This is a genomic window from Paenibacillus sp. KN14-4R, from assembly GCF_052180255.1.
Lineage (GTDB): Bacteria > Bacillota > Bacilli > Paenibacillales > NBRC-103111 > Paenibacillus_AM.
The window spans coordinates 1394729-1856101 of record NZ_CP197466.1; the positions used below are offsets into that span (position 1 = coordinate 1394729).

Here is a 461373-nt window from a genome sequence, read left to right on the forward strand (position 1 = left end):
AGGGGCGGCATGTACTAAGATACTCTTGCAGCATATTCGTCAAATCTTTGCTCATTTTCAGGGTTCTTGTTCTAGATTTAACTGAGCGAAGGGTTATAAGTCTTTCGGTAAATCTAATATCGTCCAGACGAATACTTGCCACTTCAATTGGACGACAACCTAATTCCATAATTAACAAGAAGATGCTTATATTTCTGAGTTTTAGTTTTGATCTACACTTTTCGATTGACTCTAATAAGACGAGTACTTCCTCCAGGTTTACATATTCATTTGATCTTTTGGCTTGAGCACGCAGTGACTGATGAATTATGTACCTAAGGTGATTTACTTTAAGAACCGATAACATGTCCAAAAATAATTTCATCGAATATAACATTCGATTTACGCTGCTTCTTTGAATTTGCTCAAGATATATCCGGTCAACTAGATGCTCTTCATAGTTAGTTACCATTGCAATTGTGATCTTTTTGCAATCTTGGATAGATTGTAGAGTGGATAAACTAGGGAAATTGCGTGAAAGGTAGCCAATAAATTTGCCAACGTGATAAATGTGATGCGTAAGCGAGGTTTTGGTGTATTTTTTTGAGTAGTAGTTTTCAAATTCTAATATAACCTTCGGGTATTCGGAACGACATCGGTTATGAATTCTTTTTTTGTTACGTGTTCTAATATGTTTTTCAAATGCAAGTAACATCTTATTTGTAATTTCACGATCAGAACAAGCATGCTCAATTATCGTTTTGAGTGTAGTGAAGTTTACTTTCTTTTTTTCTAGAGTTGACTCATGAAGGCGTTCAGGTTTCATTTTTAATTTGGGAATCATCTACAATCACCTCTGATTCTATTATTTTAATTTTACTAGATTTTTATACTAGCGTAGTATAAAATGGATATATTACGTAACACATTAATTTTCTCTGCCACTACTTATTTGGCAGAGAGGGGGAAGCTTTATAGGATGGATTTTTGGATTATTTTTACAAATTTATCCAAAAATTACGCAAAATTTCTTTTTTGCGTAAAAAACTTTACTGTGATAAAGCTAAAATAAAAAGATGTAATTGTTACTAGGCGGTTAATTGATGGCTACTTATGAAGCCCTTTATTTGTCATGTGTACTTTCGACATATAAAATGGACTTTTTTTGTGGTCATTTTTACGTAAAGTCGGCCTAATTAATGATTCATAATAGGAATGAAGATAGGCAATCTTTCTCAATAGAGAAAGCTTGCCTTTTTTTGTTGGTCATTTATTTTTGGTGTAGCAGTACACATTTTAGCCAGAGGTACTTTTTAATATCTCTAAAAACCATTGGATGGTTTAACTAATAAATTACAGCAGTTAGAATGACGGTTGAACTTAATAAAAAAACGATTTTTAACCTAAATAGGGTTTATTAATGAAGTATCGATTTCTTTTATCCATAATAAAGATTGGTGATAACAGTGGGGAATTTCGAATATGAGCGATTTGGGAACATGGTGGAACGTTTTATAAATCCAATTAACCATGTTGTAGAAGATGGATCTAAGGATAGTTTTATTGAGGATTTTGATGATATCAATAATAATATTAAACGCGCTTTTTTCTTTCGATTTCCGAAGAAACTTGATGAAGTTTTTCTAAAGTTGGATATGGTAAATAGAATTAAAATCGGTAAATTAATGAGCGGATTAAGTAACCAGGATATAATATATAACTATGAATCATTAGGTGGATCGAAAAGTGGAGGAATGTTAGGGAAAATTCTCAATTATGGGAATTTAGATTCCAATAATAATCTAACCCTCATTCCAACAAAGTTAATGACTGCAATTATTACAGAAATACCAGCTCAATATATAATTAGCGATAATATTATTGCGCGCCAAAATGATTTATTTGAGTACACAGCTTTAAAAGTACCGGTAATCGATGTCTCGCAGTTAAGTAATGTTGTAAAGAAATCTATTGACAATGCTAGAGGTAAGTTCGAACTCAATACTAAGATACGGAAAGTTATTGATGTAATGATGATTAATGAGTCAAACAGTCGAGCTCATTTAATAATTCACCATTATAAAAGTTTCTTTGAACTTCGATTTATTTTCGATGTTGTCCAAAAAAACACTCAAAAAATTATTAACAGCATTTATGGGCTAAGGTTGGATAGTTACTATTATTCACCGATGATTCTACAAAATGATAAAATAAAGATTTGTATTATTGGGACTCACAAAGAAAAAATAACAAGTAACTTGAAGCAGTATAAAAAAGAAATAGAATCACTTACATCGATATATTTAATTCAATGAACCGTTAAATGGTTTTCGCATATAAAAGTAATATAGTGAGGAAAACCTTCTGATAACAATTATCAGGAGGTTTTTTAATGATAAAAAAAATTAAGGATGATGAATCGAATCAAAGGAAACGAGCTCTAGAAATGATTGAAAAATGGATAAAAGTAGAAAAAACAAGACTTGATAACGAGAATGAACGAGTCACTATCAAAATGAATGAATCTGATAACTAATTGAATGGCTGTATGGGAACGAAGTGATTAAACCCATTCCGAAGAGAAAAAACATCATACGCTTCAATTTATGGACTAGGTCAAGCAGCAGTTTGAATACGCATATGTTGAGGTGGTTTGATGGATAAAGTTGAGGTGTTTGATTATATATCTTTGATCAAGCCTGACTGTGATGATGCAAGTGCTGCTGTTATGTCTGACGAAACTCTTGAAGCTAAGTGGCGAGTCATTGACTATATTTTGAAGAAAATTATTTTAAAAACCGACTGAATTTAATCAGACGGTTTATTTTTTTAAATTAAGGAAATGCTATAGTTACAGGAACAAGCGTTCCTATTTAAGGGATGTATCTAGATTGTCGATCAAAACTAATTTAGGTACCATCTGTACGAAAGCAATTATCGTAAATGAAGACATTTACAGTTGTTCTACAGCAATAAGGGAGCAATGTTTACTGGGGCATTTCAAGTTTCTTGGGAGGGTGACTATTGATGATGAGGTATATTTTTATCGAACAACTTAATGGAGGTTTTTCTCCAATAAGGCATGGGTTACCTATCATGTCTATCTACGAAACCGGAAAATTTAGAGAAACATTTAAAGATCTACATTGATCACATGGTGAGGCTAAAAGATGCCTACAGGAATTGGAATAGGAAATCATAAATACTAATTCCCTAAATGAAAGGAGCAACTTATTTATGTATACGGCCGTATATGCACGTGTTTCCACTGGTATGCAAGCTATGGAAGGAACAAGCTTAGACGGCCAAGTTGAACTTTGCATAAAAAAAGCAAAAGAAATGCATGTCTACGAGAATGATCTAAAGATCTATAAAGAAGAAGGATTTAGCGGTGAAGATATTGAACGCCCATCTATGAATCTACTAAGACAGGATATTGCTTCTGGTCTGGTAAATCAAATTATTATCACGCATCCTGACCGGCTATCTCGTGATCTGACAGATAAACTATTTGTTTGCCGAGAATTTGAATCAAGGAATGTAAATTTGATTTTTGTAGATACGGAATACAAGAATACCCCAGAAGGACAACTTTTTTTCAATCTCATCAGTGTAATAGCTCAATATGAATTGTCTCTGATTAAAAAAAGAACTGTTCGAGGGCGCTTAAAAGCCGTAGAAAAAGATAACAAAGTGATGCCTATGAGGGTGCCTCCTTATGGATATAATTGGACCGCTGGGCAACTAGAAATCAATGACCATGAAGCTGCTTTCGTGAAATTAATTTATCAATGGTATGTGTATGATCATTTAACCATAAGAGAAATAGGTACTAAATTGATTGATCTAGGTGCTACACCAAAGCGTGCTGAAAGTAAAAACTGGAGTGCCAGCTCTATTCAGAAGATTTTGAAGTCAGATGTTTATATAGGGAGATTTTATTACAACAGGAGAAAAACACAAAAAATAAAAGGGGAAAGAACAAAAAAAGGAGCACCTAAGAAAACGTATGGTTACCGTGATGAAAAAGACTGGATACTTGTTACAGTACCTTCAATTATAGATGAGCATATCTTTAAGCTTGCACAAGATCAGCGGTCCAAAAACAAGAAACTGTCTGGAAATATGAAATATGAATATCTGCTTAAATCATTACTGAGATGCGGTTTATGTGGAAGGAAATGGGAAGCAACCACTTATTCCGGTCGTGTTAATAAAATAACGGGAATACGTGAGAAATATAAATGCTATCGTTGTCCAAACATAAACCCTAGAATGTATGGACCAACAGTAACAAGTTGTCCGAGTCGTTCAATCAGAGCAGAGTTAGTAGACGAATACGTATGGGGACTTATTATGGAAACGATCTCTGATCCTCACGAGTATGTGAAGCGGATTGAGTTGAAGTCGGAATCTGTGGTTCAAGAACTAGAAAAAGTCGCGGAGTCTATAAAAAAACAGCTAACTCTTAAGGAGAAGGAAAAAGAAAAAATTAAAATCATGTTTAAACGGGAGCTGATTAACGAGCAAGAAATGGATTCTGATTTTAGAATTATTAAGGGTGAGATTGAAGAATTAATGAAGCAGGAGAAAGAATATATGAGTCAAATTAAATCGCTGAATGAAAAACTAACTATGGATGAAAAAAACAATGCAATTCTCCAAAGTATTTGCAGCTTCATTCAGCACGAGGGGAATGAACTGGATTTTGACGGGAAACGTTATGTTGTTGAGACACTCATAAGTGAGTTGCTATTAAGATGTGAGGATTCAAGAATTCAAGTTACTGCAATTGGTTATTTAGATGAGCTTCGTTCCAATGTGGGGTTTGAGAAAAGTACAAAGATACCAATCATTATTGGAGAACTAGAGAGAAATAAGTGATTGAGAATTGCAGCGGTTTGACCTAATGTATCATGGGGGATATTTCTATGACAAAGACAATAAAGTAGTCGCGAGGAAAGATCGAATATGCTGATGTGTAACTGTAACTGTAACTGTAACTGTAACTGTAACTGTAACTGTTACACTCATAACTGAACTACACTTGATAATAATTTCCGTGAAAAGCCGTTCTTTACTCCGAGGGGTATTGAACGGCTTTTTGTACTCTTGCAGCGGGGAAAACATCTAGGTAAGAGAGCTAAAGCGTGAGCGGATGTATAGATTTAATCGGTGGGTGGACATAACCTAAGTCTTTTAGATCGATTAGGTATCTCTAGAACCAATAAAGAACGAATGGCGAGTTTCTGATAGGAAGGTATTTGACGTAAAGCCTTGTTTTGCACTAAATTTTATTCTCTTTTGAAATTATCCGAAAGCATCGGCAAACTCCTCAATGGGAAGCACCCATGAGGAGTTCTTAATATGTTCCTGTATATAATGCAAAGTAAGCTCGAGAAGTAAGATAATGTTGTAGTGGTGGTTCGATTTAATGAGTATGATAATAATTTTGAGGGTTTAAGCGTTCCTCATTTATTTAATTAATGTGTTGATTTTGCTTACTCCACACATGTGGAGTGGGGAAATAAATTTGCGAAGTGACATCAGGTTGTGTCCACATCGTCAAGAAATTCGACAACACTGGAGAAGACCTTGAAGATTTGATCTCCATTGGAACGATTGGACTCATCAAAGCAATCGAGAGCTTTCAAACAGGAAAAGGGACGAAGCTCGCAACTTTCGCAGCGCGTTGTATTGAGAATGAGATCCTAATGCACTTGCGATCCCTCAAAAAGACACGAAAAGACGTTTCCCTTCACGATCCGATAGGAACCGACAAAGAAGGCAACGAAATCACGCTTATTGATATCCTGGGGACTGAAGCTGATGATGTTGTGGATAAGGTTCAACTCAAAATTGAGAAAAGTAAAATTTACCGTAACCTGGATATTCTTGATGCTAGGGAGCAGGAAGTGATCAAAGGTCGTTTTGGCTTGGAGCACGGCGGAGACGAGCGAACGCAGCGGGAAATCGCCAAGGAGTTAGGCATTTCGCGCTCATATGTCTCGCGGATTGAGAAGCGAGCACTAATGAAGCTGTATCATGAGTTTTATAAGGCGAAGCGTTGAGGGATAAAATTCAGAATACAAAGTAAAGTGTTGGAAAAGTTTTTATAATTCTTATCATAAGGCTAAATCTGCAATTGTTAGTTTCATATACAACTGTTTGTATTATGATTAATAATTGACTCACTGATAAAACACAAAACAGCCAATAGGATCGAGTACCCGTTGTCTCGTTCTTATTGGCTATTTCATTACACGCGTATACGTTATTCGTAGAAAATACTAAAGGAGATTGGTGAGAAACTTTACGCCATTTATATTGCTTTCGTATTTCCTCAACTTCATCTGGATAAATATCCCGTAATGCCAGAGAAATATCAGGAATCTTTCGGGTAATACAAAGAAGTCGATTTTGCTGATGTGTGCGTTTATTAACGCATGTTTAACTTCGTCATAACACTCTCTTATTTCTATCATGTAATTTAATGGTAGAATATAAAATGAGGGTACCCATTATAGGAGGGCTGTTATGAATCTGCGTCGAAAGATTCTAATTATTGAAGATGATCAGGATATTTCCCGAATTATCAAAGATTACATAGAGAAGAACGGTTATGAGGTATATATCGCCAATGATGGTAATGAGGCTTGGCAATCCATAGAGTCGCTGAAACCCGATTTCATTATACTTGATATCATGCTTCCTGATATAGATGGCATTGATCTGTGCCGCCAGATTCGAGAAAAGAATAATGTACCTATTCTTATTTTGAGCGCTCGTGGCAGCGATACGGATAAGGTGCTTGGTCTCGGATTTGGAGCAGATGATTATATGACAAAACCATTTTCACTCAGTGAGCTGCTGGCAAGGGTGAAATCGAACCTACGAAGAGTGGAAAGCATGATTAATAATCCGGTGGCAATGCTGCCTGAACTGGAGGATGTCCTTCGGTTCGGCAAAATTACCATTGATCGAAAAGGATACAAGGTGATGAAAGAAGGGAGAGAAATTTCACTATCCGTGAAAGAGCTTGAGCTGTTATTCTACCTATCCAAACACAAAAATCAGGTTTTTTCGAAAATTCAGCTTCTGGATGCGGTTTGGGGATATACATCTTATGGGGATGAGAGCACGATTACCGTGTACATTCGCAGATTACGAGAGAAGCTGGAAGAAGATCCGTCCTATCCTACATATATTAAGACCGTCTGGGGGATCGGTTATAAATTCAGCTACGATGAATGATTACAGAATAGGAGAAACCTATGTATTTAAATGTTTGGATTAAAAAATGGCTTCTCACGGTCTTAACATGTTTTCTTGTTTTGTTTGGATGTACAACTTTTCTCTTCTGGAATCATGTGGATAGAGAACGGGAAGCAGAATCCGAGGCGGTTATTAATCAAGTACGGCTGCATGTCAATGAGATGCTGTTGTTTTTAGAAAAAAATCATGTTGTGATTAAGGATGATCTTGAACTTCAAGCGACACTGCATGCAATGGCAGAGGATTCTGAAGCAGAGGTGGTCTATGCAGACCTCACTGGACAAATCCTGTTTAATTCCTCTGGTGATTTAACCCTCTCCCGGATCAATCCAAGCATGGATCTGCACTATGATCTTTATCAAGCAAAAGTATCTGATCATCGTTACCAAATCGCATTCCCTGTAGTGGATGAGTTAACTCAGGCGCAGGTGGGCAATGCCATTTTTACAGTACCTGCAAGTTTAGTTTTTGCCAGAGAAACGAATCTGTACGCCGTTTCCCCTTTTATCACCATTGCATTATTGCTGGTGATTCTGGGAATACTCATGATTCTGATTCAAAGAAAAATAAAAAGAGACATTATGAGGCCCATTCATCATTTGAAGGATATCTCTGAAGCGATTCTTAAAGGAGACTATGAGCAAAAATCTACATATAAAAACATGGACGAAATTGGTGAGGTTTATGCGATGTTTGATCAGATGAGGATGGAAATTATGCATCACAGCCTTCGAAGGGGTGAGCAGGAGCAAGCACAGAAGGAACTGATATCGAATATTTCCCATGAATTGAAAACCCCTCTGACAACGTTAAAAGCGTATATTGAAGCTATTCGGGAGGGGAGCTGTTCCAATATGCAGGAAGTAATGGAATACGTGGAGGTTATGCACAACAGTACCGAAAAAATGACTCGATTAACAGAAGATCTGCTGCTTCATGCCCTAAAAGAGCTTGGTCAGATTTCCGTGACGCTGACAGAGCAATACAGCAAGGATGTTTTTGAAAAAATATTGCGTCCGATCGGTCATTATGTTCGCACCACCGGTGTTCATTTCATTGAACCCGCAGAAATTCCTAATGTACTGATTCGTTTGGACGCGCAGCGGATGGAGCAGGTTATTTCCAATCTTATTTCTAACGCTCTGAAGCATACCTCAGCGGGTGATACCATCCAGATTAATATTGAGCTGGAGCAAGGCCAACTAAAAATCACGATTGCGGATACGGGAAATGGAATACTTCCTCAGGATATGCCTTTTGTTTTTGACCGTTATTTCAAAGGAAAATCCAATGAAGGTGCAGGGAGAAAGGGAACGGGCCTTGGATTGTCCATCTGTAAATATATTATCGAAGCACATGAGGGTACAATATCATTCAACAGCAGGCAAGGGAAAGGGACGGTGTTTTATTGCTTCATTCCATTAGGCTAATCAGAGAAATGAGCCTAAATTTCATCCTGTAATATTTCATTAATATTTAGATAAGGATTTATATATATGTGCCCCTTACAATAAGATCATAATCCTATTGGAGGAGGGCACTTTTTTAGTGAAAAAACCGATAATTCAAGCGAAAAATCTTTGCAAAACCTATTCAACAGGCAGTGTGCAATTTCATGCGATTCGAAATCTGGATTTAGATGTGTATGATGGAGACTTCACCGTAATTATGGGGAATTCAGGTTCAGGCAAATCTACTTTGCTGTATCTTCTGAGCGGTCTGGATTCCGTAACCGTAGGTGAGGTTTATTTTCAAGGAGAGCGTATAGACAGCTATACAGAGCAGCAATTAGCCGAGTTCAGGGCTCACCAAATCGGATATATATACCAGAGTGTAAACCTCGTACCGGACCTGACTTTGTTCGAAAATATCGCATTACCTGGATATATCGCTGGACAACCTAAAAACAAAGTGAAGAGTACTGTCCTCTCGTTGATGAAGGCAATGGAGATCGATGAACAAAAAAATCGGCTTCCTGCACAAACTTCAGGGGGCCAACAGCAAAGAGCAGCGATTGCGAGGGCATTGATTAATTCACCGGATTTGATTTTTGCCGATGAGCCGACAGGAAGCCTGAATTATGATCACGGGGTGGCTGTGCTCGATATTTTAACCGATATGAATCGGAAAGGACAGTCTGTCGTCATGGTAACTCATGATATTAAGGCTGCTTGCCGTGCGGACAGGCTGATTCTGATTAAAGACGGTAAAATTGCGGATGTATTGGAGTTTGATAAATTTGATCATACCCAAATCCAAGACAGAGAAGCGGTCATCTTCTCCTGTGTCTCGGGAAAGGGGTAAGATATTATGACTGCCGTGCTTTCCCTTTGCTTGTCTAATTTAAGGAAAAAGAAAATTCACAATGGTCTGATCGGTCTGCTTATTCTGTTGTCAACCCTGCTCCTTGCTACCTCTATTACGGTGATAATGAATTCCAACAGTTTATTTTCTGATATGCACAGCAAATCGAACGGCTCACATGAAATGCTGCTTTTACGAGATGAGCTTCATGATCCCAACCAGGTATATCAGTGGTGGAAAGGTCAGAAAGGAGTCAGCACTTCTAAGTTAATTCCTTACCGAATGCTGGCTGGAATGAACAAAGAGGGTGAACCGCCATCTGCCGAGCTTTCAAGTCTGACTTTGTATATGATGAACACACCAGAAAGGCCGTTTCCGGTCGATGAGCTTTTGTTTGCGCATGGAAAGGAAAGATCTGTACCTGAAAAAGGAAAAATTTGGATACCGACTTCCATTGCCTATTTACACGATTTATCTGTAGGAGATACCCTGGAGTTTTCTACAGGTGAGAACAATTTTGCTTTACAGGTATCTGCAATCGTTGTGGATATTCCTTACGGAGCTCCCTTTGCCACCGATGCAAGAATTTGGATGAATCATGAGGATTATGCTCGGGAAGTACAAGGGATTCAGGGGAAAGAGCAGTATATGCTTGGACTAAGATATGCGGATTACAGCAGCAGTTTAGGTTATTGGGAGAAGTTCGAGAAGGAGATGGGCACCCCTTATCTGGAATCCAAAATAAGTTTCGAGCAAATGTCCTCTTTTTATTTAATTATGAATAAAGCCATTGGTTTTATTATGGTTTTTCTGGGCATCGTCATGATTCTCGTCGCTTTATTCACGATCGGGTTTACGATATCGGATGATATTTTATCCAATTATAAAACGATTGGTGTCATTAAAGCGCTGGGCTTATCTTCGAAAAAAATAATGCTTATTTATTTGATGCAGTATATATTCATTTCTATCATTGCCATTATCCCGGGTCTGTTCATCAGCCGCTTTCTTTCCAACCTGATTGTAGAGAGCACCTTATCGTCCTTGAAAAGCAGCACTGCGGCGGGAAGTCCGGGTGAAAGTCTTGTAACCGTCATTGTAGGTATCTTTGTGTTAGTAATGGTCATTCTCTGTGTGGCTATTTACGCCAATAAAGCTCGTCCTATACAGCCTATGCAGGCTATTCGGTTTGGGATGTCTGAAACGGATAACAGCAAATTGTTCAAGCGAATCAGTACCAAAGAGAATACGCTGCTCTCTTTTGGAAAAGCGCCACTTTTAATCGTTCTTGGACTAAGAAATGTAAGGAAGAATAAGAAAGCCTCCATTCTGATGATGCTGTTGGCAACAGTGATGTCAGCTGTCCTCGTTCTTGGATTTGTATTGTTATACAGTATCGGTAATATCAAAGAGACGTCAGCCGCATGGGGGTATGATTCATCCGATATTTCCTTAAGAGTGGTGAACACTTCAACCTTTTCCCGAACCGAATTCCAACAGAAGATGCAGTCGGACAAAAGAATCAAAAATACAGGATGGCTCGGGAATGTGAATGGGGTTGTGTCTGATGGGAGAAACGTAGATTCAGAAACAAAGAACAAGCAGTCTATGAATTTTAGTATTTATGTGATTGATGGCAGCTATGACGAAGTCGGTTATACCACGATCAAAGGCAGAAATCCCAAAAATAAAAATGAGATCTCGATTGGCATCAGTGTCGCCAAACAATTGAAAAAAGACGTAGGGGATACGGTTGAGGTTTATATTGAAGGTTATAAGCATAGGCTTATCGTCAGCGGTGTCTTTCAGTCGATTGCTAACCAATCGGTATCTGCCCGAATTGTTGCTGAAACACTTCAGGTCAGTCACCCAGAATATAACGATTATATCGCTGCCTTCATCAATCTGAATAATGATCAGGATGCGGATAAGATCGTTAGTGAAATCAATGCAAAGTATAAAGACTCCGCCTCAGCCGCAACAATGCAGACACTTCTGGATGCCACTTTTAAACAGGCGGTAGCTTCTTTGATCCTCCCGATGAGTATCATGGGTCTTCTGTTTACAGCAGTCACGACCATCATCATTTACAGTATCAGTAGGATTAACATCAGAAAAGAAAGCAAAACCTACGGCATTTATAAATCCATAGGATTATCTTCGAACCGAATCAGATGGTCTGTCACTATGGGGATCATTGCGGTTTCAGGTATCGGGGCAGTAATCGGAGTGGTGCTTGGCGTGTATTTTCTTCCGATTATACTTGGCAGTATTCTCTCGGATTACGGTATTGCCAATCTGCCGCTAATTCTGCATTGGGGAGGGATTATTTCGCTGGCCTGCATTACGATGTTCGCCGCAGGTCTCGGTTCTTGGGCTTCATCGAGAGTAGTGTCCAAAACATCTCCGCGCATCCTAGTTATTGAATAAAAAGAACACACAAATTTCCATCTGCTGAGAGCCGATGGAAATTTGATTCATTTATCGCTTATAGAGCTTGAGACCCCCGGCTTCTACTCCTGCCACACTTTTGACATTAGAATAGAGATCCTGATGCACTTGCGATCCCTCAAAAAGACACGAAAAGACGTTTCCCTTCACGATCCGATAGGAACCGACAAAGAAGGCAACGAAATTACATTGATAGATATCCTTGGCACCGAGCCGGATGATGTCATTGACAAGGTACAGCTTAAAATTGAAAAAAGTAAAATTTACCGTAATTTAGATATTTTAGATGAACGTGAACAGGAAGTCATACGAGGGCGGTTTGGTTTGGAGCATGGTGGGGACGAACGGACCCAGCGAGAGATCGCCAAGGATCTTGGTATATCCAGGTCGTATGTTTCTCGTATTGAAAAGCGGGCATTAATGAAGCTTTATCATGAGTTTTATAAGGCGAAGCGATAAAAAATTCAAAATGAGAAGCATGGTGAGGACAGCATCATGCTTTTTTGTTGTCTTATTAGGGAGTTTGAGATTGGACGCAGTGCAACTGTCTAAATTATAAGGATTTAATTATGCCAAGTGTTTAAATTAGTGGGCAGTTCGGACTGTAATTGTTTTCAGAATTTCCAGTCTTTTTAGAGTGAAAAGAGGTGGCACTGATATTGCATATAAGATACTGGATAGGTGTTGAAGTGCTGGTTAGTTTAAGAATTCCTATGGGAGTGATTAATTGTTGGAGGTGAAAACGAGGAAATTCACAGTTGACTTTGCAAACGCTTTCAAAAGAATGAAAAGGGAGTGTGAGTTTCTTGAAGTGGTTCAAACGTAAAAGTAGAGTTGGAATTGTATTCACGATCATCGCATTTATTGTAAGCAATAGTATGGGAACGGCCATTCAAGCCCAATCCCCCGATGTCGCCCCAACGACCTATCAGATCGATCAAACGAAGCAAGGCAGCAGTCAATCAAATGCGAAGCCGCTAGGCAAATTAGAGAAGCCGAAATCAACGGACCAGTCGATTCACGACATTGACGATGCTTCGGCAGGTGGGGACAGGTCAGATCTAGCTCCGGAAGCACCGCAGCCGTATGAGCTGTCGCTTAATCACTCCACGGTTCCAAACTCCGGTACGGCCCAGAAGCAAATACGGAGTCTGAGTACAATTGAAGTGAGAAGTTACTCGATGGCAGAGCTGAACGACATGGCATTCGACGATTTGATCGCAACCATTCAACAGCTTACATGGACCGATATCCCTGAGCTGTTCCGGTTCAATGCGGACACCGCGGAATTTTATGGCGATAGAGACCGGATGGATGCGCTATTTACGGGATTGGAGAAAGCGGGAAATGAATTTACGCAGGATGATAAAAAAGGGATAAACACTTTGGTGGAAGTTTTGCGTTCCGGTTATTATCTAGGCTATTACAATAGTCAACTGGGGTATATTAACAAATGGAATTACAGAATGAAGGTGCTACCGGCAGTAAAAGCCATTGAGAATAACCCTAATTTCCAGGTCGGGACAGAAGCGCAAAATTCTGTTATCGCCTCGGTGGGCCTGTTAATCGGGAATACTGCGGTCGATGCGGAAGTGATTAATAAGGCGACGAAAATTCTCAACCAGATCGAGAGCAATTTTCATACGTTTAATAATGGAACGGGGAAAGAATTCTCCGCTGCTTATGAATTGGTCAAAGGAATCAATTTTATTCTAAACGAGGTGTTGAATGAACAAAATGTTCCCAAGATACCTGATTATGTCGGTAAGTTCGATTCGTTCTTGGCAGCGGTCGGTCAATTAAGCCTGCATAATGATTATACAGAAAGCAATAATTGGTTTCTGAATAATGCGATTTATTACGTAGGGAAGCTCAGCGCTTTCAATAGCAATCCATCCGCTTCGAATGATGTCTTAACGAAGGATATGGAGATGTTCCCGAAATTTAGCTATGCATATATGCAAGCTGCATCTTCAATTGCAATCGCTTTCAAAGGGATCGATTCGAGGGGGAACGCGATCCGCTATGATCAGCTAGTGAAAGCTGCGAAAAGCTTTTACTTCCCGAACCGTTATACATTCGATGACGGACAAATGGTCATGTACACCGGTAAAGACGTAACGGAAGATAAAGTAAAACGTTTGTACTGGGCGTCAAAAGAAGTTAGGGCGCAGTTTTATCGTGTGTTTGGTAATGACGAGCCATTAGAAAAAAATCATGCGGACGATATTTTGACCATGTTCATTTACAACACGAAGAAAGAGTACGCTATCAACCTGCTTCTAAACGGGATTGAGACTGAGAATGGCGGTATATACATTGAGGGCGAAGGAACTTTCTACACTTGGGAAAGAACGCCTGAAATCAGCATTTACACGCTGGAAGAACTGTTCCGTCACGAATTCACTCACTTCCTGCAGGGACGCTATCTGGTGCCGGGCTTGTGGGGAAAGAGTGAAATCTACCGCAATGATCGGGTGACATGGCTGGAAGAGGGGGGCGCGGAGCTGTTCGCCGGTTCGACGCGGGAAAACGAAATTTTGCCGCGGAAATCGATGTCTGAACGGAATTTGTACGACCCGGTCGATAAGTGGATGCAGGCTAACGAAGTCGTTCACGCCAAGTACGATGGATTCCGCTTCTACACGTTTGCGTACCAGCTTCAATACTACATCTATAAGAATCATCCAGAAGTGTTAGAGAGGATCGCCCAGTTGGTTCGCGCGAACGACGGAGCCAGATACGATTCTTACATGAATGAGCTGGGACGGGACGCGCAATTAAACGATAATTATATTAATTCCGCTGTAGATCTGCATGCTAAGGCAGGCAGGAATGAATTGACGATTCCACTTGTTGCAGACGACTATGTCCAACCGCAGCCAAGCAAGCCGCGTTCGGAAATTTTCAATGAAATTGCTCAACATACAGGTTTAAGTAACATCGTGCCAGAAGTACATTCCTCGACTTTCTTTAATACATTCGCCGTGCGAGGGACTTATAAAGGCGGCGCCAGTCAAGGCATTATTGCAGACCGCAAGATCATGGATGGGATTGTAAACCAATATTTGAAGACACTCGATACTTTGTCTTGGTCCGGTTATAAGACGGTAACGGCGTATTACGTGAATTATCGTCTGGATGAGAACAATCAATATGTATTCGATGTCGTTCTTCACGGTTTATTGCCCAATGAATCCAACGATACGACGATTCCCCCTACCATTGATATTCATGGACCGTATGAGGGGACGAACGGATATCCGGTAATGTTTACGAGCAAAGGAACGTTTTCGCCTAACGGGACGATTACCAGCTATGAATGGGATTTTGGAGACGGTACGACCAGTACGCTGCCGAGTCCTCCTCATGTGTATCGAACAACAGGCGTATACCAAGTAACTTTAAAGGTGACGAACAGCCACGGAATCACGCAAGTAAAGACAACGACCGCGGACATTGGCCCATTAACTAAGGAAATGAAGCCGAACGGTACGTTTCAAACAGCCAACGGTCCGTTGCCGCTTAACGTCAATTTTCCAGCATCAATGGAGCAAAGCGATAGTTCAAGCTATTTTTACTTCGAACTGGATCGTGTAGATACGATCAACCTCCTTGTTACGCAAACCAACGGGATGGATTTAACCTGGACGTTGTATAAGGATAGCGAGTTTAATCAATATTGGCAGTACTCGCGTAAGAATGGCAATAAATTGGAACACACATTTGACGCCCCTCCAGGAAGATACTATTTGTGCGTATATAAAAATTCGAATTCACAGACGAACGTTGGGGACTACAAGATCAAGGTTACCATTGGCGACGAAATCCCCGTTCTCACCAGCGTTAAGATGATAGGACCGAAGACGGTCGTTATTCCGAATGGAAGAAGCAGAAAATCCGTTCAATATGACGCGCAGGTGTATGATCAACATGACGTTGTCATTGCAGATGAGAATATCAATTGGAAGCTTAAGGATCCGGTTCGCGGCGTAACGTTTCAACCAGTGACCCATACGATTGCGGTAGATCCGACGGCAAGTGACCCCAGTTTTACGCTGATTGCTTCCGCTGCCAAGGATCAAGCCATCTTAAAGGAACAAGAAGTGAAGCTCATTCATGATATTACAGAAGAAATAAAGCCCAATCAGTCGTTTGAAACTGCGACAGGCCCTTTGTCGTTCGGGGTGACGGTATCCGCTACGCTCGATATTCCATCGAATCTCGATTATTATTACTTCGAAGTACCGATTGCGACTCAAGTCAATGTTTCCGCTGCAAATCCGATGGGAATAGCGATGCAGTGGGTGCTTCGCAGCGATAAAGATATTCACACGGATCTTGCCCAGGCAAGCGGAACCGGAAGCAAGCTTTCGAAATCGATTATGCTTGATCCTGGTACCTATTATGTAATCGCTTCCAAATCAACTGGGACGGATTCTGTTCCCTACCAGCTTATCGTGACATCGGATCCGATTATTTCTACTATTGTGATTGAAGGAAAAGATGTGATCACGATCCCTGACTCCGGTTCGACGAGCGGAAGTTATCAGGCATTCGTCTTAGATCAGAATGGTACAACGGTTCCCGATAAAATGTCTTCCTTGAAATGGAAACTGAAAGCACCTGTGACGGGAGTAAGTATCCATGCGGACACAGGCGAACTCACGGTTGGAAGTTCGGCGGTCAATGGGGAAGCGATAATCATCGCGACTTCCGAGATTTCGCCGACTATCGCTCAGAGCAAAATGATTATCATAAAAAATGTAGTTCGAGCAGAGGAGAAACCTAACGGCAGCTATGAAACGGCTACGGGCCCTCTAGCTTCCGGTGTTCCGGTGGCAGGCGGGTTCAACCCTGCGCAAGGTTCCAATTACTTTTATTTTGATTCCGACACGACACAGAAAATTTTAGTGAATATCAATGTACCAGCCGATGCTACGGGAAGTACCTGGAATTGGGTAGCAACACATGAATCGAATCGCAATGAATACCTTCCGACCCTTTGGATTCCCGGAACTCCGCTTTCCGTATCGGGGTACTTCATTGCAAAACCAGGACGAAATTATGTGTCGGCCTATCAATACACAGCGCTGACGAGGCCGTTTACGTTAACGGTTACATCGCAGCCGGATCCAGTCCCAAATGCAGCTTCGATAGCCGGGGCGAATGCCATTGCGATTCCTGTAGATCAGGATGTTCAGGTAACTTATACGGTTACTATACAGGATCAATTTAATCAAGAAATGAAGAACGAGCTTGTCAGGTGGACGTTGTCGCAGCCTGCTGCAGGAGTCAGTATCGATGAATGGACTGGCATTGTGACCGTGTCGAAATCGGCGTCTGCAGGCAACTTAACAGTCGTCGCAACGCCGGAGAACAATCATCAGGCCCGTGCGACAAAAACTGTAATGCTCTCGAAAGTAACGAACGAGCCAATGACAGTGAAAGTGACAGGTCCATCGCAACTTACGATACCGGCAAACGGCAGCATTAACGCTGACTATACGGCTCAGGTACTCGATCAGAATAGCGCAGTCATGCCAGGCGAAACGGTGGTCTGGAGCCTGCAAGGCGCCGGCAGCGGCATTAGCGTCGATCCGTCAACGGGTCGAGTTACTCTAACGAATACGGCGACTGCAGGTACATTCCAACTCGTTGCCACATCGGCAAGCAATTCGAATGTGCATGCATCGATAACCGTCACGCTGACGAAAGCAAATGGCAGCTATGAAACAGCGGTGGCTCTAACTTCCGGTGTTCCGGTATCAGGCATGTTCGACCCGGCACAAAGTTCGAATTACTATTATTTTGATGTCGCCACGACGCAGAAAGTTTTAGTGCATCTTGATGTTCCTGGCGATGATACGGGAAGTACTCGGAATTGGGTGGCCGTGCATGAATCGAATCATGATGAATACCTGACGAACGTATGGATTCCCGGAACTCCGCTTTCCGTATCGGGGTACTTCATTGCAAAACCAGGACGAAATTATGTGTCGGCCTATCAATACACAGCGCTGACAAGGCCGTTTACGTTAACGGTTACATCGCAGCCGGATCCAGTCCCGAATGCAGCTTCGATAGCCGGGATGAATGCTATTGCGATTCCTGAAGATCAGGATGTTAAGGTAACTTATACGGTTACGATACAGGATCAATTTAATCAAGAAATGAAGAACGAGCTTGTCAGGTGGACGTTGTCGCAGCCTGCTGCAGGAGTCAGCATCGATGAATGGAGCGGCGTTGTGACAGTGTCGAAATCGGCGTCTGCAGGCAACTTAACAATCGTCGCAACGCCGGAGAACAATCATCAGGCCCGTGCGACAAAAACCGTGACGCTCTCGAAAGTATCGAACGTGACAATGACAGTGAAAGTGACAGGGCAATCGCAACTGACGTTACCGGAAAGCGGCAGCATCAACGCTGACTACACAGCTCAGGTGCTCGATCAATTTGGTGTAATCATGCCAGACGAAACGGTGAAGTGGAGCCTGCAAGGAGCTGGCAGCGGCATTAGCGTTGAACCATCAACGGGTCGAGTCACTCTAACGAATACAGTGACTGCAGGTACATTCCAACTCGTCGCCACATCGTCAAGCAATTCGAATGTGCATGCATCGATAACCGTCACGCTGACGAAAGAAGTCCCTTCTTCTATCGTAACGAAGGTGGTAGTGACAGGTTCATCGCAACTTACGATACCGGAAAACGGCAGCATAAACGCTGACTATACGGCTCAGGTACTCGATCAGAATAGCGCAGTCATGCCAGGCGAAACGGTGGTCTGGAGCCTGCAAGGCGCCGGCAGCGGCATTAGTGTCGAACCGTCAACGGGTCGAGTCACTATAGCGAATACGGCGACTGCAGGTACATTCCAACTCGTTGCCACATCGTCAAGCAATCCGAATGCGCATACATCGATAACGATTACGCTGACGAAAGAAGTCATTCCGTCTGTCATAACGAACGTGACGTTGACAGGGCCATTGCAACTGACGATACCGGAAAACGGCAGTATCAACGCTGACTACAGAGCTCAGGTGCTCGATCAATACGGTGCAGTCATGCCAGGGGAAACGGTGATCTGGAACCAGCAAGGAGCTTGCAGCGGCATTAGCGTTGAACCATCAACGGGTCGAGTCACTCTAACGAATACAGTGACTGCAGGTACATTCCAACTCGTCGCCACATCGGCAAGCAATTCGAATGTGCATGCATCGATAACCGTCACACTGACGAAAGAAGTCCCTTCTTCAATCGTAACGAAGGTGGCGGTGACAGGTGCATCGCAACTTACGATACCAGAAAGCAGTAGCATCAACGCTGACTACACGGCTCAGGTACTCGATCAATATGGTGCAGTCATGCCAGGCGAAACGGTGGTCTGGAGCCTGCAAGGCGCTGGAAACGGCATTAACGTCGATCAGTCAGCGGGTCGAGTCACTATAGCGAATACGGCGACTGCAGGTACATTCCAACTCGTCGCCACATCGGCAAGCAATTCGAATGTGCATGCATCGAAAACCGTCACGCTGACGAAAGAAGTCCCTTCTTCTATCGTAACGAACGTAACAGTGACAGGCCAATCGCAACTGACAATACCGGAAAGTGGCAGCATCAACGCTGACTACACGGCTCAGGTACTCGATCAATATGGTGCAGTCATGCCAGGCGAAACGGTGATCTGGAGCCTGCAAGGAGCTGGCAGCGGCATCAGCGTCGATCAGTCAACGGGTCGAGTTACCGTAACGAACAAAGCAAAAGCCAGTACGATAAAACTTGTTGCAACTTCTCAACACAATCAGGACATTAGGTTCGAATTTGCGATTAAGCTGCTCGTAAAGCAGATTGATAACAATCCGGATTCGCCGAATCCTCCTCAAATTGATGTGAAAGTGCCACAGCAACCGCCACAGCAACCGCAAGGCCCTAAGGTTGTCATTAGTAAAAGTGGTAACAACGTGAATGTTCTGTACGAACAACCTGTTAGCGGGAAGATGGTGATGGACGACAACGTTATTCGCAAAGCGCTGAAGTTGATCGCTGAGAATCCCGGTATCACGACTATTTCATTCATGCTGCAAACAACAAGAGCCGACAAGGCAGACGTGATCATTTCCGCGAAGTTTATACTGGAATTGAAGAATGAATTGCCCAATGGTTCCCTAATTTTCTTGTTCAACGACAGGACGATCAGTCTACCAATGAAGAACGTAAGCGAACAAGAATTGAGGAATGCGTTAGACAGTCCGATCAATCAAATCTTTGTTAGTATCGGTGCGAAAGCAATCAGTGAAGCTGATTCATCCAAAATACGACAAAAGATGAAGAAAGAAGGACTGGAAGTTATCGATCTAGTGTCTGATAGCCAGGTCGTCTTTTACAGTACGAATGGAAAAACTAAAACAGTGAACGGTATTGGTGGCTCGCTCTTCATGGATAGGGAAGTAGATCCAGCGAAAACAACTGTTCTATTATTCAATCCAGTCACCAATGAAATTTCGTTCGTGCCTGCAACGTTCCAGTATGTAAACGGACAGACGCTGTTGAGTGTGAAGGGGAATGTCGAGGATATCTTGATTATTGCTCAAAACAGCAAAACGTTTATAGACATTCAGAATCACTGGGCTCAAGCGGATATTGAATTGCTTGCTTCAAAAAGGATACTGAGCGGTATAACCGATATCACTTTCCAACCTGACGAGCAAGTGACGCGAGCACAATTCGTGACAATGCTATTCCGTTCATTGGGATTACAAATTGTCACTAGCGGGGAGGCTCGCACGTTTACGGACGTTTCTGATAATGACTGGTATGCGAAGAATGTTCGCATGGCTGCTAGAGCGGGAATTATCAGCGGGTTTGAAGATGGCACATTCCGTCCCGATGCCCCAATTACCCGTGAAGAAATAGCCGTCATGATTCTGAATGTGTTCCATAACGTTCAGCAAACGAATCGTAACAGCACATCAGGATCAACTTCCAAGTTTCAAGATCGCGACACCATATCCAGTTGGGCGCAGCAAGCCGTCGCTGAACTGGTGGAACAAGGCATCGTTGCGGGAATCACGGAAGATTCATTCGCTCCCTCCGAGAATGCCACACGTGCACAATCAGCCACATTATTAAAACGGATATTGCAGTACCTGCATGACATCAACTAGAAATTCACCTTAGTTTACGAAAACTGCCGCTCAAATTAGAGTGGCAGTTTTCGTTTCTTGACACGCTCGAGAAGAGAACATTGATAAAGCTATATCTTGAGTACTATAAAGCGAAGCGATAATTGGAGAAAGAACCTGCCTATATGGCAGGTTTTTGTATCATTATACGAAGTAAAAATCTAATTTATTGTTAAGTAATTTACAGAATAATCAATTAATATTGTATATAATGAGCTCATATCCTTTCTGTTCCATTATCTATAGTAGGAGTGAAGACCTTGTCCAATTCGGAAAAGCGCGAACAATCACAGTCAAATGCAACGGAGTCTAGAATTCATCTTGATTTTTCAAAAGAGATGTCTTACGGCGACTATCTCCAGCTCGATAAAATATTATCCAGTCAGCAGCGGTTGTCAGACCACCATGATGAAATGCTGTTTATCATTATCCACCAAACGAGTGAACTTTGGATGAAATTGATCTTGCATGAATTAGAAGCTGCACGATACTCGATTCAGCAAAACAATTTGGAACCAGCTTTCAAAATGCTCGCTCGGGTATCTAGAATACAGCAACAATTGATTCAATCCTGGGATGTGCTGTCGACACTTACACCGACTGAATACATGCAATTCCGAGACAAGTTGGGTCGTTCCTCTGGATTTCAGTCTTACCAGAATCGACTTATCGAATTTATGTTGGGAAGCAAACGATCAAAGGGACTTTCTGTCTATGAACATCAACCGGAGCTCCATCAGCTATTAAGTCAAGCACAACACCTACCTAGTCTATACGATGCTGCGATTTCGGCACTTTCGATGCGTGGTTTGGAGATTGATGAATCTTATTTAAAACGGGACTGGTCGCAAGATTATAAGGAGAATGCAAGCGTGAAAGCTGCTTGGTTGACAGTGTATCGGGATGTCGGGCGCTATTGGGATCTGTATGAACTTGCGGAAAAATTAGTTGATATCGACAGCCGCCAACAACAGTGGAGATTCAATCATATGGTTACAGTGGAAAGAGTCATCGGTTTCAAACCAGGGACAGGTGGATCAACCGGCGTTGAGTACTTAAAACAGGTCGTAGCACAGCGTTATTTCCCTGAATTATGGGGCCTGCGTACAGAGCTGTAAGTTATCCCCCTATGATTTCTTTAAGCTTGTCCGTATCGGTGATGCGGATCGTTCCGCGTTGGGAGAATTCGATTAAATGAAGGCTTTTCCACTTTTGAAAAATTTTATTTACTGTATTTCTGGATGTACCGATATAACGAGCGAGTGCAGTTTGATCAATTGGAATATTGCCATTGTCATGTACCTGAATCAGCTTAAGCAAGTAATGTGCCATTTGCTGCTCAACAGGACTATCATGGAATGCGATGATCTCAGCGAGCAATCTAACCTTGTAAATAAGAGAGTTTGTGAATAACAAGGATGTTTCAGGATGATTTTTACACATTTTACTTAAAGCTTCATCGGAAAAAAAATACAAGATGGTGGAAGATGTAGCTATAGCAGATGTTAAATAGGGGGACTTGTTTACGCCATGTTCTCCTAGTAATGTTCCGATCGGAACGTAGTCTACAATACGTTCTTGACCATTGTCCGACAGGAGAACAATATTGACTCCTCCTTGCTCCAAGTAAAAAAAGCCTCTCCCGGGTTCACCTTGACGATAAATGATAGCGTTTTTTTTGATATGAACGACTTGGGCATAAGATAAATAGGGCTCAAATTTATAACGAAGGTATAACATTCGATCACCTTTTCCCTCGATTCAGCGCATACATGAACGACCCTCGACAATATCTTTTAACAGCTTAGGTCTCTTGATCATAAAGGCGCGGTCTTTTATCTCAATGATTCCTGCTTCTTTCCATTGTTTAAGGATTTTGTAAACCGTTATTCGGGTTAAGCCCGTACAATTGGCAAGTTCTTGTTGGGAGAGTGGGATATCGAAGTTTTTAAAATCTTCAAACAGATTGAGTAGGATCATGGCAATTTGCCCTTCTGTTGAAAGGGTTTTGATATGAATTGCAAATAAAAGAATACGCATTTTTTGTATGATCGTTTGCGAAACAAGGTGGACTAGCTCAGGCTGATGGGTCATTAGGTTTTTAAACCGTGCCGAAGAGAAATGGTAGAGTACGGAGTCTTTGGCCGTTATTGAAGTTGTAAAATGGGTTTGCTGGTCAATGGCTTGAACACCGACGAGTTGTCCGGGAACAACAATATTTAACATCCGTTCTTTCCCTGTTGAAGTAGAGGCGATAATTTTAACTAAGCCGCTATACAAAAAATAGAAACCATCTCCAGATGTACCTTGGTGGTAAATGATCGTTTTCTTTTTGAAAAATTGTCGGTTGCCATACTTCAAAACACGCTGCCATTGTTCACTCATTTCAAACTGGTTTACCATATCGAACACCCCTCTGGAGAAACCGCTATCATATTAATTATAGGAGATGAACAGTTGCAAGATCAACTAGGATCTACATACTTCTTGTATCCGTTTACAAAAAGTGAGAAAAATGTTAATTGTATTACAATCCTTTTGCCTAGCCGCTCATATAATCTAGACATACGGTTCTGATTCATAGCTATGAAGGAGGAATGACTATGGGTATTCGTACGGGGTCTCAATATATCGAAGGACTGAAATTTCGCCAGCCTGAGATATGGTTATCGGGGAGAAGAGTAACAAATGTATATGATGAAGTTGTATTTAAACAACCGATTCATGAAATTGCGAAGTTATATGACATGCAGCACGATCTAGCATTTCAAGATAAAATTACGCATCTCTGTGAAGAGACTGGAGATCGAGTAAACAATGCTTTCCTAGTACCGAAAAACGCAGAAGATTTAAAGGCTCGCAGGGAATTATTCGAAGCTTATGCCAGAGCGACTTTTGGTTTAATGGGGAGAACGCCGGATTTTCTTAATATCGTGGTCACTTCGCTATATAGCAACTCAGACTTTCTAGCCAAATATAACTCCGATTGGGCAACAAATATACAAAACTATTACCGTCATGTTCGCGACAATGACTTGTTCTTAACACATGCGATTATAAATCCGCAGAACGACCGCAGCAAAACGTCACATGAGCAGCAAGATATGTATACACATTTGGGCGCAGTAGAAGAAACGCCAGAAGGCTTAATCGTACGCGGAGCTAAGATGTTGGCTACCCTTGCGCCGATCACAGATGAAGTCATTATTTATTCCTTCCCTGGATTTAAGCCGGGGGATGAACGTTATGCACTTGCGTTTGCGATTCCTATTGATACCCCTGGACTTCGTATCCTTTGTCGTGAGCCGATGCAAGATGGAACCCGGAATGTGGCGGATCATCCACTTGCATCCCGTTTTGAAGAAATGGACGCGTTACTCGTCTTTAACGATGTGCTGGTTCCTTGGAATCGTGTGTTTTTGTACAATAACGTGGAAGCTGCAAACTTGCTGTATCCCAAAACGGGTATTGGGCAGCAGCCCTCACACCAAACGGGTGTAAGAGGTTTAGTTAAACTACAATTTGCCACAGAAGTGGCTGTTCGATTGGCTGATTCGATCGGCGTAGATGTATACTTGAACGTTCAAAATGATTTAGGTGAATTGATCCAGTCGGTGGAATCGATTCGAGCACTGCTCAAGGTTGCCGAACAAGAGTATGAGACACTGCCATCCGGTGATGTGGTTCCAGCTTATATCCCGATTGAAACCATTCGCGGGCTGCTGCCAACGCTTTATCCGCGTGCAATTGAGGTGATGCAAATCATCGGTGCAGGTGGATTGCTGATGTCACCAACGGAAGCTGATCTAACTCATCCAGAATTGGCTTTAGATATGGAGCGCTATTATGGCGGCCGGAAAGGTGTATCAGGTACAGATCGTATTCACCTCTTTAAGCTTGCTTGGGATCTTTGCGGTGAGGCATTCGGACAGAGATTACTTCAATACGAGCGGTACTACACAGGTGATCCAATTCGCAAAAGAGCAATTTTCTATAACAACTATAAGAAGTTGCATGCCTTTGCAATGGTAGATGAAGCATTGGATGTGTCTAATGGTGCATCGGAACCAAAGATTATGAAGTAAACGAACCTAGAGGGGAATTTTTTGGTCCTGAAGAAGTTAAACGTTACTCAAAATTGGATGATGTTAAGGTTATCGTAGCAGGCTGTACCTTAGGCGTTGAACAATTAGCTTCAGCTTTTATAAAAAGTGGTTGTCATTCTTATATTGGTCCAAATGACTACATAGACGGTAATGGCTTTATTTATCATAAACACTAAATGACAACACAAAAAAGCATCTACTCTTTGGAGCGGATGCTTTTTGTGTTTATGTGTTAACTGTTTATGAGAAGCAAATCAGGTAATTATTCCTGGTCAAAGTAGGGAATAGTTACATTTTTCCTATAGAAAGATACTGTTTTATAAAAACACACTACATTTTTGTCATACACTGGTTGCTTTTCGTCGTTTAGATATCACTGGTTTACTAGTAGAATCTGTAAAGTATGCAAACAATATTCCCAATAGCATAATCATACTTGCGGTTTTAAAAGTATTATTAAATGCTTTGGACACATGTGATTTAAAAGTTTCTTCAATCTCTGGGTACAGTGTTTCAACAGCTTTTCTACCTTGCTCAAATGATAGTTTAATGGCCTCCTGAGCTTGTGGAGGAGCTTTTTTCAGTACTTCTTTTTTTTTACTTTCTATCTTTTGAAGAGTATCTTCTTTGCTTGGTACCGAATTGTTTTCGGAAAAATTTGCCCCTGTTAGTTCATCTATTAATTCTTTTTTTCCTTTATTGTCTAATGATGAACTGGATTGAACAATAGAAATTGCTTTTGCTTGTGCATCAGGCATAATATTATTCATGTTTCCATTTAAAATAGTTACAAGCAATGCAACTCCTAAGACTGTTCCGAATGTTCGAGTCATATTTGTAATACCTGAAGCAATACCAACTTTATCTTCTGGAACAGCATTAACACTAGTGCTCATTAATGGTGCCATTGTCAGTCCGATGCCCGCACCACCTAAAACCAATCGCCAAATAATATCCCATTTACTTGAATATAATGTTAAATCACCACAAAGGTAAATCATAGCAGTTAAACAAATCATTCCGGTAATAATGAACCAGCGACTACCGAATTTTTGAGACAATGGTCCGGATATAGCTGAGAAAGGAATTGCGGTTAACGGCATAGCTGTAATAATAAGACCTGCTTCCAACTCGCTTAGTCCCATTACCTTAGTTAAATAGAAGGATAAAAGAAAAGCCCCACTCATTAGTCCAAGTCCAACCATTAAGAAAGAAAGGCTTCCAGCTGAGAATGACAAGTTTTGAAAAAGCCCAAGCGGTACCATTGGTTCTTGCGATTTGTGCTCATTAAAGACAAATAAAATAATAAAGAATAAACTGACAGCAAACAACGATAGAATGTACGACGAAGTCCATCCTTCATCTGTCGCTTTGATTAAAGCCAATACTACCGCGAAAAGACTTACAGACAATGTGATTATGCCGAACCAATCTATTTTTTTACTTGAGGTTGGGTCGTATGATTCACGAATTAGGAAGATTGTTAGAATGATAGCTAACAGTCCAATCGGTATATTAATATAAAAAATCCATTGCCAATTAAATTTGTCCGTTAATATTCCTCCAACGGCAGGACCGCTTGCCGCTGCCAAGCCCCCAAAAGCACCCCAAAAGCCCATCAAAGCTCCACGCTTTTCTTTAGATACTAATTCCATTGACATAGGCATTGTGACAGGTACAACTAATGCTGCAGAAAGTCCCTGTAGTACACGGAATGCAATCATCATTTCAACAGATGTAGAAATTCCACATAAGAAAGATGTGATGGTAAAGAGAGTAACACCAATCAAGTATATTTTTTTTCGTCCAAATTGATCCGCCAGTCGTGAGGCGGTAATTAAAAAGACGGCGAAAGCAAGGTTATATCCATTTAAAACCCAAGAGATTGTCTTAATGTCTGTATTATAATGTTCTGTTATTTTGGGTAATGTTATATTGACAATTGTCGTATCTAATAATGCGATGAAAAAGCCTAATAAAATTGATAGTAATCCAAGAAACCTTTTCATTTTTTTTATTCACCCTTCCCTGATTAGTAGTTGTTGAAAATAAATTCCATAGAAGATTTGATGTATTCGTCACGTGCTTCCTTATCCCGATAATCAAAGCCATATAGCATAGGAAGTTGAGTGCTCATGAGAATGGGATAAATGATGCTTGACATGAGTTGTAAAGCGATAAACGATAACTTCTTATCGTCTTTTGATTGTAATAACTGTCCAATCACTTGCTTAATAGCAGCAGATCCTTTTTCCATGGCAAGAGCAACCTCAGAACGAATTTCACCATTGTCCATCATTTGATTAACTAAACTTTTGACAACACCTGGATATGTAACGGCAGTCTCAGCGAAACTGGTCAAGAAAAGATATAACGTATCTTTCAAAGGGTTTTCCTTTTGTTGAAAAAAACGAAATGAATCTTGCATTGTATCCGCAAAGTATTGCATTGATTGTTGAATTAAATTATTTTTTGAACCGAAATAATAATTTACTGCAGCAACATTGACTCCAACCCGACTAGCGATTTCGCGAATTGTTACTTTATCGGTTCCGTAATTACCTATTATTTCTAATGTCGCTTGAATAATTCGTTCTTTTGGATCTTGATTTTCCATTGTTATAATTCACTCCCTAACTGTAAACTGCTTTCTTAAACACTAGTTCTAAACAGTTGTTTGAAACTTTCGTTTTAATTATAATCAAATTATCATTTGGATGTCAATTGGAAATCAATAAACGCAAAAAAGCATCTCTGCTTATTACAGAAATGCTAATTATCCTTATTAAAATCTGAACTTAAGAAACGAACTTGTTAGCTTTCGTTCATCAATATTATGTTAGTAATTAAATTGACCACAACGGGTCAAGAATAAGTAGTTACTAACAGTGATAAATATGAGTGATTTCGATGAATAATTGACGACTATCTTAATTTGGATTTTCAAAACATCGTGAAATCAAGGGGATCATTTCATGTTAGACAACCTCCTAAATCTGGAACCACTAACCACGACTACACAGGTGACCCTATTCGCAAAAAAGCAATTTTCTATAATAACTATAAGAAGTTGCATGACTTTGCAATGGTAGATGAAGCACTGGATGTGTCTAATGCGACCTATGTGCCAAAGGAATATGTAAAAAAGTAAAAGTAATCTGTATTTTCTATTTATCTCTTTACAGCCTCCATCTCAATCTGCTAATCTATCACAAATATCCAAACGCAGTGACGAGAAGAGTAAATGCATACATTCTTTTAACAGAGAGCTCTATAAGCTGAAAAGGAGCAAAGAATGTACCATTGAACCAAGCCTCTGAGCGGTGCATCGGAACCAATATGATTGGGGATGGTGTAACAGGAGCTCCTGTTATAGAGCTAGAGTATAAGCGGATTGATTCGATCTGCCGTACTTGAAGAGGTTAATATGGCGACATATTAGCGATGCTGGGGTGGCACCACGAATGTTAGAATCTCGTCCCCAAGACTTAAGGTCTTGGGGGTGGGATTTTTTTGTTGTTTATATTTATTTTTATGTTCACTCTGAATACCTAAAGGAGAAGGGCTATGTTTACTAAAAAATTGTTAGAAACCTGGAAGTATGCTTCTATCTTGCTGATCGGCATTGGTGTATCGAACATAGGAGCATGGATCTATTTGATCGCTCTGAACTTAATGGTGCTTAACATGACGGAATCTGTGCTTGCGGTGGCTGCACTTTATATTTTACGACCGTTAGCATCCATTTTTACGAACTTATGGTCAGGCAGTCTCATTGATCGATTGAATAAAAGAAATCTCATGGTTTTTCTTGATATTTCTAGAGCGATATTAATTGCTATGCTTCCGTTGTTTTCTTCGCTTGGGTACATATTCACGCTTGTTCTAGTGATTAATATGGCTTCAACAATCTTTGGCCCAACGTCCATGACGTACATTACCAAGCTGATTCCGACACACCAAAGACAACGATTTAATTCGCTGAATAGTTTAATTAGTTCAGGTGCTTTTCTCATTGGTCCTGCGATTGCGGGTATGTTGTTTTTAATCGGTTCACCGGTATTTGCGATCTACATCAATGCAATTGCTCTCTTGATCTCAGGACTTCTCACCTTAATCATGCCAAATCTTGAGAAGGACACTCTAGCACAAAAACAAGGTAGTAAACTCTCTATCCATCTATTGAAAAAAGACTGGGGCGCTGTTCTCCAATTTTATCGTCAAAAGAAGTATGTCTTGATTATTTGTCTATTGTTTAGCTTTGTAATGGTAGTCATGACTTCTTCTGTGGATTCATTAGAAGCTTCTTTTGCAAAAATGGTCCTTCATCTCTCAGAGGGTGAGTATGGAGTTCTTGTTAGTGTTGCAGGTGCAGGAATCATCGTAGGTGCGCTATTAAATACCTTGATCGTGAAGAAAGTAGCTACCTCTGTGATGATTAGCGGCGGATCGATCGGGATGTGTCTGGGTTACATTATCTTTGCCTTCTCACATTCATTTATGATGGCGGCGGTTGGATTTTTCATCCTTGCTTTTTTTATTGCATTTGCGAATACAGGCTTCATGACCTTTTACCAGAACAACATACCTGTAGATGTAATGGGCAGGGTGGGCAGTATGAATCAATTTATTGAAGCTATTTTGAAAATAATCACGACTGCCGCATTGGGACTTGCTGCAGATTTAATCTCCATCCAAGTTGTTGTCATTGTAGGGGTGCTCATCATGTTTGGATTCGGATTAGTCTTATGTGGATTTACCTTGCAACGCTCAAAATCAGCTTTTTTTTAATTACCAAGCATGTTCGATCTATCATGAAAATGATGGATGTGCATGCTTTTTTCATTTCAGCGCATAACTAGAGAATCTAACCCAATTTCAGGCTAAAAGGTGGGATCGATCCTTGACTACATTAATTCGCATTATCATGGTCGTGGCTCTAGTCATCGCTGCGTTCGGATTCGTGATTACATGGAAGACTATTCGTCGTAAGGAACAAGAGGAAATGGACCGTGGCATCAGCCAGACAAGAGTGAAACATCCGATACTTGCCAACCCGATTTTTTATGCGTATGTGTTGTTTCCGATTGCGGTTTTTATAGGAGCAGTTGTCATTCTGTATTACTTTAAAACGGTCTAATGTGGAGGGAACTTCGTTATGAGTAAAAGCAAATATTATGTTTCCGTGCAATCCGGCTCGATTTTGCCCAATCAAGGAGATGCTGCCTATGAACTCGAAATTTTGGCAAACGAAGAGGAAATAGACCATCTTCAATCCCTTTTTGCTTATAAAGACGTCTATGATGAAGAAACGCATTTACGCGCACCGATTCCGGGAATCCCGTATAATCATGATGAAGAAAATGATCAATATGACATGAACTTGAATCATATTTACCAATTTCTCTATGAAGTGGGTACTCCTGAGACGAAGCAGCATATTGATTCGATGCAAATTTTAAGTTGAGATGTCCATTGCCACACGTCCTTGGGTATTTGTGCATAGACTAAGATTAAATCGGACGTAATACGAAATTAAGGCGGCAGTATAGCCAAGGCAGTTAAGGAACATCTTGCATATTATCATAAGGAGCTTGTTATTGACTTTTGGACAGGAAAATAAAGTTAAGGGCGGGGACGTTTATGGTAATTCGGAGGCACAAATTTTTGTTCTTTGTTCTGTTTTTGTTTATCCTGTTATTTACGCTATTGGTGCTAATGACTTAGATTTATTTGTATATTTTGAGGACACGTTTGAATCTCTTGAACATAACGTTCAAGGTGTTCAAGGTGTCTTTTTTCGTGATCGGAATCCGTTTTTCCTTGATACATAACAATTCCATTGCTGCAAATAATACATGAGATCAAGAAATTATGGGCTGAAAGGAAATAGATGACGTGCTGGATTCTGGTTATATTGTGTTACGTGCTTTAGGCGCAATCATTGCATTGTTTGGAATGACACGGTTGCTTGGGAAAAAGCAGATTTCTCAGCTTACATTCTTCGAGTACATCACAGGCATTACAATCGGTGATTTAGCAGGGTTTATATCGACAGATGTAGAGGCGAATTATTTACACGGCATGATTGCGATTATGGTGTGGTTTCTCATCCCCTTCTTTGTGGAATGGATATCTTTAAAGAGCACGAAGTTGCGCTATATTTTTGAAGGGAAAGGGACAATTGTCATCCAACACGGGGTTATTTTAGAGAAAAATTTGGGGAAAGAACGCTTTACAGCAGACGAATTACTAGAGCAGCTGCGAGTCAAGAATGTGTTTAATGCTGCCGATGTTGAATTTGCCATGTTAGAGACGACAGGCGAAATTAGTGTGCTGCTCAAGCCAGAAAAACAACCGCTAACTCCGCAGCATTTGAATATGGTCCTGCCTGTTGAACATGAACCTGTGCTGTTAATTGCAGATGGCAGTATACGTAATGAAGGATTGAATGATTCAGGCCGCTCGAAAGCTTGGCTGTATGCAGAACTTGAGAAGCTGGGCTTGTCTGTAAACGAAATATTTTTAGCGCAAGTGGACAGCATGGGCAAATTGTATGTCGATGTGTATGATGATCCCAATCATGTGACGAACAAAGGGAAAAATAATTCGGATCGGAAACAATTCCTTATAGATTTAAAGCAATGTCAATTTGATCTCATGAAGATGCTGAAATCAACAGATGATCAAAATAAGAAAAGTATATATTTGGCGCAAATTCACCAGCTACATGAGATGAGGGATAAGTTCAAGCAAGCTTAGCATTTTTATCCACTTAATGATTTGGAGGCAATGAAAATGAGTGATAAGAAAAAACCAACTCCTGAGCAGATTCAGTATAAAAAGCTTGCCAAAAATATTGAGCCCAAAAGACCGCTGCTTCGAAATGTGATTCTTGCCTTTGTAGTGGGTGGATTCATTTGTGATATTGGACAAGTTCTGATGATGATGTACATGAAATGGTTTGGTTTTTCAAAAGAAACAGCTGGTAACCCAACTGTAGCAACATTAGTGTTAATTTCTGTCATTCTTACATCATTTGGCGTATACGATAAGATTGCCCAGTGGGCGGGTGCGGGTACTGCTGTTCCGGTGACAGGCTTTGCAAATTCGATGTGTTCAGCTGCGCTTGAGCATCGTAGTGAAGGACTGGTGCTCGGCGTTGGTGGTAACATGTTTAAACTTGCAGGTTCAGTCATTGTGTTTGGAACCGTTGCTGCGTTTTTCGTAGGGATTTTCCAACTTATCTTCGGAACACCTGGGGGACATTGAGATGTTAAAAGGAAAACAAACGTGGTTGTTTGATATACCTCCGATCATTGTCTCAACTGCTACTGTTGTAGGTCCAGAAGAGGGTAAAGGACCTCTAAAGAATGATTTTGATATCGTCCATGATGACACAACATTACAAGAGAACTCATGGGAAAAGGCTGAGAAAAAGCTCATGGAGCAAGCAGCTCAAATCGCCGTACAAAAGGTGAATTTAAAAAACAGTGATATGCAGTTCTACATAGGCGGGGATTTGTTAAACCAGATTATTTCCGCCTCATTCTCAGCTCGTACATTAGCCATACCATATATTGGGATTTTCGGTGCCTGCTCGACCTCAATGGAAGGTCTCGCACTTGGTTCGATGATTGTCGCATCAGGAGGTGCACAGCATGTGCTGGTTGGCACTTGCTCACATAATAGCTCAGTAGAGAAGCAATTCCGTTATCCAACTGAGTATGGGTCTCAGAAGCCACCAACCGCGCAATTTACGGTTACGGGAGCGGGTGCTTGTGTGTTAGCTAGAACGGGCAAAGGTCCAAGGGTGACAGCGGCTACGATTGGTAAGGTTGTGGATATGGGCATTACGGATCCGTTTAACATGGGGGCAGCGATGGCCCCTGCTGCGGTAGATACAATTGAGACACATTTTAAAGATTTGAAACGTGATCCAAGTTATTACGACCTAATTGTAACTGGAGATTTAGCCGCTGTAGGGCACGAAATTGCAAAAGAGTTATTTAAACAACGTAATTTCCCGATTAAACATACGAAATTCCAAGATTGCGGTTTGATGATATATGACCGAGAGAAGCAGGGGGTGCAAGCTGGTGGTTCTGGGGCTGCTTGCTCTGCAGTTGTTACCTATGGGACACTGATGAAAAAACTTCAATCGGGTGAGTTAAAACGCATTTTAGTAGTCGCGACAGGTGCGCTGTTATCCCCATTAACTTTTCAGCAAGACGAGAGTATTCCGTGTATTGCACATGCTGTAGCAATAGAGAACGGAGGGAATTAATGATGATGCAGTTTGTGTGGGCTTTTCTAATTGGTGGAGCAATCTGTGTGGTGGGTCAATTGCTAATGGATGTGTTCAGGCTAACTCCTGCACATACCATGAGTGCGTTAGTTGTTGCAGGTGCGATTCTTGATGGGGTTGGGCTCTATGATCCACTCATCCAATTTGCAGGGGCAGGAGCAACTGTGCCAATCACGAGTTTTGGGAATTCACTTGTACATGGGGCACTGATGGAGATTGAAGAGCATGGGTGGATTGGTGTTTTAATGGGGATATTCACTATTACGAGTGCGGGGATATCGTCCGCGATCATCTTCTCTTTTCTGGCCTCTTTGTTCGTTAGACCTAAAGGATAAACAAACACTTTTTTATAGAAAAAACCTCGGTTCGTGCTAATCCACGGTAACCGAGGTTTTTTTTGTATAGTCGATTATACAACTTTTAATTGTAAGAGTATTCTTATATTTAGTAATATAGAATTAATTACCATCCTATATATCCACAATCTAAGGAGGATTCACTTAATGGCAATATTTTCAGAAGAAATCCCCAATATTCTTAAACATATTAAAAGTAATTTAGAAGGATGTATTCATGGGAAACCAGCGGAAATCAATCTATTGTTAACCGCGCTTTTGGCCAAGGGTCATGTCTTAATTGAAGATGTTCCTGGAACGGGAAAGACTGTGTTTGTGAAAGCGCTTGCCAAGTCCATTGAAGGGCAGTTCCGAAGAATTCAATGTAACCCTGATTTGCTTCCTACGGATGTAACGGGCGTTTCAATCTATCATCCGAAAGAAGAGCAGTTTATTTTTCGACCAGGTCCGTTATTTACGAACTTATTATTAGTAGATGAAATTAATAGAGCCACGACGAAGACACAATCCGCGCTGCTTGAAGCAATGGAAGAGAAAGTGGTAACGATGGATGGAGAGGGACATGCGCTTCCAGAACCATTTATGATGTTAGCGACTCAGAATCCAATTGATTTTGAAGGTACATATTCCCTGCCAGAAGCTCAATTAGATCGATTTATGTTCAAGTTGTCACTTGGATATCCGGATCAAGCGACTGAGCACAAAATGATCCTATCTCAGGAAGAATCCCATCCACTTGAACGATTAGCTGCAGTTGCGGATATTCAGCAAATCCAAGCGATACAAGAACATGTTCACAAGGTACACTTGGACGAGTCGGTCGCGGCATACATTGTGGATATTACTAGGGCAACACGGGTACATCCTTCGGTATATTTAGGCGCTTCACCACGGGCTACGCTTGCTTTCGTCCATGCTGCAAAAGCATTCGCCTTAATCAATGGCAGAAGCTTCGTTCTCCCAGATGATGTGAAGTATCTAGCACCCTATATATTGAGTCATCGGATCTTAATTCATAGTGGAGCTAGAATGGAAGGAGCGAATGTTAATTCAGTTCTACAATCCATTCTTGAGCAGGTGAAAGTACCTGTCCGATTGGAGAAATAATTCGATGGAGAGACGAGTTGTTAATCGTACATTTAACGATAAAAAGCTTCCGAAATCATTCTGGTATTTATGTGCATTCTTTCTGTTCACATTATTCTTCCTATTATTTCAGGGTGGGAAACTTGCAGTCATGCTGTTCATTTTTTCACTCGTCTTCTGTATCTACGTATATTTAGGGCGATGGAGCGGTATTCGCCAGGCGATAGGTTCACGAACGTTTCTTAACACGCATGGAAATATTCAATTAGAAGCGGGTCAAAGTCTAGAGTCACAAATTGTTATGTATATTCCTGGTTACTGGCCGATTCCTTATGTGAGAGTAAAAGAAAGTCTTGTTCGTCGTAATGGAGAAGGGGTTATGCAGGAAGGGACATTTGTACCGGATTGGGCGCGCAGAGGTGTTGTGAATTTTAGCTCGCCTCCACTTCGCAGAGGGATTTATTCTTTTGATCGAACAGAGTTAACGACGGTAGATGTATTCGGAATCTTTGAACATAAAGGCGAAATTCAATTGCCCTATTCCATCATTGTGTTTCCCAAAACAGCAGAACTTGGGTATTGGACACAATTTCAACAATTGATGAAAGGTATCGAGCACCACACCGTATCTACGTTAGCACACCGGGAAACGACACAAATTAATGGAGTCAGAGAATATAACTATGGCGATCGGCTATCTCGCATCCATTGGAATGCAACTGCGAAGACAGGCACGTGGAAATCAAAGGAATTTGAACGTGAATCACTGCCTATTACGGTTGTGGTACTGGATCGTTGGCAAAAATCGTATTCCAGCTCGGAAGAATTCGAGTTAGCCGTATCCGTAACAGCCTCTTTATTAAAATATGGTTCTCACAATCAGCTGCCATTTGGATTGTTGACGACGGGTGGGAATGGTACCTTGTTTCACTCCAAAGTGAAGAGCGACCATTTTAAAGAAATGACCCAGCATCTTGTAGAAGTAGAGCCTGATGGATGGCAGAGTATGGAAGAATCTTTACAGCAATACGCTAAAGAATGGAAGCGTGGGACATTGTTCGTATTTGTGTCTCCTCGTAAAAATCAGGAAATGCTTACCTATATGAAGCATCTGGAAGCCCAAGGGATGCATGGGTGTCATATCTTAATTGATCTCAAACCTGTTTCATCCAAAACAACAATTCAAAGTGAAGAATGGGTCCACCAACTTCGTAAAAGTGGGATATTGGGGTATTCCATTTCAAGTTTAGAAGCACTTCCGACTGCATTAGGGGGGGCGAAACTGCATGTCTAAACCCAAGAAGAGTTGGATGCATATTGTGTTTATTCAGGATTTTCTAAATCGAGCGATGGTTGTATTCATTGGTATTTTTTTGTTGCAATTTGTTCAATGGATGATTAAAGAACCAGGTGTATGGGCTCCAACTACAGCATTGCTAATCAAGATTACTTTATTAATCGTTGCGGTTTCCTTTTTAATCCCTCGGATTCCAAGTGCGCTACGAATTGTCATTCAAATGATTGCAATTCTAATTGTGCATGGGGTATACCTCGATTATCACTGGATTCCATTAAAAAAAGTTTCGTTGGAACAATTCATGATTTTCTGGGATCAGAATGCATCTCAATTAGCACCTTACATTTTCTTTTCCCTTGTAACTTGGTTTGTTTACTTAGTTGCTATTCATTTGTTCACGAATAAAAAATGGCTGATCTTCTTTGTTGTTCTCAGCATTATCGTATTATGTACGCGAGATTCATTTTCTAATTTAACTTTGTGGCAAGAAGTTGCCGGTGTGATGGTATCCGGCAGTCTGTTATTTGTTATTAATCATATTCAGAGATTGAAAAGTCAGGCACCTGACACGGTGTTAAAGCTTGCTAGAAAACCGTTCCCGTTTCTGATTCCTCTTGCCTGCCTAGGTGTCTTATGTTGGCTAATTATTGTTTATTCTCCATCGATGACTCCAATTCTGACCGATCCTTATACAGCATGGAAGCGATATCACGGGGAGTCCGTTCAGCGATTCATTGATGAATCTGGCGTTAGTAAAATGTTGAATTTTGGAAACGCCTCATCTGGATACAGTCGGGATGATGGTAAGCTCGGAGGGGGGTTCCAATTTGACTACGTGACAGTTATGACGGTTCAAACTTCTCAACGTGGATATATGCGTGGGGAAACGCGTAGTGTATACACGGGTAAGGGATGGGAAAAGTCTTCGGAATCAGTTGATAAAGGTGTAGAAGTTGCTCTCAATGAGAAGTTTATCCATGATGCATCAGTAGATCAGTCAAAGCTTAAAACAAAAGATGTAACCGTGAAAGTGAATATGGCGTCATCGAAATCTTATCCAGTCTTATTTGGCCCAGCGTCCATACAATCTATTGCCGAACAAGATGGAAAGAGTATTGCGATCTCTCAGCTGGGATGGACCAAACAAGATGAAGTCATACATTTTACGGGGCAAAATAATTTTCCTAGTCACTATACGCTTACCACAAGTATGCCGATGGTTGATCCAAATGAACTGCGAAGTGTTGTATTTGATTCAAGACTTTCGCCTAAATGGAACACATACTTGAGCTTGCCTAAAGAATTGCCTGATCGTGTAAAGAAGCTTGCTGAATCACTAGCCAATCAAGCAAGTAATCCTTATGATAAGGTGAAGAATATTGAACGCTATTTAGCAGAGAAGTATAAATATACGAGCACACCAGATATGAAAAAAGGTAAAAGTGATGATTTCGTGGATCAATTTTTATTTGAAACCCAAGAAGGGTACTGTGATTACTTCTCAACAGCAATGGTGGTGATGGCACGTTCGATTGGAATGCCTGCTCGCTGGGTAAAGGGTTTTACATCGGGTGTATCGGAGAGGTCTGATCTACAAGAATCGATTAGAAGTCGCAGCGCTATGCAAAGTCCGACAGATCCCAACGGAGAAGAAACGTATGTGATCCGTAACGCAGATGCACATTCATGGGCTGAGGTCTATTTTCCAGGTTGGGGATGGATTCCATTCGAAGCAACAGCTGGATTTACCTTTCCTTCTGTTCTTGATCATCAAGAAATCATCGCTCCAGTAGAAGTGAAGAATCAGCCGAACCAAGCCGTAGATTCGGATATTCCTGCTCCATCCAAATGGGCTGTTTGGGTAACAAGTGGCGGAGTCATCCTAGCATTGGCCATGTTAGCTTATTATTTGTATAGACGGTATGGTGGGAATTTCTTGCAAAATTTTCTTCAGAACCGGAGGCAGCGTAGATTCGCAAATAATTACAACAAGATTATCTTGATGGAAATCAATCGCTGGCTTAAGTTCTCACGTCGCAAAGGATATATCAGACATGAACATGAAACGATGCGTGAGACTTTAATGCGCTGGTCTAATCAAAGCATATGGCTAAAAGCTGATCTGGAAAGGCTGCTTCAACTATTCGAAAGTTCCAAGTATAGCGGCGAATCATTAACAAGAGAAGATTGGGTACATGCACACAAGACGATGATTAAGCTGCGAACTGCGATGAAATAAGTAATCTAATCGGGAGAAACCCTGCTCGCAATCGTGCGACAGGGTTTTTTTGTTGATTGGAATCCTTTTGCAACGTAAAGAATAAGTGTGGTATAGTTTCGTATAGATTAGGAACATTTTGGGGTGAACCATTTGTTTACAAAGCTCGTGCCTAAACAGTCCGCTCGGACCGTGTATGAAATAGATATACAGCAGCTGTGGAACCAAGGAAAACGTGGGATTATTACGGATTTGGATAACACATTAGTTGGGGCCAAAGATCCTTTGGCTACGCCTGAGTTAATTGTCTGGCTTGATGGTGTACGTGAAATAGGGTTTAAAGTGATCATCGTGTCAAATAATTATCATGGACGTGTATCTGCTTTTGCAGATCCTTTAAACATTCCATTTATTCATGCCGCGAAGAAACCGACAAGCAATCCTTTTCATAAAGCGATGGAATTGCTCGGCACTTCAGCGGATGAAACAGTCGTGATTGGCGATCAAATGATGACAGATATCTTTGGCGGTAATCGTCTAGGATTATACACCATTCTGGTTGATCCAATTACACCTAAGGATGAGGGCGTGTTCACGAAAGTCGTTAATCGAACACTGGAAAAAGTGGCATTACGCTTTATGAAGAAATGATGACTTGCTAAAGCAAGACCAGGAGGACAAGTAAAGAATGAGTGAAGAAGTTTTATATTGTGCGGGTTGTGGGGTAAAGTTGCAGCTAGAGGACCCAAGCAAGCTTGGTTTCGTTCCGCCAGAAGCATTTTTAAAGGAACCTGTAATTTGTCAGCGTTGTTATCGGATTAAGCATTATAATGAAGCAAGTTCAATCGCACTGGATCAAGATGACTTTTTGAAAATATTAGGTGGCATCGGCAAGACGAATTCGCTTGTCGTAAACATCGTGGATATTTTTGATTTCGAGGGTAGTATGATTGCAGGTTTGCAGCGGTTTGTAGGAAACAATCCGGTCATTCTTGTCGTCAATAAAATTGACTTGTTACCAAAAGTAACGAACTATAACCGGATCGTGAATTGGGTGCAAAAACAGGCGAAGCAATGGGGTCTGCGTGTTGCGGATGTTGTCCTGTGCTCGGCCAAGCGGAATATGGGATTTGAACGGGTGATTGAATCTTTAGGGGAGCACCGCGGTAATCAAGATATTTATGTCGTGGGTGCAACGAATGTCGGTAAATCTACACTCATTAATCGATTGATCTCGGATTTCAGTGATCTTGGGTCGGAGCTAACAACCTCATCATATCCAGGAACGACGCTGGATTTAGTGAAAATCCCACTTGAAGATGGTAAATCGATTATTGATACACCAGGAATCGTGTACAAGCATCGTTTAACGGAGCTTATTTCACGTCGTGATTTGGCGAAGGTAATGCCAAGCGCAACGATTAAGCCAATGATCTACCAATTAAACGAGGAACAGACGTTGTTTGTTGGAGCGCTTGCCCGATTTGATTTTATTAAAGGCGATCGTCAATCGTTCACTTTCTATATTTCTAATGCGCTTAAACTTCATCGCACGAAGCTTGAAAGAGCAGACGATTTATACGCCAACCATAAAGGCGAACTCTTAACTCCACCGACTAAAGATGAAGTTGAGAACTTGCCAAAATTCGTGAAGCAGCAGATCTCGATACCACGTAATAAGCAAATGGATATTATGATCTCTGGACTTGGCTGGATTAAAGTGAACAGTACAGCAGGTGCGGAAGTTGCGGTTCATGTGCCAAAAGGTGTTAAGGTTGTTGTTCGTGAGTCGTTAATATAGTGATCACAAGTCGCTAAGGGGGAATAGCGCATGAAGAGGAGTCTGTTAGATAGTCAGACTGTGCTGTACGGGGTATTGGGTGATCCTATTGGTCATTCTCGTTCACCAATTATGCATAACCGCGCATTTCGTGAATGCGGAATTAATGCAGCATATACGGCTTTCCATGTAACTGCTGAGCAATTGCACGGTGCAGTTGAAGGCATTCGTGCGCTAGGACTTGGGGGAGTTAATGTTACCATCCCGCATAAAGTGGAAATCATGCCTTATCTCGATAAGATTGATGAAGGCGCTCGGATAGCTGGAGCCGTAAATACGGTTGTGAACCAGAATGGTGTTCTAACCGGCTATAACACGGATGGAATCGGGTATGTACGTTCTTTAAAGGAAGAGACAGGTGTTGATCTAACGACAGCACGTGTTCTGCTTATTGGTGCGGGAGGAGCTGCTCGCGGAGTAGCTTACGAGCTTGCCCGAGAGGGTGTGCCTTGTATCTATATTGCGAATCGCACGAGTAAACGTGCAGTTGAGCTAGCTGAAGTAATGGGTAAGTATACGGAAGTGATCGGACTTGGAATGGATGAAATAGGGGACATTATGCATGAGGTTTCCATTGTGATTAACACGACTTCTGTTGGGATGTCCCCACATGTTGATTTGACTCCGATACCTGAGGAGTATTTGCATCAGGGCTTAATTGTTAGTGATCTTATTTATAACCCAAGAGTTACAAGACTGCTGCGAGAAGCAGAAGCATGCGGCGCACGTACGCATGGTGGATTGGGTATGTTTATTTTTCAAGGCGCATGTGCATTTGAATTATGGACAGGGAAACCTGCACCTATCGAAGTTATGCGAGAAATCGTTCTAGAATCATTACAGAATAGAGGATGAATTTATTATGTTAACAGGAAAACAAAAACGTTTTTTACGAGCGGAAGCCCATCATTTGACACCTATTTTTCAAGTTGGAAAAGGCGGCGTGAATGATCAATTAATCAAACACATTCTTGAAGCGATTGAAACAAGAGAATTGATGAAGATCTCTGTGCTTAACAACTGCATGGAAGACCGTGATGAAGTCGCGCAAGAACTTGCCAAACAATCCGGTTGTGAGCTTGTACAAGTCATTGGTAAGACGATCGTTCTATATAAAGAATCCAAAGATCATAAACAAATTGAGCTTCCGAAAAGTAAATAAGATGAATTCTTACGCGGAGGAAATCCTATGCGAATCGGAATAATGGGTGGAACGTTCGATCCTATTCATATGGGTCACTTAATTGCGGCAGAGAGTGCAAGAGTGAATGGGGAGTTGGACGAAGTGTGGTTTATGCCCACTTTTGTGCCGCCTCATAAAGAACACGCCCCACAGGCATCGCCCGAGCAGCGACTTGAGATGGTACGTCTTGCGACAGAGAGTAACCCTCATTTTCACGTCAATGAGTTGGAGCTTCGAAAGGGTGGGGTTTCTTATTCCATTCATACGGTGGAGGAATTAATCCAATCCAACCCGGGGTATTCTTTTTATTATATTATTGGTGGCGATATGGTGCAGTTCCTTCCCAATTGGTTCGCAATTGCGGAGCTTGTGTTAAAAGTGAAATTCATAGGATTAACTCGTGCGGGGTATGACGTTGATTTGGGGCAACTGCCACCGAATGTGGCGTCTGCAGTTACGATGGTGAACATGCCTTATATTCATCTTTCATCCACCTTAATTCGGGACAAGGTACACGCGGGTGAATCGATTCGTTATTTGGTTCCTCATGCTGTGAATGCGTATATCAAGGAGTGTGGACTGTATGGATCGTGAGCAATTAATTGAGAATGTACGCGCTCAAATGCCAGAAAAACGCTGGACCCATACCTTAGGTGTAATGGAGACCGCTATACGGCTTGCTGAACAGTATGGATCAGATCCTGCAAAAGCAGAATTAGCAGCTATTTTACACGATTATTGTAAGTATTGGCCTGTTCAGAAGCAAGCAGAAACGGTTCGTGAAAGTGGACGTGATTTGGATGTTCTAAACTACGACAAGCAATTATGGCATGCTCCAGCAGCGGCTTGGATCGCAGAACAAACTTTTCATATCAATGATGAAGATGTACTTAATGCCATTCGCTATCATACATCAGGTCGTGTGAATATGTCTTTGCTTGAGAAAATCGTTTGTCTAGCCGATTACATTGAGCCCGGTCGAGATTTTCCAGGTGTAGATCGACTTCGCAAATTAGCCGAAACATCACTAGATGAAGCACTGTTGGCAGGGTTCGATGGTACAATTACCGTTTTGTTAGAAAAAAGGAAAATTGTCTATCCACTCACTTTACTAACGCGAAATGATCTTGTAGCAAAGCTAGAAGCTTAAATTTGTCAAAAGTGAATGAAACAATAGACGGAACAATGCGAAGGAGGACGGAATGAACCTTTCCCCTCAAGAAATAATGGAACTTGTCGTTCATGCAGTAGAAGATAAGAAAGCGATGAATGTAGTCGTTCTTCATGTAAGTGAAATATCGATGGTAGCAGATTACTTCGTGATCTGCAGCGGTAATTCGGATATACAAGTACAAGCCATAGCAACAGAAGCTCGCAAAAAAGCAGATGCAAACGGTATTCGTATCCGCGGTTTAGAAGGTTTTGATACGGCTAAATGGGTGCTTCTTGATATGGGAGATGTTGTTCTTCATGTCTTTCATCGCGATGATCGTGAGTATTACAACATAGAACGGATTTGGTCCGATGCGAAAGTGGTGGAACGTATATGAGTTTCCAAGCAGGAACAATGGCAACTTTAGAGGTTGCGCGTGAAATACCGCCTAATGGTTATTTTCTAACAGATGGCGAGCAGGATATTTTATTGCATTACAGTGAAATTGTTGGCAAAATCAAGCCAGGTGATCGTGTCGAGGTATTTTTATATCATGATACGTATGACCGCATGATGGCGACCATGAATCGTCCATTATTGCTTAAAGGTGAGATAGCCAAGTTAGAAGTGGTGGATATTCACCCGCGCTTTGGTCTTTTCCTAGAGATGGGACTTGGACGTAATTTATTATTGCCAGTTCGTGAATTACCAGAGAAAAAAGAACTTCGTCCAGTCGTGGGTGATCATGTTTATGTCATGATGGATACAGATAAATCAGGTCGATTAATCGCCAAGACAGCACGTGAAGACGAGCTGATCGCGCGTTGTGTGCATGCACCTGAATCGTGGAAAAACCGCTGGGTTGATGCGACCGTATATAAGCCATTGCAAATGGGGACATTCGTCGTATGTGATGCAGGTGTACTAGGTTTTGGCGTTATCGGACTTATTCCAGGTGGTGAGCGTCCTCGTCCACTTCGTCAAGGTGAAACAGTTAAAGTGCGTGTCACTTTCGTACGCCCTGAAGATGGACGCGTGAATCTTTCCATGAAGGCTCCTAAAGAAGTGAGTCGCAATGACGATGCAGATCGAATCCTACAGATGCTCAAAGAGCGTCCTGACGGCGGTATGCCTTATTCAGACAAAACAGATACAGATATCATCATGAGTCGTTTTGGTATTAGTAAATCGGCATTCAAACGTGCGCTTGGTAAGCTCCTTAAAGAAGATTTGATTGAGCTGCGCGAGAACTGGACTTATTTGAAAAAGGAAAAGTAAGGCACATGGGAGGGTGACTGCGGTCAGCCTATATGCTTTCACCTCCCCAAAAGATATGGGCATCCTTCTGTCAGAAACTTAAGGGTGCCTTTTTTTTGACGTATGCTTGCCCAAGCTGAGCAGTATGATTTTATTAAAAGGAGTGTGACCCAAAAATCATGGCATACGAACAATTCGCCTACACCTATGACCGTCTGATGGCTGACATGCCTTACGATAGTTGGGTGGCTTGGCTCGAACAAAGCTGCCACAAAGCTGACTTGAAGCCACGCACAATTGCTGATCTTGGCTGCGGCACAGGGACTATAGCAATTCCGCTAGCTCAACAAGGATATAAAGTATACGGCGTTGATCTGTCCGAGGACATGCTGGCAGTCGCACAGGATAAATCACAAGGTCTTAGTCTTCCTGTAAAAGGCTCTGTGACGTGGTTACAAGGAGATTTACGAGATTGGGTTTTGCCGGAAGCTGTTGATGTAGCGATCTCTTTTTGTGACTGCCTGAATTATATTCTTGACGAAGAAGGGATCATTGGTGCATTCCGCAGCGCATATGAAGGGCTTGCTAAGGGTGGTTTGTTCCTATTCGATGTACACACACCTCAACTTCTGCAGAAGTACGCTGCTGAACAGCCTTATGTTTTAGATGATGAAGAAATTGCCTATACGTGGACATGTGAGCTGGATGAGGAAAAGATGACGATCCAGCATCAGCTTTCAATATTTGTGGAAGAGTCAAATGGTTTGTACCGACGTACAGATGAAGAGCATGTGCAGCGTGCTTATGCCCTCAATTGGCTAACAGAGGAACTTCGTAAAGCTGGCTTCTCAGACATACAGGTAACTGCTGATTTTACTGCTTTTGCACCCTGTGCAACAACTTCTCGTGCCTTTTTTTCTGCCCAAAAAAAGTGAGCTTACAGCATAAAGCGTCAGGTTCTTGACATCTAGGGACATTTTTACATATAATCAATTACAAAATGCAAGATATAATCGAAGTGGATATGGAAAAGTAACGATTGAACGGACTGCACAGAGAGTCGGCGGATGGTGGAAGCCGATAGACGGTCGTCGCGAACTCGCCATGGAGCTTGAAAGTGAACGAATGGATCTTTTGAAGTTTCATTCCTAGCTGGAACGAACACCCCGCGTTAAGGGGATCGAGTGAACACTGGCAAAGCATGCCGGTTGTTAACTAGGGTGGTACCACGGGAATATAACCTCTCGTCCCTAGCTATTAAGCTAGAGGCGCGAGGTTTTTTTGATTTTTATAACAAGCTATTGATGAATTGAGGAGGAAGTCGTATGACAGAGAGAGAGCAATTTGGCTACAATGCAATTGAATTGGAACCAAGATGGCAAAAATATTGGGATGAACATAAATCCTTCAAGGTGCTTGATGATGAGAGCAAGCCTAAATTTTATGCACTAGACATGTTTCCTTATCCATCTGGAGCGGGGCTGCATGTAGGTCACCCAGAAGGTTACACAGCAACTGACATCGTGTCAAGATATAAGCGTATGAAAGGCTTTAATGTGCTTCACCCAATGGGCTGGGATGCGTTCGGTCTACCTGCTGAGCAGTATGCACTTGATACCGGGAAACACCCGCTTGGATTTACCGTGGAAAATATTAATACATTCCGTGCTCAAATTAAATCATTAGGTTTCTCCTACGATTGGGATCGTGAGATTTCCACAACAGACCCTGAATATTACAAATGGACGCAATGGATTTTCATTCAGTTGTATAACAAAGGTCTTGCTTACGTAGATGAAGTGCCTGTGAACTGGTGTCCAGCACTTGGCACCGTACTTGCGAACGAAGAAGTCATCGATGGCTTGTCCGAGCGCGGTGGTCACCCGGTGATTCGTAAGCCGATGCGTCAATGGATCTTGAAGATTACGGAATATGCAGAGCGCCTGCTTGAAGATTTGGAAGAATTGGATTGGGCGGAAAGCATCAAAGATATGCAGCGCAACTGGATCGGCAAGTCCAAAGGTGCAGAAGTTCGTTTTGCAATTGATGGGCACGCAGATTCCGAATTGGTCGTATTTACAACGCGTCCAGATACATTGTTCGGTGCGACTTATTGCGTACTTGCTCCTGAACATGATCTTGTGGCACGTATTACAACGCCTGAGCAAGAAGGAGCAGTTAAAGCGTACCAAGAGCAAGCCGCTCGTAAGAGTGACTTGGAGCGTACAGACTTGGCGAAGGAAAAATCCGGTGTATTCACTGGTGCATATGCGATTAACCCCGTTAATGGCGTAAAAACACCAATCTGGATTGCAGACTATGTACTTGCTGGGTACGGTACAGGTGCAATCATGGCGGTTCCGGCGCATGATGAGCGTGACTGGGAATTCGCGAAGACTTTCGATCTTCCAATCATTGAAGTTGTTTCTGGCGGTAATGTGCAAGAAGAAGCATATGCTGGCGATGGTCCGCACGTGAATTCTGACATCTTGAACGGTTTGAACAATGTAGATGCAATGGCTCGCATGATCGAGTGGTTGGAAGCAAACGGTAAAGGCCAAGGCAAAGTGACTTACCGCTTACGTGATTGGTTGTTCTCCCGTCAACGTTACTGGGGTGAGCCGATTCCGATCATTCACTTGGAAGATGGCACAATGAAGACCGTTCCAGAATCCGAATTGCCGCTTATGCTGCCGGAGATGGAAACGATCACGCCATCTGGAACAGGGGAATCACCGCTTGCCAATGCGACGGATTGGGTGAATACAATTGACCCTGAGACAGGTATGAAAGCACGTCGTGAAACGAATACGATGCCGCAATGGGCAGGTTCGTGCTGGTACTACTTGCGATATATCGATCCGCACAACAATGAGCAGCTGTGCGCGCCTGAATTGTTGGAAAAATGGCTGCCGGTTGATCTTTACATTGGTGGTGCAGAGCACGCGGTTCTTCACTTACTGTACGCTCGTTTCTGGCACAAAGTATTGTACGATCTAGGTGTTGTAACAACAAAAGAGCCGTTCCACAAGCTAGTCAATCAAGGGATGATCTTGGGTACGAATAATGAGAAAATGAGTAAGTCTCGCGGCAACGTCGTGAATCCAGATGAGATCGTGAACAACTTTGGTGCGGATACGCTTCGCATGTATGAGATGTTCATGGGACCTCTTGAAGCAACGAAGCCTTGGAATGAGAACGGCGTAGAAGGATCCTACCGCTTCTTAGCTCGGATCTGGCGCTTGTTCATTGATGAGTCGACAGGTAAGTCGAACGAAAAAATTACCGATGATGCTTCCGCAGGCAGCGATGCATTTAAGCGCGTATGGCACCGTTCGATCAAAAAAATAACCGAGGACTTGGAAGGCCTACGGTTTAACACAGCCATTTCACAAATGATGATTTTTGTGAATGAAGCTTATAAGACAGAAGTGCTTCCGCTTGAAGCGATGAAAAACTTCGTTCAAATGCTTTCCCCAATTGCGCCGCACATTGCAGAAGAGTTATGGGCAAAATTAGGCGGCACGCAGTCCATTACGTACGTACAGTGGCCTTCTTACGATGAAGCATGGACTGTAGATAACGAAGTGGAAATCGTCGTTCAAGTCAATGGTAAAATCGTAGAGCGTGTCATGATCTCCAAAGAACTTGGCGAAGCCGAAATGCAAGAACTTGCACATGGATTGGAAAAAGTCCAAGAAGCAAGTGTAGGCAAAACCGTTCGTAAAGTAATCGTTGTAAAAGGTAAGCTTGTCAACATCGTTGTAGGCTAATCCGAATGAAAGAGGGTCCCTCGTTAGGAAACGAATCGTTATTGCTTTTTCGTGGTGAACAGGGACTCGACCTTCTCTAAATCTTCTTCATACTTGGCATGAGTGATGCGAACGAGCTTGTTGAACACATCAATGAGCTCGCCCTCCATCATGCGAAGTCCTTCAGCAGTTATTCCCCCTGGCACGGACACCCGATTCTGAACCGTTATCGGATCAAGCCCACCAGTTGTTAATAATTTTCCTGTTCCAAGCAGCATTTCAGATGCAAGAGCCGTCGCTTTATCCGAAGGGATGCCTGTTTCTTCAATGGCTGCATTAATAAATTTTTGCAGAACAAATGTCATAAAAGCAGGCCCGCAACTAGATAAATCGGAGCAGATCCGTGTAAGGTCTTCTGCAACTCGTATAGGAGCAGAGATGTTAGCAAGCAAGTTCTCTAATTCTTCAATATCCTCTGGCTGCATTCTTTCACTGTACATACATAGCGTAGCACCACTTAGGACCAAGTTCGTGATACTTGGGATGACTTTGGCAATTTTGCAAGCCATTTGGTTTTCGAGATGCTTGATTAAGACAGATGAGGTAATGGATACGATCGTTTGCGTCGGTAATATAATTTTGCGAATCTCATCAATCACTTTTTTAAATTCAATAGGTTTCACGCATAGAAAAATAATATCGCTGTCCAGCACGACCTCAATATTAGAGCGCGCAACCCTTAGTCCTGGAAATCGTTCGGCAAGCTGCTGCACTTTATGTAGGGTTCGATTTCCTGCGATGATTTGCTGTGGAGCTAAGGCTCCCGACTGAATGAATGCTTCTATTAAAATGCTTCCCATGCTGCCGGTGCCAATGAAGCCGACTCTCATCAAAATCCCCTCCCGGAACATCAAAGACGACCCAATTTATTTCTTCATATATATGTGACATAGCTTGTCATCATTCGTTTAGTCTGCATATTTTATCTTTTATAAATGGAGGTTAGTTTATTGTATTTATTATCGAAAAAAATGATGCTCTGGTTCTTACTCGTATTCGGTGGGATTGGAGTAACCATTTATATGCTCGTTTCATCGAGCAATGCGAATCCGTTGACACAAGGATTTAATGAAGTGAATCAAGAGATGAACACACTCTTACAGCAGCAGGGAAATCTCAAAGACAACAAAGCAGGAACTTCTCCGAATAGCAAGCTTTCCAATAGCTCAGTGGACTCCAATCCAAATTCAAATGGCATCTTAGATTCACAAGCTTCTAATAATCAAGCGTCCAATCAAGAACAATCTGAGCAAGCCAATGATCATTCTAGTGCAGATCAGAGCGGAGCACCTAAGTCGACAACTGCTAAGCCTGCCTCAAAATCAGGAGAATCTGCAGCCAAACCATCTCAAGGTAAAATAAACTTAAACACTGCCACCGCTGCTCAACTAGAAACTCTACCAGGTATTGGTCCAAGCAAAGCGCAAGCGATCATCGAATACCGCCAATCCAAAGGTGGTTTTAAATCCGTCAAAGACCTCGATGCGGTGAAAGGTATTGGTGAAAAAATGTTGGCTAAACTCGAATCGCATGTCTATGTACAAGGCAAATAAACCTTTGCGACCTTCCTTCCCATCTCGACCAAAATATGAGAAAATAAGCACAAAGCCCTTTAAATGGATGGTAGGTGGTATTATGGCAATGAGGAAAGATTGGGACACATACTTTATGGACATCGCCTATATGGCTTCTACTCGCTCGCGCTGTGACCGACGTCATGTCGGTGCTGTGTTAGTCAAAGGGAAAAAGTTGCTAGGCACCGCATATAATGGTGCACCAATGGGAGTACCCGATTGCTCAGAGGCAGGTTGTATGCTTGTCGAAGAGTACGAATTAAAGATAGTCGATAGCAAAGAAGAAATGATTCGCAAAGAACGCTGCATTCGTACGATCCACGCTGAGCAGAATTTACTGCTTTTCACAGATATGCACAACCGAGAAGGTGCAACTGTGTACGTCACAGATCAGCCTTGCTGGACTTGTGCGAACATGCTCGCGAATTCAGGTGTAAAGGAAATCGTGTACGATCGAGCCTATCCGAAAGATAGCAGTAAAGTGAGTGAATTGATGCGTACCCGACACATTATTTTCCGACAAATCGCAGCTTACGAGCCACCGGTTGGCACTGTGAGTGTCGTTACGAATTAATAGAAATAAATAACCCAATAACAGGAATGAAGAGGAAGCACCTCATTTTTGCAATAGCAGAAGTGAGGTGTTTTTTGTGTTTGTTTGGCTGAAAGTTTAAAGAGAAAGGAAAGTACATATATGAAGAATAGTGTAGTATGGATAACAATTGCATGGGTCATCGGGTATGGATTGCAAATTTATATGGAATGGACAAGTTTTGGGTATGTCGCGGCAGGTCTCGCAGCACTATGTTGTATCCTTGTCCATGTGCTTTGCTTGCCTCATCGTGAAAAAATAACAGTAGCACTCATTGTAGTCATCGCGATTGGATATTACCATGGTAATGATAATAGGAATCAGACTACTTTGCCTGGGTGGAACAGTCAGACTGAGCATTCAAATTTGGAGGGGAGCGAGTTGACTGTAAAAGGAATGATCGATTCCCCAGTTGAAGTTGACGGGGATAAGGTTACTTTTACACTTAAGGCAAATGAAATCTTGCCCGTAGGAGACTCTGATCTTGCTGCGAGCCAGACAAATATCGGTTCAAGCTCCGTCCATACATCACTACCTATTAAGGAGCGCATGCAGATCTCCATCCGCCTCGCCCAGAAGGTGGAGCAAGCCACCGCTGGCACATGGAGGCGCGGAGATCGGATTAGTATCCGCTCTACCTTGCAGCGCCCCTCGCCTGCGCAGAACTTCGGCGGCTTCGATTACCGCCGCTATCTTCGCGAGCATCGTATCCACTGGATGCTCACAGCCAAAAGTGCGGCCTCCGTCACAGTTGAGGCAGCACCACAGACCTTCAGCGCAGTTCAACTCTTGCGCCAAACCGATAGACTGCGAGATTTCCTCGCAGCCCACCTAGATCAGATCTTCGCGAAAGAGCATGCTCCGCTTATGAAAGGCATGCTTCTCGGGATGAATGATGCGCTGGAACCAGACCGTTTCAACCAATTTTCATCACTTGGACTCACCCATATCATTGCAATTTCAGGGCTGAATGTAGCAGTTTTCTTGGGAGCGATCATTGCGTTACTAAAGCGATGTCGCTTTTCCAAGGAAACTTATTTGCTTGTCAGTATCTGTTTAATGCCTCCCTACATTTTATTAACTGGTGCTTCTCCGTCCATCGTTCGTGCGGGAGCGATGGCAATGATCGGTCTTTGGGCAACACGCCAAGGATACGTGAAGGATGTTCTAAATATACTGTGCCTCGTTGCGATAGCCTTACTGATCTGGGAACCTTATATGATTCTTGATGTTTCATTTCAATTATCTTTTATCGCAACTGCCGGGTTAATTTGGGCCGTACCGCGTGTGACAAAGCTGCTTCCTTCTTCCCATCCTAAACTGTATGGTGCGCTAGCTGTGATGGGGGTGTCGCAGCTTGTTTCTTTTCCTTTATCGATCTATTACTTCAATCAATTCTCGATGTTATCTCCAGTTGCTAATCTATTACTTGTCCCCGTGTTTTCTTTAGTTGTATATCCTGTGGGCTTACTGGCCTTAATAGTAGGGCTAATGTGGCTTCCGATCGGAAAGCTTTTAGGTACTCTGCTGGGGTTCCTTAATACGATCTTATTTCATATCATGGATTGGATGGGGAAGTGGAAAGGTTCTTTGATCTGGCCTTCACCTTCATTGATCTGGATTCTGACCTACTTTTGCATCTTACTTGTCATGTATGCATTTATTGCAAAATGGATGTCATATCGAAGGTCCAATATAGAGCCAAGTGATATGATTGCAGCTAGGGGAAAGATGATATTATTTCGGAAAATAGCACGTGCCGGTTCGATTCTAACGGTAGGTGCACTTATCATGGTTCTAACTATTGGATACACGCCAGATCGCTGGGACAAGCAAGGTGAAGTGCATTTTATTAATGTTGGTCAGGGCGACTCCATTCTCATTCGAACGCCTGCAGGAAAGCATCTGTTAATTGATGGAGGCGGAACAGTTAGCTTTCGTAAACCGGGTGAAGAGTGGCGAATTCGTAAAGATCCATATGAAGTCGGACGTAAGCTGCTCGTTCCGCTTCTTAAGAAACGTGGTGTGCATGAACTGGATTGGGTCTTTCTGAGTCATGAGGATGCCGACCATGCTGGAGGGCTTGCTGCTGTTCTACAGGACATCCCTGTGAAACAATTTATTTTTAATGGAACCTATAAGCCGTCAGCAGGCAATGAAGCATTGTTCCAGGCTGTACTTGCGAAATCGATTCCACTTCAAAAAGCCCAAAGTGGTCAATCCATCACAATCGATGGACAGACAAAACTCCACATTCTGTATCCACACCCTTCTGCAACAGGAACTGCTATCTCCATTCAGGAAGATCAGAATGAAAGTTCAGTTGTTTTTATACTAGAAATGGCAGGAACGCGGTGGTTATTTGGTGGAGACTTGGGAACACCTACAGAGTCCCAATTGCTCAAAACTTGGCAGCAGAACAATCAAGTGAATCCTTTCGGGGAGATAGATGTATTAAAAGTAGCACACCACGGATCTAAGAATTCCACCTCTAATGAATGGTTGCAATGGTGGAAGCCCAAAGTGGCAGTTATTTCTGTTGGTGAAAAGAATAGCTATGGTCATCCTTCTGATGCTGCATTACAGCGACTTTTGACTGCAAATAGTTTTATTTTTCGAACAGATCGAATGGGTGAGGTCCAAGCAATTGTTCAAAAGGGCAAGATCGTATGGAGGACCAAATATACCCTGAATTAAGGAATTTTGAGATTTGGTCATTTTTTTGCTATTCTAGATAGGAAAATATTGATTAATTTCGAGGAAAGCGCAACTTTTTAGATGGCACGTTCGTCTGTTAGGTTGCGGGAGAGGAGGAATCCCATTGATTGCGGCAGAACTTGTAAGGGAGGCTCAATCGGGGGATCGGGAGGCTCTTATCACCTTGTTGCGAGACATTGAGACACACGTCTACCGCACCGCTTTTTATATTCTAGGCAATGAGCAGGATGCTCTCGATGCTTCACAAGAAGCTCTCATTCGGATTTATACGAAGATTCATTCATACGAAGAAAAGGCATTATTCAAAACATGGGTTCAGCGAATTGTAACGAATATTTGTATCGATAAATTTCGTAAAAAGCGTCCGCAGGTTTCCATTGAAGAAAATGATATGCAATTTATATATAGTAAAGATGTCGAATCTGAAGTCATGTCTACATATGTTGCCAAAGATGTAAGGGAGGCAATTGAAAAGCTGCCTGAGCATCATCGTACCGTTATCGTACTTCGGTATTTGCAAGATTTTTCATATAATGAAATCGCGGAAAGCTTGGATTTGCCTTTGAATACGGTTAAGTCTTACTTATTCCGTGCAAGGCAGCAACTTCAAAACCTACTTAAAGAGTATCAGAACGGAGGTGTCCGGGGATGAATTGCGAGAAAGCAACTGAATGGATCCAGAGATATGTCGATAATGACCTTGAGCAGCTAGAAGAACGGGAGCTTCTCGCTCATGCGCAGAGCTGTCATGAATGTGCGGAATTGCTGCAGCGGATGAAGCTGCTTGCATTCGAGCTTGAACAGCTACCCAAAGTGAATCCTCGTTACAGCCTTGTTGATGCAATATTGCCGAAGCTTGCGGAACTGGATGAGAGAAACAACAAGCGAGAAGAAAGCGCAGCTCTTGTTATCGAGAATGAAGTTGCTAAGAAGCAAAATGTACCTTGGGCACAACGTTTGTCTTCATACATATCTTGGAAGTTGGTAGGAGCTGTTGCGGCAGCAGGATGCGCGGCTGTCTTGTTTATTTGGAATGATCAGTCACTGCAGGATCCGAAGCTTTCGTCGATTGGATCAAACCTTAGTAAAGATGAATCTACAGATGCGTCTAAACGCTTACCTGAAAAAGCGACTGCGGATCCAACTCAGCAGCCTAAAGTTGTTGCCCCTCCAACATCTTTACCAAGTAAGTTATCGAGTGAGGCGAATACACCTTCACAGCAGGAGCAGGCTTCAGGTGAATCGAAATTGTCTGCTGAATCTGAGCATAAAGAAGGTTTGCCGAGCATTAATCCTTCACCAACTCCTGAAGAGAAGAAAGATGCCAAAGTATCTACACTTGATAATCATAAGGGAGCAGTCAAACAACCGCCTACGGATCAACGAGATGCAGAATCGGTGCCTGTTGAAAAAAAGAAAGTTGAATCGACTCCAACTTCAACGATATCCCCATCACCAGAAGCGACTAAGCAAGATGACGCTGAAAAAGATAAATCTGATCATGTGAGTGATGATTCGACTGTAAAAGAAAATTTGAATTTATCAGACTCGATTAGAGGATTCAATGTTCCCCGAATAAACGGTAAGCTGCTTCCGGAGATCAACAATGATATACGGATTGCGAATCATCTGTATGTGGCTGAAATTAAGGATAAAAGAGTTTCGATTACAACGCTTACAACCCATGAGACTTTATTTGCTTCCCTACGGTTATGGTCTGATAAGGAGTCCGTTACACCAATTGGATGGGTTTCGGAGACAACCTTTCAGTATGAAGTGGCGAAAGGGAATAAAACGCATGTATTTTCAATTGATTTGAACTTAAGAATAGAGCGGCAAATAAAATGATTCATTATTTCGGATCAATCTTGCACCAAGTGCAAGGAAATGCGTATATTGGAATATAAACTACTTTAAGTCGAAGCACTACGCCATCTCACGAATCGTTTCTAGAGCTATTCGTGGGGATGTTTAAATAGATGCTTCCACCGCATGGCAATCATGTGGAATCTTCTGCTCGGGCAAAGGGATTGCGTCAAAACGACAACGTTTTGACGTAATCCCTTTGTCATTGTTAAGATAGATACAAGAGGTGAGATAACGTTATGGATTATCGTAAGGTGGCTAAAGACATAGGTGCAGGAAACACACTTCCTATCTACTTATGTTACGGCCCTGAAAAATATTTGATGCAACAATTCATTGAATTTATGACAACGAAGCTTATTGAGCCGGAGCATCGTGAGTTTGCGATTAGCAAGTTCGATTTATCAGAGACTTCGATCGATACTGTGATCGAAGATGCAGAGACGTTACCATTCATGGTTCCACGTAAAATCGTTATTGCAAAAAATGCTACTTTTTTTACAGGGGCGAGAGATCAGAGTAAAGTCGATCACAATCTAGATAAATTAACTTCTTATTTAAAATCACCTGTTGATTATTCGATAATTGTATTCATTGTTGATGCAGATAAGCTGGATGAACGCAAGACAATTGTAAAAACCATAAAAACAATGGATGCTGCACTGCCTTTCCTCTCTTTATCGGCTGAAGGTGTGCAAGACTGGGTTTTAAAAGGTGCAGCGAAAGCCGGGTTCAGCTTTGAGAATGGGGCGCTTGATCAGCTGATCTTATGCACAGGAGGAAACCTTCAAGCGTTAGCGGCAGAGATTGAGAAGCTTTCGTTATACTTGGGTGGTAGCGGGGTAGTGACGATGGATCTAGTGGATGAGCTGGTTGTCCGTAGTGCCGAGCAGAACGTGTTCTTACTTGTAGAAGAAGTTGTGAAACTTCGTCTTGAGCGTGCATTCATGCTGCTTGAACAGCTCCTTAAGCAAAAAGAAGAGCCGATCAAAATCATGATGTTGATCGCAAGACAGTTCCGAATCATGCTCCAGGTCAAAGAGCTAAGCAAGCAAAGCTATTCACAGAGCCAAATAGCTTCACAACTTGGTCTTCATCCATTCGCCGTAAAAGTTGCGGAGGGTCAAGCTCGTGCTTTTGACATCGAATCCCTCTCTCGCATTATAGGCGACATCGCCGATTTGGATTACCAAATGAAAACAGGCGCTATCGAAAAGGTGCTAGGTCTAGAAATGTTCCTGCTTAGCCTGACCCAAACGAAAGCATAGAAAGCAAAGCTGTCGCTTCTTGAACATGTATTCATACTCTATTGTTATTTTAGAGAATACATGTTCAACAGCGAGGGGAGAACTTCGGAAACTCGGAGTCAGCACGAACACTATATTTGTGCTGCACAACATAAAAAAGCCCAGCTGCTCGACTGAGCCTCTGGACTAGCTTATGTGTGTAGCTGTTATTACGCCTGTGCAGAAACAGCATTAAGCTTTTTAGCAAGACGAGATTTTTTGCGAGCTGCTGCATTTTTATGGATTAATCCTTTGGAAGCTGCCTTGTCCAATTTCTTAGAAGCAAGTACTAGAGCTTCTTTTGCGGAATCGACATTATTTGTAGCAACTGTAGTTTCAAAAGCTTTCACAGCTGTGCGAAGTGCAGACTTTTGAGACGCGTTGCGAAGACGGCGCTTTTCGCTAACTTTTACTCTTTTAATAGCAGATTTAATGTTTGGCATTGACGTTCACCTCCTACTTCGATAAACATCGTTCAACGTTTCTTTTGTTGACAACTTACAGTAGTTTATCATGGGTATGTTTAAATTGCAAGAGCTACACCCAGACATTTTACTATACATACGGCATTCATTGCAAAGCATTTGTTCTTTCTTTTCGTGAATAAGCAGTATGTAATTTTCGCACAATAAACATAATAGGTGACGCAAGTTGACGAAAAGTGAAGCAAATGACGTTAAAAGGGGTATTAGGATGGACTTAAGCATGTATGCAGTTCGAACGGATCTCGCATTAGAAGCAAGAGATATGGCAGTAGACTCTAAAGGAACAGTTCCTGGAGGATCTGCACCGAATATTCCGGGTCTGCAATCCGAGTTCACGGATGAAGAAGGCATCAAAGTCACGAATATTCATGTGCAGACCGATCAGGCAGCGCAGACGATTGGCAAGATGAAAGGACATTACATAACGATCGAGGTGCCGGAACTTCGCAATAAAGATAGTGAACTGCAAGATCGGGTGGCAACAAAGTTCGCTAAACTCTTCGAGAAGTTTCTTGTGGATATGGGTATATCAAAAAGCGCTAAGGTACTTGTAATCGGACTTGGGAACTGGAATGTGACACCGGATGCTTTAGGACCTTTAGTTGTGGAGAACTTAATGGTCACGCGACATTACTTCGAGCTGATGCCGGACCAAGTAAGCCCGGGCTATCGTCCAGTAAGTGCAGTTGCACCTGGGGTTCTTGGGATTACAGGAATTGAGAGCAGTGAGATTGTGCAAGGTATTGTGGAAAAGTCTAAGCCCGACCTTGTGATTGCCGTAGACGCCCTTGCATCCAAAGCACTTGAACGAGTAAATACGACGATTCAGATCGCAGATACCGGGATTCATCCTGGATCTGGAATTGGGAATAAGCGTAAAGGACTCACACATGAAATCTTAGGTGTACCTGTGATCGCCATTGGTGTACCTACCGTTGTGTATGCGTCCACAATTGTGAATTCATGTATAGACATGATGCAGGGACATTTTAACACCCAGACGAGTAACTCTGGCGCTATTATGGGGATGATTGGCAGTATGCAGGAGAATGAACGACTTGCTCTTGTCAAAGAGGTGCTGAACCCACTTGGTCATGATCTGTTAGTGACTCCTAAGGAAATTGATGAATTTATCGAGGATATTGCCAACATTATTGCATCTGGATTAAATGCAGCGCTGCACGAAGCTGTAGATGTGAATAACGTGTCGGCTTACACCCATTAACTGACCAGCCATTCCTGGCTGATTTTCTCTTACGGAATGACATGCAAGCACAAAGGCCGCTTAATTGTGGACTTTGGTGCTTGTTTCTTTTTCTAGTAAAAAACAGTTCTATCCTATTTCTTTCGCTCATAGATTGAGAGTAACTAGATTCCATTCGATAGAGTGGCAGGCGATTCGCGATTTCAGCGAAAGAGGAGGAATATGGGATGAAATGGGTATCACTCACTATGAATGTAAGCGTCATTCGGAAAAGTGTACAAAATGCGGGGTCACTAGTAAAAATTTTTGTCATCAGCACAATGACGACGCTAGCCATTTTTTTATTGATAGGAATTGGGGGCATCATTCAGTCCAAAGCAACCAATTCACCCGTATCAACGGTAAAGGGCCTTATGGCTTCGGTATCCAATCAATTTATAGTGGATATCCTAGGAATGGAAGTGCCGCATCTACAAAAAGATGCTATGAGATTCACTTTTTCACAAAAAAATGTGTTTCAGTTCATGTTTCGGTTTCTGACGAATATTGATCCGCAGGATAAGAAATCATTAATGGCTCGTGAAATGCCAGGGATGAGTATTGGCAATACAACAGTACTAAGACCGGGAGATGTGGATAATCCAAGTCAACCCGAGCATTTGACACCGCCAGAGCGTGTGTTTACGCAAGATCAGGTACAAGCCACAACAGCACCTGCGCCTACACCTAAGCCAGCACCTGCACCGGTAGTTTCAGGAGGTAATGTAGCATTCATTTATCAAACTCACAGTTCAGAATCTTATCTACCAGAGCTTAAGGAAAAGGGAGTTACAGATCCAGATCAAGCCTATGATTCCACTAAAAATGTAACACTCGTTGGGCAGCGGCTGGCACAAGGACTTGAGAAGTCGGGTATAGGCGTTATTCATTCGACTGAGAATTATGGTCCGAATACAATCAAAAACTTTAATTTTAATTACTCTTATAAATATTCCTTAAATACATTGAAAGAAGCATTCGCATCTCATCCTAGTCTAAATTTTTATTTTGATATCCATCGAGATTCGTTACCACGTAAAAAGACAACGGTGACGATAGACGGTACGGATTATGCCCAGTTATATTTTATCATCGGTGGAGATAATACGAATTGGAAAAAGAATGAGGAGTTCGCCAATCAAATTCATCAATTGATCGGTAATCAAATGCCAGGTTTGTCTAAGGGTGTTTATGCAAAATCGGGTAAATCAGTAGATGGTCTTTACAATCAGAATTTCTCACCAAACCTTGCTGTAATCGAGATAGGCGGGCCTGGTAACACACTAGAGGAGTGCTATCGCACAGCAGATATATTAGCCAAGGTCATTTCACAAGTGATTCTTAAAGCGGAAAAGGTAGACGCTCCAGCAGCTGAGCCGAATGCAGATAAAAAGTAGAAATTATGCCGTCATTACGGCTTTGGAGGTGCGCTTGACATGCATCGGTTTTATTTTAAAATGCTGTTGGTCGTTGCACTTGTGGCGTTCTGTATTCTGTTCGGTGTTAGTGTAGCTAAACAAGGTGTGGATCGTGTAAACGGGCCTGTTCCAAATCAAGTCATTGTTGGGAAGAAAGACACGGAGAACGAGAAACTACTGCTTCAGCTTCAACGGGAACGCAAGGCACGAGAACAGCTTCAAGATGAACTGCAAAAAGCTCGTGTAGCTAGGGAGAAGGAGATAGATCCGATCAATAAAACAAAAGTGAATACACCAGATAACTCGAATATGAATGGAATCGGGAATCGATTAGGGGATTTAATGCAAGGGGCCGCGCGAGGTGTAATCTCTGTTTTTGCAGGGTTGTTCGATGCATTTTAAGGAAAACACCGATCAAAACATTGATGCCTATTCCATTGACTGATATAATAAAAGTTATTGCGTAATTTAGTGGGGGTAAGGCATGACGGACATTCAAGCAAGACAGAAACAGATTCGTAACTTTTCGATTATTGCTCATATTGACCATGGTAAATCGACACTTGCGGATCGGATATTGGAATATACAGGTGCACTGTCTTCTCGCGAAATGCAGGAGCAAGTGCTGGATCAAATGGATCTGGAACGGGAACGTGGCATTACGATTAAGCTGCAGGCTGTACGATTGAACTATCGTGCGGAGGACGGACAAGATTACATTTTGAACTTAATTGATACACCGGGGCACGTCGATTTCACATACGAGGTGTCACGAAGTCTTGCTGCTTGTGAAGGGGCATTGCTTGTTGTCGATGCGGCACAAGGGATCGAAGCTCAGACACTTGCTAACGTTTACTTGGCACTGGATAATAATCTTGAAATTTTACCAGTTATCAATAAAATCGATCTTCCAAGTGCGGATCCGGATCGTGTGAAGCAGGAGATTGAGGATGTAATTGGTCTTGATGCATCTGAAGCTGTACATGCCTCGGCAAAAGCGGGTATTGGTATCAAGGAAATCATCGAACAAGTGTGCCAGAAGGTACCTGCTCCAACAGGAGATCATACGAAGCCGCTTAAAGCTTTGATCTTTGATTCGCACTATGATGCGTATAAAGGCGTAATTGTGTATGTGCGTGTTGTGGACGGTTCCATTCGTCCAGGTTCCAAAATTAAATTCATGGCGACGAACAAGATTTTCGAAGTTATCGAAGTCGGCGCATTTATGCCGCGCATGACGATGGTAGATGAGCTAAACATTGGTGATGTTGGTTTCGTCGTAGCGGGTATTAAGAACGTGGGCGATACGCGTGTCGGGGATACAATTACGAACGCGGTTAATCCAGCGCCAGAGCCATTGCCAGGTTATCGTAAAATTAACCCAATGGTATTCTGTGGTTTGTATCCAATTGAAACTCAAGATTACAATGATCTTCGTGAAGCACTTCAAAAGCTTGAGCTTAACGATGCGTCCTTGACGTATGAGCCAGAGACGTCATCTGCGCTAGGTTTTGGATTCCGTTGCGGTTTCTTGGGACTTCTCCACATGGAGATTATTCAAGAGCGTATTGAGCGTGAATTTAACATTCCACTTATTACGACAGCACCGAGCGTTGTATACAGAATCACATTAACGAACGGGGAATCCATGCAAATTGATAACCCATCGAATTATCCGGATCCACAACGTGTAGAATTCGTAGAGGAGCCTTATGTGAAGGCCTCCATCATTGTTCCTAACGATTTCGTAGGAGCGATTATGGAGCTGTGTCAAGGCAAACGCGGCGAATTTATTAACATGGAGTATCTCGATACGACTCGCGTAACTTTGAGTTACAATATGCCACTTTCCGAGATCGTGTATGACTTCTTCGATCAATTGAAGTCCAGCACGAAAGGCTATGCTTCCTTCGATTATGAATTATCTGGATACAAGCGTTCGAATCTCGTGAAAATGGACATCTTGCTTAACAATGAACAAGTCGATGCGTTGTCCTTCATCGTTCACCGTGATCGTGCTTATCACCGTGGTAAGATCATTTGTGAGAAGCTTAGAGAGCTTATTCCGCGTCAAATGTTCGAAGTGCCGATTCAAGCGGCAATTGGACAAAAGATCGTGTCTCGTGAGACGGTTAAAGCGATGCGTAAGAACGTTCTTGCTAAATGTTATGGTGGTGACATTTCCCGTAAGCGGAAATTGCTCGATAAACAAAAAGAAGGTAAGAAGCGCATGAAGCAAGTCGGTTCTGTGGAGGTTCCACAAGAGGCGTTCATGGCGGTATTGCGGATTGACGACTAGGAGTAGAGATAAGGCTTGAGGGGGCGGCGACGAGTTGCCTACTCAAGATGATTTCTCTATAAATATCCCCCTATTCGCAGGGTTAGGGGAGGTAAATAAAAAACAGGAACTTTTTTGGTTCCTGTTTTTTGCTTTTTCATACCAGTACCTCATAGATAGCGATGCCCACAAGGACGATGCCGGCGATTAGATTGGAATAACTGCCTAGGCGTGTTTTACTGATTTTGCAGCCGATACGTACGCCTCCACCAACAAATATAAAGGAGAATATCCCTGCGCTGATTGTCGTCCATAATGGGGATATGCCCGTAGCTCCTGCGCCAATACCAGTTGCAATATTGTTAAGGGCTAGCGCTAAGCCGAGTGCAAGGGATTCTTTCCATGAGATCGTAAGATTATGATCGCTATCGGCATTGATTGGATGACGAATGACACTAGCGAGATCGGAAGATTCTTTCGTTGTATCAAGTACTTTTTTAGGACGTAGACTGGTCCAGATGGTTTGTAAACCGATCAAAGCAATAATGGAGGCACCAGCAATGTTCGCGAAAGTTTCGGATACATATTGGGATAGAAACTCACCCATGATCATGGATATAAATGTCCCAGTCATCGTGATGAAGGCAATCATCAAATTTGAGAAGAATGGAATACGGGTTGATTTCATCCCGAATGAGATACCAACCCCTAAATTATCTAAATTTGAAGCGAAAGCAACTAATAAAATCGAAATAACATGCATGGTTAGTCCCCACCCTAATGATCTAGTTATTTACCTAGACTATGTGGGAAATTTCAAAAAAGTGAATCGGAATCTTATGAATAGACCTATAGCAGCATACATGACTGAAAAACCTGCCGTTGTAATTCCCATTGTTTCGCTAAACCCATTTCTTTTTGTTTTGGGAATAAGACCTATTTGATGTACAATGAAGGTTAGCTTTATAACTATAATGAAGTAGAATAAGGGCTTTAATTGGCTAAGGATGAAAGGAAGTATTTAGAATGAACGTACGATTAGCAGCGCCGAAGGCAGTTTATATACACATTCCATTTTGTACGAATAAATGTTTTTACTGTGACTTTAACTCGTTCGTGTTACAGGGACAGCCAGTGGACGCATATTTGGATGCGTTAGAACGAGAAATGGAACGGACGGTGGCGGTGGTTCCACCTGAAGAGGTGAAGACGATCTTTGTAGGTGGCGGGACACCAACTGTTTTGACACCTCCACAGATGGAGAAATTTTTGCGTATGGTGGGTCAGTATTTTCCGCTTAATCATCCAGAACTTGAATTCTCGATGGAAGCGAATCCGGGGACAACGGATAAAGACAAACTCACGGTGATGCGAGCAGGCGGGGTGAATCGGTTATCTTTTGGTGTACAATCCTTTGATAATGGGTTGCTTGAGCGAATCGGGCGTATTCATAATACGGATGATGTGTATCGTAGTATTGAGAATGCAAAGGATGTTGGTTTTGACAATATATCCATTGACTTGATGTTTGGTTTACCCAAGCAGACGGTGGACATTATGAACTCCACGTTGGATGCTGCGCTCAAGCTTGATCTACAGCACTATTCGATCTATTCATTGAAAGTGGAGGAGAATACGCTGTTCCATACGTTGTTTAATAAGAATCAGCTTCCTTTGCCAGATGAGGATGAAGAGTTAGACATGTACGAGCTTATTATGCGACGCTTGAAAGAGGCGGGCTATGAGCAATATGAAATTTCGAATTTTGCACGTCCAGGGCGAAAGTCGATGCACAATATTACGTATTGGCTGAATCATCCTTACTATGGACTTGGAGCCGGTGCGCATGGCTATGTTCGAGGTATGCGTCATGTGAATATTAAAGGTGTACAGCCTTATATTAATGCGGCGATGGAAGGTTTGCCGATTCTTGAGAAGAATGAAGTATCTGAAAAAGAGGCGATGGAAGACTTCATGATGGTCGGTCTTCGTCTATTAAGCGGTGTGCGTTCAGTCGATTTTGAAGCGCAATTTGGGGTAAAGCTGCATGATGTATTCGGCTCGAAACTAGATAAGCTCGTGGCTCAAGAACTTCTTATTCAAAGAGAAGATGGAGTTTATTGCTTAACTGATCGTGGATTGTTACTTGGTAACGAAGTGTTCGGTGAGTTTCTTGAATAACACGCAATGATTCTATTATTAAACTTGTTACGAAAGAGAGAAGAAGTGTTGTAGGATACATCTTCTCTCTATAGTGACTTGGCTTTTTGAGTAAGCACACCGCGGATGATCAAATTGACGAAAAATTTACTCTTGTATAAATATATAATTTTGTTGTATATTTATTCAGTGAATTATGCAGACTCTAATTCACCTTAGAGAGCGTTGTACGGGCGTATCCACACAGCGGTCTTTTCTGACTAGGTTGATTAAAGGTGGGATCTTCATGGGAGTAGCTTGCCGAAAGGCTGCTGAGCAGGATTTGGACGCTTTATTTACAATTATTCAGGGGTATGCAGAGCAGGGTATTATGCTGGCTAGATCGCGTGATATGTTGATGGAGCAGCTTTCTACTTTTGTCATTGCGGAAGCTGAAGAAGGATTAATTGGATGTGGGTCACTTACTAGGTTAGGACCTGATCTAGTTGAAGTCCGATCACTTGGTATTAGTGATGGATATAAAGGACAAGGCGTTGGCCGAATGTTAATGGATGAATTGCTCGCGGAAGCGCGCAGTCAAAATATATCAAAAGTGATGGCACTGACGTACGAAGTTGGCTTTTTTCAAAAAAATGGATTTTCAATCGTACCGAAAGAAGTGTTTCCTGAGAAGGTTTGGCGAGATTGTGTGAACTGCAAGAAACAGTATTGCTGTGATGAAATTGCAGTGCTAAATAGGCTGGAATGAACTTGACAACAGACCTCAGGGTCTGTTATTTTTGTATTATGATTTAGCACTCAGCGACGAAGAGTGCTAACGATTAAATCGTAAACTTAAATGGAGGTATCTGCTATGTTGTCGGAACGCCAGCGTATGATCTTAAGCGCTATTGTCGATGACTATATTCGTTTCGCCGAGCCGGTTGGATCTAGAACGATTTCCAAACGTGGTAATGTGGGTTTTAGCCCCGCGACGATTCGTAATGAAATGTCCGATCTGGAGGAGATGGGTTTTTTAGATCAACCGCATACTTCTGCAGGGCGCATTCCTTCTAATAAAGGGTATCGTTATTATGTGGATCATCTTGTGCAGCAAGGGGCGTTAAGCCCGGAAGAGATCAATATGATGAAGCTATTTTTCACGCAAAAAATTCAAGAAATGGAAGATGTCGTTGGTCATGCGGCTACGATCCTTTCATCTCTCACGAATTATACGTCGATTGTGCTCGCCCCAGAGGTGTATGGGACGACGCTTAAACATATGCAAATTGTTCCGCTATCAGATACGACGGCGGTTGCGATATTCGTAACGAATACAGGGCATGTAGAGAATAAAACGGTGACAATTCCTCCAGGGATGTCGATGTCCGATATTCAAACGGTAGTAAATCTACTCAATGATAGGCTTACTAACGTTTCTTTGCTCGAGTTCAAGTCAAAGCTTTATAATGAAGTGTCTGCTGAACTTGGAAAATATGTGTCTGGTTATCATGAACTACTAACCGTAGTTGAAGATGTCTTGCACGGCGGTGATAAGGATCGAATATTTGTTAGTGGTTCGACGAATATGTTGATTCAGCCGGAATTCAAGGATCTCGACAAGGTTAAAAATATCCTGGATTTACTTGGCGAAGCTCCGAAATTAATTGGTCTATTCTCCGATACGCAGCTTGGTGTTCAAGTGAGGATTGGAACTGAAAATACGATGCAAATTATGAATGATTGTTCGCTAATTACAGCTACTTATTCAATAGAAGATCGACCGATAGGAACGATTGGAATTTTAGGACCGACCCGAATGGAGTATGGCAAGGTGATTAGTGTGCTTGATTATGTTTCGAAAAATTTGGAGCAGGCATTTGCACGCTGGTACAAAACGAATGGGTAATCTCGTTCACATCTAGCTAGTTAGATGAGTCTTGAACCGAAAGGGAACACGGTCAACCATGAGTAGTGGATGGAAGCAAGGAGCAGTTGAAGGTGAGGAAGCTTATGCGACGCTGCTCAACAATGCTGGAGCTGTTCGTGCAATCTGCGCGGCAGTGGAAGGTACGTTAGGTCCTAAAGGACTTGATACGATGCTAGTTGGTGGGCAGGGTGAAGTTATTATCACGAATGATGGTGTCACGATTCTGGAAAAGATGGATGTGACACATCCAGCTGCTCGCTTAATGGTTGGCGTAGCGCAGTCGCAGCAGCGTTTTGTCGGCGATGGTACGACGACAGCTACCGTGCTCGCCGGCGCACTTGTCGCCGAGTGTGTAGCGCATGTGACCCGCGGCGTTCCGGTCGCGAAGGTCGTGCGCGGGCTGCAAGACGGCGTTGCATGCGCCGTCAGCAGCTTGCGTGAGCGCAGTCGCGCGGTAGCAGGGACCGACGATCCGATGCTTGCACGGATCGCGTACACAGCAGGCCGCGAACAAGGCGATATCGCGGCGCTGGTCATGGATGCCGCGCAGCAGCTCGGCCTCGGGCAATTGTCGGAGGAAGCGTATCGCTTCTCCGACAGTGTGCTCGCTCACGCCGATGCCGTGAGCGAAGTGTGGCCCGGCATCGTCCTGCGGGCGATGCCGATGAACCCGGGCGCGGCGGAACAGGTGCGCCGCGCGAAGGTGCTCGTGCTCCGCGATGCGCTGGAGCCCGAAGCAGTAGCTGAAGAAGCCCTCGTGACGGAGTCGGGCTTCCAGCGATACATGCATCTTCGCGAACAATTCCGTGAAGATGTACGCAAGCTCGCTGAGCTTGGCGTCGGGCTTGTCGCCGCTGATCGCGGCGTCGATCCAGAAGCGGAGCAGATTTGCTCCGATTACGGCATTATGGTGCTCCAACGTGTTGCGAAGCGTGAACTAGAAGCGCTTTGCACCTATACAGGAGCGAAGCCGCTGCGCCGCATGGCGCTGAAAAAAAGTGTCGATGAGCTGCGTACTGGACTCGGTTATGCAGATCATGTATTATTCGATGAACAATTGGATTTTGTTAAAATAAGCGGTGGCGCAGGTGCACGTAACGTTACGGTAATCGTGGGTGCATCCACGCAAGAAGTCGTTGGTGAACGTACTCGCATTGCAAAAGATGCAGCGTCTGCCGTTCAAGCGGCTGTTCGTAACGGATACGTCCCAGGCGGTGGCGCGGTGGAAATGGCGATTTCACAAGTCGTGGAAAAATCACGGGAAAGCGTAACTGGGATGGAGAGCTTCGGTATCCAAGCGGTTGCATCCGCAATTAGGAAGCCTTTGGGACAGATGGTGCTTAATAGCGGCTATAATCCATTGGAAAAGGTGGAAGCCTTAAGAGCGGAACAGTTACGAACTGGCAGCGATGAACTGGGTGTTAATTGTGATACAGGTGAACTCATGAACATGATGGAAGCGGGAGTCGTCGATCCGACACGTGTAAAAATTCACGCCCTGCAATCTGCGGGTGAAGTTGCGGCAGCCGTGCTCCGTATTCATACTGTGATCAAGATGAAATAAATAAAAGACGATGTTTACTTTGGTAAGGAGGTGAATCCTAGTGAGTGCACAAGAAAAGGATGTTAAAGATACGAAGGATGCAAACCTGGATGAGAGCCAAGAGGTTGTAGGAGACGAAACCTCTACATATACACAAGAAGGAGATGCGTCATCGTTGGAACAAGAACAGCTAGACGAGGTTGAAACCGTAGAAAATGAAGAGAATGTAACAGAGAATACTTCCGAAATCGAACAATTACGCGCACAAGCAGATGAGAACTATCAAAAGTATTTGCGCACGCAAGCTGATTTTGATAACTTCCGTCGCAGAGCGCGTTTGGAAAAAGAAGATTTCGCAAAATATGCAGCATTGAAAGTTATTGAAGGATTAATTCCAGTACTTGATAATTTTGAGCGTGCCATTTCCGCTTCCAAAGAAAGCCAAGATTTTGATGGCTTGATTAAGGGTATTGATATGGTATTCCGTCAGTTTGATGGAGTCTTGCAGCAGGAGGGTTTAACTCCAATTGATTCTGTCGGTCAGCCATTCAACCCCGACTTCCATCAAGCGATCATGTCCGTCGAATCCGATGAGCATGAAGAAGGTATCGTAGTAGAGGAAGTTCAAAAAGGCTATAAATTAAAGGACAAAGTGATTCGTCCAGCAATGGTTAAAGTGAGTATGTAACCCCAAATTCATATAAAAGCGGAAAACGAACATTCGTTACAACCGCATAAATCCAAGGAGGAACTAAATATGAGTAAAGTAATCGGTATTGACTTAGGTACAACAAACTCTTGCGTAGCAGTAATGGAAGGCGGCGAAGCTGTCGTAATTCCTAACCCAGAAGGTAACCGTACAACACCTTCCGTTGTTGGTTTCAAGAAAGATGGCGAGCGTGTAGTTGGTGAAACAGCGAAGCGTCAAGCGATCACAAACCCTGACCGTACAATCAGCTCCATTAAGCGTCACATTGGTACAAATCACAAAGAATCTATTGATGGTAAAGACTACACACCTCAAGAAATTTCAGCAATCATTTTGCAAAAATTAAAAGCAGATGCAGAGGCATACCTAGGAACATCGGTAACGCAAGCTGTAATTACAGTTCCTGCTTACTTCAATGACTCCCAACGTCAAGCAACAAAAGATGCTGGTAAAATTGCGGGTCTAGAAGTTCTTCGTATCGTAAACGAACCAACGGCTGCAGCTCTTGCATACGGTTTGGAAAAAGCAGAAGACCATACAATCCTAGTATTTGACCTTGGTGGTGGTACGTTTGACGTATCTATTCTTGAGCTAGGCGATGGATTCTTTGAAGTAAAATCAACTTCCGGTGACAATCACCTAGGTGGGGATGACTTTGACGAATTGGTAATGAACCATATCGTAGCAGAGTTCAAAAAAGAGCACGGTATCGATCTAAGCAAAGATAAATCTGCCGTACAGCGTTTGAAAGATGCAGCTGAGAAAGCAAAAAAAGAATTGTCTGGCGTTCTTACAACAGCGATTTCTTTACCGTTCATCACGGTTGTTGATGGCGTGCCACAACACTTAGAGATGACTCTAACTCGTGCTAAATTTGATGAAATTACAGCAAACCTAGTTGAAAGAACATTAGGACCAACTCGTCAAGCACTTAGCGATGCGGGTATGACAGCTAATGATATTGACAAGATCGTTCTTGTTGGTGGTTCCACTCGTATCCCTGCAGTTGTGGAAGCAATCAAGAAATTAACAGGTAAAGACCCTCATAAAGGTGTTAACCCGGATGAAGTTGTTGCACTTGGTGCTGCTATTCAAGCGGGTGTACTAACAGGTGATGTGAAAGACGTTGTACTTCTTGACGTAACTCCACTATCCCTTGGTATCGAAACAGCTGGTGGCGTATTTACAAAAATGATTGATCGCAATACAACGATCCCAACAAGTAAATCCCAAGTGTTCTCCACTTACGCAGACAGCCAAACAAGCGTAGAAATTCACGTCTTGCAAGGTGAGCGTTCCATGGCTGGCGACAACAAAACATTGGGTCGCTTCATGCTTGGAGATATTCCTCCAGCACCGCGCGGCGTTCCACAAATCGAAGTATCCTTCGACATCGATGCGAACGGTATCGTGAATGTATCCGCTCTAGATAAAGGTACAGGTAAGAGCCAGAAGATTACAATTACATCTTCTTCAGGTTTAAATGCTGAAGAAATCGATAAAATGATGAAAGATGCTGAAGTGCATGCAGAAGAAGACCGTAAGCGTAAAGAAATGGTTGAAGTTCGCAACAACGCGGATCAACTTGTATATACAGTAGATAAAACGTTGAAAGACCTTGAAGGTAAAGTAGATGCTGCTGAAGTAGAAAAAGCAAATGCAGCGAAAGAAAAAGTGAAAACAGCTCTTGAAGGTACGGATTCTGATGCAATTAAGACTGCAACAGACGAACTTTCTGAGATTGTTCAACAACTTTCTGTTAAACTGTATGAGCAAGCTGCTCAAGCACAAGAAGCACAAGGTGAAGCAGGTGCTGAAGGTCAACCAAAGCGCGACAACGTAGTTGATGCTGATTATGAAGTTGTTAACGAAGATAAGAAGTAAGCGAAACAAGTCATAACTTAAACGACGAGTGTGGATGTTAAAGTGTTTTATACGAAAGTCAAAGCAGCTAGTTTAGCATGCTTTGACTTTCAACTGTAATAAAAAGCAATTCAGCGTGGTAGCTGATAAGTGGGAGTGGAACGATGAGCAAACGCGATTACTATGAGGTGTTAGGTGTTAGCAAAGACGCCTCGCCAGAAGAATTAAAAAAAGCATACCGTAAACTTGCCCGAGAATATCACCCTGACGTGAATAAGGCTGCCGATGCAGAAGATAAGTTCAAAGAAGCAAAGGAAGCTTATGACGTACTAGGTGATGATCAGAAACGTTCGACGTATGATCAGTACGGTCACGTTGACCCGAACCAAGGTGGTTTTGGCGGAGCTGATTTTAATGGTGGCTTTGGGGATATTTTTGATATGTTTTTCGGTGGTGGCGGGGGAAGACGCAATCCGAACGCACCGCAGCGTGGTAACGATCTGCAATATTCGTTAACCATTGATTTTAAAGAAGCTGTATTTGGTAAAGAATTGGATATTACGATTCCACGTACAGAAAACTGTGATACATGCCAAGGCAGTGGCGCCAAACCAGGCACAAAGCCGGATACTTGCAGTACTTGTAAAGGTTCAGGCCAGCAAGAAGTTGCCCAGAACACGCCATTTGGCCGTGTAGTTAATCGCCGAGTATGTTCAACGTGTAATGGTCAAGGTAAGATCATTCGTGAAAAATGTGGAACTTGCCACGGTGCAGGTAAAGTGAAGAAACAGCGTACGATTCATGTCCGTATCCCTGCGGGTGTAGATGATGGAGCGCAGCTTCGTATTTCCGGTGAAGGGGAAGCGGGAACACGTGGGGGTCCATCCGGTGATTTGTATGTTGTGATTCGTGTACGTACACATGAATTCTTTGATCGTGAAGGAGACGATATTTATTGCGAAGTGCCGCTGACATTCGCGCAAGCTGCACTGGGTGATGAAATTGAAATACCTACATTAACTGAAAAAGTGAAACTGAAAATCCCAGCAGGGACACAAACAGGCACTTATTTCCGTCTAAGAGGCAAAGGTGTTCCACGTCTTCGCGGTCATGGTCAAGGTGATCAACACGTGAAAGTAACCGTTGTGACGCCTTCCAGCATGAACGACGAACAGAAAGATCTGCTTCGCCAGTTTGCTGCTCTAAGTGGCGAACATACACATGGTCAGCAGCTTTCTATATTTGAAAGATTCAAAAAAGCAATATTAGGCGACTAATCATTAATAAAATAAACAAAACACTCCGTATGAAGCGGCTAGCAGATGATGATGATCTGTAGGATGCTTCTCACGGAGTGTTTTTTGTTAACGGCGACTTAACAATTCTTGGAATATTTTACACAGCGCAAATGTCCTATTAACTCTCCCTAAATCTATGCAAGTTAAGATAAGAGAAATACTAGTTTTGGAGGGGTTACACTTGAAAAAAGGATTAAAACAAATCATTGGTTCTGGGCTTTCAGTTTCATTACTTTCTCTTAGCGTTTGTGGTGCAGCCCTCGCAGCAAATCCAACGACAACGACAACACCGACAACTACAAAAGCGACTGAAGCAGTAGCCGCACCATCTAAAAATTTGATTGTACTCATTGGTGATGGTATGGGTCCAGCTGAAGTAACAGCGGCAAGATATTATTCGAAAAAGTTTTTGAACAAAGATCATTTGGAACTAGATGGTGGCTATTACGTTGGTAAAGCGACTACATACTCTCAAGCAGGCCCTTATACAACAGAATCCGGTGCGGTTACGGACTCTGCTGCGGCTGCAACAGCTTTCTCAACTGGTAATAAAACATACAACAACGCGATTAGCGTGTCCAACGGCGATGTTGCGAAGCCATTCGGTTCCGTTATCGAAGCTGCTATGAAACAAGGTAAAGCAACAGGTCTTGTTACAACAGATAACATTACCGGAGCTACACCTGCTGTATGGGCTTCTCACGTACGTCAACGTGGTAACCAAAATGCAATTGCTTCCCAGTACCTTAACAGTGGCGTAAATGTTTTCTTTGGCGGTGGTAAAGTCAACTTTACAACGAAAGAAGAAAAAGGTAAGCGCACAGACAAAAACATCATCCCTGACTTTGAAGCAAAAGGCTATAAAACGGCTTTTGATAAAAAGGGTTTAGATGCGATTCCTAATACAACTGAAAAAGCACTTGGACTATTCGCGGGTGCTGAAATTCCTTACGTTCTTGATCGTGATGACAAAACACCTAATTTGCCGCAATTGGCGCAAAAAGCAATCGATATTTTGTCTCAGAATAAAAATGGTTTCGTGTTAATGGTAGAAGCGGCTCGGATCGACCATGCAGGACATGCGAATGACCTTCCTGCCGATATCCAAGAAACACTTGAACTAGATGCTACATTTAAAGCACTAATTGATTTTGCAAAAAAAGACGGTAATACATCCGTTGTTGTAACAGCTGATCACGAAACAGGTGGCTTGTCACTTGCTAGAGACAATGTGTATGAATTAAACGTAGATTTGTTTAATAAAGAAAAACGCTCTTATGAATTTTTAGACAGTATTTTGAAGAAAGCAGAAACAGCAGATGATGTTCGTAAAATTGTTGCTGACAACATGGGTTTCACTGATTTAACGGATGAAGAAATTGCACTTATTCTTAAAGGTGATGGCTCCTCATATGGCCGTGCAGGTGGTTATAATGCAGTTGTTTCTAAGCGTCTGGCTGTTGGTTGGACGGGTCACGGACATACAGGTGTTGATGTAGGCGTATGGGCATATGGTCCGATTGCTTCTCTTGTGAAAGGCGATGTGGATAACACGGATATTGCAAAAAGCGGTGCAAAAGTGATTGGTGCAGATCTAACAGCAGTTACGAAAGAGCTGCAAGACAAATACCTATATCCACTCTTCAAAGTAACACGTGATAACAAAACATTATTTACTGCAAAATCACTTGCTGAATCGTTAGATATCAAAGTGACTTGGGACGCAGTAACAAGAACAGTTACACTTTCCAAAGACGGTAATCAATTATCCGTCCTTGTAGATACGGGAGTAATCACAGAGAACGGTAAAGCAAGCAGCTTAGTTGGAAGTGAAGATAACGGAAAGTTGTATCTGCCTCTGGAAGCATTCAATAAATTGACTGGCAAAAACTTGACATGGGATGCGTCCAGTGAGCGTATTGTGAAAAATTAATTATTAGAAAAGGTGTGTGGACAGGGATTATGTGCCCCTGTCCTATTTTTCTATTTAGGGGAGTGAACGTATGATCGAAATGCGGGGTGTCAGTAAATCGTTTACGGTGGGGGGAAACAAATTACCGATTTTGAGCGTCGCTAATTGGCAGATCCAGCAAGGTGAACGCATGGCTCTGATTGGCCCTAGTGGCAGTGGAAAAAGCACACTTTTGCATCTTCTTAGTGGTGTAATCTCGCCAGATCAGGGTGAAATATCGGTGGATGGGGAGCCGCTGCATCAGTACTCGGAAGCAAAGCGCGATCGCTACCGGGCGGAGAAGGTTGGTTATATTTTTCAGGATTTTCACCTCATATCTTCGCTCACGGCAAAACAAAATGTGGAACTCATCGTCCCACAGGACTGGTCGAAGAAGCAAAGCAGCGAGCAGTTGGATTTCTGGTTCGAGCGTGTAGGATTGAAAGATCGACAACACCACCTTCCCTCTTAGTTATCTCGCGGTCAGCAGCAGCGGGTAGCGATCATTCGTGCATTAATTCGGAAGCCTCAATTGGTATTGGCAGATGAGCCAACAGGTAGTCTGGATTGGGAGACTGCTGGTGATATCATGACACTTTTACTGGAAATATGTGAGACGGAGAAATTGACTTTGCTTACGGTTACTCATGATTTGCATTTAGCAGAGATGTACCCCAAACGTGTGCATATCCAAGAACTAAATGAAATGGCTAGGAGAGAAGTGGTATGAAATTGATTTCGTTGCTTTGGAGCAATATTCTTCACCGTAAAACCCTATCACTTCTAACCATTTTTTCGGTTGCTATCACGGTAGCGCTAGTCGTATTTCTATTACTTTGTAGTCAAGGGGTCGAACAAGGAGCGGAAAAAGGTTACGGTCCTTTTGAAGTAACGATCGGAGCGAAGGGGAGTGCTACACAACTCGCTCTAAATACGTACTACCATATTGGTGCTCCAACGGGTAATATTCCATACTCCTTGCTAGACGAGTTGCGGAAAGATGCTCAAGTAGATAGCGCCTATGCGATGACAACTGGGGATAATTACAATGGTTTTCCGATTGTCGGGATGGAACAGGGCTATTTTGTAACACGATATGGCTCCGATAAGATGATGGCAAAAGGAAAACTCTATAGCAAGCTTGGCGAAGCCATAGTCGGTTCTCATGTAGCAAGTACATTGGGGCTGAAGGTGGGGGATACATTCCAAGGTGCTCATGGGCTTGTTAAAGGTGCAGTCGATGAGGAAGATGATAACCACGATGCTAGTGCTGGGGAGCATCACCATAGCTTTTCTTATACAGTTGTAGGCATATTACCGTCCTTATTAACTTCTGATGACAGGGCTATTTTTACAACGCTGGATTATGCGTGGGCTGTACATGAAAATCAACAGAGTGATCAAAGGGAAGTTACTACTCTACTAGTAAAGCCGAAGTCGTTACTCGGTGCGCAATCGATCAAGACGAAGTTTGGTCAGGTTAGTAACGTTCAAGCGATCTACACGAGCAAGGCAGTTGCTGATGTCGTAAATGTTGTAGATAAAGGTACGCAAGCATTAAGTGTAGTCACGATCATATGTATTTTACTTGCCGCTGGCTCGATCTTACTTTCATTAATTGCGGCTGTGAACGAGCGCAAGAAAGATGTGGGGCTATTACGATTGATCGGGAAATCCAAGAAATTTATCTGGGCATCGCTCATTGGTGAAGGGATTGTATTAACACTAATTGGACTAATAGCAGGTTTATTGATTGGTCATGTAGGAGGGTTCTTAAGCCGTGAGGCGGTATTTGAGTTCTCAGGGCTCCAAATTCAATCGTGGGAATTGATGCCAGGCGAGTGGCTTCTTGTAGCAGGTACGTTACTGATCGGTCTGTTAGCTTCAATTGGACCGGCGTTACAAGCGTACCGCGTGGATCCTCTCCAATTATTTAGGTCGTGAGGTGATGGGATTGAACATAACGAAATATATGGTGTGGATTGGAACTGCAGCCCTTCTAATCACAGTGATGGGGTGTGGGCAGAAGAAGATAGAAGCTGGAGGTGAATCCTTTGGAAGTTCGATTGTGACGGCAGTTCCTTATAATTCGACAAGCCCTGCTCCGAGTCCAACAGCAAGCCCAAAGGCTTCTCTTGTTGATGAGCAACCAAGCACTGTAGCATCGTCGTCTTCGCTTCCTGCGGCAGAGGGGAATGCAACCAAACAGACAATAGAAGAACATCCAGTGGCCAAACAAGCAGAACAGCCGCAAACAGTCGCAAAATCTTCTTCATCAAGTGATAAGCCAGCTAAGGGGACGGACCAGAAGGCTACCTCAGCGGTCAAGCCTCAGCAGGTGGATGTGCAGCCAAGCACCAAACCGAAAGCACCCAACTTATCCAATGAAATTAACTGGTCACAGTTTTTTGACAATGAGAAGCAGGATCAACCATCGGAGCGTTTCTGGGATATGAGTGGTAAAACCGTTCAGATTAAAGGTTTTATGGGTGAGGTACTTTCTTTTGACAAGCATTGGTTTCTTCTCATCCCTAAACCAGGGGCAGAGTGCCCGTTTGATAACGGGAACGAGACCTATTGGAATAAAATTATGATCGTTTTTGTTCCCGACAGTGTGAAGCTTCGTTACACTTCCGGTCCGTTGATGATAACAGGTAAGCTGGATGTCGGTATCAAGATGGATGAGTCCGGATATAAAACGATGTTTCGTCTATATGATGCATCTTTTGAGAAAATGAAAGAATAGTTGTTCGTAAAATTTTATTTTGGAGTAGGAATATTTAACGAGCAGATCGCAAACAATATAAAGGTTATTTTAGTAATGGAAAGGAGGAACGAAGATGCCAAACGAAATGAACAAAAATGGTGCAGGCGCAGCAGGAGCAGTAGGAGCAGCAGCAGGACAAGCTGCAGGTCAATCACGTTCTTATGCAGCAGATGCTGGCAAGAATGAAGATGTAGAGTTTGCAGCAGATGCAGCAGATGCTGCTGATGTTGCTGCAGCAGCACGCGCAAAAGCTGCGGATGCACGCCAAGATGACTAACCTCCAATTTTGATTGCCAAAGAGTTACCCAAATCGTACCTGCTTATAAAGGCAGGTACGATTTTTTGTCTTTCTGTGCGATAATATCAAATGTTATGATTTTATTCGTAATAGATCGAAAAGGCAGGGGAACCGAACATGAACGAATATGCGTTACAGGTGCGAATTGATCAAGCAGGCTACAGTAAAGATCAAACGACCATTCATGATATTGTTTTTTCGCTCAAACGGGGGCAATTAATAGGTATTATTGGACCCAACGGTGCAGGGAAAAGCACGACGATAAAAGGAATTCTTGGACTACTAGCTCATTGCGAAGGAGATATCGCTTTTGAGACTGAACATGCGAAATTCGCATATATTCCTGAGCATCCAGTTATTTATGATGGCTTAACGATGTGGGAACATCTCGTGCTTGCGGCATCCGTGTATGAGATGCCACAAGAAGTGTTTGAAGAGCGTACAGAATTACTGCTTACGCGTTTTAAGCTAATGGAGGCGAAGCACGAACTTCCGGCTAACTTTTCCAAGGGGATGCAGCAAAAATTGATGCTCATTATTGGGTTTCTTAATCAGCCGGATGTGTATATTGTTGACGAGCCTTTTATCGGTCTGGACCCTCATGCTACAAAGGATTTATTAATGATGATTAATGAGGAAAAAGAGCGCGGTGCAGCTATCCTTATGTCAACACACGTGCTGGATACAGCAGAGCGAATATGTGATGGTTTTGTACTTATATCCGGTGGGACAGTTGTCGCTCAAGGTACTCTCGATGATATTCGCGAAATATGTGAAATGCCAGAAGCTGCCCTATTCGATTGCTTCCATAAGCTGGTTTAGGGAGGGCATGTGATGAATGTAAAACAGTTATTCTTACATCGAATCCGGTACAATGCAAAATTTCAGCTTCGTGTCATTTCATTAATTATTGATTGGATAATTGCCTTATATCTTATTGTTCCACCTCTTTTGATTGGAGGTTATCAATACGTACAGCTGTGGAAACAGCCTCCGACATGGTTTGTGTTTATTATTTTACCGATCGTTCTTCTGGTTATTAAGTTGGTAGGCAGTGTTGGGAACAATCGCTTTTTTATTGAAGGTGCAGATCAATTATTTATCCTGCATCGTGATCGCTGGTATAAAGGAATTATGCGGTATGGACTTGTCTATTCCTTCTTTATTCGATTCGTGATCGTCACAGTCATTTGTGGGATATTTGCCCCTTGGTTCTACGCGCAACTGGGATATAACGGTCTGCAGTTCGCCAGTCTGGTTGTGGGTGGGACAGTTTACATATGGATTGAAAAGATTGTGAATGATTTCATTGGGTTTAAGTTCAAAGGATGGATGTTTTACTTGATTCAGATACCATTAACATTGTTCGGCATCTTATTATTCATTGGAGGGGGTTACTTAATAACGAATTTCCCTTGGATAGCAAGTGGGGCTTCTTTATTGATGTTACTCCTGATCCCTCTGGTCGGTCGCTGGAGGTTAGCTTGGCAGGGTACTTTCTACGAGCAAATAGACAAAGAGCTTGAAATGAAGACTCGGTTATTGTCTCTTATCATGATGCAGGTTGATGATAAGAAAAAACCAACCAAGCGTAGACGAGCGCTGCTCTTTCGTAAATCGAATCGTTTGTTCCGAAAATACACACCGATTAAGGGTGTTGCGGAGTGTTTAATCAAAGCTTTTATACGTGATGGAAAGCAGGTAAGACTATACTTACAGTGCATTATTCCAGTTTGCGGCGCCATGTTCTTAATTCCTGTTTTTGCAAAATGGATCTTATTTGGTGTTGTATTCATCATTCTTAATATCTGGATGCGTGTGTGGACAAAAAATGCGCTGAAAGCTGATTTCCTGCAATTATTCTCTATATCCGATCGATTTAAGAGTGACGTGATGGAATTAACTTCGTATTGGCTTGCAAGTCCGGGATTGCTTTTGGTAAGTGGAGTTATCGGGGCTGTTACATGGGGTTGGTTCGGGTTATTCCTTACAATGATCGGAACAAGTGGGATTCATTATGGATTGAACAAGTGGTACTAATTTTTAAATACATGGATGAGGGTTGCGTTTTACCCATAAGCGTTTGTATAGTACAATAAGCAAGATAACTGAAACATGAAATCGGAGGCAATGTGAACGATGCGTTGGCATGAACTTACAGTCAATACGACAGAAGAAGCAATTGAGATGGTAACGAATTTTATACATGAACTAGGTGCTGGTGGAGTATCAATCGAGGAATCAGGTACGCTCAATAAAGAACGTGACACCTCTTATGGCCAGTTGTATGATAAACCATTCAATGACATTCCAGAGGGCCGTGCGGTCATCAAAGGATATTTTTCCACAGATGTAGACATGGTTGAAGTTCTTGAAGTGTTAAAAGAACGTGTAAATGAATTAAAGGATTTCAATATTGATACGGGCGCTCCTACATATGACGTTCGTGAAGTAGACGATGAAGATTGGGCAGATGCGTGGAAACAGTATTTTAAACCCATGCGGATTTCAGATCGTCTAACCATTAAACCGACTTGGGAGGAATATGAGGCTTCCCCTGGAGAGATCATTCTAGAATTGGACCCAGGAATGGCATTCGGTACGGGAACACATGCCACAACTTCCCTTTGCTTAAAAGCACTTGAGAAAGTAATCGCTGGCGACGAGGATGTTATTGATGTAGGTACAGGTTCGGGTGTGCTTTCGATTGCAGCAGCGAAGTTAGGTGCCCGTCAGGTGCTGGCTGTGGATCTTGATCCTGTGGCGGTGACCATCGCAGGTGAGAATACGAGCTTGAATGGGCTTGATTCACAAATTACGACGAAGCTCAGTGATTTGCTAGGTGTACTTAAAGAAAGTGAATCGGGTGCTGCTTTAAATGTAAAACTTCCTGTGCAAGTAGTGGTGGCTAACATTCTAGCGGAGATCATTCTTCTCTTTATTGACGATGTGTACCAAGTTCTGGAATCGGGTGGACGTTACATTACGTCAGGCATTATTATTTCGAAGGAGCAGCAAGTTGTCGATGGGCTTGTTGCAGCTGGCTTTGAAATTGAAGAGAAACAGTATGATGGTGATTGGGTTGTATTGATAGCGAAAAAACGGTAGGTGACGAAGTTTGAGTAATTTTTTAGCGTTTCCTTTAGATCGAATTCCATTTGTGCTGCTGGTGCTTATGATTTCATTTAGCGTCCATGAATTTGCACATGCGTATACAGCAACTAAATTCGGTGACCCAACACCGAGAAGCATGGGTCGTGTTACCCTAAATCCAAGATCACATTTGGATGTTTTGGGTACGATTTTGTTCGTACTATTTGGAATCGGTTGGGCGAAGCCCGTATTAATTAATCCATCCCGATTTAAACGTCCGCGCTTGATGTCTATTCTGGTGTCGGTTGCTGGACCTGTATCGAATTTAGTCCTTTCATTTGTGACGCTTGCTGTGTTTTTTGCGATGATCAAATGGGGATGGATTAACAGCTGGTCAGTAGGTGCGAAGGATGCGGTGCTCGTTTTCATTGGCTACATGGTAAAGTTGAATTTATTCTTGTTTATTTTTAACTTGATTCCGATTCCGCCACTTGATGGTTACCGTATTTTATCGGACTCTTTGCCAAGACGTATGGCGATGCAGCTGCGCCCTTATGAGCAATGGCTGTTTTATATTATATTGTTGGCTGTATTTATTAAGCCGATCTATAATGTTACGTTGGGTCCAATTTTTAAGCTGCAATGGGTCATATTGGATTTGTTCAGTTCGATTTTGGAGCCGTTGTTCCATTTAAGAATTCCGATGGGAATATTTGGTCTATAAGAGAGTAAAGGCAGAGATGAGTATGCAGCGATATTTTATACCTAAAGAACAATTTAACGACGACTCTGTTACGATCACAGGTGATGATGCTCATCATCTGGTACGTGTGATGCGTGCAGAGATTGATGATGAATGCATCTGCTCCAATGGCGAGGATCGAGAGGCAAGGGTTCGAATTGTCGCAATTGATAAGGGTAGTGTTACTGCGAATATTGTAGAAATGCTCCCACTAGCTGCTGAAGCACAAGTAAAAGTGTGGATAGCGCAAAGCTTGCCTAAGGGAGATAAGATGGAACTTGTCATTCAAAAAGGTACCGAGATCGGTGCGGCAGGTTTTATTCCTTTCGTATCAGACCGTACGGTCGTTCAATATGACGCGAAGAAGGAAGCGAAACGCGGTGAGCGTTGGAACAAAATTGCGAAGGAAGCTGCGGAACAAGCGCATCGTAATCGTGTGCCAAACGTGGAGTCTGTGCAGAGCTGGAAAAACTTTTTGAATAAGATCACCGATTTCGATGCGGCATGGATTTGCTACGAGCGTGAAGCGGGCCTATCTTTTCGACAGTTGGTACAGAAAAGCTTAACGTCATCTGAGCAACCTAAAGTGTTGTTAGTTATTGGTCCTGAAGGTGGATTTACAGAAGATGAAATTACAGAAGCCGAGCAGCGCGGATGTGTGTCGGTGTCACTTGGTAAAAGAATACTACGAACTGAGACTGCCGCTATGGTTGGCTTATCTTGCATTTTATATGAATCTGGAGAAATGGGGGTTTGACGAATGTCGTCAGTAGCATTTCACACACTTGGGTGTAAAGTGAATTTTTACGATACAGAAGCCATCTGGCAAATGTTTAAGCATGAGGGATATGAACAGGTGGATTTTGAACAAACCGCTGATGTGTATGTCATTAATACATGTACAGTAACAAATACAGGGGATAAGAAGAGCCGTCAGATGATTCGTCGTGCGATCCGTCGTAACCCGGAAGCGATTATCGCAGTTACTGGTTGCTATGCGCAAACGTCACCTGCTGAAATTCTTGCAATTCCTGGGGTTGATCTCGTTATTGGTACGCAAGATCGTGATAAAATCATGACTTACGTGAATGAAATTAAATCCAAGCGCGAACCGATTAATGCCGTTCGTAACATTATGAAAACTCGCCAGTTCGAAGAACTGGATGTACCTGATTTTGCAGATCGTACACGTGCATTCTTGAAAATCCAAGAGGGCTGTAATAACTTCTGCACATTTTGCATCATTCCTTGGTCCCGCGGACTTATGCGATCACGTGAGCCTGAAAGTGTAATCAAACAAGCGCGTATGCTCGTTGCTGCGGGTTATCAGGAGATTGTTCTAACGGGTATCCACACAGGCGGTTATGGTGAAGATATCGACAACTACTCACTTGCTAAGCTGCTGTGGGACTTAGACAAAGTGGAAGGCTTAAAGCGTATTCGGATTTCCTCTATTGAAGCGAGCCAAATCACAGATGAAGTACTTGAAGTGCTGGCTAGTTCGGATAAAATGTGCCGCCATCTCCATGTGCCGCTTCAAGCAGGTAATGATACGGTACTTGGACGTATGCGTCGGAAGTATACAACAGAAGAATTTGGTCGCAAAATCGAACTCATTCATAAAGCGATGCCCGATGTCGCGATTACAACAGACATTATCGTAGGTTTCCCAGGTGAAACCGATGAGATGTTCCGTGAAGGCTTTGAGTTCATGCAAGCCATGAAATTCTCGGAGATGCACGTGTTCCCTTATTCACAACGTACAGGAACACCTGCTGCACGTATGACAGATCAAATTGATGAAGAAGTAAAGAACGAACGTGTTCACGAGCTCATTGATCTTTCTGAAAAAATGCAACTTGCATACGCGGAGAAATTCGTTGGTCAAACACTGGAAGTTATTCCAGAACGCGCTCATAAAGGTGATGAAGATGGCCTTGTTATGGGTTATACAGATAATTATATTCAAGTTGTATTCCCAGGCAGTGAAGATTTAATTGGCCGCGTGTGTCAGGTGAAGCTGATTGAAGCGGGAGTTAATGAGTGTAAAGGGGAGTTAGTTGGCGTCGTACAGCTTGCAAAAGCCGCTAATAACTAAGTTTTAGATACGAAAGAAGGATTTCATAATGCCAATTGGCAAAGTGAAATCCTTTCTTGTTGGTAAAATAGAATTCCTACTATTCATGAAGAGGTGAAAGAAGAATGTTGGAAATCTCAGCTGGTGGCGTTGTGTATCGCAAGGTGGATAACAAGCTGCAAATTCAAATGATTAAAGATCGTTTTGGTAAAATGACCTTGGCCAAAGGTAAAATGGAGCTGGGTGAAACCGTGGAACAAACCGCAATTCGTGAAATCTGGGAAGAGACCGGTATTACAAGTGAAATCCGTGACTTTTTGGAAATGATCAAATACCAATTCACACACCCGGAAAAAGGTGTCATCGATAAGGAAGTCCATTACTTTCTCGCAGAAGCGATCAGCGGCGAAACCGTTGCCCAAATCGAAGAAATTGGGGAAGTTCACTGGTTAGAGCCTTTAGCGGCATGGCACGAGCAATTAAACGCGGGCTACGACAACAATGACTCTGTCCTGCGATTGGGTCTGCAAAAATTAGGTGTAGTTGTTGACGTATAGTCTCTTATGATAAATGTTTTGTAGGCTCATACTCGCTTCCTTAGCTTGATATAGCAAAATGGCAGTGCCATTAGCGAGCAGCTCACATTAAATATCGTCTGTGCTCTCGCAATTTGCACAGCCGGTTCTGCTGAAAATGTTGCCGCTGCCTGCGCTAATTCTGCAACAAATGGGAAAAATAATAGTGCGCCAAGTAAGTTAAGCCCAATATGCGTCCATGCTACAAAAGTACTGGCACGAGTTCCGCCAATTGAAGCCATCCAAGCTGTGACACAAGTGCCGATATTCGCGCCGAGCGTCACGGCAATCCCGAGTTCGGGGGATAAACTATGTGCCGCTGCTAGGCTCATCGCAATCGCAATAACAGCCGCGGAGGAATGGACGAGTGCTGTCACACAAGCACCCGCAAGTAGTGCCCAGCCAAGAGACTCTGAAGCATGTTCAATGAACCAAGTAAATAGGCCATGGGCTTGTAGAGCAGGACCGATACTTTGCATGATCTGAATACCAAGCAGGACAAGTGCAAAACCGGCTAATGCACCAGATCCGCAGCGAACCGGGAGCATCCATTTCATCATGCCAGTTGAAGTTGTTTCAGTTTCTTTCCTATCACTCTTATGAGCATGCATCAGCCATGTAGCAAGCCAGATGCTCGCAGAACCGATAAGCAAAGGTAGTCCAACCTTACCGAGACTTGCGCCTATTAACTCAGTGGTCAGACAGGCTCCAATATTGGTTCCAAGAATGATGCCTACTGTTTGGGCAAAGCGTAGAATACCTGCATTAACTAGACCAATGACGATGACAGTAATAGCCGATGAACTTTGAAGCAAAGCGGTTAGGACAGTGCCTGCTAACAAGCCGCGAAGTGGAGTGCGAGTCAAAGTGGCTAACCAGCGTTCAAGTGAAGGTCCTGCCCAATTGTGCAGTGCCCACTCCATTGACTTCATTCCGAATAAAAACATCGCCATACCAGCAAGCAGCGGTACAATGATTGAATTAAACATGGTTGGTTCCTCCAAGTACTACGGTCTTGTCCTATCAATATATGAGACAACTTGGCAGAGCATAACCAAACCTAATCATGAAAAAATAGGTTTATGAATTGAAAAAGGGGAGGCTGTTTGATGACAGCAGTATATCTACATAAAAAAAGAAAACCGCGTATTGAAGGCGCACACCCATGGGTGTTTGCTTCAGAAATCGAGCGTGTAGAAGGGGAGCCAGTTCCAGGTTCCATCGTAACCGTTCGTAATCATGTAGGCATGTTCCTAGCAGCGGGTTATTATAATCCCAAGTCACAAATTACGGTTCGTATTATGTCGTATGAAGAACTTGAAGACACGAGTGTAGAGTTCTTTGCAGAGCGTTTCCGTCGATGCCAAGATCATCGTGCGCGTTTTGTACCAGGCGCAGATGCTTGTCGTCTTGTATACGGGGAAGCCGATTTCTTGCCGGGCTTAATCGTGGATCGATTTGGCGACATTCTGGTTGTGCAAATCCTAACACTTGGCATGGATACAAGGCGTGAACAAATTGTCCAAGCACTCGTTGAAGTGTTTCAACCAAAAGGCATTTACGAACGCAGTGATGTCAGCATTCGCAGCTTAGAAGGTCTTGAAGAAGTAAAAGGATTACTTTATGGTGAATGCCCGAGGCATGTCCAAGTTACAGAGAACGGCCTCATCATTGAAGTTGATATTGTAGAAGGTCAGAAAACAGGCTATTTCTTTGATCAACGTGAAAATCGTGCAGCAATTGCTCCTTTAATGATCGGCTGGGGCAAGCGCAGTGGTATTGAAGTCCAAGAAGTAGAACAAGACGGCGAAATTAAACCATTACCTGTTAACGCGAATGGTAAAGTTGTTACGTTCCCATTCTGGGATGGCGCTAATGTATTGGAATGCTTCTCACATACAGGTTCATTTACACTGAACGCTTGTCAGACAGGTGCTAAGAAAGTAACTTGTTTGGATATTTCTGAACATGCAATTGAGAGTGCACGTCGCAACGTCGCATTGAACGGATTTGAAGATCGTGTGGAGTTTGTCGTAGCCGATGCATTTGATTATCTGCGTGAACATTCCAAGGGACTTGATCAACGTAAGCAATGGGCACAAGCAAGTGAAGGCAAGATCGACACATCTAAGCCTCTTGCTAAAGGTGGACGCACTTGGGATGTCGTGATTCTTGATCCACCTGCCTTTGCCAAAACAAAAGGCGCTGTAGAAGGAGCTTGCAGAGGTTATAAAGACATTAACCTTCATGGTATGAAATTGGTGAACGAAGGTGGCTACCTCGTAACAGCTAGCTGCTCCTACCACATGAAACCGGAATTGTTCCTTGAGACGATTCATGCTGCTGCAGCGGATGCGCGTAAAATTTTACGTTTAGTAGAATTCCGTGCTGCAGGTAAGGATCACCCACGAATTCTGGGAGTAGATGAGGGGAATTATTTGAAGTTCGCTATTTTTGAAGTGCGCAGCAGAGGATAATTATTTTTCATATGTGTTTTGGAAAGGAGAGCAGACCGTGGTGTTACGGTTTGCTCTTTTTTTATCATTATATTGTGAATGTACTGAAATTTTTGTAAAATACTTATAATGTAATGGCGAGGGAGTTGGTAACAATGGCAATTCGCGATTGTCGGATTGGCACAGTCTCATGCAGAGCCTGATTTAGAGGCGATACTTTGCATGGGCGTAACATTTTTAACTATAAATCGCCTGAATGAAATGTAATCGTTTCTAATAATGGGCTTTGCACCTTATTTTCATCATTCATCACAACAAATAAGGGGCTGGGCTAAGATGTGTGAACCATTTATTAGAAACCATGAATATAATTTTATTAAGAAACAAGCAGGTACACTGCTGCAAACCATAAGAACAGTTGCCGATCTCAAAATTGTGCAATCCGTAAGGGGCGATTCCGTTTCCAAAATCGTGGAACTGTTTCCAAGTGGAACTGATGGCCAGAAACAAATGCTGGAATCGATTTCTGGACTTGAAAGAGCGGATGATTTTCAAAGGTATCTGAATACGTTAGAAGCGTATTTAGTAGATTTCCCCCAAATAACACCCAAACAGATTCAGAAGCTTTTTCCTAAGAACAAAAAGTTAAGAATGCCTGATTTAGGAGCCATAGACAATCGATTTGTCACTTATCTTGGCTGGAACGATATCGCAACCAATAAGTTGTTCATGGTGTATCATTTAAATGGACATTTCATCGGTGTAGAGGGCAGGTTTACTCCGACCCACAAGAAAAGCTATTGCTTTTTGTGTAATCGTTATGAAGAGCTTGCTTTATTTACGGCGGTATCTAAAAAAAGACCCGCACATGCTTCCTCTGATTACTATAAGGCGGTAGGAAATTACATGTGTATGGATAGTCAGGAATGTAATAAGAACATTCGAGATACTTCAGCTTTGGAGAAGTTTATTGGTTCTGTATTAGGTTGAAATAGCAAGTGAGAATAGAAGACTGGAACTCCAAGTATTTTAAGGGGTTCCAGTCTTTTTTTATTATGACTTTGCCGTTTGTAACGGATTACTATTATTTTAATTTTTCTTGCAACTTTTTACATCGCCCAAACGTAGAATAGATATGGAACATTTTTCCTAATAATCGAACTAGGGAGTGAATGGCTTGAAAGAAATGAAACGAACGCTTCGTACGCTAAGCAAAGCGATGTTTACGACTGTGATTGGAGTTAGTTTATTAGCTCCAAGTGCCGCGCTTGCTGCGGAACATACAAGTGGTAGTCAAACTGTAACAGCGGTTTCACCTAATGCAAGTGCTGATTCTAAAACTGCAAATTCAAAACCAAAGTACACCGAAGATAAAGCAAAAATTTCTAAAGAACAAGCTGTTTCTTTAACAAGAAAATTGTTCCCTAAATTAAAGGATGCTGAGGCTCAGAGTGTGCAATTTGGTATAAATAACCAGTATCCACGTCCAGATATGAATGTATGGACCATCGATTGGCAGCTCAAAACAACCAATAATGGCAGCCACGGTTTTAACAGTACAATTGCTGCTGATACGGGAGATTTGTTAAGTATGTACGTGCCATACATGGAAGAAGATCGCAATCAAACCTATTATCCTCCTAAGGTTACGAAAGATCAGGCACGAGAAATAGCGAAATCGTTTATCGTACAGGCATCACCCTCTTTAAGTGCGAAAGATTTGGTTGAAGGTGAATCTCCATTTTACGCATATGATACGGCCCTATTTGGTCCGGTCAATTACTCATTTCAGTATGATGTTCTAGTGAATGGTGTCGCTGTAAAGAATGGTGGAATTAATGTAAATATTGATGGTGACGGTAATGTGATGCGTTTCTTCAGGCAAGCACTTGTAAGTGAGTATCCATCATCTACACCTAAGGTAACACTCGAACAAGCAACGAAGTATGCCAAAGAGCATCAATCTGCTGAGCTTCAATATATTCTTGATCGAAGAACGTCTGGCGTACCTACATCGTATCTAGGATATGTTCCAGTAATGACTCCAATTGACGCGCAAACGGGGCATTTTGTAGAGAATGGAATGGGATATGAGATCCTTTCTAGAAATTACAAAAATGTACCTGCAACGGAGCATACATATACAGGAAAGTCCGATAAGGCTGATCTAACTGCAGAACAGGCTGCTAAACTTGTAGAGGATGCATTCGGAATTCCGAAAGAGAAGAAATTACTTCGTCAATCTTTTCAAGCTGATTGGGGAAATATTAACGGCAAGTTGTGGCAATTGAATTGGGGTGATGAAGAGCAAGGACGCGGATTTGGATTTGATAACCAGATTAATGCAGCGGTTCAAGCCCAAATGGGGTATGTAAGTAATTATTTTAATAACCAATATTCACCTAATAATCTAGGTTCGAAACAGGGGTCAACACTGCCTGCAATTTCGAGAGAGGAAGCGGAGAAACGGGTCATTATTCTTCTAAATCAAGTGTATCCGAACGCAAGTAAGGAATTGAAGCAAGTTGTAATTCCTGAAACAACAAGTAAAAATACACCAACAAATTATCAATTTAACTTTCAGCGCTTTTATAAGGGTATTCCGATCAGTGGAGATACCGTGAATGTTAACATGGATCTTCAGGGGAACATCAGCAATTACTTTGTCACAAGGAATGAGTTAAATGAAAAGTATTTAGATAACTTAAAGCCAAAAATTACAATGGAACAAGCACTGGAAAAAATATGGAAGAATACAAAGTTGGAACTTCAATTTTTACCATCTGGTGGATATTACGAAGGTAATCCTCAAGAATCAGCAGCGATGAATTTGGCCTACAGTCAATCATTGAAAGAGAATCCGAATACAACGATTATTGATGCAGTAGAAGGTACTTGGAAAAAGCAATGGTATGGAATGCCTGATGCAAGTAGATCATCGGTCAAACCAGTTGATGTTACAGGGCATTGGGCTCAAAAAGAATTGGAGACCTTAGTTCAATATAAAGTTCTTAGTACGGATGATGCAGGGAAAGTTAACCCGAATCAAGTGATTACCAGTGGCGATTGGTGGACGATGATGATGAAGGCGATCTCACCGCAATATTTGAACTACGGTGGATCGAATGAAGTTAAGCAGCCTTTTGCTGATGTCGACGAGAAGAGCCCTTATTATGACGCTGTCCGTTTTGGCGTTCAATTCAAATGGCTCAAAGCAGATGCTTCAAAAAAATTAGAAGCAGATCAAGAACTGACACGTGAAGCATTTGCTACTAATCTGATTAAAGTTGCGAAATATAGCAAGTTAACCACGGAGTTAGCTACAAAGATACCAAGCTTACCTTATTCTGATGCGAGTCAGATTGCGAATAAAGGGGACGTCTGGTTAGCTGTTCAACTTGGTTTGTTAAAGACAAAAGATGGCAAGTTCAATCCGAAAGATAAAGTAACCAAAGCTGATGCTGCGGTAGCGATAATGAATTTGGTTTATTTGCAAGGGAAGTTGGATCAGAGTGTCTCGTCAAATTACCCTTTTTAAGTTAAAGTCACCGTCTCTTTTGAGGCGGTTTTTTCTTGCATATAAAGATTTGCTGGAAGGAAAAGAACGTCTCTCTTTTGAATATATTGCAATAGGGATTGAAACATGGGAGGGACTCTAGATGGCAATGGAAGTGAACATGAACTCGCATCCGTACTCTGAGCAGGATTATGAACATTCGGAGCTATTACCCTCATATCGGGTGGATTTACGAAATGCAAGGAACGTACGATTGGATCGGTTTTTCAAAGCTAATCAAGTGCATGATTGGTCGCAGATCAATTGGAAGATGATTGGTAAGCCCTATGAAGTGAAGAATATGTCTGAGGAGCGTCTTAGATGGGAACGAGAGCATAGTCAGAGTATGCCGGTCAAGACGTCTTGGGAAACATTCAATCGTTCCTTTCATGAATGGTTTGAGAAGGATGTTCCAAGTGAATTGGCGGAAGCAAGACAATCGTTCGTGCGGCATATGGGGCGGTTTCAAATGAAGGAAGTAAAGCGTGCTTTGAATCATGTCATTTCGCTAAGTTTATGGAATTATGCGCATCGCATCAAGGATGGGATATGGGATCCGCGTGGCAAGCGAGCATTGTTCGAAGGACTTGATGTGCACAAACCTCGAATTTTATTCTTAGGAGCCGCCGAAGGATATGAAGCGATGCAGCTGCATGCCATGTATCCTGGGGGGGAAGTTGTACTCGTCGATTATGATACGTATTGCAAGACACATCGGTTTGCTGATTTTCCAAATACGTATCCGTTTCTTGGTGCGAATCCAGCGACGGGAAGCTCTAGAGTATGGTACAAAGATCAGATGAACATCCACTATATTGTAGATGATATTCGTAATCTTTCTTTTGGAAACGAGTTCGATATCGTGCTGAGTGTTGGATTACTGGAACATTTTCCGGATGAGCACAAGGCTGAAGTGATGGAATGGCACCGAAAATTTTTAAAACCTGGTGGGTATGTAGTTATGACGACGCCGCGCAATCAGATGAGTTCTCGACTATTTTACAAAATCATGGAAGATGTCATGAACCACACGTACCGCGAACTCATGGATATCAAACAAATGGGTTTATATGTGTACGAGAATGGCTTTGACATATTACGTCATGGATTCATTAAAGTGCATAATGGGATCGTAGCGAAACCTCATTAATCGCATATGGCTAATATTTTATTGCCCAAGGAATCGATCTTTGGGCAACTTTTATGATATAATAAGAACAAATGTTCCATTGCGTGCATTTTGTACATACATAGAGTCAGTCATAAGGGAGAATTGCGATGTTTATGAAAAAATTAATCATGTTCGTTATCACATGCTTGCTCGCGTTCAGCGTAGCGGGTTGTTCCAATCAAGTAATCGAACCAAAATCCACACAATCGGATATGCATTCAAGTGCCAAAAAGCTAAAAGCCGAGGCTGCCGGGAAATTAGGCGTATTTTATTTGGATGTGGGTCAGGGCAGTTCGCAGCTGCTAATTTCCCCCTCAGGCAAAACGATGCTAATTGACACAGGGGATGTAGATAAGGAACAACTCATGCTGAATTACATGAAAGAGTATGACATAAAGAAGATTGATGTACTCGTACTGTCTCATGCGCACGCGGATCATATTGGAACAGCTAGTGCAATCATTGATCAATTGGATATCGGCAAAATATATATGCCTAAAGCAGGCAATACAACAAAAACTTACGAAAATGTGTTGAAATCGATCAAGAATAAAGGGCTGAAAGTATCAACAGCCAAAGCAGGAATTACACTTGATTGGGACGAAAAGGTGAAGGTACAAATGCTAGCTCCAGTTCAACCCTCATATGAGGATATGAACGATACAAGTGCGGTCGTTAAAGTGACTTATGGCGCTACGAGCTTCCTCTTTACAGGTGATGCTGAAAAACAGAGTGAAACGGATATGCTGGAATCTAAAGCAGATTTATCTGCAACGGTACTTACTGTAGGGCATCATGGTTCAAGTACCTCGACATCAGCTGCATTTTTAAAAGAAGTAAATCCAAAAGTCGCAGTTATTCAAGTGGGTGCAGGTAACTCCTACAACCATCCGACAGAAGCTGTACTCAAACGGTTAGATAAAAAAGGAGTTAAAGTGTATCGCAATGATCAAAATGGAACAGTGAGTGCTGTTTCCGATGGGAAAGATGTCAAATGGGCGACAGAAAGGTAGTGTGTTCATGAGAGGGATCGTGGATCGTATCGAAGAGAATTACTTTGTCATTGAAATTGATGGGGTTAACCATGATATACCGCGTTTGCAAGTTTCCGATCATGTGAAAGAAGGGGATACGGTAGAACTTGAAGACGGGATTTGGGTGACGAATCGCAAACTGACAGAGGAACGCGCTCAATCTATTCATAAGCTGATGAAAGACGTCTGGGAAGATTAACTAGCTAGAGCAAGCTCATACGCGCATAAACAAATAAAGGCAATCCCTAGGTGGATTGCTTTTCTTCATTTGCATATAGATGATTTTCTTATTAAATCGGGCCCATTCCATCTAGACGATTGTTCTTCTTATAGCCATATAAGAGTTCTTCAATGGTGGGTGTCTTGGTTTTTTTACTAGATGCTTTCTTCACTTTAGGTAGTTTCTCTGTATCAGAAAGCTTAGGATCCGCTTTTTCTGTATCGTTGGTCTCTATCTGTCCTAGCAAGCTCGAAATGGCGGAATTATCTAAGTTTGAGAAATTAATCATGTTGTTCATCTCCTGATGTATTCGGGTTCAATAGAATAACCATCTTATTCTACCAAAAGTAAACTCATTATTACAAGAACGAAGTTGCGAGATTTGGTATTTAATGAAAAAGAGTTTGTCCTGTTTGTATGTTAAAATAAATGGAATGAAATTGAGGTCGGAAGGAGTGAGGTTTCACAATGGCTGTTAAGTTTGTAATCGGTCGGGCAGGCAGTGGAAAAACCCGATATTGTATAGATCAAATCCGAGAGCATTTGATTCGGGAACCGGAGGGTTCTCCGCTTATTTTACTTGTTCCACAGCAATTTACATTTGAAGCGGAGCGGGAACTTGTGTCAAAGGACGGAGTAAGTGGCACGATTCGTGCGCAAGTACTCAGCTTTCATCGACTTGCTTGGCGAATTATGCAAGCTGAAGGCGGGACTGCACGTATGCCAATTGACGAGATTGGTAAAAAGCTGCTGCTTAGACGTATCTTGCAGCGTCGTCAGGGTCAATTGAAGTTTTATGCGGGAACACAAGATCAACAGGGCGTTATTGATCGAATGGACGAGTTATTCACAGAGTGGAAGCGGTATGGGATGCTTCCGCTGCAACTTGAGGAGCGAATGACGAAGGGACGGCACCACTGGGAACATTCACAGTCATTGGAGCCGAAGCTTCAAGATTTAATGATGGTGTATCGTGAGTTTGAAGAGGAGCTTAAGGCACAGTACTTGGACGGAGAAGATGTACTGACGTTATTAGCTGAGCAGGTTATTAATTCGGAGTGGCTCTCCTCTGCTCAAATTTGGATCGATGGGTTTCATGGATTTACACCGCAGGAAATGGCGGTTATTGAACGTCTCATGATTCGTTGTCCGGAAGTCTCGATGACGTTTTGTTTGGATCGCCCATTTTATGATTATGATGACTTGGATGAACTGCATTTATTCCATCCTACAGCTAGAACGATGCGGCAGCTGCAGCGAAGTTTAGTTAATTATGGATTGCCGACACCGCTTATGGTTGAACTTGCTGATAAGCAGCATCCGACACGATTTACGGAAACTCCGATGCTTGGATTTCTAGAGAGGAATTTTGACCGAAATGCAGGTAGGGTTAGATTTGATAAGAAGATTACCGATCATGCCCCACTTGTTATTGCTGAAGCTGCTTCGCGTCGTGCAGAAATCGAAGGTGTATGCCGAGATATGGTGCGTCTTACCCGTGAAGAGAATGTTCGCTGGCGGGATATGGCTGTAATGGTTCGGAATATGAACGAATATGGCGAGCTGCTGTCTGTGGTGATGCGTGATTTCGGTATTCCACATTTTATCGATCAAAAGAGATCGGTTCTGCATCACCCTTTAGTTGAGTTTATTCGATCAGCTCTGGAGGTCGTCAATCATCAATGGCATTATGACGCCGTATTTCGATGTGTGAAAACAGACTTCTTGCTCCCGTGGGGACATGAGAATAGTGAGAGTAGACTTCGCAGAAGAATGGACCGTTTGGAAAATTATGTGCTTGCCTTTGGGATAAAAGGCAGCCGTTGGACAGATGACAAGAATTGGTTGTATCGGGAACGAAGATCGCTTGAGGGCCCTGAAGAAGAGATGCGTGAAGATGAGGAGCAAGCTCTTGCAGAAATTAACGACACACGCCGCTGGGTAGCGGTCCCACTCGATCATTTTGCGCGAAAATTAAAAGACCGATCACAAGTCAGAGGAAAGGTTGAAGCTTTGTTTGAGCTGCTTACAATTTCACATGTACCCGATCGTTTGGAGCGATGGAGTCTAACAAGTAGTGAGGCAGGGCAGTTAGAACAAGCACGGGAACACACCCAATTGTGGGATCGGGTTATGGATGTGTTCGATCAGTTAGTAGACATGCTGGGTGACGAGGAAGTATCAAATGAATTATTCGCGGACTTGGTGGAAACGGGGCTTGAAAGCATATCGATGGGACTTGTCCCGCCTTCTTTAGATGAAGTGCTTATCGGAACTGTGGATCGGACTAGATCAGGTTCGGTGACGCATGCTTTTATTCTTGGAGTGAATGACGGTGTCCTCCCAGCAAGGTTAAGTGAAGATGGATTGCTGACCGAAAATGAGCGTGAGCTGCTGCAGCAGGCGGATATAAGTATGGCTGACAGCGCAAAGCGAAAATTGTTGGATGAGCAGTTCCTCATTTATAACGCGATTACGTCCGCAAGTTCGTATTTATGGCTTAGTTACCCGCTTGCAGACGAAGAAGGGAAAGGTTTGCTGCCGTCTGAAGTGATGAAGCGGATTCGGTACTTATTCCCTCAAGTCGTGATTAAACAGTTGGCACTCGAACCGACGAATTTTATGTCTGAAGATGAGCTGATAAGCTATTTATCTCATCCGCAGCAAGCATTCTCCTTCCTAGGTGTTCAACTTAAGCGCAGGATGCAGGGAGAGGAAATGCCAGATGCGTGGTGGGAGGTCTATAATTGGCTGCTGCAAGATGAAGCATGGAGCGGGAAACTAGGTCGAATGGTACAAGCTCTACTCTTCGATAATCACGAAGAGCGATTACCTGCCCTAACAAGCCGCGAATTATATGGCACACATCTTAAAGCGAGTGTGTCTAGAATGGAGCGTTTTGCAGGCTGCCCATTTTCTCATTTTGTCTCACATGGTCTTCGTCTGCGGGAACGTCGGGTTTATGCGCTAGAAGCGCCTGATATTGGGCAATTATACCATGCTGCTCTAAGTGAATTTGCTCAGGGTCTGCAGCGCGATGGATTGGATTGGGGTGATTTATCGCCAGAGGATTGCTATGCGCGCTCTGCACAAGTGGTAGAGGAGTTGGCACCAAAGTTACCGGGGGATATCTTGCTTAGTTCGCACCGGTTCCGACATATTACACGGAAACTCCAAGATGTGGTGGGGCGCTCATCGGTCGTGCTTGCTGAACATGCGAAACGTGGGGAGTTTAAGCCACTTGCCACCGAACTCGATTTTGGACCTGGTCAAACGTTACCTCCGCTTGAATTTACACTTGAGAATGGCTGCACAATGGAAATTATCGGGCGGATCGACCGTGTAGATCAGGCAGATACAGATGGCGGCGTGCTGCTGCGCGTTATTGACTATAAATCTTCCTCTACGGCATTAGATATGTCAGAGGTGTATCATGGGCTGTCATTACAGATGCTTACTTACCTGGATGTGGTGATTACCCATGCGGAGAAATGGCTAGGCATAGAGGCGAAGCCGGCTGGTGTGCTTTATTTTCATGTGCATAATCCACTTCTGCTTCATGCGAATCGAATTGGTGCAGACAAGGCAGAGGAGGAAACAAGGAAACGTTTCAAGATGAAAGGGTTGCTTACGGCAGACACTGAAATTATTGGGATGATGGACAGCAGCTTGAAAACAGGTAGTGGACATTCTCAGCTTCTACCTGTTGCGATTACAAAAGATGGCGGTTTCTATAAAAACTCTTCTGTTGCAACAGATAAGCAGTGGAGGCAGATCCGTTCGTTCGTTAGAGGACAGATTAAACAAATTGGTACTGATATTACCGAGGGCGCAGTTGATATTTCGCCATATCGAATGGGGAATAAAGCGGCATGTATGCGATGTTCGTATCGTCCTGTCTGTCAGTTCGAGCCGAATTTCTCGGGCAGCCAGTATCAAGTTCGGAAGAAGCTGAGTGGAGACGATCTCTGGTCGGAGATTGATCGTTGTGTGAAGAAAGAAGCTGAAGGAGTGACGGAGTATGACAATAGAACATAACCCAATCATCATGCAGACGGCTCCAAGTAAGCCGCAGAATAGTACGTGGACGGATGAACAGTGGGAAGCAATCGCGCTTCGCGGAAGTGATCTGCTAGTCGCAGCAGCAGCGGGTTCGGGGAAAACGGCGGTACTCGTTGAACGTATCATTGGGCGAATTTCATCCGAAGACGCTCCTGTGGATGTCGATCGTCTGCTTGTCGCGACTTTTACGAAGGCTGCTGCGGCAGAGATGAAGGAACGGATTCGCGAAGCGTTGGAACGTAAGCTTGAAGATAATCCTCATTCCGATCATCTCCGCCGTCAGCTCGCGTTAATGGGACGCGCATCTGTGACGACGCTACATTCTTTTTGCTTAGAAGTGATTCAACGTTATTACAGTATGATTGGGCTTGATCCTGGATTTCGAATTGCCAACGAGACAGAGGGCGATTTGCTTCGCCAGGATGTCTTGGAAGAAATGCTTGAACAGTATTATGAAAATAGCGATGAGAATGCTCCTTTTTGGCAATTGGTCGATGGCTTTGGTGGTGAGCGCGGGGATGGCCCCTTGCTTGAGTTAATCGAACGGTTGTACGAGATTTCACGAAGTCAACCATGGCCGGAGCATTGGCTTACGGAAACTGCGGCAATGTTCGGTACTAGAGACGTCCAAACTACTCCATCTACGGGTATACAGGATGCGCTGCGGATGTGGCAGGAAAGTTTGCTCCCCATTGTAAGATTGGAGCTTGAAGGTGCAGCAGAACTGTATGTTCAAGCCATCAGATTTGCAGATCTGCCTAATGGACCTGAGCCCTATCTAGAAACATTTCATGAGGAATTAAGAGAAGTTCGGACGTTGATTGAATTAACGAATCAGACGTGGCATTCGGTTCAAGTGATGCTGTCGCAAATCCCTGCTCGTAGACTTAAGCCTTGCCGAGGTGATGAAATCGATTCAGGCTGCAAAGAGCAGGCTTCGGATTTACGAAAGAAGGCAAAAGCTGCGCTGGATAAGCTGCGTACGGAGTTGTTTGCACGTACGGAAGCGGAATATGCGGAGGAAGTGCAGTTACTTGCACCCATGCTGAGGACATTATCAGCGATTGTTATTGAATTTGGACAGCGATATCAAGCGGCAAAAGCAGATAAAGGATTGCTAGATTTCGGGGATTTGGAACATTATACGCTGCAAATCTTAAGAGATTCAGCATCAAGTCCTGTTCATACAGAACCCTCTCAAGCTGCACTTGAATATCGTACACAATTTGTAGAGGTACTCATTGATGAATATCAAGATACGAACCGAGTGCAAGAAGCGATCCTGGATTTAATCTCAAACTCTTCTCCTGGTAATCGATTTATGGTGGGGGATGTCAAACAGAGTATTTATAAATTCCGTTTAGCCGAACCCGGATTGTTCTTGGACAAGTATAAGTCATTTTCGGCGGGTGCTAGACAAGATGGTGTGAAGATTGATTTGGCGCGGAACTTTCGTTCACGGCTTGAAGTTGTGGATGCTGTCAATTTCGTCTTTCGTCAATTGATGAATGAACGTGTTGGAGAAATTTCTTATGACTCGGATGCTGAGTTGATCCATGGTGCTAGTTATCCGAATGCAGAGCAAGACTTTGCAGTTCATGTCACATTGATTGATCGCAGCAGTGACGTCGCTGGGGAGAATGACACAAGTGAGAATGATGAAACAGATGAGGTAGAGTCAAAGTCTGAAGATGGAGCAGAAGGAGAGAATCCATTTGCTGAAGCGCAGGAGTTAGCAACTGCCGAAGCAGAAGCAAGAACGATTGCACGGCATATTCATTCCTTGCTTCATCCTGAAACAGGCCAACCTTTCATGATTTATGACAAACAACTTAAAGGTATGCGTGAAGCGACTTACCGAGATATTGTCATCTTAATGCGTGCGACTTCCTCTTGGGCGCCAGCTTTTATGGAGGAATTGCAATCTCAAGGGATTCCGGCGTATGCAGATTTAAGTTCGGGTTATTTTTCAGCAACTGAAGTTGAAGTGATGATTTCTCTACTAAAAATAATCGACAACCCTTATCAAGATGTTCCGCTTGCAGCGGTATTGCGTTCCCCTCTTGTGGGATTAACTGCTGATGAGCTGGCTCTTATTCGTATTAAAGGCGGACAGAAAGTAAGTTTCTACGATACTTTGCGAGCTGCAGCTAGTCTAGAAAGTAGTGAGCAATCCGAAGATCGTGAAGTGGGAGCTGATGCGAGTTATTTGCAAACAAAGCTCAGGAATATACTCACTAAACTGAACGAATGGCGGACTGCAGCTAGACGGGGATCGTTGGCTGAATTGATCTGGAACATCTATCGCGATACAGGCTTTTATGATTTTGTCGGGGGCATGCCACAAGGTGGTCAGCGACAGGCCAATTTGCGAGCGCTCTATGATCGGGCGAAGCAATATGAAAGTACTTCGCTTCGTGGGTTGTTCCGATTCTTGCGGTTTATTAAGCGGATGCAAGACTCAGGTGGTGATTTAGGGACTGCTAGAGCACTAGGGGAAGGCGAGAATGTTGTACGCATCATGTCCATTCATAAGAGTAAAGGTCTGGAATTTCCGGTTGTATTTGTAGCTGGAATAGCCAAGATGTTCAATCAACGCGATCTCAATGAACCTTTTTTAGTGCATAAAGAATTAGGTTTTGGTCCAAGGTTTGTGGATGCCGAGTTGCGAGTTGCCTATCCAACATTGCCGCTGTTAGCTATTCGCAGAGCGATGAAGCTGGAAACACTTGCGGAGGAGCTTCGGGTGCTCTATGTTGCCCTGACTCGTGCGCGTGAGAAGCTTTATTTAATTGGAACTGTAAAAGATGCTGCGAAGCAGATGAGAGATTGGGCACGGCTAGCCCAGCATCAACCATGGAATTTACCAGATAATGAATTGGCAAAGGCAAAGAGCTATTTGGATTGGCTGGGTCCTGCTCTAATGAGACATAAAGATGCATCGCTATGGCGCGAATTAGGGGAATGTGAAACAGATTTGCAGATGGGAACTGTTGCCCAGGATCGTTCACGCTGGACGTTTGATATAAGGGCGCTTTACACTCTTTTCGAGTCGGAAAATGAAGTGGTTGATCCGACTGCTGGTGATCCTTATCTTACTGCGGTCCGAGAGGGTAAACCCGTTGATGTTCAGAAAATAAGCGACCCAATCAGACAAAGGTTGGAGTGGCAATATGCATATCCGTATGCAAAGACTTATTTTGGTAAAACGACCGTATCAGAAATGAAGCGGGTTGGAGAAGAGAAACGAATGGCGGCTGCTGGTGAAAGGGTAGAAGCGAGATTGGAATGGAAACCCGCTTCACTTTTGCGCAGACCCAGATTTCTTGAAGAGCGTAAGATGACCTCTGCGGAGCGAGGAACGGTGTACCATGCTGTTATGCAGAATCTGCCTCTAGAAGGGGAAATGCCTGATGAAGGGGTAGTTGAGCGTACGTTAGCGGGGATGATCGATCGTGAGATGTTAACGCCTGCTCAATGTGAAGCAGTAGATGCGGCGATGATAGTATCTTTTTTCCATACAGAGGTTGGGCAAAGACTTCTTAAAGCATCTGTTATTAGACGAGAAGTTCCATTCTCTTATGGTTTGCGTGCAGGTGAAGTGTATGGAGAGGCAGATCCGATTACAGCGCAGGAAACGGTATTGATTCAAGGGGTTATTGACTGTTTGTTTGAAGATGAAGAAGGGCTTGTGCTGCTTGATTATAAGACAGATCGCGTACATGGCAAGTCATTGGAAGATTTAGCGGCACAGTATCGGGTGCAGATAGAGCTATATTCGCGTGCGATTGAGCATATTTATCGAAAGCCTTTAAGTCGTAAATATTTGTATTTCTTTGAGGGTCAAGCTCTTGTGGATATGGATGAAGCGGTTAGGCGAATGGAGGGGAAGCAGTAGTCATGCGTATTTTGCATACAGGAGATTGGCATTTAGGACGTACATTAGAAGGGCGTTCGCGCATAGAGGAGCAAGCCGCATTCTTGGACGAGCTGTCTAATCTCGTTCGAGATGAGGACATCGATCTTGTGCTAATTGCAGGGGATATCTATGATTCTGTAAACCCTCCTGCAGCAGCTGAGAGCATGTTTTATGAAAGTCTTGCGGAACTAGCCGAGGGTGGTAAACGACACGTTGTTGTGATCTCAGGTAATCATGATCACCCAGATCGGCTAGCTGCCTCAGGTCCTCTTGCTCAGAAGCAGGGAGTGACACTTATTGGCATGCCTACACCCAATCTGCAGACCTATAACATCCAGCGTACGGGCGAACAGGCTAAGGTGTTTGGTCTACCTTATCCATCGGAAGCACGATTAAGAGAGCTTTTTACAGAAGCAGGTGAAGAGGAAAAGCTACGATCTGCATACTCAGATCGAGTTGCGAGATTAATTGCAAAAGGTGCAGAAGGTTTTCAGAACGACACCGTTAATCTGGTCATGAGCCATCTTTACGTATTAGGTGGGGCAGAGTCGGAGTCTGAGCGTCCGATTCAAGTTGGGGGTGCGTATACCGTGGATGTGAATGCATTTGCTGTAAACGCACAATATGCGGCGCTCGGACATTTGCACCGTGCTCAAAATATGAAAGCCTCTATACCTGTACGTTACTCGGGTTCTCCGCTTGCGTATTCATTCTCGGAAGCAGGACAAGCCAAGTCAGTCACGATTCTTGATTTAAAGCCGGGTCAAGCCGCTCATCCGCGAGAAGTATTCTTGCAAAGTGGGAAGCCACTTGTAAAATGGCGTGCTAAGGAAGGGCTCCCCGAGTTGTGGAGCTGGCTTGAAGAAAGACGTGATGCTTCCGCTTGGATTGATGTCGAGGTGCATCTTAAGGAAGCGATGTCACTGGAACAGATTCAGCGATTACGCAAAGCACATGATGGGTTTATTCATATTCGACCTATCTATCCGGAGATGAAGCAGGAAGAGTCGAGGGTGTCTATTGCTGAACTTAGCATGGAAGAGTTGTTCCGACGGTTTTATGTACGTCAGACTGGGGGAGCCGAGCCGGATCACGAACTTGTTCAGTTGTTCTTAGAGTTGTTGAATGAAGAGAACGACGGTGGAAATAAAGATCAAGCGAGAGAGGAGGTTGGGGTGTAGATGAAACCGATATTGTTGAAGTTATCAGGTTTACAGAGCTATCGAGAAGAACAAGTCATTGATTTTACAAAGTTGTGTGATCAGGGTGTATTTGGGATATTTGGTCCAACAGGTAGCGGGAAATCAAGTATTCTTGATGCGATTACATTGGCATTGTATGGTCGTGTTGAACGGGCGAATGGTGGGACACAGGGCATTTTGAATCATGCGGAACAAGCCTTATTCGTTTCATTTACATTCCAACTCTCTCATGCGGGAGGCGCGCAAACATATCGCGTAGAACGTCAGTTTAAACGTAACTCAGATATTTCGGTGAACAGTACGGTATCCCGACTTGTTCATATTCAAGAAGATGGGGAAAGTATTGTCCTTGCAGATAAAGCGAATGAAGTCACGGCTGGCGTTCAGCAGGTCATTGGGTTATCGATGACGGATTTTACGCGTGCAGTTGTGTTACCGCAAGGAAAGTTCGCGGAATTTTTGCTGTTGAAAGGCAGTGATCGTCGTGCGATGCTGCAGCGTTTGTTTCATCTGGAAAAATATGGTGATTTACTTAGTATGAAGGTGAGCTCACAGCTCAAACAATCGGATACGGCATTGACTGCTATTCATGCAGAACAAGTCGGTCTTGGCGATGCCTCAGAGGAAGCGCTGCAGGAAGCTAAAGGTGAGCTGCATAACTTGCAGATTCAATCAACGGCTGCTCGAACGGATTTACTGTTGAAGCAGGAAATCTATGAGGAGCAGCAGCAGGTCGTTCAGCTTCAACAAGAGGAAGAACATATTCAGAAGGAACTTCAGCAACACAGTGAGACGGATGCTGAAGTGAAGATGTGGGAAGAAAAGTTAGCGTTATCGACGAAAGCTGAAATTGTACGACCATTCATGGAAAGTTGGCAGGAAGCCGTTAAACTCGAGAAACAGCAGATGGAAAACTTGCGTGTTGCTGTTAGCGAAGCGGATAAGGCTAAAGTTGACAATGAAGCTGCAAAAATCGAATTAAATCAAGCTCAGGATGGATTAATTCGGAATGAAGAGTCGTTTATTTCCCGCATTGAATCGCTGAAATCGGCTTTAGAGATAGAACGGGAAATTACTCAAGAGCAAGAAGAAGCGGATCGATTGCAGAAACAAGCTGATGCTGTGCAGCAATCTTTTGATAAAACAATGGAAGTGCATAAATCTGCTATTGTGAGGAAAGAAAAGGCAGCATTGTTGCAGCAACAATTACAAGAACAGCTTAAATCTGCGCAAGTTCCACTTGAGAAGCGGCAGCAAATGCAGATGGCATGGAGAGAGAGTAAGGAGATGCTTAATCTTCGTGCGAAGCAAGTGGAATTGCTTAAAGAGGTTGAATCCTACAAAGATGCTTTGCACACACGTGAGGAGCAGCTTGAACAGTTGGCAATTGCAAAACGAGCATCGCAGGAACAGGTAGCACAGTGCCTGCTGGATGCGCAGCGTATTAGTGAAGGGTTTGTTTCTTCAGAATGGAAGGGCACGCTGTTAGAGACTGATGTACGAAATAGAATGGAACAAGGGAAGACATGGTTACAGCGACAAGAGCGAGATAACCTAGCAGCTATATTGGCTAGGCAGCTAGAACATGGCGAGGAATGCCCTGTATGCGGTTCGAAGCATCATCCTTTGCCTGCTGATGGAAGTCATGAAAGTGTTGATAACAGTCATGAATCTGTAGAAGTATTGAAACGTAGCTTGGATGATGCAGAGAAAATATTACAGTATGTGAGCCTGCGGAGAATGGAGTTGAAGAACGCTGTTATTCGCCTTGATACGGTAAAGCATGATGCCATTGCACTATTCGGGAGTGAGTCCGATCGTCTAATGCGAGCAGAAAGCGAAGCAGCGTTGGCGGCTCTGAGTTTGGCTCCACAATTGATCGAGCAGAAGGAAACTGTACATCCTGATATAGATTTTCTCCCACTGAATGATCAGGTTGATATCGATGTTGTTGTGTCCTCAATTGCTGGATGCGAACAGGAGAAAGAGCAGTGGGATCTAGATGTACAAGCTTGCTTGGATTCACTTGGAAGTATAGAGCGTACATGCACGGAGTTAGCAAGAACTTATCGCGAACAAGATGCGGCTTGGCAGACATGCTTCGCACAGCTGCAAGTTGAACGTACTGCCTATGAAAGGCAGGATGCAAAACGAAGTGAATTAGGGAAAGAATTAGACGAGCGCTCAGAAGCTTGGAATCAAGCTTATCCGGGACTATTGGTGGAAGATGTCGATTCGCAAATGAATGCGATACATGAGCAGGAACGTCTTGCAGAAGAATTGCGCAGTCGGTTAGAGAAAAGCGTAACTGTACTCGAAGGAATGCAGGCTGAAGGTGAGCGCCTTCGCGGTGAAACCGAATCGCTCAGCCGAGACATCCTGCTGCTGCGCACGCAGGCTGAGAGCGCCGCGCAGCGAGCCGCGGCGAAGAACCAGGCGCTGCGCGCCCGCTTCGGCGATGCCCCCGTGCCGGGGCTCATCGCCGAATCTACCGCAGCGCTCGAAGCGCTGCGGATGCGCGCGCGCGAGGCCGCCGCAGCGCATGAGCGCACGCGCGACGCACACGCGCATGCGCAGCAGCGGCACTCTGCCGCTGCTGAGGGCAGCGCGGCGGCGAGCCGCGGCCGCGCCGAGACCGAGCGCCGGCTGCGCGAGGCGCTCCAGGCGGCCGCCTTTGCCACAGGCGAGGCGGCGATGGCTGCGCTGCTCGCGAGCGATGTGGCTCGCGAGTGGACAGCTCGCGTGCAGGCGCACCGCGAGCGGGCGACTGCCCTGCGTGCGGCACACGCAGGGGTAAGCGCTAAGCGGCGCGGACGTTCCGTCGCCGCTGAAGAGTGGACACGCGCTCAGTCCGAGCGCGTGGATGCCCAGGAGCGCCTGGAAGCGGCGCTCCAAGCTACTGCGCGAGCGGAGCAGACACTCGCCACGTTAATGGAGAAGCACGCGAGATGGAGCGTGCTTCAGACCAAGCGTGACGAACTGGAGCAGCATCGTGGCAGGCTTCTTAAGCTGCAAAGTACACTAAAGGCGAATGCTTTTGTCGAGTTTTTGGCAGAGGAACAATTGCTCGGCGTCTCACGACTTGCATCCGAGCGCCTCAGTCAGCTGACAAGACGTCGTTATGCACTTGAAGTCGATTCAGGCGGTGGTTTTATCATTCGAGATGATGCCAATGGAGGAGTTAGACGACCAGTTACAACCTTATCTGGCGGCGAAACCTTCTTGACATCGCTGGCTCTAGCACTTGCCTTATCTGCGCAAATTCAGCTTAAAGGACAGTACCCGCTTGAATTCTTTTTCCTAGATGAAGGATTCGGAACATTAGATGGCGACCTGCTGGATACGGTCATCACCGCACTTGAGCAGCTGCATATGGATAAACTCGCGGTCGGTGTCATTTCCCATGTGCCAGAACTTCGCGCAAGATTATCTCGCAAGCTCATCGTGCATCCACCAGAGCCATCTGGACATGGGACACGCATTGAACTGGAACAGGGTTAAGTAACCGAACGTTCCCCAAAAGACTGACCTTCGCATCTTGCAACAGGTGTAAAGGCAGTCTTTTTTTATAAAGAGAATAAGCTGTTCACAACTTTGTGATATTTTTCACGTAATAAGTGATTTTTTTCACATGCAATAAAACTTGCTATCGCATATAATATAGACATGAGGTGAACAGTATTACTTATCACATCATCAGAACAAGGGATATGTACTTGATCTTGACAGAGATTTGATCGAGTTTTTCAGTTAAAAAGAAATGATACCTCGTTCTAATAGGGCAAGCATTTCTTAAATAGAGATTTAATTGGAGGGGAAGCAAATGGCTAAAACAGAAACAGAAAAAGAAATCAAAAAGCCAGTTACCGCACAAGACCAAGTAAATGAATTAGTGAAAAAAGCGAAGGTTGCATTGGATCAATTTATGTCAATGAATCAAGAACAGATCGATCTCATCGTTCATGAGATGGCCCTCGCAGGTGTTGACCAGCATATGGTACTTGCTAAATTGGCTCACCAAGAAACAGGCAGAGGCGTTTATGAAGATAAAATAATTAAGAACATGTTTGCAACAGAATACATTTACCATAGCATCAAGAACGATAAAACAGTTGGAGTAATTGAAGATAACTCATATGGTAATTTTCAAAGAATTGCAGAACCTATAGGTATAGTTGCAGGGGTTACACCTGTAACGAATCCAACATCCACAACGATGTTTAAATCATTAATTGCGATCAAGACTCGTAACCCAATCATCTTCGCATTCCATCCATCTGCACAAAAAAGCTCTGCGGAGGCTGCGCGTGTCTTACTAGAGGCTGCGGTCAAACATGGAGCACCAGAAAATTGCATACAATGGATCGAACTTCCATCTATTGAAGCAACAAATGCACTAATGAATCACCTTGATGTATCCCTTGTACTTGCAACTGGTGGTTCAGGGATGGTAAAGGCTGCATATTCCACGGGTAAACCTGCACTTGGCGTAGGTCCTGGTAACGTTCCTTGCTTTATCGAGAAAACAGCGAATATTCAACAAGCTGTTACTGATCTTATTTTATCCAAAACATTCGATAACGGTATGATTTGTGCTTCTGAACAAGCTGTTATTATTGAAAAACCAATCTATGATCAAGTGAAAAAGCTCCTTATTGAAAAAGGCTGCTACTTTACAAATAAAGCGGAAACAGAAAAATTAACAAAGCTTGCGATAAACCCTGATAAATGTGCAGTAAATCCAGACATCGTAGGACAACCAGCTGCTAAAATTGCTGCTCTTGCTGGTATTGAAGTACCGGAAGATACAAAAATTTTGATCGCTGAAATTGAGGGTGTTGGACGTGATTTCCCACTATCTGCTGAGAAATTATCTCCAATCCTAGCTTGTTATAAAGTAAATTCGGCTGAAGAAGGCATTGAGCGTGCTGCACAAATCGTTCGATTTGGCGGTATGGGACACTCATCTGCTATTCACTCCCAAGATCAAGAGGTTATAGCAGCGTTCGGTAAACGTCTACAAACAGGCCGTATCATTGTGAACTCTCCTTCTACACAAGGTGCAATTGGCGACCTATACAATACGAACCTACCTTCCTTGACACTTGGCTGTGGTTCATATGGACGTAACTCCACAACTTCTAACGTGACGGCGGTGAATCTGATTAACGTAAAAAGAGTGGCACATCGTACAGTAAATATGCAATGGTTCAAAATTCCTTCTAAGGTATACTTTGAAAAAGGATCAACGCAATATCTAGCTAAAATGCAGGATATTTCTCGGGTAATGATCGTAACCGATGAAGTCATGGTCAAGCTTGGGTATGTGGAAAAAGTAGAACACTGGTTGCGCCAACGTCAAGTTCCGGTTGCAATAGAAGTATTCTCCGCTGTTGAAGCTGATCCATCAGTTGACACTGTTGAAAGAGGAACTGCACTCATGAATGAGTTCAAACCCGATTGCATTATTGCGCTGGGCGGAGGTTCACCAATGGATGCGGCTAAAGCAATGTGGTTGTTCTACGAATATCCAGATGCAAACTTTAGCGATTTGAAACAAAAATTCTTAGATATCCGCAAACGTGTCTATCAATACCCACGCTTAGGTAAGAAGACGAAATTTGTTGCGATCCCTACAACATCAGGCACGGGTTCTGAAGTTACATCCTTTGCCGTTATCACAGATAAGAGCGAAGGAAATAATACAAAGTATCCGCTTGCTGATTATGAATTAACACCAGACGTAGCGATTATCGATCCTGAGTTTGTGTACTCCCTGCCTAAGACATCTGTTGCAGATACCGGTATGGATGTTCTGACACATGCGATCGAAGCTTATGTATCTGTCATGGCAAGTGATTATACCGATGGTCTTGCGATTAAAGCGATCCAATTGGTGTTCGAACATCTTGAGAACTCTTATAAAACGGCTTGTCCGATTGCCCGTGAGAAAATGCATAATGCATCCACACTTGCAGGTATGGCCTTCGCTAACGCGTTCCTTGGCATTAACCACTCCTTGGCACACAAGTGGGGCGGACAATACCATACCGCACATGGACGCACAAATGCCATTTTAATGCCACATGTTATCCGTTATAATGCGAAAAAACCAACGAAATTTGCTTCATTCCCGAAATACAGCCATTTCGTTGCAGACCAACGCTATGCGGAAATCGCAAGAATTTTGGGACTTCCAGCTCGTACAACAGAAGAGGGTGTCAACTCCTTAGTGCAGGCTATTCGTGACATGAATAAGAGATTGAACATCCCTGAAAGCTTCCAAGCACTTGGTTTTGATGCAAAAGACTTCGAATCCAAGGTCGACTATCTAGCGGATCGTGCATTCGAAGATCAATGTACAACAGCGAATCCTAAAATGCCACTTGTAAGCGAACTTGCCGACGTCTACCGCGACGCTTTTTACGGTAGATTTTAATCAAAAGCAATCCGAATATATATAATTCCTTCTCTCTTTTCTGCTATAAGCCGTGCAAAGTAATTTGCGCGGCTTTTTTGCGCATGTATGACGATCTAAAGGAATTAGATCCCTCGTAGTCTCCAAATTGCTTTGTCCTGTTGTTTTTGTTACTGTATTGTTACGCTTTTTAAAGGCACATTTTCTACAATGAATACAATTCTTGGCTTGCAAACATTCATAACCTTGAAGGAGGACGCGTAACGAATGCGTAAAATATCTCTTAGTTTCGTCCTGCTCGCAATATCGCTTTTATTTAGCGGATGCAGCTTTCAGACATTCCCGACTGAACTGCTTCGTGCACCCAAAATGACCTCCGATCTTAACCAAATTCGCGAAGCGGTTTCTTACTATATGCCCTCAGGTGCTAGGTTATTAATCCCATCGCGGCATCGGACCTTAGAATCCTCCATTCAAGAAGTTGATTTGGACGGTGACGGAGTAGATGAAGCCGTTGCCTTTTATAAGATTGAAAAATCTCAGCTCGAAGTTGGCATCCTTATATTGAAAAAAGAAGGTACAAAATGGATCAAAACGGAGCAATACTCCGATGTTGGTACATCTATTGATTACATTCAATTTAGCGATTTATCTGGTGATGGCAAGAAAGAACTACTTGTCGGATGGAATAGCGGCGACTTGGGTATCAAGCAGCTTAATATTTACAGCTATGAGAATGAAAAGCTAAAACAAGTTGGTCAAATGAGTTATTCCGATCTAGCGCTTGATGATCTCGATAAAGATGGCAAACAAGATCTTGTGTTGTTCAATCACGATCATGTGAAATTGGAGTCAAGTGCTACCTTGTACCATATGGAAAAACAGCGAATGGTAAAATTAGATACCATTCCATTAGATGGAGCAATTAATGGGTTTACGCAAGTGATTTCAGGTCAGGCGACTCCAGACAAAAAAGGTGTATTTGTTGAAATTAATGTTGGCGCACATTCCGCTTATACACTGTTACTGACTTTAGAGGGCGGTAAACTACGTGATATATTAAAAGATCAGTATGATAAGACGTTTAAAGCATACGCGTTTCCATCTGAAGATATGAATGGTGATAATATCATTGAAATTGCGCTTTTAGAAGAGCCACCTCTTTCAGAAAATTTGAGCATGGCAGAAATGCCTTGGATCACGAATTGGGTACAATGGGATGGAAAGAAAGGGCTGACCTCAGTTCGTAAAAATTATAATAATTATACGGCCGGATATCGTTTTGATTTTCCGCAAACTTGGAATTCTTATATGACCATTCAGAGGAAAGAAAGCGATAATAGCGGTGAATCAGTATTTTATTATATTTCCGAAGATAAACAGCGATTAATTCCACTTGCATCGATTCGATATGTTGACAGCCTGGACTGGCCGGATACCGAGAAGAAATTGAAGGATGCGGATACGGATTACACGTTGATTGGACAAAACTATGGAAAGACGATATTTGCTTTGGTATACCCAATGCCGGAAAATCTAAAACCTAGTGATCGAAATCGATATAACAGTCTTAGAACGAGTACGACCTATTTGGATCAGAACATTAGCATTCTAAATGTAAATTAAATTGGAAGAGGAGGATGGTTAATTGGAAGCCAAAGTTCTTGTACTAGAAGATGAATCATCCATTCGCAGTTTTGTCCGTGTTAATTTAAAAAGAAGTGGGTATCAAGTTATAGAGGCAGAGACTGGCGAACAAGCAATTGAGGCAGTGAAAAATGAACCGACTATCAGTGTTGCGTTACTTGATGTGATGCTTCCAACCTCTTGTTCAGGCTTTGATGTATGCCGCGAATTACGTAAGACATATCCACATATTGGCATCATTATGCTCACCGCCAAAGGTCAAGATCTAGACAAGGTTGAAGGTTTTGAAAGTGGTGCGGACGACTATGTAACCAAGCCATTCTCACCCGTAGAGTTAGTCGCAAGGGTCAAAGCGCTTCATCGCAGAATGAGTGCTGCCATTGCTGTCCAGGAAACGACCGATAATGATATGCAACATTCAGGCCCTTTTTCGATCTCGATGAATACACGTAAATTTTATAAGAATAACGAGCTGATTGAACTGACACCTACAGAATTTTCGATTATCAAACTTTTTATGGATTCTCCGAACAAAAGCATTTCCCGGGACGATATACTCAATGAAATATGGGGAAGACATTACATGGGTGATTTAAAAATTGTCGATGTCAATATACGCCGAATCCGTCAAAAAATAGAGGACCAACCTTCTCAACCTCAATATATTGAAACGGTGTGGGGATACGGATATTTGTGGAAGAAGGAATAACTCTTGAATAGTATTAAAGGTAGAGTTGTATGGAAATTTGTTATCATTATTTTTGTTGTCGTGGTCTTAATGGGCGGCATGTTTACAGGGATGACGTGGCAGTACTATTATGGGAGCGCTTCTCACGCCCTGAACCAGAAAGCAGATATTTCTGTTGCATTTTATAATAAATATATGGAAGATTCCTCCTTGCAGGAAAAGGCTAGATATATCCTTGACAACGCTCCAGATAATGATGAAACCAGAACGGAAATCCTTGATCCCCAAGGTGGTCTAATTATTGATTCTTACGGATTCCACACGGAAGACAAAATAACGACACCTGATGTGAAGTCAGCATTAAAAGGTGATACAGGACATTGGATCGGACCGAATGAAAAGACAGGTGAGCGTATACTTGCCTTATCCAAGCCATTAAAGAGGGAAAATACAGTCATTGGCGTCATACGTTATACCACATCCATGGAACTCATTGATGAGACGGTACGATTAATTGTGTTTATGACTGTCGGAGTTGGTATTGCCATTATCTTGTTAGCCATTGGAGGCTCAATTATTATGGCGAATCAAATCGTACGTCCAATACAGGAATTGACACAGGTTGCTAAGACACTGGCTGATGGTAATTTTGAAGTGAGAGCAATTAAACGACAGGATGATGAAATTGGTCATTTGGCAGAAACACTCAATTATATGAGTTCAGAGATTTTACGTAATGATCAGTTGAAAAATGAATTTATATCTTCCATATCCCATGAACTCCGCACGCCGCTTACTTCGATTAAAGGTTGGAATGAAACCCTTGTATCCGGAGAAATGGAGGATAAGGAGGAAATTCATGAGGGATTAAATGTTATTTCCAAAGAGACTGATCGTCTAATCGGGTTAGTTGAAAATTTACTCGATTTCTCCAAACTACATGGAGATACGATGACCCTTCACTATGACGATCTCGATATGAACCAGATCGTAACCGAAATCGGAAGTCAATTCATCCCGATCTGTACACGTAAACAAATCGACCTGAAGCTTATGATGCAAGAGGGCGTGATATGGATTGAAGGAGACGCCAATCGGCTTAAGCAAGTGCTCATTAACTTACTGGATAACGCAATCAAATTCACTCCTATAGGCGGTACCATTTCTATTACGACCAAGCAAGAAGAGAGCGTGGTACTTGTTCAAGTACAAGACACTGGTACAGGCATTCCGCCTGATAAGCTAAGATATGTAACGGATAAATTCTACAAAGCAGGAACACTACATCCTGGCACTGGACTAGGCTTATCCATAAGTAAGGAACTCACGCGACTGCACGGTGGTCTCATGCATATCACGAGTAACCTGAACGAAGGCACAACAGTCACTTTAGAATTTCCTGCCCTTGATCTCACAACTATCGACTTTGATCCTCCATCTAGTTAATTACTGAAGCTTAAGAATCTTGATTATCATTTTCATTTTATGAATATAAAAAAGGATGGCAATTTAGCCATCCTTTCATTCATTCATTCATCTAGACTAAAGCAGTACTAGCCTCAACCTCTTTTAGAACTAGCTTAGCTGCGTTGCGTGCACTTGAGAACGAACGCTCAGCCAACTCTCCCTTGCCCTGACAACCATCGCCACAGAAGTAGAACGGCACATTCTCAACACGTGTGGGAAGCAACGAGTTTGTTGCAATATTTTTGACTGAGGCGACCATCGCCTTCTTGGACACCCGTTTCACAGCAACATGATCTCTCCAACCCGGATAATACGTATCGAATAACGATTCCATCTGTACGGTCTTGTTTTCGAGATATGCTTTACGCTCCTCATCACTTTCGAAGTTGTCGCTTAAGTAAGCAATCGCTTGCAACAATTGTCCACCAGGAGGAACGAGTGTATGGTCTGTCGCGGATACATCCGAGATAAACAACTTGTTATCCATATCTGAGATGTAGCTGAACGGACGCGCTACAACTTGGCTTAGACCAATGTCATACACCATGACTTCAGTGGATGTATTATTCTCATAATCGGATAAAAACGGTTCCCAAGGTGTGTTTCTCAGCATTTTAACAACTTGTTGGACCGGCATTGCAAAGATTACTTTATCAAAAGCCATCTCACGATTTTTTGTCATAAGGACGAATTTTTTGTCCTGATACTTAATCCCGTCAACGCCTTCTTGCAGAGCAATCTCAAATCGATTGGAATCCGTGATTTTCGTACGCAAACCATTCGTAATCACAGCCCAAGAGCCGAGTACATAGTTGACTGGGCGAGAAGACAGGAACAGATTGTGGTAATATTCTGAAATAACAGGTCCTGGAACTTTACGAGCTTCTTCAGGCGTGATGAAGAAGTTTGAACATACGAGATGTTCCCATAATTCCTTAATTTCCTCACTTGCATCGGATTCTGCTAAATATTCACCTAGTGTTGCGAAGTTTTTAACATTATGGATATGGCCGATGATTGCAGCAATTTCGCCAACAAAACGTACTTTTTCCAATGGGTTAAGCAGTTCTGTACGCATTAAGTTAACGAAATCCAGTGGAGCCGGAGTGAGTTGACCATGTTTAGCGTACATTACTTTGCGTTTATCGACTTGCTTCGAGGAGAAAGATAGACCCAATTCCTTTTCAAGGGCAGATATGTTGTGGCGATCAATGCCATAGATGGCATGGGCGCCATAGTTTAATGTGAAACCAGCTTTTTCATACGTAAAGGCACGTCCGCCAAGCTGAGGACTTCTTTCGAATAATACACCTTCAATTAATCGATTTTCAGATAAATAAGCTGCTGCTGTAAGTCCCGCTAGCCCGCCTCCGATTACTGCAACCTTCATTACAGACTCCTCCTTGATTTCCGGTTCTAGTTGAAAAGGAATGGATGTACCTTCTACACGAAGACCTGCCCAAACCCAAGACAAATTACTTCGAAGCAAATGAGTGAGAACATCATCAGATTCATCCTCTGCGCACCAGCGCAATAATGTACCCATATACGTTGTGATAAGTAATTCTGCCTTTCTGGCATCCGGGAGCCAGTGACCAATTGCTTCTCGAAGCGTTTGCATAAATTGTTCTTGAACTGCACCTGCTGTTTCATTATGTAGAGCAAGAGCAGTCATCGAGCGCATTAAACGAGGATAGGCTATGGCATTAGACGCTAAGTCTACAAATAGTCGATTAATGTGACCTTCTACAGAAAGAACTTGGGATGGCTTGTGAAGCATCCAAGCATTTACGATCTGTATTTGTTTATGAGCGATTTCGCAAATGATTTCATCTTTCGCTTGGAAGTAGTGGTAAAAAGTCCCTTTAGAAATGCCGCTTTTGGCAATTATGTCATCAACGGAAACGCTCTCAAAACCATGTTCCATAAACAGCTCGAGAGCTGTTTCGACCACAGTTTCCCGCTTTTTTCGAGTACTGGCTCGCATGAAAGGATTCATTCGGACATACCCCATTTCAAGTGCTTTTCTTCAGTATATCGTGTTGGGATACGAAGCGTCCAGAGTAAATTAGACTAATAGTCTAAAATATTTTAAAAACTTAGTTTTTGCGATTTGCTTTATAATTTTGTATGATAGTGATAAAGTGTAAGGAAAGGGTTGAAATACGATGGATTGTATTTTTTGCAAAATTGTTGATGGCGAGCTTCCTGCTAAGAAGCTGTTTGAGAACGATGTTGTCGTAGCTTTTCATGATATTAACCCTGCTGCACCTGTTCATGTAGTCATTATTCCTAAAAAGCACATCGCTTCCATGAATGATGTGGAAGATGATGATTGGCCGATTATCGCGGAGATGAACCGCGCAGCCCAAATTGTTGCACGTGATCTTGGTATCGCCGATAGTGGGTACCGTACAGCGAATAATTGCGGGAAAAATGGAGGCCAAGAGGTGTATCACATACATAATCACCTACTTGGAGGAGCAAAGCTTAAACCGCTTGCATCTGTTTAACAGCCCTCAAGGACAATGTGGCATATAATTGAGATGCGAAAGTAAGCCGTTTTTTATTGACAGTTGGCCCATCTTTCACATATAATGTAGTTTGATGAACCGCTTTGTCTTGGACGGTCTATTCGGAGGGAGGGAAAACTGGTGTCGGAAACTCGCGTTCGAAAGAATGAAACTATAGATGCTGCTCTTCGTCGTTTTAAGCGTTCCATTGCGAAAGATGGCGTTTTAGCAGAAGTAAAAAAACGCAAACACTATGAGAAGCCTAGTGTGAAGCGCAAATTGAAGTCTGAGGCTGCTCGTAAGAGAAAGTTCTAGGAGGCAACACGTTACATGAATTTAAGCGAACGATTGAACGAAGATATGAAACAAGCGATGAAGAGTCAGGACAAGTTTAAACTCTCTGTAATCCGTATGGTTCGTAGCGCGGTAAAAAACATTGAAATCGAACAGCGTAAAGCTCTAGAAGACAATGAAGTGCTTGACGTTCTTAGTCGCGAGATCAAACAGCGTAAAGATTCCCTCCAAGAATTTGAAAAGGCAGGTCGTGAAGATCTGGCTGAACCACTTAAAGCAGAAATTGACATTCTCATGGAGTACTTGCCGCAACAGTTGTCTGAGGAAGAAGTTAAAGCTATTGTACAGCAGACCATCCAAGAAGTGGGAGCTTCCTCAAAAGCGGATATGGGAAAAGTGATGAGTGCACTTATGCCGAAAGTAAAAGGACTTGCTGATGGCAAGATTGTCAATCAGTGTGTTCAACAATTATTATCCTAAGACTTAAACATAAGACCGGAAGAAGGTGACTTCTTCCGGTCTTTTCTATTTTTTTGAAACGATATTTGTCGAATTACGTAATACCTTTTATTAGGAATGAAAAAACGATTGGGAAAGGGGGCGTTCGAATGTTAAGTGCAATAGCATCAACACCTTATCTCTATGTCATTTTACTCCTCATCGGTACTGTAGGCATTTTGTTGGAGTTACTTTTCTTGAAGAAAGGAATGTTCTTGTTTGCAGGTGTTGTTGCTTTTGGTCTCTACTTCGCACTTCAATTCGCAGCAGGAACTGGTGAATACACGGATCTTATTCTTTTCGGTGTAGGAATTGTATTCTTGCTATTGGAATTAATTGTGGTCAGCTTTGGGATTCTAGGTATAGTGGGTGGTTTGTGTGTGTTCACAGGAGTGATACAAGCGGCACCGAACCCGACCGAAGCTTTATATGCTGCAATTGTAGCTATTGTGCTTGCCGTTATCGTTATTCTGATTATTTTGAAGTATTTTGCGCGAAGCAGTTCTTGGCAGCGCTTAATCCTCAAGGAACAGTTAACGACAGAAGAAGGATTTATTTCTGCACCTGACCAAAAGTTCCGCCTTGCTCAGCGAGGTGTTGCGATTACGCCACTTCGACCTTCTGGTACCGCTTCAATCGAAGGTAATCGAGTTGATGTGGTCACACAAGGAGAGTTTATCGCAAGCGGCAGTTCCATTGAAGTTATTCAAGTTGAAGGTGTACGTGTTGTTGTACAAGTTGTTAAAGAGTAGTTGTGGGGTTAATTTGAGGGAGGAATAGGAATGGATCAACAGGTATTTAACTTTATTATTATTGGACTTATTGTAGTGGCATTAATTATTTTCTTCAGCTTCGTGCCGGTAATGCTATGGATTTCAGCATTAGCATCAGGTGTTCGCGTTTCTTTATTGACTCTTGTTGCCATGCGAATTAGACGTGTAACACCGAGCCGGATCATTAATCCGTTAATTAAGGCGACAAAAGCAGGTATCGATTTAAATCTAAATCAGTTGGAAAGTCACTATTTAGCAGGCGGTAATGTCGACCGTGTTGTCAATGCGCTAGTAGCGGCACACCGAGCGAATATTATGTTGGAGTTTGAACGTGCAGCTGCAATTGACCTTGCAGGTCGTGATGTTCTTCTTGCTGTTCAAATGAGTGTTAATCCACGTGTGATTGAAACACCAGTCGTTTCTGCCGTAGCAAAAGACGGGATTGAAGTCCGTGTTATTGCTCGTGTAACGGTTCGTGCAAACATTGATCGACTTGTCGGTGGTGCTGGTGAAGAGACGATTATTGCTCGTGTAGGTGAAGGTATCGTAACAACAGTAGGTTCTTCCTCTTCTCATAAGAATGTACTTGAGAATCCAGATATGATCTCTCGTACCGTATTAGATAAAGGTCTTGATGCAGGGACAGCATTTGAAATTCTGTCCATTGATATTGCGGATGTGGATGTAGGTAAAAATATTGGTGCTCATTTGCAAACGGAACAAGCAGAAGCGGATAAGCGTATCGCCCAGGCTAAGGCAGAAGAGCGTCGTGCAATGGCGGTTGCACAAGAGCAAGAGATGGTGGCACGCGTCGTTGAGATGCGCGCAAAAGTGGTTGAATCTGAATCACAAGTGCCGCTTGCGATGGCAGAAGCGTTCCGCTCAGGTAATTTAGGAATTATGGATTATATGAACTACAAAAATGTGGGAGCTGATACGCAAATGCGTCAATCGATCAGCGAAATGAATGACGGAAAATCCGATAAGGAATAATGCCGATGGAAAAAATCATCGATTTAATCTTAAAAAATTGGGTATTTGTAGTCATCATTATTAGTGTGTTGACTTCGCTTTGGAGTAAGATTAATAAGAGTAATCCGACTGGCACTGAGAATCGTCCGATGAAAGATATGCCTTCATTCGGAGGTGGCACATCTCACAAGAAGCTAGATAATAGAGATAGAGAAGATGATGATGAATATGAGGATACACCTGAACGTACGAAGGGGCAGATCGCTCCATCTGTAGCAGCGATGGACAGTGATACTGTGATTCGGACGAAAATGGTTATGAGAGAGCATGAAGAAGGATCAGGTGAGCCGCGTGAGGCGCTTAATTTGATGCGATCTGCTGATGCGCTCGTCTCGAAAAAGCCTCTAACTCATGAAAAACGAACAAGTGTTACAATTTCGCAAAAGAACATGGCCCAAGCGATCATTTGGTCCGAAATTCTAGGACCCCCACGTTCAAAGAAACCGCGTATTCGATAAAAAAACAATAATGGCTAGGAAAGTCGGATCTCATTTCCGCTTTCCTAGCCATTTCTATTATTGACCGACTGCTTCTTCGCTGTAACGCATGATGGACTCGGCACTAATGAGCGTGCCAATTTGATTGCCAGTTAAGATTTGTTTCATAGAACCAGGTTTATCGAAATCGAATACATGAATCGGAACTTTGTAATCCCTCGCCAAAATAAATGCAGATTGATCCATCACTTTGAGATCGTGTTGAAGGACATCATTATAATGCAGGGAGTCATATTTTTTCGCATCAGCGTGATATTTAGGATCTTTGTTATATACGCCATCCACCCCTTGTTTGGCGACGAGTATGGCGTCACACTCAACTTCGATTGCACGCTGGACGGATGGGTAATCGGTCGTAACGAATGGTTGACCGTTGCCACCCGCGAAGATGACGATGTACCCTTTTTCAAGATGATGTATAGCCCTGAGGCGGATATATGGCTCTGCGACTGAACTGACGGGAATAGCAGTCATGACCCTTACTTCGGCATTTGTTCGTGCCTTTAGTACACCTCTTAGCATGAGGCTGTTGATGACGGTTGCAAGTGTGCCGATATTATCTGCTTCTGCTCGTTCAATTCCCCAGTTTTCACCCATATTGCCTCTAAAAATATTCCCTCCGCCGATAACAATAGAGACCTCGATCCCCATATTTATGACCGACACGATTTCGCTGGCAATATGCTCTAACTGCAGAGGGTCAAATCCGAACTCACTACTGCCTGCGACGGCTCCACCACTTAGCTTAATAAGCACTCTTTTATACAATATAGCCACCTCCAACGTCATAAAAAAACACTAAAGCTTAATAGCCTTAGTGTTAAAAGAATGAAAATATGAAACGAAAAAGATTCGATTGATTCGCTGTATTGTTCGTGTCATACATTCACCCCCTGAATATTCTCAATATTTAACTATATTCCAATTGAAGCAAAAATGCAATCTATAATTACCTTCTTCATAAATTTCGATCACGCTGCATATGGATGTTAAAAGCTATGCCTATGTCTGCGAGATGCTGTGTATAGAGGAGGTGTGGAGCTATGGGACGCTTAACACGTAAATTGAACCAATTTGCTGCGAAAATGTTGGATTTGCCACAAGACGTTGTTCAAGATTTGCCACGGATTACACTGATCGGCAATGTTCAATTGTATTTGGAAAATCATCAAGGGGTGCTCCATTTCTCCGATGAGCTTCTTCGTTTGCAGCTTTCAAAAGGGCAAGTTGAAGTGACAGGTAAACAGCTAGTCATTCGTGCCATTTTGACGGAAGAAGTGTTTATTGAGGGTTTTATCGATAGTGTGAAGTACATACCTAAAAGTTAAATTAAAGTCCGAATAGGGGGATGGGACATGCAGTCAGCAATGATGACATGGTTTCAAGGGTCTGTTTGTGTAGAAGTGAAAGGTAAAGACACAGATGGTTTTCTAAATGCGGTATTATCTCGCTCTCTGCATGTCTGGGACATTCGTTATCTAGGGCCCAATAAAATTCAGTTGAATCTGATGCTGCGCGACTTTTTTAAGTTGCGTCCAATTTTACGTCGGACAGGCTGTAAAGTGCATGTGACTGGGCGTAAAGGTGCGCCTTTTGTTCTTGAAAAAATGAGCAAACGGAAAATTTTTATTGGAGGGATTGCTGCTTTTGTTATTGCTCTGTACATGCTGACATCGTTAGTGTGGCAAGTGTCTATTACAGGTAATGATAAAATCTCAGAATCCGTCATTATGCAAGCTGCGGCAAAACAAGGGATATACCGTTTTCAATGGAAATACCGATTGAAGGATACAGCAGAGCTCGCTAAACAGTTGCAAGCCAATCTCCCAGAAACGACTTGGGTCGGGATTGAAGTGAGAGGGACTCATCTACATATTCATGTTGTTGAAGCGCGTATTCCAGAAGAGAAGCCGCTCCAATCTCCGCGGAATCTCATTGCTTCTAAAAATGCACTGGTTACTGAAATTTTAACGACGAAAGGAAAACCTCTCGTGAAGCCGCAGACGTATGTCAGGCAGGGTGATGTTCTCATTTCGGGCTATATCGGAGATGCGAATTACAGCCAAGCGGTTGTAGCAGAGGGTATAGTGAGAGGAATCGTATGGTACACCTCGAAAATTGAATCGCCTTTATCTCGCCAATATAAGGTGTTAACAGGTGAGTCCAAGAGCCGGAATTATCTCGTCATTGGCTCTCGTGCGTTGAAAATAACAGGCTTTGGGAAGCCTTCTTTTAACCAATATGAAACAAATGTGAAGCGAAGCACGCTGCAATGGCGTAATTTTACGCTGCCAATTGGTTGGATGACAGAGAAACTGATGGATATGCGTGTGATTGAACAATCAATTGATCCGCAGCAAGCTAAAGAGACGGCAATTGCGCAAGCTAGAGAGGAATTATTGGCTCAGACAGGTACAGGTTCACGCATTATCTCCCAAAATATTTTGCATGAGAAAACAGAGAGTGGTAAAGTTTATATGGAAGTTCATTTTGCAGTAGAAGAAAATATTGTGCAGGAACAACCTATTGCTACACAAGGAGAATGAATCTATTGGCAGACTATAGTCAACATGCAAAAATTACACTTCGCAACCCGTCAGAAGCACTTGCTTTATTTGGTCCACAGGACACGTTCCTGAAATGGATCGAAGAACATACTGAAGCGCAAATTCTTACGAGAGATGCAGAAATAGCCATTCAAGGATCTGCTGCTGAGACAGCATCGCTTGAGCAATTGTTTCAAGTGTTATTGGAACTTATTCGGGCGAATTACGTAGTTACACAAAGAGACGTTCAGTATGCGTGGGAGCTTGCTAAAGAGATGCGTGCTGATCAGTTGCTCGACCTGTTTAAAGCTGTGATTACCAATACAAGTAAGGGTAAACCGATTCGTGTCAAAACCATTGGTCAGCGTCAATATGTCAATTTGATTAAGAAACTGGATATTGTATTTGGGATTGGACCTGCAGGAACAGGTAAAACGTATTTAGCAGTCGTACTAGCTGTCATGGCACTTAAAGAAGGACATGTTAAACGAATTGTACTCACGCGTCCTGCTGTAGAAGCTGGTGAAAGTCTTGGCTTTTTACCAGGCGACTTGCAAGAGAAGGTCGACCCTTATCTACGACCTTTGTATGACGCGCTCTATGATGTGTTAGGGACCGAGCCAGTGGCGAAGATGCTAGAACGCGGAATGATTGAAATCGCGCCTCTTGCCTATATGAGAGGTCGTACACTCGACGATTCGTTTATTATTCTAGATGAAGCACAGAATACAACGCCGGAGCAGATGAAAATGTTCCTGACACGTCTTGGATTTAATTCGAAAATGGTTGTAACAGGCGATGTCACTCAAATCGATTTACCCAAAGGTAAATCTTCTGGCTTAAAGGAAGCAGAACGTATATTACGTGAGATTGAGGATATTGGTTTTATGTATTTTTCAGAAGGAGATGTCGTTCGTCACTCATTGGTACAGAAGATTATTGTAGCGTATAACGAAGATAAGGAATGATTCCATTGACCCAAACACCGGTACGTACATCAGACAATCAGGATGTTCGTCTTCAAGGCTGGAGGTACAGCAAATGGGTGCGGCTCATATTGTTTGTTGTTCTTGGCATCATGTTTTATTTTTCTCTGATCAACCCGCTTGTTCCGCAAACCTATAACATCGTTAAAGGCCAGCGGAGCGATAAGACGATTTATGCGCCTAAGCAGTTGGAGAATAAAGAGGCAACGGATCAAGCGAAAGAAGATGCTGCAAAAAAAGTAATGCCCGTTTATAAAACAGTTAATTTTAAAAATGAAGATATCGTGGATGCGATCTTTTTCAAAATCAATTCGATTAACGGGGATACAGAAGCGAAATATGAAGATAAAGTCAATATGTTCCGCACTGTAATTCCGTCCATCATTAAAGAAGCCGAAGAGCAAATGATCAAGAACTTTATCGGGAGCGGTCTGTATAGCCCTGAATTCATTAGTGAAATTAGGCAAAAAGTGGACGATCAAACGTATCGACTCTCTGACGAGCGCTTCTACAAATTCCCACGGCTGACGAAGGAAGAAGTAGCAGAGATGCTTCCTGTCGCTAGGGAAATCGTCTATAAGCTCATGGCGGATCAGATTACAGATGCTCAGGTCGCTCGTTCAAAGGTGGTAGAGCTTGTCAATACGTCGAATTTGACGAAGAACACTGCTCGAGAGCTTGTGACAGAAATTTGCCGGGCGGTTATCACACCTAACCGTTTCTATGACGATAAAGGGACAGATGAGGCAAAAGCGAAAGTAAAAGAAACGGTCAAACCTGTTTTTATCAGTAAGAATGATGTGCTTGTGAACGCGGGTGATTTAATTACAGATGATTTGTATGAGAAGCTCAAAGAATTCGGGCTCCTTAAAGATAAAGCGAATTATTGGCCGCATGTAGGGTTGTTTATTCTTGTGACTTTATTCTGCTTTCTCATGTACATGCTCGTGAGACAGAGCCATCTGCCGATTCGATATAACAATACACAGCTGCTTATGCTTGTCCTGATATTAATCATCGGTATTATCATTATGAAAATATTTGGGATCGCGCAAAATTTGGAAAATCAAAATTTAGCCTTTCTTGCACCGACAGCAGTAGGTGCGATGTTGATTGCGATTTTGCTTGACGCGCCGATTGCTTATATTGCGTCTATTTTATTATCGATTTTGGCATCCATTATTTTTAATACCGATCATTTACAGCCGTTTGATTACCGTTATGGATTTGTAACGCTCGTGGTTAGCTTTGTTTCTATTTTTTCCATACAGCGTGCAAGTCAGCGTTCGTCCATTTTGAAGGCCGGTCTTGTGATTTCACTCGCAGGGGTTGTCGCTATTGGATGCTTGTTAATGCTTGATGGCGGGATGAATCGCAACGAATCATTATTGTCACTTGCTTATGGGGTTGGAGGCGGATTGCTAACATCTGTACTCGTTATTGGACTTTTACCTTTCTTTGAAACGGCATTTGGTATTTTATCGCCGCTTAAAATGGTAGAATTATCCAATCCAAATCATCCGCTATTACGTAAATTGTTGACTGAAACACCAGGGACGTATCATCATTCCATTATGGTGGGCAACCTAGCGGAAGCAGCTGCTGAATCGATTGGTGCTGATGGCTTATTATGCAGAGTTGGATCTTACTATCATGATATAGGGAAAACGAAGCGACCAAGCTATTTTATCGAGAATCAGACAAGTATTGAGAATCCGCATGACCGAATTGAGCCTGAGCTTAGTACATCGATCATTACTGCTCATCCACGTGATGGTGTGGAGATGCTGAAAGAGTATAAGATGCCAAAGGCAATTCGAGATATTGCAGAACAGCATCATGGCACGACTTTGCTGCAATATTTTTTCCATAAGGCTAAACAGCAGGCAGAGGAAGGCGAACAAATACTGGAAGAAAATTTCCGTTATCCAGGTCCGAAGGCGCAATCCAAGGAAGCTGCTGTTGTTGGGATTGCTGACTGTGTGGAGGCTGCAGTAAGATCAATGCGTAACCCGACGATGGAACAAATCGATTCGATGGTACGCAAGATTATAAAATCCAGATTAGATGATGGTCAATTTAATGAATGTGATCTAACACTCAAAGAATTAGACACAATTGCAAAAACGTTGAATGAAACACTGCTAGGCATTTTTCATTCACGTATTGAATATCCTAATGACCCCAAAGTGGAGGGAAAGTAAATGGCTAAATTGAGATTAGACTGGGTAAATGGACAAGAAGGAATGGATATTTCTTCTGAAATGATTGCACAGCTTAAAGTATTGTTAAAGCTCGCTGGTGAAGCGGAAGGGGTTCAAGAAGGCGAAGTTTCCTTGTCTTTTGTAGATGATGAGACGATTCAGGAACTCAATAAGCAATACCGCGGCTTAGATAAGCCGACTGATGTCCTTTCCTTTGCGATGCAAGAGTCGCTAGATGACGAGCTTCAAATCAAGTACGATGGAGAATACGAAGAAGAAGAAATTGAAATGGATTCTGCTGAGGAAGAAGAAGCAGGTGAGTACGCAGATGAAGATGCTGAAGATGGAATTGACCTTCAACCACTTGGAGATATTATCATTTCGATTCCAACAGCCCTTGCGCAAGCAGAGGAATATGGACATTCCGCTGAGCGTGAGATCGGATTCTTATTCGTACATGGATTTCTACATCTAATTGGGTATGATCACGACAATGAAGCTGCTGAGAAGGAGATGTTCGGAAAACAAGAAGCCATCTTAGCGAAAGCGGGGCTTTCTCGTTGATTAATAGACCTTCCTTTCATAAAAGCTTTATTTATGCTTACGAAGGAATTATTTATACCATTCAAACGCAGCGCATGATGAAGATCCATCTAAGTGCAGCGATTATCGTCTTGGCGGCTGCCTTAATTGTGCGGCTGCCTCTTTTATCTTCTTTGTTTATTTTGCTTGCAATTACACTTGTGCTTATGGCTGAAGTGATGAATACAGCAATTGAGAAAGCCGTTGATTTAACGACGGCCCAAGTACACCCTTTAGCGAAAGCGGCTAAGGATTGCGCTGCGGGGGCAGTGCTCATTTGCTCTGTATTTGCTATACTAGTAGGTGTAATCGTTTTTTATGAACCTGCACTTCTCATCTTGCAGGGTCAGCTTCCAAGTGTGGATAAGAAGCTTGACTTGTTAACGGTTATATTTACATTTATACTTGTTTTTCTGATTACAGGCATACCGCACATAATTTGGGGAACAAAGGCAAAGCCGATAACGATCCATGTTGTTGCCGCGCTGTGTTTTGCAGTTGTAACCTTTATCCCTTTTTTCACCTCAAATGTGCTGCTGGCCGTGATCGGATACGTATTGTTTGCAGCACTTACATTTGCCGCAGCTTGGAGAAAAAGTACATTTCGATCGGTTCTAATGGGCCTCATTGTCGGTTGTGTAGTTACGACCCTTGTGGCGGTATACTATACTTAATCAGGATCATGAATGATCATGTAAAGGAGTAATGAACAATGGATTCTAAACAATTAATGGAGCTAGCTACTGAAGCTAGACTGAAAGCATATACACCTTACTCGGGTTTTCAAGTGGGTGCTGCGCTGCTTGCGAAAGACGGGGTTGTACACATAGGTTGCAATGTAGAGAACGCGGCTTATAGCCCTACGAATTGTGCGGAACGTACCGCATTGCATCGCGCGATCGCAGATGGCTATAAGCCAGGATCATTTGAAGCGATTGCTGTAATCGGGGATACAGTTGGTCCGATTTCGCCATGTGGCGTTTGCCGTCAAGTACTTATTGAACTATGCTCTCCAGATATGCCTGTCTATATGAGTAATTTAAAAGGTGATTGGACAACAATGACAGTAAGTGAATTGTTACCAGGTGCTTTTGGGCCAAAAGATTTAAAATAAGTAAACAACTGGGGGACTTACATGAGTCAGAAAGAAAAATTCAAGTCAGGGTTCGTATCCATTATAGGACGCCCGAATGTTGGGAAATCCACACTAATGAATCAAGCGATTGGACAAAAGATTGCAATCATGTCCGATAAGCCGCAAACGACACGAAACAAAATTCATGGTGTATATACGACCGATCAGTCTCAAATCGTATTCTTAGACACGCCGGGAATTCATAAACCAACATCGAAGCTTGGCGATTATATGATGAAGACGGCACACAGCACTCTTAATGAGGTTGATGCTGTACTATTCTTAGTCGATGTAGTTGAAGGTTATGGCGGTGGAGATCGATACATTATTGAGCAGCTTAAGAATGTGAAGACGCCTGTCTTACTGCTGCTCAACAAAATTGACATGGTGCAACCTGAGGAACTGCTTCCGATCATTACGAAGTACAAGGATATGTATCCATTTGCAGAAATTATTCCGGTGTCCGCACTAAATGGTAATAATGTGACAACGATGTTGGAGCAGATTACGAAATATTTGCCAGAAGGTCCACAATACTACCCAGCAGATCAAGTAACGGATCATCCGGAGCAGTTCGTATGTGCGGAACTTATTCGTGAGAAAATCTTACATGTAACACGTGAGGAGATACCTCATTCGATCGCAGTAGGAATCGAAGATATGAAAGTGGAGCCGAATGGTTTAGTTCGAATTTCAGCTGTCATTTATGTGGAACGTGACTCGCAGAAAGGTATTATCATTGGTAAACGCGGTGCATTGCTTAAGGAAGTTGGTCAAAAAGCTCGGATCGACATCGAGACGTTACTTGGTTCCAAAGTATTCCTTGAGCTATGGGTCAAAGTGAAAAAAGATTGGCGCAATCAAGAACGTGTCCTCAAAGATCTCGGATTCCGCGACGAATAATGTTTATACCTGCCATTAATTGCAACGCATAGGCAAGGCTCCTTCGCAACATCCTATACGTATCAACTGCTTCACCATCATTGTTGAACGGAGAGGATGAGAGTCATGAGAGATTTTTCATGGAACATGTTCTGTGCAACTGGAGATGTGGATGCGTATATGCTCTACAGAGAAATTAGTAATGGCATGTCGGAACAGCTGGATGGAGACGAGGAAAATAGTGCTTTAGAAGCCGACATGGTCAGTGAACATTTAGGCTAGCGTTACTCTGTAATGAGTTGCAGCTATATGGGAGAAGGCTAAACATGATTTATCGAGTAGAAGGTATTGTGTTACGGGGAATTGATCACGGAGAGGGCAATAAGATTATTGCTTTATATACAAAAGAAATGGGCAAGGTTAGCGTTATGGCACGTGGGGCGAAGAAAGTGAAAAGTCGCCTCGGTGCTGTGACGCAGCTTTTTATTTATGGTGACTTTGTATTCTACAAGCAAAGTGATATGGGCACGCTCAATCACGGAGAGATTATTCACTCTTATCGTAAACTGAGAGAAGATCTTTATTTATCCGCCTATGCGTCTTATATGACAGAGCTTGTGGATCGAATGACTTCGGCTGAAGATGCAAGCGGTTACTTGTTCGAGCAACTAAAAGCAGGACTTGGCGCTCTTGACGAAGGCAAGGACATGGCGGTTGTGACACATCTTTTTGAGATGAAAATGTTAATGCTGACCGGCTACGCGCCTGAACTTGATCAATGTGTAAGCTGCGGTGAAATTACGCCTTATATGTTCTTTAGTGCGATGCTTGGTGGAGTCATTTGTGGAAAATGCCGCAATAAAGATACACGGGCAACCCCAATCCAAGAGGGGACTTGGAAGCTGCTGCGTCTGTTACGTGATTTGGATATCCGTAGGCTTGGCAATATCACTATAAAGGATCAGACCAAGGCAGAGATTAAAGTGTGCATGCGTGCTTATATGGATACACATGTAGGAATTCAGTGGAAGGCACGTTCCTTTATTGAGCAGCTCGAAAAATATGAATTATAATTTCAGAAAGCCGTCAGAGAGCTTTCGTTGACAACGGGACTTCTGTTTGCTATTATTTTGTGACAACAAATACTTATAACTCGCACAATGAAGGATAAAGAGTAGTCGATAAACGAAGTGAAGCGAACCGGTGATGGTGAGAGTCCGGTCTTACGAATCGATGAAGGGCGTTTCTTGAGTGCGGTGATTGATGAAGGTGGGCCGATGCATTCTCATGCAAAGGTCAAATAGGGTGGAACCGCGGGTACATAGTATCCCGTCCCTATGTCTGGGCAGCAGACGTAGGCGCGGGATTTTTTTGCGTTTTGCCTGATATAAATGAGTCTGCGAATAAAGTAACTATAATCTGTCAGTTGGAAAGGGGTATTGCAATGAATTTTCAATCTATGATTCTAACGTTGCAGCAGTTCTGGGCTGAGCAAAACTGCATCATTATGCAACCATACGACGTCGAAAAAGGCGCCGGTACATTTAATCCCATGACATTTCTTCGATCGATTGGTCCAGAACCGTGGAATGTAGCTTATATTGAGCCTTCACGTCGTCCGACTGATGGTCGTTATGGAGAAAACCCGAATCGCTTGTATCAACATCACCAATTCCAAGTCATTATGAAGCCATCCCCAGACAATATTCAAGAACTCTATTTAGAGAGTTTGCGAAGACTGGGTGTTGAACCGCTTGATCATGACATTCGATTTGTTGAAGACAACTGGGAATCTCCGACACTAGGTGCTTGGGGTCTGGGCTGGGAAGTATGGCTGGACGGAATGGAAGTTACACAATTCACATACTTCCAACAAGTAGGTGGCATTGATGCAAGTCCGGTATCCGTTGAAATTACGTACGGCTTGGAGCGTCTAGCTTCTTATATTCAAGATAAAGAAAATGTTTATGACTTAGAGTGGGTGGAAGGGGTTAAATACGGCGACGTATTCTTCCAACCTGAGTATGAACATTCCAAGTACACTTTCGAAGTTTCAGATGCTAAAATGTTGTTCGGTTTATTTACAACTTATGAATTGGAAGCAAAGCGCGCATTGGAACAGAATTTAGTTTTCCCTGCTTATGATTATGTTTTGAAATGCTCCCATACCTTTAACTTGTTAGATGCTCGCGGTGCGATCTCCGTAACGGAGCGTACAGGTTACATTATGCGTGTTCGTAATTTAGCGCGTGCATGTGCAGCAACATTTTTAGAGGAACGGGAACGTCTTGGATTCCCATTGCTCAAGAAAGGGGATGCGTAAGATGACAAAGGATCTATTACTTGAAATTGGTCTAGAGGAAGTACCAGCTCGTTTCGTATCCGATGCCGTTAATCAGCTTGCTGATAAATTAACAAAATGGTTGCAACAATCTAGAGTCGAGTATGGAGAAGTAAAAGTATATGGAACGCCGCGTCGTTTGGCAGTTTTAATTGCGGATGTAGCGGATAAAGGCTCTGATATGACAGAGCAAGTTAAAGGCCCATCCCGTAAAATTGCTGCAGATGAAAATGGGGGATGGAGCAAGGCCGCACTTGGATTCGCACGTTCGCAAGGTGTTGCTCCTGAAGATTTATATTTCCAAGAGTTGCAAGGTGTGGAATATGTGTATGCAACTAAGAATACCCTTGGGATAGATACTGCTCAAAGCTTAAGCGAAACGCTTGAAAGTATGATAACTTCGATGACTTTCCCTAAAAATATGCGCTGGAGCTCAAACGATCTGAAGTTTGTTCGTCCGATTCGTTGGCTTGTGGCGCTATTTGGTAGCAGTGTTATCCCGTTTGCCATTACAGGCGTGCAATCTGGCAGAACGACACGAGGACATCGTTTCTTAGGAACGGATACGGATATCGCAAATGCATCATCTTATGTAGAAACGATGCGTCAGCAATCGGTTCTTGTTAACGCGGAGGAGCGTCGTGAGTTGATTGTGAAAGGGATTCAGGATCTTGCAGCAGAAAAAAGTTGGGTCGTTCCCATGCAGGAAGACCTGCTTGAAGAAGTTGTGTACTTAGTTGAGTATCCGACAGCGCTGGTTGGTTCGTTTAATCCAGATTTCCTTCATATTCCAAAGGAAGTTCTCATTACATCGATGCGTGAGCACCAGCGTTATTTCCCAGTACTTGATGAAGCGGGGAATTTAAAGCCATACTTCATTACCGTTCGTAACGGTGACAACCGCTCACTTGAAACAGTTGCCAAAGGGAATGAGAAAGTACTTCGCGCTCGTTTATCTGATGCGAAATTCTTCTATGCAGAAGATCAGAAGGTGACGATCCAAAGCCGTCTAGAGCGCTTAGAGAATATCGTTTTCCAAGAGGAACTAGGCACAATCGGGGATAAAGTACGTCGTATTGTTAAAATAGCTGATGCGCTCGGCACCATCATTGGTGTGGATGATGCAACACGTAGCGACATTCGCCGTGCGGCAGAAATTTGCAAATTCGATTTAGTGACGCAAATGGTATATGAATTCCCAGAATTGCAAGGAATTATGGGTGAAGATTATGCTCGTATTGCAGGAGAGAAAGAAGAAGTGGCAGTGGCTATTAATGAGCATTACAAGCCACGTTTCTCAGGGGATACTTCACCTGCATCCATTGTTGGCACGATCGTATCGATTGCAGATAAGATGGATACAATCTCTGGCTGTTTCTCCATTGGAATTATTCCAACGGGCTCTCAAGACCCCTATGCACTTCGTCGTCAAGCAGCGGGTATCGTACAAATGACGCTTGATCATAAGTTGCAAGTTTCCCTTTCCCAAGTATTTGGTGCTGCACTTCAAGTGCTTCAAGAATCGAATTTGGTCAAACGTGATGCACAGGAAATCAAGTCTGATTTGCAAGACTTCTTCGGGTTGCGTGTGAAAAACGTATTGACTGAAAAAGGCATTCGTTACGATGTCATCGATGCAATCATGGGATCCGGCATTGATCATTTAAGTGCAGCCATTCGTAAAGCGGATGTTCTAGGAGCAGCAGTTCAAGATGCTGGATTCAAGACGACAGTAGAATCGTTTAACCGTGTTGGAAACTTGGCTGCAAAAGCAGACCCAGCCGACACAGTTGATGCCGCATTGCTGCAAGAGCAAGCGGAAAAAGATTTGTATGAAGCATGGCAAGCTGCTTACCCTCTATATCATGGATGCTTGGTCGATGAGCAGGAAGCAAAAGCACTTGTTGTATTAACGGATATGAAAGATGTAATTACGACATTCTTTGACAGCGTCATGGTAATGTCAGATGTAGACAATATTCGTCGTAATCGTCTTGCGTTGCTTAATGGCATTGCTTCTGACCTGCGTCAATTTGCTGATTTCTCCAAGCTTGTTTGGCAATAAGAGATACTCCATTTATTAACAGATTAAAAATGCAACTTAATGTGGTAAACTTCGTATGATATTTATGCAGGATTTTTGAGTAGTGTCCAAGAATAATACGATTCGTACCCATTTGGATTTTATAAATGAATGAAAAAGAGGATACTTGTTGTATGCCTACTACACATCGAATTGTTGTCGATGCGGATTCTTGTCCCGTTAAGAATGAAGTCATTTTGGCGGGACAGGCTAATTCCGTGCCTGTTATGCTTGTTGCTTCCTATGATCATGTTTTGAAAGAAGCAGGGAATCATGTATCCATTGTGCAAGTGGATCGTGCTGATCAATCGGCCGATCTGTATATCGCCAATCACATCAAAAAGGGCGATATCTTAATTTCAGGTGATTTTGGATTGGCTGCTATGGCTTTAGGTAAGGGAGCTTATGCTTTATCTGTCAGGGGTCAGTTGTATACGAATGAAAACATTGACTACTTGCTAGATCGGCGGCATGCTCAGATGAAAATGCGCCGGAGTGGAAAGCATTCCAAGGGTCCAAAACCATTCACAGAAGAAGATCGCAAAAATTTTCTACAAAGTTTGACACGACTTTTGCAAACATTGCAGGAGAACAGCATCATATAGCGAATAGTATTACGTGTATTTGAAACGAAGGTGAATTGAATGAGCAATGGACGCATTCCTGACGCCATAATTGATGCGGTATTGAAGCACCATGATATCGTTGATGTCGTTGGAAAGTACGTGAACTTAACGAAGCAAGGCCATTATATGAAAGGACTGTGTCCTTTTCATTCCGAAAAATCGCCTTCATTTACGGTAACACCTGACAAACAAATTTATCACTGCTTCGGATGTGGAGCGGGTGGTAATTCCATTCAATTCATAATGGAAAAAGAAGGATATTCCTTTGGGGAAGCCGTACGACAATTAGCAGAAGATGCAGGAATACCGATAACTTGGGAGGCGGCTACGCCACAAGAAACGGGAGCACAAAGAGATCGTTCTGCTATATTGAAAGCGCACGAGCTTGCCGCGAAGCTTTATCAATATATTTTACGAAACACCGATCAAGGTAAAGGGGCACTAGAATATCTTCGTTCACGGGGGCTAACAGATAAACATATCGAAAATTTCGGTATTGGGTTTGCACCATCGATGTGGGAAGTTCTTGCTCAGCAGCTTGAAAAGCATGACTTTGATCTTTCTCTCATGGAGAAAGGTGGTCTGTTATCCGCACGCCATGAAGGCAGCGGCTATATTGATCGGTTTCGGGATCGCATCATGTTTCCAATCCGTGATGCTTTGGGTAATGTCATCGCATTTGCAGGTCGAGCGCTTGGGGATGTGCAGCCCAAATATTTAAACTCTCCGGAGACGATGCTGTTTAATAAAAGTCGGTCTCTTTTTCATTTGCATGGAGCTCGTCCTCACATTCGTAAAACGGGGACATTGGTACTTTTTGAAGGTTATATGGATGTGATTAAAGCTTGGGATGCAGGGGTTCACACGGGTATTGCAACGATGGGAACAGCGCTTACGCATGAACAAGCGGAGATTATATCCCGCATGGCTAAACAAGTTATCGTTTGTTATGATGGGGACTCTGCAGGGCAAGCCGCTGCTTATAAAAGTATTCCTATTCTTGAAAAAGTGAATTGTGAAGTTTCCATTGCAATGTTGCCTGATGGTAAAGACCCGGACGAATTTATCAGTAGCTTGGGCCCTGAACGTTTTGTAAAAGAAATTATCGAAGGTGCTGTTCCTACGATTCGGTTTCAATTGCTGCATATTCGCAAAAATTTCAAGCTAGGTGAAGAGCGAGATCGATTGCGTTATTTGCATAAGGCGATGGAAATGATTGCAGAACTGCCTTCTCCGCTGGAACGAGGACATTATCTTCGTGATTTATCTTCTGAGTTTCATGTATCGTATGAGGATTTAAAGCATCAGGTGAATGAGACGAGAATTCAAGCGGAAAAAAACAAACAGATCGGGGATAAGAAACAGAATCTGTGGAATAATGTTATGAATAATGGGAGGAGTGAGGAAAGAACCGCTCTTTATCCCGCTTATCATAATGCCGAACGCCAACTTCTAGCTCTGATGATGCATGATGGTGAAATCTGCATGTATGTACAAGAGCATTTGGGCGACGGATTTAACGTTGAAGCTCACGCAGTGTTAGCTGCTTATTTATACGCTTATTACACGCAACACCAGGAGCCTAGCCCGAGTCGTTATATGACGATGCTTGAAGATGAGGGACTTAAACGACTTGCAGTCTCGATTGCATTAATCGGGGATGCGCATGCTGACAGTCATCAAGTAATTGACGATTATATTCGCGAGATTCGCAAATATCCGAAACAACAAGCCATTATACGTAAAAGAGAAGAAATGACACGTGTTGAACGGGAAGGAAATCCGCAGCGTGCAGCACAAATTCTTACAGAAATTATTTCCCTAGAAAAAGAGCTTCACCTGCGAAAGTAGATCGTGACCTTCTAGGGAGGAGGGAGTTAAAATTTATGGCCAATGATCAACGTACTGAACTTGAGACGGATCTAACTTTGGAGCAAGTAAAGGAACAACTGATTGAAATTGGGAAAAAACGACATTCATTGACTTACAAAGAAATTATGGAGAAACTCGCTCCCTTTGAGCAAGATCAGGATCAGATTGATGATTTTTATGAACATCTGTCCGAGCTTGGTATTGATGTCGGCAATGAGTCAGATGACGATGATGAAGATGAAGACAATATGCCAAACAGACGTGAGGGACGGGAATCAGATGATTTCCATTTTGACGATGATTTAACATTGCCTCCAGGTATAAAGATTAATGATCCAGTACGTATGTATTTGAAAGAAATTGGTCGTGTACCTCTATTATCTGCTGATGATGAAGTGGATTTAGCGAAGCGAATTGAACTCGGAGATGAAGAGGCGAAACGTCGATTAGCAGAAGCCAACTTACGACTAGTAGTATCTATCGCGAAGCGCTATGTGGGACGTGGCATGCTGTTCCTTGATCTCATTCAAGAAGGTAACATGGGTCTAATCAAAGCCGTTGAGAAGTTTGACTTTACGAAAGGGTTTAAGTTCTCAACGTATGCAACTTGGTGGATTCGTCAGGCAATTACACGTGCAATTGCGGATCAGGCGAGAACGATCCGGATTCCTGTTCATATGGTGGAGACGATCAATAAATTGATTCGTGTTTCCAGACAACTCTTACAAGAACTAGGACGCGAACCTACTCCAGAAGAAATTGCAAAAGAAATGGAACTGAGCACAGAAAAAGTTCGTGAAATTATGAAAATCGCTCAAGAACCAGTATCCTTAGAGACACCAATTGGTGAAGAAGATGACTCCCACTTGGGTGATTTCATTGAAGATCAAGAAGCACTAGCACCTGCAGATGCTGCTGCTTATGAACTATTGAAAGAGCAGCTTGAAGATGTGCTGGATACGCTGACTGAACGTGAAGAAAACGTTCTTCGCTTACGTTTTGGTCTAGATGATGGTAGAACGCGTACCTTAGAAGAGGTTGGTAAAGTGTTCGGTGTGACTCGTGAGCGTATTCGTCAGATCGAAGCAAAAGCACTCAGAAAGCTGCGTCATCCGAGCCGTTCCAAACGCTTGAAGGATTTCTTAGAGTAAGATATTAGTAAACATGAGATCGCGTTTTTCCTGTTTGTGAGGAAATAACGTGATCTTTTTTATGCTCCTTGACTAATCAATTACTGGGATTAGGCCGATAATGGTAATGGGGAAGGTGATCATATGGATGACGAGAAACGTAAAACGATCGTAAATGAAATTACCCATTGGCGTAGAAGCAGGCTTCTCCCAGAGCAGTACTGTGATTTTTTGTTGAATTTATATCGAGACGAAAATTTGGAGTCGGAGGCTTCGTTTGGGAAAGGAAAGGCTTCTACTATTAGCAATAGTCATTGGCGCATATGGTTATATGGTGTTCTTGGGCTGAGTCTTTTATTATTTTTGATATTTCACTTTTCTACGATGAGCATCCTCTTACAAATGGGGGTTTCTTGTGTTTTTGTGATTGCTTGTTATATGATTGGCATAGGACGAAAGAAGAATCCGCCTATGGTTTCTCTTGCTCTGTGTTTAGCGGCATCATTAATTTTGCTCGTATCGGGTATGTTTTTGATCAGTAAAACGGAGTATAATGAGGCTTCTTATTATGTTGGTTATATCGCGATATGTGCGATTATTTGGCTTGTAATAGGGATTCGGGCAAGGCAGCATGTTTTGCATGTATGTGGATGGTTTGCCTTGTTATTTGTGTATGGCTGGCTGCTAAATTGGAAGCTTGAGGGATCTCATTGGGCATTCCTGCAGCTTGGTTGGTTGGGGCTCGTTGGTATTTTCCTATGGATCGGATGGCTGATGCATCATCGTGGGAAAGATATGGCCAAAGTGCTGTTCATTGTGAGCCTTGTCTGTTGGTTTGTTCCGGAAGTGATGAGTATGATGACAAGTCAGGGAATGACGCTTGATATGGCGCAGCTCCTGTTATTTGGTAAGCTAACAATCGGCGCGTTATTACTGTTTGTTTTACGAAAAAAATGGATAGAGTGGGTTGTATAATCAATGATAAAATTATCAAAACGTTTAGAGATGATTGCAAGACGGGTGCCACAAGGATCTCGTGTTGCAGATATAGGTTCTGATCATGCTTTGCTGCCAACGTATTTGGTCCAGCAGGGCATGATTTCTTTTGCTGTAGCGGGAGAAGTAAATGAGGGTCCACGTGATGCGGCGCAGAATCAAGTTCGTTCAGCAGGGCTCGGAGCGAAAATTTCAGTTCGACTTGGCAATGGTTTAGCTGTGATCGAGCCAGGTGAAGTAGAGACAATTACGATTGCAGGAATGGGCGGTAGTCTGATTGCTTCGATCTTAGATGCAGGTAAGCAAAAACTTACAGGTGTGCGTACATTAATCTTGCAACCGAACGTTGGGGAAGATGCAGTTCGCCAATGGCTTGATGAAAATGGTTGGTTGCTTACGAGTGAAGCGATATTAGAGGAAGATGGAAAGATTTATGAGATTTTAACGGCTACTTATAATGAAGCGAATGAAAATCAAGAAGCTTATGAGAGTATGCGTCAGCAATTATATGCTCCGCGTGTAATCGGTCAAAGTGAAGATGGAGAAATTACGCTAAGTAAAGAAATGCTTATGCGTTTAGGCCCTTGGTTAGTTCATGATCCCTCTCAGGTTTGGGTAACCAAATGGGAGTCTGAGCTTGCTAAGATGGACCGTGTGCGAGTAAGCATGTCGCAATCGGACCTTGAATCTGCCAAGCAAAAGAAAGAAATTCTGACACAAGAAATGAAGCAAATTCAGGAGGTGCTCACATGTTTGCAAAAGGTGCAGCCGTAACAGCGTTATTCGAAGAACTAGCACCGAAGCACTATGCGATGCCTGATGATAAGATTGGCTTGCAACTTGGAACGCTGAATAAGGAAATTCGTCATATTCTAGTTGCTCTTGATGTAACAGAAGCTGTTGTGGATGAAGCGATTAGCCAAGGAGCTGATCTCATTATTGCGCATCATGCGATTATTTTTCGGCCCCTAGCTCATATTCAGACAGATTCTCCAGCAGGACGTCTATATGAGAAGTTGATTAAGCATGATATTGCGGTCTATATTGCACATACAAACTTGGATGTGGCAACTGGTGGTGTGAATGACCTGCTTGCTGCACAACTTGGTTTGACAGATTTGACGCATCTGGAAGATGTGCATACAGAGAAACTAAATAAGCTAGTCGTATTTGTACCGAAGACGCATCATGAAGCGGTGCAGCAAGCATTGTTTAATGCGGGCGCAGGCCACATCGGGCATTACAGCCATTGCTCCTTCAATTTAGAAGGACAGGGCACCTTCATGCCCGAGGATGGTGCGCAGCCGTTTATTGGTGCGCAGGGGAAGTTTGAACGCGTAGAGGAAGTACGCGTGGAGACAATTGTTCCTGAAGCGGCGGTTCGCCGTACGGTTCAAGCGATGCTTAAGGCACACCCTTATGAAGAGGTGGCCTATGATCTGTATCCCCTTGATCTCAAGGGGAGAGTGTTTGGATTGGGCCGAGTAGGTAAAGTGCCGGCCCCGATGACGCTTGCTGAGCTCGCCGAAGCGGCGAAGCAAGCGTTTGATGTGCCGACGGTCCGCGTCGTCGGCGATTTAACCCGCACCGTGCGCAAAGCGGCGGTGCTTGGGGGTTCAGGCGCGCGCTATTGGAAGCGCGCGAAATTCTCTGGCGCCGATGTATTAATCACCGGCGACATCGATTATCACTCCGCGCACGATGCGCTCGCGGATGGGATGCTCATTATCGACGTTGGGCATAACGTCGAGAAGATTATGAAGGAAGGCGTTGCGCAGTACTTGCGCGAACGCTTCACACAGAAACGTTACACAACAACGATTCAAGCATCTGCAATTGATACGGAAGTGTTTCAGTTTATCTAAGGGGCGAAAATAACTCCCAGCTCGTTTCCATGGAAGCTTTGTAAGTCATTCTCAGTTGTAACGAGAGCCGATACCGAGTATAATCATAGGAAGAGACGGAAAGTTTGACAGACAATCGCTGGTTGCGGGTGACCGTAACGAGAGGAAAGTCCGGGCTCCACAGGGCAGGGTGCTGGATAACGTCCAGTCAGCGCAAGTTGAAGGATAGTGCCACAGAAATGGACCGCCGATGACGCTTTTAGCGAACAGGCAAGGGTGGAACCGTGGTGTAAGAGACCACGAGGAACGTGGGTGACTACGTTCCTGGTAAACCCCACTTGGAGCAAGACCTAAGAGAACGCAGCCAGATTTATCTGGCAGCCTTAGCCCGAGGCGCGTTCGGGTTGGTCGCTTGAGCCATGTAGCAATGCATGGCCTAGATAGATGATTGTCACTTCAATGGTGGGAGGAATTGCATCCGTCATACCACTGGAAGTACAGAACCCGGCTTACGGAAAGCTTTCCGCATTGCACGCAAAAAACTACCCTATTATAGGGTAGTTTTTTTTGCATTTAATGACCATTTTTATTATTTGATCGACATTTGGGCCGCACGTACAGCATTAGCCACATTAATTAAACCACTGCCATATTGAGGATCTTTTCCTGCGGCTCCAAGATCTTGTGCTGTGTTTCGTATGATGTCCATAACTTCTGTATTGCGTAAATTTGGATTAATTGATCGGATCATCGCTGCAAGTGCGGTAACATGTGGACATGCCATTGATGTACCAGATAATGCCGCATATTGATGCGGAGGATAGGTAGATGCAATGCTGACACCTGGTGCTGCTACATCGACATAGTCCCCATAGTTGGAAAATGGAGCTCGATCGCGATTGGCATCCGTAGCTGCTACAGCAAACACTTCCGAATAATAAGCAGGGTATGATGGACGATCTGTATTATCGTTCCCGCTGGCTGCTACTAACACGACATCTCGATCATAAGCATATTTAATCGCATCATGTAAAAATTCAGATGACGTGTAATTGCCCAGACTCATATTAATAACTTTCGCACCATGGTCAACTGCCCAGATTATTCCCTGAGCAACCGTATATGTGCTGCCGGCTCCAGTTTGATCTAGTGCTTTAATGGGCATAAGCGTGTCATTCCACATCATGCCGGCTACACCAAGGCGATTATTGACGAGAGCACCTATTACACCTGATACATGGGTTCCATGTCCAACATCATCATTTGGTGTAGTAGTCGGATCCACAAGATTGTATCCTTTTATTAGATGGTCGGCTAGATCAGGATGAGTTAAATCCGCACCTGTATCAACAATCGCGACAATGACGCTATTTGCACCGCGATTGGCTTGCCAGCCGGCTTCAGACCCAATTTGTTTCAAATTCCATTGATAGCGACTATAGAGTACATCATTCGGTTCTATCCGAGCAGGGTCAATTGGTGAGTTGATATCATTGCTTTGGGCATAGGGGAATGGAGGTCCGGCATATACCTCTTTTTGTGATTCACGAACGTTAGGACGATTGAAATGAAGCGTATTGGTTACATAAAAAAAATGCGGTTCGGTATAGGCAACTTTCCATTTATGGAAATATTGCATCAAACCTTTGGCATCCATGTGACGTGCTCTAAAAACATAGGTACCATTCACATGCTGAATGATCTGACCATTGATGTCTTTTAGAATCTGATTCATTTCAGATTTTGTTGGCCGTTGGTTGAATTTCACAACAACTTCATTGGTCTCATAATGACTAGTCCCTTCGTTATCTTTAGGGCTCACAACACGTTTGGGTTGAAGTGTATCTGATTCCACGGTCTTCATATTATAGCGATTCGTTTTTGGAAAAGGTTCAAGTCGCATATTTTTCTGTTGATGATCAGCTACATGGGATAGAACATGTTGGTTCACCACAGCAATCGCTTGTATCTTCCCATCGCCGGATCGATTCCCAAGTACAAAATAAGATCGATCTCCGACTTTAAAGCCTTTGGAAACATAAGGTTGTGTGGGACTACTAGCAAGTTGTTTTTTGGCTTCTTCTATAAAAGGTTTGGCCGCTGAAGCTGTATCAGCTTCCAATTGACCGATGGTCCGAGATGCTTGATTAGGTGTTACGAGTTGATCCCAAATCATATATTGAATATGGGAATGTTTCTTTTGCCAATCCTTTAGCACTTGCTGGTTAGTATTTTGTTGTTTATTTCCATTTTGCATCAGGAGTGTTTGCAGATCAATTTGACATTGGCTGCGACAAAGTTCTTCCGTTACCTTGATATCTTGAGCTACCAATGCTTGCTTAAGCGCGATTTCCTGTTGTGGGGAGGGAACAAGCTGAGATTCATGAATGTTGGAACGGGGTTGACTATTGCAAGAAAGCAGTAAGGAACTTAGGATTAACGTCACGCTGCAGGTTAATAATTTACGCCGCATCTAGATAGAACCTCCTCTTAAATTACGAATTGCATCTTTCTATTAGGGTTCGATGAAAAGGACAATTTTATGCGGTTTTCCTCCTGTAACCATAGCGTTTTTAAGTTACTTTTATTGCGAATATATGGTAGGATAAAAAGGGAATTTTTCTGATGAACAATTGAAGTGGAATAGACGAAGGAGGTCTTGCAGAGTGGCAATGTTTAACGTCAAGAACATTTGCGAATCAAGCCGTGCTCGATTAAAGGAATCGATTGCAAAAATGGAGTTGTTCCTGAATCATCACTCACTTTCGCAGCTAAATGTAGAGAAAGACCCAGCAATGGATGAATTTTATCGCAGTTATTTGCAAGATACTCGTCATTTGCTTGTGTTCTGTGAAGTATCATATGAAAAGTTGGGGGTTGTCCTTCGCCGGCCGACATTTAATACGGATTTTGCTGAAAAGGCTCTTTATGAAGTATTTCATTCCTGCGTAAGCAGTTTCTTTTATCCGAAAAATGAATGTTATTCCGAAGACGGGCGCTATGCCTATACAGGACAAGATGCGATTCGTTTCCGTAAGAAACCTTGTCGTGAAGCAAGGGATTTAATTATTGAATTATCCAAAATATTCGAAGAGCTCCGTGAAGAATTAGCTTATTATGAAACAGATTATGTGACACAACGTCGTTTGCAAGGCGAAAAGATTTAAACTTATCACCTCTATGACAGAAAAGAGATGGGAATTCAAACCTATCTCTTTTTTTATTTGTTCAAATGCAGGAACTTTATGGGATGTCAGTTGTCTAATTCATGAGGTGATTAGCTTGGAAGGCAATTATTTAATCTCCCTTTCGTATACGGACGACACGGCTACTGTGCTTAGTGAGCTGATGGGTCGTTACGGAGAAGATGTATGGAAGTTCGCTTATTTTCTAACTAAAAATAAAGATCTTGCGGATGACATTTCTCAAGATGTTTTTCTTAAAGTGTATGAGAAGTTATATACCTTTAGGGGACAGTGTTCGATGAAGAGTTGGATTCTAACGATTACGCGAAATCGGTGTTTGAATGTGATGAAATCTTCGTTTTTTCGAAAGGTATCACTTGTGGGGTGGATATTCTCTGTTCAAACCGTTCCTTCAGCTGAGCATGAATTGTTTGATCGTATGGGGACACGGCATATTTGGCAATGTGTGATGCAACTTCCTATAAAATTTCGTGAGCCGCTCATTCTTGAAAGCCATTATGAGATGTCGATGAAGGACATTGCTTACGTCCTCGGGATTTCAGAAGGAACGGTGAAGTCGCGACTGTATCGAGCGAGGCAAAAACTAATGGTTATCCTGAACGAGGAGGAGGACGATTCTAATGTCTGAACGTGATGTAGAAGTCTTAGATAAATTAATGCAATCTCCTTTCACCCAATCCTATTTTACAAATGAACATGAACAGTCTGTGCTCCATCAGATCCAGACTCGGAAAGAAGGTGGCAAGTTGAATGTAGTAAGAGGAAAAAGACGGTTTACTCCGGCTATAATTGTTGGAATTATAATACTCATACTAGCAGTTACAATTCCGTCTTTGAAGAAACATGTGGATCATCGCGTTGCTAGTCAAAATGAATGGCAGGTACGGCATGAGTTTTGGAAAGATGGAAAGCGGATTTTTGGAGTTTATCCTGGGGGTGGGGATGTTCCGGCAGGAAAAAGGAATAATTATAAAATCATTATTGATAAGCCATTTAACAGAGATGAGGATTTTTATTCATTCAGAGCAACACATCAAAATACAGAACTGAAATTTGGCGGATTATCTAAATTTACTAGTCTAGGACCCTATAATGAAAGCTTAACTGTTGTGCAAATGAACTTTGCTCTTCCATTAAGCGGGAAATGGAAATTGGAGTTGTGTAATACTTCTATGATATCAAATAAAAGTGAATGCATTGGCGATGTTGTCATGGATGTACCAGAACATCCTTGGGTGGAGAGTCCAATTTTTGAATCCGGAAATTTTCAAATGCGAGGCATTGAGAATAGAGTTGGTTTTATTGGACCAAACGACGTTATTTCAGGGCAGGGCAATAAATATATGTGGCACTTCTGGGGATCTAGCAATGATTTAAAAGGGGAATTTGAAGTCATTGCAGTTCGTCAAGGCTCTAATGAAATGAAATCAATTTTTAAAAGTGAGTTACCAGTAAACAGTGGTATAAACGGTGCTCAGGCATCTTTACCAAGCTCATTAACATTGCCAGAACCAGGTATGTGGCGCCTTATGGTTTATATTAATAATGTTCTTTTTGACAGCATTGTGGTAAAAGCTAACTAAAGGGTATAACAAATCTGGTAAGAATAACTCCAACTCATCACGGGAAGATTGTTAAAGGGGTGATGAAAATGGAAAAGCCAGTCGTTAAATGCTCCGTAGCTAACTGTCACTACTGGGGACAAGGAAACAATTGCAATGCAGATTCAATCATGATTGAAATTGATTCACACGCGGGTAAGCATTATGACTCTGAATTTGCTTCCGAATTTGAGGGACATCAAGATCAAGCAAGTTCGGCTGCTAAAACATGCTGCCACACCTTTAAAGCCAAAGCAAAGTAGCGTACGTGTGTACAGAGCAAAAGCTAAGAAACGAGCTGGGATCCGAAAGGGGCAGCTCGTTTTTTGGTGTATGGAATTATTTGTTGAAGTCGGTATAACTGTTTCTCTTGGTTTGTCTAACCTTTTGACTCCTCAATGCCGTTAATATATTGTATAATATACTTTATTACGTTGTTGGAGGATGGCAGATGAACAAGATAGATCCACAAATGATGAAACAATTACTTCAATTGCAGATGCTTGATCGTACACCTTTACTCTCCACAAGTAGGGGTTCCAATTCTATAGATGAAGGTGACTCTGCTTTCGGTAATGTGCTATCGCTGTTGATGTCACAGCAAGGTTCTTTGCAAGCTGAAGATTCGACAGTGGGCAGCAATCAATCATTTAATCCGTTGGAGCGGTTAAATCAATCTGTGATTCCGAGCTCAGATCGGTTACAGCGTGTTACTAATTCAGGAGAATCCTCGTTTGATGAAGTAATTCGGCAAGCGGGTCAACAATATGGCGTTGATTTTTCACTCATTAAAGCCGTCATTAAACAAGAATCTTCTTTTAATCCAGATGACGTCTCTGGTGCAGGGGCTAAAGGACTTATGCAGTTAATGGATGAAACAGCTAAGGGTTTAGGCGTTAGAGATTCATTCGATCCTGTACAAAATATTCATGGTGGCACGAAATTCTTGTCTGAATTACTAAACAAGTATAATGGGCATGAAGGTGTAGCACTTGCTGCCTACAACGCTGGACCTGGCCGAGTAGATCGACTAGGCATCAAAACAGACAAAGATTTGCAAGAGAAGTTGCAGTTCTTGCCAAGAGAAACACAGCAATATGTAGGCAAGGTACTAGCAAATAAAAATGGTTACCGTATGTAGGTCAGAAAAAAAGCTGAGCCCAATGTATTGGGAGCGGCTATTTTTTATTTTTATCACATATGATGAATAGAAGGGACGAGTGTCTTTTATGTTATATCTAGACTATGCCGCAACGACACCTCCTTACGATGAGGTAGTTGATTCGGTCGCCGAGGTCATGAAAAAGTTCTATGGCAATCCTTCGTCTCTCCATAAGCTGGGTGTAGAAGCAGAACGATTACTACTTAAGGCTAAGGATATTATTGCAGAAGCACTTACGGTTAAACCTAGTGAGATTGTTCTAACATCAGGTGGTACGGAGAGCAACAACTTGGCCATTAAAGGCACTGCTTATCAACATCGCGGCAGAGGTAATCATCTCATTACTTCGCAAATTGAGCACCCATCCGTGCTTGAGGCATTTCGTGAACTGGAAAAAGAGGGCTTTCGGGTTACGTATTTACCTGTTGATCAGACTGGCCAAGTCGTGATTGAAGATTTGCAAGAAGCCATATGCGATCAAACGATCTTGGTAAGTGTGATGCATGTAAATAATGAGATGGGACGTATTCAACCCATAGCAGCAATTGGAAAAATATTGGCAGATTTCCCGAAAGTTATTTTTCATGTGGATGCTGTGCAAAGTATAGGTAAGCTGAAAGTCAATCCGCGTGAACTTGGTGTAGACTTGCTATCTGCATCTGCTCATAAATTCCGCGGTCCTAAAGGAGTTGGCTTCTTATATCGTCGTGATGGCCTGCTTATCAAGCCACAGCTCGTCGGTGGAGGTCAGGAGAATGGGCTTCGGTCCGGTACTGAAAATGTACCTTTAATCGTTGGGATGGCAAAAGCACTTCGGATGGCGACCGAAAATCTGGATGAAGCAATCCGCCACAAGTATGAGCTTAGGACCTTAATAACGAGAGGAATTAAGGATGAACCTGCATTCCTATTAACAGGCTCAGATCAACCAGACGAGATGGCACCGCATATTGTGCATTTTTGTTTTCCGGGGATGAAATCAGAAGTTGTTGTACATGCATTGGAATACCATGGGTATTATATTTCTTCCAAATCCGCTTGCTCCTCAGAGGAATTAACACCAAGTGATGTATTAACTGCGATGGGATATGACCGTGATCGTGCAAGCAGTGGCTTACGTGTTTCTTTTTCCGAAACCTATACTGTAAGTGAAATAAGTGGTTTTGTACAGAAGTTGAAAGACATCGTACAGGAGCTGCAGCCAACAGCAAGAACAACAAGAGGGGAGAGATGACTGTAGTGATGTATCCAGATACAATTCTAGTCCGTTTTGGTGAAATGATGCTAAAAGGACGTAATCGCAGACGTTTTGAAACAAGTATTTATCAACATATTAAGCGGGTATTATCCCCTTATGGGGAAATTGAGATTTCTTTTGATTATGGACGTATTTTTATTGAGGGCTTAGGCTCTTCTTATGATCAAGTAAAGGGCGAATTAAGTAAGGTATTCGGACTCGTATCGTTCTCGCCTGCTTATTCAACTGAACTCGATGTGGAAGCTATTCAGAAACAAGCACTCGCGCTGGTACAGTCTTTACCTCAAATGCCTGCAACCTTTAAAATTTCAACACGCAGAGCAAATAAAAAGTTTCCACATGATACGTATGAAACGAATAATTTAATTGGCGGCTATATTCTAGATCACTGCCCTGGATTAAAAGTGGACGTGCATCATCCGGAGCTTGAGCTTCGTATTGAGATTCGTGAGAAAGCGCTCCTTTTCTCAGAAGTAGAAGAAGGTCCAGGTGGTTTCCCATTGGGTACGAATGGAAAGGGAATGCTGCTCTTATCTGGAGGGATTGATTCGCCAGTAGCAGGTTATCTTGCACTTCGTAAGGGAATTGCGGTTGAGGCGGTTCATTTTCATAGCTATCCTTATACAAGTGATCGTGCGAAACAGAAAGTGATTGATCTTGCACAAAAACTTTCGGAGTATGCAGGTGAAGTTAAGCTGCATCTAGTACCGTTTACTGAAATTCAGACGAGCCTAAACAGTGCACATCAAGGAAACTTTATAGTCACATTCATGCGTCGTGCGATGTATCGGATTGCGCAGCGATTGGCTGAACAGCAGGGTGCACTTGCCTTAATTACAGGGGAGAGCGTTGGTCAAGTCGCTTCTCAGACGCTTCCGAGTATGAATGCAATTGGCCAAGTTGTTCAAATTCCCATTTTACAGCCACTTGTCATGATGGATAAGAAAGAAATCGTAAAAATTGCAGAGAAGATCGGTACGTATGAAACATCCATTCTTCCTTACGATGATTGCTGCACATTATTTCTTCCTAAATCACCGACAACGAATCCGAATCTGCGTGTCATAGAGGGAATTGAAAGTACGTTTGAATTTATGAATTCACTTATCGAGGAAGCCATCGAGAAAACGGAAACCTTAGTCTTACGCCCAGGTATAAAGCAGTCGGTTGAGAAGGAACTTGAACATTTATTCTAATCACATGCGTATTGAAAATGTGAGGAGGCGTTAGACATGATGTGGGATAGCTTGATTCTTTTTCTAAAAATCATGCTTATCAATTTAATACTCAGCGGTGACAACGCTGTCGTTATTGCAATGGCTTGTAAAAATTTGCCTACATCTCAGCGCAAACAAGCAATTTGGTGGGGGACATTCGGTGCAATTGCTTTGCGGTTGCTCTTAACACTTGTAGCGGTAACGGTGCTGAGCATTCCCTACATTCAAGCGCTTGGTTCTATTTTCTTATTATGGATTGCGATTAAGCTGCTTATCGATGATGGTGATCACTCCGATATTCGAGGAGCCTCTACCCTAGGTAAGGCGGTATGGACGATTATCGTTGCAGATCTGGTTATGAGCTTAGATAATGTACTCGCGATTGCTGCTACGGCGCAGAATAATGTAGGGATGGTCATTCTAGGAATTACCTTAAGTATCCCGCTTATCATCTGGGGAAGTACACTTGTGATGAAACTGCTTAATCGATTCCCCATTCTTGTCTTCTTAGGAGCGGGTATTCTGGGCTTTACAGCAGGCGATATGTTCGTAAGCGATGAGAAGATGCAGATGTACGTGCTCCATGATTTACCGGAATGGATCATCCCAGTAGCGACTACGGCTATCGTTATTGTTGCAGGAGTAATAAAGAAAATGGCTTATAAACATAACGATTCGAGAACGACTACCTAGACCTTGGCGTTTAGGTGGTTTTTTTATTGTATATAATGTATATTGCACAGTTCATTATATGCATTGTAAAGTTATCATTTAGCTTTGCAGGAATTACTAGTAATTCGTATTCAATTACGTTAAACTAAGTGTAGAACGATGTCGAACCGGCTTGTTTTATTTTGGTTCTTACGTCCGATGCATGGCTTAATTCTGAAGGGGGAAGCTAAGATGGCAAAAAGAAATTATTCGCTAGGTATATTGCTCCTTGTAGTTGCTTTTATTTTACTGCTAGGAAAATTAGGCGTATTTTCATTTATCGGAGCAGTACTATGGCCACTTCTCATTATCGCTCTTGGCTTGGCGCTCCATGGGCTCTATTTCGGTCGAATCATGCCCCCCACAGTTTTAATACCTGGCGGTGCACTCGTGACGTACGGAGTCTTATTTTTCATCTGTTCTTTGTTCGGATGGGGTTTAATGAGTTCGTTATGGCCCGGGTTTATATTCGGTATTGCTGTTGGATTGTACGAGGTCAGTATATTTGAGCGTCAGTCTGATCGTTCCTTCTTTACAGCTTCAATCGTACTGGCCATTTTGTCTGTTGTTCTTTTCGTTTTAACACTTTTGGTTCAAGGTGGCATTTACTTTATCGTCACATTGTTAGTACTTGCAGGCATTTACTTCATTATTCGTAAACCACGCATTTGGTAACAACTGACGTACTAGCCATTGTTGACCTGATTAGCTTGCCTTTTGCTGATGCCAGAAGTATAATGATGTCTAGTGAGAAAGCGTCGGGAGAATAATCCGGCGCTTATTTTGTGGGAAAAAGAGAGGATTGAAAGCATGCACGCTAGAGATAAGATCAAGAATATTGCCATTATTGCGCACGTTGACCACGGAAAAACGACGCTAGTGGATAAGCTACTTCAACAGTCTGGAACATACCGTGAGCACGAACAAGTGCAAGAACGCGCAATGGATTCCAACGATCTTGAAAGAGAACGCGGTATCACTATTTTGGCGAAAAATACTGCAATTAATTATAAGGATCACCTCATTAATATTGTGGATACGCCTGGTCACGCTGACTTCGGTGGAGAAGTTGAACGTATCATGAAGATGGTTGATGGCGTTCTTCTTGTTGTTGATGCATTTGAAGGTACAATGCCTCAAACGAAGTTCGTACTTCGTAAAGCATTAGAACAGAATCTAACTCCAATTGTAGTTGTGAATAAGATTGACCGTCCGAATGCAAGCCCAACTCAAGTTGTTGATGAAGTATTGGACCTGTTCATTGAGCTTGGAGCGAATGATGATCAATTGGACTTCCCAGTTGTGTACGCATCCGCATTACAAGGTACTTCCTCTATGAATGTTGAAAAACAAGATGAGAACATGCAATCTCTGTATGAGACAATTATTGAGCATATTCCATCACCTACAGAAGATACAGAACAACCCTTGCAGTTATTAATTACATTAATGGACTATAACGAATACCTAGGTCGTATTGGGGTAGGTCGTGTGAACCGCGGTAAAATCCGTGCAGGACAGACTGTAGCTGTTATGCAGCGTGATGGTTCTGTGAAACAAGGTCGTATCGAGAAATTGTTCGGTTTCCAAGGTCTAAAGCGTCTTGAAATTGAAGAAGCTGCAGCTGGAGATATCGTTGCGATCTCAGGTATTAAAGACATTAATATCGGTGAAACCGTAGCAGACCCTAACAAGCCTGAAGCTCTTCCTGTTCTTAAAATTGATGAGCCAACCCTTCAAATGACTTTCCTGGTGAATAACTCTCCATTCGCAGGTCGTGAAGGTAAATGGGTAACTTCCCGTAAAATTCGTGAGCGTCTTTTCAAAGAGCTTGAAACAGACGTATCCTTGCGCGTAGACGAAACAGATTCTCCTGATGCGTTTATCGTATCCGGTCGTGGTGAATTGCACCTAGGTATCTTAATCGAGAACATGCGTCGTGAAGGATTTGAGCTTCAAGTGTCGAAACCAGAAGTAATCATTCGTGAGATTGATGGTAAAAAAATGGAGCCAATCGAAGGCTTGATTATCGACGTACCAGAAGAAAGCGTTGGCGCTGTTATGGAAAGTCTCGGAACTCGTAAAGCTGAGATGGTGAACATGATCAATAACGGCTCTGGTAACATCCGTCTAGAGTTCTTAATTCCAGCTCGTGGCTTGATCGGTTACCGCACACAACTATTAACACTTACACGCGGTTATGGCATTATGAACCACGCATTTGACTCTTATGGTCCATATGCAGGAGCTGGCGTAGGTGGCAGACACCAGGGTGTTCTCGTTTCTTCGGATACAGGAATGTCCACACTTTATGGTATTTTGTCTGTTGAAGACCGTGGTGTGTTATTCGTACACCCAGCAACTGAAGTTTATGAAGGTATGATCGTGGGTGAACATTCACGTGAAAATGATATTATCGTAAACATTTGTAAAGAAAAAGCGGTAAACAACATCCGTTCCGCGAATAAAGAAGAGACAGTGAAAATGAAAGTTCCACGTACGTATTCCTTGGAGCAAGCTCTTGAATACTTGAACGATGATGAGTACTGTGAAATTACACCTAAATCTGTTCGTCTTCGTAAAAAAATTCTTAATAAGAGTGAGCGTGAACGTGCGGAGAAACACCGCAAAATGGCGCAAGCTAACGCTTAACTTTAAGGGTTGTTGACCATCAGGTAAAGGGGAGTGTACGTATGGATACGCTGAATCAGTGGTTTACGGATCATCTTTATATCACTTACATCATCATCTTCTTGTTTATGACGTATGTGTATAACAAAGTGTTCCGTGTTAAAAAGCTGCCTTTGCTTAAAGCGCTGATTGTGTACGTACTCATGGGAATCGGAGCATTCATGCTGCTGATTTTCCAAGTCGATGCGAAATTACCGATTGTGCTTTGTTTATCTGTTGCAATTTTCCTAATGCTTCTCGTACGTATTCGTTACTTTGTAGAGGGTAGACAGAAAAAACAAGCAGTGAATAAAACACAAAATCATTCATAATTAGCAGGAATATGGGTGGAGGGGAAGCTGCATGAAGCTTCAAGATGCACTATTTAACTGGTTACAAATTCGTGTTGTTTCTGAGGCGCGGGCAGATGATAATGCTGCACGTGAGACAATGGAATTTTTTGAAACAATCTTACGTGAAGACCATGGTTTGAGTCACTTTGCTGTTGTTCAAACCGATGATTCGATGTATGTGCTGGACTACGTCCATGAGGGTACGAGTAAAAAGCAAATGTTTGACCGGATTACTGTAGAAGCATTGCTGCATGATATTAACTCCAATCCGAAATATAATTCATAATTGATGATGGTTAAATCAGGTCCTTATTAGTCGACATAACTTTACCTCATAACCGATACAATAAGTATAGGTGCAGGATAAGTTTATGTTGGCTAATGGGGCGCCATACATAGCATTAATCCCTTATTCTTCATATGATAAGTAAGACTCATTCCTGTGCTTAGGAGGGTATTGCAATATGACAGAAATGATCACAGCTCTTCCCGATCAATTATTCGTGGTTAATGTTGTTGGTACGTGTATTTCGGTGCAGTCTGATTATGGAAAACAAATAAGTAAGCGTGTAGCTGAACAGCTGGACGGACAAGTATGTGATGCGATGAAAAAAGCCTAGGTGCTCTTACCTGGGCTTTTTTCTTTCTATATATTGGATTGAAAATCGCATAGTTATGGAATTCCAAACGCCAAATTCCGGGAGGTCTCTCACATGGAAAAAATTTACGTGCTCGATACGAATGTACTGCTTCAAGATCCAAATGCCATCTATGCGTTCCAAGATAATGAAGTAGTAATTCCCGCTGTGGTGTTAGAGGAAATCGACTCGAAAAAAAGGTTGGCGGACGAAATTGGTCGCAATGCACGAACAGTGTCCCGGCTATTAGATGGATTACGAACGAAAGGAAGGCTATATGATGGTATCACGCTAGACAATGGTGGGATGGTAAAGGTAGAACTAAATCATAAATCATTTGCCAAAATGCAAGAATTGTTCGTGGAATTAACCAATGATAATCGGATATTAGCAGTTGCACTGAATTATCATGTCGAAGAGCAAAGTAAGCCTACACCTAGACCTGTTATACTGGTTAGTAAAGATGTACTCGTCCGGATAAAAGCAGATGTGCTGGGGCTAACTGCTGAAGATTATTTAACAGATCGGGTCGTTTCAGGCTCGGAAATGTATATGGGATATGTAAATGTTCATGTACACCCTTCTGTAATTGACGAGTTTTATTCATTTAGACAGTTAGCCGTATCGACTCTTAATTTAGGTTACTCCCTGAACCCTCATGAATTTGTCATTTTGCGTGATGAATTAGGGACTTCCAAATCTGCTCTGCTTAAAGTAAATGGGGATGGGAAGAAGTTAGAGCCTTTATATTTAAGTAATGAGCCTATCTGGGGAATAGCTGCTCGTAATGCTCAGCAAAGAATGGCACTTGAATTACTGTTGAATGATGATATTCCGTTGGTCACATTAAGTGGGAAGGCGGGTACGGGTAAAACGCTTCTTACGCTGGCATCAGGACTCATGAAGGTGGAAGATGAGCATAAGTATAAGAAATTGTTAATCGCTCGCCCTGTTGTCCCTATGGGGAAAGATATTGGTTACTTGCCGGGTGAAAAAGATGAAAAGCTGCGGCCATGGATGCAGCCGATCTATGATAATCTGGAGTATTTATTCGATACGAAGAAGTCAGGAGATATTGATAAAATATTAGCAGGGCTAGGATCCATTCAAGTAGAAGCGTTAACTTATATTCGTGGACGCTCTATACCTGGTCAATTTATTATTATTGATGAAGCACAGAACTTATCCAAACATGAAGTCAAGACCATTATTTCACGGGTAGGAGAAGGCAGTAAGATTGTACTCGTAGGCGATCCAGGTCAAATTGATCATCCTTATCTAGATGCTGCAAGCAACGGATTAACTTACGTCATAGAACGGTTTAAAAATGAACAAGTCAGCGGTCATATTACACTGGAGCGCGGCGAACGCTCACATCTTGCCCAGTTGGCAGCAGACCTATTATAAACGCTGTATGAAGAGAAATAGCCCGCTTACATCTTCATTAGGATGTAAGCGGGCTGTTTTTGATCATTAGATTTTGGCTTTTAATGAAATAACAAGCTTTCCGGGTTCGATGATAACGGATGTAGGTTTAATGAAGGCGGCGAATTTTTGTGTACTGATACCAAAATCATATTCGTCTTCAAGCATTTTATTTGTTGTATCAGGTAAGATTAGACCATTAAACTTCATTTGAGTAATACTGAATCTAATAAAGTTGTCTTCCAACTTGTAGATACCTTTCATTTCGAATTGCATCCCTTCCTTCGTACCACTTGCAATGAGCTGCTTATCAATGAACTGGAAGGTAAGGTCATTGAATATTTGATTTTTTTTACGTAGAAAGTCATTGAGTTGTTGATCTGTTATTTGGAAAGTAGCATCAAATCCTTTGAATTTGAGGTTATCTCCATTATTGACGAGTTCGGTAAAGTCTTGAAAGGATCTGTATAGTGCTGCTGTAAATTGTTCGAATACGGGCAGTCCTTTTTGCTTCCACTCTAGATTTAGGGCATCGATTTGATTTTGGAGTTCCTCTTTTTTACCACTTACAGTAAGTGCTTCATCAAGCTCTTTTTGTAAGGAGAGAATACGATCTTTTTCTAGGATATAGATGTCCCTGGTTTGTTTCAGTGCAGCGCGTTGGTTCGAATATTCCGCTTGTATGGACTTTAACTTGGTGGTGGACTCTTTATGAGCAGTAAGAGAGCGTTCGTCATTAGTAACAATCTGGTTCATATATTCCAATGTCTGAAGGAGGTCCGGCAATGATGTAGGGGAAAATAAAAACATCCAGATGGATGGACGATCACCAGTATAGTAGGCTCTTAGTGTCTTGCCTACCTTTTTCTTTGTTTTCTCAACTTCTAGTTTTTGCTTCTCCGTTTGCACCTCATTGTCTTTTAATTTCTCAACTAAAAGTTCGTCTTGCTTCGATAAATTAAGCAGTTCACGGTCAATTTCTTGAATGGTCAAGCCTTTTTGTAGAAATGATTGCAGCTCATCTTGCTTTATCTTTATAGTCGTCTCTTCCTCCGCTTGAACGTGGACAATAGGGGAAAAGCACAGTAAGAATAAGCTAATCGTAAGTAGTATTGGAAAAATTCGGTTCATCTCTCGCCCCCCTATGACAGATTACCATAATTTTATTAAATAATTTATGAAAAAATACTTGTCTTCCTCTTAGGAAAACAAGTACTTGGTTTTTTTATTTATTTTTTAACGCCATTCAGCAGTTTTATTATTTCATCAAAGTTTTTGACGTCTTTCGGAATCTCTTTTTTGAAAGGAGGCTGTGTATTGACGTCATTAAAAAGCTGATGAATATTAAAGCTGATCTTATTCGGGTTACCTTCTGCTGCAGTGATCGCTAAGTTGAGGTCTAGAGTTTGATCGCGGATAAACCCTTTATCGTCAATCACTAATCGTAGTTTACTAGGTGCTTGAATCGTGATTTTAGGTTGATTCTGTGATTTCCATTTGTCTATCTGCTCAGCAGATACGATCCCGCTATTTTTGAGAGAGTCGTACAGTTCGGAATTTTTGGATTGAATCATTTCGTTTACAGCTTTTTCGTTCTTTTCATTAATTTCAATGTTATAAGCTTTGCCGCTAGTGCCATCCTTGAGGTTTACTGCGGCTTTCTCTTCTTGGAACCATTTTGGTTCAACTGAACTCGCAATAGACTTGTAAATCGAAGAGAAAGTGGTTGTTGCATTTTTCAACGCTTCAGGGGCCACTGCGCCAGTTGCATTTTTACCTGAGGTAGCCATGTCAATTGAATAATATTGTTCTGGCTTATTTATAGCTGGCATGTGAAAATACAATTTGTTATCTTTAATTAGGATTGGAATATTGAACCCTTCGGTTCCACCTTTGGGTGTTACGTTAATATCTGATTCGAATTGAGCGGTATCGGCGTTCGTTACACCGTTCCACTTGAGGGTGCTCTCTTTGAATACATTGATGAAAGTTTGAGTAAGTGGATTGGATGCAGGTATAAGTCCATCGCCAATCTTGACATCGGCTGTACCTTCAAACGTATAAGATTTTATTTCAGACTGTTTTGCGATTCCTTGAAGTACAGTAGTTTGAATTGCCTTGTTATCGGTACAAGCAATTAAAAGTGAGCTCATAAGGACCGTAACAAGGGCAAGTGATAACCATTTTTTAAACATGATGTAAGCATGCGCTCCTCTCTATTTTGACCAACTCTATTATTATAATGGTTCTTCGACTTTTTGTCATGAAATAAACGACTAGGGGGGAAACAGGTGGATGGTATTAATGGAAATTTCAAAATTATCGATTCATTGAAACAATTAGTTAGGGAAAGCTCCAATAATTTGATTACATTTAAAGATTTTATGGAACTGTGCCTTTATCATGAAACAGCAGGTTACTATCGAAATGAGAATTTGAAAATTGGTCGTGATGGCGATTTTTATACAAGTTCATCTATTGGAACAATTATGGGAGAGATGATTGGCAACTTTATAATGAGAAGTGCGGATGAGCTGCTAGAGGGAAATGAAATTCTGCATGTGGTGGAATGGGGAGGAGGAAATGGGAGATTAGCCCTACATGCGCTAGATGAGATTGTAAGATTAGATCCTAAGCTCTATGAACGCTTGGATTGGTACATGATTGAGACAAGTAATTATCACCAGGAATTGCAAAGAGAAACGTTAAAGATGCACATAGATAAGGTTATATGGATGGATGCCGGTCAGTGGTTCTCAAAGCAGGACCAAATAGTAACGATTGTGGTAGCAAATGAACTGCTTGATGCATTTTCTGTACATCGAATTCGGTCTGATCAAGGCGTAATTGTTGAGAATTGGGTTGGATGGGATGACGATCAAGGTCGTGTTATTGAAAAGTGGCTTCCGCTAGATGATGTAGCGATTGAAACTTATTTATTGAAAAATGGCATTCAGCTGCTTGATGGACAAGTGGCTGAAATTAATTTGGCAGCATCTAGTTGGGTAGAAGGTATTGTGAGTCATTTCAAGCAGGGAAAGCTGCTCGTGATCGACTATGGTGATCGAGCGGATGAACTGTTCAGCCCTCACCGCATGAAAGGAACACTGATGTGCTATCGGAAGCATCAAGCACATGATAACCCATACATATATTTAGGAGAGCAGGATATTACTGCGCACGTGGATTTTAGTTCATGTATGCGTGTAGCAACTGAGAGTGGCTGCGCGAGCGTTACGCTACAAACACAGCGTGAATTTCTAGTGGTACAAGGTATACTTGAGAGGTTGCAAGAAACAGCTAATCGAGATCCTTTTTCGGAGCAAGCTAGAAGAAATCGAAGTATACGCCAGTTATTATTAAGTGATGGGATGAGTGAGTTGTTTAAAGTCATGATAGTAAGCAAATATCAAGCTGAAACTGTTTCTTAAGGTAATATTCCAAATCACTAAAAAAGGTGCCTCACGTATGTTACGTGAAGCACCTTTCTTTGTTTTAAGCTGTAAGTTTAAAGACTGACCAGTACGTAAAGCCCATGAATGCGATAATCATGTATCCCCAGAACATCAGGATATATGTTTTCTCTTGAAGCTTCAAATAGCCTAGAACTACGAACAAGGCTGTTTGAAAGAAGAAAACCAATGCCATTGGAATCATATCGCCAGCTAAGCTCATTAGACCAATAACTAGTGTCCAAAAACCAAGTACACGGAACATGCGACTCATTTGTATCCGCCTCCCTTGCAATTGAAGCAATTTTTCTAAATTTTATTATAACCGTAACATATTTCACTGTAAACTTGAAAACGTGGCGAAAATGAAAACATTTTGAGAACTCCGACAATAGACATCCTTCATAGGTATGAGCCCTTAAAAAAATGGAAATAACGAATAGTATCAAATAGATTCTATGAACTCTAGTATGGGCATAGAAATTTAATAATGGGAAATCACCCTTTTATGAAATTCCAAATCGAACAATAGTGTAATGTGACTTTGAAGTTAGGAGGATTGTTTATATGACGGCAATTAGGCAAGATGCTTGGAGTGAGGATGATGATTTAATATTGGCTGAAGTCACACTTCGGCATATTCGTGAGGGGGGTACGCAGCTATCCGCTTTCGAAGAAGTAGGAGAAAGGATTGGAAGGACAGCCGCAGCATGTGGGTTTCGTTGGAATTCATTCGTTCGTAAAAAATATGATGCAGCGATTCATATTGCAAAAGCGCAGCGGCAAAAACGCAGTCAATTGAAAAAACATGCACCAGTCGCTGTAGTTTCGAGCGCAATTGGAGTCAGTACATTGGATTCATCTGACCTAACATCAATGAAAAGTGATACAGTCACAGAGGAAACTTTATCTATTGATTCGGTTATTCGTTTCTTGCGTCAATGGAAAACAACTTATTCGGATATGACAAGACAAATTCGTTCATTAGAACGAGAGTTGCATGAGAAACAAGATGAGATGATTCGTATTCGAAAAGAGAATGATAAGTTAAATAGACAGGTTAATGATGTTGAAATGGACTACCGTGTTGTTAACGATGACTATAAGGCGCTCATTCAAATTATGGATCGTGCACGGAAGATGACTCTACTAGCTGATGTAGAGGAAGATACGAAGCCGCGATTTAAGATGGATGCGAACGGAAATTTAGAGCGAATTGAATAAATTGCTTGAAATAGGTTCCCCTGGTGATGGAATGACTTCCTTCTCTAGGGGATTTTTTGTAAGATAAGAAGAAAGTGTGAAATGGTACAAAGTTCTGAAAGGAATGAATACATAATGAATTTACTGATGATTGGCGCAGGCTCCATTGGATTATTATTAACTGCAAAGCTCGCACCGCGATGCGATCACTTTACACTTCTTACACGATCAGAAAATCAAGCAAAAGAAATGACTTTGCACGGAGTGAAGTTGGATGGACAAACAATAGAGGCAGCTGCTGCTTTGTTTCAATCTTTTGAGAGCTATTGTGCAGAAGAAAGTCAAATAGAATTAGATTTTATCGTACTAACAGTAAAACAGTCTGCATTAGATGATAACTTCTTATCGAAAGTCGCGAGTCTGATGGGGGCTTCGACCAAGGTAGTCTGTTTCCAAAATGGCATGGGACATATCGAGCGGATTAGTGAGTATGTGGACGCTAAGCGCATTGTAGCTGCAGTGACAACGGAAGGCGCACTTCGAACATCACCGACATCTGTTAATCATACAGGGGTTGGTATCACTTATGTGGGCTATGTGTCTGGATTTGATGATACTAATATGCAGGACCTCGTGCAGCTTCTTCAGTCTGCTGGATTCCATGTAGAAGGTACACCAACTATAATGGAAAAAGTATGGGGGAAAGTTGTGATCAATTCCATAATTAACCCATTAACTGCTGTTTTAAATGTGGAAAATGGGGTGTTACTTGAAGATCCTTCAATTCGAAGTACGATGCGCAGCTTATTTGAAGAAGCACTGCTTGCAGTTAGGTCTGAAGGGATTGAGTTAGATGAAAGTTTATGGGATCAAGTTATTGAAGTGTGCAGACGTACAGCGGCTAATACATCTTCTATGCGTCAGGATTTGCTTGCAGGGCGTATAACAGAAATTGATTGGATTAATGGTGCATTGCTTCGAACGGGGGCAAAGCACGGTTATTCACTTCCTGTGCACGCTACAATGTGTAATCTTGTAAAAGCCAATGAAGGCTTGAGGAGTGGTGGGGGGTGAATCTTTTTATTGAACTTCTGAGGAACATTTATGTTTTTCTTGCAACTTTTCCATATCTAACATTCATTGTCATATGGGTACTAGCATACAGTTGGTTAAAGGATAAGAAGCTGGCGGTACGGCTTACTACGGATCTTACAACATTTTTCCTAATTGGTTCAGTCGCCGGGCTTGCCAAATCCGTATTTGGTATAAATTTTATGCTGTGGTTTATCATTTTGCTCTTATTGATTGCATTTGGACTTATTGGTGGTCATCGTTATCAAACAGAAAAAAAACCGAACTTATTTAGAGTTGGGAAGACAGTGTGGCGTGCGGCTTTTTTAATTCTCGCTTCGCTATATATTCTATTACTAATGGTTAAGCTAATCGGGAGTATTCTCGGTTAGTTTTTTATTTCACTAGAATTTATTTGACCACTGGTTATATAATGCGCTATCATAGATAATGGATTTTTGCATAAAAAATCGATAGCAAAATTTTTACACTAGACATACTTACTCGGTATGTTATAATTACTGACATCACATTACAATGGTCAATTAATTACATAAAGACCAATGTTGCTTTCACACCAAGCTTTAAGTCTAACACTTGTAAATATTCAAAATATTTAACTCATGATTTTGCTTTGGGTTAGTGGTGTTCTTCACCTCAACATACAAATTACACACATCATAAGGAGGACTCTACAATGATAGCAAAAAAATGGTTAACGACTGCAGTAGCTGTTACAATGGTAGGCTCGGTAACTGCGGGTTGCTCAAACAATGATGAAGCAAAAAGTGGATCCAATAAAGCACAAGAAATTAAAATCAATTTTTCAGCTGAACCACCAGTGTTGGACAGTTCGAAGGGTACTTCGAATGCGGCATTTACAGTTCTAAATGCACTTAATGAAGGTTTGTACCGTAATGATAAAAATGGACTGCCTGTACCTGGACTTGCTAAAGATAAACCAAAAGTTTCTGAAGACGGCTTAACGTATACGATCGAAATTCGTGACGATGCGAAGTGGACAGATGGCAAGCCAGTAACTGCTAACGATTTTGTATACTCCTTTAAACGTACACTTGACCCAGCAACACAAGCCCAATACAGCTTTATGGTTGCATGGATCAAAGGTGGAGACGCAGTAATGAAGGCGAAAACACCTGAAGAAGTAAAAGCCAAACAAGATGCAGTTGGGGTAAAAGCAATTAATGAAAAGACACTTGAAATTAAATTAGAGAAGCCAGTTGCTTTCTTTACTGAGCTGTTAGGATTCCCGGTATTCTTCCCGCAAAGAGAAGATTTTGTTCAAGCACAAGGTGAAAAATATGGTGCTGACGCAGACAAAATCATTGGTGCAGGTCCATATACATTGACGAAATGGGATCATGGTCAAACACTTGAATTCGTGAAAAATGATAAGTACTGGGATGCAGCGAATGTGAAGTTAGAAAAAGTAACTTTAAATATCGTAGATAATCAAAATACAGGTCTAAACCTTTATGAGACAAATGCAGCTGATTTGACCGAGATAAAAGGTGATCAACTCAAGTTGTATGAAGGTAAACCAGACATTCGCAATAAAAGTGAGCTAACAAACAGCTACATCATGTTCCAACAAAAGAAACAGCCTGCACTTGCTAACGCAAAGATTCGTCAAGCACTTGGAATGGCAATCGATAAACAAGCTTATGTAGATACGATTCTGATGAATGGCTCTGTTCCATCGACAGGTTTAGTTCCTAACGGCACAAAAGACGGTAATGGGAATGAGTTCCGTAAAACTGCTGGGGATACACAACCTAAATTTGATGCAGCTAAAGCGAAGGAATTGTTCCAGGAAGGTTTAAAAGAACTGGGACTAACTGCTCTTCCTTCGATGAAGTTAACAGCAGATGATACGGAAACAGCTAAAAAGTCACTGGAATTCATCGTTTCCCAATGGAAAGCAAACTTAGGATATGATGCAATTGCCGAACCGCTTCCACATAAATTGCGTGTAGAAAAAGGTTCCAAGCATGATTTCGATATGGTCTTGTCCCTATGGGGCGCTGATTACAATGATCCAGTATCATTCCTTGGAATGTGGGAAACAGGTAGTGAATTTAACGAAATTGACTGGTCCAACAAGGAATATGATGCGTTAATGAAATCTTCGACAATGGAAGTTGATACAGCTAAACGTGCCAAAGACTTGGTTGAAGCTGAGAAAATTTTGATGAATGATATGGCTGTTGCACCTATTTACTTCCGCAGCCGCGTTTACCTTGTAAGACCTGGTATTGAAAATATTATTCTTCCATCTTTTGGTATGGAATGGGATTTGAAATGGACAGAAGTGAAGTAAAACCACACATTGATTAGTGAATAGGAAGGGGACGTTCCCACCCCCGTGAGAACGTCCCCTTTTGGATTCACTTTAGACATCTTAGAATAGGAGGGGCCGCTATGCTAAAGTATATTTTGCGCCGTCTCGGATACTCAATTGTTACGTTATGGCTTATTATCACGATTACGTTTGCACTGATGCATATTTTGCCTGGAGATCCATTTGGTGAAGGTTCAGAAAAATTGCCGCAAGCTACGAAAGCAATGCTGCTTGAACAATATGGTTTAGATAAGCCGATGTGGGAGCAGTATGTAACCTATATTGGCAACGTGGCTAAGGGAGATTTAGGATTCTCTTACCAATTCCCAGCACAGAAAGTAACAGACATCATTAAGCAATCATTCCCTGTTTCGATGGAGCTTGGTCTAATTGCATTAACACTAGCTGTAATTGTCGGATTGATATTAGGAACAATAGCAGCACTCAACCACAATAAGGGACTCGATTATTCAGCCAGTTTAATTGCCGTAATTGGAATATCCATACCCTCTTTTGTACTGGGTCCATTACTAGCCTATTATTTTGGGGTTCAACTCAAATGGTTGCCGGTTGGTCTATGGAATGGTCCGGAATATCGGATTCTACCAGCAATTGCGTTATCATTCGGAACGATAGCCATTCTTACTCGGATGATGCGTACGTCTATGCTTGATGTACAAAGTCAGGATTATATTAAAACGGCTAAATCGAAAGGTTTATCCAAGATGTCCATTGTAAAAAATCACATGGTTCGTAACGCTATTTTACCAGTTGTGACAGTTCTTGGGCCGATCTTTGTAGGTGTTATTACAGGTACGCTCGTTGTGGAACAAATCTTCGCTGTACCAGGTCTTGGAAAACACTTTGTGAAAGCTGTAACTTCCAATGACTATACGATGATTACAGGCTTAACCATTTTCTATTCTGTACTCTTGATTGTAGTTATTTTTATTACAGATGTTATTTATGGATTTATTGATCCGCGAATACGTTTGGGGAAAGGCGGGAAGTAAACGATGACCAATGAAACAAAGACACCTATTGATAAATCAAAATTTGCTCCCGTTTCCACAGAGACTTTGCGTAGTGAAGTCATCGTTCGACCTTCGCTTAATTATTGGCAGGACGCATGGCGCAGACTTCGGAAAAATCGCCTGGCAATGACCGGCTTGATTATATTAGTTACGTTAACAATACTAGCTATTTTTGCCCCACTATTCTCAAAATATGGTTACGATGTCGTAGATATGACATCTAAGAATGCAAAGCCAAGTGGAACACATTGGTTTGGTACGGATGACTTTGGTCGTGATTTATGGACAAGGGTATGGTTAGGGACACGTATATCTTTATTTGTTGGTATTCTTGCTGCACTTGTTGATTTGATCATTGGTGTGATCTACGGTGGTCTATCTGGCTATTACGGTGGAAAAATTGATGAGATTATGCAGCGCTTTATTGAGGTTATTTATTCGATTCCATTCCTGATCATTGCAATCTTACTTGTTATGTTTATGGGACCAGGGATTAAATCGATCATTATTGCTTATGCCCTCGTCGGATGGGTTCCGATGGCACGTCTTGTTCGTGGTGCGGTTCTTTCCCTTAAAGAAAATGAGTACGTCCTTGCATCGCGCACACTTGGTGCTGGATCATGGCGTATCATTATGCGTCACTTGATTCCGAATGCATTAGGAATCATCATCGTTCAAATCACATTTGCTGTTCCAGCGGCAATTTTCTTTGAATCGTTCTTATCTTTTATCGGTCTTGGTGTTCGTGTGCCGATGGCATCATTAGGAGCGCTTCTTAACGATGGCGCTAATGTAATGAGAATGTTCCCACATCGTTTGTTGTTCCCGACAGCAGTGTTCAGTTTGATTTTGCTAAGCTTTAACCTATTAGGTGATGGTTTGCGTGATGCACTTGACCCTAAAATGCGTAAGTAATAACAAAAGGGGGGGAAACTGATGAATAAAGAGAACTTACTTGAAGTTAAAGACTTAAAAGTGTCTTTTAATACGTATGTTGGCGAAGTACAAGCGGTTCGCGGCGTATCGTTTAACTTAAAAAAAGGAGAAGTGCTGGCCATCGTAGGTGAGTCTGGTTGTGGTAAATCCGTAACTGCTCAAACTTTGATGCGTCTGATTCCCACTCCTCCAAGTGTCATAAAAAGCGGCTCTATCCTTTTCGATGGAGATATTGATATAACAAAGCTTAGTGATAAGCAAATGGAAAAAATTCGCGGATCAGAAATTGGAATGATTTTCCAAGATCCGATGACCTCCCTTAATCCTACCATGACAGTGGGTAATCAGATTGGTGAGGGCTTGATTAAGCATCACAATATGAATAAAGCGCAAGCGAAAGAAAAAGCCATTGAAATGCTGAAATTGGTCGGTATTTCTAATCCAGAGGGACGTTTGGATCAGTATCCACATGAATTTTCTGGAGGAATGCGTCAGCGTGTTATGATCGCAATTGCCCTTGCATGTACACCGAAGCTTCTCATTGCCGATGAACCAACAACAGCGCTTGACGTGACGATTCAAGCTCAAATTATAGAGCTGATGAAGAAGCTATCCAAGCAGACGGAATCATCTATTATTGTGATTACACATGACCTTGGCGTCGTAGCAGACATGGCAGAGCGTGTAGTTGTTATGTATGCGGGTAAAGTTGTTGAGCAAGGTACAGTCGACGAGATTTTCTATGATTCTGTTCACCCTTATACATGGGGTTTATTGCGCTCTGTACCACGTCTGGATCACGACGGTAAAGATCTTGTACCAATCCCAGGTACACCACCGGATTTGTTTGCTCCGCCTAAAGGATGCGCGTTTGCTGCAAGATGTCCTTATGCGATGCAAGTATGTCTAGAAATCGATCCTGAGACGACAAGTCTAACAGAAACGCATCGTGCTGCGTGTTGGTTATTACATCCGGATGCACCGAAAGTGGAGCGTCCGATTGAGGCAGGAGGACACCGACATGACCGATAAAATTTTAGAAATTAAAGACATGAAAAAGCACTTTAATCTAGGTGGCGGTCAAGTTCTGAAGGCCGTTGATAACTTTTCGATTGATATTTATCGTGGTGAAACGTTTGGGTTAGTAGGTGAATCTGGTTGTGGTAAATCTACAACTGGACGTACGATCATTCGTCTATATGAGCCTACATCGGGCCAAGTTATTTTTAATGGTGAAGATGTCTCTAAGCTTTCGGGTAAGAAACTTAAAGAATTTAACCGTAAAATGCAGATGGTGTTCCAAGATCCATATGCTTCTCTAAATCCGCGTATGACCGTTGGAAATATCATTGCTGAAGGTATTGATATTCATGGTTTGTTAAAAGGCGAAGCGCGTAAAAAGCGCGTTTATGAGTTGTTAAAAGCGGTAGGTCTTAACGAAGAACATGCGAGTCGTTTCCCACATGAATTCTCTGGTGGTCAGCGTCAACGTATTGGGATTGCTCGTGCACTAGCGATTGAGCCTGAGTTTATCATTGCAGATGAGCCGATCTCAGCACTAGACGTTTCTGTTCAAGCACAGGTTGTTAACTTGTTCAAGCAATTGCAAAAAGAACGGGGTTTAACTTACTTGTTTATTGCCCATGACCTTGCGATGGTTAAGCATATTTCCGATCGTATCGGGGTGATGTATCTAGGAAATCTCGTTGAGGTGACGACTGCGGATGAACTATATGCGAATCCATTGCATCCGTACACGAAATCACTTTTATCTGCAATTCCGATTCCAGATCCAGAAGTAGAACGTACACGTGAGCGTATTATTCTGGAAGGAGATGTGCCATCTCCTCTTGATCCTCCTAGCGGTTGCCCATTCCGTACACGCTGTCCGGTCGCAATGCCGGAATGTGCATTATCGATGCCGCCGATGAAAGAAATTGAGCCAGGCCATTTCGTATCGTGTCATTTGCATAAATAAAATAATGTTGAGAGCAGGATTGACAATTGTCTTCCTGCTCTTTTTTTGGGTAAAAATTGACCTTTGTTAAAGGCATGAAGGAACTGATAATTATGTAAAACTGTTCTTTTATAAAAAAATTGACTGATAATAAGCAAAATTCAAAAATTTTGGTGGACAATAATCCATTCGTGTATTAAATTTACGTTATCCGATATTTTTTGGATGCGTTTTCACTCGACTAAAGGAAATCATCTTAGACAAAAAAATGGCCTCTGAACTTCCTTTTGTCGTAAAATGTCAGAATCTTTTAAATATTATTTCTATGGGGGGATTACTATGAAAAAAGTGAAAAAGTTTGTTGCCACTGCTGCTACAGTAACACTTGTTGGTGGATTACTAGCAGGTTGCGGCGACTCCAAGCCGGCTGCTGATGGAGGTACATCAACACCAGCTACAACAGCAGCAGGTGGAGAGAAGAAAGGTAACGCGAAACAAGAAATTACAATGAACTTCACTGCTGAGCCGCCAGCACTTGATACAACAATGGCAACAGCAGCAGCAGCACATACGATGTTAAATGCACTTAATGAAGGTCTATACCGTATGGATAAAGATGGAAAAGTTGCATTGGGTCTTGCAAAAGACAAACCGAAAATTTCGGATGACAAATTAACGTACACAATTGAACTTCGTGATGCAACTTGGGCTGATGGTGTTCCTGTTAAAGCGCAAGACTTCGTATATTCCTTAAAGCGTACACTTGATCCAAGAAATAAATCTCAATATGCATTTATTTTAGAGTGGCTTAAAGATGGGGCAGCTGTACAAAAAGCGAAAGCACCAGAAGAAATTCAAGCTGCTTTAGACAAAGTTGGTGTTAAAGCCATTAATGAGAAAACATTGGAATTTAAACTTGAGCGCCCTGTTACATTCTTTGACGAATTGTTAGCATTCGCTCTTTTCTTCCCACAACGTGAGGATTACGTGCAAAAGTTCCAAGACAAGAACGGTGCTGATGCGGATAAAGTAATCGGTGCGGGCCCATTCAAACTTGTAAAATGGGATCATGAACAATCCCTTGAGTTCGTGAAAAATGATAAATATTGGGATGCTAAAAACGTATCTCTTGAAAAGTTCACATTGAATATCGTGAAAGATCAAAATACAGGTGTTAACTTGTATGAAACAAATGCTGCTGATGTTACGGGTGTTAGAGGCGATCTCATGAAGCCGTACGAAGGTAAACCTGCCTTGAAAAAGAAAGCAGAATTGACGAACTTTTACTTGCAATTCCAAACGAAGAAGAATCCTGCACTTGCAAATGTAAAAATCCGTACAGCACTAGGTATGGCAGTTGACCGTCAAGCATATTTAGATACAGTTGCTATGGATGGATCGGTACCTTCAATCGGTTTAGTTCCAGGTGGTACAAAAGATGGTAACGGTAACGAATTCCGTAAAGTAGCTGGAGATATCCAACCTAAAAGCGATCCAGCTAAAGCGAAAGCATTGCTCGCAGAAGGATTAAAAGAAGTTGGAATTGACAAATTACCTCCTCTTAAAATCCTTGGTGATGATACAGAAAATGCGAAGAAAACATTAGAGTTCTTCGTCTCCCAATGGAAAACTAATCTTGGTGTTGATATTACGCCAGATCCAGTTATTCATAAACTGCGTCTTGAGCGTTCCCATAATCATGATTTCGATATCGTGTCCTCCTTATGGGGTGGAGACTACAATGACCCTATGACATTCTTGGATTTATTTACTTCTGATAGTGCATTCAATGATGGTCAATGGTCCAACAAATCGTTTGATGAAAAAATCGCTACAGCTTACAATGAAAAAGACCCAGCAACTCGTTCAAAATTGCTAGTAGAAGCAGAGAAAATTTTGATTAATGAGAGTGGTGTGTATCCGATTTACTTCCGCACACGTCCATTCTTGGTAAGAGAAAACATTGAGAACCTGATCCTTCCGGTTTATGGTTATGAATGGGAATTGAAATGGACGAAAGTAAAATAGCATCATAAACCTAATTATTGCTTAGGCTCAAAGGGACGTTGCTACTTGAGAGCGTCCCTTTTCTATTGGAAGAATACGGCAGATCGGGAGGAACAACTCAATGTGGAAGTACATCTTGCAGCGTTTTATATATTCAGTTGTGACGTTATGGTTAATTGTTACACTTGTTTTTGCACTTATGCATTTTTTACCCGGTGATCCGTTTGAAAATTCCGAGAAACTCTCGAAAGAAACAAGAGCAATGCTCATGCACCAATATGGACTTGATAAGCCGCTTTGGGAACAGTATATCGTCTATATGAACAATTTACTGCATGGCGATTTAGGTGCTTCTTACCAATTCCCTGCACAAAGCGTAACCAAAATTATTAAACAAGCATTTCCAGCCTCATTTGAATTGGGGATCATCTCTTTAATTATTGCCGTAGTAATCGGACTGACATTCGGGACGATTGCCGCACTAAAACATCAAAAGGGTGCTGACTATACATTGAGTTTTGTAGCGATTATCGGCATTGCAGTACCGTCTTTCGTATTAGGACCGTTATTCTCGTACTATATTGGAAATAAACTCGGATGGCTGCCTGCAGGACTTTGGAAAGGCCCCGAACATCGAATACTGCCTGCCATTGCGCTATCTTTTGGTACAATCGCCACATTGGCACGTCTAATGCGGACATCGATGCTTGATGTGATGCAAAATGACTATATCAAAACGGCTAAATCAAAAGGTCTGGCACAAGTAAGCATTGTGAAAAATCATATGATTCGAAATGCCATTTTACCTGTAGTCACGGTTATGGGTCCGATTTTTGTAAACATAATCACAGGTACCTTTGTTGTAGAGCTAATTTTTTCAATACCAGGATTAGGTAGGCACTTTGTTACATCTATACAATCCAACGATTATACAATGATAACAGGACTTACCATTTTTTACGCTGCGATCTTAATCGCTGTGTTGTTTGTAACGGATATTATTTATGGATTAGTTGATCCTCGAATTCGTATTGCGAAAGGTGGTAAATAAGCCATGGAAACACAACATAATCAACCACCGACGAAACCTTCGAAATTTACTTCAGTACTAGATGTTGGATCACATCGGGAAGTAATCATTCGTCCTTCGATCAATTATTGGCAAGACGCTTGGCGCCGATTAAAGAAGAATCCTCTTGCAATGGGAGGACTCATTGTTCTTGCTATATTATTCGTTTTGGCGATATTTGCACCAATGTTTTCCAAATATAGTTATGAAGAGATGAATACAACGATGAAAAATTTACGTCCAAATGCAGAGCACTGGTTTGGGACCGATGATTTTGGTCGTGATATATGGACGCGTGTATGGATTGGAACACGAATTTCTTTATTAGTTGGTATATTGGCTGCATTAATGGATTTGATTATTGGCGTTATTTATGGTGGGATATCAGGATATTACGGTGGCAGACTTGATAACATCATGCAGCGTATTATTGAAGTCATTTATTCCATTCCATTCCTGTTGGTAACAATCTTGCTTGTTATGTTTATTGGACCAGGGGTCTTCTCGATTATTCTTGCTTATGCAATCGTGGGATGGGTTCCAATGGCAAGGCTTGTTAGAGGTCAAATTTTGACGCTGAAAGAAAACGAATTTGTGCTTGCTTCCCGTACACTTGGTGGTGGATCTGCTCGAATTATTCTCCGTCATCTTATTCCGAATGCACTTGGTATTATTATTGTACAAATCACATTCGTTGTTCCTGCAGCGATTTTCGTTGAATCCTTCTTATCATTTATTGGACTTGGTATTCGTGTGCCGATGGCATCTCTGGGCAGCTTGATGTCAGATGGGGCGAATGTACTACGTACTCATCCGCATCGTCTATGGTTTGCAACCGGAGTATTCAGCTTAATATTGTTAAGCTTCAACTTACTCGGCGATGGTTTACGCGATGCACTTGATCCAAAAATGAGGAAGTAGCGAGGAGGGAACGCAATGGGAAACAACACCAATATGATAAATGAAAATGTACTTGAAGTTAAAGACTTAAAAGTGTCTTTTAATACGTATGCGGGTGAGATTCAAGCCGTACGTGGTGTTTCGTTTGATTTGAAAAAAGGTGAGGTACTAGCAATCGTAGGGGAATCTGGCTGCGGAAAGTCAGTGACTGCACAAACTTTGATGCGTCTGATCCCAACTCCTCCAAGTGTGATTAAGAATGGCTCGATCCTTTTCGATGGTAAAAAAGGAAAGGTCGATATTGCGACTTTAAATAATAAGCAGATGGAAAAAGTGCGTGGATCGGAAATGGGTATGATTTTCCAAGATCCAATGACTTCATTAAACCCAACCATGACAGCGGGTAGACAAATTGCTGAAGGGCTAATTAAGCATCAAGGCTTATCAAAAGATCAAGCGAAGAAACGCGCAGTTGAAATGCTTAAATTAGTAGGGATTGCTAATCCTGAAGAACGTGTGAATCAATATCCGCATGAGTTATCCGGTGGTATGAGACAGCGTGTTATGATTGCGATTGCACTTGCGTGCTCGCCTCGGTTATTGATTGCAGATGAACCGACGACTGCCCTAGACGTTACGATCCAAGCTCAAATTATTCAATTGATGAAAGAGTTGGCTCAAAAGACGGAAGCATCTATTATCTTGATCACACATGATTTAGGTGTTGTAGCTGACATTGCACAGCGAGTTATTGTCATGTATGCAGGTAAAGTAATCGAAAAAGGAACCGTAGATGAAATTTTCTATGAGTCCCGTCATCCATATACATGGGGACTTCTGCGTTCTATGCCTCGTCTGGATACGGATGGGAAAGAGTTAATTCCAATTCCTGGTACGCCGCCAGATTTATTCGCACCGCCTAAAGGATGTGCGTTTGCGGCAAGGTGCCCGCATGCGATGCAAGTATGTTTGGATGAAGATCCAGAACAAACGAAGTTAAGTGCAACTCATAGCGCTGCATGTTGGTTGTTGGACCCTGAAGCGCCGAAAGTGGAACGTCCGGTGGAAGCAGGAGGTAAACAACATGTCGGATAAAATTTTACAAATCACAAATATGAAGAAACACTTTCACTTAGGTGGGAGCAGAGTTCTTAAAGCTGTCGATAATTTCTCCATTGAGATCGAACGTGGAGAAACATTTGGACTCGTAGGTGAATCAGGCTGTGGGAAGTCAACTGCTGGTCGAACGATTATTCGTCTTTATGAAGCAACTGCAGGTGAAGTTTTATTTAATGGACAGAATGTACATAAACTCCGGGGCAGCCAATTAAAAGAGTTTAATCGCAACATGCAGATGATATTTCAAGACCCGTACGCTTCTTTGAATCCACGTATGACTGTCGGTAATATTATTGCAGAAGGCATTGATATTCATGGGCTTTCTACAGGTAAGAAGCGTAAAGAAAGAATCTCTGAATTGCTTCAAGCTGTAGGTTTAAACGAAGAACATGCTGGACGATTCCCGCATGAGTTCTCCGGTGGACAACGTCAACGTATTGGTATTGCGCGTGCCCTTGCAATTGAGCCACAGTTCATTATCGCAGATGAGCCAATTTCAGCACTCGATGTGTCGGTACAAGCTCAAGTTGTAAATTTGCTGAAGAAATTACAGGACGAACATGGACTTACATATTTATTTATTGCCCATGACTTGGCGATGGTAAAGCATATTTCTGATCGAATTGGTGTTATGTACTTAGGAAATCTAGTAGAAGTTACGACATCTGATGCGTTATATGCGAACCCATTGCATCCTTATACGGTATCACTGCTATCAGCGATACCAATTCCTGATCCAGAGGTAGAACGCAGTCGTGAGCGTATTATTTTGCAAGGTGAGGTCCCATCACCACTTAACCCACCTAGCGGTTGCCCGTTCCGTACGCGCTGCCCAAAAGCGATGGATCAATGTGCAGCAACAATGCCGCCGATGAAGGAAGTTGAGCCCGGGCATTTTGTCGCATGTCATTTGTACTAATCTTTACATGATTTAAATGTTTAAAGGGCCATTTCGAATCCGTTCGAAAATGGCTTTTTTATTTTGACGATCTTCCAGCAGGAGTGTACAATTTAAAATAGATAACGAATAGTCGAAACGTTAGTTACTTATTTTCGATATGTGGCATATCTCTTTAAAGTACGTTTTCGTTAGATAGAGGAGGAGTGACAGTGCGGCTGGAGCATTGGAAATGGAGAAAGACACAGCCTTTGGCTAGAAACTATATAGATGATTTTGAAAAAGTTCGGGAGCTGTATACGTATGACCCACAGGATGCTGGGTCATGGAGCAGACGCGCGGCGGAGTTAGATCGCCGCGAAGACACGCGCGCTGATCGGACAGCGCTTGTGGAGGCGCTGGCCGCGTTTAACCGCCGTGCGGGTGCCCCTGCGGCGGTAGAACACAATATCGAGCGGTTGCGTCAGCTCGATAGCGTCGTGGTGGCCGGCGGTCAGCAGGCCGGCCTATTCACGGGACCGCTTTATGTGATCCACAAAGCGGTCACCGTTCTTCAAGCGGCGCGTGAGGCTGAGCGCCTCCTAGAGCGTCCGGTAATCCCAGTATTCTGGATTGCCGGGGAGGACCATGATTGGGACGAAGTCAATCATATGTATTACCTAACGGATGCGGCGCGAGAACCTCGCGTTGACCGCATTCGCATCCATGCTAGCGTGCCGCTGCCGCGTACGGCAGTATCTCGATTGCCACTTGAACCAGAGAAGTGGAGTGACGCTCTGGAGCGTCTTCTTCATACTTTGCCAGACAGTGAGTTCAAAGGTGAGCTTAACGTGAAGTTGGGTGAGCTGCTTTGTACGGGTGAGTCCTTGACACTTACAGATGCTTTTGCACGGATCATGGCGTGGTTGTTCGGGCATCATGGCCTCGTTCTACTTGATGCAGATGATCCTGCTATTCGGAAATTGGAAGCGCCGATGTTTGACCAGATTGTAAAGTGCAATCAAGAACTGAATGCCGCAATCCAACTTGACGATCAAAACGTCCGTAATCATGGTTATACGCCACAAGCAGAAGTCATGACCGATGCGGCAAACTTATTTATTTTTGAGGGTGAAGAACGTATTCTGCTCCGTAGAGAAGGCGAAGTATTTACTAACAAAAAGAAGTCACGTACGTATACCGCTGAGCAGCTTTCGGAAATTGCACGTGTCTCGCCTGAGCGTTTAAGTAATAATGTGTTTACAAGGCCGCTGATGCAGGATTTTTTGATGCCAGTTATCGCGACTGTACTTGGCTCTGCGGAGATCGCGTATTGGGCGTTAACGAAGTCCGCTTTTGAGCTGATGAACATGGAAATGCCGATATTGCTGCCGCGACTTGAATTCACTATTTTGGATGGCACGGTCGATAAATATATGAAGAAGCATGAATTGTCGTTTGAAGATGTCGTGTATCGGTTTGCAGATCGAAAGTCAGCCTGGTTAGATCAGCAAGATACGGTCCGTTTTCGTGAGCGTTTTGCGGTAGTTCGGGAAAGAATTGAGCAGGAATATCAAGAGCTAATTGGACTAACAGCAGAGATTAACACGGGTTTAAGAGCACTTGGTGATCAAAACCTAGATAAGATTACGGATCAAGTCGATTATTTTGAACGAAAAACAGAAGAGGCGTTTCGCTCGAAGCATGATGTCGTACTGCGACAGCTTGCTCGAATTGAGAATAGCATTATTCCTTTTGCTAAACCGCAAGAGAGGGTTCATAATGTATTTGCCTATTTGAATCAATTTGGACGTGGCTGGATTGAATATTTAGTGGCAGAAGCCCTTCCACTTGATGGTGAACATCGTATTTTATACGTATAGGGGGAATGTAGGGATGACAAGTGCAGCAAACAGTGTGATTACAGATTTAGCTCTAGCACCAGAGGGACATCTAAAAATTGATTGGGTTCAAGCGCACATGCCGGTGTTAAACCGTATTCGTGAGAGTTTTGAGAAGGAGCAACCGTTCAAAGGGTTGAAAGTGACCATTTCTCTCCATTTGGAAGCGAAAACGGCTTATTTGGCAAAAGTTATCCAAGCAGGTGGAGCAGAAGTTACCATTACAGGCTCCAACCCGTTATCCACACAAGACGATGTATGTGCTGCGTTAGTAGAGGATGGCATTACCGTCTTTGCAAAATACAATCCAGATCCGCAAGAATATAAAGAACTGCTGATTAAATCGTTAGAAACAAGACCTGATCTTATCATTGATGATGGTGGTGATTTGGTATCGATTCTTCATGCAGAGCGCACAGATCTATTAGCGGGAGTGCGTGGTGGTGCAGAAGAGACAACAACGGGTATTCTCCGGTTGAAGTCTTTGGAAAAAGAAGGTAGTCTGAAATTCCCAATGGTTGCAGTCAATGATGCCTATTGCAAATATTTATTTGATAACCGTTACGGAACTGGCCAATCGGTATTTGATGGGATTAACCGTACAACCAATCTGGTTGTAGCTGGGAAGACAGTCGTTGTTGCAGGTTATGGTTGGTGCGGTAAAGGCGTAGCAATGCGTGCCAAAGGTCTTGGTGCTAAAGTCATCGTAACCGAAATTGATTCCATTCGCGCAGTTGAAGCTTATATGGATGGCTTTACTGTCATGTCTATGGACGAAGCAGCTAGTATTGGGGATTATTTCGTAACCGTTACAGGTAACCGTGATATTATCCGAGGTCAACATTACAAAGTGATGAAAGACGGCGCTATTTTGTCCAATGCAGGTCACTTTGATGTGGAAATCAATAAGCCTGAACTGGAGCAAATGTCCGTATCCAAGCGTACTGTACGTCGTAATATTGAAGAGTTTGTGCTCGAAGATGGGCGTAAAGTGTACTTGCTTGCGGAAGGTCGCTTGGTTAATCTAGCGGCAGGTGATGGTCATCCAGCTGAAATTATGGATATGACATTTGCCCTACAAGCGATGGGACTCAAATACATCAATGATAATTATGAAAAAGTCGGCAACCAAGTCGTGAATGTTCCTTATGAACTGGATGAGCAAGTGGCGCGATTTAAGCTTGAGTCTTTAGGTATTACGATCGATTCGCTTACGACTGAGCAAAAAGCTTATCTCGAATCTTGGGTTGAGCACGAATAAATATTTTTTCAAGATAGAACTTATCTGTTACAGCTAACCTGTACTCGTACATTTTATGTGCGAATGCAGGTTTTTTTTTATTTTTTATTGAATGGAATTTAAGGAAACATTTTCCTGTGTATAATCGTCTAGGGAAGTGTATTTCTATAAAAAAGAGAGAGGGTCGATAAAAATGAAAAGGTGGTTGAGAAGAAGTGTAGGTTATACAAGTAGTGTGCTGTTGGCAATGGTCCTATTCATTGGGTTAACAGCATGCTCGCCCGTGCCTTCAGACGGCAAACGAACGAGCAATGGATCTGATGAGAATTCGGGACAAACAACAAGTAAAACAGCAGACAGCGCTGCAGCAACTTCAGGTAAAGCATCACTTGCCTCACAAGCCAAAGAAGATGTGTCACGTAAAATCATCTATAAAGCAGATTTAGAAATGCCAGTGAAAGAATATAATACGGCTCAATCCAAGCTTCGAGAACTGGTTGCAGCCAGTGGAGGCTACATTCTGGATTTTAATGAAAGTACATCCAACTCTCAGATCAGCGGGACATTTACGATTAAAATAGCCGCTGGCGAATTTTCCTCCTTGTTGGATCAATTAGAGACCATTAGCCCGTCCATGCAGCGAAGTGTAAAGGGGCAAGATGTAAGTGAGGAATATGTAGATTTAACCGCACGTTTAAAAGCGAAACAAACTGTTGAGGCACGTCTGCTCAGCTTTATGGAGAAGGCAACGAAAAGTGATGAGCTGTTAGCTTATTCAACGGAACTTGGTAAAGTACAAGAAGAGATTGAACGAATAAAGGGTCGTAAGAACTTCCTGGATCAGAATGTAGCATACTCTACCATCCAGCTTCGGATGTATCAAAATAATAATCCAGCCCCGGTCAATCCAAACAAGGATACATTCGGTAATGAAATCGCCAATGCTTTTACCTCATCCATCAAGGGTGTACTTACTTTCTTAAAAGGTCTCGTTGTTGTTCTGACGTCAATATTACCCGCCATTGTATTAATAGCTATCATCGTGATTCCTTGCTGGATATGGATTCGTAAGATAAATAAACGTAAACGGCTTGAAATGGATTTGCGGTATCAGAATATGAAGGATAATGCGGCAGACGTTATACAATCACAAGAGGGTGAGGAAGCATCAGATAATCAGACAGATGATCAGGGCTCCTCAACACAAGATATGGAATCCGATAAGGATAAAATGGACGGCAGACACAAGGGGGACGCGTCTAAAGACAATTAGCAGAAAAAACATAATAAAAGGTTATTAATGTTTTTTTGTAATCCTGCTTCCAACAAGCAGGATTTTTTGTTTTAATGAAGAATGACAATAAAAGTGGTTTAAAGTGGTGGGAAGTGGGAGAAAGGGGGAGCTGTGTCATGTTCATGGGGGAATACCTTCATTCTATCGATGAAAAGGGAAGAATTATTATTCCTGCCAAGTTTCGTGAAGCTCTCGGAGAATCCTTTATTGTCACTCGCGGCCTAGACCAATGTTTGTTTGTTTACCCACAGGCAGAATGGACCGTACTTGAAGGAAAGCTCAAAGCCTTATCTTTAATGAAATCAGATGCTCGAGCATTTACACGATACTTTTTCTCTGGAGCTACCGAATGTGAACTCGATAAACAAGGTAGAATCAACTTGCCTAACAACTTGATTGGACATGGGCAATTGGAAAAAGATTGCGCCATTATCGGTGTTTCCAATCGAGTAGAGATTTGGAATAAGGCGATCTGGGAAAACTATTTCCAGCAATCACAAAATGAATTTAACGAAATTGCCGAAAAGCTTGTCGACTTCAATTTTGATCTATAACATCACGCTTTTTTCAAAAGCTTTTAGGAGGCATTACTTTGTTTCATCATATAACAGTGCTTAAACAAGAAGCTGTAGAAGGCTTAAATATTAAACCCGATGGAATCTATGTCGATTGCACACTAGGCGGAGCGGGGCATAGTGCATTAATTGCCTCTCAGCTAGGTCCGAATGGATTACTAATCTCAATCGATCAAGATGATGTTGCCCTTGCAAATGCGAAGCAAGTGCTTGCTCCTTATGAAGATCGCGTTCAACTCGTGAAGTCTAACTTCCGAATGCTAGAATCTATCTTAACAACAATCCCGCAAGCAATGGTAACAGGTAAGCCGCAAGTGGACGGTATTTTGTTCGATTTAGGGGTATCGTCTCCGCAGCTTGATGAGGGAGAACGCGGCTTTTCTTATCATCAGGAGGCCGAGCTTGATATGCGTATGGATCGTAGCAGTGAGCTAACCGCGAAGCAAATTGTGAACGAATGGCCAGCTGGGGAACTTGTACGTATATTGTATGCGTATGGAGAAGAGAAGTTTGCTAAACGTATTACATCTGCAATCATAGATGCACGAGAAAAAGGTCCAATCGAGACGACAAGCCAGCTTGTAGAGCTTATTAAAGAAGGCATTCCTGCTGCAGCTCGCCGGACAGGCGGTCATCCTGCTAAACGCAGCTTTCAAGCACTGCGCATTGCTGTGAACGATGAACTAGGCGCTTTTGAAGATGCGCTTGAGCAGACAGTTCGTTGTTTAAGCTCTGGAGGCAGGGCTTCCGTTATTACGTTTCACTCATTAGAAGATCGGATCTGTAAATTGACATTTGCCAAATATGTATCGAAGTGTACATGCCCGCCAGATTTTCCTATATGCGTTTGTCAGAATGAGGGGGTACTTAAACTTATCAATCGGAAACCAATTCTTCCAAGCGAGGAAGAACTCGAACATAATTTGCGAGCACGTTCAGCTAAGTTAAGACTTGCAGAAAAGCTCTAGTGTGAAAGGGGAGAGATGACGAATGGCGTATTATCAGGGGAATTTAGCACTTGATGAGAAAAAACGCCCGCAACGGCGCAAGGTAGTGCCACAAACACAGAAAAAAACAACTAAACAACAGACATACCCATCTAGAAAACAGCAACCTCGCGTGTCAACGATTCCAACAAAAGTGAAATTGACACGCCTTGCTTGTGTGGCCTTAATCGCCATCGTTTCTGTGCTCGTGATGTGGCGATATACGCAATTGTATCAAACGAGTATGAGTATTAAAGATACACAGCAGAAAATTAAAGCTTTGCAATCGGAAGCAAGCACGTTAAGGCAGCAGGTGGAAATCTTGCAAAGCCCAGAACGTCTGCAGCAAAAGGCACTAGAACTAGGATTTAGTCAATCGTTATCAAAGACAGCAACTGATACAGGGAATAAAAAAACGGGGAAACCCGCCAAACAAGGCACAGCAATTAAGCCATAGGTGAGGTGAGGGGAAATGTCTAAAACGACACGAATTCGGACGTTGTTAATTGGGGGGGTCTTCACCCTCCTTTTTCTTTGCTTGGCTGGACGCATGTACTGGATACAGGTCGTTCAAGCCGCGGATTTACAATCAAAAGCAGCCGAGCGATGGGATATTAACCGCGTGCTCAAGCCAGAACGTGGTGCGATTCTAGATCGTAACGGAAAAGTCCTTGCAGAGGATGTACCTGCATATAGCATTTCTGTGAATCCTAAGATGATTAATGAAAATGGTCATGGGGAAGACATCATTAAAGGATTAACTGAAATTTTAAAAGATCCAAATGACAGCAGCGCAGAATTGGAGAAAAAAATTCGAACGCTTGTTACGAAGAAAAAAGATGATACGTTTTTACAAAGCGTGGAGATTCGAAGTGAAGGCTGGAGAATTGATAAAGCGAAAAAAGATCAGGTAGATGCACTTGACAAACAACTGAAAGAGAAGCAAAAACGAAAAGCCGATAATACTGGTATCGTGATTACAGAGGATAAGAAGCGTTATTATCCAGGTGGATCTCTTGCAGCGCATGTAATTGGATACACGAATAAAGACGATCAGCCTGTACAAGGACTCGAATATATGATGCGCAATACACTGCTTGGAGAACCGGGGCATTTAAAGACCCAGACAGACGGTCGCGGTGTTGAGCTGATGAATGCCAAAGTTGATATGAAGCCACCAGTCAATGGGAAAACGATTCGTACGACTATTGATCAGAACATCCAATTCTATATGGAAAGTGCACTAAGCAAGATGTACGACAAATGGCATCCTAAGAGTATTTCGGCGGTAGCTGCCGATCCGAAGACGATGGAAATACTCGCGATGGCGACTTATCCGAACTTTAATCCGAATGAATACTGGAATTTCAAGAATGCGGGTGACTTAACCAATCTTAATGTCTCTGCCCAATACGAACCAGGTTCTACTTATAAGATCGTGACGTTAGCAGGGGCTATTGAAGAAGGGGTGTTTAATCCGAACGAAACGTATCAATCGGGTTCGATCCAAGTACAAGGTAAACCGGTTAATGATTGGAATAAAGTAGGTTGGGGAAGGATTTCTTATCTAGATGGACTGGAATATTCCTCTAATGTCGCGTTTGTTAAATTAGGAACAGAAAAAATGACCTATGAAAAGTTGAAAGACTACATGTTGAAATTCGGTTTCGGCACGAAAACGAACATTGATTTACCTGCAGAATTAAGTGGATCATTACCAATGAAATATCCGTCTGACTTTGCGCGATCTACTTTCGGACAAGGGGTCACAGTTACAACCGTTCAGCAGTTGGCTGCTTTTGGTGCAATTGCAAACGGCGGGAATCTAATGAAGCCGCATGTTGTAAAAGAAGTATTAGACAGTAAGACTGGCCAGGTAATTCAGCGAATGGAACCAGAAGTCGTCCGAAGAGTCGTATCAGAAGCGACTGCCAAGAAAACGAGTGAGTATTTGGAGCATGTCGTAACGGGCGAACACGGAACAGGTAAAACGGCTGCTATGGAGGGTTTTCGAGTAGCAGGTAAAACAGGTACTGCGAATAAAGTAATTGAGGGCAAGAAGGGATATGCAGAGAACGTCTGGATCACTTCTTTCTGTGGATACGTGCCGATTGAAGACCCTAAAGTGGTCATGTGCGTCATTGCAGATGAAGCTGTAAAAGATTTCCATCAAGCGAAAGAGGTTGCACCTGTTGCCTTTAAAGAGATTATGACTCAAACCATGAAATATTTAGGTGTACATTCCACTAATAGTGTCATTAAGATTGATAACGTGGAAAAGCAAAAATTGAAGATTCCAGATTTAAGTGATATGAACATCGATGAGGCAAAAGAGGCTTTGAAGTCAACCAATATTGTTCTGGAACCGTTAGGAAGTGGCAGTAAAATCGTTGCACAATACCCAAGACCAGGCATGGAGGTTAGTGACTCTGAGCATGTCTATGTCGCGATGCAATCAACGAATACAATAAGCGTTCCAGATTTAACAGGCAAGTCACTACGCGAAGCAATGGAAATATGCTCGTTCCTTGGCATGAACTATAAAGTGACAGGTGAAGGGTATGTAGCCTCTCAGAGATTAGAGGGGGAAGGTCCTGTGCAGACACTCGTTCTTGAACTTATGTCACCAGAGGAGTTGAAAAATAAACCTTCTCCTCCGCCTGAAAAAGATAATAAGCCAAAAACGAAAAAATAGCATCTAATCGCATAGGCTTGTCATAACCCCAGTTTGTCCCGAATAGGCATGAAGAAAACGATCATGTCTTTTGTAGGAAGGGGCCTCGCATATGAAAGCTTCTGGGGTGACGGTTAGACGCAGATTATTTATTTCTCTTGTTGTTGGAACGATAATATTCGGTGCATTGCTCTTTCGATTAGGTTACGTTCAGCTTTGGAAAGGCTCAGAGTTTACAAAAATGGCTGAGGATACATGGCGTCGCAATATTAATTTTGCTGCGAAACGAGGAGATATTCTTGATCGGAATGGAACCCAGCTAACCTATGACATTTCTTCGCCTACTATAGTCGCTGTGCCATCGCAACTTAAGGATGCGAAAGATACTGCTGCTAAGCTCGCTAGCATTCTAGGTGCAACGGAAGAAACGATCTATAAGCAAATTACCAAAAAACAAATTTCGAATACAGTCCAGCCAGCTGGACGTAAAATTACACAAGAAAAGGCACAAGAAATTCGCGCCCTAAGACTACCAGGCATATTTGTAGCCGAAGATAGCAAACGTTTCTATCCTTTGGGTAATTTAGCAGCACATATTCTCGGTGTAACAGGAATTGATGGTGGCTTAACGGGTGTAGAAAGTAAATATCAAAAAGGGTTAACGGGAATTAAGGGCTCCATTTCCTATTATGCAGATGCAGTAGGCAGAGCGATGCCAGGTTCATCGGAGAAATATACCGAGCCACAAGATGGTATGAATTTAAAACTGACAATTGATAGTCGTCTGCAAGCCATTGTGGAGCGTGCGATGGATCAGACGATGGTCCAATACCAAGCAGAGAATATAATTGTGACTATGATGGACCCGAACAATGGTGAAATATTAGCAATGGGTTCGCGTCCAGCCTATGATCCAGCGAATTTTCGGGAATCTCCAGCCGAGCTGTATAATCGGAACTTGCCCATTTGGATGACCTATGAACCAGGTTCGACATTTAAGATTATTACACTTGCAGCTGCTTTACAGGAGAAGAAAGTCGATCTTAAGAATGAGCACTTTTATGACTCTGGTGTCATCGATGTTTCGGGCTCTAAGCTTCATTGCTGGAAAAGAGGCGGACATGGGAGTGAGACATTTTTACAAGTCGTAGAAAATTCATGTAATCCAGGTTTTGTCGTTATGGGTCAAAGGCTCGGTAAAGATACATTGTTTGACTATATCAATCGATTTGGTTTTGGGAAGAAAACAGGAATTGATCTGGGCGGCGAAGCAAGTGGAATTTTGTTCAAACCGTCCCAAGTGGGCCCTGTAGAACTTGCTACAACATCTTTTGGTCAAGGTGTATCCGTTACTCCTATTCAGCAGATTGCCGCTGTTTCTGCAGCGATCAATGGTGGGAAATTGTTCAAGCCGCATGTCGGTAAAGCGTGGATTGATCCCAAGACAGGGAAAGTCGTAGAAGAGATAAAGCCTGAACTTGTTCGTAACGTGATTAGTGAGGAAACATCAAAGGAAGTTCGTGAAACACTGGAAAGCGTTGTTGCGAAAGGAACAGGACGTAATGCCTTTATCGATGGTTATCGTGTAGGCGGCAAGACAGGTACAGCGCAAAAGGTTGTTAATGGACGATACTCGTCTACAGAGCATATTGTATCTTTTATTGGTTTTGCTCCAGCAGACAATCCGAAGGTTGTTGTTTATGCAGCCGTAGATAATCCACAAGGTCTTCAATTTGGGGGCTTAATTGCAGCTCCACTTGTGAAGAATATCTTGGAAGATTCCCTTAAATATATGAAAATTGAACCAAGTAAGGATCAACTGCCTAAAGACTATAGGCCAGATGAAGTGCCTATTGTTGAGGTACCGAATCTCGTTGGAATGACGGTCAGCGATATTTACGAAAACTTGAATCAGAATTTCAATCTGGCTAAATCAGGTGAAGGTAATACCGTAATATCTCAGGTCCCGGAAGCTGGGACTAGAGTAGACCGTGGGTCCACGATTCGTGTATACTTATCTAATCAATCCGGCAATTGAATGAGACATTAGTTGATTTTGCTGGAAAAATGTACATACTAGTGCATATACTATTATTTTAGGAAAACAATCCCTAATGAGGATGCACTAGGACTTGGAGGAATGGTATGCAACTATCGGAACTTGCTCAAACACTTGTGATTGGTCAACTTATTGGTGACTCATCCACACTCATCACTGGCATCCAAACCGATTCACGTAAGGTGAAACAAGGGGATTTATTTATTTGTATACCGGGTTTTGTCCATGATGGGCATGACTATGCAGATATTGTAATCAAAAGCGGTGCGGTTGCACTTGTTACGGAGCGATTACTTGATGTAACTGTTCCACAACTGATCGTCAAGGATGCTCGATATGCCATGGCAGTCCTAGCGAGTCATTTCTTTAACTATCCAAGCACCGAGATGAAGGTGATTGGTATTACGGGAACGAATGGGAAAACAACAACTAGCTATTTGATTGAAAAAATACTACATGATGCAGGTTTCCAAACTGGACTCATGGGGACCATTCAAATGAAAATTGGTCAAGAGTATATTGAAATGGAGCGTACCACGCAGGAAGCCTTAGAAATCCAACGATCCATGCGTAAAATGCGTGAAGTAGGTACGGATTACTGTGTTATGGAAGTATCCTCTCATGCCTTGGAATTGGGGCGTGTAAAAGGGGTTCATTTCCGTACAGGTTTATTTACTAATTTAACCCAAGACCATTTGGATTATCATAAGACGATGGATAACTATCACGCTGCTAAAACCTTATTATTCGGTCGTATGAATAATACGTATTGCGAAGACCCTTCAAAGCGTCAATTTGCGATTTTAAATCGTGATGACGAAGCTTATAAGCGAATGAGTGAGGCAACAGCAGCACAAGTGATCACCTATGGGATTGATCATCCATGTGATGTGCGTGCGACAGATATTAGTATTACAGCTAACGGCACTGAGTTTATGGTTCATACATTTGCAGGTCAGGCTAAATTTCAAATGAAATTGGTTGGTAAATTTAATGTGTATAATGCTCTAGGTGCAATTGCCTCAACTTTAGTAGAGGGTGTGCCTCTTCACGAAATTAAGCATAGCTTAGAGAATGTGAGCGTAGTCGATGGTCGGATGGAAGTTGTCCATGCTGGACAGGACTTTTTAGTGTTAGTTGATTATGCGCATACTCCGGACGGATTACGTAGCGCTCTATCTACTATCCAAGAATTCACGGAAGGTAAGGTCATCACTGTATTTGGTTGCGGAGGAGATCGGGATCGTACCAAACGTCCCTTAATGGGAAAAGTGACAGCAGAATTAAGCGACTATCTTTATGTCACATCGGATAATCCACGAACTGAAAATCCAGATCAAATTTTACAAGATATTGTACCAGGTCTTCTTGAGGCTAATCTGCCATCCAATCAATACGAACTTATTGTAGATCGTAAAGAAGCGATACAAAAGGCTATTGCCGAGGCAGGCCCTAAAGATGTAGTATTGATAGCGGGTAAAGGGCATGAGACATACCAGGATGTGAATGGAGTTAAACATGATTTTGACGATCGCGTGATTGCGAGAGATGCGATAAGGAGCAAAGTCCAATGATAAAACGTACGTTAAGTGAAATCGTGAACATGTCAGGTGGATCAACAATCAATATTGATCCTGATTTGATGATAAATGGCTTTTCTACGGATACACGTACGATCGAGCGAGGATGTTTGTTTATTCCTTTAATCGGTGCAAACTTTGATGGTCATGAATATGTAAAAGACGCCATTGCAAAAGGGGCAGTAGCTGCTTTTTGGCAAAAGGATCATGATAACCCTCCAGCAGATTGTAATTTGATCTTCGTAGAAGATACATTGTTAGCGATGCAGCAGCTTGCAACAAGCTATCGTCAGCAGCTTCCTGTTAAGATTGTTGGCATTACAGGCAGCAATGGGAAGACGACGACCAAGGATTTAGTTGCCTCTGTCCTTGCAACAACTTTCAAAGTACATAAGACGAAGGGGAATTTGAATAACCACTTCGGAGTACCTATGACTTTGTTATCGCTCGAGGAAGATACGGAGATTGCTGTACTTGAGATGGGCATGAGTGAACGTGGTGAGATTGAACTGCTATCCACAATTGCACAGCCGGATTTGACCGTCATTACGATGATTGGAGATTCACATCTGCTGCAACTGGGTTCACGCAAAGAAATTGCTAGAGCAAAGGTGGAAATTATAGCAGGTCTTAAGTCAGGAGGAACCTTAATTTATAACGGTGATGAGCCCCTTATCGATGAGGTTCTGCAAGAGCAGGATGTTTTGTCACGCGATATGAATCGGATTCGTTTTGGTGTGCAAGACGATAATGATTATTATCCGCTGCATATTCAGATGAAAGAAAGTGGTATTTCATTTACAGCTAATAAGCTGCCGAATACCTCTTTATATATTCCATTACTTGGAGCACACAACGTTACGAATGCTTTGGCTGCAATTGCAGTTGCCAAAGCCATTGGTGTGTCTGATGATCACATTGCAGAGGGCCTTGAATCGGTGCAAATGACAAGCATGCGTATTGAGAAGCTGCAAGCAGATAACGGTCTTACTGTGCTTAATGATGCTTATAATGCAAGCCCTGCATCCATGATAGCTGCAATTACATTGCTGCACGAACTAGAGGGCTACGAGCGCAAATTCGTTGTACTGGGTGATATGCTTGAACTTGGACCTGAAGAGGAGATGTACCACCGATCGATTGGTTCCTTACTGGATCCAGATCAAATTTCGATGGTTTTCACCTATGGGGCTCTAAGTCAATATATAGCTGAAGGTGCAAGGAAGAAGTTCTCGGGTCAACATGTACATGAGTTTACAAGCAAAGAAGAGTTGGTTAAGAAGCTTCGTGCAGTTGTGCAGCCAACAGATATTGTGTTAGTGAAAGGCTCTCGTGGTATGAAGCTAGAACAAGTGGTTCAATCGTTACTACAATCATAAATTTTTATTGGATGTTTTTAGGAGGAGCACAACGTGGAATTGAAAGTCGTTTTATTTACCTTGGGAACTGCATTTATCTTATCTATTATTATGGGACCATTATTTATCCCACTTTTGCGCAGGCTGAAATTTGGCCAGACAATTCGTGAGGATGGTCCGCAGGGACATCTCAAGAAGCAAGGTACGCCAACAATGGGTGGCATTATTATTATGCTTGCCTTATCGATTGCCGTGCTGCAATTCTCTGATAAAACGATGCCATTCTTCGTGTTGATCATTGCTACGATTGGTTATGGGTTAGTCGGATTTTTAGATGATTATATTAAAATTGTGTTTAAACGCTCATTAGGGCTTACAGCTAGACAAAAGTTAATTGGTCAATTAATCGTATCAGCGATTGTATGTATACTGCTTGTTAAAATGGATCATTCCATGGCGATTAGTATTCCGATTCTTGATTTCTCATTTAATCTGGGGTGGTTATATTTCCCTATCATGGTGTTCTTGATGCTCGGCACGACGAATGCAGTCAATTTAACTGACGGGTTAGATGGTCTTTTAGCTGGAACAAGTGCATTGGCTTTTGGTGCTTACACGATTATTGCAATGAACAATACACAACCAGAAGTAGCTATTTTCTCGGCAGCGATGGTTGGTGCTGTACTTGGATTTCTCGTGTTTAATGCGCATCCTGCAAAAGTATTCATGGGAGACACAGGATCTCTTGGTATTGGTGGGGGACTTGTTGCAGTCGCGATTCTTACAAAAGCGGAACTGCTGCTAGCTGTTATTGGTTTTGTTTTCCTAATGGAAGTGTTATCCGTTGTAATTCAAGTAATCTCATTTAAAACAACAGGTAAGCGTGTGTTTAAAATGAGTCCGATCCATCATCATTTTGAGTTGTCAGGATGGTCAGAATGGCGTGTAGTCATTACGTTCTGGTTCATCGGCCTTGTAGCGGCAGCTTGTGGATTATACATTAATGAGGTGTTGTAACAAATGAAGCATCCGCGTGATTATGCAGGAGAAAAAATTGTCGTATTGGGCTTGGCCAAAAGCGGTGTTGCTGCGGCTAAGCTTTTTCATCGCCTAGGAGCTGTTGTGACAGTTAACGACCGTAAAGATCGGGATCAATGTCCAGAGGCATCAGAATTAGAAGAATTGGGCATTCAAGTGATTTGTGGCGGACATCCAGATGATTTAATGGATGAACAAGTGAAATTACTCGTTAAAAATCCAGGGATCCCTTATACAGCCCCACCTATCCAGAGAGCACAGGAACTGGGTATTGATGTGGTGACTGAAGTCGAAGTCGCTTATCCGATTTGTGAAGCGCCAATGATTGGAATTACAGGTTCTAACGGTAAGACAACAACTACTACTCTGGTAGGGAAAATGCTAGAATCAAGCGGTTTGAAGCCGATTGTAGCAGGAAATATTGGTCGTGCTTTATGTGAAGTTGCAGAGGAAGCGCAAGCTGATAATTGGATGGTTGTTGAGCTAAGCTCATTCCAGTTGAAAGGTACGATTACGTTTAAACCACGCATTGCATGCCTCTTAAATGTGTATGAGACACATCTCGACTACCATGGTGATATGGAAGACTACACAAATTCGAAAGCAAAGCTTTTTGCACAGCAAACAAAGGAAGATACAGCTGTATTGAATTGGGATAAAGCAGCTTGTCGTAAGATCGTGCCTCAGCTTCAAGGTCATGTATTTCCTTTTTCGATGCAGGAAGAACTTACATATGGAGTTTATGTGGAAGCCGAAAGTGGGCGAATGATCTATCGAGACCTAGATGGAAAAGCTCATGTTATCTTGCATAAGGATGAATTAGGTATACGCGGTGAACACAATGTTGAGAATGCATTGGCAGCTTCAGCAATCGCCATTCGTGCAGGAGCGGATCTTATATCTATTGCAAAGGTATTACGAGAATTTCGTGGTGTGGAGCATCGTCTGGAATATGTGAGAGAACATCAAGGAGTTACTTTCTATAATGATTCGAAGGCGACAAATCCAGTGGCAACGATCAAATCAGTAGAGGCATTCAAAGGTGGAATTGTGCTAGTTGCTGGCGGACTGGATCGGGGCTCGGACTATATGGAGCTTCTACCGGTATTTGGTAAACAAGTCAAAGGACTTGTCACGATAGGTCAGACTCGACTTAAAATCAATGAAGTAGCAAGGCTAGCAGGGCTAACAGCTGTTAAAACGGTCGATAATGGGGATAACGCGAAGGAAGCAATTGCTATCGCGGTACAGGAAGCTTGGACACTTGCTGAAGAAGGAGATATTGTATTATTGTCACCTGCTTGCGCATCTTGGGATATGTTTCCATCTTTTGAGGAAAGAGGACGCATGTTTAAGGAGTCCGTGCATAACCTGTAGAAAGGCTCTTTTCAGCCAAGCTATCTAGCGGCAGTGTTCGGATCGGACAAGCTGAAGCATCCAAGATGCTGAGAAGAGCCTTAAAACCCAATGTACGAGGTGTTTTATGGGGAAAGCTCGCTCTGCTCCAGACTTTTGGATCATTATCACAACCTTATTGATTTTAGTTATTGGCGTTATTATGGTGTACAGCGCTTCGGCAGTACTAGCGTTTCATCAGTATGGCGATTGGTATTTCTACCTCAAACGGCAGTTATTATTTGCTGTGCTCGGGGTAGTCGCCATGTTTATTACGATGAACACGGATTATTGGTTATGGAAGAAGTATGCCAAAATTATCTTATTGCTCTGTTTCGCACTCCTTGTTATTGTATTGATTCCGGGAATTGGTGTCATTCGAGGCGGTGCGAGATCTTGGATCGGGATTGGTTCATTTGGGATTCAACCTTCTGAGTTTGCAAAGATGGGTATCATTATATTTTTGGCAAAATGGTTGTCCGAGGAACAATCCAGAATTACAGAGTTCACGAAAGGCTTATTGCCGCCTCTTGGATTGGTTGGTCTGGCTTTTGGACTCATTATGCTACAGCCTGATCTTGGTACGGGTGTAGTTCTGGTAGGAACTGCAGTACTCATGATTTTTATTGTTGGTGCACGACTGCGACACCTTTCCTATTTTGCGATAGCGGGAGTGATGGGATTTATCGGACTCATTATTGCAGCGCCGTATCGACTTGATCGGATTGTCGCGTTCATGGATCCATGGAAGTATCCACTTGATGAGGGATATCAAATCATTCAATCGTTACTGGCGATTGGTCCAGGTGGGTTAGTTGGACTTGGACTCGGGATGAGTCGTCAGAAGTATAGCTACTTACCTGAGCCACAGACTGATTTTATTTTCTCGATTATTTCAGAAGAACTTGGTTTTATTGGAGGATCATTTGTATTATTACTCTTTATGATACTCGTTTGGAGAGGGATGCGAGTTGCAATTACAGCACCGGATACATTCGGATCCTTGCTGGCAGTTGGCATAGTCGGCATGGTGGCTGTGCAGGTCATCATTAACATTGGTGTTGTGATTGGAATGTTCCCCGTAACAGGGATTACACTTCCTTTTATTTCAGCAGGAGGTTCATCGTTGACGCTGATGCTAACCTCTCTAGGTGTACTACTTAACATATCACGATATTCGAGGTGAATGCTGTGCGCGTCGTACTTAGTGGAGGAGGTACTGGCGGTCACGTCTATCCGGCGTTGGCTATTGCGGAGCAATGTCTTCTAGAAGATGCCCAGTCCCAATTTTTGTATATAGGCACGAATTCAGGCTTGGAGCGCGATATTGTCGCGAACTCCAAGCTTACTATGCCTTTTAAGGCTATTGAAATTTCCGGTTTCCGTAGGAAGCTTTTTTCTTTTGATAATGTGAAGACAGTCGCACGGTTTTTCCGTGGTGTGAGTGAAGCGAAAAAGATGCTTCGTGAATTTAAACCTGATATTGTGATCGGGACAGGTGGCTATGTGTGTGGCCCTGTTCTTTATGCAGCAGCGAAGCTGGGCATTCCAAGTATGGTGCACGAACAGAACGTCATTCCGGGAATGACGAACGCGTTCTTAAGTCGCTACGTTTCAACCGTAGCGGTGTCCTTTAAGGGAACCGAATCCCGGTTCCCTAAAGCGCGGAATGCCGTCTATACCGGCAATCCGCGTGCGACGTCGGTCGTCATGGCCGACCGACTCAAAGGCTTACGCTCCCTGAACTTGCCAGACGACGCCCAACTGGTCGTCGTCGTTGGCGGCTCGCGGGGAGCGAAAGCACTGAACGAGGCGATGATTGGAATCGCCTCGCAAACCTCGAAACTGCCGCAGCTGCAGTTTCTGTTCATTACCGGCCAGCCGCATTATGAGGCTGCCGTAACCGCGATTGGCGGCGCAGAGGGCGCTGTGCCGCGTAATGTGCATGTTGTGCCCTATATCCACAACATGCCGGAAGTACTTGCAGCGACGAAGCTGATCGTGTCGCGTGCAGGGGCATCTTTCCTTGCGGAAATTACCGCTTTAGGCATTCCAGCGATTCTTATTCCATCGCCTTACGTGACGAACAACCATCAAGAACATAACGCTCGCATGCTTGTTGAAGGCGGTGCTGCTCATATGATTCTTGAAAAAGATTTGCAAGCAGATAGCTTGCTTGCTAGCGTCGAACACATTACAGGTTCTGCATTTCGCATTGAGGAGATGGCTCATGCCTCACGAAAAATGGGGCAATCCAATTCCGCTCAGCTATTTGTAAATGAAATGCAAAAGCTTATTCGAAAATCCTAATATCATGTGTTTATAGGCATTTGTCACACTCTATCCGATTTTACATAAACTACACTATAACCGTGACAGACATCGAAGCGTATGTTAACAGGCTAAAAATCGAGTGATGTACTTTATTTCATCTAGTCGATTCTATTGTTCGCATATGCGCTCATGTTCTGTGAAGGAGGTTTCCCATGCACGACTATATATCTGACTTGCAAGCAGCGAATGCTTGTGAGATTCGTTTCCAAGAAACACTTGCACCCTATACAACATGGAAGATTGGTGGTCCGGCGGATGTCTTCTTAATTCCAGAAAGCAAAGAGAAGCTCATTGAAACGGTACGGATTCTTCATCAACATCAGGTTCCGTGGATGGTTATTGGCAAAGGATCGAACATGTTAATTTCTGACAAAGGTGTTCGTGGTGTTGTCATTAAACTTGGGAAATTGCTAGATACGTTACACTTTGATGATACACTTGTTTATGCGGGCGGAGCTTATTCCTTGATTAAATTGTCCGTAATGACAGGTAAAGAAGGGCTAACGGGTTTAGAATTTGCAGGTGGGATACCCGGTTCGGTGGGGGGAGCCGTTTACATGAACGCAGGAGCACATAGCTCCGATGTGTCACGTATTCTCAAACAGGCTGAAGTGCTCATGTCCACGGGTGAAGTGGAAATCATGCAAGGAAGCGATCTTGAATTTGCTTATCGTCATTCCAGACTGCAGCGTGAACCTGGCATTGTCCTTGAGGCGGTGTTTCAGCTAGAGCCTGGAGATCGTAAAGAAATTGCGGCGGCTTTAGCTGCGAATAAAGATCGACGCCTTAGGACGCAGCCTTTGTCAGCAGCTTGTGCAGGTTCCGTCTTCCGTAATCCGGAAGGTACGTTTGCTGCAAAGTTGATCGAAGAAGCAGGTCTAAAAGGGTTACGGGTTGGCGGAGCCGAAGTATCGACCTTACATGCGAATTTCATCGTGAACACAGGGAATGCGACAGCCGAAGATGTGCTCACCCTTATTGCTCGAATTCAGGATACGATATTGACACAAAAGGGTATCAAACTTATACCTGAAGTATTGATGGTGGGTGAGCAGTAAATCGGAGGTGAAACATTGGAGAAGTTGGTTATCGAAGGTGGGAGACCTCTATCGGGAGCCATCCGAATCCATGGCGCAAAGAACGCCGCGCTGCCTATTCTAGCAGCAAGCATTATGGCGGAAGGAACACATGTCCTGCACAATGTTCCGGAGCTGCTAGATATAGGGGTCATGCTGCAAATTCTCCGTGATCTCGGTTGTCGAGCCGAGCAGGAGGGCAGTGTTGTTAGTGTAGACACATCCACAATCCATTCCTCGCACATTCCAGAGCAGCTTATGAGGCAAATGAGATCCTCCATTTTTCTAATGGGACCACTGCTGACCAGATTCGGTTTTGTTCGATTGTATCAACCCGGAGGCTGTGCCATCGGCGAACGAAAAATTGATTTACATTTAAAGGGTTTGCAAGCACTTGGTGTTCGTATACAAGAGCATGGAGAGACCATTGAATGTGAGACAGATGGACTTCAAGGTGCTGAAATTTTTCTTGATTTCCCAAGTGTCGGGGCAACGGAAAATATCATGATGGCTGCCGTGATGGCAGAAGGGATTACAGTCATTACGAATGCTGCTAGAGAGCCGGAAATTCAAGATTTGCAAAACTTCCTTAATAGGATGGGTGCTGACATCATTGGCGCGGGAACCGACACGATCACGATTCGTGGGGTTAGCATGCTGCAGCCCTGTTCATACCAGATCATCCCTGACCGTATCGTTACAGGTACTTGCATGGTAGCGGCAGCAGCTACCCGAGGATCCATTACGCTACATGGTGTTTGTCCACAACACCTCACATCACTCATCCATGTTCTCAGACGTGTTGGTGTGCAAATCCACATCAGCGATGATATAATACAAGTAAGCGCATTGACCAGGCCGAAATCGATAGAAAGAGTCGTGACTGCACCACATCCAGCATTTCCGACTGATTTACAATCTCAATTGATGGTCTTGCTTTCACTAGCGGATGGGCTCAGTGTGATGAAAGAAACAATTTTTGAAGGTCGGTTTAAACACGTTGACGAACTTGCCCGCATGGGTGCTGACATCCGTGTTGATTTGAATTCAGCTTTTGTCCGTGGGGTACCTAGGCTTTATGGTGCGACGGTAGAGGCAACGGATTTACGTGCTGGAGCAGCCCTTGTCATTGCTGGATTAGCTGCACAAGGAACCACGATTATCGAACAGATTCATCATATTGATCGAGGTTATGATCGTATTGAGCAAATGTTTAACGAACTAGGTGCCAATATGAACCGACACGCTGTTCTTATATAAGGCGATCTCATACAAGATGACTAACATCCCCAAGTCCCTTTCTGCTAATAGGAAGGGACGCAAGGATTTTTTTCGTCATTGCGACTTAAAAAATACTTCCTATTAACCGATAAAAACGTGATAAGGTTAATAGAAGTTTGATTTTGCTGGTTAATTTGGCAAATACTTCAACGGAGGTGTCTTTTTTGCGAGAAACAATGAGAATGCCTACGGTGCCGAACCTTTCACCCTCTGATCCACCAAGAAAAAGGGGACGCAAACTGCTTGTTTTCTTGGTACTTTTTTTTACAGCCTTATTACTTCTGTTATTTTTCCGGTCACCACTCAGTAAAGTATCCAAAATTGAAGTGGAAGGTAATCAACTTGTTCAAAGCGAAGATATTACAAAAGCTTCTGGGATACAAATTGAGAATCAGTTTTTTGGTGTCTCCTCCAGTGAGGTAGAAGAGAAAATTAAGCAAATGAAGATGATATCGAGTGTGAAAGTAAGTAAACATTTTCCAGGATCCATTGTCATTCAGGTCGAAGAGTATCCTAAAGTTGCGTTTCAATTTGGCGCAGACGGGCGCACACAATTCGTACTTGCAGATGGGACAGCAGTTTCAACGCAAGGCTTATTGTCTATTGTGGACAAACCATTCTTAACAGGATTCTCACAGGATGATCCAAGCAAAGATCAGCTATGTAAAATGTTAGCAGCCTTATCTTCCAATTTTCTCTATGAGATTTCGGAGATCAAACCTTTCGAACAAACAGAGGCGTATCCGGATAAGATTAAGCTATACACACGATCAGGCTATGAAGTCATTACAACAGTTAGTTATTTTCCAGATAAAATGGAGTATTTGAGTGCTTACATTCAGAATTTAAAAGAAAATAACTTAAGTTCAAGGCGTTTGACCTTGCTTGAAGTCGATAGTTACGCTGATATTGATGGTTCTTCTAAGAAGGACGAGCAGTCTACGAATAAAACAGAGGATCAAGCTAAGGATCAGGTTAAAGATGATAAGAGTGCGAAGAAAGGTGCTTCTTCACAACCACCAACAGCAACACCGAAACCTAATCGTACAGCAGCAAAGACGACGCCAACCCCATCAACAACTCATAAATCAGGTCAATAGTTATGTTGAAAAAATATGATTTGTTTGACAAATAAATGTGAGGCAGTTGGCTCGTAAAAATATAGCAAAAAAAAGGACTAGCACTACTCAATCTATGAAAAGAATGATAAAATGGTAATTATGTAGTGCTTTAACTAGGAATTCATTCCAAAAAAAGAATTTGCTGATCTTCAAAACTAGCGAAGAATAATTATGGAAAAAGGGAAATGGATACTTTTGTTGAATACAACAAGAATTAAGGTGTGAGATAATTTAACACATTAAGTGCAGGAGGTGCCAAAGCTTGAGCGGCAATGACATCATTGTGAGTTTAGACATCGGTACATCCAAAGTTCGCGCTATTATTGGAGAGGTCATTAATGGCTCCATTAATATAATAGGAGTAGGATCGGCTGAGTCTGAGGGTATTCGAAAAGGGGCTATAGTTGACATTGATCAATCTGTACAATCGATTCGCAATGCGATTGATCATGCCGAACGAATGGTTGGCATAACAATATCCGAAGTTTATGTTGGAATTACAGGTAATCATATCTCATTGCAATCCTCTCATGGCGTTGTAGCTGTCCAGAACGAGGACAGAGAAATTGGCGAAGATGATATTGAACGTGTCATCCAAGCAGCCAGAGTTATTGCATTGCCTCCTGAGCGTGAAATTATTGGCGTGGTGCCGAAGCAGTATTTAGTTGATGGTCAAGAAGGAATACAAGATCCTCGGGGAATGATTGGAGTCCGACTAGAAGTCGAAGCTACTATTGTCACCGGAGCGAAGACAAGCATACATAATTTAAAGCGTGTTGTAGAGAAAGCAGACTTGCATGTTGGCGGCTTAATTTTAATGTCGCTGGCTTCTGGACAACTAGCTTTAACGAAGGATGAGAAAAACGTAGGAACCGTTCTTGTTGAAGTTGGAGCTGGTTCTACGACTCTAGCTGTTTTCGAATCTGGAAATTTGGTAGCAACTTCCACTCTCCCCATTGGTGGCGAATACATTACAAGTGACATCGCATATGGACTTCATACACAAATGGATATCGCAGATCGAATCAAGTTGAAATATGCTTGTGCCGTTGTCGATGATGCGGCAGCAGATCAGGTGTTCAAGGTGACTCGTATGGGTAGTAACGTGGAAAAGGAATTTTCACAAATCGACTTGGCGAACATTGTAGAGCCACGTGCGCAGGAAATTTTTCAGTTGATTCGTGCGGAAGCACATCGGCTTGGATATGGCGATGCTTCAGGTGGTTTTGTATTGACAGGTGGGGCTGTGTCCATGCCTGGTATGCTATCGATTGCGCAAGTTGAACTTGCAACATCCGTTCGAATCGCAACACCGGAATACATTGGTGTCCGTGACCCGAGTTTCACAAGTGGTGTGGGTATCATTCAATTTGTACACAAGAACATCCGAAATCGCCATTTATCTCAAAATAAAAAAACAGTGACGAAAACAGTCTCAAAAACCGCTTCTGTTAAAAAAGAAGGTTGGTTTGAACGCATGAAAAACTTGGTTAAAGATTTCATTTGATAATCCACAACCGATGTACAAGCGAATGTGAAGTAGGGGGATGACTATTAATGTTTGAAATTGAACTTGATTTGGATCAACTCGCGCAAATTAAAGTCATCGGTGTTGGCGGCGGTGGTAGTAATGCTGTAAACCGAATGATCGAGAATGGTGTTCAAGGTGTGGAGTTTATTACAGTTAATACGGACGCGCAAGCACTGCATTTGGCAAAGTCCGAGCATAAGCTTCAGATCGGTGATAAACTGACTCGTGGTTTGGGAGCAGGAGCCAACCCAGATGTGGGTAAGAAGGCTGCGGAAGAATCACGCGAATTAATTATGAATACATTGCGCGGTGCAGATATGGTATTCGTTACTGCGGGAATGGGTGGCGGAACTGGTACAGGGGCAGCTCCAGCAATTGCTGAAATTGCCAAGGAGTGTGGCGCGCTGACAGTTGGTGTTGTAACAAGACCATTTACTTTTGAAGGTCGTAAACGTTCTCTTCAGGCGGAGCAAGGTATTGCTGCTCTTAGAGAAAAAGTAGATACATTGATCGTAATTCCAAATGATCGACTTCTTGAGATTGTTGACAAAAAGACACCGATGCTTGAAGCATTCCGCGCGGCAGACAATGTTCTACGTCAAGGTGTACAAGGGATTTCGGACTTGATCGCAGTACCAGGTCTAATTAACCTCGATTTTGCTGATGTGAAGACGATTATGACGGAGCGTGGCTCAGCTTTAATGGGCATTGGTGTTGCAACTGGTGAAAACCGTGCAGCAGAAGCAGCAAAGAAAGCAATCATGTCACCACTTTTGGAAACATCGATTGAAGGTGCTCGCGGCGTACTAATGAATATTACGGGTGGAACGAATCTGTCTTTGTACGAAGTGAATGAGGCTGCTGATATTGTGGCTTCAGCTTCAGACATTGATGTGAATATGATTTTCGGAGCAGTGATTAATGAGGAATTGAAAGAGGAAATCATGGTAACGGTTATCGCTACTGGATTTGAGCATAAACCAGCACCAGAACCTGTGCAGAGAAGACCTATCAATCCTGGAGTTTCTAATCCTGAACCAGCGAATCCAAGATCGAATATGTCTTCATTCCATGGTTCCAACCAACAAGCAACAGATTTTGATATTCCTGCATTTTTACGGAAGCAACCTCGTAGAAATGATGAATAATTTTATAAACAGAAAGAAGCTCTCGATAATCGAGGGCTTTTTTTTATGCTGATATCGCAATGATATCGTCAAGCACGGTGAAACTGTTTCTTATTGCTTGCCATATTGCGACAAAAATAGTGGACGTATGCTCCCAATTTTAGACAGACTTTGAAATGGGTATTCATTATACTGATCTTATCTCTCAGGAGGTGAGAGAGTGATTGTTTACTTGGATCTCATTTTTTTACTTAACTTTATAATGGATGGAATCATTCTGTATACGACTATAAAAATTCGTAAGATGCAAGTCATTTGGTGGAGGCTGCTATTATCTGCCGTAATTGGTGCATCCTATGTCGTAATGATGTTCTTTCCTGAATTCTCCTTTTCCATGACTTTTTTCGTGAAAATGTTCTTTTCTGTCATGATGATTCTGGTTGCTTTTCCATTTAAGAGTCTTGCAAATTTTTTGCGGCATTATGGATTGTTCTATGTCGTGAATTTTGTAGTAGGCGGTGGTATTTATGGGATCAAGTATGCCATGCAATCATCAGATGAACTCATGAACGGCATCATTTTCACACACAACGGATTCATGTATACGCCACAGATAACGCTTTTATTCATTGCAGTTATAGCTGCGCTGATGTTGATCCTCATTCGCAAGATGTTCGCGATCCAGAAGCGTAGAGAGCAGCTCATGACATATTTAGCCCGTGTATATGTGGAAGTAGAAGATTTTAATTGGAGTTGTATGGGGTTAATTGATACAGGAAATCAACTGTATGATCCGCTTACTAGACTTCCTGTGATGGTGATGGAAGTATCACAGTGGGAACAGATATTGCCCAGTAAATGGCTTGAGCTTATTCGTCTTTCACAGTCAGAGGCTTTATTAGCTTCATTAGGTGAAGAAGAATGCAAATGGCAGGATCGACTTCGCCTTGTGCCATATCGAGGTGTGAACAGATCAAGTCAATTTATGTTAGCTATAAAACCTGATCGGGTCATCGTTACTCATGATAATGGACAAACCGAATCGGTAAAAGTGTTAATTGGATTGGACGGTGGTCATTTGTGCCGTGACGGTTCTTATCAAGCAATCATTCATCCAGCTTTGGTTGCAGAGAGCGTATCATAAAACTATTATTCGTGAAATCGGGAGGAAATTTACATGCTCGTGAAATGGAAGCTTTGGCTGCAAATACGTTATTATCGTCTTTTAATTTTACTTCGACTAAAAGGCGATGAAATCTATTATATTGGGGGCAGCGAAGCGCTTCCGCCACCACTGTCCAAGGAAGAGGAAGAATATCTGCTTGATAAGCTTTCTTCCGGTGATGGTGCTATCCGAGCTATGCTGATTGAACGTAATTTGCGGCTCGTCGTTTATATTGCTCGTAAATTCGAGAATACAGGGATTAACATTGAAGACTTAATCTCTATCGGTGCGATTGGATTAATTAAAGCTGTCAATACATTTGATCCGGAGAAGAAGATAAAACTGGCTACTTATGCTTCAAGATGTATTGAAAATGAAATTCTCATGTATCTTCGTCGCAATTCTAAAATCCGTACGGAAGTATCGTTTGATGAACCTCTTAATATTGACTGGGATGGCAACGAGTTGTTGCTTTCTGATGTTCTTGGTACGGAGAATGATACGATATATCGGAATATTGAAGAGCAGGTTGATCGTAAACTGCTCCAAAAAGCACTCGACAAGTTGACAGAACGAGAACGTATCATCATGGAACTTCGATTTGGATTACAAGATGGGGAGGAAAAGACCCAGAAGGATGTTGCTGATTTACTTGGAATATCTCAGTCTTACATATCTCGATTGGAAAAACGAATTATTAAGCGACTTCGTAAAGAATTTAATAAAATGGTGTAAGCGACAACAATCCTTCCCGGCTTTCGTGTAAAGCGTTTTCAAGTGGTGATCCTCTTCAAATGGTCACCATTTTTTTACGCATAAAATTCACTCCCAAGGACATAATTGACATTAATGTTTCTCCTTGGGAGGTATTCACGATGACCCGTAACAAAGTTGAGATCTGTGGCGTTGATACTGCCAAACTACCCGTTCTAACCAACGTTGAGATGCGCGATTTGTTTACACGATTGCAGACTCAAAATGAGCGTGGAGCAAGAGAGAAGTTAGTAAATGGGAACCTGCGATTAGTGTTGAGCGTCATTCAGCGTTTTAATAATCGTGGAGAATATGTAGATGATCTTTTTCAAGTAGGATGTATTGGCCTTATGAAAGCAATAGACAATTTTGACTTGGGGCAAAATGTAAAATTTTCCACTTATGCTGTACCGATGATTATTGGAGAAATTCGTCGTTATTTACGTGATAACAATCCAATTCGTGTGTCTCGATCGCTGCGAGATATTGCGTATAAAGCTCTTCAAGTGCGTGATTCTTTAACGAATATGAACTCGCGAGAACCTACGATATTTGAAATTTCAGAAGCGATTAATGTACCCAAAGAAGATGTTGTATTTGCACTTGATGCGATTCAGGACCCGGTATCATTATTTGAACCTATTTATCATGATGGTGGAGATCCGATCTATGTCATGGATCAAATTTCTGATGAGCGGAACAAAGATATGACCTGGATTGAAGGGATTGCACTTCGTGAGGCGATGCGCAGACTGGGTGATCGCGAGAAATTAATTTTATCGATGCGTTTCTTTGATGGAAAAACCCAGATGGAAGTAGCAGATGAAATTGGCATCTCACAGGCACAAGTATCACGCTTAGAGAAGTCAGCTATTTCGCAAATGCAAAAGCATGTAAAATCGTAGTCAATGTTTGCCCACTTTCCACATATACTAGAAAAAAACAAGGATATGTGGTGAATTCCCGTGAAAATATCGGATTTTCAAACGAAGGATGTTATTAACATTGTCGACGGGAAAAAGCTTGGTCAAGTTAGTGATTTAGAGCTGGATCTCAAACAAGGGCGTATTGATGCAATTATTGTCCCCACACAAGGGAAATTTTTTGGAATGTTCGGGGGCAGTACGGATGTGATCATTCCGTGGAAAAATATTGTGAAAATCGGAATGGATGTTGTTTTGGTGAAGTTAGATGAGGGTCGCATGTATCGGGCAGTAGAAGAAGGCGATACTTCGTATGAATACAATAAACAGTATCGCTCATGAAGATTGCACACGTAAGGTTCGGTAACCCTAAAAGGACCGACTATCGTGTGCTTTTTTATATGACCTAAAGAAACTTGAAACCCCGCCTAAGTAAGGACGGTGGAGTCGTATCTTCTGGTGTGATACACTTATGGGAGGGATGACACAAGGAGCGGGAGGATGATCATGGAACATAGAGAACCTTTTACAAGAATAGATCAACAGCAGCACCCGACATTGATGAAATTAACCAATTGGATGAAAGATGATTCACGGATAACTGCTGGATTCACATCTCGTATTGGGGGAGTAAGTCAAGCGCCGTTTGATTCACTTAATTGTGGTTTGCATGTGCAAGATTTATCTGAGGATGTTGTGCGAAACAGGGAGCTCGTAGCAAGCGCGTTATCCATCTCGCCAGATACATGCACATATGCGGAGCAGGTGCATGGTTGTGATGTTGTCATTGTAACAGGATCTGATAAAGGAAAAGGGCATTCTTCAAGAGAAGATGCGATCCAAGCTGTAGATGGATTGGTCACTAATGAGACAGGTATTTGTCTATGTATGATGTATGCGGATTGCGTACCTTTATTTTTTTGGGATCCGGTGAAGCGTGTTATTGCTTTGTCCCATGCAGGTTGGAAGGGGAGCGTCCTCGATATTGCAGGTGTTACTGTGGATAAGATGAGATCAGCTTTTGACTGTCAACCCGAGGACATTCAAGCGGTTGTAGGTCCATCTATTGGTGGATGCTGCTACGAGGTGGATGACCGAATTGCAGATCGTGTAAAAATCCATTTTGAACCCTTGCGGAAAATAGGTATAGGCACGGATGGAATTCTACAAGAAATAGTTGATACAGGAAAATACATGTTGAATTTACAACTTTTCAATCAGGCCATGTTATTAAAAGCAGGAATATTGTCGACTCATATCGAAGTATCAGGATTATGCACCAGTTGCCATACAGAGCTATTCTTCTCCCACCGCAAAGAAGGTGGACAAACCGGTAGAATGGTTGCTTGGATGGCAATGAATGAATAGCGAGCGGAAATAGAAGTGAGGTGAAGGCAGCAATGACCATGCAGCAGCGAATCGAACACATTGAATCATCGATTGCCGCGGCTTGTTCTCGAGTAGGTAGAGATCCTCGAAGCGTTCAAGTAATAGCGGTAACCAAGTATGTGGGCATTCCGGAAACCGAGGAAGTATTAGCACATGGATTCAAACATATCGGTGAGAACCGTTGGCAGGATGCAAAAGTGAAGTGGGAATTGCTTGGTAATCAAGGTGAATGGCATTTTATCGGTCACTTGCAGACGAATAAAGTGAAAGATGTTATGGGTAAGTTTGCATATATTCATTCTTTAGATCGAATGTCGCTTGCAACTGAGTTGAATAAAGCAGCAGCAAAGCTTGGTTTTGTTCAACGTTGTTTCATTCAAGTAAATGTATCAGGTGAAGAATCTAAGTATGGTTTAGCACCAGAGCAGCTTTATGATTTTGTGAAACAAATCGGTTCATTATCGCATATTCGAATTGAAGGTTTAATGACGATGGCGCCATTTGAAGGAGAACCAGAAGATACACGTCCTGTTTTTGGAGGACTTCGTGAATTGCGGGATGAATTAAATAAACGTCAAATCCTGCCTTATGAGATTAGCCATTTGTCGATGGGGATGTCCAACGACTATGAAGTGGCTATTGAGGAAGGTGCGACATTTGTAAGGCTGGGCTCCGTCCTTGTTAAATCAGCCAAATAATTCCTGAATTCTTAATTAAGGAGGAATGAAAGATGGGAGTCATCAAGAAGTTTATGAACTATATAGGATTGCAAGAAGAAGAGCAAGAGGTGGAGTTTGATAAAGTGCGGGAACGAGAGATGGATAAGTTCCAACAGCCGAATAATCAACATGAGGAAGAAGAAACGGAATATAATACGAATGAAAATCGTCAACGCTCGAAAAATAACATCGTATCGATTCATTCGCAGAAAAACTCTCGTGTAGTACTATTTGAACCTCGTTCTTTTGAAGATGCACAGGAGCTAGCCGATCATCTGCGCAGTCGACGAGCAGTTGTCGTGAACTTGCAACGCATCCGTTCGGACGTGGCAATTCGAATAGTTGATTTTTTAAGTGGTACCGTGTATGCTTTGAACGGTTCGATATCTAAGCTTGGTCCGAGTATTTATTTGTGCACACCGGATTCGATGGAGATTCAGGGCTCTATCTCGGATTTGATGTATGAGAGTCAGACATAATTAGGATTAAGGCAGGTGAGTTCGTGGATATTAGTGTTTTTAAAACAATTGATACCCTATTTTTAATTTATCGTTATATGATTATTGCGTATATCTTGCTAAGCTGGTTCCCTAATGCTCGTGAGAGCTCAATTGGTATGTTGCTTAGTCGATTAGTTGAACCGTATTTATCTCCGTTTCGTCGTTTCGTCCCACCACTGGGGCCAATCGATTTCTCTCCAATCGTAGCTCTATTCGCACTGATCTTCTTGCAGCAAGGTGTAGTCTACGTACTTTCATTAATAATGTTTTAGATGGTGATTTGCTATGAATAAAGAATTTTATGCGCATTTTCATCCAGATGAACGACACTTTGTAGATCGAGCATTGGAATGGATAACGCGTGCTGCAGATAGTCATGCAGTGACGAGGACTGATTTTCTTGATCCTCGTCAAGCTTTTATTTTGACAACACTTGTTAACCGGAATTTGGATGTTCATTGTATTTTCAATGGTGGAACGCCAAGTGCTGAACGGAAGCGGGCTATTATTGGACCGTCTTATCGGGAATTGGAAGAAGAAGATTTCGGTCTTGAAGTGCTGCAGATCCAATCTGATGATAGTAAATTTGCTTCCCTTGAGCATGGGGATTTTATGGGTGCTGTCTTGAATGTTGGTATGAAGCGGGATAAAGTTGGAGATATCCACGTAAATATTCATACCGCACATATCGTGATCGCATCTGAAGCCATTTCTTACATGCATCTACAGTTGTCGCAAGTGCATCGTGTACATGTCCAGACGGAGATCTTACCGATATCCAAACTCGAAATCTCTGTACAAAAACTGGAGGAACTAAGTTTCTCCGTTGCGTCTATGAGGCTCGATGGCATTCTAAGTGATGCATGGCGGCTTTCTCGTGCCAAAATTGTCCAACCTATCCAAGCGGGTAAATGTCGAGTGAATTGGAAACCTGAACTGAGTCCAAGTAAGGAGTTAAAGGAAGGCGACGTCGTTTCCTTGCAAGGATTCGGAAGGTTTAAGGTACTTGAGGTGGAGGGTTTGACAAAAAAAGGCAGATTACGTGTAAAAATAGGGAAATATGCATGAAGATCTAATTATTATTTAAAGGAATTTCCTTGTTTTTGTCGAAAGTAATATAATGTCGTTTTGTTTCTTTTTTATTTTTCAGGGGGTGCACCAATGCCGATCATGCCATTAGATATTCACAATAAAGAATTTTCGAGATCTTTTCGTGGATATGACGAAGATCAGGTTAATGAATTTCTGGATCAGATTATTAAGGATTATGAATCATTAATTCGCGAAAATAAAGAAATTCAAAATAAGGTCTTGACGATGGAAGAACGTCTAGGTCATTTTGCAAACATAGAAGAAACATTAAGCAAGACAATCATCGTGGCGCAAGAAGCGGCAGATGAAGTGAAGAGCAACGCAAAGAAAGAAGCACAACTCATCCTCAAGGAAGCAGAGAAGAATGCGGATCGTATCATTAATGAATCTTTAGTGAAATCCCGCAAAGTTGCTTTAGAGGTGGAAGAACTAAAAAAACAGGCATCTATTTATAGAACAAGATTCCGTACTTTGCTTGAAGCGCAGCTTGAGCTCTTGAGTACAGAGGATTGGGCTTCTCTTGAAGCTGCACCTGCTGAACATCAGAACTAAGGAAATATTGACTATAAACAATGAATTCGATATACTCCTGTTAACTGAACATGTTTACAAATCGAGGACTGGGTCGAGTATTCCGTTACATGCAGTGTCAGCGAGTTAGGGTATGGTGTGAGCCTAACCATTGCGTCGGATGAAAATCCCCCAGGAGTATCTCTTGAAATTGAAGTAGAGAGTATCGGGTAATTCCGTTATCAATTAACAAGTGAAAACGAGGGGCATCGTGTCCCAGCTGATTCAAATTCATGAATGAGTTTATTGTCGTTTTAACTAGGGTGGTACCGCGAGTATAACTTCTCGTCCCTTTTGGGATGAGAAGTTTTTTTGTTTTTCATTGAAGGATTATAGAAGGGGTTGGACAGAAAATGGATTACGGTAAAACATTAAACTTACTTAAAACAGATTTTCCAATGAGAGGAAATCTGCCGCAAGCTGAACCGAATATGCAAGCATGGTGGGATGAAATTGATATTTATTCGAAAGTGAAGGAGAGTCGTAAAGGTAAACCTAAGTTTATTCTTCATGATGGTCCTCCCTATGCGAATGGAGATATTCATATTGGTCATGCGATGAATAAAGTGATCAAGGATATTATCGTTCGTTTCAAATCTTTACAAGGTTATGATGCACCCTATGTACCTGGTTGGGATACACACGGTTTACCGATTGAACAAGCAATTACAAATTCGGGTAAAGTGGATCGCAAGCAAATGGGCATCTCTGAGTTCCGTGAATATTGTAAAGAATATGCTCTGCAATGGGTGGAAAAACAGAAAGAGCAATTCCGTCGTCTAGGTATTCGTGGCGATTGGAGCAATCCGTACATCACTTTGCAACCTGAATTCGAAGCACAGCAAATTCGAGTATTCGGTGAGATGGTAAATAAAGGTTATATCTATAAGGGCCTAAAGCCTGTGTACTGGTCTCCGTCCTCAGAAAGTGCACTTGCAGAGGCAGAGATTGAATATCGTGAAAAAGTTTCAACTTCAATCTATGTTGCTTTTGATGTAAAAGACGGTAAAGGTAAACTTCCACAGGATGCAGCTATTATCATCTGGACGACGACACCTTGGACATTGCCGGCTAACTTAGGGATTTCTGTTCATCCAGATTTTGAATATGTTGTGGTGAATGTGGAAGGTAAGAAATATGTTGTCGCTGAAGGACTACTTGCATCTGTGTCTCAAGCCATTGGTTGGGGCGAAGTAGAAATTCTATCTAAAGTAAAAGGCAGCGAATTGGAGTATGTAACTTGCCAGCATCCGTTCTATGATCGTGAGTCACTTGTCATGGTAGGCGAACATGTAACGCTTGATGCAGGTACGGGATGCGTACACACTGCACCAGGACATGGGGAAGAAGACTTTGGTATTGGACAAAGATACAAGATTGGTGTGCTATGCCCGGTAGACGATCAAGGTCATATGACTGCTGAAGCACCTGGTTATGAAGGTCTATTTTATGAAAAAGCAAGTAAGCTAGTGGTTGAGCATTTAGTGGAAAATGGCCACTTGCTGCACCAAGCTACAATCAAGCACCAATACGCACATGATTGGCGTACCAAGAAACCTGTTATTTATCGTGCGACAGAACAATGGTTCGCGTCTATTGATAAATTCCGTGCTGAGATGCTCGATGAGATTAAGAAAGTGAAATGGACACCGCGTTGGGGCGAGACTCGCCTACACAATATGATCGCGGATCGCGGAGACTGGTGTATTTCTCGTCAACGTGTATGGGGTGTACCTATTCCAATTTTCTATTGCCGCAAATGCAGCGAGCCACTTGTGAACGAGCACACGATTGATCATGTAGCAAATTTATTTGCAAAAGAAGGTTCCAACTCTTGGTTTATTCGTTCGGAAAAAGAGTTAATGCCAGAAGGCTCGACTTGTGCAGCATGTGGTCATCATGATTTCAGTAAAGAAAAAGATATCATGGACGTATGGTTCGATTCTGGTTCCTCTCATCATGCGGTATTGGCAGCACGTCCTGAACTTCAATGGCCTGCTGACTTGTACATGGAAGGTTCTGACCAATATCGCGGTTGGTTCAACTCCTCACTTATCACAGGTGTGGCACTTAGAGGGGAATCACCCTATAAAGCCATCCTTTCCCATGGATTTACGCTAGACGGTGAAGGTCGCAAGATGTCCAAATCACTTGGAAACACAGTAGATCCAATTAAAGTCGCGGATAAATTAGGAGCAGATATTCTACGTCTATGGGTATCTTCTGTTGACTATCAATCAGATGTGCGAATTTCAGATAACATTTTGAATCAAACGAGCGAAGGTTATCGTAAGATTCGTAACACACTTCGCTTCTTGCTTGGTAACTTAGGAAACTTTGATCCGAAGGCAGATCGTGTTAATTTTGCTGATATGAAAGAGCTTGAACAGTACACATTGATCAGCTTGAATCGCATGATGGATAAAGTCCTAAATGCATATGAAAATTACGAGTTCCATGTTGTATATCAAGAAATTCATCATTTCTGTGCGGTTGAGATGAGTTCTTTGTTCATGAATGTGCGGAAAGATTGTCTTTATGTAGATGCTGCAGATGCGGTTGAGCGTAAAGCGGCACAGACGGTACTATATGATGTTCTACTTAGTATCACGAAGTTGATCTCGCCAATTCTGCCACATACTTCAGATGAAGTGTGGAAGTTCATCCCAGGAGTTGAAGGAATCAGCGTTCAATTAAGCGAAATGCCAACTGTCAATACAGACATTTTTAATGCTGAACTGGAAAAGAAATGGAATGACTTCCTTGAAGTGCGCGATGAAGTGCTTAAAGCGCTAGAAGAAGCACGTAAGGCAAAAGTGATTGGTGACCCGCTTGGAGCTGCTATTGCTCTTTATCCGAATACAGAAGCACATGCTTTGCTTCAACAGATGCAAGAACTAGAGCAGTTGTTTGTTGTGTCTAGTGTTCAGATTCATGATGCTGGTAAGCAAGCACCAAGTGAAGCCTTGAAGTCTGAGAAGTTATCTATTGCAGTTACGGTTGCTGACGGTGAGAAGTGTGAACGCTGTTGGATGGTGAAACCTGAAGTAGGTAATAGCGAGGAATATCCAACTTTATGCGTAAGATGTTCCGAAGTTGTCGATACTCATTATAAAGAAATGATGGAGTAGTCATACATTAAAAACGAGCTTTCGCGCTAAGCTAGAGATGCTTTTATGCATACTGCTACGCGGAGAGCTCGTTTCCATTGTTTTTTACATGATGAGTAAAAGCAACTGGAGGCAGAAGTATGAATCAACACGATGACCACAAAACAGAACAGCAAGAACATTGTAATGAGACACTTCTGGAAAAGTTAAACGAAAAGATAAGTGAACTGGCAGAGCACATGCAAAGGCTGCATGTTGCCGATTATTTGCAGTTGTTGAACCGCCCACGTCGATTAATTTGGCTTAACTTCATAGGAGGTATATCCAAAGGCTTCGGAATTGCAGTGGGTTTTACAATATTTACGGGAACAGTTCTTTATTTGCTAGAAGTTCTTGGTTCATTGGGACTGCCTATTATTGGTGACTACATTACGACGATTGTGAATTATGTGCAGAAGGAATTGGCACTTAGAAAATAAATAGTTGATCTTCTGGGTCAATATTCATCTTGCTGAGATTCATCAAATTCAAGTAATGCTTCGCCTTCACCATCGTGTATATATTGATGATACGCTTTATTGCGTACAACAGACAGCTGCTTGCCATAGAGGTCCGTTGCCAGAAAGCTCTCGAATGGTTCAACATAACCATCTGCTTCATCCGATTCGATGGTCATCTCATCATAGCTAGTTACATCACGATTTTCAGACATTGCTGGAGAGTTGGAGTTGCCCCAACTTGCAACAATTTGCCAAGCGTCTTCACCATCAAACCCCGTCCATTCTGAGCGTTCGTCCATACTTGTACGACCAAATGGAGGTGCAAGGAATTCTTCTTCGATTGGCCTACGGTCTGATGAATGTTGACTTGGTGAATGTGTTTTGCAATAAAGGGTTGTCGGTACGGCTTGAAGTCGCTCATAATCAATGGGGGTATTGCATGTACGGCATATGCCATAAGTACCTTGTTGCATAGCAACTAAAGCTTTATTAACTTCGTTTAGGTGTTCTTCGTAATTTTCTTGCAGGGCGATGTCTTTTTCTCTTTCATAAAGCTCAGTTGCCGTGTCTCCAGGATGATTGTCATAAGCTGATAGTTCACCGCTTGCTTCACGCAATGAGTTTGATAAGCCGAATGAGCCATCTTGGCCGGCATGTTCTTTTAAGAACTTTTGTTCATTCTGGAGTTGCTTTTTTAATTCAAATAGCTCTGAATTGGTCAAATGATACACTAGATCTCACAGCTCCCTTCAATCGGGTTTCTTATTAAGTATTGTGAGCATAGCAGGATATTTTGAATAGAGGTAAATCCTTGCTACAATAGTGAGGTATATGTTTGGATGCAAAGGGGAAGTGGAGCATGCTTTATTATTTATATGCACTAATCGTTATTATCGTAGATCAGATTACGAAATTGCTTATTCGGCATCAAATGGAAGTAGGGCAATCGATTTCAGTAATAGGTGAGTTTTTTCAATTAACTTCCCATCGAAATCGAGGAGCGGCGTTCGGCATCTTGATGGGTCAGCGCTGGTTCTTTATTGTCGTCACAACTGTTGTTGTAATTGGAATAGTGATCTATTTGCGTAAAATCGCACACGAAGGTCGTCGTTTATTTTCATGGGCATTGTGTTTAATTCTTGGAGGCGCGATTGGTAATTTTATTGATCGTATTCTCTTTAGTGAAGTAACAGATTTTTTCCATTTCCATTTTGTGTTTGATTTGTTTGGTAAGCACATTGATTATGAATACGCGATTTTTAATGTAGCGGATTGTGCGATTGTGATTGGTGTCTGTTTCGCACTGATCGATACTTTTGTAGTTTGGAGAAAAGAAAGTAGAGGGAATGCGAATGGGTAATTCGGGCGATGGCCTAGATCTTCAAGAGAATATCGATTGGGACGTGCAAGAAGAGCAAGAGTGGGTCGTTGATCAAATGCAAAGCGGAGAGAGAATCGATAAGTTTCTTACAGAAAGCTTAGACGATGTTTCGCGGACGCAAGTACAGCAATGGGTAAAAGATGGGTGTATTCGTGTGAATCGTTCTGTCGTAAAACCTAATTACAAGCTAGTAACTGGTGATGTACTCACACTTGTTGTACCGGAATCCAAAGAATCTGAGATCGGGCCAGAAGATATCCCAATTGAAGTTGTATATGAAGACGGTGATGTCATTGTCGTGAATAAGCCCCGCGGTATGGTTGTGCATCCTGCAGCGGGACATCCAAATGGAACGCTTGTTAACGCGCTTCTTTACCATTGTAAGGACTTATCAGGTATAAATGGTGTAATGCGTCCTGGTATTGTTCATCGCATTGATAAGGATACTTCAGGACTTCTGATGGCGGCAAAAAATGATCTTTCACATTCAAGTTTAGCTGATCAGCTAAAAGCACATAGTGTGAATCGTAAATACTTAGCTATCGTGCATGGTGATGTTGCACATGAGCAAGGAACGATTGACGCACCAATTGGGCGAGACCCATATGATCGAAAGCTATACACGGTTACAGATAAAAACGCCAAACATGCTGTGACCCATTTCTCTGTTATTGAGCGATTTGGGGATTGTACACTTGTGGAGCTTAAGCTAGAAACAGGCCGCACCCATCAAATTCGCGTGCATATGAAATTTATCGGTCATCCACTTGTTGGAGATCCTGCTTATGGTGGTCGTAATAAAAATATTACGATGGTGGGCGGACAAGCATTACATGCTGCATTATTAGGCTTTGTTCATCCGCGTACAGAGAAGTATCATGAATTTGAAGCACCGCTTCCTGCGGATATGGAACAATTGCTTCATAATTTGCGCAATCGCTAGGACGATGAAACATGGGGGAGAGAACATGGAACATCTCGTTAATCCAAGGGTAAAAGAGATCCAAATTTCCGGTATCCGTAAAATTGCTAATCTCATTAGTCAATATGATAACGTTCTTTCTTTAACAATAGGCCAGCCCGATTTTCCAACACCTGAACATATTTTGGAAGCGGGTATTGATGCGATTAATAGCCATAAGACCGTGTATACACCGAATCATGGCCTAATCGAGCTTCGCAGGGCGGTAAGTCATTTTATAGAGCAAAAGTATGGTCTTGTCTACAAAGCTGAAGATGAAGTGATTGTGACGACAGGAGCGAGCCAAGCGCTCGATATAACCCTTCGGACCATTCTTGTTGAGGGCAGTGAAGTGATTCTTCCAGCACCTATATACCCTGGCTATGAGCCGCTTATTCGTCTGGCGGGAGGGGTGCCTGTACTGGTGGATACGACGAAGCATGAGTTTAAACTAACTGCTGACCTCATTGCTGCGAACTTAACAGAGAAGACTCGCGCAGTCGTTCTATGCTACCCATCTAACCCAACTGGCCAATTGTTGAATGAGACTGAGCTAAATGACATTGCAGCTCTTTTACAAGATAAAGATGTATTCGTAATCTCTGATGAAATATACAGTGAATTGATCTATGGTCCTACTCACCATTCGATTGCTGCCATCCCAGGTATGCGAGAGAAGACAATCGTCATTAACGGACTATCTAAGTCGCACTCAATGACAGGATGGCGTATTGGCTTTACCTTTGCTCCTGCAGCGATAAGTCAGCATATGGTGAAAGTGCACCAATATAATGTGACTTGTGCAAGCTCTATCAGCCAGTATGCGGCTTTGGAAGCATTGATGAATGGTATTCATGATGCGGATCCAATGAAGAAGGAATATAAAGCGAGATTGGATTTTGTCTATGGTCGATTAGTGGAAATGGGATTTAAAGTGACAAAGCCTGAGGGTGCATTTTATATTTTCCCATCAATCGAACAGTTTGGTTTGAGTTCATTCGATTTTACGATGAAGTTGCTTGAGCAAGAGAGGGTCGGGGTTGTGCCTGGAGATGCATTTTCCTCTTATGGAGAGGGGTACATTCGGATTTCCTATGCTTACTCCATGGAAGTCTTGCAGGAAGCTATGGTGCGTCTAGAGCGCTTTGTAAAGTCGATAGCGAAGTGAATTTATAAGTAAATGACCATCCAATTGAATTGAAATTGGATGGTCATTTTTTTTATTATTTGAGAGAATCTTTCTTCTTACATTCGCTAACAAAAGAAAAAGCGTAAAACCCTTGTAACGGATTTTACGCTTTTCATATTAGTTGATGCAAGCCTAAGCATGCTGCTGAGCAGACTTCCATGTGATGTATGCACTCATGAGGCGAATCGCCTGTTCAATCGCGCGTTCGTCGGGTTCAAGCTTAGAATGATGCAATCCATAAGACGTATCCACACCTAGCCAGAACATGAACCCAGGGATCTCATCAAGGAAATAGCCATAGTCTTCACCAGTCATTGCTTCACGACAATGAATCACTTTCATCAAGTCGCTTTGGTCTACCCAGTCCATAAATTCGTTCGTTAGTTCTTCATTATTGTACACTTGACGGTAATTCGCGCCGTAATCAATCTCAGCCTGACAAGCGAAACCGACCTCAATGCCTTGAACTAAAGCTTCAATTCTAGATTTAACGAGAACCATCGTTTCCGCTGATAACGTACGAATCGTACCCTCGAGTCTTGCCTTTTCAGCAATAATGTTCTGCTTTGTACCGCCTTCAATTTTACCAACTGTTATTACAGCAGAGTTTAAAGGATCGATATTACGCGAGATTACGGTCTGCAATTGCGTAAGCAATTGAGCGGCAGCGACGACCATGTCATTGGCTTGATGCGGATAGGCGGCATGGCCACCTTTTCCTTTAAGATCGATAAATAACTCTGATGTATTCGCAAACAAAATGCCTGGTCTTGTTGCAATCGTACCTACCGGATATTCAGGAGCGACATGGAGCGCAAAAATTTGATCGGGCTTCCATGCACGCAACTGCGCGCTGTTTAGCATTGGCTGCGCACCGCCTGGACCTTCTTCAGCAGGTTGGAAAATGATAACAAGATCATCATTAATCTCATTTTGAACAAAATGAGTAAGGATACCTAAACCAATTGTCATGTGTAGGTCATGTCCGCATGCGTGCATGTACCCCTCGTGTGTAGATTGAAACGTATAAGATGTCTCTTCCTTAATCGGTAGGCCGTCCATATCTGCACGATATCCGTACGTGAGCTTCGGGTTTTTTCCATGAATTTTGACCAGAATACCTGTCTCCCAAGTTTGAATCTCTAAACGTTCTTGAGGAAGTTTAGCGATATAGTCAAGGAGAAAGCGTTGAGTCTTGAATTCTTTAAAACCCGGCTCCGGAATTTGGTGCAGTTGTCTGCGAATGGCTGTGTAAGGACTCACTTCGATTTCCATACCCTGAACCTCCTTCAGATTTAAAGCTGGCGGAGTTCTTGTAAAATCTCAGTTTTGGATTTTGTCTTCGCATCAACTGTTTTGATGATCTTAGCAGGGGCACCAGCTACTACTGCATTCTCAGGAACGTCAGCAACAACAATTGCACCAGCTGCAACTACAGCACCTTGTCCAATTCGTACACCTTCAAGAACGACAGCGTTTGCTCCGATTAGTACGTTATCTTCAATGACAACAGGTTGTGCAGAAGGTGGCTCAATTACACCCGCTAGAACGGAACCTGCACCAATGTGACACATGTTACCTACTTGAACACGACCGCCGATTGTAACATTCATGTCAATCATTGTGCCAGCACCGATGCTTGCGCCAATATTAATTGCAGCACCCATCATGATAACTGCATTATCACCGATAGATACTTTATCACGAATAACTGCACCTGGCTCGATACGAGCGTTGATTGCTTTCATATCTAATAAAGGAATTGCAGAGTTCCGACGATCGGATTCAATTTCGTAATTTTCTTCTTTTGCATGGTTAGCTTCAAATACAGGCTGGATATCAGACCACTCACCAAAAATTACACCACTGTCACCTGAAATAAACGCCTTTACATGAGCACCATAATCAAGGCTTGTAAGATCACCTTTAATGTAGACTTTTACTGGTGTTTTCTTCTTGCTATCTTTGATAAAATTAATAATTTCCATTGTGTTCATTTCACTCATAAATATCATCTCCGTTCAATTTATTAGAAATTTGGGACTAACTTGATTATGCATGATTACATCTTTATAGCACAAATGGTTTTTTCAATCAATGGATATTGACTTTTTATGTCGAAAGTGCGATAATTTCCGTAATCGAAAAGTACCTTTAAAAACAGTCCAGAGAGGCTGGCAAGGTAAACGCTACAGTATTTAGGGTCGGTTTGTATATACAAGCCGTGTGTCTATGTCTACCCAGATGTATATTTGGGGAGGACATGGTCCGAATCGACCTGTCTAGAGTGGAGCTCCTTGCCTATGTGGTAAGGAGCTTTTTCTATGTAGTCAAACATTGCTGTGAGAATTCTAGGAGGTGCTCATAATGAGTGAAAAAACGCATTTACTGATGGATCAAATGGGGATTCGTCGAGCGTTAACCCGCATTGCACATGAGATTTTGGAGAAAAACAAAGGGGTAGACGATTGTATCCTCATCGGCATTCGAACGCGTGGCATCTATTTAGCGCAGCGAGTCGCAGCTTTGATCGAAGAGATTGAGGGTGTTGCGCTTCCAGTAGGCGAAATTGACATTACATCCTACCGGGATGATCGAGTCCAAGTAAAGTCTGTTGAAGAAATCTCCAATGGATTAAACCTTCCGATTAAAGACAAGAAGGTCATCCTGTTCGATGATGTGCTTTTCACAGGCCGAACAGTGCGTGCAGCAATGGATGCACTTATTGATCTGGGCAGACCTGGAATGATCCAACTCGCAGTTCTTATTGACCGCGGTCATCGGGAGCTACCAATTAGACCTGATTATGTTGGGAAGAACGTCCCTTCTTCTAAGCTTGAGACAATTGAAGTGCTGCTTAGTGAATGTGACGATGAAGATGGCGTTATGATTCAAAACTAAGGGGGAAATAAGATGAGCACGGTACAGACGATGATGGGAAAGAGCCTATTAGGCCTTAAAGACATGAGTGCAAGCGAACTAATGAGTATATTGGATCGTGCTGCTTATTGGGAAAACAACCCTACAAAAATCTCTAATGTAATGAATGGAAGATTCATTGCAAATCTATTCTTCGAAAATTCAACAAGAACAAGAACTTCGTTCGAGATTGCTGAAAAAAGATTAGGCGCAGAAGTGATCAACTTCTCTTCAGCAGAATCTTCTGTGCAAAAAGGGGAGTCCATCTACGATACAGTTCGCACCCTCGAATCCATGGGGATGGAAGTTGGCGTTATTCGTATGAAGCCGATTGGACTGCTTGCTGAACTTGCAGGTCGTATTAAAGCGCCGCTTGTCAATGCGGGTGATGGTAATAACGAACATCCGACACAAGCTCTGCTTGATTTATATACAATGCGCAATCATTTTGGCAGTATAAAAGGTTTAACAGTAGCCATTATTGGAGACATTCTTCACAGCCGCGTTGCACGTTCCAATTTATGGGCACTTCGTGAAATGGGTGCCAAAGTTGTTTTCTGCGGTCCAACTAATATGCAAGCTCCTGAACTGGCTGAATTCGCATCATACGTAACAATGGAAGAAGCACTTAAAGCAGATGTAGTCATGATGCTTCGTGTACAACTTGAACGACATGCTCATGGCGAGTTTCGTTCTCCAGATGAATATCGCGCACAATTCGGTTTAACGATGGAGCGAGCTGCTAAGATGGCTTCACATGCAATCATTATGCATCCAGCACCAGTTAATCGTAATGTGGAGATAGATGATGAACTAGTGGAGCATCCTAAATCTAAAATTTTCACTCAGATGAGCAATGGTGTGCCAATTCGAATGGCGGTAATAGAGCGAGCTTTGGGGTAGACATTTGATTGAGAAAAAGGTATGTTATTATTAATAATTATTTATATTTATGCATATTTATACGAACATAACGGAGGTCAAAATGGGTATTTGGATTTTAAACGGAATGATGGTCGATGGACAGAATACACAGCAGAAGAAACACATTCTTGTAAATAACGGTATCATTGAGACAATCCTTCCTGGTGATCAAGAAACGCCAACTACGACAGGTCACGAAGTAATCGATGCAGCAGGTAAGCTTGTATCTCCTGGATTCATAGATATGCATGTCCATTTACGTGAACCAGGTTTTGAACATAAAGAAACAATTGCAACAGGAACTCGCTCAGCAGCGCGCGGCGGTTATACAGCAATCGCGTGTATGCCGAACACAAGACCAGTTATTGATACGCCAGAGACAGTGAAGCTTGTACTCGATAAAGCAGCAAATGAAGGCTGTGGCGTGCATGTACTTCCTTATGGATCCATTACGAAAAATGAGCTAGGTCGTGAATTAACAGACTTCGATGCTTTGAAAGAAGCAGGCGTCGTCGGGTTTACGGATGATGGTGTTGGGGTACAAAATGCGCAGATGATGAAGAACGCGATGTACAAAGCACAATCCCTTGGCATGCCAGTTATCGCTCACTGCGAAGATGATTCCTTAGTGGAGGGTGCTCCAGTTACTGAGGGTGCTTTTGCCAAGAAACATGGTTTTAAAGGCATTCCGAATGAATCCGAAGCGATCCACGTTGGACGTGACATCTTGTTATCTGAAGCTACAGGTGTTCACTACCATGTGTGCCACGTTTCAACTGAACAATCTGTTCGCTTGATTCGTCAAGGTAAAGCAGTTGGCGTAAAAGTGACTGCTGAAGTGTGCCCGCACCACTTGCTTTTATCGGATGAAGATATCCCAGAACTAGATGCAAATTGGAAAATGAACCCTCCGCTTCGTACGCCTCATGATGTGGAAAAAATGATCGAAGCCATTGAAGATGGCACCATTGATATCATCGTCACAGATCATGCTCCTCATAGCGCAGAAGAAAAAGCACGCGGCATGATGGCAGCACCTTTCGGTATCGTGGGCTTAGAGACAGCATTCCCACTGCTTTACACGAAATTCGTAGCAACGGGACGCTGGTCACTTGCATTCTTAATTGACAAAATGGCTGTAAAGCCTGCGGAAGTATTCGGCTTGCCATGGGGTGTAATTGAAGAAGGTCGTCCAGCAGACCTGACAATTATTGATTTGGAAACAGAAAAAGCTGTGGATCCAACAGAATTTTTAAGTAAGAGCCAGAACACACCGTTTGGTGGCTGGAAGTTAAAGGGATGGCCCGTTGCAACAATGGTTAGCGGAAAAGTAGTTTGGTCGCAATAGCACAGACTTTTATATAGATGGAGAAGGGGTTGAACAGGATGCAGGCAAAATTATTGCTTGAAGATGGAACGCTATTCGTAGGTAAAGCGTTCGGAGCGGAAACAGACTCCGTAGGTGAAGTTGTATTCAATACAGGAATTACAGGTTATCAAGAGGTATTATCTGACCCTTCATATTGTGGGCAGATCGTCACCATGACATATCCTTTGATCGGAAATTATGGGATTACACGTGATGACTTTGAATCGGTACGTCCTTTTATTCATGGTTTTGTCGTCCGTCGTCATGAAGAAGCACCAAGTAACTGGAGAGCGCAATTAACGCTGGACCACTTGCTTAAGGAATATGATATTCCAGGTATTTCAGAGATTGATACACGAATGTTAACTCGCAAAATTCGTCAGCACGGCGTAATGAAGGGCTTAATCACAACATCGGATAAATCAGCAGCAGAACTTCTTGAAATGTTGAATAAAGAGCCATTAATGCGTGATCAAGTTGCTCGAGTTTCGACTAGCAACGTATTCAGTGCACCAGGCAATAAAGAGAGAATCGTACTTGTTGATTTCGGAGCAAAAAGCGGAATCGTACGTGATTTATCCAAGCGTGGTTGTGATGTTGTAGTCGTTCCACAAGATGCAACAGCAGATCAAATTCGCAGATTAAACCCGGATGGCGTTCTTCTATCGAACGGCCCTGGGGACCCGAAAGACGTTCCTCATGCAGTGACAATGATTCAGGAACTATTAGGCGAACTTCCGATCTTCGGAATTTGCTTGGGTCACCAACTCTTTGCTCTAGCTTGTGGAGCAGATACAGAGAAATTGAAATTCGGACATCGTGGAGGCAATCACCCTGTTAAAGAACTTAAATCAGGACGTTGCTTCATTACTTCACAAAATCATGGCTATACCGTTAATAAGGAATCTGTGGCTGGAACGAGCCTAGAAGTGACTCATATTAATAATAATGATCGTACAATCGAAGGGTTGCAGCACCGTATCCACCCTGCATTTTCGGTTCAGTACCACCCAGAAGCAGCTCCAGGACCATTCGACTCATCCTACTTGTTCGATGATTTCATCGAGATGATTCGTCAGTTTAAATTGGATCACCCGCAAGCCCCGCGTCAAGCGCAAATGCTAGCATCTTGGCAGCAAATAAGTCAGAAAAACGCGCCTGCAGCGAAAGGAGAACTTCACTATGCCCAAAAATAATGAACTCAAAAAAATTCTAGTGATTGGCTCCGGCCCAATCGTAATCGGTCAAGCAGCAGAATTCGATTATGCTGGAACACAAGCATGTCAAGCGTTAAAAGAAGAGGGTATGGAAGTTATCCTCATCAACTCTAACCCGGCAACGATTATGACAGATACGAATATGGCAGATAAGGTTTACATCGAGCCAATTACGTTAGAGTTCGTTACACAAATTATTCGTCAAGAGCGTCCAGATGGTTTGCTGCCTACACTAGGTGGTCAAACAGGACTGAATATGGCTGTAGAACTTGCTCGTGCGGGAGTTCTTGAGCAAGAGAACGTGAAATTACTCGGTACACAATTAACAGCAATTGAAAAAGCAGAAGATCGTGATCTATTCCGTGACTTGATGCGTGAATTGGAGCAACCGGTACCTGAGAGCGTAATCGTAACAACAGTCGCAGAAGCAGTTGATTTCGGTAAAGAAATTGGTTATCCCATTATCGTTCGCCCTGCTTATACATTAGGGGGTACAGGTGGCGGAATTTGTGCCACAGAAGAAGAATTGATCGAGACAGTTGCCTCAGGTATTCGCTACTCTCCAATTGGCCAGTGCTTAGTTGAGAAAAGTATCGCGGGTATGAAAGAAGTGGAGTACGAGGTCATGCGTGATGCGAACGATAACTGTATCGTCGTATGTAACATGGAGAACTTTGACCCAGTTGGTGTACATACAGGTGATTCCATCGTTGTCGCACCAAGCCAGACGTTATCTGACCGTGAATACCAAATGCTACGTTCTGCCTCTTTGAAAATTATTCGCGCACTTAATATTGAAGGCGGATGTAACGTACAATATGCGCTTGATCCGCACTCATTCCAATACTATGTGATTGAAGTAAATCCACGTGTTAGCCGTTCATCTGCGCTTGCATCTAAGGCTACGGGTTATCCGATTGCGAAGATGGCAGCTAAGATCGCAATTGGTTACACACTTGATGAGATCATCAACCCAGTAACTGGACAAACTTATGCTTGCTTCGAGCCTACACTGGATTACATTGTATCCAAAATCCCGCGTTGGCCATTCGATAAATTTACAGCAGCGAACCGTAAGTTAGGTACGCAAATGAAAGCGACTGGCGAGGTAATGGCGATCGGTCGTACATTCGAAGAATCGATTCACAAAGCGATTCGCTCCCTTGAGATCGGTGTTCACCGTTTATGGCTGAAAGAAACAGATTTACTTGATAAAGAGACATTAGAATTGCGTCTTAACAAACCAGACGACGAGCGATTGTTCTTACTGGCTGAAGCTCTTCGCCGTGGCTATACAATTGAACAATTACATGAACTTACTCAAATTGACTGGTGGTTCCTACACAAATTAGAGCGTATGATTCGTTTTGAAGAGCAACTAGTAGGTTCTGAGCTTTCAGAAGAATTGTTGTTAGAAACAAAGCGCATGGGCTTCACAGATCGCGCAATTGCTGAAATTCGTACAAATGCAGGATGTACAACATTGACGAAGGAAGATGATGTTCGTGCATACCGATTGAGCGTAAATATCAAGCCAGTTTACAAAATGGTTGATACCTGCGCTGCTGAATTCGAAGCAACGACTCCATACTACTACTCGACTTATGAGCAGGAAGATGAAGTGCTTGAAACAGAGAAGCAAAAAGTTATTGTTCTTGGTTCCGGTCCAATTCGTATTGGTCAAGGTATCGAGTTTGATTACTCAACCGTTCATGCGGTATGGGCAATCCAAGCTGCAGGATATGAAGCGGTAATCATTAATAACAATCCTGAGACGGTATCCACGGACTTTAGCACATCAGATCGCCTATATTTTGAGCCTTTATTCTTCGAGGATGTGATGAACATCATCGAGCGTGAGAAACCAATTGGTGTAATTGTTCAATTTGGTGGTCAAACGGCAATTAACTTGGCAGCCCCACTTGCTAAAGCGGGTGTGAAAATCCTTGGTTCTGATCTTGAAAGTATTGATGAAGCCGAAGATCGTAAGAAATTCGAAGCTTTACTTACTAGACTAGAAATTGCTCAACCAGCAGGCGAAACCGTAACTTCTGTTAATGAAGCTGTAGGTGTTGCTTCCAAGCTTGGCTATCCAGTCCTTGTTCGTCCTTCTTATGTACTTGGTGGTCGTGCAATGGAAATCGTATATTCGGATGAAGATCTACTTAGCTATATGGAATATGCGGTTAAGATAAATCCGGAGCATCCTGTTCTAATCGACCGTTACATGCTAGGTAAAGAAGTAGAAGTAGATGCGATTTGCGATAAGGAAACGGTGCTTATTCCAGGAATTATGGAGCATGTAGAACGTGCGGGTGTTCACTCCGGTGACTCGATCGCGGTGTATCCTCCACAAACTTTGTCTGAGGAACTTAAACAAAAAGTTATTGATATTACAATCAAAATTTCACGTGAACTTCGCGTGGTTGGACTAGTGAACATCCAATTCGTAATCTTCAAAGATGAGGTATATGTAATTGAGGTTAACCCTCGCTCATCCAGAACAGTTCCATTCTTGTCTAAAGTGACGAATATTCCGATGGCAAACGTGGCAACACGCGCTATCATGGGTCAAAAGCTTGCAGAAATGGGCTATGAGACAGGTCTTTGGAAAGAAGACAGCATGGTTTCTGTAAAGGTTCCTGTATTCTCATTTGCGAAGTTACGCCGTGTAGATACGACACTTGGACCTGAGATGAAATCAACAGGCGAAGTAATGGGTCGTGACGTTAACTTTGCTAAAGCATTATATAAAGGTCTAATCGGTGCAGGAATGAAAATTCCAGCAGCAGGAACGATTATTGCTACAGTTGCGGATAAAGATAAAGAAGAAGCAATCGAAATCTTCCGTGGTTTCGCAAGAATCGGATATAAAATCATGGCAACGGGTGGCACAGCTAAAGTATTACAAGATGCTGGTCTGAGCGTTACAATTGTCAATAAATTGAGCGATGGAACACCGAATATCTTAGATATGATTCGCGGTGGAGAAGCACAGTTCGTTGTGAACACATTGACCAAAGGTAAAACTCCAGCGCGTGATGGTTTCCGTATTCGACGTGAAGCTGCAGAGAACGGTGTTGTATGTATGACATCACTTGATACCGTACGTGCGCTGCAAAACATGCTTGAAGCGATTAACTTCTCTTCACGTGCAATGCCAGCACACTCATAAAAATCATAGGAGCGGGGGCATGATTGTGTCGGTAGATGCAATCAGGTACCCCGCTCACTTATGGATATTGAAGGGGGAATATACAAGATGATGACTACAAAGGATGTTGCAGGACGGATAATGGTTGCTTTGGATTATGCAACTGCAGACGCAGCAGAGAAGTTAATTGCTGAACTAAAAGGAATCCCGTGTTATATGAAAGTCGGGATGCAGCTTTTTTATGCAGCTGGTCCAAGCTTCATTGCAAAGTTAAAAGATCAGGGTTATCACGTATTTCTTGATGTGAAAATGCATGATATCCCAAACACGGTTAAAGGCGGATCTGAGAGTGTGAGTCGTCTTGGTGTGGATATGTTTAATGTGCATGCTGCTGGCGGTAGAGCGATGATGGAAAGTGCCCTTGAGGGTGTAGATAAAGCAATTACGGGGATGGGCAGCACAACGCGTCCAATAGTAATCGGTGTAACGCAATTAACTTCTACAAGTGTAGAGGTGTTAAATAGAGAAATTGGTATTGAAGGTTCTGTTGAAGAATGTGTGATTCGTTATGCTGAACTTACAAAGGCTGCAGGACTAGACGGTGTTGTAGCATCTCCTCTTGAAGTTCCTGCGATTAAAGCAGCTTGCGGTAAAACATTTATTACGGTTACCCCTGGTATTCGTCCAGCAGGTTCTGCGATAGGCGACCAATCGCGTGTGATGACACCTGCGGAAGCTTTTGCTCAAGGTACAGATTATGTCGTAATTGGAAGACCGATTACAGCGGCACCTAGCCCAAGAGAAGCAATCGAGTCCATTATTGATTCTGTGGTTGCACAATCTTAATCTAGTTTCATAATAATCCAAAGGAGGTCATTTACGAATGACACAAATGAATGAGATAAATGAACTTGATCAAATCGCAAGAGGTATTGCTGCAGCTTTACTTGAAATTGAAGCGGTAGCACTTCGTCCTCAGGAGCCATTCACATGGACTTCTGGTATTAAATCTCCAATTTATTGCGATAATCGTTTAACGATGTCTTATCCAGAAATTCGTGATCTAATTGCCTCTGGGTTTGCGACATTGATCGAACAAAAATATCCAGACGCAGAAGTAGTTGCTGGAACAGCTACTGCCGGTATTCCGCATGCGGCATGGGTTGCACAAAAATTAGGTTTGCCAATGATCTATATTCGCGACAAAGCAAAAGGTCACGGTAAACAAAATCAAATCGAAGGTGCACTCAAGCCAGGTCAAAAAGTTATTGTCATCGAAGACTTGATCTCAACAGGCGGTTCCTCCATTAAGGCTGCACAAGCTGTGAATGAAGCAGGAGGACAAGCTCTTGGTGTTGCTGCGATCTTCACGTACCAATTGGAAAAAGCAGTTCAAGGCTTCGCTGATGCAGGAATCGCGCTTGATACTCTATCCAACTATTCAATCTTATTGGAAGAAGCAGTCGAGCTTGGGAAAATTAGCTCAGAAGATCTTGCGCAGCTACAATCGTGGAGACAAGATCCAGCTTCTTACGGTGTGTAAGGAAGTTGATTATCTGAATAAAAAACAGGCTTCCCATGCACGGGGAGCCTGTTTCTTTAGGAGAAATAGAATTTATAACATCTCATCATAATTTCTATTCGGATGGTTGTTCTTCGAATTGCTTAGATGGTAAAAGATTTTGCTGCTTCCAGTAACGAATTGAAGCTTCGATGGCGGAGGAGATGACCATTGCAAAGAACAACCACTCAATGTTGAGAAGTTGATAACCTAGAATAACTAAGATAACAAAGAAACAAGAAACTAACGCAATTTTTTGGATCGGAGCTACTGGCAGTTTACCAATTAAGTGAGGCACACCAATAACCATGATAATGAAAATTAATGCTGTAATAATCTGCATAACCACGTACGACTCCTCCTTTCTGTCGTGAAAGCGTATCATATTTAGGGATAATTATCCATTCATTTTTGATACATTCTCTAAATAATAACATACAGTCTCTAATCCTTTGGCAAAGTTGCCAAGATCAAAGTGTTCATTCGGAGCATGTAGGTTCTCATCCGGTAATCCAAAGCCCATTAGGACAACTGAAGCATGAAGTAAGCGTGAGAATGACTCTACGATTGGAATCGATCCACCACCACGTACAAAAATAGCAGGTTTGCCATATGCTTTCTCGTACGCATCAGAAGCTGAACGCACAGCAGGGTGATCAATTGGTGTCATATAAGGATTGCCACGTAAGACTTTCTTTACACGTACTGTAACGCCACTTGGGCAATGATTCTGTACATGACGCTCAACTTTATCCAGAATGTCATCAGGTAATTGTGGTGGTACAAGACGACATGCGATTTTTGCAGATGCCTGGCACGGGACGATAGGTTTGATACCTTCGCCTTGGAAGCCACCGGTAACTGATGTAATTTCAAGTGTTGGTCTTGCTGTTGTACGCTCAACAAAAGAATATCCCTCTTCACCATAAAGGGCAGATAATCCTAGACTTTCGCGAACTTGATTTTCATCGACAGGCTGCATGCTGAAATTTAATCGTTCTTCTTCGCTAAAAGGCAGAATTCCCTCATAGAATCCCTCAACTGCAACACTGCCATCAGCAGCGTGCAAGGAGCTGAGAATTTCAGATAATGCATGAATCGCATTCGGTACACCACCGCCAAATAAACCGGAGTGAAGATCGCCATTGGCGCCTTGTACGTATATTTCTAACCCAGCCACTCCGCGAAGACCATATTCAATGGATGGCTGACCAGCAGTGATCATAGGTCCATCTGAGATTAGTACAATATCACAACTAAGCTTCTCTTTATTAGAGTCAAGGAATGGAGGTAAATGGGGAGAAGTAATTTCTTCCTCACCCTCGATACAGAATTTGATGTTCACTGGTAGCTTTCCATATGTATGTAACCAAGCTTCAACCGCTTTGACATGGATAAATAACTGTCCCTTGTCGTCTGTTGCACCACGTGCATAGATTTTTCCATCGCGTACTTCAGGCTCAAATGGCTGTGAGTTCCATAGTTCTAAAGGTTCTGCTGGTTGTACATCATAATGTCCATATACAAGAATGGTTGGCTTTCCTTCAGCATGCATCCAGTCCGCATAAACAATGGGGTGACCAGCCGTTTCAACAATTTCCACATTCTCCATGCCTGCCGCGCGTAATGAATCAGCAGTCCACTTGGCACACTCAAGCATATCTGACTTATGTGTAGTTAGGGCACTTACACTTGGAATACGTAAATATTGTTTGAGTTCTTCGAGATAACGTGACTCGTTCTCTTTAAAGTAAGATAAAATAGTAGCATCCATTTTTTCAATCTCCTTTAATCTTTCAAAATAAGCTATTCATCGACATTATACCGAACTTTGTAATATTCAACAATTTGTCAACCCGTATTTATTATGGCACTTGTTTCTTTATTTTGATGCAATTCTGGTTACACTACAGGTAATAAAGATCAAGTAACGGAGTGATTGAGAATGAATTGGGTGTACTGGGCAAAGCTGTACGATAGTAAATTCCAAGCTGGATGTTTAGCGAAGCGTATGGAGGAAGACTGGTGGATCTATGGTTATGAATGCCCAAGAGATGTACAAGTTTTTAAATCCAGAAAGGGCAGATTTGGGGTGCGTTACAGCAATTAAGGTTTCTTTAAAAATATGACTTGACTCAGACAATGGATATCTGTTATATTATTACTTGTCGCTAAGTTAGCGGTAACGTCGCGGGGTGGAGCAGCTCGGTAGCTCGTCGGGCTCATAACCCGAAGGCCGCAGGTTCAAATCCTGCCCCCGCAACCAAATATTTTATATGCTTTATCCAAAGCCTATTATTGAGGGCCTATAGCTCAGTTGGTTAGAGCGGTCGGCTCATAACCGATTGGTCGGGGGTTCGAGTCCCTCTGGGCCCACCAAAGAAACCTTAAGGTTTCGAGGAACTTATTTTCATTACATAGGTTAATCTATGAATCTAGTATCATTTAAAAATAATGCTTGATTTAATAAAGATTTCGCGATATAATAGTGTTCGTTAATCTTTACTAACTAGATTCAACTTAAGCCGGGGTGGCGGAACTGGCAGACGCACAGGACTTAAAATCCTGCGGTAGGTGACTACCGTACCGGTTCGATTCCGGTCCTCGGCATACCGTACTAAAACCGCGTAGTATCAAGGGTTTTCGGCGTTTTACCCTCGGTCATAATCGTGGCGAATAACGTAAAATGAACGCTAGGTCCTGTGCGGTTGCAAAAAGGTAGATTTGCGCTACACAGGATTTTTTAATAACGTATCTCACCGTTCGAAATTGAATCGGGGAGGTACGTTATTTTGGTTAGAGTACGAAAAGTAATCGAAGATGAACGCGTGACGTGGGCGGATGCGCTTGACGGGTTTCTAACTTGGAAGACCGCGGAAGGAATCAGCGAACAGACGTACGAGGACTACGATAAATGCGTGCGGTTATTTATCCGCAGGTTTCCCAACGCGTGGGATTCTGTCGAGTGTCTTTCGGAATCGCTCCTTGCGCATTTGTCGGACGAGATTAAGCCGGCGACGTTTAATAATCGGTTGGTCTATTTGCGCACGTTCCTTAATTGGTGCGTAGAGAAGCGGATCATCGAAAGTAATCCGATAAAGAACATTAAGAAGCGGAAGGACGAAGGGCGCGTCGTCAACTTGGACATTAGCGTAATACAACAGTTACTCGCACTGCCCAATCAAAAGACTTTTGTAGGCTTACGGGATTATACGCTCATCCTAATGACGCTCGATAACGGAATTCGTCCGAAGGAGGCGATGTCTCTCTTACCGATGGATTTCAGTCTGGCCGCATCTGAGGTTAGAATTCCGGCATCGAAGGCAAAAACGCGCGTGTCACGGACGCTTCCACTTTCAGAACCGACGGTGAAAAGTCTTAAGCGCCTACTTGCGGCTAGACCACCGGAATGGGGCAGCGATGTTCCGATATTCTGCTCGTATGAGGGGAATCAAATGACTCGACATACGTGGGGCGACCGTATGGAGATATATTGTAAGCAGTTAGGCACACGGTTACGGCCGTACGATTTGCGGCACGTTTTTTCGTTGCAGTTTATCAGAAATGGTGCGAACGCGTTTACGTTGCAGAAAGCGCTAGGACACTCAAATCTCGCGATGACACAGCGGTATGTGGCGTTGATCGAAAGTGATATAAAGGAAGAGCATGCGAAGGCAACGCCGTTATTAACGTTGCTTCCGGAAAAGAAGAGAATAAAAAACTTGGACAAATAGTATAACGCCACTCGAACGTTAGGATACGAACTCCTTACGCGCGGGTAGCGTTTTTTTCGTTTATATGCTGACTTCCTCGGATTCCACCGCTCTACCACTCATCCAACAGAGAACGAATGCAACGGCCGCACAAATTCCCAACCACAAATTTAGTAACATAGCCGCTCCGATTGCGACCATGGCTGCCGTAAAAAATAGATTTCTTGATACGTGCGGCATCTTGAACGCGAATGCACTCGCCACGAGAAAAAGCATAGAGATAAGCATTGTTAATATCCCGGCGTATGCTCCCGCCGTGCTGCTCCCAATAGAGGCTCCTAGAAAATAAAGTAATCCGTATATCCCAATAACTACAGTAAAAACCAATCCGATGATCCCCGTTGCTACTCGCATACAATTACCTCCGTATTATCGTTTCCCTATTCCTTCGACAATATGGACGGATTCCCCTTGTTTTTACCGTTAAATTCGCGGGGATTTAGGCGGTCTAACAACGTACTTGCACATTTGTATCAGCGGAATGGCTATGCGCTAATTCTCCGTGATTTGCGCGGTGAAATTACGTAATAGACAGCGTAAGTCATTCGCGTATTTCCGTCGATTTCCGCGCGAATTAATTTTTGTTGTCCTCTTCAAATTGCAAAAGTACCGATATGTCCGTAATTCCTAACGCGTGTGCAATCTTTTCAAGCATTTCCAAATTTACCTCCTGACGGTCAGTGCTACTTAGTTTCGATATTCTAGCCTGCGCAATCCCCGTAAGTTTTGACAAATCCATTTGTGTCATACCTCTTTCTTTTAGTACCTCTTTAATTTTAACTTTTATTTTCAACATAAAAAATCACCCCTTGACATAATATGACCCTAAGCGTATATTATAAATATGACCATAAGCGTATATTAAAATAAATATACCACTAATTTACGGGAAAGTATACACTTTTCTGCTAGTTTCTTACTGTCAAAAAGGGGGTTGCGTCTAATGAATTTTGAATTATTAAACAAATACGCGATTGAGTACGTAGCATGCCGAAACAATGATACTTTCGCCCCTCTTTATAATGAGGCCATGTGTCTGTTTCAAGTGAGTAATCGATACAAATTGAGAAGCTTAGGTTGTGGTGATGGGTTTGACGCGGATTCAATATTCAATGATGTAATCCTCTCATTGGCACAACGCGATGACATACAAGAATTTGGGAGAATGCTCGCGGTTTCACTACGTAAGGCACGGCTGTCATTTGCTAGGAAAGAAGGACGGAGGCGGAAACGTGTAAGCTTCTCGTTGGACGAGCCGTTAGACGTTGAAGGACGTCTATTCTGCGTGCCAATAGTTGACGATAATCCAATACACAAAAAGAAAGAGGCGGAACAATGTGAATTGCTTCAATTCATTATCAAGAAATCAGGGGATGAGGTGGCGCAGGCAATAGAGGAAGCCAACAAAACACTCACGACTAGGTTTTCTGTGAATGCGATTTGCGGAATGATCGGTGTTCACCATATGACGGGAGAGCGCGCGCTGAAACGTTTGGCTCGATACTATGACGTTAATATACACGGAGACATAACGGACTACCTACCGGATGGTGTACGAGTTGCTCGAAAATATCTATCGGCATAATACCGCCCGAAGAGTTTGCAGCACAAGTGGACGAAACGGAAATTAGACGGTTAGAAGAGGTGTAACGCAATTACAACGTTTCCGTTAAGGTGTCCCGATTTCGCGGTTTCCATGGGGAATTAAAAATGTACGAATAAAGTGTGCGAAATCGATTCGGTCGGCAACGTATTAGGTATACGAACGAAGGCGTAGATTATCCGTGCCTTTGATCCACGAACTATTACGTTAGTTCCCGTAGTGTTAAAACACGGCGCGAACATGCGATATATAACGGGAGTCGTAACGACTCTTTCGCTACGGCTTCGCCTTGCGTCTGGTCCGGACAAGCCGTCCCAGAGCATATCCTTATCCGCGTGATTTTTAATATACAAAATATAATCGCAGGTTAATAGATATTCCATGCGCCATGCTTTTTGGCGGATGGGGCAAGGAGTGAAGCGACGCGGCAGGTTATTAGGTTACGTTACTATTTAATTTTTACCGCGATATATTAACGGTATTATCTAAAGAGAAGAGAGACAGACACGTTGAAAAACGCCGATATCCCTTGTGGCTCTAGGCATTGACGGCGTTTTTACGTGTTCCCGAAAGGCAACCTATATTGTTAGTTTTGTTCCCGAAAGGCAACCTATTTTTAGGAGGGGTTCGAATGAGTGTAGAACGCTCGAGAGAATGGAAGGGAATGGCTCCAAGACAGAAGGCTAGAGTATTTGACGCAATGAAAAACGCGAGAGTGGTCAACGGTGCTATTATCGCCCTTGACGGTGTTGACGTTTCGCACCGTCTAAAACTGGAACCTCGCAAAACGGAATCACAAAAGAGATACGCTAGGAACCTGAGCGTAATGGGAAGATTCGCGGAGGAGAACGGAGGATTCGTATCCGCCTTGTATGAACCGTGCGTGACGACGATGGAGCGATTTCCGTCACTTTCACAATCGGACATAGCGCGGCTAATGTTTATCGCAACTTACACCGGATATGATGACGGGCGTATACGACATGATAACGGCATCGCTCTAACGCGGGATACGTTGACGAAATTAATAGGAATAAGCCGCGCTCGGTTTTCGGAGTTCTATCGGCGACTACTGGCAGAGGATGTATTGCGCGAGGAGGACGGTGCTATTCTAGTTAATCCAACCGTTTTTCAACGCGGCGAGTCGAGCGAAGAAATCGCTGACCTCCAACGTATACGTCTCTATCGTCAGACTATACGCGGACTGTACGAGGAGTACGGCAAGGGGCGGGACGTTAAACAATTGGCGATAGTGTTTTTGGTGATCCCGTTTCTTCATTTTAATACGAATATCGTCTGCTATAATCCGCGGGAGTACTATTACGATAACATTTCGCCACTAACGGTCGATAAACTGGCCGCGCTTCTCCATTACGCAGACTCCGCGAAGCTCAAACGCGCTATGAACGGCGTTAAATTGGGCGGTCAACCTGTCTTTGTATTTGTAGAGGATGTTCACGACAAGCGCAAACGTCGTATTGTAGTTAATCCGCGCGTTGTATTCGCCGGTAACGCGGAGGGTTTAGAGCAAGTGCGGGCTTTGAGCGTCCTATTCAATTGATATATCGTAAGGACTAACGTAGATAAGAACGAAATCTAGGGGGAATTTCGTATGATCGTTCAATTAGCTGATCCGCCAATTACTGCCGAGGTTGTGTACGATCGTTTTCGATCTCACTTTGAATCAATCAGTACCACGGAATTACTAGCGGCGGCTCGATCCTCGCTGCCTAATACCAAGAAAGAGTATTATCAAGAAAATGCAAAAACATCGATTGACGACCGAAAGCGAATAGTGGAGGAAGTGGTTCCTCTTACATATCGGTACTTTGATGAGCGTCAGCCGGACGGGTATGTTAAGAAGCGACCGAGGGCGTTATGCTTTCCGACATTTAATGAATATCAAGCGCTTGAATTGCTAACGGACTATATTATTGCGGATGACTTGAAAGCGGGATTGACGCTTAAAGACCGTTTTCGTGAAGAGATGGACGAGAATTGTTTCGAATATCCTCCGTTAGGAAGTGGAGCGCGGGCATATCAAGAATTAGAAATGAACTTTCTTACCCCGAAGCTATTAGCAAATCGTAAAGTATGCGAAGTGTGCCGAAGTTACTTTATCGATACGAGTCGGGCAAATAACGCTAAACGGTGCAGTAAGCGTTGCATGCGATGGGCGGAAATGTTGCGGAAGAGAAAAAGTCGTAACGATGAGGATTCACGTAGACTTCGTGACCGTGAGCGCCAGCAATATGAATATCCGTTTTATAGTCCGTACGAACTCGAACATATTAACAAGTTTCCCGAAGCTTGTTATTCTGAGGATTCAATAAACCGAAAAGTGCAACAACAAAAGCGAGGAGGACGAAAGAAGCCGCAGGATGTTACTATGGACACCGCGAATGTTAGCGGACATTTCAAACCGTACAATCCGAGTATAGTTGGAGAGAGTGGACAAATGATAGTTAAGCAAAGAAGGCCGGAAGTAATTAAGCGCTATTTACGTATGAAGTACGGCACAAAGAAAGATACCCCGGACATCCGTACATATAGTTGAGAAGGGGGAACGTCAGTTCTGCGTGAGCGCCTATACGCGGAAATCGTTTCTTATTTTTTTGTGGTGTAAACCGATAAAAAGGAAAAATAGATAAAGGAGGGTAATAAATTGGATGGATTAGCGATTCAAGCGTTGCGCTATGAAAGAGGAATGTCCCAGGTGGAACTTGCGAGAGCGATCGGTATTAGCCAACCAAGATTATCAGAAATGGAAACGGGGTTGGTACCTGTCACGCTTCGTGTTCGAATACGGGTTGCTCAGGTATTTAATATTAACGACGAAGCTATTGAGATGATCCGTCGCGTAAAAAAAGCGGAGCAGGTAGTCTTTTAATTTTTTTGTTATTCAAGAAAAAATGACGGTATTATCCATATATATCATAACAAAAAAGCACCTATGGTGCAAGTATTAAATTATCGAGGGGGCGAGTGAGATTAGCAAACAATTAGCAGATACGAGTAAAAGGATGCTCGTTAAACATACGATCGAAGATGGGATGCACATTATTAAGATATTTACACCATGTTCAAGGGAAGATTGGCGATGTGCGAGGTGGCCCGTTTCAGAAATAGCAACGTCCTTAAATGCGTTGTTTAACGGCTACTTCGAAGCTTGTGACTGGTGCGGTACGTTTGGAGCTAAAGAGGTTGCCGTAACATCTACGGACGCAGAGGCGTTGGAAGAGTTCTCGCGAAAGATTGACGATTACCGAGAAGCGGACGGTAGCGAAGAATGAACGATATGCAATCGAGCGCTGTGTCATACTGCGACTATTATCAATCTGGCGGGATGTGTGCGTTAACTCAAGCATTATTGACCGACGGTGATCCACGTTGTAAGGAGTTCCGCGAACCATCCGTAGAGTGCCGATTCCTACGGCTTTTTGTCATGCGTCCGAAGAAATGGAGGCGTTAGAAGATGTATTTTTGCGTTGGCGGCAAAAAACGAGAATATTTACACGCGCATTCACTTGCATGACGGCAAGACGCTAGACTTTTATTTCGGTGCTGACGTTTCAATCCGTTACGCTGCGTTTTTGATGCCGGAGTTACTCAAAAAACGATTAGGCAACCGTTGGCGACGTTACGTAGCTACGGAAGTGAAAGAAATAACACCAACTAAAAAGGAGAGAGTGGAAAAATGAGCAAACAAGTTAAGGCGATTTCAGAGAAAACGGTAATGGAACAGTTTAGATGCGAAGTTGATACCATTGATAAGGCAATAAAGAAAGAGTTGTCAGAAAGTGACCGCATAGAAGTTGAAGTTACGGATATGAGATCGCAAATTGAGGACTTAAGGATGACACAAGCTATCGATCCATCAAAGCTTGCGCAATGTGAACGTGAAATCCAATCCTTGAAATCGAAAATAGACGAGTTATGCACTACTAAGCAAGGTTGCTTAGAGCGATCTGAGGCACTAATAAAAGCAAGACCGAGACGTCTTGGCGCTCTGAGAAATGCCGCAAAGGAAGAGTTAGATTCAATTGTCGATGGAAAAAAGACAGAAATAAAAAGTATTCAAGAGTCATTAAAGGATCTGAGAGCCGATTATATTACTCGTTTACGCCAAATGTGGGAAATGCGTAATGACATGAGGGGAACGATTGAGGACTTCCAAGAATTATCGCGAACAATTGATAATAGTTTCGATGCGCTCAATTATGGACAGGCGTATCCAGAAGTAAAAGGCATGTCGAGCAATTATGGAGGCAACGCCGACCCTTATTTTCCGTTATTGAGTGAATGTCATGCTGTCCTAAGTAACGGTACACTGCCTCCGTGGTATTTAGAGCGGCAATCGAAGTCCTAAGACGAGACAAAAAGAAGCAAATGGGGGTTATTATATGAATCAACAAACCAAAGCCGAATTAAGTGAAGCCATATTGAGAAATCCGGTGTTAACAATGGCTGCCGGATACGCTGCGTTAAATACCGGAAGCGATGTTGTACTTGAAGACAACACAAACGACTTGTCTGGGATGACTCCAAGAGAGCTGTTTACACATTCGTACAAAGTCGATGAGCACACGCATAGCACTGATGTTAACGAGGAAGTAGAGGCTAGTATTAGTGAAGCGCGTAGAGAGTACGCAGAAGCTATACGCGAGGTAAACCTAGCACGTGCGGATTTGGCAAGGGTGAAAGAACTAAACGAGAAGCTACTAATCTAAAATGGCGGGAGAAGGTGTGAGTATGTGGCTAAAAAGTCAAATTGAGGATGAAACTTGGCTCCAAAAGGAGTCGAGAGCATTTATAAATCACTATGATGACCTGACGCGAGGATTATTTAACGAAAGCTTTTCCCTAGAGTCATATACATTAAAGTTACGTCAACTCTTTCGATTTAGCGAACTTTTAAGTCAGAGTAGAGACGCTAGGATGGTAGAGCTATCGGTTATCATACGAGATATTACGGGGGCCCTACGTTCACAAGGACAGAGTTTTAATGCTCTTCGAAAGTGGGACTTAGCATATAGCGAAGAAACGAGACTTTTTCCGAAATTACACAACAACGGCAGTACTTAACTATGGGAGAGAGTAAAACGTAATCTAAAAAATAATCGGAGGTTGATTATAGATGACTAAAGGTTTAGACGCACTACTCGGAGCAACGTTAGATTTGAAGAAAGAGGTATATATTCCGCGTTTGAAAACACATTTTACGACTCGCGCAATCGATAACGTCGATCTGCAGAAAGCACGTGAGCAAGCGTCCATCTACGAAGGTACCGGCTCTAAGCGTGAGAAGAGGCTAGACAACGATTTGTTTAACGCGGTACTCATCGCAAAAGGTTGCGTCGATCCCGAGTTTAGTAATAAGGCATTGATTCAGCGCTATGAAGCGTCCGATGCGGCAGATTGCGTTAAGAAGGCGCTATTGCCAGGTGAGCTTGCGAAGTTGAACGAGGCTATCCTCGCATTGTCCGGATTCGGCGACGAAGAAGAGGCGATTGAAGACGCAACGGAATAAGCGTTAGTAGGGAGAGCGGCGGGATAATACGTCGTTCTCTCTCTTTGTTTTATTTAAAGGGGAGGTTTGATACGTGGAGACATTACAACACGAATTAAAAATGTTAGAAGGTTTATGCGGAGACATCCATAGAGATATCCGTTTTAGGAGGTATGACGAGGCAAAGTTTAAGGCGCGCGTAAGCGAAATGACGAGCATTATAAAGCGGTGGCAAACGGATGATCGTTCCAACATAAGGTTCATCGGAATAAAAATGGCAGAGACGTTAACGTCGATCATTAAACTTGCAACCGTGACACAAGACGGACGTAAGTGGAACCGCCTACGTGCGAAAATCGAACACAATTCTGATCTTATAGGCAAGTTAGCAAAAGAGGTGAAAGTCGATGGCGTTTGAAGTAAAGTCGGTCCTACGTTTAGAAGACAAAATGTCCGGCCCGTTACGCAAGGTTGAGGAATCGATCAAGAGAACAGAGCGGATTGCAAATAGGGCCGGGGATGCGATGGCGCGGTCAGATCGTATCACGCAGAGTCTAGGTGGATCATTTGCACGAATGGGCTCGTCCGCCACTAATGCCCTCGCCGGCATTACAAGTCGGGCCGCTAAGACTTCCGCCGCAGTCGCCGGTATTGGTATAGCTGCGGGTACGGTTGCTGCCGGTATTGGCACAATTAAGCTGTTTAAGGACGCGTTAAAAGGCGCTTCGGATATTGAGCAGAATAACGTAGCGATGGAGCATTTTATCGGACTCACGCAAGGTGCCGAGAAAGCAAAAATAGCTACGAAAAGTTACGTTGATTACCTTGAGAAGAACGCGAATCTAACGCCGTTTGAGACTGGCGACGTAATGAACGCAGGTAGACGACTAATTAACGTAACGAGTGGAGACATCGCTCAGGCGAAGCAGTTGCTTACGGTATCCGAAAACATGAGCGCGCTCAATCCGGGAAAATCGCTAATGGATGCGGTAGAGGCATTGGCCGACATGAAAACGGGCGAAACTGAGCGCATGAAGGAGTTCGGATTCAAAGTTACCGCGAAGCAAATGGCGGCTGCTGGCGGAGGCGATACAGTTAGAGGCGCGATGAAGTTAATGTTAACGGACGTTGCAAAAACCTTCGATGGCGGTGCGGACAAGCTTAGTAAGACGAGCCTGGGCATGTGGTCAACGATTACTGGGACGTTTAAGACGGGAATTGCGCACATGGGGACTGAGACGCTAGACCACTTGAAACCGCAGCTTGAGCGTTTATCCAAATACCTCACGGATGGTGGCGCGGATAAGTTATTTGCGGCTGGATCGCGGATGATGACGAAGACACTTGACGGGATAATCAGAGGTGTCGATAAAGTAAAAAATTATTTAGACAGGCACTATTTTAACAACCCAGACTTCCAAAAGATTACAACCTTCGAGGGACAGATCGGCTTTATATTCAACGATTTAACTAAATCGTTTGATACTTGGTACACCTCGGGCGGTGATAAACAGATTTCCAACATCACAAACAGTGTGATTTCGTTTTTAAGCAATTCACTGTCCGCCTCATCCGAGAAATTACTAGGGGTAGGGGTTAGCCTAGGTTCATCTATTGGGAGCGGTATGTTGAAGGGTTTAGAGCAATTTGCCAAAGATAATCCACTTATGTCCGCGCTAATCACGTACATTGTTACTCCTGGACCGCCTCAGGTTAAATTAGCCGCTGCCACAGGTGTTGGTACCGGTATAGCTGGGCCTGTGATCAAATTAATAAGTGATACCGTTAGTGATATCGACAATATATCAAAAGGTGTTATGAGCGACATAAACACGTTCAAGGAAAAGGGATTCTCCGCGGGTATAGATAACATCACTAACGGAGCCAAGAAAAACTGGGAGATTGCACCTGTTTACGATGACAACGGAAAACGCTTGTTAGGTAAGGCATTAAAAGACTGGGATGCGGCGCAGAAGGCGAAAGCAAACGGTTTTTATAACGATAAGGTCTTCACTAACCCGTTAAATAAACAGGGATACGAAGTTAACCCAATGGTTGATCGTTTAAAAAACGTAGTCAAACCAGACGGCAACCATGCAGGTGGACTCGCACGCGTACCGTACGACGGGTATGTCGCGCGTCTCCATAAGGACGAAACGGTACTAACACGTGGTCAAGCCGAGGATTACCGTAACGGTAACGGTGGAAACGGCGGCGTAACCGTGAATATAAACGGCGGTACTTACAATGTACGGAAAGACGACGACATTGACTCAATTGCACGTGGATTAATACGACTAATTAACGAAGCGGAAGGTGCGGTTGCTATTGCATAACTAAAGCAGCGTGTAAACTTGCGCAAGCACACCGGAACCTTCCCCGTTACTTAATGCGTTAATCGACTAAAGCGTTGGTGTATATGGGATTGTGCGTAAGGTGAACGTATGGTTGCGGAGTAACGTCCGTTGACATTAGTTTACGTCGGCTGGACGTCACTCACCGGGGACGCGCCTAAACCTCGGGGTGTCGGCGTCTAATTCGTAGGGGCGGACACACAACGGAACTAAACTGCGGCACAATTTCGAGTAAATGCGATAGTGGCGCGTGATTAAGCGGTTTTATACAGTGAAATTTAGGTTTAGTTTGGTTTAGTTTTTTTGTGTTTTATTGTGGATATAGCGTGAATTTCATCCGTTATACGTATGTGTCCGCATCCACATCGGAGTGAAGTACGGTCAAAAACGGACAGAAGATGATAACAGCGCGTGTTATGCGGATTTACGGTGGTTCACGTTGCTTCACATTTAACACGAATACATCGGCTGCACGTTCTTTCTGCGTGACCCTTCGAAACTTTTCCAATTCATGCGTATATAACGGCAAACCTTCGACCAACAAGACTGCATAAACGATGTATAAACGGTGCATAAACGCATGTTTCCGTTAATGCGCGGTACTTGCTCTCGTTTAGTTACGGCACGGAAACGGCTAGAACGTAGGCGTAGCGCGGGATTGCGGCATCCGTGGATATACGTAGACATCCGCGCATAATGTGGGTTTTGTACAGATGTAGGTCACGTTAATACGTTATTGTTCTAAAGTGAGGGGGCATAGGCGGGGGTCGCCCCTCTGCGGTTATCCGTTTGGTGTCACTAAAATCCGCGCAGTAAAAAATCACTTTGAAAATACGGATCGACACGATGACCCCCAAGGCACTCTTTGATATGGTTGCGTTAACTGTAAGGAAATTGCGCACAAATTATTAATCCCATAGGGAACGGAGATGCTACGGTTAAAGCCGGAGTATCCATATATCCTCCCCTGTGGGTTACTATAATATTTTCGTCAAACGTTTCTGTATCTACGAACCTGAAAGGCTTAAATGAGCGTAACGACTGGGTCGGAGACTTAGCCTCGCAGGAGTTGTCTGCCTGAAACTGCTTCCTCGAAATTCCTCGAGCAGACCAAGGGAGCGTGCGCGACCGCATCGTGAATACGGTGTTATACATAGCTACTTCACCTTCGAATTTGCATTCAAATAATTACTTTAATTTCTTTGTATGTGTATAAAAATTTAAGGTGTTTAGAAGTTTCAAAGAAACATCAGGATAGTGCGGTTTCAACAGTTTAAAATAATTAGTTAATTCCATCATTCCTGTTTCATTATTGAAATAATACGGCCAATTACAGCATAACAATTTCATATTTGGATAATTCTTAAGAGGGACAGTAAAGGGAATGAAAACATGATTTTTATTTATTTCTTTGTTTTCAATTAACTGTATAATACACTCTTCTACCTCGAAGGTTGCTGACGGAATCTGAATGACACCTATCCAATTAGCTATCTCATACCATGAAGCTACTTCATCAATTGCCGGTCCTACCATCACATTTCCACGTTCGGTGAATTCTCCGTATCCAGTGGCTCCCCTCAAGGGTATACCTAACTTAATAGATTCACTTACAATTCTAGCTGTTACCCCAGCGTGAAATAAAAGTGCATGTTCCGGTTCTCCATAAGTTAGAAGTACGATAGTATCTGAAATACTCTTTACTTCAATTTCAAGGTCTTTAAAATAATTAGTATCACCATTACCAAGTGTTTCTTGATTTAATAAATTTTTAATATTCCTTTTTGATTCTTTAATCATGGACAGCAAATTATCCATTGCTTCAGGGTTTCTTTGCCATATTCCTTTCCATCCTAGAACATCTAAAAAAGTTACCGCACCTTTTTTCATTTTATTCATCTTGATATCCCCCAATAAAAGTTTGAATCTTGGTTTTATGAATTGCAGTAATTGGGTTTAACGTCATTTTCACGAACTTCGTAAATAGGGTATTCGCGAAACTTTTCAACTATCCTGCCAATTAAGCTTAACATGAAAATCAACATTAATCGTTAACATAGCCTTTTTATTTGGGGCAAATGTGTTACAATGCATACAAACATACGTTCGAGGTGATGCGCAATGTTAACGGATACTGATCGTAAAGTACTCCGTGTATTATTTAACCGTTATGGTCTAGCGATGACGCCGCTACACTTACCGGTACTATGCCGTTTAACACAACGGACCGAGACGCAGGTGATCGCGTCAATTAAACGATTGGGCGCGGAATCATATATTACGTTTGATAGTGTGACGAGGTATGCGCGAGTGATAGAACCGTTTGAACGCGGGGAGGAGGCGCCAAAGATAGCGGTGCCGATCCGGACGAATCACGGGTTCTATGATTAGCGCAAAGAACGCCACTCGCGGGAGATTCCGTTGGGTGGCGGTTTTTTTGCGTTACAGGACCGTTTGAAAGCGAAAACAGCACCGTAAAGGATTTTAAATAAACGATAAATTAACGCTAAATTTGCTTCGTACGTGGGGATTTGGTATAATTAGTAAGCGCGCAGGATTACGTGATTAGCGATAGGCGAAAACGTTAAATGAACGGTGAGGTCCTCGTGTGGCTGGCGAACATGAAAACGAATAAATCCCGTAACGACGCGGTTTCTACGACGTAATATACGAGTAAGGACTTAAAATCCTGCGGTAGGTGACTACCGTACCGGTTCGATTCCGGTCCTCGGCATACGAAACAAAAAACTTCCCTTTAAGCATTTATGCTGGAGGGAAGTTTTTTGTTTGTCTATTTTTTATACGCCAATTACTTTCTAGGAAAAGATATGTCCTGAATAACCCAGTGCCCAGGTAGAGCTGGATGGACCATTAGAAACTCAAGCGATGCTTGCTTCTTTCCACTATTTTTTGTGTTATTTAATGAATAACGAATAGCGGAAGAGAGTGTTGTTTGAAATGGTTCTAAAGTGGTTTTAACTAAAGTAGGCTTGCTTTTCTGAGATTTAGATGCGCGGACAGCGGATGTGAATGGAATGGTACCTACTTTTTCCATCGTCTGCCCTGTAACGGCTGCATATATGGCGGTGTCTTGTCGATTAATAGCTATCGTCCATAATTCGATTAGCTGCTCAGGTGAAAGTGTTGCTAAAAAGGCAGGTAGCTGTCCTGCGGCCAAATAGGTCATAGCTTGATGGGCAATGTCAAGCTTTAGATTGCCATGTGTGACACTCCCTACAAAATGAATACAGAAGTGTCCTTTAAAATCATTATCAGGAATGCCGTCCCCTCCATGGGGCATCCCGTGCATAGAACCTGCCCAAGTGTTACCTTCGTGCTGAATGAGTACGGCACGTCGAAGCCAGCTCCACTTTCCCCCATAGATTTTCTTCATTATCGCGGAATCAGCTTTTGATAAAGGCTGGACATCCGCATGCGCACTTCCAGCACGACGCTGTCCTTGAAATTGTAGTCCGGTTTCTAAATCCTTAATTGTAAACTTCGTATATTTGGGTAGTAAAACATTAATATCGTCCCATTTGATGAGCTTGCCGTAGTGCTTTGCACGAAGTTCAACTATTTCTTGGCGCAGCCTAGCTGTTGTCGAGCGGTCAAGTTGCAGGAGTGTTCTTTGATCAAGGTCTATAACTTCACCTTGCATCGTGACAGCATAGTGTGCGCTTTTCGGATTCTTTCTAAATGTAAGATATGTGTCAGCATACGGTGCGGGAAAGGGAATAGGAGTCCGCGCTGCTTGTATAAGTTTTTTTTGCAAATGCGTGATTGTTATGACATGTGTTGTTTTATAGGCTGCTGTTGGTGAAGATTGTACAGTTAACTCGACCTGATTATCGGCTGCTGTTGCAGTCTTGGGAGACCATATGGTGCAGATTATTGACAAAAGTAAAATGTTTCCCAGTACTCGGATCCATTTCTTATGAAGTTGTTTATCATTCATGTAAGAACACGCCTTTCGTCTTTATCCATTCGTACACTAGTTTTTGTTACAAGTCCACAAATTATTTCGAATTATTGGTACAATGGATCCAGATTGTCAAAAGGACGTGATTTAAAAATATGCGATCGACCAAACGCGTAATTGGTATTGTAGCTGTAACTGTGCTGGGACTACTGCTGGCCTATGTTTGGGTATTGCCGCTTTCTCTTGGCTTCACAGCTGGTTTAGTGTTTCTTATCGTAGTGACTGTGAAAAGTGGAACGTCATCCAAAGAAGTTTGGTCAGCGATGATTAAAGGGATCGAACATACGAAGGGAGTCGTGTGGATTCTTTCGCTTGTCGGTGTTCTAATTCCCGCATGGACGGCTTCAGGCACGATTCCATTTTTAATTGATGCAGGGTTATCTTTATTAAATCCAGCTTATTTCTTAACCTTCGCTTTCTTATTTTCAGGTGTGATTTCGATGATTCTTGGAACTTCTACAGGCACATTGAGTGCAGTAGGCATCCCACTCATGGGGGTGGCGGCTTCTTTACATATTCCACTGCCAATTGTTGCAGGGGCACTCATATCGGGCGCATTTGTTGGTGATCGCACATCACCGTTTTCATCCGCACATCGGTTGGTCGCCTCATCCACGGGCAATGCAGTTAGCGTTCAGCTAAAAGCACTCCTACCATCAAGTATGATGGCAATCATTACTTGTGTCATTGTTTACGGGCTTCAGGATTGGTTTGGAAAATGGGGTTCGCAAGCTGTGTTCACCGATGTGAGCACATACGCAACCTTTTTCACGTATAGTCCATATTCGTGGATCCCTTTGGTGTTACTATTAGGGGCAATATTATTGAGATTGCCAACAAAGTATGCATTCTTACTCTCTACAGTGGCCGCGATAATCATAGGCTCTATTTTGCAGGGTGTGAGTATGGGGCAATGGGTACAGACCTTATGGGAAGGTTATGACAATGTGTTAATTCCTTTTTTACATGCAAAGGGTTTAGTGCATATGATTGATCTTGTTATTTTGATCGCAATGGCAGGGGCATTTAATGGGATATTAGAAGATACACGTATGATCGAACCTTTTATGCAAAAATTGCTTGGTACTTCAACATCAATGGCGTCCGCGACGTGGCGTACGGGTTTGTTCGGTCTTGGGTTAGGGTTATTATCTTGTACACAGACATTGCCAATTATGATGAGTGGACGAAACATTTTGCCACTATGGAGTAATAAATTCCCACAGCAGCATCTCTCACGTGTAGTTGCAGACACTTCGCTCGTGTTCCCAGCACTTGTGCCATGGAACTTGCTAGCGATTCTATGTATGACGATCATAGGGGTTCCATTAGAGGAGTATGGTGGGTATGCGGTGTTTCTGTGGAGCTTGCCTTTATTCACTTTAGGTATGTCTTGGTATCACGATCATAATAAACAAAGGCAGGTTAGGGATGTAACTGCACATCTTTAATAGCGATCCTTATCATCGCCTTGATCGTCGTTTTCTTCTTTGGCCTCTTTTTCTTCATGGAATTCAACCGTTGTTTGACCGGTAATATAGTCAAAGGGTGTGTAGTTGCTATCGGGGAGCTTTTTGCCTTTAATGATTTTGACTGAAATAATAAGGAGTAGTGCAAGGATAGGTATGATTAGAGAAAGAGTGAGGTAAAGAGTGAAATTTTCCATTGTATCTTCCTTTACACTAAGGTGATAGGCACGATTTGCGAATTCTTTTGCAAGTCATGCCTATTTTAACATACTTTAAGCAAGATCCAAAGGAGATGTATGGGGAATCAGATCCATTAATCTAATGGAAAAAGCTGTGAGTTTATTAGACCCACAGCGAAAAATCTTTCTATTCAACCTGCTTACAAATTGGACGTAATTAGAACCGACATACGGTACAGCTAATGATAACTAAAAGTATAAAAAGCACTAAGATAGAACCTGTCGAAGTAAATCCACCAAATCCTCCAATTTCACCCATTTAACCCAGCTCCTTTCACTATTCACGTAATCGTGAGAGAGTATTGAATGTGGGTTCATGTGAGCGAACTGTGTTTAACACCCCATGACCACAGTTCAGTATATTGAGGGTGTGATGAATTGGATTGAGGCATTCGTGGAGATGAATGAGAATTAATTTTGAAAAGAGCCCTATCTTGACAGGGTAGGGGTTACTTTCATCCAATCCGTTTAAATGATTTGACATATTATATCTTGACTGAAGAGAGGGTTTCGAATGGGAGAAGTCTTTGAACGTCGCGGCTTGTTTACTTCCACCGGTTCAATTTTGGTTCTGTTTATACTATTAGTTATTATCTCTTGTACTTGCTTTATCTAACTAAGTTGTTTTTAAAGGTCACTCTATACGAGTGGCTTTTTTGAGCTAATAAAGTGATGACGAATATTGCACCCCAACTGGTGCTTTTTCTTTTGCCATAAACCAAATAAACGAATAACCTCGTATGTTCGTCCAATCAGAGAAAGTTCATAGGACATATGATGTCTCGAATGGATGGAAGGGGGGGGGTACAGATGGGAGATGTCTTTGAACGCCGTGGCTTGTTTACTTCCACAGGTTCCATTTTGGTTCTGTTTATACTTTTAGTTATTATTTCTTGTACTTGTTTTATCTAACTAAAAGGAAATGTAGAGAGATAAAATATGCAAAAATCAGCATCTGAACTGTGACCCGTAAGATGGAAACTTTGAAAAAAGTGACCCTCTTGCGGGTCATTTGTGTTTTAATCGAACTATTGGAAAAAAAGCGGGGGAAGAACTCATGAACAAAACGAGAGGTGCTGCAAAGATGTTCAGAAGAGTATTACGTATTCGCCTACGTTTAAACTTGCTGCGGTTAAGACCTATAAGGGAGGTCAAACCCCAATGGAAATTTTCCTACTGGAGATGGAGAATGACTTTTTTAAAAAGCTGAAGGCGCTCGAAAAGCAGAAGATGCAGAGGAAACATTGACACCCTCCGAGCGCTTTCAAATCATCAACCAAAGTATTCGTAAATAAGGTCAGCAACGAATGACGCGTTACCTGTGCAAGCTAGCCCGTGTGAGTTTAAGCGGTTATTACCGCTGGCTTTCGGCTGAGGAAGCCAGACAGTTGCGAGAGGAGGCAGACGAGCGTGATGCTTTCCTTATCAAGAAGCACTTTAACGCTTTGGATGGTAAAGCTGGAGCGACAAGACAAGTTGTGGCTCATTACCTATCCTCCTCTTTAGCCCTACCGCTGGTAGAGCGGACAATGGAGCAATTGCTAGATCGGCTGGATGGCAATATTCATCCTGAAGCTATCTTACATTCTGACCAGGGGATGCATTATACCCACCCCAAATTTCGTCTGCTCGTCAGCAGAGCAGACTTTAAGCAATCCATGTCCCGTAAAGGAAACTGCTGGGATAATGCCTCCATGGAGACATTCTTCGGTCATATGAAGGATGAGCTGGAGTACAAGACGTGTATTAACATTCAGGAATTAAGGGAGCGAGTAAACAACTATATGGAGTATTACAACTCCGGCCGTTACCAGTGGACATTAAAACAGATGACTCCTGATGAATTCAGAAGTCATCTGTTGACCGCCTAACCAAAGATCTTCTTTTTCAAACTGTCTACAAATAGGGTCACAGTTCACTCATCCGAGGGCGAGCTGCTTTTGACTGCTTGCTTGGGTATGAGTAGCATCCAAAATAATGGTTTTACTCTCAATGAGTCCATTCTCCACACATTGACTTACCACTTGTTTCAACACGTCTTCCACTTGACTTGCACCAAAGCGATGATTCCGAAAGTGCGACAATTGCGAGGCATCTGGTAAGGGCTCTCCAATGTATGGCGACTTTCTTGTTAGAAACAAAATCAGAGTTCAATGATCTTTGTTGCAACATTTTCACAAAATTCCCTATCATGCTCGACAAAAAGAATGGTTGGTGAGTATTTAAGCAGTAACTCTTCAATTTGCATACGAGAAATAATATCAATAAAATTAAGTGGCTCATCCCAAATATGCAAATGAACATTCTCACTAAGACTTTTTGCAATCAATACTTTTTTCTTTTGTCCTCCACTAAATGATGAAATATCCTTTTCAAATTGACTTCTGGAAAAATCAAGTTTTCTTAAAATCGATTTAAAAAGGCTTTCATCAATCCCGCTGTATGCAGCATAGTCGGATAAATTGCCTTGAAGATGGGATGTGTCCTGTGAGACGTAGGATACTCTCAATTGGCTGTCCTTCCTGAAGGTGCCTGTATAGTTAATATCCTCACCACAAATAAGTTTGATGATACTTGATTTTCCTGAGCCGTTTTTTCCGGAAAGAGCAATTCGCTCACCTTGCTCAATCGTAAAACTTACATCTGCACAAATGATCTTCTCACCGTAAAAAATGGAAACATGATCAAGTTCAGCGAGTTGGTTTTTATGAAAAGCAAGCTGTGAAATCTCTAAGCTGTCTGAGCTCTCGATATTTTTTAGGAGTTTAGACTTTTCATTAATAGCAGATTGCTGTCTTTGTTCAATAGCTTTAGAGCGTTTCATCATTTTAGCAGCTTTGTGGCCAATATATCCTTTATCTACCTTAGAACCGGAATTTCTTGTTCCGTTTTTTGTTTTTTCCACTTCATGTGACCAGTTGCCCGTCTGTTTAGCGGAATCTGACAAACGTTTAATGTCTTTTCTAAGTTTTTCGTTCTCTGCAAGCTCAAAGTTATCTTGCCTCATTTTATTTTCCCACCAGCTTGAAAAATTACCTTTTTGTATTTCTATGTTGGTCTTATTAATTGAAAGTATGTGATCTACACAGTTATCAAGAAAAGATCTGTCGTGAGACACCAAAATAAATCCGCTTTTAGATTTGAGATAATCACTGACCAGTTTTCTTGCATTCATGTCAAGATGATTGGTTGGTTCATCAATTAACAGAAAACTATTTTCCTTAATAAATAAAGTAGCCAGTAAAACTTTCGTTTGCTCTCCGTTAGATAATGAATCAAATGGCCGATATAAAACATCCTCAGAAACCTTTAATAATGAAAGCTCACGCATTAATTCCCAGTGAACATAGTCTGGAAAAATGTCGTTAATTACATCAAGCGTATTATTTTCTTTATTTTCAATAGGAAAAGGGAAATATTCAAAACCGACATTAGCAGAAATATTTCCACTGTATTCATATCTACCAAGCAACAAATTGAGAAATGTCGTCTTACCTCTACCATTTCTTCCTGTAAACCCCAATTTCCAATCGGAATTGATTTGGAAATTTACATTTTCAAAAATGTTATCGTAACTTCCTTCATAGGCAAACGTCAGGTTTGTAACATTTATTAATGACATAAAATTATCCTCCTGTATGAAAAAATAAAAGCTACAAGAAAGTTACATTCTTGTAGCTCAAATAAATACAGTTAATCAACCCCAGGACGGAGCTAAATAAGGATATATTGTTTGAGTGAAAGATAATGTAACTTTCTTGCATACAAAATAAAACACGCGAAAAATATCGCTTTTACTGTTTTATCGTTAGCAAGAAATTCTACATTATACTTTCAACTCCAGTCATTAATTTATGAGAATTATATCATCCTTATTATGAATTTTCAATAAATGAGTTTCTAGTTAATATCACCTAGATATATTCCGTGAGATATGCTGCTTCCTTTTGCAATTCCCATTATGTAAGTAACCAAATCTTTAGGAAAAAAAATGTGCGGACGATGTCGGGATGGACCGCTCCACAGGCTTCACGTGTCCGATCTGTTTTCATCCTCTTTCCTGCGCGTTTATCCATTTCCTCAGTCAATTAAAAAACCTCTCAATCGTAAGATTACGAATGAGAGGTTTATACACGGAGCGGATATCAGTATAGAGCTTGACCTGTACCCTGCGTATTGTCCAACGTTGGTCTATCTTATGAAAACGTTGCTACTACGCGGTTTTTAATAATGTATGATCTGAGCGGGGATCGAACCCACGACCTCTACCCTGTCAAGATAGCGCTCTCCCGGCTGAGCTATCAGATCGTATGAAGTTACAAAGAGAATAATAGCAAATTATACTAGGCATTGTCAACCATTTCATGCGAATAATTAGCATGTCTGGAGTAAATAATATCACTTGGAATCTACTGGTGGAGGTTAACAACATGAATAAGTGGTTAAAGAAGACATCGATTACATCAGCGTTATTACTTTTGGCAAGTTCTTTTGGGGCCGCGTCTACAAATGCTGTTGCTTGGAATGAACCGGGTGTGATAGCACCAATCCAAGTCGAAATTAAGAATGGAAAAGGTGAAAAAATTGGTGATGCCAGTTTTTCGCAAGAGAAGGATGGCCTACACATAAAAGTGATTGTGAGCAATTTGACTCCAGGTGAACATGGTATCCATTTTCATGAGACAGGCAAGTGTGAAGGTCCAGATTTCGCTTCAGCAGGCGCCCATTTTAATCCTTTACACAAACATCACGGTCTAAAGAATCCGAAAGGACCTCATGCAGGCGATTTACCGAATTTAGTAGTGGGCGAAGATGGGAAAGCTGCGATGGAGTTTGTGACTAAAATGGTGACACTTCAGCCTAATGAATTCAACTCACTCATGAAAAAAGACGGAACTTCACTTATGATACATGAAAAAGCCGATGATATGATTACAGACCCTGCTGGTAATTCAGGTGCCAGAATAGCTTGTGGTGTGATTCATTAGGAAATATGAATTCGAATGGACAGCCGTCCCTTGATTGCGATAAAATGGACGTTACTTTCACTTGAAAAGGGAGGCTGTTATTACGCATGCAATTGGAAATGATTAACATAACAACGGATGAACAATTACAACAATGTTTTCAAATACGAAAAGAGGTTTTTGTAGTTGAACAGGGTGTTCCTCAAGATTTAGAATATGATTCCTATGATGCGTCGCCTGAAGCAGGTTATCATGTTCTAGTAACTGCTAATGGGCAGCCAGCCGGAACTGCGCGTTGGATCCCTTATAAAGAAAATACAGCTAAGCTTCAACGCGTAGCTGTTCTAAAAAATTTTCGAGGGCTTAGTATCGGAAATCAGCTTATTCTAGGTATGGAAAAAGCTGCAAAGGATCTCGGGTACTCGGGATCTGTCTTAGATGCACAATGCCATGCAGAACTTTTTTACAAAAAATTAGGCTATGTGGTCATTTCGGATGAGCCATTTGATGACGCGGGTATTCCACATGTACGAATGACCAAGCAATTTTAAATAATGTTTTGAATAGGAAATATTTCAGTGGAAACAAGCGGGAACCGAATGGTGAATTTGGTTCCTTTTTCTTGTACACTTTCTACTTCTATAACACCATCATGTTCTTGTACAATTTTATGGCAGATTGAAAGTCCAAGGCCGGTACCGTTTGGTTTAGAAGTGTAGAAAGGATGGAAGATTTTTTCCAGAGCATCACTTGAAATGCCTTTACCATTATCAGCTACTTCTATGACTGCCATTTGCTGAGATTCATACAATCGAATGAGGATAAAACCATCAGCACGGAGCGCTTCGTAACAATTTTTAACAAGATTTAATAGCAGTTGAAGAATTTTATCCGAATCCATCATGATTTGAAGTGGTTCTTCAGGAAGGATAAAGTTCATTTGGTATCCGAGCCTTACAATTTCAGATTCTGTCAGCGATACAACGCGGTGAATACAATCTTGCAAGCTAAGTAACTGCAGCTGAGTCGCATGAGGTTTAGAAAATTGGAGGAACTCTGCTGTCAGTGTGTTCATTCGAGTAATTTCAGCCATGATAAGCGGAAACCATTTTTCAATATTGTAGTTATTTGCTTGTGAAATTTGTAGGAATCCTTTAATGGTCGTAAGTGGATTTCGAATTTCGTGGGCCATACCTGATGCTAATTCCCCAACAACCTTTAATTTCTCCGAACGAAGCATATTTTCTTCACGTTTTAGCCAAATGTCTCTTTTCATATTAAAAAGATTACTTTCAGCAACAGAGATTAGCTCATCCTTCGTTTTTCCATTCTTAGGGGACATTGCAAATCCATATGTTACATTCATTCCAATTCGATTTGGTAAATCGATATTAAGATTTTGTTGGACTTTCTGAATGGTTTGTTCTTCATCTTCGTAATGCAGGGTAATAGCAAATTCGTCTCCACCATATCGTGCGATGATGCGTGCATCATGGAATAATTCTTTTAAAATATCAGCAGCCTGCTGCAAGATGAGATTACCGGCCTGAAAACCTTGCGAGGTGTTCATCGACTTTAAGTCCGTGCAATCGATCAAGATCAGAAGTGTATTCGAAGCTTGTGCACTTAGTAAACAATCCAGTTTTCGATGGTATTCTTCATAATTAAATAGTCCAGTAAGCGGGTCTTGAGTGATTAATTGATTCTTTTCTAAATGGAGTCGTTGTGTGAGGGTTGTAGATTGTAAAACAACATGGAGCAAGATAATGGTTGTACCAAAAAAGATGATATTATAGATGAGTTGAAACGTTGAATTCGCATGTTGAACATTATCATGAACTACAAGAAAAGATAGTACTTCGTAAGAGAAACTGTAGATGAAAAATGCGAGAATCATTCTCATCTTTGTGGATAAAAAATCAATGTCTCTCCAAATCAACAAAAAGTATAAAACGATGCACCAATTCGAAAGTGATAAATAGTGAAATGTACATACGACAAGTACGCGAAGTAACACCATGAAGGTTTTCTTAGATGTTGCTTGAAATACCCCGATTAGTAATATAGCACTTAAGATGAAAAGAATGGGTGTATTGGTGATCCGCATGAATAGTGAAGTGATTACGAGAAAGGCTACATTTACATAAAAAGCGAGGTTTAAAAGCAAATCATCACCCCTATTAGCGAGCATTCTTAACAACACGTAAAGATTCTATAATTATCAGAAAATTCCTGCTAATAGGGAGTAATTTGTTAAAAACTTTATTTTTTTTCCAATTTTCCGTTGGTGTAGGTATACAATTGTTGCTGTTCAATAAACGTCATTTCCCCTGTTTTACCAATGAATGTGGACATATCATCGCTGTAATGCATTAAATATATTTTAGATTGGATAGATGCTGGTAATGTCAACAATTCATCGAGTGTTGTATGTACGATTCCTGGGCCATGAAGCTGACAATCGTGTAGAATAAGATTACATTTGCGATTTCCACATATTTCATGCAAGAGGAATTGTTCTTGAAAACGGGTGTCGCTACTATAGAATATATCTTGATTGATGACAAGTGAATAACTAGGTTTTCCTATAATGTGAGGGGTCTGAATAGGTTCAATTGTAAGTTCATCGCAAATCTGCGTAGGAACATTTTCTTGCATCGTCACGATATCAAAATAACTGGATAACTCGGTTAACTGTTCATCTTTTACTTCCAAGCCACCTTTCAATGTATGGGTCCATAAAGGATCAACAAGTGTGGAGGGCAGGAATAACTTTATTCTTTTTTGGTGGGTATAATGACTAAGGAATGCAAATTCCTCCAGACCTCCAACATGATCTGCATGAAGGTGAGTAATAAGTATGCCGTCAATATCCGCTACATTTAGGTTCATTTGGTGCAAAGCTCGGCCAGCTGTATGGCCACAATCGATTAATAATTGGAAATTAGTTGTACGAATTAAGGCATTATTATTAAAATAGGATTTGGCAAAAGCACTGCCAGTTCCTATCATTTGGATTTGCAAGCTCATTGTTATCCCTCGCTTATTATTTTGATGTACAAATTGTATCATTTTGAGAGTAATTTTGCAGAGAGTAAAATTGGCTATGTTGGGCGGAGGTGTGTTCATGTATTGGGTATTATTTGGTGCAATACTTCTTGTCTTTATCGCTTGTGTGATTCCAGCGGTATGGGTTGGTTTGAAATTAACGCATCCCGTTCGTAAGAGAGTGACAAGTTCACCATCGGAGTATGGATTAACGTTTAATGATATCACATTTTCTTCAAGGTCAGGCGATGTTCTATTAAGCGGATGGCACATGCCTGCTAATGAAAAGCCAAAAGATGTCACGCTCATATTTGCACATGGATATTCGGGTAATCGATTGGAGGAGGGGCTTCCCATACTTTCTCTTGCTAAATCGCTTATTCAAAATGGATATGATGTTCTCATGTTCGATTTTCGCAACTCAGGTCGCTCTGGAGGGAAGATGACGACTGTCGGTTATATGGAAAAGCAAGATTTATTAGGAGCGATTGATTGGGTTAATCATCAATCCCCGCATAAACGCATCGTATTAATTGGTTACTCCATGGGGGCGATGACTTCATTACTTGCAGCCGCTGAGGATACTCGGGTCTCAGGTGTTATTGCAGATAGCCCCTTCAGCCAGCTAAAGCGTTACTTAGCAAAAAATTTATCCTATTGGTCAGGTTTACCACACTTTCCTTTCACTTGGCTTATTATGGCGATTCTGCCTTTAATAACGGGGATTAAGGAGAAACATGTGGATGGCTTCATAGCAGTGAATGGTATCTATCCTCGTCCTATTCTCTTTATTCACAGTGATGCAGATGAGGCGATTCCTTCAACAGAGAGTGAACAACTATGGGAAGTGCATCCAGATATATTCGAGTTCTGGCGGACACAAAAGGCTCCACATGTTGGGACATATCGATTACAGCCCCAGGAATATTTAGAACGGGTTCTTAAATTTTTACATAAAGTATAGATTGGTGCGCAACTATAAGACTATTTCCGAGTATAAATTTGCATCGGTATATTTGTTGGTACGTATCATTTCACAAATATGCAATAGATACAAAGAGGAGGAGTTTATGATATGAAAGCTCGACGTTTACTTGCCCTCGTACTGGTTGGTACTTTGATGATGGGCACTGTTGATGTTGCAGCACGGACGATGTGGGGCACATACGATGGCTACAATAAGATTAAAGTGACGGTAAATGAAAAAGAGACCGACTTTAGCAACTCAGAAGCCCCGGCTATTTCGATAAAAGGTGCAGCAATGCTGCCGCTTCGCCCCCTCGTGGAATCTCTGGATGCGATGGTCAAATGGGATGAAGAGAATCAAACCGTGCAAATTTATAAGCCTAATGTACATATTTCTTTAGTCAAAGATGTTACGCAATCCAAGAATGGCGAATATACGCTCAAATCACCTTTTGGTGTAGTGAAGAAGGGTGAAGTCATAGATTTTGTTGCCTTTGCTGAAGTTGATAACTTAAAAGCCAAGGTGTCTGCGATTCGTGTGTCGATCTATGCTCCGAGTGGTGCACATGTGACGTCATATGAGAGTGATGTTGATGATCAGAAGGATTCATTTTGGTATCCAATGAAAATGAAAAACATCTCTTTTGAAGAAGCAGGGACGTATAAGCTTCATTTGTCCATGAAGTTGTCTGGGACAAATGATTTTACAGTCGTATCGGAGAAAAATATTATTTCACAATAACTTCTGCTTCCGAAGCATGTTTCTAACGAAACATTTGAGGTTTGACCTGCATTTGGGAAAATGTTACGATAACTTGGAAAACAGAAAATTATTATAGAAATGAGGTTCAGACATGAGCGATAAACACGATCACGTCCACGGCCCTGACTGTGAACACGACCATGAGCACGACGAAGATATCTTTATAGTTACGGATGAAGAAGGCAAAGAACATGAAATGGTGATGGTTTATACGTTCGAGTCACAGGACCAAGCTTATGCGGTTTTGTTGGATCGTAATGATCCAGAAGCAGACGGTGTTATTTTCCGAGTCGAAGAAGAAGATGACGATGCTTTCCTTGTGAATATCGAAGATGAAGAAGAATGGACGCGTGTTGTTGCGATTTATGAAGAAATCGTAGCAAACGATGGCGAAACCAACTAAAAATAAAGCCCCGATACCTTTCGTTAAGAAAGTTCGGGGCTTTTTTGATTCTGTTTATTTTCTTGGATTAAAATACATCGTACGACCATTGAATAATTGCAATTCCGCTTTGAATTTTTTTGCTAAGTATTTACATAGTTCATTGCCTTTGGATTTATCTCCATGGGTTGAATCATCTGGTAGCACCAACTGTACAAAATGTACTTCCGTCTCGTTCTCAAGTAGGCTGCCTACACCAAGTACGATATATTTGTACTGCCTTTCTGTTCCCTTGAGGTAAAACCATTTGCCCTCAGCTTCAGGTTTGTCTTGGATGGTGTATGGAAATCCAGCTTCATCGTATTCCCAATCTAGTTGTTTACCTGTTTTGGACAGTTGTTCACGGTAATCGAGCAGTTGTTCTTTGAGCTCGTCCAGTGTTAAGGATTGAGCGGTAGAACCACTTACAAACCGAATATAAGCACTTTGACTCATGGTAACACTCCTGCCTAAATAAATGGTAATTGGATCCAAAAGATAGTAACATCATAGCATTCTAAAGCGTGCTTTGACAATATTGTTTAATCAATAGCCTTTGTCTCGACAATGACTTTAACGAACTCGCAGGATCGATCTTCAGGACCTTTAACAGGGAGTCCGACTTCGACATGTTCTACGATATAGTTAATATTGCTTTGAGAGATCACTTCTCCTGGCAGTAAGATTGGAATGCCTGGTGGATACACATAGATGAATTCTGCAATAATACGACCAGCTGATTCTTTGAGTGGCACAACTTCTGTTTCTCCATAGAAGGCATCACGTGGAGAGAGTGAAAGCTGCGGAATCTCAGGAATTGTAACAACAAGCTCATGTGCTTTTGCATCTGCAATATGCTCGTCAGATAGGTGCTTGAGTGCAGTTAGTAGGGTGTCGATGTTTTCTTTATGATCACCAGAAGTCACTAAGCACAGGATGTTGTACATATCACTCATCTCAACTTCAATATTGTAGTTGTCGCGAAGCCAGTTCTCAACATCATAGCCAGTTAATCCAAGATGGCGAACATGAATCGTCACTTTTGTCTGGTCATAAGCGTATGTTGCTTCTTGACCAAGCAGCTCTTCTCCAAAACAATACAATCCAGGAATCTCGTTGATTGCGTTACGAGCGTATTGTGCAAGCTCAATAGCTTTCTCCGCAATTTCATACCCGCGCGTTGCAAGCTGACGACGTGCTGTATCTAGTGAAGCAAGTAGAATATAGGAAGTAGAGGTCGTTGTGAGCATACTCATAATTGTCTGGATTCTCTTTGTGTTTACACGTGGTCCTTGTACGTTAAGCACTGAGCTTTGAGTCAAAGAGCCTCCTAATTTATGAACGCTTGTTGCGGCCATATCTGCACCGGCTTGCATGGCAGACGTCGGCAGTTTGTCATGGAAATGGATGAGTACACCGTGTGCTTCATCGACCAGAACTGGCAGATCATAAGAGTGAACCAGATCTACGATTTCTTTAAGATGCGTCACTACGCCATAATAAGTTGGATTAATGACAAGTACCGCCTTAGCGTCATGGTGCTTTTCCAATGCTTTACGAACTGCACGAGTCGTAATTCCATGGTCGATGCCTAAGTTTTTGTCACGAACAGGGGAGATGAATACAGGCTTTGCCCCAGCAAAAATAATAGCAGCCATAATTGATTTGTGTACGTTACGTGGAACGATAATCTTATCGCCTTCTGAACATACAGACATAATCATAGTAATAATCGCGCCACTTGTTCCTTGAATACTGAAATATGTGTGGTCAGCACCAAATGCGTCGGCAGCAAGTTGCTGTGCTTCAGCAATTACACCAGTAGGTTGGTGCAAATCATCGAGTGGAGCTATATTAATTAAGTCAATTGACAAGGCATTATCTCCGATAAATTCGCGAAATTCAGGGTCCATGCCGACCCCCTTTTTATGACCTGGGATATGGAATTGCAATGGGTTTTTCTTCGCATGATCCTGCAGCGCGGAGAAAAGCGGAGTGCGGTTATGGTCCATCAATAAATCTTCCCTTCTATACGGTAGTCTTGGTGCTTTTTTTAACAAACAAATTGAGTATATCAAAAAGGGGGCGACATGCAAGTTATTTTCCAAAAAAATAGTTACCAACTGTTCTTGAGTTGTTCATTTTATTCACAAAAAGATTATGGTACGATGAACAGAAATATTGAGATAAAAGTAGGGAGATACATATGAATAAGCAAATGGGCGTTATCATGCTGCTTCTGATGACGATCTTTATTGGTTTTGGAGTTATTATTCCAATTATGCCAGAGGTCATTATCCATAGTGGGGCAGACAAGTTTCATAATTTTATGTTGTTGTCGGTTTATTCACTTTCATCGTTCTTGATGTCACCTTTTTGGGGGGCGTTATCCGACCGTATTGGTCGTCGTCCCATCATCCTGACTGGCTTGATCGGTTTCGCAGTTTCTTTTTTCATTTTTGCAATTGGACAAGATCACTTATGGCTCATGTATATCTCACGTATTCTAGGAGGCTTGTTCTCAGGTGCTGCTACGGCATGTGCAGTCGCTTATGTGGCAGATATTACTACAGCTGAGAATCGGACCAAAGGTATGGGGCTTGTTGGGATGTCAATTGGTTTAGGATTCATATTTGGTCCAGCAATTGGCGGCTTGCTCAGCCGATATGGTTATCAAGTGCCGTTCTTCGTGTCGGCAGGATTAGCACTAGCATCTTTTGTCTTTGCTTTTGTTGTACTTAAAGAATCCCTTCCACCTGAGAAACGTAGATCAAGCAGTGAACCGCGTGTATCTCGTTGGACTGCTTTTGCAGGATCTTTAAAATATCTATATGTATTATCTTTCTTTGTGACATTCACCTTAGCAGGATTAGAAGCGACTTTGCAGTATTTTGAAATGCAAAAAATCGGGGCAACACCTAGTGATATTGGTATTATGTTCCTCGTAAGCGGAATCGTTGGGGCGATTATTCAAGGCGGTTTGATCCGTAGACTCGTGAAAAATGGTGCAGAGCAGCGTGTGATCGCAATTGGTTTAATTTTGTCAGCACTCGGATTTATACTGTTGTTGTTCTCATCCAGTGTATGGACGGCAGCAATCTACTTGTCTGTGTTCGGAGCGGGTAATGCATTGATTCGTCCATGTGTGACGTCCCTTTTAACGCAGAAAACGAAAGTGGCTCAAGGGGTAACGACAGGACTAAGTTCATCCATGGACTCCCTCGGTCGAATTATTGGCCCATTGCTTGGCGGATTTGTCTATACGTTTAATGTTACATTACCGTATATTATCGGAGCTGTGCTTTGTTTAGGAGCGTTGGTCCTTCTGGCACGCTTTATTCGTCTAGATCGACAGCGTACAGTATAGGTGATTCGCACTTCACAATAAACGGCGAATGACTTCCTGCTCATGTCCATGCCCTCCTCGGATTGTAGACATATACTGTCTTAAATGCTCAGGAGGTGTCATATATGTCATGTATGCATGTTTCACAAGCTTTTGGTCTTTGCAATCAATTTCACGGTCGTAACGTCCGTATTCATACCAATGATGGGCGTATTCATGAAGGAATGATTGTAAGGGTTGATCAAGACCATGTGTTTATTAGACCATTTGGGGGAAACGGTTGCGGTTGTGGTGGTCGTGCACACATTAGAGGAGAACAACAGGCACACATTAGTGGCTTTGGATTCTGGGGCTGGAACAGCGCGATTGTTCCGCTGTCTTTGTTTACATTGCTTGCAATCGCATTAATTTAAAGAAAATGAAGGAGCTGTTCCAAAGGTCTGAAATGACCCTCGGACAGCTCCTTTTTGCGTTATGGTTGTTTCGTAGGCTTACGATCAATCATTTTTTCAATTTCAGGGGTTAAATCCTCTTGAATGAATTGAATAAGTTGGGTCTTGTTCATACCGCGTTCTTGCGCAATTTCGGCAAGAGATTGACCGTTTTTCATCTTTTGACGTATATCATCTTGGGTGATACCTAGTTTTTTGGATAACTTCTCTGTGGATGGAAACAACCTTGCTGCATGATGGTGGTTATGCCACATCCCTTTGTGCTGAATCATTTTGTCTATTCTAGCACTCATTTTGCTTTTGAATTCTTTGGCTTTGTCTGCTGATAAAGATCCTGATTTTACAGATGCATCAATGCGTGATGATTGTTTATCAAGGATGGAGGATTTAAGCTTCTCAGCAGAAATTCCTTTTTCAATGGCTATATCACTAAGACTCTTTCCAGCTTGGAGCTGCTCACGAACAGCATCTTGCTGCATACCTAGTGCTTGTGCAGCATCATCTAGGAAGGGATGGTGCCACTCGCGATGACCGTTGTGGCTGTCTGAATGCACCTGACTTGGTGCTGCATTTTCTGCATATGCCATTTGCTGTACTGCTCCCATAGAAATTGCGGTTACCGCTAAGGTTAGTGCTAATGTACGGACTACCCTGCTTGTCTTAAAGTTTACTTGCATCTTAAGGTTCTCCTTTGAAGTTGATTGGGTTGCACATTCCATAGTGTGGACATACTTACAACTTTTTACTTTAAAGGAACCTTAAAATAACATAAATTTTAAACACTCTATTAGAAAGACAATCGGTAAAGCGGTACAACTTTAAGGAATGTATCCTCAATTAGAGCGTGAAGTTTTTCTGGTTCATGTAGGACAGGGTCATCTTTACGAATTTCAAGGCCACATAATACTTCAGATTTCTTTACATGTTCCAAGCGATGAATCAGGTTATCAAATTTTTCGCTAGACATTTCAGCATGTGGTGTGGTTTCTGGCTGCATATGATCAATGGACCAGAAGAAATGATTCGGTATGGATGCCTGGATTTCAGATAAATGATCGCTGAGGTGACGTGCGAATGTATTCTTATTCTCACATTCATAGATGATTGCAAATTGAACAAATACATGAGTAGACCATAGGCCAACTTGAAAATGGGGGTGTGCTTTATAGCCACGCTTGTTTGGAGCCCAAGCAACCCATGTGTCATTAGGAGGATGGACTTTACGACGTGCATGCTTGGCTACATGAGGAAACATCTCTTCGCCGCAAAGTGTAGACAAGTAGGGGCTAAGTGCGTCGCCTAGGGTAAATAATTTGGGACGAACGGTTGCAATTAATGCATCCATTCTTGGTTCAAGTCCTGGAATATGGAAAACATCGAAATCTTCATCTGAAAATGTTGGGAATGTAGTCATTCTGGCTCCTCCTGGTTGTTCTATGATCTTCAAATTATAGCACAACACCGAACGTATAGCCCCGTGCTTGGCCCAATCGTGAAGAATACCTGAATTATAGCCCATTTTCTTTGAAAAATATGTCAAGGACCAAGTTACAGATACATATGAATCTTAATAAGATATCTTAAATCATAAGTTTGTCTAAATGAATGATTTAGTTCTGAAGAGGGTTTCAAGTATGTCACGCGCCAAGGAGGAATTGCCGTGAGTAAAAACAATGAAGTTGAATACTGCAACCTTGAGCTCCGTTTTGATCGCCGGCGAATCCGTAATTTCATTAAAGCATTGATTCAAGAAGGGTATTCGTTATATTGGAGTGAGAATGAAGGGCAATTTATTGTGTCCATTCGATCTGGGCGTAAACTTGTCAAATTGAAGTTTGAGCGGATCGGTGAACGTTATAAAATTGTAGGTAATTACTCCTTCCGCGACGAAAAGCTTGTGGAAATGATGGAGAAGCTGATCGGAGATACCCGGGGTCATGCCATTGTGAAGCGGTTTCGCGATCGCCAAGTACTCATTGAAAACATTATGTTCGGGGAAACGATTCGCATGGTTGAGATTACTGGGGTGGAGCACAAGGTGTTGTTTCAAAAAGAACCTGTTGTATCTATCGAGGATATGATCAAAGCATTTCGTTCTAAGCGAACGGATGAGCGAATCCCTGTACTGCGTTTGGAACTTGATTATGAGCTTTCTACATTAGCAGATGCGATTAATCAAGGTGACACGAAGGCGATTCAATCTTGTAAAAAGCGGCTTGCTGAGCTGAGACAGGAGATGCTGTTACTTGAGATGTGAAAGAAGTCGAGTCGAATATGATGAGAAATAACCCGGACCATCTCGAATTGGCATCCGGGTTTATTTGTGCGGTATGAACGAAGAAATTGACATTCCTTTACCCCAAAGTTTATCATCTAGAGATAACAAGATTAGGTATTACGTAACAGGATGAATAATCCTTTTACGGGAACGTTATTTTAGAGATAAGAATAGCTCGCGGTAAATATTAATATTGCTAGAAGCTATAAATAGGGAAGGATAGGTGTCACAGCATATGTCAAAAGGACAAATCGGTGTTATTGGACTAGCAGTTATGGGTAAAAACCTCGCTTTGAATATTGAAAGTAGAGGCTATACTGTATCCGTATTCAATCGTTCAGCTGAAAAAACGAAAGAATTGCTCGAGGAAGCAGCTGGTAAGCAGCTAATCGGCACTTTCACATTAGAAGAGTTCGTACAATCATTAGAGAAGCCGCGCAAGATCTTAATCATGGTTAAAGCAGGCGGCCCAACTGATGCAACAATAGAAGGTTTAGTTCCACTACTTGATGAAGGCGATATCCTCATTGATGGTGGTAATGCTTATTTCCCTGATACTGTTCGTCGTAATAAAGATCTACAAGCTAAAGGCTTCCGCTTTATCGGTTCTGGTGTATCAGGTGGTGAAGAAGGCGCGCTTAACGGTCCTGCGATTATGCCAGGTGGCCAGAAAGATGCATATGAGTTGGTAGAACCAATTCTTACTGCAATCTCTGCTAAAGTGGGCGAAGATGCTTGCTGTACGTATATTGGACCAGACGGTGCTGGTCACTATGTTAAAATGGTGCATAACGGTATCGAGTATGGGGATATGCAGTTAATTTGTGAAGCATATCAATTATTAAAAGATGTTGTGGGTCTATCTGCACCTGAGCTTCACGAAATTTTCTCAGAGTGGAATAATGGTGAACTTGACTCTTACCTCATTGAAATTACAAGAGATATTTTCACGAAATATGATGAAGAAACAGGCAAACCAATGGTCGATGTGATCTTGGATACGGCAGGTCAAAAAGGAACTGGAAAATGGACAAGCCAAAGCTCGCTTGATCTAGGTGTACCGCTTTCCATTATTACAGAGTCCGTATTCTCTCGTTTCATCTCTGCGATGAAAGAAGAGCGTGTAGCAGCTTCTAAAGTATTGACTGGACCAACTGTTAATGCATTTGATGGCGATAAGAACGAATTTGTTGAAGCTGTACGTAAAGCGTTATATGCAAGTAAGATTTGTTCTTACGCGCAAGGCTTTGCTCAAATGAGAGCAGCTTCTGAAGAATACAATTGGGACTTGCAGTACAGCTCCATCGCAAAAATTTTCCGTGGTGGCTGCATCATCCGTGCTCGTTTCTTACAGAACATTATGGATGCGTACGATCGTGAGCCAGGGCTGAAGAACTTGCTTCTTGATGAGTACTTCAAAAATATTGTTGAGAACTACCAAGATGCGTGGAGAAATGTAATTGCAATCGCAGTTACACGTGGTATTCCAGTACCGGCATTTGCTTCTGCAATTGCTTACTTTGATTCCTACCGTTCTGAGCGCTTGCCTGCGAACCTGCTTCAAGCACAGCGCGACTACTTCGGCGCACATACGTTCAATCGCGTGGACAAAGAAGGCGTGTTCCATTACAACTGGTTAAATAATTAATTATTCATAAAGTGATTGGGGTCGATTCTGCGTGCAGGAATCTGCCACAATCACTTTTTTTATCGGATAAAAAGAGGTATGATATTGGAAAGTTTTTTTGAAAATAGGGGAGAGTTAGCTGATGGAAAGGCATGTACCGATAAATAACATTATGTTAATCGGATTTATGGGAACGGGAAAGTCGACGATTGGTAACAAACTTGCGGAGAAATTAGGATGGACATTTGTCGATACCGACCAAAAATTGGTCAAGCAAGCAGGTAAATCGATTTCACAAATTTTTGAAGAAAGCGGAGAAGGTTATTTTCGCAAATTGGAAAGTGAAGTCATTTGTCAGGTGTTAGAGGGGAAGAATCAAGTGGTGTCCCTTGGCGGAGGGGCTGTACTGAATCCAGATAATTGCTTGCATATGCAAAAGAACGGCTGCGTCATCACATTGACAGCACCTCTGGATACAATTGTGGAGAGGGTTCAAGGTGACAGCGGCCGTCCTTTATTACAAGGCGACGTACGTCAGCGGGTTGTTACAATGATGGAGCAGCGGAAAGGTTTGTATGACTTTTCTGACTTCTCGATCGATACGTCCACTAGCAGCCTTGATGAAATTGTCGATCTCATCAAGGACATGGTGAGTGGATTAATCGAGTGTAACCCACTCTAACATACCACCAGCCATATTGCGTAAACCGGTGTAACCAATTGCACTTAAATATTGCTGAGCAGTACCACTGCGGCCACCACTACGGCATACGAGAATAATCTCATCGGATTGTTCAATTTCACCGTGACGCTCGGGTAATTCACTTAGGCGAATATGCACAGCAGTTGGGATCATTCCTTGTGCAACTTCTTCATCCTCGCGAACATCAATAATCGTAAGTTTTTCGCCATTACTCAGGCGTTCTTTTAATTCTGATGGGTATATAATAGGATCCATATCGATCGCCTCCTTTTGTTTGAAAGTAAAGATTTCAATTTTCATCTTAAGGAAGCAAGCCCTCTTTTGTCAAACATAAGGGAGTGTGAAACAATGACGACGCTATATATCGGGATCGCTGGTATTATTGGCGCCTTATGTAGATATGGACTCTCCATTCTTGCCAATCCTACAAACGATGGAACATTCCCATGGGGGACACTTACTTGTAACCTGTTAGGGAGTTTTGTATTAGGTTACTTGGCTTTTGCTATTTTTAAGAAAATGTCTGAAAGGATGAGAACGGCAGTAACAACAGGCCTCATTGGTTCGTTCACAACATTTTCCACATTTAGCTGGGAAACGGTTCAGTTCATGCAAGAAGGTTATTATGGTCTGGCATTCCTGTATGTGTCTCTGAGTATCGGTGGGGGACTTTTGCTATGTTTACTCGGTATACATCTTGCGCAAGGCTCCCGTTATAAGGAGGACTCCTCACATGAGTAATGGATGGTTGATCGTGCTTCTTGTAAGTCTGGGAGGATTTTGTGGGGTGATAGCAAGATTTAAGGTGTCTGCGATTGTAACCAAACGATTCCCAAGTATGATGCCATATGGTACACTGACAGTTAATATACTAGGCTCATTTGCACTTGGATGGATGTGGGGATCTACGCCCTCAGATTATATAAAGCTGGGATTTGGAACTGGGTTTCTGGGTGCCTTTACAACTTTCTCAACGATACAGCTTGATAGTATGAAACTGCTAAAAGGGAAGTATAAAAATTATTTTGTCCTGTATACGTTGTTAACCTATCTGATCGGTATTGGACTGGCTTTCATCGGATTTTTTGCTGCAAAGAGTATTTATTAAATAGCCAATTTTCATTCAAGGAGAGAGACGTATGAAAGCTATCGTAAAACCAACTTCTCTATTACAGGGAAGCATTAACGCATTATCTTCTAAAAATTATACGACACGCTACTTGCTTCTTGGAGCATTAGCAGAAGGGACAAGCACGATTTATTACCCCGCACACAGTGAAGATAGTGATGCGATGCGTAGATGTATTCGTGATCTTGGAGCTATAGTTGAAGAAGATGATGAGAAAATGACGATTCAAGGCTTTGGTCGTCACCCGAAAAATGTAAGTGAGCTTAATGTGGGGAACGCAGGGGCTGTATTACGCTTTCTGATGGGAACTGCTTCATTCTGTGAAGATGTCACATTCGTAAATACGTATCCAGAATCGTTAGGAAAAAGACCGCACCAGGATCTGATTGATTCCTTAGAGCAGATGGGTGTTAAAATCACGCATAATGAAGGTAGGTTGCCGATTCGAATCCAAGGTGGTAACCCGCGTGGGGGAAAAATAACGGTATCGGGTAACGTTTCTTCGCAATATTTAAGTGCATTGCTCTTTATGGCCCCGCTTCTTGAAGAAGATTCGGAGATTGAAGTATTGCACGATCTAAAATCCAAAATTATCGTAGGTCAGACACTGGAAGTATTAGCGGAAGCAGGTATTATTGTTCATGCTTCTGATGATCTGATGCATTACAAAATTCCGGGCCGACAACAATATAAAGCGCAAAAGTACGTCGTTCAAGGGGATTACCCAGGTTCGGCAGCGATTCTTGCGGCAGCAGCTGTTACGAATTCTGATGTGAAATTGCTTCGTTTATCAGAGCATTCCAAGCAAGGTGAAAAGGCATGTGTAGATGTACTGCGCGCAATGGGTGTTAATCTTACCCATCAGGACGGCGTTGTTCATGTTCTAGGTAACTCCAAGCTAACAGCTGGAGAGTTTGACGGGGATCATTTTACAGATGCGGTTCTTGCGATGGTTGCAGCTGCGGTATTCGCCGAGGGTACGTCTCGGTTCTACAATGTGGAAAACCTACGCTATAAAGAATGTGATCGTATTACAGATTATTTGAATGAACTTCGCAAAGCAGGCGCTAATGTGGAAGAGCGTCAAAGCGAGATCATCGTACACGGATGTCCAGAGGGTGTTGAAGGCGGCGTTGAAATTAACGCTCATTACGATCATCGTGTGATTATGGCATTAACAGTGGTCGGACTACGCTCTCAAAAAGGTCTAACGATAAACGATGCGCACCATGTAGCCAAATCATATCCACAATACTTTGACCATTTAGAGTCTCTAGGTGCTCAAATTGAACGAATCGAAGATTAACCGCGTAAGCGAGAATGATGAGTTTGGTGATGAATAGATGACTGTGATATGGAAGGGTATTAAAGTTGGTTTTGCTTTTATTCTTATATTAAGTTTACTCGTAACTTGTGGTGTAACCGTAGCTGTATTTTATGATCGTTATCAGCAATCAAACAACATGCCTCTTGCTCTATCGACACCTGCTCCAGTCGTGGAGATCACGCCATCGCCTGTTCCGACGCCTACACCTCCGCCAGGTTCAGCGATGATTACTGCACCCTTAATCAGGCAAAATCCAGAACTGCCAGCAGGCTGTGAGATTACATCACTTGCTATGCTGCTTCAATTCGCTGGCGTGAATAAGTCCAAGATGGAGCTGAATGAGGAGGTTGTGAAAGACGATACGCCGATAGTGTGGAATAAAGACGGTACGGTTAAATTCTGGGGCAATCCCAATACAGGTTATGTGGGTGATGCAACTCCACGTGCCAAAGGATTTGCGATCTATCACAAGGCACTGTTACCACTTATGCTGAAATATGAGCCTACTTCTTTTGATTTAACGGGCCGTCCATTTGCGGACTATGAAGCGCAAATTGCTAAAGGCAATCCGGTGCTGATCTGGACAACGATTGATTTTAAGGAACCGAATAATTGGGTTGTTTGGGATACACCCATAGGACCGATCAAAACTACATTTTATGAGCATGCTGTTCTTTTAGTTGGGTATGATGAAGAGAATGTGTATGTGAATGATCCACTAGGCGGGAAAGCTTCTATTAAAATCAACAAAGAACAGTTCTTAGGCTCATGGGAAGCACTCGGCAAGCAAGGATTGTCTTATACAAAATAAAAGGGTTCATAATAAGGAGGAATTCAAAATGTCTTTTGAAAATCCATCACGTGAACAAATCAAAGAAATCCTTGCATCAGCAGGAAATATTGCAGTTGTAGGCTTGTCGGATAAGCCGGACCGCACTTCGTATATGGTTTCGGAAGCGATGAAAGAGCGTGGCTATCGCATCATTCCGGTTAATCCGAATGCCAATTATATTTTGGGTGAAAAGTGTTATCCTTCTTTACTCGATATTCCAGAGCCAATTGATATTGTGAATGTGTTTCGACGAGCAGAGGAAGTCGTACCGATTGCTGAGCAAGCTGCGCAAATTAAGGCTAAGGTATTCTGGTTGCAACTCGGAATCATCAATGATGATGCGGGGCGTATTGCAAGTGAAGCGGGTTTGACTGTCATTATGGATCGCTGCATTAAAGTTGAAGACTCTATATTAAAGCCGGAACGTAATTAAAATAAAAGTACTTGAAATTCGTAATTATGAATTTCAGGTACTTTTTTTATTGTGCTAAATTTATCCATAAATAAAACGGAATTGAAACAGGTAGACTACAAAGGATACGTTTACCTAGTCCTTGCCACTTTACCAAAAAGGAGGATTAAATGCCATGGATCCAAACCAACTGCTCTTTGATCTCCATGAATCGGATTACTCCGATGATTTCGGGATGCATGCATATGCGGATGTAGAATTTGCTACAAGCAGGACTGTCGAGTCGATGTATAACGAAGAATTTGCATCGTATGAGGATGATATCAATTTTCATTCGGAAATGAGTTTTGCAAATCAGTTTTCTTTTTAATATAAGCGAAAGATTGGAGTGATTTACATGCCAGGCAGCAACAACAGTAATACAACAACAACGTCGGATCGGAATCAGTTAACAGATAAGGAATTAAGCTATGTCAAAGATTACTTATCTTGGGAACTGCTAATGATTAAGAAATGTAATGATGCGGCTAATCGTTGTCAGGATCAAGAAATTGGGAATTTAATCCGATCAACTGGAAAAAAACATCAGCATAATTATGAGACGATACTCTCATTCTTACAGTAAGAAGGAGGTTTAAAAAATGACAAAAACAGAAATTGCAATGCCTCAAACGGGGCAGTTACCACAAGTAAAGGGACCAGAAATCAATGATCGGGACCTGATTAACGACATTCTCTCTTACGAAAAATACTTAACGAACGGTTATAATACAGGTCTTAATGAGATGCAAATGCCAAGATTGCACGATTCGATTCAAACCATCTTGATTAATGTGCATAAGTGTCAAGTTGAATTATTCGACTTGATGTTTCAAAAAGGCTGGTACAAGATGAAAGCGGCTTGTGATCAAGAAAAGCAGCAAGCATACCAGCAGTTTAGTGGGTACAAGACGCAATTCCCTAATTCATAATAGATAACTGCGATGTAGAGAGCTGTCTTACTAGAGGCAGCTTTTTTATTGACTTTTTAGATCTATAAAACTAGCGATATCATTTTGACAAAAAAACATTCTAGCTTTACCATTGAAAAAAGAGAGGAGGTCACGGCAGTTGAACTGGATGGGTAATTTGCAGCAGTTAGGGCGCTCATTAATGCTGCCCACAATCGCACTTCCCTTAGCGGCAATTTTGCTCTTTTTGGGCAATTTACCATGGGATGCTGTGCATGCAGGTCCATTTGCAGACACATTGCGATTAGCAGGAAATACGATCTTTGCATATTTGCCATATATTTTTGCCGTTGGCGTCGCTCTTGGACTTACGGAAAGTGCGGCAATCTCCGGAATGTCTGCGCTGCTTGCCTATTTTTTGTACACAGAACTCATAAAAGGTGTAAACGGACCCAATATGCATTTCGGTGTTCTAAGCGGGATTATGATCGGTATCATGGCGGCTATTATTTATCATCGTTTTAAAAATGTACGTTTACCCGAGTATTTGCAATCATTTGGTGGACCGCGGATCGTTCCATTGGTTGCTGGAATAGCAGCAATTGGACTTGCTTATGTCTCCCTTCTGGTCGAGCCGATCTTCACAGGCAGCTTGAATCAAATTGGAAATACGCTCATTGGCATGGGCGGGGTGGGTTCTTTTATGTACGGGGTTTTATTGCGGCTGCTCGTTCCGACAGGATTGCATCATATTTTGAGTAATTTCTTCTCATTTGAAGTAGGAACATTCACGACTGCGAGTGGAGGCATTGTACAAGGGGATTTACCACGTTTTTTTGCTGGAGATCCATCTGCAGGCATCTACATGGCAGGTATGTATCCGATCATGATGTTCGCACTGCCGGCTATTGCTTTGGCCATTATTCGTGAGGCGCGTGAGGATTTACAAGGCAAGGTAAAAGTAATCTTCTTAACGGCTGCGTTAACCTCTTTTCTAACTGGAGTAACAGAGCCTATTGAGTTTGCTTTCTTATTTGTTGCACCTTATTTATTTTTCATTCATGCTTTCCTTTCAGGGACAGCCATGTGGCTAGCTTACCAATTGGATATTCATCATGGGTTTTCTTTTTCACCAGGTGCGATCGATTTTCTATTGAACTTACATTTATCAACGAATGCATGGCTGTTAATACCGATAGGACTTGGTTATGGTGTCTTGTATTACAGGCTCTTTCGCTGGGCAATTCGTAAGTTTGATCTACCCACACCAGGGCGAGAAGAAGGTTCTTCATTGGAAGAATGGGCAGGTGACATTCCATATCGAGCGCCACTCATTGTTCAAGCGTTAGGCGGAAAGGATAATATTAAAAATATTGAGGCATGCATTACAAGGTTGAGACTGACCTTAGCGAATGATCGTTTAATGGATATTGGGGCACTGAGGCATTTAGGTGCAGCAGGTGTCATTCGATTAGGTGGCGGTAATGTGCAGGTTGTATTCGGTACATTCTCAGAACTTATTCGAGAAGAGATTGCAAAGGTACTGCGTAAAGAACAGAGTTTAGTTATGTTCAATGCACCGATGCAAGGGAAGATGATTGCTTTATCGGAAGTGCCAGACCGTATTTTTGCTAGTAAAATGGTTGGAAATGGTGTTGCCTTTATTCCTGAAAAAGGGGAGCTGCTCTCACCAGTGGATGGGAAGATCCTGCAAGTATATCCATCTATGCATGCACTGGGCATTGAGACGGAGGAAGGTTTAGAAGTATTGCTGCACATCGGTATTGATACTTCCAATTTACCGGGAGAGTGGTTCCAAGCTCTTGTAAAAGAAGGAGATCAAGTCGAAGCTGGGCAGTTGTTAGTGAAGTTTAATTTGGAGCAGGTGAAGAAGCATTGTCCTTCACTAGCCACTCCAATGGTGATTACAAATTCAGATCGAGTAAAGTCGTGGAGTTTTGCACCATATAAATCGGTAAGAAAGGGGCAAAGATCGGTGATGTCGGTCGTGCTCAAAACTAAAGAAAATACCGGGGGGAATACCGCATGATCAAAGGCATCGGCGCATCGTCGGGAATAGCAATGGGACGAGCATTCGTCGTTCCGACGTGGGAGTGGGATTTGCCGGAGAAAATCATCGATGTATCCGATCTGGCGGGAGAGTTTGAGAAACTATACAGTGGAATCCGTTCATCTAAAGATGAGCTCGAGCACATTAAGCAGGATATTGTTGAGGTCATTGGAAAAGAGCCGTCGCATATTTTTGATGCCCATATGGCGATTCTTGAAGATCCTGTATTCATGAATGAAATTGAGGATATTATCGAGCGTCAATCTAAAGCAGCGGAAGTTGCTGTCAAAGAAGTGATCGATAAATTTGTCGATATGTTTAATGGGATTGATGATGAATACATGAAGGAGCGGGCACTCGACATAAAAGATGTCGGTAATCGACTGCTTAAACATCTATTAGGTGATCATGAAGAAACGATTCTACCTTCAGATGAGCCATTTATTCTAGTTGGAAAAGAATTAACCCCATCGCAGCTCGCTCACCTTGATCCGAGTCAGGTACTTGGGGTTGCCATGATGTTAGGTGGGATGAACTCTCATACATCCATTATGATGAGGGCGATGTCAATTCCTTATGTGCTTGGCCTTGAAGGTAAGCTTCTTCGTCCGATTTCTACGGGTGATTTCCTTATTCTAGACGGGGATGAAGGAACAGTCTATGTTAACCCAGACGATGCCATTATTTTTAAATATCAAGAACGCAAGATGAAGTGGCTCCGTTCGCGAGAACATTTACAGGATCTTGTCGGTCATGCTTCCATTACGCAAGATGGCAGGGAAGTTCACTTGGCAGCCAATATGAGTTCCGATAAAGAAGTGGAAAAAGCACTTTCTTATGGCGCATCAGGTGTCGGGTTGTTCCGTACTGAAATGTTGTTTATGGACCGCGCCACGATCCCAACGGAGCAAGAACAATATGAAGTATATGCACGAGCGGCAGAGTGCTTAGGGGATAAACCACTTGTCATTAGGACGCTCGATATCGGCGGTGATAAAAAACCAGATTGTTGGCCTCTGATTAGTGAGGAGAATCCTTTTCTCGGTTACCGTGCCATCCGCATTTCACTCGATCGTAAAGATCGATTTAAGTCGCAGCTTCGTGCTATTCTTCGAGCAGCAGTGACTGGCAACGTAAAAGTGATGTACCCCATGATCAGCTCGCTTGCAGAAGTGAGAGAAGCAAATGCAATGCTTGAGGCAGCTAAGCTTGAGTTGATGGCAGAAGGGGTACCTTGTGCGCACCACATTGAAGTTGGTATCATGATCGAGGTGCCAGCGGCAGCATTAATTGCCGATGTATTGGCTAAGGAAGTGAGTTTCTTCTCTATCGGTACGAATGATCTTGTTCAGTATACACTCGCGGTTGATCGCATGAACGAAAAAGTCGCATATCTCTATGAACCATTCCATCCAGCTGTTATTCGCCTATTGAAGTGTGTTGCAGATGCAGCTAAAAGAGCGGGGATATCAGTTGCTGTATGTGGCGAATTAGCAAGTGATGTGAAGGCACTGCCTTTATGGTTGGGCTTAGGGATTCAAGAGTTGAGTGTATCCGTCCATTCTTTGCTTCAAGTCAAGCAGCAGGTGATGCGCCTTAGCGCTAAGAAGTGTGAGGAACTGCTAGAACCGTTATTGAACTGCGGCTCAAGTGAGGAAATTCATGCTTTGCTGGATGAAGTGAATGAGAAATATGCTTGTGAATGGACCTAGCACTCTTTTGTGACATATAAAAGCTCCCAGCGCTGTTTGCAGGGAGCTTATTTTATTATCGGGATGCGATCGCGTCACAGAACGCTTTTGCATAAGGTGGCAAATCTGGGGGTCTACGTGCAGATACAATATTGGAATCGACAACTACAGCTTCGTCAAACCACTCACTGCCTGCATTCTCCATATCATCTTTAATGCCGGGTGTAGAAGTAACTTTACGTCCTTCCAAAATTTTAGCTGAAATTAACACCCAGCCCGCATGACAAATTTGTCCGATCGGTTTTCCGGCAGCATCCATTTCCTTGATCATTTGAAGAACCTTATTGTAGCGTCGAAGCTTATCGGGTGCCCAGCCTCCAGGTACAAGAATAGCATCGTAATCATTGCTATCAATCTCATCAAACGCGTAGTCACTCACAGCTGGAACGCCATATTTCCCCGTGTACGTACGACCTTTTTCTGCACCGACCAGATGCACCTCAGCGCCTTCCTCACGAACTCGATATATGGGATACCAAAGTTCTAAATCTTCAAATTCTTCATCTACTAAACAAATTACCTTTTTATTGATTAATCGCATCATATCGCCTCCACAGTAGGTCACTTATCCTAATCCATCCTCATACTAGCATATTTTCGGTCATCCATAAAATGCTTCTAGTTAGTGGAAGGAGAATAATGTTAGAAAGTAGAAATAGGAAAGTGTTAACGTACAATTGAGGAGTCATTTATGGAAAAAAACTGTTTATGCGGTAATCAGATACATATTGCACTACGAACCATTGTTTTTCAAAGTAAATTAGAAATTCAGAATGTCCCCGTATATAGTTGCAAGCATTGTGGCAGTAATGAAGTGTATCCGATTATTAAGGAGGAACTGAAAAGTATTATTAATCAGTACGTAGAGAATGATGAAATTAGTAAGATTTACTTTGAGGATAAGTCGGAGATTGTTGCTCTTCTTTTGAAACATAATGAGTTGCCGGTATCGATTGATGCTTTTCGCCAATTAATGGATGAGCGGACAAATGAGTTATTAGATATGTTACTCCTCGCTCAATCTCTTCAAGATACCGATTGGATAGCTAATATTCATTTACGCCTTACTCAGATTAATGAAATGAGACTGCATCCAGATCTATCTGCGATTTAGAGGCGTTTTAATAGCAAAATGATAAGGTAAAAGCACGGTTCATTGCATAAAGCTTTTTTTTATCGTATCATAACCAGTATAGCATTTTGGGAGCGTAAACATTTTTTTGAAATGGAGAGTGCGCCGTGACTGTAACAATTTATGATGTAGCAAGAGAAGCTGGCGTATCGATGGCAACTGTATCAAGGGTTGTTAATAATAATCCGAATGTGAAACCACAAACCCGTAAGAAGGTATATGAAGCAATCGAACGTTTAGGCTATCGCCCGAATGCAGTAGCTCGGGGACTTGCATCTAAGAAGACGACGACCGTTGGAGTAGTGATTCCGGATATTTCGAATTCCATTTTTGCTGAAGTTGCACGTGGAATTGAAGATATCGCGAATATGTACCACTACAATATTATTTTGAGTAATGCTGATAAGAAGAAAGATAAAGAAATCCGTGTTATTAATACGTTGCTTGAGAAACAAGTGGACGGGCTGTTATTCATGGGTGGTGTCGTAACAGAAGATCATTTGGCAGCATTTCAGACTGCAACGATTCCTATCGTTCTTTGTGGAACAGTTGATGATGAACGGAAGATTCCATCGGTTAATATTGATCATGAGCAAGCCGCATACGATGCAACTCAATTATTAATTGACAATGGACACCGTAAAATTGCGATGATTTCAGGTAGCTTGCAAGATCCTGCGAATGGGTATTCACGTTACCAAGGATTTAAGCGTGCACTAGAAAATGCTAACATTCCGCTCCCTGAGGAATATGTGCGCGTTGGTAATTACCGATATGATTCGGGAATCGAAGCAATGAATTATTTTATCAATCTTGAAGATCGTCCTACTGCTGTATTCACAGCAACAGATGAGATGGCAATTGGAGCTATTCATGCGATTCAAGATCATGGTTTACATGTACCCAATGATATATCTGTGATGTCGATTGATAACATTAATATGGCGTCTATGGTTCGACCGCTGCTTACAACTGTGGCTCAGCCGATGTATGATATTGGTGCGGTATCCATGAGATTGCTTACCAAGCTTATGAATAAAGAACAAATTGATCATCCGCAAGTTGTACTGCCGCATTCGATTATGAAAAGAAATTCAGTGGCTCATCTCTAATGAGCCATTTTTTCTTGTAAACAGAGGGGGAAATGAAAATGAATCAAATTGCGCTTATTGGTGCAATGAACGAAGAAATAGAACTATTACTTCAAGCAATGGACAATGTAACACAGACCAAAAAAGCAGGCATTGTCTTCCATACAGGTCTTTTTCATGGGAAAAATGTCGTGGTATGCAAATCCGGTGTTGGTAAAGTAAATGCTGCTGTGTGCACGCAGATTCTAGTGGATACGTTCCAAGTAAAATCAGTGATCTTCACAGGTGTAGCGGGTGCATTAGACCCTGAATTAAATATCGGAGATATCGTCGTGTCTAAAGAATGCATGCAGCATGACATGGATGTTACAGCCCTTGGATTCGAACGTGGAATCATTCCGTATGAAGAAGTTTCAGTTTTCCAAGCAGATTCGCAACTGGTGGATCTTGCGATGGCTTCAAGTGAGCGTTTATTCCCGGGTAGATCGAAACACGGACGTGTTCTCTCAGGTGATCAATTCGTAGCAAGCCGTGAAGTGGTGAGTGAGCTGCATCGCGATTTAGAAGGGACTTGTACGGAGATGGAAGGGGCATCTGTTGCTCAGGTTTGTTCCATGAACGATATTCCATTTGTCATTATTCGCTCGATGTCAGATAAAGCAGATGGCTCTGCTCATGTGAACTTCCCTGAGTTTACTGTTCAAGCGTCCAAAAATTCATTCTTAATGGTGGATGACATTGTTAAACATCTAAGCTAAAAGAAGGCTGTCGCGTTTTGCGGCAGCTTTTATATTTGCATTCAAAAAAAGCCGCCGCAGATTAGCGACAGCTTCTTTTACCAAATGGATTAAATGAATTGCTTTTGTAACAGATGCTTCTCATCGGCAAACTCACGAATGGCAATATGTGCGCCTAGTGATTGGAACGTATCCACGATGTTCTCATAGCCGCGTTCAAAGTGATGTATGCCCGTAATGGAAGTTGTTCCTTCTGCCGTAAGAGCTGCTATAAGTAGACAGAATCCTGCACGTATATCAGTAGCATGTACGAGATTACCTTGTAGTGGAATCCCACCCTTAATGAATGCAGTTCCCGATCGAACCTTCATGTCAGCACCTAAGCGCATCAATTGGGGGACGTGACTAAAGCGTTGTGGGTAAATGCGATCGGTCACAATACTTTTTCCAGATGCTTTGGTAAGGAGTGCAGTCATCGGCTGCTGCAAATCGGTTGCAAAGCCAGGATACATGGCGGTTCGAATCCGAGTTGCCCTTAGTTTACCCGTAGAAGATGCGGTGATTGAGTTATCACTAGTCTGAATATCGACGCCAACTTCGATGAGTTTAGCCAGGCACGAGCTTAAATGCTCAGGAATAATATCTTCGACAGTAATTGAACCCCCTGTAGCTCCAGCAGTAATGAGTAGTGATCCTGCAATTAAGCGATCAGGAATGATCGTATATGTACAGCCGTGTAAAGATCTAACTCCCTCAATATGTATCGTGTCTGTCCCTGCTCCTTTAATTATGGCACCCATTTGATTGAGTAGGTTTGCTGTATCCACAACTTCCGGATCTTTCGCTGCATTCCTCAGGGTTGTCCGTCCTTTAGCACGTACAGCAGCAAGCATTGCGTTAATCGTCGCTCCGGATGTGATCATGTCAAAGTAGATATCGGCACCATGCAGTTCAGTAGCCTTTACTTCATAAGTGCTTTTATGAAGGGTGAATGTTGCGCCTAGTGCTTCAAATGCTTTGTAATGCTGATCAATCGGGCGGCTTACAAAATCATCCCCTCCGGGATATCCAATTTCAACTTTACCGTATTTGGCAAGCAGTGCCCCAGCAAAATAATAAGCCGTACGGACTTTTATTGCTTTATCAGGTTCTATATACGTGGAATGGATGGATCGTGGATCGATCAATACATCATTATTATCTAAACGAGTCATGTGTGCGCCAAGGTCGTTTGCGATGCTCTTGATGACTTCATAATCAGCAATTGTAGGTACACCTGTTAATATGACTTGCTCGTCAGTTAAAAAAGCGGCTGCTAATAGCGCGAGTGCACTATTTTTGGAACCGGGTATTTTAACGCTTCCCTTCAATTGGAGGGATTGTTCGATTTGGAGGCACTTCATCAGTTAAATTCCTTTCATCGTTAGGTGCGGCGACAATGACTTGTACACCTTGAGCTTGAATGGCTTGTACTATTTCTAGGTCGGCTTCCTCATCTGTAATTACAATATCTATATCTTGTAATCGGACAGAACTAGCAAATTTTTGAACACCCATTTTTTCAAAAGGTGCTAAGCAGATTTTTTTGCGTGAAATTCCACATAAAGCACGGGCAAAACTGGCTCCATCCGGAGTAGCAGTGCTAAGTCCTTTTTCAGAAAGACCTCCACCTGTCAGGAAACACAAGTCAAGTGAGAACCTTTGAATTTGTTCAATAGCTAAAGCATCATTTAAATTACCTGACTTCGCGTGAAGCTTTCCACCTATGACATAAGCTTCAATGTTGTCCCATTCTCGAATGGTCTGTGCGACTTTTAAGGAGTTGGTGACAACTGTGAAGAACATATTTCTAGAAAGATGCTTTAACATACCATAATGAATGCCAGCACCACCAATAAAGACAGTATCATTTTCTTTTATAAAAGAAACAGCCAGCTTGGATATCGCATTTTGGGTAGGTGAACTTTCACTATAACGCAGGGATTCTGGTAGGGGGAATGTCCGAACTTTCGTTAATGGAATCGCGCCTCCATATGTCTTCTTCAAGAGGCCTTGCTCTTCCATAATGGAAAGATCCCGACGAATCGAATCAATCGATAATTGAAATTTTTCGGCTAAGTCCTTCGCAACGATCCGTTGATCTTGATGAAGGATGTCCAGAATTAATTGTCTGCGTTGTTCAGCTAACATCATGAAAAGCTCCTTTAGGATTGGAAAATAGTTCTTGTTCCTGTTTGATTTTACTTATTATTGACTGTCTTTGTCAATTATTATTTCAGGATTAATCCTGATGTTTCATGATATTTCATTTTTTATTGGTATATATGAAAAAGAGCAACAAAAAACCTTGAGCAGCGTGCGCCATCCAAGGTTAATAATGATTATAAATATAAAAGTGCTAGATCTTTAACTTGTCTATTTTGCTGCGTAATGATGTCACGTCGTGGCATCGGTGTCCAATCCTGTACGGCATCTAGCCAAGTTGTAGGAAGGGGATATTCGCTCTCCGGTGAATATCGTGCTAGCCAAGCCTCAGGCAGCCGCAGAAGCGGGTTATGGCTGATTTGATCTAATAGGGGGTGATCGGACATCACGAGCCATAGCAGGCTCCAGGCCCTTGGTACAACGCGCCATATGTCATAACCGCCACCACCAAGTGCCAGCCATCTCCCATTACAGAAATCGTGGGCATAACGGTGAAGCAGCTCGGGCATGCGCTTATAAATGTTCATCGAACAGTGAACGTGCGCAAGTGGATCGAAGGCATGCGCATCACAGCCGTGCTGAGAGACGATGATGTCAGGACGAAATTGCTTAATGGTACGATCAAGTACTTCTTCAAAGCACTCCATCCAGGAATCGTCCTCCGTGTAGGGTTGGACGGGAATATTAATAGAACTACCAAAAGCAACCCCTTCACCACGCTCATTGACTTCACCTGTTCCCGGGAATAAATATTTACCGGTTTCATGAATAGAAAACGTACACACATCTGGATCGGTATAAAAGCTCCATTGGACGCCGTCACCATGATGTACATCTGTATCAACATAGAGAACTCTAGCCCCGTAACGATATTTAAGATGTGCGATGGCAGCTGAGGCATCATTATATACACAGAAGCCTGCCCCCTTATTATGCAGAGCATGATGTAAGCCCCCGCCGAGGTGAAGTGCATGTTCAACCTGTCCTGACATGACTAAATCCGCAGCAGCAATGGAGCCCCCGACGATTTGAGCCGTCACTTCATGCATGTCTTCGAAGAATGGGGTATCCTCCGTATCAAGTCCGTATCGTTCAGCTGATTGCAGCCATTGTTCATTAGGTCCAGCAGCACTAAGTTGCTTCACAGCTTCAACATAATCTGCATGATGTACGCGGAGAAGCTCATCATCACTAGCGACACGAAGGGGGATCACAGATCCTGGATCAAGCGCGCCTGCTTCCCGAAGAAGATCAACTGTCATCGACAAGCGCTTTGGATTAAAGGGATGGTCGTCATTAAATTTATAGCGAATTTCTTGCTCGTTATAGATGAAGGCTGACGTTGCACGGCGTATATTCATGAAACTTGCGATCTCCTTATGACCAAATTAATACATAAATCGTTGGTGAAAACGTATACGGTCAAACTGCTCAACAGATTCATGCGAAACTTCTTTGCCGATTCGTACCATCAGGCAATTAGCAGGATGAGAACATATCTCGGGATCGTCAGTAGCGAACCAGACCATGTCCACGCTCTTCATCAACTTCTCCATCATCGATCGGTAGTCCCAGACATTAAGTCCACTTTTTTCAAGATCCCAATGCCAGTAATACTCCGTTGTAAAGGTGATGACATTTTCTAATTGCTCATCTGCATAAGCGAGTTGTATCATTTTTTTGCCTAAGCTAAGTCCACGATAATCATCTGCTACCTCAATTGCCCCAAGTTCAATTAGATCCTGCATGCTGCCTTCGGACCAGCGTTCAATGGGGTCTGGATAGTGAAAAGTCACATACCCGACGATAATATCATTTTCTCGAGCGATAATAATGCGCCCTTCAGGAAGTTCAGCGATTTCAATGAGTGCCTCTTGTTGTTCTTTTGGGCGCCTGAAAGCATCCAAGTCTTTATGCATTTGCAGTGTACGGAGGTGCTCAGGTGCAACAGGCCCTTCAATGATCAATTCTATCTGCTTAGAGCTAGGCGTGAGACAGAGGGAATGGTATATTTTGCGATGTTCCATGATAGACTCCTTTGAAAACGACTATATTTCCACTTATAACACACAATTCGCAATATTGAAAATGAATAGTCAAAAATAATTTTGGTATGCTATAATAATTTTGCCATAATTCAATTAATTCTGCTTTATTTAAAGCGATGCGAGCAATTGCTTTTTACATCAAAAATGTAAGCGGTTAACCCAGTTCAGGAGGTAGGAGAATGGAACATCAAAAAGTGGAAATCATCGAAGCAGTAGCCCACAACCCGAATATGAAAAATTACGAAGAAGCTCGTGAGAACTTTAGTTGGGAAGATGTTGAGAAAAATTTTTCGTGGTATGAGACTGGAAAAATTAATTTAGCTTATGAAGCGATTGATCGTCATGCAGCGTCATCAAGAAAAGACAAAATTGCGCTATTTTATAGCGATGATAAGCGCGATGAGAACTACACGTTCGAACAAATGAAGCAAAACTCGAATAAATTTGGCAATGTGCTTCGCAAGCTCGGAGTAGGTAAGGGAGAGCGTGTATTCATTTTCATGCCTCGGACACCAGAGCTTTATTTTGCATTACTAGGTTCGATTAAAGTTGGTGCGGTTGTTGGTCCACTATTTGAAGCATTCATGGAAACAGCTGTACGTGATCGTTTGGATGATTCACAAGCTGTCGCGATTATTACAACACCTGCGTTGTTACACCGTGTTCCAGTTGCAGAGCTTCCAAACTTGAAGCATGTCATCCTAGTTGGTTCAGACATAGAGTTAAGTGAGGGTCAAGTGGATTTCCACCAAGAAATGGCTCATGCCTCATCTGAGCTAGATATTGAATGGGTGGATCGCGAAGATGGACTTATCTTGCATTATACGTCGGGTTCGACAGGTAAACCAAAAGGTGTATTCCATGTCCATAATGCAATGCTGCAGCACTATTACACAGGTAACGTTGTTCTTGATCTTCAAGAAAATGATGTGTACTGGTGTACGGCAGATCCGGGCTGGGTAACGGGTACTTCTTATGGGATTTTTGCACCGTGGCTAAATGGAGCTACCAATGTAATCCGAGGTGGCAGATTCTCTCCACAAGATTGGTATAATGTGATTCAAAAATATAAAGTATCCGTGTGGTACAGTGCTCCTACAGCATTCCGTATGCTTATGGGTGCAGGTGATAATGTAGTAAAGCAATTCGATTTGTCCTCTCTTCGTCATGTGCTAAGCGTTGGGGAGCCATTAAACCCTGAGGTTGTACGATGGGGGATGAAAGTATACAATCACCGTATTCATGATACTTGGTGGATGACAGAGACAGGTGGACAGCTCATTTGTAACTACCCTTCGATGGCAATTAAACCAGGTTCAATGGGTCGTCCGATTCCAGGTGTTGAAGCTGCAATTATCGATGATAATGGCAATATTGTTCCTCCATATCGGATGGGTAATCTTGCAATTAAGACGACATGGCCTTCGATGATGCGTAAGATTTGGAACAACCCATCGAAGTACGAAGAGTACTTCCGTATCCCTGGCTGGTACATATCAGGTGACTCTGCTTATTACGATGAAGATGGATATTTCTGGTTCCAAGGCCGTATTGATGATGTAATCAATACATCTGGTGAGCGTGTAGGTCCATTTGAAGTGGAGAGCAAGCTTGTCGAGCATCCAGCTGTTGCGGAAGCGGGCGTAATTGGTAAACCAGACCCGATGCGTGGTGAAATTATTAAAGCATTCATTGCATTACGTGAAGGTTATAGCCCGTCTGATGAGCTGAAGGCCGATATTTCTAAATTTGTAAAAGAAGGCTTGTCTGCACATGCATCACCACGTGAGATTGAGTTTAAAGATAAACTTCCGAAGACTCGCTCCGGTAAAATCATGCGCCGTGTATTAAAAGCATGGGAGCTTGGCCTACCAACCGGTGATTTGTCTACAATCGAGGACTAATCGATCTTTTTTATAAAAAAACGAGCCATACTGGTGTTTACTTACACTAGTGTGGCTCGTTTTCTATTGACATGTATTAATCTTTAAAGTTAAATGCAGCAGATGGCTTGGATTCTCCTGATTCATTAACCGCAGTTACTTTGTAATAACCTTTGTAGTCAGCATCAAAGTAATTTAATTCATTCGCGGTACCTGGTGAGGAGCCGATTTTTTTATAAATACCAGTTTCTTTATCACTATAGTAGATATTATAACTTTTCACTTTTTCTAAGGGATTGTTTGCTGTCCAGCTAATTTTAAGCGCGATTCCCTCACGTTGAATCTTAACACCTGCAGGAGCAGCTGGCGCGTCCTTCGTGTTTTTTGGCTGTTCATTGTTGTTCCCGCTTGGTAACGGGACCGTAGTACCACCTCCGTTATTGTTAGGGGGGGATAGCGGATCAATAGAAGAGCCGTCACTAGCTGATGCATTACTAGGTGATGATAGCTTGCCAACAACATCAACTGCAACTAAGTAGTAGGAATATGTTTTATCCGAATGTACCGTTTCCGTGTACTTCGCTTCAGCACCTGCAAGAATGACTTTTCCTTGTTGTAACAAGAAAGGACCACCATTCTCTGAACGATATATCCGGTATCCGACTAAATCAGGTGATGAACTAGGTTGGAAGCTTATCACGGCTGTTTCTCCTGATTTTGTTGCAACAACAGAAGTAGGAGGAGAAGGTATTTTTCCATCATCTACTCGCGGGTCTGGTTCTGAAGGAGCATCGGTATCGTAATCTGTTGTTTTGTAATAATCAATAGATTTCTTGTTGGTATCTCGAATTTTAGGCAGAATATCCCCCAATTCTTTCAATATTTGGCTCAATGGTTTTTCGCGTTTGACAACTACTTTTTCTTGGGAAAAGTCAGAAGGAGTAGCGTCATTTGCAATGTAATTGATGCTGTTATAGGAAACTATTTTCATTTTTGTCATCACATTATCGACTTCTGTCGGTAAGTATTTACGGTTAAAAATATCAGTTACGCTAAGGTTAGCTGCTGTTGTCAAATCGCTTGGTAACTTTCCAGAAACCGAGGAAACGGTTGCAGACACGATATTGTTTGGTTTCTTAAACTCTTTGGATGGGAAAAGTTCAGGTTTTTTCTCTATGGTCGAGTTCATGACCAATGCCCAGATGGTGTTCGCACGTTGTGTACCGCCAGTCTTTTTCTCCAATTTGTAGATTGGCTTATCATAACCGACCCACACACCAAGCGTAATATCAGGAGAGTAACCCATAAACCATACATCACCATCATCTTGTGTGGATCCCGTTTTACCGACGATTGGTGTTTTTTTCGCATACTTATAGTTTTTTGCAATGGTACCACCTGTACCTTGGCTGATTACAGTACGCATCATATCTGTCATCAGATAAGCCGTTTCTTCTGAAAATACAGTAGTTGGCTTCAGTTCATGCTGATACACGATTTTACCCTCTGTGTCCGTAATTTTACTAATCATGTAACCTTCGTTAAAGACACCCCGGTTGGAAATAGAAGCAAAAGCACCCGTGAATTCTTTAACAGAGACCCCTTTGGATAGCCCGCCAATTACACCCGTTTGAGCACCATAATCTTCCTTCGTAATGGAAGTAACACCGAGTTTCTTTACAAAACTCCACGCTTCGTTAATTCCAACTTTATCCATAAACACTTTAATTGCAGGAATATTGTAGGACTGATCAAGAGCTGTTCTTGCTGTAATGAGCCCATGGTATTTATGATCGTGGTTGTCAGGGATATGAAAACCCTTCTGGCCATCTTTTAAAATAATCGGTACATCATCTATGATGGAGCCTGGCTGAATAAGTCCCTTTTCCATTGCAGGGATATAAGCTGCTAGAGGTTTCATTGTTGAACCTGGCTGACGATAGGCTTGCGTCGCATGATTATATTGATCTTTTGGTGAGAAACCACGTCCTTCAATCATACCGAGAATGGCCCCTGTTTTGGAATCCATCATGACAGAACCGACTTGTTCTTTTCCTTTCTCCTTATCATCCGGACTAAAGTTCTTATCGTTATCGGAGATTTCATGCATAGCATCATAGATCGTTTTGTCGATTGTCGTGTACACATGGTAGCCACCATGTAAAAGTTGTTTATGTGTTGTTTCCCATGCTGCGCTGTATTCCTTCGTATTCTTAGTTGGATCAAGTTCAGGATGAAGCTGTTTAAGCAGGATGTCCGTTGCTTGCTTCTCTGCTTCCAACATTAAGAATGGATAGGTATTGTAGGCCTTCTCAGTAGATTGCGCGAGCGATTTTTTAAGATCAAAATCCAGAGCAGTTTGGTATTGTTCCTGTGAAATTTTGTGTTCTTCGAGCATCCGTTTGAGTACGAGACGCTGACGGTCTGTTGCCCGCTTAAACGCTGCGCTATCGAATTTTCCGTCACTTGTAAAAGCAGAGTAATTGCTTGGCATCTGCGGCAATCCTACTAAATAAGCGACTTGTGCGATGTTAAGCTTACTTAAGTCAGTCTCGTTGAATATTCCTTTAGCTGCGGCTTTGATTCCATATAGGTTATAACCGGAAGATCCATTGCCATATGGAATTTTGTTGAGATAAGCGAGTAGGATTTCATCCTTAGATAAAAGTCGGTCCATTCGAAGGGCAAGGAGCAACTCCTTGGCTTTACGATCCGCTTCTTTGTCTAAGGTAAGAAATACGCGTCTAGCGAGTTGTTGCGTAATTGTACTACCGCCCGTCTGTACGTCCTCATTCATTACTTTTTGCTTTACTGCACGGACTAATCCGTTGAGGTCAATCCCAAAGTGGTTGTAAAAGTCCTTATCTTCGATAGATAGTACAGCATCCACCACGACTTGTGGAATTTCATTCAATTTAATCATGCGTCGGTCTTCTTCGGAGCGAAGTTGGCCGATCGCATCACCATTATTAAAATGAACAAAACCTGTCATTACATTTTGTTCAAGCTCTTTGAGCATGAACTCTTTACTGCGTACAGGATCGTCCTTAACGAGGGCGCTGACAAGACCGAAGGCTGCAGCCCCTCCTAAGATTCCGACTGCTATGATGGTGACAATCAACCATTTTAAGCTAATAAATGTCCATTTACCGGTCTTCCGAACACCGGGTTTATTAAAGAAGTTCGTAATCTTTCCCATAAAATTTTCCACTTCCTCCTTCAGGCAGTCCAATTAATTATACCATAATTGGGTAAATTGAGGGAGTGTTTAGGTTGATCACACGAACTGGGACTCCGTTTGATAAGTATCAGGTGATTGTTCGGTTATAAAAGGACTAGGTACACTTAAGGCAAAAATGTGAAGGAAGTGCATGGCTCTTGTACACGCGGTGTAGAACAGCTTACGTTCATGCTCCTTGCTGTACTGCGTCATCGAACCGTCATAGATTAGCACGGCATCGAATTCTACACCTTTTGCTAAGTAGGCAGGAAGCACGACAATTCCTTTTTCAAAGGTAGGAGAATGTTTGGTAATTAAGCGTACAGGCAAGGACTGGCTTAAATGTTCGTAGGCTGCTTCACTTTCTTGGGCAGTCTTACAAATGACCGCGATGTTTGCATAGTCGTCCTGGAGTAGCTTTGTGATTTGATTCTTCATCTCATGATGCAGTGTTTCACGATTAGGCAGGGCGGTTACGACCGGCTTCTCGCCATCACGGTTAAAAGGAATGATCGTATCTCCACCTGGAACCATGCCACGCGTAAATTGAACAATTTCCTGCGTGGAGCGATAACTGCGATTTAAACGAATCCACTCGGTTTGCTCAGGTCCGTATAGGGCAGCCATTGGGTGTTCCTCCGTAAGTGCTGCGTCATGCACATAAATCGCTTGATTCAGGTCACCGAGTACTGTCATTTTGGCACGCGGAAATAATCGTTTCATAAACTCGAATTGGAAAGGTGAGTAGTCCTGCGCTTCATCAATGAGTACATGGCGAACAACGGTATTGACTTGGAAGCTTTGCAGCAGCTCTTTTAAATACAAGAACGGTGTCGCATCTTCATAAGCAAGCTCCTGCTGGTCAAGACGACGGATCGTATAGGCGCAAATTTCAGCCCATTCTTCTGGAAGCATCGCTGCATCAGCACCTGCTAAACGTTTCATTAATGCGACTTGGCTGAATAATTGGCGGTAAATAGCAGTTGTATGAATATAGCCTAACTGGTCAACCCACTCGTTAAGTGGTTTTAAATTCTCTTTGACAATTCGGCGGGCAAGGAAGTCTTTTTCAACATCATAATCATGGAATGTATCTTTTTTCTGCATTTGTACATGACGCAGATGCTTATAGGAGGCGTGATAATCTTCGTTATCAAGTAAATCGATTTCATCTTCAACCCAAGGGGCTTCGATTTGTGCCGCGGCAAACTTGCGAATTTTCTTCTTCAGCCATAATCGCATCAGCTCAATTCGATTAGGCAGACGAATGGACTCATCATACGAATAGAACTGCGTACGCATCTCCTTGCTGGATACAACGGTTTGTTCTCTAAATTGTACAGGGTGAAATACCATTCCTTCATGCAGCAAATAATCGCGATAGGCAGTGATGACATGCAGGAATGGAGCAGAAGATTTATACTGAATGCCCTGCAATCTAGCCGTATAACCCGGTGTGTCTCCTTCCGTAAGCACATATTCCAGTTGAGAAAAAGGATCTTCAATGTCAAACTCATCGCCAAGTCGATGGTTCAAATACTGCTGGAACGTCGTCTGCTGCATATTCTCCTCACCAAGTTCAGGTAGTACACTGGATACATAACTGTTGAACAGCGGGTTAGGGGAGAACAGGACGACTTGATCGGCGGTCAGATGACCGCGGTGTTTATATAGCAAATAGGCTACGCGTTGAAGCGCGGCAGATGTTTTACCGCTTCCTGCAGAGCCAAGTACGATGAGCATGCGGCTGTGGTCGTTACGGATGACGGCATTCTGCTCTTTTTGAATTGTAGCAACAATTGATTTCATTTGGGTATCAGAAGTTCGGCTGAGCACTTGCTGCAGCAGTTCATCTCCAATCGTGTCATTCGTATCGAACATGAAGCTTAAGTTCTCATCACGGAAGCCGTATTGACGTTTTACAGTAATATCGCCTTCGATTTCACCCGTTGGGGTCTCGTAAGTTGCAGAACCAGGTCCATAGGTATAGTACAGGCTGGAGATTGGTGCACGCCAATCATAAACAAGGAATGAGTATTCATCTTCATCAAGTACAGAAGCGATCCCTAAATAGATAGGTGTAGCTATTTTCTCGCCATTTGCTTTAAAGTCGATTCTTCCGAAATAAGGGGATTGCAAGAGTCGAGTCATTTTGTTAAGGGAGAGGGAGGCTTGCCTGTGATTAAGCTCTCGCTGTGACAGCATCTCCGCTTGTTGTTTCAGGCTGAGTGCAGTCTCTAGCTTATCATCGAAGCTGCTTAAGTCGACCTTAACATCGTCCCAAAAGTTTTTCCGAATTTCAATAACATCTGTCCGAACTTGCCCAACGATTTCGGAGAGTGTCTCGATGCGTTTGCGGATATGTTTGGATACAAGTTGTGAATATGCGAGCTCTTCTGGCCAATTGTGATTGATCATGCTACAGTTCCCCTTTCAAAAATGGCACTTGCCCAGTTGACTTCCTATTTTCCTTGTGGTATATTTGTATTAGGGAATCATAATGGACTTAATTTATTATTTTTTTAATGCAGACACATTGGGTTCAGTATACCAGTTATAACTTCTTTATTCAATGGGGAAGTTTATTTTTATTTGTGAAGAAGACTAGGGAGGGGCGCCGGATGGCGTCTTTTTTTGTGCGAAAATAAAAAAAGAAGCATGAGAACCGAAGATCTCATGCTTCTTAGCAGGCAGTTCCAAGAAGAACTGCTGTAGATATTAACGGGAGTAGAACTCGACGATTTGTTTTTCGTCAATTTCTTGTGGAAGCTCAGCGCGTTCAGGAAGACGGATGTACTTACCTTCCATACCAGCTTCGTTGAATTCCAAGTAGCCAGGTAAGTAGTTGCGGTTAGCAACTGCTTCTTTAACTACGGAAAGACCTTTACTTCTTTCGCGCAATCCGATTACATCGCCAGTAGAAACTGTGTAAGAAGCGATGTCTACTTTTTTGCCGTTAACGATTACGTGACCGTGGGACACGAGTTGACGAGCACCAGCGCGGGAGTTGGAGAAACCAAGACGGTAAACCAAGTTGTCCAAACGGCTTTCAAGAAGAACCATGAAGTTCTCACCGGAAATACCTTGTTGTTTGGAAGCTTTGTTGTACAAGTTACGGAATTGTTTTTCGTTCAAACCGTACATGTGACGCAATTTTTGTTTTTCAAGCAATTGCATACCGTAACCGGAAACTTTTTTGCGTTGTCCTGGGCCATGTTGACCTGGAGGGAACGGACGCTTCAAATCTTTACCATTACCGCTAAGAGAAATGCCGAGACGACGGCTTAATTTAAATTTAGGACCTGTATAACGTGACATATTAAGGTAGCTCCTTTTTCGATTAAAGTTTGTTTGATTAAGTTGAATGTTCCAATTGATTTGGTGATGTATTGCGCTAACTTTGTTTACGGCGAATCCTATAAAGGACGCCTCTGTCAAGCACCTCAGCCGCAGTCTTGCCAGCAACAAAATTAGAGAGGGTGGAACACAACAAACAATCACCGTTCGTAATATTGTTCACGATATCATATTCTAATTAAAAAAGGAGGCTCTGTCAAGTTGTGACTCCGTTATTTTGTTCTCACAGTGGAGACGGAGTTACTGTTTTTACAGGGCGGATGCGTTTTTTATGATGATACTTAGAATTAATGCACGAATCGATATATACGCTATAATTCTAAAAAATAGTGCATTCCTCCTAGATTAGTAGTAATATATAAAATAAGTACTTCTACATACATTTTAGAGTATGAAAAGGAGTCATCGTATGAGAGATCAAACAAAGCTGATGATGAATAATGATATAAAATTAGAGCCTGATCGGCAAAAGTCTATGAACTATAGGCTTATTTTGCCATCTACAGCACTAGAAGTCAGCTCTGAATTTAAGAAGGCTTTGAAAGCTTCGTATACGAAATGGTCAGGACAATTGGCCTATTTGCCAAAATCGATAAGTGGTACTTTTGTCATGATTGATGCGGAGAATCGAATTTTACTTAAACATTCGATTGGACAAGCCAATCCGAGCTGGATTCAAGAAAAACAAATATGGACAGGTGCCAGTGTTGAAGATAATGCGATTAGTGCATGCATTACGCACCATTCTGCTCAATTTATGAGTGAATTAAGATACGGCACAGATGGAAAACCGTTTATATCTTGTGCCATTCCTATATTTTTGCCATCAAATGATGAATTGTACGGGATTTTCGGTTTTATATGTGAACCATTAAAAGAGAGTGTGGATTACCTCTTCTATTTATATACGTTCGGACTAGACTTTATTGGTAGTCTTGTATTATTGGCTGAAACAGAGAAGAACCGAAAGTTGTCTCGGGAGATAAATAAGAGAGAAGTACTTTTCTTGGCATCGCGGAGATTACATTCCTTAATTGATACCGACGCGGTACTAACTGAGGTTATTCAAAGCCTAAAGAGCGTTTATCCGATTTTAAAGTTGGATTTATACTTATTGCAAGATATCCAATCCGCTACACTTCCGGTTAAACAGCTTGACTTGCAAAGAATGGATAACGCAATGTACGTTCGGGCTTTTATGGATGATCAACTGGTGATGGAGCAGCGAACCGATTCTGATAGGAGTATTATCGAGTTAGCAGTACCTCTCTCAGGCAAACAAGGCGTGTATGGCGTTTTGCATATGCAGTGCGAAGGTGATGCGTTGGATGCTAGTGATATTCAATTTATTTCGATGCTCGCTGACAGTGGGGGATCCGCATTTGAGAATGCGAAGCTCTATGAACAATCTTATTTGCTTATAAGTGAACTGCGACTGATAAATGAAATTACAAGACGTTTGAACCAAAGTTTGAGCTTGAATGAAATTATCGATTTTATATCCTCCGAGCTTATTCAGATTTTCGGAGCCGAATATTTTTGTATTTTGCAGCGAGAAAAGGAAAGTGAGCGACTGACGGTTCAAGCAACAAACATGCCTGCTATGTTTCACGAACATTTTACAATTAGAAGCGGATTCTCTAGTGTCGTATTCAGTACAAAGGAACCGGTTATTATTTCGGATTATTGGGCAAGTCCCTTGATAAGCTCAAAGCTAATGGAATTTACGAGTGCCCGATCACTAATTGCTTCACCTATTATTGTAAATGAAGAAGTCGTTGGTGTTATTATGGTTGTCCATCATAAACCAAGTTATTTTTCATATGATAATTATAAGCTGCTTCAGGTGCTGTCAGGACATATTGGGCTTGCTATGACGAATGCTTCTTTACATGCAGAAGTAAAGCGAATGGTAATTACCGATAATTTAACAGGTCTTTACGTTCGACACTATTTGGACGAGCAGATTAGTCGATTCCAGAAAGATGATTTTTGTGGATCGTTCGTATTAATTGATATTGATAATTTTAAGAAGATCAACGATACCTATGGACATCAGGTTGGCGATAAAATCTTAAAGCAAGTATCTGCAATTATTCAAAGTTCGGTCCGTGAAAGTGATGTTGCAGCACGCTGGGGCGGCGAAGAGCTTGCGATCTATCTGCCGCATATTTACAAAGAACAGACACTCAAAATTGCTGAACGTATTCGATTGAATGTAATGAAGGAGACAAGTCCTTCTGTCACAATATCTTGCGGAGTTTCTGACTGGAATTGGGAAGATGAGAAAATTAGCGTGGAAACCCTATTTTATAAAGCAGATATGGCCCTATATCAAGCAAAAAACGATGGCAAAAATCGTATAATAGTAGATCATTAACAATTTGAGACGCCTATTCATAATCGAATAAGTGTCTCAATTTTTTGTGATAATTATGACCGAAATGGGGACGTTATACAGTTGTGAGGTCCGTTTGGAGATGAAGCAAAGATGTTGTTAAAGCGCTGGAAATGGATTGTAGCAGTCATTATTATGTTAATTGTTTTGGGATTAGCTGTTTATTATGGACGTCAGATCCATTTGTCACAGCTCTCGAAATATTTGGTTTCCCTTGGAGTTACCGGGATGATGATTGGAATTACGCTTGTGTATTTACAAACCTTCTTTCCATTTGTTCCTTTTGTTGTGATCGCCGGTGTGAATGTTGTGATTTTCGGCATGGAATGGGGATTTGTCGTCAATTATTCCATGGCATGCTTAGGCTCTATTTCAGCGTTTATGATTGCAAGACATTTCGGCTATGGGTGGGTAGAGCGTAAATTATCAAAATATCCGATGATGCAAAGCTTTAATCAGTTGTTAGAGAAGGATGGTTTGTTTTATACTTTAATTGGTCGATTAATTCCGATTATTCCGTCATCTGCGATTTCTTATGGGGCAGGTGTGACAGCGATGAAGATGAGTTCTTTTGTCATTGGAACAATTATAGGCAAGTTTCCGATTGTTTTCATGGAATCGCTGATCGCACACGATGTTTTGCATTTTAAACAAAATAAATTCAGGTTGCTTGCACTGATGCTGATCTTTGGTTGTATCATTGTCGGTGGGTACTATGTGAAGAAAAAGTGGCTGGATCCAAAAAATCCACCAAATGATCATAAATGAAATGGGGAGATCGTAAATGAAAGATCCGCGTTTTGTGGAATTAGCGAAAAATATTGTGCAATACTCCGTCAAAGTTCAACCTGGGGATAACGTACTTATCGAAATGTTTGGTTCAGAGCGTGAGCTGCTACGATGCATTATCACAGAGGTATTTGCACAAGGTGGTAAACCGCATGTGGAGATAATTGACCATACCGTTATGGCATCGATGATCAAGGGTGCAACAAAAGAATACATACAGGAGTGGGCAGCAAGAGATTTAAATCGTATGGAGAACATGCAATGTTATGTTGCTGTGCGTTCAGGTAACAATGTGAATGCTTTGTCTGATGTACCAGACGATAAAATGAAACTATACGAGACCTACTATCGTCATCCTGTTCATTCGGAACAACGTGTAAAACACACACGCTGGGTAGTTATGCGCTATCCGAACGATTCCATGGCACAGCTTGCTAATATGAGTACAGAAAAATTTGAGGATTTCTATTTTAATGTGTGCAACTTGGACTATTCCAAAATGTCAGGGGCAATGCAGCCACTGAAAAACTTGATGGAGCGTACTGATCGTGTACGAATTGTTGCACCAGGTACAGATTTGTCTTTCTCAATTAAAGGAATTCCAGCAATTCCGTGCGAGGGGCATAATAATTTACCGGATGGAGAATGCTATACAGCGCCAGTTAAAGACTCTGTTAATGGTACACTTGCTTATAATACACCATCGATATATTCAGGGATCACGTTTGAGAATATTAAGTTCACTTTTGAAAATGGAAAAATTGTAGAAGCAACGAGCAATGATACCCAGCGTCTCAATGATATTTTGGATACAGATGAGGGTGCGCGTTATATTGGGGAATTCAGCTTTGGATTTAATCCGTATATTTTACATCCGATGAAGGATATTTTATTTGATGAGAAAATAGATGGTTCGATTCATTTTACACCAGGACAGGCTTATGAAGAAGCGGATAATGGCAACCGTTCATCTGTACACTGGGATCTGGTGCTCATTCAGCGTCCGGAGTACGGTGGAGGAGAGATTTATTTTGATGATGTTCTGATCCGTAAAGACGGACGTTTCGTAATTCCAGAACTCGAGGCACTGAACCCTGAGAATTTAAAATAAAAAAGGAAGAAAATTGGAAGATGTGCAAATTTATGTTGCACTTCACTCTGTGAAACATGTATCATAGGGATGTACATTAATAAATATTGAACTGATTTTAGGAGGAATGCTTCATGACAGCGACAAATAACTCAGCAATCGTAGAAATTTCTCAAACAGCAGGTAAATTCACATCTTCGATTGTCCTTCAATACGATAACAAGTATATCGATGTTAAAAGTATTCTGGGATTGTTCACAACATTGTTAGACTCCAGTAAATATGACCTTCATGTACATGGACAAGATGCTGTTGAAGCTAAGAAAGCAATGACTGAAGTATTCGGGAAGTACAACTTACAAGTAAATATTGTTGAAGACTAAGAGCTCAAGTATCTCCAATTCTGTTGGAGATACTTTTATTTTATACATCTGATTTTTTCAAAAGATTTCGCAGAATGCAGCGTGGAAACTTGTATATTCTCACGTTTTCGTCTAATATAATTCTTATAGAGAATTGGATGATTTTAAACGAGGGGGAGCCTAAAATGTCTTCATCTGAAGTACTGATGAGCTTGAACCAAAAGGCACTTCTTCTTCTTCAAGAGGATGCCGATAAAATAGAAAAGCTGATTGAAGTACAAATGGGTAACTTGACGACAAGAAAGTGCCCTCTGTACGAAGAGGTGCTCGATACGCAAATGTACGGATTGTCTCGTGAAGTGGATTTTGCGATACGAGCAGGATTGATATATGAATCGAACGGAAAAGAAATTTTAAGCAAACTTGAGCGTAATTTAGCGCAGCTATATGAAATGCTAAATAAAAAATAACCCTTACCGCAGTTGTAACTCCAGCGGTGGGGTTATTTTTTTTGCTCAACAACTGCATTAAGATTTATTACCAAAGTGACGTGAAATTTCATGCGTTGTTTCAAGGACCTTCTCTGTCCAAAGTGACAGGTTTCCTTGCATTCGGTCAGTAGGGCCAATCAAGCTGATGGAAGCTGGGACATTACCGTCTGCATCAAAGATTGGAGCTGCAATCGCTGTAACACCGACATTCCTCAAATTTGAGCTTGTTTCATAACCATTGACTCGAATGAGTTCCAAGCGCTCTTTTACAACTTCTGGATCACTGATGGAATGGGATGTGTATTGTCTGAGCTGCTCACTGAGTACTTGGTCAATAACACTTTCAGGGCGATAGGCAAGGATGGATCTTGAAGCACATGTTGCATATAGCGGGAAGCGTCGGAAAGCATCTACATTGAATCGAATCGGGTGCTGAGATTCAATTTTGTCGACATAAATAGCATCATTCCCATCGATAATGCACAGACAGACAAGCTCTTTCGTGTACCCAGCTAAGGATTGTAGGAAAGGACGTGAGAACTCTGCCCAATCGTCATGCTTCTTCACTTTATTTCCTAGTTCGAGGAGCGTATAACCAAGTGAATATTGCTTGTTAATGGGGTTTTGCATAATAAATCCTTCATGTTCTAACGTGGATAACAGCTTATGTATGGCACCTTTTGATAATTGAAGTCTTCTGCTTAATTCACTTACTCCAAGCTCTTTTTCAGAATCCAGAAAAATCTTGAGTAATTTACAGCTCTTCTGGACGGAAGTTAACAGTTCCATAGGAAAACCTCTATTCGGTATTTGAATAATGGGAAAATATCAAATCATTCAAAAAATCAATTAATTTATATTGAACATACCATGATACCGTGATAAAATCAATTTGCCGGTTACACATAGTAAACGCCGTTCACATATAGTGAACAAAATGAGAGACATATGGAGGGGTTAATTTGAAAAAGGTTAAAATGTTAAGCGCTATATCTGCAGTTACACTGTTCGGATCGATTTTGGCAGGTTGTGGAAGTAATTCTGAAAGCGCTGCCGGTAAGTCTACTACAACTCCTGCACCAGGTGCAGCTACTCCAGCTGCGAAAGCAACATTACAACCAGAGAAAGAACTTGTTATTGGTGGTAATGGCGCAACTGTTGAAAAGCTAATGAAGGATGACATTTTCCCTAAATTTAATAAAAAATATCCAGATGTAAAGATTACATACGTTTCTGGTGTTTCTACTGAACTAGTAGCAAAAGTAAAAGCTCAAAAAGCAGCACCACAAATTGATATGACGGTTATTGAGGGCGGCGAGCAAGAATCAGGCCGTGTAGAAGAGTTGTGGGATACTCTTTCTGATAAAGACATCCCGAATATGGCTAAAGTTGGCGCCGATCTTAAAGTAAAAGATAACAGCGGTGTTGCTGTTAACTTCACACCAATGGGTATTTCCTACAACTCCGAAATGGTTAAAGCAAAAGGACTTCCGGTTCCTGAGTCGTGGAACGATCTTACAAAACCTGAGCTAAAAGGCAACATTACATTAACTGAAATTTCAAGCAACTTCGGTCGTTCTGCGACAATAATGATGGCTTACGCAAACGGTGGTTCTGAGAAGAACATGGACGCAGGTTTTGAGAAATTAAAGGTAATCGCGGGATACTTGCCAACTTTCGCAAAGAGTGCAGCACAACTTCAACAAAACTTGCAAGATAAAACAGCTGCATATACAGCTTGGACAATGGCAAGAAGTATTGTACAGAAGAAAGAAAGCGGTTTACCACTTGAGTTCGTGATTCCTAAAGAAGGTGCGAACTTAGTACCTAACGTTGCAACTCTTGTAAAAGGTGCGCCACACCCGAACGCTGCTAAATTGTTCACAGACTTCTTGTTATCTGATGAAGTTCAAACGATGTACGCGACCAAGTTGTACTATAACCCAGCGGTGAACGTAAAACTTCCAGAAGATACAGCCAAATTGATTGATTTTGACCGTAAAAAGGTTGTTCAGTTCGACTATGAAGTATTGTCCAAGAACACAAAAGCATGGTTAGATCGTTTTAACAAAGAAGTTGCTCCTTTAGTAGGAAAAAAATAAATGATGGGTGATAACATGACCAAAAAAGTGGATGTCGAGCTGAAGAACATACAGAAGAGCTTTGGGTCAAACGTAGTTGTGGAAGATTTCAATCTGCAAATTGCTCAAGGAGAGTGTATTTCATTCCTAGGGCCCTCTGGATGTGGAAAAACAACGACGCTAAATATGATTGCTGGCTTTTTAGAGCCTAACCAGGGTGAATTGATTATTAAAGGTAAGAAAATGAATGGGGTTCCGTCTAATAAGCGGGACCTCGGTATGGTATTCCAAACGTATTCCTTGTTCCCTCATATGACAGTTGCAGAGAACGTGGCATACGGATTGAAACTACGTAAAGTAGCCAAAGCCGAAATTCAAGAGAGAGTCCAGAAAGTGCTTCAGCTTGTAAAACTGCCGCATGTGGCCGACCGTTATCCGAAGCAGTTATCAGGTGGTCAAAGACAACGTATTGCAATTGCACGTGCTCTTGTTACAGAGCCATCTGTACTCTTACTTGATGAACCTTTAAGTAACTTGGATGCGAAGCTTCGTGAGGAGTTACGTGAGGAATTGAAACGTCTGCGTCAAGTCATCGGGGTAACGACGATTTTCGTCACACATGACCAAGAAGAAGCGATGTACTTGTCAGACCGAATTGTAGTACTAGATCATGGTAAAGTGGAACAGATTGGTACGCCATGGGATATTTATAATAACCCGGCATCTGAATTTGTACATGAGTTTATCGGAAAATCCAATCGTATGGAAGGTACAGTAGATACTGTTGAAGATACGATCATCCGATTGACAACAAATGCAGGAATTTCGATTGAAGCTAAGCGTCGGAAAATTCCGTTTACGGTTGGCGATCAGGTATCCATTTATGTACGTCCTGAAAAAATCAATGTATTAGATTCTGTTAAATCATCAGATTCTTCAAGTAACGTAGCTACAGGTGTTGTTCGATACTCTTCCTTCTTAGGCTCTTTTACAGAGTGTATGATTGAAGCGGGTGGTGAACTACTTAATGTTCGTCTTCAAGCAGCTCCACAGGATCTTGGTATGGAGCAAGGTGGCATTGTTAAATTGAACTGGAAAACTGAGGACGTTTATGTATTTCCCAGAAAGGGGAGCTAGTGGCAATGAATAAGAAGAAATCTACAAACAAGATCGTTGCTTTATTGCTGCTCGCTCCTGCTCTAATTGTTATGTTAGGCGCTTTCGTTCTTCCAATGGCGTATATTTTTATGCTTAGTTTTCAACAAGATAATGTAAGTTTTACTTTTGAAAATTACACTTCACTACTGAAAGACCCTTACTACTATGAAATTATGTGGAGAACAATCAAGATTAGCTTGATGACTGTCATAAGCTGCTTGCTGCTTGGTTATCCGGTAGCGATGTATATGGCAAAGGCAACACCTAAGATGCGCGGCTTCATCACGTTTCTTATTATTTCGCCTCATCTGATTAGTGTTGTTATTCGTAACTTTGGTTGGGTCGTTATTCTGGGGCAAAAGGGATTTGTGAATAATACCCTAATGAAGCTTGGTGTAATCGATGAGCCTTTGCGTCTGCTCTACAACGAGCTTGGTGTGGTCATTGGTCTCACAGACTCCTTGATCGTCTATATGATCCTAGGTATTGCTACAAGCTTGTATACGATCGATCAGTCGCTTTACAAAGCATCCGGTATTCTTGGTGCATCAGCAGCGAGGTCATTTTTTAGCGTGACTCTACCACTTAGCTTACCTGGCATTATTGCGGGTACGACATTAGTGTTCAGTTTATCGATGAGTTCTTTTGTAACACCAGCTCTAATGGGCGGTACTTCAGTAAAGGTAATGCCGGTTATTGCGTATGAAAAGATAATGGCGACGCTTGATTGGTCACTTGGTGCTGCACTTTCGTTCATTTTGTTAGCATGTACACTTGGTCTTGTTACCCTGTTTACCAAATTGGTAGAGACGAAGCGGTATAAGGAGGTATTCTCCTCATGAGAATTCGATTCTCCTTCCTTGGTGTGATTACATTTATCGTTGTCTTAATGGTGATCGCACCCTTACTGATCATCATTCCGACATCCTTTACTTCAGCTGGGTACTTAACCTTCCCTCCTGAAGGGTTTTCCTTTAAATGGTATGAAAAGATTTTAGATCGTCCTGAATTTATTGATTCATTCTGGTTTAGTATTAAGCTTGCTGTTATTACAGCAGTCATTTCCACATTTATTGGAACGATTGCTGCACTTGCTTTGCATAAATATAAACCGCCTGGAAGCGGGTTTATTAATGGTCTGATTCTTTCGCCGCTTACGGTGCCTGCCATTATTATCGGAATTGGCGCTTTGCTCTTTTTTACAAGAATGGGTCTTGCGGGGACCTTCGCGGGCTTGTTGCTTGCACACATCTTAATTACGATCCCTTATGTCGTCAGACTTGTACTCACGGGACTTAGTTCCTTTGACTATACGCTTGAACGTGCGGCATATATTCTGGGGGCAAGCTCGCTAAATGTATTCTGGAAAATTACGCTTCCATTGTTGAAGCCAGCTATATTTTCAGGTATGATTTTCGCATTTTTAACATCATTTGATAATGTTACGATTTCCTTATTTATGATTACTCCGTCAACGACGACGCTGCCAATGGCTATTTTTAACCATATGCAGGAATCGCTTGATCCACTTGTGGCTTCGATTTCGGCCGTGTTGATCTTAGTTAGCTTATTATTTATTTTTATCTTGGAACGTGTGTATGGATTAGATCGATTATTCGGCTCTAACACTCAGTCCCATTAAGAAAGGCTGCATGGATATGAATCTTGTGTCGCAAATTCAATGTTACATGACAGAGCTGCTCGAACACCTGGAAGAAAGTGTGAACATGGATTCTCCTTCTGCAGATAAAGCTCTTAACGATGAAATGATGGCTTGGTATGAACGATTGTTTATTCAATTGACGAATGGAAAAGTAGAGCGAATACCCAATGAGTTGTACGGAGATCGTCTACTTTGCACGATTGGAAAAGGGAAAAAGCGTCTTCTAATCGTAGGGCATAGCGACACGGTATGGTTAAAGGGAGAATCTACTCGCAGACCGTTCTCTATCTCCGATAATAAGGCATATGGACCAGGTGTCTATGATATGAAAGCTGGGGTTTTACAGGCGATGTATGGGATGAAGGCGCTTCTAGATCTCGGACGTTTTCCAGAGGATAAGGAAGTTATTCTTCTTATTAATAGCGACGAAGAAATTGGTAGTCCATCATCACGGGCGTGGATCGAGGAAGAAGCTAAGAAATGTGATGCTGTGCTAGTCCTTGAGCCTCCTATGGAGCCCGTAGGAGCTCTAAAGACTTCGCGTAAAGGCAGCGGGCGATTTACTTTAACAGTTGAAGGTAAGTCTGCTCACGCGGGTGTTAATCCACAGAGCGGTGTGTCAGCGATTGAAGAAATATCAAGGCAAGTTCTAAACTTATGTGCACTCAATGACTACGAAATTGGAACAACGGTGAATGTGGGTGTACTTAAGGGCGGAATTGGCTCGAATGTAGTTGCTGCAGAAGCCGAAGCACTGATTGACTTACGTGTCAAAACGATGGAAGAAGCCAAACGTATTGATGCACTCATTCATGGACTGACGCCTGTACATGCAGGTGCTAAATTGACGGTAAAAGGAGGCATTACACGTCCTCCAATGGAAAGAACGGACGCTATTGCTCAATTATATGAATTAGCGAAGCGAGTTTCGTTGTCAGAGCTAGGCGAAGAAGTTCAAGAAATGGGAACAGGTGGGGTGAGTGATGGAAACTTTACCGCCGCTTGTGGAATTCCAACCTTGGACGGTTTAGGTGCGAGAGGGGATTATGCACATAGTCCTCTTGAGTATGTGCTTATCGACGAAATTCCAAAGCGTGCCGCACTTCTTGCTGGCATTATAGAGCAGTTGTAGCTCAAAAAGAGTAGTGCATGAAGATGCACTACTCTTTTTTACATAATCTTACGAACGTTCTTAAAGCATGAAGAATAAGACGCCAAGAATGCCGTATACAGCTAGTAATAGCACACCCTCAAACCAATTGGTGGTGCCATCTTGAGAGATCGATTTCGTAATGAAAACGGCAACAGCAATTGCGATTAACTCATACATTTCAAAGACGATATCCATTGTGTTTCCTAGAAAGAAGCTAATAAACACGAGTACAGGAGCTACGAACAAAGCAATCTGCAAGGAGCTACCGACAGCAATCTCAACTGTTGTACCAATTTTATTTTTAAGCGCCATCATCACAGCAGCACTGTGCTCTGCGGCATTACCGACAATCGCAATAACAAATGCACCTACGAATAAGTCTGATAGTCCGAATTGACTTGTTAAGTCGTCTAATGTGGAAACAAGCCACTCACTTTCAAAACCAACCATGACTGTAGCAATAATAAGATATAAAATCGAACGTCCTTTAGACCACTCAGGTTCACCATGTTCGACAACTTGATCCGACAATTCATTTTTATGCGTGATCATGGAAAAGATGAGCCAAAGTATGTATGAAACAATCAAAACACCTGCTACAACAAGTGATAGTGTCGTATTTTCACTCGGGGTTAAAGACTTTGCAAATACAGCAGGAATAAATAGGGCGATTACGGCAAGTAGCATGAGTGAGGAGTTATGAGAGGCAAGCTTGACATTAAAATGCTGCTCACGATGCTTAAATCCGCCGACCAGTACACTGATTCCAAGCACGAGCAGTAAATTTCCGATGATTGCACCTGTTAAACTTGCCTTTACAATGCCGAAGAGACCATCTTTAACTAGGAAGAATGCGATGATTAGTTCTGCAGCGTTGCCGAAGGTGGCATTAAGGAAGCCTCCCATACGATCTCCCGCATAATGTGCAACGCTTTCTGTTGCTTTCCCAAGGAATCCAGCTACAAAGACGATGGCAATGCAACAGATAAAAAATTGTAGAGAATTGCTCCAAGCTAAGTAATGTGCAAGGATGCTAAGTACAAAAAAGGTCAGTAGACCAGCTTTAAAACTATGTTTTTTTAGCATGATTGTTCTCCTCATATTTATTGTTATTAGAATACATCTAATGTGTGTTTGTGTAAATCATCTTTAAATTTTGCTGCTATTCTTGATTCGTTTATCATTTACTATTACAATAAAACCATACTGGAACTAGAAGGAGTGATCCACATGTCTGAACTGAATCCAACCAATGAAACTGGACTAATCCGAATCTCTGATGATGTAGTATCCACAATTGCCGGTCTAGCGGCATTAGAAACTCCAGGTATCGCTGCAATGTCTGCTGGTATATCAGAAGGTCTAGCAAAAAAATTAAGCGGTAAAAACGTACAAAAAGGCGTCTCTGTCGAAGTTGGGCAAGTTGAAGCAGCGATTGATCTTCGCGTTATTGTACATTATGGTTCAAAGATTCAAGATGTTTGTCGTGATTTGCAAAATAATGTTCGCGAGCAAGTTGAGAATATGACAGGTTTAATGGTTGTAGAAGTGAATGTAAAGGTTGAAGGTGTCGCTTTCAAAGAGGAAGATACCGAAGAAGAGATTCAAAATCGCGTTAAATAATACGTACATAAAAGGACAGCCTGTAAAGGGCTGTCCTTTTTGTTTGTTTTGTGGTTATTTGCTCAAGTATCAATTTGATTATGTGCTCGAGATAGTCCTAGAACCACTCCCAGACCGGCTAACGTCACAATAAGGGAAGAACCACCATAAGAGATCAATGGCAGTGTCACGCCTGTTAACGGAATACTGGAGGTTACTCCACCTAGGTTAATAAGGGTTTGAAAGCCTATCATTCCCATAATCCCGATTCCTGCCAGCATGCCGAACTTATCTTTGCATCGAACGGAGAGAATTAAGCCCCGCCAGATAAAAATTAAGTATACCGCTATTAACAGGAGTGAGCCGATTAGCCCAAACTCTTCACCAATGGTGGAGAAGATGAAGTCGTTATGCGCTTCGGGTAAATAGTGAAGTTTCTGGATTCCTTGGCCGTAGCCTGTTCCCGTTATTCCTCCGTGACCGAAGGCATATAAGGATTTTGTAATTTGGTAACTCGCATCGGCCTCGTACTTCTCTGGATTCATAAATGCGAGAAAGCGATTTGCTCTGTAGCTGCCAGCACCATCATTCTTTAGCATCAGAGATGTAATTGCAAGTAAAGCAACGACGATTAATACTGAGCTGACGGTGAAGAGATGCTTCATTTTGGCTCCGCCCGCGAAGATCACTGTTCCTGCGCATAAAATCAGAATCATACAAGATCCTAGATCGGGCTGCATCATGATTAGTGCGGATACGATAGCCACGACGATGAGTGCAGGCATAAGTCCTTTTTTGAAAGTACGGAACTGCTCGTCTTTGTTGGAAATGAGCATGGCTAGGTACAAAATAATACCGAGTTTAGCAAATTCGGTTGGCTGCAAATTAAAGCCACCGATATTAATCCAACTTTTAGCACCATTTACGTCTTTGGCAATAAAGGGTACAACAAGAAGCATTCCGAGAATGAGTACAAACACGGGAAGGACAAGCTTTTTGAGCTTGTCCAAAGGGATATTCATGCAAATTAACATAGCTACAATGCCCAATATAGCAAATAAAAATTGCTTTTTGGTATACATCCAAGGATCATTGAATTTCATAGTTGTAATAATGGAACTGGAGCTAAACACCATAACCAAACCAAAACAAACAAGTACGAAGGTTAAAAAGAGAAACAAAAAGTCCGGCGTACCTTTGCGTGGTGGATTCAAGTTTTTTTTCACCTACTTACCTATGAAAGCGATGTCTGAAGCTGACTTAATTTTTGTTGTGCAAAACGCATCACGTTATCTGGAATCGGCGTTTCATAGTCGAGTCCATGAGGGAAAGTAGATTTACCAATATAAACGTCTTCAACATACAGTACAGCGTAAGGGGATTCCAACTTACCTGTTTCTACACGCGTGTTGATACGTAAAAAGTAATCAGCTTTGGTAGATTTATCTTCAATTTTCAAGTCGTATGTAGCACGGTAGTATTCCCACTGCCACCGCACGAAGCCAAGCTCAGCGGTTACATCGTCCAAATGAGCAAGATCGCTTTTTACGCCTTTCAAACCAGTAGCTTCGATAATCACTGTTTTAACGCCTCCAATTTTTCGTAAATACAATGTTTTTCCATGTAATCATGATAGTATGTTTCATGGGCTTCTGCAAGTAAATTGCAACGGCTAATTTCTAACATTTGATGTCTTTTTTCTGTTAAAATAAGAGATGTCGGTTGCATAATTACAATCGAAGTAGAAAGCATGGGGGAATTCATGATGCTTGATATCGAACAATTGAAAATCCAACTGGATCACAATTATACCGAAATGGTTCAAATGAGAAGATATTTGCATCAAAACCCAGAGTTGTCTTTTCATGAGTATAAGACTGCTGCTATGGTAGCGGATACACTGCATGGGTATGGACTTGAAGTTCGTAGGCATGTAGGCGGGAATGGGGTTGTGGCAACCCTGAGAGGCGAGCTGCCAGGACCTACTGTCGCTCTGCGTGCAGATATGGATGCTCTGCCGATTCAAGACGAGAAGAAGTGTGAATATACATCTAAAGTTCCAGGTATTATGCATGCATGTGGACATGATGCACATACGACGACGCTGCTCTTTGTGGCTAAAGTGATGTGTTCACATCAAGCAACTTTACGAGGAAATATCGTATTTATATTTCAACATGGCGAAGAAATCTCTCCTGGTGGCGCAATAAGCATGATTGCGGACGGTGCTTTGGATCAAGTAGATGTGATCTATGGTGTTCATCTGTGGAGTCCTGTTCCATATGGGGAAGTGACTTCTAGATCAGGTGCTTTTATGGCTGCAGCAGATGAGTTTTCTTTTCATATTCAAGGTAAGGGTGGTCATGGTGGCTTGCCTCATCAAACGGTGGACTCGATCGTAGTTGGATCTCATTTAGTCGTGAATCTGCAATCGTTAGTTGCAAGGAATGTGGACCCAACACAGTCGTGTGTCGTAAGCATCGGTTCGTTTCTAGGTGGCGGAGCATTTAATGTAATTGCAGAAAAAGTGTCGATTAACGGGACGACTCGTACATTTGATCCCCAAGTGCGTCAGTTTGTGAAAGAGCGGTTGAGGCAAATCTCAGAGGCTACTTGTCAAATGTTTGGTGCAACATGTGAGATGGAATATATAGATGGCTATCCGCCAGTAGTAAATGATTCGTTTGAAACGGATCGTTTTATGCGAGTAGGCGGTTCAGTAGTTGGATCCGACAATGTACATACATCTGAACAGAATATGGCAGGGGAGGATTTCTCTTATTATTTGCAAAAGATTCCCGGGTGCTTCATGTTTGTCGGAGCAGGAAATATCGAACAAGGTATTATTCATCCTCACCATCATCCGAAATTTGATATAGATGAACGTTCCATGCTTGTTGCTGGAAAGCTGTTAATGTCAATGGCAGTCGATTATCTAGAAAGTAATTAATGATGATTACGGTATCCAAGGAGATGGTAACAAGATGAGAGCAGATCAATCCTTACTAGAAGCGTTCCGATTGACAACCTTCCCTGTAGGTGGAAGTAGCAGCAGGACCGTTCAAGAGTTGAAAGATGTTTTAGAGCACGTCGAAGGAAAATTAGGTAGTGACACTTACGGAACAGGTAAGTTAATTGAAGATTTTCAGGCTCAAATGGCGACATATTTGGGAAAAGAGTCGGCGGTATTTTTTCCAAGCGGTACAATGGCACAGCAAATCGCACTTCGGATTTGGTGTGACCAGAAGAAACTACCTAAAGTTGCATACCATCCCTTATGTCATCTGGAAATTCACGAACAAGATGGTCTGAAAGAACTCCATCATATCGAGGCTCATCTGCTTGCAGATAAGAATCGATTAATCCGGTTGGAAGATGTAGTGAATATGCAGGAGGATATCGCGTGCTTACTACTTGAACTGCCTCAACGTGAGAATGGAGGTCAATTGCCAGACTACGAAGAGCTTGAGAAGATTTCTGCATTTTGTCGTGATAAAGGAATCAAGCTGCATCTGGACGGGGCTAGGCTCTTTGAGATCACACCCTATTACCAAAAATCTGCTGCTGAAATTTGCTCGCTTTTTGACAGTGTATACATTTCCTTTTATAAAGGAATTGGTGGAATTGCAGGAGCAATTCTTGCGGGGGATTCGTCGTTTACGGAAATTTCTAAAGTATGGAAAAGAAGACATGGCGGCGATCTAATTAGCTTATACCCGTATATCCTTAGCTCGGATTATTACTTTAAACAAAGAGTCGACAAAATGGTACAGTACTATACGGGAGCGAAAGAACTAGCCGGATTAATTAATCAGTGCCATGGCGTCACAACAATACCTACAGAACCTGTTTCAAACATGTTTCATGTACACTTTGACCGTTCAGTTGAGGAACTGGAGCCACTGTTGATTAGCATTTATGAGGAAACCGGTATTGGCTTAACGAGTTATCTGAGATCAACTGGTGAAAAAAGCTGCTATTATGAATTAAGTGTCGGAGATCGTTATGCGAAGCTGCCTATGGATAAGTTAAGGGAAGCCCTTCAATTACTCGATACGAAGATGAAGATGACAGCGAATAGTTAATCTTATGTAAAAAACAAGCTGGCACCGATTAAATACCGGTTACAGCTTGTTTTATTTAGGATGAATTATTAATGTGGTTCGGAGGGAGTGTATGTACTTATTCTACTTTTAACTTAATTTTTTTACCCGTCATACCACCTGTAGCTTCTAAAATAAATCCTTTTGCATCTTTAGGAACATCATAAGCAATATATCCAGTTGCAGAAAGACCAGGGTTTAATTTTGTCAGGAAAAATGATTCCTTTTTAACTTTTGAAGATTGGAGAGCAAGCAATGATTCGGTTGAGTGTCCATATTCTCTACTTTGGTCGTCGATAAGCTTAAAGTTGTTTGAATCAATTGTAATCGCATCTTTTTGATTGTTAGTCAATGTGATTTTAACGATTTTGAAAGTACCTTGTGCTTTAGCGGTAGCAAATTGATTATCCCCAATTGTTTGCGATGTTTCAAGTCCTTCAATAACAATTTTGACATCAGATGAGACCCCTTCTTTAGTAAGTACTGGCGCGGGAGTTGGTGTTGGTTTAGGCGTTTCCTTTGTATCAGATAATGGTTTTGCGGCAGCAGGTTGTCCATTATCTTTATTAGTCGTGCTTCCAATTACTGCGAATACGACAACAACAATAATTAACCAAACCCACCACTTTTTAAAGATAGATTGCTTTTTTTGCTCCATGTTAATATTTCCCCCTAGTTATCCTCTTCGGCAGAGGTAATTATTTGAAAATTATGTCGGATTATAGTATATCAGACCTATATTTATAATTCTATGAATATTATTAATATTTTGGATTTAAAAAGTGACCATTTTACTGGTCACATTTCAACGTCGGTAGCTTATTTACCATTATTGTATGAAGTTATTAGTTGCGTTTAAAAGCTGCATCGTAGTCTTTCCACAAACCATTGCCCTTCTTACGAGCTTGCTCCTGATCTTTCTTAAACGTATCCGCATACTTCACATTCGGTGGGAAAGTAACCATTCGGCCATAGCTTTCTTGAATGAGTGTTCGATTAAACATCTCTTTATCTATCCACACATAGGCGAGATAGCGTCCATATTGATCTTTTCGTTCAACGTCCCATTCCAGTTCGACGGTTTTCCCCTCTAAACGCTTCTTCGTATAAGCACTTGCTTCCTCACCCCAGAACATAACGGGAGTGTCCGCCTTTTTTGTTTCGGGTGTATCCACACCAATCAAGCGAAGCTTTTCTTTGGAACCATTCATTGTAATTTGCAGCGTATCCCCGTCAACAACACGCTCAACCTTTACTTTTGTTCGTTCAGACGCTGTATTTGGTGTTTTGTCTTGGCTTGAACAACCTAACATAGCCAAGCATATGCTCAATACGAGTCCGAACAGCCCTAGCTTTTTCATCCTGTTGTCACCTCTTCGGCTTCATTATAGTGATGTATGGCAGCGAGTTCAAGATAGAGACTTGGGACATACTATAAAATGGCAAAGACTTGTGAAGAGGTGAATTCCACTTGAGTATACAAATGAATAAGCCACTTATGATTCAAAAAGACTGCACCGTGCTCCTTGAGAGTTGGCATGCAAATTTTGAGTATATTCGAATAGGCAGGAAGTAAATCTTCGTTCTGAGGATTGGGAGGAAGTACTGCTCGTGCTTCCGGGCATTAATGATGATGACTGAAGTCGTGTCTCCAAAATGTTGCAGTACTAGGCGACTTTGCACCGTGTATGATATGATAGTAAAAAAGCGTCAGCCTATTCATATCGGGTTAGATGTGTTAAAAAGGATGGTACTATAACTGATGAGCATATTAGAAGAGAATACTCTTGATATGTCTGCTATCCTGATGCAAGCCTACGATGTTGGGGACATGATTAAGGATTCTGCAGAATTAGCAGACTATTTATATTGGAAGCAAGCATTAAATACAGACCCAGAGGTCAAAGAATTAATGAAGCTTTTTGCGAAGAAAAAAGAGATGTTCGAAGAATGTGAGCGTTTTGGTCATTTTCACCCTAATTATCATGAAGCCTTGGAACAAGTCCAACAAGTTCAAGAACTGCTAGATCAGCAGGAAACGATTCGACGATACAAGGAAGGCGAAGAGCGACTAGATGATTTGCTGTTTAGTGTGTCTGAACTGATTGCACATGCAGTATCCGATTCGATCAAAGTACCAAGCAACAAGACCCAACCATCTGGCAGCGGTTGCGCTTCAGGCGGGGCTTGCAGCGGTAAATGCAGTTGATCAATGTTGAATAAGATTCGCTTCAGGTACAATAGCTCCAACTTGAGTTCCCATCCAATTACGTGTAGTTGGTAATCGGTAGGACTCTAGTGCCTGGAGCTCCTGAGGTGAAAGTAATCCAAGCTGATGGAGTATTTCCGCAGCTGCGGGCTCTAATGCACGCTTGGAACCGTCTTGAATTTTGAGTACGATGCCCCATCCTTTATCAGGAACGGACATGGCATAGACACTTTCGGCACCCAGTTTTCCAATTATTCTTCCTTTTGTAACTTCAGCAAGGGCCGTATCGAATCGATCTGAACCTGCGACATAATAAGGATGTGCGGCAATTGCGTTAATAATTCTACGGCATGCATTTGCGCGGGTTGATTCTAGACCTTCGGGATTACCTATTCTCGCGTATGCAAGCGCTAACTGATGAATTCCCATACCAAATACCGGTACACCGCATCCATCTATACCAATAACGAGCTCATCAAGAGGTACGCCTGACATCTCAGAGACTGTATTGCGCATGAATTGTTGGACGGGATGTTCAACCGCTGCGTAGCCTTCTGTTGATGCATTAAGGTGCACAGCCAAAGCAAGCATCGCGCTGTGTTTACCCGAACAATTGTTGTGTAGGGTAGTTGCAGATATCCCTTCTTCGCGCATACGTTTCGTGGTTGGAGCATGGAAAGGGTCGTGTACACCACATGAGAGTGCATCTGAAGTAAGGCCTATTTTTGATAGAATAGATTGTGCAGTTTGTACATGTTCATCCTCACCATTGTGAGAAGCACATAATAAAGCAATTTCCTTATCTGTTAGATGAAAATGGTCAGCAGCACCGGACTCAATGATGGGTAGTGCTTGAATTAACTTCGCTGTTGATCTTGCATATGTTACAAAGTTCGGGTTGCCGGCAGAAAATAATATTTCACCTTGCGTATTCACGACGACGGCATGGCCAGTATGAAGTGATTCCATCATTGGTCCACGCAGGACACGGACAGTTAAATTCGAATTTTTAGACATTTTTACATCAACTCCATTTACTTATGATTGAAAGCAGGTGAAAGGCATGTTTACCGAACGGAGCGGTTTAATAATCTGGGTGAACGATCTGAAATACTCAAAAAATTTTGAACGATATGGCATCGTTCATTATGTTTCCAAACGAATGAATTATGTCGTATTATATGTGCACACAGAGCGTTTGGAAGATGTTCAGCGTAATCTACAACGGTTACCTTACGTAAAAAAAGTAGAAAAATCTTACCGCGGTGAGATTAAAACGGAGTATGAAAGTGATATACCGGACAAGACACGATTTTACACCTTATAAGACAAGTTAGCAATGAGACCTTTCGATTTGAGAAGGGTCTTTTTTTTTCTTTTAAAAATAATAGAAATATTGCAATAAAAGCGTTGGAAAATTTTCTGCAATAAGGTAGAATCAATAATATAGTCATAAAGTCCTATTACAAAAGAAGGAGTGTAGATAATGAGAGACCGTAGAATGGTCAGATGGAGTACATACGAACCTTTTTTTGTTACCTTGGGCGACTATCGGGTTGCTGACATCGTGGTCACTCATCATGCACATTCCCGTTGGAGCGAACGTGTCGAAGAGGATAGTGCAGGATTTGATAAAATTTGCGATTATATTTGGGGTAAATTAAAGGATGACAAAATCACACCTTATCATAAAAATGAGAAAGACGTTTATCTCATCGACAGTGACCTCGTCATGGTAACGGAGTTTACAGAGCTAGAAGGCGAGACAGATCTAATCGGTAATCCACTTCATCGGATGATTATTGTAACTTTCTTGGGTCGGATGTCTGAGTCTTTGGAACTACGTGATTTAAAAACTTATTATTCTTGGTTACGTCATTCCAGACGGATGACATTAATAAAGAATGGGCGAAAACGTAAATAATTATAACACATGGATTCTCCGTAATGATCTGAAGAGTATGCACCCATGCATACTCTTTTTCATTTATTGTGATCTGTTATAATAAGAATAATAAGAATTGAAATGGGAGGGAGAACGAGCAATGGCATTAACCTTACATGGACTTCATATCTTTTACACAGTTGCCGAAAAAAGTTCGTTTTCTCATGCAGCATCAGCTCTTCATATGACACAGCCCGCTGTAACGATGCAGATACAATCTTTAGAAGAATACCTAGGCGTTAAGCTATTCATGCGATCGACTAAAAAAATTGAGTTAACGGAAGCTGGACGAGCCTTATTTCCTTATGCCAAAAGAAGTATAGAACTGATGCGAGATACAGAAGCGGCTGTATCGCGATTTGCGACCATGATCGAAGGGAGATTGCAACTCGGGGCGAGTCTGACGATGGCAGAGCATATTTTGCCACGATTATTAGGACCTTTCGCACAATCATACCCGAATATCTCGGTAGCGATGAAAGTGATAAATACTACGCAAATTGTGGATGAAGTTCTTGCTCATCACTTGACATTCGGTCTAGTTGAAGCCCCAGTATTTCATGCTGATTTGCATTCGGAATCAATCCTAACGGATGAGCTTAAGCTTATCGTACCTGCTTCTCATCCGCTCGCAGATGTAGATGTGGTAACTTGGGACAAAGTGATTCAGTATGGATTTGTTTTAAGGGAACAAGGGTCTGGAACACGTCGGGTGATGGAAGAAGAATTATCGCGCCGCAGCCTGGACTATACGTCTATGAAGATTGTAATGGAACTTGGTTCGACGGGTGCAATTAAATCAGCAGTTGAAGCGGGGTTAGGCATCTCAATATTATCACAAAGCACGGTTAAACATGAGGTTACACTTGGACTTCTAAAAGTGAAAACGATTCAAGATGTTATTTTTTCACGTAACTTCTATGCGATTTATTTGAGCTCAACCTTATTGCCGCTTTCCGCGGTTTCCTTTATGGGCTTTTTGCGTAATGAGAATTTGAATCAATGGCTATAACAATCAAGGGTGAGAATAAGTGATCGGAGGACGAACAGGATGGGATTGCAACAAGCAGATTTACATACGCATACTACAGCTTCTGATGGGATGCAGCCGCCTGCTGAGAATGTACGATTAGCGCACGAGGCAGGGTTATGTGCTATAGCGATTACGGATCATGACACAGTTGCAGGTGTCCCGGAGGCACTAGACGCTGGATTCCGTTTAGGGGTAACTGTTGTACCTGGTGTTGAAATTTCTACATTTGCTGGTGGACAAGACATCCATGTGTTGGGTTATTATGTAAATATAGACAATACTCAGTTCTTGGAACGTCTAGAGTCGCTTCGGGACACCCGTGCTGAGCGGAATAAAGCTTTGTTAGCAAGATTGAGCGAACTTGGGATGCCGATTACGTTTGAAGAAATCCAAGAAGTGAACAAAGACACCAAAAAAGCTGGCGACCCAATCGGTCGTCCTCATATCGCACAAACGTTAATCCATAAGGGATATGCATCTACCATGCAAGAGGTGTTTGACCGTTTTCTTGGAAAAGATGGCGCTGCCTATGTGACAGTACCACGGATCGATCCCCACACGGCAGTGGTATGGATTCATGAGGCAGGTGGGGTCGCGGTACTCGCTCATCCTGGCATTTATGGCAACGATGAACTTGTAAATGAACTCATCACGGAAGGCTTTGACGGAATTGAAGTCTTTCATTCTGATCACACGCCGGATCAAGAAGCGAATTATCAAGAGCTTGCAGTACGTTATGGGCTTATTGAAACGGCCGGTTCTGATTTTCATGGCATTCGTGAAGGACACTTGCTTCATGGCACAATCGGGAATCGACGTGTAGATGTCCAAGTACTTCATGCGCTTCTAGAGAGGAGAGGGAGATATGAGAATTCGTAAAGCGATTATCCCGGCAGCAGGTCTAGGTACACGATTTCTCCCGGCAACGAAAGCACAGCCCAAGGAAATGCTACCAATCGTAGATAAGCCAGCTATTCAATACATCGTGGAAGAAGCTATTTCTTCAGGTATTGAGGATATTATTATCGTCACGGGTCGCAATAAGAGGGCGATCGAGGATCATTTTGACAAATCAGCTGAATTAGAGATGATGCTTGAGGAGAAGAATGCCCTTGATTTGCTTGAAAAGGTAAAGATGGTGTCTAACTTAGCAGATGTGCATTATATCAGGCAAAAAGAGCCGCTTGGCCTTGGACATGCTATCTATTGTGCTCGTAAATTTATTGGAAATGAGCCGTTTGCCGTACTGCTTGGTGATGACATCATTGAATCAACGCCTCCTTTTTTAAAAGGCATGATGGAGCTTTATGAGGAAACATCCTCCTCGATTATCGCGGTTCAAGAGGTGGCTTGGGAAGATGTAAGTAAATACGGAATTATTTCACCATCTGAAACACATGATAAATATAAACGTATTTCGGATTTAATAGAAAAACCAGAGAGAAGCCAAGCACCTTCTAATCTTGCTGTTATCGGCAGATACATTATAGCTCCAGAAATCTTCTCTATCTTACAAAATTGTAAACCAGGTCGAGGGGGAGAAATTCAGCTTACGGATGCTTTACGTGTGTTGAACGCTAGGCACTCCATGATCGCATATCCAATGCATGGGAAACGATACGACGTCGGTGATAAGCTTGGGTATATTGAAGCGACGATTGAGTTAGCTTTAGAACGACCAGAGCTTGAGCACCAATTAAAACAATACTTAATTTCACTTGTTGAACAATGGAAGATCGAGGCCTAATTCTTTTAAAATCAATGTTGCATATTTGAAAATAGAAAGAAGGCTTAACGACATGGATGACGGAAGAAAATCATCTGGATGGCCATTCTACGGTGTTATCACTGTAATTGCTATCAGTTGTATTTTACTGTCGGGATGTCTCAGAGCGCAGGAACCCAATACTTTTCAATCGAATGAGTCAGCCCCAAATGAAAGTAAACTTTCTACCATAGAAGCTAGCCCACAAACAAGTCCCACCCCAACCCCAACATCAACACTTACTCCAATACCTTCTGCTGCACCTGAGCCTAAACGTGTGACTTCCAAAATGACACTGGGTGCAGTAGGCGATATTCTGCTGCATCAATCCATATTTCGTGAAGCAAAAAAGGAAAATGAATATGATTTTGATCCAATCTTCGAACAAGTAAAGCCTTATTTGCAGAAGCCAGATCTGACATTTGCCAATTCGGAATCTATTATTGCGGGAGAGTCATTCGGGATTTCTTCCTATCCCAGATTTAACAGTCCAATTGAAATTGGCAGGACTTTACGCTCTGTAGGTTGTGACATTATCTCGATGGCAAACAATCATGTGCTAGATAAAGGTGAGGCCGGTTTAATTGCCGCTATGAATAACTGGAAGAACATCGGACTAGAACGTATAGGTGCTTATGAAAGTATGGAAGATCGAGATCGGATTCGAGTCCTAAGTGCAAATCGGATTAAGGTTGCCTTTATTGGTTATACGTATGGAATGAATGGCCATGAGTTGCCTGGGGATAAATCATTTATGATCGGCATGTTGGATAAAGAACAAATGAAAACTGAAATTCAGCAAGCAAAAAAAGAGGCAGATGCTGTTGTTATCAGTATGCATTTTGGAAATGAATATGATATTTTACCTAATGACTTTCAAAAAGAATGGGCAAAGTATGCAGCTGAACAAGGAGCAGATATCATTCTAGGCCATCATACCCATGTTTTGCAGCCTGCGGAGTGGATCATGCGGGATGATGGGACCAAAGCATTTGTTATCTATTCGCTTGGTAATTTCCTTGCCGCACAAGAATTGAATGAGCCGCGTCGATATATCGGGGGCATTCTAAATGTGGATATAGAAAAGGTACGGGAAGGGGACAAAACAACGATTCAAGTGACGAATCCTACGTTGATCCCGACCTATATCGATCATCAGAGATGGAGTAAATATGAGATTCAATTGCTATCGGAGGTCACGGATGAAAGTCTTCCAAATCGTAGCATGTGGATGTCAAAACTTCGTGTCGAGATGACACGGTGGATGCCTGAATTGAAGATTATTGAGAAGTAGTAGCCAGAACACTTGAAGGTGATGACAAGTCATCCAAGTCTCTCCGTCCACAGTTGAATAGGTACCTTGTCCAAATGAATAGTAAATAGACTGTTGACAAAGTTCAACAGTCTATTTGTGCTCCATTGCGTTTTATTTGATCGTTACCGTCCATTGCTTGATCTGCTGCTCATCTGGCGTGACGAATAGCGTTTTCTGATTTGTATAAATCACATAACCGGGTTTTGCGCCGTTTGGCTTGTGCACATATCGGATCTGTGTGTAATCAACGGGCACGCTTGCGGACTCACGAGCTTGCGAGAAATACCCAGCTAACATCGCGGCTTCATGGAGTGTCTGCTCCCCGTAATTGCTTTCTCGAATCACAACGTGAGAACCTGGAATATCTTTTGTATGAAGCCATGTGTCCGCTGTATGAGCAAGACGGCATGTGAGGTATTCATTTTGTTTGTTGTTTTTTCCAACATAGATTGGGATTCCTTCTGATGAAGTGTAGCAAGCAAGCTGCGGCTTATCTGCCTTTTTCGCCTTGCGTGATTTAGCACCCCGCTGTCGGACATATCCACCTTCTGATAATTCCTCACGAATTTCTTCAATATCCCGAAGACTAGCAGCATGAAGCTGCCCGAGTAGTTCTTCCAAGTATCGGATTTCCTCATGGGCTTGACCCATTTGTTCATCGACATGAAGTAGGCTCGTCTTACTTTTCGTATACTTTTTAAAATATCGCTGTGCATTCTCAGAAGGTGTAAGATGAGGATCAAGTTCAATGTTAATCGTTTGCTGATTTTCATCGTAATAGTTGACAACCTCGACTTGCTTATCCCCTTTTTGTATCGAGTAAAGCGATGCCGTTAAAAGTTCCCCCATAATGCGGAATCGGTCAGCATCTTTCGCTTCTTCAAGCGTTTCTTCGAGTTTGATCAATTTCTTACGATTTTTGTTGATTTCATTTTGCAAAAAGCGGATCAGATCACTCGTTTTTTGCTTGACCATGTCACGACCGGCTTTATCCCCATAGTATTGCTCCAAGCAGTTGGAAAGGGAATCAAATGTTTGCACGGGACCTGTTACATGTGTGAGGGCATAGACGGCAAAATACAACTTCCCAGTGGCAGTTTCTTCAGCAATGTTAGGTGTAAAATGATTCGTCTGAATGGCTTGCATGATACCAGTGAAAGCCTGCCACAACTTATCTTCGGCTGACGAGCTTACATCACTTGTCTCATAACGATAAGTAATCTCACGAGCAGCAAGTGGGCTGATGCCGCTAAAATGCTGGATCAGCTGAGATTCGATAGGCTCGTCAAATTGGATAAGTGAGAGAAAAGCATCTTTGGTTACTTCCAGGGGGTTAGATTTATGCTGTTCAGGCGGGTCTGTATAGGTACTGCCAGGCATCACAATCCGATAGGACGAGATCGACGGGGTAATATGGTTAATGCCGTCGACAATTGTATTTGTTGCTTCATCGAGCAAAATGATGTTGCTATGTCGCCCCATAATTTCAATCACAATTGTTTTAAAGGATTCATCTCCAAGTTCGTCACGCTGCTTGAGACGGATACGCAGAATTCGTTCCATCCCGACTTGCTCGATACTTTGTATAATGCCACTCTCACAATGCTTACGCATGAGCATGCAGAACATTGGTGCATCCTTCGGGTTCATGAATTGTTCTTTTGTATCATGTACACGTGGGTATGTGGGGTTTGCGGATAATAATAGTTTGTAATTTTGTCCGAGTGCACGAATTTGTAAGATCAGGTCGCGCTCTGTAGGTTGATATATTTTGTTAATTCTGCCTCCGACGCAAGCTTGTAATTCATGAGCTAGCGCATGAACCAGTAATCCATCCATTGCCATATTAAACGACTCCTCAACAGTTAATCAGGAAAAAGGGTTATATCCATCTTCTATCATGACATATTTTCACCTAAAACTTAAGCTTTTTGCTTGGTTCATGTTTTAAGGGATATTTTCCGGCTTGTCTGAATAGATTTGTCCTAAGATCATTTTATTGTCTGAATGCAATCGCATAGACACAGCTCAGCCTACATACGACTGTTAAATTACTATGCTGCAATCTGTCTTTGTGTGAGGAAACATATGGGAGGGAATCTGGAATGAGTCAGAAAGAGTGGTATCAATTGAGCGCAGAGGAGGTTCTGCGAGTAAGTAAAGTTGATCCTCATCAAGGATTAGAATGGGAAGAGGCGAAGGGACGAAGAGAGGAAGCAGGATTTAATGAGTTAACGGATGGGCCAACTGTATCACCGATCACCTTATTCTTGAACCAATTCAAAGACTTTATGGTTCTCATCTTAATGGCGGCAACTTTGATCTCAGGGCTGCTCGGTGAATATATGGATGCCATCACGATTGTGGCCATCATTATCATTAATGGTGTTCTTGGCTTTATTCAGGAGTTTCGAGCGGAGCGGTCACTACGTGCCTTGAAAGAATTGTCTGCCCCTCACACGAAGGTCATTCGAGGCGGGACGCTTCAACAAATTCCTGCCAAGGAACTCGTACCGGGAGATATCATCATGTTAGAGAGTGGAGATCGTATTCCTGCGGACGTTAGGTTCCTTGAGGCGAATTCTTTATATGCGGAAGAGTCAGCACTAACGGGTGAGTCTGTTCCCGTGAATAAAATGTCCGATAAACTGCGTGATGGTGAAGTGGCTCTTGGTGATCAATACAATCTTGGATTTATGGGGACACTCATCACCCGAGGGTCAGGTAAGGCAGTTGTCATTCGAACAGGTATGGAAACAGAGATGGGTAAGATTGCGAATTTAATTCAAAGTACGGAAAGTCAAGAAACACCACTCCAGCATCGATTAGAGCAGCTTGGTAAAATCTTAATCGTTGTCGCCATTGCCCTTACTGTTGTTGTAGTATTAGCAGGGATCATTCATGGACAGCCTCCTTATGGGATGTTCTTAGCGGGTGTTTCACTGGCGGTAGCGGCAATTCCTGAAGGCTTGCCAGCCATTGTGACGATTGCACTTGCACTAGGTGTACAACGGATGATTAAACGTAAAGCAATTGTTCGTAAACTTCCATCTGTAGAAACGTTAGGCTGTGCATCTGTCATTTGTTCCGATAAAACAGGTACACTCACACAAAATAAAATGACAGTTACCCACTTGTGGCTGAGTGGACAAACGCTTGAAGTAACAGGTGATGGATATGCGCCTTTTGGAAAAATATATCGGGAAGGCATGATTGTAGAACCGACCCAAAATGAGAACCTACGTCAATTGCTTCAAATCGGAGTGCTTTGCAGCAATGCTGTTTTATTCGAAGAAGAGCAAGAGCCAAAGCGTAAAAAAGGGAAAGACGAAGGACCACAATGGCAAATTAAAGGTGATCCAACCGAAGGAGCGCTTGTAGTGCTCGGAGCCAAAGAAGGGATAACGCGTCAATCCCTTGAGAAATCAGCTCAACGATTGAAAGAGTTTCCTTTTGATTCAGAGCGCAAACGTATGTCGACTGTCGTGTCTTCTGCAAGTGGACGCACGGTTTATACCAAAGGTGCACCAGATATGCTTCTTGCTCAATGTTCATATGTGTTGTGGGACAATAAGATTATTCCTTTTACCGCAACGTTAAAAGCAAAAGTAATGGCTGCGAATGAAGGAATGGCGCGAAACGCTCTTCGTGTGTTAGGCCTAGCTTATCGGGATTTGAAGGCTGCTGATCGCTGCGAAGATGAACATGATGTGGAGAACAATCTCGTGTTTGTTGGTTTGACGGGGATGATCGATCCACCACGTAAAGAAGTGCGGGAAGCCATTTCAAAGTGTCGCAAGGCGGGGATAAAGACCGTTATGATAACGGGTGATCATCAGACTACGGCTGAAGCGATCGCACGGACACTGGGTATGATCCCGCAAACGGGTGGTCTCGTTCTAAGTGGTGCCGAAATATCGACACTAAGTGATGAGCAGCTCGATGCAAGAGTTGAAGAAGTATACGTGTTTGCTCGTGTGTCTCCCGAACATAAGCTTCGGATTGTAAAAAGTTTACAGAGAAAAGGCCATGTTGTGGCAATGACAGGCGATGGAGTGAATGACGCTCCAGCGATAAAAGCAGCCGATATTGGGATTGCGATGGGAATTTCCGGAACAGATGTAACGAAGGAAGCATCGGCTCTTGTATTAAGTGATGATAATTTTGCAACGATCGTAGCTGCGATTGAAGAAGGTCGTGGTATTTATGAAAATATTCGCAAGTTCATTCGCTATTTACTTGCTTCGAATGTCGGCGAGATTCTGACGATGTTCATAGCGATGATTGCAGGCCTACCACTGCCGCTTGTGCCGATTCAAATCCTATGGGTAAATTTGGTAACTGATGGTTTGCCAGCAATGGCGCTAGGTGTCGATCAAGCGGAAAAAGATTTGATGCAACAAACACCACGTCCTGCAAAGGAGAACATTTTCGCCCGTAGACTTGGTTGGAAAATATTTTCTAGAGGGTTTTTGATAGGGATCTGTACAATAGGTGCTTTTTATCTGGTTCTTCAAGAGCATCCTGGCTCCAGTGTGAATCTGGTTCGTGCACAAAGCGTCGCCTTTGCCACTCTCGTTATGGCGCAGCTCATTCATGTATTCGATTGTCGCTCTTCACGTTCGATTTTCCACCGTAATATTTTGCAAAATAAAGTACTTGTACTTGCTGTGATATCATCCTTGGTACTGATGTTGGCCGTTATGTATGTTCCTAGTCTACAGCCTATCTTCAAAACTGTACCAATTGGCTTCCGTGACTGGTGTTTAGTATTTGTTTGCGCAGGAATTCCGACTTTCTTAATGGGAATTGGATCAGTGTTACGCACGCCAAAGCGGAATGATAAGAAGAACTTTGGTACAAAGCCTAGCTATCGATAAGAGATTAAGAGTTTGAAATATAGAGTTAAAGGATCGTGCGATTTGCTCATCATAGAGGCAAACGTACGATCTTTTTTTTAGTAGAATAGTTTTTGTAGTGATTGATAAGCTAGTGTTTGAAGTGTCACTAGACTTCCACAAAATCTCTATGCACAAGGTTTTTTTTCAGGTATGATATTTGCTAAAAGTAAGTGAGAGAGGAATTTCCATATGAATTTTACGAAAATGCATGGATTGGGAAATGACTTTATTATTGTAAGTAGGGAAGCATGCTTGCCGTCTAATGCTGCTGATCTGGCTGTAAAGCTATGTGATCGTAATTTTGGAATTGGGGCAGATGGGCTTGTATTTATTCTACCCTCTATAAATGCAAGTTTTCAGATGCGAATTATTAATTCAGATGGTACAGAAGCAGAGCAATGTGGGAACGCCATTCGCTGTGTAGCTAAATATATATATGATCACCAAATGGTAGATAGCGAGGAGCTGACGATCGAGACAATCGGAGCGGGTGTTCAGAAAGTGCAAGTTACTGCTCAAGATGGCGTGGCTAAGCTCGTTCGAGTCGACATGGGTGAACCTAATCTTGATGGGTTGCAAATTCCAACACTAGTGGACGCAACCCCAGTATTAAATGAGTCCATAGTCGTTGCGAATCAAGAATTTCATTTTACTGCTGTATCAATGGGTAACCCGCACTGTGTGATTTTTGTAGACGATGCCATTACCTTTGATCTTGCTTACTGGGGGCCCCTGGTTGAAACACATCCGGTTTTCCCGAAAAAGGTGAATGCAGAATTCGCAACGGTACGTTCGCGAGATTATGTGGATATGCGTGTATGGGAACGAGGTGCTGGACCTACGTTAGCCTGTGGAACAGGGGCATGTGCGACACTTGTTGCATCGGTTCTTAACGGACTAACAGATCGTACGGCTACAGTAGCCCTTAAAGGCGGCGAATTGTTAATTGAGTGGAATGAAGCTGACAATCACGTGTATATGACTGGACCTGCTGAGATTGTATTTACAGGTAGTCTCAACTTATAAATATTATCGGGTGAGGGATGACAATGAGACTGGATTTACGTACTGCGCTGAAAAATAGCGTCTTAGTTGGGGACGGCGCAATGGGAACTTTGTTGTATGGACAAGGGTTTCCTGTAGGAATTTCTTATGAGGAACTGAATTTACTGCACCCGGATGTTATTGCCGATGTGCATCGCAGATATTATGAAGCTGGCGCAAGATTCATAGAAACCAATACATTCTCAGCAAATCGCGAGAAGTTGTCCAAGTTCGGACTGGAAGGTGAAGTTGCTGCTATTAACCGGGCGGGTGTAGAGATTGCTCGTAAAGCAGTTGGTCCCGATGCTTATGTAGTAGGAGCTGTCGGTTCCATTCGTGCAGCCAAACGAAACAATGTACAGACAGAACAAGTGGAAGCAGCTTTACAAGAACAAATTGCAGCTTTGTTATCTGCTGGGGTCGATGGATTTATATTAGAAACTTTTTTTGATTTAGAAGAGTTAGAATTAGCGCTTAAATTAGTTCGTGATGTGTCTGATCTTCCGGTTGTTTGCCAGTTTGCTACTGAGGGAACACTAACTACACATGATGGTGTGCCGCTTCAAGAAGCGTTTGATCGACTTGCTGCAGCGGGCGCAGATGTAATCGGTTTTAACTGTCGAAGTGGTCCACATGGCATTTTGAAAACGATGGAGCAAATTCAAGCTCCGCAGGGTGTGCCATTTTCCTCGTTCCCGAATGCGGGTTTGCCAGATTTGGTGGATGACCGTGTTACGTTTGCAGCGACTCCCGAATATTTTGCAGAAAGTTCACTTCGCTTTGCAGGGTTAGGTGCTCATTTAATCGGTGGGTGCTGTGGGACAACACCTGAACATGTCGCTGCCATCGCGAAGGCGTTAAATGGCTATGATCCTCAAGTTAATCGGAGGCAATCGAAATCATCTTCTAGTCTATTAAATAAAAAGATTGAAGTTCCTGAAGTAATAGCGGATGAAGTGCGAATTACTGCGGGTGGGGTAAGTTCAAGTGTCGATGGAACGAGCGATGTTGTTCGTCCAAATATCTTAGAACTTGTTCGTAAGCGTCATACGGTTATTGTTGAACTTGACCCTCCTAAAGATTTAGATATTCATAAGTTTATGAAAGGTTCAGAAGCTTTACACCTAGCAGGTGCAGATGCGATTACGATGGCAGATAATTCACTAGCTGTAACGCGTATGAGTAATATGGCACTAGGTCATCTCGTGCAGACCGAGTATAACGCGCGCTCATTAATACACATCGCATGTCGTGATCGTAATATGATTGGTACACAGTCGCACTTAATGGGGCTTCATGCTTTGGGTATTGATCATGTGCTTGCAGTTACCGGCGATCCAGCACGATTTGGCGACTTACCAGGTTCAAGTTCTGTGTATGATTTAACTTCATTTGAAATTATCCGAATGATCAAGCAGTTGAATGAAGGGATTGCATTCTCTGGAAAACCGCTTAAGCGTAAAGCGAATTTTGTTATTGGAACGGCTTTTAACCCAAATGTGAAGCATCTAGATAAAGCGGTACAGCGCTTGGAACGTAAAATTGCAGCAGGTGCTGACTATGTCATGACACAACCGGTGTATGACAGCGAATTAATTGAACGAATGCATGAATTGACAAAACATTTGAACGTACCCATTTTCATCGGAATTATGCCACTAGCAAGCGGACGTAATGCTGAATACTTGCATAATGAGGTTCCGGGTATTCAGCTTTCGGACAATGTTCGTGGTCGGATGGCAGGTATTGAAGGCGAAGAAGGTCGCCGTGAAGGAGTGGAAATTGCAAAGGAATTGCTGGATACAGCAATGAAATATTTTAACGGTATCTACTTGATCACTCCATTCTTAAATTATGAGATGAGCGTGGATTTAACGAAGTATGTGTGGGAGCAAACACGACGGTAAAACGCCTGTTCGTGTGCCACTTGTACCTCATTGCAAAATGAATTACAATAACATAATGGATGTGATGTAATGATTCGTAGTATGACTGGTTTCGGACAAGCCAAATTGTCTGCTGGCGGGTATACCGTTTTTATTGATGCGAAGTCCGTCAACCATAGGTACTGCGAGGTATCTGTTCGGCTGCCCAAGGATTGGGCAATGTTCGAAGACGCGATGCGTAAATTGACGATGAGCTTCGTCAAACGTGGACGAATCGATCTATTCGTATCTGTAGAACATGAAGGCGGAAGCACCAAATCGGTTGCTGTAAATTGGGAACTGGTAGAAGGATTTGTGCAAGCGTCTGAACAACTTAGAGAACGGTATGATTTTTCTGAAGGTTTAAGCCTGACTGATGTTCTAACACTTCCTGGTGTCATAGAAATGAAGGAAGAACGTAGCGAGCAAACAACAGATATGGAAGAAGTATTTGTGGCATGCTTGCGTGAAGCGTTGGAAAGTTTATTAACCATGAGAGAGCGGGAAGGGGAATTTTTAACCCGCGATTTAGACGAACGGCTTAGTCGTTTAGAGCACATGCATAGTGAAGGTTCCTCATTTGCACCGCAAGTCGCTACAGAGTACGCGGTGAAGCTCAGACAAAGAGTGCAAGATCTTGTCGGAGACGCTGGACTTATTGATGAGAGTCGTCTTGCTACGGAAATTGCGCTGTTTGCCGACCGTTGCTCAATTGAAGAAGAATTAACTAGGCTCAGCTGTCACTTTGAGCATTTCAGAAGTTTGCTGCAGTCTGAAGACCCAATCGGACGCAAGCTTGATTTTCTCATTCAGGAGATGAATCGCGAAGTAAACACGATTGGTTCAAAAGCAAATCATGCTGAGCTTGCAGAAAAGGTCATCAATATGAAGGCCGAACTAGAGAAAATGCGTGAACAAATTCAGAATATCGAGTGAGTAAGAGCAATCTCGCTCACGAGGAGGACGTTGTATGGCGATTAAACTCATCAATATCGGTTTCGGGAATATCGTGTCGGCCAATCGCATCATTTCGATTGTTTCACCGGAATCCGCGCCGATTAAAAGAATCATTCAGGAAGCCAGAGATCGGCACATGCTGATAGATGCAACGTACGGAAGAAGAACCCGTGCTGTCATTATTACAGACTCTGATCATGTGATCTTGTCTGCTGTTCAACCTGAAACTGTTGCACACCGACTTTCGAATAAGGACGATGATCATGACGAGTAATACCAATACGTTAGAACGAGAAAAAGGCATATTAATCGTACTATCTGGTCCTTCTGGGGTTGGAAAAGGTACAGTTTGTACAAGTTTGCGTAAATCATCCCCTGAATTGATCTATTCAGTCTCCGCTACGACACGTACACCGCGTCAAGGTGAAGTGGATGGTGTTAATTATTTTTTCAAATCTCATGAGCAATTTAAGTCTATGATTGAAAATGATGATATGCTGGAGTGGGCAGAATATGTGGGTAACTTCTACGGAACACCTCGTCAATTTGTCGAGGAAACACTGCGCAGCGGCAAGGACGTTATTCTTGAAATAGAAGTTCAAGGCGCCCTTAAAGTGAAACAGAAATTCCCTGAAGGTGTGTTCATTTTCTTACTTCCTCCATCTCTTAATGAGCTTGAGAATCGCATCGTCTCTCGCGGTACAGAAACCGATGAGTCCATTCGCAGCAGAATGTCCGTTGCTGTGGAAGAAATGCGTCTGATGGAGCATTACGATTATGCGATTGTGAACGATCATGTAGAGACAGCAGGGAACAAGATTAAGTCCATTCTTGAAGCTGAACATTGTAAGAGAGAACGTGTATTTCCGAAACTGATGCATTGGATAGGTGAGGTGAAGTAATGTTATATCCGTCAATTGATAAGTTGCTTAAGAAGGTAGACTCCAAATATTCACTAGCTGTTGCTGCAGCTAAACGTGCTCGTATGCTTCGTGAGGGTGCAAGAACAGATCTTCGTACGCCAAAAGCACATAAGCAAGTTGGTGCAGCACTAGAAGAATTGTATGGAGAGTACATTTCCTACGAGAAAATTGAAGCACCAGCAGGCACAAGAAAAAAATACGAATAGCGCAAGCTGATAGACTAAATACGATGTATGACCATTCAACAACCCTTGTGGTTGTTATTTTTTTCTAAATAGAAAGGGGCATCTGCCATGTTGAAGGGGAAAACGATTGTACTTGGTGTAACAGGTGGAATTGCGGCATTCAAAGCTGCTGCACTTTGTTCCAAGCTGAAGCAAGCGGGAGCGAGTGTTCATGTCATTATGACGCAAGGAGCGACGAAGTTTGTTACACCGCTTACGTTCCAATCTTTGTCGCGTAATTTAGTGTTTACCGATACCTTTGATGAGCAGGACCCTTCTGAAATATCGCACATAAATTTGGCAGACCGAGCGGATCTTTTCATTATTGCCCCTGCAACCGCTAATATCTTAGCGAAAATAGCTCATGGTATTGCAGACGATATGTTGTCAACAACATTGCTTGCGACGATGGCTCCAGTGATGATTGCCCCTGCGATGAATGTTCATATGTATGAACATCCTGCTACGCAGAATAATATGCAAATTCTTCGCGAACGTGGTGTACGGTTTATTGAACCAGGAGTTGGGCAGCTTGCGTGTGGTTATGTGGGCAAAGGTCGGCTCTCTGAACCGGATGAAATCATGCTGGAGATTCAATCTTTTTTTCAAGAGAGTCAATTGTTAAAAGGTAAAAAAGTACTTGTTACAGCTGGTGGTACAGTAGAACGTATTGATCCAGTTCGATATATTTCCAATGATTCTTCGGGTAAAATGGGCTACGCATTGGCAGGAGAGGCACGTCGATTAGGTGCTGAAGTGACGTTAGTTGCTACACAGACGAGGCTACCTATTCCTGACGGAGTTGATTTCGTGAAAGTAAATTCGGCGCAGGATATGATGGATGAGGTACTTAGCCGATTCGATACGACTGATGTTGTTTTTAAGGCAGCAGCTGTGTCGGATTATCGTCCTATTGAACAACTAGATCATAAGATGAAGAAGAGCGAAGAAGAATGGGTCATTCGACTCGTGAAGAATCCAGATATCCTGCAAACACTTGGGCAGCGTAAAACAACACAGTTTGTAGTAGGTTTTGCTGCTGAGACAAACAATTTAGAGGCTTATGCGCAGGACAAATTGAAACGTAAAAATTGTGATCTACTTGTAGCCAACGATGTTTCACAAGAGGGCGCTGGCTTTGGTGTAGATACGAATATCGCTCAAGTGTTTGATGCAGAAGGCTTGGTGGAAGTGCTACCTCTGCAAAGTAAGCAAGATATGGCACGACGTCTTCTTCAAATTGTAACAGGACGTTTAGCTTCGCATGCAGGTAGTGTGTATGTTCAAGGTAATGATTTTTCGGAGGAAAATTAATGTTTGCTAAGGTCATTGTCGACGTTCCTGCCAAAGGAACGAGTCGTGGATTTGACTATATCGTGCCCGATGAACTCCTTACCGTACTTGAGGTGGGGGCTCGTGTTGAAGTTCCTTTTGGCCCACGCGTACTCCAAGGGTATGTGGTAGAGCTGCGTATGGATGCTGAATACAAATTGAATAAGTTAAAAGCTATTCGTCGCATCTTGGATGTTGAACCACCACTAACTGAGGAACTCGTTCAGTTGGGTTATTGGATGAGCAATAAATATTTATGCAGAGAAGCTGCGGCATTATCGGTGATGCTCCCAGGTGCGCTGAAAGCGAAGTCTGAGCGATATATTGTAGTGAATGAGCAAGTAGACCGGGTGGAAAACCGTCCCATGGTTGGTAGCTTTGCTACGCATCAGCAGCAATCAATCACTAGAGCTAACTATGCAATGGGTGGGCTGCTTCCTTTTTACGATCGAGATGAAATTATTGATCATTTACGGAAAAAGGGGAAAGAAACGCTGGATTCGCTGCTTCAAAGGTTCCCACAAAGTGCTGCCACTATTAAAGAAATGTTGGCTGACGGTGTTCTAGAAGAAGTGCAATCTGTGAAAGATCGTCTTTCTGTTAAGACGAGGTTGACTGTTTTCCCTATACATGATGCAGATGCGTTAGAGAAGGCCGCCTTCCAATTGTCAGCTCAAGCTGTGAAACAAAAAGAAGTGCTGCTTTATCTCGTGGATAATATGGAGCCAATTACAGTGGCTGAACTAAATACCCGAATTACAGGCAGCAGTGGGGCTGTTAAAGCCTTAGCTTCAAAAGGATTTGTAGAACTTAAAGAAATGGAAGTCTTACGTGATCCGTATGCAGATCGTGATTTTAAACGCACAAACCCGCTACAACTTCGGGATGAGCAGCAAGTAGCGTACGAAGCTATCATTACCTCGCTGGATGAAAAAAGATATCAAACATTCCTCCTTCATGGTGTGACAGGCAGTGGGAAGACGGAAGTATATTTGCAAACCATTCAACGCTGTTTGGATCTTGGGCGTGAGGCAATCGTGCTCGTGCCTGAAATTTCTTTAACCCCGCAGATGGTAGAACGTTTTAAAGGTCGGTTTGGCGATTTAGTAGCTGTCTTGCATTCTCGTCTATCTCATGGTGAACGCTATGATGAATGGCGTAAAATTACACGTGGTTCGGTCAAAGTGGCTATAGGTGCCAGGTCGGCTGTATTTGCTCCTTTTAAAAATGTTGGTCTGATTATCATTGATGAGGAGCACGAATCTTCATATAAACAAGAGGAAACACCTAAATATCATGCGCGTGACGTAGCTATTAAACGTGGGCAATTGAGTCAATCTGTCATCGTACTCGGTTCAGCGACTCCTTCCCTTGAAAGTATTCATGAAACGATGTATCGGGCAGATGGGACGGGACGATATCAGCTGCTTACGATGAATAAACGTGCTAGTGGAGGGTCCCTACCGAAAGTCCATATTGTTGATATGCGGGAAGAACTAAAGCAAGGCAATCGCTCGATGTTTAGCTCTGGGCTTTATCAAGCTTTACTTGATCGTTTGGAGAAACGGGAGCAAAGTATATTATTCCTAAATCGCAGAGGGTATGCGACTTTTGTCATGTGCCGAGGTTGCGGCTATGTTGGGCAGTGCCCACACTGCGATATTTCACTCACCTTTCACCAAACTTCGCATATGATGCGGTGTCACTATTGTGGTTATGCAGAACGAGAGCCGAAAGTATGTCCAAGCTGCAATTCAGAGCATATTCGTCATTTTGGTACGGGTACACAGCGTGTTGAGGAAGAACTGGTGAAACTTTTCCCTGGCATCAGGGTTATTCGGATGGATGTCGATACGACGACTGAGAAAGGTTCTCATGAAAAGTTATTAACACGCTTTCGGAATCAGCAAGCGGACGTGCTGCTCGGTACACAGATGGTAGCTAAGGGTCTTGATTTTCCGAATGTCACACTCGTGGGTGTAATTGCTGCTGACACAGTGTTAGGCTTGCCAGATTTCCGTTCCGCAGAGCGGACGTTTCAATTGTTAACCCAAGTAGCGGGTCGAGCAGGTCGTCATATTTTACCGGGAGAAGTCTATGTGCAGACCTATATGCCTGAGCATTATGCCGTTACCGCTTCAGCTGAGCACGATTATGGTGCATTTGCTCGTACAGAGTTGTCCGTTCGTGGCGAACGTGGCTATCCGCCATACAGCAAGATGATGCTTATTACGTTCTCTCATGAAGAAGTTCAGGCATTAATTCGAGGCGCAGAAGCGTTCGTGGCGGAATTGAGGAAAGTGGCTAGATTAGCTGAAATGCGTGGGGCAAGTGATGATGGAGCTATATATGGATCTCCACAAGGTATGCGTGAAGTGCTGTCTGTGCTTGGTCCAGTGGCATCCCCACTAGCAAGAATCAAGGATAGATATCGATTTCAATGCATGGTAAAATATTGGGAGGGTTCGATCGCATCGGAGCTTGTTGCTCAGGTAGTGCAGACGTTTGAGGAACCTTTTGCAAAAGCCAAACTGCTCGTTTCAGTTGATGTAGACCCGCAATTTTTAATGTGATATCTGAATCAATTTAAAAATACCTTTAGCTGCTTTAATGTTTATTTTAAAGAATATAGAAGTAATATAAAAATGTTAGGATGGTGTGTACAATGGCGATTCGTATGATCGTACAGGAGCCAGATCCGGTTTTAAGAGAAAAAGCAGTTACAGTGAAAAATTTCAATAAAAATTTGCATAAACTTCTTGATGATATGGCAGATACGATGTACGATGCACCGGGTGTAGGCTTAGCTGCTCCGCAGGTTGCTGTACTTAAACGTGTTGTCGTGATGGATTGCGGAGAAGAATATGGCGGTCTAATCGAGCTTGTGAATCCTGAAATTATTACAACAGACGGTGAACAGATCGGTCCTGAAGGATGTTTAAGTATTCAGGGTCTTGAAGGTACAGTGAAGCGCCCTATGACAGTCAAAGTAAAGGCTCAAGATCGCAATGGTGAGTGGTTTGAGCTTGAAGGCCAAGAGTTTCTCGCACGCTGCATTATGCACGAAATTGATCATTTGAATGGTGTGTTATTTACAGATCTAGCTCTGCGTGTGTACCGTCCAGGACAAGATGATGAAGGCGGTAATCGCAGGTGATGAGAATTGTATTCATGGGGACGCCGGATTTTTCCGTGCCGTCCCTTAACGCGCTAATTGAAGAGGGATACAACGTCGTTGCAGTCGTCACACAACCAGATCGTCCCAAAGGGCGCAAACGCGTATTAACACCACCACCCGTTAAGGTGGCTGCTGAAGCACATGGCATTCCTGTGTTTCAACCGGAGAGATTACGTAAGCCTGAAGCGGTTGAGGTTATGCGCGGATTCGCACCTGATCTCATTGTAACAGCTGCTTATGGCCAAATTTTGCCTAAATCTGTGTTGGACATGCCTCAGCATGGTTGCATTAATGTACATGCTTCCCTACTTCCTAAATATCGAGGTGGAGCGCCTATTCATCATTCTATTATGAATGGAGATGGTGTTACAGGCGTTACGATTATGTACATGGAAGAAGGCCTTGATACTGGCGATATGATTTCGAAGGTGGAACTGCCGATTCTAGATGAGGACACGACAGGCACAATGTTCGAAAAGTTAAGTATTGCTGGAAGTGAATTGTTGCGTCAGACATTGCCTGACTTAATAACAGGACGAATAGAGGCAGTGCCGCAGCAAGCGGATCAGGCTACTTATTCACCCAATATTAATCGAGCAGATGAGTTGATCGATTGGTCCAAACCTGCACGTGGCGTGTTTAATCAGATTAGAGGTCTGAATCCTTTTCCGGGTGCTTTTACACTTTGGAATGGAGAGATTTTTAAAGTATGGGCGAGTGAATTGCCGCAGCATGTGAAAGGTGCAGTAAATGCTGTACCTGGTACGGTTCTGCAAACAGATGATCAGGGTATTTATGTACAGACAGGTGATGGTGCAATTATCTTGAAGCAAGTTCAGCCTGCAGGTAAAAAAGCGATGGATGCAGCACAATTCGCTCGTGGTAACCAAGCCCTGCTTAGTGCTGTGTTCGGTACAGACAGACAAACAGCAGAAGATGAGGTTAACGAATAGTGAGTTCATATAAAAAGAATCAAAAAGACGGTCGCAAGCTGTCAGCACGTGAAGTTGCGCTTCATGTGTTAACAGGTGTCGAACAGGATCAAGCATATAGTAACTTATTACTGAATCAAGCACTGCAGGAGAATCGGTTGGAGCGGGCAGATACAGGGCTTGCAACCGAGATCGTGTATGGTACGATTCAGCGGATGAATACGATTGATTACTTTTTGGAACGTTTCGTTGCAAAAGGATTGAAAAAACTTCAGCCGTGGGTAAAAAGCTTACTCCGGCTTAGTTTTTATCAGCTTCATTACCTAGAACGCGTGCCAGATCACGCGGTCGTAAGCGAAGCTGTTAATATTGCAAAGCGCCGCGGCCATGCAGGCATCTCCGGCATGGTCAATGCCGTGCTGCGGAACATTATCCGCAGCCGCGAAGAGCTGCAGATCCCAGAGGATCTGCCTCAAGCTGAGCGTATCGCACTGCAGCATTCCCACCCGCTTTGGATGGTAAAGCGGTGGATCAAGCAGCTTGGCGCAGAAACAACTGAGCGCATTTGTGCGGCAAATAATGTGCCTCCACACGTGTCGATACGCGCCAATACACTTAAAAACACACGAGAAGAATTATTGCACGCTCTTACGAATAATGGACTTGCCGCTGCACCTTCGCAGCTTGCACCTGGCGGTGTTATCGTCACTGGCGCTGGCAACATGGCGCTTAGTAACGAGTTTGCTGCGGGCTTGTACACGGTTCAAGACGAAAGCTCTATGCTAGTCGCGGAAGTTGTTGATCCGAGGCCGGGTATGAAAGTTCTAGATTGCTGTGCAGCTCCTGGCGGTAAGACAACCCATATGGCAGAGAAAATGCAAGATCAGGGAGTAGTATGGGCTTGTGATGTGCATGAACATAAAGAACAGCTTATTGCTGATACTGCACATCGACTTGGCTTACATGCGGTGAAAACAATCGTAACAGATGCTCGTGATTTAGCGAATCGATTTGAACCAGCGTCGTTTGATCGAATTTTACTTGATGCACCTTGCTCAGGCCTTGGGGTAATTCGTCGCAAACCTGATTTGAAGTGGGCGAAGCGGGAACAAGATATTCAGGAAATTGCTGCCTTACAACGTGAATTACTGGAAAATATTCATGTTTTATTGCGTTCAGGCGGTGTACTCGTATATAGTACTTGTACCATTGAACATGATGAAAATGTAGGAAATGTACGTCAATTTTTAGCGGCACATCCGGAATTCATTTTAGCTCCAATTGAAATTGAGGATCTTCCACAAAAGCTGGAAGCAGGAGCGAGTGAAGGTATGTTATCGATTGACCCTGATATGTTCCACTCTGATGGATTTTTTATTGCGAAGATGGTCAAAACATAAGGAAATGGCCGTAAAAGTGCGATTCTTCTTGTGTTTTCACTTTTATGTTAGAATGTAAGGATGAAATGCTTACAAGTTGTACAAAACTTAAAGTAAATAGCGATATAGGTTGTGATCAAAGTGAAACCTTATGTATATGACTATACATTAGAAGAGTGGCAAGATTGGATTAAAGAGCAGGGAGAACCCGCATTTCGTGCAGGACAAATTTTCGATTGGTTGTACGTGAAGCGTGTCACTGGTTTTGATCAGATGTCGAATTTATCTAAATCACTTCGTGATAAATTAAGCGAAGGATTTGAATTTATTACGCTTAATGAAGTGGCAAGATACGAATCAAAAGATGGTACGGTTAAATTTTTGTTTGAACTGTCGGATAAAAATGCGATTGAGACTGTCATCATGAAGCACAGCTATGGTCACTCTGTGTGTGTAACAACACAAGTAGGATGTCGTGTAGGTTGTACGTTCTGTGCATCGACATTGACGGGCCTCAAACGCAACTTAACGCCTGGCGAAATTATTGCCCAAGTCGTACGTGCGCAACAACTTCTAGATGGTCAGAATGGTCGAGTTTCATCCATTGTTATCATGGGAATTGGCGAACCTTTCGAAAACTATGAGGCGATGATGAAGTTTTTGAAGGTGATGATTCACCCGAAAGGCTTGAACATTGGTCAGCGTCATATTACGGTTTCCACATCAGGGATCGTACCGAATATCTATAAGTTTACCGAAGAAAATACACAAATCAACTTGGCGATTTCCATTCACGCACCGAATGATAAGTTACGTTCAAAGCTTATGCCAGTTAACCGTCGATTCCCGTTTGCTGATCTAATTGAAGCGTGTAAATACTACACAGCGAAGACAGGACGTAGAATCACGTTTGAGTATGCGCTAATGGGTGGTGTGAATGATCAGGCTGAGCATGCAGAAGAGCTTGCACAAGTACTAAAGACATTCCCACTTAGTCATGTGAACTTAATTCCAGTCAACTTTGTTGCGGAACGTGATTTCAAACGAACCCCACGTGATGATATTTTCAATTTCCAGCGCATTTTGGAAAGAAATAAAATTAATGCTACCATACGTCGAGAGCAAGGTGGCGATATTGCTGCTGCTTGCGGGCAGCTACGTGCTCAACATATGGAAAGTAAGTAACGAGGTGATAGTACAATGTTAATGGCAAGCCGAACTGATATTGGACGTGTTCGTTTAGTAAATGAGGACCGAGCCTATATCCAACATCAATTAAATGGTTTTGAGTTAGCAATCATTGCTGACGGAATGGGTGGTCATCAAGCGGGTGATGTTGCATCGCAAATGGCAATAGATCTTATTGCTAAAGAAATGCAGCAAGTATCGTTGTCGATGACATTCGAGCAGCGCGAGGAGCTTGTACTATCGGCCATAAAAACGGCAAATGAACGGATTTATCAATATGCATCTGAACGCGTAATCTATCAAGGAATGGGAACAACAGTTGTCGTAGCGTTAGCGTCGCAAGAGGAGCTTTTGCTTGCGCATATTGGTGACTCACGTGCTTATCGTGTGAATGGGGAAGAAATAACCCAATTGACAGTCGATCATTCACTTGTTAATGAGCTTGTGAAGAGCGGGCAGCTGACTCCTGAGGAAGCTGCCCATCATCCGCGTCGTAATGTCGTAACAAGGGCGTTAGGAACGGAAGCAACAATTGAAGCAGATATCAAAACGATTCAGCTCGAACCAGGTGAGATTATTCTACTCTGCTCAGATGGGTTAAGTAATATGATTGAATCCGATGATATGGTGCGCATTATACATAGTCAGGATAGTATGGATAAGGCTGTAGATTTATTGATCCATGAAGCGCTTTTAGCTGGTGGAGATGATAACATTACAGTCGTACTCATGCAAAATATAGACAATGCCGAATGGAAACGAGGTGACGGTGAATGATCGGTAACACCTTAGGTGGCAGATATGAAGTTCTGGAACTGATCGGTGGCGGAGGTATGGCGCTTGTATATAAGGCGCAAGATTTGTTGCTGAATCGTAAAGTTGCCATTAAAGTATTGCGTGAACAATACATACACGATGAGGAATTTATTCGCCGTTTTCGGAGAGAGGCGCAATCCGCTGCTTCATTGTCTCATCCGAATGTGGTTTCCATTTATGATGTAGGCCAAGAAGAGGATACTTATTACATCGTAATGGAATATGTGGAAGGCAAAACACTCAACGAACTTATTAAAGAAAAAGCACCATTGCAAGTTGAAGAAGCGATCGGGATTGCTTCTCAAATTTGCGATGCGCTGGATCATGCCCATCATAATGAAATTATTCATCGGGATATCAAACCCCATAATATATTGATTGGACGTAATGGACGTGTGAAGGTGACGGATTTCGGGATTGCACGTGCGACGACTTCTTCTTCTATTACACAAACGGGTTCCGTCATCGGCTCGGTGCACTATTTCTCACCTGAGCATGCCAAAGGAACAAATGCGGGTGAAAAGTCCGATTTGTATTCTTTAGGTATTGTATTATTCCAAATGCTTACGGGTAAACTGCCATTTCGCGGTGAAAGTCCGATTGCAGTTGCTCTTAAGCACCTGCAAGAGGATGTTGCTTCACCAAGATCAGAGAATCCTCTTATTCCGCAAAGTGTCGAAAATGTCATTCTAAAGGCGCTTCGTAAGCGACCGGAAGAGCGATATCAATCTGCTAAGCAGATGTTAAATGATTTAGAAACTTGCTTATCACCAGAACGCCGCAATGAACCAAAGGCGCAGTTTTGGAGCGATGAAGGGATTGATGAGGAAAGCACACGTATTCTGCCGGCGATACGCTCAAATCAGCAGTATGCACCTATGTCAATCGACAAAGAGGATGAAGATAATATTCAAGAAATCCAGATGGAGAAGAAGAAGAAAAAGACTTGGATTAAGCCGACTATATGGATTGTATCCTTACTTTTTGTTCTCGCTGGCATGTTCCTTTTGGTAAGTTATGTGAGAGGTTTATTAACTCCTCAAGAGGTTCAAGTACCTAGCCTTCGCGGTATGACGAAAGCACAAGCGGAGGAGAAGTTAAAAGAGCTTAAGCTTAATCCGAAAATTGAGTCACAAGCAAGTAAGAAAGAAGATAAAGACAAGGTAATCAATCAATATCCGGAAGCAGATTTGAAGCTGACTATCAATTCCAATGTCACGATTACGGTTGGTGCTGGTCCAGATCAGCTCAAGATGGAGAGTTATATTGGTCAGAACTTAAATGAAGCAACCAAACAATTAGTAGCACTTGGGGTTGATCCGAAAAAAATCAAAGTAACTTCCGTATTTGTTGATCAAGATCCAGATATGATCGTGAAGCAAGATCCTGAGGCTGGAGCAGCTTTTGAATTGGAAAATGTAGAAGTTAAATTGACCGTCTCCAAAGGAAAAGAAACAGTCAAGATGCCTAATCTTGTCGGGGATCAGCTGGCTGAAGCGAAGTCGAAGTTATCGAAGCTTGGTGTTAACTTAAAAGACAGTGACATCAAATTTGAGAAGAGTTATACACAGCCAAAAGGAAGAGTCATTAAGCAGTTCCCTTATAATGCGAATGATGATATGCCAAAAGACGCTCAGATTACCCTTGTCGTTTCAGAAGGGTTACCAGAAGAAGCTGGAACGATGAATGTTTCTACTGCGTTTAAGCCATCAGAAGAAGGGAAAGAGTCGACTTTCCGAGTGGTCGTCACTGATGCGCAGTATACATCTTTTGAATATTGGAAAAAGACGATTTCCAAAGCGCAAAGCTTGGATATAAAAGTCGTTATGTCACCAACAAAAGGTGCGAAGATCGAAATCTACGAGAATGATAAGTTATTTAAAACAGAAACTCGTACGTACCAAGATTATCTCGATCAGAAGAACGGTCAGGGTAGAAGCGTACAATGATCGGAACACAAGGAGGGATAAGATGCCGCAAGGAACGATTTTGAAAGCACTGAGCGGCTTCTATTATGTGCTACCAGACGGCGAAAATGCGGTGGGTGCGACATTGATTCAATGTCGTGCTCGCGGCGTATTCAAGAACCGAGGAGTATCACCACTAGTCGGAGATCAGATTCAATTTGAATTGGAAGCCACAGGTGAAGGCACGGTTACAGCGATTGAGTCTAGAATTTCCGAGCTCATACGCCCGCCGATTGCTAACATCAAGCAAGCCGTTCTCGTTTTTTCAGTAACGGAGCCAGTTTTAAACCCTTTTTTATTGGACAAGTTTCTTGTACATATTGAGAAGGAAGGTCTGTCTGCTGTCATTTGCTTAACAAAGCAAGATTTACTGAGTGAGGGCAGTGCTGTGCAGCAAGAGGTTGAAGCGATTATCGCTTTATATCGCCAGATTGGTTATAAAGTGATCGTCACTTCTGCAAAGCAGGAAAAGGGCATCGAGGAGATTGGCGCTGAGCTTGCTCATAATGTGTCAGTCTTTGCTGGCCAATCAGGTGTGGGGAAATCTTCACTTCTGAATGCCTTGATCAGTGATTTAAAATTGGAGACGAATGAAATTTCACACCGTCTAGGACGTGGTAAGCATACGACGAGACATGTGGAGTTGATTGCACTTCAGGGTGGTGGGTTTGTTGCGGATACCCCTGGATTTTCACAGCTTGATTTTATGGAATTGGAGCCTGAACAGCTTGGTGATTGCTTTATCGAATTTGCCCCACTTGCTGAACATTGTAAGTTTAGAGGCTGCCAACACATGAAAGAACCGGGTTGTAAGGTGCGTGAAGCTGTAGAAGAAAGGTTAGTCGCACAATCACGCTATGATAGTTACACACAATTTTATCAAGAAATGAAGGACCGAAAAAGGAGGTACTGAGGACATGATACGAATTGCACCATCGATATTATCTGCCAATTTCGGAAAGTTAGGTCAAGAAGTACAAGATGTGGAGAAGCACGGAGCAGATTGGATTCATGTGGATGTTATGGATGGCCATTTTGTACCGAATCTAACGTTCGGAGCTTTAGCGGTTGATGCCATACGTCCACTTACGAAGCTGCCGCTGGATGTGCACTTAATGATAGAGCAGCCAGATCGTTACATTGCAGACTTCGCAAAAGCTGGGGCTGACCTCATAACTGTTCATGCTGAAGCATGTATTCATTTGCATCGCACAATTAGCTATATTAAAGAGCAAGGCCTAAAGGCAGGCGTCGCACTCAATCCAGCAACACCGCTTCATGTGCTTGATTATGTACTTGAAGAAGGGTTAGACCTTGTATTGATTATGACAGTTAATCCTGGCTTTGGTGGACAGAAGTTTATCCAAGCTACGCTTCCTAAAATTACAGCATTACGAAGCAAGTTGAACGAACGGGGCCTCTCGCATGTCGATATTGAAGTTGACGGCGGTGTAAATGCGGCTACAGCCTCTTTAGTGGCGAAGGCGGGAGCTAATGTACTGGTTGCTGGGAATGCCGTATTCGGACAGCCTGACCGCGGTGAGGCCATTCGTCTTATTCGTGAGCAAGCACAAGCATAGTTTGTATGTGTCATGCATAGAATGGTTACGAGAACACATTGTTCTTGTAACCTTTTTTTGTTGTATAGGATTTGATAAAATCATTTGATTCAATTCCAGCTAGGCTTACTTTTTTCAATCACGAAAACAAAAGAAATTCCTGCACGAATCAAGATTGTAAGCACGTTTTTATGGGCTGATGAATATATTGTGGATAAGGATAATGGGTTCCCGGTGGTGATCTTGCGAGCCCTTGTGTGAACTTTGAAGGAGGGGTAGAGGGTGAAATTTTACACAGTCAAACTACCGAAGTTTTTAGGTGGGTTTGTAAAAGCGATTCTGAATACATTTAGTAAAAGCTAACGCCTGATACAGTCGGATGATCGTAGGAAGAGAAGGTTAATCACACAATGTATACGCACAAAAAAAAGCACCCGAATCAGGTGCTTTTTGTTTATTAGCGCTAAATTATACGCGAGTCACTTTGCCTGATTTCAAGGCACGAGCGCTTACGTAAACACGTTTTGGCTTACCATCAACTAGAATACGAACCTTCTGTACGTTAACGCCCCAAGAACGCTTGTTTTTGTTGTTAGCATGAGAAACGTGATTACCTGTTCTAGGTGACTTCCCAGTAATGTAACATTTGCGAGACATGAATGACACCTCCTTGTAAGTATACGAAGCTAAGCGCATGGCAAGCCTAAGCTTACAAGGCGTTAGCAATTCTTTTACGTCTTTTGTTATTCATATTAAGAACATACGTAAAAAACACACTTAGATATAATAGCATACTGTAAAAGGGATCGTCAACGAAATACGGTCTTTTTTATCACCGTTTATTTCTTGTCCCCTTTATAGTAAAATGAGAATTGGTCCATTTACCTTTTGCAAGAAGGAGTTGGTGACAGTGCCAATCGAAGTGAAAAACGAATTGGGAAAAATTCAGGTGATGAACGAAGTGATTGCTACATTAGCGGGATCCGCTGCTCTAGAATGTTATGGGCTTGTAGGAATGGCTTCACGAAATCAATTTAAAGATGGTATTGCAGAGTTGCTCGGTCGAGAAAATTTACGACGTGGTGTGGAAGTTCGGCATGAAAAGGATCGAACCGAGATTGACTTATACATTATCGTAAGCTACGGAACGAAAATTTCAGTTGTCGCACAAAATGTTCAAGCAAAAGTGAAATACGTAATGAATGAAGTCATTGGACTTCAAGTTAATACTGTGAACATCTTCGTTCAAGGTGTTAGGGTAGCTTGATAGTGAGGAAGGAGAATCGCTTTGGGTAAGCGCTTTAATACGATTAATGGTAAGGATTTTATGGCGATGGCGATTGCGGGTGCGGAGCATTTAAATCGGAACGTCGACAAAGTAAACGGTTTAAATGTATTTCCGGTTCCGGATGGGGATACAGGAACAAATATGAGCTTAACAATCAATTCTGGTATTGCAGAACTAAAGCGGAGACCGTCCTCGCACATTGGTAAAGCTGCAGAGGCGCTTTCCAAGGGATTGTTAATGGGAGCTCGTGGAAATTCAGGCGTTATTTTATCACAACTATTCCGCGGATTTTCCAAGTATGTGCATGAATTTGAAGAAATTAACCCGGTTCAGTTCGCACAAGCCCTTCAAAACGGCGTGGAGACAGCATATAAGGCTGTGGTTAAGCCAGTTGAAGGAACGGTGCTTACGGTTTCTAAGGATGCCGCCAAGGCCGCAGTCGCATTTGCAAAGCATGCTGGAAGCATTAAAGATCTAATGGCAGAAGTGTTAGAAAAAGGTCGTGAATCTTTAGCACGTACACCTGACTTATTGCCCATATTGAAACAAGTAGGTGTTGTGGATGCGGGTGGACAAGGTTTAATCTGCGTATATGAGGGTTTTCAAGCTGTGCTTACGGGACAAACAGTTGATGCATTGCTAGATGAAGCTGAAGATGTTGGTGTTCCAGAATCTTTGGATGTGATGAAAGAAGTAATTAATAACCCAGCTACGGGTATCAACCCTGGACATGAGCCGCGTAGAGCTCAAGCCCATATGTCTACTGAAGACATTGAATATGGCTATTGTACAGAATTCCTAGTGAAGCTTTTACCTGGCAAAACCAAAGGAATGGAATTTAACGAAGACCAGTTCCGTTCGCAGCTTGGAGAGCATGGTGATTCATTGCTTGTTGTTGCGGATGAGGATCTTGTAAAAGTACACATTCACGCGGAATACCCTGGTGAAGTGATGACAATTGCTCAGAAATACGGGGATTTGATCGGGATTAAGATTGAAAATATGCGTGAGCAGCATATCCATATTTTAGAAGAAGAAGCCAATGACTTAGATTCTTATGAGAAACATGCTGTGTTTGAGGAAAAATCGCCAACTGCTCTTGAAAACAAGTCACACCTAGCTTATGCTGAGCCGAACAAACCATTTGGGATCATCGCTGTGGCAATGGGGGCAGGAATTACGGAGATTTTCTCATCCGTTGGTGTGGATCATGTGATTTCTGGTGGGCAGACGATGAATCCGAGCACAGAGGATTTTGTAAAAGCAATCACGGAGATCCCGGCGGAATCGATTTATATTTTACCGAACAACTCCAACATTATTATGGCTGCAAAACAAGCCTCAGATTTGGTTGATGACAAAAAGGTGTATGTGATTCCAACCAAAACGATACCTCAAGGAATGGCTGCGATTCTTGCTTTCCAGGAAAAAGCAGATCCGCAAGTCAATATGAATGCGATGACACAAGCAATTTCGGGAGTACGATCAGGTTCAGTCACTTACGCTGTTCGTGATACGTCTATTGATGGTGTGGACATTAAGGAAAATGATTTCATCGGGATTGAAGATGGTGAAATTGTTGTTTCTGAGAGTTCAGCTCTTGGTGCATCCAAAGGGTTGTTGTCCCGTATGATGGATGAAGGTACAGAAATTGTAACGATTTTGATTGGTGAGGATGCTTCTGAGGAAGAGACTGACACCTTGGTTGCTTATATTCAAGAAATGAGACCAGGTGTGGAAGTTGAATTATATCCAGGTGGTCAACCGATTTATTTATACTTGTTTTCAGTTGAATAGTAACAAAGGACATGATGTACTAAGCAATATGGGGAGACGTGAAATGGTTGAGTAAAATTCGCATCGTAACAGACAGTACGGCAGATATTCCGGAGGAAATTCGCAAGGAATTAGGGATCGAATGTATTCCTTTAAAAATTTTGTTCGGTGAAGATACGTATCTGGATGGGGTAACGATGACGCAGGATACATTCTATGACAGGCTAGTTACCTCCTCCATCATACCAACGACTTCACAACCATCGCCGCAAGAATTTCTTGATGTTTATCAGCAGATTGCGAGCGAGGATCCAGAAAGTTCAATTATATCCATTCACTTGGCTTCCGTGCTAAGTGGCACCTATCAATCAGCAGTCATTGCAAAGTCCATGATGGAAGATCAAGTACCGATTACGGTAATTGATTCCATGTCCGCTTCTTACGGCATAGGTGGGCTTGTCGTTGCGGCAGCGAAAGCAGCTAAAGAGGGGAAATCGGTAGCTGAAATTGTTAAGCTGATCGAGGATATTCAAAGTAATCATGCTATTTTCTTTATGGTCAATACATTAGAATACTTGCAAAAAGGCGGACGTATTGGTAGAGCATCTGCTTTGATTGGCTCATTGCTCAATATTAAGCCGATCCTTACGATTGATGATGAAGGTTATGTCTCTTCCAAAGATAAGGCACGTGGGCAAAAGAAAGCTTTGACTCGGATTGTGGAGCTGCTGGAAGAACGTTTTCCGAAAAACACTTCACTTGATATCAAAATGGCTCATATTCGCAATCCAGAAACGGCTGAACAATTGCAGCATATGATTGAAGAGAAGTTTGATGTGAGAAGTGTGGAATATATTACAATTGGACCTGTTATCGGGACTCATGTAGGGCCAGGACTTGTAGCAGTCTTTGCTTTCTTGGCCTAATAGGAGCTGTTAGATATGAAAGATATATATGTAACACCGATTGAAGAAACCAATGGCGTGGGATCATCTAGACGAGATGATCTCCATGCCATTGGCATTTTTACAGTTGGCGATTTACTGGAGTATTACCCATTTCGATATGATGATTATTCCATTCGAGACTGGAGCACAGTAAAAGATGGGGATAAGATCACTGTAAAAGGGACGCTTGTCAGTGAACCTGTGACGCAGCGTTTTGGACGGGTAAAATCTCGCATGCTATGTAAAGTGGTCATCGACCACTTTTTTGTTACCGCGGTATGGTTTAATCAGGCTTATTTAAAGGACAAGTTAACGCTTCAGAGCGAAATTGTCATGACGGGAAAATGGGACGCGAATCGCAAGCAGATTACCGTATCAGAAACGGAATTCGCCCAGTTGCATACTTCGAAATCTTCGAAGGTCGGAACCTTGCAACCGGTATACTCCATCAGTGCAGAGTTGAATCAGAAATGGATGCGTAAGACGATCAAGCAGGCACTTGTGCAATTTGGTGCGCTTATCCCTGAAATACTGCCTGTCCAATTGTTGGACAAGCATCATCTAATGGCAAGGCGTGATGCAATTGCTGCCATTCATCTACCTGAGCAAATGGACGAGGGGCAAGGAGCGCGTAAACGGATGGTTTACGAAGAATTGTTCTTGTTCCAGCTAAAGTTACACGCCTTACGTACGATGAATCGCAAACGTGGTGGTGGTATCGCACAAGAGGTAGATTTACCAGCTGTCCGATCGTTCGTGAGAGAACTTCCATTTACGCTAACTCCTTCTCAGAAGCAAGTGATTGCTGAAATTCTCGATGATATGCAGGCCCCTTTTGGAATGAATCGTCTCTTACAAGGTGATGTAGGTGCGGGGAAGACGATTGTAGCCGCAGTGGCGTTGTTTGCAACGGTTAAGGCTGGATTTCAGGGATCGCTGATGGTACCTACGGAAATTTTGGCGGAACAGCATTTGCGTTCCCTTACAAAGCTATTTGAGCCGTATGGCATTTCAGTCGGTTTGCTAACCGGATCAGTAACTGCGAAGCGGCGACGTGAGGTGCTTGCTTCTTTGCAGATGGGGATGTTAGACATTGTTGTAGGGACTCATGCATTGATCCAAGAAGATGTGTATTTCCGTAAACTTGGTCTTGTAGTCACCGATGAACAGCATCGATTTGGGGTAGCACAGCGTGCCATCCTCAGACGTAAAGGAATTCAGCCTGATGTGCTTTCGATGACAGCAACACCTATTCCTCGGACGCTTGCAATTTCTGCTTTTGGTGATTTGGATGTGTCATCGCTGCGTGAACTTCCGAAAGGTCGGATTCCTATCAAGACATATGCTGTGAAACATGAGATGCTGGAACGTGTCTTAGGCTTCATTGCACGCGAAGTGGAAGCAGGCAGGCAAGCCTATGTAATCTGTCCTTTGATCGAGGAATCAGATAAATTGGACGTGCAAAACGCGATCGATGTGTTCGTGCAGCTGCAGGGACATTTTCCAAATTTACGTATTGGTTTGCTTCATGGTCGAATGACAGCTGCAGAGAAAGAAGAAGTCATGCGTGCCTACCAAGCCAATGAGCTCCAGGTACTCGTCTCAACTACGGTTATTGAAGTTGGTGTCGATGTCCCTAATGCAACACTCATGGTTGTCTATGATGCGGATCGTTTCGGCTTGTCGCAGCTTCATCAGTTGCGCGGTCGTGTAGGAAGGGGCGCACATGCCTCTTATTGTGTGCTTATTGCGAATCCGCGGACAGAGACTGGCAAAGAACGCATGAGAGCAATGGTTGAAACGAATGATGGGTTTGAAATTGCAAGAAGAGACCTTGAATTACGTGGACCGGGCGATTTCTTTGGCACAAAACAAAGCGGGTTACCAGAATTTCGAATTGCGGATATTGTAGCTGATTTCGAGGTGATGGAAATAGCTCGTGATGATGCTGCTGAGCTTGTCGCTTCGGAGCAATTTTGGACAGGTATAGGGTATGTAGGCTTGAGGCAATTTTTACAACGTGAACATGTTCTGGATGGCGAAGTGCTTGATTAGGATAAGCGTTCATCAATTCTGAGCTTGGCTTTGTTCCGGTGCAAGTCAATTTTTGACACTTTCGTTCATATGCTTATAAGGATGGTGAACGGAGGTGCTGCAAATGAGTTATCAAAAATATGGTGTTGACTCTGTTTTGGTGGAACGAATCAAGCGCAAACTGAAAAATCCAGAGATTAAAGAGAAAATCAAACAGCTTCTAGATGGTGTAACGAAATCAGACTTGCAAGATCGGGTCAAGGTGTCCAAATTACTTAATCAAGCATCCAAAATATTGGGTGAGAATTTGTCCACGACACAGAGCAGTAATATTATTGATTTTATTATTGCTCAAAAAATAGATCCGAATAATACGTTTCACTTAATTAAGCTATGGGGCATGTTTAGGTAACAAGGTTTTAAGATCAACTTCAGATATTTAATAATCAGACTGCTCCATTTGGGCATGTCTGATTTTTTTATTCCATTTTGTGGAAAAATATGGGTATAATGAATTTGGAGGTGGTGGAGTTTGCAAGTAAATAAATGTAAGTCAGCTATTCAAGTAATCGCAAAAATCACAATTTGTATGATTCTTTGGTTTATCGGTGTTATTTTATTAGATTTTATCGCTCAAATATTGATGGCTATTCGTGGAAAAACAAAAACTTTAGATGCTGTTGATGCGGATCCGTTGTATCAAACATGGATGACTTATGGAGGTATGCTGCTTCTGATTGCAGTCGTGTGGATCACCTTTGCCTATTTTGATCGAAAAAAAGGATGGGACTTAGGTTTAGGCTTGCTGGGTAGCAAGAGGAGACTTGGACAAGGGTTATGGAGCGGTTTACTGATGATTATAGCAGTCTGTGCACTCATTTGGTTGATGAGTGGCATGCATGCGATCTCTTGGAATCAAACAGATGGTATTACACTGCTAAACGGTATTCTGTTATTTGCAGGTGTTGCTGTAAATGAAGAATTGTTCATTCGGGGGTATGTGCAAGGCTTAGTCCGGTACCATTATGGGGCATGGACGGCAATCTTGTTGTCTTCACTTGTATTTGCGGGCATGCACGTATTTAATCCAGGTTTCTTTGCTTCTGTACTTCCTGCACTTAACCTGATCATTGCTGGTGTGTTATTCGCTTTGTGTCGGGAATGGTCAGGTAGTCTTTGGCTGCCGATCGGGCTTCATTTTTCATGGAATTATGTACAAGGCTATGTGCTTGGTTCACCTGTGTCAGGTCAGAAATTACAATCGATCTTCGTCTTTGAAAATGATGGCTTGGATTGGATTAGTGGAGGGATGTTCGGAGCTGAGGGTAGTGTGGCAACGACTTTTGTACTTCTTGCCAGTGTAGTGGTCGTGGTCCGATTATGGACAAAGAAGCATCAGGTACAAAAACATCCTACCGAACATGGTGCATAAAAAGGCCTGATCGAGGCACAGGCCTTTTGAACGGTTAGTGATGTTATGATATCGGCTTCTGCATGACACTCTTCATCGTCTCGATGAACGCCTTGGCAGCATTCGATAAGTATCTTCCTTTACGATAGGCTAGGACAAGCGTACGTACGGGACGCTCTGCTAATGGTAAATGGACGGGAGCAAGCTCTGTCGATGCTCGCTTTGTAACCATGTAAGGAACAAATGCGATTCCCATCCCCGCAGCGACAAGTGATTGTACGGTTTCTATATTTGAACTCTCAAATACAATGGTTGGTGTAAAGCCGCTGTCTTGACATAGCTCACGAGTAAATTGGCGAAGGCCTTGGTTTTTCTTAAGGGTGATAAAAGGTTCGTGTATGAGTTCACTGATTGACACGGGTATAGACGTGCCGTCTGCATGTCTATGTGTCTGTGCAAGTCGGTGGTTCGGTGGTACGGCAAGGACAATTTCCTCGTCCAGTAACGTTTCATAACCCAGGGATTCATGCTGTAGTGGAAGCGCGAGCAGAGACAAATCAGTTCCACCGTTTGCGGATAATGCTTCAAGATTCGTGGATGTTTCTTCGACAAGGGTAATCTCAATTTGTGGATATTGTTGCTGAAAGATCGGAAGCACAAGCGGTAAGATGGTAGATCCTGTAATCGGCATGGAGCCAAAGACGAGATTGCCTTTTTTCATTTGTGAAATATCTTCCATCTCTTGGCGAAGTCCGTCTACGGTATCGAGAATGTGCTGTGCTTTATCCACAAATAACGCCCCAGCATGGGTGAGTTCAACCGAATTTGTATTGCGTTGAAAAAGCAGAACGCCTAGCTCTTTCTCTAATTTAGATAGCTGTTGGGACAAAGAAGGCTGTGCAATATGCAGCTTTTCAGCAGCACGTGAAAAATTCCGTTCTTTCGCTATTTGTACGGTATACAGAAGTTGACGTAGTTCCAAAATGGGCTTCCCCCTTTTCTGGTCGTGTTCAGTTATTGTTTTTACCTATCAATGTTATAGATATTATATCTTGGTTCAATGAGGAAAGAAATGCTAGGATATGAAATATCAAATTGAAACGACGGATTTTAATGATGGGGTGAAGAAGATGAGTAAACAAACGATGTTCGAAAAGATCTGGAATAACCATGTGATTCATCAAGAAGAAGGCAAGCCGAGTGTCATTTATATTGATCTTCATTTGGTGCATGAGGTTACTTCCCCTCAGGCTTTTGAAGGATTAAGACTTGCTGGTCGTAAAGTTCGTAGACCCGACCTAACATTTGCTACGATGGATCATAACGTACCGACGAAAGATCGTTTTAACATTACAGATCCAATATCCAAGCAGCAAATTGATACACTCTCAAAAAACTGTGCGGATTTCGGTGTAACTTGTTTTGACCTCGACTCACTAGATCAAGGTGTTGTCCATGTTATGGGACCTGAGCTTGGACTCACGCACCCAGGTAAGACAATCGTATGCGGCGACTCCCATACATCCACACACGGTGCGTTTGGCGCATTAGCATTCGGTATCGGGACAAGTGAAGTAGAACATGTACTTGCTACTCAAACTTTGCAGCAATCTAAAGCCAAAACATTAGAAGTTCGTATCAATGGCCAATTGAAGCCAGGCGTAACTGCAAAAGATTTGATTCTAGGCGTCATTGCGAAATATGGTACGGATTTTGCTACTGGGTATGTGATCGAATATACAGGTGAAGCCATTCGCAACATGTCGATGGAAGAACGCATGACAGTCTGTAACATGTCTATTGAAGCGGGTGCGCGTGCAGGTTTAATTGCTCCTGATGAGACTACATTCGCATACTTACGTGGTCGTGAATATGTTCCGCAAGGTGAAGCATTCGATGCTGCAGTCACGCAGTGGAAAGCTTTAACAACAGATGAAGGCGCATCCTATGACTTAGTTGTAGATTTCGATGCAGCGGCATTAATTCCTCAAGTAACTTGGGGAACTAGTCCTGGTATGGGAACAAGTATCACGAATACGGTACCTAACCCTAGCGATTTTGCAACGGATAATGAACGTAAAGCGGCTGAAAAAGCGCTCGAATATATGGGACTTACACCAGGGACACCGATGAGTGAATTGAAAGTGGATTATGTCTTTATCGGATCTTGTACAAATGGACGAATTGAAGATTTACGCGCTGCTGCTGCAGTGGCAAAAGGCTACAAGGTATCTTCTGAAGTTACCGCTATTGTTGTACCTGGTTCGGGTCGAGTGAAAATTCAAGCGGAAAAAGAAGGTCTTGATCAAATTTTCATCGAAGCCGGATTTGAATGGCGGGATGCTGGTTGCTCAATGTGCTTAGCGATGAATCCAGACGTCTTACAACCTGGTCAACGCTGTGCATCGACATCGAACCGTAACTTTGAAGGGCGTCAAGGACGCGGTGGACGTACACATTTAGTGTCACCTGCTATGGCGGTTGCTGCAGCTGTAAAAGGACATTTCTACGATGTGCGTGATTGGGAACTGAAGAAGGAAGCTTAAGGCTAATTGAAGAAGTGAGGAGAAGATAACATGGAAGCTTTCAAACAGCATACGGGCCTCGTTGGTCCCGTTGATCGTGTAAATGTAGATACAGATGCAATTATTCCTAAACAATTTCTAAAGCGTATCGAACGCACTGGTTTCGGACAATTTCTATTCTTTGAATGGAGATTTCATGAAAATGGTGAAGTGAATCATGATTTTTCACTGAATCAACCACGTTACGAAGGAGCTTCCGTTCTGATCTCCAGAGTAAACTTCGGTTGTGGATCTTCCCGAGAGCATGCACCATGGGCGATCCAAGATTATGGATTTAAGGTCATTATAGCACCAACATTTGCTGATATTTTCTACAACAACTGTTTTAAAAATGGGATTTTACCAATTAAACTTTCTGAAGAGCAAGTCGAGGATCTTTTTCAACGTACCGCGCAGCATGATAGTTATAAGCTAAATGTTGACTTGGAGAACAAAACCATTTCAGACGATCATGGCTTGCATATTGAATTTGATCTAGATGAACATCGTCGTCAATTCTTATTGCAAGGCTTAGATGATATCGGGCTTACGTTGAAACATGTAGATGAGATCACAGCTTACGAAGATCGACATGCAGGACGTTTAGCCTATAAATAAGCGGTAAAGATCCTGTCCCTTATCGGGATAGGGTCTTTTTTTATGTCATAAAAATAGAAAATGATTTTTAATTTTGGTAATCTAGCAACATTTACTAGGCAATTACCGTTAAAGATATGTTGCATTTTGTCGGTTTGGATTTGAAATGCTGATTTTTCATGAATTTTGGCTAAAAAAGCAGGTGATTTGCTAATTTTGTAGAATTAAAGGAAAGCAATGTAAAATTTTTAGAAATCTGAGGTGTATGATGAAACTGTGGAAAGTAATTTTGTCCGTCTGTCTGTTCTCGCTTTTACTACCAACTTTGTCTGCTCTAGGAGCAACGGCAAACCCTACAATCCATCTGGTACTAAATGGTGTAGAACTAAAACCGTTAGTTCAGCCGCGTTTCGTCAACAGCTATACGATTGTACCAATACGCGTCATTTCGGAGAGCCTTGGTGCAAAGATTAGTTATGAGGAGAAGCAGCAAAAAGTTACGATCACAAAAGATCAAACAAAAATTGAATTATTCATTAATCGTAAAGAAGCTCTAGTGAATGGCGTGAAGAAACCATTGGATTTAACGCCTGTTCTGGAAAATGACACAACATTAGTCCCGCTGCGCTTTGTAGGCGAACAATTCGATGTTAAATTCCGCTATGATCCCGATACTACGACGGTATATATGAATTCGAAAGACAAAGAAAGTAACACTACGGATCCAAATGTTAATAATGGAAAAGAAACGAAACCGGATTCAAAGAATATGACCGTTTCTAAAATTGAAACGACAGATACCTTTTTTACGATTAAGACCGATTCCGTCAACGCTAAACCAAAAGTTATGCAATTAAGCAGTCCGAATCGAATTGTGTTTGATATTGAAAATGCAGTGCTAGGAAAAGAGTTATTGAGTAAGGTTGAAAAAACGGAAGGTAAGATCGCATCTTCTCATCCGCTTATTTCACAAATTCGTTATTCGCAGTTCTCGAATGACCCAGCAACAGTTAGAGTGACACTCGATCTGACTGCAGCGGCTCGTTATCGCCTAATTCCGGGCCCTACGGGTTCTACAGAGATTAAAGCGGAAATTCTTAGTGCTGGTATTGGTGAGAAGAAAGATAAGTATGTCATCGTACTGGATGCAGGACATGGTGATCATGATCCAGGTGCGAAAGCAGTCAACGGACGAACAGAGAAGGAATTTACACTTGCAATGGTGAAGAAGTTAGGAGCTCTTCTTGAGAAAGAATCGAAGTTGCAAGTTCTTTATACACGTACAAATGATACTTTTGTAGAGCTAAATGATCGTGTAAGCTTTGCAAATGACAATGGAGCAGATGTGTTCTTATCCATCCATGGGAATTCGTTTACAAGTAAATCTAATGGTACTGAAACGTATTATTGGCGCCCAGAGAGTCTTGATTTTGCCAATGTGATTCATAAGTATGCACTTGAAGCAACAGGATTCCTTGATCGTAAAGTGCAGAAGAATGATTACCGAGTGATTAAAGGAACGACTATGCCAGCCGTTTTGCTGGAAGTCGGCTTTTTGTCAAATAAGGAAGAAGCAGATATAATGTATCAAGAAGGATTCCAGAATAAGGTTGCTGATTCATTAGTGAAAGCAATCAAGGAATATTTGAATTTGAAATAAGGGGTGAAGCAAGTCGTGAAATGTATGAACTGGAAAGGGTTAGCACTCATTCTGATGGTCGTTCTTATGATCTCAGGTTGTGGGCAGAAGCAAGCGCTCCAAGGTAATGTATCGACATCGACACCTATTCCGACGGTAGAGCCGACTCCAACTCCAACATCAACACCTAAAGCAACTCCAATACCGAAGAAGACGAAACAGATTAAAGTTTATTATTCGGACGACAACTTAATGGGACTTGTGGAGAAAGTAGCAACAGTCACGTATCAAAATGATGCTGATTTATATCTTCTAGCTTTAGAACAGTTGAAGAAGACAGATGATCCCAAGCTGACAGCTTTGTTTGAGAAAGTTACCTTTAAACAAGTGTCGATGGAAAAAGATGGACTTCATGTGGATTTGACTTGGTCAGAAGGTGGGCAATTTGGAGCACCGGGTGAAGATTTCTTCATGAAGGCATTAGAGCAGACAGTATTTCAATTCCCTGAGGTAAAAGCATTATTCGTCAAAAAAGATGGAAAACAAGTAGAATCCTTGATGGGACACATGGATTTGCCCTACCCAATTGTGCGTCCAGCGAAAAAATAAGTCAAAAAGCTCTCCAAATGGAGAGCTTTTTTTCACGAATCGTTTGCGATCTTCGACTGATTCATATAAAATGATTGAGTTAAGTTGATTGTTATTCAAACTGGGGGAGCATTCGATGAGCAAAACGAAAGTCAGATATATCTTGGACACGATCGCCGAAATGTATCCCGATGCGCATTGCGAATTGAATCACTCGAATCCATTTGAATTGACTATTGCAGTATTGCTCTCCGCACAATGTACAGATGAGACTGTAAATAAAGTGACGAAGGATTTGTTTCAGAAGTATAAGCGACCTGAGGATTATATCGCTGTTCCAGTTGAAGAACTGCAAGATGATATAAGACGAATTGGCTTATTCCGCAATAAAGCAAGCAATATCCAGAAATTGTGTCATCTGTTACTTGAAAAATATGATGGACAAGTACCTAGTGAGTATGAGAAACTAGTGGAATTGTCTGGTGTTGGTCGCAAAACTGCGAATGTGGTCATGTCGAATGCTTTCGGTGTTCCCGCAATCGCTGTCGATACGCATGTGGAGCGTGTGTCCAAACGACTGGGTTTGGCTGCAATCGATGATTCTGTTCTAGAAGTGGAAAAGAAGCTGATGCGCAAAATACCGCGTGATGAATGGACACAGACGCATCATCGTTTAATTTTCTTTGGACGGTATCATTGTAAAGCGCAAAGTCCGCAATGTGCGGTATGTCCGCTGCTTGATGTGTGTACAGATGGAAAAAAACGAATGAAAACAACTCGCGTAAGAAACACTAAAAACTAATAGATATAGAAGTGAAGGATGGGATGGCATGAAGTGCATTTCTGTGTATACAGCAGATTTTGAAGCTTTTTCGGATATTTTTGATCAGGTGCTTGAGACAAAGCTTGCCGACAATGAGGAAGTAGAAATTGACGGCATCGTCGTATCTGAAGCGGGCGAAGTTCCGGATAATTACATTGAGCGTATGCGCGCTAAACTTGAGTGTGTTGTGATGAAACATAAAGAAAGTAATGCAACTATTTTGCAGCACGGGAATGTATTTGAAATTATTATTCCTAAAGCAGAAGCAGTGACTGCATAACACATAGTGGATGGAATGAAAAGACTTGCGGGTGTAAATTCGCGGGTCTTTTTTTTCGTTAGGGACTTTTTTGAAAAAAGAAAAAATACCCGTGCTATACACACAGGTATTCGTAACGGTTACGGTAGCATGTTAATAACGATGCTTACGTCGATAATTGACCCAGAACCAGATACATAAGAATAGGAGTGAACTACTTGCTAAATATCCGCCAAAGACATCGCTTGGGAAGTGTACGCCAACATAAATACGAGAGATACCGATTCCTAAGATCATGAATATGCTGAAGATGATCAACAAGATGCGCCCTAATAGGTTCGGGATGTGTCTCCACAGTAAGAAAGTAAGAATGCCAAAGAAAGCGACCGCGATCATCGAATGACCACTTGGAAAGCTATGTCCTGTCGCTTCAAGTAGACGATCTACTTCTGGGCGAGCACGTTTGAAAAGGTTTTTGAGTACGGTGTTTAAGAGAGGAACTCCGACCATAACCGCAGCAAATAATAACAATTCAGCACGATGTTTTAGGACGAAAAATAAAAATAGTGCTGTGATGACTGCGATTCCGATAACCGTTGTTGGATTACCGATAAAAGAAAGCACCTTCATTACAGGTGTTAGATTGTCTGATCGAAAATTCCAAACTGCTGAAGTAACAGCATCATCAAAGAAAGCAATTTGTTGTGTAGCGACAAGATAAGCGACGATGGCAAATAGTGCGGCAAGAACTATACTTAGTACAAGTAAACTTTTGTTGGGATAACTTGATTTCACAATAACCTCCTGATTGAAACAATGAAATGTGGAAAACATGGTCTATTATAACAAAATTTATCATGAAAGTAGAATGCCCTTGGGGGATTAGGTATTGCCAGTTCAAGAAACGGCGTATACACTGAAATTCGTAGTCTGCTAAACATGAAAAAGTGGGGAGAACAGAAATGGCAAAGACCGAGTTAGAAATACAGAATCGGGATCAATCTAACGATATAGATAGAATGTCCAGCAAGTTAAAAATGATGTTGGAACAAATGGAACTGTCCGGTGATGTGGAGCAAAGCGTGAAGTTTAAAGGTTTACTGGATAAATGGCGTGAGGAGCGATCTTATATCGCTTTTTGTGGTCACTTCTCAGCAGGAAAGTCCACGATTATTAATAGTTTGTGTGGACATGCTTTACTTCCGTCCTCACCTATTCCAACTAGTGCTAATATTGTGTCTATTGCCAATGGTCCTGCGATAGCAAAAGTGTATCAGCAGTCAGATAGTGGGGAAGTTCTTTCCTGTAAGGAAGTTCCGCTTGAAGAGTTGGAACAGTATTGTATTGATGGGAAAGCCGTACAACGTGTAGAAATTACATATCCTTTATCGTTACTTGGGGAGCAAACGGCACTTCTCGATACACCAGGGATTGATTCGACCGATGATGCACATCAGATGGCAACGGAATCAGCTTTATATTTAGCTGACGTAGTGTTCTATGTTATGGATTACAATCACGTTTTGTCTGAGATGAATTTGGCATTTGCTAAAAAAATGACAGAACGCGGCAAACCGCTTTATTTAATTGTCAATATGATTGACAAACATCGGGATGCTGAGCTCATCTTTGAGGAATATAAGCAAGGTGTGATTGCTTCATTCCGCTCGTGGGGTATAGAACCGAGAGGCGTGTTGTATGTGTCGATGAAGGTGCGGGAGCACCCGCACAATGAATGGGGCCAGCTCAAGTGGCTGCTGGCCGAGCTTATTACGCGCGCAGGTGAATTGCGCGCGTACAGCGTGGACCAAGCAGCCCGTCAGCTCCTATTGGAGCATGACGACTGGCTGGCGCAGGTCCACGCCCCTCGCAAGGCCGAGCTGCGCGAGGCCTTGGGGGATAACGGCGCGAATTTAGTCGCGCGCCGGGAAGAGCTTCTTCGCAGCGTGCAGGCTGCGAAGGAGGAGCCACAGCGCGTGCTAACCGCGCTGCGTAAAGACATTGTTGGCATAATCGATAATGCCAACATTATTCCTGCGGTGACACGGGACACCGCGCATGCGTATCTGCAAAGCCGTAAGTCGGGCTTTAAGGCGGGTTTCTTCGCACGAGCTGCTCAGACAGAAGCAGAGATCCAGCGGAGACTAGATAAACTGCACGCGGAGTTTACCGCTGGAGTGACGACGCAGGTGGAGCGCCATTTGCAAAGTCATCTTCGTCAGGCAGCAGAAAATGTAGGGATTCATGACCATGCGCTGATTACCTCAATTACAGAGCTGCATGTTGAGGTGACACCACAATGGCTCGCGGATCAGGTCAAGACAGGTGCTGTGTTTACGGGTGAATACACGCTGAACTATATGAAGGATGTCGCAAGTGAGGTTAAGAGTCAATACCGCAGATTGAGCAATGAACTTGCAGAAGCCATTACGAATGATCTTATACAAACAGTAGGCGAACATGAATCTAAGCAGGCGGAAGAGATCGCAGAACTCGATGAATCATTGATCGCTTATCATGAATTAAGTGCTCTTGAGCAGGAAGAAGCTCATGAAAGTGTGAAATTGCTTCGTATTATGAATGAACAAAAAGTGCTGCAACCGGTATTGCCAGATTGGAGCACCTATATTCCAAATCTGAGTGAGCAGGGGCCGTCACTTGGTTTAAAGCAAGCTTCAATGGATGTTATTTTACGTGCAGCACACACCTATCAAAATGATCATGTGGAAGAGATCTCTTCAAATCAAGCTGATCTTTCCATGGTTATGGATGGAGCAAGCACGAACACTTCCACTGTTTCTAATGCATTCGGTTCTCAGCATGCTTTAGAAGTGGAAGGTCGTGCAAGGCAATTTCAAGAAGCAGCTAAGATTATGGAAGATGTGCCAGCCTTACGCTCGATTGCACGTTCTCTTCATGATAAAGCCGAACGGATATTGGATCGTACTTTCACTGTCGCGTTATTCGGCGCATTCTCTGCGGGTAAATCCTCATTTGCGAATGCATTGATTGGTGAACGGGTTCTACCCGTGTCCCCGAATCCGACGACAGCCGCAATCAATTGTATTTTACCGCCACAAGAGGGTTGCCCACATGGTACGGCTAAAGTGAATATGAAGAGTCTGGAGGCGCTAGAGAGCGATGTGCTCTATTCTCTGGAGGTACTCGGCTTACAAGCTCATGATATGAGCAGCGCGTTAAGTGCGATTGCCTCGTTAACGCCTGATAAGGCAACAGCAAAGGGCAAACCGCATTACTCCTTCTTGACGGCTGTAGAACGGGGCTGGTCGTCTGCACATATGAACCTCGGTCAGGAGCTTGTGGTGGATCAAGTGCAGTTCGCTGCTTATGTAGCAGAAGAAGCGAAATCTTGTTTTGTCGATGGAATTGAATTGTTCTATGCGAATCCGCTTACGGATCAAGGCGTTATCATCGTCGATACGCCAGGTGCTGACTCCATTAATGCGAGACATACTGGCGTGGCATTTAATTACATCAAGAATGCGGATGCGATCCTTTTCGTGACGTATTATAATCATGCTTTCTCACATGCTGATAAAGAGTTTTTACTTCAGCTTGGCCGGGTCAAAGATGCTTTTCAACTCGATAAAATGTTTTTCATCGTAAATGCGGCAGATCTTGCTTCCTCAGGGGATGAGTTGGATGGGGTGATCCGCCATGTAGAATCAAACCTGCTTACGCATGGCATTCGTTTCCCGCGTATATATCCAATTTCTAGCCAATGGGCAGCTGAAGGGAAATTAAACCAAGATGAGAGAATGATTGCGGCTTCTGGCATTTCATCTTTCGAGAAAGATTTTGCATCCTTTACATTCCGAGAGTTAACACAGCTTGCCATTGGGTCAGCACAAGCTGAATTACAGCGTGGCCTGCATACAATGGATCGTTGGATTTCTGGAGCTAGAGAAGGGGAAGAACAGAGACTTAACCGTATTTCACAGCTTAGAAAGTCGCATGACCTGGCAAGGGAATTGCTCCAAGTGTATGATGAAGCGGGTCATATCCGTGATCTTTCCCAAGAAATTGAGGATCTGTTATTCTATGTAAAACAGCGTACAACTTATCGTTTTGGTGAACTATTCGCTCAAGCCTTTAATCCTTCCTTGTTCCGTGATCAGACCCGCAGTTTGAAAGATATGTTGGTTGAGGCTATGAATGACTTGAAGCGAATGATTGCTTTTCAACTGGAGCAAGAAATTTTGGCCACTACGCTTCGGATTGAGAAGAAGATTAACGAGCTTGGCGGAAAACAGTATGCTTCGTGGGGGAATACGGTAGTAAGTTTGCTGGAAGGGTTTGAATATGAAGCCTATCCGAATCAATCTTATAAAACTCCGCAAGTTGCAATACAAATTCAAACGCAAGATGTAGATGTAAAACTGCTGCAAAACCATTTTAAGAATGCGAAATATTTCTTTGAAGGGGAAGGCAGAGATAAGTTAAAAGCAACACTTGAAGTGCATATCATGAATGCTACATCGTTTGTAGTGACAGAACAAAGTGACAAGCTCAAGCAGCTATATAACAATTATCTGACGGAGTTACTTGCTGCAATGCGGGATCGTCAACTGGATTCTATTTCTGAGCACATAGAAGGGTCTGTTACTGCTTTAGAGCTAAAAGTAGATCTGGATGACCTTTACATGAAACGTGAGGCAGTTGCTCGGTTGATGTAACCATGGTCTTACAACTCTAATTTATGAATATCAACGCATGCCTGGCTGTATTTTTAGCCAGGTTTTGTTCGTTTTGCAGTGAAAGGGCTTTCATTGGCGGGAAAATGGATCATTTAGCTGAATAGTGGCTTTTTTGTGACTTTTTCGCAATGATAGAAGGCTACTTGGCTTGTTATGGTCTTTGATGCTCTTTGCCGCCATGTAAAGATGATGTTAAGATGGCACTCAAACGCCTAAAAGAGAAATAGGGGGATGAAGAATGGAAGCGTTTAAGCAATTAAAACCTTATTACTGGCCGGTAAAAGGTTGGTCCATTTTTTCGATGCTGACACTCGTCTTGACGACAAGTCTTGGATTGATCTATCCAAGTATGCTGCGTCGATTAATTGATGACGCGATTACACCAGGCAATTACGGCTTGGTACCTCAGCTTACGTTGATGCTTGTAAGTGTGATGGTAGTGAAAGCAGCTTTTCAATTTTTGCATGTCTTTTCAGGTGCTAGATTCGGGGTTAGTATGGTGTATAACTTACGTGCTGCTTTGTATGAGAAGCTCCAATATTTATCTTCTTCGTATTACGATGGGGCTCGTACAGGAGATTTAATGGCACGTTTAACTTCGGATGTAGAGGCGATTCGTCTCTTTCTGTCATACGGATTGGCGCAGCTATTAAATATTGTGCTCATGACATTGTTCGGTGCAATCATGATGTTCTCCATCGATTGGAAGTTAACGCTTGCCACGATGGTGCTAATGCCTTTCCTTGTTATTGCTGCTTTTCGTTTTGAGAGCAAAGCTCACCCTGCTTTTCGCGCGGTTAGACAAGCGTTTTCAGGTTTAACGACTACGGTTCAAGAAAACATCACAGGTGTACGTACGGTTAAATCTTTTGCAAGAGAACCTCACCAAGTTGAGAAATTTTTAGAGCGAAATGAGACATATCGGGCATCGAACTTAAATACATCAAAAATTTGGTCAAAGTATTTTCCGTTTATGGAGCTGCTGTCCAATTTAAGCGTTGTTATCTTGCTTGGATTTGGTGGGTACCGGGTTATTCAGGGACATATCACAATGGGCGAATTTGTTGCATTTTTCAGTTTAATATGGTTCATTATTGGGCCAATGTGGCAGTTAGGTTTTCAAATTAATAACTACACGAACTGTAAAGCTTCTGCGGAGAAAGTACTTGACCTCTTGAATCAATATGTACACGTTAAGGATGAACCACAAGCTGTAAATCTACATAAAGAGAACTATAAAGGTCATGTCCGTTTTGAACATGTCACTTTCGCATACGGCGATAAGGTACCTGCACTCTATGACATTTCAATTGATGCACCTGCTGGAGCCGTAATCGGTATTCTTGGGGGCACAGGATCAGGGAAGACGTCTGTCGTTTCCTTGCTAATGCGAGCTTACAATATCAAAAGTGGCCAGATCACACTCGATGGCTTAGATATTCGGAAAATCAAAATTTCAAGTTTACGTGCTGGCATTGCGACGGTATTCCAAGAAACATTCCTGTTTTCCTCAACCATTCGTAATAACATTGCATATGGTCGTAAGAATATCACGCAAGAAGACATTGAGCGAGCTGCTAAGCTAGCGAAAGCGCACGATTTTATTATGGAATTGCCACTTGGTTACGATACGATTGTGGGTGAGCGTGGACTTGGATTATCGGGAGGTCAGAAGCAGCGTATCGCGATTGCTCGAGCACTGATAACAGATCCACGGATTCTCATTCTGGATGATGCAACAAGTGCGGTAGATATGGAGACAGAGCACGAAATTCAAGCTGGCTTCCAGGAGGTAATGGAAGGTCGCACAACATTTATTATCGCGCACCGTATTTCGTCACTCAAGCGGGCAGATGAGATAATTGTGCTCGATGAGGGGAGAATTGTTCAACGAGGCACACACGAACAATTAATTCAGGTAGAGGGGCCTTATTTAACAACATACAACATTCAGTATGGAGATCGTCCGCAGGCAGGTAAGCTCGAAGTTGCAGCTGCGTTCGATGGAGGGTCATTACAAGGGGTCCAATCCCATATTCGTGTAGATTCCGCAGAATCCGAGCTTATAAGGAGGAATCCGCAATGAGTAAACCAGATAAACTTCGAATTGACGGAGATGGCACTGCAACGCAGCAAACCGGACGTTTTGTATATACCGATGATGAAATTATTGAGAAAAAATTTGACTGGAAGCAGGTTAGACGACTTTTCTCCTACATGAAGCCCTATACGAAACAGATGCTGCCCATCATTCTTATCATGATGTTTATTGGTGCCATTACGAAATTAACGTATCCACTTATTATTTCGTATACGATTGATCATTCATTAAAAGAAAAGAATAGTGAGCTATTAATCTGGATGGTGGGACTGCTCTTACTTGTCTATATCGTGCAGTGGCTTGCAAATATGTTCCGAATTAAGTTCACGAATATGATTGGTCAAAATATTATTTACGATTTGCGGAAGCATGTATTCTCGCATATCCAAGGGTTGTCATTTCGATTCTATGATCAACGACCTGCGGGTTCCATTCTTATTCGAGTAACGAATTATGTTAATTCTCTGCAAGATTTATTTACGAACGGCGTCGTGAATCTTATGATTGACTGCGTTCAGCTAATTGGGATTATTGTTATATTGCTTGTCATTAATTTTAAGCTTGGACTTGCCATTATAATTACAGTACCGATCATGTTCATGATATCAACAAAGCTCAGAAGGATGATTCGCCGCTCTTGGCAGGCTGTTCAAATCAAGCAGGCGAGACTTAATTCTCACTTGAATGAAAGTATTCAAGGGATTCGAGTGACACAAGCTTATTCACAAGAACAAGAGAACATGAAGTTTTTTGAAGGTGTGAATCAAGAAAATCGTCGTGTATGGTACAAAGCGACAACAGTCAATCAAATCATGGGTCCATTAGTTGAGATCACGGGTGCGATTGGGTATGGGATATTGTTTTTATATGGTGCTTCTCTCATTCAAGATGAACAAATGTCGGTAGGTACACTTGTTGCGTTCTCTTCCTACATCGCATTCTTCTGGGATCCAATCAATCGTCTGGGTCAGATGTACACGCAGCTGCTGCAAGCCATGGCTTCTGCTGAGCGGATTTTTGAATTTATCGATGAGAAGCCAACCGTTGCTGAGCTTCAACATGCAAGTGATTTGCCACCAATCGTGGGTCGTGTGAAATTGGAAAATATCGTGTTTGGTTATGAGACAGATCGACCGGCACTACGTAATATTTCACTTGATGTCGAAGCGGGTCAATCCATTGCCTTAGTTGGACACACGGGTTCAGGAAAGAGTACGATTATTAATATGATTTGTCGGTTTTATGATCCAATCGCTGGCCGTGTATGGATTGATCATTCTGATATTAGTCAAGTATCGATAGCTAGTCTTCGTTCGCAGATCGGCATCGTCATGCAAGATACGTTTATTTTTGCAGGAACGATTCGGGATAATATTGATTTTGGTAAACCGGGATCGACGGACGAAGAAATCATTGCTGCCGCGAAAGCAGTCGATGCTCATGAATTCATTATGAAGCTGCCAAACGGCTATGATACAGAAGTTGAAGAGCGAGGCAGCATGTTATCGATGGGTCAGCGTCAGTTGTTATCATTTGCCCGTGCCTTACTTGCAGATCCGCGCATTCTTATCCTAGATGAAGCAACGGCAAGTATTGATACCGAAACAGAAGTTAAGATCCAGAATGCACTTAAAACACTTCTTCAGGGACGCACCTCTTTCATCGTGGCACACCGTCTGTCAACCATTCGACACGCAGATCGAATCGTTGTACTTGATCATGGTTCAATCGTTGAACAAGGCAGCCATGAGGAGCTCATGAGACATAAAGGAACGTATCACGGACTTATTGAATCACAATATAAATATTTATAAGGGAACACCTTCGTACACTTGACCTGAATGGCTTGTGGACGAGGGTGTTTTTATGTCGAGCGTGGGTGTTCAACAATCCGATTTCTGAAACAAGCATTATTAGGATTGATGGTCGTAGATTCATTTGTTACAATGTTATAGGAACATTTGTTTGTAGTTTGCAAATTCATCCCAGAAGCCTTACTCTAAAAATAGTTGATTTTCGACAATACTGGGGGAATTTGATGAAATCTTCTCGTTCGATTTGGACCATTATTGCTCTAATATCCGTAGTAGCCACGGTATTTTTTGCAGGTGGGTTTGCTTACGCGATCCAGCAAATTTTGTATCCAACAGCCGTCACAAGTGAACAGAATCCTTCCAAAACCTTACCATCCAAGCATGAAATTGGTTCGAAGGATAAAATCTCAATTTTGGCATTGGGTGATTCTTTAACAGCAGGTTCAGGTGATTCAACAGGAAAAGGCTATGTCGTTAGACTTAAAGATAAGCTGCAGGCTGATTCGGGTAAACAAGTATTCGTAAGAAATAATCTATCAATACCCGGTTATGTGACCGATCAATTACTTGCTGATGTGAGTCAAAAGAAAACACGAGATGCAATAAGTGAAGCAGATATTATTCTCTTCAGTATTGGTGGCAATGATATTTTTGCGGGTGGATCGGGCATGTTTGGCAATGAAGTTGAGTTTAACCCGTCGGCTGCCAAAGAACGAGTTAAGCCAGCACTTGCTAAGCTTGCGAAAATAACAGAGCAGATCAACAATGTGAATCCGAAAGCAACGGTGCTCTATCTAGGTCTCTATCATCCTTTTATTGACATGGATGCTGCACGTGAAGGCGGTCCTATTGTTCAAGATTTTAATTTACAGGCATTCGAGATATTAAATCAGTATCCTCAGATGGTTTTCGTTCCTACATATGATTTATTTGAGCGTGACGGCGTCAGATTTTTGGCACCTGATCATTTTCATCCTAATGGCGATGGGTACGAACGAATTGCAGATCGTTATGCCCAAGTATTAAAATAAGCAGATCTATACGATAGGAGGTCTCCAAATTGCCGCTCAGGGAATCTGTTGTGATGTCCGTGAAAAATGTTAAAAAACGAATCGGCAACAAAGAAATTATTAAAGGTATTTCCTTTGATGTTTATGGAGGAGAGATTTTCGGATTCCTAGGGCCGAATGGGTCGGGTAAAACGACCACGATTCGTATGCTTGTAGGCTTAATTAAGCCATCTTCAGGAAGTGTGGAGATGTGCGGCTACAATGTGGAGACACATCATAATGAGGCGCTTGCTCATGTCGGTTGTATTGTCGAAAACCCAGAGATGTATCCGTACTTGACGGGTTGGGAGAACTTAGAACATTTTGCCCGTATGCTTGATGATGTCGGGGATGATCGAATCCATGAGGTCGTAAACACCGTTGGCATGGATGCAAGAATTCATGATAAAGTCAAAACTTACTCGCTAGGTATGCGGCAGCGTCTAGGGATTGCACAAGCACTTCTTGGACGTCCTAAGCTGCTCATTCTAGATGAGCCTACAAATGGTCTTGACCCGCAGGGAATTAAGGAAATGCGGCACTTTATTCGAAAATTAGCTGAAGGTGGCCTTTCACTCTTTGTTTCATCGCATTTATTAAGTGAAATTCAACAAATGTGTGATCGTGTAGCGATTATTTCCCATGGAGAGGTCATGCAGGTAGGGAAAGTAGATGAACTCATAGCTGATGCAGGATCAAGAGTTATATGGAAGGTGTCACCGCTGGATCAGGCTATTTCAATATTTAAACAAGATACAACCATACAATTGTTCGAGACGAGCGAATCAGAAGATGTATCCAGTGATCAACAAGGGATTGTAACATCGATGAATCCGGAGAAAGTGGCTGATTTAAATGTCCGTTTGATACAAGCTGGAGTTCAGGTATTCGCCATTGAAACGAGAAATCCCACGCTGGAAGACTTATTTTTAAGTGTGACAGAAGGGAGAACGATTGAATAATATGGTTGCTCTTGTGAAAAATGAAGTTATTAAAATGATTAAAAAGCGTCGTTTTTATATTTGTTTACTTATTATGCTCGTGCTAATCCCGATGTTTACCTATGCGCAAATGCGTGTGGCTCAAAATAATCAAAAGCAGTTCGGTACGACAGATTGGCAAGTAGAAGCACGTGAGAAAATCAAGGATTGGACAAGGGCTCTTGGTTCACAGCGGGTCGCGGAGGAATGGAAGCAATTCTATAAAGTCCAGATTAAGCAATATGAATATTATTTGGAAAAAGATGTGGATCCTTCTTCACCCAATGCGGTTACTTTTACTCGTGAATTTGCTAAAAATGCGATATCATTATTCATTCCGCTTATTATAATGATCATTGCAGCAGATATTGTTTCCTCTGAACATGGGAGTGGAACGATAAAATTATTATTGACAAGACCTGTCTCGAGATGGAAAATCCTTATGAGCAAGCTAATCACCTTAGTATTGTTTGTTTCGCTCATTGTACTGTCACTTGGCATACTCTCTTATACGATATCTGGGGTCGTGTTTGGCTTTGGTGGGTGGGATGCTCCCATATTCCTTGGCTTTCGTCCAATTGGGACAGATGTTGATTTATCGTATGTCAGGGCCATCGAACAGTGGCTTTACATCATTATGGAATTCAGCCTGGTTTGGTTCGTTGGCATTACGGTTGCGATCATGTCATTGATGCTCTCTGTATTAGTTCGATCTACAGCAGCAGGAATGGGCATCATGCTTGCCGTATTAATATCAGGAACGATTCTAACGAACATGGTTTCTTCGTGGGAATCTGCAAAATATTTATTTATGGTCAATTTGCGATTAACAGACTATTTAAGCGGAACGCTTCCACCGATAAAAGGTATGGACCTTGGTTTTTCACTTACCGTATTGTCAGTATGGGCTATTGGCGCGTTAATCGTCGCGTTTACTGTGTTTACTCGTAAAGATATATTAAATTAATGGATTGTTGTAAGGAGGGCCTATGGCCGAAAAGCTAGATTTGACAACATCCGGTGGAGGTAATCCAACCGGTTATGACGCAGATGATATTCAGATTTTAGAAGGACTTACTGCTGTACGCAAACGGCCAGGTATGTATATTGGATCAACAAGTTCGTCAGGACTTCACCATTTGGTGTGGGAAATCGTTGATAACGCCGTGGATGAGCACTTGGCTAAGTATTGCAATAAGATTATTGTTACGCTCCACAAAGATGGCTCGATCACATGTGATGACTATGGTCGTGGGATCCCTACAGGCATGCATAAAACAGGCATTCCAACTCCCCAAGTTGTGTATACAATCTTGCACGCAGGTGGTAAATTCGGCGGTGGAGGCTATAAGAAATCCGGCGGTCTTCACGGTGTAGGTGCATCAGTTACGAATGCCTTATCCGAATGGTTGGAAGTTGAAATTTATCGGGATGGTAAAATCCATAAGCAGCGCTTTGAATATTGGATAGATGGTCAAGGTGTTGAACATGTTGGGGAACCTGTAACAGGTCTTGAAGTGATTGGAACGACAAGACGGACAGGAACGAAAGTTACTTTTAAACCGGACAAGCGTGTATTTACAGGTGGAACTTCGTTTAGTTATGACACGCTATCTGAGCGACTACAAGAAATAGCATTCTTAAATTCTGGATTGGAAGTCATCATTAAAGATGAGCGTTCCGATAAAAACGAAACTTTCCTATATGCAGGTGGAGCAAGCGAATTTGTTTCTTATCTAAATGAAGATAAAACAGTCCTTCATGAGGTCATTCATTTTGCTGGAGAACGAGATGAAATCGAGATTGAAGTCGCACTTCAGTACAATGATGGATACACAGAGACAATTGCTTCATTCGTGAATTCGATTCCAACTCGCGGCGGTGGAACACACGAGACGGGCTATAAGACAGCCTACACGCGAGTGATGAATGAATATGCGCGTAAAGCGGCTATTTTGAAAGAAAAAGACAAGAATTTAGATGGTTCTGATCTCCGTGAAGGGATGATGACCGTTATTAATATTAAGATGGGTGAGGTTGAATTCGTCGGTCAAACGAAAGATCAACTTGGCTCAGCTTCGGCTAGAAGTGCTGTAGATGCCGTTGTGTCGGAGAAAATGTCTGTTTTCCTTGAAGAAAACCCTCAAGTGGCGCAAATGATGCTAAAGAAAGCGGTACAAGCCTCTAAGGCTCGTGAAGCGGCACGTAAAGCGCGCGAAGAAATTCGCAGTGGAAAGAAAGGCAAGAGTGAAAGCTCGAATCTCAACGGGAAGCTGACACCTGCACAATCGAAGGATTATACGAAGAACGAGCTGTTTATCGTCGAAGGGGACTCCGCGGGTGGTTCTGCAAAGCAAGGACGTGACTCGAAACACCAAGCGATCCTGCCGCTCAAAGGGAAACCAATGAATCCAGAGAAGGCGAAGCTGCATGATATTCTGAAGAATGACGAGTATAAAGCAATTATAGCTGCAATTGGAGCGGGTGTCGGTCCAGAATTTGATGCCGAGGAAAGTAATTATAATAAAATTATTATTATGACCGATGCGGATACTGACGGTGCTCATATTCAGGTGCTGCTGCTTACGTTCTTTTATCGTTATATGAAGCCCTTAATTGATTGTGGTAAGGTCTATATTGCACAGCCACCCTTATACAAAGTGACGAAGAAAACAGGTAAGAAAGCCGTGAGTCACTATGCATGGACAGATGAACAGCTGCAAGCTTTATCTAAGGAAATGGGTAAAGGCTTAGAATTACAGCGTTACAAAGGACTTGGTGAGATGAATCCAGATCAATTATGGGAGACAACGATGAATCCAGAATCACGGACATTGCTTCAAGTTCAGATTGAAGATGCTGCCAAAGCAGAGCGCCGTGTATCGACACTGATGGGTGATAAAGTTGATCCGCGTAAACGTTGGATTATTGATAACGTAGATTTTACCGAGTACGAGGAATAAGAAAGGTGGGAACTTATCAAGCATGAGTATGTTAGAGCAGTTTTTGCCTGCATTTCTAGAAGATGTTGTAGGTGATCGATTCGGTCGCTACTCGAAATATATTATTCAAGATCGTGCCATTCCAGATGTCAGAGACGGACTTAAACCTGTTCAACGACGTATTCTATATGCGATGTACGACTCGGGTAACACGCCAGAAAAACCATACCGCAAATCAGCTAAAACCGTCGGGGACGTAATGGGTAATTATCATCCACATGGAGACTCTTCGATTTATGAAGGTATGGTGAGAATGGCTCAGCCTTGGAAAATGGGGCATATGCTCGTTGACGGTCACGGTAACTGGGGATCGATGGATGATGATCCAGCAGCTGCAATGCGTTATACAGAGGCACGTTTATCAGAAATCGCGATGGAACTATTACGAGATATTGAGAAACGTACAGTTCAATTCAAGGATAACTTTGATAACACGGCAAAAGAACCCGTTGTTCTACCATCCCGCTATCCGAATTTGCTTGTAAACGGTGTAAGCGGAATCTCAGCAGGCTTTGCCACTGAAATTCCAGCACATAACTTACGTGAAGTGATCGATGCTTGTACAGCACTCATTGATAATCCAGAACTGACAGTTGAAGACATGATGAAGATCGTCAAAGGTCCTGATTTTCCAACTGGCGGCATTATCATGGGTGAAGAAGGCATTCGGGAAGCTTATAATACAGGTAAAGGACGTATTTACATACGTTCCAAAACAGTAATCGAGGATATGCGCGGTGGACGTGAGCAAATCGTCATTACCGAGATTCCTTATGGTGTCGTAAAATCACGCCTTGTTACAGCGATGGAAAACGTTCGACTAGAGAAAAAGGTTGAAGGTATTGCCGAAGTGCGTGACGAGAGTGGCCGCGATGGACTGCGAATTGTTGTTGAATTGCGTAAAGACGCAGATGCGAAAGGGATCTTGAATTATTTGTTGAAAAAGACAGATCTTCAAGTGACTTACAACTTTAACATGGTCGCGATTGTGAACAAGACGCCGATGCTGCTTGGGATCAAACAAATTCTTGATGCCTATATTGAACACCAGAAAGAAGTAGTAACATTCCGTACGCAATACGACTTGGATAAAGCGCTTGATCGTGCCCACGTTCTCGAAGGCCTAGCTAAAGCGTTGTCCATACTGGACGATGTGATCGCTACTATCAAAGCTTCGAAAAATCGCATGGATGCTCAAGCAAATTTGGTTGCTAAGTTCGGGTTTAGTGAACGTCAAGCAGATGCCATTCTAACGCTCCAGTTGTATCGTCTTACGAACTTGGAAATTACTTCGATTGAAAAAGAATTAAAAGAAACACAGAAAACAATTGCTTATCTACAAGGCATTCTCGGTTCGATGAAGAAATTACTCGGTGTGATTAAAACCGAAATGAACGAGATTCGTGATAAATATGGGATTGATCGTCGTTCCTCGATTCAAGGGGAAGTTGAAGAACTGAAGGTGAACTTGGAAGTTATGGTTACACCGGAAGATGTCATCGTGACGCTTTCTCGTGAGGGGTACATCAAGCGAACTTCGCAGTTATCTTTTACAAGATCAGGTGGGGAGATTGATTCTACCGGACTTAAAGAAGGTGATTACGTTCAGTATGTTGGTGAAGTCAATACGATTGAGAATCTATTGATATTCACGCAGCGCGGACAATATTTCTTACTGCCTGTCCATCAAATTCCGGAATACAAGTGGAAAGAGAATGGTACAGCGATCGTCAATGTCATTCCGATGACCAAAGAAGATCGCATCATTTCTGTCATACCGGTGAAAGATTTCAACGAACCGCTTCAATCGTTACTCTTCATCACGAAAGGTGGACAAGTGAAGCGAACGGAGCTTAAGGATTACATGACGAATCGTTCTGCTGCCATTGTTGCTTGTAAAGTAGCGGAAGGCGACGAAGTGATTCAAGTGTCCACAAGCGATGGTTCGAAGCAAATGCTGCTTGTGACGAAGCTTGGCATGAGTATTCGTTTCCGAGAAAATGAAGTGAATGCGATGGGACGTGTATCCGGTGGTGTGAGGGGGATTCAGCTTAAAGAGGGCGATGAGGTTATTTCGGCTCATTTTGTACAAGAGGATGAGGGTGAACTACTCGTAGTATCCGATATTGGGTATGCCAAACGCTCCTTATTATGTGATTACCCACTGCAAGGACGAGGTGGCAAAGGGATTGTAACTTTCGAATTCAAAGAGGGCAAGCGAGTTCGACCAAACGGAAGTGCGTTATATCGTTCCTTTATTGTTAAACTGGATTATGAATTGACAGCAATTGTAAGCACCGGGGACCGTGTACGCTTCTCTACAGAAGCGGCACCGCTTGATGATCGTAAATCGACTGGTAAACTGCTTATTCCGATAGCCAAAGGTCAATCCATAGTTGATGTGTTGAAATTACCTCAATCATAGCTGGAATATGAGGACCCAATTGTATCTATAACATGTAATGCAATTTCTAAAATGACCCACAATGGCACTTTTTCATCCAATTGAAGCAGCCATTGTGGGTCTTTTAGGATACCAAGTTCCAATGCGCGTTTTCCAATTAATTCCTTCCATTCTTCCACACTGTTTCACCTCATCCTCTGGACAATAGCCTATGTATGTAGTGTATGTAAGTGGGCTTCAAAAGGTTATCCTTTTCATATTGATCTCTTATGCTATAATATAAATAGAATATACTGGAAGTTTTCCATTCGGGAGTGATGTTGTAATGTATTCAACCGAATTTGCCAAGTTATGGTTCAAGATTTCCAAAGAAATTAAAAACCATATGGAAACCGAGCTGTCTCCTGCATTGACAGAAGGACAGTTGAACGTCCTCGAATTGCTGACAGAGCAGCAGCCGATGAAGCCGTCTGATTTTCTTGAGTTTTTGGAAACGACACCAGCGGCGGTAACGACCTTATTGGATCGAATGGAACGCAATGAATTGATTGAACGTCGAAGAGATGAGAAGGACCGCAGAATTGTCTGGGTTCATGTGACAGATAAAGGAAAAGCGGAATACGATCGCGGTACGAGAATCAGACAAGAACTTCTGAATACATACTTGGATCGTATTTCCGCTCATAATCAGCAGTTATTCATGTATTTACTCGGTAAGATTGCGAATTAGTTCGTTCCACAAGCTCCAAGGGTGATCAGCTGGTGGGTAAGAAGTAAAGCGCATCCACTCTTTCGTAGTCGGGTGTTGAAAAGACAAGTACGTGGACCAGAGTGCAATTTGCTGGCCTGGTTTTGTCTTGCTTGCGCCATATCGCTGGTCTCCATATAACGGACAGCCAATTGTTGCGAGCTGTACACGGATTTGATGTGGACGACCTGTATGGAGTTTGACTTTGATGAGGGAGAAGCCATCTACAGTTCCGAGTACTTCGTAGTCGAGAATGGCTTCTTTAGCACCCGTAGTCTTCGCGGTCACGACAGATACCATATTCGTCTGTGTATCTTTAAGCAGATGATGTCGAAGTGTACCTTGCATTTGATTGGGCTTACTATGGACAACAGCGAGATATGTTTTATCTAAATGTCTTGTACGTACCGCATCCGATAATCGGGATGCGGCTTTTGACGTTTTTGCGAAAACCATTGCCCCGCCAACGGGGCGGTCGAGTCGATGGACGAGACCTAAATAGACGTTGCCTGGTTTATTGTAACGGATCTTAATATCATCTTTAAGTGCAGTGAGTAAATCAAGATCACGTGAGCTGTCTTCCTGTGTCGGCATATTAACAGGTTTCTCTACTACAAGGATGTGGTTATCTTCGAAGAGAATCGGGACGGCTCCACCCTCAGGATGCTTTGTCACGCTCATGGATTACGCCTCCCAGCGACCAAGAATACCGCAAGGTAGTGCAAGTCCAGATGATGTAATAGGCAGACCAATTTCACCGCTTGTGATCTGTCCACCGAATTTAGGTGTTAACGCAAGCGACAATATATTCTTAAGTACAGTGGAAGAGATACCAGTTGTATAAGAATTAACGAGCATGAATAACGGCTTGTCCGACATAATGTTCATGCAAGTTTGGATGAATGGAAATAAATTTTCTTCCAATTGCCAAGTTTCACCGTTAGGTCCACGTCCGTAAGAAGGTGGGTCCATAATGATTGCATCATATTGATTACCACGGCGTTGTTCGCGTTGTACAAATTTGAATACATCGTCTGTAATAAAGCGAACAGGGCGATCCCCAAGTCCAGATAAGTGCAAGTTTTCTTTTGCCCATTGCACAACACCCTTAGAAGCATCGACATGACAAACTTCCGCACCTGCATATGCACAAGCAACAGCTGCTCCACCTGTATAGCCGAATAAATTAAGTACTTTAATTGGACGTCCTGCTTGTTGGATTTTCTCGATCATCCATTTCCAGTTCGCCGCTTGCTCTGGGAATAATCCCGTATGTTTGAAACCCGTTGGTTTAATGTAGAAAGATAAGTCATTCCACTTGATTGTCCATCTCTCAGGTAATTCTGTACGGAAATCCCATTGACCACCGCCACTTGAACTCCGGTGATAATGTCCGTTTGCTTGACGCCACTCTGATGTTTCCTTGCTTAGTGGCCAAATAATTTGCGGATCTGGACGACGTAAGACATACTCTCCCCAACGTTCCAGCTTTTCTCCATTTCCTGTATCTATTACTTCATAATCGACCCAATCTTCAGCCATAAACATCGCAAGCATTCCTTCCTCTTTTAAGCATTCTAACATCCTATTGTACATGACCTTCGACATAATATCCAATAGGAGAGTCGAAATACCCTGCTTTTTGTATGGAAATATTAACCTTATTTAGAAAGGGTTTTAATATTTCATGTCGTATTGATAAGGAATAAGAACTATTTTCCAAATACAGGAGGAGATGGGCTATCGAGAGGGGTGTGGGGACACTAACGGATTATGATTTGTACTTATTCCATCAAGGGACGCTTTACCATGCTTTTAACAAAATGGGGGCACACCCGGTCATAGTAAATGGAGAAGAAGGCGTTTGTTTTACAGTTTGGGCTCCTCATGCGAAAGAAGTGTACGTAAGAGGCGATTTTAACAATTGGGAAGGCGCACTTAGTTGTATGAACCGTGTGAATGATAACGGGGTTTGGTCGCTTTTTACACCGCTTGCGCGCGTGGGAGATCACTATAAATATGAGCTGCACACTTGGGATGATCGCATCATTCTAAAGGCAGATCCTTATGCATTTCAAGCAGAGTTAAGACCTGGAACAGCGTCTAAAGTTGCAAGAATCGATGATTATGTGTGGAACGATGCGGATTGGCAGGAGCAAAAAAAACATTCAGCGCCTTACGATAAGCCGATGTCGATCTATGAAGTTCATCTAGGTACATGGAAAAAGAGGAATCGTACAAGTGAAGATTTTTGCACGTATCGAGAGCTTGCGGTTGAACTTGTGGAATATGTGTCACGGATGGGCTACACCCATATTGAATTGTTACCCCTTGCGGAGCACCCCTATGATCGATCTTGGGGCTATCAAGCAACAGGTTATTATGCGGTAACGAGTCGATATGGATCACCTAACGACTTTAAGTATTTCGTGGATTGCTGTCACAGGCAGGGAATTGCCGTCATCATGGACTGGGTGCCCGGGCATTTTTGTAAAGATGATCATGGTCTGCGTCAATTTGATGGGGAACCACTCTATGAATATGAAGATCGACGTAAAGCGGAGAAACCAGAGTGGGGCACATTGACATTCGATTATGGTAAACCAGAAGTGCAGTCGTTTTTAATCTCGAATGCGGTCTTTTGGATGGAGATTTATCATATTGATGGTATACGAGTGGACGCGGTTGCCTCTATGTTGTATATGAATTTTGGCAAACCTCGTGAACTTTGGGTAAAAGAATATAATCGCGATGACAATCCCCACGCAATTGCGTTACTGCAAAAGTTAAATCAAGCCATATTTGAGCGATTTCCAAGCGCATTGATGATGGCGGAAGATTCCTCGGCTTGGCCGAAAGTTACAGCACCTGTTCATCAAGGTGGGCTAGGGTTTAATTACAAGTGGAATATGGGCTGGATGAACGACATGCTCAAGTACATGGAAGAAAGTACGGTTCATCGAAAGTGGCATCACCACTTAATTACATTCTCGTTTATGTATGCTTTTTCGGAAAATTTCGTCCTGCCATTGTCCCATGATGAAGTCGTGCATGGTAAACGTTCCTTATTGCACAAGATGCCAGGCGATTATTGGCAAAAGTTTGCGAATTTGCGTGCTTTTTACGGATATATGATGGCTCACCCTGGTAAAAAATTGCTATTTATGGGGGGAGAGTTTGGTCAGTTCGATGAGTGGAAAGATCTTGAATGTGTAGATTGGTTCCTGCTTGAATATGATTCCCATCGCTTGATGCATGATTACGTACGTACACTCAATCATTTTTACTTGCAAGAAAGAGCTCTGTGGGAAATGGATCATTCCCAAGATGGCTTTAAGTGGATTAATCCGCACGATAGTATGAAGAGCATTGCTGTGTTTTTACGTAAAGGCAAGTTGGTCGAAGATCAATTGCTCTACATTGGCAACTTTACAGAAGGTGTACATGCAGACTATCGAATTGGTGTACCGAAGGCAGGTACTTATGAAGAAGTGTTTAACAGTGATCTTGTGATTTATGGAGGCTCTGGTCAGTCCAATACTGGTAAGCTGCAAAGTGAACCAATTCCTTGGAATGGCTCGGCACATAGCATAGTTCTACGACTTCCTCCACTTGCATCCTTGTTTCTTAAAATGGTAGCTGATTCACCTGAGCGTTCTGTAAATGAAGGGAGAAATGATGATGAGGCAAAAGGAATGTGTGGCGATGCTCCTCGCAGGAGGAGAAGGAAAAAGACTGGGAGCGCTAACGACTAATTTGGCGAAGCCTGCGGTTCATTTTGGCGGGAAATATCGGATTATTGATTTTACGTTAAGCAATTGTACAAACTCTGGTATCGATACGGTTGGAGTGCTTACGCAATATCAGCCGCTAGTCCTGAATTCCTACATCGGCATTGGATCATCTTGGGATTTGGATCGCAAATATGGTGGTGTGACGGTACTTCCTCCATTTATGGAACAAAGTGGTGGGGATTGGTACAGTGGCACAGCGAATGCCATTTATCGGAATATGGGGTTCGTTGAACGTTATGATCCCGAATATGTCCTCGTCATCTCTGGGGATCACATCTACAAAATGGATTATGATCTCATGCTCCAATTCCATAAAGAACATAAAGCGGATGCAACGATTGCAGTCATAGATGTGAAGTGGGAAGAGGCAAGCCGGTTTGGCATTATGAATACGAATGAGCACCACGATATTATTGAATTTGAAGAAAAACCGAAGGTGCCAAAGAATAATAAGGCATCCATGGGGATTTATATATTCAGTTGGAAAGCACTCAAGAGGTATTTGATCCGGGACGAGCAAAATCCGATTTCTTCAAAAGACTTTGGGAAAGATATCATTCCGCTCATGCTGCAAGACGGAGCGAAGATGGTCGCATACCCATTCCAAGGGTATTGGAAGGATGTAGGCACAATTGACTCGCTGTGGGAAGCAAATATGGATTTGTTGGACGTGGAAACGGAACTGAATCTGAACGATCATGATTGGCGTGTGTATTCGGTTAATCCATACCAGCCACCGCAATATATCGCGCCTTCAGCTCGTATTACGCGATCACTCGTGAATGAGGGATGTTCCGTATTCGGGAATGTGGATCATTCTGTCCTTTTCTATGGGGTACATGTATCAGAATTCAGTACGATTCAAGATGCTGTCATCATGCCAAATGTCAAAATAGGACCTAATGTTACCATTCGAAAAGCGATTATTGGAGAAGGAACGATAGTGGAGGATGGAGCAGTTATTGGCAGCAGCAATGATGAGGTTGTCTTAATTGGTACGAACGAGCGAATCACCAAATCATGGGCAAGGAGTGGATCTTATTGAATCGTGTGATGGGTGTGATCAATTTGGTGAATGAGCCAGATGACTTGGAGGAGTTGACATTAGCACGCTGCACGGCTTCGGTTCCTTTTGGTGGGCGATATCGATTAATCGATTTTGCACTATCCTCAATGGTTAATTCTGGAATTGACAATGTTGCAGTGTTTACACAGCATAAATATCGTTCACTGATGGATCATCTCGGATCTGGAAAAGAATGGGACTTAGATCGAAAGCGTGGGGGATTGTTCGTACTGCCTGCCGTTATGGATGATCCAACTGGGCGTGCGCGAGGTGATTTGTATCAATTTTACTGCCATAGAGACTATTTTCATCGGGGAAAAGAAGAGTATGTACTCATCTCAGGCAGTCATATGGTGTGCAACATTAACTTTAATGAAGCGGTGCATTTCCATGAGCAGAACCGTGCTGATGTGACTGTGATATACAAAGATATGAATATGGAGGATTCCTGTTCATTCCGCAGGCTCGCCATTCGTGATGATGGCAGAATTACGGTGATGGAAGATCATACAGGCCGACTGCGTACAAGCAACATCTCCATGGAAATGTACATCATGAGTAAATCCCTGCTGCTGGATATGGTGGAATCTTGCTTAGCACAGGGGTACGACAATCTTGTTCGAGACGGCATTATGAAAAATATCACGAAACTTGCTGTGTATGGATACCAATTTGAAGGCCATGTAGGTATTGTGAATTCCATTCCGAGCTATTATAAACATTCGATGCAGCTGCTGAATCCAAACACATGGCATGATTTGTTTTTACAAAAAAACCTGATCTATACCAAGGTCAAAGATGAACCTCCCACTAAATATGACGAAACTGCAATTGTGAAAAATTCACTCATCGCTAATGGTTGTGTGATCGAAGGACGAGTCGAAAATTCAATCTTATTCCGTGGTGTCAAAATTCGTAAAGGTGCTTATGTGAAAAATGCGATTGTTATGCAAAATTGTGAAATTGAAGATAACGTCATTATTGAGAATGCGATTCTGGATAAGAACGTTTTTATATCAAGAGGGCGTGTGTTGACGGGTGACCTCAAAGCACCTTTCATTGCTGCCAAAACAAAGATTATATAAAAAGGGTGGGAGAGAGATGAATATACTGCATGCTGCGTCAGAAGTTTTTCCTTTTGTAAAAACAGGCGGATTAGGAGATGTACTCGGGTCGCTACCTAAAGCACTAAATAAGCAAGGAGCTAACGTACGAGTCATTTTGCCTTTATATGAAAATATTCCTCGTGTGCTGTTGCAAAATGCGAAGCGCATCGCTGAATTTACTGTTCAAGTAGGCTGGCGCAGTCAGTACTGCGGTATTTTACAAGTAGAGCAGGATGATGTGACGTATTATTTGATCGATAATGAACAATATTTCAAACGCTCGGGATTGTATGGATATGAGGATGACGCTGAGCGGTTTGCTTTTTTCAATCGTGCGGTGCTTGACGGGCTTCCGTTAATTGGATTTGAACCGGATGTTATCCATGTTCATGATTGGCAGGCTGCGATGATTCCTGTTCTTTTAAAAACACAATATGCACATCTACCTGCCTATCAAGGCATCCAGACGGTACTTACGGTTCACAATTTGAAGTACCAAGGGACATTTAGCAAGGAAATGATGATGGATGTATTTGGACTTGGGCTGGAGTACTTTGGTGGAGATCAGCTTGAAATGAACGATGGAGGCAGCTTCCTGAAGGGGGGGCTCCTATATGCCGATAAAATAACGACTGTGAGCAAGACGTATGCAGATGAAATTCAAACCCCATTCTATGGGGAGCAAATGGACTCGTTATTACGGTACCGCAGCCATGATTTAACGGGAATTGTCAATGGAATAGACTACGATTTGTATGATCCAATGCAAGATCCCCATCTGTTTATGCGTTATCGGGATGCAATTTCTAAGAAACGGCAGAATAAGCTTGTTCTTCAAGAAAGATTTGAGCTGCTGCAAGATGAGGGCATTCCAGTAATTTCCATTGTGACGCGCTTCGTTCAGCAAAAAGGTCTGGATCTAATTGCACACGTTCTGCCTGAACTCATGCAGCTTGATGCGCAATTTGTTATTGTTGGGACAGGCGAATATCAGTACGAGCAGTTGTTTAGACAGGCTAGTGAACAGTATCCAGATCGGATCTCTGCGCAAATTATCTTTGACGATTCACTCGCTCGCCAAGTCTATGCGGCTTCGGATCTATTCCTGATGCCTTCCTTATTTGAACCCTGTGGGATAGGACAATTGATCGCGATGCGTTATCGCTGCGTTCCCATTGTACGTGAAACAGGTGGCTTGCGTGATACAGTTCTGCCCTATAACGAGTTTACGAGTGAGGGGACAGGGTTTACTTTTGCCAATTATAATGCCCATGACATGCTGTATACGATCGGACGAGCCATTCAATTATACAAGTATGACCATCAGGCTTGGGGAAATATTTTAAGTAATATTAAGAAAAATGATTATTCCTGGCGTAAATCCGCACAAAAATACATGGATCTATATGAAGAACTTCAAAGGAAAACAGCTGTCGCCGTTTGAAAGAACCGGCAGTCGGCCATAACTGCCTTGGCTACACCTGATGCCCCAAAGCATCAGCATGTGGATCGAAAATGGTGGAAAGAAAGTGTTGTGTATCAAATTTATCCGCGTAGTTTTATGGATAGTAATGGGGATGGAATCGGGGATATTCCCGGCATCATAAGTAAACTGGATTATTTACACGACCTGGGAATTGATGTTGTGTGGTTATCTCCTGTCTATGCGTCGCCAAATGATGATAATGGTTATGATATAAGTGACTATCAGGCAATTATGGATTCGTTCGGGACATTGGATGATTGGAAAATGCTGCTCAGCGGTTTAAAGTCACGGGGGATGAAGCTGATCATGGATCTGGTCGTGAATCATACCTCAGACGAGCATCATTGGTTTATAGAATCTCGGAAATCGAAAGAAAACCCATATCGGAATTATTATATTTGGCGGCCAGGTGTGGATCATAAAGAGCCTAACAATTGGTCATCCTTGTTTAGCGGCTCTTCGTGGCAGTTGGACGAGACGACTGGGGAGTATTATCTGCACCTCTTTTCGCGTAAACAGCCGGATTTGAATTGGGATAATGAACAGCTGCGTAGTGAAATTTATCGGATGATGACATGGTGGTTGGAGCTTGGAATTGATGGCTTCCGAATGGACGTGATCAATCTCATCTCGAAGGTGCAAGAGTTACCAAGTGTTCCAAGTACTGAGCGTTACACATGGGGCGGGCAATATTTCATGAACGGGCCACGTGTTCACGAATTTTTACAAGAAATGAATCACGAAGTGTTGTCCAAGTTCGATTGTATGACAGTCGGGGAAACACCAGGCGCAGATGTTGAAGAGGCTTGCCGCTTTGCAACCAGTGATGGTTCGGAACTTAATATGATCTTTCAATTCGAACATATGGGGCTAGATAGTTGGGGAGATAAGTGGGATGTGAAACCTTGGAGCCTACAAGACCTTAAATCTGTCATGTCTAAATGGCAAAAGGGTCTGGAAGGACGTGCGTGGAATTCCTTGTACTTGAACAACCATGACCAGCCTCGCATGGTATCACGCTTTGGTCATGATCAAGAATATCGTGTACAAGCCGCTAAGATGCTTGCGACATGGCTCCATTGCCAGCAAGGAACGCCTTTTATTTATCAAGGGGAAGAAATCGGGATGACGAATGTGCGTTTTGCCGAACTTCGTGATTATAAAGACATCGAAACGCACAATATGTATCGCACGCGAGTTCTTGAAGGTCATCATAGCCATGAAACTATAATGGAGTCAATCTACCTGAAGGGACGGGATAATGCTCGTACACCGATGCAGTGGAACGATTCCAAGCATGCTGGATTTACGACAGGCGAACCGTGGTTGAAGTTGAATCCGAATTATGTGGATATCAACGTTGAAGCTGATCTTGCAAATCCGCAGTCCATTTATCACTACTATCGGCACCTGATTACACTACGTAGGCAGCATGAGGTTATGGTGTATGGGAGCTACGAATTAATGGCAGCGGAACATGATCAAATTTATGCCTATACGCGCACACTTGGTGATGAACAGTTGTACGTGGTGTGTAACTTCTATAAGGATGAGCCGGAAATAGAGTGGCCTATCGAAATGGTTGGTAAATGTGAGCTTCTAATTAGTAATTATGAGTCGTATCCGGTTAAAGAAGAAGTGAGCATGCATCTGCGTCCTTATGAAACAAGGGTGTATAAAATTACGAAGTAAGTCTATAACAAGGATGATTCATGAACAGCTCTCGAGGGGCTGTTTTTTTGTGCGATCCATATAGTAAATTCCATTATGGAATAAAGTCCGGTATAATTGTTGTATAGTCACAGGAAATGAGGGGATTCATTTGAAAACATTCGGAGGACATCTGAGACAGTTGAGTGAGATCTTCTGGCGTTTTTTGAAAATAGGACCTGTTACCTTTGGCGGGGGCTACGCGATGATTCCTGTTATTGAAAAAGAGGTTGTCGAGAAAAAAGCGTGGTTTACAGATCAAGAAATGGCTGAAGCATTGTCTATTTCAAGCTCAGCTCCAGGTGGTATTGGAGTTAACTTATCGGCATTCGTGGGATATCGTGTTGCGGGAATTAAAGGAGCAGTTGCAGCTGTTCTTGGAATAACACTTCCGACTTTTATCATTGTGTTTTTATTAAGTCTGGTTTATATGCAATTTGAGAATAACGCGAAGTTAGACGCTGCATTTGAAGGTATACATCTGGCTATTATAGCACTTATTTTTGTTGCGGCATGGCGGATGTGGAAATCAGCTGTGATGGATAAAACGACAATGGTTACTGCTATTGGAACAGTCGCTATCCTTCTTCTCTTTAATATTCATCCCTTGTTGGTTGTTGTAATTGGGGGTATGATCGGGAATCTATTTATTATGGTGAAAGTTAAGCTTGGCTTGAAAGTGCAGTTTGAGAAAAAGCGTACGGAGGATGAGACACCCAACTCGCCATATAAATACGCAGACTACTTCATTGCGGACGGGATCTAGAGAAAGGAGTGAATACAGATGATCTTTGATTTATTCACGACTTTTTTTAAAATTGGATTATTGTCTTTTGGCGGTGGTTATGCGATGCTTTCCGTTATTGAGCATGAAGTTGAATGGAATCAATGGATGTCTCCAGAGCGGTTTACGGACATTATTGGACTTGCAGGCATGGCACCAGGCTCAATTGCAACGAATAGTGCGACGCTTGTTGGTTATGAGACGGCTGGTGTGTTAGGGGCAGTTAGCTCAACATTAGGCATGGTGTTACCCTCTCTATTGTTGATCATTGTTATGGCGGCTTTTTTTTATAAGATTCATCATAAACAGTGGGTGAAATCTACTTTTTATGGACTTAAACCAGTTGTAACGGGACTTATTATTTATGCAGCAATCCATTTTGGGCTAACGAATAAACAAACAGAATGGTTGACATGGCATAATTTGGGTAGTGTCATTATTCTGATATCGGCTGTGATTGCCATTATGCGTTATCGGATGCATCCTTTACCTGTAATTGTAGTGTCTGGACTTTTGGGAATCGCATTTTTTAGTTAAATATGCATTATGATATTAAAGAATATGAGGTAAAGAGGATGAGTAGAAGAACTTTAGTCATATCAGACATTCATGGTTGTTACGAAGAATTTAAAGAACTTTTATCCTTAGTTAACTATGTACCAAATGAGGATGAACTTGTTTTGCTAGGCGACTATTGTGACCGCGGATTCATGAGTAAAGAGGTCGTGGAGTTTGTCATAACCTTATGCGAAGAAGGAGATGTAAAGTGTCTCCGTGGGAATCATGATCAAATGTTACTTAACGCACTGGATGATGTTAACGATGCATCATTTCTACGTAATGGTGGCATGACCACGATTGAAAGTTATTGCGGGTCTGACTGGTTCGATCCAGAAAAAAGATATGAATTTGATCGTTATTGTGATGGAAAAGATTTTATCAATGCCAATTACCAATCACATATTGATTTTTTTAGAATTTTACCTTTTTATTATGAAAATGATCAATTTATTTTCGTACATGCAGGACTTAATCCGAATTACGGGATTGATTGGAAGAATCAGACTGAGCGTGATTTTATTTGGATTCGAGATCCATTTTTTAACCATCCAACCCAAGTAAGCAAAACCGTTGTTTTCGGACACACACCGACATTGAATCTACATGATACAAGTGATGTCTGGTTTGGAGATGGGAAAATAGGAATCGATGGTGGGTGTTGTTTCGGACGACAACTTAATTGCCTTGAAATCGGCGATTCCGGGCTGCAAACCCACTTCGTTAAACGTAGAATTACATAGAGATGAATAAGTTTGATTTCATGTGAAAATGAACAAAGACCTCAGATGAACTTTCTGAGGTCTTTGTCATCTAAATGTAAGTGATTTACTCGGAACTAGCTAAGTTCCAAAGGTTGAGCAGCACAGTGATAGCACCAAGAATAATGCTGCTTAAGGTAACGTCAGATGAGAGTGTGAACAGGGATGGTAAGACGATAAACCAAACCCCAGCTAACAAGGAGATCCAGTTTTGCCATGTTCCCCAACCGGATTTTCCATAAGCAAGCATGGATGCAGCGAATTGGAGTACCCCAACAATTACACTGGTTAAAACAACTGTTGAGTCACTTGTAAATCCGAGCACCCAAGGTGCAGCGATGAACCATAACCCAATAAGTGCAACCAACGTATTTCTTGCCTTCATGTATAACACCTCCATTTAGAAGTAATAGGTGGAAATACTTACACTTTATCTTATTCAAAAGTTCGCAGGACGTGGCTGGTTTAAAGGATTATTTTTATAAAATGATTGGGGACATATGGATAGGTGTGATGAAAATGGGTATATCTGATATAATAGATAATAGCGTTAAAAGAAGGAGTGTTAGAGAATGCTGATAACAAGATGCATAACATGTGGAGGTCAGCAATTGTCCGATGTTATTGAAACCGTTGAAATGAATGTGGAAGGTTCAATCATCGTCATTGAAAATTTAAAAATGACCAAATGCAAAAACTGTGGCGAACAGTATCTGGATAAAAAAGCGAATGATTACATTGATAAGAAAGTCAAGGAACGAAAAGAAGGACCTAGTTCTTCCATGAAATAAAGGAGCGATACCGATTGGATCTTCAAGTCGCATACAAAGTAAAGATAAATCAGAAATTCGTCGATAAAGTAGCGGAACTTACGGAGGTCGTTGGGGGTAACCCAATCGAAATCTATCATCATGCTATAGAAAAATTGGTTTTACTTGAAAATGTACCTGAGGAACACATTAAGATTGTGTCCATTGGATAGCTAGGGAGAGGGGAATGAAGGATAATGAACAAGAAAATCGAGGATTCGGAGCAGCATGAAGCGCATTGTAACCATTGCGGTGACGATCATCGAAAGAGTCATCATTCCGATAAAACAAAAAGCAATTTAATCAATCGGCTGAACCGAATAGAAGGTCAAATTCGTGGTGTTAAGGGCCTTATTGAGAAAGACACATATTGCGATGATGTGCTCAATCAAATTTCCTCGATCCAATCTGCGCTTAATGGTGTTGGTAAATTACTGCTTGAACATCATATGAAGAGTTGTATCATTGAACGAATTCAAGAAGGCGATAGCGAAGTTATTAATGAGCTTCTGACAACCATGCAAAAACTGATGAAATAATGAGCGAGCGGAAGGATTCTCTGGAGTCCTTTTTTTGTATCGAAAAAGGGAATAGGGGTGCGAGGATGACGATTTATTGCGCATTGTTAAGAGGGATCAATGTAAGTGGGCATAATATGATCAAAATGGCAGAACTGAAGAAAATGTTCGAAGAAATGGGCTATGGGCGCGTACAAACGTATATTAACAGTGGTAACATCTTATTCGAATCGGAGGAAGATGAGTTAACGATTCAGGAGAGACTTGAGCAAGGCATTAAGGAAGTATTCGGGTTTCAAATTGCAGTCATCTTACGTACGGCTGAAGAAATTGAACGTATCCTTGCAAAGTGTCCATTTGTATTTGAAGAACTTGTGGACAAGCAGAGCATTCACCTTACGATGCTGCGAGATGCCCTTACACAAGCTGATTACGATAAAATGCCTGAAGTCGATCAAGGTTTAGATCAATATCTCATCGACGGCCGAGAGATCTATGTGTTCTATCATAACAGCATACTGGATTCGAAGTTAACTAAAAAGTTCCAAAAGCTTGTTCCTCAAACAGCACGCAATTGGAAGACAATGATGAAGCTACATTCACTCGCACAAGCGATGAAAGCGTAGATTCTAAATAAAAAAGGGCGGTGACGTCTATTCGTAGACGAATCACCGCTCTTTGTCGATTGTAAGAGTTGTTAGGATGTTAGGTGCTAAGCACCCATTTCACCATTGTCATGATTGAATTGCCAGTTAATGCCGAACTTGTCCACTAAGCTGCCATAGCATTTGCTCCAGAACGTTTCTTGCATCTCCATTGTTACTTTGCCGCCTACTTTTAATTGCTGATAATAGTGCTGCATCTCTTCGATATTATCATGATTGACTGAAACATTGATGTTGTTTCCAACTGTAAATGGCATACCCGGGAACACATCGGAGAACATTACATTACTTCCGCAGATTCTAAGATTTGCATGCATCACAAGAGACTTAGCTTCTTCCGGAAGTGGGAACGCAGGATCGGATGGGGAATCTCCGAATGTCATGATATGCGGCTGTCCGCAGCCAAACACCTCGGCGTAAAACTCAACAACTTCACGACAATTTCCATTGAAATTAAAATACACATTAACAGCCATTCGATTCGCTCCCTTTGGGTTCACTTAAAATCATAAACTATGATTTATACATATTATAACATTTGAAGGACGAGTTTCAAACTTGTGGTACATTGAAAAAAGGCCGCGTAAGCGACCTTTATCTACCTCGATGTTTTTCCTTAGCTTGCCTAACTTTCAAGGAGCGTTTTCGTTCTGCAAGGTCTTCTCTCATTTGCTTCGTGAAGACTTTTTGATCTTTTTTACGTGATTCGATTTCAAGCTTCATTGCTTCTTGTGCAAACGTAGATACACCCCTTACTTGCGTCTCTTTGGCAATCTGCCTTGCAAGTCGTTTAGGATTTATTCTTCGTTCACAAGGTGGAGTAATCTCGATTTGTTGCCTAGCTAAAGAAAGGAGTTTAGGCATCTGATGCTGGATAAAACTCATCACTTCGCCGTCTTTTGGTTCCGCTCCAAAAATAAACTGACACACTTTGAGCTTGGAGCCTATCTGATGCTCAACAACACCTACCCAATATTGTCCATTGTAAAACACGGTTAGTTTCAAAACGAACCGCCCCCTTTAATGAAGTTCGGAGTGACGGACATCCCAAGGGGGGAAGGTTACTGACAAGGGATCGCTTGATCCACAAGTGTCCGGACTACCGACCGGAGCTGTGTTTTTACACTCTATACCTATTATGTCTGTATAATCGAATATTTTCAAGACGCATCATGGCTTTGCGTGAAAGGTAGTTTTCATATATAGTATTTAGAATTATCTAAAATAGATGTGGGGGAAGGAAAATATGAAAAAGGCAAGAAGACTACAACCAGGCTCCAAAATTGCAATTCTATCACCATCGAGCGGCTTACCTTTTCTGTTCCCGGAAAACTATGAACTTGGTCTGCAAAATCTTCGAGATGTACTCGAATTTGAAATTGTAGAAATGCCAACAGCTCGAATGGCGCCAGATGAACTATATCAGAATCCGCAGCTGCGTGCAGAGGATATTAATCACTGCTTTAAAGATGATTCAATCGATGGAATTATTACTTCAATTGGTGGTTATGAGTCGATTCGTATTCTACCTTACCTCGATCTTGATGTCATTGTGAACAATCCGAAGATGATTATGGGCTTCTCGGATGCGACAACGTTTCTAAGTTATTTGAATCAATTAGGATTGGTCACGTTCTATGGTCCAGGCGTACTCGCAGGTCTTGCTCAAATGAAGAATTTGCCATCAACCTATATCGATCACTTGAAATCGATCCTATTTGGTGAAGCGTTTCCTTATACATACAAGCCGTACGAGCTATGGACGCATGGCTATCAAGATTGGAATAATCCGGAGATGGTCGGTCAGTGTAAAGAATTTTATCCGAATGAGACAGGATGGAAGTTCTTACAAGGAAACACCACGCAGCAAGGATATTTATGGGGTGGATGTATTGAAGTCCTTGAATTTATGAAAGCGACGAAATATTGGCCAGAGGAAGATTTCTGGCAGGATAAAATATTAATCTTTGAAACTTCCGAAGAAAAACCATCCCCGAATCATGTGGGATATATGCTGCGCAATTATGGTGTGCAAGGACTATTTTCCAAGGTAAAAGGAGTTATGTTCGGCAGAGCGAAGGACTACACACCAGAAGAAAATGTAGAGCTGCATGAAATGATTGTGAAGGTCATCAAAGGTGAGTTCGGTGCAGATGAACTGCCGATTGTGGTGGGTGTAGATTTCGGTCATACGGATCCCAAGATTATTCTTCCTATGGGTGTTAAGTTTGAGATTAATCCTCAGACAAATGAGATTGTGTTGTTGGAAAGTCCGTTTCAAAAGTAGTAGACAAGGGAAGGCCGCCGATCTCTTCGACGGCCTTCTGTGCATATTAAGAATACAAGATCACCTTGGACCAAACAAAGAAACGTTCAGATTAACGGGTCTATCGGGAAAAATCCGCCGCGGCGCATAGTTTCCAAGAACCGTACCATAAGTAACGGCAAGTTTTTGCTCCATGCGATTCCTTATGAAGTTTGGATCTTTCGGGCGACACGTTTCCCAAGCTCGGAGGACGCCTGGTACAGGTAGCCTAGCACGATGTTTTGCGTTTCAGGGGATATGCCGGCAAGATCGACGGCCAGGTTATCTACCAAGTGTTCTTGCTGTAATGGGGCAAGAGCACGATAAAACTGACCGGCTTGCGCGAAGTCATCTTGCTTGGGGACGTCTGACCGCACGAGGCGTCCTTCCACGAATCTCCCGTTGCCGCTGGTCACAAGGGAATCAGGCATCCAGTTCTGCTGATGATTAATCGGAATCTTGCGGAAATCTGGACCAATCCGCCGTCGCTGTGAATCCCAATAAAGATTTGCACGCCCCTGCAGTATCTTATCGTCCGATAACTCTGCGCCTTCCAGCAGGTTGGAAGGGGAGAAAGCCAGCTTTTCTACTTGCTCCATATAATTATCCGGATTGCGGTTTAGTACCAATTTCCCGACGGGGAACAAGGGATATTGCCGCTCATCCCATACCTTTGTACTATCCAATGGATCATAAGGGAGAATGGATTCGTCCTGGGGGTTCATCAACTGCACGTAAAGCCCATATTCAACCGTTTTGCCCGCGTTCAGTGTATCGTATAAGTCCTTGCCGGCATAATCCGGATTCTCGCAAGCGATCCGGGCTGCTTCTTGACGGTCAATATACTGCACACCCGAAAGAGGCAGCCAATGATATTTCACGTAAGTGCGGATACCATGTTCGTTTTTCCAGACGTAAGTGTTGACGCTGTGGCCCGGGATGTGGCGAAGACTTTTGACAGTGCCCGCGTCGGAGAAGAGCCAGACAAGAAAGCTTGTGGATTCCGGTGTTCGGGCGACGAAGCTCCAAAATCGTTCCGGATCGATGAGGTTGTTGGCGGGCGACGGCAGGAAGGCGTTGATAAACTCAGGAAAGCGGATGGCGTCTCGGACAGAGAATACGGGGATATGATTACAGACAAGATCGAACACACCCTGATCCGTATAGAACTTGGTGGAGAGTCCGTACACGTTACGGGAAGTATCCGGCGTGCCTTTGTTGCCGACGGCTAAGGAGAATCTTACCGTGACGGGGATCTGCCGACCCGGATTTTGCAAGAAACAAAGCTGCGTGTAAGCCGTCATGGCATGTACGGTTTGAAAGTAGCCGAATGCGCCGTAACCTTTGGCATGCACGGGCCTTTCCAACAATTTCGAATGGATGAAAGCCTCCAGCTTTTCATGCAGTACGTTGTCCTGTTCCAGTACAGGGCCTCGTTCGCCCACCGTCTGCGAATGAAAAGCAGCCGAAGTATCTCCGGACCATTTATTAGGGCGAGTTCCACTGTTTTCGTTCATCTTTCAACCTCCCATGCCCGCATGCGAATTATTTGGATATATCAAAATGTATGAAGAGCTGCTATGCGAATATGACAGTGCCGCGTCCAATAAGGAACCGTATCATAAGTGACGGCGGCATTCGCATTCTGGATAGCTTCAAGGAGACGCCATTGTTCTTCAACTCGAGGGATATCTGCTAGCTGTAGGAGTGCTTTCACCGAAAAAGACTGAATGATGGAGCCCTATGGATTTCGTAAAAGTTTTCAAGCTTTCCGATCCATAATGATAACGAATAACCGCTTGTAATCTGTCATCTGTACATAACTTGGTCATAGAAAAACTGCACCTCCAATGGTTAGATAGTGTCTAACAATGGGGATGCAGTTCAGAAGAATGGAGGTTATTTTTTGTGATTCTATTCTGATTAATTGGCTGTTAGACTTTGCTCGAACATATCAATGATATGAAGGAACCTTTCGGCTTCCCGAAATACATGATCTGCGAGTAAGGGGTGGATGATACTTTTTATACGACAAGCCTCGATTAAATCTTTTGCTGTCTTTTTAAAATCCCGGAGAGATTTAACGGATACTCTGTTTTGATCTAAAAATTGATCCAGTAGAGGTACAGTTTGGGATTGTGGACGCATGGATTCTAAATCTTTTGCTTGAAATAGGAGTTGGTCGAAGTCATGACTAAAATGACGTGCTTGTTCTACTAATTGTCTTTCAGATGGATCGAGCAGATGTCCGATGAACTTCGCATGATCCGCCATAATCCGTAAGAAAAATACATTTTCGTCAATGATCGCGTCGGGTAAAGGTTCCAATTTTCCGTTATTGAGTTCTGCCAAACGATTTCTAAAATAATTTGCTTCTCTACTCGTATGATCGATCAATAATGGGAAGTTGTTTGCCCCTGGCATTTGACAAGTAATAGCCAAATGTAATATTTTTCTTTTAAATGCCCAAATGTGGGAAACTGCATTGTGTACTTCTGCATTAAAACGTCTTATTTGATCAGGGTCTGTTTCAATTGTAAACGCATGTGATATTCTTTCGATTTCTTCAAATCGTGCATAAAATTGATTGGCTTCCACGATTAACTGGGTATCCTCGCACCTAAAGCCTAATTTAAGAAAAAGTGAATGTTCCTTCATGATACGTGACCAAAAGCGAATTTCATCTAACGAACGCGCTACGAACGCATTTAACATGTTGTACCACCTCATTAAAGGTATAGGTCTTATCAAAATAAATCATATTCGCATGTTTCGTTAGGTATGTATGAAATTTCACTTGCTAGTCCTGCGTCACCGGAACATTCATCCATTAATAAAGTTGTTCTTAAGTTGAACCGAGGTGGGAATTAACCGCAATGAACGTTAGACAGAGCCACATGCATAAAGGTGTAAATAAATAATAGTCATAGATGGCAAACCGTGTTCCACGTACCTTTTTCATAAGTCCGACATAGCGAAAATCCCCGATTGCTCGCAGTCCGAACACAGCTGCACAAATTCCACAACCCCAAGTAACTGTAGAGGAAATGGGTAATACGGTTAAGAGGCCAGCTTTGATCAGCAATAGGGCAGAGGATGCGAACAGCAGAAGTGCCACAACAATGGTTGCGATGCGCCCTGGTACGAAGGTTGGTTTCTGATCTTTCGTTGTTGGAATGACTGCACTCGCTCCCCATCTACCTCCGAACGCCCAGTACACATGTAGACCCCCGATACCGATTAAAAGTAGGGCAGATATCACGTAAACAATGCTCATTACTCGTCAGCTCCTCTCAGGGCGAATGCCCGCCCATACGATATCAAAATGTCTCTGAAAAATATCTTCGAATCGTTTATTTTGTCCATCGGTTGATAACCAGAACATGAGGGAATTGAAATAGGTGCCTATTAATACGGATGCAACGTCTCCAGTCACTGTTTTCTCAGGAAGTTGACCTTGTAAATACGCATTATCTAACAGCGGTTTAAGTGTATTTCGAAAAGTGTGGATAATGCCTAACTCTTCGTCCATGAACAAGCCGGAGCGCATGAGTTCTGAAATCACAGGCCGTACCATATCAGGCTGCTCGTCATAGTTCATCATTAGATCGCGAAAGAGCAGGATCAGTTTTTGTTTCAAATCGGGGATTGCGCTATGACGCTGTATACTCTCATTCACGGATTCAAGCTGCATCATGCCTAGATGTAGGAGCAGTGCTTCTTTTTTTGAAAAATAGTTATAAAAAGTCCCTTTCGCAATGCCACAGGCTTGTGTAATCTCCTCAATCGTAACGTTATCGAACCCTTTTTCTTTAAACAACATCATAGCCTGATTGAAAATTTCATTCTTCAACTGCTGCTTTCTTGTTACTCTTAGCATTCTTATGACACACCTCCTCTCAAAAAAATGACTATAGTCATAAAATGACCTTGGTCATAATTGTATCAATTTTCCAATTTATATCAAGGGGGTGATTGACGGTTTCGTATGTCGTTTTTATGACTTTTCGCTATGGTGAAATGCGTAAGAACTTGTTATTCTTGTGAGATGACTACTCTTTTTGAAAGTGGGGGAAATCCTTTGAACCAGGAGAAAAGACAAGTAGATGAGAAAAAATGTCCACTGTGCGGTGAAAATAATAGGTGTGGGGTTTACGACGGGGACTGTTGGTGCTTTCATATCAAAGTGCCACTTGAATTACGTGAACGGATCTCGGAGGCTCAACGAGGAAAAGTATGCATTTGTCGTCAATGTGTAGAGGAGTTTTATGAGAAACAGGCGGATTCCATATAAAAGGCATTACTATAAGATCGTAGTAATGCCTCCAAAGGTGCCTCCAAAGGTATAAATAATTATTTAGAGAACAGTCCGCAGTTGTGAATGATTTCATCTGTACCCAGTAAAGAAGCTTCTCGAATTCCCACATGATTGGTTTTCATGAAAGACTGTACGACTTGGTATCCAACAGCATATCCTGCAAATGGTGATAAACCAACAGGTGGATACCCTTGTTCTTTGGCAAAGGTGTCTCCGAACATGTAACTGCTCACTTCGGCAAATCCTTTTATATGTAAGGCATCTTTCATGACTTCCAGGGAGTATTCGAAGTCTTCTTTATCAAAGGAAGTCACCCATGGTCCCAATTGATCTTCTCCATAAAGCTCTCGCGCAAATGACTCCGCTAATCCCTCAATAATTAAATAATCACCAACTGTAACATTCCCATGATCCCAGTCAAAATAGGAAAAACGAATATTATGATGGAATTCATGTGCGATGAGTGCAGGAAGCCTAGGAACATTATAAGAATTGGGGTAGATGGTGACTTGAATATATCCAGGTATTCCTCCAAAACCACAATAACCCTGCTGTAGTTCTAGCTTTTTGGGGTCAGCGATATACAATCCAAACCGTAATTCATCTGCACGAATCTGTAGATCATTCTCTTGGATAAAATGAACACAGCGATTTAATGTTTCATTCGCCGTTTGAAGGGCCTGGATTTCTTGTAATTTTTTTAACGCTATTTTTCCATTTTCGGTGTTGGCTACGTTCAAATAACCCATCATCTGTGTAGCCGTTATAACATCATATCCATTAGCTTGCTTAGCGACTAAAGGCACGTGGATCGTGTTCCACATCTGTTCAAATGGCTGCATCATGGTGTATCGAAAATAGTTTTCTCGACCTTCTTCCATTGTGTACATTTTTTCATAGTGTTCAATTGTATTTTCAATACTTATTTTCATATCGATCGCCTCCAATTGCTACTGTAAGGCATCACGCGACGTGAGAGTCAATAGTCTAGCTATATTCGGTATTCGTAGAATTGCAAGATTTTTGTGGTAATAATGGAGTTCTTATTGTAAAATCCTACTACTATTCGAAAAAAAGAGGAGAAAACAAATGAAAAAGAAGATTTCTATGCTGTTGGTCATTTTTGCATTAATGGGGGTATTTAATTCAACGGCCTACGCGATGCAAATCTTCGTGAAGACCTTAACTATTAAAACCATTACGTTAGATGTAGAAGCCAGTGACTCGATCGAGAATGTAAAACAGAAGATTACAGATAAAGAGGGAATTCCTATCGAACTGCAGAGGCTCTTATTTGCAGGAAAAGTGCTAGAGAATGATCGGACATTGTCAGATTACAATATTCAAAAGGAGTCAACTTTAGCATTGGCCCCTATTCCTCAAAAAGTACCAGAATTAACGGTACAGGTTGCACCCGGGATAGCAATTGGTACATCAGCCATTACAGCAAAGATAGATCCAGACCGTTCACTAATTATTAAAATTTCAGATCTAGAAATACAGGTCCCGAATACAGGAGATATGCTTACTAGCGGCGATGCTACCTATATGCCTTATATGAGCGGGCAAGATATTCAAGGTGTTGATTTGCAAAAAAATAAATATATCGGCGTATACGAAGTAGATCATAATCAAGTGATCAAGCAGTTTAAACTTGTTACACTTTCAGTGAATGATATTAAAACAATTGAAGCTCCAGCAGCGCCGATTGTTACAGCAACAGCAGGCGATAAGATGATCACATTGAACTGGAATGTGGTTAATGGCAATGATACTTACAAAGTATATAAGAGTACAACACCCGGTGTTTATGGAAAAGAGTTAGCTACTACTCCTGGTTCAGTACATAGTTTAAATGCGTTGAAATTAACGAAGGGAACGACCTATTATTTTGTTGTAGTAGCGACAAAAGCAGGAATTTCCAGTCCAGTGTCCAATGAGATAAGCGCAACTCCAATGACTGTCCCTGGGCTTCCAACGAATATAATGGCTTCGGCAACAAACGGACAAGCGATTATTACTTTTGACGCACCTATTGATAATGGGGGAAGCCCGATAACCGAATATGAGGTAACCTCTTCACCTGGGAATATTGTCACAAGAGGGAGTACAAGCCCCATAACGGTTACAGGCCTTACGAATGACACCTCTTATACATTTACGGTCAAGGCGATCAATCGTTTAGGAAGTAGCACATCTTCGACTATTTCTAACGCTGTCACTCCAAAGTTACCTCAGGTAGAAGATAATACTAGAGATGATGTGAGCACGAATAAGTGGATAGATTCATCGTTACCCGTGCAATCAAATCTTGTATATGATGTTCTGATTAATGGTAAAAAAGAACGTGCAGCAACGTTTACTGAATCGAAAATCAACAACCAGAAAGTGAGCAAAGTGGCATTAGATTGGAAAACTCTTGCAGCTAAATTTGCGCTATTGGAGCAGCACGCAGTTCTTTCGATTCCTATGAATACGAATGCGGATGTCGTGGTAGTTGAGTTTAATGGCGAGTCGATAAAGAGCATAGTACAAAAGCAAGCAATCATTCAGCTCAAGTCCGACAAGGGGATCTATACTTTACCTGCTGAGCAGATTAGCCTGCAATCGATACTGGATCAATTTGGGGGTAATATAGCACTTCAAGATGTGTATGTACAGATTGAAATCGCCGCACCAGATTTAGATCATATGAAGACTGTGGAGCGGGAAGCTGTTAAAAATAAATTTACGTTGATGGCGCAACCATACAACTTCTCGATAAAAGCTATTCATGGTCATTCTTCGATTGATTTGACTCATTTCAACACATTCGTGACACATGAAATGCTGATTCCTGATGATATGGATCCGAATAAAATCACAACAGGAATTGTTGTTGAATCGAATGGAGCCGTCCGTCATGTGCCGACAAAGATCGAGATCGTGGACGGTAAATATTTTGCGAAGATAAATAGCATAACCCCTAGCGCTTATTCTCTCATCTGGCATCCAGTTCAGTTCAAAGATGTAGCTGATCACTGGGCCAAGGATGCTATTAATGAAATGGGTTCAAGAATGGTTATTAGCGGAAATAGTGAAAACACCTTTATGCCAGACGAGAATATCACACGTGCAGAATTTGCAGCAATTATCGTTCGAGGACTAGGCATGAAATTAGAGGATGGACCCTCTACATTTTCAGATGTAAGTTCTTCGGATTGGTACAATAATGTGATAAATACAGCAGCTTCCTATAAATTGATTAAGGGTTTTGAGCAAGGGGAGTTCCGCCCACTGGATAAAATGACAAGAGAACAGGCCATTACCCTAATAGCAAAAGCGACGAAAGTTACAGGCTTAAAAGAAAAACGCTCAACAAACGATGCAAAATCATTGTTGAGTTCATTCTCCGATAAGGTTGATGTATCGACTTGGGCAATAGACAGCTTTGCTCAATGTTTGCAGGCAGGAATTATTTCTGGGCGAAACACCACAGAGCTTGCTCCTAAAGAAAACATGACTCGTGCAGAGGCTGCAGTTATGATTCAAAGGTTACTTCGAATTGCTGATTTAATTTGATATTGAACTTTAATTGACACAGTATAAAAAGATTGCTCACATTCTGACAAGAACAGTCGGAACTTAGGCAATCTTTTTGTGTTGTAAAAAAAATTTACGAATGAAATCGCGGGTCAGCTTGCTTGTTCAATATATGGTCTACCCACGTATAGCATTGTTCCAATTGCTCCTCACTTACAAGACTCGAATTGTGTTCAAACATAATTCTGACATCGCTATTTTCCTCACGAATGATAGTCAAATACGCTTCAATCGGCGCCCAACCCTCTTCAGGACTTAAATGGGGCAGAACGGGGTAGCGATTATTGCGGATACCATCTTTTACTTGCACGTTCCACAGATGGATCGAGTGCGCATACTTCGCATACTTCCTAATGATCTTCAAGGCATCAAAATACGGATCTATTTTCTCTTGAATAAATAATCTTCCTGTATCCAGGCATAGCTTGATTGTTGGATATTGTTCTAGCAATTTTTCCAGATAATCAGTTTCGTATATGTATTTGTTCAACGCATCGAACTCCAAGACGGGTACGAAGTGATACTGTTTACTTTTTTCCGTTAACCATTTGAAAAGAGCTTCGCTTCGCTCCACTAGTTCATCGAATGTGTAATTACTTTCCATCACGTACTCGGAAGGATCAGTAAATCGCCATTGATCCCAATTGACTCTATCATCTAGGATGACCGGTTTTGGATAATGAAACAGCACATATTCAGGCTGAACGGTTGTTAAATAGTCGAGTTCCTCTTGAACGTGCTGGAAAGCTTCTTCTCGGATGGTTTCGTCACTAGATAAGAATGGAGCATCTCGTAGTCGGGAAGGATGCGCACGAAAAGGGTAGTGCACACCGATTTGAAACTTTCTATCCCTCGCCGCTGACATTAGATTTAAACAGTCCTCATGGGTTGTAAACAAACAGGCTTCAATGCCGTGAAAGTCATTTCTAAAATCTTTTTCAAATTTGTTGGAGTCAAAATGACCATATTGACCGATCATGAATTGTTTCAAATAGGACACCTCTTTTTGTCCAATATAGCAATGGATTGACCGATATTCAACTTTGTGCTAAATTTTTAATGATAATGATTATCATTTTCAAAAATAGACAGAGGTGTTTGGTTTGCCTAATGGACTTGTAGATACAGATCATGTGCTTAAGTATCTGGACAAAATGTGGTTTAAACTGCAGAGCATGGATATCGTGCGTGCTAGTGAAATGGAACAGCAGCTGCTAGATTCACATGCGCTTCTTTTACTTAAGAACGGCGAAAGTGAGCTCACGATTGATTATATGGAATATCGATTGAGGCAGGATGCCGTTCATTTTGCGTCACCTGGTCAGACAGTTGGTATTAGTGGAGAGGATGACGGAATTGGTGAACTGTATGTGATCCGCTTCGATGTTTATTGGGACTCAGGCACGCCAGACGAATGTAACTTGCAAGGTGAACTTCCCATTCATCGAGATGCGGAATCGGTTATGTTATGCGAATTGATCTATAGCTGTACGTGCAGTGAGTATCCTTTGGAGCGGTTTCGTGGGCAGTCTGCTTTTCAGGAACTCTTATTCCATTTATTTAACAATATTCGACTTCTACCGGAGTCTGATCCAAGATCAGCCCTTGATCGCACGAAAGCCTTTATTAATAGCCATTACAGTGAGAACTTAACGATTGATCGACTAGCTGCGATTGCAGATCTCAGTCCTAAATATTACGTTGATTTATTCAAAAAAACGTATGGAAAAAGTGCAATCGATTATATCACTGAGGTTCGACTTCGCCATGCGAAGCAGATGATGGTGCATTCGGATGTTCGGATGCGCGATATTGCTCATCAAGTGGGGTATCATGATGAGTTTTATTTTAGCCGCAAGTTCAAGAAAGAAATGGGCGTATCTCCATCTATCTATGTGAAGAATCGTCGCCGCAAAATTGGTGCTTATTCGTCAGGAATTCTCGGTCAAATGCTTGCGCTCAAGATATTTCCATATGCAGCACCGCTTCATCCGAAATGGACGGCCTATTATTACAAAATGTATCGTTCCGAGATTCCCATTCATCTGAGTGCATATCGGTACAATCAGGATTGGGAAGCGAATATAGAGGTGTTAAAAACGGCCCAGCTGGATATTGTGATATGCGATCAAGATCAATTGCATCCACACGAAAAAGAACAACTAGAAGCCATTGCACCTGTATTGTACATACCGACGCATGCGATAAGTTGGCGAGAGCAGCTTATGCTTACAGCACAATTTATCCACGCTGAACATGAGGCCAAGTGCTGGCTGGAAGCCTATGACCGAAAAGTAAAGGCAGCACAAGAAAGTCTGAAGCGTAAGCTAGGTGATGATTCGATATTCGTCATGAGCATGCATAAGCAGAATGGTTTTATTTCCCCAACTCGTGGGATGAATGATGTGTTGTATCATGATTTGCAATTAAAAATGAACCCGATATTTGATCCCACGAATGACAGACAGACGATATCTGAGGATCAATTAGCAATGATAGATTCAGATCGAATATTAATTAATGTGTGTCAGGAATCTGATTCTTTAAAAGAATGGAAGGTACTGCAGGCATCCCAATTGTGGCAGGATTTAAAAGCTGTACGTAAAAATCAGGTGTATCAGATTTCATCTGACCCATGGCGAGAGTATTCGGCATATGCATGTGAACGTATGATTGACGATGTGGTAAAGCAATTATCGAGACGATAAATGAGGTTGTACAAATGGGTTCTGGAAATTGTCCATGTTCGAATAAGAGAGAGTCGCTTATAATCCAATGAGAATTATTATCAGTAAATTGATAACAATTCTCAATAATATGGAAAATAAGGATTGGAGAGGATATTGATGTTTAAGAAAGTAGGATATAGTGCATTAGCATTAACAATGATGATTGGTCTGACGGCATGTGGTGGAAAAGAGGGAACTGCTCCATCAGCATCTGCTGCGCCAAGTTCAAATAACCAAAGTACACCAGCTACAACAGATAACAAGCCAAGAACAATTCAATATTTAGGAAAAGATTATACCGTACCAGCGAAAACAGACAAAATCGTCATCACAGGTTCGATGGAATCGATGGAAGATGCTTTGGTAATCGATGTTAAACCAACTGGAGCTACGACGGTCGGAGGTCAATTCCCGCAAATTTTTGAAAAAATTACGAAAGACGCCGAGAAAATTGGGGAGAAAACGCAACCTAACATTGAGTCTGTCCTTAAGTTGAAACCGGATGTAATTCTAGCTAGTACGAAGTTTCCGGCAGAATCCATTGAAAAGCTAAATAAAGTTGCAACAACGATTCCGATATCTCACGTTTCAACGAACTGGGAAGCGAATTTGAATTTATTAGCTGAACTGACTGGTAAACAAGATCAAGCAAAACAGGCTATGAAGAAATACCAAGATGATAGTAAAGCACTTAAAGAAAAGATCGGACCTGTCTTGAAAGATAAGAAAGTGCTTGTCATTCGGGTTCGTGTAGGAAATACATTTATTTATCCAGAGGATGTGTTCTTTAACACTTCGATCTACGCGGATCTAGGAGCTTCAGTTCCTGCAGAAGTCAAACAAGCGAAAAATCAACAATTGGTTTCCCTTGAAAAACTGTCCGAAATGAACCCTGATTACTTGTTCGTGCAATTTGCTGAAGATGAGAATAAAGACAAGCCTAAGGCTCTTGATGATTTGCAAAACAACCCAGTTTGGAAAAGTATTCAAGCTGTGAAAGATGGTCATTTGTTCGTCAATATAGTTGATCCTAATCTTCAAGGTGGTACTTTATTTAGCAAAATGACATTCTTGGAAGCTGTAAAAAACAGCAAGATAACTCAAGCAAAGTGAGCTAATAGGCATGCGTATAAAAGTATCAGCACCAGCTCTAATTTTATTGAGCGCACCATTCATACTCATTTGTATTTTGTTCTTATCCATATTATATGGAGCTAAGAACATTGAAATAAGCACGGTACTTGAAGCGCTGATGCATTTTGACCCAGATAATGTGAATCACCAGATCATTATGAATTCTAGGTTTCCGAGAGCAGTTGGATCCGTGTTGATCGGAGCATTCTTAGCGATATCCGGGGCGTTGATGCAGGGGATGACAAGAAATGATCTTGCATCCCCCTCCATTATGGGGGTATCTGACGGTTCCGTGTTTGCGATTACAATATGTATGATTTTTATACCGAATTCCTCCTCTATGGAAATGATCTTGTTTTCATTTTTAGGATCGGCGCTTAGCATTGTGATCGTATTCGGGATGGCATCGATGCTTCCAGGGGGACTTTCTCCTGTTCGAATGGCTATTCTGGGAACAATCATTGGTACTTTTCTGAGCAGTATCTCTGCGGCACTTTCGACTTATTTTCATATGTCTCAAAATATTAGCTTTTGGTACAATGCACGACTGCATCAGATGAATCCGGAACTGATTAAGCTTGCAATACCATTTGCTGCAGTGGGGATCGTGATGGCGATCCTCCTATCTAAATCCATCTCAGTTCTATCTTTGGGTGAAGAGGTTGCGACTGGATTGGGTTTAAAGACTTCCGTTATCAAATTCGCGACGATATGCAGTGTTGTGATCTTAACGGGAATCTCAGTTGCACTTGCTGGAAAAATTGGATTTGTTGGGCTTATCGTGCCTCATATTGCCCGATTCTTAACCGGCTTGGATTATAAATGGGTCATTCCATGTTCAGGTGTGCTGGGTGGTCTTTTTCTAGCATTGTGCGATATCCTAAGTCGTTTCTTGAATTATCCGTTTGAGATGCCGATTGGTGTCGTAACATCTATCCTTGGCGTCCCTTTCTTCCTTTATTTAATTCGAACAAGGGGAGGCGGGAGGCGTGCATAAAGGGTATGGAAACCGATTTACCTTGGTCATGGCAATGGGTATTGTGATTTTATTGGTGACTATGTATGTGAGCATGACGAACGGTACGTTTGATATGAAGTTTACGGACGTGATTCATACACTGCTGCGTATTAATCCGCTTCCTGATTATGACTTGGTCATTTTTGAATTTCGTCTGCCTCGAATAGTCATTGCAGTGCTAGTCGGAATGGGACTTGGTATTGCAGGGGCTGTTATTCAAAGCATTACGAAAAATGGTTTAGCCGATCCTGGCATACTCGGGATCAACTCAGGTGCAGGCGCGGCGATGGTTATTTTTATGTTTTTTTTCCAAGGGAAGATAAAGGGCACGGGATGGGGTTCGATCATGGCTATGCCGCTTTTCGGCCTGATGGGCGGGCTTCTAGCTGCTCTATTGATCTATTTGTTCTCTTGGAAGGATGGAAAACTAGAACCACAGCGCTTATTGTTAACGGGTATTGCAATTGCTTCCGGATTAGGAGCTGTCACTCTATTCCTGACTTTGAAAATGAATCCGAACGATTTTGAGATGGCGGCTGTGTGGAATTCGGGTAGTGTATATAACGCGGATTGGCGCTATATTGTTTCGATTATTCCATGGCTTGTGATTCTCATTCCGATCATTATGAGGAAGAGTTATATTCTGGACTTGTTCCAACTAAGTGAGGACAGCCTTGTTGGTCTAGGTGTAGCTTCTGAAAAAGAAAAAGCGGTGCTGTTACTATGTAGCATCGGGATTGTTAGTGCTTGCGTGTCTGTATCGGGAGGTATTGGATTTGTGGGTCTAATGGCCCCTCATATCGCCAAACGGTTGATAGGTCATGCACATCGACGGATTATTCCAGTGTGCGCGATTGTTGGAGCGTTGCTCGTTACGGTTTCTGATTTTATTGGAAAGACAATCTTCGCACCAGCAGAATTGCCAGTTGGTATCGTCATTGCCATTATTGGAGTTCCTTATTTCATTTTATTGCTTTACAGAAAAAAGGGTCGGAGCTAGGCGAGTAGTTAGCTTCCTTTGCTTTACATAGGGTTTCATCGAGAGGAGTGAAGAGCAGTGAACGAACAATCAAGTAAGCAAGTTGAAGGAAATGGCAGCCCCATCAGTGGGTGTGAAGTGACTATGTTACGTACGGAGCAGTGGGAGATGCGTGCGAGTGGAAGCGAACGTGAATATCGAATTTTTGTCGCTATGCCAAGTGAAGCACCGCCTCCAGCGGGCTATCCGGTTATCTATTTGCTTGATGGTAATGCGATATTCGGCACGATGGTTGAAACGGTACGTGTACAATCACGCAGACCCGAGAAGACAGGGGTGACTCCAGCGGTTATCGTAGGGATTGGCTATCCGACAGAAGCTCCTTTTGATCCTGCAAGGTTTTACGATTTTACATTACCTACTGCAGTTGAGGAGTTACCTAAGAGTTACGATGGGAGTCCATGGCCGGAGATGGGGGGCGCGGAGTCGTTCTTCCAATTTATTGAGGAAGATCTTAAACCTCGGATCGTGAGTAAGTTTGAGATCGATGCCAATCGACAAACGATCTTTGGGCACTCCCTTGGCGGCCTCTTCGTGCTTCAGGTGCTCTTTAAGCATCCGCATGCTTATCAGACGTATATTGCAGGAAGTCCATCTATTCATTGGAATAAGTCATTCATACTGGAAGCGGAGCGGGATTTGGTGTCCCGTTTAGAGCAAGATGGCATGAATGTGAATCTCTTAATTACGGTCGGGGAGCTGGAACAAACACATCCAAGTCGTATGAATGAGAACGCGAAAGCTCTTGCAGATCGTCTAGCTGCTTCAGAAACTTCGAGTCTTAATGTCGAGTTCAAAGAATTTGAGGGAGAAGGTCATGTTTCCGTGCTGCCAGGGTTACTTAGTCGGGCTGCGAGATTTGCTTTAAAACCTTAAGTTTAGCTTCACAGTATTCACCTTTATATCGATATAAAAAACAATCCCTTCAGTGCCTCAGCGCAGAAGGGATTATTTTTCGTGTAAAAGAATACTGTTAAGATGGTATCTGATAACGCGCGAGATCTCATCTGGCGGACAATCTACTCGGTTCGTGACCCCGTGAACGAGTAGCCCATCTACTAATGCATGCAGCCGTCTGGCTTCGAGTTCAGCATCGATGTCTGGTTTAGTTAATTCCAATTTTATCATTACATGAATAATGAGATGGAAAAACCTCGATAGTCCCTCATACATCTCCTGATTGAGCGTTTTCAGTTGGGGATCAGTTAAAGCTTTTCCGATAAAAGATAACCAAACCTCACTTTCAGCAAGACGTTCATCATCCATCGGAACTAATTGGAGAATGGCCCTCTCGATTTCTTCTAATGGTTCTTCATTAAGTGCAATTTGTTCAATTCGCTCTGTAATACGATCGGCGACTAAACGCATGGAGAATTCGAGTAGTTCGGCTTGAGTTGCAAAATAATGACGGAGCGCACCTAATGACATGCCTGCCTCTTCTGCTACACTTCGTACCGATACCGCTTCTAGCCCGCTATGCCGAATGATGCGCCAAGCTGCTTCTGCTAACTTTTCCCGACGAGTATCATGATTTACTATTTTAGGCATAGTTAAATTATATCACTGTTGTTTTTTTAATACAACCGTGCTACAATAACTTCAGTTTATAATACGGTTGTATTAAAAAGGAGTCGCTAAACCTATGCTTGCACTTATTATTGGCTGTGAAATTGGATTTTGGCTTTTTGTTCTTGGGGGACTGTTCTTTAGGTATATCCTTCGAATGAAAAGGGTAGGTTCCATCCTATTGATTTGTACCCCTTTTATTGACTTGCTGCTTGCAGGGGCAACGGTGATTGACTTACGAAATGGAGCAGTCGCAACGAGTATGCATGGTCTTGCAGCCGTGTATATCGGTGTTTCCATTGCATTCGGTCATCGGATGATCAAATGGGCAGACGTTCGATTTGCACATCACTTTGCAGGTGGAACTGCACCAGTTCGAGCTCCTAAGTTCGGAGCAGGGCACGCTCGTCATGAACGTAAGATGTGGTGTCTTCATTTGCTAGGTTGTTTGATTGGGTGTCTACTCCTTTATGGCATGATTCTTTTAGTTGGGGACGAGAGTAGAACAACAAGTTTGTTTGATATCATTCGATTATGGGGAGCCGTGTTAGGCATCGATTTTTTATGGAGTTTCAGCTATACACTCTGGCCGAAACAAGAAAAGAATTCAAAGTCCGTTAGGTATTAAATGAAGAGTGAGTAAGCCGCCACAAATTCAAACGTGATGAGAAAGAGCAGTGTCAATGGAATTGACCTGCTCTTTTTGTAATTCACTTTTTTAAGAAATCTATGAAAATGTCCGATTTGCACAAGCAGTATTGATTACGGACTCATAAGCTTAAATAGATACTTATTAAGAGAGGGCTTAAATCTCTGAAAATGATCGTAAACTAAGGATGGTGGGAATGTGAAAGTTCTGATGCTGGTATCGAGGTTGAATACGGGAGGAACTGAAAAATACATTCTCTCTGTCTCTCGATATTTAATTTCCAAAGGGTTTCAAGTAGGTGTTGCGACTAGAAGAGGGCCACTTTTAAAATCATTTATACAAGCAGGGATTAAAGTTCATTTTCTCCCTCCTAGAAAAAAATCGCTAGCAACTCAAGTATCCTCTCTATCCTCGATCGTAACTAAGGGAAGATACAAGGTTGTTCATGCGCATGATTCAAAGTCATTTCGTCATGCTGCAATTTTGCATCATCAACTTAAAATACCATTTATTGCGACAATACATGGTACTTATCATACTCAGTTTGCTTTAAAAGAGATGTCGAAAGTGGCAAAACGTCTCATTGTGGTGTCACCGCAGTTATCTAGCTGGTTAGTTAGACAAATTCACATACCTGCGAAAAAAATTCGGATGATTCCCAATGGCATTAACACCTTAGTTTTTCATACATTTTCCATTAAAAAGAAGTGGAGAAAAGTACTTTCCTTACCACAATCGGCTCAGATTCTAGTCTATGCAGGAAGATTTTCTCGAGATAAAATTCAAATCGCAAAAAAAGTGATCTTAGCATCAGAGATCGTTGCTAGAAATAATCCTAACTTTGTAGCTGTTCTATTCGGACCGGGGACTTACGCGATGAGATCCAAACTTTTAGCACTTGCAGCTAAAGTAAACGGTCGTCTTGGTAGGCAAGCTATCTATATCCGACATGCTTTATCTGATATTCAACATGCTTATTTTGCAGGAGATGTTATTGTGGGAACAGGACGCGTTGCTCTTGAAGGGATGGCGTGTGCGAGACCAGTTATCGCGGCAGGAGTAGCGGGATATTGTGGTTTAATTAAACCTAAAAATTTGAATAAAATCGTTCGAGCTCATTTTGGAGATCATGGAGCACTAGAAGCTACAACGATTGGTAAGTTATCGGATGATATCTCTAAACTATTGAATACCCCCAAAAAGGCTCGATTCCTAGGTAAATTTGGTGCAAGAACAGTGAGAAAGAGATTCTCAATTGAAAAAATCGGGAACGAGCTTATTCGTGTTTATGGTAATCTCTAAATTGTTTGGGTGAGCGATGATTCAGGCGGCGGAACATGCCATAGAAATGGCCAAGATTGGAGATTCCGACTGTTTCAGCGATTTCTGAAATGCTCCTGTCGCTTGTAAGCAGTAGTTGTTCGGCTTTTTTAACCCGTTTAAAGACAACAAAATCTGTGAAAGTCATTCCGATAGCTTTTTTGAAAGATTTAATGAAATGGGTATAGCTCATGTTGAGCATATGGCTGATTTCAGTAATAGACAGCTTCTCGCTTAAGTTTTCTTCGACGTAATCGATGGCAGGTTGAAGCCTACCGATTAGTCGATTGTCGTTATAGTTCAATTGCTGCTTCGTATCGTTGCGAAGCAGCAGCAATAAGATGTTCTTGATCCGATAAGAGATGGCGAGCTCATAGCCAATTTGGGCATCGTTCATCTCTTGATAGATTTCGCAGATAAGGGCTGCTGTTTGCATTCGGGCATTCATGTTGTCTTCATATACATAATTAAGCGAACTAAGCGGACGAATAACCTCAGAGAAATGCTGCATGTTGTTTAACGTGTTAAGATCCCAATATTTATGCAAGTCGATCTGGAATACAATCTGACTTGTATTGCCTTCCTTCGTCTGCAGGGTAAAGTGTGGTTCACTGGAACCGATGACTGCGATATCTCCTTTTCGAAGTACCCGTTGCTCTTCTTTGTAGAATAAAATGAGTTCCCCTTCCTGAATGTATAGGAACTCCACCTCTTTGTGATAATGCCAATCGTAAAATTTCTTCTGTTTCCATTCTTGTTCTCTTCGCATTCTTATTTCTTCAGAGGCAAAATACTCGGAATCCTGCTGCCATATCCGTATAGCTAGAAAAGGATTCTGATAAACGACTTGTTCGTGATGCATTTCAGGGTACATGCTTGTGCTCCTTACTGATTGTACTTTCGACAAGATCGCGTAATATATTTTTAATATAAACGCTATTTATATCGATAGCAATGACAGAATACCGTATAAAATAAATCGAAAAAGAAATCGAATGTCCTTTTTGTCTGAGATAAGATAGAGAAGAGAAGAAAATCCAAACTAAAGGGAGAGTCCAACCGATGAGCAAAGGAATCAATGCTACAATTTGGAACGAGTACCGGCATGAGAAAATGAACGAAAAAGCAGCATCTATTTATCCACAAGGGATGCACACCGTAATCGCAGAAGGTCTTAAGGTTAAAGGAAATATTACCCTAGCTACGTTGGACGAACCCGAACATGGATTGACCGAAGAAGTATTAAACAATACTGATGTCCTTATCTGGTGGGGACATATCGCACATGGAGAAGTTCAGGACGAGATTGTAGAAAGGGTATATCAACGTGTTCTCAAAGGAATGGGATTGATTGTACTTCACTCTGGACATTTTTCCAAAATATTCAAGAAGTTAATGGGAACCTCCTGTGATTTGAAGTGGCGGGAAGTAGGTGAGAAGGAGCGTATTTGGGTCGTTAACCCGGGTCATCCGATCACAGAAGGCATTGGTGAATATGTCGTGCTTCCAGAAGAAGAAATGTATGGCGAGCACTTCGATATCCCGCAACCTGATGAATTAGTGATGGTGAGTTGGTTTGAAGGAGGAGAAGTGTTCCGCAGTGGGTGCTGTTATACGCGTGGTATGGGGAAAATTTTCTATTTCCGACCTGGCCACGAAACTTACCCGACCTATTATAACCCGCAAGTCCGCAAGATTATTTCCAATGCAGTAAAATGGGCTGCTCCAATTGAGCGCGAATATCCCCGGTATGGGAATGCCCAACCACTTGAAAGCATGGAGGATAAAAGCCAATGACACTAAAGGTAGGGGTAGTTGGTACAGGTGGTATTTTCAAAGGGGCTCATTTACCAGGTTGGATGACACATAAAGAAGTAGAAGTTGTCGCGTTCTGTGATGCATTCCGTTCGTCTGCAGAAGAAGTTTCTAAAGACTTTCCAGATGCTAAGGTATATGACAATTATCGTGAGCTGTTGGGTGATTCATCTATCGATATCGTTGGAATCAGCACGCCGAACTTGTATCATTCTGAAATTGCAATTGCTGCGCTGCAAAGTGGCAAGCACGTATTTTGCGAAAAGCCGGATGCGATTAATCCGATCGAAGCGCAGAAGATGGCGGATGCCTCACGCGATTCGGGTAAGCTGCTTATGGTGATGCGTAATAATCGGTTCAGCGAGGAAGCAAAATTCGCTAAGCGTGTCATCGAGAAAGGGCAGCTTGGAGATTTGTACATGGGGCGATGCGGCTGGATTCGACGTCGGGGTATCCCAGGGCGTGGAGGTTGGTTCACGACAAAGGAATTATCAGGAGGTGGGCCGCTTATCGATCTTGGCGTGCATATGATCGATTTGGCTATGTGGTTGAGCGGAAATCCGAAGCCGGTTACAGTATCAGGCTCGACTTATCGTAAGTTCGCAGATCGGCCAGACGCGTCAGGTATTTTCCCAGAGGGGACGTTTGATGTGGAAGATTTAGCAGCAGGTTTTATCCGTTTTGACAACGGCGCATCGCTGCAAATCGAATTTAGTTGGGCTTCCAACATTGAAGAGGAGAAGAAATTCCTCGAATGGAGAGGTACTGAAGGTGGGTTTAGCCTTATTAATGATAAGCTGAGTCTCTTTACTGAGAATGAAGGCGTACTTATCGACCAGAAACCTCAATTTATTGCTGCACAGATCCCTCAACATACGGCAAATATTCACCATTTTATCGAGTGTGTCCTTGGACGTGAAACACCGATTATCATACCTGACCACGGCGTGGACATGATTAAGATCCTCTGTGCGATATATGAGTCTGCTGAGAGGGGTCGTGAGATCGTCCTGTAAGGCAGATTTTCGATATCGGAAACTTTTGGAAAAATACTTCTTCATTTCGTATGCCGATTTGCTGTATACTTCTCATGGGTCTATTAAACTATTTTATTCATTTAATACATTGTTGGGAAGTGCGCCGATTTATGGATAAACAGGGATTGTATGAAAGTACGCAAGTGTTAGAAGGAAAAACAGTGTTAGCAGCATTAGAGCAATCATTAGCGATGATAGAGTTTAATTCAGAAGGTGATGTTCTCTGGGCTAATGAACATTTTGCACGTGCAATGGGCTATCAGGTTTCGGAACTATCGGGCATGCACCATCGTCAATTTTGTACAGCGGATTTTGCAAAAAGTCCAGGTTATGTAATGCTTTGGAATAATCTGAGAAGTGGTTTGAAATTTCAAGAGAAGATTGTTCGCGTGGCAAAAGACGGAAGGATTCTCCATTTCGAAGCCACGTACATGCCAGTTCGCAATGAAGATGGTCAAATCGTGGCTGTCCTGAAAGTGGCAACGGACATCACAGCAAGGGAAATAGCTACGACCCAATTAACAAGTGAATTACAACAAATGGCTGAAGATTTACATCAACGAACAGAAGAAGGTTTAAACCGCAGTCAACAAGTAGCTGTCGCTATAGAGCATGTGCTAAGCGATAATGAGAGCAACTTGAACTTGCTACATGACTTAGAACAACAAACAACAGCCATTCATGGCGTTGTAGAAACAATCCGGGGGTTCGCTTCCCAAACGAAACTCCTCGCCTTGAATGCAGCGATAGAAGCAGCACATGCAAGGGAACATGGTCGCAGCTTTAATGTTGTAGCCACCGAAGTGCGGAAACTGGCGAGCCAAGTTGAAGAAGCTGCTATAGCGATTCAAGCTACCGTCGAGGGAATTTCGAAACAGGTCGATAAGGTTAGCGGGGGCACGAAAAGTTCGCAGAAAACAATCGATAAAAGCCAACATCTCATCCAACAAGCTGTCGATGAGTTTGTAGGAATCGGCGAATCTGCGGGCAAGCTGGATATACAAGCTAAGACTTTAAGTCAATTAATGTAAGTGTAATTAAGGGAATTCGTAGACGTTAGGCAACTTAGCCTAGCGTCTTTCACGCGAGCCAGCGTACAGTTGCAAGTAAGAGAATCAGTAGCACTAAGGGTTACCTTTTTTCAAATTGACATGAAGATAAGGATCATATACAATCAGGAAAATATAGAAAACATAATATTTTCCGTGTTTTATGGATAGGAGCTGAATTCAAATTGAAGCAAAGAATCATGCAGCAGGCACAACAAGAAATTTTCAGATCAGGCTTCCGCTTCACAATAGCAGATATAGCTAGACAATGCGGTGTAAGCACGAAAACCATCTACGAATGGTATTCCTCTAAGGAAGAATTGATTCATGATATGGTGCAGCAAGCGATTGATGAGATTAAAAAGCGAGAGCAAGCTATTATTCATGATCAGACATTGAACACAATGGATAAATTGAGGGCTTTACTCGTACTGCTTCCGCAGGATTTTCAGTTTTTTGATATCAAGCGTCTGTTCGAGTTGCAGCGTTATTACCCTGAGGTGTGGAAATATCTGAACTCCTTTATGGAAGAGCAGTGGGACGGAGTAAAGCAAATTGTTGCAGTGGCTCAGGCTGAAGGACTGCTGGGGACGTTTAATGAGGAACTATTTATACAGTTGTACATTGGAGGGCTCAACCGGTTGATGGAGCAAGCCTCCGTCAATCAGGTCGGGTTAACACTAGGAGAAGCCTTGGATGAAATGGTGGATATTATGATAAACGGGATAAGGTTGAGGTGACGGTATGTCTTGGTTATTGCTGGTACTTGCTATAGTGGCAGAGGTGGCAGGCACTACATTTATGAAGCTATCGATGGGATTTACGAAGTTGGGTCCTTCTATTCTGCTAGTGGTCTTTTATCTACTCAGTTTGTTCTTACTGAATCTAGCGTTGAAGGGGATACCTGTAAGTATTGCATATGCCATTTGGTCTGGAATGGGAACCGCCATTGTTGTCGGCATCGGCTGGGCGCTATTTGGAGAGCAGTTGACAACCTTGAAGCTCATTTCCTTGCTGCTGATCATTGCAGGAGTAGTAGGATTGAATCTAAGTAGTAGCGGTCATGCAAGGGTGGAAAGCGAAGTCCAACAAGAGCATTCGATGAATACAACTGGGCTAAAGGAGTGGTAAAGATGAGCGGTAAACTAAGGGGATTACTGTTATTTACAGATATTTCATTTCTTATATATTGGTTTGTTACATACTTTCATTTAATCCCACCCAGCTATGCGTATCAGGATTATAATAACAAGCTGCTTGTGATCTGGAACTGGTCCTTTTTTCCGCCTGATGTCTTGATCTCGGTGACAGGGTTACTTAGTCTTTATTATTATCGCAAGTCCAATGCAGTATGGCAGCCACTGGTACTGATTTCACTGGTTCTTACCTCCTGTTCGGGACTACAGGCCATCGCATTCTGGGTTATCAAGGGGGATTATGACCTCCTATGGTGGATTCCGAATCTATTCCTGCTTCTTTATCCACTGTTCTTTGTTCCTGGGTTGGTTCGCAGAGTTTCACAAGTTATTAGAAATGAATCATACTGATCTTCCGAAGACGCAGGGTACCGAGATAGGCTACATTCATCGTCTCAATAACGATGTTAACCTTTCGTTTTTCGACAAATATGTGAAAGGTGATGACTCTATTGTATTGGAAGAAGTAGCTACTCGTTATTCAGAAATAGGATTTGTAAGACACTGAAGCACGATTTTTAAGAACCTCGTTTATTTCTGACGAGGTTTTTTCCAATGCGGATAAGGGTTGGTATTGGAAATATTTTCAAAGTTGTGTAATAAACAGTACAATTAATTCTGAGAATTCAATGAAAATGAAAATTGTCATGCTAAATTTGAAGGGGTGCATCGTCTAATGGTCGTCAAAATACTTATCGTGGATGATGACGCTCACATTCGTGAGCTTTTGGCTAGCCAGCCAGGTCAAATATTCACTAGGGAACAACTCATCACGCACATATGGCGGATGAATTATGAAGGGGATGATCGGACCGTCGTTGTGCACATCAAGCGGATAAGTTTGCTGGTGATGCATTCTCATTGCCGCCAGATACTTGGTAAAGGCTTTAAAGAGCAACCAACTGGTTACAGAAGGTGACCGTATGTATGATCTGGGCATCATTATTTCTTAAGATTTTCGTAAGAATCGGATAAGAAAAAAGAAAGCTCCGTTATGTACAATTACGAAATAAGAGAGAATAACCGTTTTAAGGAAGGTGAACGAATTGGGTTTCAAAATACGTAAAACTACAATACAGTCCCTCTGGATGATGTGGGAAAAAGCTTTTGCATTACTTTCACATTTTCGCGGATCGCATAAGTCAAGCTTTGGCATTTGCAGCGTCATGCTTAAAAAACACCGGGGAGAAGCTATTGTATGCCAGGACTCTACGGTTATCAATCAGGGAGAATGGGTAGGGGAGCTCCACCTTGACAATGAAAGGATCTTGAAGTTGATCCAGTCCGAAGGGTCAGATCGTGCTGCACTCCAAACGGCTCGTATGCTGCGTAAATCAATGAAACAAATCAATGAAGCTTTCGAATCGCAGTCCGAGTTCAGGCAGGTCAAGGCTTTACTAGGCATTACACTGCTCCACCGGGGAATAACGCACGGTCTTGGTTTTGAACAACAACAGATGAAGCCAGGTGTCTTCGAACGCATCACCACCATCTATCTGCGATTGCTGCTCTCTGCTATGCACCCAGAAGGAAGACAAAGAATCAGTCGGCGCACCGAACAACTGGTTCCGATGTTACTGATCCATTCACGAGCGTCACTAAAGAATCGATTCTCACCCGAACCGAAAATCGCTGGTTAAATCGATATGGAGGAAGAATCATGTTTACATACTGTGTAATCGGAATATTATGTTCCATCACGTTTTACATGCTTATCCCGAGCTTGATTACGCGAGTGATCGGCTGGGGTGTCTTACGTAAAGGCTCGATAAAAAAACAAGTAGCTTTCACGTTTGATGATGGGCCAAACCCACAATATACGCCAAGGTTGTTAGACTTATTGAAATTGCATCAAGTAAAAGCTACATTTTTCGTGCTCGGATCGCAAGCAGAGCAGTATCCTGAATTAATTCGAAGAATGGATCAAGAAGGTCATCAGATTGGTATTCATAATTACCGTCATAAGTCTAACTGGTTGATGCTTCCAAGTACAATCCGGCGTGAGCACCTAGATCGCTCGGCTGATATTATAGAGTCTATTGTCGGAACTAGACCGAACTATTACCGTCCACCTTGGGGATTAATTAATTTATTCGATTTCTTTCGTTCCAAGCAATACCGAATTGCGCTATGGTCGCTGATGGGTGGGGATTGGAGTAGTTTGAACTGCCAAACGCGGATGAAGTCCACACTGCTAGGTGGAATTACGGATGGCTCGGTTGTATTACTTCATGACAGCGGTGAGACGATGGGCGCTGACAAGCATGCTCCTTATTTTATGCTGCAAGCTTTAGATGAAGTACTGAATCAACTAAAGACAAGAAATCTGAAGTTCGTTCGTCTTGACGAGATGGCATAAACTTTTCGTAATATATGAAGATAAAGGGACTGCTTATTGTAGCAGTCTCTTTATTGCATCGTGTCATAATTTAACATTGACTTGGAAGCTACTACTGCGATTCGTGTTGTAAGTGAGAAAAAAGAGTTAGTGACCTTTGACATGATCGTTCATGTTCCGCCACATACACCAGCGGAGATGAACATCTATGCTTGGTTTCCTTTACTTTATAATCCGAGCAATGGTACTTACTACAATCGACTGCAAGTGCCTCTACATGCTGAGTTTATTTACCAAATCAGCAGACAGGATGGAATTGTTGAGGTTGATGAGAGCCTGTTAAGCACCAATATAAAGCTGTAGAGGATGCTGTAATTGAAATTAAAGTCGAAGATTGGAGGAGGAATGAATCATGAAAAAATAGTTATGGGATTTATTTGCGGTGCTATCTTCTTCTCAGGAATATCTGCCTCTGCAACGAACATCACAGCGGAAACCGAAGATTATAAGGGTTCAACTTCTAGTGATCAGAATGTGAAATTACAGAAGATCCCTGTTACACAAAAGATAAATGAGGTTGAAGTTACCGTACATGCCATCAGGCTTACGGAAAAGACAACTGACTTTGAAATTACAATCAAAAACAATACAGACGATGAGAATATCACACCTGATTTGCTCAGCTCGCTCGTAGGGGCGAACGATGATGTCGCAGGGAAAACGTACGAAACGGTGGGAATCTCTCCTCTAAATCCTGGTTTTGGTACGGTTACAATCAAGCCCAAGAAAGAAATACATGGTTGGGTGAGGCATCAAGGTTTGGTGGAAAAAAATATTGAAAACCTAACTTTTCAACTTTCGTTAAATGGAAAAAGTGAAAAACGAACATTTACGTTCCATATTGATTGTAAGGATATGAAGTTCCGCACGCTCTAAAAAGTATGGATCGCTAAATGATCGCATACCCGTAACAGACACTAGACACTACCGTGGTAGAGGGTAGTGTCTGTTTGTATTTTGATTCATACCCAATAGCCATGCCATCTGCTTAACAGCAGCAATGATCGGAATTTGGAAATGTTGTTTGATCACAGCGGTATAGGGCACCTGAGTTTGAAAAGGGACTTTTTTTGGAATCCTGCTATTACTGGAGTAAAAGAGAAGGAGCGGGATAATGAAGAAGGATACCCATATAACTGTAATAACAAAGGCAAAAAGTAGAAAGTCCCTTTATCATTTCACGAGGTTGAGAAATTTATCAGCTATTGCCCATTTCGATGCGCTATTGTCCAGTTATCAAATAGACCCTCACTCTGCCGGTGAGCGACGAGCAAAGGCTAAGGAAGTCATTTATGATACGTATCCTTTTACAATAAATGCTCATCTGAAAATTCCTGATCTTATGATAGACAAAGCAGTCACACAGGAACAATTTCGAGCTTGCTTGGATCGACATGTGTTTTTTTGGCCTACATTAAAAGACTGTCAAAAAATGATGGAAACCTATGCACGGCGAGAACCAAATGAAGGATTTGCTGTTCTTGAATTCGACGCGTATTCTTTGCTATTCGCTCATTATTCAGCTATTAAATTATCGAAATACGACTCGGGTAGCTCACCAAGGTTTCCAACGCTGTGTACGTACAAGAAGAGTCCGGATATGTTCCTGCCTCTTCATCTTTTCAAAAGTATCGTGAATAACACGGTGCCTGCAAAGGCGTCCGAGGTACGAGAGGTGCTAATAGAAGATCGGGTAAATGACGTGTCCAAGTATCTGCGAGCCGTTTACGTCAATAATCGAAGAGATATTCCTGTAGGCTGGAGTGAACTAGCGAGGCCACTTGCTGATTTACAAAAATAAGCATGGGGAATGAGTAAGAAGATGACTCGTATACTCAGGGTGTCATCTTCTTGATATTATTTATTGTTTTATATTTGATCATAGGAGGATCTGGCCTGAGTCCACTGATTCAATGCTCTCATTGGTTGGAGTATAGATTCCCCTAATGGGGTGAGTGAATATTCAACGATTGGTGGGAAGCAGGCCATATTGTCGATAGCACGGCTACAAGCAATCAAGCTTCGCTCCATATACCTGTATTCCTTCGAGAATTCATTCAAAATAACCTGAAATAGAACAAGCCTGAGCGTGGTGGGTCATGCGCTCCGGCTTGTTTTTATTTTGTTAAGTTTTCTGCTTGTCTTGCGTAGAATGATGCACTTAAGGGGAGAGGTATGTCTATCTCGGCCTCTGCTTGGACAATTCGGCTCAATATCTCGACCACATGCTCATGAAATTGCCGCAACGCTTTGCCGGATGGCTGATTAACTTCTTTGATTACAAATTCACATTTTTTCATCGGGGTACTCATCCAAAAATTTACAGTTGTCATATTCGATGAAGTGTCATCAAAAATACTCAACATTCTATTTGGAAGGCGGCAAAAATTTAACAGGTTTGGAGTAGAAGCCAGTATGGAAAGCAAAACAATCACTGGGGCATACAGGTACGAATCCTAAGTTGGTTCGCCCACCTTATGGTTCAGCACCAGGATTGAAAAGTGAACAGATTCGCAATCAAATTATAAAAGCTGGAATTTAAATTTGGGATTGGACAATTGATTCTAAGGACTGGACGTTAAAAGATCCAAACCAAACTTTAGAAAATATTAAAAAGCAAACTACATTTGACAGAGAAGTCATTTTCATGCATGAAAAACAACAAACCTTACAAGCACTTCCAGAAATAATTGCATTTTATAAGGAAAAAGGATATGAATTTGGTGTATATAATGACGCTGACCATTTCTATCTTAATTTCCAAAATGACACACGTTTGTAAACGATATTTCATCTTTAATTACACTTTGTTATTGTATTGAATCAATTGAGATAAAATCATTTGTGCTTCCTTAATTTTCTGGCTTAGGGAAGGTTGTGTCTTAGATGGTAGAAAGCAAAAGACTACATTTTTGAAAAAGAATGTAGTCTCTTTTTGCTCATTTACTATTGACAGTCTGGAGGAATACACCTATTATTTTTATAATGACTGTTTTTACAGATTATAGTCATAATAAAAGGAGAGATTGTATGCCTAAAGTTGTAAGTGAGTATGAAAAAGAAATGATAAGAGAAGCCATGTACATAAAAGGAGTCGAACTGATTCAGCAAAAGGGTATAAAACGAGTCACTGTTGAAGACATTGCAATGGCTGTAAATATAGGGAAAGGGTCCTTTTATTCTTATTATAATTCAAAAGAGGAACTCCTCTATGCCGTTATAAAAAAGAGTGAAAAAAAACTGTTTGACAGAATAACAGCGGTTCACATTAATAAGGGAGATGCCAAAGAAGGGCTCGTAAGGGCACTAAAGGAAATTTATTTGGCACCAGAAAGTCTCGCACTGTATGTGAAACCCTCCGATATGGAATATTTGTTTCGTAAACTCCCAAGTGCTGTTGAAGAATGGGAACAAGCGAAAGCAAAGGATTACTTTAGCCAGACACTAGCCGCTTTTGGGATCCGTGAATCCAATTGTGATTTCAAAGTGCTTGCCTATTTGATGGATAGCCTGCATTTTGTTGCCTCTCAGGGTACCCAATATGGTGAACAAGGCAAAGAACAAGCTTTGAATATTATGGTTGATTCAATTGCCGGTTATATGTCACAGGGGATAGAGGTATGAAGAAATGTTCTTAACTTCGCAGATCGTTTTGGCGGCGTTCGTACTTATCACTGTTTTTTTCTTTTCTTTCCTGTACTTTATGAAAAAGAAACGTGCGAAAGAAATTAAAATCACTTCAAATAATGGAGTAAACTATGGAGAGTTTGTAGCCATTGGGGGTATAAAGCAATATCTGTATCATCGAGGGGATGATGTTCAAAACACCGTGCTGTTGTTTTTGCATGGGGGTCCTGGTTCTCCAATGTTACCATTTGCACAGGAATTTCAGGTGCCGTGGGAGAAGAAAGTTACTGTTGTACACTGGGAGCAGAGAAATTGCGGAAAAACCTACTTTAAAAATGATCCAAAGATAGTCACTCCAACAACAACTATTGACCAAGTAATTCAAGATACATATGAGGTTGTGGAATACTTAAAAGCCAAATACCAAAAAGAAAAAATTATCATTATGGGGCACTCGTGGGGTTCTGTACTGGGAAGCCTGTTTACTCTGAAGTATCCACATTTGGTGTTAGGTTACATTGGTGTCGGACAGGTTGTTAATTTGTTTAAAAATGAGATGGTCAGTTATGAAAGAGCGACAGAGTGCATAAAAGAATCAGGCAACCAAAGGGATTATGAAGCGCTTGCTGCATTAAGTCCTTATCCTGGCAAGACTTACAATGATGAAATGAAAAAGAAGATGGCAAAGTTTCGCAAATTGCAAGCTAAGTATAAGCTGGCAGCAGGAGCTACGCCAGAGTTGGTATGGAGTGCTTTATGCTCCCCTTTCTATACTTTAAGAGATATACGTTACTTATTAAGCCCTGGAGTGATTGAAACTGGGCAGTCTACCATTATGAACTATCTAATTCAAACATTTGACCTACCGGCCATTGGCATAAAATATGAAACACCTGTTTTTTATATTCATGGTGAGGATGACTGGCAGACTCCCTATCCACTTGCAAGAGATTATTTTACTACGGTGGAAGCGTCATCCAAGCAATTTTATTCTATCCCAAATGCAGGTCATGTCACCATGCTTGACCAAAAGGAAAAGTTTAATGAGGCTCTTTTTGAGATTTTAGATAATTTAAAGGAATAAACCTTATTTTGTAAGGTTTTAGTCACATATGGCTTTCATAAATAAACAATAGTCGAGGCTGCACGAAAAGTCAGGCAAAGAAGCAAGATTTGATACGATGCAGAATGATATGAATATGTTGATTTTCAGCCGAAAACGCTCATGAGCAGACCGGGTGTTTCTAATAAAACTTGATAATTTTGGTGTTTGACAAACAAATTCTCTAGCACTATGATTGTCAGTAATCTAATATTGGATAACACGATGAAAGAGCGAAGTAGCAAGATTGTCCCTGTTTACAGAAAGCCAGGGGTTGATGCGACCTGGTACACACAATATTGCGAGTTACACTCTGGAGTATCTTAGATAACGCTAAGCGAACTGGCAATCGATATCATTGCCGAGAGTGGTATTAATAGTGGCTGCAGCACTGTTAATGCAATTTGGGTGGTAACACGGTTAATTAATCGTCCCTATGTCTACAATAGACTAGGAGACGATTTTTTTGTTTTTTAACTTATTCATCAGGGAGCTGAAGCACAATGTTGAACATTATAGATGAGCTAGAATGGCGCGGGGCCATTAATCAACAGACGGATACAGAAGGTTTGCATAAATTAACAAGCGAGAAGTCGATATCGCTATACTGTGGTGTTGACCCTACCGGTGACAGTATGCATATTGGCCACTTGATTCCATTTATGATGCTGAAGCGATTCCAGCTCGCTGGCCATCGCCCCGTAATCTTAATTGGCGGAGCAACAGGCACAATCGGTGACCCAAGCGGCCGGACGTCAGAACGTACGCTGCAAACCATGGATCAAGTTCAGAAGAACGTAGATGCGCTGACAGCACAAATGAAGAAACTGTTTGTCAACGAAGGCGACACGGGACTACGCATGGTGAACAACTACGATTGGACACATAACTTAACGATTTTGGATTTCTTACGTGACTACGGAAAGAACTTCAGCGTCAATACGATGCTGGGCAAAGATATCGTAGCAAGTCGCCTCGATACGGGGATTTCATTTACCGAGTTCTCATACCAGATTCTTCAATCGATGGACTTCCATCACTTGTTTAAAGAAGAAGATGTCCAACTGCAAATTGGCGGTGCAGATCAATGGGGCAACATTACAAGTGGTCTTGACTTGATTCGTAAAAAAGAAGGTCCTGAAGCAAAAGCATTCGGACTGACCATTCCATTGATGTTGAAAGCGGACGGTACGAAGTTCGGCAAAACAGCAGGTGGTGCAATCTGGCTCGATCCTAACAAAACGACTCCATTCGAGTTTTACCAGTTCTGGGCGAATACAGATGATCGAGACGTTATTAGATACTTGAAATTCTTTACCTTCTTGACGAAAGAACAAATCGATGAACTGGAAGTGAAGGTACAGACAGAGCCTCACAAACGTGAAGCTCAGCTTAAATTGGCAGAAGAAATGACGAAGTTCGTACACAGTGAGGAAGCTCTAAAGCAAGCGCAAAAAATTACGGAAGCATTATTCAGCGGGGATATTAAGTCGCTAACAGCAGATGAAATTGAGCAAGGCTTCAAAGATATGCCTACATTCCATGCCTCCAAGGAAACAAAAAATATTATCGACTGGCTGGTTGATTTAGGTGTTGAGCCATCTAAACGTCAAGCACGTGAAGATATTACGAATGGCGCAATCACGTTGAACGGCGACAAAGTTACAGATGTTAATATGGATGTTACAGTAGATAACTCTTTTGATGGACGATTCATTATTATTCGTAAAGGCAAAAAGAACTACAACCTTGTAAAGTTGATATAAATCACATAGATTGTTGCATTAGAACTGGTTTTTGGTCGTAAATGGCCGAAACCGGTTCTTTTTTTTACAGAATAAAATCAGCATTTGTAAGACATTCTAAAGGTACAACGATTAACGTCATCTTGTTTTTAGAAGGAAGGACAGAGATTATGGCTAAAAAATTGACACTGTTCGGGCTAATCGGTATTACAATGGCGTTTTTTGGTACTGTACGTAGTGTTCCGACACTTTCCATTACCGGTTGGACACAGATTTTCTACATGCTGGTTGCAGCGATCTTGTTTGCACTTCCAATTGCATTAATGTCTGCTGAGCTGTCAACGGGATTCCCTCAAGAGGGCGGCCCGCAAGTATGGGTCAAAAATGGATTAGGTGAAAAGTGGGGCTTTGTTACTTCATGGTTGCTATGGGTGCAAATGTTTTTCGGGATGGTAATGGTTGCATCGACGGTAGGTATACTATTTGGATACGTGATTAACACTCCTACGCTTTCATCGAATAACTTCTTTATTTTTGCGGTTATTCTCATCTCATACTGGGGTGTCACCTTATTGAACTTAAAGTTCGATATGGTCAAAATTGCGGGTAACTGGGGAGCCATCATAGGGGTATATATCCCATTTGTCTTTCTTGTTATTTTAGGCGTTATTTTTCTATTCAAAAATGGAATTCAACCGGGCAGTTATCTGGGTAACTTCAAGGCAAGTGATTTGCTGCCGAATCTAGGAGATCTGGGAAGCCTGACTTACTTATCTGGGATTATCTTCATTTTTGCCGGTGTTGAAATTTCTTCTGTACATGCGAACAATATTGAAAATCCAAAACGTAATTATCCGATTGCTGTTATCGCATCTGTTGTTTTGCTCGTAATTTTCAACCTTGTTGCTGGTTTGACGGTATCTAATGCTGTACCGAAAGGCAAAATGGAATTGGCGAACATTACACAGCCCTATATGATTTTCTGTAATGATATAGGAATTCCATCGATTTGCGTCAACATTATCTCTGCAATGATTCTTATCGGCGTACTTGTTCAATTGAGTGCATGGGTACTTGGACCAAGTAAAGCGATGATAAAAGTTGCTGATGAAGGCAACCTGCCTCCGTTCTTTCAAAAAAGAACATCTAAGAATATTCCGATTACATTCGTTCTGATTCAAGCTATCGTTATTTCGCTTGTATCCGTTCTATACCTTGTTGTACCGGACGTCAATAGTGCATTCCTTATCATTACGATTACAACAACAATCCTGTATTGTATCGTATATTTACTGATTGCCATTTCTGCCATCCGTTTACGCTATAAGATGCCTCAAGTGGAAAGACCTTTCCGTCTAGGTAATAAAGGTAATGGTCTGATGTGGTTCGTATCCTTGCTGTCTATCATAAGTGTAATAATCACACTTGTCGTCAGTTTGATTCCACCTTCTATTCTGGACCCAAGTCAACGCACGGGGTACATCATTTTCCAAATTGCAGCAACGATTGTGATGGTAGGTATTGCTCTTATCATCTATAAAATAAAACGACCAAGCTGGAAGAAAGAGGAGTAGAAAAAATGAATTATCAAATACCGGAAATTAACTTAAAAGCACTTTTCCTAGGGGATAAAGGGGAGAACGTTGATCTTTTCAAAGAAATACTACTTAAAGTAGTTGATGAGCATGTGGGTTGGCGCCAAAACTATCAACCACAAGATTTGCCGGTTATTACACCTTATGATAAGACTTCACAAAGCTTCGAAGATACTGCAAACCATATGCGCAGCGTATTCAACGAATTATCCTCTAAGCTTCGCTCGGAATCACTCCCATGGCATACAGCCGGCCGCTTCTGGGGTCATATGAACTCAGAAACATTGATGCCAGCTATTATTGCCTATACAGCTGCTATGCTCTGGAATGGTAACAACGTTGCTTATGAATCGTCCCCGGGTACATCACAAATGGAAGAAGAAGTTGGACATCACTTGTGCAAAATGATGAGTTATATAGAAGGAAAAAGCTGGGGACATATTTGTGCCGACGGTTCGATCGCGAACTTGGAAGGACTATGGTATGCACGTAACATGAAATCCTTGCCGCTTGCGATTAAAGAAATAGCACCTGAATACGTAAAAGGTAAATCTGATTGGGAACTGCTAAATATGTCTTCCAATGCAATTCTGGATATTATGGAGAAAATTCCGGATAGGCTTGATGATATTAAAGCAAAATCTGCACGTAGCGGCAGATACCTTAACAAATTAGGGAAATGGCTTATTCCACAAACCAAACACTACTCTTGGCTTAAAGCAGCTGACATTATTGGGATCGGCCTTGATAATGTAGTAGCAATCGATGTAGATAGCACCTACCATATGGATATCGAGAAGCTAGAAGCAACCATTCGCCAACTAACGGCAGATAACATTCCAATCCTCGGAGTAGTAGGAGTAGTGGGTAGTACGGAAGAAGGTCAAATTGACCATATTCATAAAATTGTCGAACTTCGTGAAAAATTGGAAAAAGAAGGAATTTACTACTATATCCACGTCGATGCTGCATATGGCGGTTATGCTCGTGCCATTTTCTTGGATGAAAACGATGAATTCATTGCATTTGACAAAATAGATGAAGTCTACAAAAAACATAATATTTTCACAGATATGAACTTGAAAAACGAATGGCTAACTGAAGATATATATAATGCCTTCAAAGCGATGAGCCAAGTTGAGACGATTACCATTGATCCGCACAAAATGGGCTATATTCCTTACTCTGCTGGTGCCATTGTCATTAAAGACAGCAGAATGCGTGATGCGATCTCATACTTTGCAACCTATGTATTCGAGAAAGATGCGGATATTCCGGCCTTGCTCGGTGCTTATATTCTCGAAGGTTCCAAAGCAGGTGCCACCGCTGCTGCTGTATGGACTGCTCATCATGTATTGCCACTTAACGTAACTGGCTACGGCAAGTTAATGGGAGCAAGCATCGAGGGAGCATACCGCTTCTACAACTTCCTGAAGAACAGAAAATTCAATGTTGATGGTAAAGTAATTGTGCTTCACCCGTTGACGAAGCCAGACTTCAATATGGTTGACTATGTGTTCAATGAAGAAGGTAATACCGACTTAGAAAAAATGAACAAACTCAACCATGACTTCTTCGATTATGCCTCCTATGTAAAAGGTGATTTGTACAGCAACGAATTTATCACATCCCATACGGATTTTGCTATCCCTGATTATGGTAATAGTCCGCTGGAATTCGTGAATAGTCTCGGGTTTAGCAGAGCAGAATGGGATCGTGCCGAGAAAGTAACAATTCTTCGTGCTTGTGCCTTATCTCCATATGCACATGATGCGAAAGTATTTGAAGAATTTGCACCTAAGATTGAAAAGGCGATGCAGGAGAAGCTCGAGAAAATTTATTTAATTGAAATGAACGAATAGAAAATAAAAGGAATATTTATCAAAAGTTTCTTGGTAAATATTCCTTTTTATTCACAAGGTGTACTCACCTTACATCCTTAGAATCGTATTGTAGATAAGGAGTTCAGCTTATGAATAAGAAAGACGTAACGCTTAAAGAAAGTCTATTTCTTTTAGTCATCCTATTAGCCATTATAGGAGCTTGTATTATCGGCTTGAGTATGGATCCTCAAATTCCGATATTAATTTCCTTAGGGGTTATGATCGTCTTTGGCAAAATGAAAGGTATTTCTTGGGATCGTGTTCATAAAGGATTACAGGACGGGATCTCACCAGGATTAATACCAATCCTTATCTTTATGCTTATCGGTGTTCTAATCAGTGTATGGATTGCAGCAGGAACGATTCCGACCATTATGGTCTATGGTTTCGGTATATTATCTGCCCAATATTTTTTGCCTTCTGTATTTATCATTTGTGCAGTCGTAGGGATTACGGTAGGCAGCTCCTTTACGACCATATCTACAGTTGGTATTGCCTTCTCCGGAATGGGAGGGATTATGGGGTATCATCCAGCCATTACGGCAGGGGCTATCATTTCTGGTGCATTTCTTGGAAACAACGTTTCACCACTATCGGATACGACGAATTTGGCATCTGCCATTGCTAAAGTCGAATTATTCGAGCACATTCGCTATATGCTGCGTGTGGTCATCCCAGCTTTCATTATTACGCTTCTTTTCTTTGCCGTGGTGGGACATGCTAAAACGCTGTCGACAGGGAGTCAAATCGATGAGTTGGTAAATACATTGAAATCTTCGTATACCATCTCTGCATTTACATTAATTCCGGTACTGATACTTTTTCTATGTGCCTGGAGAAAAATACCGGCCATACCAACATTGTTGTTAAATATTGCATGTACAATTGTTGTTCTCTATATTTATCATCCGTTCACAAGCTTCTTCGACATATCGGATTTGATGCAAAACGGTTACGTATCTAATACAGGCGTGCAAGCTGTGGACAAGCTGCTTTCACGCGGTGGTCTTCAAAGTATGATGTGGTCTGTATCTTTGATCTTGCTCGCATTGGCCTTGGGAGGACTTCTTGTAGAATTGAACGTGATAAAGACCCTCATTTCACGTATAACATCTTTTGTAAGAACGAAGAGTAAGCTCATCCTCATTACAGCAATTAGTTCTATTGGGATTAACCTTCTGCTTGGTGAGCAGTATTTGTCCATTATTTTACCGAGTCAAGCGTTCAAGACTCAATATGATGAGCTTCAACTTCAGCGGAAGGAAATGTCGAGGATCGTAGCAAATGCGGGGGCGGCGTTTAATGCACTTATTCCATGGGGAGTTAGTGGCGTATTTATTACCGGAACTTTAGGTGTTTCTACCTTGGAATATTTCCCGTTTGCAATCTTTTGCATCGTAGCACCTGTGCTTAACATTTTGTATGGATTCATGAGAAAATCGACAAAGCCTTCACGAACAGCATAGAAATACATGATTGGGTAAGTCATTAGTGGTTTGATGGAAAAAAATAATTTCCGAATTTAAATTATCCCGTCAAGCACTGATTATGGGTTTAAGCCTAAATTTGCAAGTAAGTTTAATCGCTACGGATAGTGAAAGGGAGATTGGCTTCATAAAGAAAAAAGCCTTTAAAGCCTTTAAACACAAGGATTTCCGAGTGTTTGAAGGCTTTTTGCATGGGTAAAGATTATACTGATTTCAGTCCGTGGTCACACTTCTGGTCACACTAAGCATTTTTTGAATCTTACTGATATCACAGTATTACACTTCACAAAAAAGGAAAATGACGGAAATAGTCGAATTTAATCTAATTACAAATTCACTTTTACTGAGGACGGTTACCTATCTATTTATAAGGCGAGAATTACAAACTCAGGAAAACTGGTTATCAGGCTGATGGTAATCCTTGAGTATTGCTTAAACTCAGTATATTGAAGATAATCACTTTATTTTGTGATTACATGAGAGGAGAGTAAATTTGTCGATATCAGATAAAGCTAGAAAAATTCTCTGGGGAAAATCAGGGAACAGGTGCTCAATTTGCAAACGTATTTTGGTTATCGATGCCACTGAAAAGGATGATATGTCAATAATCGGAGATGAATGCCATATAGTTTCAGGTCAAGAAAAAGGGCCAAGATATAGCCCAGAGTATAATAAAGATATAATTGATTCATATGAAAACTTGATATTGTTGTGTCGGGTTCATCACAAGATGATTGATGATCAACAAGAAACTTATACTGCAAGTATTCTTATACAAATGAAAGAAAATCATGAGAAGTGGGTTTCCGATAAATTGAACGAAGAAAAAGTAAAAAAGCAACCAGTTCGAGTAAGAAGAATCGAAGAAAATCTACCAGAAATATTAATCCAGATTACTAGTGGTAAAGAAATAATAAATATTGTCAACGGTGTAATGGGCTACGGATTTGACTATGAAGAGCCAAAAAATGAACAAAATATTGCGCTAATTTCTGGATTTCTCCAAACAGTTCAAGATTATGGAGAAATTCTAAGTGAATTTGAATCAGGAGAACGTGTGAGAATTGGGTACGAACTAACAAAAATGATTAATGAACTAGCTGAAAATGATTATCTTGTCTTTGGATTTAGAGAAATGAGAATAATTGAAGGTGGAAACAGCGACCCAGAAAACTGGCCAGTTGCTATTATCAATATAAAACACAAGAGCAATACAGAAGTAATTAGGATTGATCTAACAGAATACAATACGGATCAATGAATAAGAGATATTGTGAGTGTTTCCAGTACAGTATTACTACATACCAATTTATAATTCAGATTTATGCTATTTATGCTATCATTTGGAGTTGCTAATTATGTTAATTCAAAAAGAAATTAGTCAAATTGAAAATAAGATAGATGAATATCTATTTAGTGCACTAGACAGAACAATACCTCGGTATAAATTTATATATCATATGAATTTAGCATACATTGATTTTGTAGTTGATAAAAAAATATGGTTTACAACTAGCGAAAGACATTTTATGTTTTCGCTAAGTTACAACACTTTCCTAGCGTATAAAACACTTGAGGAAGAAGAAGTTTTTGATTTTAAATTTGATAAAAACTTGTATATATATTGTCATCAGTTTCTCATCAAAGGAATGCAGTATTCAATGCTATGTGATAATTTTTCTGCAACTAATACTGGGAAATCGAATGTGAGAATTGAAAAGAGTAGCAACTCTATCTGTTTTGAAAAAAATAGAGCACCCCGCTTGCAATATGATTTCTTTTGCAAGTATAAAATTAGAAAAGCATTGAGCTATACATTGCAAATGGTTTCTGGAATGTTAAACGAAAATGACGAAGAAGATGCTGCATTGGAGTTGTCCAAGGTATACTTGAATTTTTGGAATGAGAATATGCTCTATGAAGATTTTGAGCCATATTCAAGACAAGATTGGGGCGGAGTGACTCTTTTTTTTACTCAAGCAGCTATGAGAAGATATATAAAATTATATAGAAACGATTTTGATATTGCAGAAGTAGATTCCCAAAAGATGATGATAATTCTGTCACCGAAGGGATCGAAAAATATAGCTGATTTTACAATATCAAAAGATAAAATCATGATTGATCAAGTTATTAACGATTTTATATATAAACCATTAGGTGACAAGCTCTATCCCAAAGCTAATATCATTGATGCGCCAATAATAAAAACAAAAGATGGGTTCTTATTTGTTAATCCTTTGATTTTGTTATTCAATGATTCAAGTGAATCCAGATTGTTGAACTATTTGCGAAGGTATGATCATTCACGGCATCAGCGTGTAAAAGATAAATTAAAAGAAAGAATTATTCCTATAATTATGCAGTTATTAAAACTAAAATACCCTGAAGCAATAGTTCAATGTAACTTCAAATTACCTATACCACTAAAGAAGAATCAAAAAAGAGAACTGGATATTTTAATTGTTGATAATGCAACTGGGTTTGTCCTATATGTTGAAGTTAAACACTTCTTTAACCCAATCTCTTATTCAGAATCAAAGAATTTAGATTCTGAACTTCAAAAAGCAATTTCAAAAACATCAGAGCAGCTATATGCTATTGAAGAAAACTGGGATTTAATCAAACAAAGATTTGGTGTTACATCAGATATTAAAGTAAAGAAGGCAATAATATTATCGCATCAGTATTTGGGAAAAGATGTTGAAATAAATAAAGATGTGCCAATTGTTGATCCATCAAATTTTTATGAGAGTATTGCAGAAGCCAAAACTATTGCAGAATTATATCATGCAAATAAAGAAATTGATGATATCTACACTAAAATTAAAATGATTAGTAGAGAGATAGATTTTGATTACGCTGGTTTAGGTTTGCACTTCAAGAGGAGTGCTTAGATCCCTTTTTTGAAGCTGAATTTATTAAATCGTTTAGGAAAATTATATTTGATGGTTTAGATTTAGAAGAGAAAAAAGTTTATGAAAGCCACAAGGAGTTGGCAGAAGCTTTGTTAGAGAAACTGATGGGTTCAAAGCAACAAACCGGTAAGTGAAAAATAATGTTTATCGTGGACGTTGAAATACTTCCGAATGCTAACTGAAAATTTATTACTTTCTGGAGGTCAGTCTGTATGTACTTTAATGAAGAACAGGTGAAAAATCGTATAATCATTCCTTTTTTGTCGCAGCTTGGTTTCAGCGCTAATGAGATGATTTTTGAAAAAAAATTAGAGATAATGATTCCAAGAAAAGGTAGTATTTTGATAGAAAATCAAATTAAAAAAAATGTGTTTTCAGATATTATTGTGCAAAGAAATACAGGAAACAGTCTTGAAAATATTTTTCTTGTAGAGGTTAAGAATAGTAAGCACAAGATCAATGCTACCGATATTGAACAAGGGATTTGTTATGCAAGATTGTTAAAGCAGATGCCTCCCTTTGTAGTGATAACTAACGGTTTGGAAACTAAAGTGTTTGATACGATATCTCAAAATGAAATATCTGATATTGCTCAATCACAGTATTTCCTACAAGGGAATAAACTCACAATCGATGAAGACTTAAAGAGAGAAGCATTAAAAAAGTTTATTGATCTTAATTCCAGCAATATGCTTCAGTACTGCAAACTACAAGTAAAGTCAAACTTGTATGAAATTTGCGGTGAAGAAAAGACTAATAAATCAATTATTGATTCAGTGCATTTTACCAGAAAAAAATATATTAACGATTTTAAAAATTTCATTTTGAGTGGCAAAAGTATATACGCATACGTTGGAAAATCAGGTATTGGGAAAACTAACTTGCTGTACTCTGTAATAAAAGAATTTGAACACAGTAATCCTATTTTATTTTATAATTCAGGGTTATTGAATAATTCTTTACAGGAATCGATTACACAAGATTTCAGTTTCCTTAATCAAAGAGAGTATAAGTTTCACGATTTAATAGATAGAATTAATAGTATCTGTGAAAAGATGAACAAGAAAATATTTATTATTGTCGATGCGCTTGACGAAAACAACCAACCAGAAAAACTCAAAAATGAGGTCAATGACTTAGCGAAAAAAATTCACAACTCTAATATTTGCTTTGTTCTTAGTTGTAAAACTAATGATGATGAAGTAGATGTCTGGTACAATTTCACACACAATAAAGGTTCTAAAAACTTTTTAGGTGAAACAGTATACTACTCAAATCAATTTCATTTTGCTGGAAAGCTAGGAACCTACGTAGATAAGTTAGATGAAAAGGAAACTAAGCTCATTTGGGAAAAATACAAAAACCAATATAAAATCAAGGGATTTCTGAAAGGGCGAGTGAAAGAACTTGCACAAAATCCTTTTCTCATGCGTATTATTGCAGAGACATATGAAAGGGAAGTAATTGAATCGGGGTTAGATGAAATTTTACTTTATGACAAATGGTTTGAACGGAAATACAAACAAGCTAAGGATAGTGACCTTATAAAAGTAATATTAAAAAAAGCTACTTCTGAGATTATTGCATCTTCCAACAAAGAGAAGGTATTATTTGATACCGTGTTAACAAATTTATTGACTATTCCAAATATCAACCAAATTCTTAAAGAAGCGATTAATCTAGGTATAATGAACCTGACGATAGATGGCAAAGGAGAAAAGTATATTTCATTTTATAATGAGAGTATATTATTTTATTTTTACAGTGTCGTTACCGAAAAATGGAGTGAGAAACCATTAGAGGAACTTGTCGGGATATTTAATACCTTGACAGATGACAACTTTCTATGGAGAACTATCAATTTCTTTATTTCTAATATTCAAAAGAGATATGAAGCCAAGAATGATATTTGGAGTAACCGGGTTGCTCAACAAAATAATGATATATGTAAACTATGTACTTCGATCATTACAATAAATGACGAGGTTTCATTAATTTGCGAGCTAAGTGTAGAGGAAATGAAAATGAATATTAGATATGGTTTATTTTCCTTAGCTCATAGGGATTGCATGCCCCAAAACTTTCCTTTAAAAATAATTGACGGTAAGAAATTAAGATTGACTTCATCGGATATACTGGTAATAGATAACATTTTGAAGTTTTTCAAATATACACCCGAAGCTGAAATGGATAGGATCAATCAACAGCTTGAAAGTGCTCTAAATATGCATAAAGCTTCATTAACACAATTTTATCCTACTAAAACTACAGCAGCGGAGCCATTTTGGGCTTTAATGGAATTCAATGGAAATACAAATATAGGTAATATTTATCCCTATCCTGGAAGTACTAAAAATAATCCTGTACTCTTTCTTGATAAAGAAATTGCTAGCAAATATTTAGCAATTTTAAGGTCAATAAAGATTGATATAAACTATGTAGTTGTTGGCTTGGACAGAAAATATATGCTTGAAGTTTTTAAGCGAGTTAGAGTAGGCGAACTTTCTTTTTTTCTTGTGGTTGAATATAGTGAAAGAGGCGCGAAAGCAATTGAAATTGGTTTAGAAGAGGTATGTCAAGCTTGTGTGGAATACATTCATCATCATCAGTAGTCATGTATGACTTACATTCTACATTGTCAAAACGAAAAACCCAGTCATTATGTAGATTTTAAGTACATACAGATGATAGTACTATTTTGTTTTGCTAGGTCTTTATCTGCCATAAATGTTGTAACGGTATCGGAGTTGTTTTTATTTCTTATGATTAGAGAATGAGAATTTTGGTCACATTTTTGGTCACACTTTTTCCTTTTCGAGCGTTACGGAGTACTCGAACGTAGAAACATAAAATTCAAAGATGCCTTGTCCCACAAGGCTTCCCTCAGCTCTTTCCTTAACGTATAAAACCCTATCTCTCCACTGGTAGCGAAGAGGTCAGGGGTTCGAGCCCCTTGGCTTCATAAAGAAAAAAGCTTTTAAACACAAAGAATCCCGAGTGTTTGAAGGCTTTTTTCATTGTTGTGATAATGGTGATTTTGGAGCGTGGTCGCACGTTTGGTTCAGTCGTTGTCGGAAATTGATCAAATAGATAATAGAATAACTGTCGAGACGCTCCCGTAAATACTCTGAAATCAGCCTTTTAAGTTCTTCATTGCGATAGTTGTCCATAATATCTGCCTCCTAATTAAATGAAAGATTAACGAGCCGGACACGTTGATCGTGTCCGGCGTATGCCTCTCGCGAGGACTACCTATCTGTATAAGGTATCAAGGGTATAATATAAAATTCAAAATTGTAATCTTACGAATTTCAATAGGTTTTTGGGCTTATCTTTTTGGTTTAAAAAAAGGAAAATGACGGAAGATAGCGAATTTTAGTAGAATACAGGATATTATTGTAATGATATGGAGAAGGAGCTATCTGATATGACGGATTTTTCTGGAGCAACTATACAAAAGCTTATTATTCATAGTGTTGGAAATAAACTGAAAGAAGAGGAACTTTTATTTTCAAAAGTCTGCGCAAATATTTCTGAAAATTCGCTACACAATATATTAGGAAGATATTTCTTTCAACGATTTAAAGAAAATCCTCTATATAAGTTCCATCATAAAACTGATCTTATTTTCAACGAAATATATCAATATACAAAAGCAATATTCCTTGATATTAACAGTTTTGAAGATAATTCGAAAAATATCGCAAATCATTTGTATGAAGTATCCACACATCCAAATATAAAACCAGGTGAGCTATCAATAGCCTTTATAGAAGGTATTAATTTAAAAGGAACTCTGTGCAACGCTGTTGGTATTTTTAAGTCTGAAAATAAAGAGCCATTTCTAAAAATTCATAGTGATGGACAAAGTTTTACAGTTGACTGGGATCAAGGGATTGACACGAATAAGTTAGATAAAGGTTGTATTATTTTTAATAATCAAATGGAGACTGGATACAGTGTCCTTCCTGTAGATAGTGGCTCAGGGATAGATACTAAATATTGGAAAGAGGATTTTTTAGGGATTCAAATAGAAGATAATAGCTCGAACAAAACAAAGTTAATAGTTGAAGCTTGTAAGGAATATGTGAAAAAAGATTTAGTTATTGATAAAAAAGATAAAGTCATGATGTTGAATAATGTTATAGACTATATGGTGGAAAAACCCGATATTGATTTGAATGATTTCACTATGAATGTTGCTAAAAATTTGGATCAATCGGAGGAATTGAAAGATTTTATAAACGTTTATGCTGAGAAAAAGAATTTTAGTAATGTTGAAAATTTCTCAATAGACCATTCTGCACTGAAAAACATAAAAAGAAATATTAAAAACTTTATAAAATTAGATACTAACTACGAGATTAAGATTAATAAGGCTTCAGTAAACAACTCTCATTATTTAGAGAAGGGCTACGATGAGCAGAAGCACATGCATTTCTATAAAATCTACTTTAATGAAGAAGAATAGATAGGTGGGATATCGTGTCTGGAGAAAAATCAAAATCATCTGGTGAATACGGGGAAAAAATAGCATCTGAAATTCTTGAGCTGATTGGGTGGAAAAATGTACTTAATGGAAAAAATATAGCTTGTGTTAAAAATGACATTCATCAAGGTGCAGAAGGAAATCCTCGACAAAAACATGGAGTTGATTTTATTGTCAAATATGAATGTCCTTTGATAACAAGATCTGAGAGTAATATACTTATATCTGTCAAACATCGGGACGGTTATCCAGAAACCCAAAAAGGAATAACAACTCAATTCAAATCATTTTTAAAAGACATTGCCGAGGCCACGGAATGTTATCCTTCGCATGAATTATTCTCACAAAGAATTAAAGGAACAAAAAAATTAGAAGTTTCAAATGTAATTATGTGGTTCAACAGTACTATAGACAAAGAAAATGAAGGAGTTATAGAGGAACTTCATAGCTTCAGAAATAGTGATAACGTAAACTTCAAAACAGTATATTTGTTTGATAATAAAAAAGCTAACTTTTTGTACAGTAGTATTAGGTATGTTCAAAGTAGATGTACCGACTTTTTCTTCTATTATCCTGATACAGGGTTCAATATGGATTCTACCGAAAGGTCACATCAAGGACGAGTCCTCCCTGTGCAGTTTATTAATTCACCAATTCAATTGTTTAAAATTGTTGAGTCTACTGGAAATTGCTTAGTTATAACGGTTGAAGACAAGTTTTCTATAGAGTATTTTGAAAGAATACTTCAGTTAGCTAGGCTTATTACTGAAAATTGGGCATCAAAAATAGTAATCGCATTTTCTGATTATAATAACTACTTAAATGAGGAAGATATTGTTAAAAGTAAAATGAAAATTAAAGATACTGAATTTGCACAACAGATTTTTGTTGATAAGTTTAGTTATTTAGATTTTCGGAACTTGGGAGGGGCTCACAATGAAGATAAGTGATAAATTAGAACATTTATCCCCAATAACTGTAGCTTCTATGCTCCCATATGGTGCAATGTTAAGACCCTTACTAAATGATTCTTGTTTATCTGATGCGGATTTAAATAATGTATTAAGATCTAGGGGGGTTTATGTAGGAGATTCTGAAAAGAAAAATAAAATTCCTATATTAATGACTATGATTTTATGTCCTAGAGAATTTGAATTGTTGCAAGAAAAGCAGGAAACTAAAGAAAGTGATCCTAAGCATAGGAACGGTACAATAAAAGGAAAAAGTGATAATCCTTTAACTTCAATTGTTACTGGTTTCGAGATAAACGTAGATGAAATTGAAAAGATGAACACGGAGGTGCAACTTAATTCTCCAATGGGTTTTGGGTATATTTCGAAAAATAAACTTAAGTTAGAATATAGTATTATAAGAGAAGATTTAACAAGAGATTGGGTAAGACCTCAGAGCGTTCATACAGCAAAGGTAATTATTACTAAAGATGAAGACACAAAGGAAATTCAAATTTGCAATGAATATACTTCAAAAGAAACAGATGACATTAACAAGAAAGTGATTAAAGATTTTGTTTCATTTATGAAGTTAAACGATGAAGTTGAGGACAAATTAGAAACTATTAACGCAAATGATTTTACGAATCGTGAACGCTTTAATTTTATCTTGCAACTTGCAGAGGATAGCGGTGATGGAGCGTTAGAATTTATGGAAATAAGAGACGTCGAGATAGGACCTGATCCTGAAAACCCTCCTCAAAATCCTAATAGTATTATTCAGAATAACGTGAAAAAAATAATTATTAATGGCACAGCTCTAGAAAGAAATGCTTTGCTGACGACTGATCAAGATAAAGACAATTTACTTCTTAGGAGCATTGAAGTTGTATATAAATTCAATTGTAACGGCATAAAAGGACAGTGTCATTTGCAGTATGGATTTATGCACTTCTTTCGAAATCAAAATTCGTCACAAGAATTTCAAGTTGCTTTGCGTTATATTAATTCTAGGTCAGGTAATAAAGCAACATTAAATAGTTTTGTATTAAACAGCTTTGAATCTCTGAAAAGAAGGAAGTATGAATTATTTAAAGCAAGTAAAAGTGATTAGTAAATGAAAATTTCAATTGAAATATTAAAAAATTGAATTTTGTCATAAGAGATTTGCGATCATAATTTTATAGATGTCAAATAAGAAAAATTCTGAAATCCTTTTACTGAAGGACTATCAGAATTTTTCTTTTGAAGCATATTTTCACCTATCACTTACTATTCAAACCTACTTGTTGTTAATTAGAAGTTGGGTACTCAATTAAATAAATGTCATAATAATTTTCACCTAAATCAGTAAAGAGGAAAGAAGTGAGGTATTCTGCATGATTTGTCCAAAGTGTTCAAAAGAAATTAATCTTTTTAATGAAGATATATCCACCATTGATTGTCCTCAATGCATGTTTTTTTTCTATTTAAGGCATACCTTGAGAGTAATGTTTGCAGCTTACTCAAATGTGGAGAAGAATCAGGATTCATACTTTTATAATCTCCACAGAGATATATATGATCCTTTTATTATACAAAATCAAAATAAAGTTACTCCCATAGAAGGTGCAATTTCTATGGGCGAGTATATAATAAGTCAAATAAAAAATTTAGTTAAAGGATACCCAAAGGAAGACCTTCTCTTTATGGTTGCATCATTAAGGGAAACTGCGACATGGAATGTTTTTGATAATGATGTTTGGGCATCTTCTCATTTAAGATCAATAAGTCATATTCTAACAAATTTAGTTGAGTCGTTTGATGAAGGGTTGTTTGATATTGACTCAATAATGTTCGAGAATGATTTTGTTAATATATTAATTTTAACAGAAGAGTTAGGCAAAATAGTCAATAACGTATTTCACTCTAACGTATTTGGCTGGGATAATGACTTATCGGATATGATTAAGACAAGCATTGAAAATGAAAAATTGGATTGGTTTCATAATTATTTTGAAGTAAAAGAATTACTTAAGCCTGAAGAAATAGAATTTGATGATGAACAAATTAACAATTACTTGCAGAGTCGAAAGATGTCTACAGCACAAATCAAAGAAGAAGTACATAGAGAACTATATAAACTAATTGGTTTCTCTACAAGTGATCTTAATAAGTTCAGAGATGAATGTATTCAAATAGCTGAAAAAAGCGGACAAGTACTAGAAATCACACCTAGAATTAAAGGAATGGCTATGAAGGTATGCTTTCTGTTTAATGAACAATTATCTTCAACTGAGATCGATAAAGAAATAACTCGGAACATTCGAAAATTTATGACTTATAGACCCACATATGAAAAAGGAAAGCCTTTAATAGAATTATTAAACCCACATATGGATTACAAGTTTATATTTGAGTATGAAAACTTAATAGCTTTTGGGGTATTAGATTCAGGGAATAGTATTACTATTTTTGATAATTTATCTGTTACTGATCACTATATACACGATATTTTTGGTGAAAGGGCAACTGCTCCTTTTAAAAAAGCACAAGAAAAAATTGCAACATTGATGGCGTATAAAATTTCAAATCACTTTGACAAAATAAATGATTACTATGTCCCTAAAATTCATAATGGAATACCTAATATAAATATAAAAATTATTCAGGGAAATGGTGTAAGAAAAAAAATGGTCGACCATAACAATCAAGATTTAGGTGATGTTGATGCCCTCGTTGTAGATATGAAAAACATGAAGGTACTCATTATTGAAATTAAATACTATAAACCTTCAACTGGGCTTATAGAGATATTAAGAAAGGATAAGAAAATTTTTGATGATCTAACGAAGATAAAAAAACGAGCTCAATGGATTAAAGACAACATTGATGCCTTAACAACAGCTTGGGGACTACCACATAATGAATACTTGATTGAAACAATAATTGTTACTGCAAGACCGAACTACTTCGGTAAAGAATTAGAAAAACAAGAAAAAGTAATTTACAAAACATTCGACGAAATATTAAGAGTCAACTGATAATATTAAATATATTTTGAAAGTGATAGAACTGTTCCGCTTTACCCTCCACTGCAAGATTCAGACGTAAGTGTATTTATAATGTGTAACTTAGTGATCACGCTTCTGGTCACACATTTTCTTTTTTGTACGTTTCGATGCATTCGAACGTAGAAACATAAAACTCAAAAAAGCCTTGTTCCACAAGGTTTTCTCCTGTGTTTCCCCTAACGTACAAAACCCCAGCTCTCCACTGGCAGCGATGAGGTCAGTAGATTGTCCCCCAAGATCCGCCAATCGGCTACCAAAACAGCATAGACGGGTTGTCAAGCTCATAATCAAGAAAGCAGGTATTAGATTAAAACCCTAATCCTGCTTTTTTATTTGGAGCTTTTCGCTTCTTGGACACCAGGGATTCTAAATTAAATAATACCGACGGATAAAACTGTATATAAATAGGCTAAGGAATTATGCGAAGCGTTATACGGCTATTTGAAAAAAAGGAGGGGGTCAAGATCGGTCAATCGATTGGAAAAAGCATTCCCAGAAAGGAAACATGGGAGAAAGTTACAGGGAGAACCAAGTATATGAACGATATCTCGAGAACGGACCTTTTGCATGCCAAATTAGCAATCAGCCCTCATGCGCACGCTAACATTAAATCAATTGATACGTCGAAAGCGTTGAACATACCGGGCGTGAAAGCGGTCATTACAGGAGCAAATTACCCGATATTACTCGGGTCACCACTCGAAGACCGGCCGCCAATCGCAATTGACAAAGTGAGATATTATGGGGAACCTGTCGCCCTTGTTGTCGCTGAACAAGAATATATTGCAGAGATGGCAGCTCTCCAAATCAAAGTGGAATATGAACTTTTACCGATCGTCCTTTCTCCAAGTGAAGCTTTTCGTAAAGATGCTCCGCTCGTTCATGAGCATCTTGCTACATATAAACGGCATGAAGATGTATACCCTGAGCCGGGAACTAATATCGCGAACCGTACAAAAATACGCAAGGGGGATATGGTGGAAGGATGGCGGAAAAGCGATCATATCATTGAAGTCCAAGTCACTTTACCGCAAGCGGATCACGCTGCGATGGAAATGCGATGCAGTATAGCTGAGATTTTACCAGGTGGAAAGGTGATCATCCATTCCGCTTCACAATCACCCTATGTTATCCGAAGGGCAATCAGCCAGACGTTCGATATTCCGCTTCACAAAGTAATCGTTCATACGCCTCTGGTCGGAGGCAGTTTTGGTGGGAAATCCGCTATTCAGATGGAGTTTCTTGTTTTCATGGCGTCAAGTGCAGTCGGTGGAAGAGCTGTAAAATTGGTTAACTCCAGGGAAATAGACATGATCTCTTCTCCAGTCCATATTGGTTTGGATGCCAGAATCAAGCTTGGCTGCACCCATGAAGGAAGAATGATGGCTGCGGAAATTTTGCATCTTTATGATGGAGGAGCGTATTCAGATCGAGGTGTGGTCATGAGCCGAGCGGGAGCCGTCGATTGCACGGGCCCTTATCGTATTGATAACGTTCATTGCGACTCTTTATGCATGTATACCAATCACCCTTATTCCACTTCATTTCGAGGATTCGGACATCCGGAACTGACGCTCGCTATAGAAAGAGCGATGGATTTATTGGCTGATCGAGTGGGCATGGATCGTTTGGAATTTCGTTTTCATAATGCGATTGGACCAGGGGATACGACACCGACACAAACTTTGCTAAATAGAAGTAACATAGGTGATTTGCCCATGTGCATTGCAGAATTGAAAACGTTAATCCATTGGGACGACCGTCCCCTACGTGAAATTGATGGCCATCTCATCAAGGCGATAGGGGTGTGCTGTTTCTGGAAAAACTCGAATACGCCAACAGATGCCGGGGCGGGAGCTGTTATTTTATTTAATTCCGACGGAAGCGTTAATCTCCTATGTGGCGCAGTAGAAATCGGCCAAGGAACTAGGACGGCACTTACTCAAATATTGGCCGAACGATTGCGTATGGATGACCAAATGATACATATTTCTACGGAAGTAAATACCGAAACCGATCCCCAGCATTGGAAAACAGTAGCTAGCCGCAGCACCTTTTTAGTTGGCAATGCGATCTTGAAGGCGGCTGACGATGCAATCGTACAGTTAAAAAATATCGCTTCAATGGTATTGCACTGCACACCAGCCGAGTTGGATGTTGGAGGGGGTAGGGTTTTCTATAAAAATCATTCTAATATTGGGATAGAAATTGAAAAAATCGCAAATGGGTATAGATTACCAAATGGGAATACGATCGGTAGTCAAGTAATCGGACGTGGGAGCTATTCGATGCGTAATTTAACCTTATTGGATCCTGAAACAGGTAAAGGAAATCCCGGTCCGGAATGGACAGTAGGCGCGCAGGCGGTAGAAGTGGAACTAGATACAAGAGATTACACGTATAAAATCGTTAAAGCGGCAACGGTCATCGACGCCGGCAAGGTGATCAATCCCGAATTCGCCCGCAGCCAAATCACAGGCGCTATGAGTATGGGCTTAAGTTATGCTAGCCGGGAGGCTTTCCAATTCGATGATAGAGGTGCCATTCTTAATCCGCAATTGCGAACCTATAAATTAATTCGTTATGGAGAACAGCCAGAGTACTGCATTGAATTCGTTGAGACGCCTCATTTGGAAGCGCCTTATGGATTGCGCGGAATCGGTGAGCATGGCTTGATTGGCATGCCCGCGGCATTAGCGAATAGCCTGACCATTGCCGCTGGAGTAGAGCTTAATCATTTACCTCTGACCCCAGAGATGATCTGGAGGACGATCTATGATCCCGTTTGACTTTGAATACTATAAACCTATTTCCATGCAAATGGCTGTGGATATGTTTCAGTCTCTGCAAAAACAAGGGAAGAAACCGATGTATTATGCCGGAGGAACGGAAATCATCACATGGGCTCGAACAAATTCCATAAGTCCGGGAGCTGTTATCGATTTGAAGTCAATTCCCGAGTGCAACGTAATGGGAATTCAGAGGGATAAACTGATTCTCGGAGCTTGTGTCACGTTATCGGCTTTATCTGCTGCGAACCCTTTCCCACTGCTCAGTGAAACGGCACAGGGAGCAGCTGACCAAACAGCTCGGAATAAAATCACGCTCGGCGGTAACATTTGCGGCAGAATTTATTATAGAGAGGCCGTTCTCCCGCTTTTACTCACAAACAGTCATATGGTGATAGCAGGAATACATGGGACAAGAGAGACTTCCATTCACAATGTTTTTTCACAACAAATGAGACTTGCGAATGGAGAATTTCTTGTACAAATCCTAACCGATCGAGATTATTTATCGCTGCCATTCGTTCATTACAAAAAACGGCAGATTGGCAATGTCGGCTACCCTCTCGTAACAGTAGCTGCTCTTAAGAAAGATAATCAGATTCACACAGCATACAGCGGTGCTTGCTCATTCCCTTTTCGATCTATAGAAATTGACCAGGCGTTGAACGATACCTCAGTACCATTGGCAGTAAGAATTGAAAGGGCGATCGACAACATTCCTGCTCCAATCCTTCAAAATACGGAAGGATCCGCCTCTTATCGGAAGTTTGTGCTTCAACAAACGATCGCTGATACGGTATCTATATTGGAAAGAAGGTGAAACATGTCATCTAACGATTCCATGATTTATCCAATTGAATTCCAAGTTAACGGTGAGGAGCGAACGATCCAAGTAAGGGCTGCGGATATTCTGTTAGATACACTTCGAGACAAACTAGGACTCACAGGGAGTAAATCTGGTTGCGATAACGGAGACTGCGGCACATGTACGATATTATTAAACAGCTTGCCTATGAAATCATGCCTAATGCTCACCGTGGAAGCGGGTAGAAAGCAAATTACAACGATCGAGGGTTTGATGAATTCACCGGTACAGCAGGCATTTGTACAAAATCAGGCATTCCAATGCGGTTACTGTACGCCCGGTTTTATTGTGAACTGTCAGGGCTTGCAAAATGTTCATCCGCATGCGAATCAAGAAACAATTAGAGTATGGCTGGAATCCAATATTTGCAGGTGTATGTCCTATGAAGAAATTCACAATGCAGTGAAGCGAGTATTTTCTGGGAGCTGAGGTGGGGCGAGCTTGGAAGAAATTCATCGTATTTTGGATACTATTAAACGTACCGATCGAAGAAGTGTGCTTGCGACGATTACCCAAGTGAAAGGGAGCGCTTACCGTAAAGAAGGAGCCTCCATGTTGTTTCTTGAAGATGGTTCACAAATAGGGGTAATAAGCGCTGGTTGCCTGGAGGCTGAGCTTTTGGCCTATGTGCCTGATATTTTGGAAACTGGTGTTTCTCGCAGCTTTGTGTTCGACATGGAATCATCGGATCCGCTGTCCTGGGGGGAAGATACGGGATGCGGTGGTGTTGTTCACGTAACGATGGAACCGGTGAATGATGTATTTGTGGATCATTTATGTACCTTGAAAAATTATTTGGATCAGAGGACCGAGGTCATACACATGAAAAGGTTTGGCTTAGATGGGGCTGTTACCGATTATGGTTTTTTGACAAATGATCGGCACCTGTTCGGGGAGTGGAAGGGAAAGTTTCCGCAGGTACTATTGGATTTAACGTCATCCGAGGAATCGCGGAAGAGCGGAATGAAGTTTATTTCATCCATACAATCAGATGTCTTCGTTCATACTTATTATCCCAAACCTCGTCTGATGATATTTGGTGCGGGACCGGACGCTAGACCACTGGCCGCAATTGCAGCAACCACCGGTTTTTCCGTCATCGTCTCTGATTGGAGACCTGCTTATTGCGATCAACGATTTTTTCCGGATGCTGAATCTATCTTATTGGGATTTCCGGAGGAAACGATAGGGATGGTTGAATTTACACCATACGATTATGCAATTGTAATGACTCATAATTTTAGGAGGGATCAGCAGCTGGTTCGACTTCTTTCTGAGCGGCAACTCTGTTACCTCGGCATTCTGGGATCAAAAAGCAGGACGGAACGCTTACTAACAGGTGAGCCGGTTCCGATGAAAGTTCATTCTCCCGTGGGACTTCCGATTGGTGCTGTGGGACCGGAGGAAATCGCTGTGAGTATTCTCGCAGAACTCATATATACTTATCGAAAAAATAAAATAAAAGAAGTTGTTATCCATGAGTCGAAATAAAACCGTTGGCATCTATTTAGCGGCAGGACAAAGTACCCGAATGGGTTCGGATAAACTTCGGCTTCCGCTCGGTCCTATGAAGCTGGGGAACTATGCGTTGACTGCGGCTTTGAACTCCAGGTTGGATTATGTTTGGGTAGTCGCAAATGACATAGGGGTAGATTGGATGGATAGCACATTCCATCAGGATCCGATCAAACGTAAATGGTCCATTATTTGCTGTCCTGAAGCACATTTAGGGCAAGCGTATTCCCTGCGGTGTGGTGTACAGGCTGCACTTGAAATGGAAGCGACAGCTGTAATGATCTTACTGGCGGATCAACCTTTAATTACAACTGAGATGATCAATGAACTGCTTATACGATTACAAACACATAGCGTAGACAGCAAATTTGGTTTTATGGCCTCAAGTTATGATGGTTTGGCAAGACCACCGGTTATTTTTACTCATCGAATGTTTACGGAACTCCTGCGATTACAAGGTGATCAGGGAGCCAGACATCTGATTCGTAAGAATAGATCGGGAATTTGTATCGATTTCCCCAACCCCGACTTGTTCATGGATGTGGATACCGCCGATGATTACAGGATTTTATTGGGAAAATCAGCATTTTGAAAATCTTGAATGACTTGTTCGGCGTTCATATATAATGCAATCGGGTACTGATAGTTAACCATATGGGTAGGCGCTTTTATTTGCGGGGAGGAAGCAGCAGAAGTAAAACTATATGCTGCCGGATCATCCAACTCCATTTTCCACTCCTCTATAAGCTCCGCTAACGTGTTCAAATGATCGGCCCAAACTCGTTGATCCTCATTGCCGAAATAACCGCTTTCGGACCATTTCACAAGAACTCGTATCATGTCAGCAAGATTGGCATAGCCAGACCGAAGTTGATGCATTTGCCGGGTTAACTTTTTCAAGATGTAGCGCTTTTTTTGACCTAGCAGATTGTAACGTAAACTTTGCTCCGCTTTATCGATCTCGGTTGTCGTTTGATGAAGTTCCTGGAATAAGGTTTGCAATTGTGTTTGCAGTGTTTGAGCTTCGCTCGGGGAGCAGCCCTCTTGAACCCAAAGAGCGGTGTTAATAAACCGGTTGGATAGGTGGTCCGCGAAATGGATCATCTTTTTTTGGGCTTTTTTAACGGAATCAGGAGGGAATATCATCATGTGGATCAGTAGGGCAACGACAGCGCCGATTACGGTATCACGTATCCGATCAAGAGAATAGCTGGGCATCTTGCTTTGAAAGAACAACACCAATAATATGCTGAGAGCAACTTGGACCATTATTGCATGATCCAGTCTCAGCCATGTTACGATTAACGCTCCGACAAGAAGAAGGAGTCCTATACTCCAGCCGTTTAAACCAACATAAGGTGCTATTGACGCAGTGAAAAGGACGCCAGCAATTGTGCCCATCACACGCTGCCATGCAAATTGTATGGATTTGTCAACTGTTAATTGGATGGTCAAAATAACCGTCAGAGGAGCTAAATAGGGATGTTTAGATCCAGCCCACTCCGCAAGCTCCCATGATAATGCCGCAGCTAATGGGGTCTTCCATACAACCCCTTTGGATCGGATAAAATCCATCATTTTATGAGGTCCCCCCAAAGCTCCATATAAAAAAAGCAAACCCTATCGTCGTATAGAGTCTGCTTTTTCTATATCAATTTATACATTTTCGCGATTAATCAATGAGCGATTTGCATTGCTCATAAGGTTCATTCTGCCTTGGTTTTTCTTTTCTCGGTTAGAAAGTAAACCAAAGCTAAAAGCGGCAGGGCGGTGCCAATGAGAGTGGTGAGTTTCCAGCCCCCTTGGATATAAGACCATCCTCCAACAGATGATCCGAAGGCTCCTCCTATGAAGAAAATAGACATGAATAGTCCATTTAGGCGCCCCCTCGTTTCGCTTCCCAACGAATAAACCGCACGTTGACTGATTACAAGATTTCCCGATACGGCCATGTCGAGCGTAAATGCGGATACAAAGAGAAATATCAAAGCAAGGATAGAATGGCTATTGAACAAATGAATGAGCAAAAAAGATAGGGAGGCTACAAGCATGGCTAGCCATGTTAACGTTTGACTCCATCCTTTATCCGCTAATCTTCCGGCAATCGGAGCAGCGATTGCACCGCCTACTCCAACTAGTGCAAACCATGCAATGCCTCCCTGCGACATTCCGAAGGTTTCAGCCAGATGTAAAGGAACAACCGTCCAAAATAAGCTAAAGGCTCCAAATAAACATGCTTGATATAGAGCTCGGCGCCGCAAAACAGGCGTCTGCTTCATCAATGCGCCTAAAGAGGCAATCAGTTTTCCATAACGTACAGTAGGGGAAGGCGAGCGCTTTGGAAGAGCAAATGATAGCACAACGGTCAAAAGCGAGATAACAATCGCAGACAAAATAAATATGGTTCTCCAACCCCAAAGACTGGCTATAAAGCTCGCCAACGGCCTGGCAAACATAATTCCGAGCAAGAGTCCGCTCATTACATTGCCAACCACACGGCCGCGCTGATCTTCTGACGCTAAATAGGCTGCGAAGGGTACCAGTATTTGAGCCACCACAGATCCAATCCCTATAAAAAGAGAGGCGGTCAAAAACAAAAGCGCATTAGGCGCGAATCCGGCGGTTAACAACGCGACAACTGCAACCGTAAGCATAATAACCCCCAGACGCCGGTTTTCAATAATGTCACTTAGCGGTACGATGAACAGCAACCCCGCTACATAACCGATTTGAGTCACTGTGACAATGAATCCCGCCGCTGTAGAGGTAAGGCCGGTTGCCTCGCTGATCGGTCCTACCAGAGTTTGAGCATAATAAAGATTAGCAACTATAAGTCCGCATGCAGCTGCTAATAAAAACATCATCCAACTCGATATGCCGCGTTTTCGAATGTCCTGTTCTTTTTCCATAATGATCCTCCTTAAATTAAATACTGAACGTATAGTTTATTAATTACTGATTAGAATAATATACTGAACGCATCGTTTTGTAAATAGGCTTTTTTTCAGTGCTCGTCTTTTGTATACTAAACGTATCGTTTATTTAGTGTGCGTTAAGATGCATATACGCAAAGGAGGATTTATATGCAGGGGAAAAGAGGGCGTCCGCGTAATATGGAGACGCAAAACTCCATTCTTTCCGCTTCTTATGACTTATTGCTGGAAAGTGGCTTCGGAGCGGTTACTGTAGAAAAAATCGCTGATCTTGCCAAGGTCAGCAAGGCTACAATCTATAAATGGTGGCCTAACAAGGCGGCAGTGGTTATGGACGGATTTCTATCCGCTGCGGCTGCAAAACTGCCTGTGCCGGATACCGGTTCGGTATACATGGATATGCTGGAGCATGCCACAAATATGTCACGGTTTATGATAAGCCGCGAGGGCTCCATATTTCTAGAAATTATAGGTGAAGGGCAAGTAGATTCTGCATTGGCGGATGCATTTCGAGCCCGCTATGTACAGCCTCGGCGGCTGGAGGTGCGGGATATTTTGGATAAGGGGCTTCGACGCGGAGAGCTGAAGAAGAATCTAGATATTGCATTATGTACGGATATTATCTATGGGCCGATTTTTTACCGCTTGTTAGTTTCTGGAGATCCGATTGACGATAACTATGTAAAGCAGCTGGTTACCCATGTGTTTGAAGGAATCAGTTTGTCTTAATCCGTTTTTATAATATAGAACAGAGGAGGATTACATGTCCTGGAGCAAATTGAAGCAACATCTGGAGAGTTTTCTCTGTCCTGCGTTACATGGAAGGGTCGAATACCGTGCAACCGGCTACCGTTATTTACCTGATAAAGCAGGACTTTGTTATATTGCTGTTGATAAAAAGAATGTACTCAATATGAGTGATAGAACTACTTTAATCAGATGGTATCAGACGGAGCTGGAAATTAAGAATGATTCAGATATCCCAATTCCTATTAACAATGAAGAAATTGAAGTGGTCAGAAAAGAAACCAAGGGGATGGTTCCGGAGGATCGTCTAAAAGTAATTGCAAGAGGTAGAAAAATATCAGAATATGCAAAGGAGATTATGTCAGCACAGTCATCATTAAGTAAATCAAATTTTATTGTTGTAGCTAATAAGTTTTTATCCATTTCTATAGAGGAAAGCATAGAGAGCAATGATATCTTATTGAATATTCTAGCTTTGGTGGACAGACGAGTTGGAAAAAAACGAATTTTAAACATGTCCGAGAAGATGAAGTTAAAGCATCCAATTGTGCAGTATTTTTATGAACTACGGCGTAGTACCTTATGAAAATAAATAACTCATTCACCTCCAATCGAGAGCCCTGCAATTAGGAAAATATTTCCACTCGATCAGGTTTGTAGTATGCTAGCTACATAAGGGAGGAGAGGAATCTATGACCAAACAACTGATCGTCGGCGATGTCATGCACGAGCTGACCACTACGCGCCGCATCCTTGAGCGCTTGCCCGAGGAACATATGGCTTGGAAGCCGCACGAGAAATCGATGACGCTGGGTGGGCTCGTCACGCACCTGATCAACCTACTGAACTGGCAAGTCGCGATTTTTCAGTACCCGGAGTTCGATCTTTCGACCGTACCGCAGCGGCGGGAACCTTTGGAACGACGCGTGGACGTGCTGGAGGAGTTCGACGCGAACGTTGGCAAGCTACAGAAGCTGCTGGCCGAATGCGACGAGAAATCGCTCGGCGAGGAATGGACGCTACGCCACGGCGACCATATCATCCTCCGTCAACCACGTGCGATCGCGCTGCGTACTTTCGGATTGAGCCATATGGTCCATCATCGGGCTCAGTTTGGGGTTTATTTGCGGTTGCTCGACGTTCCGGTACCGAGCATCTACGGTCCTTCGGCCGACGAGCAAAGCTAATGAACTAGGCTATTCCACAAAAAGGAAAAAATCCCCTCCAAGCCGAATTTAGTTCTTGGAGGGGATTTTATGTTAAAGGATCTGTTACTGGATATTATTGATATTTTGTTTCCACTATTGCTGTACCAATTTGTTTGTATTACTAACAAAACTTTCTACCATAAGGACCAACGTCGGCAGATGCTTCTGGGATTAATGTGCGGGACGGCAATTGTTTTATCCATGGTTTTGCCGACTACGATTACCAATGACTTTGATGGTGATCTTAGAAGTATTCCATTAATCATCTCTGCTTTATATGGCGGTTATATGGGGGCAATGATCTCTTTTGTATTTTTATTCGTATGCCGTTTTTTTATTGGTATGGATGGGTTTTTTATAAGTTTCATCGTTTCATTTATTATTTGCGCTGCTGCTTCTCTTTTTGGTGCTCGGTTTTATAAAAGACCGCCGAAAACTCGATTTATCATTTGCATCATTTTAACGTTGGCAGCATTGACCATCTCATGGTGCGCATCCGTCTTTACGTATCAGAAGGACGGGTTTTATTCCATATCTAATGCCTTTCAGATTGGCTTATTACATTTGATTTCCATGTGTATGTCTGTTTTTTTGATGGAAGTAACCATTAAAGCAATTTCGATGCAAGAGCAAATCATTCGTATTGAAAAGTTAAATGTAACCAGCCAATTAGCTGCTTCTGTAGCGCATGAAATTCGTTCGCCACTCACTTCTATTAAAGGTTTTTTACAGTTGTTGTTAAGCAATGCGGAAGGGAAGGGTAGGCAATATCTTGAAATATCTATGACTGAACTAAACCGCATGGAATATATCATTAATGATTTCCTCAATTATTCAAAACCCCAAATCGAATCGATCGAAGTATTCTCAATATCCTAAATATTAAATCAGATCAAAGAATCTGTAGATCCGTTTGCCCAATCGAAGCATGTGGACTTGAATGTGGATTCAGAAGATAACCTATGGATTCAAGCGGAACAGTTTAAAATAAAACAAGCACTTATGAATATCATTAAGAACTCCATAGATGCTTCAACGGGAAAAGGGCAAGTTTCTATAAAAGCATATCGTCAATTGAATAAAGTTTGTATAAAAATTCGTGACAACGGGGTAGGAATGACATCTGAAGAACTCGCGATATTAGGTACCCCTTTCTATTCTACAAAAACGAATGGCACAGGGCTCGGTCTTATGGTGACGTTTAGGATTATCCAAGCTATCAAGGGGACATTGGAGTTTCAGAGCGTCAAGGGTGAGGGCACTAATGCACTTGTGATTCTTCCTGCAGTTGATGACCATAGGAAGGAAGTCAATGGATGCTAGAGCCTAGTAGGTGCTTTTTTCTATGCAGGGCTGATATAAGCGACTTGAATGTATATTTTTGTAATATTGATATCCGTTATTCTTGCATACTTACTTACCACTCTATCTAACTTACTTCTTAGGAGAAAAGTATCCAGAATAAATATGATTGAATCATTCCAGATTCAGAAGACCGCCAAACGGCAAGAAAAACTACTCGTGTCTCAAATCCGTGTGAGTACTGGATTTTTTGATTGTTCAGCAAGCATTATTTAGAGATGCCTGTTTTCATGCATCTCTTTTTGCGATGGATGAGTTTTTATTGATCTCTGGGGTATGCTAAACTTAATACATAGCAAAAAATATCTTTCAGCAAAACTAATGTGTAGATTCGGAAGAAGGGAGTTCTGACTAATGCAAATATCCGACTTTCTGTTCTCTAAGAACAAAGTGGCCTATATTAACTCATCAGCTAACATGCAGGAAGCCATTGAAGTGTTAGAGCAAACACAATATTCAGCTATTCCTGTTATTGATGAAGAGGGGAAATACGTTGGTACGCTCTCTGAAGGGGATCTATTGTGGAAGATGAAGAATACTACTGGATTGAGCTTTCAAAACTTGGATATCGTCAAAGTTTATGAGATTAAACGCCGTATTCGTAATGAATGCGTTTATGTAAAAGCACATCTGGAGGATATGCTTCATCTGGCTGCCGATCAGAACTTTGTTCCCGTCGTAGACGACAACCAAATCTTTGTCGGAATAATCCGTCGCAAAGATATCATTGCGTACTACACTAGTAATATTACAGATTGACAGATTGTCCATATTGAGACACAGAGAGCAGGGTTTTAGTAAATGACAGAAAATAGACAACAGCGTTTCCGCTTTAGCGAAGCACCCATCTGGGATTTGCAGCGGACTTATTTCGAAGAACAAGGATTGAAGGCTTGGAATAATAACCAGGTTCCACAATATATAACGAGTAACCCTATGATTGCCACAGCTTATGCGGAAATCATTTTTGGATTTCTTCAAGATCAGGCTGGAAAGGGTGATAGTTCTGAACTTGTAACGATCGTGGAGCTGGGGGCAGGAGCAGGGCGGCTCGCATTTCATGTGCTGCATAAGCTGTGTGAACTGATAGATTATGCGGGTATTCCGCTTCCCCCTTTTCGCTACGTGATGACTGATTTGGCTTTAAAAAATGTTTCCGGTTGGAAACATCATCCTGCGCTACAAACTTATGTTCAGCAGGGACTACTCGACTTCGCACGGTTTGATGCCGTGCATGACACAGATCTCAACTTGGTTGTGTCCCAAACAACGATCCGCCCGGGTGATCTGAAGCAGCCGCTACTGATCGTCGCTAATTATTTTTTTGACAGTATTCCGCAAGAGCTGATCTATGTGGGTGAAGGTAAGATTTTTGAATGCGATGCTTTAATTGATCTTCCAGAAAATAACAGACATCTTAGTTCGTCAGAAGCATTGGAAAAAATGGAGTTAAATTATGAGTATCGCAGGGCGCCTGAATACGAAGAAGAAACATACCCGTATCGCGATGTGATCAGGCTTTATCAACAGGAACTTGAGGATTCTCATGTTCTGTTTCCAGTGGTCGGATTGACATGCATGGAGAGGCTGAATCAGCTGTCACAAGCAGGTTTTCTGCTAATTACAGCAGATAAAGGCGACCACCGACTGGAGAACTGGAAGTTTACGGAACCCCCCCAGCTAATTACTCACGGCAGCTTCTCTTTAACGGCAAACTATCATGCGATACAACATGTGTTTGAGCAAAGAGGTGCGCAATCACTTTTCACCACGCATCATTATAAAGATATAAATATCGGCTGCATATTTATGCTGGAAGCCCCAATGAGCTATGCGAATACCCGGTTAGCCTACAGACGGTTTATCGAACGTTTTGGACCCGATGATTTCTTCAGTATGAAGGAATGGGTGGATCGGCAATCCGACACCATGGTCTTGCAGCAAATTCTGGCCTTTTGGCGTTTGGGCGGGTATGATGCAGAGTTCTTCATCCATAGCACAAAACGAATCTCGAGCCTACTGCCAGAAGCTAGCGATGAAGAAATGTTGGATATCCAAAGAGGCATACACACCATGTGGTCATCCTACTATGTAATGGAGCAGCGCTATGATTTAGCACTCGACATCGGGATAATTCTGTTTGAGATGCACATGTACGAGGATGCGAAGCTTTTCTTGGAAACTTCCGTACACGCAGACGAAAACGAACCTGTACCAACTATCTTATGTTGTCTGGCTATCTGCTGCTATGAGCTTGGACTAGATGAAGCTGCACTGGCATACACACGCGAAGTGTTGGTTCTGGAACCCGATCATGAAGACGCCTTGGCGATGCTGAAAAGCTTTGAGTGAAGAGAGGGCGCGGCTGCTAAGATTAGAAAAAGATAGATAAGAAGAAAGTTGAAATGATGCAGGTGGATTACGAAGAAGTTAGGTTTCTTTAACTAATACCCTGCGGGTTTTTGCCTCTCCCACAGATAATTTATAATTATTATCAAATTGGGTCAATATTGATTTTTTCATTTTTACTGGGGAGGGGGTTAAACCCGCAATCCATTAATATAAATGGAAAATCTACAGGGCAACACATTTTCGACTAAAGGTAGGGTAAAAGTAAAAAATATGACGCATTAATCCCTTTTATTATGGGATAGATGAGTCATATTTTTTATTAAAATTATTATTTAAACTGGTTACTTTACTAGATTCTGTAGACCTATGTTAACCTCTACTTCAACGACTTCGGCGTCGGCTTATGGATTTATCTTTTAGATAGCTATGTATGAAGAGATTCAAATGATTCTTTAGATGACCAATATTAGACCACGACTTTCCCTCAATTGTTGTAAAATGTTGTACCTTCCTTTTGATATCTTAAGATAAGTTCCTTCAACCGAGTTGGTTGAGTTTAAACATCGTGAAATATGGTCGTAAGCAAGTCTTTCCAACTTTTCAATTTCTTCTGAATCTGCTTCTTTTCACGAATAAGATTCTGTTTTGTTTTTCAAACTCATTTATTTTAACCTGAGCCAAATTTATATTATTATCTATTTCTTCAATCCGTTGCTTTAGACTTAATGACATTCACACACCTTCCTTTCCTATGAAATTTCCATTTTATATATTTTCAGATAGCTAGGAATCCAGATTATTGTTCATCTTCACTAACAGCTCTAATCAAATTTCTTAACTTCATAATCAATGCTTCGGCGTCTTGAAAAGATAGCCCCTTCTTCATATGTATCTTCAGCTTTCGCATAAAATATCTTTGCATAAGTTTTTGAAAGTGCCTCTATAATTCTGAATATATCTTCAACTTGAACCAAACACTTATTCATTAAATTTTATAAATGTGGTACAATTTACCTATTAATTTAAGGAGGCTATTTTTGTTGAAAATAAAAATCATTTTTCTATTTCTAATTGTCATTTCTATGCTAGTCCTTTATGGGTGCTCATCAAAACGAAATATTTCCACATTAGAGTCATCAATTACTGGGCATTGGCAAACAATTCCTAAAGATAAGAATAATGCTCCCATTGATTATTATTTTGGTAAAAACGAACTTATTTATTTGGAAAAAGGAACTAAAGAAACCGTGACGTATAAAGTTGTACGCAGCAATGAAAGTGAAAACTGGATTGAAATAAACACATCGGGAACATCAAATTCGTTTGGTCATACTAGCAAAATTACATTTAGTAATAAAGAGCGAACCGAGCTAACAGAGAAGGTAAGTCTAGATGGTTTGAATCCTCCATCAAGTAAATCAGATAATTCTGTAGTTAGTGGTGTTATCGATTCTCTAAAAAATGCTCTTGGGAATAGTTTTGCTGTTGAAAGTAAACTGGTGTATATTGACAATAAAATAAGTCCTTAATTGAGGTATGGTTACTAAATGTATAGCAATCATACCTATTCTGCTAAGATGAGTTATACCATCATTTAGCAAGTAATACATCACAATATTTATTCAATACTCTTCCAAATCCCCCATAAATCATCTGTTTTATCGCTTCTCCTCAAACTCACACAAGCACTTGCTGCACCTGTAACTAAGTACTAATAATTTCCATGCGGAATGCTTCTTGGGGGAGAAGTTATTAGGTCTAAGGGAACTATTGCTTGTTATGATTTTGCACTAATGATTTTTAAGTAATTGGAGGATTTGATGGAGGAACCTAACCAAGGTCAGTTGCAGGTTTAGCTGGCCTTTTTGTGTGCGAATCAGAAAATATAAGTTGTGCTCCTATACATTCTTGTGTGCTGCCTGTTGATTTCAAATTTTACAACTTCTATACAAGTCTATCTAACGTATCATATATTCTCCTGCTACACTGGTTGCATACTTGATGTTATTAGTATTCGCCGATCAATCGGAGTAAGGAGACAGCATGAAAAGGAAAAGCAGAAAACAGCTTCAACGCCGCCAAGCGATATTGTTGGAAATTGTCGTTGCTTTGGTGGGAATGATCTGGTCGAAATATGAGCTAATTTCATCCTGGGCTTCCGCAGAGTTGACAGTTTCACCGAAAAAGAACAAGGCAATGCAACAAGGAATATCCATCCGCCACAAAATTGTGATCGATGCGGGGCATGGAGGCAAGGATCCCGGCGCGGATGGAGCCAGCGGCAAGCGGGAGAGAGCGTACACGTTAGCGCTGTCTAAGAAGATATTCGATCTGCTCAAGCAGGAGCCGATGTTTGAGGCGTACATGACACGTACGGACGATACCTTTGTCGATCTGGAGGATCGTGTCAAACTCACAAACGATCTCAATGCAGAGGCATTCGTCTCTATTCATGGGAACACATATAGGGATTCCGATGTGTCTGGCACCGAAACGTATTATTATGCGGACGATAGTTTTCCGTTCGCAAGCAAGGTGCACGAGTATTTGGTGAAGGCTACAGGGTTCAAGGACCGCGGTGTGAGAAAGGAACACTTGAAGGTACTGACGCAATGCAATAATCTCACAATTTTGCTGGAGGTGGGGTTCCTCACGAACCAGAGCGATAGACATCAGGATCGAACGGCTATAGCCATTGTGAAAGGAATCAAAGAGTATTTTGCTTATAGGAAAAATTAAAAAAGTTTTATTGACTCACCAGATACTTCATAGAAAGGCTAGATAAATAATGCTAACATTACGAAATGATATAAAAAAAAGAAGAGTAAGAAAGGCGAGAAGAAGATTAGGTGTTATTCTAGTAGCTATTTTCCTAATGATCTTTTTAATAGGGAAACTCACTTCTGCTCCTGAAGAAGAAGTAGTAGCCAAAGAAAGTATTAATCAAGAAGATGTCACAGTGATAGCTGAAGAAAGTATCATACAAAGTGCCATACAACCAGCAAAGCAAACAAAGCAATCAGAAAAGCAATCAGCAAAACAAAAAAGACCGGATGGAAAGCCTATGGGTAAAATTGTTTATCTAACATTTGATGATGGCCCTACTACATTAACGGATCAATTCTTAGATTTATTAAAAGAGCAAGATATACAAGCAACATTTTTTATGCAGGGAATTAATTTGCAAAAAACCGATTTGCAAAAAAATGTCAAACGAGCCACAAAAGAAGGCCATTATGTCGGAGCTCATAGTATGACGCATAATTCCAAAAAGTTATACAATAACGGACAGTTTGTATCAGAGATGAATGAAACTTTGTCTCTTATTCAGGATATTACAGGTACAAATCCTAAGTTGGTTCGTCCACCTTATGGTTCAGCACCAGGATTGAAAAGTGAACAGATTCGCAGTCAAATTATAAAAGCTGGAATTAAAATTTGGGATTGGACAATTGATTCTAAGGACTGGACGTTAAAAGATCCAAACCAAATTGTAGAAAATATTAAAAAGCAAACTAAAAATGACATAGAAGTCATTCTCATGCATGAAAAATCGCAAACCTTACAAGCACTGCCCAAAATAATCGCATTTTATAAGGAAAAAGGATATGAGTTTGGTGTATATAATGATGCTGACCATTTCTATCTTAATTTCCAAAATGACACACGTTTGTAAACGACCTTGGAGATGACTTATATTGAAATATATCACTTAAATAAAAATCCTAATTTCCCGGTACCGTAAAGGAGAAATTAGGATTTTTTTATATGCGGATTTCCTTCGTGCTGCATGCGGATTTCCTTCGTGCTGCCAATCCACATTCAAATCAATTGCTGTAACCCCATAAACCAGACGGTTACATATTGCTTAGTCGTCGTTCGGATTTGCTCAGGATCGCTGTACAGCCTGATAATCTCAAAATATCCTTCAAGGAAAGCAACAGCAATCGGTCTGGATACTTGTAAATCGAGTGCTTCTGCTGCATGGGGATTGCCGAGCTGACTCTTATTAAATTCTTTTATGTGCGTATGGATGTGATTCATTAATAAGCTAAACAATTCTTCCTTGGCTCGTTCATGTCGGGTTCCCGTACTACCATACAGAAGAATCAGCAATCCTTCTCGATGCTCATGCAGCAGCTCGGATAAGATACGGCTAAGTTCTTCGAGTATTTGAAGCCCGGGAGGGCTGCTCTCGATACCATGTTCAACATCTTGAACTTGAATTAACTGCGCCAAGCCTTCATAGGCAGGCATGACAACTGCATCGAACAGTGCTTCTTTATTCGGATAATAGCGGTATAGGTTACCCACGGATACACCGATCTTGTGAGCGATGTCTCGCATCGAGGTTTTCTCAAATCCTTGCTCAAGAAAGCTTATTTTGGCTTTTAACAGGATGGAGCCTCTGATCCCGTCTTTTAAAGTTTGCATCTTGTAAACCCCCGTTCACTTTTGAATATAGGAGAAAAAAAAGAACTTGTCAAGAAGCTCTTTATCCCTTGACAGTCCTTGTGATTCGGGTGTATCTTGTTATTGTGAACGAGTGTTCATTATTGGATGACGAGAGATAGAGGGGGAGACACATGATTGAAGTGAAGCAGCTTACATTCACATATCCAGGTAACAAAGAACCTGCTCTGAAGGGGCTCGATTTCTCCATACCGCAAGGGGAGATATTCGGTTTTCTTGGACCATCAGGTGCAGGAAAAAGCACAACGCAGAAGATTTTGATCGGTATTTTGAAACAATACGAGGGTCAGGTCAGTGTGATGGGGAAACAACTGCGGGATGTTAAATCAGAATATTACGAAACGATAGGTGTTGCGTTTGAGTTTCCTAATTTCTATAGCAGGTTCACAGCACTTGAGAATTTGTCGCTATTTCGCTCCCTTTATTCGGGTGAGACGGAAGAACCTGAACATCTGCTTAAAATGGTGGAGCTGGAGAAGTACGCCAATACGAAAGTTTCCGATTTTTCCAAAGGGATGAAGATGAGATTGAATCTATGCCGGGCGCTGCTAAACAAGCCGGATATTCTGTTTCTTGATGAGCCGACCTCAGGACTCGACCCTGTTAACGAGAAGAAGGTAAAGGACATTATTCTGGGGATGAAGGCAGCTGGTAAGACGATTCTGATCACGACACACAACATGAAAGCGGCTGATGAAATTTGTGATCGTGTGGCTTTTATCGTAGATGGAGGCATCAGTCTAATCGACTCCCCCAGAGAATTAAAAGTACGTCATGGAAAAAGGATGCTGCGTGTAGAGTACAGGGAAGATTTACAAGTTAAACATGCCGATTTTAATCTGGAAGGCATTGGCGCAAATGAGCTTTTCCTTAAGCTGCTTCAAGATCAGTCTATTGAGACGATGCACACGCAGGAGGCGTCCCTTGAGGATATATTTATTGAAGTGACGGGGAGGAGCTTGGGATGAGATTGCGATCTGCTCTTATCTATGATATTAAGCTTCAATTCAGGCATGGGTTTTATTATGCGTATGTACTCATCAGCGCTTTTTATATTGGGTTACTACATGTATTGCCTGCTGATTACAAAGAAATCGTCGAAGTGATGATAACCTTTTCCGATCCAAGTATGTTGGGGTTCTTCTTTATCGGGGGGCTTGTGCTGCTTGAGAAGGGTCAGAATATTCATGACAATCTATTCGTAACCCCTTATAAACCAGAGGAGTACCTCATTTCAAAAACACTATCGCTAACTTTGTTATCCGTGGTTACGAGCTATGTGGTTTATGTGAGCTCATTCGGATTTGGGACGAATCCTCTACTGTTTCTGGCCAGTGTGATGTTGACTTCTATCATTTTTACATTAATCGGACTTGGTGTGGCAGTAAGGTGCAAGACCATTAACGGTTTTTTCGTCACTTCTTCCTTATATTCATTTGTTCTCATTCTACCCGTTCTTGAAACGGTTGGATTGTGGAGCACACCGCTGTTTACCATTTTGCCGGCTAAAGCGTCTTTATTGCTCTTAGGATCTGCTTTTCACACGATAAGCACAGCGGAGATCATCTATTCCTTCTGCATGCTGCTGGCTTGGTGTGGGATCGCTTTTGTATGGACCCGGTATTCGTTCCGCAAGTTTATCGTTCTCAAAATCGGGGGAGGTGGGGGATCATGAACATGCGGATAATTATCAATCTGATTCGAGGGGATATGAGGCAAATCACGCGTGATCCGATGCTGGCTTTTTATTTAATCGCTCCTCTTCTTCTTATGGCCGCTGTAGCACTTGGGGTTCCAATGGTAACAGGACTGCTGCAGGAGAGACTTAACTTTGATCTATCGGGTTACTACGATTTTATTATGAGCTTCGCTTTACTGCTTATTCCCTTGATTCTTGGGGTTATGTCAGGGTTTATGATGTTAGATGAACGGGACGAGAATGTGATTAATTATTACGCAGTAACCCCACTCACGAAAAGCGGCTATATGTGGTATCGGCTGTTACTAACGATTGTACTTACAGTGATATATAGCATACTACTGCTTACTTTCTCTGGTCTTACCCCGGTTCGACCGATGAATTTGCTGCTGCTTCTTCCGATGATGGCAATGGAAGCGCCAATTCTTGCTTTGTTTCTAGCTGCTTATGCGTCCAATAAAGTAGAGGGACTTGCCCTTTCGAAGGGAGCCAGTCTGCTGATAATAGCACCTATAATTGCATATTTCGCCCCTGTTCCATGGCAGTATGTAGGAGGGTTCTTACCTACCTATTGGATATCTAAGACATTTTTCATGGGTGCAACAGATCGTTGGATGACATGCGTCGTGATCGCCTTGATCGGAGCTTTGGTTCACTTGTTATTTTTTCGTTACTTATATAAACGGTTTATCATCAGGATTGATTGATAAAAAGGATTGATTTTTTTCTCAGCATTACTTACATTAGGATAGGCTTACTTAAAAAATGGTAGATTAATAAGAAATTGCAAAGGGAGGCACTACATGAGTCGTGTTATTCAAGTGGACGAGCGTCCACCATTGCTTCAAAGTATTCCACTTAGCTTTCAGCATCTATTCGCGATGTTCGGAGCGACGGTACTGGTTCCGATCCTGCTCCAAGTAAATCCAGCAACCATTTTATTAATGAACGGAATTGGTACACTGCTGTATATATTTATTTGTCGCGGGAAAATTCCGGCTTTTCTAGGGTCAAGCTTTGCCTTTCTGTCACCGGTCAGTTTTGTGCTCATGCAGAGCACATATAATGCTGCACTTGGTGGGTTTATTGTTACGGGTGCGATCTTTGTCCTTGTTGCTCTTATCATTCAAAAGGTAGGAACGAGCTGGATCGATGTGATCTTCCCTCCAGCAGCAATGGGGGCTATCGTAGCCGTAATTGGACTCGAACTCATTCCAACTGCCGCGAGTATGGCTGGTTTTATTGCTCCGCTCTCCAATCCGGCTAAAGATTGGGCGATGGATCCAACGTCAGTGAAGGTTGCGCTTATTACATTGCTTGTTACTGTTATTGGATCTGTGATGTTTCGTGGGTTCCTCAAAATCATACCGATTCTGATTGGGGTCATCGTCGGTTATTTATCTGCATGGTATTTTGGAATTGTCGATTTCACTGCGGTTCAGAATGCACCTATGTTCGCGATTCCTACGTTCTATAAGCCTGTATTCGAATGGTCAAGTATTATCATTATTATTCCTGCAGCTCTTGTTGTCATTGCGGAGCACATCGGTCACTTGATCGTTACGAGCAACATCGTGGGTCGGGATTTATCTAAGTCCCCTGGTCTACATCGTTCCTTACTTGGTAACGGGATTTCTACCATGATTTCAGGATTTGTCGGTTCCACACCAAATACAACCTACGGCGAAAATATTGGTGTTATGGCCATTACGAAAGTTTACTCCACATGGGTCATAGGCGGTGCTGCTGGACTCGCGATTATTTTATCCTTCTTTGGTAAATTTGCTGCCTTAATTACGACAATCCCACAACCTGTTATGGGTGGAATCTCCTTAGTCTTATATGGTGTTATTGCTGCATCTGGTTTACGGATGCTTGTAGAGACGAAAGTGGATTATTCCAAGCCGGTTAATTTAATTTTGACGACACTTGTACTTGCTACTGGTCTAAGTGGAGCTACTCTGGAATGGGGCGGGTTCTCCCTAAAAGGAATGGCGCTGGCAACCGTAGTTGCAATCGTGTTCGGGATTTTCTTCAAGGTGATTGAAGTGTTAGGTCTCTCTAATGAGGACAAAGAAGGCAAAGAAAGTGCCCACTGAGTAACAGAAGGGTGACAAGAGAAGCTTTTGTCAAAATGTTAATGGCTTCCGTTACGACCGAGTCTTCCCAGCCACAAGAGGAGCGGGAGAAATGGCTGAATTCTGACTGGAAAGTGGAGGAGCAACGCCGGGTATTTGTAGATGGAGCCTCGGTTGCCTCAGCTTATAAACCAGAACTTTATTATTCTTCTTCTCTAGGAATTATTGTTGGTGATGAGTCAAAGCAATTCAGGCCGCAGGCTTCTTTAACGAGAAAAGAAGCGGCAGCAATCATAGAGCGCGTTCTGAATGAAAGAGTCAAAAGCCATCCGATATCGGGTATTGGCTACTATGCGATTCAATCTTTCGGGAATGTAGACCAGATGAGTAAGCTGCAAGATGTTAAATTTGGCTGGTCACAGTTAGCATACAGCGGAAATGGGAAAGCAAGCTTGGATTTGAAATCCGCACCGTATGCGATTCCTGATGGCTGGGAAGCTGCTATGGATAAGGCTAAATCGTATAACGTGGGCCATAAAGAGCTAATGGTATATGCAGATAATCGGGATAGTCGTCTAAGTTCATTTTTAGCGGATCAGCCTGCGCAGACAGCATTCATTCAATCTATTCAAAATTTACTCGTGCATAACAATTCGTATGGTTTTACAGGAATTTCAATAGATTTTGAGGGGCTTTTGAAAGAATCAGAGCAAGTGGGATTTACTAGTTTCCTGCGAGATTTAAGTGAAAGTACGAAGGGGTACTCTTTATCTGTCGCTGTACCACCAACAGATTGGTACAAAGGCTATGACATGAAGCAGGTTGGATTAATTGCGGATCAAGTGATTTTAATGGCATATGATTATACACATAAAGATAGCAATCTACCATCCGCACCTTTACCGCTGGTGAATGCAGCCGTTCAGTCTGCATTGACAGTCATTCCGAAGGAGAAGCTGGTTCTCGGTATTTCCAAACAGGCGAATCAGTGGATCACACGTCCGAATGGAGAAACGGTCCTTGAGAATCCTGCTATCCAACTGGTAGAGGAGAGAGCGGGGAAACCGGGAAGTAAGCTTCAATTCATGCTCCCTTATTTCCTTCAGCATATTACGTTCCAAGATGCTCGTGGCAATCACGAAATCTGGTATGAAGATGCTAAAAGCATTGAACAGAAGATATGGTTGGCGAAATATTATGGGCTGCAAGGTGTGTCATTGTGGCACATGGGGAATTTCAATGCTTCAGACTGGGAAATGGTGAAGAACAATACATCACAACGATAATCATTAAAAAAGCTGACCGACATCCCTTTTATTAAAAGGCATGTGGTCAGCTTTTATATTATCCCTGCTCGATGTCTGCTACAATTTCCTCATCAAGTACGAGGTGAATTTGGTCGCGGAACACGCGCATATCGAATTGTTGGTACATATACTGCTCGATTGCTTCTAGAATCGTAGCTTGTACGAGTATTTGACTGCGGCCACCCACGTAGATTTCAGCAGAGAAGCCGTAATCTTCATCCCACATCATGGAAACATCCACATCTGTGGGCTTAACCATTCTGCGCTGTGCAACGTTTACACATATCGCATTTGTAATATCTTGTTCACTTAAACGCATGATTAGAATCTCCTGTGATCGTCTGGTTTACGGTCTTTACGTGCTCGAATCATTGTAACAACCTTCATGACTAATGAGATTAGAACGAAGATCGCAAGCAAGTTGATCATAAGACCAAGAATGTTACCGAACATACCCATGCCACCGAACATGCCGCCGAATAGCATCCCTGCAAGTCCACCGATCATAAGACCTTTCATAAAGCCACCACCACTAAAGAAGCCTGGCTTCGTATTAGGAGTTGTAGCTGTATTTTTACTGGATGAGTTTACATTGTTTTTACTGATGTTGTTCGTGCTGTTCGAATTGGAATTGAAGCTCTTAGGAGGAGATTTATATCCCTTGGCTTCAACGGACGTTGTTGCTACGATTGAAAAGACAAGCATAAACGTCATCATCACAATTGTAATTTTTTTCCACATGGTTGACATACCTCCGAAAATGTTTTGGAAATTTTAGAATTTCCCTATATGATGTATACGTATACCGAAGAGGTTGGTTTCAAAAAATATAAAATAATGCTATAAAATATTTCTCACTGCAAAGGAGGTACTAAAATGAAGTATCCGCAAGCCTATATCGACTATCTAATCTATTTCCATGCGGATCGAGATTTCTTCGAATGCCATGAGGTTTTGGAAGAATATTGGAAAGAGCATCCGAGTGATCCATTTTCCGAAACCTGGGTCGGTCTTATTCAAGTGGCGGTAGGCCTGTACCATCATCGTCGTGGCAATTTGGCAGGAGCTAGAAAAATGCTGGGAAGCTCACTACTTCGCATGCATACGGACCATATTGAGAAGCTGGGATTGGATATGAAGTTATTGGCACAGCGCATTTCCCATATAACGGATCGCCTACAAGTTAGTGACCTTGTGGATTATGAGGATATGGATCTGCCAATCTGTGATAAAGAACTGTTGGAGATATGCCTGAATCAATGTGAGATCAACCATAAAATGTGGGGGAGCCCAAGTCCGATGACGGATCGTGATCTAATCCACAAGCATACCTTACGTGATCGATCAGGTGTTATTGCTGAGAGGCAGCGGCAGGCGGATCTTAAGCATACATCTAAAAAGGCCAAACAAAGGGATTAACCCGATGTTTGACCTTTTTTTTATTTTTTGGATTCGTAGCCATCTACGATGAGATCGAGTCTTCCTGTGCCAGGGTCCATAATGAGACCGTGAATCGGCAATTTTTTTGGCAAAAGAGGATGGTTGCGAATAATATTTACACTTTCTTTAACCCCGTCACTTACTTGCTCAAACCCACTTAACCATCTAGACAAGTTAATGCCTGAATTGTTAATGGTATCGATGACATCAGGAGATACGCCGCTTGCTATCGCCTTTTCCAAGACAGATTTGGAGTTCAGTCCTGTCATCCCGCATTCTTTATGTCCGATTACGAATACTTCATCCGCATCTAGTTCATAGACTGCAACGACGATGGAACGCATGACGGAACCGAATGGGTGAGTCACAAGTGCACCCGCATTTTTAATAATTTTTGCATCCCCATTGCGTAAGTTCATCGCTTTAGGCAGTAGTTCGACCAGTCTTGCATCCATACAGGTGAGAATCACCATTTTTTTATCGGGAAACTTGGTAGTAAGGTACTCCTCATATTTCTTGGTTTCAACAAATGTATGATTATAGTCCAAAATTTCTGAGACAAGTGTCATCTGGTTTCCTCCCTCATATTTACAATTTACAGTAGGTTTGTATGGTTCTTGTTAGGTCGTGATCAGACTCATGGATGCATTATAGATCTGATTATTGCTCTTTAGTATAAAAGATTTTTTGTCAGCACGATAGTCAATTGTCATCTTTTCTTCAAAATATACCGCGTGATTTTTCTGCATCAATAAGTTGAACGGTTTCCCTGTGAGGGTGATGTCATATTGGCCTTGCACATGGGTGATGGATAAGGTCGGTACACCATTAACAGCGCAGCCGCAGCCTTCTGTATCATAGATTAGCTTAAGGTGCACATCATCTTTGTCTAATAATGGTGTAAGTGCTTGAATGGCTTCTTCTGAATATGAAATCTCCATTTTGTAGTTCCACTCCTTTTCATTATTGTAACATATATCACAACTATCTTCTTAGTTGATTCTCTAACGTGGAAAAAGTATGATGAAGATGGAGATACATTCCAAATTGGGAGGGATTCAAATGTCAACACAAGTGAAGACAGTAGAACTAAGTGACTTCAAACAATACATACGTAAGATCAAATCATACGAAGAAGCTGTAGCCCTAATGAATTGGGATTTAAGAACAGGTGCGCCGAAGAAAGGTGCAGGATACCGTTCCGAATCCATCGGTGAGCTAGCGACAGAGTCGTTCAAAATGTCCGTTTCGGATCAGATGGCGGAATATTTGGCGTACTTTACTCAAAGCAACGTTCTCGCATCTCTGAATGAAGTGGATCGTAAAATCGTAACCGAATGCAAGCGTGATTTTGACCAATTCAAAAAAATTCCGGCAGAAAAATACCAATCGTATGTGACGCTAACATCCAAAACGGAATCCTTATGGGAAGTAGCGAAAGGCAACAATGATTGGGATGCATTCGCACCTAACTTGGAAAAAATCGTAGCTGCGAACATGGAGTTTGCCGAGTTGTGGGGCTATGAAGGTGATCGATATAACGCGCTGCTTGATAATTATGAACCAGGTATGACAGTCGAAAAGTTGGATGAAGTGTTCGGCGCATTGCGTGAGAAAGTCGTACCTTTGCTTGCTGCTATTCGTCAATCTCCAAATCAACCGGATTGTTCATTCCTTGATCAATCTTTTGCCAAAGATAAACAGCGCGAATTTTCTTTAGATATTTTGCAACAACTGGGCTATGACTTTGAAGCTGGACGCTTGGATGAAACCGTTCACCCTTTCATGACAGGTATTAATCCTCGCGACAGCCGAATCACAACTCGCTACTTACCAAGAGACGTGAGAAGTGCGCTATTCGGTACAATTCATGAGTGTGGACACGCAATGTATGAACAAAACATTAGCGAAGATCTAGCGGGTACAAATCTATGCTCAGGTACTTCGATGGGGATTCATGAATCTCAATCCCGTTTCTGGGAAAATGTAGTAGGTCGCTCCAAGCAATTCTGGTCACACAACTACGCTGCACTTCAAGCAAAATTCCCGGGGCAGCTTGATGATGTGAGTGTGGACGATTTCTACCGTGCTGCTAATCATACGGAACCCACGTTAATTCGGATTGAAGCAGATGAATTGACTTATAACTTGCATATCATGATCCGTTATGAGCTTGAAAAAGATTTGATCAACGGTACGCTTCAAGTAAGTGAACTGCCAGATGCGTGGAATGAGAAATACCGTGAATACCTAGGTATTGAGCCATCGAGTGTAAGTGAAGGCGTTATGCAAGATGTTCACTGGTCAGCAGGCTTGTTCGGATATTTCCCATCGTATGCACTGGGTAATATGTATGCCGCACAAATGTTGAACAAAATTGAGAACGAATTCTTGCCTAATTTCTACGCATTAATTGAAGCAGGTGACTTCGCTCCAATTAAAGCATTACTGACAGAGCATGTGTATCAATATGGTAGACTGCTTACGCCAAATGAGATCATTGAACGTATGACAGGGGAAGAATTGAACCCTGAATACCTCGTGAAGTACTTAACAGATAAATACAGCCCGATTTACGGGGTGTAAGATTTCATTTTAAGTTGTAAAATAGGAAAACAGCCCTGACAGTGTTCAATTTTTGTCAGGGCTGTTTTTTTGCATTTTATAGAAAGAAATTAAGCGTTCTGTGGTTGAGCAGGAATTGTTTCGGTCTCAGGCTCTTTTTTGGTCATTGAACCAGGTCCTGCAAGCAAACTTGCGAGGAGTCCAATCGAGCAGAAACAAATGGCTAATATGAAACCGTGATTAATCGCTGTACCGAGTGCGTTGCGTAAGAAATCATGAATTTCCGGAGGCAGCGGAGTAGATCCTGCTCGAATAAGGAGCTGTGGGTTGGCTAGTGTATCAATTTGCTCTGGACGAATATGAAGAGCTTCAGCTCCACTCGTAATCGTATCTTTTAAATTGTTATTCACAATCGTTGCCATAATGGAAGCCCCGAGAATACCTCCGAAATTACGCCAGAAACCTACGACAGATGATGTAACCCCTAAATATTTTGGATCTACACTTACAGCTACAGCACTTTGTGCAATACTCATGAGTGGCCCAATGGCTCCAAAACCAAGCAGGATCATTAGAAAGATCATGTATCCAGATGAAGTGTCATATCCAATAGAAGTTAGCAAACTTGCTGCCACGATACCTGCAAGCATAGTGAAAGTCATGAGGCTGCGGAATGAGAATTTCGTCTGTAAAGCTCCGAATGATACAGCCCCAACCGTTAGCGAGAGCATCATCGGTGTCAGTGTAGAGTTGGAGTTTGCATGACCCATAACGGCTACTGTAAACATGGGTAAGTAGGTAATAGCCGAGAACATAATCACACCCTGACATAGACAAGCAATTGTGGTGCTTACGACCATCCGACTTCGGTAAATGGCAAAAGGAAGAACAGGCTCAGCTGCACGGCGCTCAACGATAATGAATAAGGCAAGCCCTATCGCACCAAGTGCGAATAATCCGACAATTTCCGGCGATATCCATGCATAATCTTTGCCACCCCATTCCAGACCAAGCATGATGGAGAGCGTCGTTACAATAAGAAGGAAAGTACCGAGATAGTCTACTTTTGGTTTTCGCGCTGAACGTGACTCTTTAAGTCCGAATGACAAGATTAAGAAAGAGAAGATACCAAGTGGAATGTTGACGTAAAAGCACCAAGCCCAATTCCAGTTCTCTGAAATGAATGTACCAATTTGTGGGCCTGCAACAGAAGATAATCCGAATACGGCAGCCATGATGCCCGCGATTTTACTTGCTTGTTTCGGATCAGCAAACTGGGTATAGATGATGGTGAAGGAAATCGGAAAGATGGCTCCTGCTCCAATACCTTGAATAGCACGATACAAGATCAGTTGGTCCATGCTTTGTGCTGTTCCACACAGGGCAGAGCCTATAAGGAAGAATGAAATTCCGATTAAGTACATGAGTTTGCGACCGAATATATCAGACAATTTACCGAAAATTAGAATGGTTGTGGTTGAAGCCAGCATATAACTCGTGAATACCCATGATACATGCTCAAATCCACCAAGGTCCTTGATAATGTGTGAAATGGCAGCAGACGTAATGGTGTTGTCTAAGGCTGACATGAATAAACCTAAGGCAATGGCAAACATGATGAGTCCAGAACTTTTAGATTTCATTGTTTTGACTCCTTCTCCGATTGATCGATATAGGAAAGCTGTTCTAAAGCCTCTTTCGCCAGCTTTAGATTATTTTCTAAATTTGTAATGCCTACTTGGATGCAAAGTTGTTGAGTGGGGCTCATATAGCGACCTCTCTCTAACTTACATTGTCTAACTTCCTCTAATTCTAAAGCGTTCTGTTCAACACTGAGTTCTAGCCAACTACGGATGACTGCAGGTTCTGCATATTCCCCGAAGTAAAGCCGCATTAATATATCCGAGCGCATCACACTCTTGGCAATTGGACTTTTTAAATATTGCTCAAATGCCTCTTTTCCAGACTCCGTTATGCTGTACTCATGTTTACTTGGCTTCCCTTCTTGTAGGATTGTTTCTTTCGTAATAAGCCCATTCGCTTCACATTTCTTTAAAGTAGGGTAGATCGTACCGTAGCTGGCATCGTAAAAAAACGAAAATAAGGTTGCGAACAGCTGCTTAATTTCATAACCTGAATGGTTTCTCTTCATCAAAACTCCGAGTATAACGTCTTGTGCATTCAAGAATAATCACTCTCCATTTGAGTTTCATCAATAACTAAGTATTATATCTCGATTAAGCATATAACAAAGTTACATATATCGATCTGATATATAAAATATAATCCTTACTTTTTGAATTGTCAACTAATTAATAACTTCCACATGGGCTTCTGCATAGACTGTAGTACTTCATTGAAATGTAGGGGGTAAGTCCATGAATCGAAAGTTATTTTCCGGACTGCTTGTGTCGATGCTAGTCATCGCACTCTTGCTGTCTGCTTGTAGTTCCGGCAAACCAGAAGTAAGTAAAGTCCGTATTGGCGAGGTTACACGTTCCTTGTTCTATGCGCCTCAGTATGTGGCATTAGCCAACGGATTTTTCAAGGATGAGGGGCTTGATATTGATCTGCAGACGACACCAGGCGGGGATAAAACAATGACTGCATTGTTATCCGGTGTGATCGATGTTGCACTTGTGGGCTCGGAGACGTCAATCTATGTGAAGCAGCAAGGTTCAGATGATCCTGTCATCAATTTTGATCAATTGACACAGACTGACGGCACTTTCTTAGTTTCACGTAAGCCAGTAGCCAATTTTGATTGGAACATGCTCAAGGGTGTGAGTTTCTTGGGACAGCGTAAAGGTGGTATGCCGCAAATGGCGGGCGAGTTTACGCTGAAGAAGCACAATATTAATCCGCAGACGGATTTGAAGATGATCCAGAATGTCGATTTTGCCAATATTCCTTCGGCTTTCGTCTCAGGAACTGGGGATTATGTGCAATTGTTCGAACCACAAGCTACGATGATTGAAAAAGAAGGCAAAGGCAGTGTAATCGCATCCTTCGGTAAAGAAAGTGGTTCGCTGCCATACACCGTCTTCATGACGAAGAAGAGCTTTATGACCAAAAATCCGAATACCGTACAGAAATTCACAAACGCCATCCAAAAAGCACAAAATTGGGTGCGTGATCATAGTGTAGATGAGATTTCCAGTAAGATTGCAAGCTTTTTTGCGAATACCGATATGGATGTCGTGAAAAATGTCGTGAAGCGCTATAAAGAGCAGAGCTCTTTTGCAACGGATGGCATTATTGATCAAGCGGAGTGGAATAATCTGCTTGATGTAATGAATGCTGCGGGCGAATTAAAGTCGCGTGTGGAGTGGAAAAATGTTGTGGATAATTCGTTCGCTGAAAAGGCGAAAAGCAATGTGAAGTAACAGGCAATTAGGGCTGGATTGGAGGGAGAGGCTCTTGGAAAATGCAGTGGAATTAAATGGGGTCACACATATTTATGTTACGGAGCAGCGAGCTTCACTTGTGCTTAATTACATCAGCTTCACTGTTAAGTCTGGTGAGTTCGTCTCCCTGATCGGCCCTAGTGGCTGTGGGAAGACGACACTTTTATCGATTATTGCAGGGTTAATTAAACCGACTGAAGGAATCGTTAAAGTGGCAGATGCTGAAGTGAAACGTCCGACAGAGCGTATCGGTTACATGCTGCAGCAAGATTATTTGTTCCCTTGGCGTACGATTTGGTCCAATGCAATGATTGGGCTAGAGTTATTGGGCAGGAAGTCGCTTGAGGAAAAGCAGTATGTCGAGCATTTATTAGAGGAGATGGGGCTTGCTTCGTACAAGGATTTTATGCCAAGCCAGCTCTCAGGCGGGATGAGACAACGGGTTGCACTTGTCCGAACATTGGCGACGAAGCCAGATATTCTTTTGCTGGATGAACCGTTCTCGGCACTCGATTATCAAACGAAGCTTCAACTTGAAGATCTAGTTGTAGACACCCTTCGCGCCCATCAGAAGACGGCTGTGCTCGTCACCCATGATATTTCAGAGGCGATTGCCATGAGTGATCGCATTATCGTATTGGAACCTAATCCAGGACAGGTGCGTCAGACGTTCGATATACCTGATGATATTCGGACACGCTTGCCTTTGGATGCAAGAGAACATACGAGCTTTCAGCCGCTTTTTCGCAAAATTTGGAATGAGTTCGAAGCAATGGAGCGGAAAGGAGGAGGCAAAGTATGAATCAATTGCAGACGGGCGGAGAATTCAAGACAGATCAATTGTATCAACAGTTTATGAAGGCAAGGCGAACGCAACGTACTCAAGTTCGTATTGTGCAGCTCGTAATTTTATTTGTGATGCTCGGCTTATGGGAAGTGGCGGGTCGTCTGAAGTGGATCGATGTTTTGTTATTCTCTTACCCCAGTAAGATAGGGCTTCTACTATGGAATAACAGTATAGATGGTTCAATCTTTCCTCATATTGGTGTAACGATGATGGAGACGATCGCGGGTTTTATACTGGGGACATTGTTTGGAACCGTTCTCGCGATGATCATCTGGTGGTCGCCTTTCTTATCTAAGGTACTTGATCCTTATCTGGTTGTGCTCAATGCGCTACCTAAGGTAGCACTTGGGCCACTGTTTATTGTAGGCTTCGGTCCAGGGCTTGTGGCGATTATTGCGACGTCTCTTTCCATCTCTGTTATTGTTACAACGCTTGTTGTCTATGGCGCTTTTAAGACAGTGGATGTGAATTTTGTAAAAGTGATTCAAGTTTTTGGTGGTGATCGAAGACAAGTATTTCGCAAGGTGATTCTACCTTCCTCTGTACCCGCTATCGTCTCAACGTTAAAAGTGAATGTGGGACTATCTTGGGTTGGGGTAATTGTGGGAGAATTTCTCGTTGCCAAGTCGGGGCTAGGTTATTTAATTGTCTATGGTTTCCAAGTCTTTAATTTTACACTTGTTCTAGGGGCACTTATTATCATTAGTCTGATTGCAACCTTGATGTATCAAGTCGTGTCTTATGTGGAGCGAAAAGTAACCAAACGCCTGCAATAACAATTTTATAACTTATGTGAGCTATGACTTTGCGTCATGGCCTGTTTTTATGTATGCTACCATTAATAAACTTAAAGAATTTGGTGGTAGCTCATGATTTCATTTCCTTTTATCGGTATTCGAATTTTAAAAACGGCTGCAGCCGTGTTTGTATCCATTGTCACTGCGCAATTAGCTGGGCTTGGTTCACCCGCTAGTGCAGGCTTGCTTGCAATATTGGGTGTTCAAGTGACGAAGAAAAAGGGTTTGCTCAACGTCTACGCACGGATTGGGGCTTCGATTCTTAGTATTATTATAGGTTCCATCCTTCTAACGGTATTTGGTTTTCATGTTTGGGTGCTGTCCCTCTATGTTCTCCTAGCGTTCCCGGTTATTAATCGACTCAAGTTAAGCGATGGCATTATTACAGGCTGCGTGGTGATGTTTCATATGTACAATGCACATCAAATCACGGAATATGTGATTATTAACGAATTGTTGCTATTGCTCGTCGGTTTCGGATCGGCTACCTTGATCAATATTGTGTATATGCCACCCGCAGACAAAGAGCTTCTACAATATAAGAACAAGCTGGAAGAGCTATTTTCTCTTATCTTTATGAAAATAGGTGCGCATTTGCGTGATCATAAAATGATATGGGACGGTGCTGAGCTTCTTCAAGTGAATGAAGTATGTGAAAAAGGGAGTGTGCTAGCACGTAAAAAGGTTGAAAATGCTTTGTTTTTCGGTTCGCCCGCATCATGGGAACTATATTTCTTTATGCGTTCTGAGCAGCTAGAGATGATTACTAAGATGGTGGATCTTGTTGCACAGGTCTATCAAAAGGTACCGCACGGAGAGCTGCTTGCTGAAATTTTTGAAGAGTTGAGCCATGACGTCAAGCAAGATTACTATGTAGGGCGCAGCGAGGAAGATTTGGCAATACTTTATCGTGATTTCAAATCACTTCCGCTCCCGCAAACGCGTGAAGAATTCGAAATACGTTCGGCCCTGCTTCAATTAATTCGAGAGCTTAGATCGTATTTGAATATTGCAAAAAGGCAAAAAAATAGGAGGAGCTAAAGAGCTCCTCCTATTTTATTTTTCACGAATCTGTTATCTGTCTAACACATTACTTTACTTCACTATGTTTGTACACTTTTCCTCTTGATATAGCATCTGTATTTGGGTAAATTTGAACCCAATCGCCTGCGTTTCTATCCGTGTATTTATATATTACATTTGGTTCATCATTAAATATGACATCAAGCCAGTATTCAGGCATTTTTCCATGATATGCTTTCATGCTCTTAATATCTGTATCTGAATAATGCTTATCATTGATAAGGTGAAGCTTTAGTTCACTTTCTAAGTTATTCATGTGAATAAGAGATTTGATGTACAAGACAGGATAAATGAGTAATAATACCGATATGATTGATATTAAAATAATTTTTTTCATCATAGCCCACCTTTCTTCAACGACAATCGATATTTATCAAATATAAAAACCAGCGGGCAATTTAGTTGTTTAATTATGTAAAAAAAGTATATCAAACCATAACCTGTTATTCTATATGATTTTTGATCCCACCCCTTGATATTTCCATGAACTTTTCCAGCACCAACACATTTGCCTTCAGATGTTAAACCGATAGACTCTCCACTACGATACACACTCATCCAGCTATAACAAATAACCTCCCTAGAATCATTAGAATACGATTCAGGGAGGAGCTTTTTCTAGCCTCAAATTACTTGCAAATCTTGTTCGCGAAACATTTGATGGACACTATTTGATCTTTTTATGCACATTTGCCTATGTCCTGCATACACTTTTAATGAATGATTGTATGGAGGAGGTTGAACAGGATGTCAATAGATAAAGATTTGCAGAGCCGAGAAATCATCACGAAGGCCGTCTGCGGTAAAGGCCGGAGATTTTCGCATGTAAGTCATACAGTGACACCTTCCCACGCTCCGACCAGCATCTTGGGTGCTTGGATTATCAATAACCAATATGAAGCAGTCAAGTCTGGCGGCGACGGTGTGGAAGTAGTTGGGACTTACGACATCAATATTTGGTATTCGTATGATCGCAATACGAAGACCGACGTGGCAAAAGAAACAATTTCTTACGTTGAAGTGGTTCCACTATCTTACTTAGACAAGAGACATAGAGTTTCGACGGCTGAAGTATCAGCCTTAGCTACACAGGAGCCGAACTGTGTAGAAGCAAGTGTTGCATCTGGTGGCAGAGTCATTATCCGCGTGGAAAGAGAATTCCAAGTGGAAATGGTTGCGGAAACCAAAGTTAGCGTATATGTGAATCCGAGAGGCTTCATGGACAGCGATGACAAGGTCGCTGATTTCGATGATAGCTCAATTGAGGGCGATTACGAAGACTTGGATCCAGATATGCTCGAGGATGACTTTAGCTAACAGCCTACGTTAATATATGCCGCGATTTGACTGGTTGTAGAGGGCTTTCGCCCTCTTTTTTGTTTCGATGATAAAATAGGCTGTTCACGAAGGAAGGGGCATGTGAGGTGGATGTTTTTTTGCTGCATTCAAATGAGAAGGAATTAGAACCCTTGCTTCCACTTCTAACGATCCCAAATGGGGACCGCTTGCCAGTAGCATTCAAAGGCGGGACTATCATTGGCTGGGGGAAGTATCGCAAAGTAAATCATATCGGAACAGAAAAATGTGTGCAGCTTCAGCTTCTCATGCCTGTTATACGATGTATGCAGCCATTGAAGCGCGATGAGATCCTGCAATTGCATGGTGTGAAAACGCTCCGTTCGCATGGGAAGAAAGCAGATGAGAATGGTTCTAATTTACCCCATTTATTCCGGGTTTCGGTCTTTGGACTTGAAGCTCTTTCCGTTTATCAGCGAAAAAATCGAGGCATGCTCTCTTTACAGGGAGGGCTAAGGGAGCCCATTCGATATGAAGAGGTCAATATTCATGATACGCCACGCTCGTATCATGTGAATAGAGCGATTCGGGAAGCAGTTAAAGCGATATATGTACTCGGATTGGATTATGGAGATGTGCGGGTCGGCGTAACAGCCAGCGGGCATACCGTTATCTTGGATGTGAATCCTGAAGCTGATCTGACTCTAGCGTGTAATGCTGAGAATTATGCGAATGCAATGAATCGGTATACGGCTGCTGTGGCAGAAGAGGAGAAGGGGGAGAGGACCCTTCTCCTGGGTGCGGACCCGGAATTTTTATTAATGAATGAGCGTGGCAAAATCGTCGCAGCTTCCCATTATATGGAGCGCACAGGAGAGGTGGGCTGTGACGCGATCGTACTAAGTGGTCATCGAGTCATTCTGCCTTTGGCAGAGCTGCGTCCCGAGCCAAGTACGCAGCCGCGCGAGCTGGTGCGTAACTTACGCAAGACGATGCTTCTCGCATCACAAATGATTAATGATCCTTCCCTGAGATGGATTGCAGGTGGTATGCCGGTCAAAGGGTTCGCTCTTGGTGGTCATATTCACTTCTCAGGTGTGATGCTGCAAAGCGATCTGCTTCGCGCACTAGATAATTACCTCGCCCTTCCTCTCTTACTCATTGAAAATGATCAGGATCAGCGTAGACGCCCTCGATATGGTTGGTTAGGTGACTTTCGTCGTCAGCCACATGGTGGCTTTGAGTATCGAACATTGGCGTCGTGGCTTAGTTCTCCAACCGTTACAAAAGGCGTCGTGGCGCTCGCTAAGCTCATTGGTGAAAATTATCGTTTATTGAAGGTGCGTCCACTAGATCAAATTGATATCCAGCGGATGTTTTATCAAGGAAAAAAAGAACAATTAGTGGGGGTTGTAAGCCGATTATGGAAAGAATTAGAAAATTTGTCCAGCTATGAGTTATATTCGACCTATCTGGATCCACTGAAAGAGCGTGTGTTGAATAGAAGAGAACTGCAAAGCCAACACGATTTTCGCATTCCTTGGAAAATAAAACCAAATTATACATTCATCCAATAGTACCTAGCAACTTTTTTGAGAGAAGCCATGTTATAATAGAGAAAGCAAAACGGATCACGATTAGTTGGAGGAAATTATGGTTCAATATACACCCATGATACAACAATATTTAGCAGTCAAGGCACAAGTGCCAGATGCTTTTTTGTTTTTTAGATTAGGCGATTTTTATGAATTGTTTTTTGATGATGCGATAAATGCGACACGTGAATTAGGAATTACACTTACAGGACGAGGAGGCGGCGCAGAAGAGAAAATTCCGATGTGTGGCGTTCCTTATCATGCAGCAGAGGGATATATTGCACGTCTTGTTGAAAAAGGATACAAAGTAGCCATTTGCGAACAGGTCGAAAATCCTGCAGAAGCGAAGGGCGTCGTACGCAGGGAAATTGTACGTATTGTGACACCAGGAACAGTGATGGACAGTAAACTTCTTGGGGAGAAGATGAACAATTATATCGTCTCCGTAGTTAAAGATGGGGAGCAAAGCACGATTGCAGCGTGTGACATCTCGACAGGAGAGCTGTATGTAACGACTGTCATGGGTGGGATTCAAGCAATCCTAGATGAGTGGAACGTCTATGATCCCTCAGAGACCATTGCAAATGAGCAGCTGATAGAGGAGCTTCGTTCCGGCCTATCTATTGGCATGAAACCAGCTGTATTTACTCCGTGGGAGCAGGAAGATCAAGAACTTCTAATTGAGCATTTTGGTGAATCAATTGCAGAAGTACAAGCCTTATCCGTGCATGGTAAACGTTGTGTATCGATGTTGTTGACTTATTTACGTGAGACACAGAAGCGGGCATTAACGCATGTGAAGCAAATTCGTAAGTATGAAGCTGCACAGTTCATGACGATGGACCCTTTTACAAGACGGAATTTAGAACTGTTAGAAACCGTTCGAGAGCGCAGCAAAAAAGGCTCGCTGCTCTGGATGCTGGATGCGACTGTTACAGCGATGGGCGCTAGAATGCTGCGTCGTTGGATTGAAAAGCCGCTAATGAGTAAGGCGCTCATCGATGAACGATTAGAGGCAGTTGAAAAGCTTCACGGCAATCTGATCGCGCGTGATGATGTACGCACGGCACTAAAAGAAGTGTATGATCTTGAGCGCTTAGTGGCACGTATCTCTTATGGCAATGCGAATGCGCGTGATTTGATCGCTCTGAAAGTATCAATTGCCCAAGTGCCTGGGCTGCAGGAAGCTTGTTATGCTTCGAAATCAACGACTTTAGCGGGTCTTGCTAATCAGATGGACCCTTGTACGGATATATTGGAATGGATAGATCTTGCACTTGTTGAAGACCCACCAGTATCGGTTCGCGATGGCGGGATGATTAAGCAAGGATATGATGCTTATCTGGACAAGCTTCGAGAGGCAAGTGCTGGCGGTAAACAGTGGATTGCGGAGCTGGAGCGTCGGGAGCGTGAGGCGACCGGCATTAAATCTTTGAAAGTAGGGTTTAATAAAGTATTTGGTTATTTTATAGAAGTGACCAAAGCGAATGCGAGTTCATTGCCTGAGGGGCGCTATGAGCGTAAACAGACGCTAGCGAACGCAGAGCGTTATATTACACCTGAATTAAAAGAGCAAGAAGCTCTTATTCTTGAAGCACAAGATAAAATGGTTGACTTAGAGCACGAATTGTTTACAGCCCTTCGTGAGCGTATTTCGGCACAAATGTCACGTTTGCAGCGATTAGCGGAGCATATTGCTGCTGTTGATGTACTGCAAGGATTTGCTCATGTCAGTGCAGCGAATCGTTACACCAAGCCGCAAGTAACAACTGGATACGATTTCCATATAAAAGCAGGGCGCCATCCTGTTGTAGAGGCTGTTACTGAAGGTAGAACATTTATAGCCAATGCGACGGATCTATCTGAAGCTGAAAGCCGTATGTTGTTGATAACAGGGCCGAATATGGCGGGTAAAAGTACGTATATGCGTCAAGTTGCTGTTATCTCGATTATGGCGCAAATCGGTTGTTATGTGCCTGCTGATGAAGCGACGATTCCGATTATTGATCGGATTTTCACGCGTATTGGTGCGGCGGATGATTTGATTGGCGGTCAAAGTACGTTTATGGTTGAGATGATGGATATCCAGGTCATGACTGCGAAAGCTACGGCACGTTCATTAGTCATTATTGATGAACTGGGTCGGGGTACTTCTACGGGTGAAGGTATGGCGATTGCGCAAGCGGTAATCGAACATTTACATGATCATACGGGCTGTAAAACGCTCGTATCGACTCACTTCCATGAGCTTGCGCATTTAGAAGAGGGTTTATCTTATCTACGTAATTATTGCATGGCGGTAAAAGAGAGCGACTCCGGTGTAACCTTCCTTCGTAAGCTTATTCCCGGAGCGGCAAGCACTTCTTACGGCATCTATTGCGCTGAAGTAGCGGGTCTTCCTTCGGAGATAATTACCCGCTCATATGAGCTGCTGCAGGCCTTTGAGCTGCGAGCAGGCAATCTTGAGGCCGCCGCATCACTTATCGGCGGTGAAGTAGCGGCTGCGGTTAGGACGCAGCCGAGTGTGAATTTGGCTGCCGCAACAGCGCAGCCGGAAGTTTCTGCGGCAGCGGATTATCCCGCCGCAGGAACCGTTGCTGAGTCTGCTGTGCAGCAGCTCAGCCTGTTCGATGATGCGGCGGACACTGGAGCGCCGCAAGCACCAGCTTCGCTGCCCGAAGCTGCGAAAGCAGCTGCAGTTGACAGCGTAGACCCGAAGCAGCGCGATGTGATCGACGCCTTAAAGGCGGTCGATTTAATTAACATGACACCGCTGCAGGCCATGAATCTTTTATATGAGTTAAAAAATAGGATAGGGTGAGAGACATGGTAGGTAGGGGTTCTTTTCGTAAAAAAATGATAACAGCAATGACGGCAGTTATTGTGACGCTAGCAGCACCAACTTCGGTTTTTGCAGTTACGAACAAGACTGTGCAGGAAGTACGGGATAAGCTATCGACTTATCATTTAAGTGGAGTGACGGCAGACAAGCTGGCTAATCTGTCGATTAAGGAAATGCTGGAGAAATTGAATGATCCATACACAAATTTTTTCACTGCAGATGAAATGAAAAAATTTCTTTCTTTAGTTGATAATACGTATGTTGGTATCGGCGTTCGATTGAATGTGGATACAAAAGGTGTTTTTATACAGCATGTGTTTAGTAGTTCTCCTGCGGAAAAGGCAGGGGTACTTACAGGGGACTATATTTACGCCGTTAACGAAGAGCCGATTAGTGGCTTGTCTACGGAAGAAGTAAGCAAGCGCATGCTGGGTAAAGAAAATACAACGATGCTGCTTACAGTTGAACGAAATGGTAAAAAACTAGATCTTCCAATGACACGTAAACAACTACAAGTTCCGATTATTACAACGAAGCAATTTAGTAATGGAGTTGGATATTTAGCACTTAGCACTTTCGCAAGTGATGCGGATGAGCAATTTGCGAAAGCATTAGAAACTTTTCGTAAAGAAGATACGAATGCTCTTATTCTAGATTTCCGTAATAATGGTGGCGGTTATGTACAGGTAGCAGAAAATATCGCATCAAATTTTATTCGTGAAGGCGTCGTTTTGCATACGATTGATCGCAATAATCAAGATGAGGTAACATCCATTAAAGACGGCAAAACTTTTGACAAACCCGTATTTATCCTAGTTAATGGGGAAAGCGCAAGTGCAACGGAGTTACTTACAGGCATTCTTCAAGACTATGGAAAAGCACGCGTTATTGGACAGCAAAGCTTTGGCAAAGGTGTGATGCAGAAGACGTTCGCGTTATCTGAAGGCAACTATATAAAAATAACGACGAACGAATATTTAACACCAAAACTTCACAAGGTGAACAAAGTTGGCATTACACCGGATGATAAAGTGTATGGCGACCTTGCGCAGTTGATATTTGCCTTACGAAGTGCAGATTCGAAGCCTCTGAAGCTAGAGTGGAACTCAAAGGGATACGTTCTAAATGGGATTGAAGTGGATGATGGAACAAAGATCGAACGCAAGGACAATCAGGTGTACGTTCCAGCACGTACAATTGCTGCTCTAATCGGTGCAACGATTACGTGGAATGAGAAACGTGGTGCTGTAGAACTGACGACCGATCAAGGCACAACGACTTTCCAAGAAGCACCGGGTTCCATGTTTATGAGTGAAAAAGGTATTGCTTATTTGGACATCGCGAAACTTATGCAAGCGACGAATCGTTTGACATTTAAAGATACGAATAATCAAGTAACGTTTGAAGTTGTAAAGGAGTAATGGCTAATGGGTAACATTCGATTGCTAAGCGAGCAGATCGCCAATCAGATTGCTGCGGGGGAAGTGGTAGAGCGTCCTTCATCTGTTGTAAAAGAATTAGTCGAGAATGCTGTCGATGCTGGATCAACGCGCATCGATGTTGCCATAGAAGAAGGCGGTCTGCAATATATCCGTGTTGCTGATAACGGAACAGGTATGGAACCCGACGATTGTGAAATTGCATTCAGTCGCCATGCTACGAGTAAAATTGCGACGACCAAAGATTTATTTGCTATCCGTACTTTAGGGTTTAGAGGGGAGGCATTGCCGAGTATTTCGGCTGTTTCCAAACTAGAATGCACAACTTCCTCAACAGAAGATGGTCTTGGCCGGAAAATAGCGATCGATGGTGGCAATGTCCGTGAACTTTGCGAGACGACCGCTACGCGTGGAACAGAGATGGTCGTGCGTGAGTTATTTTATAACACACCTGCTCGGCTTAAATATATGAAAAGCATCC

Annotated in this window: 428 protein-coding genes, 4 tRNA genes, 1 other RNA gene, 3 pseudogenes and 2 other annotated features (2 of these 438 only partly in view); of the genes and pseudogenes, 356 read left to right on the forward strand and 80 right to left on the reverse strand. The window is 42.1% G+C overall.

The window, feature by feature from the left end; genetic code table 11:
- Window positions 1-823, reverse strand: the 5' portion of a protein-coding gene (locus ACSBOP_RS06555; protein ID WP_442603627.1) for a tyrosine-type recombinase/integrase. It extends 308 nt beyond the left edge of the window; 823 of the gene's 1131 nt are visible here — the first part of the coding sequence; the start codon lies at window positions 821-823; the stop codon falls past the left edge of the window.
- A 655-nt stretch (window positions 824-1478) separates the two neighbouring features.
- Here ACSBOP_RS06555 and ACSBOP_RS06560 point away from each other — a divergent pair.
- The 12 genes and pseudogenes from ACSBOP_RS06560 (at window position 1479) to kynA (ending at window position 22312) form a co-directional block, all read left to right on the forward strand.
- Complete coding sequence (locus tag ACSBOP_RS06560; protein ID WP_442603628.1) at window positions 1479-2294, forward strand: hypothetical protein; 816 nt, start codon at window positions 1479-1481, stop codon at window positions 2292-2294.
- 77 nt (window positions 2295-2371) lie between these two features.
- The gene (locus tag ACSBOP_RS06565; RefSeq protein ID WP_442603629.1) at window positions 2372-2515 is read left to right on the forward strand and encodes a hypothetical protein; all 144 of its coding nucleotides are present in this window, start codon (window positions 2372-2374) and stop codon (window positions 2513-2515) included.
- A 120-nt stretch (window positions 2516-2635) separates the two neighbouring features.
- Entirely contained in the window at window positions 2636-2785 is a 150-nt protein-coding gene (locus tag ACSBOP_RS06570; RefSeq protein ID WP_442603630.1) for a hypothetical protein, read from the forward strand.
- A gap of 431 nt (window positions 2786-3216) precedes the next feature.
- Window positions 3217-4863 carry a recombinase family protein gene (locus tag ACSBOP_RS06575; RefSeq protein ID WP_442603631.1) on the forward strand — a complete coding sequence of 549 codons (1647 nt, stop codon included), beginning with the start codon at window positions 3217-3219 and terminating at the stop codon, window positions 4861-4863.
- A gap of 647 nt (window positions 4864-5510) precedes the next feature.
- Window positions 5511-6050 (forward strand): RNA polymerase sporulation sigma factor SigK, encoded by a 540-nt coding sequence (gene sigK, locus ACSBOP_RS06580; RefSeq protein ID WP_442604400.1) that lies wholly within the window; start codon window positions 5511-5513, stop codon window positions 6048-6050.
- Window positions 6051-6516: 466 nt separating this feature from the next.
- On the forward strand, window positions 6517-7233 hold the full coding sequence (locus tag ACSBOP_RS06585) for a response regulator (RefSeq protein WP_442603632.1): 717 nt from the start codon (window positions 6517-6519) through the stop codon (window positions 7231-7233).
- A gap of 20 nt (window positions 7234-7253) precedes the next feature.
- Window positions 7254-8684: a sensor histidine kinase gene (locus ACSBOP_RS06590; RefSeq protein ID WP_442603633.1), complete on the forward strand. Its 1431-nt coding sequence runs from the start codon at window positions 7254-7256 to the stop codon at window positions 8682-8684.
- 118 nt (window positions 8685-8802) lie between these two features.
- A complete protein-coding gene (locus ACSBOP_RS06595) occupies window positions 8803-9558 on the forward strand; it encodes an ABC transporter ATP-binding protein (RefSeq protein ID WP_442603634.1) in 756 nt (251 codons plus the stop codon).
- A 6-nt stretch (window positions 9559-9564) separates the two neighbouring features.
- Window positions 9565-11988 (forward strand): ABC transporter permease, encoded by a 2424-nt coding sequence (locus tag ACSBOP_RS06600; protein ID WP_442603635.1) that lies wholly within the window; start codon window positions 9565-9567, stop codon window positions 11986-11988.
- A 105-nt stretch (window positions 11989-12093) separates the two neighbouring features.
- Window positions 12094-12468, forward strand: a pseudogene (locus ACSBOP_RS06605) (sigma-70 family RNA polymerase sigma factor); the annotation flags it as partial.
- 347 nt (window positions 12469-12815) lie between these two features.
- Window positions 12816-21176 carry a collagenase gene (locus ACSBOP_RS06610; RefSeq protein WP_442603636.1) on the forward strand — a complete coding sequence of 2787 codons (8361 nt, stop codon included), beginning with the start codon at window positions 12816-12818 and terminating at the stop codon, window positions 21174-21176.
- A gap of 356 nt (window positions 21177-21532) precedes the next feature.
- The gene (gene kynA, locus ACSBOP_RS06615; RefSeq protein ID WP_442604401.1) at window positions 21533-22312 is read left to right on the forward strand and encodes a tryptophan 2,3-dioxygenase; all 780 of its coding nucleotides are present in this window, start codon (window positions 21533-21535) and stop codon (window positions 22310-22312) included.
- A 1-nt stretch (window position 22313) separates the two neighbouring features.
- Here the strand turns inward: kynA and ACSBOP_RS06620 are convergent, their stop codons facing one another.
- A complete protein-coding gene (locus tag ACSBOP_RS06620) occupies window positions 22314-22934 on the reverse strand; it encodes a Crp/Fnr family transcriptional regulator (protein ID WP_442603637.1) in 621 nt (206 codons plus the stop codon).
- 21 nt (window positions 22935-22955) lie between these two features.
- Window positions 22956-23597, reverse strand: coding sequence for a Crp/Fnr family transcriptional regulator (locus tag ACSBOP_RS06625; RefSeq protein WP_442603638.1), 642 nt, complete (start codon window positions 23595-23597; stop codon window positions 22956-22958).
- Window positions 23598-23797: 200 nt separating this feature from the next.
- Here ACSBOP_RS06625 and ACSBOP_RS06630 point away from each other — a divergent pair, with 200 nt between their 5' ends.
- A complete protein-coding gene (locus ACSBOP_RS06630) occupies window positions 23798-25279 on the forward strand; it encodes a 4-hydroxyphenylacetate 3-hydroxylase family protein (RefSeq protein WP_442603639.1) in 1482 nt (493 codons plus the stop codon).
- Between the two features lie 362 nt (window positions 25280-25641).
- Here ACSBOP_RS06630 and ACSBOP_RS06635 read toward each other — a convergent pair whose 3' ends face one another.
- Together ACSBOP_RS06635 and ACSBOP_RS06640 are read right to left on the reverse strand one after the other, a co-directional pair.
- Window positions 25642-27309 (reverse strand): MFS transporter, encoded by a 1668-nt coding sequence (locus tag ACSBOP_RS06635; RefSeq protein WP_442603640.1) that lies wholly within the window; start codon window positions 27307-27309, stop codon window positions 25642-25644.
- Between the two features lie 23 nt (window positions 27310-27332).
- On the reverse strand, window positions 27333-27917 hold the full coding sequence (locus ACSBOP_RS06640) for a TetR/AcrR family transcriptional regulator (RefSeq protein WP_442603641.1): 585 nt from the start codon (window positions 27915-27917) through the stop codon (window positions 27333-27335).
- Window positions 27918-28253: 336 nt separating this feature from the next.
- Between ACSBOP_RS06640 and ACSBOP_RS06645 the strand changes: the two genes are divergently transcribed.
- The 23 genes from ACSBOP_RS06645 to leuS all read left to right on the forward strand — a co-directional run bounded on the left by ACSBOP_RS06645 (window position 28254) and on the right by leuS (window position 47771).
- Window positions 28254-28451, forward strand: coding sequence for a hypothetical protein (locus ACSBOP_RS06645; RefSeq protein WP_442604564.1), 198 nt, complete (start codon window positions 28254-28256; stop codon window positions 28449-28451).
- A 416-nt stretch (window positions 28452-28867) separates the two neighbouring features.
- Window positions 28868-30091 (forward strand): MFS transporter, encoded by a 1224-nt coding sequence (locus ACSBOP_RS06650; protein WP_442603642.1) that lies wholly within the window; start codon window positions 28868-28870, stop codon window positions 30089-30091.
- Between the two features lie 112 nt (window positions 30092-30203).
- On the forward strand, window positions 30204-30440 hold the full coding sequence (locus ACSBOP_RS06655; protein ID WP_442603643.1) for a hypothetical protein: 237 nt from the start codon (window positions 30204-30206) through the stop codon (window positions 30438-30440).
- 18 nt (window positions 30441-30458) lie between these two features.
- Window positions 30459-30767, forward strand: a complete 309-nt coding sequence (locus ACSBOP_RS06660) for a hypothetical protein (RefSeq protein WP_442603644.1) — start codon at window positions 30459-30461, stop codon at window positions 30765-30767.
- A 133-nt stretch (window positions 30768-30900) separates the two neighbouring features.
- A complete protein-coding gene (locus ACSBOP_RS06665; protein WP_442603645.1) occupies window positions 30901-31134 on the forward strand; it encodes a hypothetical protein in 234 nt (77 codons plus the stop codon).
- Window positions 31135-31198: 64 nt separating this feature from the next.
- A complete protein-coding gene (locus ACSBOP_RS06670; RefSeq protein WP_442603646.1) occupies window positions 31199-32062 on the forward strand; it encodes a DUF421 domain-containing protein in 864 nt (287 codons plus the stop codon).
- Between the two features lie 30 nt (window positions 32063-32092).
- Entirely contained in the window at window positions 32093-32572 is a 480-nt protein-coding gene (gene spoVAC, locus ACSBOP_RS06675) for a stage V sporulation protein AC (RefSeq protein ID WP_442603647.1), read from the forward strand.
- Between the two features lies 1 nt (window position 32573).
- Window positions 32574-33587: a stage V sporulation protein AD gene (gene spoVAD, locus ACSBOP_RS06680; RefSeq protein WP_442603648.1), complete on the forward strand. Its 1014-nt coding sequence runs from the start codon at window positions 32574-32576 to the stop codon at window positions 33585-33587.
- A 5-nt stretch (window positions 33588-33592) separates the two neighbouring features.
- On the forward strand, window positions 33593-33943 hold the full coding sequence (gene spoVAE, locus ACSBOP_RS06685) for a stage V sporulation protein AE (RefSeq protein WP_442604402.1): 351 nt from the start codon (window positions 33593-33595) through the stop codon (window positions 33941-33943).
- A 168-nt stretch (window positions 33944-34111) separates the two neighbouring features.
- The gene (locus ACSBOP_RS06690) at window positions 34112-35071 is read left to right on the forward strand and encodes an AAA family ATPase (RefSeq protein WP_442603649.1); all 960 of its coding nucleotides are present in this window, start codon (window positions 34112-34114) and stop codon (window positions 35069-35071) included.
- 4 nt (window positions 35072-35075) lie between these two features.
- Complete coding sequence (locus ACSBOP_RS06695) at window positions 35076-36344, forward strand: DUF58 domain-containing protein (RefSeq protein WP_442603650.1); 1269 nt, start codon at window positions 35076-35078, stop codon at window positions 36342-36344.
- On the forward strand, window positions 36337-38586 hold the full coding sequence (locus ACSBOP_RS06700; protein WP_442603651.1) for a DUF4129 domain-containing transglutaminase family protein: 2250 nt from the start codon (window positions 36337-36339) through the stop codon (window positions 38584-38586). Before ACSBOP_RS06695 ends, ACSBOP_RS06700 begins: the two co-directional genes overlap by 8 nt.
- Before the next feature lie 132 nt (window positions 38587-38718).
- Window positions 38719-39216, forward strand: a complete 498-nt coding sequence (locus ACSBOP_RS06705) for a YqeG family HAD IIIA-type phosphatase (protein WP_442603652.1) — start codon at window positions 38719-38721, stop codon at window positions 39214-39216.
- 37 nt (window positions 39217-39253) lie between these two features.
- Window positions 39254-40366: a ribosome biogenesis GTPase YqeH gene (gene yqeH, locus ACSBOP_RS06710; RefSeq protein WP_442603653.1), complete on the forward strand. Its 1113-nt coding sequence runs from the start codon at window positions 39254-39256 to the stop codon at window positions 40364-40366.
- A 30-nt stretch (window positions 40367-40396) separates the two neighbouring features.
- The gene (locus tag ACSBOP_RS06715; RefSeq protein WP_442603654.1) at window positions 40397-41260 is read left to right on the forward strand and encodes a shikimate dehydrogenase; all 864 of its coding nucleotides are present in this window, start codon (window positions 40397-40399) and stop codon (window positions 41258-41260) included.
- 7 nt (window positions 41261-41267) lie between these two features.
- Window positions 41268-41567 (forward strand): ribosome assembly RNA-binding protein YhbY, encoded by a 300-nt coding sequence (gene yhbY, locus ACSBOP_RS06720; protein WP_442603655.1) that lies wholly within the window; start codon window positions 41268-41270, stop codon window positions 41565-41567.
- A 27-nt stretch (window positions 41568-41594) separates the two neighbouring features.
- A complete protein-coding gene (locus ACSBOP_RS06725; RefSeq protein WP_442603656.1) occupies window positions 41595-42182 on the forward strand; it encodes a nicotinate-nucleotide adenylyltransferase in 588 nt (195 codons plus the stop codon).
- A complete protein-coding gene (gene yqeK, locus ACSBOP_RS06730; protein ID WP_442603657.1) occupies window positions 42172-42738 on the forward strand; it encodes a bis(5'-nucleosyl)-tetraphosphatase (symmetrical) YqeK in 567 nt (188 codons plus the stop codon). Before ACSBOP_RS06725 ends, yqeK begins: the two co-directional genes overlap by 11 nt.
- A 52-nt stretch (window positions 42739-42790) precedes the next feature.
- Window positions 42791-43138 carry a ribosome silencing factor gene (gene rsfS / locus ACSBOP_RS06735; RefSeq protein WP_442603658.1) on the forward strand — a complete coding sequence of 116 codons (348 nt, stop codon included), beginning with the start codon at window positions 42791-42793 and terminating at the stop codon, window positions 43136-43138.
- Entirely contained in the window at window positions 43135-44019 is an 885-nt protein-coding gene (locus ACSBOP_RS06740) for a CvfB family protein (RefSeq protein WP_442603659.1), read from the forward strand. Before rsfS ends, ACSBOP_RS06740 begins: the two co-directional genes overlap by 4 nt.
- A 155-nt stretch (window positions 44020-44174) precedes the next feature.
- On the forward strand, window positions 44175-44933 hold the full coding sequence (locus tag ACSBOP_RS06745; protein ID WP_442604403.1) for a class I SAM-dependent DNA methyltransferase: 759 nt from the start codon (window positions 44175-44177) through the stop codon (window positions 44931-44933).
- A gap of 25 nt (window positions 44934-44958) precedes the next feature.
- Window positions 44959-45150, forward strand: a complete 192-nt coding sequence (locus tag ACSBOP_RS06750) for a hypothetical protein (protein ID WP_442603660.1) — start codon at window positions 44959-44961, stop codon at window positions 45148-45150.
- Between the two features lie 173 nt (window positions 45151-45323).
- Window positions 45324-47771: a leucine--tRNA ligase gene (leuS, locus tag ACSBOP_RS06755; protein ID WP_442603661.1), complete on the forward strand. Its 2448-nt coding sequence runs from the start codon at window positions 45324-45326 to the stop codon at window positions 47769-47771.
- A 38-nt stretch (window positions 47772-47809) separates the two neighbouring features.
- Here the strand turns inward: leuS and comER are convergent, their stop codons facing one another.
- Entirely contained in the window at window positions 47810-48640 is an 831-nt protein-coding gene (gene comER / locus ACSBOP_RS06760) for a late competence protein ComER (protein ID WP_442603662.1), read from the reverse strand.
- 120 nt (window positions 48641-48760) lie between these two features.
- Between comER and ACSBOP_RS06765 the strand changes: the two genes are divergently transcribed.
- From ACSBOP_RS06765 to holA, 6 genes are all read left to right on the forward strand, one after another.
- Complete coding sequence (locus tag ACSBOP_RS06765) at window positions 48761-49363, forward strand: ComEA family DNA-binding protein (RefSeq protein ID WP_442603663.1); 603 nt, start codon at window positions 48761-48763, stop codon at window positions 49361-49363.
- An 82-nt stretch (window positions 49364-49445) separates the two neighbouring features.
- Window positions 49446-49958 carry a deoxycytidylate deaminase gene (locus ACSBOP_RS06770; RefSeq protein ID WP_442603664.1) on the forward strand — a complete coding sequence of 171 codons (513 nt, stop codon included), beginning with the start codon at window positions 49446-49448 and terminating at the stop codon, window positions 49956-49958.
- Between the two features lie 120 nt (window positions 49959-50078).
- Window positions 50079-52673 (forward strand): DNA internalization-related competence protein ComEC/Rec2, encoded by a 2595-nt coding sequence (locus ACSBOP_RS06775; protein WP_442603665.1) that lies wholly within the window; start codon window positions 50079-50081, stop codon window positions 52671-52673.
- 124 nt (window positions 52674-52797) lie between these two features.
- Entirely contained in the window at window positions 52798-53346 is a 549-nt protein-coding gene (locus tag ACSBOP_RS06780) for an RNA polymerase sigma factor (protein ID WP_442603666.1), read from the forward strand.
- Window positions 53343-54542, forward strand: coding sequence for a zf-HC2 domain-containing protein (locus ACSBOP_RS06785; RefSeq protein WP_442603667.1), 1200 nt, complete (start codon window positions 53343-53345; stop codon window positions 54540-54542). Before ACSBOP_RS06780 ends, ACSBOP_RS06785 begins: the two co-directional genes overlap by 4 nt.
- 257 nt (window positions 54543-54799) lie before the next feature.
- Window positions 54800-55828, forward strand: coding sequence for a DNA polymerase III subunit delta (gene holA / locus ACSBOP_RS06790; protein WP_442603668.1), 1029 nt, complete (start codon window positions 54800-54802; stop codon window positions 55826-55828).
- A gap of 188 nt (window positions 55829-56016) precedes the next feature.
- Here holA and rpsT read toward each other — a convergent pair whose 3' ends face one another.
- Window positions 56017-56289, reverse strand: a complete 273-nt coding sequence (gene rpsT, locus ACSBOP_RS06795; RefSeq protein ID WP_442603669.1) for a 30S ribosomal protein S20 — start codon at window positions 56287-56289, stop codon at window positions 56017-56019.
- Between the two features lie 244 nt (window positions 56290-56533).
- Between rpsT and gpr the strand changes: the two genes are divergently transcribed.
- The 4 genes from gpr to lepA all read left to right on the forward strand — a co-directional run bounded on the left by gpr (window position 56534) and on the right by lepA (window position 61291).
- The gene (gene gpr, locus ACSBOP_RS06800; RefSeq protein WP_442604404.1) at window positions 56534-57556 is read left to right on the forward strand and encodes a GPR endopeptidase; all 1023 of its coding nucleotides are present in this window, start codon (window positions 56534-56536) and stop codon (window positions 57554-57556) included.
- Between the two features lie 206 nt (window positions 57557-57762).
- Window positions 57763-58971, forward strand: a complete 1209-nt coding sequence (gene spoIIP, locus ACSBOP_RS06805) for a stage II sporulation protein P (protein WP_442603670.1) — start codon at window positions 57763-57765, stop codon at window positions 58969-58971.
- 39 nt (window positions 58972-59010) lie between these two features.
- Window positions 59011-59394: a hypothetical protein gene (locus ACSBOP_RS06810; protein WP_442603671.1), complete on the forward strand. Its 384-nt coding sequence runs from the start codon at window positions 59011-59013 to the stop codon at window positions 59392-59394.
- Window positions 59395-59476: 82 nt separating this feature from the next.
- Entirely contained in the window at window positions 59477-61291 is a 1815-nt protein-coding gene (gene lepA, locus ACSBOP_RS06815) for a translation elongation factor 4 (RefSeq protein WP_442603672.1), read from the forward strand.
- Between the two features lie 136 nt (window positions 61292-61427).
- On the opposite strand, the gene ytaF is transcribed toward lepA, so the two are convergent.
- Window positions 61428-62033: a sporulation membrane protein YtaF gene (gene ytaF / locus ACSBOP_RS06820; protein ID WP_442603673.1), complete on the reverse strand. Its 606-nt coding sequence runs from the start codon at window positions 62031-62033 to the stop codon at window positions 61428-61430.
- Window positions 62034-62296: 263 nt separating this feature from the next.
- On the opposite strand from ytaF, the gene hemW reads away from it, so the two are divergent.
- The 19 genes and pseudogenes from hemW (at window position 62297) to ACSBOP_RS06915 (ending at window position 82237) form a co-directional block, all read left to right on the forward strand.
- The gene (hemW, locus tag ACSBOP_RS06825) at window positions 62297-63451 is read left to right on the forward strand and encodes a radical SAM family heme chaperone HemW (RefSeq protein WP_442603674.1); all 1155 of its coding nucleotides are present in this window, start codon (window positions 62297-62299) and stop codon (window positions 63449-63451) included.
- Window positions 63452-63716: 265 nt separating this feature from the next.
- A complete protein-coding gene (locus ACSBOP_RS06830; protein WP_442603675.1) occupies window positions 63717-64178 on the forward strand; it encodes an N-acetyltransferase in 462 nt (153 codons plus the stop codon).
- 105 nt (window positions 64179-64283) lie between these two features.
- Window positions 64284-65318 (forward strand): heat-inducible transcriptional repressor HrcA, encoded by a 1035-nt coding sequence (hrcA, locus tag ACSBOP_RS06835; RefSeq protein ID WP_442603676.1) that lies wholly within the window; start codon window positions 64284-64286, stop codon window positions 65316-65318.
- 58 nt (window positions 65319-65376) lie between these two features.
- Window positions 65377-66903 (forward strand): TCP-1/cpn60 chaperonin family protein, encoded by a 1527-nt coding sequence (locus ACSBOP_RS06840; RefSeq protein ID WP_442603677.1) that lies wholly within the window; start codon window positions 65377-65379, stop codon window positions 66901-66903.
- 85 nt (window positions 66904-66988) lie between these two features.
- On the forward strand, window positions 66989-67570 hold the full coding sequence (gene grpE, locus ACSBOP_RS06845; RefSeq protein WP_442604405.1) for a nucleotide exchange factor GrpE: 582 nt from the start codon (window positions 66989-66991) through the stop codon (window positions 67568-67570).
- A gap of 69 nt (window positions 67571-67639) precedes the next feature.
- Window positions 67640-69475, forward strand: coding sequence for a molecular chaperone DnaK (gene dnaK / locus ACSBOP_RS06850; protein WP_442603678.1), 1836 nt, complete (start codon window positions 67640-67642; stop codon window positions 69473-69475).
- A gap of 143 nt (window positions 69476-69618) precedes the next feature.
- Window positions 69619-70731 carry a molecular chaperone DnaJ gene (gene dnaJ / locus ACSBOP_RS06855; protein ID WP_442603679.1) on the forward strand — a complete coding sequence of 371 codons (1113 nt, stop codon included), beginning with the start codon at window positions 69619-69621 and terminating at the stop codon, window positions 70729-70731.
- Between the two features lie 202 nt (window positions 70732-70933).
- Complete coding sequence (locus ACSBOP_RS06860) at window positions 70934-72685, forward strand: alkaline phosphatase (protein WP_442603680.1); 1752 nt, start codon at window positions 70934-70936, stop codon at window positions 72683-72685.
- Window positions 72686-72764: 79 nt separating this feature from the next.
- Window positions 72765-73433: pseudogene (locus ACSBOP_RS06865) on the forward strand (ABC transporter ATP-binding protein).
- Window positions 73430-74647 (forward strand): ABC transporter permease, encoded by a 1218-nt coding sequence (locus ACSBOP_RS06870; RefSeq protein WP_442603681.1) that lies wholly within the window; start codon window positions 73430-73432, stop codon window positions 74645-74647. The pseudogene ACSBOP_RS06865 and the gene ACSBOP_RS06870 overlap by 4 nt, the downstream one beginning before the upstream one ends.
- A gap of 10 nt (window positions 74648-74657) precedes the next feature.
- Window positions 74658-75449, forward strand: a complete 792-nt coding sequence (locus ACSBOP_RS06875) for a hypothetical protein (protein ID WP_442603682.1) — start codon at window positions 74658-74660, stop codon at window positions 75447-75449.
- Window positions 75450-75543: 94 nt separating this feature from the next.
- Window positions 75544-75747 carry a hypothetical protein gene (locus ACSBOP_RS06880; protein ID WP_442603683.1) on the forward strand — a complete coding sequence of 68 codons (204 nt, stop codon included), beginning with the start codon at window positions 75544-75546 and terminating at the stop codon, window positions 75745-75747.
- Window positions 75748-75885: 138 nt separating this feature from the next.
- Window positions 75886-76590 carry an ABC transporter ATP-binding protein gene (locus ACSBOP_RS06885; protein ID WP_442603684.1) on the forward strand — a complete coding sequence of 235 codons (705 nt, stop codon included), beginning with the start codon at window positions 75886-75888 and terminating at the stop codon, window positions 76588-76590.
- Window positions 76591-76602: 12 nt separating this feature from the next.
- Window positions 76603-77808, forward strand: a complete 1206-nt coding sequence (locus tag ACSBOP_RS06890) for an ABC transporter permease (RefSeq protein WP_442603685.1) — start codon at window positions 76603-76605, stop codon at window positions 77806-77808.
- Window positions 77809-77907: 99 nt separating this feature from the next.
- Window positions 77908-78876 carry a 50S ribosomal protein L11 methyltransferase gene (gene prmA / locus ACSBOP_RS06895; protein ID WP_442603686.1) on the forward strand — a complete coding sequence of 323 codons (969 nt, stop codon included), beginning with the start codon at window positions 77908-77910 and terminating at the stop codon, window positions 78874-78876.
- Between the two features lie 10 nt (window positions 78877-78886).
- Complete coding sequence (locus ACSBOP_RS06900) at window positions 78887-79585, forward strand: site-2 protease family protein (protein ID WP_442603687.1); 699 nt, start codon at window positions 78887-78889, stop codon at window positions 79583-79585.
- A 22-nt stretch (window positions 79586-79607) separates the two neighbouring features.
- Window positions 79608-80360 (forward strand): 16S rRNA (uracil(1498)-N(3))-methyltransferase, encoded by a 753-nt coding sequence (locus ACSBOP_RS06905; protein ID WP_442604406.1) that lies wholly within the window; start codon window positions 79608-79610, stop codon window positions 80358-80360.
- A 3-nt stretch (window positions 80361-80363) separates the two neighbouring features.
- Complete coding sequence (mtaB, locus tag ACSBOP_RS06910) at window positions 80364-81701, forward strand: tRNA (N(6)-L-threonylcarbamoyladenosine(37)-C(2))-methylthiotransferase MtaB (protein ID WP_442603688.1); 1338 nt, start codon at window positions 80364-80366, stop codon at window positions 81699-81701.
- A gap of 104 nt (window positions 81702-81805) precedes the next feature.
- The gene (locus tag ACSBOP_RS06915; RefSeq protein WP_442603689.1) at window positions 81806-82237 is read left to right on the forward strand and encodes an NUDIX hydrolase; all 432 of its coding nucleotides are present in this window, start codon (window positions 81806-81808) and stop codon (window positions 82235-82237) included.
- Window positions 82238-82263: 26 nt separating this feature from the next.
- On the opposite strand, the gene ACSBOP_RS06920 is transcribed toward ACSBOP_RS06915, so the two are convergent.
- A complete protein-coding gene (locus ACSBOP_RS06920; RefSeq protein ID WP_442603690.1) occupies window positions 82264-83244 on the reverse strand; it encodes a Na/Pi cotransporter family protein in 981 nt (326 codons plus the stop codon).
- A gap of 120 nt (window positions 83245-83364) precedes the next feature.
- Here ACSBOP_RS06920 and ACSBOP_RS06925 point away from each other — a divergent pair, with 120 nt between their 5' ends.
- From ACSBOP_RS06925 to ACSBOP_RS06950, 6 genes are all read left to right on the forward strand, one after another.
- Complete coding sequence (locus ACSBOP_RS06925; RefSeq protein ID WP_442603691.1) at window positions 83365-84732, forward strand: class I SAM-dependent rRNA methyltransferase; 1368 nt, start codon at window positions 83365-83367, stop codon at window positions 84730-84732.
- A gap of 315 nt (window positions 84733-85047) precedes the next feature.
- Window positions 85048-85701 carry a FusB/FusC family EF-G-binding protein gene (locus ACSBOP_RS06930; RefSeq protein ID WP_442603692.1) on the forward strand — a complete coding sequence of 218 codons (654 nt, stop codon included), beginning with the start codon at window positions 85048-85050 and terminating at the stop codon, window positions 85699-85701.
- Window positions 85702-85897: 196 nt separating this feature from the next.
- Complete coding sequence (locus ACSBOP_RS06935; RefSeq protein ID WP_442604407.1) at window positions 85898-88249, forward strand: YcdB/YcdC domain-containing protein; 2352 nt, start codon at window positions 85898-85900, stop codon at window positions 88247-88249.
- A gap of 121 nt (window positions 88250-88370) precedes the next feature.
- Window positions 88371-89417, forward strand: coding sequence for a class I SAM-dependent methyltransferase (locus tag ACSBOP_RS06940; RefSeq protein WP_442603693.1), 1047 nt, complete (start codon window positions 88371-88373; stop codon window positions 89415-89417).
- A gap of 134 nt (window positions 89418-89551) precedes the next feature.
- Window positions 89552-90451, forward strand: a complete 900-nt coding sequence (locus ACSBOP_RS06945; RefSeq protein ID WP_442603694.1) for a ComEC/Rec2 family competence protein — start codon at window positions 89552-89554, stop codon at window positions 90449-90451.
- A gap of 7 nt (window positions 90452-90458) precedes the next feature.
- On the forward strand, window positions 90459-90671 hold the full coding sequence (locus ACSBOP_RS06950; RefSeq protein ID WP_442603695.1) for a DUF3006 domain-containing protein: 213 nt from the start codon (window positions 90459-90461) through the stop codon (window positions 90669-90671).
- A 91-nt stretch (window positions 90672-90762) separates the two neighbouring features.
- Here ACSBOP_RS06950 and ACSBOP_RS06955 read toward each other — a convergent pair whose 3' ends face one another.
- The gene (locus ACSBOP_RS06955; RefSeq protein ID WP_442603696.1) at window positions 90763-90981 is read right to left on the reverse strand and encodes a hypothetical protein; all 219 of its coding nucleotides are present in this window, start codon (window positions 90979-90981) and stop codon (window positions 90763-90765) included.
- Between the two features lie 179 nt (window positions 90982-91160).
- Between ACSBOP_RS06955 and addB the strand changes: the two genes are divergently transcribed.
- The 8 genes from addB (at window position 91161) to ACSBOP_RS06995 (ending at window position 110074) form a co-directional block, all read left to right on the forward strand.
- Window positions 91161-94730 (forward strand): helicase-exonuclease AddAB subunit AddB, encoded by a 3570-nt coding sequence (gene addB, locus ACSBOP_RS06960; protein WP_442603697.1) that lies wholly within the window; start codon window positions 91161-91163, stop codon window positions 94728-94730.
- Window positions 94714-98652, forward strand: a complete 3939-nt coding sequence (gene addA, locus ACSBOP_RS06965) for a helicase-exonuclease AddAB subunit AddA (protein ID WP_442603698.1) — start codon at window positions 94714-94716, stop codon at window positions 98650-98652. The genes addB and addA overlap by 17 nt, the downstream gene beginning before the upstream one ends.
- Before the next feature lie 2 nt (window positions 98653-98654).
- Window positions 98655-99854 (forward strand): exonuclease SbcCD subunit D, encoded by a 1200-nt coding sequence (locus ACSBOP_RS06970; protein ID WP_442603699.1) that lies wholly within the window; start codon window positions 98655-98657, stop codon window positions 99852-99854.
- Window positions 99855-103376 (forward strand): AAA family ATPase, encoded by a 3522-nt coding sequence (locus ACSBOP_RS06975; protein WP_442603700.1) that lies wholly within the window; start codon window positions 99855-99857, stop codon window positions 103374-103376.
- A gap of 322 nt (window positions 103377-103698) precedes the next feature.
- Window positions 103699-106314 carry a bifunctional acetaldehyde-CoA/alcohol dehydrogenase gene (adhE, locus tag ACSBOP_RS06980; RefSeq protein ID WP_442603701.1) on the forward strand — a complete coding sequence of 872 codons (2616 nt, stop codon included), beginning with the start codon at window positions 103699-103701 and terminating at the stop codon, window positions 106312-106314.
- A 246-nt stretch (window positions 106315-106560) separates the two neighbouring features.
- Window positions 106561-107919, forward strand: a complete 1359-nt coding sequence (locus tag ACSBOP_RS06985; RefSeq protein WP_442603702.1) for a hypothetical protein — start codon at window positions 106561-106563, stop codon at window positions 107917-107919.
- Between the two features lie 22 nt (window positions 107920-107941).
- Entirely contained in the window at window positions 107942-108649 is a 708-nt protein-coding gene (locus tag ACSBOP_RS06990) for a response regulator transcription factor (protein WP_442603703.1), read from the forward strand.
- A gap of 3 nt (window positions 108650-108652) precedes the next feature.
- Window positions 108653-110074, forward strand: a complete 1422-nt coding sequence (locus ACSBOP_RS06995; RefSeq protein WP_442603704.1) for a sensor histidine kinase — start codon at window positions 108653-108655, stop codon at window positions 110072-110074.
- A 91-nt stretch (window positions 110075-110165) separates the two neighbouring features.
- Here the strand turns inward: ACSBOP_RS06995 and ACSBOP_RS07000 are convergent, their stop codons facing one another.
- A complete protein-coding gene (locus ACSBOP_RS07000; protein ID WP_442603705.1) occupies window positions 110166-112094 on the reverse strand; it encodes an FAD-dependent oxidoreductase in 1929 nt (642 codons plus the stop codon).
- Window positions 112095-112263: 169 nt separating this feature from the next.
- Between ACSBOP_RS07000 and ACSBOP_RS07005 the strand changes: the two genes are divergently transcribed.
- The 6 genes from ACSBOP_RS07005 (at window position 112264) to ACSBOP_RS07030 (ending at window position 115663) form a co-directional block, all read left to right on the forward strand.
- On the forward strand, window positions 112264-112608 hold the full coding sequence (locus ACSBOP_RS07005; protein ID WP_442603706.1) for a histidine triad nucleotide-binding protein: 345 nt from the start codon (window positions 112264-112266) through the stop codon (window positions 112606-112608).
- Window positions 112609-112749: 141 nt separating this feature from the next.
- The gene (rpsU, locus tag ACSBOP_RS07010; protein ID WP_258206131.1) at window positions 112750-112923 is read left to right on the forward strand and encodes a 30S ribosomal protein S21; all 174 of its coding nucleotides are present in this window, start codon (window positions 112750-112752) and stop codon (window positions 112921-112923) included.
- A gap of 15 nt (window positions 112924-112938) precedes the next feature.
- A complete protein-coding gene (locus tag ACSBOP_RS07015) occupies window positions 112939-113382 on the forward strand; it encodes a GatB/YqeY domain-containing protein (RefSeq protein WP_442603707.1) in 444 nt (147 codons plus the stop codon).
- Window positions 113383-113510: 128 nt separating this feature from the next.
- Window positions 113511-114152 (forward strand): NfeD family protein, encoded by a 642-nt coding sequence (locus ACSBOP_RS07020; protein ID WP_442603708.1) that lies wholly within the window; start codon window positions 113511-113513, stop codon window positions 114150-114152.
- A gap of 30 nt (window positions 114153-114182) precedes the next feature.
- Complete coding sequence (floA, locus tag ACSBOP_RS07025; protein ID WP_442603709.1) at window positions 114183-115166, forward strand: flotillin-like protein FloA; 984 nt, start codon at window positions 114183-114185, stop codon at window positions 115164-115166.
- A 5-nt stretch (window positions 115167-115171) separates the two neighbouring features.
- Window positions 115172-115663, forward strand: a complete 492-nt coding sequence (locus ACSBOP_RS07030; protein WP_442603710.1) for a hypothetical protein — start codon at window positions 115172-115174, stop codon at window positions 115661-115663.
- A gap of 57 nt (window positions 115664-115720) precedes the next feature.
- On the opposite strand, the gene pyrH is transcribed toward ACSBOP_RS07030, so the two are convergent.
- Complete coding sequence (gene pyrH / locus ACSBOP_RS07035) at window positions 115721-116491, reverse strand: UMP kinase (protein WP_442603711.1); 771 nt, start codon at window positions 116489-116491, stop codon at window positions 115721-115723.
- A gap of 254 nt (window positions 116492-116745) precedes the next feature.
- Here pyrH and yqfC point away from each other — a divergent pair, with 254 nt between their 5' ends.
- The 19 genes from yqfC (at window position 116746) to rnpB (ending at window position 135456) form a co-directional block, all read left to right on the forward strand.
- On the forward strand, window positions 116746-117030 hold the full coding sequence (gene yqfC, locus ACSBOP_RS07040; protein WP_442603712.1) for a sporulation protein YqfC: 285 nt from the start codon (window positions 116746-116748) through the stop codon (window positions 117028-117030).
- Window positions 117031-117057: 27 nt separating this feature from the next.
- The gene (gene yqfD, locus ACSBOP_RS07045; RefSeq protein WP_442603713.1) at window positions 117058-118248 is read left to right on the forward strand and encodes a sporulation protein YqfD; all 1191 of its coding nucleotides are present in this window, start codon (window positions 117058-117060) and stop codon (window positions 118246-118248) included.
- Window positions 118249-118253: 5 nt separating this feature from the next.
- Entirely contained in the window at window positions 118254-119216 is a 963-nt protein-coding gene (locus ACSBOP_RS07050; protein ID WP_442603714.1) for a PhoH family protein, read from the forward strand.
- Window positions 119213-121438, forward strand: a complete 2226-nt coding sequence (locus tag ACSBOP_RS07055; protein WP_442603715.1) for an HD family phosphohydrolase — start codon at window positions 119213-119215, stop codon at window positions 121436-121438. The genes ACSBOP_RS07050 and ACSBOP_RS07055 overlap by 4 nt, the downstream gene beginning before the upstream one ends.
- Window positions 121439-122002, forward strand: coding sequence for an rRNA maturation RNase YbeY (ybeY, locus tag ACSBOP_RS07060; protein WP_442603716.1), 564 nt, complete (start codon window positions 121439-121441; stop codon window positions 122000-122002). It abuts the gene before it with no gap.
- Window positions 121999-122694, forward strand: a complete 696-nt coding sequence (locus ACSBOP_RS07065) for a diacylglycerol kinase family protein (protein WP_442603717.1) — start codon at window positions 121999-122001, stop codon at window positions 122692-122694. Before ybeY ends, ACSBOP_RS07065 begins: the two co-directional genes overlap by 4 nt.
- Before the next feature lie 38 nt (window positions 122695-122732).
- Window positions 122733-123134: a cytidine deaminase gene (gene cdd / locus ACSBOP_RS07070; protein ID WP_442603718.1), complete on the forward strand. Its 402-nt coding sequence runs from the start codon at window positions 122733-122735 to the stop codon at window positions 123132-123134.
- Window positions 123135-123155: 21 nt separating this feature from the next.
- Window positions 123156-124058: a GTPase Era gene (gene era / locus ACSBOP_RS07075; protein ID WP_442603719.1), complete on the forward strand. Its 903-nt coding sequence runs from the start codon at window positions 123156-123158 to the stop codon at window positions 124056-124058.
- Between the two features lie 105 nt (window positions 124059-124163).
- Window positions 124164-124319 (forward strand): YqzL family protein, encoded by a 156-nt coding sequence (locus ACSBOP_RS07080; protein ID WP_442603720.1) that lies wholly within the window; start codon window positions 124164-124166, stop codon window positions 124317-124319.
- 44 nt (window positions 124320-124363) lie between these two features.
- A complete protein-coding gene (gene recO / locus ACSBOP_RS07085) occupies window positions 124364-125110 on the forward strand; it encodes a DNA repair protein RecO (protein WP_442603721.1) in 747 nt (248 codons plus the stop codon).
- 371 nt (window positions 125111-125481) lie between these two features.
- On the forward strand, window positions 125482-126360 hold the full coding sequence (gene glyQ / locus ACSBOP_RS07090; RefSeq protein ID WP_442603722.1) for a glycine--tRNA ligase subunit alpha: 879 nt from the start codon (window positions 125482-125484) through the stop codon (window positions 126358-126360).
- Between the two features lies 1 nt (window position 126361).
- Window positions 126362-128443 carry a glycine--tRNA ligase subunit beta gene (gene glyS / locus ACSBOP_RS07095; RefSeq protein ID WP_442603723.1) on the forward strand — a complete coding sequence of 694 codons (2082 nt, stop codon included), beginning with the start codon at window positions 126362-126364 and terminating at the stop codon, window positions 128441-128443.
- 152 nt (window positions 128444-128595) lie between these two features.
- Window positions 128596-129066, forward strand: a complete 471-nt coding sequence (locus ACSBOP_RS07100; protein ID WP_442603724.1) for a YaiI/YqxD family protein — start codon at window positions 128596-128598, stop codon at window positions 129064-129066.
- A 39-nt stretch (window positions 129067-129105) separates the two neighbouring features.
- Window positions 129106-130938, forward strand: coding sequence for a DNA primase (gene dnaG, locus ACSBOP_RS07105; protein WP_442603725.1), 1833 nt, complete (start codon window positions 129106-129108; stop codon window positions 130936-130938).
- A gap of 35 nt (window positions 130939-130973) precedes the next feature.
- Window positions 130974-132110, forward strand: coding sequence for an RNA polymerase sigma factor RpoD (rpoD, locus tag ACSBOP_RS07110; RefSeq protein WP_442603726.1), 1137 nt, complete (start codon window positions 130974-130976; stop codon window positions 132108-132110).
- A 123-nt stretch (window positions 132111-132233) separates the two neighbouring features.
- Window positions 132234-133064: a hypothetical protein gene (locus ACSBOP_RS07115; RefSeq protein WP_442603727.1), complete on the forward strand. Its 831-nt coding sequence runs from the start codon at window positions 132234-132236 to the stop codon at window positions 133062-133064.
- A 3-nt stretch (window positions 133065-133067) separates the two neighbouring features.
- Window positions 133068-133859 (forward strand): tRNA (adenine(22)-N(1))-methyltransferase, encoded by a 792-nt coding sequence (locus ACSBOP_RS07120; RefSeq protein WP_442603728.1) that lies wholly within the window; start codon window positions 133068-133070, stop codon window positions 133857-133859.
- Entirely contained in the window at window positions 133835-134950 is a 1116-nt protein-coding gene (locus tag ACSBOP_RS07125) for a Nif3-like dinuclear metal center hexameric protein (protein ID WP_442603729.1), read from the forward strand. Before ACSBOP_RS07120 ends, ACSBOP_RS07125 begins: the two co-directional genes overlap by 25 nt.
- 99 nt (window positions 134951-135049) lie before the next feature.
- Window positions 135050-135456: RNase P RNA component class A (gene rnpB, locus ACSBOP_RS07130), an RNA gene on the forward strand.
- 62 nt (window positions 135457-135518) lie between these two features.
- Here rnpB and ACSBOP_RS07135 read toward each other — a convergent pair.
- Entirely contained in the window at window positions 135519-137402 is a 1884-nt protein-coding gene (locus ACSBOP_RS07135) for a S8 family peptidase (protein WP_442603730.1), read from the reverse strand.
- Between the two features lie 193 nt (window positions 137403-137595).
- Here ACSBOP_RS07135 and ACSBOP_RS07140 point away from each other — a divergent pair, with 193 nt between their 5' ends.
- From ACSBOP_RS07140 to ACSBOP_RS07205, 14 genes are all read left to right on the forward strand, one after another.
- Window positions 137596-138096: a YpuI family protein gene (locus ACSBOP_RS07140; RefSeq protein ID WP_442603731.1), complete on the forward strand. Its 501-nt coding sequence runs from the start codon at window positions 137596-137598 to the stop codon at window positions 138094-138096.
- A gap of 115 nt (window positions 138097-138211) precedes the next feature.
- Window positions 138212-138763 (forward strand): RNA polymerase sigma factor, encoded by a 552-nt coding sequence (locus tag ACSBOP_RS07145; protein ID WP_442603732.1) that lies wholly within the window; start codon window positions 138212-138214, stop codon window positions 138761-138763.
- Window positions 138756-139718 (forward strand): DUF4871 domain-containing protein, encoded by a 963-nt coding sequence (locus ACSBOP_RS07150; protein WP_442603733.1) that lies wholly within the window; start codon window positions 138756-138758, stop codon window positions 139716-139718. The genes ACSBOP_RS07145 and ACSBOP_RS07150 overlap by 8 nt, the downstream gene beginning before the upstream one ends.
- Window positions 139719-139786: 68 nt before the next feature.
- The gene (locus tag ACSBOP_RS07155; protein WP_442603734.1) at window positions 139787-139999 is read left to right on the forward strand and encodes a DUF1540 domain-containing protein; all 213 of its coding nucleotides are present in this window, start codon (window positions 139787-139789) and stop codon (window positions 139997-139999) included.
- Between the two features lie 188 nt (window positions 140000-140187).
- On the forward strand, window positions 140188-140877 hold the full coding sequence (locus ACSBOP_RS07160; RefSeq protein WP_442603735.1) for a lytic transglycosylase domain-containing protein: 690 nt from the start codon (window positions 140188-140190) through the stop codon (window positions 140875-140877).
- Between the two features lie 88 nt (window positions 140878-140965).
- The gene (locus tag ACSBOP_RS07165; RefSeq protein WP_442604408.1) at window positions 140966-142132 is read left to right on the forward strand and encodes a cysteine desulfurase family protein; all 1167 of its coding nucleotides are present in this window, start codon (window positions 140966-140968) and stop codon (window positions 142130-142132) included.
- Window positions 142129-143352, forward strand: a complete 1224-nt coding sequence (thiI, locus tag ACSBOP_RS07170) for a tRNA uracil 4-sulfurtransferase ThiI (RefSeq protein ID WP_442603736.1) — start codon at window positions 142129-142131, stop codon at window positions 143350-143352. The genes ACSBOP_RS07165 and thiI overlap by 4 nt, the downstream gene beginning before the upstream one ends.
- Before the next feature lie 39 nt (window positions 143353-143391).
- Window positions 143392-144066 (forward strand): TerC family protein, encoded by a 675-nt coding sequence (locus ACSBOP_RS07175; protein WP_442604409.1) that lies wholly within the window; start codon window positions 143392-143394, stop codon window positions 144064-144066.
- A gap of 210 nt (window positions 144067-144276) precedes the next feature.
- Window positions 144277-144759, forward strand: coding sequence for a hypothetical protein (locus tag ACSBOP_RS07180; protein WP_442603737.1), 483 nt, complete (start codon window positions 144277-144279; stop codon window positions 144757-144759).
- A 135-nt stretch (window positions 144760-144894) separates the two neighbouring features.
- Window positions 144895-146736, forward strand: coding sequence for a translational GTPase TypA (gene typA, locus ACSBOP_RS07185; RefSeq protein WP_442603738.1), 1842 nt, complete (start codon window positions 144895-144897; stop codon window positions 146734-146736).
- Window positions 146737-146786: 50 nt separating this feature from the next.
- Window positions 146787-147086, forward strand: a complete 300-nt coding sequence (locus ACSBOP_RS07190) for a YlaH-like family protein (protein WP_442604410.1) — start codon at window positions 146787-146789, stop codon at window positions 147084-147086.
- A 31-nt stretch (window positions 147087-147117) separates the two neighbouring features.
- The gene (locus tag ACSBOP_RS07195; RefSeq protein ID WP_442603739.1) at window positions 147118-147393 is read left to right on the forward strand and encodes a hypothetical protein; all 276 of its coding nucleotides are present in this window, start codon (window positions 147118-147120) and stop codon (window positions 147391-147393) included.
- Between the two features lie 178 nt (window positions 147394-147571).
- Window positions 147572-147727, forward strand: a complete 156-nt coding sequence (locus ACSBOP_RS07200) for a hypothetical protein (protein ID WP_442603740.1) — start codon at window positions 147572-147574, stop codon at window positions 147725-147727.
- 93 nt (window positions 147728-147820) lie between these two features.
- Window positions 147821-149152, forward strand: coding sequence for a PhoH family protein (locus ACSBOP_RS07205; protein ID WP_442603741.1), 1332 nt, complete (start codon window positions 147821-147823; stop codon window positions 149150-149152).
- Window positions 149153-149218: 66 nt separating this feature from the next.
- Here the strand turns inward: ACSBOP_RS07205 and ACSBOP_RS07210 are convergent, their stop codons facing one another.
- Entirely contained in the window at window positions 149219-150301 is a 1083-nt protein-coding gene (locus tag ACSBOP_RS07210; protein WP_442603742.1) for a coiled-coil domain-containing protein, read from the reverse strand.
- A 98-nt stretch (window positions 150302-150399) separates the two neighbouring features.
- The gene (locus tag ACSBOP_RS07215; RefSeq protein WP_442603743.1) at window positions 150400-151365 is read right to left on the reverse strand and encodes a hypothetical protein; all 966 of its coding nucleotides are present in this window, start codon (window positions 151363-151365) and stop codon (window positions 150400-150402) included.
- A 96-nt stretch (window positions 151366-151461) separates the two neighbouring features.
- On the opposite strand from ACSBOP_RS07215, the gene ACSBOP_RS07220 reads away from it, so the two are divergent.
- Window positions 151462-152601 (forward strand): class I SAM-dependent methyltransferase, encoded by a 1140-nt coding sequence (locus ACSBOP_RS07220; RefSeq protein ID WP_442603744.1) that lies wholly within the window; start codon window positions 151462-151464, stop codon window positions 152599-152601.
- Between the two features lie 64 nt (window positions 152602-152665).
- On the opposite strand, the gene ACSBOP_RS07225 is transcribed toward ACSBOP_RS07220, so the two are convergent.
- A complete protein-coding gene (locus ACSBOP_RS07225; protein WP_442603745.1) occupies window positions 152666-152896 on the reverse strand; it encodes a DUF2626 domain-containing protein in 231 nt (76 codons plus the stop codon).
- Between the two features lie 293 nt (window positions 152897-153189).
- Between ACSBOP_RS07225 and ACSBOP_RS07230 the strand changes: the two genes are divergently transcribed.
- From ACSBOP_RS07230 to ACSBOP_RS07445, 44 genes are all read left to right on the forward strand, one after another.
- Window positions 153190-153846: an RsfA family transcriptional regulator gene (locus tag ACSBOP_RS07230; RefSeq protein WP_442603746.1), complete on the forward strand. Its 657-nt coding sequence runs from the start codon at window positions 153190-153192 to the stop codon at window positions 153844-153846.
- A 114-nt stretch (window positions 153847-153960) separates the two neighbouring features.
- Window positions 153961-154899: a ketopantoate reductase family protein gene (locus ACSBOP_RS07235; protein WP_442603747.1), complete on the forward strand. Its 939-nt coding sequence runs from the start codon at window positions 153961-153963 to the stop codon at window positions 154897-154899.
- Window positions 154896-155288 (forward strand): DUF3397 family protein, encoded by a 393-nt coding sequence (locus tag ACSBOP_RS07240; protein ID WP_442603748.1) that lies wholly within the window; start codon window positions 154896-154898, stop codon window positions 155286-155288. The genes ACSBOP_RS07235 and ACSBOP_RS07240 overlap by 4 nt, the downstream gene beginning before the upstream one ends.
- A gap of 305 nt (window positions 155289-155593) precedes the next feature.
- A complete protein-coding gene (locus tag ACSBOP_RS07245; RefSeq protein WP_442603749.1) occupies window positions 155594-157237 on the forward strand; it encodes a peptide ABC transporter substrate-binding protein in 1644 nt (547 codons plus the stop codon).
- Between the two features lie 101 nt (window positions 157238-157338).
- Window positions 157339-158271: an ABC transporter permease gene (locus tag ACSBOP_RS07250; RefSeq protein WP_442603750.1), complete on the forward strand. Its 933-nt coding sequence runs from the start codon at window positions 157339-157341 to the stop codon at window positions 158269-158271.
- A gap of 3 nt (window positions 158272-158274) precedes the next feature.
- The gene (locus tag ACSBOP_RS07255; protein WP_442603751.1) at window positions 158275-159207 is read left to right on the forward strand and encodes an ABC transporter permease; all 933 of its coding nucleotides are present in this window, start codon (window positions 158275-158277) and stop codon (window positions 159205-159207) included.
- A 21-nt stretch (window positions 159208-159228) separates the two neighbouring features.
- A complete protein-coding gene (locus ACSBOP_RS07260; RefSeq protein WP_442603752.1) occupies window positions 159229-160260 on the forward strand; it encodes an ABC transporter ATP-binding protein in 1032 nt (343 codons plus the stop codon).
- Window positions 160250-161206: an ABC transporter ATP-binding protein gene (locus tag ACSBOP_RS07265; protein ID WP_442603753.1), complete on the forward strand. Its 957-nt coding sequence runs from the start codon at window positions 160250-160252 to the stop codon at window positions 161204-161206. The genes ACSBOP_RS07260 and ACSBOP_RS07265 overlap by 11 nt, the downstream gene beginning before the upstream one ends.
- A gap of 318 nt (window positions 161207-161524) precedes the next feature.
- Window positions 161525-163213, forward strand: a complete 1689-nt coding sequence (locus tag ACSBOP_RS07270) for a peptide ABC transporter substrate-binding protein (protein WP_442603754.1) — start codon at window positions 161525-161527, stop codon at window positions 163211-163213.
- A 100-nt stretch (window positions 163214-163313) separates the two neighbouring features.
- Complete coding sequence (locus ACSBOP_RS07275) at window positions 163314-164243, forward strand: ABC transporter permease (RefSeq protein WP_442603755.1); 930 nt, start codon at window positions 163314-163316, stop codon at window positions 164241-164243.
- Between the two features lie 3 nt (window positions 164244-164246).
- Window positions 164247-165182: an ABC transporter permease gene (locus ACSBOP_RS07280; protein WP_442603756.1), complete on the forward strand. Its 936-nt coding sequence runs from the start codon at window positions 164247-164249 to the stop codon at window positions 165180-165182.
- Between the two features lie 15 nt (window positions 165183-165197).
- On the forward strand, window positions 165198-166256 hold the full coding sequence (locus tag ACSBOP_RS07285) for an ABC transporter ATP-binding protein (protein WP_442603757.1): 1059 nt from the start codon (window positions 165198-165200) through the stop codon (window positions 166254-166256).
- Complete coding sequence (locus ACSBOP_RS07290) at window positions 166246-167199, forward strand: ABC transporter ATP-binding protein (RefSeq protein WP_442603758.1); 954 nt, start codon at window positions 166246-166248, stop codon at window positions 167197-167199. Before ACSBOP_RS07285 ends, ACSBOP_RS07290 begins: the two co-directional genes overlap by 11 nt.
- A gap of 191 nt (window positions 167200-167390) precedes the next feature.
- On the forward strand, window positions 167391-169040 hold the full coding sequence (bshC, locus tag ACSBOP_RS07295; RefSeq protein WP_442603759.1) for a bacillithiol biosynthesis cysteine-adding enzyme BshC: 1650 nt from the start codon (window positions 167391-167393) through the stop codon (window positions 169038-169040).
- A 13-nt stretch (window positions 169041-169053) separates the two neighbouring features.
- A complete protein-coding gene (locus ACSBOP_RS07300) occupies window positions 169054-170319 on the forward strand; it encodes an adenosylhomocysteinase (protein ID WP_442603760.1) in 1266 nt (421 codons plus the stop codon).
- A 172-nt stretch (window positions 170320-170491) separates the two neighbouring features.
- A complete protein-coding gene (locus tag ACSBOP_RS07305; RefSeq protein ID WP_442603761.1) occupies window positions 170492-171571 on the forward strand; it encodes a DUF4349 domain-containing protein in 1080 nt (359 codons plus the stop codon).
- A gap of 137 nt (window positions 171572-171708) precedes the next feature.
- Window positions 171709-172146: a division/cell wall cluster transcriptional repressor MraZ gene (mraZ, locus tag ACSBOP_RS07310; RefSeq protein ID WP_442603762.1), complete on the forward strand. Its 438-nt coding sequence runs from the start codon at window positions 171709-171711 to the stop codon at window positions 172144-172146.
- A gap of 38 nt (window positions 172147-172184) precedes the next feature.
- Entirely contained in the window at window positions 172185-173135 is a 951-nt protein-coding gene (gene rsmH / locus ACSBOP_RS07315) for a 16S rRNA (cytosine(1402)-N(4))-methyltransferase RsmH (protein WP_442603763.1), read from the forward strand.
- Between the two features lie 22 nt (window positions 173136-173157).
- Window positions 173158-173610 carry a hypothetical protein gene (locus tag ACSBOP_RS07320; protein WP_442603764.1) on the forward strand — a complete coding sequence of 151 codons (453 nt, stop codon included), beginning with the start codon at window positions 173158-173160 and terminating at the stop codon, window positions 173608-173610.
- Between the two features lie 15 nt (window positions 173611-173625).
- Complete coding sequence (locus tag ACSBOP_RS07325; RefSeq protein WP_442603765.1) at window positions 173626-175848, forward strand: penicillin-binding transpeptidase domain-containing protein; 2223 nt, start codon at window positions 173626-173628, stop codon at window positions 175846-175848.
- Window positions 175849-175939: 91 nt separating this feature from the next.
- Window positions 175940-177865, forward strand: a complete 1926-nt coding sequence (locus tag ACSBOP_RS07330) for a stage V sporulation protein D (RefSeq protein WP_442603766.1) — start codon at window positions 175940-175942, stop codon at window positions 177863-177865.
- Between the two features lie 107 nt (window positions 177866-177972).
- Window positions 177973-179460 carry a UDP-N-acetylmuramoyl-L-alanyl-D-glutamate--2,6-diaminopimelate ligase gene (locus ACSBOP_RS07335; protein ID WP_442603767.1) on the forward strand — a complete coding sequence of 496 codons (1488 nt, stop codon included), beginning with the start codon at window positions 177973-177975 and terminating at the stop codon, window positions 179458-179460.
- On the forward strand, window positions 179457-180845 hold the full coding sequence (locus ACSBOP_RS07340) for a UDP-N-acetylmuramoyl-tripeptide--D-alanyl-D-alanine ligase (protein ID WP_442603768.1): 1389 nt from the start codon (window positions 179457-179459) through the stop codon (window positions 180843-180845). The genes ACSBOP_RS07335 and ACSBOP_RS07340 overlap by 4 nt, the downstream gene beginning before the upstream one ends.
- 33 nt (window positions 180846-180878) lie before the next feature.
- Window positions 180879-181841, forward strand: a complete 963-nt coding sequence (mraY, locus tag ACSBOP_RS07345; RefSeq protein WP_442603769.1) for a phospho-N-acetylmuramoyl-pentapeptide-transferase — start codon at window positions 180879-180881, stop codon at window positions 181839-181841.
- Window positions 181842-181844: 3 nt separating this feature from the next.
- Entirely contained in the window at window positions 181845-183239 is a 1395-nt protein-coding gene (gene murD / locus ACSBOP_RS07350) for a UDP-N-acetylmuramoyl-L-alanine--D-glutamate ligase (RefSeq protein WP_442603770.1), read from the forward strand.
- 106 nt (window positions 183240-183345) lie between these two features.
- The gene (spoVE, locus tag ACSBOP_RS07355; RefSeq protein WP_442603771.1) at window positions 183346-184443 is read left to right on the forward strand and encodes a stage V sporulation protein E; all 1098 of its coding nucleotides are present in this window, start codon (window positions 183346-183348) and stop codon (window positions 184441-184443) included.
- 5 nt (window positions 184444-184448) lie between these two features.
- Entirely contained in the window at window positions 184449-185567 is a 1119-nt protein-coding gene (murG, locus tag ACSBOP_RS07360; protein WP_442603772.1) for an undecaprenyldiphospho-muramoylpentapeptide beta-N-acetylglucosaminyltransferase, read from the forward strand.
- Window positions 185568-185743: 176 nt separating this feature from the next.
- Complete coding sequence (gene murB, locus ACSBOP_RS07365) at window positions 185744-186649, forward strand: UDP-N-acetylmuramate dehydrogenase (RefSeq protein WP_442603773.1); 906 nt, start codon at window positions 185744-185746, stop codon at window positions 186647-186649.
- 15 nt (window positions 186650-186664) lie between these two features.
- A complete protein-coding gene (gene murA, locus ACSBOP_RS07370; RefSeq protein WP_442603774.1) occupies window positions 186665-187927 on the forward strand; it encodes a UDP-N-acetylglucosamine 1-carboxyvinyltransferase in 1263 nt (420 codons plus the stop codon).
- Between the two features lie 185 nt (window positions 187928-188112).
- A complete protein-coding gene (locus ACSBOP_RS07375; RefSeq protein ID WP_442603775.1) occupies window positions 188113-189048 on the forward strand; it encodes a cell division protein FtsQ/DivIB in 936 nt (311 codons plus the stop codon).
- Between the two features lie 283 nt (window positions 189049-189331).
- The gene (ftsA, locus tag ACSBOP_RS07380) at window positions 189332-190576 is read left to right on the forward strand and encodes a cell division protein FtsA (protein ID WP_442603776.1); all 1245 of its coding nucleotides are present in this window, start codon (window positions 189332-189334) and stop codon (window positions 190574-190576) included.
- Window positions 190577-190626: 50 nt separating this feature from the next.
- Window positions 190627-191748: a cell division protein FtsZ gene (gene ftsZ / locus ACSBOP_RS07385; protein ID WP_442603777.1), complete on the forward strand. Its 1122-nt coding sequence runs from the start codon at window positions 190627-190629 to the stop codon at window positions 191746-191748.
- 199 nt (window positions 191749-191947) lie between these two features.
- Window positions 191948-192871, forward strand: a complete 924-nt coding sequence (gene spoIIGA, locus ACSBOP_RS07390) for a sigma-E processing peptidase SpoIIGA (protein WP_442603778.1) — start codon at window positions 191948-191950, stop codon at window positions 192869-192871.
- Window positions 192872-192904: 33 nt separating this feature from the next.
- Window positions 192905-193627, forward strand: a complete 723-nt coding sequence (gene sigE / locus ACSBOP_RS07395) for an RNA polymerase sporulation sigma factor SigE (protein ID WP_442603779.1) — start codon at window positions 192905-192907, stop codon at window positions 193625-193627.
- A gap of 140 nt (window positions 193628-193767) precedes the next feature.
- Window positions 193768-194550, forward strand: a complete 783-nt coding sequence (gene sigG / locus ACSBOP_RS07400) for an RNA polymerase sporulation sigma factor SigG (RefSeq protein WP_258206057.1) — start codon at window positions 193768-193770, stop codon at window positions 194548-194550.
- Between the two features lie 60 nt (window positions 194551-194610).
- Window positions 194611-194910 carry a YlmC/YmxH family sporulation protein gene (locus tag ACSBOP_RS07405; RefSeq protein WP_442603780.1) on the forward strand — a complete coding sequence of 100 codons (300 nt, stop codon included), beginning with the start codon at window positions 194611-194613 and terminating at the stop codon, window positions 194908-194910.
- 165 nt (window positions 194911-195075) lie between these two features.
- Window positions 195076-195936, forward strand: a complete 861-nt coding sequence (pgeF, locus tag ACSBOP_RS07410; RefSeq protein WP_442603781.1) for a peptidoglycan editing factor PgeF — start codon at window positions 195076-195078, stop codon at window positions 195934-195936.
- A gap of 32 nt (window positions 195937-195968) precedes the next feature.
- Window positions 195969-196655, forward strand: coding sequence for a YggS family pyridoxal phosphate-dependent enzyme (locus ACSBOP_RS07415; protein WP_442603782.1), 687 nt, complete (start codon window positions 195969-195971; stop codon window positions 196653-196655).
- Between the two features lie 32 nt (window positions 196656-196687).
- On the forward strand, window positions 196688-197155 hold the full coding sequence (locus ACSBOP_RS07420) for a cell division protein SepF (protein WP_442603783.1): 468 nt from the start codon (window positions 196688-196690) through the stop codon (window positions 197153-197155).
- Window positions 197156-197178: 23 nt separating this feature from the next.
- A complete protein-coding gene (locus tag ACSBOP_RS07425; protein WP_442603784.1) occupies window positions 197179-197448 on the forward strand; it encodes a YggT family protein in 270 nt (89 codons plus the stop codon).
- A gap of 13 nt (window positions 197449-197461) precedes the next feature.
- Window positions 197462-198244, forward strand: coding sequence for an RNA-binding protein (locus tag ACSBOP_RS07430; RefSeq protein WP_442603785.1), 783 nt, complete (start codon window positions 197462-197464; stop codon window positions 198242-198244).
- Window positions 198245-198337: 93 nt separating this feature from the next.
- Window positions 198338-198820, forward strand: a complete 483-nt coding sequence (locus ACSBOP_RS07435) for a DivIVA domain-containing protein (protein WP_442603786.1) — start codon at window positions 198338-198340, stop codon at window positions 198818-198820.
- Between the two features lie 55 nt (window positions 198821-198875).
- Window positions 198876-199134 (forward strand) — a binding site (T-box leader).
- 57 nt (window positions 199135-199191) lie between these two features.
- Window positions 199192-201969 carry an isoleucine--tRNA ligase gene (gene ileS, locus ACSBOP_RS07440; RefSeq protein WP_442603787.1) on the forward strand — a complete coding sequence of 926 codons (2778 nt, stop codon included), beginning with the start codon at window positions 199192-199194 and terminating at the stop codon, window positions 201967-201969.
- A 119-nt stretch (window positions 201970-202088) separates the two neighbouring features.
- Window positions 202089-202427 carry a DUF5665 domain-containing protein gene (locus ACSBOP_RS07445; protein WP_442603788.1) on the forward strand — a complete coding sequence of 113 codons (339 nt, stop codon included), beginning with the start codon at window positions 202089-202091 and terminating at the stop codon, window positions 202425-202427.
- A gap of 17 nt (window positions 202428-202444) precedes the next feature.
- Here the strand turns inward: ACSBOP_RS07445 and ACSBOP_RS07450 are convergent, their stop codons facing one another.
- Window positions 202445-203179 carry a TraR/DksA C4-type zinc finger protein gene (locus ACSBOP_RS07450; protein ID WP_442603789.1) on the reverse strand — a complete coding sequence of 245 codons (735 nt, stop codon included), beginning with the start codon at window positions 203177-203179 and terminating at the stop codon, window positions 202445-202447.
- A gap of 128 nt (window positions 203180-203307) precedes the next feature.
- Between ACSBOP_RS07450 and lspA the strand changes: the two genes are divergently transcribed.
- The 3 genes from lspA to ACSBOP_RS07465 are packed head-to-tail and all read left to right on the forward strand — an operon-like array spanning window position 203308 to window position 205958.
- A complete protein-coding gene (gene lspA, locus ACSBOP_RS07455; RefSeq protein ID WP_442603790.1) occupies window positions 203308-203808 on the forward strand; it encodes a signal peptidase II in 501 nt (166 codons plus the stop codon).
- Entirely contained in the window at window positions 203801-204772 is a 972-nt protein-coding gene (locus ACSBOP_RS07460; protein WP_442603791.1) for an RluA family pseudouridine synthase, read from the forward strand. The genes lspA and ACSBOP_RS07460 overlap by 8 nt, the downstream gene beginning before the upstream one ends.
- Window positions 204773-204797: 25 nt before the next feature.
- Window positions 204798-205958 (forward strand): aminotransferase A, encoded by a 1161-nt coding sequence (locus tag ACSBOP_RS07465; RefSeq protein ID WP_442603792.1) that lies wholly within the window; start codon window positions 204798-204800, stop codon window positions 205956-205958.
- A gap of 153 nt (window positions 205959-206111) precedes the next feature.
- Here the strand turns inward: ACSBOP_RS07465 and ACSBOP_RS07470 are convergent, their stop codons facing one another.
- On the reverse strand, window positions 206112-207254 hold the full coding sequence (locus ACSBOP_RS07470) for an N-acetyldiaminopimelate deacetylase (RefSeq protein WP_442603793.1): 1143 nt from the start codon (window positions 207252-207254) through the stop codon (window positions 206112-206114).
- Between the two features lie 20 nt (window positions 207255-207274).
- Complete coding sequence (gene dapD / locus ACSBOP_RS07475; RefSeq protein ID WP_442603794.1) at window positions 207275-207985, reverse strand: 2,3,4,5-tetrahydropyridine-2,6-dicarboxylate N-acetyltransferase; 711 nt, start codon at window positions 207983-207985, stop codon at window positions 207275-207277.
- A gap of 361 nt (window positions 207986-208346) precedes the next feature.
- Here dapD and pyrR point away from each other — a divergent pair, with 361 nt between their 5' ends.
- The 7 genes from pyrR to pyrE all read left to right on the forward strand — a co-directional run bounded on the left by pyrR (window position 208347) and on the right by pyrE (window position 217105).
- Window positions 208347-208880, forward strand: a complete 534-nt coding sequence (gene pyrR, locus ACSBOP_RS07480) for a bifunctional pyr operon transcriptional regulator/uracil phosphoribosyltransferase PyrR (RefSeq protein ID WP_442603795.1) — start codon at window positions 208347-208349, stop codon at window positions 208878-208880.
- Between the two features lie 12 nt (window positions 208881-208892).
- Window positions 208893-209801, forward strand: a complete 909-nt coding sequence (locus tag ACSBOP_RS07485; protein WP_442603796.1) for an aspartate carbamoyltransferase catalytic subunit — start codon at window positions 208893-208895, stop codon at window positions 209799-209801.
- A gap of 82 nt (window positions 209802-209883) precedes the next feature.
- Window positions 209884-211170, forward strand: coding sequence for a dihydroorotase (locus ACSBOP_RS07490; RefSeq protein WP_442603797.1), 1287 nt, complete (start codon window positions 209884-209886; stop codon window positions 211168-211170).
- A 38-nt stretch (window positions 211171-211208) separates the two neighbouring features.
- Window positions 211209-212387, forward strand: a complete 1179-nt coding sequence (gene carA, locus ACSBOP_RS07495; protein ID WP_442603798.1) for a glutamine-hydrolyzing carbamoyl-phosphate synthase small subunit — start codon at window positions 211209-211211, stop codon at window positions 212385-212387.
- Window positions 212374-215583, forward strand: coding sequence for a carbamoyl-phosphate synthase large subunit (gene carB / locus ACSBOP_RS07500; RefSeq protein WP_442603799.1), 3210 nt, complete (start codon window positions 212374-212376; stop codon window positions 215581-215583). The genes carA and carB overlap by 14 nt, the downstream gene beginning before the upstream one ends.
- Before the next feature lie 87 nt (window positions 215584-215670).
- Window positions 215671-216408, forward strand: a complete 738-nt coding sequence (pyrF, locus tag ACSBOP_RS07505) for an orotidine-5'-phosphate decarboxylase (RefSeq protein ID WP_442603800.1) — start codon at window positions 215671-215673, stop codon at window positions 216406-216408.
- 55 nt (window positions 216409-216463) lie between these two features.
- The gene (pyrE, locus tag ACSBOP_RS07510; protein WP_442604411.1) at window positions 216464-217105 is read left to right on the forward strand and encodes an orotate phosphoribosyltransferase; all 642 of its coding nucleotides are present in this window, start codon (window positions 216464-216466) and stop codon (window positions 217103-217105) included.
- Window positions 217106-217199: 94 nt separating this feature from the next.
- Here pyrE and ACSBOP_RS07515 read toward each other — a convergent pair whose 3' ends face one another.
- Together ACSBOP_RS07515 and ACSBOP_RS07520 are read right to left on the reverse strand one after the other, a co-directional pair.
- Window positions 217200-217472 carry a hypothetical protein gene (locus ACSBOP_RS07515; RefSeq protein ID WP_442603801.1) on the reverse strand — a complete coding sequence of 91 codons (273 nt, stop codon included), beginning with the start codon at window positions 217470-217472 and terminating at the stop codon, window positions 217200-217202.
- A 48-nt stretch (window positions 217473-217520) separates the two neighbouring features.
- Window positions 217521-218897: a dipeptidase gene (locus ACSBOP_RS07520; RefSeq protein WP_442603802.1), complete on the reverse strand. Its 1377-nt coding sequence runs from the start codon at window positions 218895-218897 to the stop codon at window positions 217521-217523.
- A 171-nt stretch (window positions 218898-219068) separates the two neighbouring features.
- Here ACSBOP_RS07520 and ACSBOP_RS07525 point away from each other — a divergent pair, with 171 nt between their 5' ends.
- From ACSBOP_RS07525 to ACSBOP_RS07545, 5 genes are all read left to right on the forward strand, one after another.
- A complete protein-coding gene (locus ACSBOP_RS07525; protein WP_442603803.1) occupies window positions 219069-219233 on the forward strand; it encodes a hypothetical protein in 165 nt (54 codons plus the stop codon).
- 79 nt (window positions 219234-219312) lie between these two features.
- Window positions 219313-219389 (forward strand) — tRNA-Met (locus tag ACSBOP_RS07530).
- A gap of 36 nt (window positions 219390-219425) precedes the next feature.
- A tRNA-Ile gene (locus ACSBOP_RS07535) sits at window positions 219426-219502 on the forward strand.
- A gap of 145 nt (window positions 219503-219647) precedes the next feature.
- Window positions 219648-219733: transfer RNA gene (locus ACSBOP_RS07540), tRNA-Leu, on the forward strand.
- A gap of 182 nt (window positions 219734-219915) precedes the next feature.
- Window positions 219916-220857: a tyrosine-type recombinase/integrase gene (locus tag ACSBOP_RS07545; protein WP_442603804.1), complete on the forward strand. Its 942-nt coding sequence runs from the start codon at window positions 219916-219918 to the stop codon at window positions 220855-220857.
- Window positions 220858-220917: 60 nt separating this feature from the next.
- On the opposite strand, the gene ACSBOP_RS07550 is transcribed toward ACSBOP_RS07545, so the two are convergent.
- Both ACSBOP_RS07550 and ACSBOP_RS07555 read right to left on the reverse strand, forming a co-directional pair.
- Entirely contained in the window at window positions 220918-221250 is a 333-nt protein-coding gene (locus ACSBOP_RS07550; protein WP_442603805.1) for a hypothetical protein, read from the reverse strand.
- Window positions 221251-221470: 220 nt separating this feature from the next.
- Window positions 221471-221692, reverse strand: coding sequence for a helix-turn-helix domain-containing protein (locus tag ACSBOP_RS07555; protein ID WP_442603806.1), 222 nt, complete (start codon window positions 221690-221692; stop codon window positions 221471-221473).
- Window positions 221693-221839: 147 nt separating this feature from the next.
- Here ACSBOP_RS07555 and ACSBOP_RS07560 point away from each other — a divergent pair, with 147 nt between their 5' ends.
- The 11 genes from ACSBOP_RS07560 (at window position 221840) to ACSBOP_RS07610 (ending at window position 230344) form a co-directional block, all read left to right on the forward strand.
- Complete coding sequence (locus ACSBOP_RS07560) at window positions 221840-222481, forward strand: hypothetical protein (protein WP_442603807.1); 642 nt, start codon at window positions 221840-221842, stop codon at window positions 222479-222481.
- A 649-nt stretch (window positions 222482-223130) separates the two neighbouring features.
- The gene (locus ACSBOP_RS07565) at window positions 223131-224060 is read left to right on the forward strand and encodes a hypothetical protein (protein WP_442603808.1); all 930 of its coding nucleotides are present in this window, start codon (window positions 223131-223133) and stop codon (window positions 224058-224060) included.
- Between the two features lie 51 nt (window positions 224061-224111).
- Window positions 224112-225056, forward strand: a complete 945-nt coding sequence (locus ACSBOP_RS07570; RefSeq protein ID WP_442603809.1) for a hypothetical protein — start codon at window positions 224112-224114, stop codon at window positions 225054-225056.
- Between the two features lie 108 nt (window positions 225057-225164).
- Window positions 225165-225389 (forward strand): helix-turn-helix domain-containing protein, encoded by a 225-nt coding sequence (locus tag ACSBOP_RS07575; RefSeq protein ID WP_442603810.1) that lies wholly within the window; start codon window positions 225165-225167, stop codon window positions 225387-225389.
- A 133-nt stretch (window positions 225390-225522) separates the two neighbouring features.
- Window positions 225523-225792 (forward strand): hypothetical protein, encoded by a 270-nt coding sequence (locus ACSBOP_RS07580; RefSeq protein ID WP_442603811.1) that lies wholly within the window; start codon window positions 225523-225525, stop codon window positions 225790-225792.
- A 195-nt stretch (window positions 225793-225987) separates the two neighbouring features.
- Complete coding sequence (locus tag ACSBOP_RS07585; RefSeq protein ID WP_442603812.1) at window positions 225988-226200, forward strand: hypothetical protein; 213 nt, start codon at window positions 225988-225990, stop codon at window positions 226198-226200.
- Window positions 226197-226868, forward strand: coding sequence for a hypothetical protein (locus ACSBOP_RS07590; protein WP_442603813.1), 672 nt, complete (start codon window positions 226197-226199; stop codon window positions 226866-226868). The genes ACSBOP_RS07585 and ACSBOP_RS07590 overlap by 4 nt, the downstream gene beginning before the upstream one ends.
- Window positions 226869-226902: 34 nt before the next feature.
- A complete protein-coding gene (locus tag ACSBOP_RS07595; protein WP_442603814.1) occupies window positions 226903-227229 on the forward strand; it encodes a hypothetical protein in 327 nt (108 codons plus the stop codon).
- Window positions 227230-227636: 407 nt separating this feature from the next.
- Entirely contained in the window at window positions 227637-228029 is a 393-nt protein-coding gene (locus ACSBOP_RS07600; RefSeq protein WP_442603815.1) for a phage tail assembly chaperone, read from the forward strand.
- 73 nt (window positions 228030-228102) lie between these two features.
- On the forward strand, window positions 228103-228426 hold the full coding sequence (locus tag ACSBOP_RS07605; protein ID WP_442603816.1) for a hypothetical protein: 324 nt from the start codon (window positions 228103-228105) through the stop codon (window positions 228424-228426).
- The gene (locus ACSBOP_RS07610) at window positions 228416-230344 is read left to right on the forward strand and encodes a hypothetical protein (protein ID WP_442603817.1); all 1929 of its coding nucleotides are present in this window, start codon (window positions 228416-228418) and stop codon (window positions 230342-230344) included. Before ACSBOP_RS07605 ends, ACSBOP_RS07610 begins: the two co-directional genes overlap by 11 nt.
- Before the next feature lie 1206 nt (window positions 230345-231550).
- Here the strand turns inward: ACSBOP_RS07610 and ACSBOP_RS07615 are convergent.
- A complete protein-coding gene (locus ACSBOP_RS07615) occupies window positions 231551-232261 on the reverse strand; it encodes a hypothetical protein (protein WP_442603818.1) in 711 nt (236 codons plus the stop codon).
- 222 nt (window positions 232262-232483) lie between these two features.
- Here ACSBOP_RS07615 and ACSBOP_RS07620 point away from each other — a divergent pair, with 222 nt between their 5' ends.
- Window positions 232484-232753 (forward strand): hypothetical protein, encoded by a 270-nt coding sequence (locus ACSBOP_RS07620; protein WP_442603819.1) that lies wholly within the window; start codon window positions 232484-232486, stop codon window positions 232751-232753.
- A 418-nt stretch (window positions 232754-233171) separates the two neighbouring features.
- Here the strand turns inward: ACSBOP_RS07620 and ACSBOP_RS07625 are convergent, their stop codons facing one another.
- Window positions 233172-234320, reverse strand: coding sequence for a hypothetical protein (locus tag ACSBOP_RS07625; protein WP_442603820.1), 1149 nt, complete (start codon window positions 234318-234320; stop codon window positions 233172-233174).
- A gap of 119 nt (window positions 234321-234439) precedes the next feature.
- Between ACSBOP_RS07625 and ACSBOP_RS07630 the strand changes: the two genes are divergently transcribed.
- A complete protein-coding gene (locus tag ACSBOP_RS07630) occupies window positions 234440-235795 on the forward strand; it encodes a Na+/H+ antiporter NhaC family protein (RefSeq protein ID WP_442603821.1) in 1356 nt (451 codons plus the stop codon).
- On the opposite strand, the gene ACSBOP_RS07635 is transcribed toward ACSBOP_RS07630, so the two are convergent.
- Window positions 235792-236010, reverse strand: a complete 219-nt coding sequence (locus tag ACSBOP_RS07635) for a DUF3951 domain-containing protein (protein WP_442603822.1) — start codon at window positions 236008-236010, stop codon at window positions 235792-235794. The genes ACSBOP_RS07630 and ACSBOP_RS07635 overlap by 4 nt on opposite strands.
- 199 nt (window positions 236011-236209) lie before the next feature.
- Window positions 236210-236311, reverse strand: coding sequence for a YjcZ family sporulation protein (locus ACSBOP_RS07640; protein WP_442603823.1), 102 nt, complete (start codon window positions 236309-236311; stop codon window positions 236210-236212).
- A gap of 255 nt (window positions 236312-236566) precedes the next feature.
- Here ACSBOP_RS07640 and ACSBOP_RS07645 point away from each other — a divergent pair, with 255 nt between their 5' ends.
- From ACSBOP_RS07645 to ACSBOP_RS07655, 3 genes are all read left to right on the forward strand, one after another.
- Window positions 236567-236668, forward strand: a complete 102-nt coding sequence (locus tag ACSBOP_RS07645; RefSeq protein WP_442603824.1) for a sporulation protein YjcZ — start codon at window positions 236567-236569, stop codon at window positions 236666-236668.
- A 194-nt stretch (window positions 236669-236862) separates the two neighbouring features.
- Window positions 236863-236964: a sporulation protein YjcZ gene (locus ACSBOP_RS07650; RefSeq protein ID WP_442603825.1), complete on the forward strand. Its 102-nt coding sequence runs from the start codon at window positions 236863-236865 to the stop codon at window positions 236962-236964.
- Between the two features lie 395 nt (window positions 236965-237359).
- Window positions 237360-237923, forward strand: a complete 564-nt coding sequence (locus ACSBOP_RS07655; protein ID WP_442603826.1) for an IS3 family transposase — start codon at window positions 237360-237362, stop codon at window positions 237921-237923.
- Between the two features lie 272 nt (window positions 237924-238195).
- Here the strand turns inward: ACSBOP_RS07655 and ACSBOP_RS07660 are convergent, their stop codons facing one another.
- Window positions 238196-239674: an Lsa family ABC-F type ribosomal protection protein gene (locus ACSBOP_RS07660; protein WP_442603827.1), complete on the reverse strand. Its 1479-nt coding sequence runs from the start codon at window positions 239672-239674 to the stop codon at window positions 238196-238198.
- Window positions 239675-240287: 613 nt separating this feature from the next.
- Window positions 240288-240360, reverse strand: a tRNA-Val gene (locus ACSBOP_RS07665).
- Window positions 240361-240482: 122 nt separating this feature from the next.
- Between ACSBOP_RS07665 and ACSBOP_RS07670 the strand changes: the two genes are divergently transcribed.
- Window positions 240483-241040, forward strand: coding sequence for a superoxide dismutase family protein (locus ACSBOP_RS07670; protein WP_442603828.1), 558 nt, complete (start codon window positions 240483-240485; stop codon window positions 241038-241040).
- Between the two features lie 86 nt (window positions 241041-241126).
- Window positions 241127-241570 (forward strand): GNAT family N-acetyltransferase, encoded by a 444-nt coding sequence (locus ACSBOP_RS07675; RefSeq protein WP_442603829.1) that lies wholly within the window; start codon window positions 241127-241129, stop codon window positions 241568-241570.
- Here ACSBOP_RS07675 and ACSBOP_RS07680 read toward each other — a convergent pair.
- Both ACSBOP_RS07680 and ACSBOP_RS07685 read right to left on the reverse strand, forming a co-directional pair.
- On the reverse strand, window positions 241567-243186 hold the full coding sequence (locus tag ACSBOP_RS07680; protein ID WP_442603830.1) for an ATP-binding protein: 1620 nt from the start codon (window positions 243184-243186) through the stop codon (window positions 241567-241569). The two genes, ACSBOP_RS07675 and ACSBOP_RS07680, sit on opposite strands and share 4 nt — an antisense overlap.
- A 95-nt stretch (window positions 243187-243281) precedes the next feature.
- Window positions 243282-244049 (reverse strand): MBL fold metallo-hydrolase, encoded by a 768-nt coding sequence (locus tag ACSBOP_RS07685; RefSeq protein WP_442603831.1) that lies wholly within the window; start codon window positions 244047-244049, stop codon window positions 243282-243284.
- A gap of 97 nt (window positions 244050-244146) precedes the next feature.
- Here ACSBOP_RS07685 and ACSBOP_RS07690 point away from each other — a divergent pair, with 97 nt between their 5' ends.
- The 3 genes from ACSBOP_RS07690 to ACSBOP_RS07700 all read left to right on the forward strand — a co-directional run bounded on the left by ACSBOP_RS07690 (window position 244147) and on the right by ACSBOP_RS07700 (window position 246199).
- Window positions 244147-245031: an alpha/beta hydrolase gene (locus ACSBOP_RS07690; protein WP_442603832.1), complete on the forward strand. Its 885-nt coding sequence runs from the start codon at window positions 244147-244149 to the stop codon at window positions 245029-245031.
- Window positions 245032-245142: 111 nt separating this feature from the next.
- Window positions 245143-245775, forward strand: a complete 633-nt coding sequence (locus ACSBOP_RS07695; protein ID WP_442603833.1) for a stalk domain-containing protein — start codon at window positions 245143-245145, stop codon at window positions 245773-245775.
- A 112-nt stretch (window positions 245776-245887) separates the two neighbouring features.
- Window positions 245888-246199 carry a DUF1292 domain-containing protein gene (locus tag ACSBOP_RS07700; protein ID WP_442603834.1) on the forward strand — a complete coding sequence of 104 codons (312 nt, stop codon included), beginning with the start codon at window positions 245888-245890 and terminating at the stop codon, window positions 246197-246199.
- A gap of 54 nt (window positions 246200-246253) precedes the next feature.
- Here the strand turns inward: ACSBOP_RS07700 and ACSBOP_RS07705 are convergent, their stop codons facing one another.
- Both ACSBOP_RS07705 and ACSBOP_RS07710 read right to left on the reverse strand, forming a co-directional pair.
- Entirely contained in the window at window positions 246254-246673 is a 420-nt protein-coding gene (locus tag ACSBOP_RS07705; RefSeq protein ID WP_442603835.1) for a DUF1885 family protein, read from the reverse strand.
- An 86-nt stretch (window positions 246674-246759) separates the two neighbouring features.
- Window positions 246760-248229 (reverse strand): aminotransferase class I/II-fold pyridoxal phosphate-dependent enzyme, encoded by a 1470-nt coding sequence (locus ACSBOP_RS07710; protein ID WP_442603836.1) that lies wholly within the window; start codon window positions 248227-248229, stop codon window positions 246760-246762.
- A 194-nt stretch (window positions 248230-248423) separates the two neighbouring features.
- Between ACSBOP_RS07710 and ACSBOP_RS07715 the strand changes: the two genes are divergently transcribed.
- Window positions 248424-249584: an MFS transporter gene (locus ACSBOP_RS07715; RefSeq protein ID WP_442603837.1), complete on the forward strand. Its 1161-nt coding sequence runs from the start codon at window positions 248424-248426 to the stop codon at window positions 249582-249584.
- Between the two features lie 104 nt (window positions 249585-249688).
- The gene (locus ACSBOP_RS07720) at window positions 249689-249976 is read left to right on the forward strand and encodes a hypothetical protein (protein WP_442603838.1); all 288 of its coding nucleotides are present in this window, start codon (window positions 249689-249691) and stop codon (window positions 249974-249976) included.
- Between the two features lie 59 nt (window positions 249977-250035).
- Here ACSBOP_RS07720 and ACSBOP_RS07725 read toward each other — a convergent pair whose 3' ends face one another.
- Both ACSBOP_RS07725 and ACSBOP_RS07730 read right to left on the reverse strand, forming a co-directional pair.
- Complete coding sequence (locus ACSBOP_RS07725) at window positions 250036-250692, reverse strand: hypothetical protein (RefSeq protein WP_442603839.1); 657 nt, start codon at window positions 250690-250692, stop codon at window positions 250036-250038.
- Between the two features lie 110 nt (window positions 250693-250802).
- A complete protein-coding gene (locus ACSBOP_RS07730) occupies window positions 250803-251429 on the reverse strand; it encodes a YktB family protein (protein WP_442603840.1) in 627 nt (208 codons plus the stop codon).
- A 246-nt stretch (window positions 251430-251675) separates the two neighbouring features.
- Here ACSBOP_RS07730 and ACSBOP_RS07735 point away from each other — a divergent pair, with 246 nt between their 5' ends.
- From ACSBOP_RS07735 to ACSBOP_RS07745, 3 genes are all read left to right on the forward strand, one after another.
- Window positions 251676-252272 carry a hypothetical protein gene (locus ACSBOP_RS07735; RefSeq protein WP_442603841.1) on the forward strand — a complete coding sequence of 199 codons (597 nt, stop codon included), beginning with the start codon at window positions 251676-251678 and terminating at the stop codon, window positions 252270-252272.
- Between the two features lie 256 nt (window positions 252273-252528).
- Entirely contained in the window at window positions 252529-253941 is a 1413-nt protein-coding gene (gene gndA / locus ACSBOP_RS07740) for an NADP-dependent phosphogluconate dehydrogenase (protein ID WP_442603842.1), read from the forward strand.
- Between the two features lie 121 nt (window positions 253942-254062).
- Entirely contained in the window at window positions 254063-254602 is a 540-nt protein-coding gene (locus ACSBOP_RS07745) for a shikimate kinase (RefSeq protein ID WP_442603843.1), read from the forward strand.
- Here ACSBOP_RS07745 and ACSBOP_RS07750 read toward each other — a convergent pair.
- The gene (locus ACSBOP_RS07750; protein ID WP_442603845.1) at window positions 254579-254878 is read right to left on the reverse strand and encodes a rhodanese-like domain-containing protein; all 300 of its coding nucleotides are present in this window, start codon (window positions 254876-254878) and stop codon (window positions 254579-254581) included. The two genes, ACSBOP_RS07745 and ACSBOP_RS07750, sit on opposite strands and share 24 nt — an antisense overlap.
- A gap of 93 nt (window positions 254879-254971) precedes the next feature.
- Here ACSBOP_RS07750 and crcB point away from each other — a divergent pair, with 93 nt between their 5' ends.
- The 10 genes from crcB (at window position 254972) to ptsP (ending at window position 263056) form a co-directional block, all read left to right on the forward strand.
- Complete coding sequence (gene crcB, locus ACSBOP_RS07755; RefSeq protein WP_442603846.1) at window positions 254972-255364, forward strand: fluoride efflux transporter CrcB; 393 nt, start codon at window positions 254972-254974, stop codon at window positions 255362-255364.
- Window positions 255357-255731 carry a fluoride efflux transporter FluC gene (locus tag ACSBOP_RS07760; RefSeq protein WP_442603847.1) on the forward strand — a complete coding sequence of 125 codons (375 nt, stop codon included), beginning with the start codon at window positions 255357-255359 and terminating at the stop codon, window positions 255729-255731. The genes crcB and ACSBOP_RS07760 overlap by 8 nt, the downstream gene beginning before the upstream one ends.
- A 31-nt stretch (window positions 255732-255762) precedes the next feature.
- On the forward strand, window positions 255763-257058 hold the full coding sequence (gene aroA, locus ACSBOP_RS07765; RefSeq protein WP_442603848.1) for a 3-phosphoshikimate 1-carboxyvinyltransferase: 1296 nt from the start codon (window positions 255763-255765) through the stop codon (window positions 257056-257058).
- A 37-nt stretch (window positions 257059-257095) separates the two neighbouring features.
- Window positions 257096-257890, forward strand: coding sequence for a C39 family peptidase (locus ACSBOP_RS07770; RefSeq protein ID WP_442603849.1), 795 nt, complete (start codon window positions 257096-257098; stop codon window positions 257888-257890).
- Between the two features lie 28 nt (window positions 257891-257918).
- Window positions 257919-258344: a CoA-binding protein gene (locus tag ACSBOP_RS07775; RefSeq protein ID WP_442603850.1), complete on the forward strand. Its 426-nt coding sequence runs from the start codon at window positions 257919-257921 to the stop codon at window positions 258342-258344.
- 154 nt (window positions 258345-258498) lie between these two features.
- Window positions 258499-258693 (forward strand): hypothetical protein, encoded by a 195-nt coding sequence (locus ACSBOP_RS07780; protein WP_442603851.1) that lies wholly within the window; start codon window positions 258499-258501, stop codon window positions 258691-258693.
- A gap of 27 nt (window positions 258694-258720) precedes the next feature.
- Window positions 258721-258948 (forward strand): hypothetical protein, encoded by a 228-nt coding sequence (locus tag ACSBOP_RS07785; RefSeq protein ID WP_442603852.1) that lies wholly within the window; start codon window positions 258721-258723, stop codon window positions 258946-258948.
- Window positions 258949-258964: 16 nt separating this feature from the next.
- Complete coding sequence (locus tag ACSBOP_RS07790) at window positions 258965-259294, forward strand: spore coat protein (RefSeq protein WP_442603853.1); 330 nt, start codon at window positions 258965-258967, stop codon at window positions 259292-259294.
- A 139-nt stretch (window positions 259295-259433) separates the two neighbouring features.
- Window positions 259434-261323 carry a glucose PTS transporter subunit IIA gene (locus ACSBOP_RS07795; protein ID WP_442603854.1) on the forward strand — a complete coding sequence of 630 codons (1890 nt, stop codon included), beginning with the start codon at window positions 259434-259436 and terminating at the stop codon, window positions 261321-261323.
- Window positions 261320-263056, forward strand: coding sequence for a phosphoenolpyruvate--protein phosphotransferase (gene ptsP, locus ACSBOP_RS07800; RefSeq protein ID WP_442603855.1), 1737 nt, complete (start codon window positions 261320-261322; stop codon window positions 263054-263056). The genes ACSBOP_RS07795 and ptsP overlap by 4 nt, the downstream gene beginning before the upstream one ends.
- Before the next feature lie 55 nt (window positions 263057-263111).
- Here the strand turns inward: ptsP and ACSBOP_RS07805 are convergent, their stop codons facing one another.
- On the reverse strand, window positions 263112-263636 hold the full coding sequence (locus ACSBOP_RS07805) for a type 1 glutamine amidotransferase domain-containing protein (RefSeq protein ID WP_442604412.1): 525 nt from the start codon (window positions 263634-263636) through the stop codon (window positions 263112-263114).
- 150 nt (window positions 263637-263786) lie between these two features.
- Between ACSBOP_RS07805 and ACSBOP_RS07810 the strand changes: the two genes are divergently transcribed.
- From ACSBOP_RS07810 to ACSBOP_RS07820, 3 genes are all read left to right on the forward strand, one after another.
- Window positions 263787-264209 carry a hypothetical protein gene (locus ACSBOP_RS07810; protein WP_442603856.1) on the forward strand — a complete coding sequence of 141 codons (423 nt, stop codon included), beginning with the start codon at window positions 263787-263789 and terminating at the stop codon, window positions 264207-264209.
- Window positions 264210-264334: 125 nt separating this feature from the next.
- Complete coding sequence (ccpA, locus tag ACSBOP_RS07815) at window positions 264335-265339, forward strand: catabolite control protein A (protein ID WP_442603857.1); 1005 nt, start codon at window positions 264335-264337, stop codon at window positions 265337-265339.
- 32 nt (window positions 265340-265371) lie between these two features.
- Window positions 265372-266076 carry a 5'-methylthioadenosine/adenosylhomocysteine nucleosidase gene (locus ACSBOP_RS07820; RefSeq protein ID WP_442603858.1) on the forward strand — a complete coding sequence of 235 codons (705 nt, stop codon included), beginning with the start codon at window positions 265372-265374 and terminating at the stop codon, window positions 266074-266076.
- A gap of 89 nt (window positions 266077-266165) precedes the next feature.
- Here the strand turns inward: ACSBOP_RS07820 and murA (ACSBOP_RS07825) are convergent, their stop codons facing one another.
- From murA (ACSBOP_RS07825) to ACSBOP_RS07840, 4 genes are all read right to left on the reverse strand, one after another.
- Window positions 266166-267458, reverse strand: coding sequence for a UDP-N-acetylglucosamine 1-carboxyvinyltransferase (murA, locus tag ACSBOP_RS07825; protein ID WP_442603859.1), 1293 nt, complete (start codon window positions 267456-267458; stop codon window positions 266166-266168).
- On the reverse strand, window positions 267409-268245 hold the full coding sequence (locus ACSBOP_RS07830; RefSeq protein WP_442604413.1) for a DeoR/GlpR family DNA-binding transcription regulator: 837 nt from the start codon (window positions 268243-268245) through the stop codon (window positions 267409-267411). The genes murA (ACSBOP_RS07825) and ACSBOP_RS07830 overlap by 50 nt, the downstream gene beginning before the upstream one ends.
- A 191-nt stretch (window positions 268246-268436) precedes the next feature.
- A complete protein-coding gene (locus ACSBOP_RS07835; protein WP_442603860.1) occupies window positions 268437-269621 on the reverse strand; it encodes an acetoin utilization protein AcuC in 1185 nt (394 codons plus the stop codon).
- A 27-nt stretch (window positions 269622-269648) separates the two neighbouring features.
- On the reverse strand, window positions 269649-270287 hold the full coding sequence (locus ACSBOP_RS07840; protein ID WP_442603861.1) for a GNAT family N-acetyltransferase: 639 nt from the start codon (window positions 270285-270287) through the stop codon (window positions 269649-269651).
- Window positions 270288-270487: 200 nt separating this feature from the next.
- On the opposite strand from ACSBOP_RS07840, the gene acsA reads away from it, so the two are divergent.
- Window positions 270488-272212: an acetate--CoA ligase gene (gene acsA / locus ACSBOP_RS07845; protein WP_442603862.1), complete on the forward strand. Its 1725-nt coding sequence runs from the start codon at window positions 270488-270490 to the stop codon at window positions 272210-272212.
- Between the two features lie 76 nt (window positions 272213-272288).
- Here the strand turns inward: acsA and ACSBOP_RS07850 are convergent, their stop codons facing one another.
- The 3 genes from ACSBOP_RS07850 to rpsD form a co-directional block, all read right to left on the reverse strand.
- Window positions 272289-275390: a transglycosylase domain-containing protein gene (locus ACSBOP_RS07850; protein ID WP_442603863.1), complete on the reverse strand. Its 3102-nt coding sequence runs from the start codon at window positions 275388-275390 to the stop codon at window positions 272289-272291.
- Window positions 275391-275468: 78 nt separating this feature from the next.
- Window positions 275469-277829: an RNA polymerase recycling motor HelD gene (gene helD / locus ACSBOP_RS07855; RefSeq protein ID WP_442603864.1), complete on the reverse strand. Its 2361-nt coding sequence runs from the start codon at window positions 277827-277829 to the stop codon at window positions 275469-275471.
- Between the two features lie 300 nt (window positions 277830-278129).
- Complete coding sequence (gene rpsD / locus ACSBOP_RS07860; protein ID WP_442603865.1) at window positions 278130-278729, reverse strand: 30S ribosomal protein S4; 600 nt, start codon at window positions 278727-278729, stop codon at window positions 278130-278132.
- A 448-nt stretch (window positions 278730-279177) separates the two neighbouring features.
- Between rpsD and ACSBOP_RS07865 the strand changes: the two genes are divergently transcribed.
- From ACSBOP_RS07865 to ACSBOP_RS07885, 5 genes are all read left to right on the forward strand, one after another.
- A complete protein-coding gene (locus ACSBOP_RS07865) occupies window positions 279178-281148 on the forward strand; it encodes a sensor domain-containing diguanylate cyclase (protein WP_442603866.1) in 1971 nt (656 codons plus the stop codon).
- Window positions 281149-281259: 111 nt separating this feature from the next.
- Window positions 281260-281934 (forward strand): TVP38/TMEM64 family protein, encoded by a 675-nt coding sequence (locus ACSBOP_RS07870; protein ID WP_442603867.1) that lies wholly within the window; start codon window positions 281260-281262, stop codon window positions 281932-281934.
- 16 nt (window positions 281935-281950) lie between these two features.
- The gene (locus ACSBOP_RS07875) at window positions 281951-283066 is read left to right on the forward strand and encodes an aminopeptidase (protein ID WP_442603868.1); all 1116 of its coding nucleotides are present in this window, start codon (window positions 281951-281953) and stop codon (window positions 283064-283066) included.
- A gap of 113 nt (window positions 283067-283179) precedes the next feature.
- Window positions 283180-283428 carry an HPr family phosphocarrier protein gene (locus tag ACSBOP_RS07880; RefSeq protein WP_442603869.1) on the forward strand — a complete coding sequence of 83 codons (249 nt, stop codon included), beginning with the start codon at window positions 283180-283182 and terminating at the stop codon, window positions 283426-283428.
- 164 nt (window positions 283429-283592) lie between these two features.
- Window positions 283593-283877, forward strand: a complete 285-nt coding sequence (locus ACSBOP_RS07885; protein WP_442603870.1) for a YlaN family protein — start codon at window positions 283593-283595, stop codon at window positions 283875-283877.
- A 57-nt stretch (window positions 283878-283934) separates the two neighbouring features.
- Here ACSBOP_RS07885 and ACSBOP_RS07890 read toward each other — a convergent pair whose 3' ends face one another.
- The gene (locus ACSBOP_RS07890; protein WP_442603871.1) at window positions 283935-284687 is read right to left on the reverse strand and encodes an IclR family transcriptional regulator; all 753 of its coding nucleotides are present in this window, start codon (window positions 284685-284687) and stop codon (window positions 283935-283937) included.
- A 188-nt stretch (window positions 284688-284875) separates the two neighbouring features.
- On the opposite strand from ACSBOP_RS07890, the gene ACSBOP_RS07895 reads away from it, so the two are divergent.
- From ACSBOP_RS07895 to ACSBOP_RS07915, 5 genes are read left to right on the forward strand one after another with little or no spacing between them, the layout of a single operon-like run.
- Complete coding sequence (locus tag ACSBOP_RS07895) at window positions 284876-286000, forward strand: ABC transporter substrate-binding protein (protein WP_442604414.1); 1125 nt, start codon at window positions 284876-284878, stop codon at window positions 285998-286000.
- Between the two features lie 15 nt (window positions 286001-286015).
- On the forward strand, window positions 286016-287116 hold the full coding sequence (locus tag ACSBOP_RS07900; protein WP_442604415.1) for an ABC transporter ATP-binding protein: 1101 nt from the start codon (window positions 286016-286018) through the stop codon (window positions 287114-287116).
- 5 nt (window positions 287117-287121) lie between these two features.
- The gene (locus ACSBOP_RS07905) at window positions 287122-287979 is read left to right on the forward strand and encodes an ABC transporter permease (protein ID WP_442603872.1); all 858 of its coding nucleotides are present in this window, start codon (window positions 287122-287124) and stop codon (window positions 287977-287979) included.
- The gene (locus ACSBOP_RS07910) at window positions 287976-288779 is read left to right on the forward strand and encodes an ABC transporter permease (RefSeq protein ID WP_442603873.1); all 804 of its coding nucleotides are present in this window, start codon (window positions 287976-287978) and stop codon (window positions 288777-288779) included. The genes ACSBOP_RS07905 and ACSBOP_RS07910 overlap by 4 nt, the downstream gene beginning before the upstream one ends.
- Before the next feature lie 16 nt (window positions 288780-288795).
- Entirely contained in the window at window positions 288796-289932 is a 1137-nt protein-coding gene (locus ACSBOP_RS07915) for a M20 family metallopeptidase (protein WP_442603874.1), read from the forward strand.
- Between the two features lie 60 nt (window positions 289933-289992).
- On the opposite strand, the gene cax is transcribed toward ACSBOP_RS07915, so the two are convergent.
- Entirely contained in the window at window positions 289993-291039 is a 1047-nt protein-coding gene (gene cax, locus ACSBOP_RS07920; RefSeq protein ID WP_442603875.1) for a calcium/proton exchanger, read from the reverse strand.
- A gap of 144 nt (window positions 291040-291183) precedes the next feature.
- On the opposite strand from cax, the gene ACSBOP_RS07925 reads away from it, so the two are divergent.
- Entirely contained in the window at window positions 291184-291576 is a 393-nt protein-coding gene (locus ACSBOP_RS07925; RefSeq protein ID WP_442603876.1) for an Asp23/Gls24 family envelope stress response protein, read from the forward strand.
- A 62-nt stretch (window positions 291577-291638) separates the two neighbouring features.
- Here the strand turns inward: ACSBOP_RS07925 and ftsW are convergent, their stop codons facing one another.
- Together ftsW and ACSBOP_RS07935 are read right to left on the reverse strand one after the other, a co-directional pair.
- Entirely contained in the window at window positions 291639-292769 is a 1131-nt protein-coding gene (ftsW, locus tag ACSBOP_RS07930) for a putative lipid II flippase FtsW (RefSeq protein ID WP_442603877.1), read from the reverse strand.
- 20 nt (window positions 292770-292789) lie between these two features.
- Window positions 292790-293134, reverse strand: a complete 345-nt coding sequence (locus tag ACSBOP_RS07935) for a YugN-like family protein (RefSeq protein ID WP_258205903.1) — start codon at window positions 293132-293134, stop codon at window positions 292790-292792.
- Window positions 293135-293317: 183 nt separating this feature from the next.
- Here ACSBOP_RS07935 and ACSBOP_RS07940 point away from each other — a divergent pair, with 183 nt between their 5' ends.
- Both ACSBOP_RS07940 and ACSBOP_RS07945 read left to right on the forward strand, forming a co-directional pair.
- Complete coding sequence (locus ACSBOP_RS07940) at window positions 293318-294505, forward strand: M20 metallopeptidase family protein (protein ID WP_442603878.1); 1188 nt, start codon at window positions 293318-293320, stop codon at window positions 294503-294505.
- A gap of 34 nt (window positions 294506-294539) precedes the next feature.
- Entirely contained in the window at window positions 294540-295640 is a 1101-nt protein-coding gene (locus ACSBOP_RS07945; protein WP_442603879.1) for a threonine aldolase family protein, read from the forward strand.
- A 97-nt stretch (window positions 295641-295737) separates the two neighbouring features.
- Here ACSBOP_RS07945 and ACSBOP_RS07950 read toward each other — a convergent pair whose 3' ends face one another.
- Together ACSBOP_RS07950 and ACSBOP_RS07955 are read right to left on the reverse strand one after the other, a co-directional pair.
- On the reverse strand, window positions 295738-296316 hold the full coding sequence (locus ACSBOP_RS07950) for a DUF4352 domain-containing protein (protein ID WP_442603880.1): 579 nt from the start codon (window positions 296314-296316) through the stop codon (window positions 295738-295740).
- Between the two features lie 187 nt (window positions 296317-296503).
- A complete protein-coding gene (locus ACSBOP_RS07955) occupies window positions 296504-297019 on the reverse strand; it encodes a thermonuclease family protein (protein ID WP_442603881.1) in 516 nt (171 codons plus the stop codon).
- A gap of 401 nt (window positions 297020-297420) precedes the next feature.
- Between ACSBOP_RS07955 and ACSBOP_RS07960 the strand changes: the two genes are divergently transcribed.
- Window positions 297421-297867 (forward strand): YlbF family regulator, encoded by a 447-nt coding sequence (locus ACSBOP_RS07960; RefSeq protein ID WP_442603882.1) that lies wholly within the window; start codon window positions 297421-297423, stop codon window positions 297865-297867.
- Here the strand turns inward: ACSBOP_RS07960 and ACSBOP_RS07965 are convergent, their stop codons facing one another.
- Window positions 297868-298884: an asparaginase gene (locus ACSBOP_RS07965; RefSeq protein ID WP_442603883.1), complete on the reverse strand. Its 1017-nt coding sequence runs from the start codon at window positions 298882-298884 to the stop codon at window positions 297868-297870. It abuts the gene before it with no gap.
- Window positions 298885-298930: 46 nt separating this feature from the next.
- Between ACSBOP_RS07965 and ACSBOP_RS07970 the strand changes: the two genes are divergently transcribed.
- The 6 genes from ACSBOP_RS07970 (at window position 298931) to ACSBOP_RS07995 (ending at window position 303904) form a co-directional block, all read left to right on the forward strand.
- Window positions 298931-299194, forward strand: a complete 264-nt coding sequence (locus ACSBOP_RS07970) for a YlbG family protein (protein ID WP_442603884.1) — start codon at window positions 298931-298933, stop codon at window positions 299192-299194.
- Between the two features lie 159 nt (window positions 299195-299353).
- Window positions 299354-299791, forward strand: a complete 438-nt coding sequence (locus ACSBOP_RS07975) for a hypothetical protein (RefSeq protein WP_442603885.1) — start codon at window positions 299354-299356, stop codon at window positions 299789-299791.
- Between the two features lie 121 nt (window positions 299792-299912).
- On the forward strand, window positions 299913-300824 hold the full coding sequence (locus ACSBOP_RS07980) for a selenium metabolism-associated LysR family transcriptional regulator (protein ID WP_442603886.1): 912 nt from the start codon (window positions 299913-299915) through the stop codon (window positions 300822-300824).
- Window positions 300825-300863: 39 nt separating this feature from the next.
- Window positions 300864-301724, forward strand: coding sequence for a PHP domain-containing protein (locus tag ACSBOP_RS07985; RefSeq protein WP_442603887.1), 861 nt, complete (start codon window positions 300864-300866; stop codon window positions 301722-301724).
- Window positions 301711-302592, forward strand: a complete 882-nt coding sequence (gene galU / locus ACSBOP_RS07990) for a UTP--glucose-1-phosphate uridylyltransferase GalU (protein WP_442603888.1) — start codon at window positions 301711-301713, stop codon at window positions 302590-302592. The genes ACSBOP_RS07985 and galU overlap by 14 nt, the downstream gene beginning before the upstream one ends.
- Before the next feature lie 52 nt (window positions 302593-302644).
- Window positions 302645-303904, forward strand: coding sequence for a CapA family protein (locus tag ACSBOP_RS07995; protein ID WP_442603889.1), 1260 nt, complete (start codon window positions 302645-302647; stop codon window positions 303902-303904).
- 132 nt (window positions 303905-304036) lie between these two features.
- Here the strand turns inward: ACSBOP_RS07995 and ACSBOP_RS08000 are convergent, their stop codons facing one another.
- On the reverse strand, window positions 304037-305770 hold the full coding sequence (locus tag ACSBOP_RS08000) for an Rqc2 family fibronectin-binding protein (RefSeq protein WP_442603890.1): 1734 nt from the start codon (window positions 305768-305770) through the stop codon (window positions 304037-304039).
- 260 nt (window positions 305771-306030) lie between these two features.
- Here ACSBOP_RS08000 and ACSBOP_RS08005 point away from each other — a divergent pair, with 260 nt between their 5' ends.
- The 18 genes from ACSBOP_RS08005 to spoVM all read left to right on the forward strand — a co-directional run bounded on the left by ACSBOP_RS08005 (window position 306031) and on the right by spoVM (window position 326613).
- Entirely contained in the window at window positions 306031-308805 is a 2775-nt protein-coding gene (locus ACSBOP_RS08005; RefSeq protein ID WP_442603891.1) for a calcium-translocating P-type ATPase, SERCA-type, read from the forward strand.
- Window positions 308806-309015: 210 nt separating this feature from the next.
- Window positions 309016-309852 (forward strand): diaminopimelate epimerase, encoded by an 837-nt coding sequence (gene dapF / locus ACSBOP_RS08010; RefSeq protein ID WP_442603892.1) that lies wholly within the window; start codon window positions 309016-309018, stop codon window positions 309850-309852.
- 23 nt (window positions 309853-309875) lie between these two features.
- Window positions 309876-311777 (forward strand): bifunctional homocysteine S-methyltransferase/methylenetetrahydrofolate reductase, encoded by a 1902-nt coding sequence (locus ACSBOP_RS08015; protein WP_442603893.1) that lies wholly within the window; start codon window positions 309876-309878, stop codon window positions 311775-311777.
- A 69-nt stretch (window positions 311778-311846) separates the two neighbouring features.
- Window positions 311847-312731 (forward strand): YicC/YloC family endoribonuclease, encoded by an 885-nt coding sequence (locus ACSBOP_RS08020; protein WP_442603894.1) that lies wholly within the window; start codon window positions 311847-311849, stop codon window positions 312729-312731.
- Window positions 312732-312765: 34 nt separating this feature from the next.
- On the forward strand, window positions 312766-313026 hold the full coding sequence (gene remA / locus ACSBOP_RS08025) for an extracellular matrix/biofilm regulator RemA (RefSeq protein ID WP_009672664.1): 261 nt from the start codon (window positions 312766-312768) through the stop codon (window positions 313024-313026).
- Complete coding sequence (gene gmk, locus ACSBOP_RS08030) at window positions 313016-313654, forward strand: guanylate kinase (RefSeq protein WP_442603895.1); 639 nt, start codon at window positions 313016-313018, stop codon at window positions 313652-313654. The genes remA and gmk overlap by 11 nt, the downstream gene beginning before the upstream one ends.
- On the forward strand, window positions 313654-313881 hold the full coding sequence (rpoZ, locus tag ACSBOP_RS08035) for a DNA-directed RNA polymerase subunit omega (RefSeq protein ID WP_442603896.1): 228 nt from the start codon (window positions 313654-313656) through the stop codon (window positions 313879-313881). The genes gmk and rpoZ overlap by 1 nt, the downstream gene beginning before the upstream one ends.
- 87 nt (window positions 313882-313968) lie before the next feature.
- Window positions 313969-315213, forward strand: coding sequence for a bifunctional phosphopantothenoylcysteine decarboxylase/phosphopantothenate--cysteine ligase CoaBC (gene coaBC, locus ACSBOP_RS08040; RefSeq protein ID WP_442603897.1), 1245 nt, complete (start codon window positions 313969-313971; stop codon window positions 315211-315213).
- Entirely contained in the window at window positions 315213-317804 is a 2592-nt protein-coding gene (priA, locus tag ACSBOP_RS08045; protein ID WP_442603898.1) for a primosomal protein N', read from the forward strand. The genes coaBC and priA overlap by 1 nt, the downstream gene beginning before the upstream one ends.
- 92 nt (window positions 317805-317896) lie before the next feature.
- The gene (gene def, locus ACSBOP_RS08050; protein WP_442603899.1) at window positions 317897-318388 is read left to right on the forward strand and encodes a peptide deformylase; all 492 of its coding nucleotides are present in this window, start codon (window positions 317897-317899) and stop codon (window positions 318386-318388) included.
- Window positions 318388-319362, forward strand: a complete 975-nt coding sequence (gene fmt / locus ACSBOP_RS08055; protein ID WP_442604416.1) for a methionyl-tRNA formyltransferase — start codon at window positions 318388-318390, stop codon at window positions 319360-319362. Before def ends, fmt begins: the two co-directional genes overlap by 1 nt.
- Window positions 319362-320741, forward strand: coding sequence for a 16S rRNA (cytosine(967)-C(5))-methyltransferase RsmB (gene rsmB, locus ACSBOP_RS08060; protein WP_442603900.1), 1380 nt, complete (start codon window positions 319362-319364; stop codon window positions 320739-320741). Before fmt ends, rsmB begins: the two co-directional genes overlap by 1 nt.
- A 120-nt stretch (window positions 320742-320861) precedes the next feature.
- Window positions 320862-321905: a 23S rRNA (adenine(2503)-C(2))-methyltransferase RlmN gene (gene rlmN / locus ACSBOP_RS08065; protein WP_442603901.1), complete on the forward strand. Its 1044-nt coding sequence runs from the start codon at window positions 320862-320864 to the stop codon at window positions 321903-321905.
- A gap of 15 nt (window positions 321906-321920) precedes the next feature.
- On the forward strand, window positions 321921-322685 hold the full coding sequence (locus ACSBOP_RS08070; RefSeq protein WP_442603902.1) for a Stp1/IreP family PP2C-type Ser/Thr phosphatase: 765 nt from the start codon (window positions 321921-321923) through the stop codon (window positions 322683-322685).
- A complete protein-coding gene (gene pknB / locus ACSBOP_RS08075; protein WP_442603903.1) occupies window positions 322682-324673 on the forward strand; it encodes a Stk1 family PASTA domain-containing Ser/Thr kinase in 1992 nt (663 codons plus the stop codon). The genes ACSBOP_RS08070 and pknB overlap by 4 nt, the downstream gene beginning before the upstream one ends.
- Window positions 324674-324695: 22 nt before the next feature.
- Entirely contained in the window at window positions 324696-325604 is a 909-nt protein-coding gene (rsgA, locus tag ACSBOP_RS08080) for a ribosome small subunit-dependent GTPase A (protein WP_442603904.1), read from the forward strand.
- A 4-nt stretch (window positions 325605-325608) separates the two neighbouring features.
- Window positions 325609-326271 carry a ribulose-phosphate 3-epimerase gene (gene rpe, locus ACSBOP_RS08085; RefSeq protein ID WP_442603905.1) on the forward strand — a complete coding sequence of 221 codons (663 nt, stop codon included), beginning with the start codon at window positions 325609-325611 and terminating at the stop codon, window positions 326269-326271.
- 261 nt (window positions 326272-326532) lie between these two features.
- Entirely contained in the window at window positions 326533-326613 is an 81-nt protein-coding gene (gene spoVM, locus ACSBOP_RS08090; RefSeq protein ID WP_258206204.1) for a stage V sporulation protein SpoVM, read from the forward strand.
- A gap of 105 nt (window positions 326614-326718) precedes the next feature.
- On the opposite strand, the gene rpmB is transcribed toward spoVM, so the two are convergent.
- Entirely contained in the window at window positions 326719-326907 is a 189-nt protein-coding gene (gene rpmB / locus ACSBOP_RS08095) for a 50S ribosomal protein L28 (RefSeq protein ID WP_258205868.1), read from the reverse strand.
- A gap of 253 nt (window positions 326908-327160) precedes the next feature.
- On the opposite strand from rpmB, the gene ACSBOP_RS08100 reads away from it, so the two are divergent.
- The 6 genes from ACSBOP_RS08100 to ACSBOP_RS08125 all read left to right on the forward strand — a co-directional run bounded on the left by ACSBOP_RS08100 (window position 327161) and on the right by ACSBOP_RS08125 (window position 333727).
- Window positions 327161-327517, forward strand: coding sequence for an Asp23/Gls24 family envelope stress response protein (locus tag ACSBOP_RS08100; RefSeq protein ID WP_442603906.1), 357 nt, complete (start codon window positions 327161-327163; stop codon window positions 327515-327517).
- 21 nt (window positions 327518-327538) lie between these two features.
- Entirely contained in the window at window positions 327539-329335 is a 1797-nt protein-coding gene (locus tag ACSBOP_RS08105) for a DAK2 domain-containing protein (RefSeq protein WP_442603907.1), read from the forward strand.
- A 47-nt stretch (window positions 329336-329382) separates the two neighbouring features.
- Entirely contained in the window at window positions 329383-330240 is an 858-nt protein-coding gene (locus ACSBOP_RS08110; RefSeq protein WP_442603908.1) for a DegV family protein, read from the forward strand.
- A gap of 15 nt (window positions 330241-330255) precedes the next feature.
- Complete coding sequence (recG, locus tag ACSBOP_RS08115; protein WP_442603909.1) at window positions 330256-332316, forward strand: ATP-dependent DNA helicase RecG; 2061 nt, start codon at window positions 330256-330258, stop codon at window positions 332314-332316.
- A 103-nt stretch (window positions 332317-332419) separates the two neighbouring features.
- Window positions 332420-332707, forward strand: a complete 288-nt coding sequence (locus ACSBOP_RS08120; protein WP_442603910.1) for a stage VI sporulation protein F — start codon at window positions 332420-332422, stop codon at window positions 332705-332707.
- Between the two features lie 120 nt (window positions 332708-332827).
- Entirely contained in the window at window positions 332828-333727 is a 900-nt protein-coding gene (locus ACSBOP_RS08125; RefSeq protein ID WP_442603911.1) for a CPBP family intramembrane glutamic endopeptidase, read from the forward strand.
- A 43-nt stretch (window positions 333728-333770) separates the two neighbouring features.
- Here ACSBOP_RS08125 and ACSBOP_RS08130 read toward each other — a convergent pair whose 3' ends face one another.
- Window positions 333771-334688, reverse strand: coding sequence for a LysR family transcriptional regulator (locus ACSBOP_RS08130; protein ID WP_442603912.1), 918 nt, complete (start codon window positions 334686-334688; stop codon window positions 333771-333773).
- Between the two features lie 148 nt (window positions 334689-334836).
- Between ACSBOP_RS08130 and leuC the strand changes: the two genes are divergently transcribed.
- From leuC to ACSBOP_RS08160, 6 genes are all read left to right on the forward strand, one after another.
- Complete coding sequence (gene leuC / locus ACSBOP_RS08135) at window positions 334837-336252, forward strand: 3-isopropylmalate dehydratase large subunit (protein ID WP_442604417.1); 1416 nt, start codon at window positions 334837-334839, stop codon at window positions 336250-336252.
- A 30-nt stretch (window positions 336253-336282) separates the two neighbouring features.
- Complete coding sequence (leuD, locus tag ACSBOP_RS08140; protein ID WP_442603913.1) at window positions 336283-336888, forward strand: 3-isopropylmalate dehydratase small subunit; 606 nt, start codon at window positions 336283-336285, stop codon at window positions 336886-336888.
- 244 nt (window positions 336889-337132) lie between these two features.
- Window positions 337133-338527 (forward strand): N-acetylmuramoyl-L-alanine amidase, encoded by a 1395-nt coding sequence (locus tag ACSBOP_RS08145; RefSeq protein WP_442603914.1) that lies wholly within the window; start codon window positions 337133-337135, stop codon window positions 338525-338527.
- 24 nt (window positions 338528-338551) lie between these two features.
- Entirely contained in the window at window positions 338552-339115 is a 564-nt protein-coding gene (locus ACSBOP_RS08150; protein WP_442604418.1) for a GerMN domain-containing protein, read from the forward strand.
- Window positions 339116-339230: 115 nt separating this feature from the next.
- On the forward strand, window positions 339231-339896 hold the full coding sequence (gene nth, locus ACSBOP_RS08155) for an endonuclease III (RefSeq protein ID WP_442603915.1): 666 nt from the start codon (window positions 339231-339233) through the stop codon (window positions 339894-339896).
- Between the two features lie 28 nt (window positions 339897-339924).
- Window positions 339925-340197: an NAD/NADP transhydrogenase alpha subunit gene (locus ACSBOP_RS08160; RefSeq protein ID WP_442603916.1), complete on the forward strand. Its 273-nt coding sequence runs from the start codon at window positions 339925-339927 to the stop codon at window positions 340195-340197.
- A gap of 132 nt (window positions 340198-340329) precedes the next feature.
- Here the strand turns inward: ACSBOP_RS08160 and ACSBOP_RS08165 are convergent, their stop codons facing one another.
- Window positions 340330-340971: a phosphatase PAP2 family protein gene (locus ACSBOP_RS08165; protein ID WP_442603917.1), complete on the reverse strand. Its 642-nt coding sequence runs from the start codon at window positions 340969-340971 to the stop codon at window positions 340330-340332.
- A gap of 167 nt (window positions 340972-341138) precedes the next feature.
- Here ACSBOP_RS08165 and ACSBOP_RS08170 point away from each other — a divergent pair, with 167 nt between their 5' ends.
- The 8 genes from ACSBOP_RS08170 (at window position 341139) to gyrA (ending at window position 356265) form a co-directional block, all read left to right on the forward strand.
- Complete coding sequence (locus ACSBOP_RS08170) at window positions 341139-344873, forward strand: dynamin family protein (protein WP_442603918.1); 3735 nt, start codon at window positions 341139-341141, stop codon at window positions 344871-344873.
- Between the two features lie 259 nt (window positions 344874-345132).
- Window positions 345133-346980 carry an ABC transporter ATP-binding protein gene (locus ACSBOP_RS08175; RefSeq protein WP_442603919.1) on the forward strand — a complete coding sequence of 616 codons (1848 nt, stop codon included), beginning with the start codon at window positions 345133-345135 and terminating at the stop codon, window positions 346978-346980.
- Window positions 346977-348809 carry an ABC transporter ATP-binding protein gene (locus tag ACSBOP_RS08180; protein ID WP_442603920.1) on the forward strand — a complete coding sequence of 611 codons (1833 nt, stop codon included), beginning with the start codon at window positions 346977-346979 and terminating at the stop codon, window positions 348807-348809. Before ACSBOP_RS08175 ends, ACSBOP_RS08180 begins: the two co-directional genes overlap by 4 nt.
- Before the next feature lie 224 nt (window positions 348810-349033).
- Window positions 349034-349840, forward strand: coding sequence for a GDSL-type esterase/lipase family protein (locus ACSBOP_RS08185; protein WP_442603921.1), 807 nt, complete (start codon window positions 349034-349036; stop codon window positions 349838-349840).
- Between the two features lie 53 nt (window positions 349841-349893).
- Complete coding sequence (locus ACSBOP_RS08190) at window positions 349894-350820, forward strand: ABC transporter ATP-binding protein (protein WP_442604419.1); 927 nt, start codon at window positions 349894-349896, stop codon at window positions 350818-350820.
- Window positions 350813-351805, forward strand: a complete 993-nt coding sequence (locus tag ACSBOP_RS08195) for an ABC transporter permease (RefSeq protein WP_442603922.1) — start codon at window positions 350813-350815, stop codon at window positions 351803-351805. Before ACSBOP_RS08190 ends, ACSBOP_RS08195 begins: the two co-directional genes overlap by 8 nt.
- 22 nt (window positions 351806-351827) lie before the next feature.
- Complete coding sequence (gene parE, locus ACSBOP_RS08200) at window positions 351828-353801, forward strand: DNA topoisomerase IV subunit B (protein WP_442603923.1); 1974 nt, start codon at window positions 351828-351830, stop codon at window positions 353799-353801.
- A gap of 22 nt (window positions 353802-353823) precedes the next feature.
- Window positions 353824-356265, forward strand: a complete 2442-nt coding sequence (gene gyrA, locus ACSBOP_RS08205) for a DNA gyrase subunit A (protein ID WP_442603924.1) — start codon at window positions 353824-353826, stop codon at window positions 356263-356265.
- Here the strand turns inward: gyrA and ACSBOP_RS08210 are convergent.
- Window positions 356256-356423: a hypothetical protein gene (locus ACSBOP_RS08210; protein ID WP_442603925.1), complete on the reverse strand. Its 168-nt coding sequence runs from the start codon at window positions 356421-356423 to the stop codon at window positions 356256-356258. The two genes, gyrA and ACSBOP_RS08210, sit on opposite strands and share 10 nt — an antisense overlap.
- A gap of 146 nt (window positions 356424-356569) precedes the next feature.
- On the opposite strand from ACSBOP_RS08210, the gene ACSBOP_RS08215 reads away from it, so the two are divergent.
- On the forward strand, window positions 356570-356974 hold the full coding sequence (locus tag ACSBOP_RS08215; protein WP_442603926.1) for a MarR family winged helix-turn-helix transcriptional regulator: 405 nt from the start codon (window positions 356570-356572) through the stop codon (window positions 356972-356974).
- Here ACSBOP_RS08215 and ACSBOP_RS08220 read toward each other — a convergent pair.
- Together ACSBOP_RS08220 and ACSBOP_RS08225 are read right to left on the reverse strand one after the other, a co-directional pair.
- Window positions 356951-357673, reverse strand: coding sequence for an RluA family pseudouridine synthase (locus ACSBOP_RS08220; RefSeq protein ID WP_442603927.1), 723 nt, complete (start codon window positions 357671-357673; stop codon window positions 356951-356953). The genes ACSBOP_RS08215 and ACSBOP_RS08220 overlap by 24 nt on opposite strands.
- 3 nt (window positions 357674-357676) lie before the next feature.
- On the reverse strand, window positions 357677-358540 hold the full coding sequence (locus tag ACSBOP_RS08225; RefSeq protein WP_442604420.1) for a class I SAM-dependent methyltransferase: 864 nt from the start codon (window positions 358538-358540) through the stop codon (window positions 357677-357679).
- 275 nt (window positions 358541-358815) lie between these two features.
- On the opposite strand from ACSBOP_RS08225, the gene glgB reads away from it, so the two are divergent.
- From glgB to ACSBOP_RS08265, 8 genes are all read left to right on the forward strand, one after another.
- Complete coding sequence (glgB, locus tag ACSBOP_RS08230; RefSeq protein ID WP_442604421.1) at window positions 358816-360747, forward strand: 1,4-alpha-glucan branching protein GlgB; 1932 nt, start codon at window positions 358816-358818, stop codon at window positions 360745-360747.
- On the forward strand, window positions 360674-361831 hold the full coding sequence (locus ACSBOP_RS08235) for a glucose-1-phosphate adenylyltransferase (protein WP_442603928.1): 1158 nt from the start codon (window positions 360674-360676) through the stop codon (window positions 361829-361831). Before glgB ends, ACSBOP_RS08235 begins: the two co-directional genes overlap by 74 nt.
- Entirely contained in the window at window positions 361828-362937 is a 1110-nt protein-coding gene (gene glgD / locus ACSBOP_RS08240; RefSeq protein ID WP_442603929.1) for a glucose-1-phosphate adenylyltransferase subunit GlgD, read from the forward strand. The genes ACSBOP_RS08235 and glgD overlap by 4 nt, the downstream gene beginning before the upstream one ends.
- Before the next feature lie 16 nt (window positions 362938-362953).
- On the forward strand, window positions 362954-364402 hold the full coding sequence (glgA, locus tag ACSBOP_RS08245; RefSeq protein ID WP_442603930.1) for a glycogen synthase GlgA: 1449 nt from the start codon (window positions 362954-362956) through the stop codon (window positions 364400-364402).
- Window positions 364403-364462: 60 nt separating this feature from the next.
- Window positions 364463-366136 (forward strand): glycoside hydrolase family 13 protein, encoded by a 1674-nt coding sequence (locus ACSBOP_RS08250; protein WP_442603931.1) that lies wholly within the window; start codon window positions 364463-364465, stop codon window positions 366134-366136.
- Between the two features lie 130 nt (window positions 366137-366266).
- Complete coding sequence (locus ACSBOP_RS08255) at window positions 366267-366920, forward strand: chromate transporter (RefSeq protein WP_442603932.1); 654 nt, start codon at window positions 366267-366269, stop codon at window positions 366918-366920.
- 18 nt (window positions 366921-366938) lie between these two features.
- Window positions 366939-367475, forward strand: a complete 537-nt coding sequence (locus ACSBOP_RS08260) for a chromate transporter (protein WP_442603933.1) — start codon at window positions 366939-366941, stop codon at window positions 367473-367475.
- A gap of 38 nt (window positions 367476-367513) precedes the next feature.
- Window positions 367514-368239 carry a metallophosphoesterase family protein gene (locus ACSBOP_RS08265; RefSeq protein ID WP_442603934.1) on the forward strand — a complete coding sequence of 242 codons (726 nt, stop codon included), beginning with the start codon at window positions 367514-367516 and terminating at the stop codon, window positions 368237-368239.
- 85 nt (window positions 368240-368324) lie between these two features.
- On the opposite strand, the gene ACSBOP_RS08270 is transcribed toward ACSBOP_RS08265, so the two are convergent.
- Window positions 368325-368642: an SPW repeat protein gene (locus ACSBOP_RS08270; protein WP_442603935.1), complete on the reverse strand. Its 318-nt coding sequence runs from the start codon at window positions 368640-368642 to the stop codon at window positions 368325-368327.
- A gap of 187 nt (window positions 368643-368829) precedes the next feature.
- On the opposite strand from ACSBOP_RS08270, the gene ACSBOP_RS08275 reads away from it, so the two are divergent.
- From ACSBOP_RS08275 to ACSBOP_RS08290, 4 genes are all read left to right on the forward strand, one after another.
- A complete protein-coding gene (locus ACSBOP_RS08275; protein ID WP_442603936.1) occupies window positions 368830-369048 on the forward strand; it encodes a YgiT-type zinc finger protein in 219 nt (72 codons plus the stop codon).
- A gap of 14 nt (window positions 369049-369062) precedes the next feature.
- Window positions 369063-369239: a hypothetical protein gene (locus tag ACSBOP_RS08280; protein WP_442603937.1), complete on the forward strand. Its 177-nt coding sequence runs from the start codon at window positions 369063-369065 to the stop codon at window positions 369237-369239.
- 24 nt (window positions 369240-369263) lie between these two features.
- Window positions 369264-369605: a metal-sensitive transcriptional regulator gene (locus ACSBOP_RS08285; protein ID WP_442603938.1), complete on the forward strand. Its 342-nt coding sequence runs from the start codon at window positions 369264-369266 to the stop codon at window positions 369603-369605.
- Between the two features lie 65 nt (window positions 369606-369670).
- Window positions 369671-370210, forward strand: a complete 540-nt coding sequence (locus ACSBOP_RS08290) for a DUF1697 domain-containing protein (protein ID WP_442603939.1) — start codon at window positions 369671-369673, stop codon at window positions 370208-370210.
- An 86-nt stretch (window positions 370211-370296) separates the two neighbouring features.
- Here ACSBOP_RS08290 and ACSBOP_RS08295 read toward each other — a convergent pair whose 3' ends face one another.
- Together ACSBOP_RS08295 and ACSBOP_RS08300 are read right to left on the reverse strand one after the other, a co-directional pair.
- The gene (locus ACSBOP_RS08295) at window positions 370297-370725 is read right to left on the reverse strand and encodes a VOC family protein (RefSeq protein ID WP_442603940.1); all 429 of its coding nucleotides are present in this window, start codon (window positions 370723-370725) and stop codon (window positions 370297-370299) included.
- 118 nt (window positions 370726-370843) lie between these two features.
- Window positions 370844-371254: a YjdF family protein gene (locus ACSBOP_RS08300; RefSeq protein WP_442603941.1), complete on the reverse strand. Its 411-nt coding sequence runs from the start codon at window positions 371252-371254 to the stop codon at window positions 370844-370846.
- 241 nt (window positions 371255-371495) lie between these two features.
- On the opposite strand from ACSBOP_RS08300, the gene ACSBOP_RS08305 reads away from it, so the two are divergent.
- A complete protein-coding gene (locus ACSBOP_RS08305) occupies window positions 371496-372536 on the forward strand; it encodes a S66 family peptidase (protein WP_442603942.1) in 1041 nt (346 codons plus the stop codon).
- 182 nt (window positions 372537-372718) lie between these two features.
- Here ACSBOP_RS08305 and ACSBOP_RS08310 read toward each other — a convergent pair whose 3' ends face one another.
- The 4 genes from ACSBOP_RS08310 to ACSBOP_RS08325 all read right to left on the reverse strand — a co-directional run bounded on the left by ACSBOP_RS08310 (window position 372719) and on the right by ACSBOP_RS08325 (window position 376434).
- Entirely contained in the window at window positions 372719-374071 is a 1353-nt protein-coding gene (locus tag ACSBOP_RS08310) for a catalase (RefSeq protein ID WP_442603943.1), read from the reverse strand.
- Window positions 374072-374477: 406 nt separating this feature from the next.
- On the reverse strand, window positions 374478-375269 hold the full coding sequence (locus ACSBOP_RS08315; RefSeq protein ID WP_442603944.1) for a DUF2935 domain-containing protein: 792 nt from the start codon (window positions 375267-375269) through the stop codon (window positions 374478-374480).
- A 130-nt stretch (window positions 375270-375399) separates the two neighbouring features.
- Window positions 375400-375831, reverse strand: a complete 432-nt coding sequence (locus ACSBOP_RS08320) for a DUF3995 domain-containing protein (protein WP_442603945.1) — start codon at window positions 375829-375831, stop codon at window positions 375400-375402.
- Window positions 375832-375837: 6 nt separating this feature from the next.
- Complete coding sequence (locus ACSBOP_RS08325; RefSeq protein WP_442603946.1) at window positions 375838-376434, reverse strand: TetR/AcrR family transcriptional regulator; 597 nt, start codon at window positions 376432-376434, stop codon at window positions 375838-375840.
- A gap of 168 nt (window positions 376435-376602) precedes the next feature.
- Between ACSBOP_RS08325 and ACSBOP_RS08330 the strand changes: the two genes are divergently transcribed.
- Window positions 376603-376848 carry a cysteine-rich CWC family protein gene (locus ACSBOP_RS08330; RefSeq protein ID WP_442603947.1) on the forward strand — a complete coding sequence of 82 codons (246 nt, stop codon included), beginning with the start codon at window positions 376603-376605 and terminating at the stop codon, window positions 376846-376848.
- A gap of 59 nt (window positions 376849-376907) precedes the next feature.
- Here ACSBOP_RS08330 and ACSBOP_RS08335 read toward each other — a convergent pair whose 3' ends face one another.
- Window positions 376908-377804, reverse strand: coding sequence for a DUF2268 domain-containing protein (locus tag ACSBOP_RS08335; protein ID WP_442603948.1), 897 nt, complete (start codon window positions 377802-377804; stop codon window positions 376908-376910).
- A 157-nt stretch (window positions 377805-377961) separates the two neighbouring features.
- Between ACSBOP_RS08335 and ACSBOP_RS08340 the strand changes: the two genes are divergently transcribed.
- On the forward strand, window positions 377962-380433 hold the full coding sequence (locus tag ACSBOP_RS08340; protein ID WP_442603949.1) for an S-layer homology domain-containing protein: 2472 nt from the start codon (window positions 377962-377964) through the stop codon (window positions 380431-380433).
- Window positions 380434-380527: 94 nt separating this feature from the next.
- On the opposite strand, the gene ACSBOP_RS08345 is transcribed toward ACSBOP_RS08340, so the two are convergent.
- The gene (locus ACSBOP_RS08345; RefSeq protein ID WP_442603950.1) at window positions 380528-381445 is read right to left on the reverse strand and encodes a sugar phosphate isomerase/epimerase family protein; all 918 of its coding nucleotides are present in this window, start codon (window positions 381443-381445) and stop codon (window positions 380528-380530) included.
- Window positions 381446-381548: 103 nt separating this feature from the next.
- Here ACSBOP_RS08345 and ACSBOP_RS08350 point away from each other — a divergent pair, with 103 nt between their 5' ends.
- The 5 genes from ACSBOP_RS08350 (at window position 381549) to ACSBOP_RS08370 (ending at window position 387250) form a co-directional block, all read left to right on the forward strand.
- Complete coding sequence (locus tag ACSBOP_RS08350; protein WP_442603951.1) at window positions 381549-383162, forward strand: AraC family transcriptional regulator; 1614 nt, start codon at window positions 381549-381551, stop codon at window positions 383160-383162.
- A 138-nt stretch (window positions 383163-383300) separates the two neighbouring features.
- Window positions 383301-384296, forward strand: a complete 996-nt coding sequence (locus ACSBOP_RS08355; protein WP_442603952.1) for an ABC transporter substrate-binding protein — start codon at window positions 383301-383303, stop codon at window positions 384294-384296.
- Between the two features lie 10 nt (window positions 384297-384306).
- Window positions 384307-385314, forward strand: a complete 1008-nt coding sequence (locus ACSBOP_RS08360) for a FecCD family ABC transporter permease (protein WP_442603953.1) — start codon at window positions 384307-384309, stop codon at window positions 385312-385314.
- A gap of 34 nt (window positions 385315-385348) precedes the next feature.
- A complete protein-coding gene (locus ACSBOP_RS08365) occupies window positions 385349-386335 on the forward strand; it encodes a FecCD family ABC transporter permease (protein WP_442604422.1) in 987 nt (328 codons plus the stop codon).
- A gap of 57 nt (window positions 386336-386392) precedes the next feature.
- Window positions 386393-387250, forward strand: coding sequence for an alpha/beta hydrolase (locus ACSBOP_RS08370; protein ID WP_442603954.1), 858 nt, complete (start codon window positions 386393-386395; stop codon window positions 387248-387250).
- A gap of 72 nt (window positions 387251-387322) precedes the next feature.
- Here ACSBOP_RS08370 and ACSBOP_RS08375 read toward each other — a convergent pair whose 3' ends face one another.
- The gene (locus ACSBOP_RS08375; RefSeq protein ID WP_442603955.1) at window positions 387323-387922 is read right to left on the reverse strand and encodes a TetR/AcrR family transcriptional regulator; all 600 of its coding nucleotides are present in this window, start codon (window positions 387920-387922) and stop codon (window positions 387323-387325) included.
- Between the two features lie 94 nt (window positions 387923-388016).
- On the opposite strand from ACSBOP_RS08375, the gene ACSBOP_RS08380 reads away from it, so the two are divergent.
- Together ACSBOP_RS08380 and ACSBOP_RS08385 are read left to right on the forward strand one after the other, a co-directional pair.
- Entirely contained in the window at window positions 388017-388568 is a 552-nt protein-coding gene (locus ACSBOP_RS08380) for a hypothetical protein (protein ID WP_442603956.1), read from the forward strand.
- Between the two features lie 219 nt (window positions 388569-388787).
- Window positions 388788-389891: a glycosyltransferase gene (locus ACSBOP_RS08385; protein WP_442603957.1), complete on the forward strand. Its 1104-nt coding sequence runs from the start codon at window positions 388788-388790 to the stop codon at window positions 389889-389891.
- Here ACSBOP_RS08385 and ACSBOP_RS08390 read toward each other — a convergent pair.
- Entirely contained in the window at window positions 389866-390783 is a 918-nt protein-coding gene (locus ACSBOP_RS08390; protein ID WP_442603958.1) for a helix-turn-helix domain-containing protein, read from the reverse strand. The genes ACSBOP_RS08385 and ACSBOP_RS08390 overlap by 26 nt on opposite strands.
- Window positions 390784-390971: 188 nt before the next feature.
- Between ACSBOP_RS08390 and ACSBOP_RS08395 the strand changes: the two genes are divergently transcribed.
- The 12 genes from ACSBOP_RS08395 to ACSBOP_RS08450 all read left to right on the forward strand — a co-directional run bounded on the left by ACSBOP_RS08395 (window position 390972) and on the right by ACSBOP_RS08450 (window position 399205).
- Window positions 390972-391706, forward strand: a complete 735-nt coding sequence (locus ACSBOP_RS08395; protein WP_442603959.1) for a ThuA domain-containing protein — start codon at window positions 390972-390974, stop codon at window positions 391704-391706.
- Entirely contained in the window at window positions 391703-392740 is a 1038-nt protein-coding gene (locus tag ACSBOP_RS08400; protein ID WP_442603960.1) for a Gfo/Idh/MocA family protein, read from the forward strand. Before ACSBOP_RS08395 ends, ACSBOP_RS08400 begins: the two co-directional genes overlap by 4 nt.
- A 131-nt stretch (window positions 392741-392871) precedes the next feature.
- Entirely contained in the window at window positions 392872-393792 is a 921-nt protein-coding gene (locus ACSBOP_RS08405) for a methyl-accepting chemotaxis protein (protein ID WP_442603961.1), read from the forward strand.
- Between the two features lie 203 nt (window positions 393793-393995).
- Window positions 393996-394550, forward strand: a complete 555-nt coding sequence (locus ACSBOP_RS08410; protein WP_442603962.1) for a TetR/AcrR family transcriptional regulator — start codon at window positions 393996-393998, stop codon at window positions 394548-394550.
- 4 nt (window positions 394551-394554) lie between these two features.
- Window positions 394555-394941, forward strand: a complete 387-nt coding sequence (locus tag ACSBOP_RS08415; protein WP_442603963.1) for a DMT family transporter — start codon at window positions 394555-394557, stop codon at window positions 394939-394941.
- 2 nt (window positions 394942-394943) lie between these two features.
- Window positions 394944-395357: a DUF5360 family protein gene (locus tag ACSBOP_RS08420; protein WP_442603964.1), complete on the forward strand. Its 414-nt coding sequence runs from the start codon at window positions 394944-394946 to the stop codon at window positions 395355-395357.
- Window positions 395358-395682: 325 nt separating this feature from the next.
- On the forward strand, window positions 395683-395925 hold the full coding sequence (locus tag ACSBOP_RS08425) for a DNA-binding response regulator (protein WP_442603965.1): 243 nt from the start codon (window positions 395683-395685) through the stop codon (window positions 395923-395925).
- Window positions 395926-396097: 172 nt separating this feature from the next.
- Entirely contained in the window at window positions 396098-396646 is a 549-nt protein-coding gene (locus tag ACSBOP_RS08430; protein ID WP_442604423.1) for a YkoP family protein, read from the forward strand.
- A gap of 20 nt (window positions 396647-396666) precedes the next feature.
- Complete coding sequence (locus ACSBOP_RS08435) at window positions 396667-397365, forward strand: polysaccharide deacetylase family protein (RefSeq protein WP_442603966.1); 699 nt, start codon at window positions 396667-396669, stop codon at window positions 397363-397365.
- Between the two features lie 81 nt (window positions 397366-397446).
- Window positions 397447-397707: a hypothetical protein gene (locus tag ACSBOP_RS08440; RefSeq protein ID WP_442603967.1), complete on the forward strand. Its 261-nt coding sequence runs from the start codon at window positions 397447-397449 to the stop codon at window positions 397705-397707.
- A 42-nt stretch (window positions 397708-397749) separates the two neighbouring features.
- Complete coding sequence (locus tag ACSBOP_RS08445) at window positions 397750-398280, forward strand: hypothetical protein (protein WP_442603968.1); 531 nt, start codon at window positions 397750-397752, stop codon at window positions 398278-398280.
- A gap of 310 nt (window positions 398281-398590) precedes the next feature.
- The gene (locus ACSBOP_RS08450) at window positions 398591-399205 is read left to right on the forward strand and encodes a DUF7002 family protein (protein ID WP_442603969.1); all 615 of its coding nucleotides are present in this window, start codon (window positions 398591-398593) and stop codon (window positions 399203-399205) included.
- Window positions 399206-399521: 316 nt separating this feature from the next.
- Here ACSBOP_RS08450 and ACSBOP_RS08455 read toward each other — a convergent pair whose 3' ends face one another.
- Window positions 399522-399704, reverse strand: coding sequence for a hypothetical protein (locus tag ACSBOP_RS08455; protein ID WP_442603970.1), 183 nt, complete (start codon window positions 399702-399704; stop codon window positions 399522-399524).
- Window positions 399705-399844: 140 nt separating this feature from the next.
- Here ACSBOP_RS08455 and ACSBOP_RS08460 point away from each other — a divergent pair.
- The 19 genes and pseudogenes from ACSBOP_RS08460 to ACSBOP_RS08550 form a co-directional block, all read left to right on the forward strand.
- Window positions 399845-400186, forward strand: a pseudogene (locus tag ACSBOP_RS08460) (polysaccharide deacetylase family protein); the annotation flags it as partial.
- A 248-nt stretch (window positions 400187-400434) separates the two neighbouring features.
- Entirely contained in the window at window positions 400435-401028 is a 594-nt protein-coding gene (locus tag ACSBOP_RS08465) for a TetR/AcrR family transcriptional regulator (RefSeq protein WP_442603971.1), read from the forward strand.
- A 4-nt stretch (window positions 401029-401032) separates the two neighbouring features.
- Window positions 401033-402115 (forward strand): alpha/beta fold hydrolase, encoded by a 1083-nt coding sequence (locus tag ACSBOP_RS08470; RefSeq protein WP_442603972.1) that lies wholly within the window; start codon window positions 401033-401035, stop codon window positions 402113-402115.
- A gap of 234 nt (window positions 402116-402349) precedes the next feature.
- Window positions 402350-402572, forward strand: a binding site (T-box leader).
- A 67-nt stretch (window positions 402573-402639) separates the two neighbouring features.
- Entirely contained in the window at window positions 402640-403899 is a 1260-nt protein-coding gene (gene tyrS, locus ACSBOP_RS08475; protein WP_442604424.1) for a tyrosine--tRNA ligase, read from the forward strand.
- A 149-nt stretch (window positions 403900-404048) separates the two neighbouring features.
- Window positions 404049-405452 carry a tyrosine-tyramine antiporter gene (gene tyrP, locus ACSBOP_RS08480; RefSeq protein ID WP_442603973.1) on the forward strand — a complete coding sequence of 468 codons (1404 nt, stop codon included), beginning with the start codon at window positions 404049-404051 and terminating at the stop codon, window positions 405450-405452.
- A gap of 5 nt (window positions 405453-405457) precedes the next feature.
- Window positions 405458-407335, forward strand: coding sequence for a tyrosine decarboxylase (gene tdc, locus ACSBOP_RS08485; RefSeq protein WP_442603974.1), 1878 nt, complete (start codon window positions 405458-405460; stop codon window positions 407333-407335).
- Between the two features lie 110 nt (window positions 407336-407445).
- Window positions 407446-408822 carry a Na+/H+ antiporter NhaC gene (nhaC, locus tag ACSBOP_RS08490; protein ID WP_442603976.1) on the forward strand — a complete coding sequence of 459 codons (1377 nt, stop codon included), beginning with the start codon at window positions 407446-407448 and terminating at the stop codon, window positions 408820-408822.
- 514 nt (window positions 408823-409336) lie between these two features.
- Complete coding sequence (locus tag ACSBOP_RS08495; protein WP_442603977.1) at window positions 409337-410104, forward strand: HNH endonuclease signature motif containing protein; 768 nt, start codon at window positions 409337-409339, stop codon at window positions 410102-410104.
- Between the two features lie 97 nt (window positions 410105-410201).
- Window positions 410202-411740 carry a hypothetical protein gene (locus tag ACSBOP_RS08500; protein ID WP_442603978.1) on the forward strand — a complete coding sequence of 513 codons (1539 nt, stop codon included), beginning with the start codon at window positions 410202-410204 and terminating at the stop codon, window positions 411738-411740.
- A 233-nt stretch (window positions 411741-411973) separates the two neighbouring features.
- Window positions 411974-414373, forward strand: coding sequence for a type I restriction enzyme HsdR N-terminal domain-containing protein (locus tag ACSBOP_RS08505; RefSeq protein WP_442603979.1), 2400 nt, complete (start codon window positions 411974-411976; stop codon window positions 414371-414373).
- Window positions 414374-415188: 815 nt separating this feature from the next.
- Entirely contained in the window at window positions 415189-416232 is a 1044-nt protein-coding gene (locus ACSBOP_RS08510) for a nucleoid-associated protein (RefSeq protein WP_442603980.1), read from the forward strand.
- A gap of 14 nt (window positions 416233-416246) precedes the next feature.
- Window positions 416247-417200, forward strand: a complete 954-nt coding sequence (gene gapS4a, locus ACSBOP_RS08515; RefSeq protein ID WP_442603981.1) for a GapS4a family protein — start codon at window positions 416247-416249, stop codon at window positions 417198-417200.
- Complete coding sequence (locus ACSBOP_RS08520) at window positions 417187-418314, forward strand: hypothetical protein (protein WP_442603982.1); 1128 nt, start codon at window positions 417187-417189, stop codon at window positions 418312-418314. Before gapS4a ends, ACSBOP_RS08520 begins: the two co-directional genes overlap by 14 nt.
- A gap of 265 nt (window positions 418315-418579) precedes the next feature.
- Entirely contained in the window at window positions 418580-420223 is a 1644-nt protein-coding gene (locus ACSBOP_RS08525) for a hypothetical protein (RefSeq protein ID WP_442603983.1), read from the forward strand.
- A 449-nt stretch (window positions 420224-420672) separates the two neighbouring features.
- A complete protein-coding gene (locus tag ACSBOP_RS08530) occupies window positions 420673-423042 on the forward strand; it encodes a xanthine dehydrogenase family protein molybdopterin-binding subunit (protein WP_442603984.1) in 2370 nt (789 codons plus the stop codon).
- Window positions 423029-423862: an FAD binding domain-containing protein gene (locus tag ACSBOP_RS08535; protein WP_442603985.1), complete on the forward strand. Its 834-nt coding sequence runs from the start codon at window positions 423029-423031 to the stop codon at window positions 423860-423862. Before ACSBOP_RS08530 ends, ACSBOP_RS08535 begins: the two co-directional genes overlap by 14 nt.
- Window positions 423863-423883: 21 nt before the next feature.
- Entirely contained in the window at window positions 423884-424336 is a 453-nt protein-coding gene (locus ACSBOP_RS08540; RefSeq protein ID WP_442604425.1) for a (2Fe-2S)-binding protein, read from the forward strand.
- 12 nt (window positions 424337-424348) lie between these two features.
- Window positions 424349-425398, forward strand: coding sequence for an XdhC family protein (locus ACSBOP_RS08545; RefSeq protein ID WP_442603986.1), 1050 nt, complete (start codon window positions 424349-424351; stop codon window positions 425396-425398).
- Window positions 425385-426014 (forward strand): nucleotidyltransferase family protein, encoded by a 630-nt coding sequence (locus ACSBOP_RS08550; protein ID WP_442603987.1) that lies wholly within the window; start codon window positions 425385-425387, stop codon window positions 426012-426014. The genes ACSBOP_RS08545 and ACSBOP_RS08550 overlap by 14 nt, the downstream gene beginning before the upstream one ends.
- On the opposite strand, the gene ACSBOP_RS08555 is transcribed toward ACSBOP_RS08550, so the two are convergent.
- Together ACSBOP_RS08555 and ACSBOP_RS08560 are read right to left on the reverse strand one after the other, a co-directional pair.
- The gene (locus ACSBOP_RS08555; RefSeq protein ID WP_442603988.1) at window positions 425981-427000 is read right to left on the reverse strand and encodes an FUSC family protein; all 1020 of its coding nucleotides are present in this window, start codon (window positions 426998-427000) and stop codon (window positions 425981-425983) included. The genes ACSBOP_RS08550 and ACSBOP_RS08555 overlap by 34 nt on opposite strands.
- Before the next feature lie 128 nt (window positions 427001-427128).
- Window positions 427129-428331: an MFS transporter gene (locus tag ACSBOP_RS08560; protein WP_442603989.1), complete on the reverse strand. Its 1203-nt coding sequence runs from the start codon at window positions 428329-428331 to the stop codon at window positions 427129-427131.
- A 174-nt stretch (window positions 428332-428505) separates the two neighbouring features.
- On the opposite strand from ACSBOP_RS08560, the gene ACSBOP_RS08565 reads away from it, so the two are divergent.
- The 10 genes from ACSBOP_RS08565 (at window position 428506) to ACSBOP_RS08610 (ending at window position 437700) form a co-directional block, all read left to right on the forward strand.
- Window positions 428506-429084, forward strand: a complete 579-nt coding sequence (locus ACSBOP_RS08565) for a TetR/AcrR family transcriptional regulator (RefSeq protein WP_442603990.1) — start codon at window positions 428506-428508, stop codon at window positions 429082-429084.
- A gap of 34 nt (window positions 429085-429118) precedes the next feature.
- Entirely contained in the window at window positions 429119-429688 is a 570-nt protein-coding gene (locus ACSBOP_RS08570) for an SF0329 family protein (protein WP_442603991.1), read from the forward strand.
- Between the two features lie 106 nt (window positions 429689-429794).
- Window positions 429795-430289: a DinB family protein gene (locus tag ACSBOP_RS08575; RefSeq protein ID WP_442603992.1), complete on the forward strand. Its 495-nt coding sequence runs from the start codon at window positions 429795-429797 to the stop codon at window positions 430287-430289.
- Between the two features lie 69 nt (window positions 430290-430358).
- The gene (locus ACSBOP_RS08580; protein WP_442603993.1) at window positions 430359-431189 is read left to right on the forward strand and encodes a histidine kinase dimerization/phospho-acceptor domain-containing protein; all 831 of its coding nucleotides are present in this window, start codon (window positions 430359-430361) and stop codon (window positions 431187-431189) included.
- A gap of 63 nt (window positions 431190-431252) precedes the next feature.
- A complete protein-coding gene (locus ACSBOP_RS08585) occupies window positions 431253-431633 on the forward strand; it encodes an ATP-binding protein (RefSeq protein WP_442603994.1) in 381 nt (126 codons plus the stop codon).
- Window positions 431634-432026: 393 nt separating this feature from the next.
- Window positions 432027-432431, forward strand: a complete 405-nt coding sequence (locus ACSBOP_RS08590; protein ID WP_442603995.1) for a CBS domain-containing protein — start codon at window positions 432027-432029, stop codon at window positions 432429-432431.
- A gap of 42 nt (window positions 432432-432473) precedes the next feature.
- Window positions 432474-434024, forward strand: a complete 1551-nt coding sequence (locus ACSBOP_RS08595) for a tetratricopeptide repeat protein (protein ID WP_442603996.1) — start codon at window positions 432474-432476, stop codon at window positions 434022-434024.
- 1040 nt (window positions 434025-435064) lie between these two features.
- Window positions 435065-435553, forward strand: a complete 489-nt coding sequence (locus ACSBOP_RS08600) for a hypothetical protein (RefSeq protein ID WP_442603997.1) — start codon at window positions 435065-435067, stop codon at window positions 435551-435553.
- Window positions 435554-436067: 514 nt separating this feature from the next.
- Window positions 436068-436763, forward strand: a complete 696-nt coding sequence (locus ACSBOP_RS08605) for an N-acetylmuramoyl-L-alanine amidase family protein (RefSeq protein WP_442603998.1) — start codon at window positions 436068-436070, stop codon at window positions 436761-436763.
- Window positions 436764-436812: 49 nt separating this feature from the next.
- Window positions 436813-437700 carry a polysaccharide deacetylase family protein gene (locus ACSBOP_RS08610; RefSeq protein ID WP_442603999.1) on the forward strand — a complete coding sequence of 296 codons (888 nt, stop codon included), beginning with the start codon at window positions 436813-436815 and terminating at the stop codon, window positions 437698-437700.
- 146 nt (window positions 437701-437846) lie between these two features.
- Here ACSBOP_RS08610 and ACSBOP_RS08615 read toward each other — a convergent pair whose 3' ends face one another.
- Window positions 437847-438458 carry a TetR/AcrR family transcriptional regulator gene (locus ACSBOP_RS08615; protein WP_442604000.1) on the reverse strand — a complete coding sequence of 204 codons (612 nt, stop codon included), beginning with the start codon at window positions 438456-438458 and terminating at the stop codon, window positions 437847-437849.
- A 152-nt stretch (window positions 438459-438610) separates the two neighbouring features.
- Between ACSBOP_RS08615 and ACSBOP_RS08620 the strand changes: the two genes are divergently transcribed.
- The 5 genes from ACSBOP_RS08620 to ACSBOP_RS08640 all read left to right on the forward strand — a co-directional run bounded on the left by ACSBOP_RS08620 (window position 438611) and on the right by ACSBOP_RS08640 (window position 443560).
- The gene (locus ACSBOP_RS08620; protein WP_442604001.1) at window positions 438611-439465 is read left to right on the forward strand and encodes an ATP-binding cassette domain-containing protein; all 855 of its coding nucleotides are present in this window, start codon (window positions 438611-438613) and stop codon (window positions 439463-439465) included.
- Entirely contained in the window at window positions 439462-440172 is a 711-nt protein-coding gene (locus ACSBOP_RS08625) for a fluoroquinolone export ABC transporter permease subunit (protein ID WP_442604002.1), read from the forward strand. Before ACSBOP_RS08620 ends, ACSBOP_RS08625 begins: the two co-directional genes overlap by 4 nt.
- Window positions 440169-440903, forward strand: coding sequence for a hypothetical protein (locus ACSBOP_RS08630; protein ID WP_442604003.1), 735 nt, complete (start codon window positions 440169-440171; stop codon window positions 440901-440903). The genes ACSBOP_RS08625 and ACSBOP_RS08630 overlap by 4 nt, the downstream gene beginning before the upstream one ends.
- A 96-nt stretch (window positions 440904-440999) precedes the next feature.
- The gene (gene uraA / locus ACSBOP_RS08635) at window positions 441000-442295 is read left to right on the forward strand and encodes a uracil permease (RefSeq protein ID WP_442604004.1); all 1296 of its coding nucleotides are present in this window, start codon (window positions 441000-441002) and stop codon (window positions 442293-442295) included.
- A gap of 11 nt (window positions 442296-442306) precedes the next feature.
- Window positions 442307-443560, forward strand: coding sequence for a glycosyl hydrolase family 18 protein (locus ACSBOP_RS08640; protein ID WP_442604005.1), 1254 nt, complete (start codon window positions 442307-442309; stop codon window positions 443558-443560).
- A gap of 58 nt (window positions 443561-443618) precedes the next feature.
- On the opposite strand, the gene ACSBOP_RS08645 is transcribed toward ACSBOP_RS08640, so the two are convergent.
- Together ACSBOP_RS08645 and ACSBOP_RS08650 are read right to left on the reverse strand one after the other, a co-directional pair.
- Window positions 443619-443900: a DUF2653 family protein gene (locus tag ACSBOP_RS08645; RefSeq protein WP_442604006.1), complete on the reverse strand. Its 282-nt coding sequence runs from the start codon at window positions 443898-443900 to the stop codon at window positions 443619-443621.
- A gap of 2 nt (window positions 443901-443902) precedes the next feature.
- On the reverse strand, window positions 443903-444322 hold the full coding sequence (locus tag ACSBOP_RS08650) for a hypothetical protein (RefSeq protein ID WP_442604007.1): 420 nt from the start codon (window positions 444320-444322) through the stop codon (window positions 443903-443905).
- A gap of 135 nt (window positions 444323-444457) precedes the next feature.
- On the opposite strand from ACSBOP_RS08650, the gene ACSBOP_RS08655 reads away from it, so the two are divergent.
- The gene (locus ACSBOP_RS08655) at window positions 444458-445000 is read left to right on the forward strand and encodes a DUF309 domain-containing protein (RefSeq protein ID WP_442604008.1); all 543 of its coding nucleotides are present in this window, start codon (window positions 444458-444460) and stop codon (window positions 444998-445000) included.
- 20 nt (window positions 445001-445020) lie between these two features.
- On the opposite strand, the gene ACSBOP_RS08660 is transcribed toward ACSBOP_RS08655, so the two are convergent.
- Complete coding sequence (locus tag ACSBOP_RS08660; RefSeq protein ID WP_442604009.1) at window positions 445021-445590, reverse strand: beta-class carbonic anhydrase; 570 nt, start codon at window positions 445588-445590, stop codon at window positions 445021-445023.
- Between the two features lie 51 nt (window positions 445591-445641).
- Window positions 445642-445962, reverse strand: coding sequence for an iron-sulfur cluster biosynthesis family protein (locus ACSBOP_RS08665; RefSeq protein ID WP_442604010.1), 321 nt, complete (start codon window positions 445960-445962; stop codon window positions 445642-445644).
- A gap of 121 nt (window positions 445963-446083) precedes the next feature.
- On the opposite strand from ACSBOP_RS08665, the gene ACSBOP_RS08670 reads away from it, so the two are divergent.
- Window positions 446084-447607, forward strand: coding sequence for a carboxypeptidase M32 (locus tag ACSBOP_RS08670; protein WP_442604011.1), 1524 nt, complete (start codon window positions 446084-446086; stop codon window positions 447605-447607).
- Window positions 447608-447696: 89 nt separating this feature from the next.
- Here ACSBOP_RS08670 and ACSBOP_RS08675 read toward each other — a convergent pair whose 3' ends face one another.
- A complete protein-coding gene (locus ACSBOP_RS08675) occupies window positions 447697-449229 on the reverse strand; it encodes a DHA2 family efflux MFS transporter permease subunit (protein WP_442604012.1) in 1533 nt (510 codons plus the stop codon).
- Window positions 449226-449738: a PadR family transcriptional regulator gene (locus ACSBOP_RS08680; protein WP_442604013.1), complete on the reverse strand. Its 513-nt coding sequence runs from the start codon at window positions 449736-449738 to the stop codon at window positions 449226-449228. Before ACSBOP_RS08680 ends, ACSBOP_RS08675 begins: the two co-directional genes overlap by 4 nt.
- A gap of 226 nt (window positions 449739-449964) precedes the next feature.
- On the opposite strand from ACSBOP_RS08680, the gene ACSBOP_RS08685 reads away from it, so the two are divergent.
- The 4 genes from ACSBOP_RS08685 (at window position 449965) to ACSBOP_RS08700 (ending at window position 453678) form a co-directional block, all read left to right on the forward strand.
- The gene (locus tag ACSBOP_RS08685; RefSeq protein WP_442604014.1) at window positions 449965-450972 is read left to right on the forward strand and encodes an ABC transporter substrate-binding protein; all 1008 of its coding nucleotides are present in this window, start codon (window positions 449965-449967) and stop codon (window positions 450970-450972) included.
- Window positions 450973-451006: 34 nt separating this feature from the next.
- Complete coding sequence (locus ACSBOP_RS08690; RefSeq protein WP_442604015.1) at window positions 451007-451795, forward strand: ABC transporter ATP-binding protein; 789 nt, start codon at window positions 451007-451009, stop codon at window positions 451793-451795.
- Window positions 451792-452616, forward strand: a complete 825-nt coding sequence (locus ACSBOP_RS08695) for an ABC transporter permease (RefSeq protein ID WP_442604016.1) — start codon at window positions 451792-451794, stop codon at window positions 452614-452616. The genes ACSBOP_RS08690 and ACSBOP_RS08695 overlap by 4 nt, the downstream gene beginning before the upstream one ends.
- Before the next feature lie 93 nt (window positions 452617-452709).
- On the forward strand, window positions 452710-453678 hold the full coding sequence (locus ACSBOP_RS08700; protein WP_442604017.1) for an aromatic acid exporter family protein: 969 nt from the start codon (window positions 452710-452712) through the stop codon (window positions 453676-453678).
- 49 nt (window positions 453679-453727) lie between these two features.
- Here the strand turns inward: ACSBOP_RS08700 and ACSBOP_RS08705 are convergent, their stop codons facing one another.
- Complete coding sequence (locus ACSBOP_RS08705) at window positions 453728-454057, reverse strand: DUF3139 domain-containing protein (protein WP_442604018.1); 330 nt, start codon at window positions 454055-454057, stop codon at window positions 453728-453730.
- Window positions 454058-454467: 410 nt separating this feature from the next.
- On the opposite strand from ACSBOP_RS08705, the gene ACSBOP_RS08710 reads away from it, so the two are divergent.
- From ACSBOP_RS08710 to mutL, 5 genes are all read left to right on the forward strand, one after another.
- On the forward strand, window positions 454468-455037 hold the full coding sequence (locus ACSBOP_RS08710; RefSeq protein ID WP_442604019.1) for an outer spore coat protein CotE: 570 nt from the start codon (window positions 454468-454470) through the stop codon (window positions 455035-455037).
- 119 nt (window positions 455038-455156) lie between these two features.
- Window positions 455157-456593 carry a putative amidoligase domain-containing protein gene (locus tag ACSBOP_RS08715; RefSeq protein WP_442604020.1) on the forward strand — a complete coding sequence of 479 codons (1437 nt, stop codon included), beginning with the start codon at window positions 455157-455159 and terminating at the stop codon, window positions 456591-456593.
- Between the two features lie 76 nt (window positions 456594-456669).
- On the forward strand, window positions 456670-459432 hold the full coding sequence (mutS, locus tag ACSBOP_RS08720; RefSeq protein ID WP_442604021.1) for a DNA mismatch repair protein MutS: 2763 nt from the start codon (window positions 456670-456672) through the stop codon (window positions 459430-459432).
- 5 nt (window positions 459433-459437) lie between these two features.
- The gene (locus ACSBOP_RS08725; RefSeq protein ID WP_442604022.1) at window positions 459438-460874 is read left to right on the forward strand and encodes a S41 family peptidase; all 1437 of its coding nucleotides are present in this window, start codon (window positions 459438-459440) and stop codon (window positions 460872-460874) included.
- A gap of 6 nt (window positions 460875-460880) precedes the next feature.
- Window positions 460881-461373, forward strand: partial view of a DNA mismatch repair endonuclease MutL gene (gene mutL / locus ACSBOP_RS08730; protein WP_442604023.1) — the 5' end (the start) only. The gene runs 1490 nt beyond the window's last position; the window shows 493 of its 1983 coding nt (coding positions 1-493); the start codon lies at window positions 460881-460883; its stop codon lies off the right edge, out of view.

What these genes read in the sequence shown, in the direction of transcription:
- ACSBOP_RS06635 (WP_442603640.1), bottom strand. Translation starts at nt 27,309, where the DNA reads ATGAAAAGGTTTCTTGGATTACTATCAATTTTATTAGGCTTTTTCATC.
- ACSBOP_RS07620 (WP_442603819.1), top strand. Translation starts at nt 232,484, where the DNA reads ATGTTAACGGATACTGATCGTAAAGTACTCCGTGTATTATTTAACCGT.
- gndA (WP_442603842.1), top strand. Translation starts at nt 252,529, where the DNA reads ATGTCAAAAGGACAAATCGGTGTTATTGGACTAGCAGTTATGGGTAAA.
- ACSBOP_RS07615 (WP_442603818.1), bottom strand. Translation starts at nt 232,261, where the DNA reads ATGAATAAAATGAAAAAAGGTGCGGTAACTTTTTTAGATGTTCTAGGA.
- ACSBOP_RS07235 (WP_442603747.1), top strand. Translation starts at nt 153,961, where the DNA reads ATGAATTTACTGATGATTGGCGCAGGCTCCATTGGATTATTATTAACT.
- ACSBOP_RS07055 (WP_442603715.1), top strand. Translation starts at nt 119,213, where the DNA reads ATGATTCCATTGACCCAAACACCGGTACGTACATCAGACAATCAGGAT.
- ACSBOP_RS06870 (WP_442603681.1), top strand. Translation starts at nt 73,430, where the DNA reads ATGAAATTGATTTCGTTGCTTTGGAGCAATATTCTTCACCGTAAAACC.
- ACSBOP_RS08260 (WP_442603933.1), top strand. Translation starts at nt 366,939, where the DNA reads ATGATCTTTGATTTATTCACGACTTTTTTTAAAATTGGATTATTGTCT.
- ACSBOP_RS07650 (WP_442603825.1), top strand. Translation starts at nt 236,863, where the DNA reads ATGGGAGATGTCTTTGAACGCCGTGGCTTGTTTACTTCCACAGGTTCC.
- ptsP (WP_442603855.1), top strand. Translation starts at nt 261,320, where the DNA reads ATGATCAAAGGCATCGGCGCATCGTCGGGAATAGCAATGGGACGAGCA.
- ACSBOP_RS07330 (WP_442603766.1), top strand. Translation starts at nt 175,940, where the DNA reads ATGAAAGCTTCTGGGGTGACGGTTAGACGCAGATTATTTATTTCTCTT.
- ACSBOP_RS08185 (WP_442603921.1), top strand. Translation starts at nt 349,034, where the DNA reads ATGAAATCTTCTCGTTCGATTTGGACCATTATTGCTCTAATATCCGTA.
- ACSBOP_RS08225 (WP_442604420.1), bottom strand. Translation starts at nt 358,540, where the DNA reads ATGTTTATGGCTGAAGATTGGGTCGATTATGAAGTAATAGATACAGGA.
- spoVAC (WP_442603647.1), top strand. Translation starts at nt 32,093, where the DNA reads ATGAAAATGAGTGATAAGAAAAAACCAACTCCTGAGCAGATTCAGTAT.
- ACSBOP_RS06950 (WP_442603695.1), top strand. Translation starts at nt 90,459, where the DNA reads ATGAGAGGGATCGTGGATCGTATCGAAGAGAATTACTTTGTCATTGAA.
- ACSBOP_RS08420 (WP_442603964.1), top strand. Translation starts at nt 394,944, where the DNA reads ATGAGCGGTAAACTAAGGGGATTACTGTTATTTACAGATATTTCATTT.
- ACSBOP_RS07335 (WP_442603767.1), top strand. Translation starts at nt 177,973, where the DNA reads ATGCAACTATCGGAACTTGCTCAAACACTTGTGATTGGTCAACTTATT.
- uraA (WP_442604004.1), top strand. Translation starts at nt 441,000, where the DNA reads ATGAGTCGTGTTATTCAAGTGGACGAGCGTCCACCATTGCTTCAAAGT.
- ACSBOP_RS07285 (WP_442603757.1), top strand. Translation starts at nt 165,198, where the DNA reads ATGGGAAACAACACCAATATGATAAATGAAAATGTACTTGAAGTTAAA.
- ACSBOP_RS07300 (WP_442603760.1), top strand. Translation starts at nt 169,054, where the DNA reads ATGACAAGTGCAGCAAACAGTGTGATTACAGATTTAGCTCTAGCACCA.
- ACSBOP_RS07640 (WP_442603823.1), bottom strand. Translation starts at nt 236,311, where the DNA reads ATGGGTGAAATTGGAGGATTTGGTGGATTTACTTCGACAGGTTCTATC.
- mutS (WP_442604021.1), top strand. Translation starts at nt 456,670, where the DNA reads ATGGTTCAATATACACCCATGATACAACAATATTTAGCAGTCAAGGCA.
- ACSBOP_RS08695 (WP_442604016.1), top strand. Translation starts at nt 451,792, where the DNA reads ATGAATCAATTGCAGACGGGCGGAGAATTCAAGACAGATCAATTGTAT.
- ACSBOP_RS06740 (WP_442603659.1), top strand. Translation starts at nt 43,135, where the DNA reads ATGAGTTTCCAAGCAGGAACAATGGCAACTTTAGAGGTTGCGCGTGAA.
- recG (WP_442603909.1), top strand. Translation starts at nt 330,256, where the DNA reads ATGAAAGATATATATGTAACACCGATTGAAGAAACCAATGGCGTGGGA.
- leuS (WP_442603661.1), top strand. Translation starts at nt 45,324, where the DNA reads ATGACAGAGAGAGAGCAATTTGGCTACAATGCAATTGAATTGGAACCA.
- ACSBOP_RS07875 (WP_442603868.1), top strand. Translation starts at nt 281,951, where the DNA reads ATGAAAGATCCGCGTTTTGTGGAATTAGCGAAAAATATTGTGCAATAC.
- ACSBOP_RS08380 (WP_442603956.1), top strand. Translation starts at nt 388,017, where the DNA reads ATGCTTGCACTTATTATTGGCTGTGAAATTGGATTTTGGCTTTTTGTT.
- ACSBOP_RS08580 (WP_442603993.1), top strand. Translation starts at nt 430,359, where the DNA reads ATGTTAAAGGATCTGTTACTGGATATTATTGATATTTTGTTTCCACTA.
- ACSBOP_RS08375 (WP_442603955.1), bottom strand. Translation starts at nt 387,922, where the DNA reads ATGCCTAAAATAGTAAATCATGATACTCGTCGGGAAAAGTTAGCAGAA.
- ACSBOP_RS07950 (WP_442603880.1), bottom strand. Translation starts at nt 296,316, where the DNA reads ATGGAGCAAAAAAAGCAATCTATCTTTAAAAAGTGGTGGGTTTGGTTA.
- ACSBOP_RS07435 (WP_442603786.1), top strand. Translation starts at nt 198,338, where the DNA reads ATGCCGATCATGCCATTAGATATTCACAATAAAGAATTTTCGAGATCT.
- ACSBOP_RS06570 (WP_442603630.1), top strand. Translation starts at nt 2,636, where the DNA reads ATGGATAAAGTTGAGGTGTTTGATTATATATCTTTGATCAAGCCTGAC.
- ACSBOP_RS08535 (WP_442603985.1), top strand. Translation starts at nt 423,029, where the DNA reads ATGATCCCGTTTGACTTTGAATACTATAAACCTATTTCCATGCAAATG.
- helD (WP_442603864.1), bottom strand. Translation starts at nt 277,829, where the DNA reads ATGATCAATCACAATTGGCCAGAAGAGCTCGCATATTCACAACTTGTA.
- ACSBOP_RS08700 (WP_442604017.1), top strand. Translation starts at nt 452,710, where the DNA reads ATGATTTCATTTCCTTTTATCGGTATTCGAATTTTAAAAACGGCTGCA.
- ACSBOP_RS07960 (WP_442603882.1), top strand. Translation starts at nt 297,421, where the DNA reads ATGAGCATATTAGAAGAGAATACTCTTGATATGTCTGCTATCCTGATG.
- ACSBOP_RS06885 (WP_442603684.1), top strand. Translation starts at nt 75,886, where the DNA reads ATGAACGAATATGCGTTACAGGTGCGAATTGATCAAGCAGGCTACAGT.
- ACSBOP_RS07805 (WP_442604412.1), bottom strand. Translation starts at nt 263,636, where the DNA reads ATGCGATTAATCAATAAAAAGGTAATTTGTTTAGTAGATGAAGAATTT.
- ACSBOP_RS07200 (WP_442603740.1), top strand. Translation starts at nt 147,572, where the DNA reads ATGACAGAAATGATCACAGCTCTTCCCGATCAATTATTCGTGGTTAAT.
- ACSBOP_RS08590 (WP_442603995.1), top strand. Translation starts at nt 432,027, where the DNA reads ATGCAAATATCCGACTTTCTGTTCTCTAAGAACAAAGTGGCCTATATT.
- ACSBOP_RS08285 (WP_442603938.1), top strand. Translation starts at nt 369,264, where the DNA reads ATGAACAAGAAAATCGAGGATTCGGAGCAGCATGAAGCGCATTGTAAC.
- ACSBOP_RS08520 (WP_442603982.1), top strand. Translation starts at nt 417,187, where the DNA reads ATGAAGATAAGTGATAAATTAGAACATTTATCCCCAATAACTGTAGCT.
- ACSBOP_RS07490 (WP_442603797.1), top strand. Translation starts at nt 209,884, where the DNA reads ATGGGTATTTGGATTTTAAACGGAATGATGGTCGATGGACAGAATACA.
- ACSBOP_RS08725 (WP_442604022.1), top strand. Translation starts at nt 459,438, where the DNA reads ATGGTAGGTAGGGGTTCTTTTCGTAAAAAAATGATAACAGCAATGACG.
- cdd (WP_442603718.1), top strand. Translation starts at nt 122,733, where the DNA reads ATGGATTCTAAACAATTAATGGAGCTAGCTACTGAAGCTAGACTGAAA.
- thiI (WP_442603736.1), top strand. Translation starts at nt 142,129, where the DNA reads ATGACTGTAGTGATGTATCCAGATACAATTCTAGTCCGTTTTGGTGAA.
- rsfS (WP_442603658.1), top strand. Translation starts at nt 42,791, where the DNA reads ATGAACCTTTCCCCTCAAGAAATAATGGAACTTGTCGTTCATGCAGTA.
- ACSBOP_RS07790 (WP_442603853.1), top strand. Translation starts at nt 258,965, where the DNA reads ATGACAAAAACAGAAATTGCAATGCCTCAAACGGGGCAGTTACCACAA.
- ACSBOP_RS07995 (WP_442603889.1), top strand. Translation starts at nt 302,645, where the DNA reads ATGGATGACGGAAGAAAATCATCTGGATGGCCATTCTACGGTGTTATC.
- ACSBOP_RS08570 (WP_442603991.1), top strand. Translation starts at nt 429,119, where the DNA reads ATGTCCTGGAGCAAATTGAAGCAACATCTGGAGAGTTTTCTCTGTCCT.
- ACSBOP_RS06940 (WP_442603693.1), top strand. Translation starts at nt 88,371, where the DNA reads ATGGCAATGGAAGTGAACATGAACTCGCATCCGTACTCTGAGCAGGAT.
- ACSBOP_RS06625 (WP_442603638.1), bottom strand. Translation starts at nt 23,597, where the DNA reads ATGGTAAACCAGTTTGAAATGAGTGAACAATGGCAGCGTGTTTTGAAG.
- ACSBOP_RS07125 (WP_442603729.1), top strand. Translation starts at nt 133,835, where the DNA reads ATGTTTGCAAAAGGTGCAGCCGTAACAGCGTTATTCGAAGAACTAGCA.
- ACSBOP_RS08360 (WP_442603953.1), top strand. Translation starts at nt 384,307, where the DNA reads ATGCGTATAAAAGTATCAGCACCAGCTCTAATTTTATTGAGCGCACCA.
- ACSBOP_RS08565 (WP_442603990.1), top strand. Translation starts at nt 428,506, where the DNA reads ATGCAGGGGAAAAGAGGGCGTCCGCGTAATATGGAGACGCAAAACTCC.
- ACSBOP_RS08670 (WP_442604011.1), top strand. Translation starts at nt 446,084, where the DNA reads ATGTCAACACAAGTGAAGACAGTAGAACTAAGTGACTTCAAACAATAC.
- ACSBOP_RS08630 (WP_442604003.1), top strand. Translation starts at nt 440,169, where the DNA reads ATGAACATGCGGATAATTATCAATCTGATTCGAGGGGATATGAGGCAA.
- ACSBOP_RS07000 (WP_442603705.1), bottom strand. Translation starts at nt 112,094, where the DNA reads ATGAATCCTTTCATGCGAGCCAGTACTCGAAAAAAGCGGGAAACTGTG.
- fmt (WP_442604416.1), top strand. Translation starts at nt 318,388, where the DNA reads ATGAGAATTGTATTCATGGGGACGCCGGATTTTTCCGTGCCGTCCCTT.
- ACSBOP_RS07120 (WP_442603728.1), top strand. Translation starts at nt 133,068, where the DNA reads ATGATAAAATTATCAAAACGTTTAGAGATGATTGCAAGACGGGTGCCA.
- ACSBOP_RS07565 (WP_442603808.1), top strand. Translation starts at nt 223,131, where the DNA reads ATGAGTGTAGAACGCTCGAGAGAATGGAAGGGAATGGCTCCAAGACAG.
- ACSBOP_RS08175 (WP_442603919.1), top strand. Translation starts at nt 345,133, where the DNA reads ATGGAAGCGTTTAAGCAATTAAAACCTTATTACTGGCCGGTAAAAGGT.
- ACSBOP_RS07970 (WP_442603884.1), top strand. Translation starts at nt 298,931, where the DNA reads ATGTTTACCGAACGGAGCGGTTTAATAATCTGGGTGAACGATCTGAAA.
- ACSBOP_RS07210 (WP_442603742.1), bottom strand. Translation starts at nt 150,301, where the DNA reads ATGAACCGAATTTTTCCAATACTACTTACGATTAGCTTATTCTTACTG.
- ACSBOP_RS07895 (WP_442604414.1), top strand. Translation starts at nt 284,876, where the DNA reads ATGTTAAGCGCTATATCTGCAGTTACACTGTTCGGATCGATTTTGGCA.
- ACSBOP_RS07925 (WP_442603876.1), top strand. Translation starts at nt 291,184, where the DNA reads ATGTCTGAACTGAATCCAACCAATGAAACTGGACTAATCCGAATCTCT.
- ACSBOP_RS07415 (WP_442603782.1), top strand. Translation starts at nt 195,969, where the DNA reads ATGACCATGCAGCAGCGAATCGAACACATTGAATCATCGATTGCCGCG.
- ACSBOP_RS07840 (WP_442603861.1), bottom strand. Translation starts at nt 270,287, where the DNA reads ATGGAACATCGCAAAATATACCATTCCCTCTGTCTCACGCCTAGCTCT.
- dnaK (WP_442603678.1), top strand. Translation starts at nt 67,640, where the DNA reads ATGAGTAAAGTAATCGGTATTGACTTAGGTACAACAAACTCTTGCGTA.
- crcB (WP_442603846.1), top strand. Translation starts at nt 254,972, where the DNA reads ATGACGACGCTATATATCGGGATCGCTGGTATTATTGGCGCCTTATGT.
- tdc (WP_442603974.1), top strand. Translation starts at nt 405,458, where the DNA reads ATGAATTATCAAATACCGGAAATTAACTTAAAAGCACTTTTCCTAGGG.
- rsgA (WP_442603904.1), top strand. Translation starts at nt 324,696, where the DNA reads ATGCCGCAAGGAACGATTTTGAAAGCACTGAGCGGCTTCTATTATGTG.
- glgB (WP_442604421.1), top strand. Translation starts at nt 358,816, where the DNA reads ATGGGGGCACACCCGGTCATAGTAAATGGAGAAGAAGGCGTTTGTTTT.
- ACSBOP_RS07265 (WP_442603753.1), top strand. Translation starts at nt 160,250, where the DNA reads ATGACCGATAAAATTTTAGAAATTAAAGACATGAAAAAGCACTTTAAT.
- ACSBOP_RS08405 (WP_442603961.1), top strand. Translation starts at nt 392,872, where the DNA reads ATGGATAAACAGGGATTGTATGAAAGTACGCAAGTGTTAGAAGGAAAA.
- prmA (WP_442603686.1), top strand. Translation starts at nt 77,908, where the DNA reads ATGCGTTGGCATGAACTTACAGTCAATACGACAGAAGAAGCAATTGAG.
- ACSBOP_RS07020 (WP_442603708.1), top strand. Translation starts at nt 113,511, where the DNA reads ATGTTAAGTGCAATAGCATCAACACCTTATCTCTATGTCATTTTACTC.
- gyrA (WP_442603924.1), top strand. Translation starts at nt 353,824, where the DNA reads ATGAGTATGTTAGAGCAGTTTTTGCCTGCATTTCTAGAAGATGTTGTA.
- ACSBOP_RS07775 (WP_442603850.1), top strand. Translation starts at nt 257,919, where the DNA reads ATGTCTTTTGAAAATCCATCACGTGAACAAATCAAAGAAATCCTTGCA.
- ACSBOP_RS08525 (WP_442603983.1), top strand. Translation starts at nt 418,580, where the DNA reads ATGATTTGTCCAAAGTGTTCAAAAGAAATTAATCTTTTTAATGAAGAT.
- ACSBOP_RS07820 (WP_442603858.1), top strand. Translation starts at nt 265,372, where the DNA reads ATGAAAATGAATCAAATTGCGCTTATTGGTGCAATGAACGAAGAAATA.
- def (WP_442603899.1), top strand. Translation starts at nt 317,897, where the DNA reads ATGGCGATTCGTATGATCGTACAGGAGCCAGATCCGGTTTTAAGAGAA.
- ACSBOP_RS08680 (WP_442604013.1), bottom strand. Translation starts at nt 449,738, where the DNA reads ATGAAGAGAAACCATTCAGGTTATGAAATTAAGCAGCTGTTCGCAACC.
- mraZ (WP_442603762.1), top strand. Translation starts at nt 171,709, where the DNA reads ATGTTCATGGGGGAATACCTTCATTCTATCGATGAAAAGGGAAGAATT.
- ACSBOP_RS06970 (WP_442603699.1), top strand. Translation starts at nt 98,655, where the DNA reads ATGCGTATTTTGCATACAGGAGATTGGCATTTAGGACGTACATTAGAA.
- ACSBOP_RS06590 (WP_442603633.1), top strand. Translation starts at nt 7,254, where the DNA reads ATGTATTTAAATGTTTGGATTAAAAAATGGCTTCTCACGGTCTTAACA.
- ACSBOP_RS07160 (WP_442603735.1), top strand. Translation starts at nt 140,188, where the DNA reads ATGAACAAGATAGATCCACAAATGATGAAACAATTACTTCAATTGCAG.
- ACSBOP_RS06890 (WP_442603685.1), top strand. Translation starts at nt 76,603, where the DNA reads ATGAATGTAAAACAGTTATTCTTACATCGAATCCGGTACAATGCAAAA.
- ACSBOP_RS07830 (WP_442604413.1), bottom strand. Translation starts at nt 268,245, where the DNA reads ATGTTAGCTGAACAACGCAGACAATTAATTCTGGACATCCTTCATCAA.
- spoVAE (WP_442604402.1), top strand. Translation starts at nt 33,593, where the DNA reads ATGCAGTTTGTGTGGGCTTTTCTAATTGGTGGAGCAATCTGTGTGGTG.
- ACSBOP_RS07660 (WP_442603827.1), bottom strand. Translation starts at nt 239,674, where the DNA reads ATGTCATTAATAAATGTTACAAACCTGACGTTTGCCTATGAAGGAAGT.
- ACSBOP_RS06620 (WP_442603637.1), bottom strand. Translation starts at nt 22,934, where the DNA reads ATGTTATACCTTCGTTATAAATTTGAGCCCTATTTATCTTATGCCCAA.
- ytaF (WP_442603673.1), bottom strand. Translation starts at nt 62,033, where the DNA reads ATGCATGTTATTTCGATTTTATTAGTTGCTTTCGCTTCAAATTTAGAT.
- ACSBOP_RS08610 (WP_442603999.1), top strand. Translation starts at nt 436,813, where the DNA reads ATGCTAACATTACGAAATGATATAAAAAAAAGAAGAGTAAGAAAGGCG.
- recO (WP_442603721.1), top strand. Translation starts at nt 124,364, where the DNA reads ATGATTTATCGAGTAGAAGGTATTGTGTTACGGGGAATTGATCACGGA.
- ACSBOP_RS07430 (WP_442603785.1), top strand. Translation starts at nt 197,462, where the DNA reads ATGAATAAAGAATTTTATGCGCATTTTCATCCAGATGAACGACACTTT.
- ACSBOP_RS08710 (WP_442604019.1), top strand. Translation starts at nt 454,468, where the DNA reads ATGTCAATAGATAAAGATTTGCAGAGCCGAGAAATCATCACGAAGGCC.
- acsA (WP_442603862.1), top strand. Translation starts at nt 270,488, where the DNA reads ATGGAACATCAAAAAGTGGAAATCATCGAAGCAGTAGCCCACAACCCG.
- ACSBOP_RS08290 (WP_442603939.1), top strand. Translation starts at nt 369,671, where the DNA reads ATGACGATTTATTGCGCATTGTTAAGAGGGATCAATGTAAGTGGGCAT.
- ACSBOP_RS08445 (WP_442603968.1), top strand. Translation starts at nt 397,750, where the DNA reads ATGAATCATGAAAAAATAGTTATGGGATTTATTTGCGGTGCTATCTTC.
- ACSBOP_RS08655 (WP_442604008.1), top strand. Translation starts at nt 444,458, where the DNA reads ATGAAGTATCCGCAAGCCTATATCGACTATCTAATCTATTTCCATGCG.
- ACSBOP_RS07460 (WP_442603791.1), top strand. Translation starts at nt 203,801, where the DNA reads ATGGGTAATTCGGGCGATGGCCTAGATCTTCAAGAGAATATCGATTGG.
- ACSBOP_RS07715 (WP_442603837.1), top strand. Translation starts at nt 248,424, where the DNA reads ATGAATAAGCAAATGGGCGTTATCATGCTGCTTCTGATGACGATCTTT.
- hemW (WP_442603674.1), top strand. Translation starts at nt 62,297, where the DNA reads ATGAACGTACGATTAGCAGCGCCGAAGGCAGTTTATATACACATTCCA.
- ACSBOP_RS07940 (WP_442603878.1), top strand. Translation starts at nt 293,318, where the DNA reads ATGATGCTTGATATCGAACAATTGAAAATCCAACTGGATCACAATTAT.
- ACSBOP_RS08220 (WP_442603927.1), bottom strand. Translation starts at nt 357,673, where the DNA reads ATGAGCGTGACAAAGCATCCTGAGGGTGGAGCCGTCCCGATTCTCTTC.
- dnaG (WP_442603725.1), top strand. Translation starts at nt 129,106, where the DNA reads ATGAGCAATGGACGCATTCCTGACGCCATAATTGATGCGGTATTGAAG.
- ftsZ (WP_442603777.1), top strand. Translation starts at nt 190,627, where the DNA reads ATGTTTGAAATTGAACTTGATTTGGATCAACTCGCGCAAATTAAAGTC.
- pyrR (WP_442603795.1), top strand. Translation starts at nt 208,347, where the DNA reads ATGAGTGAAAAAACGCATTTACTGATGGATCAAATGGGGATTCGTCGA.
- ACSBOP_RS06575 (WP_442603631.1), top strand. Translation starts at nt 3,217, where the DNA reads ATGTATACGGCCGTATATGCACGTGTTTCCACTGGTATGCAAGCTATG.
- ACSBOP_RS08595 (WP_442603996.1), top strand. Translation starts at nt 432,474, where the DNA reads ATGACAGAAAATAGACAACAGCGTTTCCGCTTTAGCGAAGCACCCATC.
- rpe (WP_442603905.1), top strand. Translation starts at nt 325,609, where the DNA reads ATGATACGAATTGCACCATCGATATTATCTGCCAATTTCGGAAAGTTA.
- ACSBOP_RS07280 (WP_442603756.1), top strand. Translation starts at nt 164,247, where the DNA reads ATGGAAACACAACATAATCAACCACCGACGAAACCTTCGAAATTTACT.
- ACSBOP_RS07610 (WP_442603817.1), top strand. Translation starts at nt 228,416, where the DNA reads ATGGCGTTTGAAGTAAAGTCGGTCCTACGTTTAGAAGACAAAATGTCC.
- ACSBOP_RS08120 (WP_442603910.1), top strand. Translation starts at nt 332,420, where the DNA reads ATGAGTTATCAAAAATATGGTGTTGACTCTGTTTTGGTGGAACGAATC.
- ACSBOP_RS08500 (WP_442603978.1), top strand. Translation starts at nt 410,202, where the DNA reads ATGTTAATTCAAAAAGAAATTAGTCAAATTGAAAATAAGATAGATGAA.
- carA (WP_442603798.1), top strand. Translation starts at nt 211,209, where the DNA reads ATGCAGGCAAAATTATTGCTTGAAGATGGAACGCTATTCGTAGGTAAA.
- murB (WP_442603773.1), top strand. Translation starts at nt 185,744, where the DNA reads ATGCACGACTATATATCTGACTTGCAAGCAGCGAATGCTTGTGAGATT.
- ACSBOP_RS08435 (WP_442603966.1), top strand. Translation starts at nt 396,667, where the DNA reads ATGTTTACATACTGTGTAATCGGAATATTATGTTCCATCACGTTTTAC.
- ACSBOP_RS07195 (WP_442603739.1), top strand. Translation starts at nt 147,118, where the DNA reads ATGAAGCTTCAAGATGCACTATTTAACTGGTTACAAATTCGTGTTGTT.
- ACSBOP_RS06945 (WP_442603694.1), top strand. Translation starts at nt 89,552, where the DNA reads ATGAAAAAATTAATCATGTTCGTTATCACATGCTTGCTCGCGTTCAGC.
- ACSBOP_RS06930 (WP_442603692.1), top strand. Translation starts at nt 85,048, where the DNA reads ATGTGTGAACCATTTATTAGAAACCATGAATATAATTTTATTAAGAAA.
- lepA (WP_442603672.1), top strand. Translation starts at nt 59,477, where the DNA reads ATGACGGACATTCAAGCAAGACAGAAACAGATTCGTAACTTTTCGATT.
- ACSBOP_RS08400 (WP_442603960.1), top strand. Translation starts at nt 391,703, where the DNA reads ATGACACTAAAGGTAGGGGTAGTTGGTACAGGTGGTATTTTCAAAGGG.
- ACSBOP_RS07225 (WP_442603745.1), bottom strand. Translation starts at nt 152,896, where the DNA reads ATGAGTCGCATGTTCCGTGTACTTGGTTTTTGGACACTAGTTATTGGT.
- ACSBOP_RS08270 (WP_442603935.1), bottom strand. Translation starts at nt 368,642, where the DNA reads ATGAAGGCAAGAAATACGTTGGTTGCACTTATTGGGTTATGGTTCATC.
- ACSBOP_RS06565 (WP_442603629.1), top strand. Translation starts at nt 2,372, where the DNA reads ATGATAAAAAAAATTAAGGATGATGAATCGAATCAAAGGAAACGAGCT.
- ACSBOP_RS07835 (WP_442603860.1), bottom strand. Translation starts at nt 269,621, where the DNA reads ATGAATATACGCCGTGCAACGTCAGCCTTCATCTATAACGAGCAAGAA.
- ACSBOP_RS08665 (WP_442604010.1), bottom strand. Translation starts at nt 445,962, where the DNA reads ATGGAGATTTCATATTCAGAAGAAGCCATTCAAGCACTTACACCATTA.
- yhbY (WP_442603655.1), top strand. Translation starts at nt 41,268, where the DNA reads ATGTTAACAGGAAAACAAAAACGTTTTTTACGAGCGGAAGCCCATCAT.
- ACSBOP_RS08150 (WP_442604418.1), top strand. Translation starts at nt 338,552, where the DNA reads ATGAACTGGAAAGGGTTAGCACTCATTCTGATGGTCGTTCTTATGATC.
- ACSBOP_RS08145 (WP_442603914.1), top strand. Translation starts at nt 337,133, where the DNA reads ATGATGAAACTGTGGAAAGTAATTTTGTCCGTCTGTCTGTTCTCGCTT.
- ACSBOP_RS08190 (WP_442604419.1), top strand. Translation starts at nt 349,894, where the DNA reads ATGTCCGTGAAAAATGTTAAAAAACGAATCGGCAACAAAGAAATTATT.
- ACSBOP_RS07305 (WP_442603761.1), top strand. Translation starts at nt 170,492, where the DNA reads ATGAAAAGGTGGTTGAGAAGAAGTGTAGGTTATACAAGTAGTGTGCTG.
- ACSBOP_RS08415 (WP_442603963.1), top strand. Translation starts at nt 394,555, where the DNA reads ATGTCTTGGTTATTGCTGGTACTTGCTATAGTGGCAGAGGTGGCAGGC.
- ACSBOP_RS08305 (WP_442603942.1), top strand. Translation starts at nt 371,496, where the DNA reads ATGAAAAAGGCAAGAAGACTACAACCAGGCTCCAAAATTGCAATTCTA.
- ACSBOP_RS07850 (WP_442603863.1), bottom strand. Translation starts at nt 275,390, where the DNA reads ATGGGAAAGATTACGAACTTCTTTAATAAACCCGGTGTTCGGAAGACC.
- murD (WP_442603770.1), top strand. Translation starts at nt 181,845, where the DNA reads ATGAAGCATCCGCGTGATTATGCAGGAGAAAAAATTGTCGTATTGGGC.
- ACSBOP_RS08430 (WP_442604423.1), top strand. Translation starts at nt 396,098, where the DNA reads ATGTGGGAAAAAGCTTTTGCATTACTTTCACATTTTCGCGGATCGCAT.
- cax (WP_442603875.1), bottom strand. Translation starts at nt 291,039, where the DNA reads ATGCTAAAAAAACATAGTTTTAAAGCTGGTCTACTGACCTTTTTTGTA.
- ACSBOP_RS07595 (WP_442603814.1), top strand. Translation starts at nt 226,903, where the DNA reads ATGAATCAACAAACCAAAGCCGAATTAAGTGAAGCCATATTGAGAAAT.
- ACSBOP_RS06880 (WP_442603683.1), top strand. Translation starts at nt 75,544, where the DNA reads ATGCCAAACGAAATGAACAAAAATGGTGCAGGCGCAGCAGGAGCAGTA.
- remA (WP_009672664.1), top strand. Translation starts at nt 312,766, where the DNA reads ATGGCGATTAAACTCATCAATATCGGTTTCGGGAATATCGTGTCGGCC.
- ACSBOP_RS07215 (WP_442603743.1), bottom strand. Translation starts at nt 151,365, where the DNA reads ATGTTTAAAAAATGGTTATCACTTGCCCTTGTTACGGTCCTTATGAGC.
- ACSBOP_RS07695 (WP_442603833.1), top strand. Translation starts at nt 245,143, where the DNA reads ATGAAAGCTCGACGTTTACTTGCCCTCGTACTGGTTGGTACTTTGATG.
- ACSBOP_RS07760 (WP_442603847.1), top strand. Translation starts at nt 255,357, where the DNA reads ATGAGTAATGGATGGTTGATCGTGCTTCTTGTAAGTCTGGGAGGATTT.
- ACSBOP_RS07340 (WP_442603768.1), top strand. Translation starts at nt 179,457, where the DNA reads ATGATAAAACGTACGTTAAGTGAAATCGTGAACATGTCAGGTGGATCA.
- dnaJ (WP_442603679.1), top strand. Translation starts at nt 69,619, where the DNA reads ATGAGCAAACGCGATTACTATGAGGTGTTAGGTGTTAGCAAAGACGCC.
- sigG (WP_258206057.1), top strand. Translation starts at nt 193,768, where the DNA reads ATGACCCGTAACAAAGTTGAGATCTGTGGCGTTGATACTGCCAAACTA.
- gmk (WP_442603895.1), top strand. Translation starts at nt 313,016, where the DNA reads ATGACGAGTAATACCAATACGTTAGAACGAGAAAAAGGCATATTAATC.
- ACSBOP_RS06725 (WP_442603656.1), top strand. Translation starts at nt 41,595, where the DNA reads ATGCGAATCGGAATAATGGGTGGAACGTTCGATCCTATTCATATGGGT.
- rpsD (WP_442603865.1), bottom strand. Translation starts at nt 278,729, where the DNA reads ATGTCACGTTATACAGGTCCTAAATTTAAATTAAGCCGTCGTCTCGGC.
- glyS (WP_442603723.1), top strand. Translation starts at nt 126,362, where the DNA reads ATGACAAAGGATCTATTACTTGAAATTGGTCTAGAGGAAGTACCAGCT.
- ACSBOP_RS07910 (WP_442603873.1), top strand. Translation starts at nt 287,976, where the DNA reads ATGAGAATTCGATTCTCCTTCCTTGGTGTGATTACATTTATCGTTGTC.
- ACSBOP_RS08265 (WP_442603934.1), top strand. Translation starts at nt 367,514, where the DNA reads ATGAGTAGAAGAACTTTAGTCATATCAGACATTCATGGTTGTTACGAA.
- ACSBOP_RS07100 (WP_442603724.1), top strand. Translation starts at nt 128,596, where the DNA reads ATGCCTACTACACATCGAATTGTTGTCGATGCGGATTCTTGTCCCGTT.
- ACSBOP_RS06770 (WP_442603664.1), top strand. Translation starts at nt 49,446, where the DNA reads ATGGCAATGAGGAAAGATTGGGACACATACTTTATGGACATCGCCTAT.
- pyrF (WP_442603800.1), top strand. Translation starts at nt 215,671, where the DNA reads ATGATGACTACAAAGGATGTTGCAGGACGGATAATGGTTGCTTTGGAT.
- addA (WP_442603698.1), top strand. Translation starts at nt 94,714, where the DNA reads ATGACAATAGAACATAACCCAATCATCATGCAGACGGCTCCAAGTAAG.
- ACSBOP_RS07580 (WP_442603811.1), top strand. Translation starts at nt 225,523, where the DNA reads ATGCTCGTTAAACATACGATCGAAGATGGGATGCACATTATTAAGATA.
- hrcA (WP_442603676.1), top strand. Translation starts at nt 64,284, where the DNA reads ATGTTGTCGGAACGCCAGCGTATGATCTTAAGCGCTATTGTCGATGAC.
- ACSBOP_RS07180 (WP_442603737.1), top strand. Translation starts at nt 144,277, where the DNA reads ATGGCAAAAAGAAATTATTCGCTAGGTATATTGCTCCTTGTAGTTGCT.
- ACSBOP_RS07525 (WP_442603803.1), top strand. Translation starts at nt 219,069, where the DNA reads ATGAATTGGGTGTACTGGGCAAAGCTGTACGATAGTAAATTCCAAGCT.
- ACSBOP_RS07290 (WP_442603758.1), top strand. Translation starts at nt 166,246, where the DNA reads ATGTCGGATAAAATTTTACAAATCACAAATATGAAGAAACACTTTCAC.
- ACSBOP_RS06985 (WP_442603702.1), top strand. Translation starts at nt 106,561, where the DNA reads ATGCGTAAAATATCTCTTAGTTTCGTCCTGCTCGCAATATCGCTTTTA.
- ACSBOP_RS07445 (WP_442603788.1), top strand. Translation starts at nt 202,089, where the DNA reads ATGAATCAACACGATGACCACAAAACAGAACAGCAAGAACATTGTAAT.
- ACSBOP_RS06640 (WP_442603641.1), bottom strand. Translation starts at nt 27,917, where the DNA reads ATGGAAAATCAAGATCCAAAAGAACGAATTATTCAAGCGACATTAGAA.
- ACSBOP_RS08335 (WP_442603948.1), bottom strand. Translation starts at nt 377,804, where the DNA reads ATGAAAATAAGTATTGAAAATACAATTGAACACTATGAAAAAATGTAC.
- ACSBOP_RS07690 (WP_442603832.1), top strand. Translation starts at nt 244,147, where the DNA reads ATGTATTGGGTATTATTTGGTGCAATACTTCTTGTCTTTATCGCTTGT.
- ACSBOP_RS07165 (WP_442604408.1), top strand. Translation starts at nt 140,966, where the DNA reads ATGTTATATCTAGACTATGCCGCAACGACACCTCCTTACGATGAGGTA.
- ACSBOP_RS07135 (WP_442603730.1), bottom strand. Translation starts at nt 137,402, where the DNA reads ATGCGGCGTAAATTATTAACCTGCAGCGTGACGTTAATCCTAAGTTCC.
- ACSBOP_RS06690 (WP_442603649.1), top strand. Translation starts at nt 34,112, where the DNA reads ATGGCAATATTTTCAGAAGAAATCCCCAATATTCTTAAACATATTAAA.
- glyQ (WP_442603722.1), top strand. Translation starts at nt 125,482, where the DNA reads ATGAATTTTCAATCTATGATTCTAACGTTGCAGCAGTTCTGGGCTGAG.
- ACSBOP_RS06775 (WP_442603665.1), top strand. Translation starts at nt 50,079, where the DNA reads ATGAAGAATAGTGTAGTATGGATAACAATTGCATGGGTCATCGGGTAT.
- ACSBOP_RS08390 (WP_442603958.1), bottom strand. Translation starts at nt 390,783, where the DNA reads ATGTACCCTGAAATGCATCACGAACAAGTCGTTTATCAGAATCCTTTT.
- ACSBOP_RS06650 (WP_442603642.1), top strand. Translation starts at nt 28,868, where the DNA reads ATGTTTACTAAAAAATTGTTAGAAACCTGGAAGTATGCTTCTATCTTG.
- ACSBOP_RS07635 (WP_442603822.1), bottom strand. Translation starts at nt 236,010, where the DNA reads ATGGAAAATTTCACTCTTTACCTCACTCTTTCTCTAATCATACCTATC.
- ACSBOP_RS08395 (WP_442603959.1), top strand. Translation starts at nt 390,972, where the DNA reads ATGAGCAAAGGAATCAATGCTACAATTTGGAACGAGTACCGGCATGAG.
- ACSBOP_RS07245 (WP_442603749.1), top strand. Translation starts at nt 155,594, where the DNA reads ATGATAGCAAAAAAATGGTTAACGACTGCAGTAGCTGTTACAATGGTA.
- ACSBOP_RS07675 (WP_442603829.1), top strand. Translation starts at nt 241,127, where the DNA reads ATGCAATTGGAAATGATTAACATAACAACGGATGAACAATTACAACAA.
- ACSBOP_RS08315 (WP_442603944.1), bottom strand. Translation starts at nt 375,269, where the DNA reads ATGTTAAATGCGTTCGTAGCGCGTTCGTTAGATGAAATTCGCTTTTGG.
- ACSBOP_RS08575 (WP_442603992.1), top strand. Translation starts at nt 429,795, where the DNA reads ATGACCAAACAACTGATCGTCGGCGATGTCATGCACGAGCTGACCACT.
- mtaB (WP_442603688.1), top strand. Translation starts at nt 80,364, where the DNA reads ATGTCGTCAGTAGCATTTCACACACTTGGGTGTAAAGTGAATTTTTAC.
- kynA (WP_442604401.1), top strand. Translation starts at nt 21,533, where the DNA reads ATGTCTTACGGCGACTATCTCCAGCTCGATAAAATATTATCCAGTCAG.
- ACSBOP_RS06975 (WP_442603700.1), top strand. Translation starts at nt 99,855, where the DNA reads ATGAAACCGATATTGTTGAAGTTATCAGGTTTACAGAGCTATCGAGAA.
- ACSBOP_RS08645 (WP_442604006.1), bottom strand. Translation starts at nt 443,900, where the DNA reads ATGCGTTTAAGTGAACAAGATATTACAAATGCGATATGTGTAAACGTT.
- ACSBOP_RS07915 (WP_442603874.1), top strand. Translation starts at nt 288,796, where the DNA reads ATGAATCTTGTGTCGCAAATTCAATGTTACATGACAGAGCTGCTCGAA.
- ACSBOP_RS07685 (WP_442603831.1), bottom strand. Translation starts at nt 244,049, where the DNA reads ATGAGCTTGCAAATCCAAATGATAGGAACTGGCAGTGCTTTTGCCAAA.
- pgeF (WP_442603781.1), top strand. Translation starts at nt 195,076, where the DNA reads ATGGAACATAGAGAACCTTTTACAAGAATAGATCAACAGCAGCACCCG.
- ACSBOP_RS07250 (WP_442603750.1), top strand. Translation starts at nt 157,339, where the DNA reads ATGCTAAAGTATATTTTGCGCCGTCTCGGATACTCAATTGTTACGTTA.
- yqfD (WP_442603713.1), top strand. Translation starts at nt 117,058, where the DNA reads ATGCAGTCAGCAATGATGACATGGTTTCAAGGGTCTGTTTGTGTAGAA.
- nth (WP_442603915.1), top strand. Translation starts at nt 339,231, where the DNA reads ATGAGCAAAACGAAAGTCAGATATATCTTGGACACGATCGCCGAAATG.
- ACSBOP_RS07205 (WP_442603741.1), top strand. Translation starts at nt 147,821, where the DNA reads ATGGAAAAAATTTACGTGCTCGATACGAATGTACTGCTTCAAGATCCA.
- ACSBOP_RS07260 (WP_442603752.1), top strand. Translation starts at nt 159,229, where the DNA reads ATGAATAAAGAGAACTTACTTGAAGTTAAAGACTTAAAAGTGTCTTTT.
- ACSBOP_RS07080 (WP_442603720.1), top strand. Translation starts at nt 124,164, where the DNA reads ATGAGAGATTTTTCATGGAACATGTTCTGTGCAACTGGAGATGTGGAT.
- era (WP_442603719.1), top strand. Translation starts at nt 123,156, where the DNA reads ATGAGTCAGAAAGAAAAATTCAAGTCAGGGTTCGTATCCATTATAGGA.
- comER (WP_442603662.1), bottom strand. Translation starts at nt 48,640, where the DNA reads ATGAGAGTCGGCTTCATTGGCACCGGCAGCATGGGAAGCATTTTAATA.
- ACSBOP_RS07325 (WP_442603765.1), top strand. Translation starts at nt 173,626, where the DNA reads ATGTCTAAAACGACACGAATTCGGACGTTGTTAATTGGGGGGGTCTTC.
- ACSBOP_RS07600 (WP_442603815.1), top strand. Translation starts at nt 227,637, where the DNA reads ATGACTAAAGGTTTAGACGCACTACTCGGAGCAACGTTAGATTTGAAG.
- ACSBOP_RS08015 (WP_442603893.1), top strand. Translation starts at nt 309,876, where the DNA reads ATGAGACTGGATTTACGTACTGCGCTGAAAAATAGCGTCTTAGTTGGG.
- ACSBOP_RS07770 (WP_442603849.1), top strand. Translation starts at nt 257,096, where the DNA reads ATGACTGTGATATGGAAGGGTATTAAAGTTGGTTTTGCTTTTATTCTT.
- ACSBOP_RS06700 (WP_442603651.1), top strand. Translation starts at nt 36,337, where the DNA reads ATGTCTAAACCCAAGAAGAGTTGGATGCATATTGTGTTTATTCAGGAT.
- ACSBOP_RS06785 (WP_442603667.1), top strand. Translation starts at nt 53,343, where the DNA reads ATGAATTGCGAGAAAGCAACTGAATGGATCCAGAGATATGTCGATAAT.
- ACSBOP_RS08325 (WP_442603946.1), bottom strand. Translation starts at nt 376,434, where the DNA reads ATGCTAAGAGTAACAAGAAAGCAGCAGTTGAAGAATGAAATTTTCAAT.
- ACSBOP_RS06560 (WP_442603628.1), top strand. Translation starts at nt 1,479, where the DNA reads ATGGTGGAACGTTTTATAAATCCAATTAACCATGTTGTAGAAGATGGA.
- spoVE (WP_442603771.1), top strand. Translation starts at nt 183,346, where the DNA reads ATGGGGAAAGCTCGCTCTGCTCCAGACTTTTGGATCATTATCACAACC.
- ACSBOP_RS06715 (WP_442603654.1), top strand. Translation starts at nt 40,397, where the DNA reads ATGAAGAGGAGTCTGTTAGATAGTCAGACTGTGCTGTACGGGGTATTG.
- ACSBOP_RS07550 (WP_442603805.1), bottom strand. Translation starts at nt 221,250, where the DNA reads ATGCGAGTAGCAACGGGGATCATCGGATTGGTTTTTACTGTAGTTATT.
- ACSBOP_RS08505 (WP_442603979.1), top strand. Translation starts at nt 411,974, where the DNA reads ATGTACTTTAATGAAGAACAGGTGAAAAATCGTATAATCATTCCTTTT.
- ACSBOP_RS08620 (WP_442604001.1), top strand. Translation starts at nt 438,611, where the DNA reads ATGATTGAAGTGAAGCAGCTTACATTCACATATCCAGGTAACAAAGAA.
- ACSBOP_RS07700 (WP_442603834.1), top strand. Translation starts at nt 245,888, where the DNA reads ATGAGCGATAAACACGATCACGTCCACGGCCCTGACTGTGAACACGAC.
- ACSBOP_RS07725 (WP_442603839.1), bottom strand. Translation starts at nt 250,692, where the DNA reads ATGCAAGTAAACTTTAAGACAAGCAGGGTAGTCCGTACATTAGCACTA.
- ACSBOP_RS07560 (WP_442603807.1), top strand. Translation starts at nt 221,840, where the DNA reads ATGAATTTTGAATTATTAAACAAATACGCGATTGAGTACGTAGCATGC.
- ACSBOP_RS08530 (WP_442603984.1), top strand. Translation starts at nt 420,673, where the DNA reads ATGCGAAGCGTTATACGGCTATTTGAAAAAAAGGAGGGGGTCAAGATC.
- ACSBOP_RS08070 (WP_442603902.1), top strand. Translation starts at nt 321,921, where the DNA reads ATGTTAATGGCAAGCCGAACTGATATTGGACGTGTTCGTTTAGTAAAT.
- ACSBOP_RS08685 (WP_442604014.1), top strand. Translation starts at nt 449,965, where the DNA reads ATGAATCGAAAGTTATTTTCCGGACTGCTTGTGTCGATGCTAGTCATC.
- ACSBOP_RS06925 (WP_442603691.1), top strand. Translation starts at nt 83,365, where the DNA reads ATGACAGCAGTATATCTACATAAAAAAAGAAAACCGCGTATTGAAGGC.
- ACSBOP_RS06830 (WP_442603675.1), top strand. Translation starts at nt 63,717, where the DNA reads ATGGGAGTAGCTTGCCGAAAGGCTGCTGAGCAGGATTTGGACGCTTTA.
- ACSBOP_RS07900 (WP_442604415.1), top strand. Translation starts at nt 286,016, where the DNA reads ATGACCAAAAAAGTGGATGTCGAGCTGAAGAACATACAGAAGAGCTTT.
- ACSBOP_RS06935 (WP_442604407.1), top strand. Translation starts at nt 85,898, where the DNA reads ATGAAACGAACGCTTCGTACGCTAAGCAAAGCGATGTTTACGACTGTG.
- ACSBOP_RS08365 (WP_442604422.1), top strand. Translation starts at nt 385,349, where the DNA reads ATGGGTATTGTGATTTTATTGGTGACTATGTATGTGAGCATGACGAAC.
- murA (WP_442603859.1), bottom strand. Translation starts at nt 267,458, where the DNA reads ATGAAGTGCCTCCAAATCGAACAATCCCTCCAATTGAAGGGAAGCGTT.
- yqeH (WP_442603653.1), top strand. Translation starts at nt 39,254, where the DNA reads ATGAGTGAAGAAGTTTTATATTGTGCGGGTTGTGGGGTAAAGTTGCAG.
- ACSBOP_RS08160 (WP_442603916.1), top strand. Translation starts at nt 339,925, where the DNA reads ATGAAGTGCATTTCTGTGTATACAGCAGATTTTGAAGCTTTTTCGGAT.
- ACSBOP_RS07485 (WP_442603796.1), top strand. Translation starts at nt 208,893, where the DNA reads ATGAGCACGGTACAGACGATGATGGGAAAGAGCCTATTAGGCCTTAAA.
- spoVAD (WP_442603648.1), top strand. Translation starts at nt 32,574, where the DNA reads ATGTTAAAAGGAAAACAAACGTGGTTGTTTGATATACCTCCGATCATT.
- ACSBOP_RS07590 (WP_442603813.1), top strand. Translation starts at nt 226,197, where the DNA reads ATGAGCAAACAAGTTAAGGCGATTTCAGAGAAAACGGTAATGGAACAG.
- ACSBOP_RS08455 (WP_442603970.1), bottom strand. Translation starts at nt 399,704, where the DNA reads ATGAAAAAATGTGAATTTGTAATCAAAGAAGTTAATCAGCCATCCGGC.
- spoIIP (WP_442603670.1), top strand. Translation starts at nt 57,763, where the DNA reads ATGAAATGGGTATCACTCACTATGAATGTAAGCGTCATTCGGAAAAGT.
- lspA (WP_442603790.1), top strand. Translation starts at nt 203,308, where the DNA reads ATGCTTTATTATTTATATGCACTAATCGTTATTATCGTAGATCAGATT.
- ACSBOP_RS07785 (WP_442603852.1), top strand. Translation starts at nt 258,721, where the DNA reads ATGCCAGGCAGCAACAACAGTAATACAACAACAACGTCGGATCGGAAT.
- tyrP (WP_442603973.1), top strand. Translation starts at nt 404,049, where the DNA reads ATGGCTAAAAAATTGACACTGTTCGGGCTAATCGGTATTACAATGGCG.
- ACSBOP_RS08465 (WP_442603971.1), top strand. Translation starts at nt 400,435, where the DNA reads ATGCCTAAAGTTGTAAGTGAGTATGAAAAAGAAATGATAAGAGAAGCC.
- ACSBOP_RS08615 (WP_442604000.1), bottom strand. Translation starts at nt 438,458, where the DNA reads ATGCAAACTTTAAAAGACGGGATCAGAGGCTCCATCCTGTTAAAAGCC.
- ACSBOP_RS08215 (WP_442603926.1), top strand. Translation starts at nt 356,570, where the DNA reads ATGTATTCAACCGAATTTGCCAAGTTATGGTTCAAGATTTCCAAAGAA.
- ACSBOP_RS08330 (WP_442603947.1), top strand. Translation starts at nt 376,603, where the DNA reads ATGACTACTCTTTTTGAAAGTGGGGGAAATCCTTTGAACCAGGAGAAA.
- ACSBOP_RS07885 (WP_442603870.1), top strand. Translation starts at nt 283,593, where the DNA reads ATGTCTTCATCTGAAGTACTGATGAGCTTGAACCAAAAGGCACTTCTT.
- ACSBOP_RS08705 (WP_442604018.1), bottom strand. Translation starts at nt 454,057, where the DNA reads ATGAAAAAAATTATTTTAATATCAATCATATCGGTATTATTACTCATT.
- floA (WP_442603709.1), top strand. Translation starts at nt 114,183, where the DNA reads ATGGATCAACAGGTATTTAACTTTATTATTATTGGACTTATTGTAGTG.
- ACSBOP_RS06915 (WP_442603689.1), top strand. Translation starts at nt 81,806, where the DNA reads ATGTTGGAAATCTCAGCTGGTGGCGTTGTGTATCGCAAGGTGGATAAC.
- ACSBOP_RS07945 (WP_442603879.1), top strand. Translation starts at nt 294,540, where the DNA reads ATGAGAGCAGATCAATCCTTACTAGAAGCGTTCCGATTGACAACCTTC.
- ACSBOP_RS08320 (WP_442603945.1), bottom strand. Translation starts at nt 375,831, where the DNA reads ATGAGCATTGTTTACGTGATATCTGCCCTACTTTTAATCGGTATCGGG.
- ACSBOP_RS08660 (WP_442604009.1), bottom strand. Translation starts at nt 445,590, where the DNA reads ATGACACTTGTCTCAGAAATTTTGGACTATAATCATACATTTGTTGAA.
- ACSBOP_RS07705 (WP_442603835.1), bottom strand. Translation starts at nt 246,673, where the DNA reads ATGAGTCAAAGTGCTTATATTCGGTTTGTAAGTGGTTCTACCGCTCAA.
- ACSBOP_RS06585 (WP_442603632.1), top strand. Translation starts at nt 6,517, where the DNA reads ATGAATCTGCGTCGAAAGATTCTAATTATTGAAGATGATCAGGATATT.
- ileS (WP_442603787.1), top strand. Translation starts at nt 199,192, where the DNA reads ATGGATTACGGTAAAACATTAAACTTACTTAAAACAGATTTTCCAATG.
- ACSBOP_RS07115 (WP_442603727.1), top strand. Translation starts at nt 132,234, where the DNA reads ATGGATGACGAGAAACGTAAAACGATCGTAAATGAAATTACCCATTGG.
- ACSBOP_RS07890 (WP_442603871.1), bottom strand. Translation starts at nt 284,687, where the DNA reads ATGGAACTGTTAACTTCCGTCCAGAAGAGCTGTAAATTACTCAAGATT.
- adhE (WP_442603701.1), top strand. Translation starts at nt 103,699, where the DNA reads ATGGCTAAAACAGAAACAGAAAAAGAAATCAAAAAGCCAGTTACCGCA.
- yqfC (WP_442603712.1), top strand. Translation starts at nt 116,746, where the DNA reads ATGGGACGCTTAACACGTAAATTGAACCAATTTGCTGCGAAAATGTTG.
- ACSBOP_RS06630 (WP_442603639.1), top strand. Translation starts at nt 23,798, where the DNA reads ATGGGTATTCGTACGGGGTCTCAATATATCGAAGGACTGAAATTTCGC.
- ACSBOP_RS06695 (WP_442603650.1), top strand. Translation starts at nt 35,076, where the DNA reads ATGGAGAGACGAGTTGTTAATCGTACATTTAACGATAAAAAGCTTCCG.
- ACSBOP_RS08020 (WP_442603894.1), top strand. Translation starts at nt 311,847, where the DNA reads ATGATTCGTAGTATGACTGGTTTCGGACAAGCCAAATTGTCTGCTGGC.
- ACSBOP_RS08625 (WP_442604002.1), top strand. Translation starts at nt 439,462, where the DNA reads ATGAGATTGCGATCTGCTCTTATCTATGATATTAAGCTTCAATTCAGG.
- rpsT (WP_442603669.1), bottom strand. Translation starts at nt 56,289, where the DNA reads ATGCCAAACATTAAATCTGCTATTAAAAGAGTAAAAGTTAGCGAAAAG.
- ACSBOP_RS07230 (WP_442603746.1), top strand. Translation starts at nt 153,190, where the DNA reads ATGACGGCAATTAGGCAAGATGCTTGGAGTGAGGATGATGATTTAATA.
- ACSBOP_RS07780 (WP_442603851.1), top strand. Translation starts at nt 258,499, where the DNA reads ATGGATCCAAACCAACTGCTCTTTGATCTCCATGAATCGGATTACTCC.
- ACSBOP_RS07905 (WP_442603872.1), top strand. Translation starts at nt 287,122, where the DNA reads ATGAATAAGAAGAAATCTACAAACAAGATCGTTGCTTTATTGCTGCTC.
- nhaC (WP_442603976.1), top strand. Translation starts at nt 407,446, where the DNA reads ATGAATAAGAAAGACGTAACGCTTAAAGAAAGTCTATTTCTTTTAGTC.
- galU (WP_442603888.1), top strand. Translation starts at nt 301,711, where the DNA reads ATGAGAATTCGTAAAGCGATTATCCCGGCAGCAGGTCTAGGTACACGA.
- ACSBOP_RS07880 (WP_442603869.1), top strand. Translation starts at nt 283,180, where the DNA reads ATGACAGCGACAAATAACTCAGCAATCGTAGAAATTTCTCAAACAGCA.
- ACSBOP_RS07730 (WP_442603840.1), bottom strand. Translation starts at nt 251,429, where the DNA reads ATGACTACATTCCCAACATTTTCAGATGAAGATTTCGATGTTTTCCAT.
- ACSBOP_RS08540 (WP_442604425.1), top strand. Translation starts at nt 423,884, where the DNA reads ATGATTTATCCAATTGAATTCCAAGTTAACGGTGAGGAGCGAACGATC.
- ACSBOP_RS07630 (WP_442603821.1), top strand. Translation starts at nt 234,440, where the DNA reads ATGCGATCGACCAAACGCGTAATTGGTATTGTAGCTGTAACTGTGCTG.
- ACSBOP_RS08425 (WP_442603965.1), top strand. Translation starts at nt 395,683, where the DNA reads ATGGTCGTCAAAATACTTATCGTGGATGATGACGCTCACATTCGTGAG.
- ACSBOP_RS08005 (WP_442603891.1), top strand. Translation starts at nt 306,031, where the DNA reads ATGAGTCAGAAAGAGTGGTATCAATTGAGCGCAGAGGAGGTTCTGCGA.
- typA (WP_442603738.1), top strand. Translation starts at nt 144,895, where the DNA reads ATGCACGCTAGAGATAAGATCAAGAATATTGCCATTATTGCGCACGTT.
- ACSBOP_RS06955 (WP_442603696.1), bottom strand. Translation starts at nt 90,981, where the DNA reads ATGATTAATTTCTCAAACTTAGATAATTCCGCCATTTCGAGCTTGCTA.
- ACSBOP_RS08555 (WP_442603988.1), bottom strand. Translation starts at nt 427,000, where the DNA reads ATGATGGATTTTATCCGATCCAAAGGGGTTGTATGGAAGACCCCATTA.
- ACSBOP_RS08605 (WP_442603998.1), top strand. Translation starts at nt 436,068, where the DNA reads ATGAAAAGGAAAAGCAGAAAACAGCTTCAACGCCGCCAAGCGATATTG.
- ACSBOP_RS08560 (WP_442603989.1), bottom strand. Translation starts at nt 428,331, where the DNA reads ATGGAAAAAGAACAGGACATTCGAAAACGCGGCATATCGAGTTGGATG.
- priA (WP_442603898.1), top strand. Translation starts at nt 315,213, where the DNA reads ATGTTTGCTAAGGTCATTGTCGACGTTCCTGCCAAAGGAACGAGTCGT.
- ACSBOP_RS07810 (WP_442603856.1), top strand. Translation starts at nt 263,787, where the DNA reads ATGGAAAAAAACTGTTTATGCGGTAATCAGATACATATTGCACTACGA.
- parE (WP_442603923.1), top strand. Translation starts at nt 351,828, where the DNA reads ATGGCCGAAAAGCTAGATTTGACAACATCCGGTGGAGGTAATCCAACC.
- ACSBOP_RS08550 (WP_442603987.1), top strand. Translation starts at nt 425,385, where the DNA reads ATGAGTCGAAATAAAACCGTTGGCATCTATTTAGCGGCAGGACAAAGT.
- leuD (WP_442603913.1), top strand. Translation starts at nt 336,283, where the DNA reads ATGGAAGCTTTCAAACAGCATACGGGCCTCGTTGGTCCCGTTGATCGT.
- ACSBOP_RS07270 (WP_442603754.1), top strand. Translation starts at nt 161,525, where the DNA reads ATGAAAAAAGTGAAAAAGTTTGTTGCCACTGCTGCTACAGTAACACTT.
- ACSBOP_RS08275 (WP_442603936.1), top strand. Translation starts at nt 368,830, where the DNA reads ATGCTGATAACAAGATGCATAACATGTGGAGGTCAGCAATTGTCCGAT.
- pyrH (WP_442603711.1), bottom strand. Translation starts at nt 116,491, where the DNA reads ATGACGTTGGAGGTGGCTATATTGTATAAAAGAGTGCTTATTAAGCTA.
- ACSBOP_RS08170 (WP_442603918.1), top strand. Translation starts at nt 341,139, where the DNA reads ATGGCAAAGACCGAGTTAGAAATACAGAATCGGGATCAATCTAACGAT.
- ACSBOP_RS07175 (WP_442604409.1), top strand. Translation starts at nt 143,392, where the DNA reads ATGTGGGATAGCTTGATTCTTTTTCTAAAAATCATGCTTATCAATTTA.
- holA (WP_442603668.1), top strand. Translation starts at nt 54,800, where the DNA reads ATGGATTATCGTAAGGTGGCTAAAGACATAGGTGCAGGAAACACACTT.
- leuC (WP_442604417.1), top strand. Translation starts at nt 334,837, where the DNA reads ATGAGTAAACAAACGATGTTCGAAAAGATCTGGAATAACCATGTGATT.
- ACSBOP_RS08470 (WP_442603972.1), top strand. Translation starts at nt 401,033, where the DNA reads ATGTTCTTAACTTCGCAGATCGTTTTGGCGGCGTTCGTACTTATCACT.
- ACSBOP_RS07320 (WP_442603764.1), top strand. Translation starts at nt 173,158, where the DNA reads ATGGCGTATTATCAGGGGAATTTAGCACTTGATGAGAAAAAACGCCCG.
- ACSBOP_RS07975 (WP_442603885.1), top strand. Translation starts at nt 299,354, where the DNA reads ATGAGAGACCGTAGAATGGTCAGATGGAGTACATACGAACCTTTTTTT.
- ACSBOP_RS07420 (WP_442603783.1), top strand. Translation starts at nt 196,688, where the DNA reads ATGGGAGTCATCAAGAAGTTTATGAACTATATAGGATTGCAAGAAGAA.
- glgA (WP_442603930.1), top strand. Translation starts at nt 362,954, where the DNA reads ATGAATATACTGCATGCTGCGTCAGAAGTTTTTCCTTTTGTAAAAACA.
- rpmB (WP_258205868.1), bottom strand. Translation starts at nt 326,907, where the DNA reads ATGTCTCGCAAATGTTACATTACTGGGAAGTCACCTAGAACAGGTAAT.
- ACSBOP_RS08295 (WP_442603940.1), bottom strand. Translation starts at nt 370,725, where the DNA reads ATGGCTGTTAATGTGTATTTTAATTTCAATGGAAATTGTCGTGAAGTT.
- ACSBOP_RS07520 (WP_442603802.1), bottom strand. Translation starts at nt 218,897, where the DNA reads ATGGATGCTACTATTTTATCTTACTTTAAAGAGAACGAGTCACGTTAT.
- ACSBOP_RS07965 (WP_442603883.1), bottom strand. Translation starts at nt 298,884, where the DNA reads ATGTCTAAAAATTCGAATTTAACTGTCCGTGTCCTGCGTGGACCAATG.
- ACSBOP_RS06810 (WP_442603671.1), top strand. Translation starts at nt 59,011, where the DNA reads ATGCATCGGTTTTATTTTAAAATGCTGTTGGTCGTTGCACTTGTGGCG.
- ACSBOP_RS07985 (WP_442603887.1), top strand. Translation starts at nt 300,864, where the DNA reads ATGGGATTGCAACAAGCAGATTTACATACGCATACTACAGCTTCTGAT.
- ACSBOP_RS07870 (WP_442603867.1), top strand. Translation starts at nt 281,260, where the DNA reads ATGTTGTTAAAGCGCTGGAAATGGATTGTAGCAGTCATTATTATGTTA.
- ACSBOP_RS07655 (WP_442603826.1), top strand. Translation starts at nt 237,360, where the DNA reads ATGACGCGTTACCTGTGCAAGCTAGCCCGTGTGAGTTTAAGCGGTTAT.
- rpoD (WP_442603726.1), top strand. Translation starts at nt 130,974, where the DNA reads ATGGCCAATGATCAACGTACTGAACTTGAGACGGATCTAACTTTGGAG.
- ACSBOP_RS07150 (WP_442603733.1), top strand. Translation starts at nt 138,756, where the DNA reads ATGTCTGAACGTGATGTAGAAGTCTTAGATAAATTAATGCAATCTCCT.
- ACSBOP_RS06660 (WP_442603644.1), top strand. Translation starts at nt 30,459, where the DNA reads ATGAGTAAAAGCAAATATTATGTTTCCGTGCAATCCGGCTCGATTTTG.
- ACSBOP_RS07745 (WP_442603843.1), top strand. Translation starts at nt 254,063, where the DNA reads ATGGAAAGGCATGTACCGATAAATAACATTATGTTAATCGGATTTATG.
- ACSBOP_RS06920 (WP_442603690.1), bottom strand. Translation starts at nt 83,244, where the DNA reads ATGTTTAATTCAATCATTGTACCGCTGCTTGCTGGTATGGCGATGTTT.
- ACSBOP_RS07625 (WP_442603820.1), bottom strand. Translation starts at nt 234,320, where the DNA reads ATGAATGATAAACAACTTCATAAGAAATGGATCCGAGTACTGGGAAAC.
- ACSBOP_RS07005 (WP_442603706.1), top strand. Translation starts at nt 112,264, where the DNA reads ATGGATTGTATTTTTTGCAAAATTGTTGATGGCGAGCTTCCTGCTAAG.
- ACSBOP_RS06905 (WP_442604406.1), top strand. Translation starts at nt 79,608, where the DNA reads ATGCAGCGATATTTTATACCTAAAGAACAATTTAACGACGACTCTGTT.
- ACSBOP_RS07645 (WP_442603824.1), top strand. Translation starts at nt 236,567, where the DNA reads ATGGGAGAAGTCTTTGAACGTCGCGGCTTGTTTACTTCCACCGGTTCA.
- ACSBOP_RS07255 (WP_442603751.1), top strand. Translation starts at nt 158,275, where the DNA reads ATGACCAATGAAACAAAGACACCTATTGATAAATCAAAATTTGCTCCC.
- ACSBOP_RS08355 (WP_442603952.1), top strand. Translation starts at nt 383,301, where the DNA reads ATGTTTAAGAAAGTAGGATATAGTGCATTAGCATTAACAATGATGATT.
- ACSBOP_RS07670 (WP_442603828.1), top strand. Translation starts at nt 240,483, where the DNA reads ATGAATAAGTGGTTAAAGAAGACATCGATTACATCAGCGTTATTACTT.
- ACSBOP_RS07465 (WP_442603792.1), top strand. Translation starts at nt 204,798, where the DNA reads ATGGAACATCTCGTTAATCCAAGGGTAAAAGAGATCCAAATTTCCGGT.
- ACSBOP_RS08000 (WP_442603890.1), bottom strand. Translation starts at nt 305,770, where the DNA reads ATGGCAATGGATGGATTACTGGTTCATGCGCTAGCTCATGAATTACAA.
- dapD (WP_442603794.1), bottom strand. Translation starts at nt 207,985, where the DNA reads ATGAGTGAAATGAACACAATGGAAATTATTAATTTTATCAAAGATAGC.
- coaBC (WP_442603897.1), top strand. Translation starts at nt 313,969, where the DNA reads ATGTTGAAGGGGAAAACGATTGTACTTGGTGTAACAGGTGGAATTGCG.
- ACSBOP_RS07015 (WP_442603707.1), top strand. Translation starts at nt 112,939, where the DNA reads ATGAATTTAAGCGAACGATTGAACGAAGATATGAAACAAGCGATGAAG.
- dapF (WP_442603892.1), top strand. Translation starts at nt 309,016, where the DNA reads ATGAATTTTACGAAAATGCATGGATTGGGAAATGACTTTATTATTGTA.
- ACSBOP_RS06600 (WP_442603635.1), top strand. Translation starts at nt 9,565, where the DNA reads ATGACTGCCGTGCTTTCCCTTTGCTTGTCTAATTTAAGGAAAAAGAAA.
- ACSBOP_RS07555 (WP_442603806.1), bottom strand. Translation starts at nt 221,692, where the DNA reads ATGTTGAAAATAAAAGTTAAAATTAAAGAGGTACTAAAAGAAAGAGGT.
- ACSBOP_RS07155 (WP_442603734.1), top strand. Translation starts at nt 139,787, where the DNA reads ATGGAAAAGCCAGTCGTTAAATGCTCCGTAGCTAACTGTCACTACTGG.
- yqeK (WP_442603657.1), top strand. Translation starts at nt 42,172, where the DNA reads ATGGATCGTGAGCAATTAATTGAGAATGTACGCGCTCAAATGCCAGAA.
- ACSBOP_RS07275 (WP_442603755.1), top strand. Translation starts at nt 163,314, where the DNA reads ATGTGGAAGTACATCTTGCAGCGTTTTATATATTCAGTTGTGACGTTA.
- ACSBOP_RS07955 (WP_442603881.1), bottom strand. Translation starts at nt 297,019, where the DNA reads ATGAAAAAGCTAGGGCTGTTCGGACTCGTATTGAGCATATGCTTGGCT.
- carB (WP_442603799.1), top strand. Translation starts at nt 212,374, where the DNA reads ATGCCCAAAAATAATGAACTCAAAAAAATTCTAGTGATTGGCTCCGGC.
- ACSBOP_RS08180 (WP_442603920.1), top strand. Translation starts at nt 346,977, where the DNA reads ATGAGTAAACCAGATAAACTTCGAATTGACGGAGATGGCACTGCAACG.
- ACSBOP_RS08340 (WP_442603949.1), top strand. Translation starts at nt 377,962, where the DNA reads ATGAAAAAGAAGATTTCTATGCTGTTGGTCATTTTTGCATTAATGGGG.
- ACSBOP_RS07030 (WP_442603710.1), top strand. Translation starts at nt 115,172, where the DNA reads ATGGAAAAAATCATCGATTTAATCTTAAAAAATTGGGTATTTGTAGTC.
- sigE (WP_442603779.1), top strand. Translation starts at nt 192,905, where the DNA reads ATGCTCGTGAAATGGAAGCTTTGGCTGCAAATACGTTATTATCGTCTT.
- ACSBOP_RS07570 (WP_442603809.1), top strand. Translation starts at nt 224,112, where the DNA reads ATGATCGTTCAATTAGCTGATCCGCCAATTACTGCCGAGGTTGTGTAC.
- ACSBOP_RS06840 (WP_442603677.1), top strand. Translation starts at nt 65,377, where the DNA reads ATGAGTAGTGGATGGAAGCAAGGAGCAGTTGAAGGTGAGGAAGCTTAT.
- ACSBOP_RS08650 (WP_442604007.1), bottom strand. Translation starts at nt 444,322, where the DNA reads ATGTGGAAAAAAATTACAATTGTGATGATGACGTTTATGCTTGTCTTT.
- ACSBOP_RS08675 (WP_442604012.1), bottom strand. Translation starts at nt 449,229, where the DNA reads ATGAAATCTAAAAGTTCTGGACTCATCATGTTTGCCATTGCCTTAGGT.
- ACSBOP_RS07710 (WP_442603836.1), bottom strand. Translation starts at nt 248,229, where the DNA reads ATGGACCATAACCGCACTCCGCTTTTCTCCGCGCTGCAGGATCATGCG.
- rpoZ (WP_442603896.1), top strand. Translation starts at nt 313,654, where the DNA reads ATGTTATATCCGTCAATTGATAAGTTGCTTAAGAAGGTAGACTCCAAA.
- ACSBOP_RS07750 (WP_442603845.1), bottom strand. Translation starts at nt 254,878, where the DNA reads ATGGATCCTATTATATACCCATCAGAATTAAAAGAACGCCTGAGTAAT.
- ACSBOP_RS08235 (WP_442603928.1), top strand. Translation starts at nt 360,674, where the DNA reads ATGAGGCAAAAGGAATGTGTGGCGATGCTCCTCGCAGGAGGAGAAGGA.
- ACSBOP_RS08510 (WP_442603980.1), top strand. Translation starts at nt 415,189, where the DNA reads ATGACGGATTTTTCTGGAGCAACTATACAAAAGCTTATTATTCATAGT.
- addB (WP_442603697.1), top strand. Translation starts at nt 91,161, where the DNA reads ATGGCTGTTAAGTTTGTAATCGGTCGGGCAGGCAGTGGAAAAACCCGA.
- ACSBOP_RS07720 (WP_442603838.1), top strand. Translation starts at nt 249,689, where the DNA reads ATGTCATGTATGCATGTTTCACAAGCTTTTGGTCTTTGCAATCAATTT.
- aroA (WP_442603848.1), top strand. Translation starts at nt 255,763, where the DNA reads ATGAAAGCTATCGTAAAACCAACTTCTCTATTACAGGGAAGCATTAAC.
- pknB (WP_442603903.1), top strand. Translation starts at nt 322,682, where the DNA reads ATGATCGGTAACACCTTAGGTGGCAGATATGAAGTTCTGGAACTGATC.
- ACSBOP_RS07470 (WP_442603793.1), bottom strand. Translation starts at nt 207,254, where the DNA reads ATGGAAATCGAAGTGAGTCCTTACACAGCCATTCGCAGACAACTGCAC.
- ACSBOP_RS07865 (WP_442603866.1), top strand. Translation starts at nt 279,178, where the DNA reads ATGAGAGATCAAACAAAGCTGATGATGAATAATGATATAAAATTAGAG.
- ybeY (WP_442603716.1), top strand. Translation starts at nt 121,439, where the DNA reads ATGGCTAAATTGAGATTAGACTGGGTAAATGGACAAGAAGGAATGGAT.
- ACSBOP_RS07980 (WP_442603886.1), top strand. Translation starts at nt 299,913, where the DNA reads ATGGCATTAACCTTACATGGACTTCATATCTTTTACACAGTTGCCGAA.
- ACSBOP_RS08310 (WP_442603943.1), bottom strand. Translation starts at nt 374,071, where the DNA reads ATGAACGAAAACAGTGGAACTCGCCCTAATAAATGGTCCGGAGATACT.